Origin of the sequence: Kitasatospora purpeofusca (assembly GCF_000718025.1) — a bacterium.
Lineage (GTDB): Bacteria > Actinomycetota > Actinomycetes > Streptomycetales > Streptomycetaceae > Kitasatospora > Kitasatospora purpeofusca.
Genome location: NZ_JODS01000002.1, coordinates 286,433 through 675,430, shown reverse-complemented (window position 1 = coordinate 675,430; position 388,998 = coordinate 286,433). Strand labels below are relative to the sequence as shown.

The following is a 388,998-nucleotide window of genomic DNA, read 5'->3' as shown; positions in this document are numbered from 1 at the left end:
ATGTTTTCCGCTCCGTTTTCCGGAGTTTCATTCAGCCGACTTCGCTTTCCGCTTGTCCCCGCTCTCTCGCGGCGACTCCGGAACTGTACGGGGACGGGACTGTCAGAAGCAAATCGTCCCGCCCCGCGGCGGCGGGACGGGACGATCAGCGGTCGGAACGCGCCTCAGGCGCGGCCCATCTCCTCGGCGATGGCCGCGGCGAAGGCGTCGATGTCGGCCTCCGTGGTGTCGAACGAACACATCCAGCGAACCTCGCCGGTGTGCTCGTTCCAGAAGTAGAAGCGGTAGCGCTTCTGCAGCCGCTCGCTCACCTCGCGCGGGAGGATCGCGAACACCGCGTTCGCCTGGACCGGGCGGACCACGGTCACACCGTCGATCCCGCGGACCGCGGCCTCCAGCCGGCTCGCCATGGCGTTGGCGTGCCCGGCGTTGCGGAGGTAGAGGTCGCCCGAGAGCAGCGCCTCGAACTGGACCGAGACGAAACGCATCTTCGACGCGAGCTGCATCGAGGTCTTGCGCAGGAACTTGATGTTCCGGACCTTCTCGGGGTTGAGCACGACCACGCACTCGCCGAGCAGCAGGCCGTTCTTGGTGCCGCCGAAGGACAGCACGTCGACGCCCACATCCGTGGTGAAGGCGCGCAGCGGGACGCCGAGCGAGGCTGCGGCGTTGGAGAGGCGCGAGCCGTCCACGTGGACCAGCATGCCGAGCTGGTGCGCGTGGTCGACGATCGCCCGGATCTCCTCCACCGTGTAGAGGGTGCCGAGCTCGGTGCTCTGGGTGATCGAGACCGCGAGCGGCTGCGCGCGGTGCTCGTCGCCGAAGCCCCAGGCCTGCTGGTCGATGAGCTCGGGGGTGAGCTTGCCGTCGGGGGTGGGGACGGTGAGCAGCTTGATGCCGCCCATCTTCTCCGGCGCGCCGCCCTCGTCCACGTTGATGTGGGCGCTCTCGGCGGCGATCACCGCGCCCCAGCGCGGCAGCAGGGCCTGCAGGGCGACGACGTTGGCGCCGGTCCCGTTGAAGACGGGGTACGCCTCGGCCTGCTCACCGAAGTGGCGGCGGAAGACGTCCTGCAGGTGGGTGGTGTAGTCGTCCTCGCCGTAGGCGACCTGGTGGCCACCGTTGGCGACGGCTATGGCGGCGAGCACCTCGGGGTGCACGCCGGCGTAGTTGTCGCTGGCGAAGCCGCGCACGGCGGTGTCGTGCCGCCGCTGCGCGTCCGTGTGGCCGGAGAGCTCGGAAAGGTCGGTCATTGGGCTGTCAGCCACAGGTGCTGTCCGTTCAGTTCTTCTGCGGGGCGGTCCCAGAGGCCCGCGAGGTGTTCGGCGAGGTCGGCGGTGTCGGTGAAGCCGGCGAACTTCGCCTCCGGCTTCTCGGCCCGCATCTCGGGACTGACCAACGCCTTGATCACCAGGATCGCAGCTGCGGCGGTGGGCTTGCCGTCCTCGGCGGTGGTCTCCTTGCGGAAGGAGTCCGCCATGGCGAGCGTCCAGGCCTCGGTGGCGGCCTTGGCGGCGGCGTAGGCGGCACCTCCCGCGGTGGGCTTGTGCGCGGCGGCGGCGGAGATCATCGCGTAGCGGCCGGACTCGCTGCGGACCAGGGCGGGCTGGAACGCCAGCGAGGTGTGCTGGAGGGTGCGCACGACGGTGTCGTGCAGGAAGTCCCAGTCGTCGATCCGGCTGTCGAAGAAGGTCTTGCTGCCGCGCCAGCCGCCGACGAGGTGGAACACACCGTCGACGTGGCCGTGCTCGGCCTCCAGGTGGTCGGCCCAGTCGTGGACCTCCTGCGGGTCGAGGAGGTCGATGACCTGGCCGCTGACGCGCGCGCCGCGGACGGCGATGCGGACGGAGTCGAGTGCGGACTCCAGGCGCTGGGCGTCGATGTCGGCGCCGATGACGGTGGCGCCGTCGGAGGCGAGGCGGCGCAGCACGGCCTGGCCGGCCGGGCCGCTGGCTCCGGCGACGGCGATGACCTTGCCGGTCAGCGGTCCCTTGGGTGCGGTGGTCACGCGGCGACTCCCTGCAGGCCGGCGCCGGTGATACCGGCGGTCGAGGCGATGACGCCGCCGAGCTTCTTCGAGAGGGCCTCGTAGAACATGCTCAGCGGGAACTCGTCGGGGAGCACAGCGTCGCACAGCGCCTTGTTGAGCGCCTTGCCGTCGGTGGTGCCGAACGGCAGCGCCTCGGTGCCCTTCGCCCAGGTCGAGGCCGGGTGCGGGGTGAGGTAGCGGGAGACCAGCTCGTAGGCGGCGATCCAGTGGGCCGGCTTCGGGCGGTCGATGCCGTCGCGGTAGAGGGTCTCGATCTCGGCGCAGAGCGCGTTGGTGACCTGCGGGGCCCGCTCCCAGTCGATGCTGAGGCGGTTGTCGCGCCAGCGCAGCGCGTCGTGCTTGTGCAGGTAGGCGAAGAGCAGCTGGCCGCCCATGCCGTCGTAGTTGCGGACGCGGTCGCCGCTGACCGGGAAGCGGAAGAGGCGGTCGAAGAGGATCGCGTACTGGACGTCGCGGGCGTGCACGTTGCCCTCGGTCTCCAGCTTCACCGCCTCCTTGAAGGTGGTGAGGTCGCAGCGGAGCTCCTCCAGGCCGTACATCCAGAACGGGCTGCGCTGCTTGATCATGAAGGGGTCGAACGGCAGGTCGCCGTGGCTGTGGGTCCGGTCGTGGATGAGGTCCCAGAGCACGAAGGTCTGCTGCGAGCGCTCCTGGTCCTGCAGCAGGCTCTCGGCGTCGGCGGGGATCTCCAGGCCGAGCAGCTCGACGGCGTTGGTGGAGACCACGCGGAAGCGGGCGGCCTCGCGGTCGCAGAAGATACCGCCCCAGGTGAATCGTTCCGGCGCCTTGCGCACGGCCACGGTCTCGGGGAAGAGGACGGCGGAGTTGGTGTCGTAGCCGGCCGTGAAGTCGGTGAAGGTGATCGGCACGAACATCGGGTTGTCGAAGCGGGTCCGCTCCAGCTCGGCCAGCCAGTCGGGCCACACGACGTTCAGCAGGACGGCCTCGAGGTTGCGGTCCGGGTTGCCGTTCTGGGTGTACATCGGGAAGACGACCAGGTGCTGCAGGCCGTCCTCGCGCTGGGTCGCGGGCTGGAAGGCGAGCAGCGAGTCCAGGAAGTCGGGCTCCCGGTAGCCGGTGTCGGCCCACTTGGCCAGGTCGGCGTCGACGGCGGCCAGGTAGGCGGCGTCGTGCTGGAAGAGCGGGGCCAGCTCGGCGACGGCGGTGCGCACGGTCGCGACCAGCGGGTCGACGGTGTGGCGCTGCACGGCGGCCAGGTCGATGGAGCCGTCCTTGGACTGCAGGGGGCGCAGGGTCTCGACGGCGTCCTTCAGTCGCAGCCAGGCCGGGTGCGCGGCGAGGCTCTGGGCCGGGGCGTCGGCCGCCACAGCGACCCTTGGCGAAAGATTCTGCATCGGGGACTCACTTCGACAGGAGGGTTTTCAACGAGACCACCATATGTACGAAAGGTTCTTCTGTTCAAGGGGGGGTTCGGCGACGGATCTTTCGTGACCTGCGGTGGAGCACGCGTGACGGGCGCGTGAACAGGCGAGGGGATCTTCCGGACGGCACGGGACGAAGCCTCCCAAGGCGACCATGCCGCGCGTGTCCCGGGCCCGCCACCGGGGGAGGTCATCACCCGACCGGTCCGCCTCTTCGCGCCCAGGAGCACCGCCATGCCCCTCCCCCGCACGTCCGCCGTCGCCGCGCTGCTCGCCGGCGCCCTGCTGGCCGCGGTCACCGGCTGCGCCGCCCAGGACCCGGCCTCCGGCGCCTCGGCCCCGGCCCCGGGCAGCCCCGCCGACTGCTCGCCCGGCGCGCTGCCGACCCGCACCGCGGGGGCGCTCTCCGTCGGCACCGACAAGCCCGCGTACGAGCCGTGGTTCTCGGAGGACCGGCCGGAGAGCGGCAAGGGCTTCGAGTCGGCGGTGGCGTACGCGGTCGCGGCGAAGCTGGGGTACCCGAAGGAGAAGGTGTCCTGGGTGGTCACACCCTTCGGCCGGGCGACCGCGCCCGGCCCCAAGGACTTCGACTTCGACATCAACCAGGTGTCGATCAGCGCCGAGCGCCGGGAAGCGGTGGACTTCTCCTCCGGCTACTACGACGTGCGGCAGGCGGTGATCGCGCTGAAGAGCTCCAAGGCCGCCTCGGCCCGGAGCCTCGCCGACCTGAAGGGGGTCAAGCTGGGCGCCCAGGTGGGGACCACCAGCCTGGAGGCGATCACCGGCACCGTGCGGCCCTCCGCGCCGCCGGCCGTCTTCGACTCCAACGACCTGGCGAAGGCCGCGCTGAGGAACGGTCAGGTCGAGGCGCTGGTGGTGGACCTGCCGACGGCCTTCTACATCACCGGGGCCGAGGTGACCGAGGCCGTGGTGGTCGGTCAGCTGACGGGCGGCGGTGGCGGGGGCGAGCAGTTCGGGCTGGTGCTGGACAAGGGCTCCCGGCTGACCGGCTGCGTCTCGGCGGCGGTGGACGCGCTGCGGGCCGACGGCACGCTCGCGCGGCTGGAGCAGGAGTGGCTGTCCGACGCCGTGTCCGCTCCCGTGCTGCGGTGAGCGCGGAGGAGGTGAGCGCGAAGGACATGAGCGCGGAGAACATGCGCGCGGAGGACGTCGGCACCGGGGCCGTGGGCACCGCGGGCGCGAGCGCGGAGCGGACGGGGCTGCCACCCGCGAAGGCCGCCGACCCGGCGGACTACCGGCCCTCGCCGCGGCGGCTGGCCCGGGAGGCGTTCCGCCGCCGCCGGGCCCGCCGCTCGGCACTGATCGCCACCGCCTCGACCCTGCTGACGGCGGTCGCGCTGGTCGCCCTGGTGGTCGGCTCGCCGGGCTGGCCGGCGGTGCGGCGCTCGTTCTTCAGCGCCGAGTACGCCCGGCAGGCGCTGCCCGAGGTGCTCAAGGGGCTGCGGATCAATCTGGAACTGATGGCCGTCTGCGGGGTGCTGATCCTCGTCCTCGGCCTGCTGCTCGCGGTGCTGCGGACGCTGCGCGGGCCGGTCTTCCTGCCGGTGCGGCTGCTGGCCACGGTGTACGTGGACTTCTTCCTCGGCCTGCCGATGATCATCTGCCTGCTGGTGATGATCACCGGCGTCCCGGCACTGCGGCTGACCGGGGTCACCACCGACCCGCTGTGGCTGGGCGGCGCGGCCCTGGTGCTGACCTACGCGGCCTACGTGTCCGAGGTGTTCCGGGCCGGGATCGAGTCCGTGCACCCGAGCCAGCTGGCCGCGGCCCGCTCGCTGGGCCTGTCGCACACGCAGGCGATGCGCTTCGTGGTGCTGCCCCAGGCGGTGCGCCGGGTGGTGCCGCCGCTGCTCAACAACCTGGTCAGCCTGCAGAAGGACACCGGGCTGGTGTCGATCGGCGGGGTGATCGACGCGGTCTACGCCGCGAAGATCATCAACGGCCGGTCGTTCAACTCCACCCCTTACCTGGTGGCGGCGCTGGTCTTCGTGGCACTGACCGTCCCGCTGACCCGGTTCACCGGCTGGCTGACCGCCCGGGCCGACCGCCGGCGCTACGAAGGGGGTCTGTCGTGACCGCGACGGGAAGGACGGCCGGCGCCGAGCCGGTCCTGCGGCTGGAGGCGGTGCGCAAGACCTTCGGCGACGGCCGGGTGGTGCTCGCGGACGTGCACCTGAGCGTGCCCGAGCACTCGGTGACGGCCCTGATCGGCGCGTCCGGCTCCGGCAAGTCGACACTGCTGCGGTGCGTCAACCTGCTGGAGCGGATCGACGACGGCGCGGTCTTCCTGGACGGCGCCGAGATCACCGACCCGCGCGTGGACGAGGACGCCGTCCGACGGCGGATCGGCGTGGTGTTCCAGTCCTACAACCTCTTCCCGCATCTGACCGTGCTGGAGAACGTGACGCTCGCCCCGCGCCGGGTGCACGGGGTGCCGCGCGCCGAGGCGGAGGCGCGCGCGCTGGAGCTGCTGGAGCGGCTCGGCCTCGCGGACCGGGCCGGCGCCTACCCGGACCGGCTCTCGGGCGGACAGCAGCAGCGGGTGGCGATCGTCCGGGCCCTGGCCACCGGGCCGCGCCTGCTGCTGCTCGACGAGATCACCGCGGCGCTCGACCCGGAACTGGTCGGCGAGGTGCTGTCGGTGGTGCGGGACCTCAAGGAGCGGGGCATGACGATGCTGCTCGCCACCCACGAGATGGGCTTCGCGCGCGAGGTCGCCGACCAGGTCTGCTTCCTGGACGGCGGGGCGGTGCTCGAACAGGGGCCGCCGGAGCGGGTGTTCGGGGCGCCCACGGAGGAGCGGACCCGGCGCTTCCTGAGCCGGGTGATCGCCTCGGGCCGACTCGCCGGCTGACCCGAGCGCCAGCACCGGGTCGTCCGGACCGCGTCGTCCGGACCGGGGCGTCCGGACCGCGTCGTCCGACCCCTGGCCACCGGGCCGGGCGGCGCCCGACGCCCGGCCGCACCACGGGAATCACCACCGTGCGCCCCCGCACGCGCCCTGCTGCGCGCGGCGGCGAGCGGTGATCGTGGACGCTACGCCCGTCCGCGCCGTCCGGGAGGCCGCCGTTGCACGGTCCAGACCTGGTCAGCTGGCTGCTGGCCGCCCTCACCGCGGCCTCCGGCGGTTACTGCCTCTCCCGGCTGCGCCGCGCCCCGTGCACACCCGTGACGGCCCCGGCCGTCCCCGGCGCCGCGACCGGCCGGCTGCACGCCCACGAGGCGGACCTCGCCGAGGGGCTGATGGGCTTCGGCATGGCCGCCATGGCGGTCGCCGGCACGGCCGTACCGGGCGAGGTGTGGGCCTGGGTGTACGGTCCGCCCGCGGTGCTCCTGGTACTGGCGGCCGCCCGGCGGCCGGACCGGCGGGCGCACCGGCTGCACCACGCGGTCGGGGCCCTGGCGATGACGTACATGGCGCTGGCGATGACCGCCGCCCACGGACACGCCGGGCACCATCCGGCGGCCGGCTCACCCGCGCTGACCGGCGCCCTGCTCGCCTACTTCGGCGGGTACGCGCTGTGGTCCGGCAGCCGGCTGCTCAGCGGCTCCGGCGGCACGGCGGCGGTGGCCTCGGCCGGACTGCCCCGGGCCTGCCGACTGTCCATGGGCATCGGCATGTTCGCCATGCTCCTGACCATGTGACGACCGTCCGACTCCCCCGCGACCCGCCGCGGCACACCGCCCGGCAACGGGTCCGCGGCACCGGCACGCCCCCCGTGACCCGGCCCCGTCCGCCAGGTGTCGTGGCGTTGGTCACTGGGTGACCGAAAGCCGTTCCACCCGGCTCCGGCAGCGCATAGGTTGACCGGAAGCGCACTGTCGCGCTCCGTGCGTCCCCGGGGAGCCCATGCCATGACGGCCCTGCTCGGCCTCTTGCTGCTCGGACTGCTGCTCGCCACCCTCGCCCCCCGGCTGCTGGTCCGGGCGCGCTGGGTGGAGCGGGAACCGGTCCTGGCGCTGCTGGTCTGGCAGTGCCTGGTGGTGGCGGTGCTGCTGTGCTGCGCGCTGGGCCTGGTGCTCGCCGCGATGGCCGCCCTGCCCGACCTGCGCACGGTGCTCTTCGCCTGCGCGCCGAGCGGCGTCGAGGCCGCGTACGGGCTGCACAACGCCGAGGGCTGGGGCCGGCTCTGCGCGGCGGTGCTGGCGGCGGGCGGGTTGCAGACGGTGGTCGCGCTGACCCGGGAGATCCGTACCGCGAAGGCGCTGCGGGCCCGTCGGCACGCCCAACTGGCCGAGCTCTCGCCGCCGTTGCCGGAGTCGATCGAGCCGGCCTCGGGCGCGGGCGCGCGGCCGCGCCGGGAGCGGCTGGTGGTCCTGGAGAACGTCCGCCCGGAGGCGTGGTCGCTGCCGGGGCAGGACTCCCGGCTGGTGGTCACCACCGGGGCCCTCCACCAGCTCACCGCCCGCGAACTGGAGGCGGTTCTCAGCCACGAGCGCGAGCACGTGCGGGCCCGGCACCACTGGCTGGCCCAGGGTGCGCAGGCGCTCGCCTCCGGATTCCCCGGGGTCGGGGTGTTCCGCGCCTTCCGGGACCAGGTGGGCGAGTTGGTGGAGCTGGCGGCGGACGACCGGGCGGCGCGCCGGCACGGGCGCCACACCACGGCCCTCGCGCTGGCGGGGATCAATCTGGGGCGCGGGGTGTTCGGCGCCTGCCCGCCCGGGCAGGCGCAGTCACCGAAGCGGGTGGACCGGCTGCTGGCGGGACGGCCGAGGCTGTCCGTGCCGCACCGGCTGCGGCTGACCCTGGCCGCGCTGGCGGTGCCCGCCGCGGTGGTGCTTCTGGCCGTCGCCCCGGGCCTGCTCGCGCTGCGCTGAGCCCCCCGTCGCCTTCGCCACCGTCCGGGCAGCACAAGCCGCTTGACGAGGCGTCAGTTCCGGGTGCGGAGGCGCCCTACGGCTCCTCGGCCAGGGTGAGCGACAGCACCTCGCGGTGCAGCGCGCGGGCCTCGGCGTAACACCGGCGGCCCTCCTCCGTCAGTGCGACCTGGATGCCGCGCCGGTCGGCGGCGCACATCGCCCTGGTGACCAGCCCGGCCTTCTCCAGCCGGCCGATCAGCCGGGAGAGGGCGCTCTGACTGAGGTGCACGGTGGGGGCGAGCTCCTGCACCCGCAGGCCCTTGTCGCCGCTCTCGCAGCCCTCGACGAGGCGCTCCAGCACCTCGAACTCGCTCATGCCCAGGCCGTGTTTCTCGCCGAGCTCACGGTCGAGCAGACAGGCGGTCCGGGCATGCCGGGCGAGCAGGTCGCGCCACTGGGCGACCAGCCCTGCCTCCTCCGGGGAGTCGAGTTCAGCCACGCCGCCACAGTATCACAGCGTCAACAACTTATGCGTTAACATCTTATTCACTTGCATTGGATGCATGTGCATGTAGTGTCTTGCGCCATGACCACAGCGACCGCCACGACCACCGACGATCCGTCACATGCCGGGGCCCACTGGACTCCCCGGCTCTGGGGCACCCTGATCGTGCTCTGCGCCGCGCTCTTCCTGGACGCCCTGGACATCTCGATGGTCGGCATCGCCCTGCCCTCCATCGGCTCCGAACTGCACCTGTCCACCTCCACCCTCCAGTGGGTGGTCTCCGGCTACGTACTCGGCTACGGCGGCCTGCTGCTGCTCGGCGGCCGCACCGCCGACCTGCTCGGCCGCCGCCGGGTCTTCCTGACCGCGCTCGGCGTCTTCGCCGCCGCCTCCCTGCTCGGCGGCCTGGTCGACGACGGCGGCCTGCTGATCGCCGCCCGCTTCCTCAAGGGCGTCGCGGCCGCGTTCACCGCGCCGGCCGGCCTGTCGATCATCACCACGACGTTCCCCGAGGGCCCGGCCCGCAACCGGGCACTGTCGATCTACACCACCTGCGGCGCCAGCGGCTTCTCGCTCGGCCTGGTGCTCAGCGGCCTGCTCACGGCGGTCGGCTGGCGCTGGACCTTCCTGATGCCCGTCCCGAGCGCGCTGCTCGCCCTGGTCTTCGCCGTCCGGCTGCTCCCCCGCCCGACCGAGGAGAAGGTCACCGGCCGCTACGACGTGCTCGGCGCGATCACCGGCACCACCGCCGTGCTGCTGCTGGTGTTCACCGTCACCGAGGCGCAGGGCGCGGGCTGGCTGAGCCTGCGCACCCTGGGCTCGCTGGCCGTCGTGGCACTGCTGGCGGCGGCGTTCCTGGTGGTCGAGAGCCGGACCGCGCACCCGCTGGTGCGGCTCGGCATCTTCCGCAACGGCTCGGTCGCCCGGGCCAATGTGATCGCCTTCGCGATGACCGGCGCGTACGGCGGCTTCCAGTTCGTGGTCACCCTCTACCTGCAGGACCTGCTCGGCTGGTCGGCCCTGACGATGGCGCTCGGACTGCTCCCGGCCGGCGCGATGATCGCGCTCTCGGCGCCGTTCATGGGCCCCGTGGTGGACCGCTTCGGCACCGGCCGGCTGCTGCCGATCGGGCTGCTGGCCCTGGTCGGCGCGTTCGCGCTGTTCCTGCGGCTGGACGCGCACAGCTCGTACCCGGTGCTGGTGCTGCCCTCGATCGTCCTGCTCGGCGTCGGCTTCGCGCTCGCCTTCCCCTCGGTGAACATCGCCGCCACCGACGGGGTCGCGGACGAGGAGCAGGGTCTCGCCTCGGGCCTGGTGAACACCGCGATCCAGGTGGGCACCGCGGTCGTGCTGGCCGGCGCCACCGCGATCATCACCGCCGGCAGCAACGGCGGCACCGGCGCCGAGGCACAGCTGGACGGCTACCGGCCGGCGCTGCTGTTCGTCACCGGGGTCGCGCTGGTCGGCCTGGTGATCGCCGTGGCGGGTGCCGCGCTCGACCGGCGGAAGAAGGCAACCAGCCCGCCGGTACCGGACTATGATTATCCGTCAGTAGGCCGGGAGGACCTGGCCGGGCGCCGCGACGAGATCCTCAGCAAGAGCTGAGCGGCGGCAGAGGTTCCGCATCATCCCGGATCCACCCTTCGCCGTCGGGCTGGGCGCCGGCTCTACCAAACCCCCGTGTTGGTAGGGCCGGCGCCTCCGTACGCGCCGACCCCGGACCGCCCGGCCGAATGCCGGCCGCCGGGGTTCGGTCGCCGGCCCGGCCAGTATATTGGCCGCCAGCCAACGAACGTACGGAGCAGACACGATGGCACCTCGCGGGGATTCGGTCAATGAGGAGATGCGCCGGCGCTCCCGGCGACGCATCATGCGGGCCACCGTCGAGCTGGTCGACCAGCGCGGATACGCCGGCACCACGCTGACCGACATCGCGGAGCGGGCCGGGCTCGCGCGCGGCCTGCTCTCCTACTACTTCGACGGCAAACGGCTGCTGATGCAGTCGGCCACCCACCGGATGATGCACCAGGCGCTCTCCACCGCCCTCGACGAGCTGGCACCCGGGGCCGGGCCGGAGGACCGCCTGGCCCGGGCCATCGACGCGGTGCTGAGCCTGGCCATGGACCACCCGAGGGTGATGCGCTCGCACCTCGCGCTGATCCTCGACCCGGACACCGGCGCCTTCGTCCAGGACCCGGAGCAGCAGCGGCTCGGCGCGATCCTGCAGGGACTGCTGCGCGACTGGGGCGCGCCCGACCCGCCGGCCGAGCACGCGGTGCTGCGCAGCGCGCTGATGGGCGGCTGCATAGGCGTGCTGCTGCCCGGGGCGGAACTCCCGCTGGCCCCGATCCGGGCCGACCTGTTCCGCCGCTACGACCTGCCCTGGCACCTGGGCCGTCCGCCGCAGCCGCTCCCGCCGGAACGGGAGCGGCCGCCGGCCCGCGGCTGAACCGCGGCGGCCGGCGGCCGCTCCACCTGTCCGGGTCCCGGTCCGGCGCCCCTGCGGGCACCGGTCCGGTCCGGGCTCAGCGCTCCTTGAGGATCGAGGCCAGCAGGTCGATGGTGCGCTCGGGCGTGAGGCTGTCCACGCAGAGCCGCTCCATGACCTGGATGTAGGCGTCGACGTCGTCGCGCTTGTCCAGGTACAACGCGCTGGTCAGCTGCTCCAGGTACACCACGTCCGCGAGGTCCTGCTCGGGGAAGCGAAGGATGGTGAACGCACCGGACTCACCGGCGTGCGCACCGAAGCGGAACGGCATGACCTGGATGACCACATTGGCCTGCTCGGCGGCGTCGATCAGGTACTGGACCTGGCCGCGCATCACCTTGGGGCCGCCGACCGGACGGCGCAGCGCGGCCTCGTCGATGACCGCCCAGAGCCGCGGGCTGCCGCCCTCGGTGAGCAGCTTCTGACGGCGCATGCGCAGGCTGACCCGGCGTTCGACCTCCTCCTCGCTGATCACCGGCCGACTCTGGCCGAAAACCGCCCGCGCGTACTCCTCGGACTGCAGCAGGCCGGGGACGAACTGGACTTCGTAGGTGCGGATCAGGGCAGCGGCCTCCTCGAGGCCGACATAGGTCTGGAACCAACCCGGCAGGACGTCGTTGAAGCTGTGCCACCAGCCCGACTTGTTGGCCTCACGGACCAGGCCGAGCAGCGCCTCGCGTTCGAGGCCGTCGTCCACGCCGTAGAGGCTGAGCAGGTCGGCGACGTCGCGTTCCTTGAAGCTGACCCGGCCGAGTTCCATGCGGCTGATCTTGGACTCGGAAGCCCGGATCGCGTAGCCCGCGTCCTCGCGGGTGATGCCGCGCGTCTCTCGGAGCCGGCGCAGCTGGGAGCCGAGGAGGATCCGGCGGACCATCGAGCCGCCGCCCGGCTGAACTGTGGTCATGCGGTCCTAACCTCCACCTAGGGCAAACAGCGCACAGTCTGCCATCAGTTGAGCGCTCACGGTGCCGATACTGACGGATGTTCCTATCAGTTCTGCACTCCGCACACCAGGATGCACGTGCATCCGGCGCTTGCATATGCCATTTGAACGACTGCACGTGAATCGGCTCTTGCATCTGTAGTGAGCGCAGAGCACGATGGTGCACGTGCACCTGCACATCCCTGGCAATCCCGCGGGCTCCGCGTCGACCCCACGCGCGATTCCGTGCACCGGCCCGGCAGCGCCCCCGCGCCTCCGGGCCCTCGTGCGCGCGCGCCTGGTCGAGGGGCGGCCGCGCGGCCGAGCGAGTCGGAGGTGACCGGCATGACCCCGGCGGGTCCAGCCGTGTCCGCCCCCTTATGGGAGGAGCTCTTCATGAGCACCGGAACGGCTTTGGCAGTCGACCCCCATGTGGTCACGTGTACGCTCGCTCCCCGCTACGAAGCCGTCAGAACCGCGCGCGACTTCGCCAGGACCGCCCTGCAGCGCTGGGGCCTGGGCGAGCTCTTCGACGACGTCGCGCTGGTGGCCTCGGAGCTGGTGACCAACGCGTTGCGGCACGCGATCGGCGCGTGCCCGACCACGGCGGACGACCACGACTTTCCCACGCAGCCGACGCCCGAGGGCAGGCTGCCGATCCGAATAAGCCTTGTGCACCGCGCGCCCCAGGTGGTCTGCGCGGTGAGCGATCCCAGCAGCCTGGGCCCGGTGGCCCGGGAGGCGGACTTCGTGGCCGAGTCCGGCCGCGGGCTGCACCTGGTCGACTCCTTCAGCCGCTCCTGGGGATGGCACCCGCTGGGCGGCGGCAAGGTCGTCTGGGCACTGTTCGAGGCGGAGGAGAGCCTGCGACCGGCCCCCGTGGCCGAGTTCGGCGGACGGCACCGGCGCTCGGCCTGACTCCGCGTCCGCGGACAGCCGTGCCGGGAACACCACACCGCGGCCGGCGAGTTCCTCCGGCGACCACTCCACCCCGGCAACGGCGATCGGCGGCCCTCGGGCAGCGGGCACCGGCAGCCTCCCGGCGGTGGCGTCCCTCCGATCCGCGTGCGGCGGCTCGGCAGCGCGACGGAGGCGGGCGGCGGAGAACGGACGAGGGCGGGGCGGACGGACCGGCGAACGCGGACGGGGGAACGCGGGCGGCGAACGCGGGCCCGGCGCAGGCCTCCGCCACGAAGGCCGGGCACCCCTCGGCGGCGGACCCCGGTGGCAGGAAGAGCCGGGAGCGCCCGGAGAACCGGGGGAACCGGGAGCGCCGGCGGGTCGGCCGGAAAAGACAAAGGCCGTCGTGGTGTCAGCACCCACGACGGCCCCCCGATGGTGAAGCCGGCGACCGGTCAGACCGCCAGGTGGTCGAACTCCCCGTCCTTGGCCCCCAGCAGCAGTGCCGCGATCTCGGCCCGGGTGTAGATCAGCGCCGGACCGTCCGGGAAGCGCGAGTTGCGCATCGCCACCTCGCCCCCCGGAAGGGCGGCGAATTCGACGCAGTTCCCCTGAGAGTTGCTGTGCAGGCTCTTCTGCCAGACCACGCCTTCGAGGTCCGCAGCGGCCATCCCGTTGTACGTGTCGTACGTGTCGTGCGAGTCGTGCATAGAAATCTCCCGAAGAGCTCCGGAGTGGGTCGTCCAGCTCGGCGCCCCGGCCCCGGCCGTACGACCGGGCCGGCCCCGTACCGGCCCGGCACAACGCCTCACTTGACGCGATGATAGCTCCAGTGCACGTGCATCAGCACGGGACATTGCAGGTGCACGGCCTTTTCGACACCGAACCGGAACTCTTCGCAAAGAGCCCCCCCGGCGGCATATAAGCGGACATAGCCGAGCGAATCGACAGGTAGCCGCTAACCGCCCGTAGGCGACCCCCCGCTGAATGTTGATCTTCCGACGCCGGGAGTCGCACTTCAGTGACGCTCCGTCAGGCCGGTCGTATGCTGTGAGACATCTCACGCGCCACTGCTGCAACGAAAGCCCCGTTCCGTCGCATCTGCGCGGGTACCGGGACAACTGCCGCCCGGAGGCCGGTTATGTCCGGTTTTCGCAGCGGTGGTCCCACCCGGTACGGCAGCCGAATGCGGGCCGGGCGGGCAGATGTCCTACGATCTCCGCCATGAGCACCGCAGCCATCCCGGGCGCGCCACTGCCCGTCCGTACTCCAGGCTCCCGTGCGCGGGGGCGCCACCGCCGTCCCGAGCGCCCCGAGATCCCGGCCGGTTCCCCGGCCCTGCTGCTCGCCGTCCCCGCGGCCGCCGGACCGGAATCCCGGTCCGTGGTCGAGGAGCTGCTGTCGATCGTCCGCAGCGAGCAGAACGGCGTGCTGACCGCCGCCGGCTACCTGCCGACCGGCGGGACCGACGGCCAGCAGACCGGCGGGACCGAGGCCGAGCGCACCGTCGCCGAACTCCTGACCGAGGCGGCCGAGGCCGGCCTGCCGACGCCCGTCGTGGTGCCGCTGGTGCCCGGGCCGCACGGCTTCCTCGCCGAACTGCACGCCCTCGCCGCCGAGTACGGCGCCCAGGTCACCGACACCCTGGGCCCGCACCCGCTGCTCGCCGAGGCCGTCCACGTCCGCCTCTCCGAGGCCGGCCTGGCCCGCGCCGACCGCGCCCGGCTGTTCGCCATCGCGACCGCCGCCGACGGCGTGGTGCTCACCACCGTCGGTGGGCAGCCCGCGGCCGACGCGGCCGGCATCACCGGCATGCTGCTGGCCGCCCGGCTCGCCGTCCCGGTCGTCGCCGCCGCGCTGGACATCCCCGGCTCGGTGGCCGAGGCCGTCGCCCACCTCAAGGAGATGGGTGCCCAGAACCCGGCCCTGGCCCCGCTGGTGATCGGCCCCGAGGCGGACGCCGAGCTGCTCGCCGCGGCCGCCGAGGAGTCCGGCTGCCCGTCGGCCGCGCCGCTGGGCGCGTACCAGGCGGTGGGTCAGCTGGTCGCCTCCACCTACCTGGCCGCGCTGCCGGCCGTCGACCCCGACTTCGGGGCGGACGAGGCCGAGGACGCGGACGGGACCGGCCCCCGCGGCAACGGACGGCACGCCGCCCAGTAGCGGACATCGCGCGGGCGGGCCCGGAACGGCACCTCCGTTCCGGGCCCGCCGCGCGTCCGCCGACGGCGTCCGGCGCCGCCGCGGCACCGTCACCGCCCCACCCGGGTGGTGGGCGCGGCCGCGTCCTTCAGCCTCAGCGCCGGCACCTGCACCGGCCGGGACTGGCCCGCCAGGGTCGGCACCGACGCGGCGGCCGCGTTCCACTGCGGCCGGTCGGTGCCCTCCTCGCCCGCCCGGCGGACCTGGAGCACCTCGGTCGTCCCGGCCTCGCGCAGCAGGATGTTCTTGGGCGCCCCGGCCTCCGGGTCCAGCCAGAGCTCGTTGCCGCCGAACTCGCAGTCCAGCACCAGGACGTCGTCCGGTCTGCCGTCGGCACCGGCGCGGAAGGCGATCCCGGCCCTGCGGTAGCCGGTGAACCGGCTGCGGCTGAAGGTGACCGACTCCCCGGCGAGTTCGTGCCGGGCGGTGGAGACCGCGAAGTCGCTGCGCCCGGCGGCGTCGATCAGCAGCCCGTCGAAGTTGCTGCCCCGGTCCCGGCCGAGCGCGTGCAGCGCCACTCCCCCGCCCGCGTTGCCGTACAGCACGCTCGCGGTGTAGTCGAAGTCGTTGAGGTAGGCGCCGTGCTCGATGCCCCAGCCGCCGTTGTGGTAGGCGGCGAACTCGGTGACCACGTGGTGCCGCTGGGCGTTGAGCCAGACGAAGATGCCGTCCTGCAGGTTGTTGTGGGCCAGGCAGCGCTGGAAGGTCCAGACGCCCTCGCTGTTCTCCGGCCACTCGAAGCCGGAGGCACCGGTGGCGCCCTGCACCCCGACGGCGACGCAGTCCACGGCCTTGCCGCCGGTGCCCGCGCCGAGGTTGAAGCCGGTCAGCCGGTAGGCCCGGGGGTTGGGTTCGAGCAGGGTGCGGGAGGCGACGCAGGACTCGTAGACGATGTCGTCGGAGGGCTGCTGGGGAGTGCGGGTGTCCAGCGGACCGTCCCACCAGTAGGCGTCCTCCCAGGTCTCGTGGCTGACGCAGCTGCGGAAGGTGATGCCGTGGCTGGCGTGCGGCACGAACGCGTGGCTGCCCGCGTCCCGGACGACCACGCCCTCGACCACGGTGCCCCGGGTGGCGTCGCCGAGCCGGTGGAAGTGCAGCCCGTACCGGCCGAGCACCGGCGCGGTGACCGGCGCGGTGCCGTCCGGGCCCCGCCAGGTCTCCTTGGTGTCGGCGCGCGGCCCGACCCAGCGCAGCGCGGTGTGCCGGACGTCGGCCCGGCGGGTGCTGGTGAGGTGGACGTGCGCGCGGCCCTTGGCGCTGCCCTCGACCCGGACGCTGCGGGTGAGGTTGAGCAGTTCGGCACCGACGGTGACGCCCCCTCCGGCGGCGACCCTGGGGTGCGGGTACTTCAACGGGGTGGTCAGGGTGACGGTGGTTCCGCTGACGGACCGGACGGTGACGAGGTCGTAGGCGGCGGCGAAGCCGTCCTGGTCGGGCGGGCCGGTCGGGGTGACGGCCAGTTCGTCGCCGGGGAGCCAGCCGGCGGGCGGGGCGGCCAGGTTGACGACGGTGTCGCCGGCCCTGAGCTCGCGCTCGGCGCGGACCCAGGCGGTCTTGGCGGCGCCGTCCAGCCGCAGGTAGCCGGCGCCGGTGACCCAGAGGCCGACGTCGGTGTCGACCACTTTCATACCGTCACCCTGGAAGCGCTTCTCGTCGACGGCGGGGAAGCGGAGGGTGTGGACCCGGTCGCCGTCGGGGGCGAGGGCGAGGGTGCCGCGGATCTCGACGTTGCCCGCGGCGGCGAGGGTGAGGGTGCGGTCGGCGGCGAAGGTGAGACTGCCGCCCGGCTCGACCAGCAGGGAGCCGACCTCGGCGTCGGTGTCGAGCAGGACCTTGTCGGTGATCCGGACGGCGCTGCGCGGTCCGGGCGGGCCGCCGCCCCAGCCGGCCCGGTCGGACCAGCGGCGGCCGCCCTGGTCGACGGTGGGCGCGGGAGCGGGCGGCTCGGGGGGTCCGGTGCCCGGGGCGGCGGTCGCGCCCGGCGGGGCGGCGCCGTGACCGCCGTCCTGGCCCATCGGGGCGCCCTCCCCGGGCGGGCCGGCGCCGACCACGGCGGCCGGGGTGACGAGCCGGGTCTCGCCGGTCAGCGAGCGGCGCAGGACCTCCTCGCCGCTGATCGCCGCGAAGGCGGTGCCGACGGCCAGCCAGCGCAGTAATGCGCGGCGGCTTACGGGAGTTCGGGGTGGTTCGGGTTGGATGTCCGGTCTGCGATGTTTTGCCCTGCGATGCGCCCCGCGCGGCCTGGCGGCCGGACGGGCGGCGTCCGGCTCCTCGTCGATGCCCATCGGTGCGTAGCCCTCCCCCCGGGCGGCTGCGTCGGCGCCGGCATGGCGCCGACGCTCTGAAGCATAGGCAGTTGTGTTGGCCATGACGGGCGTTGCTGGAAATCGGTCATTTCTGATCATGAAGGACAGCGGTTCAGCACGGCTTTCGTAAACTGTGACGGTCGTCACACATGTTTGCGGTTTGAAGCCGGCTCTGCTTAACGTGCTCCCCGTTCGTGGCCACACGGACCCAGCCCGTCCGCGACGCCGAGTCCTGCCGTCGGGCGTGCTGGCAGCGCAATACATCACGGCAGGAGCGGGGGAACCACAGGTAGTTCGCCCAGGACCGGTCCACGGACCGGACCCGGGCTAGGGGTGAAGCCGCGTCCACAGCGCGGCCGGGCAACTCCAGCCCGAATCCGACAGCTCACCTCGCAGGCGTGGGAGAGGACCACGTCTTCATGCTGCCCACCAACGGCACCCGTCTGTCCGGCCGCACCCGCCGCGCGATCGCCGCCCTCGGCGTCGCGGGCATCGGCCTCACCATCCCCTGCCTCACCGCCGGCACCGCCTCGGCCGCCTCCGTCGCCACCTGGGACAAGGTCGCCCAGTGCGAGAGCACCGGCAACTGGAGCATCAACACCGGCAACGGCTTCTACGGCGGCCTCCAGTTCACCAACTCCACCTGGGCCGAGTTCGGCGGCACCTCCTTCGCCGCCCGTGCCGACCTCGCCACCAAGGACCAGCAGATCGCGATCGCCGAGAAGGTGCTCGCCGTGCAGGGCCCCGGCGCCTGGCCGGTCTGCTCGGTCCAGGCCGGTCTGACCAAGGGCGGCACCCCCGCCGCCGTGGACACCTCGGCCGCCGCCCCGGCCACCAAGACCCCGGCCCCGGCCGCCAAGCCCGCCGAGAAGCCGGCCGCCAAGCCCGCCGCCGAGCCCGCCGCGAAGGCCGACACCCCGGCCGCCTCCGACGCCGCCCAGCAGCGCACCGGCGCCCAGGACTGGCAGAAGTGGCACCGCCAGGCGGGCCAGGAGGCCTCCGCCGACTACACCGTGGTCGCCGGCGACTGGCTGTCCTCCATCGCCGACAAGAACAACGTCCAGGGCGGCTGGGAGCGGCTGTACGAGCTCAACCGCTCCACCCTGTCCGAGGGCCCGCACAGCATCTACCCGGGCCAGCACCTGGCCCTCGGCGACCGCGCCGAGGCGAAGGCCCCGGCCGCCGACAAGTCCGGCCAGGGCTTCGACTGGTTCAACCGCGCCAAGGACGCGCAGAACGGCTCCGGGACGGCCGCCAAGCCCGCCGCCGAGCCCGCCGCGAAGGCCGAGACCCCGGCCCCCGCCCCGGCCGCCACCGGCAGCATGGCCGCCGCCGTCTCCTTCGCCCAGTCGAAGGTCGGCCAGGCCTACGTCTACGGCGGCACCGGCAACGGCGGCTGGGACTGCTCCGGCCTGACCCAGGCCGCGCTGCGCGCCGCGGGCATCTCCGTCCCGCGCGTCGCCGCCGACCAGGCCGCCGCGTCCACGCACGTCTCGCTGGACTCGCTCAAGGCCGGCGACCTGCTGTTCTGGTCCAACAACGGCCAGGACTCCGGCGTCTACCACGTCGCGCTCTACATCGGCGACGGCAAGTACGTCGAGGCCGCCAACCCGAGCTCGGGCGTGCGGGTCCAGACCGTCGCCAACTGGGCGCCGGACTTCGCCGGCCGGGTCTGATCCGGTAGTACCTCGGCCCCCGGGAGAGTCGTCGCTCCTCCCCCGGGGGCCGAGGCATGCCCGCGGACGGCACCTCCGCGGAGGGCAGAGCGGAACGCCGAGGGGCCCGGGAGCGGTTCGCTCCCGGGCCCCTCGTGCTGTCCCTCGTGCTGTCCCTCGTGCTGTCGCTGCCCTCAGCGGGCGCGGCCCCCGGTCGAGCCGCGCATCACCAGCTCCGGCTGGAACATGAACTCCCCGCGCTGGACGGCGTTGCCGCCGACCTCCTCCAGCAGGGCGTCCACGGCCGCGTTGGCCATCGCCTCCACCGGCTGGCGGACGGTGGTCAGCGGCGGCTCGGTGAAAGCTATCAGCGGCGAGTCGTCGAAGCCGACCACCGAGACGTCCTGCGGCACCGACAGGCCCCGCTGACGGACCGCCCGGATGGCGCCGAGCGCCATCATGTCGCTGCCGCAGACGATCGCCGTGCAGCCCTTGTCCAGCAGCGCCCCGGCCGCCGCGTGCCCGCCCTCCACGCTGAACAGCGTGTGCCGGACGAGCTCCTCGGCCTCCTCCCGGGTGTGCCCGAGCACCTCCCGCAGGGCCGCCGTGAAGCCCTCGATCTTGCGCAGCACCGGGACGTACCGCCGCTGCCCGACGGCCAGCCCGATCCGCTCGTGGCCGAGTTCGGCCAGGTGCTGGACGGCCATCCACATCGCGGCCCGGTCGTCCGGCGAGATGAACGGCGCGTCGATCTTCTCGCTGTAACCGTTGATCAGCACGAACGGCACCCCGCGCCCGGCCAGCCGGGCGTAGCGGTCGTGGTCGGCGGTGCTGTCGGCGTGCAGGCCCGAGACGAAGACGATGCCCGCCACGCCCCGGTCGACCAGCATCTCGACCAGTTCGTCCTCGGTGGAGCCGCCCGGGGTCTGGGTGCAGAGCACCGGCGTGTAGCCGTGCCGGCTCAGCGCCTGCTCGATCACCTGGGCCAGCGCCGGGAAGATCGGGTTGCTCAGTTCCGGCGTGATCAGTCCGATCAGCCCGGCACTGCGCTGGCGCAGCCGGGTCGGCCGCTCGTAGCCGAGCACGTCCAGCGCCGCCAGCACGGTCTGCCGGGTGGCGGCGGAGACGTTCGCCTTGCCGTTGAGCACGCGGGAGACGGTGGCCTCACTGACCCCCGCCTGCGCCGCGATGTCTGAGAGTCGCGCCGTAGTCACGGTCCCAGAGCCTATTGCAACCACGTCAGACCGCCCACCAGTCGGTGCTGTCCGCGGCCAGCACCGCCTCGCCGTCGACGACCCGGGGGTCGGCGCCGGCGGAGGTCAGCAGCAGCCGGCCGGGCGCCGGTATCGCGACCGGGGCGCCGGTGGTGTTGACGGTGCAGACGAACGAGCCGCGGCGGAACGCCAGGGTGCCCGCGGGGCTCTCCAGCCACTCGACCTCCTGGCCGGCGCCGAGGTCGGCGGTGTCCCGGCGCAGGGCCAGCGCGGAGCGGTACAGCTCCAGGGTGGAGGTCGGGTCGCCGGTCTGGGCCTCGACGCTGAGCGCGGCCCACTCGGCGGGCTGCGGCAGCCAGGACGGGCCGCCGGCGTCCGGGCCGAAGCCGTACGGGGCCTCGGCGCCGGACCACGGGATCGGGACCCGGCAGCCGTCGCGGTAGCCGTCCTGGCCGGCCTGGCGGAAGAACGACGGGTCCTGGCGGACCTCGTCGGGCAGGTCGGTGACGTCCGGCAGGCCGAGCTCCTCGCCCTGGTAGACGTAGGCGGAGCCGGGCAGGGCGAGCATCAGCAGGGTGGCGGCGCGGGCGCGGCGCAGGCCGAGCGCGCGGTCGCCGGGGGTGCGGATCTGGGTGCCGAGGCCGGGCGGGTTGGCGAACCGGGTGGCGTGCCGGGTGACGTCGTGGTTGGAGAGCACCCAGGTGGTGGGGGCGTCGACCGGGCGCATCGAGTCGAGCGAGAGGTCGATCACCGCGCGCAGCTCGGCGGCGTCCCAGGAGGTGCCCAGGTACTGGAAGTTGAAGGCCTGGTGCAGCTCGTCGGGGCGGACGTAGTTGGCGGTGCGCTCGACGGTCGGGGTCCAGGCCTCGGCGACGCCGATCCGCCGGCCGGGGTACTCGTCGAGGATCTTGCGCCAGCTGCGGTAGATCTCGTGCACGCCGTCCTGGTCGAAGAACGGCATGACGTCGTTGCCGAGCAGCTTGAGCTGGTCGCCGCCGCCGAGGTCGGGCAGGCCGGGGGCCTTCACCAGGCCGTGGGCGACGTCGATCCGGAAGCCGTCGACGCCCATGTCCAGCCAGAACCGCAGGATGGAGCGGAACTCGTCGGCGACGGCCGGGCTGTCCCAGTTGAAGTCGGGCTGCTCGGGGGCGAACAGGTGCAGGTACCAGTCGCCGGGGGTGCCGTCGGGGTTCTCCGAGCGGGTCCAGGCCGGGCCGCCGAAGATGGACTCCCAGTCGTTGGGCGGCAGTTCGCCGTTCTCGCCCTTGCCGGGACGGAAGTGGTAGCGCTCGCGCAGCGGGGACGCGGGGCCCTCGCGCAGGGCGCGCTGGAACCACTCGTGCTGGTCGGAGGAGTGGTTGGGGACGAGGTCCACGATGATCCGCAGGCCCAGCGCGTGGGCGTCGCGGATCAGCGCGTCCGCGTCCAGCAGGGTGCCGAACATCGGGTCCACCGCCCGGTAGTCGGCCACGTCGTAGCCGGCGTCGGCCTGCGGGGAGGCGTAGAACGGCGAGAGCCAGACGGCGTCCACGCCGAGGTCGCGCAGGTAGGGCAGACGGCTGCGGATGCCGGGCAGGTCGCCCATGCCGTCGCCGTTGGAGTCGGCGAAACTGCGCGGGTACACCTGGTAGATGACCGCGTCCCGCCACCAGCCTCTGTCCGCGCCGGCACCGGCCTCGTGAGCGGTGGCGTCGGCGGCGGGCCGGGAGGTGTCGGCCAGGTTCTGGGTCATGGACGGTATCCCTTGGGGGTGGAGGAGGAGCAGTCAGGACGTGGGAGCCCCGGCGGTCAGGACTTCGAGGCGCCGGCGGTCAGCCCGGTCACCAGGTGGCGCTGCACCAGGTAGAAGAGGACCGAGGAGGGGATCGCGATCAGCACCGCGGTCGCGGCCATCAGGTTCCACTGGGCGTCGTGCTCGCTGACGAAGGTCTGCAGGCCGACGGCCAGCGTGTACTTGTCGGAGCTGAGCATGAAGGTGGAGGCGAAGGCGACCTCGGCCCAGGCGGTGAGGAAGGAGTAGAAGGCGGCGACCGCCAGGCCCGGGCGGGCGAGCGGCAGCACCAGCCGCCAGAAGGTGCCGAACGGGGAGAGCCCGTCGACCCGGCCGGCCTCGTCGATCTCCACCGGGATGGTGTCGAAGTAGCCCTTCAGCAGCCAGCCGCAGTAGGGCACGGTGGTGGTCGAGTAGACCAGGATCAGGCCGAGGTAGCTGTCCAGCAGGCCGAGCCGGGAGAGGATCGTGTACATCGGCACGATCAGCACCGCGATCGGGAACATCTGGGTGACCAGCAGCGACCACATCAGCGGCTTGTGGCCGGGGAAGCGCATCCGGGAGACGGCGTAGCCGGTGGAGGCCGCGATCATCACGCCGAACACGGTGGTGACGCCGGAGACCAGGAAGGCGTTGCCGAACCAGCTCATGAAGTCGGTGTCGAACAGCACCGTGCGGTAGTTGGAGAAGGTGATCTTGTCGAGGATCTCGCCGGGGTGCAGGTAGTCGGTCTTGTCCGGGCCGAGCGAGACGTAGAGGATCCACGCCACCGGGAACAGGGCGACCAGGCTGGCCAGGATCAGCGCGCCGTGCATCAGGGTCTTGGCGAGCGGGCCGCTCTCGCCGCGGCCGCGGACCTTGGCGGGCCGGGCGGCGGGGACCGCGGTGCGGGCTGCGGCGCGGGGGGTGGGTCGGTCGGTGGTGGTGCTCATCGGGGTGCCTCCTTCGTGGTCGTGCGGTTCGCCGGGTCAGCCGTTCGCGCGCTCGTTGCGGGCGAGCCAGCGGCGGTAGAAGCCGGTGAAGACGATCAGGATGGAGAGCAGGATCACGCCGTAGGCGGCGGACTGCGCGTAGTCCCGGGGCTGCTGGCCGAAGCCGAGCCGGTACGCCCAGGTGACCAGCAGCTGGGCGTCCGGCGCGCCGTTGGCGCCGAACAGCAGGAAGATGACGGCGAACTGGTTGAACGTCCAGATCACGCCGAGCAGGACGACGGTCGAGGAGACGGTGCGCAGCCCGGGCAGGGTGACGTGGCGGAACCGCTGCCAGGCGGTGGCGCCGTCCATCTCGGCGGCCTCGTACAGCTCGGCCGGGATCGACTGGAGGCCGCCGAGCAGCGAGATCATCATGAACGGCACGCCGACCCAGGTGTTGACCAGGACGGCGGCGGCCTTCTGGGCGAGCGGGTCGTCCAGCCAGCCGGGCTCGGGCAGGTGCAGCGCGGAGAGCAGGCCGTTGACGGCGCCGCCGTCGGCGAGCATCAGCCGCCAGGAGAAGACGGTGACGAAGGTCGGCACGGCCCAGGGCAGGATGAGCAGCATCCGGTAGACGGCGCGGCCGCGGAGCTTCTGGTTGAGCAGCAGGGCGAGGCCGAGGCCGATGGTGTAGTGCAGGCCGACGCAGAGGGCGGTCCAGGAGATGGTCCACACGAAGTGCGACCAGAACCGGTCGTAGGAGCCGGGCCCCCAGAGGATGTCGGCGTAGTTGTCGAGGCCGACGAAGTGGTAGCTCGCCGGGATCTCGTTGACGCCGATCTTCCTGGCCGCGTTGAGGCTGTTGGCGTCGGTGAGGGTGAGCCAGAGTCCCTCGGCGAGCGGGTAGAGCACCAGGACGCCGAGGACGAGCACGACCGGCGCGATCATCGCGTAGGCGTACCAGTGCTTGGCGTACGAGCGCTTGAGGCGCTCCATCAGGCCCGGACGCGGATCGCGCTGCCGGCTGCCCTGGCCGGTGGCGCCCTGCACGGCGACTGACATTTTCGACACCTTCTCGGGGAGGTCCGCCGCCTCGCTTCGGCGACTGCTGCTACGGGTCCGGCCGTCCGGCCCGCCGGGGGTCGGCGGGCCGGACGGCTGCGGTGGATCGACTACTTGGTGAAGCCCGGGAGGAGCTTGGCGTAGTCGGTGGCGACGGTGTTCAGACCGTCCTGGGTCGAGGTGCCCTGGACGACCTTGCCGAGGTTGGTGCCCAGCGAGGCGAACAGCGAGCTGTACTCGGGCAGTTCGGGGCGCGGCTTGGCGCTCGACAGCACCGACTGGAAGCCGGCGATGCCGGGGTCGGCCTTGACCTCGGGGGTGAAGGCGTCGTCGCGGGTCGGCAGGGTGGAGTTCTTCTGCACGATGAACGCCTGGCTCTCGGCCGAGGTCATGAAGGCGGCGAACTTCTCGGCGGCGGCCTTGTGGGCCGCGTCGGCACCGGCGTAGACGGAGATGTTGTGGCCGCCGGTCGGGGCACCGCCCTTGCCGGCCGAGCCGCCCGGGACGGGGGCGATGCCGAGGTTGGCCTTGTCAGCGAAGGCCGAGCCCTTGTAGATGTTGGTGATCTCCCAGGGGCCCTGGACGATCGCCGCGACCTTGCCGCTGTTGAAGGCGTCCATCATGTGCGCGTAGGCGTCGGTGGTGACGTCGGCCTTGGCGGTGCCGGGCGCGGTGAACAGCGACTTGTAGGTCTCGATCCCCTTGACGGCCTCGGGGCCGGCGACGGTGATCTTCTTGCCCTTGGCGTCGACGGTGTCGGTGCCCTCGCCGAACAGGAACGGCATCGCGTAGTAGCCGTCGGCGGCCTTCAGCCAGAAGCCGTCCACGCCGGCCTTGTCCTTGACGGTGGCGGCGACGGTCTTCAGCTCGTCCCAGGTGGTGGGGGCGGCGGTGATGCCGGCCTTGGCGAAGATCTCCTTGTTGTACAGCAGGCCGAGGGTGTCGGTGACCAGCGGCACGCCGTACAGCTTGCCCTGGTAGCTGGCCTGCTGGATCAGGCTGGGCTGGAACTTGGCGGAGTCGGCGGCGGCCGGGGTGCCGTCCAGCGGCTCCAGGTAGCCGGCCTTGGCGAAGGCGGCGGTCCAGCCGACCTCGGAACGGAACACGTCCGGCGCGCCCTTGGCCCCCATGGCGGTCTGGAGCTTGTTCTGCGCCTGGTCGAACGGCACGTTGACGAAGTCGACCTTGACGTTCGGGTTGGCCGCCTCGAACTTCTTGACGAGCTCCTGGTAGTTCGGCGCCTCGTTGGTGGCGTTCGAAGTGTCCCAGTAGGTCAGGGTGACCGGCCCGTCGGCCTTGCCGTCCGAGCTGGAGCCGCTGCTGCCACAGGCAGCCATCGAGACCGCGAGGGCCACAACGAGGGCAGAGGCCGCGATGCCACGCCGCATGAGAACTCCTTGGAGGGTGGGGGTGCCCGAAATAGTGGGAGACAGGCGCATAATGGCTGCCTTGCCTCGCGCCGACCGCACCGTTGCTGCCGCCGGGCTCGGGAAGGAAGTTAACAGCGGGGCAACAGTCGCGGAAAGCCCTTGCAGCAAGTTTCTGCAAGAAAAGGCGATCGTTACACCCACGTGTCCTTCACGTTGCCGCACGGTAGTTGACAGACAAGGGAGTTGTGGCGCTTTGTCCGGTTCGCCCCGGTCGACAGTTGCCGCCGGGGCCACCCTCCGTGGTGAAAGGCTCTTGCAGGGCCCCCGTCAGCCGGTGGTGCCGAGCCGGAACACCGTGGTCGAACGGAACTCCTCCCCCGGTCGCAGCACGGTGCTCGGGAAGTCCGGGTGGTGCGGGGAGTCCGGGAAGTGCTGGGTCTCCAGCGCCACCCCGGAGAACGGCCCGTACGGCACCCCGCTCGCGCCGCTGACCGCGCCGCGGAAGCCGTTCGCCGTGTAGACCTGGATCCCCGGCTCGGTGGTCAGCACCTCCAGGGTCCGCCCGCTCACCGGGTCCTCCAACCGCGCGGCCGGGGCCGGGGCGCCGTCCGCCGGGCGGGGGCGCAGCACCCAGTTGTGGTCGTAGCCGCCGGGGCCGGTCAGCTGCGGGTGCTCGTCGTGCACGGACTTGCCGATCGGCCGGGCGGAGGTGAAGTCGAACGGCGTGCCGGCCACCGGCTCGATCCGCCCGTACGGGATCTGCCGCCCGTCGGCGGGGGTGTACCCGTCGGCGTCCAGGGTGAGCAGATGGCCGAGGACGTCCCCGGAGCCCTCGCCGCCCAGGTTGAAGTAGGCGTGGTTGGTGAGGTTGACCACGGTGGGCGCGGCGGTCACCGCGTGGTAGCGGATCGCCAGCTCGCCGGAGGTGTCGAGGGTGTAGTCGACGGTGACGTCCAGCGCGCCCGGGAAGCCCTGGTCGCCGTCCGGGCTGTGCAGCCGCAGCCGGACGCCGTCGGGCAGCTCCTCGGCCGCCCACATCCGGTTGGCGAAGCCGTCCGGGCCGCCGTGCAGGGTCACCCCGCCGCCGGTCGGGGCGAGCGGGTGCTCCTCGCCGTCGAGGGCGACCCGGCTGTCGGCGATCCGGTTGGCGTACCGGCCGACCACGGTGCCGTAGTGCCGGGCCGGGCCGAGGATGTCGGCGATCCGGTCGCTGGAGAGCAGCACCTGGCCGGGACGGCCGTCCCGGTCGGGGCCGACCAGGGTGTGCAGGGTGGCGCCGAGGGTGAGCACGCTCGCCTCGTACGGGCCGGCCCGCAGCGTCCAACGCTCGATCGCGGAGCCCGCGCCCGAGGGATCCAGGGGCTCGCGCCGCACGCTGGTGGTCCGCGACCCGTTCGCCGGGGGCGTCGCCATGGCCTGCTCCTCACTGGCGGGCCACGGGGTGCGTGCCCACCCTTGACCGGGGTACCGCCCGGACCCCGTACGGGCCCGGGTCGGCGTCAAGCCTAGTCAGCCGCCGGGGTGGCAGGGCGCTCATCGGGCCCGCGCGCGCCGCCCGGGCGCCGCCCGGCGCTCCGGGACCGACCAGAGGCCGAGCAGTTCCGACCGGTTCCGATCAGTCCCGATCGACCCCGGCCGAAAACCGTCAGGAGCGGTCGGGCCGGTCGGGCCGGTCCGACCGCTCGGGACGCTCCGGCCGCGCCCGGAGCTCCGGAAGCGCCGACGACGGCTCCACCGGGTCCGAGCCGTCGCGCGGCTCGGGGGTCCACGGCTCGACCGCCCGCTGCTCCGGCGCCAGCCCGAGGGCGGCGGCCAGACCGTCGGGCCCGCTGCCCGCCTTGCGGTAGACCGCGGCCAGCCGCCGGTTGACCAGGCTGAGCGGCAGCGCCAGCCGGTCGGCGATCCGCTGCGGCGGCACACCCCGGACGGCCAGCTCGGCCACGTCCCACTCGGGCTGGCTGAGCGTCTCCCGCACATCGCCCAGCCGGTTCGGCCGCAGGCCGTAGTTGGCCAGCTCCCGCCGGGCCCGGTCGACCAGCCCGTCCGCGGCGCAGTGCTGGGCCAGCTCGATGCCCTGGTACAGGTACTCCTGGGCGTCCTCCAGCCGGCCGACCCGGCGCAGCGCGGCCCCGAGGTCGACCAGCGCCACGGCGTGCTCGTAGCCGGCCGGCGACTGGCCGAGGTGGGTCACCGCCCGCTCCAGCAGTTCGACCGCCTGCTGGCCGTCCTCGATCTGGGCGTACAGCCGCAGCGCCGTCCCGATCGCCGAGGCGGTGCCGAACCGCTCCGCGTCGGCGACCGAGCGGCGGGCGTAGTCGCGGGCCCGCTCCGGCTCGTCCTCGGCGAGCGCGATGGCCAGGTGCGCGGCCCAGGGCGCCCAGACGGTGTTGTGCCAGCCCCGGAGGTCCAGCTGCGCGCCGGCCTCGGTGAGGGCGGCGGCCGCGCCGGCGGGCCGCCCGACGGCGAGGAGCAGCTTGCCGTACAGCGAGGCGGCGTCCGGCAGCACCATCGCGGTGGCGTGGTACGGCGGGTGGAAGCCGAAGTCGAGGGCGAGCTCCCAGGCCTCCTGGCTGCGGCCGCGGGCGATCAGGGTGTCGATCAGCACCCCGACCGCGTCCCAGGCCAGCGGCAGCTTGGAGCCGATCCGCTCGGAGAGCCGCAGCGCGCGGCGCAGGAAGTCCTCGGCCTCGGCCAGCAGACCGCGCCGGAACCGGGCCAGGCCCATCAGGAAGTAGGCGAAGCCCCGGTGGGCGCCGGACCAGCCCGCCACCTCGAACTGGACGATGGCGTCCGAGAACAGCCGCTCGGCCTGGGCGATCCGGTCGTTGCAGGTGTAGGAGAGGCCGAGCGTGGCGGGCAGCTCGAAGCCCCAGATGTTGTCGGTCCAGCCGAGCCCCTTGGGCAGCCGCCCGTTGTCCAGCACGTCGTCCGCGTGCCGCAGCACCTCGTTCGAGGGCGCGCCGCGCAGGGTGAGGTCCCAGGCCCGCAGCGCCAGCACCGCCCGGTCGGCGGCCTCGCGCCCGGTGAGGCTCTCGCACAGGGCGCCCAGCCGGGCGGAGCGGGCCGGCCCGTCCTCCTCCGACTTGCGGAAGGCGTGCCACATGAACGACGCGGCCTCCAGCCGCAGCCGACCCGCCGGGTCCCCGTAGGTCTGCTCGGCCTCCTGCTGGCAGACCAGGGCGGCCTGGCGCAGCTCGCCGCTGTGCGCCAGCACCTCGGAGAGCCGGAAGGTGGCGTCCACCCGGAGCGAGGGGCGCAGCGGTCCCTCCTCCGGGTCGAGCGCGAGCTTCAGCTGGTTGACGGTGGCGACCGGGTCGGTCAGCAGGGCCGAGCAGCCCAGCTCGTAGAGCACCTCGGCGCGGTCCTGGTCGTCCGGCGGTTCGGCGAGCGCGCGGTGCAGACAGCGCTGGGCGGCCTCGGGCGCGCCGATCAGCAGGTGTTCGGAGGCGGCCCGGCGGAGTTTGCGCACGGTGCGGTCGTCGCCCTCGCCAGCGAAGGTCTCCACCAGGTGGCGGGAGGCGGCGAGCAGGCCGAGCCCGGCGTTCTCGATCTCGGCGGCGGCCACGCCGTGCATCCCGGTGCGGGTGGCCTCGGGCATGGTGTTGTAGATCGAGCTGGCGATCAGCGGGTGGACGAATTCGAGGTTGCCGTTCGGCGTGACGGTCAGGACGCGCTGCTTGCGCAGTTCCTTGACGGACTCGCGGGCACCCTCGGTGGACTGGGCGGAGATCCGGGTGGCGAGGTCGGGCCGGATGTCGGTGCCGAGCATCGCGGCGGCCCATGCGAACCGCAGGGTGGCCGCGCCGAGCCGGTCCAGCCACGACTTGAGGGTCATCCCGGTGGCGTCGACGGCGAGTTCGCGGAGCTGGAGCGAGTTCTCCTCGACCGGTTCGAGCGCCTGGTCGCGGACCTGGTCGAGCAGGGCGACGGCCTCGAACGGATTGCCGTTGACGACGTTCCAGAACTCGTAGCAGAAGGCGTCCTCGGCCCGGTCGCCGAGCTCGGCGCGGATGATGTCGGTGACGGCGACCAGCGACAGCCGGCTCAGCTCGTGCCGGCGGGTGGCCAGCGCGGCGACGGCACGGTGGTGGTCCTGGGACTCCTGCTGCCAGTCGGCGGTGTCGTCGCGGTAGGCGAACACCAGCAGGACCGGCAGTTCGCGCGCCCGGACGGCGAACTGCGCCAGCCAGCCGAGGGATTCGAGGTCGGCCCAGTGCAGGTCGTCGACGAGCATCACCAGCGGGGCGCGGCGCGGGGCGAGCTGGGTGAGGACGAAGTCCAGGCCGTCCCGGACGCCCTGCGGGTCGAGGCGGCGGGCGCCCTTCTTGGGCTGCTTGAGGCCCATGGCCGGTCCGACGACCTCCTCCCAGGTGCCCATCACCTGGCGGAACTCGCCGGGCTCGAGGCTGCCCAGCACCGGCTGGAGCAGCTGGCGCAGCACGTGGTACGGCTCGTTGAACTGGCGCTCGCCGCCGCGGGCGAACAGCACGGTGGCGTTGGGGCGGAGCTTGGCGATCCGGCGGACCTCGTGCAGCAGACTGGTCTTGCCGATGCCGGGCCGGCCGGAGAAGGTGAGGAGTTCGCCGATCTCGGTGCCGCCGGCCGCGAAGTCGCGGCAGAGTTTGTCCACCGCCGCCTCGGCGGAGCGGAGTTCGGCGTCACGGTCACGCAACCTGACCCGGCTGGGGGCGCCTTCCGCCTCCCGCGCGCCGGTCGTCGCCTCCGCCCGGAATTCGCTGTCCCGCTCGGTCACCGTCGCGCCTCCGCCTCGCCGTTCCCTGCTCGTGGAGCCGAGAGTAGCGCCGCCGGGGGTGCGGTGGAGCGCATTCACGCAGGCGGGGGCCGAGATCGAGGGTTCGGCGAGCTTGCCGAGGGCAATTGCCCTATATCCCTAACGTCGGATCATTGCATCGGATACTCTACGGCCCGCAGGCCAAGTTGATCATGTCGTGCCAATCCGTCACCAACCGGCCGCGCAACCCCAACTCCCCCACTGACAGCAGTAATACCTTAAGCGCCCCCACCCTCCGCAGCTCCGGGAGTCCGATGTCTGACGACACCTCACTTCAGATTCCGTTCCCGTACCGTCGCAGTGCCCACGGGCCGTACGCCACCGAACTGCACCGCGCCTGGCTCACCCGCCACCCGCTGCTGGCCGACCCGACCCACCCGTCCTACGCGCACTGGGAGGTCGTCGACCTCGCCGCCCTCGGCTACCCCGACGCCGGGCCGGACGAACTCGCCCTGGCCGCCGACCTCATGGGCTTCTACTTCCTGTTCGACGACCAGTTCGACGGCCCGCTCGGCCGCCGCCCCGCCGAGGTCGCCCCCATCTGCGACCGGCTGGTGGCCGTGCTGCACGGCGCCCGGCCCGACCGGGACTCGCCCGTGGAGACCGCGTTCGCCGACCTCTGGGAGCGCAGCGTCCAGGGCATGCCGGCCCGCTGGCAGGCGCGCGCCGCGTACAACTGGGAGTACTACCTGGCCAGTCACCCCGCCGAGGCGGCCGGCCGGATAAGCCCGCGCCCTCCCGATCGGGCCGGCTACCAGGTACTGCGGCGCGGCACCGCCGCGATGGAGACCATCTTCGACATGGTCGAGCGACTCGGCCACTTCGAGGTCCCGCCGGCCGTCCTGCACCACCCGGTGCTGCGTCAGATCCGCCAGCTCGCCGCCGACATCCCCTCGCTCACCAACGACGTCCGCTCGTTCCCGCTGGAGGCTCCGCGCGGCGACGTCAACAACCTGGTGATGATCGTCCAGCGGGAGCGGGACTGCTCGGCCGAGTCGGCCTGCGCGGTGGTGATGGCCGAGGCCCAGCTGATGGCCGAGCGCTGCCGCGAGCTGTACGAACGGCTGCCCGACGTGTACCGGGAGCTGGGGCTGGCCCGGGTCGAGCGGATCGTCGCCCAGCGCTACGCCGACGGCCTGGTCACCTGGCTGGCCGGCTACCTGAGCTGGGAGCGCCGCACCGGCCGCTACCAGGAGGCCTGAGGGGCGTCCGCCCGCCCGCCTCCGGTGCGCTCCCGTCCGAGGCCGACGAGCAGGCGCCGGGACCGAAGCGCGGCGGCCGGAATGCGCCACCCTCCGTGGACGGGCACCGTACGGACCGTAGCCGAACCGGCCGCCCGCCGGTTAGGGTGCTGCTCGGCGGGCGCCCCCCGGAGCGGGGCACGCCCGACCCGCGTGTGTGTCCGTACCCTCCGCCGGGCCGCCCTGCACGGCCCGGCGCACCGCCCGGCCCACGCGCCGGTGCGGCGCCCCGACAGCGCGAGGAGGCACCAGAGCATGCCGGTCTACCAGCCCCCCGGACAGCCCGGATCCATCGTCGAGTACCGCCCCCGCTACGAGCACTGGATCGGCGGCCGCTGGACGCCCCCGGTCCTCGGCCAGTACTTCGAGAACCCCAGCCCGGTCACCGGCGAGGTCTTCACCGAGGTCGCCCGCGGCACCGCCGAGGACATCGAGGCCGCCCTCGACGCCGCCCACGCCGCCGCCCCGGCCTGGGGCCGCACCCCGCCCGCCGAACGCGCCCAGGTCCTGCTGCGGATCGCCGACCGGATCGCGCAGAACCTCGAACGGCTCGCCGTCGCGGAGAGCTGGGAGAACGGCAAGCCGGTCCGCGAGACCCTGGGCGCCGACCTGCCGCTCGCGGTCGACCACCTGCGCTACTTCGCCGGCGCGCTGCGCGCCCAGGAGGGCGGCCTCTCCCAGCTGGACGAGGACACCGTGGCGTACCACTTCCACGAGCCGCTGGGCGTGGTCGGCCAGATCATCCCGTGGAACTTCCCGATCCTGATGGCGATCTGGAAGCTCGCGCCGGCCCTCGCGGCGGGCAACGCGGTCGTGCTGAAGCCCGCCGAGCAGACCCCGGCCTCCGTCCTGCTGCTGGTCGAACTGACCGCCGACCTGCTGCCGCCGGGCGTGCTCAACGTGGTCAACGGCTACGGCCTGGAGGCCGGGCGTCCGCTGGCCTCCAGCGACCGGATCCGGAAGATCGCCTTCACCGGCGAGACCACCACCGGCCGGCTGATCGCGCAGTACGCCAGCGGCAACCTCATCCCGGTCTCGCTGGAGCTGGGCGGCAAGAGCCCCAACCTGTTCTTCGCCGACGTCGCCGCCGAGCGGGACGCCTTCTACGACAAGACGGTCGAGGGCTTCGCGATGTTCGCCCTCAACCAGGGCGAGGTCTGCACCTGTCCGAGCCGGGCGCTGATCGAGTCCTCGATCTACGACCGGCTGCTCGCGGACGGCCTGGAGCGGGTCCGTTCGATGCGCCAGGGCAACCCGCTCGACACCGAGACCCAGGTCGGCGCGCAGGCCAGCGCCGAGCAGCTGCGCAAGGTCCTCTCCTACATCGACATCGGCCAGGCCGAGGGCGCCAAGGTACTGGCCGGCGGCGAGCGGGCCGACCTCGGGGGCTCGCTGGCCGGCGGCTACTACATGACGCCGACCGTCTTCGAGGGCGTCAACGGGATGCGGATCTTCCAGGAGGAGATCTTCGGCCCCGTCGTCGCGGTCACCCGCTTCGACGACTTCGACGACGCGATAGCGCTCGCCAACGACACCCTGTACGGCCTCGGCGCCGGTGTCTGGACCCGCAACGGCACCACCGCCTACCGGGCGGGCCGCGCCATCCAGGCGGGCCGGGTCTGGACCAACTGCTTCCACGCCTACCCGGCCCACGCGGCCTTCGGCGGGTACAAGAACTCGGGCATCGGCCGGGAGAACCACAAGGCCGTCCTGGAGCACTACCAGCAGACCAAGAACCTCCTGGTCAGCTACTCCCCGCAGGCCCTGGGCCTGTTCTGACCGACCGGCCCCGCCCCCGGCACCGAGAAGGCGGCACCGCCGACCGGCACCGCCGACCGGCACCGCCGACGGGCCCGGAACGCGGAGTGGGAAGTCGGTCCGGCCGACTTCCCACTCCGTACGCCACTCCCCGTGGCCCGGTCTCGGGGACCCCTGAGGGCAAATCACCCGTATCGGGATGTAAGCACATGAATCACCGGAAATCTCCGACGCGCCGCCGACATGCGCGGCGTGTCCCGTCCGACGCCCTAAACAGGAGTCCCCACCGCTTCGACTCCTGGGAGACCGGATGGCCATCGCCACCGCCAAACTGACCGACCCGACCGTGCGCGCCGCCGTCACCGCGATCAACGCGGGCGACCGGCAGGCATTCGTCGACCTGCTCGCCCCCGACGCCACGATGTCCGACGACGGCTCCGACCGCGACCTCCAGGACTGGATCGACCGGGAGATCTTCACCGTGCGCGGCCACATGGAGGTCCGCTCCGAGTCCGACGGCGGCCGGGCGCTGGTCGCCGACTTCCGCAACGAGACCTGGGGCGAGATGCGCACCGCCTGGCGCTTCACCGTCGAGCACGGCCGGATCGGCCGCTTCGAGACCGGCCAGGCCTGACCCCCGGCGCCCCGTCACCGGGGACGGCCGGGGAGGGTCAGGACACCCCGAGCGACTCCCGCACCGCCCGGATCAGCGCGCGGGAGCGGACGTCCCCGGTGACACCGGGCTGCATGCCGTTGGTGACGTAGCCGAAGCCGATCCCGAGCCCGGGATCGGCGAAGCCCAGCGAACCGCCCCGGCCGGGGTGCCCGAAGCTGGCCGGCGAGGCCATCAGCGCGGTCGGGCTGTGCCGGAAGAAGCCCAGCCCGAAGGTCGAGTTGACGATCAGCACCCGGTCCGGGCCGCTCACCACCGGCCCGACCGCGCGGGCCAGCACCTCCGGGCCGAGCAGCGGCGGCAGCGTCCCGCCGCCGCTGCCGTACCGGTCCGCCTCGCCGATCAGTGCCGCGTAGAACCGCGCCACCGAGCGCGCGGTGCCGATCCCGCCCGCGCCGGGGATCTCGGCGGCCTGCACCGCCGGGTCGTTGAGGTCCACCCCGGGGCGCACCGAGGCGAAGGCGCGCGCGGTCAGCGAGGACGGGTCCTGGTAGGCGTCCCGGACCGACTGCTTGGGCCGCAGCCGCAGGCCGCTCGGCCCGGTCCTGGCCGACGGCGGGGCGGGCAGGTCGACCAGCCGGCCGACCCTGGGCGCGGCGCCGGCCGGCAGCCCGATCCACAGGTCCAGGCCGAGCGGCCGGGCGATCTCCTCGGCGAAGTACTGGCCGACGGTCCGTCCGGAGACCCGGCGCACCACCTCGCCGACCAGCCAGCCGAAGGTGTACGGGTGGTAGCCGTGCGCGGTCCCCGGCTCCCAGGCGGGCCGCTGGGCGGCCACCGCGGCGGCCGCCCGCTCCCAGGTGAGCACGTCCTCCAGCCGCAGCGGCACGTCCAGCGCGGGCACGCCCGCCTGGTGCGACAGCAGCCAGCGCACCGGCACCCCGCCCTTGCCGGCCGCCGCGAACTCCGGCCAGTAGGAGGCGACCGGGGCGTCCAGGTCGAGCTGCCCGCGCTCGGCGAGCAGCAGTGCGGTGGTCGCGGTCAGGCCCTTGGTGACCGAGCGCAGCACCTGCGCGGTGTCGGCCGTCCACGGCACCGCCGGCGCGGGCCGGCCGCCGACCTCCGGCCGGGCGTCGCCGCCCCACAGGTCGACCACCTTCCGGCCCCGTACGTACAGCGCGAACGCCGCGCCGAGTTCGCCGTGGTCCCGGAAGTTGCGGGCGAAGGCCTCCCGCACCGGCTCGAAGCCCTCGGCCGTCTCGCCCCAGATCTCCACCACCGCGCGCCGTCCCCGTCCTCGTCGATCGTTCGTACGTTCATCGTTCGTGTATCCGCGAATCGCCCGGAAACCCTAACCTGTCGGGCATGACCAATCCTGCCGATGAGCTGCTGGACGTCGTCGACGAGCACGACCGGGTGATCGGGACCGAGACCCGCGGGGAGGTGTACCGGCGGGGGCTGCTGCACCGGTGCGTCTTCGTCCTGGTCCGCGACCCGGCCGGGCGGATCTTCGTGCACCGGCGCACCGACACCAAGCTGTTCGCCCCGGGCGCCCACGACATGTTCGTCGGCGGCGTGGTGGGCGCCGGCGAGACGTACGAGGAGGCCGCCGTCCGGGAGGCCGAGGAGGAGCTGGGCGTGAGCGGCATCGTCCCGCGCCCGCTGTTCCGCTTCGTCTTCCGGGGCGACGGCCTCAGCTGGTGGTCCGATGTGCACGAGGCCGAGTGGGACGGGCCGGTGGACCCGCAGGAGTCCGAGGTGGCCTGGCACGCCTGGCTGACCCCGGCCGAGCTGGCCGAACGCCTGGCCCGGGACGAGTTCGTCCCGGACGGCAGGGAGGCGTACCGCCGCTACCTGGAGCACCACCGGGCCTGACCGTCCCTGACCCGGGCCGATAGGGTGGCGCGCATGGCATCCCGCACGCCGTCGGCCCCCTCCTCCGCGCCCGCGCGCGGCGACCGTCCGGAGCGCACCGGGCGGTCCGCGCCGACCGGCACACCGGAACCGGCGGTCGGGGCGGGCGAGGCGGGCGGAGCCGTCGGGACGGGCAAGGCGGCCGGACCCGGCAAGGCGAACCAGGCGGCCGGGACGGGCAAGGCCGCGCGGCCGCGCCGACGGCTGAGCGTCGACGAGCGGCGCGAGCAGCTGATCGCCGTCGCGCTGGAGTTGTTCAGCCACCGCCCGCCGGAGGAGGTGTCGATCGACGACATCGCCGCCGCCGCGGGCGCCTCCCGGCCGCTGGTCTACCACTACTTCCCGGGCAAGCAGGCGATCTACGAGGAGTCGCTGCGGCGGGCCGGCCGGGAGCTGTCCGCCCGGTTCGAGGAGCCGGCCGACGGCCCGCTGTCCGAGCGGCTGTACCGGGTGATGGGCCGCTACCTGGACTTCGTGCAGAGCCACGGCCCCGGCTTCGCCGCGCTGCTGCGCGGCGGCTCGGTGACCGCCAGCACCAACACCTCGGCGGTGATCGACGAGGTCCGGAAGGCCGCGCACGAGCAGATCCTCGGCCACCTGGCGCTCCCCTCGCCCAGCCCGGGGCTGCGGCTGACCGTCCGGGCCTGGATCGCCAACGCCGAGATCACCTCGCTGGAGTGGCTGGCCGACCGCTCGGTGCCGTTGGAGGAGCTGCAGTTGCACCTGGTGCAGGAGTTCGTCGCCGCGCTCACCCTGACCGCCGCCCGGGAGCCCGCGCTCGCCGCCGAGCTGGCCGGCTTCTTCGCCGGGGAGCGGCCGGACGGCCCGACCGGGAAGCTGGTCCGCGACCTCGCGGGCCTGCTGGCCGTCCCCGGCCTGGCCGACACCCTCGCCGTCCTGGCCGTCCCGCCGGCCCCGGCCCCGGAGGAGCCGCGGGAGCGGCTCTGAGCACGGGCCGCGCCACGGACGGCCGGTTCTGCCGCGTCGGCGGCCTCTGATAGGAATGTGCACGGATCCGACGGCCCATCGGGCACCCTCGGGCCGGGATCCGCACCAGCGAACGCACAGCGAGCAGAGCGGGGGGCTCAACAGTTGACCCAGGACGGTCAGTTCAGCGCGGAGGCGACTCCCTTCGCGGCGGCGGAGCGGGTCTCCGCGACGCTCGGCAGCCTCACCGACGCGCTCTTCGACGCCCGCGCCTCGCGCCACCCCGCGGCCGTGCTGACGGCACTGCGGTCCACCGCGCACCCGGCCGCCGAAGCCCTGTTCCAGCTGCCGCTGGCACCCAACGGCCCGGTGCACACCGCCGTCGGCCGGCTCGGCACCGTGGTCACCGCCGGCACCGCCCGGCCCGGCAGCGGCGCCGCGCTCGCCCCGCTGGCGATCGGCGGACTGCTGGCCCGCTACGGCGCCGCCGGCCCGGTCCGGGGCGCGGCGGGCGGCTCCCCGGAGGCCCTCACCGCCGGGCACTTCGACCTCCCGGTGACCGGCGAGCCCGCCGACCCCAAGCTCCGCCCCGCGTTCGCCGCGCCGCTGGCCGCCCTCGCGGCCGGGCAGCAGACCCGGCAGCCGGTCGAGCTGCCGACCGGCGCGGGCGCCGAGGTCCGACTGGTCGTCCCGCCCGGCTTCCACTCCCTCACCGCGCCCGGCGGCCCGCCCGGGGTCTCCGCCCGCACGGTGTCCACCGGCCCCGTGGACGGCATCCCGGCCGGCCTCGGGATCGCCCCGGCCACCGGCGCGGCCGCCGCCGAGCTGACGACCCACCTGGCCGAGACCGCCGAGGAGCTGTTCAGCGGCACGGCTCCGGCCGACCGCCGCGAGTTCGCGCTGATCGCCGCCGCCCTGGCCGATGTCGTCACCGCCTCCGGCGCCGTCTACGCGGGTGTCGCGGCGGTCCAGGTGGACGGCAGGGCGGCCGACGCGACGCTGGTCGTCTCGCTGGCCCGCCACCCGCTGCCGATCACCGGCCTGGCCACCGAGCTCGCCACCGTGCGGCGGCACGCCGAGGTGTGGACGGTGCTGCTGCCCGCCGGGCCGGCCGCCGTCCTGGTCGAGGGCCGCAGTGTGCCCGTCCCGGGCCCGCTGGCCGCCGACGGGGTGCGCCGCTGGGCGGTCACCTCGGTGGTCGAGGCGTTCGTCCCGCTGCCGGACGGCGCCTCGGTGCTCTGCGTCCAGCTGACCACCGCCCAGCCGCAGGACTGGGAGCTGTACACGGACGTCTTCGCGGAACTGCTGAAGTCCGTGCAGTTCGGCTGGGACGGCGTCCCGGCCGCTCCGACCGCGCCGCTGCCCGCCGCCACCGTGCTCCTCGTCCCGACCGCCGAACCGGCGCCGACCTCCTACCCGGCGGCGCCCCCGATGCCCGCCGCGGCCCCGCCGGCCCCGACGGCGCCTCCCGTCACCGGCCTGCCGCCCGCCGCCGACCTGCCCCGGGTCGCGGCCACCGCCGCCGACGAGGCCGCCGAGCTCCCGGTGCACCTGCGCGGCACCCCGGTCCGGGTCCCCCCGGCCGACTTCAACCCCTTCGCGCCGGTCGCCGACCCGACCCCGGCGCAGCCGATCCTGATCCCCGAGGACGCGCCCGCCGCGCCGGCCTCGCCCAAGGGCACGCCCGTGACGGTGCCCCCGCCGGACTTCGACCCGTTCGGCATCCTCGGCACCCCGGCCGCCGCGCCCGAGCCCGAGACCCCGGAACCCCTCAAGGGCACGCCCGTCATGGTGCCGCCCCCGGACTTCGACCCCTTCGGCATCCTCGGCACCCCGGCCGCCACGGCCGAGCCCGAGACCCCGGAACCCCTCAAGGGCACGCCCGTCATGGTGCCCCCGCCGGACTTCGACCCCTTCGGCATCCTCGGCACCCCGGCCGCCGCGCCCCCCGCGGCCGTGCCGCCGGCCGCCGTGCCCCAAGCCGCGGCCGCCCCCGACCCCTTCGGCACGGTGACCGCCGCCGAGCGGGCCGCCGACCCGTTCGGCACCACCGTGCCCGGCCCGCCGTCCGTCCCGCCGCCGCCGACCGCCCCGCCGAGCGTCCCCGCCCCGGAGCGCGACCCCTTCGGCTGAGCCGCACCGCACCGCACCCGGCCGTCGGCACCTCCGACCCGACCCGCGCGCACCCGCTCCGACCCGCCCCTCCACCGGCGGGACGGACGGGTGCGCGCGTCGTCCGTCATGCCCACGACCACCAACTGGTACAGACCTATTGCCAGTTGCCGGTCCGCTCCCTACCCTCGGCACAGGATCCTCCGCGGCACCCCGACGGCCCGAGGACCGGTTCCGCGCCGCCCCCATGGCCCGGAGCACACCGCTCCACGCACCTGACACCTCCCCACGGGTAACGGGGCGTCCGGGCCTGCCCCGGGGCCCCAGGACAGGAGCCACATCCATGCGCAGACGTCGGATCAGCCTGCCGCTACTGGCAGCCGGGACCCTGCTCGTCCCGGTCCTCGCCGCAGCCCTTCCCGCCACCATGGCCAGCGCCGCGGCCGAACGCGCCGCCGCCCCGGCCGCCGGGGCCGCCGCCGGGTCCGTCACCGCGGCCTTCGCCAAGGGCAGCGACTGGAGCACCGGCTACGAGGGCAGTTACACCATCACCAACGGCTCCACCGCCCCGGTCAACGGCTGGACGCTGGAGTTCGACCTCCCGACCGGCAACACCGTGGCGGGCCTCTGGAACGCCAGCTACACCACCTCGGCCTCCCACGTCACGGTGAAGAACCCCGGCTGGGCCGCGACCCTGCCGGCCGGCGGCACCTACAACGTCGGCTTCAACATCGCCTACTCCGGCAGCTACCAGCCGCTGAAGAACTGCAAGATCAACGGCCAGCCGTGCGACGGCAGCGGCGGCGACCAGACCGCGCCGACCGTCCCCGGCAACCTCACGGCCGGCACCGTCACCCAGACCTCGGTCGACCTGTCCTGGACCGCCAGCACCGACAACGTGGCCGTCACCGGCTACGACGTCTTCCAGGGCGGCACCAAGGTGGCCACCGCCGACGGCGCCACCACCGGCGTCACCGTGCAGGGCCTGACCGCCGGCACCGCCTACCAGTTCACCGTCCAGGCCTTCGACGCGGCGGGCAACCGCTCCGCGGCGGCCGGCCCGGTGAGCGCCACCACCAGCCCCCCGGTCGAGGACCACCAGGCGCCCAGCACGCCGGGCACCCCCGCCGTGACCGGCTCGGACGCCAACTCCGTCTCGCTGAGCTGGACCCCGAGCACCGACAACGTCGGCGTCACGGCCTACGACGTGTACAACGGCACCGCGCTGGCCGTCACCGTGACGTCCCCCGCCGCGACCGTCGGCAACCTGGCTCCGGACACCTCGTACACCTTCACCGTCAAGGCCCGCGACGCGGCCGGCAATGTCTCGCCCGCCTCCGGCCCGGTGACCGGGAAGACCAAGCCCGGCGGCAGCAACCCGGCCGCGATGAAGATCGGCTACTTCACCCAGTGGAGCATCTACGCCCGCGGCTACAGCGTGAAGCAGCTCGACACCTCGGGCTCGGCCGGCCGGCTCACCACGCTCAACTACGCCTTCGCCAACATCCACCCGAGCACCAAGCAGTGCTTCATCACCAACAAGGCGGCCGGTCCGGACAACGACCCGAACGCGGGCGACGGCGCCGGTGACGCCTGGGCCGACTTCGGCAAGGGCTGGGACGCGGGCAGCTCGGTGGCCGGGACCACCGACACCTGGGACCAGAAGCTGGCCGGCAACTTCAACCAGCTGAAGCAGCTCAAGGCCAAGTACCCCAACCTCAAGATCCAGATCTCGCTGGGCGGTTGGTCGTACAGCAAGTGGTTCTCCGACGCGGCGGCCACCGACGCCTCCCGCAAGGCGCTGGTCAGCTCCTGCATCGACATGTACATCAAGGGCAACCTGCCGGTGATCGACGGCCGCGGCGGCGCGGGCAGCGCGGCGGGCATCTTCGAGGGCATCGACCTCGACTGGGAGTGGCCGAACTCCGACGGGCACACCGGGAACATCTTCCGGCCCGCCGACAAGGCCAACTACACCCTGCTGGCCCAGGAGTTCCGCCGCCAGCTGGACGCCCTCGGCGCCACCACGGGCAAGCACTACACGCTGAGCGCCTTCCTCCCGGCCGACCCGGCGAAGGTCACCGCCGGCATCGACATCCCCGGCCTGTTCGGCGCCTTCGACTTCGCCACCATCCAGGGCTACGACTACCACGGCGGCTGGGAGATGGTCACCAACCAGCAGTCCGCGATCAAGGTCGCGGCGGGCGACCCGAACCCGCCGGCCCGGCAGTTCAGCTCCGAGGTCGCGATCGGCGCGTACGTCTCCGGCGGCGCCCCGAAGAGCAAGCTCACGCTGGGCATCCCGTTCTACGGCCGAGGCTGGACGGGCGTCCCGCGCGGCACCACCAACGGCCTCTTCCAGACCGCGACGGGCCCCGGCCCGGGCACCTACGAGGCCGGCTTCGAGGACTACAAGAAGCTCAAGCAGATGGCCACCGGCGGTGGTTACACCATCTACCGGGACCCGGTCGCCGGATACGCCTACATCTACAACGGCTCGGTGTTCTACTCCTACGACGACCCGACCGAGATCGCCCGCAAGACCGCCTGGATCAAGTCCCAGGGGCTGGCCGGCGCGATGATCTGGGCCTTCGACGGTGACACGCCGAACGGCGAGCTGATGGCCGCAGTGGACAACGGCCTCAAGTAGCCCCGACCGTCACACCCCGTCACACCCCGGCCCGCCCCGCCGACCGCCTCCCGCACTTGGCAAAGTGCAGACTTTGCCAAGTGCGGGAGAGCGGCGAGCGGTCGAACCCGCTCAGCGCGCGCGGCGGGCCAGGTGCACGACGTCGGGCACGCCCCGGGCGACCTCGATCTCGTGGGTCACCACGTCGGAGAAGCCGGCCGTCCGCAGCTCCTCCTCGAAGGCCGGCGACGGCTGGGCGCTCCAGACCGCCAGCACCCCGCCCGGCTCCAGCCGGTGGCGCAGCACCGCGAGTCCGTCCGCGCCGTACAGCCCGGCGTTGCCGTCGGTGACGGTCCAGTCCGGTCCGTTGTCGATGTCCAGGCACAGCGCGTCGTAGCGGGCGCCGTCGGCCCCGGCCAGGTACTCCAGCAGGTCGGTGTGCAGCACCTCGACCCGCTCGTCCTCCAGCGCCCCGGCCGAGAACGCGGCCAGCGGTCCGGTGCGGTGCCAGTCGATGATCGCGCTCTCGCGCTCCACCACCGCGATCCGGCCCCAGCGCGGCTCGGCCGCCGCGTGCGCCAGCGAGAACCCCACCCCGAGCCCGCCGATCAGCAGGGACGGCCGCGCCACCGGCCCGGTCCGGTCCAGCTCCTCCAGCGCCACCCCGATCAGCAGCCGCTCGGAGCGCCCGTCGGCGGTGTCCATCAGGAAGCAACCGTTGGCGATGATCTCGTAGTCCTGCCCGCGCCGACGTAGCGCCACTTCCCCGAACGGACCCTCGCGCCGGTCCAGCGTGACGACGGCGGCGGTGCCGTCCCGTTCGGGCAGTGCGCTGTACATGCGGCGGTTTCCTCCGCGGAGTCGGGGCACGGACACGCGGGTCGGCCTCCGAGGGCCGAACCACCCGCCCGACGATAACCCAGTCGGCCCCGGCGGGCGCCGGATTTACGTGGTGATCAGCACTCCGGCGTACGACACCCCGGCCACCACCAGCCAGGAGCCGAGTCCGAGCAGGGCGATCCGGCCGCCGGTGCGGACCATGGTCGGCAGGTGGACGGCGCTGCCGAGCCCGAACAGGGCCGCCGCGAGCAGCAGCTCCTGGGTGTCCCCGGCGAACGCGAGGGCCCGCTCGGGCAGTACCCCGGTGGTGCGCAGCACGATCATGGCCAGGAACCCGGCGACGAACAGCGGCAGCAGCGGCGGCCGCTTGCCGGCGGTCGGCGCGGTGCCGGCCCGCCGGTGCGAGCGCCGGACGGCCACCGCGACCCCGGCGACCAGCGGCGCCAGCAGGACCACCCGCATCAGTTTGACCAGTACCGCTTCGCGCAGCGCTCCGGCGCCGCCGGTCTGCGCGGTGGCGACCACCTGCCCGACGTCGTGGACGCTGGCGCCGACCCAGCGTCCGAAGCCGCTGGGGTCGAGCCCGAGCGGCTGCTGGAGCAGCGGCAGGACGGCGATCGCCAGGGTTCCGCAGAGGGTGACCAGGGCGACGGAGGCGGCGACGTCCTCCTCCTCGCTGCCGGCGGCCTGGCTGACCGCGCCGATCGCCGAGGCGCCGCAGATCGAGTAGCCGGTGGCGACCAGCAGCGGCTGGTGCCCGGGCAGTCCGAGCCGCCGCCCGAGCCAGAGCGTGCCGGCGAAGGTGGCCCCGACCACGGTGAGCACCATGGCGACGGTGGCCCAGCCGAGGCCGAGCACGTCGTCCAGGCTGAGTTTGAGGCCGAGCAGCACGATGCCGATCCGCATCAGCCGCTTGCCGGCCATGGAGAGCCCGGGCCGGGCGACGCCGCGGACCACCGGCCGCAGCCCGGGCAGGTGGGCGGCGGCGATGCCGAGCACGACGGCGGCGGTGAGCTTGGGGACGGCGGGGACGGCCTGGTGGACGGCGATCGCGGCGGCCACGCCGAGCACCGCGAGCAGCAGGCCGGGGGCGTCGCCGCCGAGCGGGGGCAGGATCCGGGTGCGGACCGGCCGGACCCGGCGGTCCCGGAGGGTCAGGGCCATTCGGGGGTCACCGCTGTTCCCCGGCGGGCAGCCGGTAGACGCGCCGGATGCTGGTGCCGAGCTTGGCGACGTCGGCGCCGTAGACGTGGACGGAGATGGCGGTGGAGCCGCACGCGTTGCGGACCAGGTGGATGTCGCCGGGCGGGGCGAACGCGGCGACGGTGCCGGCCGGGCCGACCACGTGCTCGGTCTCCACCAGGTGGGCGGTGCGTCCGTCGGAGACCAGCCGGTAGCGGGTCTCGCTCTCCTGGCCCTGGTGGACGCCGGCCACGCACCAGGAGACGTGGTCGTGGATCGGGGTCCGCTGACCGGGGAGCCAGACCAGCGCGACGACCGAGAAGGAGCCGTCCTCCTCGGCGTGGAGGACGTGCTGGCGGTAGCGGTCCGGGTCGCCCTCGCGCTGCTCGGCGGTGAGCAGCTCGCTGTCGCCGAGGTGCGGGGCGAGGCGCTCGCCGACCAGGTAGGCGGTGAGTTCCGGCGGCAGGCCGCGGTCCACCACGGCGCGGATCTCGCCGACGAGGGCGCTCATACGCTCGGTGAGCCGGCCGCTGCCGACCGTGGCTGACGTTGTCATGGCGGTAGCGTCGCCCCGCGCGACCTATCACGTCCAAGGAGGGTTCTTTCGCCCTCCCCCAACCATTGCTTATCAATGGGGTCAGGATCAGTCGCCCCAGGATCAGTCGCCCCAGGATCGGTCGGCCCCGGTCCGGCCCCCGGTCGCCCGGATCAGCACCCGACGCGGGCGGCCGCCGCCTGCCGCAGTTGGTCGAGCACCAGGGCGGTGGCGGGGATCCGCCGGTGCTCGCGGAGCACGTACGCGCTGACCTGCCGCCGCAGATGCGGCTCCACGGCCCGGCCGGTGACCTTGCGGTGGCACATGAAGGAGAGCACCAGCGCGGGCATCAGCGCGATCCCGACCCCGGCGGCGACCAGGCTCTGCACCGCGAGGTTGTCGTCGGTGGAGAACACGATGTCCGGCGCGAAGCCCTCCTCCGCGCAGACATGCAGCAGGTTGGCCCGGCAGCGCGGGCAGCCGGCGATCCACCGCTCGCCGTCGAGGTCGGCGAGCCGGACGGCGTGCCGGCGGCCGAGCGGGTGGCCGACCGGCAGCAGCACCGTGAGCAGGTCCTCCATCAGCGGGATCTCGTCCAGCTCCGGCGGCACCTCGGCCGGCGCGCCGGGGTAGCGGAAGGCCAGCGCGATGTCGCACTCGCCGCGCAGCAGCCGCTGCACGGAGTCGGGCGGCTCGGCCTCCAGCAGTTCGACCCGGACGCCCGGGTGCTCGGCGAGCAGCCGGGCCATGGTCTCGGGTATCAGGGTGGCGTTGGCGCTCGGGAAGGCGCAGACCCGGACGCGTCCGGCGCGCAGCCGGGCCAGTGCGGCCAGCTGCTGCTGGGCGGCGGAGAGGCTGCCGAGGATCTGCTCGGCGTGCCGGGAGAGCGCCTCGCCCGCCTCGGTGAGCCGCAGCCCGCGCCCGGCCCGGGTGAACAGCGGCAGTCCGACGCTGCGTTCCAGGGCCTTCATCTGCTGGGTGATGGCGGGCTGGGTGTAGCCGAGTTCGCGGGCCGCCGCCGAGTAGGAACCGGCCCGGACGACCTCGTGGAAGGTCCGGATGTGCCGCGAGTCGAATACCGGCTCCACTGTGCCTCCGCCCGGCCGCCGTGCCACTGCCCGGCAATCATAAGCAGAGTTTGGAGGTATCGAGCCGACCCCCGTTCGCACCTATGGTTCACTCCGGGAACGGACACCCCTCGCGCCCCCGGAGACCGGGCCGCGCGGTCACTGCTGAGCGGCCGGCGGCAGCCCCATCGCCACCTCGGCACTGGCCACCGGCGCCCCGCCCCGCATGCTCGGCCGGCGCCGGCTCTGCCGCTCGACCCAGCGCGCGAACCAGGAGAGCAGCAGGCACATGCCGATGTAGATCGGCGCGATCACCATCACCACCGGGATGAACGGCAGGTCGTAGTCCAGGTTGGTCGCGATCAGCTTGCCCGCGTGCAGGAACTCCTCGTAGGTGATCAGGAAGCCCAGCGAGGTGTCCTTGAGCGCCACCACCAGCTGGCTGATGATCGCCGGCAGCATCGCCCGGTTGGCCTGCGGCACCAGCACGTACGCCATGACCTGGGTCTTGCGCATGCCGAGCGCGAAGGCCGCCTCCTTCTGCCCCTTGGGCACCGCCAGCACCCCGGCCCGGAACACCTCGGCCAGCACCGAGCCGTTGTAGAGCACCAGTCCCGCCACCAGCGCCCAGAGCGGGGCCACCTTGAGCGCGACGAAGATGAAGAAGATCATCACCAGCAGCGGCATGGCCCGGAAGAACTCCACCACCAGCGTGGACAGCATCCGCACCGGCCGGTGGTCGGAGAGCCGCCCGGCGGCGAACAGCGCGCCGAACGGCAGCGCGAACAGCACCGTCCAGCCGAAGGCCTTGAGGGTGTTGCCGAGCCCGCGCAGCAGCAGCTCCTGGACGCCCTTGTACTCGAAGGCCATCCACTTGGACTCGGTGAACTGCTGGGTGTGGAAGAGCATGTAGACGATCCAGCCGAGCAGCGCGGCGATCGCCAGCAGCGCGATCCCGCCGTACAGCCGGTGCCGGGCGAGCGCCTTCGGGCCCGGGACGTCGTAGAGCGCCGAGGATTCCACCGTCATCGCGCGACCGCCACTCGTCGTTCCAGCAGGTTGAACACGAGGCTGACGGCCAGGGTGATGATCAGGTAGCCGACGGCGATCCAGACGAAGGTCCAGACGATGCTGTAGCCCAGCTCGTTGATGGTCCGGTAGGTGCCGAGCAGCTCGGTGACGCTGAACGAGCCCGCGATCGCCGTGTTCTTCGCCAGCGCGATCATCACACTGCCGATCGGGGCCACCACCGACCGGTACGCCTGCGGCAGGACCACCAGCCCCATCGTCTGGCCGAAGCTCATGCCCAGGCTGCGCGCCGCCTCGCCCTGGCCGACCGGCACGGTGTTGACGCCCGCACGCATCGCCTCGCAGACGAAGGCCGAGGTGTAGCAGCCGAGCGCGAGCACCGCGAAGGTGAAGAACGGCAGGGTGATGTCGAAGCGCGGCAGTCCCAGCACCACGATGAAGAACAGCAGGGTGAGCGGGGTGTTGCGCAGCAGCGTCACCCAGGCGGTGCCGAACACCCGCAGCGGCCTCACCGGCGAGACCCGGAAACTCGCGATCAGCACCCCGAGCACCAGGGCCAGCACCGCGCTCACCAGGAACAGCGAGAGGGTCCCGAGGAAGCCCTCCCAGTAGGTCGACCAGTTGTCGGTCAGCGTCTTCACAGCCTGCCCTCCCTCAGTACCGGTCGATCGGCGGCGGGCTGGGCGCGGGGATCCCGGACAGGCCGAGGGTCGCGTCGTACGCCTTCTTCCAGTCGCCGTTCTCCTCGTGGTGCGCCAACGCGTCGTTGAGCGCCCCGCGCAGCACGGTGTCGTTCTTGGGCGTGCCGATCCCGTAGGGCTCCTGGGAGAACAGCGGGCCGACCACCTTGAGCTCGTCCGGCACCTTGGCCGCGTAGCCCATGAGGATGGTGTTGTCCGTGGTGACGGCGTCCACCTGGGAGGTGATCAGGTTGTCCACGCAGGCCGAGTAGGTGTCGTAGCCGATCAGCTCCGCCTTCGGGTACTGCTTCTGGATCCGCTGGTACGGGGTGGAGCCGGCCGCCGAGCAGACCTTCTTGCCGTCCAGGTCCTGCGGCCCGTTGATGTCCTTGTTGCTCTTGCGCACCAGAAGCGACTGCCCGGCCAGGTAGTACGGCCCGGCGAAGCCGACCAGCTTCTTGCGGTTGTCGTTGATGGTGTAGGTGCCGACGTAGTAGTCGACCTGGCCGTTCTGCAGCGCGGTCTCGCGGTTGGCCGAGGCGATGGTGCGGAACTCGATCCGGTCCGGGCCGAAGCCCAGGTCGGCGCCGACCATCTTGGCGATCTCGATGTCGAAGCCGGAGTACTGGCCGGTGGCCGGGTTCTTCTGGCCGAGGTAGGGCTGGTCCTCCTTGGCGCCGACCACCAGGTGCCCCCGGGCCCGGGCGGCGTCCAGGGTCGGGGAGCCGGTGACCGGGCTCCCGGTCGCCACCTGGTAGCTGGGCAGCGCGCTGGGCTGCGGCCCCTTGGGCGGCGGGGTGCCGGGCTTGCCGCAGCCGGCCAGCAGCAGGGCCGCCGCCAGCAGGGTGAAGGTCTTCTTCACGGGCCGGGCCTCAGTGCTTCAGGATCTTGGAGAGGAAGTCCCGGGCGCGGTCGCTCTCCGGGGCGTCGAAGAACTCCTCCGGCGCGCGGTCCTCGACGATCCGGCCGTCCGCCATGAAGACCACCCGGTTGGCGGCGGAACGGGCGAAGCCCATCTCGTGGGTCACCACGATCATGGTCATGCCCTCGTGCGCCAGCCGGCGCATCACGTCCAGCACCTCGTTGATCATCTCGGGGTCCAGGGCCGAGGTCGGCTCGTCGAAGAGCAGCGCCTTCGGGTCCATCGCCAGCGCCCGGGCGATCGCCACCCGCTGCTGCTGGCCCCCGGAGAGCTGGGCCGGGTACTTGTCCGCCTGGTCGGCCAGCCCGACCCGCTCCAGCAGCGCCCGGGACTTGGCGTCCGCCTCCGCCCTGGCCCGCCCGCGCACCTTGATCTGCGCCAGCGAGACGTTCTGCAGCACGGTCCGGTGCGCGAACAGGTTGAAGGACTGGAAGACCATCCCGACCTCGGCCCGGAGCCGGGCCAGCCCCTTGCCCTCCTCGGGCAGCGGCTGACCGTCGATCAGGATGGTGCCGGACTCGATCGGCTCCAGCCGGTTGACGGCCCGGCAGAGCGTGGACTTCCCGGAGCCGGACGGCCCGATCACCACCACGACCTCGCCGCGGCCGATCGTCAGCTCGATGTCCTGGAGCACGTGCAGCGCGCCGAAGTGCTTGTTGACCCCGCGCATCTCGATCAGCGGGGTGAAGCCGCCGGGCCCGGGACCGGTAGCCGGCCCGGGCCCGGGTGGCGGCTCGGCGGTGCTCACCGTCCGCGCCGCCCCTTCAGCAGCCAGCCGAGGGCCGCGCCGGCGATCAGGGTGCCCAGCAGGGCGATCCAGAGCGGAGCGGTCACGGTGAACACCCAGAACTGGATCTGCACCTTGTCGAGGTTGGCGAACAGGAACCACACCGCGAGGACGACGATGACGCCGATCCCGATGTACCGGGTGGGGATCCCACCGATCTCACTGCGCTTGGTGCCGGAGGCGCCGTCCGAAATCTTGGTCACCCGTGCAGTCTGCGGGCGAATGGCAGGGTTTGCCCGGCCACGCGCCCGGGAGTAACCCGCACGGGGCAACCCCGCCCCGTGCCGGGCCACCTCCCGTCACGCTCCGTCATGCCCGGTCATGCTGCGTCAGCGGCCCGGCTTCTCACCCCTCGTCCCGCCAGGAGCGCCACAGCGCCGCGTACGGACCGCCGGCCGCCACCAGCTCCGGGTGGCTGCCGTACTCGCTGATCCGCCCCTCCTCGACCACCGCGATCACGTCCGCGTCGTGCGCGGTGTGCAGCCGGTGCGCGATGGCGATCACCGTACGGCCCTCCAGTACCCGGGAGAGCGAACGCTCCAGGTGCCGGGCGGCCCGCGGGTCGAGCAGCGAGGTGGCCTCGTCCAGCACCAGGGTGTGCGGATCCGCCAGCACCAGCCGGGCCAGCGCCAGCTGCTGGGCCTGCGGCGGGGTCAGTGCGGCGCCGCCGGAGCCGACCTCGGTGTCGAGACCGGCCGACAGCGCGTCCACCCACTCCCCGGCGTCCACCGCGTCCAGGGCTCCGCGCAGCTCGGCGTCGTCCGCGCCGGGCGCGGCCAGCAGCAGGTTGTCCCGGAGCGTCCCGACGAACACATGGTGCTCCTGGTTGACCAGCGCCACCTCGGAGCGCACCCGCTCGGCCGGCATCCGGGACAGCGCCGCCCCGCCGAGGGTCACACTGCCCCGGCCCGGGGCGTAGATCCCGGCCAGCAGCCGGCCCAGCGTGGACTTCCCGGCCCCGGACGGCCCGACCAGGGCCACCCGGCTGCCCGGGGCGACGTCCAGGCTGATGCCGTGCAGCACATCGGCGCCCTCCCGGTAGCCGAAGCGCACGTCCCGGGCCTCGACCCGCCGCCCGCTCGGCCGGACCTCGTCGTCGTTCTCCGCCACCGGCACCTCGTGCACGCCGACCAGCCGGGCCAGCGAGGCCTGGCCGATCTGCAGCTCGTCGTACCACCGCAGGATCAGGTCGACCGGGGCCACCAGCGCCTGCGCGTACAGCACCCCGGTGGTGAGCTGGCCCACCGAGATCCAGCCCCGCAGCGCGAACAGCCCGCCGAGCACCAGCGGACCCAGCACCGCCAGGGTGTACACCGCGTCGATGGTCGGGAACCACGCCGAACGCAGCCAGAGGGTGTACCGCTCCCAGGCGATCCACTCCGCCAGCTTGCGGTCCGTCAGCCGGACCCGCTGGTCGCCGAGCCGCAGCGCCTCCACCGTCCGGCCCGCGTCCACCGTCTCGGCCAGCACGGAGTTCACCGCCGCGTACCCGGCCGACTCGTTCCGGTAGGACTGCGGGGCCCGCCGGAAGTACCAGCGGGAGGAGGCCAGCAGCAGCGGGAGGCCGAGCAGTGAGGTGAGCGCGAGCAGCGGCGAGGTGACCACCAGCGCGCCGAGGACCAGCAGCAGCGAGACGATCGCCACCGCCAGCTCGGGCACCGCCTCGCGCACCGACTTGTCCAGCCGGTCGATGTCGGTGGTGCCGCGGGAGACCAGGTCGCCCGTCCCGGCCCGCTCCAGCACACCGGTCGGCAGCGCCACCGAGCGGACCAGGAAGTCCTCCCGGAGGTCGGCCAGCACCCGCTCGCCGAGCACGGCGCCGCGCAGCCGCGACCACCAGGTGAAGGCGGACTGCACCGCCAGCGCGAGCAGGTACCAGGCCACGGCCACCGTGACGGTGGACCCGGCGGTGCCGGTGGCCAGCGACTCGACCAGGGTGCCGAGCACCCACGGCCCGACCAGCCCGGCGACGGTGGCCACCGTGTGCAGCCCGACCACCGCCGAGAACGCCCCGCGGTGGCGCCGGGCCAGCACCCGGAGGTAGCCGCGCACGGCGGCCGGGGAGCCGACCGGCAGCGTGGTGGCCGGCCCCTGCTCCTGCTGGACGGGGGGCTTCATGCGTCACTCCTCGGCTCGGACGGGATCGGACGGTTCCACCGGGGCGCGGCGCCGGGGCACGCCCCGGGCGCCCCGGGCGGGCGGCGGAGCCTCATGACCGCTCCCCCACCGGTGCCGGCACCTCGGCCCCCGGCCCGACCCGCGCCGGCTCCTCCTCGCGGGTCACCACCGCCCGGTAGGCCGGCTCGCCGCGCATCAGCTCGCGGTGCGAACCGCTCGCGGCCACCCGGCCGTCCCGGACCAGCACCACCCGGTCCGCCCGGTCGAGCAGCAGCGGGCTGGTCGCGAGGACCACCGTGGTGCGCCCCTCGCGGTTCTTCCGCAGCCCGGCGGCGATCCGGGACTCGGTGTGCGCGTCGACCGCGCTGGTCGGCTCGTCCAGCACCAGGACCGGCGGGTCGGCCAGCAGCGCCCGGGCCAGCGCCAGCCGCTGGCGCTGCCCGCCGGACAGCGAGCGCCCCCGCTCGGTGATCTCCGCCCGCATCACCTCGCCACGGCCGGTCAGGCCCGCCGAGCCGTCCACCAGGGCGTCGAGCACGTCCTCCGCGCGGGCGGCGGCGAGCGCCTCGGCGGGGTCGACCCGGCCGGAGGAGGGGATGTCGAACAGCGCCGCCAGGGTGCCGGAGAGCAGCACCGGCTCCTTGTCGTGCACCAGTACGGCGGCCCGCGCCTCGGCCAGCGGGACGGTGTCCAGCTCGACGCCGCCGAGCCGGACCGAGGGCTCCGGCCGCCCGTCCTCGGCCACCGGGACGTGCCCGCCGAGCCGCTCGGCCAGCGCCCCGGCGAAGTCCGGGTCGCCGCAGACCACCGCGGTCAGCTCCCCGGCCCGGGCGGTCAGGCCGGTGACCGGGTCGTACAGGTCGGAGCGCGCCGGATCGGCGAGCCCACTCGTCCCGGTCGTGTCGGTCCGGGTGAGCGAGAGCACCCGGACGGCCCGGCCGGCCGAGACCCTGGCGACGCTCCAGGCGTGCGCCGCCTCGCCGAGGATCCGCAGCGGCGCGGCCAGGAAGGCCGTGGCGCCGTAGACCGCGACCAGGGTGCCGATCGAGATCCGCCCCTCGGCCGCCTGCCGGGCGCCGTACCAGGTGATCCCGACCACGAACAGCCCGGGCAGCAGCACCTGCTGGGCCTGCATCAGGGACCAGATCCGGGCGGAGCGCACGGCGGCCGAGCGGACCTTCTGGGAGGCCGCCCGGTAGCGGTCGAGGAAGAGGTCCTCGCCGCCGATGCCGCGCAGCACCCGGAGTCCGGCCACCGTGTCGGCGGCCAGCTCGGTCGCCTTGCCGCCGAGCGCGCGCTGCTCGGTGTAGCGGCGCTCGAACGGCCCCAGCAGCGGCCAGACCGAGGCGGCGAGCACCGGCACGCCGAGCAGCACGGCCAGCCCGAGCACCGGTTCGGTGGCCAGCACCGCGGCGCTCACCCCCAGCCAGACCACGATCGCCCCGCGCAGCCGGGCGACGAGCTCGACGTACCAGCCGATCTTCTCGACGTCCCCGCTGCCGACCGCGACGATCTCGCCGGTGGCGATCCGCCGGGACAGCCCGGAGCCGAGGTGGGAGGCCTGACGGGCCACCAGCTGCCGGACCTGACAGGCGGCGTGGATCCAGTTCCAGACCGCCTGACGGTGCAGCAGGACGGTGCCGACCGCGGAGACCGCCGCCAGCGCCAGGGCGAGCGCGCCGGCCCGCCAGAGGGCGCCGGAGTCCCCGTCGACGACGGCCTGGACGCCGAGGCCGACCGGCAGCGGCAGGGCCGCCTGGCAGCCCATCTCCAGCAGCGACCAGCAGGTGGCGAGCACCTGCCCGCGCCGCTGGCCGCGCTGGAGCCAGCGCAGGAAGCCGAGCGGGGAGGAGAGTTCCGGGCGGCCGGGGTCGGCCAGCGGGAGGGTTTTGAGCAGCATGACGCTCCGTTGGAGGCGGCGCGGGCGGAGGGCGAGGGGGAGGCCGGTAGGGTCACGGCCGTGGGTCGGTCAGGAGGTCATGGCAGCGAGACTGCCAACCCGAATGTGATCTGCGCAACAGGTTTTCCGCCCGTCGGGCCCACCCCGTAGGCTGCTGCAAGCGCCGGTAGCGCGCGTCGGAAAATTTCTCCGGGACCGGGGAACAAATCCGGCGCCCCCACCGGTTGCCCCCTAGGAACCGTGGACGACCAGGAGAGGGCACTCCTTCAGTGAGCAACATCCCGAGCCTCGAGCTCAACGACGGCAACCTCATCCCCCAGCTCGGCTTCGGGGTCTGGCAGGTGCCGGACGCGGAGGCCACCGCCGCCGTCCGCGCGGCGATCGAGGCGGGCTACCGCTCCATCGACACCGCCGCGATCTACGAGAACGAGACCGGCACCGGCAAGGCCGTCGCCGACGCGCTGTCCGGCGGCCTCGCCCGCGAGGACCTCTACATCACCACCAAGCTGTGGAACTCCGGCACCCGCGACTGGTCCGGCGAGCAGGGCCGCGACGCGGTGCTGCGCGAGTTCGACGCCTCCCTGGAGCGGCTCGGCCTGGACTACCTCGACCTCTACCTGATCCACTGGCCGCGCCCGATGCACGGCAGCTACGCCAATGTGTGGAAGGCCCTGGAGCAGCTGCGCGCCGACGGCCGGGTCCGGTCGGTCGGCGTCTCCAACTTCGGCACCGAGCAGCTCACCCGGTTGGCCGAGGAGTCCTCGCTCGTCCCGGTGCTGAACCAGGTCGAGCTGCACCCGTACTTCCCGCAGGAGGAGCTGCGCGCCTTCCACGCCGAGCACGGCATCGCCACCGAGGCGTGGAGCCCGCTCGGCCAGGGCAAGGACCTCCTCGGCGAGCCGGCCCTGGTCCGGATCGCCGAGAAGCACGGCCGCACCGTCGCCCAGGTGGTGCTCCGCTGGCACCTCCAGAGCGGCATCATCGCGATCCCGAAGTCGGTCACCCCCTCGCGGATCAAGGAGAACCTCGACGTCGCCGGCTTCGAGCTGGACACCGAGGACCTCGCCGCGATCGCCGGTGTCGCCACCGGCACCCGGATCGGCCCGGACCCGCAGGGCTTCGACTGGAACTGACCGGACCGCCGGTGTCGCCACCGGCCCCCTGTCAACGGCGAAGGCCGCCCTCCCGCATCGGGGAGGGCGGCCTTCGCCGTGTTGACCCGCGAACCGTCACCGGCCCGGGGCCGACGGCCCACGGTCGAGGACGGCCGGCCGACGGGTGAGCGACGGACGACCGCGGAGCGACCGGATGGCGAATCGTTTTGCCGGACGGCCGAGGCGTTCGCCTACAGCCGCGCCGCCTTGGCGATCAGCGCGAGCGCCGCCTCGTGCTCGTGCTCCTCCAGCGGAGCCAGCAGCAACCGCTGGACCTGGGCCACGCCCGCGGACGAGCGGTGCAGCAGGTCCTGACCCGCCGGCGAGAGCGACAGCAGGTTGCGCCGCCCGTCCGAGGGGTCGCGGCGACGCTGGACCAGGCCGCGCCGGACCAGCCGGCTGACCATCTCCGCCATCGTGGCCTTGTCCAGCGAAGCGAGCTCGCCCACCGTGCGCTGGTCGGCGCCCGGCTCCAGCTCGAGCGCGTCCAGCACCGCGTACTGCGGCGCCGTCAGCTCCGAACCGACGTGCTCCGACCAGAGCTTGGTGTGCACCTGCTGGCTCACCCTGATCAGGTAGCCGATCGCCCTCTGGGCGTCCAGCATCGGTCGCGCGTCCGTCAGGACGGCGACCTGGGCCGGCTCCAGTCTGGCTATCTTGGCCATCACACGGACAATCTCCAGCTGCTCCTCCGAGGTGAGCGGCTCGAAGAGCGTGCGCTGCACACGGACCACTCCGCCGGTGGCCTCGCGGACAGCCTGGGCGCCGCTCTGCGAGAGAGCGAGCAGCTTGCGCCGGCCGTCGGCCGGGTCTCGGCGCCGCAGCACCAGGCCGCGCCGGACCAGCCGGGCGACCATCTCGGCCATTGTGGCCTTGTCGAGCGAGGCACGCTCACCCACGGTCCGCTGGTCGGCGCCCGGTTCGAGGGCGAGAACCAACAGGACCGCGAACTGCGGGGCCGTGAGATCGGCCCCGACATGTTCGGACCACAGTCGAGTGTGGACCTGCTGTGCAACGCGGATGAGGTGTCCGGGCGACTGCTGCAGTCGCGCGGACACGCGGGTCGTCGGGATCTCCCCCAGCACCATGTATCCGTCCCGATGTCACACCCGGTGTGTGTGGGACACCCGGGTGGGGCAGTAACGGCGAGTGGGCGTCCCGCTGTGAGGGAGGGCGCTCCAGCCGTGCAGCCGGTGGCTGCTGGCGGACACTATACAAACGGCAGGCCCTCGCTGGCAGGCAGGGGCGGATAGTAGACGCAGGTTCGGCAACATTGGCATATTTACTCGCCGCGCCGACCCGCCGGTAACCCGTTCGCAGGAGAAAGCCGACCGGTCGGTCCTTACCCTCGGTCACCTGCGCCTTCGCCCTGGCCGCGCTCCCTACCCGCCGGTAGGGTATGGCCACCCGGGCGGATCCGCCCTCCGGATCGGCCCGGTGGAACCCGAGAGCCCGCCGTACGGTTCCTGGGAGTTCCCTGAGTACCGCGTTCCGGAACGGAACCGCGTCCGACCGGTCACCGGGGCGATCCCCGGGCGACACCCGAGCGACATCCGCGGACTCGCTCCGACGTCCGCGGACCTCCGAGAGAGACGAGACCGAGCATGACCGAGCAGACCACCTCCCCGCGGGTCGCCGTCGTCACCGGCGCCGCCCGCGGCCTGGGCGCCGCCACCGCCGTCCGCCTGGCCGCCGACGGTTACGCCGTCGCCGTGCTCGACCTGGAGGAGTCGGCCGGCCGGGAGACCGTCGAGCGGATCACCGCGGCGGGCGGCCGGGCCCTCGCGGTCGGCGCGGACGTCTCCGACGCCGCCCAGGTGCAGGCCGCGGTCGACCGGATCGTCGCCGAGCTCGGCGCCCCGGTCGTCCTCGTGAACAACGCGGGCGTGCTGCGGGACAACCTGATCTTCAAGATGACCGAATCCGACTGGGACACGGTCATGAACGTGCACCTCCGCGGGGCGTTCCTGATGACCCGGGCGGTCCAGAAGTACATGGTCGACGCCGGTTTCGGACGGATCGTCAACCTCTCCTCCTCCTCGGCCCAGGGCAACCGCGGTCAGGCCAACTACTCGGCCGCCAAGGCCGGTCTGCAGGGCTTCACCAAGACCCTGGCCATCGAGCTGGGCAAGTTCGGCATCACCGCCAACGCGGTCGCCCCCGGCTTCATCGCCACCGACATGACGGCCGCCACCGCGGCCCGGGTGGGCATGGGCTTCGAGGAGTTCAAGGCCGCCGCGGCCACCCAGATCCCGGTGCGGCGCGTGGGCGAGCCGGAGGACGTGGCCAACACGATCTCCTTCTTCGCCGGCGAGGGCGCGGGCTTCGTCTCCGGTCAGGTGGTCTACGTGGCCGGCGGCCCCCTCGACTGAGCCCGCGAACCTACGCAGGGTTACCACGGGGTGGGAACCGGCTCGGCCGGCCTCCCGCCCCGTGTTTTTTGCCTGAATTTGGGAAGAGGCACACGAACACCATACGGACATTCGATCCGAAAACGTCTCCGGAGCGTCCTGAAGCGTCCTCGAATGATCGGAGAACGCCTTTGCCACGGAATTCGGAATGCCTCCGGTAATGCCCCCGGGGCCATATGTGGGGTTACCGCCCACCGCCCGTCGAACGACGGCGAACGACGGCGAGGACAGTGAAGGACCGTGAAGGACACAGGACGGACACGCCCTAGCCTTCCCAGCTACGCACCACCACCCCGTCGCGCACCGCGAGGTTGAGCCGCCCCTCCCGGTAGTCCATCGTCATCGCCGCGCCCTGCGGCAGCACCCGCACCGAGGCCCACCCGTGCCGACGGGCCAGCTCCTCGGCCCGCTCGACCCGCAGCCCCGCGTAACCCTCCGCGTCCGTGTCCGTCATCGCCCCTCCCCGGCTCGCCCAGCGGACGTACGCTGGAATCGTAGACCGCCTGTACGAGGACCGCCTGTACGGGCCGGGCCGCGTGCGGCGTACGGCCGGGAGCCGGGGCCGGCAAGGACCGGCGAGGAGCGGCGAGGACCGGGAGGTGACCGCGGATGCCCGCCACGACCCCGCGGCGATGGCGCAGCGGCACCGAGCCCGCCACCGCCCGCAGCGACCTCAAGCTGCGCTACCTGCTCTCGCTGACCTTCACCCCGCTGTTCGCCCTGGCCACGGCGGGGTTCGCGGTCTGGGCCGCGAATGCCCCCGAAACGGGTGCGCCGAGCCGGGGCACCCTCGTCGGCTTCGCCGTGGCCTGCGGGCTCCTCACCCTGTTCGCCGCCGTCGATCTGGTCGTCGTGCTCCGGCGCCGCCGGACCGAGCTCTGACCCGCCGCCTCCCGCGGGGTGGGAACCCGGCGACCGGGCAACCCGACGGCCCCGGACACCCCGCCCCCACCCCGCGAAACGCCTCCGCGCGGACTCAGCGCCCGCCGACCGCCTGCTTCACCAGCGTCCGCCCGAAGTCCCACATCAGGCCGCTCCCCCGGTGCGCGTCCTCCATCACCTCGGTGAACGCCTCCACGAACCGGTCCACGTCCCGCTCGGTGATGATCAGCGGCGGAATCAGCTTGATCACCTCCAGATGGTCCCCGGACACCTGGGTGAGGATCCGGTGCCGCTGCAGCAGAGGCACCACCACCATCTGGGCGAACAGCCCCTTGCGGGCCGCCTGCAGGGCCGTCCAGCCGGTCCGCAGCTTCAGCGACCTCGGCCGCCCGAACTCGATCCCGATCATCAGCCCGCGCCCGCGCACCTCGGCGAGCAGCTCGTAGCGGTCGACCAGCGCGGTCAGGCTCGCCCGGAAGTAGTCGCCCACCTTGCGGGCGTTCTCCACCACCTGCTCGTCCCGGATCACCTCCAGGGTCGCCAGACCGGCCGCCATCGCCTGCGCGTTGGAACCGAAGCTGGCCGAGTGGACCAGCACCCGGTCCATCGAGGAGTACACCTTCTCGAAGATCCAGCCCTTGCCGAGCGTCGCCCCCACCGGCACGTAGCCGCCGGAGAGCGCCTTGGCCGCGCACACCAGGTCCGGCAGCACGCCGTCCTCGTCCTGGTAGGCGAAGAACTCGCCGGTGCGCCCGATCCCGGTCTGCACCTCGTCGCAGATCAGCAGCGCCTTGTGCTCGTGCAGCAGGTCCTGGGCGGCCCGCAGCCAGCCGGGCGGCGGCGCCTGCACGCCCTTGCCCTGGATCGGCTCGACGATCAGCGCCGCGACGTCACCGCGCTTCAGCTCCTTGGCCAGCGCGCCGAGGTCGCCGAGCGGGATCGCGGTGTCCGGCAGCAGCGGGTCGAAGCCCTTGCGGAACCCGTTCTCGCCGTTCACCGACAGGGAGCCGGTGGTCAGCCCGTGGAAGGCGTGGTCCGCGTACAGGATCCGGCGGCGGCCGGTGGCGTACCGGGCGAACTTCAGCGCCGTCTCGACCGCCTCGGTACCGCTGTTGCCGAAGAACACCCGGTCCAGCCCCGGTGTGTACGACAGCAGCCGCTCGGCGAGCAGGCCGGGCAGCGGCGAGCAGTCGAAGCGGACCAGGTCCGGCAGGTCGAGGTCCATCACCTGCTGGACGGCCGAGCGGACCACCGGGTGGTGGCGGCCCAGCGCGAAGATGCCGAAGCCGGCCAGCATGTCGAGGTACTCGTTGCCCTCGGCGTCGTAGAAGTACTGGCCCCGGGCCCGCTCGTAGTACTTGTCGAAGCCGATGGTGTGCAGCATCCGGGCCAGTTGCGGGTTCAGGTAGCGGCTCTGCAGCTCGTACCGCTCCTTGCCCCGCTCGGCGAGCAGTGCGGCCAGGTCGAATCCCGGTGCGGTGCGGTCGGGACGCCGAGCGGTGCGGTCGTCGGGGTCAGCCGGCATGGCGCTGGTTCGCTCCTCGGTTCGGAAGGTCCCGGTCCGTGAGGTCCCGGGCCGGAAGCTCCCGGTCCGGCAGTCCACCGGCCGGCAGCAGGTGCTTGGCGAAGGCGGCGGTCTGGGCGGCGACCCCGGTACCGGTCAGCCCGGTCTCCTCCAGGATCTCCCCGCGCGCGGCGTGCCCGAGGAACTCCTGCGGCAGGCCCAGCACCCGCACCGGGACGTCCACGTCGGCGTCCCGCAGCGCCTGGGCGATCGCCGCGCCGACGCCGCCGGCGCGGCCGTTGTCCTCGACCGTGACCACCAGCCGGTGCCGGGCGGCGAGCTCCGGCAGGGCCGGGTCGACCGGCTTGACCCAGCGCGGGTCCACCACGGTCGCGGTGAACCCCTCGGCGAGCAGCAGCCGGGCCGCGTCCAGGCCGGCGGCGGCCGTGGTGCCGACGGTGACCAGCAGGATCTCCGGCAGCTCCCCGGTGCGCAGCAGCACGTCCACGCCGCCGATCCGCTCGATCGCGGGGACGGCCGGGCCGATGGTCGCCTTGGGGAAGCGCACCACGGTCGGGGCGTCGGCGACGTCCACCGCCTCGCGCAGCTGGGCGCGCAGTTCGTCGGCGTCGCGCGGGGCGGCGAGCCGCAGCCCGGGGACGACCTGGAGGATCGACATGTCCCACATGCCGTTGTGCGAGGCGCCGTCCGGGCCGGTCACCCCGGAGCGGTCCAGGACGAAGGTGACGCCGAGGCGGTGCAGCGCGACGTCCATCAGCACCTGGTCGAAGGCCCGGTTGAGGAAGGTCGCGTAGACCGCCACCACCGGGTGCAGTCCGCCGGTGGCCAGGCCCGCCGCGCTGGTGACGGCGTGCTGCTCGGCGATGCCGACGTCGAAGGTGCGCTCGGGGTACGCCTTGGCGAACTTCGCCAGGCCCACCGGCTGGAGCATGGCGGCGGTGATCGCCACCACGTCCGGGCGTTCGGCGCCGACGGCCAGCAGCTCGTCGCCGAACACCGAGGTCCAGGAGACGCCGGTGCTGGGCGAGATCGGCAGGCAGGTGTAGGGGTCGATCGGGTTGACGGCGTGGAAGCGGTCCGCCTCGTCCTGCTCGGCGGGCCGGTAGCCGCGGCCCTTGACGGTGAGGCAGTGCACGATGACCGGGCCGCCGAAGCCGCGGGCCTTGCCGAGCGCGGACTCCAGGGCGGCGAGGTCGTGGCCGTCGATCGGGCCGATGTACTTGAGGCCGAGGTCCTCGAACATGCCCTGCGGCGCGAAGGCGTCCTTGAAGCCCTTCTTGGCGCCGTGCAGCGCCTCGAAGATCGGCTGGCCGACCACCGGGGTGCGCTGCAGGGTGCCCTTGCCCCAGGAGAGGAAGCGCTCGTAGCCCTGGGTGGTGCGCAGGGTGGCGAGGTGGTTGGCGAGGCCGCCGATGGTGCGGGCGTAGGAGCGCTCGTTGTCGTTGACGACGATGACCAGCGGCCGGTCCTTGGCGGCGGCGATGTTGTTGAGCGCCTCCCAGGCGAGGCCGCCGGTGAGCGCGCCGTCGCCGATCACCGCGACGGTGTGCCGGTCGTGCTGGCCGAGCAGCTGGGCGGCCTTGGCCAGGCCGTCGGCGTAGGAGAGCGCGGTGGAGGCGTGCGAGTTCTCGACCAGGTCGTGTTCGGACTCGGCCCGTGAGGGGTAGCCGGACAGGCCGCCCTTGGTCCGCAGCCCGGAGAAGTCCTGCCGGCCGGTGAGCAGCTTGTGGACGTAGCTCTGGTGGCCGGTGTCCCAGACGATCCGGTCGTGCGGGGAGTCGAAGGCGCGGTGCAGGGCGATGGTCAGCTCGACCACGCCGAGGTTGGGGCCGAGATGGCCGCCGGTCCGGGTGACGGCGTCGATCAGGAACTCCCGGATCTCGCCGGCCAGCCGGGGCAGCTCGGCGGCCGGGAGGGCTCTCAGGTCCGCCGGGGATGTGACGCTGGAGAGCAGTGACATGGCTTTCACCTCACGACTCGGAGCGGTGCGGTGGTGCCCCCGGTCGGGCCGCGGCCTCGCGGGGTGGGGGTCCGGCCCGGGTTCGGGCCCGGGCCGGACGGGGCGGACGGCCGGTAGGCCGTCCGCCGACGGGTGCGGTCAGCGGCCCCGGTTGGAGCCGACGGTGTCGGTGATCGCCCGCAGGGACTCCTTGAGGGAGCCCATGGTGGCGAGGACGGCGGTCGGCTCGTAGCCGCAGTGCGCCATGCAGTTGGAGCAGCGGGCGTCCTTGCCGCGTCCGTACTTGTCCCAGTCGGTCTTCTCGATCAGCTCGCGGTAGGTCGGCACATAGCCGTCGGCCATCAGGTAGCAGGGCCGCTGCCAGCCGAAGAGCGAGTAGTTGGGGATGCCCCAGGCGGTGCACTCGAAGTCGACCTTGCCCTCCAGGAAGTCCAGGAAGAGCGGGCTGTGGTTGAGGCGCCAGCGCCGCCGGTTGCCGCCGGCGAAGGTCTTGCGGAACAGCTCGCGGGTCTGTTCGACGCCGAGGAAGTGCTCCTGGTCGGGTGCCTTCTCGTAGGCGAACGCCGGGGAGATCATCATCTCGTCGACCTGGAGGTCGTCGTTGAGGTAGTCGAGCACGTCGATGATGGTCTGCGGGGTGTCGGTGTTGAAGAAGGTGGAGTTGGTGGTCACCCGGAAGCCGCGCCGCTTGGCCTCCTTGATCGCCTCCACCGCCTCGTCGAAGGTGCCCTCCTTGGCCACCGAGGCGTCGTGCCGCTCGCGCAGCCCGTCGATGTGCACGGTGAAGGTGAAGTACGGCGAGGGCGTGAACTTGTCCAGCTTCTTGCGCATCAGCAGCGCGTTGGTGCAGAGGAACACGTACTTGCGGCGTTCGACCAGCTGACGGACGATCTCGTCGATCTGCGGGTGCATCAGCGGCTCGCCGCCCGCGATCGAGACCATCGGGGCGCCCGACTCCAGGACCGCGCCGACCGCCTGGGCGACCGGCATCCGCTGCTTCAGCACCCCGGCCGGGTGCTGGATCTTGCCGCACCCCTCGCAGGCCAGGTTGCAGGCGAAGAGCGGTTCCAGTTCGACGATCAGCGGGAACTTGTCGCGTCGCTTGAGCTTCTGCTGCATGAGGTAGGTGCCGACCCGCACGGTCTGGCGCAACGGCATGGCCATGGCTAGCTCGCCTCCTGGGGGAGCGTCGAGGATGTGGGGTGGTCGAGGGTGGCGGGCGAGGGCCGGTCCCGGCCCGCCCGGTCGTTCCGCAGGTGCCAGTCGACCAGGGCGGGCACCGTGGCTCGGAGCGTCCGCCAGGCGCGGACGCCGGCCGGCAGGGTCCCCGGGCGGAGCAGTTCCCGCTCGGGGGTGTCGACGACGACCCGCAGCACGGCCGCGGGCAGGCCGGGCCGCAGCTCGCTGAGGGCCGCCAGCACGGCGGCGGCCTCCATGTCGACGGCGAGCGCGCCCTGCAGGTGCAGGGCGCGCCGTTCCAGGCCGCGCACCACGTGGTCGGCGGTGTGGTGCACGCCTGTGTGCGCGGTCAGGCCGCGCGCGGTCAGGGCCCGGGCGAGCCCGGGTCCCGAGCCGACGGTGAAGTGGTTGCCCTCGGCGTCGCGGACGCCGTCCGCGACGATCACGTCGCCGGGCGTGATGCCCGGCGCCACGGAGGCGCCGAAGCCGGCCACCACGAGCGCCCCGTAGCCGCCGGGGGCCGAGGTCAGCAGCCGTCTGACGGTGAGCGAGGCCCGCCGCCGACCGACGCCGGTCCGTACCAGGACCGGCGGGCCGCCGGCCGCGCCCCGCCAGTCCCCGCCGCGCAGGGCCCACACCTCGGGGCCGAGCGCGCAGAGGACCAGCAGCGGGGCAGCGGTCACCGGGACGCCCCGATCGGCGCGGTACCGGTGGCCGGCCGGCCGGCCGCGGGGCCGCCGTGCAGGTAGCGGCCGAGCGCGGTGACCGGGAAGACCAGCCGGTACAGGTGGTAGTTGATGGAGAAGTCCCACGGGAAGCCGGTGCCGGTGAACTGGGGCTCGTCCCAGGTGCCCTCGGGCAGCTGGGTGCGCACCAGCCAGTCGACGCCGCGCTCGACGGCGGGGTTGGCCCGGCCGTCCGGCCCCTCCCCGGCCGCGAGCAGCGCCATCAGCGCCCAGGCGGTCTGCGAGGCGGTGGAGTCGCCGCGCCCGGCCCAGCGCGCCGGGTCCTCGTAGGAGCGCATGTCCTCGCCCCAGCCGCCGTCGGTGTTCTGGCGGTCCTCCAGCCAGCGGACGGCGCGGCGGATCGCCGGGTGCTCGGCGGGCACGCCGACGGCGACCAGGGCGGGGAGCACCGAGCCGGTGCCGTAGATGTAGTTGGTGCCCCAGCGGCCGAACCAGGAGCCGTCGGCCTCCTGGTTGCGCAGCAGCCACTCGACGCCGCGCCGGGTGCGCGGGTCGCGGGCCTTGCCGACCTCGGCCAGCATCTCCACGACGTGGGCGGTGACGTCCGCCGACGGCGGGTCCACGACCTCGCCGAAGTCGCAGAACGGCAGCTTGTTCGGCAGGGTGCTGGTGTTGTCGACGTCGAAGGCGCCCCAGGCGCCGTTCTTGGACTGCATGCCGAGGTTCCACCGCACGGCCCGGTCGACGGAGCCGGCGACCTTGGCCGGGTCCGGGTGGGCGACCCGGCAGAGCGCGAGCACCACCTCGGCGGTGTCGTCGATGTCGGGGTAGGTGTCGTTCTCGAACTCGAACGCCCAGCCGCCGGGGGCGAGCGAGGGCCGCTGGACGGACCAGTCGCCGCGCTTGGTGATCTCCTCGCCGAGCATCCAGTCGACGGCGGAGACCAGCGCGGGGTGGTCGGCCGGGAGCCCGGCGTCGACCAGGGCGACAGTGGCCAGGCAGGTGTCCCAGACCGGTGACTGGCAGGCCTCCAGCCAGCGCCGGCCGTCCGGGGTGTGCACGGTGAAGCGGTCGAAGGAGGCGAGTCCGGCCCGCATCACCGGGTGGTCGAGCTCGTAGCCCTCCAGGTGCAGGGCGATCAGCGAGTAGACGGCGGGCGGCTGGATGCCGCCCCAGCAGCCGTCGGCCTCCTGGCGTTCGACGATCCAGCGGCAGGCCTGGGAGACGGCGAGCCGGCGCAGCGGGCGCAGGGCGCGGTGGTGGTAGGCGTGCAGGGCCTTGTCCAGGCGTTCGAACAGGCCGTCCCAGCTGGTGGCCGGGGCGAGCGGCCGGACGGGGAAGGGGTCGTCCGGGTCGGTGTGCAGCTCGGTGAGCGCGAAGGGCGCCGGGCGGACCGGCCGGTGTGCGGAGACGACGGTCAGCGGGACGATGGTCTGCCGGGCCCAGCAGCCGAAGGCATAGATGTTGAGGGGCAGCCACCTCGGCAGGAACATGATCTCGGGCGGCATCTCCGGCAGCCGTTCCCACGGCCACCAGCCGAACAGCGCGAGCCAGATCCGGGTGAAGACCCGGGCGGCGGCGATGCCGCCGGCCGACCGGATCCAGCGCGCGGCGGCCATCATGTGCGGGGCGCCCGGGTCGTCGCCCGCGAGCTTGAGGGCGACATACGCCTCGACGGTGGTGGACAGCTCGGCCGGTCCGCCGTGGAAGGTGGACCAGGTGCCGTCCTCGCGCTGGTGGGAGCGGATCCATTCGGCGGTGGCCTTGGTCTGCTCCTCGGTCCGGATCCCGAGGAACTGCCGGAGCAGTAAGTCCTCGGCGTCCATGGTGACGTTGGTCTCCAGATCGCCCTTCCACCACCCTTCCGAACTCTGCAGCGAGAGCAGGTGGGTGGTGGCGCGGGCCAGTGCCTCCTCGGCGGAGGCGGCCCCGTTCTGCGATTGCTCGGTCCGGTCGGCCGACGCGGCGGCGGCCCCCTCGGGCTGCCACTCCCCGGCGCCCAGGAGCGCCGGGGCGAGGCCGCCCACCGCGACCGGCTCGGGATCGTACTCAGGGTCGAGCCGGCCGTCCGCGGTTGCTGTCAACGTAACGTCACCTCTCTCGTACCACCACGAATTCGGCGAGTGCGACGAAGTGCTCGCGCACCACATCGGGCATGGGCACCTCGTCCAGCGCGGCGAGGGCAGTCGTGTGCTGGCGGCGGGCCTCCTCCTGGGTCCAGGCGCGGCCGCCGGCCTGCTCGATCAGCAGGGCGCGGGCGGCCAGCTCGGTCTCGCTCTCCTCGCCGCGCCCCTTGGGGTCGGCGAGCTGTTCGGCCAGTTCGCGGGAGGCCGGGCCGCCCTCGGCGAGCGCCGCGGCGACCGGCAGGGACTTCTTGCGCTGGCGCAGGTCGCCCCAGTGCGGCTTGCCGGTGACCTCGGTGGCCCCCCAGATGCCGAGCAGGTCGTCGACGGCCTGGAAGGCCAGGCCCAGGTGGTCGCCGAAGCGCTGGAGCGAGTCCGAGACCTTGTCGTCGGCCCCGGCCAGGACGGCGCCGAGCGCGGCGCCGGCGGAGAGCAGGGCGGCGGTCTTGCCGCCCTCCATCTCCAGGCACTCGGCGACGGTGACGGTGTCCCGCTGCTCGAAGGCGACGTCCATCGCCTGCCCGTCGATCAGCCGGCGGCTGGCGGTGTTGAGCAGCCGGACGGCACGCGCGGCGTCGGTGGGGCTCGCGCCGCCCGCGGTCGCGGCGTCGAGCAGCACCTCCGTACCGAGCGTGGCCAGGGCGTCACCGACCAGGATCGCCTGGGCCGGACCGAAGACCGTCCAGGCGGTGGCCCGGTGGCGCCGGGTCTCGTCACCGTCCATCAGATCATCATGGAGCAGGGAGAAGTTGTGCACCAGTTCAACAGCGACCCCACCGGGCACCCCGGCCTCCGCCGGGGCACCGGCGGCCTGGGCCGAGAGCAGCGCCAGGGTGGGGCGCACGGCCTTGCCGCCGTCCCCCGCGACCGGCGTGCCGTCCCGGTCGATCCAGCCGAAGTGGTACGCCGCGACCATGTCCATGGGTGCGGCCAGCCGGGCGACGGCGGCCCTCAGCGGCGGGGTGCAGAGCGCGCGGGTGCGGTTGAGCAGTTCCGGCACCGAGACCGGTCCGGCATGTGCCGTGCCTCCGCCGACGGTGCCGGTGCGTGACTCCACGTACGTTCCCTCTCCCTGGTGGTGCCTGGCCGCGTGGGACGGCCCGAGGCTGGCGGTGGTGGTGCGGCCGGACTCGGCGCGTCCGGTGGCGGTGGCGCCGCCGGGGCCGAGCGGGTGGGTACCCGCTCTGGCGGGCTCGCCGAGGTCCCCGGCGAACGCGGTGCCGGTCACCTCGGCCACCTCCCGTCGCCGCGGTCGGACGGCCGGGGCCGGCCGTCGGCGGCCGGTACCGCGTCGGCGGCGGCGTGACCGCTGCGCACGGCCCCCTCCATGGTCGCGGGCCAGCCGGTGGCCGTCCACGCGCCGGCCAGCAGCAGGCCGGGGACGGCGGTGCGCGGGCCGGGCCGCAGCGCGGCGGTGCCCGGGGCCGGGTCGAAGGTGGCGGTGCGCTCGCGGGTGACGAAGAAGTCCAGCACCTCGGCCCCGCCGGCGGCGGGCAGCAGCCGGGCCAGCTCCGGCAGGTAGCGGCGGCGCAGTTCGGCCACCGGCAGGTCGATCTCGTCCTCCACGGCGGACTGCGAGAGCGCCAGGTACTGGGCGTCGGGGTGGGCCGCGCCGAGCGAGGTGCCGGCCAGCCCGGAGTGCGCGGTGCGGTCGAAGACCCACTGCACGGGCGAGCCGAGCGCGGCGAAGAACGGCCGGCGCAGCACCTTGCGGTCGTAGACCACGTGGACGTTGAGGATCGGCGAGGTGCCGAAGCGGGCGAGCCGGTCCTGGTGGGCCAGCGCGTCGGGCGGCAGCAGTTCCAGCGCGGTGTCCTGGGCGCCGGCCAGGACCACCGTCTCGGCGGTGAGCGGCTCGCCGCCGCCCTCCAGTCGGACGGTGTGCTGCGGGACGGCCGGCTTGAGCTCGGCCACCCGGGCGCGCAGCAGCACCTTGACGCCCGCGCGCTCCAGCTCGGCGAGCGCCCGGTCGTGGTGGATGGTGCCGAGCGGGACGGCGGCCATGCCGATGTCGGAGGCCCCGGGGTCGGAGAGCAGGCCGGTCTTGAACACCATCGCGGCCAGTGCCAGCGACACCCGGTCGGCCCTGGCGTTCAGGGTGGCCACGCCGACGAGGTCCCACAGCGCGGCGACGGTCCGCTCGTTCTGGCCCTGCCGGCGCAGCCAGTCGCCGAAGGAGACGGCGTCCAGGGTCGGGTCGGCGAGGTCCAGGCGGCGCAGTGCGAGCGCGCCGCGGACCACCCGGGCCCGGTCGGCGGGGCCCAGGTGCGGGTAGCGGGCCAGGCTGCCGGCGAGGTGCAGCGGCACCGGCAGTGCGGCGCGGCCGAGCCGGCCCAGGGTGCGGACCGGTGCCTCGGCGGGCCCGGAGACGCCCAGGACGGGCACGTCCAGCCGGTCCTGGAGGTGGACCAGCCGGTTGGCGCCGAGGCGCTCCAGCAGACCCCGGTAGGCGGTGCAGCAGCGCAGGTACACGTGCTGGCCGTTGTCGACGGTCAGCTCCCCGCGCCGGAAGGAGAAGGCCAGGCCGCCTAGGCGGGGCCGGCCCTCGGCGAGGGTGACCCGGTGGCCCGCCTCCGCCAGCCGCAGCGCGGCGGTGATGCCCGCGAGGCCGCCGCCGACCACGACGGCGGCCGGGCGCGCGGCGTCGGCTCGCCCGGTCATCCGACCTCCCCCTCGCGTCCGGCGCCCGGTCCGGTCGTGACCGGAGCGCCCGTGGTCAGTGCCGTCGGGTCCGCGGTCAGTGCGGCCGGGCCCGACCCAACGGTCAACAGGGCTCTACCCATAAGTGATTCCCCGCTGACACAGCGTGACAGAACTGTGGCAAGAATCAAGAACGCCCCCCGGCGAGCCCGGAAAGCGCCACGTACGCCTTCTCCCAGCCCGGCAGCGAGACCCGGCCGCGCAGCACCGACTCCGGGTCGGCGGCGATCCGGCCGAGCAGCCGGTGGTAGATGCCCGCCATGGCGGCGGTGCAGGCCCGGCTGCGGCGGTCGAGCATCGGGAGCAGCCGCAGGCCCTCCTCGAAGGCCGCCTGGGCGCGGGCCGCCTCGAAGGAGACCAGCCCGGCGAAGTCGGCCCCGACCGGGGGCCGGGGGCGGGCGAAGCCCTCCTGGCAGCCGAACCGGACGAGGTCCTCCATCGGCAGGTAGGTGCGGCCGTTGAGGGCGTCCTCGCGCAGGTCGCGCAGGATGTTGGTGAGCTGCAGCGCCAGCCCGAGGGTGTCGGCGTACCGGGCGCCGCGCTCGGGGTCGTCGCAGCCGTAGACGCCGAGCGACAGCCGGCCGATGGCCCCGGCGACGCACCGGCAGTAGACCTTGAGCTCCTCGTAGGTCTGGTACTCCGCGCCCTTGAGGTCCATCTCGACGCCGTCGATCAGCTCGTCGAAGCCGCCGAGGTCGATCGGGAAGCGCCGGGCGCTGTCCGCGAGCGCGACCTTGATCGGGTCGGTGTCGTCCTCCGCGACGGAGCCGGCCCGGATCTCGTCGAGCAGTTCGCGGGTGCGCAGCAGCGCCTCCGCCTTGCGGTCGGCCGGGAGCTCGCCGTCGCCGATGTCGTCCACCCGGCGCGCCAGCGCGTACAGGGCCGACATGGCCAGCCGCTTCGGCTCGGGCAGCAGCCTGATGCCGTAGCTGAAGTTGCGGGCCTGCAGTCCGGTCACTGCCTCGCAGTACCGGTAGGCCGCCATGACCGGAGCCGACGCCAGTGGTGATGCCGCCACGCGGGCGTTCACCTTCCCTTCGCGAAGATGGCCGCCGCCTTCGCTGCGAGGCGGCGCTTGTCCGGCTTCGCCTGCTGGGCGAGCACGTCGTACCCGACGCCCTCGACGGCCGCCAGGGCCGCGTACCCGCCCGCGGTGAATCCCGCGAGGAGCAGTCGAAGCCTCCCCCGAACCGTACCTACCAATGGCGCACCTCGGTCGAGCAGGGTGCGGGCACGGTCGGCCTCGAAGCGGATCAGCTCGCGGACGGGCGCCCCGGCGCTCGGGGCGGCGAGGTCGGCCTCGGTGACGCCGAAGCGTTCGAGGTCCTCGGCCGGCAGGTAGATCCGGCCGCGGGCGAGGTCCTCGGCGACGTCCTGGAGGTGCTCGACGATCTGCAGGGCCCGGCAGATGTCGTCGGACATCGCGATCCGCTCGGGGGTGGCGAAGCCGGCGAGGGCCAGGACCAGTCGGCCGACCGGGTCGGCGGAGAGCGTGCAGTAGGCGATGAGCTCGTCGTAGTCCCGGTAGCGGGTGGTGGTCTGGTCGACCCGGTTGGCCTCGATCAGCCGGCGGAACGGCTCCGGGGTGAGCCCGTGCCGGTCGACCAGGGGGACCAGCGGGCGCAGCAGCGGGTGCCGGGGGGCGTCGCCGCGGGCGGGGTCGAGGGCGCTCTCGAAGACCCGGTCGAGGTCGCGGTCCAGGCCGTCCAGCAGGGCGAGGCGGAACGCCGTTCCGGCCGGGGAGGGCCGGTCGGGAGCGGGCGGGCCGGACTGGGCCGAAGGGGTGAGTCCGAGGCCCTGGGACGGCCCCGTCGGCTCCGGCGGCGCGGGGACGCCGAGCAGCGCGGCGGTGCCGGCCGGGTCGGCGAGGTCGCCGTCGCCGGCGTCGTCCACCAGCCGGCAGAAGCCGTAGACCGTCATGAGGTCGTCGCGCCACGCGGCGGGCAGGAAGAACGGGGCGACCGGGAAGTTCTCCGCGCTCGCCTTCGCCAGGGTCGCCGCCCCCGCGGGGCCGGGGTCCGGGCGTCCGCCGCCGGGCGGGGACTCACTACTGGGCTGGGCCGAAGCCGACACTGCTGTCACTCCCCCGTTCTACACCGCTCAAGTGATCGGCCCGAGTCGGACACGCGTCCGATCACGGGCGTCACGTCCGGCACACCACCCCCGCGCCGTACAGCCTGACACCGACGCCCGCGCCGGAGAAGAGCGCCTCACCCGGCGCACGGGGCGCTCACCCGGGCGGGGGCGGGCCACCCGGGGCACGGCGGGGCCCGGGCGGGGGCGCACGAACGACAGGGGCCGGCCCCGGGTCTCCGCCCGGGACCGGCCCCGTCGCACGGACCGGTGCGGTACTACGGGCGCTCGCCGCGCTCGTAGGCGCCGACGACGTCCTCGGTCGGACCGTCCATGATCAGCTCGCCGGCCTCGATCCAGATGGTCCGCTCGCAGGTCTCGCGGATCGACGCGTTGTCGTGGCTGACCAGGAAGACCGTACCGGCCTCCGCGCGCAGCTCCTCGATCCGCTTCTTGCTGCGGGCCTGGAAGGCCTGGTCACCGGTGGCCAGCGCCTCGTCGATGAGCAGCACGTCGTGGGTCTTGGCGGCCGCGATCGCGAACCGCAGCCGGGCGCCCATGCCGGAGGAGTAGGTGCGCATCGGCAGCGAGATGAAGTCGCCCTTCTCGTTGATGCCCGAGAATTCGACGATCTCCTGGTAGCGGCTGCGCACATCGGCCGGCGACATGCCCATGGCGAGGCAGCCGAGCACGACGTTGCGCTCACCGGTCAGCTCGTTCATCAGCGCGGCGTTGACACCGAGCAGCGAGGGCTGGCCGTTGGTGTAGATGCCGCCCTTCTCGGTCGGCAGCAGACCGGCGATGGCCGCCAGCATGGTGGACTTGCCGGAGCCGTTGGAGCCGATCAGGCCGATCGCCTCACCCTTGTACGCGGTGAAGCTGACGCCCTTCACCGCGTGCACCTCGCGGACGCCGGACGCCCGCTTGCGGCTGATGATCCGGCTCAGCGCGGAGGTGGCGCTGCCCTTGCCGGAGCCCGCCCCGTGCACCCGGTAGACGATGTGCACGTCGTCCACCACGACGGTGGGGTCGCGGGCCACGTCGGCGTCGAACACCTTGCGGCGGGGAGGAAGCGCGTCCTCCAGGTCCTTGCGCAGGTCGGCCCCTCGAACATCGGTGTCAGCCACGGCCGTACTCCTCCTCAGCCTTCCAGAAGAAGACATATCCGACGACGAACATACCGACTGCCCAGGCGATCGCGTACTTCCACTGGTGCGGCGGGAAGTCCTGGTGCGCGGGGAGGTGCTTGTTGTAGATGATCGGGGCGAAGGCGTGCCGGACCAGGTCCATGTAGACCGAGGCCGGGTTGAGCTGCATCACCTTCTGCCAGAACTCCGGCCAGGTGCTGATCTTGTCCTGGATGCTGAACATCACGCCGGACAGGAACATCCAGGCCCGCATCGCGAACGGGATCAGCTGGGAGATGTCGCTGGTCTTGGAACCGATCCGGGCCATCATCAGGGCCACACCGGTGTTGAACGCCGACTGCAGCAGCAGGGCCGGGAGCACGAGGACCCAGGTGCGGCCGATCTCGATCCCGCTCGCCAGCACGACGCCGACCAGCACGACCATCGAGATCAGCAGCTGCTGGAGCTGGATCACGGTGAAGGCGATCGGCAGCGAGGCACGGGGGAAGTGCAGCGCCCGGATCAGCCCGAGGTTGTCCGCGATCGCCCGGGTGCCCGACTGCACCGCGTTCTGGGTGAACTGGAAGACGAAGACGCCGATGCAGAGCCAGGCGGTGTACGTCCCCTCGGGGAAGTTGTCCTTGCTCTTCAGGATCACACCGAAGACCAGGTAGAACACCGCGCAGTTCAGCAGCGGGGTCACGACCTGCCAGAGCTGACCGAGCTTGGCGTCGGTGTACTGGGCCACCAGGCGGGCGGTGGCAAAGGCCCAGATGAAGTGACGCCGGGCCCAGAGCTGCTTCGAGTAGGCGACCAGGCCGGGCCTTCTGCCGCTCACCGTCAGGCCGTACTTGTCCGCAAGCTGCTTCGGGGTCAGGCCCGCGTCCGCCCCCCTCGGGGCTGAGAGGCTGACGGGTTCACTCACTGTCGACACATTCATCCTTCACGCGGGATCGTCGGGGCGGGCCGGTCGACGGGGGTCCGCCGGCCTTGCGCCGATGGGGATCCACTCGGATCTCGGGGGGAGTGCGGCCGGTGTGTGGTCACCGGCCCGACGACCGACCTGCCGCCCCGGTGACCGGAAGTCACCGGACGGTCACCGGACGGATCAGATGACCGGCGGTCGGCCCAGCCTGGTCAGTCGCCAAACGGTACGCCATCGCATGGGCCGCCGCGTACCGCAGGGTTCGCGCCAGCCCGCCCGGAACCCGCCCCACCAGGCCTTGAACGCCTCGGGGGAGGGTCGGCGGGCCAGCGTGAGCAGGAACCAGGTTCCCAGGTATAGAGGCACCAAAGGGGCCGGAAGGTTCCGTCTGGCGAGCCAGACCCTGTTCCGGGCCACGTTGTGGAAGTACGAGGCGTGCCGGGCGGGCGAGGTGGTGGGGTGGTGCAGCACCACGTCGGCCCGGTAGTCGATGGCCCAGCCCGCGTCCAGCGCGCGCCAGGCGAGGTCGGTCTCCTCGTGGGCGTAGAAGAACTCGGCGGGCAGCTGGCCGGAGTTCTCGAACACCGCGCAGCGCACCGCGCTCGCCCCGCCGAGGAAGGTGGTCACCCGGGAGGAGTGCAGCGGGTCGCTGGCGCGCAGCCGGGGCACGTGCCGGCGCTGGGTGACGCCGGTCTCCGGGTCGGCGATCCGGAAGCTCACGATGCCGAGCTCCGGGTCGGCCGTGAAGGCCTCGCGCAGCAGCCGGGCCGAGTCGGTGCCGGGCAGCCGGCCGTCGTCGTCGAGGAACAGCACCGCGTCGACGTCCCGGCCGTCGCGGCCGAACAGCTCGATGCCGACGTTGCGGCCGCCCGGGATGCCGAGGTTCTCCGGCAGCTCGACGGAGCGCACCCCGGCCGGGAGGGGCGGCAGCGGGGCGCCGTTGGCGACCACGGCCAGCTCGACGGCCGGGCCCTGCTGGGCGCGGACCGACTCGATCAGGGCGGTCAGCTCGTCCGGGCGGTTGCCCATGGTGATGATCACCGCGCCGAGCCGGAAGGCGTCGGCACCGGTGGCGGCGGTGGCCTGCTCCGTCATGCCCGTCCCCGTCCCCGTCGCGCCCGTGCCCGTCGCGCCCGTGCCCGTCACGTCGCTCACCGGAGCCTGCTCGACAGGACGATGCTCAGCAGGTGCAGCACGGTCTGCAGCATCGCGATCGCGGCCAGTACGACCACCGCGATCCGGGTGAAGAAGAGGCCGCCGTGCACCAGGTCGGCGACGCCGGCGGCGAGGATGAACAGCGAGGCCTCGACCGCGCCGACCAGCCGGTGGAACTTGAGGACCGAGGCCGCCCGGCGGGCCTTGGCGACACCGGCCGAGCGCGGCACCGAGGCGCTGTCCTCGACCGCCGTCAGACCGCTGCGGGCGCGGGCCACGTCGACCAGGTCGGTCTCCGACTTGATCAGGATCGCGCCGAGCGCGGCCAGGGTGCCGAGGAAGGCCCACTCCCACTGCGCGGCGCTGCCCTCGCGGTGCAGCAGGTCGGTGGCGCGCAGGCCGAGGCCGGTCAGCAGGGCCGCCTCGGACATGTAGTGGCCGACCCGGTCCAGGTAGACGCCGGTGAGCGAGGTCTGCCGGCGCCAGCGGGCGACCTCGCCGTCCACGCAGTCCAGCAGCAGGTAGAGCTGGATCAGCACGGCCGCCAGCACCGCGCCGGCGATCCCGGGGACGATCAGCGCGGCGCCGGCCAGGATGCCGGTGAGCATCATCAGGTAGGTCAGGCCGTTGGGCGTGATCACCGTGACCGTGGAGAGCACCCGGGTGATCCGCAGCGAGATCCGCCGCATGTAGAGGCGGCCGGCCCAGTGCTCGGCACTGCGGCGCTGGAGCATGCCCTCCGGGTGGATGACCGCGCGCAGTTCCTCGATCGAGGGGCGGCGGGTCAGGTCGACCGGCGGCGTGGACCCGGCGGCGGAACGGTCAGCAGTTGACGGCTTGGACATAGTCGGCGTACGCGTCCCTGATTGCGGAAGGGGAGAGGTCGAGGTGTTCGAGGATGGTGAAACGGCCCGGCCGGGTATTCGGAGCGTAGTGCACCGCCTCGGTGAACTCCGCCTCGGTGAAGCCGATCTGAGCGGCGGTCACCGGCAGTCCGTGGTGCGCCAGGCGCTCCACGATCAGACCGGTCAGCTCGCGCTCGCCCCGCAGGAAGCTGGCGAAGGCGGCGCCGAGGCCGACCTGTTCGCCGTGCTGGGCGGACCGCTTGGGATACAGCACGTCCAGGGCATGCGAGATCTCGTGGCAGGCACCCGACGAGGGCCGGGTGCTGCCGGCGATGTTCATCGCGATGCCGGACAGTACCAGTGCCTCGGCGAGGGCGGTGAGGAAGCCCTGATCCTGAAGGTTTCCTGGGTGCCGCAGCAGGTTCTCGCCCGCCGAACGGGCCATCGCGACGGCCAGTCCGTCCACCGGTTCACCGGTCTCGGCGTGCGACAACTCCCAGTCGGCGCAGGCCGAGATGTTGGAGACGATGTCGCCGATGCCGGCCGCGACGAAGCGCGGCGGGGCGCCCTGGATCACGTCCAGGTCGATCACGATGCCGATCGGGCTAGGCACCCCGTAGGAACCGCGCCCGGCGTCGTTGTCGAGGGTGGAGACCGGCGAGCAGATGCCGTCGTGGGCCAGGTTGGTCGGGACCGAGACCAGCGGCAAGCCGAGCCGCGCGGCGGCGTACTTGGCCACGTCGATGATCTTGCCGCCACCCAGGGCGACGATGGTGTCGTAGTGGCCGCCGCGCACGCCGCCGCGGATCTCGTCCGCCAGCCGCACCGCGCTGTCGAGGCTGCCGTCCGCCACGCTGTACCAGTCGGCGCCGGGCAGGGCCGGCTCCAGCCGGGCCCGCAGCACCGAACCCGAGCCGTTGCTGATCGCCACCGCGATCCGGCCCGAGGCGGACAGCCGCTGGTCGGCGAGGATGCCGCCGAGCGCGTCCAGCGCGCCCGGGCGGATCTCCACGAAGAGCGGCGACGGCACCAGCCGGGTCAGTACTGGCACGCGATCTCCCGCGCCTTCGCCAGGTCGTCGTGGTTGTCGACCTCGACCCAGGAGACCTCGCCGATCGGCTGGACGTCGATCCGCAGGCCGCGGTTCACCATCTCCTGGTAGCCGTCCTCGTAGTACAGCTGCGGGTCGCGCTCGTAGGTGGCGCGCAGCGCGTCGGCGAGGTCGGCGGCGGCGGCCGGGTTGATCACGGTGACACCGATGTACTCGCCGGTGGCCTCCGCCGGGTCCATCAGCTTGGTGATGCGGCGCATGCCGGCGGCCGGGTCGACGACCACCTTCATCTCCTCGTCGGCGAGCTTCTTCACCGTGTCGAGGGCGAGCAGGATGCCGGGCTCGCGGCCCTCGGCGGTCAGCCGGGCGTTGGCCTCCAGCATGGTGCGCTGGACCTGGACGGGGTGGACGGTGTCGCCGTTGGCGAGCAGCAGGCCCTCGGTGAAGAGCTCACGGGCGCACCAGAGCGAGTAGGCGTTGTTCCATTCCTCGGCCTTGTCGTTCTCGACCAGGGTGAGCTTGACGCCGTACTTGCGCTCCAGGGCGTCCTTGCGCTCCTCGACCGCCTCCTTGCGGTAGCCGACGACGATCGCCGCCTCGCGCAGGCCGACCTCGGCGAAGTTGCCGAGGGTGAGGTCCAGGACGGTCCGCTCCCCGTCGACCGGCACCAGCGCCTTGGGCAGGGTGTCGGTGTACGGGCGCAGCCGGCGGCCGGCGCCGGCTGCCAGAACGAGGCCGATCATGCGGGTCTCCTGATCCGTCGTGCTGAGCGCGGCCCCGCCCGGACCCGGGAGTCTTCCGGGGTCACCGGCGGTGGCGCGCCGGGGCCGCGAGATGCGGCCGCGGTGTCCTATGTGATGGTAGGCGACCACGACTACCTGCCAGAACGCGGCCGGACACTCGAACACACATCGAACACATTCCGAACGGTTCTGCTAATCCGACGCCCGTCCCGGGCCGCCGGGCGGCCCCCGGCGGCCGGGTTGTGCGTCGGGCCCCTCCCCCGTGCCACCCGTACGGCAGACTGGGGCGCGACGCCACCGGTGCGTGCCGTGGTTGCTCCCCGTGCTCCCGAAGCTGCCGAAAGAGGCCTCATGCCCCAGAGCCTGCCGACCGATCCGACCGCCCCCGCCGGGCTGGACACCGGCCTCGACACCGGCCTCGACGTCGAGACGGACGTCGACGCCGTCGCGGACGCCGCCGGCACTCCGGAGGAGATCCTGCTGGAGCTGGTCGACGACGAGGGCGTGACCATCGGCACCGCGGAGAAGCACTGGGCGCACCAGCAGCCCGGGCGGCTGCACCGGGCGTTCTCGGTCTTCCTCTTCGACCGGCAGGGCCGGATGCTGCTCCAGCGCCGGGCCCTGGGCAAGTACCACTCCCCCGGGGTCTGGTCGAACACCTGCTGCGGCCACCCGTACCCCGACGAGCCGCCGTTCGTGGCCGCCGCCCGGCGCACCGCGGAGGAGCTGGGCGTCGCCCCGGCGCTGCTGTGCGAGGCGGGCACGGTCCGCTACGACCTGCCGGACGAGGCCACCGGCCTGATCGAGCGGGAGTGGAACCACCTGTTCGTGGGTCTGGTCACCGCGCCGGTGCGGCCCAACCCGGACGAGGTGGACGACTACGCCTTCGTGACCGCCGAGGAACTGCGCGAGCTGGAGGCGGAGCGGCCGTTCTCGGTGTGGTTCCGGACGGTCTTCGAGGCGGCGCTGCCGGGGATCCGGGAGATCGCCGGCAAGGACTGGTAGAGCGCTCCGGGCGGGGCCGCCGCGCGGCGGCCCCGCCGGGCCGGGGCGGCCGAGGCCCCTCGTCGGCCCCGGGCCACTCGTCGGCCCCGGCGCGACCGGGGCTGCCCGGCCCGGCTAGGGCTCCTCGCGCGGGACGGGCAGCGAGGCCCAGATGACCTTGCCACCCTGCCCCGCCTGCTCCACGTCGCACACGCCGCCGGCCTGCAGCGTGACGCTCTTGACCAGCAGCAGCCCGCGCCCGCCGGTCCGCCCGGTGTCGGCCGCCAGGGCCTTCGGCCGGTACGGGTCGCCGTCCTCGACCGAGACCCGCACCCAGCCGCCCCGCACCACCAGCTCGGTGGTCACCTCCGGCGACAGCTCGGCGGCGTGGGTCACCGCGTTGCCGACCAGCTCCGAGACGATCAGCAGCAGGTCGTCCACCAGCTCCTGGTAGCGGATCTCCGCCATGCCCTGGGCCAGCAGCCGGTCACGCACCGCGTGCCGGGTGCGCGGGACCGAGGCCTGCTCGGCGGGCACGGTGAAACGCCACACCCCCTCGACAGGACCGCCGCGCGCCACTGCCGACGCGGCGGTCACCCGTTTCTCCGGCGCCGTCGACGCCGCCTCTTCCTCGCTGATCCGCTCCACGTCCAGCCGCCCTTCGTCCGCGACCCCGGGAATCAGGCGTTCCGCTCATGGCGCCCTCGGTCCACAGAGGCTAGGAGAGCCACCCCCGGGGCCGTGGCACCGTCGACAACTTGCCCGTGTCGGACCAGAGCCGACCGATACCGATCGTTCATCGACCGCAACTCGACCGTTTACCGTCCTTGAACCACCGGTTCGCGCACAGCAGCGATCCGTACCGCCGCCCCCCACCATCCCGACCGGGGAAACGCAGGTGAGAAGCACTCCGAAACCCTGGTAATGTTCTCTCTGTCGCCGAGGGGACGAGCAGAAAACCCCCGAAGCACACACCCCGTCCGGGTGGCGGAATGGCAGACGCGCTAGCTTGAGGTGCTAGTGCCCTTTATCGGGCGTGGGGGTTCAAGTCCCCCCTCGGACACCAGCGATTCCCCGTGGGAACTCACAAGAGTTCCCACGGGGAATTTCTTTTTTCCCCCGGACCTCCCGACCGCCCTTCCCGGGCGCCCCGCGCACCCCGCGCGCGCCCCGCCGGTCGTCCCCGCGCGCCCCCGCCGAAGGTCAGAGGTTCGGACACGAGATGGCAACGATCGGGTGTTTTGCGGTGAATCTGAGGTCCAGCTGAGGTTTCGCCCGATTTCGCCCCTTAGGCTCTTCCCGTTTGTCCGGAAAGCCAAGTGACACGACAAGACAGAGGACCGATACGGTGAGTGAGCCCGAGTCGACGACGGCATCCCATCAGCACTACCGCCGCTCGCTCGGCACCATCAGCCTCACCGCGGTCGGCCTCGGATCGATCATCGGCTCCGGCTGGCTCTTCGGCGCCGAGCGCGCCGCCCGGCTGGCCGGACCGGCCTCGATCGTCGCCTGGGTGATCGGCGCGGCCGTCGCCCTGACCATCGCGCTCACCTACAGCGAGCTCGGCTCGATGTTCCCCAAGGCCGGCGGCATGGTCCGCTACGGCCAGTACTCGCACGGCTCGCTGGCCGGGTACCTGGCCGCCTGGGCCAACTGGATCGCGATCGTCTCGGTCATCCCCGGCGAGGCCACCGCGTCGGTGCAGTACATGAGCTCCTGGGACTTCGGCTGGGCCAAGGGCCTCTTCGACGGACAGGAGTTGTCCGTCAGCGGCGTGGCCGTGGCCAGTGTGCTGCTGCTGGTCTACTTCGCGCTGAACTGGTTCGCGATCACGCTGTTCGCCAAGACCAACACGGCGATCACGGTGTTCAAGGTCGTCGTCCCCACCCTCACCGCGGGCGCCCTGCTGCTGGCGCACTTCGACACCGCGCACTTCACCGACCACGGCGGCTTCGCGCCGAACGGCTGGAGCGCGGTGTTCACGGCGGTGGCCGTCTCCGGCATCGTCTGGGCCTTCAACGGCTTCCAGTCTCCGCTCAACCTGGCCGGTGAGGCCCGCGACCCCGGCAAGTCGCTGCCCAAGGCCGTGATCGGCTCGATCCTGATCGCCCTGGTGATCTACGTCGCGCTGCAGATCGCCTTCCTCGGCGCCGTTCCGACCGCCGACCTGGCCAACGGCTGGGGCGGCCTCGGCTACACCTCGCCGCTGGCCGACCTGGCCATCGCCTGGGGCCTGAACTGGCTCGCCCTGCTGCTGTACGCGGACGCCTTCGTCTCCCCCAGCGGCACCGGCATGATCTACGCCGCCACCACCTCCCGGATGATCCACGGCGTCCAGGAGAACGGCCACCTGCCGAAGATCTTCGGCCGGGTCGACCCGAAGACCGGCATCCCGCGCCCGGCGCTGGTGCTCAACCTGGTCGTCGCCTTCTGCTTCCTCGCGGTCTTCCGCGGCTGGGGCTCGCTCGCCGAGATCGTCTCGGTGGCCACCGTGATCTCCTACATCACCGGCCCGGTCGCCGTGATGGCGCTGCGCCGCCTGGCACCCGAGCTGCCCCGGCCGGTCCGGCTGCGCGCGATGCCGGTGATCGCCCCGGTCGCCATGATCTTCGGCTCGCTCGTCCTCTACTGGGCCCGCTGGCCGCTCACCGGCAAGGTCATCCTGCTGATGGCCGCCGGTCTGCCGATCTGGGCCTGGTACGAGCTGCGCAAGCCGTTCGCCGAGCTGAAGCCGCACCTCAAGGCCGGCGCCTGGATGATCGCCTACCTGTTCGTGATGGCCGGCGTCTCCTGGGCCGGCTCCACCGACTTCGGCGGCGAGGGCTACCTCCCCGAAGGCTGGGACCTGCTGGTCGTCGCCCTGATCGCGCTCGCCTTCTACGCCTGGGGCGTCCGCAGTGCCTGGGCCAACCCCAGCCTCGCCGCGGTCAAGCTCGAGCTGGCCGCGGACGCGAGCGCCGCGGACGAGGCGGCCGGGACCGCCGGGACCGCCGCCGGCACCGGACGGGCCGCCGACGCGGAACCCGCGGGAGCCCCGCGCGGCTGAGCCCGGCACCGAACATCAGGAGGGGCGCCGCCCCGGGATCCCCCGGAGCGGCGCCCCTCCGGCGTTGCCGGGGGGGCTGTCAGGGGGCTGCGGAATACTGGGTCGCATGTCGTCGCCCGCCGCCTCCTCCCCGTCCGTCGCGGCCCGCATGAGCCGCCAGGGCTCCCGCGACACCGCGCAGGAGCTGGCCGTCCGGCGGCTGCTGTTCCGCTGGGGCCTGCGCTACCGCGTGAACGCCAAGGTCCCGGGGCTGCCCCGGCGCACCGTCGACATCCTGTTCCCCGGGCCGAAGGTCGCGGTCTTCCTCGACGGCTGCTTCTGGCACGGCTGCCCCGAGCACGCGACCAGCCCGAAGTCCAACGCCGAGTGGTGGCGCAGCAAGCTCGACCGCAACGTCAGCCGCGACCAGGACACCACCCGCCACCTGGCCGAGGACGGCTGGACGGTGCTGCGCTTCTGGGAGCACGAACCCCCGGCCGCCATCGCCCGCACGGTCTGGACCCGCCTGCGGCCGGACGTCCCCCTGCCGGAGGCGACGGACGCTGCGGTCCCCGGCGACGCCCCCTGAGCCCCCCGCGGGTCAGCCGCGGCGGGCGCGGCGGATGGCGGAGGTGACGACCGGGGGGAGGAGGTCGCCGACGGCGCGCTTGGCGACGTTGGCGGGGCGGCGGCGTTCGGCGGCGCGGGCGCGGCGGTCGGCGAGGTCGCGGTCGGCCGACTCGCGGTCGCGTTCGGCGGCGCGGAAGGCCTCGTCGGCGGCGCGGTGCTCCGCCTCGGCGGCCAGCCGGGCGTGGTGGCGGGAGACCCGGAAGGGTTCGGCGCCCGCGTCGCTGCCGCTGATCCGGACCAGGCGGCGGCCGTCGACCGACTCGCTGGTGATGTCGCAGTGCGGCAGGGTGCCCCGGCGGGCCAGCAGGTCGAGCTGGGCGGGCTCCGGGTCGCCCCAGGTGCCGTAGAACTTGCTGTCGGTGAGCACGATCGGCCGCAGTCCGTGGTTGAACACGGCCTCCCAGGTGGCGGCGGCGACGCCCGGGGTGTGGGCGGAGCGGTAGTCGTCCAGGACCACGATGCCGTCGGAGGCGAGCGCCGTGCGGGCCACCTGGATGTCCTCGGCGACGTGCTCGTAGAGGTGCGAGGCGTCGATGTGGATGAAGCGGAAGGCGCCGGGCGCGACCCGGCCGCCGCCGAGCGTGGAGGTCGGGGCCTGGACGATCTCCGGCAGCCGCTCGTTGAAGGCGAGGTAGTTGGTCTCGAAGGCGGTGCGGGTCAGCGTCCTGCGGTAGGACATGTCCATCTCGGCGGCGTTCTCGTCGTCCGGGGCGTCGGAGTCGAAGAGGTCGCAGACCGTGAAGGCCTCGCCCGGCTGGAGGTGCGAGCCGATGACGATCGCGCTGCGACCCAGGTAGGCGCCCATCTCCATGAGGTCCCCGGAGCGGCCGGCCTTCTCCTGCCGGCCGAGGAACCAGTCGAAGAGGTGACGGTCCTGGTCCCAGAACCACCCGGGTACGTCGTCGAGCACCTCGGGTTCAGCAGGTCGCTGCTGGTCGGCACTGAGTGCGGCGTCGGTCACGAGGCGGCTCCTAACACGGTACGAACGACCACTGGGCACGATCTCCGACTCGGGGTCGGCCTCTGCGGCCCTGCGACGGTCCTGGCGGCCGCGTCCGGGCCCGGAGCGCGGTCCGGGCAGACGGGAGCGACCCGGCCTGGCACCGACCGTAGTCCGGGGCTCCCGAGTTCGCTGCAATCTACTCGCCACGGAGCGGAGTTGCGCGGGCTCGGAGCAAAGAATTTCGGGCTCCGGCAGTTAGTGCGCGGAGTTGACCGAGACCCGTACACGGTGCGGGAACGGTGCGTCCATAGTGCCGTCCGACCACCCGATTGTCATCAGCACGGGCCCCGGAGGCAGGCGGAGCGAAGGGAGGAGCGGCGGGAGGAGCGGCGGGCCCGGCCCGGCCGGGGGCGGTGGCCCCGGCCGGGCGGGCGCGGTCGGCTTCCGCGGCCGGTTCAGGCCAGGTCGACGCCCGGGTAGAGCGGGAAGCCGGCGAGCAGGTCGGCGGCGCGCTTCGCGACGCCTTCGGCGACCGCCGGGTCCAGCACGTACTGGGCCCTGGACGGCGCGCCGGCGGCGGTGGTGGCCGGGGTGGCGGCGCGCAGCACGGTGTCGATCAGGCCGGCGATCTCGTCCATCTCGGCGGTGCCGAGGCCTCGGGTGGTGAGCGCCGGGGTGCCGATCCGCACCCCCGAGGTGTACCAGGCGCCGTTCGGGTCACGCGGGACGGAGTTGCGGTTGGTGACGATGCCGGAGTCCAGCAGCGCGGCCTCGGCCTGGCGGCCGGTGAGGCCGTGGCCGGAGACGTCGACGAGCACGAGGTGGTTGTCGGTGCCGCCGGTGACCAGGGTGCCGCCGCGGCGCAGCAGGCCCTCGGCGAGCGCCTGGGCGTTGTCGACGACCCTCTGGGCGTAGTCCTGGAACTCGGGGCGCCGGGCCTCGGCGAAGGCGACCGCCTTGGCGGCCATGACGTGCGAGAGCGGGCCGCCGAGCACCAGCGGGCAGCCGCGGTCGACGTGCTCGGCGAGTTCCTCGGTGCAGAGCACCATGCCGCCGCGCGGGCCGCGCAGCGACTTGTGGGTGGTGGTGGTGACGATGTGGGCGTGGGCCACCGGGTCCTCGTCGCCGGTGAACACCTTGCCGGCGACCAGGCCCGCGAAGTGGGCCATGTCGACCATCAGGGTGGCGCCGACCTCGTCGGCGATCTCGCGCATCCGGCGGAAGTCGACCCGCCGGGGGTAGGCGGAGTAGCCGGCCACCAGGATCAGCGGGCGGAACTCCCGGGCGGTGGCGCGCAGCGCGTCGTAGTCGATCAGGCCGGTGGCCGGGTCGGTGCCGTAACTGCGCTGGTCGAACATCTTGCCGGAGATGTTGGGGCGGAAGCCGTGGGTGAGGTGGCCGCCGGTGTCGAGGGACATGCCGAGCATGCGCTGGTTGCCGAGCTCCCGGCGCAGTTCGGCCCAGTCGGCCTCGGTGAGGTCGTTGACGTTGCGGACCTTGGCGCGCTCCAGGGCGGGGCTCTCGACCCGCTGGGAGAGCACGGCCCAGAAGGCGGTCAGGTTGGCGTCGATGCCGGAGTGCGGCTGGACGTAGGCGTGGTCGGCGCCGAAGAGGGCGCGGGCGTGCTCGGCGGCGACGGTCTCGACGGTGTCGACGTTGCGGCAGCCGGCGTAGAAGCGGCGGCCGGCGGTGCCCTCGGCGTACTTGTCGCTGAGCCAGTTGCCCATGGTGAGCAGGACGGCCGGGGAGGCGTAGTTCTCGCTGGCGATGAGCTTGAGCGAGGCGCGCTGGTCGTCGATCTCCTGGCCGATGGCGGCGGCGATCCGCGGTTCGACCTCGCGGACCACGTCGAGGGCGGAGCGGAAGGCGGTGTTGGCGGCGGGGGTGGCGGCCGTGTGCGGCTGCGGGGCCATGGCGGTCTCCTGAAGGGGAGGTCGGGGGCCCAGGCGCTCGGCAACTGCGTCGTGATTCGGCACGGGGCCGCTTCCCGATGGTCGATTCCATCCGTGCGCGCCAGTCGCGGCCCGCCGGAATCGTACCAATGCCGGACGGCCTGTGGCGGAGATCTCAGAATGCGGGACAGCGGCGGACATGACATACCTTTTGTCCGCTTGTGCCCGTTCTTGTGCTACGGCCGTATTGCAGCGGAATGAAGCCGTCACAATTCCGGAACAAAGCCCGGGAGCCACTTCTCCGACGCCTTCGGAATGATTTGCGGAAAGTCCTCGGTGTCCGATCTGATGGCGCTCGGCGACGCCCCGGGAAACCCCCGGGAGGGCGTCCGGAAATGTACGTCGGTGCACCTCCACCCATGGGGCGGCACGGAATTCGGGGAGTACTCCTGTCATGGCAGTGGTCGAACACGTCGCCGCATCGGACGCGCCGCCCGTGCGGCCCGCCCCGCCGGGGCTGCTGCGCCGGGTCTGCCGGGACCGCACCGGGGCCGTCGCGCTCGGCGTGGTGGCGCTCTTCCTGCTGCTCGCCCTGGCGGCCCCGCTGATCGCCGCGCTGTACGGCAAGAACCCCACCGAGCACTACGGCCAGAACGCGCCCGGCCTGCTCAGCGACGGCGGCCTGCCGATCGCGCCGAACGGCGGCATCTCCGGGGAGTTCTGGTTCGGCCTGGAGCCCGGCCTGGGCCGCGATGTGTTCACCCAGCTGCTCTACGGCATCCGCACCTCGCTGCTGATCGCCTTCGCCTCGGCCACCGTGACCACCGCCCTCGGGGTGCTGGCCGGGGTCGCGGTGGGCTACCTCGGCGGGATCACCGACCGGGTGTTCGGCTTCCTCTCCAACGTCCTGCTGGCTTTCCCGACCCTGCTCCTGCTGCTCGCGCTCAGCCCGGTGATCCAGTCCCGGCTGGTGGACCCGGGCACCGCGGAGCCGGAGTGGATGCAGTTCCTGGTACTGGTGCTGGTGTTCTCCGCGTTCGGCTGGATTCCGCTCGCGCTTTCCCTGCGGGCCACCGTCCGCTCGCTCCGGGAAAGGGATTTCGTGCAGTCCGCCCGGGCGATGGGCGCCGGTGGATTCCACGTCGTCGTCCGGGAACTCCTGCCGAATGTGCGGGCGCAACTGCTGGTGCACGCCACCATGGCGGTGCCCGCGTTCGTAGCCTCGGAGGCGGTGCTCTCCTTCCTCGGCGTGGGCATCAACGAGCCCGTCCCCGACTGGGGCCGGATGATCTCCCGCGGTTCCGAGGTGTTCCGGGCCGACCCGACGTACATGTTCTTCCCCGGTGTCGCGCTGCTGCTCTTCGTGCTCGCCTTCAACCTGCTCGGCGACGCCGTCCGGGACGCCCTGGACCCGCGGGCCGCCCGCTGAGGCCGTCCCCGGCCGCGGTCCGACCGACCGCCTTCCTGCCTTCCTTCCTTTCGCTGTTCACCCGACAGTTCACCCGACCGCCCCGGAGACCCCGGGGCAAGGAGAGATTCGCCATGCGCTGGATCAGACCGTCCCTCGCCGTCGTCGCGACCGCCCTGCTGGCGACGTCCTGCTCGGCCGGCGCGGGCACCACCACCTCCGCCGGGCCCGGCGCCGCGGCCAAGGACGCCTCGCCGCTGACCGCCGCGCTCGGCACCGAGAAGGAGAGCGCCGGACCGGCCCCCGCCGTCGCCGGTGCCCGCGCGGGCGGCACGGTGAACGTCTACAACACCACCGACTTCCGCCACCTCGACCCGCAGAAGGTGTACGCGGGCGCCGCCTACAACACCTCGCTGCTGTGGGGCCGCCAGCTGACCCAGTACCAGGTGGTCGACGGCAAGGCCAAGCTGGTCGGCGACCTCGCCACCGACACCGGCACCGCCAGCGACGACGGCCGCACCTGGACCTTCCGGCTGAAGGAGGGCGTGGCCTGGGAGGACGGTCAGCCGATCACCTCCCAGCAGGTCAAGTACGGCATCGAGCGCTCCTTCGGCAAGGGCTACGAGGTCGGCCCGCCGTACTGGCCGCAGTGGCTGACCGGCGAGGCCAGCTACGACGACGCCCGCAAGAAGTACGGCGGCCCGCAGGACGGCGACCTCGACGCGATCGCGACGCCGGACGACCGCACCCTGGTGTTCCACTTCCCGCAGCCGCAGGCCGACGTGCCGTACATGGCCGCGCAGTCCTCCTCCTCGCCGGTGCGCAAGGACAAGGACACCGGCACCGACTACGACCGGCTGCCGTTCGCCACCGGCCCGTACCGGATCGTCGAGCACGTCCAGAACACCCGGCTGGTGCTGGAGCGCAACCCGCACTGGAAGGCGGAGACCGACCCGATCCGCAGCCAGTACCCGGAGAAGTTCGTCTTCACCTTCGGGAAGGAGGCGCTCAACATCAACCAGGAGATCCTCTCCGGGCGCGACGGCGGCGCGGACGCCACCACGGTCGCCACCCAGCTCTCCCCCGAGCTGTACCAGACCGTGGACACCGACCCGAAGGCCAAGGACCTGGTCGTCTCCGGGCGGCAGGGCGCCTTCGTCACCTACCTCATGGTCAACAACGAGCGGGTGACCGACCCCGAGGTCCGCAAGGCGCTCAACCTCGCCTACCCGCGCCAGCAGGCCCGCCAGGTCCTCGGCGGCAGCCGGGCCGGCGAGCTCGCCAGCACCCTCAGCTCGCCCGCCCTGGTCGACTGGCAGAAGTACGACCTGAACCCGGCCAGGCCGGAGGGCGACCCGGACGCCGCGAAGGCCGTGCTGGCCAAGGCCGCGCAGCCGCCCGCCTCCCTGACCTACGCGTACGCCAACACCCCGAACGGCCAGCGGGTCGCGCAGGTGCTGGTCGACGGCTTCGCCAAGGCCGGCATCACGCTGGTGCCGAAGCCGGTCGACCCCAAGGCCCTGCTGGACGAGGCACACCGCGCCGACTCCCCCTACGACCTGTGGGAGGAGACCAGCTCGGTCGACTGGCCGACGCCCTCCACCCTGATCCCGTTCTCCTTCGACGGCCGCGCCAACAGCGACCTCAACTCCGCCCGCTACCACAACGGCCAGGTGGACAAGGAGATCGACCGGATCAACCAGATCGGCGAGCCCCGGGCCAAGGCCAAGGAGCTCTACGCGCTGGAGCAGACGGTGATGAAGGACCTGCCGGTGCTGCCGTTCGCCTACCCGAACGTCAACCAGCTGCGCGGCTCCAACGTCGGCGGCGCGTTCGTCCACCCGATCTACGGGTCCGTCAGCCTCGCCTGGCTCTACCTGAAGGCCTGACACCCCGCACTCCCCCGGTGGTCCCGCCGCCCGCCCCGCGCGGCGCGCGGCGGGACCACCGCCCCGACGCCCACCGAACCCGGACCGGCCACCATGCTCTCCTTCGCCCTGCGGCGGATCCTCCAGGCGCTCGCCGTCCTGGCCGCGGTCTCCGCCGCCGCCTTCGCCCTCTTCTACGCCGCCCCCGCCGACCCGGCCCGCGCCGCCTGCGGCCCGCGCTGCGACACCGGTCAGGTCGCGGCGGTCCGCGCGAGCATGGGCCTGGACCAGCCGCTGCTCACCCAGTACACCGACTATCTGACCGGGATCGTGGCCGGTCGCGACATCCAGGACGTCGACGGCTCCACCCTGCACTGCGACGCGCCCTGCCTCGGCTACTCCTACCGGCTGCACCAGCCGGTCACCGAGGCCCTGGTCGACCACCTGCCGGTGACCGTCTCGCTGGCGGCGGGCGCGCTGGCCTTCCTGGTGGTGTTCGGACTCGGCACCGGCTTCGTCGCCGCGCTGCGGCACGGTACCCGGACGGACCGGCTGCTCTCCGGCTTCACCCTGATCGGCGCCAGCGTGCAGATCTACTTCCTCGGCTATGTCGCCCAGTGGGGCCTGGTCTACACCACCGGGCTGCTGCCGCTGCCCTCCTACACCCCTCCGGCCACCGACCCCGCCGCCTGGGCGGGCGGCATGCTGCTGCCCTGGATCGTGCTCGGCTTCGTCAACTCGGCCGTGTTCGCCCGGCTCTCGCGCTCCCAGCTGCTGGAGACGATGGACGAGGAGTACGTCCGCACCGCCCGCGGAAAGGGCCTCGGCCGGCTCCGGGCCCACCTCAAGTACACCGCGCGCGGCGCCGCCGGACCGCTGGTGCAGCTGCTCGGCCTGGAGGCGGGCGCGCTGCTGGGCGGCGCGGTGATCACCGAGACGGTGTTCGGGCTGAACGGCGTGGGCCGGTTCGCCACCGAGGCCGTCGAGGGGCAGGACCTGCCGGCCGTGGTCGGCGCCGTGCTGCTCGCCGCCTGCTTCGTCGTGCTGTTCGTCGCGCTGGCCGATCTGGTGATCGCCTGGCTCGATCCGCGCATCCGCCTCGGCTGAACCACCCGCCGCCCTCCCGCCTGGAGCCCTCCCCATGACCTCCTCCTCCGCGACCGCGCCCGAGAGCGACGCCGCTGCGTCCACCACCGCCGTGCCCGCCACCGGGCCCGTGCCCGCCGACGCCGCGTCCCCGCCCGCGTCCGCGCCCGCCGCCGGGTCGCCGGTGCTCAGCGTCCGCGACCTCTCCGTCAGCTTCGCCGACCCGCGCGGCGACGCCCCCGTGCACGCCGTGCGGGGACTGTCCTTCGACCTCGCCCGGGGGGAGGTCCTCGGCCTGGTCGGCGAGTCCGGCTCCGGCAAGTCCGCCACCGGGCTCGCCGTGCTCGGCCTGCACGACCCGCGCACCACCACGGTCACCGGCTCGATCCGGCTGGACGGGCAGGAGCTGGTCGGCGCCGGGGAGCAGGCGCTGCGACGGGTGCGCGGCGGCCGGGTGGCCCTGGTCTTCCAGGACGCGCTGACCTCCCTCAGCCCCTTCCACACCGTCGGCGCGCAGCTCGCCGAGATGTACCGGCTGCACCACCCCGGCGCGGGCCGCGCCGAGGCCCGCCGGCAGGCCGCCGCGATGCTCGACCGGGTGGGCATCCCGGCCGCCCGGACGGACGACCACCCGCACCGCTTCTCCGGCGGCATGCGCCAGCGGGTGATGATCGCGATGGCGCTGCTGAACAACCCCGATGTGCTGATCGCCGACGAGCCCACCACCGCGCTCGACGCCCGGGTCCAGGACCAGGTGCTCGACCTGCTGGGCGAGTTGCAGCGCGAGCACGGCACCGCCGTCCTGCTGGTCAGCCACGACCTCGGGGTGGTCGCGGGCAGCACCGACCGCACCCTCGTCCTGCGCGGCGGCCGGGAGGTGGAGAGCGCACCCACCGCGGCCCTCCTGGCCGCGCCCCGGGAGCCGTACACCAAGGCGCTGGTCGGCGCCGCGCTGACGCTGGACTCGGTGCCGGGCACACCGCTGCCGACGGTCGACGACCCCTCGCCCGCGCCCCGGCCGACCCCTCGCCTCCGCTCCGGGGCGGCGGCTGCCGGGTCCGGCTCGGCCACCGGCGGGCGGTGGCTGGTCGAGGTCGAGGACCTCTCGGTGCACTTCCCCGGCCGCCGCCGCTTCCCCGGGACGCGGTCCGAGCCGGTCCGGGCCGTCGAGGGCCTCGGCCTGCGCATCGCCCCCGGCGAGACGCTCGGCCTGGTCGGCGAGTCCGGCTCCGGCAAGTCCACCACCTCGCGGGTGCTGGCCGGACTCCAGCCCGCCACCGCCGGCACCGTCCGGTACGACGGCCTGGACGCCACCCGGCCCGACCGGGCGCTGCGGCGGCGGCTCGCCAAGGAGGTCCAGCTGGTCTTCCAGGACCCGTACGCCTCGCTCAACCCGCGCCGCACCGTCGCGCAGACCCTGGAGACCCCGCTGCGCCTGCACACCGCGCTCGGCGCGGGAGAGCGGCGGCAGCGCTCCGCCGAACTGCTGGAGCAGGTCGGCCTGCCGGCCGACCACCTGGACCGCTACCCGCACGAGTTCTCCGGCGGCCAGCGCCAGCGGATCGGGATCGCCCGCGCGCTCGCGGCCGAGCCCCGGCTGATCATCGCCGACGAGCCGGTGTCCGCGCTGGACGTGTCGGTCCAGGCGCAGGTCCTCAATCTGCTGATGGAACTGCGCGAACGGCTGGGCGTCGCCTTCCTGTTCGTCTCGCACGACCTCGCGGTGGTCCGCCACTTCTGCGACCGGGTGGCCGTGATGCACCGCGGCCGGCTGGTCGAGTCCACCGACCGCGACCGCCTGTTCGCCGCCCCGCACACCGACTACACCCGGGAGCTGCTCGCCGCCGCGCGCTGAGCGGACCGCCGTCCCGGGGCCGCCGTCCGGGGCCGCGCGCGCGGTCGGCCGACGGCCGGTCACAGACACGCGCGCGGTCGGCCGACAGTTCGAGTCTTCGCCTGCGCGGCCGGTACCGGGCGGGTTAGCGTGCTGCGAATGACCGCTGTGACGGTCCGACAGGACATCTGCTCGATCCGGGAGAAACGTGTCCGAGGAAAAACTGCTCGCCAGGATCAACCACGGCTTCGACCACCTCGACGCCGACGGGGACGGCCGGCTGACCGAGCACGACCATGTGCTGATGGGCCGGGCGGTGGCCCGTTCGCTTGGGCACGCGGAGGGTTCCCGCACCGAGGGGCGCATCGTCGACGCCTACCTCGCGATCTGGCGCGACCTGCACGTCTCCCATCTGCCGGTCGGCACCACCTCGATCGGCCGCGCCCAGTTCGTCGCCTCGACCCGCTCGCTCGCGGACGACCCGGTGGCGGCGCGGACCGTGTTCGGCGCGCTGGCCGAGGCCTTCCTCGCGATCGCCGACGTGGACGGCAGCGGCACGGTGGACGCGGGCGAGTTCTTCGTCTTCCAGCGCGGCCACTTCTCCGCCCTCTCCCGCGACGACGCCGACGAGGCGTTCCGCCGGCTGGACCTGGACGGCGACGGCCTGCTCTCGGTCGAGGAGTTCGTCGGCGGCATCATCGAGTTCTGGACCAGCCGCGAGGACGAGGCGCCCGGACACTGGTGGGCCGGGCCTCCTCCGTACGCGGTCTGACCCGGCCCCGCCCGGGCCGTCCGGAGGAGGCCGCCAGGGCCGCCCGGAAGAACCCGGCCGGCTCGCGCGATCGGACCATCCGTGCAGGTGACCGGCGGTCTCCCGGCCGACGGCCGGGGCCGGGGGCGGGGACGGCGGCGGGGTCGTCCGGCGGGTAGCGTGGCGGTGCCGGCGCCCGGACGGGTCGGACGCTGTCACGACGGGTCGGTGCGTCCCGGCCGCCCCCGGCCGACCGGACGCCGCGCCGTCGGGCGGCGCGCCACGACCGCCCGGACCGGCCGTCGCGTCCGGCCGGACGCGGCGCGCGCAGCCGCAAGGAACCATCCGCATGCCCAGCACGGCCCCCACTCCCGCTCCCCCCACCCCCCTGTCCGCCCCCGCACCCCTTCCCGCCTTCGTCGCCCGCCCGGCGCTCGCCCTCGGTCCCCACACCGTGACGGCCGAGCGGATCCGGGAGGACATCCTCGACCGCAACCCCGACTACCCGGCCCGCCAGGCCCAGACCGTCCGGCTGGCCCTCGGCAACCTGCCCGGCACCCGGCGCTACTTCCGGCCCTACGAGCTGGTCTCCTCCCCCGAGCGCACCGCCGCCGAACGCAAGACCACCACCTTCGGCGACCTGCTGGCCGCCGCCGAACAGGCCGCCGCCGAGGCGCTGCTGACGGCGGGCGTCCGGCCCGAGCAGGTGGACTGCGTGATCGTGTCCAGCGCGACCGGCGACGCCGTGCCCGGGCTGGACGTCCACCTCCAGCAGAACCTGGGCCTGCGCCCCGACATCAGCCGGCTGCCGATGAGCCAGCTGGCCTGCGCCGGCGGCGCCCATGTGCTGCTCACGGCCCGTCGCTTCCTGGCCTGGAACCCGGCCGCCGTGGTGCTGGTGGTCGCCGCCGAGTCGCTCTCCTCGCTCTACCAGAACAGCCGCACCTCGGTGGAGGACCAGATCTACAAGGGCCTCTGGGGCGACGCGGCGGCGGCCGCCGTGGTCACGGCCGAGCAGCGCACGCCGGGGCTCAGGCTGGACCACTGCTTCGAGTACACCATCCCGCACACCACCGACCGCTACCGCAAGCTGACGGACCACCGGGGCGACCACTTCGCCTCCACCCGGGCCTCGCTCCGCTCGGTCACCGACCTGGGCCCGGCGCTGCTCGACTGGCTGGACCGGCACGGCGGACGGGAGCTGGACTTCGGTGTGCTGCACCCGGGCGGCCCGGCCATCCTGGACCGGCTCGGGGTGCTGCTCGACGCGGACGCCGCGTTCCTGCGGCACTCGCGGGACGTCCTCACCGAGGAGGGCAACCTGGGCGGGGCCACCGTGTTCTCCGTCCTCGCCCGCACCCACCGCACACCCCCGCCGGCCGGCGCCCGCGGCCTGCTGCTGGGTCTCGGCCCGGGCGTGACCCTGAGCACCCTGCTCGCCACCTGGTCCGGGTGAGCCGGCACCGGACCGGCCCTTCACCTCACCCTCGGGCGGACTCCCGGACGGACTCCCGGACGGACTTCCGGGCGGCCTTCCGGGCCGACGGCCGTCCCGACCCGCGGCTGACGCTCACCACCAGGCACACGCCCGCGACCACGACGGCCCCGCCCAGCAGGGTGGGGCCGGTCAGCGGCTCGGCCAGCACCAGCCAGCCCAGCAGCACGGCCACCACCGGGTTCACGTACGCGTAGGTGGCCACCAGCGTCAGCGGGGCGGCGCGCAGCAGCCAGGCGTACGCGGTGAAGGCGACCAGCGAACCGAACACCACCAGGAAGGCCAGCGCCAGCCAGGACCGGGTGGACACGTCGCCGGGGCGCAGCCCGTGCTGCTCCCCCCGGGCCAGCCCGATCAGCAGATTGCCGAGCCCCCCGGCGAGCATCTGGTAGGCGCTGGACGCGAAGACGTTCCCGGGCATCCGGATCCGCTTGCTGGCGAAGGAGCCGGACGCCCAGGTGAGGGTGGCGCAGATGATCGCGACCACCCCGGTGGGGGCTATGGAGCCGCCGATCGCGGGGGCGGAGAGCACGGCCAGGCCCACCAGTCCGAGCAGCACGCCGGCCAGTTCGGCCCGCCTGGGCCGCTCGCCCCCGGCCGCCGTCAGCAGCACCATCCATAGCGGCACGGCGGCGACCAGCAGCGCGGCCAGGCCGGAGGGGACGGAGGTCTCGCCGAGCACCACGAGTCCGTTGCCGCCGGTCAGCAGCAGCAGTCCGACCAGGGCGGCGGAGCCCAGCTGCGGCAGGTCCACCCTGAGTCCGGCCCGGCCGTGGCGGACGGCGACGAAGCCGGCGAGCAGGAGACCGGCGGTCAGGAAGCGGGCGGCGGCGGAGAGGAAGGACGGCATGGTCTCCACCGCGATCCGGATCGCCAGATAGGTCGAGCCCCACACCACGTAGACCACCACGAGCGCCGTCCACACCCCGGCGCCGAGCCGTCCGGCGGCGGCCCCGTCGGCCTTGCCGGTGCCGTCGGAGGCATCAGCGCGGACATCTGCGGGGGCGTCGGCGGGGGCATCTGCGGGGGCGTCGGCGGGGACGGGACGGGCGGTCGCGGACCCGGCCGGCCCGCGTTCGGCTGGAGCTGTCATGGGTGTCCCCCCGGAACGGTGCTGGCAGATGTACCCGACATGACACCGCATCGGCCACCCCGCGCGCCAGTGGGTATCACCAGGCGGTCACCATCGAACACCGGTCCGCTTCCCACCCCGGCCCCGAGGAGTCCCCGTGCCGTCCGCCCTCCCCTTCTTCGTCTACGGAACCCTGCTCACCGGGGAGCGCAACCACGCGGTGTTCCTGGCCGGCCGCTGCGCCTCGGTACGGCCGGCCGTCCTGGACGGCGCCGCGCTGCACGCCGGGCCCGGGTTCCCGTACGCCGTGCCGGACGACACCCCCGGCCGGCGGATCGTCGGCGAGCTGGTGACGGTCCGCCCGGCCGCCTACCCGGAGGCGCTCGCGGCGCTGGACCGGCTGGAGGACTGCCGTCCGGACGGCGGCGGCGAGTACGTCCGCGAGCGGCTGACCGTCCGCACCGAGGACGGCGGCACCGCCCCGGCCTGGGTGTACCTCGCCGGACCGGCCGTCGGCGCCCGGCTGCGCGCGCACCCGGCGCTCATCGCCTCCGGCGACTGGCGGCGGCGCGGCCGATGACGCCGGGGCAGAGGACCGCACGGCCGAGGCCGGCCCGGGGCCCGGGCCGGGCCGGACGCCCGGCCCGGCCGGTGCCTCAGTCCGCGGCGAGGCCCCGGGCGATCCGGTCGCCGAGCGCCCCGTCGACCTTGCGCCAGTACTCCAGCGCCCGCCGCAGCACCGGGTCGCTCACCCCGGCCCCGAGGTGCCCGACCACGTTGGCCACCAACCGGTCCCGCTGCCCGTCGTCCAGCACCCGGCGCACCATCGTGCCCGCCTGCCCCCAGTCGTCGTCCTCCGCGTGCGGCGCGTACGCCTCGCGCACCATGTCGCCGGAGCTGAACCAGCCGGCCGCCGGATCGTCGAAGGCCCTCGGGTCCGCCGCCGGACCCCCGTACGAGTTGGGCGCGTAGGGTGCCGCCGCCCGCGACGGGTCGAAGCGCATCGGCCCGTCCTTGGCGTAGGAGCGCACCGGTACGTGCGGCCGGTTGGGCGGCAGTTGGGCGTAGTTGGGCCCGATCCGGTACCGGTGGGTGTCGGGGTAGGAGAAGATCCGGCCGAGCAGCATCTTGTCCGGCGAGACGCTGATGCCCGGCACCAGGTTGGCGGGCTCGAAGGCGGCCTGCTCGATGTGGACGAAGTAGTCCTCGGGATTGCGGTTCAGCGTCAGCTTCCCGACCGGGACCAGCGGGAAGTCGCCGTGCGGCCAGACCTTGGTCAGGTCGAAGGGGTTGAACCGGTACCCCGGTGCCTCGTCGAAGGGCATGACCTGCACGTACAGCGTCCAGGACGGCGGGGTGCCGCCGTCGACGGCCTGCCAGAGGTCCTGGCGGTGCAGGTCCGGGTCGGTGCCGGCCAGCCGGTCGGCCTCGTCCTGCGTGAGGAAGTCGATGCCCTGATCGGTCTTGAAGTGGTACTTCACCCAGAACCGCTCCCCGCCCGCGTTGATCCACAGGTAGGTGTGCGAGCCGTAGCCGTTCATGTGCCGGTAGGACTTCGGGATACCCCGGTCCCCCATCAGCCAGGTCACCATGTGGGCGGACTCCGGCGACAGCGTCCAGAAGTCCCACTGCATGTCGTGGTCGCGCAGGCCGTTGTCGGGGCGGCGCTTCTGCGAACGGATGAAGTCCTGGAACTTGATCGTGTCGCGGACGAAGAAGACCGGCGTGTTGTTGCCGACCAGGTCGTAGTTGCCGTCCTCGGTGTAGAACTTCAGCGCGAACCCGCGCGGGTCGCGCCAGGTGTCCGGACTGCCCTGCTCGCCCGCGACCGTCGAGAAGCGCGCCAGCACCTCGGTCCGCTTCCCCGGCTGGAACAGCAGCGCCTTGGTGTACCGGCTCACGTCCTCCGTCGTCTCGAAGACGCCGTACGCCCCGGCCCCCTTGGCGTGCACCACCCGCTCCGGCACCCGTTCCCGGTTGAACTGCGCCATCTTCTCGATCAGGTAGTGGTCGTGGAGCAGGATCGGGCCGTCCCTGCCCACCGTGAGCGAGTGCTCGTCGCTCGGCACCGGGATTCCGGCGTTGGAGGTGGTGTGCGGGACCGCTGAGTCGGACATGCTGTCCTCCCTTTGCTGGGGTTCCCCCGGTCGGCCGTAGCGTGCCGAAGCCCCCCGGGACGACGCTAAGCCCGGGTGTCCGGGGCCGCACCCTGACCGACCGCGGGGCGAATACCGCCAGGTAGGCTGCCCCCACCCGCCCCGAGTACGCACCCGAGGAGCCACCCGGTGTCCCAGCAGCCACCCCCGATCACCGTCGTCGGGATCGGGGCCGACGGCTGGCCCGGCCTCGCCGCCACCGCGCGCGCCGCCCTGCGGGCCGCCGGGGCCGTGATCGGCGGCCCCCGGCAGCTGGACCTGCTGCCCGCCGAGGAGGTCGGCGCCGAACGGGTGCCCTGGCCGTCACCGCTGCGCCCGGCCGTCCCCGGTCTGATCGCCCGGTACGCGGACCGCCGGCCGGTCGTCCTGGCCAGCGGCGACCCGATGTTCTTCGGCATCGGCCGCACCCTCGCCGAGACCGTCGGCTCCGCCCGGCTGCGGATCCTGCCGCACCCCTCCTCGGTGGCGTACGCCTGCGCCCGGCTCGGCTGGCCGCTGGAGGCCACCGAGGTGGTCAGCCTGGTCGGCCGGCCCCTCGACACCCTGCGCCTCGCCCTCAACCCCGGCCGCCGGCTGCTGGTGCTAAGCGCCGACGCCGCCACCCCGGCCGCCGTCGCCGCGCTGCTCGCCGAGCTCGGGTACGGCTCCGCCCGGCTGCGGGTGCTCGAACAGCTCGGCGGCCCCGGCGAACGGCAGCTGGACGGCCCCGCCGACGGCTGGCCGCACCCGCCCGGCGACCCGCTCAACCTGATCGCCGTCGAGCTCGGCGCCGACGGCCCCCGCACCCCGGTCGTCCCCGGCCTGCCCGACGGCGCGTACGAGAGCGACGGCCAGCTGACCAAGCGGCATGTGCGCGCCGCCACCCTCGCCACCCTGGCCCCCGTCCCCGGCGAACTGCTCTGGGACATCGGCGGCGGCTCGGGATCGATCGCGATCGAGTGGCTGCGCGCCCACCGCGACAACCGGGCCGTCACGGTCGAACGCGACCCGGTGCGGGCCGAGCGGATCGCCCGCAACGCCGCCGCCCTCGGCGTGCCCCGGCTGCGCGTGGTCACCGGCCCCGCCCCGGACGCGCTCGCCGGACTGCCCGCCCCGGACGCGGTGTTCGTCGGCGGCGGCCTCACCGCGCCCGGCCTGCTCGACACCTGCTGGGCCGCGCTGCCGCCCGACGGCCGACTGGTCGCCAACACGGTGACCCTGGAGTCGGAGGCACTGCTCACCACCTGGTACCGGCGGCACGGCGGCGAACTGCTGCGGCTCGCCGTGGCGCACGCCGTCCCGGTCGGCGGCTTCACCGGCTGGCGCCAGGCGATGCCGGTCACCCAGTGGTCCGCCGTCAAACCCGCCGCCGACACCCTCACCTCCCGGGAGAACGCCTCGTGACCGTCCACTTCATCGGGGCCGGCCCCGGCGCCGCCGACCTGATCACCCTGCGCGGCCAGCGGATCCTGGCCCGCGCCGAGGTCTGCCTCTACGCCGGCAGCCTGGTGCCGCGCGAGCTCCTCGCCGAGTGCCCGCCCGGCGCCCGACTGGTCGACACCGCCAACCTCACCCTGGACCTGATCGTCGAGGAGATGGTCCGCGCCCACGCCGCCGGGCAGGACGTCGCCCGGCTGCACTCCGGCGACCCGTCGGTGTTCAGCGCCGTCGCCGAGCAGATGCGCCGCCTCGACGCGGCCGGCGTGCCCTACGACGTGGTGCCGGGCGTGCCGGCCTTCGCCGCCGCGGCGGCCGCGCTCAAGCGCGAGCTGACCGTGCCGACCGTCGGCCAGACCGTGATCCTCACCCGGATCGCCAAGCGCGCCACCCCGATGCCGCCGGGCGAGGACCTCGCCACCCTCGGCCGCAGCGGCGCCCTGCTCGTGCTGCACCTGGCCGCCGGCTACGTGGACGACGTGGTCGAGCAGCTGCTCCCGCACTACGGGGCGGACTGCCCGGCCGCCGTGGTCGCGATGGCCAGCCGGCCGGACGAACTGGTGCTGCGCGGCACCGTCGGGGACATCGCCGGACAGCTGAAGGCCGCCGGAGTGGTCCGCACCGCCGTGATCATCGTCGGCCGCACCCTGGCCGCCGAGCAGTTCCGCGACAGCCACCTCTACTCCGCGGACCGCGAGCGCCCGCACGAGCCCTGCGGCTCCTGATGACGCACGTCCTCCTCCTCGGCGGCACCACCGAGGCGCGCGCCCTCGCCGCCGCGCTCGACGGCCGGCCCGGGCTCCGGGTCACCAGCTCGCTCGCCGGACGGGTGGCCCGGCCCCGGCTGCCCGCCGGCGAGGTGCGGATCGGCGGCTTCGGCGGCGCCGACGGCCTCGCCGACTGGCTGCGCGCCGAACGGGTGGACACGGTGGTGGACGCCACCCACCCGTTCGCCGCCGTGATGTCCGGCAACGCCGCCGCGGCCGCCGCCGCGACCGGCGTCCCGCTGCTGGCGCTGCGCCGCCCCGGCTGGGCGGCCGTACCGGGCGACGACTGGCACCGCGTCCCGTCCCTGGACGCCGCCGCCGCGCTGCTGCCCGCCCTCGGCCGGCGGGTCCTGCTCACCAGCGGACGGCAGGGCATCGCCGCCTTCGCCCACCTCGACGGCCTGCACTTCGTGGCCCGCTCGGTCGATCCGCCCGAGCCGCCGCTGCCCGCCGCGCTCCACGTCCTGCTCGACCGGGGCCCGTTCACCCTGGACGGCGAGCGGGCGGTGCTGCGCGAGCACCGGATCGACGTCGTGGTCACCAAGGACAGCGGGGGCGCGGCCACCGCGCCCAAGCTCACCGCGGCCCGTGAACTCGGCCTGCCCGTGGTGCTGGTGGACCGCCCGCCGCTGCCCGCCGGGGTGCCGGTCGCGGCGAGCGTCCCCGAGGTGCTGGAACGGCTGGCCGAACAGGGCCTGATCAGCCAGTAATTCCCGCGCGGGGCCCGCCCCCCGCTGCCAGGATGGCCGGATGACCGACGCCTACGAACTCGCCGACGCCGCCCGCACCGAGCCGCCCCTGGCCGCCGGGGAACTCGCCACCCTGACGGGCTTCCTGGACTTCCAGCGCGCCACCTTCGCCTGGAAGTGCGCCGGGCTGACCACCGAACAGCTCCGCGCCCGCCCGCTGCTCCCCTCCACGCTCTCCCTGCTCGGGCTGACCCGCCACCTGGCCGAGGTGGAGCGCGGCTGGTTCCGCAACGTCCTCAACGGCGAGGGCCATCCCGGGTACTGGCGGCGCCCCGACGGCGGCTTCGCCGAGTGGGACGCCGACGGCGCCGATCCGGACGAGGCCTTCACCGTCTGGCGCGCCGAGTGCGAGCACGCCCGCGAACTCGTCGCCGCCGCCCCGTCCCTGGACGTTCTCGGCCACTACCGCGCGCCCGACGGCAAGGAGACCTCGTACTCCCTGCGCTGGATCGTCACCCACATGATCGAGGAGTACGCCCGCCACAACGGCCACGCCGACCTCGTCCGCGAGCACCTCGACGGCCGCACCGGCGAGTAGCCGGCCCCGGTAAAGGGCGGCGAGGCGATGAGGACACACCGGAAGGACCGCGACATCCGCGGTCCGGAGGAACCCCGGTGCCCTGATCGTCCCACCGCCCTTGCCTCCCACTTGAGCAGCGGGTCGGTCTCGAAGGCAGGTTCCTGTCGTTCCTCAATCCTCCCGCTCGCCGTCGTCATCCCCAGCATCTTCGCTCTCCGGCTCCAACAACGGCGGCGGCGTGCGAGGAGCTTGTGTGGGCTCGGGAAGATCACCAGCAGGTCTGTAACCCCTGGCCCCATTGAGGTTGAGCTGCTCTCGTCTTTCAGTCACGCGTGATCTCCCCGTCCGTGGAATCGGAAGACACGTCAACGAAATCGATGAACTCGACGTCGTCCATCCGAACATGGATTCCACCGGACAGTTCGAGTGGATGCTCGAACCGTCCGGCCCTCGACACGGCCCAGGCCGTCTGCAGATACAAGTCAGCTGACTCAGGGTAGGCCGAGGCAAAGGAGCGCTCGCCGTACCAGCCACCTATCCAGCCACCGCTCTTGAGCCGCACCCGCACCAGACAATGGCCGCGTTGACGAAAGGCAGCGTCCCAGGCCGTGGGGGTCGGGTCATAGACGGAACGACTCCTCCTCGAACCGAGCAAAGAAGCGATCCACGCGGCACAGGCCGGGACCACCAGCAACAGAAGCATGGCCGTGAGAGCCGCGATGCGAGGGTTGTCGGCAGCTCCGGTCAGCCATCCCTGGCGACGGTCGTGGACAAGCCGCGTCAATGCCGGACCGGCGACGATGACATAGAGAGCATCGAGGGCCAGACCTGCGGTGAGCGCCCGGAGGACGCGCTCGCCCAGATCCCTGTGCGCAGCGACCGGGCCACGCGCACGCTCGCGTACGAACTGGTAGGTCACCCCCGGGACCACCAGTAGAAGGATGATCGCCACTTGTGTGGCCGTTGCCGGCGCTTGGGACACCGCCAGGTCCTCTCGATGAAGGTCAAATACCGGATCCTGGGCGTACATGGATCCTATAGCCCCTAAGCTACAGCGAGTTGAGTGTTCATCAGATACTTGGTACCGCTCGGCCACTCTGACCCAACGGGACCGGGAGCACAGCATGCGCGACCACCTGAACCAGCTGCGCAACTCATGGACCGACGAGCTCGCAGCATCGGTGTGCCGCAAGCTCGCTCCCGAGACCGACCATGCCGACCTGTTGGTGGCATGGGTCACCGAGGATCCACTGACACTTGCTGGCCTGCTGAGTCGCATCGCAACCAGGGACATCACGGCAAACTCCCCGGTGACCATCAGCGCGGAGATCGCCGACTCCGGCCTGACCGCCGCCGGAGTGTCGGTATCCCGGGTGGCCCGAGAGCTTGTCATGCCCGTGCTGCACCGTTTTCGTTGGAGCGGTGCACCCTGGGATCACTGGTGGGACATCCAGAGACTGAACATCGCACTCCTCGAACTGTGGACCGGACGCCGCCTCTCAACCCGCCCGAAGGGGGAAGTGCTGCGCGAAATGATGATGATCTGGGACCTCCAGAGAGAGCCTCCCGACGACATCATGGAAAACTCCACAAGGCCGTTCGACTTCCTCCCACCGAACTTCTTCGACGAACCGGGGGCGGAGACTGCCACTCAACCGATGAAGATCCTCGTCTCCACGGGGTATTACCGACTGGAATCCGAGGAAGACATTATCCGGGACCTGCCGGCACTGACTGATCGACCCGACCTTCAGGAGATGGTGCGCCGCCACCGTCGGCGAAACACGCTGAAGCACCTGGCGCGCCAGGATATCAGCATTCCAGTGGAGATCCGGGAGAAGCTCGAGAGCGATCTCAGCAGATGGGACGCACAGAACACGGAAATGCTTTTAAAGCTGACCGCCCACGAACTCGAGCTGATCACTCCACTACCGGACGACAAGCAGTACGGGCATCGATGCCTCATGGAAATGGCCACCTTCACGCGCGCCTGGCTCCTACCGGAAGACGCGCTGCTCTGGGAACCCGCTTTCCACGATCCAGCCGAGCCCGCTCCTCATTGGATCGCGGAAGAAATCGTCACCTGCGGCGCCCGCTCCTTCCACACCAACGCCGGACCACATCCCCTATGGCTGGCGACCATCGAGACCAATGAGCACCTCGAAGCCGTGGAACGACTCATGGCACCCGGATCCCGAAACGCGATGGGCATCGAGTACGAGGATGGCGAAGTGAGGCTTCAACTGATCCTCCCAACCGTCGGATCCGATTCTCCACCACGAGTCCCGTACACGTACTCGCTTTCCTTTGTGGAACACGCTTGGGAACTCCTGCACCTTGCGACGGTTGGGTACGTGCGCCTTTGTATCGCCCGCTTGATCGATGACGGCGAAGTCAGACCCTTTGGTGCAATCACCATCTTCCTGCCCGCAGAGGTAATTCCCAGGATTCACGCAGAGGCAGTCGTCGCACTCCGTCGAATGATCGGGGAAGAGACATCAACCATTAGGAATCGGATAGCTTTCGAGGGCCTGGACGAGCAATCAGAAGCCGCATTCTACAGCTGCGAAAACGCCAAAGCGGAGGACCTTCACGACGAGCTCCTGTGGCATCAGGACGATGCCATGCTCACGAAATTCATCGAATCAAGTCGGCGCCTCGCACGCGCACGGTCCCGCCGGGCTTCGAGCATTCTGGACCGTCAGGATGAATTTCTGGACAATTATGCGAACGAAGAATCGCTCGTCGAGGACAGGCAGCGCGCACTGGAAAACCTCCGCGGCGCTCGAAAATTGGACACCGGAGATCGGGCCGATAGCAGCCAAGGAGTCCGATCGATAGAAGACAGAACAATGTTCGTGCACTTGGCAAATCGATTCGGGTTCCTGCATGTCATCGCCTCATGGCATCGCCAGGGGGAATCGCATTTCGAGATACTTTCATCGGGGGAACTTCCGATCGAGCGTCTCGTGGATGCCACTCAGGAGTGGGTCGACGCAAGAGAGACCGACACCGAAAGCACGAGGCACGAGCGTCTGAATCAGATCCTTTCCCCTTGCACTACGGCTGCAGTTTCGATCGCCGCTACGGCTGCGGCCAACAACTTGACCCACCTGGCACTCAGCCCGACAGCCCCGCTCGACCTGATTCCCCTCCATTCCGTTCCCCTTGATTCCACTGGCACCAGTACGCTGGTCGATGCCTTCGAGCAGTTGACGTACATTCCGACCGAACGCCTGCTGTCAGCTATCCGGAGAACCCCGCGGCCCGGTGCGACCAGCAAGATCCTGGTAGTGGCCCACAGTGGCGCCGGCGTTCCCGGCATGGCCCCGATTGACGGACCGCGTGCCGAGGCCCGGCTCATTTCCGCGCTGCACAGGGATGTTGAGATCGTCCAAGAGGAAGCGGCGACGCCGGAGCGCGCGCTGCAGTCGATGACGCACGCCCGAATCGTCCACGTCTCGTCCCATGGCCTCACCCATCAGAATCGTTGGGCGGCCGGCCTGGTCCTGCACGGGGCCTCGATCGGAGAGGCCACCCTCACCACCAGTCGGATTCTCGCCGACGGCGCCTTCACCGGTGTCGACCTCGTCATCCTGAACGCGTGCAGGACGGGTGCTCACGAAGGCAGTGCCACCGCAGTTCAGACGTTGCGTACAATCGAGTCCGCGTTCCTTGCCAGGGGTACTCGAGCAGTGGTGTCCACCCTCTGGGAGATCACCGACCTTCTTGGTGTTGTCTTTTCGACTGCGCTGCACGCCCTGCTCGCTTCCGGTGCAGCCCCGGGCGCGGCCTTTCGGGACACCATTCGCTACCTCCGCAGCGGCGACTGGCATGCGCACGCACGGGAAGAACCACTGAGGTCCGCAGAGTCGCTTCTCAGCGAACTGCATCGGGAGTGGCGACGGGACCTCGATCGAGAGGCCACCCAGAACCCACTCTTCTGGGCCACGTTCAGAATTACCGGCGCCGTATGAGCACAGGAGCAGCGGCTCCGCCCGACGCTCCGACGCAGTCCACCGCCTCCACACGCAAAAAGCAGACGCAACAGTCAGGTCGGTCGGGAGTTCAGCGCCCCGGGCACGCCGCTGCCCGGCCCCCGGGGTTCCGGGGGCCGGGCAGCGGCGTGCGTCCGGATCAGATGTCGCGGAAGGTCTCGATCTGGGCGCCGATGGAGTTGAGGCGCTCGGCGAGGTCCTCGTAGCCGCGGTTGATGACGTAGACGTTGCGGAGCACCGAGGTGCCCTTGGCGGCCAGCATCGCCAGCAGGATCACCACGGCCGGGCGCAGCGCGGGCGGGCAGACCATCTCGGCGGCGCGCCAGCGGGTCGGGCCCTGGACCAGCACCCGGTGCGGGTCGAGGAGCTTGATGTCCGCGCCGAGGCGGGTGAGTTCGGTGAGGTAGATGGCGCGGTTGTCGTACACCCAGTCGTGGATCATCGTGGTGCCGTGGGCGGCCGCGGCGATGGCGGCGAAGAACGGCACGTTGTCGATGTTGATGCCGGGGAAGGGCATCGGGTGGATGGTGTCGATCGGCGCGGTGAGCTTGGAGGGGCGCACGGTGAGGTCGACCAGCCGGGTGCGGCCGTTGTGGGCGCGGTACTCCGGGGTGCGGTCGTAGTCGAGGCCCATGCCCTCCAGCACGGCGAGCTCGATCTCCAGGAACTCGATCGGCACCCGGCGGACGGTCAGCTCGGAGGAGGTGACCACGGCGGCGGCGAGCAGGCTCATCGCCTCCACCGGGTCCTCGGCCGGGGTGTAGTCGACGTCGCAGGTGATCTCGGGGACGCCGTGCACGGTGAGGGTGGTGGTGCCGACGCCGTCGATCCGCACGCCCAGCTTCTCCAGGAAGAAGCAGAGGTCCTGGACCATGTAGTTGGGCGAGGCGTTGCGGATGACGCTGACGCCGTCGTGGCGGGCGGCGGCGAGCAGGGCGTTCTCGGTGACGGTGTCCCCGCGCTCGGTCAGCACGATCGGCCGGTCCATCGGCGTGCCGGGCTGGACTGAGGCGTGGTAGGCGCCGCCGGTGGTGGCGACCTCCAGGCCGAACCGGCGCAGCGCGGCGAGGTGCGGCTGCACGGTGCGGGTGCCGAGGTCGCAGCCGCCGGCGTAGGGGATGGCGAAGTTGTCGGCGCGGTGCATCAGCGGACCGAGGAACATCAGCACGCTGCGGGTGCGGCGGGCGGCCTCGACGTCCATGCCGGCCAGGTCGAGCTCGGCGGGCGGGGTGAGTTCGAGGTCGCGACCGTCGTTGGTCCAGCGGCTCCTGACGCCGATGCTGTTCAGCACCTCGAGGATCCGGTAGACCTCCTCGATCCGGGCGACGCTGCGCAGGGTGGTGCGGCCGGTGGTCAGCAGCGAGGCGCAGAGGATCGCGACGCAGGCGTTCTTGCTGCTGCGGACGTCGATCGCGCCGGAGAGGGTGGTGCCGCCGGCGACCCGCAGGTGCATCGGGCCGGAGTAGCCGAGGGAGACGATCTCGCTGTCGAGCGCTTCGCCGATGCGGGCGATCATCTCAAGGCTGACGTTCTGCTTTCCCTGCTCGATGCGGTTGACCGCGCTCTGGCTGGTGCCGAGGGCCTCGCCGAGCTGGGCCTGGGACCAGCCGCGGTGCTGACGCGCGGTGCGGATGAGGGTGCCGATACGGGTGAGGTAGTCGCCTGTCACTCGCCAGACGATATCTCATGACTGAGATAGCAACAGAACCGACCCCGGGCATGGCGCGACTTTTGTCCGTTTCTCACCCCGTATGAGCGTCAGATCTTCACATCATGGCGAAGTTCTCGGGACAGTCCTGGGACACAACTCCCCGGTGGAGGACGGCCCTCACGGCCCCAGCGGTTGCGCCCGGCCGACGATCGTCCCCGCCCGGTCGATGCAGATGACGTCCACCGCGACCGGCGAACCGACCAGCACCCCGAGCGCGGTGGCCCGGGCCGCCTCGGCCACCAGGTCGCCCAGTGGCACCCCGGCCGCCCGGCAGAGCTGGATCGCCTCCAGCCCGGTGTTGGCCGCCGCGACCGCCGCCGCCAGCTCCTCGTCCGCGCCGCCCGCGCGGGCCAGCCCGGCCAGGTACCCCTGGTCCACCTGGGAGCGCGCCGAGTGCAGGTCGAGGTGGCCGGCGGCGAGCTTGGAGAGCTTGGCGAAGCCGCCGGCGACGGTCAGCCTCGGCACCGGGTGGCGCTTGAGGTACTTGAGCACGGCGCCCGCGAAGTCGCCCATGTCGAGCAGCGCGTCCTCGGGCAGGCCGTGCACCGCCGCGGCCACCTTCTCCGAGGTCGAGCCGGTGCAGCCGGCCACATGGGTGCGCCCGGCGGCCCGCGCCACGTCCACCCCGCGCCGGATCGAGTCGATCCAGGCGGAGCAGGAGTAGGGGACGACGATGCCGGTGGTGCCGAGGACGGAGAGCCCGCCGAGGATGCCGAGCCGGGGGTTCCAGGTGGACCGGGCCAGCTCCTCGCCGTGGTCGATCGACACCTCCACCACCACGTCCCCGCTGCCGCCGCACTCGGCCGCGACCTCGGCCACGGCGTCCCGGATCATCTGCCGGGGCACCGGGTTGATGGCGGGTTCGCCGACCGGCAGCGGCAGCCCGGCCTTGGTGACCGTCCCCACCCCGGGCCCGGCCCGGAACACCACACCCGCGCCCGGCTCCCCCGCCCGCACGGTGGAGCGCACCAGCGCGCCGTGGGTGACGTCCGGATCGTCCCCGGCGTCCTTCACCACCCCGGCCGTCGCCCGCCGCCCGCCGTCCGGCCCCTCGGCCATCAGCTCCGCCGCGAGCGCGAAGGCCGGCCGCTGCCCCTTCGGCAGCGTGATCTCCACCGGGTCCGGGAACACCCCGGTGAGCAGCGCCCGGTAGGCGGCCTTGGTCGCCGCCGTGGCACACGCCCCGGTCGTCCACCCGTGCCGCAGCCCACTGCTCCGCAGCTGCCCGGCCCGCCCGCCGACCTCGCCCATCGCCGGTCTCCTCACCTAGGCATCACTCGAATGCCGTCCGGCCCCGGGCGCACCCGGGGCCGGACGGCCCTGCAGACGGGAGGCTCAGGCCTCCGGGTAGCGGCGGGGGGTCCAGGTGACGTCCGGGTGCGGGGCGCGGGGGACGTGCTGGGTCTGGGAGGAGCCGATCAGCAGGATGGTCCGCATGTCGACCTCGGCCGGGTCCAGCTCGCCGAGGGGGACGGTGCGGACCCGCTCGGTGGGGCCGCCGACGTCGCGGGCCATCACCACCGGGGTCTCCGGGGCGCGGTACTCCAGCAGGAGGTCCCGGGCCCGGCCGACCTGGGTGGTGCGGGACTGCGAGCCGGGGTTGTAGAGGGCGAGCACCAGGTCCGCCCCGGCGGCGGCGCGCAGGCGGGCCGCGACCACGTCCCACGGCTTGAGGCGGTCGGAGAGCGACACCACCGCGTAGTCGTGGCCGAGCGGGGCGCCGGCCCGGGAGGCGGCCGCGTGCGCGGCGGTCATCCCGGGGACGATCCGCACCGGCACCTCGCGGTAGGACTCCTCGCAGGCGACCTCCAGCACGGCGGTGGCCATCGCGAAGACGCCCGGGTCGCCGGAGGAGACCACCACGACCCGGTGGCCCCGGCGGGCCAGGTCGAGGGCGAACTCGGCGCGCTCGGACTCCACCTTGTTGTCGGAGCCGTGCCGGGTCTGCCCCGGCCGCTCCGGCACCCGGTCGAGGTAGGTGGTGTAGCCGACCAGGTCGGTCGCGGCGGCCAGGGCGCCGCGGGCCTCGGGGGTCAGCCAGAGCGGGCCGGCCGGGCCGGTGCCGACGACGGTGACGCTGCCCGGGCCGCTCAGGTCGGGAGCCGGGGCCTCCAGCGGGGCGACCTTGCTGGGCAGTACGGCCACCGCGAAGTAGGGGACCGTGTCCGGGTCGACGGAGGCCAGCGGGGCCGTCCGCTCGCCGTCCATGAACGCCCGCTCGACGTACTGGGCGTCGGCCAGCCGGCCCGCCCGCTCCAGGGCGCGGCGCACGGTCGGGAAGGTGCGGCCGAGCTTCATGACCACGGCGGAGTCGGCGGCGGCCAGGCGCGCGGTCAGCTCCTCCTCGGGCAGCGTGCCGGGGATGACGGTGAGCGTCTCCTCGGCCTCGGTGAGCGGCTGGCCCAGCCGGGCCGCCGCGGCGCTGATCGAGGTCACGCCGGGCACCACCTCGGTCGGGTAGCGGTGCGCGAGGCGCTTGTGCATGTGCTGGTAGGAGCCGTAGAAGAACGGGTCCCCCTCGGCCAGCACCACCACGTCGCGACCGGCGTCCAGGTGGGCGGCCAGACGTTCGGCGGCCTCCTGGTAGAAGTCGTCCAGCGCGCCCCGGTAGCCGCCGGGGTGGTCGGTGGTCTCGACCGTGATCGGGTAGACCAGCTTCTCCTCGATCTGACCGCCCGTCAGATACCGCTCGGCGATGGAGCGGGCGATCGAACGGCCGTGCCGCGCGCTGTGGTACGCCACCACGTCGGCCTTGCCGATGAGTTCGGCGGCGCGCACGGTCACCAGCGACGGGTCGCCGGGGCCGAGGCCCACACCGTAGAGCCGGCCGGTCGCCCGCTGGGCAGCTTCCTGACTGTCGGTCATTCTTCTTCGCTCGCAATCGCGTTGATCGCCGCCGCGGCCATCGCGCTGCCGCCGCGCCGCCCGCGCACCACCAGGTGCTCCAGACCGGCCGGGTGCGCCGCCAAGGCCTCCTTGGACTCGGCCGCGCCGATGAAGCCGACCGGTACGCCGATCACGGCGGCCGGGCGCGGGGCGCCGGCCTCGATCAGCTCCAGCAGGCGGAACAGCGAGGTCGGCGCGTTGCCGACGGCGACCACCGCGCCCTCCAGCCGGGGCAGCCACAGCTCCATCGCGGCGGCGCTGCGGGTGTTGCCCATAGCCCGGGCCAACTCCGGCACCGACGGATCGGTGAGGGTGCAGATCACCTCGTTGTCGGCCGGCAGCCGCTTGCGCGTGACACCGCTGGCGACCATGTTCACGTCGCAGAGGATCGGCGCCCCGGCCCGCAGGGCGGCGCGCGCGGAGGCGACCGCGCCGGGCGAGTACACCAGGTCCTCGACCAGGTCGACCATGCCGCAGGCGTGGATCATCCGCACCGCGACCTGGGCGACGTCCGCGGGCAGTCCGGCCAGGTCGGCCTCGGCCCGGATGGTGGCAAAGGACTGGCGGTAGATGGACGCGCCGTCCTTCTCGTACTCGATCACGTGGTCCTCCGGGCCGCGGCGACCGCCGCGGCCATCAGCTCGTTCGTCACTTCCACGGCGGTGTCCCGCCCCTGCGGCCCGCCGGTCACCGCCACCCGGTAGCCCTCCCCGGTCGCCAGCACGTCCACCCGGCGTCCGGCGGGGTGGCCGCAGCGGCGTTCGCAGCCCGACCAGTGCACCGGCAGCAGGGCGGCGCCCGGCTGCGGGCCGGCACCCCGGGCCGTGCTCCCGTCCAGCGCCCGCGCCGCGTCGGCCCGGACGTCGGACCGCGACTTCGCGCAGCCCGGCAGCCCGGTGCAGGCGCTCGCGCCGTCCCAGGCCGTCCCGGCCGCCGTCCGGAAGCCGGCCGCCGCGAGCGCGGGGAGCCGGCCGGCGGGAGCGCCGGGCAGGACCGCGCCGCGCCACGGGGTCAGCCGCAGCTCGCCCTCGGCGGCGTCCACCAGGGCCCGCCACTGCCCGGCCGCGGCCACGCCGAAGCGCAGGCCCACGTGCAGCCCGCCCCCCGGCAGGGCGCCGAGCGGCGGGCGGGTGCCGGCCGGCGGCGCCAGCGGCACCGGGCCGGGCGGCAGCAGGTCGGGCAGCTCGCGCAGGTGCCAGGCCCGCAGTCCGGCGGCGCGCTGCGCGTCCAGGAACTCCCGGGCCGCGTCCAGCGCCGCCGCGACCGCCCGCCCGGCCGGCACCGGCCGCGCGGTGGCGGCCCGGCCGAGGCGCAGCAGGGCGGTGCCGTCCGGGCCTGCGATCAATGTCACATCGGCGTCCAGCGCGGCGACGTCCCCGCGGCCGTCGTCCAGCGCGAACAGGAACTTTCCGGACAGGCCGGTCGCCCAGGGGCTGGCGCACAGGGCCGCGTCGAGGGCGCGGGCCCAGGCCCGCACGTCGGCGGAGCCCTCGGCGGGACCGGCGCCGGGGCCGGGCGAGGCGACGATGTTGCGGACCCGCTCATGGGTGTCGGAGGGCAGCAGGCCGGCGGCCCGCAGCCGCTCGGCGAGTTCGCCGCCGCAGTCCGAAGCCAGGCCCCGCAGCTGGACGTTGCCGCGCGAGGTGATCTCCAGCCGGCCGTCGCCGAGCGTCTCCGCGGCCCCGGCCAGCGCCAGCGCCTGACGGTCCGTCAGCAGCCCCCCGGGCAGCCGGACCCGCGCCAGGGCGCCGTCGTCGGCGGTATGCAGACGAAGGGCCCCGGGGCAGGCGTCCGAACGCGCCCGGTCGGGCACGGCGGCGCCCGGCACGACGGCGTCGGGTTCGGGAGGCATGGCGGCGAGCATACCGAGGATCGGACGGGTTGCCGCCGTACCGTCGATCACACCTCCGAGCCCGTCCGCACCGGCCGGAACCTGCACTCCCCCAGGTCAGCGTCACCCCGTACGATGCTCGCGGACGGTCCCCGCGGACCGTCCGCACGCCAGCGACGGCGCAGGGGAGGAAACCGGTGCGAACCCGGTGCGGTCCCGCCACTGTGACCGCGCTTCACCGGGCCTCCGGGGAAGCGCGGGAGCCAGGAACTCCTGCCGTCCTCCACCGGCCCGGGGCGCGGACCCCGAGGAAGGCTTGAAGCCATGCGCCGCCGCATGCCCGCGCCCACGTGGTGCTCCGTGCAATTGTCCTTGCCCGCCGTCGAGGCCGGGAGGGCCTTCGCATGATTCTGCTGCTGTCGACGTCAGACACCGACCTGCTCAGCGCCCGCGCGTCCGAGGGGCCGGTCCGCTACCGGCTCGGCAACCCGGCCCGGCTCGCCGCCGAGGAACTGCCCGACCTGCTGGAGGGCACCGACCTGGTCGTGGTCCGCCTGCTCGGCGGCCGCCGCGCCTGGCAGGAGGGCCTGGACGCCCTGCTCGCCGGCCCCCGCCCGGTGATCGTGCTGACCGGCGAACAGGCCCCCGACGCCCAGCTGATGGAGCTGTCCACCGTCCCGGCCGGCATCGCCGCCGAGGCGCACGCCTACCTGGCCCACGGCGGCGCTGCCAACCTCGCCGAGCTCGGCGCCTTCCTCTCCGACACCGTGCTGCTCACCGGCCACGGCTTCGCCCCGCCCGCCTCCGCCCCGGCCTGGGGCCCGCTGGAGCGCACCGCCCGCACCACCGAGGGTCCGACCGTCGCGGTGCTCTACTACCGCGCCCACCACATGAGCGGCAACACCGCCTTCGTGGAGACCCTCTGCCGCGCGATCGAGGACCAGGGCGCCCAGGCCCGCGCCTACTACTGCGCCTCGCTGCGCGGCGCCGAGCCGGAGCTGCTGGCCGCCCTCGGCGAGGCGGACGCCCTCGTCACCACCGTGCTCGCCGCCGGCGGCACCCGCCCGGCCGACGCCCAGGCCGGCGGCGACGAGGAGGCCTGGGACGCGGGCGCGCTCGCCGCCCTGGACCGGCCGATCCTCCAGGCGCTCTGCCTGACCTGGTCGCGCGCCCGCTGGGAGGAGAGCGACGACGGCCTCTCCCCGCTGGACACCGCCACCCAGATCGCCGTGCCCGAGTTCGACGGCCGGCTGATCACCGTCCCGTTCTCCTTCAAGGAGCTGGACGAGGACGGCCTCACCGTCTACGCCGCCGACGAGGAGCGCTCGGCCCGGGTGGCCGGCATCGCCGTCGCCCACGCCCGGCTGCGGCACGTCCCGGCCACCGAGCGCCGGCTCGCGCTGGTGCTCTCCGCCTACCCGACCAAGCACGCCCGGGTCGGCAACGCCGTCGGCCTGGACACCCCGGCCAGCGCGATCCGCCTGCTGGAGCGCCTGCGCGCGGAGGGCATGGACCTCGGCGAGGACCTGCCGGGGCTGGACACCGACGACACCGACGACGGCCACGAGGGCGACGCCCTCATCCACGCGCTGATCGCGGCCGGCGGCTACGACCAGGACTGGCTCACCGAGGACCAGCTGGCCCGCAACCCGGTGCGCATCCCGGCCGCCGACTACCGCCGCTGGTACGCCACGCTGCCCGCCGCCCTGCGCGAGCAGGTCGAGGGGCACTGGGGCCCGGCCCCCGGCGAGCTGTACGTCGACCGCTCGCAGAACCCGGACGGCGACATCGTGCTCGCCGGGATCCGCTCCGGGAACCTGCTGGTGCTCATCCAGCCGCCGCGCGGCTTCGGCGAGAACCCGGTCGCGATCTACCACGACCCGGACCTCCCGCCGTCCCACCACTACCTGGCCGCCTACCGCTGGATCGCCGCCGCGCAGTCCGACGGCGGCTTCGGCGCCCACGCCGTGGTCCACCTCGGCAAGCACGGCAACCTGGAGTGGCTGCCCGGCAAGACCGCCGCGCTGTCCGCCGAGTGCGGCCCGGACGCCGTCCTCGGCGACCTGCCGCTGGTCTACCCGTTCCTGGTCAACGACCCGGGCGAGGGCACCCAGGCCAAGCGCCGCGCCCACGCCACCCTGGTCGACCACCTCGTCCCGCCGATGGCCCGCGCCGACTCCTACGGCGACATCGCCCGCCTGGAGCAGCTGCTCGACGAGCACTCCAACATCGCCGCGATGGACCCGGCCAAGCTGCCCGCGATCCGGGCCCAGATCTGGACCCTGATCCAGGCCGCCCGGCTCGACCACGACCTCGGCCTGGACGAGCGCCCCGAGGACGACGGCTTCGACGACTTCCTGCTGCACGTCGACGGCTGGCTGTGCGAGATCAAGGACGCCCAGATCCGCGACGGCCTGCACGTCCTCGGCCAGGCGCCGGCCGGCACCGACCGGGTCAACATCGTGCTCGCCATCCTGCGCGCCCGCCAGATCTGGGGCGGCGTCAGCGCCCTGCCCGGCCTGCGCGAGGCGCTCGGCCTGGACGAGGCCGCGCTCACCCTCGGCGCCACCGACGCGGCCGAGGCGCAGGCCCGCGCCCTGGTCGAGGCCATGGAGGCGGCCGACTGGGCGCCCGAGGCGGTGGAGAAGGTCGCCGCCGGGCTGCCGGAGGCCGTCCACGAGGTGCTGGCCTTCGCCGCCACCCAGGTGGTGCCGCGGCTCGCCGCGACCACCGACGAGCTGGACGCCGTGCTGCACGCGCTCCAGGGCGGCTTCGTCCCGGCCGGCCCGTCCGGCTCGCCGCTGCGCGGACTGGTCAACGTGCTGCCGACCGGCCGCAACTTCTACTCCGTCGACCCCAAGGCCGTGCCCAGCAAGCTCGCCTGGGAGACCGGCCAGGCGCTCGCCGCCTCGCTGATCGACCGCTACCGGGCCGACAACGACGGCACCCACCCGTCCTCGGTGGGCCTGTCGCTGTGGGGCACCAGCGCGATGCGCACCGCCGGCGACGACATCGCCGAGGCCTTCGCACTGCTCGGCGTCCGCCCGGTCTGGGACGACGCCTCGCGCCGGGTCACCGGCCTGGAGGCGATCACGCTCGAGGAGCTGGGCCGCCCGCGGATCGACGTCACGCTGCGCATCTCCGGCTTCTTCCGGGACGCCTTCCCGCACGTGGTCGCGCTGCTGGACGACGCCGTCCGGCTGGCCGCCGCCCAGGAGGAGCCGGACGCGGACAACTTCGTCCGCGCCCACGTCCAGGCGGACCTGGCCGTGCACGGCGACGAGCGCAAGGCCACCACCCGGGTCTTCGGCTCCCGGCCCGGCACCTACGGCGCGGGACTGCTGCAGCTGATCGACAGCCGGGACTGGCGCACCGACGCCGACCTGGCCGAGGTGTACACGGTCTGGGGCGGCTACGCGTACGGGCGCGGGCTGGACGGGCGTCCGGCCCGCGAGGAGATGGAGACCGCGTACAAGCGGATCACCGTCGCCGCGAAGAACACCGACACCCGCGAGCACGACATCGCCGACTCGGACGACTACTTCCAGTACCACGGCGGCATGGTGGCCACCGTGCGCGCGCTCACCGGCAGGGCGCCGACCGCCTACATCGGCGACTCGACCCGCCCGGAGACGGTCCGCACCCGCACCCTGACCGAGGAGGCGGCCCGGGTCTTCCGCGCCCGGGTGGTCAACCCGCGCTGGATCGAGGCGATGCGGCGGCACGGCTACAAGGGCGCCTTCGAGATGGCCGCGACGGTCGACTACCTCTTCGGGTACGACGCCACCACCGGTGTGGTCGCGGACTGGATGTACGAGAAGCTCACCCAGGAGTACGTGCTGGACCCGGTCAACCGGGAGTTCCTCGCCGGCGCCAACCCGTGGGCGCTGCACGGGATCAGCGAGCGGCTGCTGGAGGCGGCGAGCCGCGGGCTGTGGGAGAAGCCGGACCCGCAGCTGATCGAGCAGCTCCAGGCCGCGTTCCTGGAGACCGAGGGGGACCTGGAGGGCGAGGACGGCTGACCCCGGGGCCTGCCCGAGGACCGACCCGTCCTCGACCGGTACTCCGTTCGGGTGATCACGGGGCTGGTGACGGGGCCGCGCCAAGCGGACAATACGGGGCATGCCGCGCCCTCCCCTGCTCACCGGCCCCGCCGGTCCCCCCGGTCCCACCGCCCCGGCGGCCGCCGCCGCCCGCCCCGGCCGGACGCTAGCCCGGTACCGGCCCCGGCTGGCGGCACTGGCCGCCGGGGCGCTGCCCGTGCTCGCCTTCCCGGCCCCCGGGATGGCGGCGCTGGCCTGGGTCGCGCTCGTCCCCGGCCTGCTGCTGATGCGGTCGGCCCCGGGGGCCCGGGAGGCGGCGGTGCGCGGCTGGTGGTTCGGCGCCGGGTTCATCCTGACCGGGATGTCCTGGCTGACCCGCTCCATCGGCCCCGGGCTGCCGCTGCTCGCGGTGGTGTTCGGGGCGCTCCAGGCCGGGGTGGGCGTCGCGGTGTGGCGGCTGCTGCGGCCCCCGCTGACGGTCCGGCGGGCGCTGCTCGCGCCGGTGGTGGTCGCGGCGGTCTGGCTGACCACCGAGTACGCGCGCTCCTGGCACGCCTTGGGCGGGCCGTGGGCGCTGCTCGGCGCCACCCAGTGGCAGCACCCGGCCGTGCTGGCGCTGGCCTCGGCGGGCGGGATCTGGCTGGTCAGCGCCGCGGTGGTGGCGGTCAACACCGCGGTGGCGGTGGCGCTCACCGCCGTCGACCCGCGCCCCCGGGCGGTGGCGGCGCTGTTCGCGGCGGCGGTCCTGGCGGCCGGGCCGCTGCTGTTCGCGCTCCGGTCGGCGCCCCCGGCCGCCGCGGCGGGCGGGCCGGGGCCGGCCGAGGTGCGGATCGCCCTGGTGCAGCCGGGCATCGTGGACGAGCCGGAGGCCCGCTTCGAGGCGAGCGCCCGGGCCACCGCCGCGCTGGTCGGGCGGCCCCCGGTGGACCTGGTGGTCTGGGGCGAGTCCAGCACCACCGCCGACCTCGACCGCGACCCGGCGACGCTGGCCCGGCTGCGCGCGCTGTCCGCCGCCACCGGGGCCGAGCTGCTGGCCGGCGAGGACGCCCGGAAGTCGGACGGGCGGATCTCCAAGGACGCCGTCCTGGTCTCCCCGGACGGCGTGGTCGACCGGTACCGCAAGATCCGGCTGGTGCCGTTCGGCGAGTACATCCCGCTGCGGCCGGTGCTCGGCTGGGTGGCCGGGGTCAGCCGGGCGGCGGGCGAGAACCGGGCGCCCGGCACCGACCAGCACCTGCTGCCGGCCGTGGACCGGTCCGGCCGGGCGCTGCCGATCGGCACCCTGATCTGCTTCGAGTCGGCGTTCCCCGACATGGCGCGGACGGCCGCCCGGGCGGGGGCCAGGGTCATCGTCTACCAGTCGTCGACCTCGACCTTCCAGCGGAGCTGGGCGCCCGAGCAGCATGTCTCGCTGGCCGCGATCCGGGCCGCCGAGACCGGCCGGCCGGTCGTCCAGGCCTCGCTGACCGGGGTGTCGGCCGCCTTCGACGCACAGGGCCGGGAGCTGGCGCGGCTGGGCACCGACGGCACGGGCTCGCTGGTGGTGCGGCTGCCGCTGACGGCGCCGGACGCGGCCACCTGGTACGACCGGGTGGGGGACGTCGTCCCGCTGACGGCCGTACTGGTGACGGCGGGGGCGGCGGCCGCCGCGGTGGCCGGCCGGCGGCGGGAGCGGCGCGGGCCAGGTGCGTCCCAGGGGTAGGCACCGGACCCCGCGCCCCCGGTGTCAGCCCACTTCGAGGACCAGCTTGCCGCGCGCGTGCCCCGACTCGACGAGGGCCATCGCCTCGGCGGCGTGGGCCAGCGGGTAGCGGGCGGAGACGTTCGGGTCCAGCTCCCCCGCGGCCACGAGTTCGGCCAGGGCGGCCAGGGTGCCGGGAGTGGTGGACCGGGTGATGAAGCGGCCGCCGAGCTCCTGCGCGGTGACCGGATCGCTGGTGGCGACCAGCCGGGACCGGTCGGCCAGGGTCACCGCGGCGGCCCGGAGGTCGTCCCCGCCGATCAGGTCGAGGATGCCGTCGACGCCGTCCGGCGCGACCGCCCGGATCCGGTCCGCGACGCCCTCGCCGTAGCGGACCGGCACCGCGCCCAGCGACTCGACGTAGGCGCGGTTGGAGTCGCCGGCGGTGCCGACGACGCGGATCCCCCGGCTGCGGGCGATCTGCGCGGCCGCGCTGCCGACGCCGCCGGAGACACCGAGGATCAGCAGGGTCTGCCCGGCGCCCACGCCGATGTCGCGGACGGCGTCGTCGGCGGTCGCGGCCGCCACCGGCAGGGTGGCGGCCAGGTCGAAGCCGACCTTCGCCGGCTTCAGCGCGCTCGACCCGGCCAGCAGCAGCGTCTGTTCGGCGAAGGCACCCGCCGCGACCAGCCCGAACACCTCGTCGCCGGGGGTGAACCCGGTGACGCCGGGGCCGATCCGCTCCACCACCCCGGAGGCCTCCGAGCCCATCACGAAGGGCAGTCGGCGCTCCCGGCCGAGCAGGCCCCGGCGGACCTTCCAGTCCACCGGGTTCACCCCGGCCGCCCGGACGGCGACCGCGAGCTGCCCCGGGCCGGGCTCCAGTACGGGCCGGTCCAGGAACTCCTGGTTCTCCGGGCCGCCGTAGTCGACGAATCCGAACGCCTTGGCCATCCCCGCTCCACTCTCCCGCTCGACGGCCCCCGCCCCAGCATGCGGGCGGGGGCCGGGGCGGAGCCGGTCCTGGTGGGCCGAACGGGCGGCCAGGACGCTCCGGCCGTGTCAGTCGGCCAACCGTGTCAGTCGGCCGCCCGCGTCACCGGGATCCAGAGCTCGGCCTCCGCCTCCGCCGCCTCCACCAGCGCGCCGACCCGCAGGATCTCCGGGCCCGGCCGGAACTCGTACGGGTTGGACGGGAACCACTGCGTGAAGACGTCCCGCCACATCTCCTGGAGCGCCTGCGGGAACGGCCCGACGGCACGGAACACCGCCCAGGTCCCGGTCGGGACCTCCCGCACGTCGAGGCCCTCCGGCACCTCGGTGTCCGGCCCGGCCGCCACCGCGTGGTAGTAGTCGAGCGGCACGCCCTGCTCCCGGCTGTCCGAGAAGAACTCGGTGACCGAGAGGATCCCGCGCGGCTCCTGCCCCGAGAGGGCCGTGATCCGCTCGACCTGCTCCGGCCCGATCCCCCGGACGAACTCCGCGATGGCCGGGTTGACCCCCTCGTGCACCAGCGGGACCCTGGCCCTGCGCCCGACGATCCTGAACGCCGGCTTCTCGACGATCCGGTACTCCATACTGCTGCTCCCTTCGACGACGAGCCGGAAGGACATCCGGGGCTGGGACACGAGCACCGCGCCGCGCTGCCGGGCCTCGCCCGGGCCGACGCCGTGCATCGCCCGGAACGCCCGGGCGAACGCCTCGCCCGAGCCGTAGCCGTAGCGGACCGCGACATCCAGCAGGGTCCGGTCCCCGGCCAGCACCTCGGCCCCCGCGAGGGTCAGCCGCCGGCGCCGGAGGTACTCCGACAGCGGCATGCCGGCCAGGGCCGAGAACAGCCGCCGGAAGTGGTACTCCGAGGTGGTCGCGATCCGCGCGAGCTCACCCGCGTCGACCGTCCCGTCGAGGTGCTCCTCGATGTACTCCATGGCCCGGTTCAACCGCTCCAGCATCCGCCCCGCCCCGTCCTTCCGTTCCTGTGCTCCTCACCGTAGGCAGCGGCCACCCGGCCGGACCCGACATCCCGTGCCCGCTCCGGTCGGGTGGCCCGCGACGGTGCGGCCGACCGCGGGAGCGCGGCCGACCGCGACGTGCGGACCGTCAGATCAGGCCCTGCGCCAGCATCGCGTCCGCCACCAGCTCGAAGCCGGCGATGTTGGCGCCCAGCACGTAGTCGCCGGGGCGGCCGTACTTCTCCGCCGTGGTGTGGCAGGAGTCGTGGATGTCGCGCATGATCGCGGCCAGCCGCTCCTCGGTCCGCTCGAAGGACCAGGCGTCGCGGGAGGCGTTCTGCTGCATCTCCAGCGCGCTGGTCGCGACCCCGCCGGCGTTGGCGGCCTTGCCCGGCCCGAAGGCCACCCCGGCCTCCTGGAACACCCGCACCGCCTCGGGCGTGGTCGGCATGTTGGCGCCCTCGGCGACCGCCCGCACCCCGCCCCGGACCAGGGCCAGCGCGTCCGGCCCGGCCAGCTCGTTCTGGGTGGCGCAGGGCAGCGCCACGTCCACCGGGACGCCCCAGACGCCGGTGCCCTCCTGGTACTTGACGTGGCTTCCGCGCCGCTCGGCGTACTCGGTGAGCCGGCCGCGCCGGACCTCCTTGACCTCCTTCAGCAGGTCGAGGTCGATGCCCTTCTCGTCCACCACGAAGCCGGTGGAGTCGGAGGCGGTGACCACGGTCGCCCCGAGCTGCTGGGCCTTCTCGATCGCGTACAGGGCGACGTTCCCGGAGCCGGAGACGGCGACCCGCAGGCCGTCCAGCTCCTCGCCCCGGGCGCGCAGCATCTCGGCGGTGAACAGCACGCAGCCGTAGCCGGTGGCCTCGGTCCTGGCCTGGGAGCCGCCCCAGCCGATGCCCTTGCCGGTCAGCACGCCCGCCTCGTAGCGGTTGGTGATCCGCTTGTACTGGCCGAACAGGTAGCCGATCTCCCGGCCGCCGACGCCGATGTCCCCGGCCGGGACGTCGGTGTGCTCGCCGAGGTGGCGGTACAGCTCGGTCATGAAGGACTGGCAGAAGCGCATGATCTCGGCGTCCGAGCGGCCCTTGGGGTCGAAGTCCGAGCCGCCCTTGCCGCCGCCGATGCCGAGGCCGGTCAGCGCGTTCTTGAAGATCTGCTCGAAGCCGAGGAACTTCACGATCCCGAGGTTCACCGAGGGGTGGAACCGCAGCCCGCCCTTGTACGGGCCGAGGGCGCTGTTGAACTCCACCCGGAAGCCCCGGTTGACGTGCACCCGGCCCCGGTCGTCCGTCCACGGCACCCGGAACATCACCTGGCGCTCGGGCTCCACGATCCGCTCGACGATCCGCGCCTCGACCAGCTCCGGCCGCGCCGCCAGCACCGGTCCGAGCGTCTCCACCACCTCCCGCACGGCCTGGTGGAACTCGGGCTCGCCGGCGTTGCGGCGCAGCACCTCGGCGAGCAGCGACTCAAGAGCGGGGTTCTCGGCGTCGTGGGACGCGACGGGCACAGGGGTAGCCGGCATCTTGTGAGCACCTTCCATGGGGGTGGTCGAAAGACAGGCGCTCCCCCGCCGGGGGGAGACGCCGGCGGTCCCCTCGCCATTGAGGGCGTCACGGCGCGCAACAACACCAGCGCGGCGACTCCGGACCGCTCGCAGGCGTCAGTCTCGCACCGCTCCCCCGGGTTTGTCCGCCCCTATCGGTCGCGGCCCGACCTCGGCTTTCGGTTCGTGAGCGGCGCCAACCGTCCGTACACCTCCGGCCGGGCTGTTGTTCAAATTGGAACTACCTAGTACCGTCGGGAGCCGAGTCCCAGGAGAACCGTCCGTCACGGAGGTCCAGCCCATGCCGCAGGTGCAGCTGCCCGAGCAGCAGAACAATTCCCCGCGGGCGCCGTTGGCCGCGGGCGCCCCGCAGACCGCCGACGGCGCCCGGGTCCGGTCCCGGGTGCGGATCCCGCTGACCTTTCCGGACGGGTACCGGGCCGAGGCCGAGGTGTTCACCTTCCACGGGCTGACGGACGGGGCCGAGCACCTCGCCCTGGCCCTCGGCACCGTGCCGGAGGGCGGCACACCGCTGGTGCGGCTGCACTCGGAGTGCCTGACCGGCGACGTGTTCGGCTCCGACCGCTGCGACTGCGGGCCGCAGCTGCGCGAGGCGGTCGAGCGGATCTCCGACGCGGGCGGCTACCTGCTGTACCTGCGGCAGGAGGGGCGCGGCATCGGGCTCTACAACAAGCTCGACGCCTACGCGCTCCAGGACTCCGGTCTCGACACCTACGACGCCAACACGGCGCTCGGACTGCCGGAGGACGGCCGCGACTACACGGCGGCCGCGCAGATGCTCGGCGCGCTCGGGGTCGACGCGATCGAGCTGCTGAGCAACAACCCGGACAAGGACGCCCAGTTGGCCGCCCTGGGCGTCACGGTCGAGCGCCGGGTGCCGACGGGTGTGCACCTGTCCGGGAGCAACGTCCGGTACCTGCGGGCCAAGGCGGAGCGGACGGGTCACTCGATCGAGCTGCCCCGGCTGGTCGGCTGAGCGCTCCCGGTGGGCCTAGCACACCCGGTGGGCCGAGCGCTCCCGGTGGCGCGGGCCGGCCGGACCGGCGGCCCCGCTCAGCGGCTCCCCGCCGGGCCGGCCGCGACCGAGCGGCTGATCCGCCGGGCCGCGAAGCCGGTGCCGCAGACGAACCGCATCAGCGGCCCGAAGGTGTCGGCGGCGGACAGCCCGGCGAAGTGGAGCCCCGGGACGGAGGACTCGAAGCCGGCCGAGAGCCGGGGCGCTCCCCCGTTGCGCCGGTCGACCGTGCCGCGCAGCTCGGGCGACAGGTAGTCGAGCCGCCCGACGTCCACCCGGTAGCCGGTGGCGGCCAGCACATGGTCCACCTCCAGCTCCGGGGTGGTGCCGCGCAGACCCAGCCGCACCCCGCCGTCGCCGCCGTCCGGGCCGCCGTCACCGCCGGTCCGCTCGGCCGTCAGCAGCTCGTGCCCGGTGAGCACCGGGAAGCGGCCCTCGAGCCGCTCGCGCAGCCACCAGCCGCCGGCCGGGCCGAGCACGGTGCGCACCAGCCTGGCCCTGGTCGCGTCCGGCAGGGTGCGGAACGCCCCGGTGGCCCGGCTGAACGCGGTGAACGACCAGCCGGGGCCCAGCGGTGAGCCGGGCTTGGCCAGCCGCACCGGCCACGGGCGGTCGGCGGGGTCCTCGGAGGCCGGCGGCTCGCCGAACAGCAGTTCCCCGGTCCGCGCCACCAGGACCGGCTCGGCGCCGGCCTCGTGCAGCAGGGCGGCGCTCTCCAGCGCCGACTGCCCGGCGCCGATCACCGCCACCCGGCGGCCGCCGAACTTCGCCAGATCGGCGTGGTCCGCGGTGTGCGAGGCGAGGCCCGCCTCGACCAGGGGGCGCAGTACTTCCGGGACCCGGGCGTACGGCGGGAACCCTCCGGCCAGGACCACGGCCCGGGCGCCGAACACCTCGCCCGTGTCCAGCGTCAGCCGGAAGCCGTCCCGCACACGTTCGATCCCCACCACCGCGGCCCGCTCGACCTCGGGCACGCAGGCCCGCTGGAACCACTCGCCGTAGCGGACGAACTCGTCCAGCGGTACGGCGTAGCAGTCGCCCACCGGGGGCAGGCCCGAGGCGGCCCGGAAGTCGGCCAGGCGGTACCGGCCCGCCGGGTCGGAGATCGACGAGGCCCGCGGCAGGGACTTGAGGAACATCCCGGCCGGCATCCGGGTCCGCCAGCTCTCCATCGGGACGCCGAGGACGCGCGGTCGCACGCCCCGGCCCGTCAGGTGGGCGGCGACGGCAAGGCCGTACGGGCCTGCCCCGACGACCGCGACCGGAACGGTGTGCGGAATGGTCATGACGAGCCTCCTCCGGCTCGGGCGGTCATGGTTCCGGCGCCCCTGCGGATCGCCTGACCGGTGAATCGGACGGTCATCGCGGCCGCCGGGACGAGGTCGTCGCGGCAGAGCCAGGCCCGCTCGGTGGACCGGCGCGGACGCAGGTCGGTGGGCGGGTGGCGGTCCCGCCAGAGCGCGACGGCGGCGGAGAGCGCGTCCAGCTGGCCGACGCCGTAGTACCGGTCCAGCTGGGGTCCGCGCGGGACCGGCCGGCCGGTGAGCGACAGGTGGAGGGCCCGGACGACGTCCACGCCGTCCACCGTCTCGAACAGCCGGAACTGGGCTCCGGCGCGGGGGTTGAAGTCGAGCAGCTTGTACCGGCCGTCGCGCAGGTCCAGCCGCCAGTCCAGGTCGGCGATGCCGCTGTAGCCGATCTGCCGGCAGAGTCCGGCGGCGAGGGCCGCCAGCTCGGGGTTGGCCACCGCGACCGCGCGGGTGGTGAATCCGCCCGACGGCGGGTAGGAGCGCAGCTTGCGCCCGGTGAACAGGGCCAGCGGCTCGCCGCCCGGGCCGCAGCACAGGTGGGTGATCCAGTGCTCGGTCCGCTCGTCCGGCAGGTACTCCTGGGCGAGCACCGAGAGCGGGCGGTCCGGGGGGCAGTGGCGCAGCAGTTCGGCTTCGTCGCGCACCACCGTGGCGTGGCTCACCACGGGGTGGCTCAGCCGGGTGAAGGGGGCGAGGTTCTTCAGGACCAGCGGGTAGCCGCAGAGTTCGGCGGCGTCGAGCAGCTCGTCCCGGTCGGCGGGCGCGGCGCTGTGCGGCGCCGGGATCCCGTAGCGGAGGCAGTCGGTGTACAGGGCGCCCTTGTCGGCCAGCCGGCGCGGCAGTGCCGCGGGCACCGGTGGCAGCAGGAAGTACGGAGCGAGTTCCGCGGCGTGCTCGGCGAGCAGGACGGCGGCCTCGTCGTCGGTGGGCACGGCCACGCAGCGGCGGCCGGACTCCCGGACGAGCCGGCGTCCGACGTCCGCGACGGTGGCGACCAGGCGGTCGGCGGGCTCGCGTCCGCTGGTGGGGCGGACGATCGCGCGGGTCAGGTAGCGGGAGAGCGCGGTCGGGGTGAGCCGGTCCTCCACGATCGCCCGTACCTGGACGCCGGCCCGGCCGAGGGAGCGGACGGCGCCGAGCGGCCCGTGCGCGAGCGGGTACCGGCCCACCCTGACCAGCAGGACCGGTGTGCTGCGGTCCAGTGCGGGGCTGGTGCGGTTCACGGTGTCGGCCTTCCTCTGGGGTGCTTCGGTGCTGCGCTGCTGCGGGTGCTGCGGGTGCTGCACTGGTCCGATGCTCGGTGCTGCGGCGCTCTCCGGCGTGCTCAGTGCTGCCAGACGCCGACCCAGTCGACGTCCACCTGGGTCCGGTCGACGCCGGCCGGTGGTGACTGGTGGTAACCGACGGCCAGGTCGAGGATCAGCTCCATGGGCACGTTCGGGATCACGTTCGGGTCGGTGACCTGGAAGACCTGCACGCCGTCGACGTACCAGGTGACCGCGTCGGGTTCCCAGTCGAGTCCGAAGACGTGGTAGCCGCTGGAGAAGTCCACCGGGCCGTGGGAGTAGTGGGCGTCGATGTTGGTGCCGTCGGGTGCCTGGGCGTGCAGGTTGAGGTCGGCGTACTGGTCGGTGTTGATGAACTCGGCGATGTCCAGCTCGGGCAGGCCGCCGCGGGTGCCGGCGGGGAGCAGCCAGAAGGCCGGGAACATGCCGGCCGCCTGGCCGGTCGTCCTGATCGCGGCGGCGAAGTACCCGTAGGTGAAGGTCTTCCGGGGGGTGCCGTCCCACTGGTCGCGGCCGGTGGAGACCATCCCGGAGGTCCAGGGGTAGGTCTTGCCGTCGCTGCCGTTCGTGGCCCGGCGCTCGGCCGTGAGGGTTAGCTTGCCGTCCGCCACCGAGACCTGGCTCGGGAGGTACCACTGGTCCTCCTGGTTGCCGGCGTTGGTGCAGCCGCCGTCGTTCCAGTCGTAGCAGGTCGCCCAGGACCCGTGGTCGAGGCCGGAGCCGTTGAAGTCGTCACGGAACACCGAGTGCCACGGGCCGGTCGACGGCGGCTGGTCGGCCCCGACCGGCAGGGGCGCGGTGGAGGGGGCGGCGGCCGGGGCGGACGGGGCGAACAGGCTGCCGACGGCGGTGCCGTTCGCGCCGCTCCCGGTACTCCCGATGCTGCCGGTGGCCCCGCAGGCGGCGGACAGTGCGAGCACGGTGGCCACCGTGAGCAGCCGCCACCGGACCGGCGGACGCCCGTCCGGCCGACGGTCCCGGCCTCCGTCCCGGTCCCGGTGCAGCCGGCGCAAGGGGTGCGGCCGGTGCGGGGGGCGGCATGGGAGGCGCCGCGGCAGCAGTGCCAGCACCGTGGTGAGCACGGCGAGCACCAGCACCGCGCGGGCCGCGCCGAAGGAGCCGGTGAAGAACAGCGCCTCCGCGGTCAGCACCGCGAACGCCAGGCTCAGCGCGACCACCAGCCCGGCGGCGCTCAGCCGGTCCGGCCCCCGGGCCGGCCGGGGCAGCGGCCGGGCCCAGTCCGCGGCCGCCGCGCCCGGCCCGGCCAGCAGGAAGGCGGCCACCACGACGGCCCGCACCGGCACCCCGACCGGGAGCAGTTGGGCCGCGAGGGCGCACCAGCCGCCCAGCACCGGGAGGAGGCGGGAAGGGGTCCACGGTCGGACGGCGGTCATGGCGTGCTCCCTCCGGCGGGGGCGGTCGCGCCGCCCCCGGCGCCGGAATCGGTGTACTGGTAGACGACGGCGTCCTCGTTGGCGTAGACGCGCCGCAGCATGGGCTCGGCCGCCGCCGCGGCCGCCAGGCCCTGGACGGCGGAGGCCGGCAGCAGGCCGGTCAGCTCGCAGTCGAGCACCTGGGCCCTGGTGAGGATCAGGTAGGTGGGGCCGCCGGCCGGGTTGGGGGTGGCCAGCGCGCCGCGCAGGGCGTCGCCCGGCTCCGCCGCCAGGTGCCGCAGGTCCTCACCGGCGGCGTCGCCGAGCACCAGCCGGTCGTGGGTGTCGAAGTTCAGTTCGCCGCCCGGCTCGTCGGCGGTCAGCGAGATGATCCGGGAACCCGCGGGGGTCTCGGCGACGTAGCGCACCGCCGCGACCTCCTGCGGCGTGAAGTAGTTCATCGCCTCCTTGCTGTAGTACCCGAAGAGGGTTCCGCCGAGGAGGCCGAGCAGCAGGACGGCGCAGACGCCGGTCCGCAGCGGGCCGCCGGGCCGGGTGGCCGGCCGGGGCGGGGTGCCGGGCGGGAGGGCGTCCTCCGCGCGGGTGCCCGCGCGGTTGCCCCAGAGCAGTGCGGCGGCGAGGAGGGCGGCGGCCGGGAGGGCGAACAGGTAGGCGCGGAACAGCATCTCGCCGTCGTAGGCGTTGGCCAGCAGGACGGCGATCGGCGCCACCAGCAGCGGCAGCAGGCCGACCCGGCGCACCCACCGGTGGCGCAGGGCGCCGGCCAGGGCCAGCAGGAGGACGGCGGCGGTGAGGCCGCGGTCGGCCCAGGAGGCGAGGATCTGGCCGAAGGGCGCCTCGCCGAGCCGGGCGAGGCCCGCGACCGCGTTGTGGTCCGGGGAGCCGAGGGCGGCGATCAGACCGCTCAGGTTCGCGGACACGAACGGCCGGGCGACGGTGGCGTCCCAGAGGACGGTGAGCCCGACCACGGCGGCCAGCACCGGCAGGACGGTACGGCGGTTGCGGCGGCCCAGGGCCAGCAGGAGCAGGCTCACGGCCAGCATGACCGGGGTGAGCTGGTGGGAGGAGACGATCGCGGCGATCAGGACCAGCAGCAGGGCGAACGGCGCCGCCCGCCAGCCGGCCCGGGCGGAGCCGTCGAGGACCGTCCCGAGGGCCCGGGCACCGGAGGGTCCGGCGGGGCGCGCGGGTGCGGAAGGGCTCACGGATTTGGCATCGCTCACGGATCCACCGGCCGCGGATCCGGCCGCGGCTCGGGCGAGCCGGCGCCGCGCCGCCAGCCGGTGTACGACCAGGGCGATCACCGTGAGGTGGAGCAGGTAGGCGAACGCCTGCGGGGAGAAGTAGTCCTGACCCACCCAGGCGGTCGCGCAGTAGAGCCAGATCCCGCCCCAGACCAGCCGCCGGTCGGTGGTGAAGCTCCGGTAGAGCAGCAGCAGCGGGCCGAGCAGCAGGACATTGGTGATCACGGGGTACCAGGAGGCGTACCCGAGCACGGAGTCCAGGCCGGTGGCGCGCAGGACCAGCGCGTGGAACTCGAAGAAGCCGGGCCACTGGTTGTAGACGTCCAGCTTGCCCGCGCCCGGCACCGCCCCGCCGTGGCGCAGCATGGCGTCGACGATCGCGACGTGCTTCCAGGCCCAGGCGTAGCGCAGGGTCGGGTAGAGCAGGCTGGGCGTCCCGTGGACCACCAGGATCAGGGCCAGCACATAGGCGCCCGCCCACCGGTGGCGGACCGCCGGGGAGCGCAGGACGGCCACGAAGCCCACGGTGAGCAGGACGGGGGCGGCGAACCAGAGCGGGGGCAGGGCCTGCAGCAGGCCGAGGTCGCCCATCCGGGAGAGCCGGGCGTTCGGCAGCGCCAGCAGCCAGAGGGCGAGCGCGACGGGCAGGGCGCCCAGGGCGATCCAGCCGGACGGGGCGGACGGGGCCGCGGCGAGGACCGCGCGCAGGCCGTGGGGCCGCCGGGCGGGGTCGGGGGCGGGGTCGACGTGGACGGGGGTTCGGGGGGCCGGTGTCCGCGGGTCGGGTCGGACGTCTTCACGTTCCGGGGCGTCGGTCACGGCGATCACTCCTGACCGGGGCTCTTCGGTGGACCGCCGACCGGGCGGCCTAGGGCCGCGCGCAGCCGGCGGTAGCCGCGCCACGCCTTGGTGGCGGTGCTCTCGCGGTGGGGCGCGGTCGGGGCGCCCCGGAGCCTGGTCCAGTCGTCGAACACCCGTGGCGGGGTGTCGGCCCGGACCATCAGCCGGGCGATCCGCAGCGGGTCGTCGGCCGGGGAGCTGAAGAGGTTCCCGACCGCGGTGGCGGAGGTGTAGCCGGCCTGGGCGACCTTGCGGCGGACCTCGGCCCCCGAGTAGCCGTGCGGGTAGGCGAAGGAGGCGACCTCGTGGTTGAGCACGTCCTCCAGCTGGCGCTTGCAGCCGACGACCTCGTCGGTGAGCCGGCTGCCGTGGACGGTGTCCATCGGGACGTGGGTCCGGGAGTGGGCACCGATCTCGACGCCGAGCGCGTCGAGGTTGCCGAGCTGGCGCCAGTTCAGCATCGGCGCCGGCGGGAGCAGGCTTCCGCTGCCCCGCCCCCCGGGCGGGTGGAGGGCGCCGGTGGTGACGTACAGGGTGGCGGGCAGGCCCAGGTCGGAGAGGATCGGGGCGACCGTCCAGTAGAAGTCCGCGTAGCCGTCGTCGAAGGTCAGGACGGCCACTCCGGGCGGCAGCGGCGGTCCGCCGCGCAGGGCGGTGACCAGTCGGCGCAGCGGCACCACCCGCAGGCCGCTGTCCCGGATGCGGGCCAGCTGGGCGCGGAACGCGGCGGGGGTGACGGTGTACGACGCGAGCCAGGCCGGCGGGTCGTCGGACACCGCGTGGTAGAGGAAGACCGGGACGGCGTTCACGGGGTGCCCCCGGGGAGGTCGGGCGCGGCGCCCGCGGCGGGACCGGAGGCGGCTCGACCGGAGGCGCAGGCCCGGCGGGCCGCGATCCGGGCGGCCCGGCCGCGGACCGCCGCGGTGAGGTAGCCGGTGGCGGTCAGGGCGACGCCCGCGCAGAGCGCGCCCGCCGTGGCGGGCCGGCGCCGCCGCAGGCTGCGCAGCAGCGCGGCGGGCACGGTGCGCCGCAGGTAGGCCCGCTCGCTGGCCAGGCCGGCGGCGGCGCCGTCGTACCGGACGACGGCCGCCTTGGAGCAGCCCTCCGCCCAGCAGCGGGCGGCGAAGTAGCGGAAGGTGGTGCGGGCCGCCGGCACCCGGTGGCGGACGGCGGCGGCCGGCTCGTAGCGCAGGACGGCGCCGGGGTGCTGGGCGGCCAGCCGGATGCAGAGGTCGGTCTCCTCGCAGCCGAGCGGGCGTCGCCCGACCCGGCCGAGGTCGGTCCGGAAGCCGCCGGCGGCCAGCACCTCGGCCCGCCGGAAGGACATGTTGGCGCCGATGAGGTTGCGGACCGGGGCCGGCCGGACCGGCAGGCCCCGGTAGGAGCAGCCGACCACCCAGTCGAACTCGGGCGGGAACCAGTCGGGGCGGCCGGTCCGCCACCACGGCCGGACGAGGCCGCCGACGCCGAGCACGCCCGGGTCCCGGTAGCCCGCGATCAGGTGCTCGGTCCAGTAGGGGTCGGCGGCGGCGTCGTCGTCGAGGAAGGCGACCAGGGTGCCCCGGGCCTCGGCCAGGGCGGTGTTGCGGGCGCCGGACAGGCCGCGCCGCTGCCGGTTGGGGAGGATCCGCAGGCCGGTCAGGTGCTCCTGGGCGAGGCGGAGGAGTTCGGGGCAGTGGTCGACGACCAGCAGCAGTTCCTCGGGCGGGCGGCGCTGGGCGTGCACCGAGGCGACGGCGGCGCTCAGGTCGTCCCAGCGCTCGACGGTGTAGGCGCAGATCACCACCGTGAGGTCCGGTGCGGGGCGGTCGGGGGCGCGGGTCCCCTGCCGCGGGTGGATCCGGTCCGGGGTCATGCCGGTTCGCCTCCTTCCGTCAGTTCCGTGTCCGTCGGCTTCGTGTTCGTCGGTCCCGGGTCCGTCCGGCCCGTGGTCGTCCGGCCCGTGGTCGTCCGGTCCGTGCCTGTCCGTTCCGTGTTCGTCCGGTCCGCCGTGCGCAGCCAGCCGCGCAGCACCAGCAGCAGGCCCGCCGCCAGCACGTACTCGGCGATCAGCCAGGCGAGGCCGACGCCGGTCAGTCCGTAGCGGGGCAGCAGGACGGCGACCAGCGTGATGACCATCGCGCTGGAGGCGACCCTGACCCCGATCATCCAGGGCAGCGCCCGGCGGACCCGGGCCATCTGGATGACCACGTTGATCACCGCGACCGGCAGGGCGCACAGCGCCATCAGCCGCAGCACCGTCGTCCCGTGCTCGGCGTAGGCGGGGCCGAAGACGCCGAGGATCAGGCGTGCGCCGGCCACGATGACCAGCACGGCCCCGGCCAGCAGCAGCCCGGTGTGGCGCAGCATCCGCCGGGCGTACTCGGCGAGCCGCTGCGGATCGCGGGCGCCCTCGACCACCAGCGAGTGGCCCATGCTGAACGTCGCGACGAACAGGGTCTCGGCGATGACGAAGGCCAGCGAGTAGTAGGCGCTGCCCTCCGGTCCGAGCTGTGCCAGCACCATCAGCGGAACGACGCTGTAGCTGGCGAAGCTGAAGAGGTTCCCGAGGTAGTCCGCGCCGGCCCAGCGCAGCACCCGCTGCGGGGGTTCGGCGTCGGCGGGCCCGGCCGCCTGGTGGTCGGGCACCGCCCGGCGGAACAGGACGACGTTGGCCAGCCCGATCGAGATCAGCATCGCGGCCGCCCAGGCGAGCATGATGCCGCTGCTGACGGCCAGCACGGCGCAGGCGGCGAGCAGCACGGTCTTGGTGACGGCGAAGACGGCGTTCTCGCCGAGCACCCAGCCGGTCCGGCGGGTGCCGGTGAGCGCACCGTCCTGGAGGACGAAGACCGAGTAGCCGGCGGTGGCGGCGACGAACGCGACGGCGAGCACCGGTCCGCGCAGGAAGACCAGGTCGGGGGCGACCAGCGGGATCAGGAGCAGGAAGCCGACCGCGACCGCGGCGCTGAAGCCGATGCTGATCACGTAGCACCGCAGCACCAGGCTGCGGGTGTGCCGCCCGGCGGCGGGCACGAAGCGGACCAGGGCGTCCCCCAGGTTGAGGCTGCCGAGGGTGGACAGGAACATCGCGGCCGACAGCGCGGCGTAGCTGCGGCCGACGGTCTCGACCGCGTAGTAGCGGGTGGCGAGCAGCCAGAAGAATCCGCCGAGCCCGGCCGCGACGATCGAACTCGCGGCCAGTACGTGCCCGTTGCGCATCAGGGCGTCGGAGCGCGGCCGCCCGTCCGCGGGCCGTCCGTCCGTCGCCCGTCCGTCGGTCTGCCGTCCAGCGGTCGGGTGGAGGGCGGCGCGGGCCCGGGCCGGGAGGGCGCCGCCGGGGAGGGCCGCGCGGACGGCGCGGATCCGGGCCCGCAGCAGGGCGCGGAAGCTGCAGTCGCAGGGCATCGCGACCGGGCACGGGCAGGTCCCGGCCATCGGCCGGCGGCGGCGCGGCCGGGGGCGGGGGTGCTCCAGGAGGGAGGCCATCACGGCCTCGGCGCGGAGTCGGCCCGGCGCTGCCGCCGGACACTGCGCAGGTAGCAGAGCGGCCCGTAGAGCAGGCCGAGCAGTTCGAGCCGCCCGAGGTGCGCCATCAGCGGGTCGCGGCGGCCGTCGGCGGGAGTGCCCCGGCGCAGGGTCTGCCGGACGCCGCACGGCACCCGGGCGAGCAGGGCGGCCAGCAGTTCCGGCCGGTGGCGGACCGCGGCGGTCAGGTAGGCGCCGAAGCCGACGCCGAAGCCGAAGACCTGGGTGCTCAGCGCCTCCATCGACCGGCGGTGCGGGTGCCAGACCAGCGCGTCCGGCCGGTAGACGACGGTGTGCCCGGCGATCAGGACCTGGAGGAAGGCGAGCAGGTCCTCGCCGCCGCGGGCGGGGGTGCCGGTGCTGGTGGCCGGGTCGAAGCCGCCGATCGCCCGCAGCAGGTCGGTGCGGAACGCCATGTTGGCGCCGGTGCCCAGCCGCCCGGTGGCGAAGGGGAAGAGCGGGTCCTCGGACGGGTCGAGCAGCGACCAGCTGCGGGTGGTGAAGCCCTTGGCGTAGCCGCAGTACCGTTCCAGCGCGAGCTGGGCGCGGGTGTCGAGTTCGGCGGGCAGCACCAGGCCGGTGACGCAGCCCGCCCGCGGGTCGGTGCGGAAGCCGTCGACCAGCGCGGCGGCCCAGTCCGGGTCGATCAGCAGGTCGTCGTCGGCGAAGGCGCAGATCTCGCCGCGGGCGACCGCGAGGCCGCGGTTGCGGGCCCGGGCCAGGCCGGGCACCGGCTCGTACAGGTAGCGGACCCGGTCGGGGTAGCGCCGCCGGCAGAGCGTCTCGGTGGCCCGGTCGGAGGGGGCGTTGTCGACCACGACCACCTCGGTGTTCCGGTAGGTGCCGGCCAGGACGGCGTCCAGGGAGCGCGGCAGCAGGTCGGTCCGGTCGTGGGTGCAGACGACGACCGTCAGCGGCGGGCCGTCGGCCGGGGTGCGTACCGGCGGTCCGGGGCGGTCGTCCGGGTCGAGGTCACGGGTGACCGCGTCGACCAGCGCGCGGTAGGGCCCGGCCGCCGTGCCGGGCGCGCCGTCGGCGGACGGCTCCCCGGTGGCCAGGCCGAGCGGGCGGCCGTGGTCGCGGACCAGGGCCAGCACCCGGCCCTCCGGGGTGAAGACCCCGCCGCGGCCGGGGCGGCGCAGGACGTCGGGGTGCTCCAGGTCGAGTTCGGCGATCGCGACCGGCACGGACGGCAGCTCGGTCCGCGCGGCCGCCGAGCCGGGGGCGGCGGGAGTGCTCGGGGTGGTCGGGGTGGTCGTGGTGGTCCGGGCGGCGGGGCCGGTGGGGCCGGTGGGGCCGGTCGGGGTGGTCGGGGCGGTCATGAGGATCGGCCTCCGGTGCTGGTGCGGCGCTGCTGCCGGACGGTGCGCAGGTAGCAGAACGGTCCGCGGGCCAGGCCGCGGCGCTCCGTCCGCCGCAGCTCCCGCAGCACCTCGTCGGTCACCCCGTAGCGGGGCCGCGCCGCGGGCCGGTGGGTGCGGTGCCAGCGCCAGAGGCCGTAGGGCAGCAGCCGGAGGATCCCGGCGAGCAGGCGCGGCTGGTGGGCGACCGCGGCCGTCAGGTAGGCGGTGAAGCCGACGCCGAAGCCGTCGACCTGGTGGGCGAGTTCCGCCATGGTCCGCCGGTGGCGGTGCCAGACCAGCGCGTCGGGCTGGTAGCTGACGGTGTGCCCGGCGGTCAGCACCTGGAGGAAGGCGAGCAGGTCCTCGCCGCCCCGGGAGGGGGTGCCGGTCCCGGTGGCCGGGTCGAAGCCGCCGATCGCCCGCAGCACGTCGGTGCGGAACGCCATGTTGGCGCCCATTCCGAACCGGCCGGTGGAGAAGCGGTCCAGCGGGTCCGACAGGCCGTCCCGCAGCGACCAGCTGCGGGTGGCGAAGCCCCGGACGGGCCCGTTGTACTGCTCCACGACGAACTGCGCCTCGGTGTCGAGTTCGGCGGGCAGCACCAGGCCGGTGACGCAGCCGATCCGGTCGTCGGAGGCGAAGGTGTCCGCCAGGGCGTCCACCCAGCCGGCGTCGGCGACGGTGTCGTCGTCGGTGAAGGCGCAGATCTCGCCCCCGGCGACCGACAGGCCGCGGTTGCGCGCCCGGGACAGCCCCGGCAGGGGCTCCTGGACGTAGCGCACCCGGTCCCCGTAGCGCTCGCGGACGAGGTCCTCGGTGGCGGTGGTGGCCGGGGCGTTGTCCACCACGATCACCTCGACGCCGGGGCGTCGGGTGGCCAGGACGGCGTCCAGGCACACCGGCAGCAGCGCCTCCCGGTCCCGGGTGCAGACGATCACGCTGACCGTGACCGGGCCCGCGGGCACCCGGACGCGCGCGACCCGACTCGGGCGCGCCGCGGGTGTCGCGGTGGACAGGGCGGGAACGGGGAGTTCCCGGTGGGCGGCGTCGACCAGCGCCCGGCGCAGCGCGGCGGTTCCGCCGGCTGTTCCGGTGGCCGTGACCAGGCCGAGCGGGTGCCCGTGCAGCCGGACCAACGCCAACACGCGGCCGTCCGGGTCGTCGGCCCCGGACCCGCCGGGCGAGCGCAGCCCGCTCGGCTCGTCCAGGTCCAGGTCGACGACCCGGACGGGGGTGTAGAGCGAGTCGCGGGCGGCGGGACGCGGGCAGGCTGCATCGGTGCGCCGGTCGGAGCCCTTCATCGTTGCTCCTCCGCGGTGGCGGCCGCCGAGGGCCGGGCGCCGGGACGCTCGGTGATCAGGGTCCTCAGCACCCGGCGGCCGTCGGCGACGGCGTGAAGGTTGGAGCGACCGCTGCGGCGGGGGAGTTCCAGGCTCGGCACCTCGGCGATCCGCAGTCCCGAGCGCAGCGCGTGGGCGATCATCTCGGCCTCGATCTCGAAGCCGGTGGACCGCAGGTCGAGCGCGTCCAGGAAGGAGCGGCGGAAGGCGCAGTAGCCGTAGCACAGGTCGGTGAGGCGCGCGTCGTACAGCCGGTTGGCGACGGTGAGCAGGGCGCGGTTGCCCAGCGAGCGGACCCTGGTGAGGTCCAGTGAGCCGCCGCCGCCGATGCAGCGCGAGCCTTTGACGAAGTCGTAGCCGTGGTCGAGGAAGTGCAGGAAGTGCGGGATCTCGCCGGGCCACATGGAGCCGTCGGCGTCGATCATGACGATGTACTCGCCGGTGGCGGCGGCGAAGCCGGTGCGCAGGGCGTTGCCCTTGCCGGGTCCCCGCTGGGCGACGCTGCGGACGGTGGGCAGGCAGTGCCGGGCCATCGGGACGGTGGCGTCGCTGGAGGAGCCGTCCACCAGGATGACCTCGTCGACGCAGCGCGGGATCTGCTCGAAGACCCAGGGGATGTTGCGGGCCTCGTTGCGGGCGGGGACCACCAGGCTGACGGTGTGCCGGGTGACGACGACGTCCCCGGCCCGGCGCATCGGCCGGGGGCGGGCGGGGTCGGGCCCGGTGTCGCGGTCGGTGGCCCGGCGCAGCGGGTGACCGTCGGGGTTGCGGGCGCCGTCATGACCGTCGGGGCCGTCATGACCGTCGGGGCCGTCATGACCGTCGGTGCTGTCGTGACCGTGCTGGCTGTCGGGTCGGGCGCTCGGGGGCGCGGTGGTGCTCATCGAAAGCCGGCCTCTCGGCGAAGAGGTGGTGGGCGGGGCGCCGGACGGACCGTTGGACGGCGGGAACGGCGCGGCCCCTGGCTGTGACGGGCGGCGCCCGGCGCGGAGGCGCGGCGCGGCCCGGTGGGACGGGGCGGGCCCGGTGCGAGACGGATGCGCAGGGCTCGGACCCCGGAGAAAGCCCCGAGGGGGCTGGTCGACGGACCGTGGGACGTCGGGCGACCGCCGGGAGCCGGGCGGCCGAAGGGGGTGCGCACCGCTGGTCCCGGGCACCTGGGAAAGCGCCGGTCCGTCGTACTGGCGGGGATCCCGCACCGAGGGTGCGGGTACTGCCAGGACCTCATCGTGCGCTCGGTCGCCTCACCGCGTCAAGGGTGATTTGTCCGTTTTTTGCACTAACCTCCGTGCGTCACCGCTCGCCCCCGGACCGCGACCGGGCGGCCCTGCGGCTCCTCGGCGATCCGCCGGGCGATCTCGGCCGGCCGCACCGGCCGTCCGAAGTGCCAGCCCTGCGCCCAGTCGCAGCCGATGACGCGCAGTCGCTCGGCGTCCCGGCGGGTCTCCACGCCCTCGGCGGTGACGGTCAGCCCGAGGGCGTGCGCCATCGACACCAGACCGCTGACGATCCGCCAGCCGGTCTCCTCGTCCTTGGCCGGGTCGTGCAGGTCGCCGACGAAGGACCCGGCGATCTTGAGCCCCGAGACCGGCAGGTCGCGCAGGTAGGCGAGGTTGGACCAGCCGGTGCCGAAGTCGTCGACGGCGAGCGAGACGCCCTGCTCGACCAGGCCGTGCAGGGTGCGCAGCGCCTCGTCCTCCGGACCGACCACGGTGGACTCGGTGATCTCCAGCTGGAGCCGGGCCGGGTCCAGGCCGGTGCTGTCGAGGATCCGGTTGAGGTCGCCGACCAGGGCGGCGCTGCGGGCCTGGCGGACCGCCAGATTGACGTTGAGCTGCGGCGCGGCGTCGCCGAACCGCCTGATCCAGTCGGCGGCCTGACCGCAGGCCTGCTCCAGCACCCAGCGGCCGAGCGGCATGATCAGCCCGGTCTCCTCGGCGGTGGTCACGAACTCGTCCGGGCCGAGCACCCCGAGCTGCGGGTGGCGCCAGCGCACCAGCGCCTCGACGGCGGCGAGCCGGCCGTCGGCCAGCGCGTACAGCGGCTGGTAGTCGATGAAGAACTCGCCCCGGTCCAGCGCGGCGGGCATCCGCACCGACACCGCGTAGCGGGAGACGGCGCGGGCGTTCTCCTTGGGGTCGAACAGCGTCCAGCGGCCCCGGCCGGCCTCCTTGGCCCGGTAGAGCGTCAGGTCGGCGGCCCGGACGGCGGCGCCGGGGGTGGTGGTGGAGACCCGGCGCTCCAGCACGCCGACGCTGGCGCCGACGGCGAGCTTGTGGTCACCGATCAGCACCGGCCCGGCCAGCGCCTTGAGCACGGTCTTCGCGGCGGCGACGGCCTCCTGCTCGCCGCGGCTGTTCTCCAGCAGGACGACGAACTCGTCGCCGCCGAGCCGGGCCACCAGGTGGCCGAGCGGGTTGAGGGCGGCCTTCAGCCGGGCCGCGACGGCGGACAGCAGCTGGTCGCCGGTGTCGTGGCCGAGGCTGTCGTTGACCACCTTGAAGCCGTCGAGGTCGACGTAGCAGAGCCCGAACCGGGCGCCCGGGTCCGGGTCCTCGAAGAGCTTCTCCAGCCGTTCGAAGAACGCGGCCCGGTTGGGCAGCCCGGTGAGCGGGTCGTGGGTGGCCTGGTGGCGCAGCCGCTCCTGGAGCCGGTAGCGGTCGGTGACGTCCTCCAGCATCGCGACCTGGTACTGCGGGGAGCCGTCGTCGTCGCGGATCAGCGAGACCGTCAGGTGGGTCCACACCACCTCGCCGTCCTGCCGGTAGTACGGCTTGTCGAACTGGAAGTACTCGCGCTTGCCGCTGACCAGTTCCTCGTAGACGTCCCAGACGCCGTCGGCGTCCTCGGGGTGGACGAGGTCGCCGACCCGGCGGCCGATCATGTCCTCCGGGCCGGCGCCGAACAGCTCCTGGAGGGCCTTGTTGACGGCCAGGATGTTGCCGTCGGTGTCGCCGATGCCGATGCCGATCGCGGCGCTCTCGAACAGCGCCCGGAAGCGCGCCTCGGACGCCCGCAGTGCCTTCTCGGCCTCCTTGCGGGCGATGTCGGCGGCGGTGCGGATGGCCTCCTGCTCGCGCAGGGTGCGCTCGCGCAGGGCGGCCGCCCAGCCGGCCGCGAACGCGCCGCACAGCGCCGGCCCCCGGCCGTCCGCGGCCGGCTGCCGCTGGAGCAGCTCCACCGCGCGGGCCAGCACGATGGGGTCGGTGAACTGCGCCTCGACGAGCTGCGCGCCGGCCTCGGCGGCCAGGTGCGGCTCGAAGGGTTCGTCCAGCTGGGCGCGGCGGAGCAGCCCGGCGGTCCCGGACACCAGCCGGTCGAGCAGGCCGGGGTGGACCGCCGTGCCGTGGTCACCGGAGAGCAGCCGCGCCCAGTCCTCGTGGAACCGTTCGGCGCCGCTGCTCGGTTCCGGTGCTCGGGTCACGGGCGGAACCCCACACCCGCCACCCCGGTCATCCGCTCCGGGTGCTCGCCGACGGCCTCCGGCTGGTCCGGGTGCCACTGCGGCAGGTAGACGACGCCGGGCTCGACGATGTCGAAGCCGGCGAACATCCCGGTGATCTGCTCGACGGTGCGCATCGTCAGCGGCGTGGGCGTCATCCGGTAGAGCCGCTGGTGGTCCTCGGCCTGGTCGGGGCGGCCCTCCAGGGAGGCGTGCGAGAGCACCAGGGCGCTGCCCGGCGGGAGGGCGTCGCGGATGACCGCGATCAGCTTCCACGGGTCGTCCGCGTCCTGGACGAAGTGCATGACGGCGACCAGCAGGACGGCCACCGGCTCGCCGGCCGCGAGCAGCGCGGTCACCTCGGGGCGGGACATCAGGTCGTCGACGTCCCGGACGTCGGCCTGGACGACGAGGCTGCCCGGGTCGTCCTCCAGCAGCAGCCGGCTGTGGGCGACGGCGACCGGGTCGCGGTCGATGTAGACGACCTGGGACTCCGGCCGGACGGCGCGGGCGATCTCGTGCACGGCGCCGAAGGTGGGGATGCCGGAGCCGATGTCCAGGAAGCGGCTGATGCCGCGTTCGGCGGTGAACTGGACGGCGCGGCGCAGGAAGGCCCGGTTGGAGCGCATGATCTGCGGCAGTTCCGGCCAGAGGGCGATCGCCTTGCGGGCCATCTCCCGGTCCACCTCGAAGTTGTGCGAGCCTCCGAGGTAGTAGTCGTAGACCCGGGCGGCGTTCGGTTTGTCCAGGTCCGTGCCCTCCGGTACCCAGTTCGGTCGCCGCATCCTCGGGACTCCTTCGTTCCGGTTCCGATGAATCAGTCACCTGCTGTGGTGGCTGAGACTGATGAGACTACAAGCACACAAGATCCTCCCCTGCACGTCGAACGGGTGCAAGCGGAGTGACACCGTGCTTTTCACCACCCCGGGCAGGAGTCCCGACCGGCACCCGACCGGCACCCGGACGGACCTGCGGGCGGCCGCGGGAGCGCCGAGAATGGACCCGATGGCCGGACGAATCGAGGACTACGCCCTGATCGGCGACCTGCAGACCGCCGCCCTGGTCGGCCGGGACGGCGCCGTCGACTGGCTCTGCCTGCCCCGGTTCGACTCCCCCAGCTGCTTCGCCGCCCTGCTCGGCGAACAGCGGCACGGCGCCTGGCGGCTCGCCCCCGCCGGCGCCGGCGAGTGCACCGCCCGCCGCTACCGGCCGGACAGCCTCGTCCTCGACACCGAGTGGCACACCCCCGAGGGCCGGGTCCGGATCACCGACTTCATGCCGCAGCGCGGCACCGACGGACGGCGCCCGCCGCGGCTGGTCCGGATCGTCGAGGGGCTGGAGGGCGCCGTCCCGGTCCGCGGCGACCTGCGGCTGCGGTTCAACTACGGGCGGATCGACCCGTGGGTGCGCCGCACCGAGCACCACCGGGTCGCCGTCGCCGGTCCCGACTCCGCCTGGCTGCGCGTCCCGCCCGGGGTGCACACCTACGGCGCCGACGGCACCACCGTCTCCGAGGTCACCGTCACCCCGGGCCTGCGCGTCCCGTTCGTCCTCACCTGGCAGCCCTCCCACCTGCGCGCCGCCCCGAGCACCGACCCGGACGCCGAGCTGCTCACCACCGTCGACACCTGGCGGCGCTGGGCGGCCGGCTGCCGCTACGACGGAGAGTGGCGGGACGCCGTGCTCCGCTCGCTGATCACCCTCAAGGCGCTCGCCTACGCGCCCACCGGCGGCATCGTCGCCGCCCCCACCGCCTCACTGCCCGAGCACATCGGCGGCCCGCGCAACTGGGACTACCGCTTCTGCTGGCTGCGCGACTCCTCGATGACGCTCTCCGCGCTGCTGCGCGGCGGCTTCCGCGAGGAGGCCGCCGCCTGGCGCCAGTGGCTGCTGCGCGCCATCGCCGGCGACCCCCGGGACCTCCAGGCCCTCTACGGGGTGGCCGGCGAGCGCGTCCTCACCGAGACCGTCGCCGACTGGCTGCCCGGCTACCTCGGCTCGCGCCCGGTCCGCTTCGGCAACGCCGCCGCCGGCCAGCTCCAGCTCGACGTCCACGGCGAGGTCGTCGACACCCTGCACCTGGCGCTGCTGGCCGGCATCCCGATGGAGCGGCACGTCTGGACCCTGCTGCGCGCGCTGATGGACCACCTCGAACAGCACTGGCGCGAACCGGACGAGGGCCTGTGGGAGGTGCGCGGCGTACGGCGGCACTTCGTCCACTCCAAGGTGATGTGCTGGGTCGCCGCCGACCGGGCGGTGCGGCTCGCCGAGGCCACCGGACTGCCCGCGCCGCTCGACCGCTGGCGGGCCATGCGGGACGCCGTGCACGCCGACGTCTGCGCCCACGGCTACGACCGGCGCCGGGGCGTGTTCGTCCAGCACTACGGCGGGCACGGACTGGACGCGGCCACGCTGTTCGTGGTCAAGAGCGGCTTCCTGCCGCCCGACGACCCGCGGGTGGTGCGCACCGTCGACGCCGTGCGGGACGGCCTCGACCACGGCGGGCTGGTCCGCCGCTACCGTCCGGCCACCGGCACCGACGGACTGCCCGGCGGCGAGGGCGCGTTCCTCGCCTGCTCGTTCTGGCTCGCCGACGCGCTCGCCGCGACCGGGCGGCGCGGCGAGGCGCGCGAACTGTTCGCCCGGGTGGTCGGCCTGGCCAACGACCTGGGGCTGCTCTCGGAGCAGTGGGACCCGCGCGCCCGGCGCCAACTCGGCAACACCCCGCAGGCGTTCAGTCACGTGGCGCTGGTGAACACCGCCTTCGCGCTGGCCGAGCCCGGAGGGTAGCCGCGCCGGTGCGGCCGCGGGCAGGTGCCCTGCCGGAGCGGGCCCGGCCCGGACTACAGTGCCCCCGTGGACCCCAACCACTACCGGTTCCGCGGCGTCTGGCGGCTGGCCGCCCCGCCGACGGCGGTCTTCGCGGCGCTCGCCGACGTCCCCGGCTATCCGCGCTGGTGGCCGGAGATCCTCTCGGTCCGGGAGACCGGGCCGGACCGGGGCGAGGTGCTGGTCCGGGCGCTGCTCCCCTACCGGCTGGTGATCGGGCTGACCGCCGTCCGCCAGGACCGCGCCGCCGGGGTGCTGGAGGCGGCCATGGACGGCGACCTCACCGGCTGGTCCCGCTGGACGGTCGCGGCGGACGGCGCGGGCGGCAGCCTGGTCCTGTTCGAGGAGGACACCCGCCCGGCCAAGCCGCTGCTGCGCCTGCTGGCGCTGCCCGCCCGGCCGCTGTTCCGGGCCAACCACGCGGTGATGATGCGGCGCGGCCGACGCGGGCTGGCGGCCCACCTCGGCGCCCGTCCGGCCGGAGGCCCGGGCCGCCCCACGGGCTGAGGCGCCGGCCGGGGCGCAGGCTGGGGCGCAGGCTGGGCCGAGCGCGTCGAAATGGCCCGATTCACCCGTTCGCATCGCCCCTGACCTGCGAGGACAGTCCTTCACCAGATGTTTGCGCGGCGCCCCCGCATGGTCCGTAGCAGACTGGGCAGGGTAGTCCGGGCCGCACCCGTGCCCCGAGGATGGTGAGTCCGGTGATACCCCTCCGACCGTCCGCTCCGCCCGACCGGCAGAGCGTCGCGCCTCCCGCAGCTTCGGTGACCCCGCTCACCGAGTCCGCGGCGCGCAACCACATGACCGGCGTCTGCTTCAAGATCGGCCCGCCCCGGCTGGTCGGCGTGGAGCTGGAGTGGTTCGTCCACGACGACCGATGTCCCGACGAACCCGTCCCTCCGGAACGACTGCACGCCGCACTGGACGCACTGCCGCTCGGCGGCCCCGACGGGACTTCGCTCCCCTCCGGTGCCCGCCTCACCCTCGAACCCGGCGGTCAGGTAGAGCTCAGCTCCCCACCCGCCGACAGCCTCACCGGCTGCGTCGCCGACACCCGGCGTGACCTCGCCGCCCTGCGGAACGCCTTCGCCGCCCAGGGCCTGCGCCTCACCGGCACCGGCACCGACCCACTGGCCCGCCCCCGCCGCAGGGTGCTGGACCACCCGCGCTACGTCGCGATGGAGCACCACTTCGACGCGGCCGGGCCCTGGGGCCGGATCATGATGACCGGCACCGCCTCGCTCCAGGTCTGCCTGGACGCCGGGGCGGAGAGCGGCCCGCAGGCACTGGACCGCCGCTGGCGCCTCGCCCACCGGCTCGGCCCGGTGCTGGTCGCCGCCTTCGCCAACTCGCCGCTGCTGGACGGCCGCCCCACCGGGCACCGGTCCACCCGGCAGACCGTCTGGTCCCGGATGGACCCCTCCCGCACGCTGGCCCCCGCGCCCGACCACGGCGACCCGCGCGAGGCCTGGACCAGGTACGTGCTGGACGCCCAGGTGCTCTGCGTGCGCCGCCGCGACGGCCTGCCGTGGACCGCGCCCGCCGGACTGACCTTCCTGGACTGGCTGCGCGGCGGCGGCGAACGGCCGCCCACCCTGGCCGACCTCGACTACCACCGCACCACGCTGTTCCCGCCGGTCCGCCCGCGCGGCCACCTGGAACTGCGGATGATCGACGCCCAGCCCGGGGACGGCTGGATCGTCCCCGCCGCGCTGGTCACCGCGCTGCTGGACGACCCGGTCGCCGCGGACACCGCGCTCGCCGCCCTGGAACCGCTGGAGCCGCCGCCCGGCACCGACGGTCCGCGCGCACCGCGCAGCGACGCCTGGCGCCGGGCCGCCGCCCTGGCGACGGCCGACCCCGAGTTGCGCCGCGCCACCCTCACCTGCTTCGCCGCCGCGGACGCCGCGCTGGGCCGACTGCCCGGCGCCGAGCAGTTGCGCGCCACCGTCGCCGCCTTCGCCGAGCGCTATCCCGCGCGCGGCCGCTGCCCGGCCGACGACCAGCTGGACGCCCTGCGCTCCGGCACCCGACGCACTCCCCCGGAGGAGGCCACGCCATGATCGACGACGCCCGCGCCGACCGCAGCGCCCGGGAGGGCCGCCCTCCTGCCTCCCTGAAGCCGCAATCGCCGGAGGCCCTGTCGCCCGAGGCCCTGCGGGAGACCATCGCCGCCGAGCTGCTGGCCGCCCGCGCCCGCACCGCCGCGCTCACCGACTGCGTCGAGGACCACGACCTCACCGCCCAGCACTCCCCGCTGATGTCGCCGCTGGTCTGGGACCTCGCCCACATCGGCAACCAGGAGGAGCTCTGGCTGCTGCGCAACATCGGCGGCCGCGATCCGATGCACCCCGAGATCGACCCGCTCTACGACGCCTTCGAGCACCCCCGCTCCGAGCGCCCCACCCTGCCGCTGCTGCCGCCCGGGGAGGCCCGCGCCTATGCCGGCGAGGTGCGCGGCCGGGTGCTCGACCTGCTCGCCGCCAGCCCGCTGGAGGGGGCGCCGCTGCTCGACGCCGGGTTCGCCTTCGGCATGATCGCCCAGCACGAACAGCAGCACGACGAAACGATGCTGATCACCCATCAGCTGCGCAGGGGCGAACCCGCGCTGGCCGCCCCGGCACCCCCGCCCGCCCCCGCCGACGCCGCCGCGCTGCCCGCCGAGGTGCTCGTCCCGGCCGGCCCGTTCACCATGGGCACCGACACCGAGCCCTGGGCACTGGACAACGAACGCCCGGCCCACCGGGTCGACCTGCCCGCCTACCGGCTGGACACCACCCCCGTCACCAACGGCGCCTACCTGCGGTTCGTCGAGGACGGCGGCTACGACGAGCCGCACTGGTGGACCGCGGAGGGCTGGGCGCACCGACGCAGCGCCGACCTCACCGCGCCGCTGTTCTGGCGCCGCGAGGACGGCCAGTGGCTGCGCCGCCGGTTCGGCGTACTGGAGCCCGTCCCGCTCGACGAGCCGGTGCTGCACGTCAGCTGGTACGAGGCGGACGCCTACGCCCGGTGGGCCGGACGGCGGCTGCCGACCGAGGCGGAGTGGGAGAAGGCCGCCCGGCACGACCCGGCCACCGGCCGCTCGCGCCGCTACCCGTGGGGCGACGGCGCCCCCGGCCCCGAGCACGCCAACCTGGGCCAGCGGCACCTGCGCCCGGCCCCGGCCGGCAGCTACCCGGACGGCCAGTCGCCGTACGGGGCACGGCAGTTGATGGGCGACGTGTGGGAGTGGACGGCCAGCGACTTCCGGCCGTACCCCGGCTTCCGGGCCTGGCCGTACCGGGAGTACTCGGAGGTGTTCTTCGGGCCCGAGTACAAGGTGCTGCGCGGCGGCTGCTTCGCGGTGGCACCGGTCGCCTGCCGGGGCACCTTCCGCAACTGGGACTACCCGGTCCGGAGGCAGATCTTCGCCGGGTTCCGCACCGCCGCCGACGTCACGGACGGGCCCGGCCCCGCCCCCGCCCGGGAGGCCGGCTGATGTGCCGCCACCTCGCCTACGTCGGCGAGCCGGTGTCGCCCCGGGCGCTGCTGGTGGAGCCGCCGTTCGGCCTCCACCGGCAGTCCTGGGCCCCGCGCCTCCAGCAGTACGGCACGGTCAACGTGGACGGCTTCGGCCTCGGCTGGTACGCGGACGGCGACGAGGTGCCCGCCCGCTACCGGCGGGCCGGGCCGATCTGGGCGGACACCTCCTTCGGCGACCTCGCCCGGGTCCTGCGCACCCGGGCGCTGCTGGCGGCGGTCCGCTCGGCCACCGAGGGCTGCGCGGCCGGCGAGGAGGCGGCCGCGCCGTTCGCCGCCGGGCGCTGGCTGTTCAGCCACAACGGGGCGCTGGCCGGCTGGCCGGAGCGGACCGGCGCGCTGGCCGCGCTGCTGCCGCCCGCCGAACTGCTCGGCCTGGTGGCCCGCACCGACTCGGCCCTGCTGTGGGCGCTCGCCCTGCACCGGCTGCGCGCGGGCGCCGCACTCGGCGACGCGCTGGCCGGCACGGTCGCGGACGCGGCCGCGCACACCACCGGCCGGATGAACCTGCTGCTCACCGACGGCCGGGAGATCGCCGCCACCGCCTGGGGCGACACCCTGCACCACCGGACCCTGCCGGGCCTCGGGGTGCTGGTGGCCTCGGAGCCCTCCGACGACCACCCCGACTGGACCACCGTGCCGGACCGGTCGCTGCTGCTGGCCGGACCGGACGGCGTGACCGTCAAGCCGCTCTGAGCGCCGGGAGCGTCCTCCGCACTCGGAGCGCCGCATTCCCGGCCGCCAATATCTTCACTTCCTGAACAGAGGATCCGCCTGTCATGAGCACCTTTGATCTCACCCGACTGCTGCCCGCCGACCACTTCAGCACGGCGCTGCGGCACGACGTCCAGTCCGGCCTCACCGCCGAGCCCAAGACGCTGCCGCCCAAGTGGTTCTACGACGCGCGGGGCAGCGAGCTGTTCGAGGAGATCACCCGGCTGCCCGAGTACTACCCGACCCGCGCCGAGCGGGCCATCCTCACCGCCCGGGCCGGCGAGATCGCCGCCGCCACCGGGGCCCGCACCCTGGTCGAGCTCGGCTCCGGCTCCTCCGAGAAGACCCGGCTGCTCCTGGACGCGCTGCGCGACCTGGGCACGCTGGGGACGTACGTGCCGGTGGACGTCAGCGAGAGCGCGCTGACCGCGGCCGGGGAGGCCCTCGCCGACGAGTACCCGGGCCTCGCGGTGCACGGCGTCCTGGCCGACTTCACCGCCCGGCTCGACCTGCCGCCGGCCGGCGGCCCCCGCCTGGTCGCCTTCCTCGGCGGCACCCTCGGCAACCTGCTGCCGCCCGAGCGGGCCGCCTTCCTGCGCGGGCTGCGCGAGGCGCTCGACCCCGGCGACTTCCTGCTGCTCGGCACCGACCTGGTCAAGGACCCGGCGGTGCTGGTCGCCGCCTACGACGACGCGGCCGGGGTGACCGCGGAGTTCAACCGCAACGTGCTCAACGTGCTGAACCGCGAGCTGTCCGCCGACTTCGAGCCGGACTCGTTCGAGCACGTGGCGCTCTGGGACCCGGAGCGGGAGTGGATCGAGATGCGGCTGCGCTCGCTGGTCGAGCAGACCGTGAAGATCCCGGCGCTGGACCTGCCGGTGACCTTCGCGCAGGGCGAGGAGCTGCGCACCGAGGTGTCGGCGAAGTTCCGCCGGGAGCGGGTGGCCGAGGAGCTGGCGGCGGCCGGACTGCGGCTCTCGGCCTGGTGGACGGACGACCGGGGCCGGTTCGGGCTCTCGCTGGCCCACCCGGCCTGAGCGGACCCGCCTCCGATTTGATTGTTCACCTTACTAATCGGCGGAGGCAGTTGAGCGGCATCCCACGTACAACACTTGAACATTGAGGGGTTACGATCTCGGCTACCAAGCTCAGCGTTGAGTACCAGGAGTCAAGATCGTGAGCGTCACCCAGCAGTCCGTGGAGCCCTCGGGGCCCTCGGGGCCCTCGGAGGCGGAGACCGGGCCGGCACCGTCCGGCCGGCTCGGCTTCGTCGTCTTCATCACCGCCGCCGCGGCCCTCGGCGGCTTCCTGTTCGGCTACGACAGCTCCGTGATCAACGGCGCGGTCTCCGGCATCCAGGAGAAGTTCGGCGTCGGCGACGGCGTGACCGGCCTGATCGTCTCCTCCGCGCTGCTGGGCTCGGCCGTCGGCGCCGCCCTGGCCGGCCGGTTCGCCGACCGATACGGCCGGATCACCGTGATGAAGGCCGGGGCGCTGCTCTTCGCGGTCAGCGCGATCGGCTCGATGCTGCCGTTCTCCGCCTGGGACCTCGCCTTCTGGCGGGTCCTCGGCGGGGCGGCCATCGGCATCGCCTCGGTCATCGCCCCGACCTACATCGCCGAGGTGGCGCCGACCAAGTACCGGGGCCGGCTCGCCTCCTTCCAGCAGGCCGCGATCGTGCTCGGCATCGCGATCTCGCAGCTGGTCAACTGGCTGCTGGCGGACGCCGCCGGCGGCGACACCCGCGGCCACCTGCTCGGCCTGGAGGCCTGGCAGTGGATGCTCGGCATCTGCGTCGTGCCGGCCGCCGTCTACTTCGCGCTGGCCTCGACCATCCCCGAGTCGCCGCGCTTCCTGATCGCCGCCGACCGCCTCGACGAGGCCCGCGCCGTGCTCGCCGACATCGAGGGCCGGGACTCCGACACCGAGGCCCGGATCGCCGAGATCCGCGGCCTGATCGACTCCGACCACCGCCCGCGCTTCCGCGACCTGCTCGGCGGCCGGTTCGGCCTGCTGCCGATCGTCTGGGTCGGCATCGGCCTGTCGGTCTTCCAGCAGCTCGTCGGCATCAACGTGATCTTCTACTACTCGTCGATCCTCTGGCAGTCCGTCGGCATCGACCAGTCCAACTCGCTGCTGATCAGCTTCATCGGCTCGGTCATCAACATCCTCGGCACCGTGATCGCGATCCTGCTGGTCGACCGGATCGGCCGCAAGCCGCTCGCCCTGATCGGCTCGGCCGGCATGGCCGTCGCCCTGGGCGCCTGCGCCTGGGCGTTCTCCTCCGCCACCGGCAGCGGGGACGACGTCACCCTGCCCGACCTCCAGGGCACCGTGGCGCTGATCGCCGCCAACGCCTTCGTGCTGTTCTTCGCGCTCTCCTGGGGCGTGGTGGTCTGGGTGATGCTGGGCGAGATGTTCCCCAACCGGATCCGCGCCGCCGCGCTCTCGGTGGCCGCCTCCGCGCAGTGGATCGCCAACTGGGCGATCACCGTCTCGTTCCCGGCGCTCTCGCGCTGGAGCCTCTCCGCGACCTACCTCGCGTACGCGGTGTTCGCGGCGCTGTCGATCGTCTTCGTGGCGAGGTTCATGAAGGAGACCAAGGGCGTCCGGTTGGAGGACATGGGCTGAGCCCGCCCTCCTCCGGATCAGCCCCCGCACCCTAGCGCTTGGACGCAGGGAGCGGGGGCTGAATCGTTCACTCTCTGCGGCGGGCCGGACACCTCCGGTTTCCTGTCCCGCAGGAGGGATGTCCTTGATCTTCGACCGGCTACGCACCCGCAGCATTCGCGGCGACCGCGGTGACCGAACCGACCGCGGTCCGCGCCGCGCCACCGCCGCACCCGTCGGCGCCTGCCCCTACTCGCACGGCCACGTCCACGGCCACCTGGTGCCCGAGGAACCCCCGGGCACCGCCGCCCCGGAACCGGCCGACGAGGACCACTTCACCGACCCCCGGCAGGCGGCCGAGTTCGTCCGGCAGTTCCACCGCGAGCAACCCGCCGCCGGCGACGCCGCCGCCCGGGTCCGCGCCGTGCTCGACGAGATCGACCGCACCGGCACCTACGAGCACACCCCCGCCGAACTCGCCCACGGCGCCCGGCTCGCCTGGCGCAACGCCGCCCGCTGCATCGGCCGGCTGTACTGGCGCAGCCTGGTGGTGCGCGACCTGCGCCACCTCTCCTCCGCCGACGACATCGCCGCCGAGTGCTTCGACCACCTGCGCACCGCCACCAACGGCGGGCGGATCCGCCCCGTGGTCTCCGTGTTCGCCCCCGACCGCCCGGGCCGTCCGGCCGCCCGGATCGTCAACCAGCAGCTGATCCGCTACGCCGGGCACCCCGCCCCGGACGGCGGCTGGACCGGCGACCCGGCCGGCGCGCAGCTCGCCGCCCGGGCCCGCGACCTCGGCTGGAAGTGCGGCGAGGAGCCGTTCGAGGTGCTGCCGCTGCTCGTCCAGGAGCGGCCCGGCGAGCGGCCCGAATGGTACGAACTGCCGGAGGACACCACCCTGGAGGTCCGGCTCTCGCACCCCGAGCACCCGTGGTTCGCCGAGCTCGGCCTGCGCTGGTACGCGGTACCGGCGATCAGCGACATGACGCTGGAGATCGGCGGCGTCCGCTACCCGACCGCGCCGTTCAACGGCTGGTACATGGGCACCGAGATCGGCGCCCGCAACCTGGCCGACGCCGACCGCTACGCGATGCTCGCCACCGTCGCCGAACGGCTCGGCCTGGACACCTCCCACGAGCGCACGCTCTGGCGGGACCGCGCGCTGGTGGAGCTGAACGTCGCGGTGCTGCACTCCTTCCAGGAGGCCGGGGTGACCATGGCCGACCACCACACCGAGTCGGAGCGCTTCCTCAAGCACATCGCGCAGGAGAAGCGGCTCGGGCGGCCGACGCCCGCCGACTGGAGCTGGATCGTGCCGCCGGTCTCGGGCGGGCTGACGCCCGTCTACCACCGGTACTACGACCCGGTGGACCCCGAGCTGCGACCGGCGTTCGTGGCGCGCGAGCCCTGGTGAGCGGGCTGCTCCAGCCGTTGGCCGCCGGCCCGCGAGCCCTGCTGGGCGGAGGGCGAGCCCTGGTGGCCGGCCTGCCCCAGCCGTTCGAAGCGCAGCACCAGCCCGTCGAGCAGCGCCTCCAGCCCGGTCTCGAACGCGCCCTCGTCCACGGCCGCCCGGTGCTCGGCCAGCCGGTGCGCCTCGCCGAGGTGGGGGTAGTCGGCCGCGTCGTACAGCCCGGCGTCCTCCGGGAAGCCGGCCGCGAAGGAGGCCAGGGCGGAGCCGGTGACGAAGTAGCGCATCAGCGCGCCGATCCTGGTCGCCTGCCCGCGCGGCCAGCCCGCCTCGACCAGGCAGCCGAAGACGGCGTCGGCCAGCCGCAGCGCGTTCGGCCGGCGCCCGGGACCCTGGGCCAGTACCGGGACGATGTTGGGGTGGGCGGCGAGCGCGGCCCGGTAGGAGCGGGCCCAGTCCCGCAGGGCCTCCGGCCAGGGCGCGCCGGTGCCGAACATCGACAGGTCGACCTCCCCGATCACCCCGTCCACGACGGCGTCCAGCAGTTCGTCCTTGGTGGCGAAGTGGTTGTAGAGGGACGGTCCGCTCACCGAGAGCTCGCCGGCCAGGCGGCGGGTGGAGAGCGCGGCCAGGCCCTCCTCGTCGACCAGGCGCAGCGCGGCGCCGACGATGCGCTCGCGGTTGAGCAGGGGGGTTCGCGGGCGGGGCATCGGCGCGGCTCCTCCGGTGGGTGTTCGCGGTCGGGCGGGTTCGTCCGGCCCGGCAGGTGTGTCCGACCCGCCCGGTACGTCCGGTACGTCCGGTCGGGTGGGTTCGGTGCGGGGCGGGCCCGATTCTGACAGGTCCCCCTTCCCAGGAGGCCCCGCCCGGGGCTACAGTCCCGGTAAAACTTGCAGCGCTAGTTTAACCGGATTGGTCGCTCGCCATGGATCTGGAGCTCTCCGAGGAACAGGCCGCCGTCCGCGAGCTCGCGGCCTCCTTCACGGACCGCGAGATCGCCCCGCACGCCGCCGCCTGGGACCGCGCCGAGTCGGTCGACCGCGCGATCATCGGCCGGCTCGGCAAGCTCGGCTTCCTCGGGCTGACCCTCCCCGAGGAGTACGGCGGCAGCGGCGGCGACCACCTCGCCTACTGCCTCGTCCTGGAGGAACTCGGCCGCGGCGACTCCGCCGTGCGCGGCATCGTCTCCGTCTCGCTCGGCCTGGTCGCCAAGTCCGTCAACGCCTTCGGCACCGAGGAGCAGAAGCGGCACTGGCTGCCCCGGCTCACCTCCGGCGAGGCGCTCGGCTGCTTCGCCCTCACCGAGCCCGGCACCGGATCCGACGCCGCCAACCTCACCACCCGGGCCGTCCGCGAGAGCGACGGCCACTGGTCGCTCAGCGGCGGCAAGACCTTCATCACCAACGGCACCTGGGCCGACGTCGCCCTCGTCTTCGCCCGCACCGGCGAACCGGGCCACCGCGGCATCACCGCCTTCCTCGTCCCCACCGACCTGCCCGGCTTCACCCGCACCGAGATCCACGGCAAGCTCGGTCTGCGCGGCCAGGCCACCGCCGAACTCTCCTTCGACGGCGTCCGGGTGCCCGACGGCGCCCGGCTCGGCGAGGTCGGCAAGGGCTTCACCGTCGCCATGGCCGCCCTCGCCAAGGGCCGGATGTCCGTCGCCGCCGGCTGCGTCGGCATCGCCCGGGCCTGCCTCGAAGCCGCCGTCCGGTACGCCGGCGAGCGCGAGCAGTTCGGCGTGCCGATCGCCTCGCACCAGCTGGTGCAGCAACTGCTCGCCGGGATCGCCGTGGACGTCGAGGCCGCGCGGCTGCTCACCTGGAAGGTCGCCGACCACATCGACCGCGGCCTGCCGTTCGCCACCGAGTCCTCCGTCGCCAAGCTCTTCGCCAGCGAGGCCGCGGTGCGGGCCGCCAACAACGCGCTCCAGGTGTTCGGCGGCTACGGCTTCATCGACGAGTACCCCGTCGGCAAGTACCTGCGCGACGCGCGGGTGATGACCCTCTACGAGGGCACCAGCCAGATCCACCAACTGCTCATCGGGCGCGCGCTCACCGGCGTCAACGCCTTCTGACCCACCCGCTCCCACCAGGGCGACCCACCCTCACCCCCTCCCAAAAGGAGATCCGCCGTCGTGCGTCCCGTCTACTTCGCCGCGGCCCGCCGCACACCCATCGGCCGGCTGCGCGGAGCGCTCGCCGCGGTCCGCCCGGACGACCTCTCGGCCACCGTGCTGCGCGCCCTGCTCGCCGACCTGCCCACCCTCGACCCGGCCCGGATCGACGACGTCTACTGGGGCGCCGCCAACCAGGCCGGCGAGGACAACCGCAACGCGGCCCGGATGGCCGTCCTGCTCGCCGGACTGCCCGACAGCGTGCCCGGCGCCACCGTCAACCGGCTCTGCGCGTCCGGCCTGGAGGCGGTCACCATGGCCGCCCGGGCGATCGGCTCCGGCGAGGCGGACGTGGTGCTGGCCGGCGGCTGCGAGTCGATGACCCGCGCCCCGTTCGTCCTGCCCCGCCCCGACGAGGCGCTGCCGCACCGGATCGAGACCTTCGACACCCGGCTCGGCTGGCGGCTCACCAACCCGCGGATGGCCGAACTCCACGGCGTGCTCTCGATGGGCGAGACCGCCGAGGAGGTGGCCGGCCGGTACGGCATCACCCGGGAGCGGCAGGACGCCTTCGCGCTGCGCAGCCACCAGCGGGCCGCCGCCGCCTGCAAGGACGGGCACTTCGACGCCGAGCTGATCCCGGTGGAGCGGACCGACGGGGTGACCGTCGACCAGGACGAGTCGATCCGCGAGGACACCAGCCTGGAGAAGCTCGCCCGACTCAAGCCCGCCTTCCGCCCCGACGGCACGGTGACGGCGGGCAACGCCTCGCCGATGAACGACGGCGCGGCCGGGCTCGTCCTGGTCAGCGAGGAGGCGCTCGGCGAGTTCGGCCTGGAGCCGCTCGGCCGGTACGTGGCCGGGGCCTCGGCGGGCGTGCACCCGGACGTCATGGGCATCGGTCCGGTCCCGGCCACCCGCAAGGTGCTCGCCCGGGCCGGTTGGACGCTGGCGGACGTCGCGGAGGCCGAGCTGAACGAGGCGTTCGCGGCGCAGGTGCTGGCCTCCGTCGACCAGCTGGGGATCGACCCCGAGCTGGTCAACCCGACCGGTGGCGCGATCGCGCTCGGCCACCCGCTCGGCGGCTCCGGCGCCCGGATCCTCACCACCCTGCTGCACCGGATGCGCCGTACCGGCGGCCGCCGCGGCCTCGCCACCATGTGCGTGGGCGTCGGCCAGGGCACGGCGGTGCTGGTCGAGTCCGCCTGACGGCCCGAACTCCTTCCGTCCTTTCCACTCTTGAGCTCCCGAGGAGCAGCACCATGACGCGTTTCGCAGGCAAGGTCGCCGTCGTCACCGGCGGCGCGCAGGGGATCGGCGCCGCGACGGCGCGCCTGCTGGCCGAGGAGGGCGCGACGGTGGCCGTCGTCGACCTCTCGGCCGAGCGGGCGGCCGGCACCGCCGAGGCGATCACCGCCAAGGGCGGCACGGCCCGGGCGTACGGCTGCGACGTGGCCGACTACGACGCCGTGGAGGCGGTGTTCGCCCGGATCGCCGAGGACCTCGGCGGTCTGCACATCCTGATCAACAACGCGGGCATCACCCGGGACAACCTGTTCTTCAAGATGCCCAAGGCCGACTGGGACGCCGTCCTGACGGTCAACCTGACCAGCGCCTACAACTGCAGCCACGTGGCGCAGAAGTACATGGTCGCGCAGAAGTGGGGCAAGATCGTCTCGCTCAGCTCGCGCTCCGCCCTGGGCAACCGGGGCCAGGCCAACTACGCCGCCGCCAAGGCCGGCATCCAGGGCCTGACCGCGACGCTGGCGATCGAGCTGGGCCCGTTCAACATCAATGTGAACGCCGTCGCCCCCGGCTACATCGCCACCCCGATGACCGCCGCGACGGCCGAGCGGGTCGGCTCCACCGCCGAGGACCACCAGGCCGAGGTGTCCGCCCGCACGCCGCTGCGGCGGGTCGGGCAGCCGGAGGAGGTCGCCTCGGTGGTCGCCTTCCTGGCGAGCGAGGAGGCCTCCTACGTCAGCGGCCAGACCCTGTACGTCAACGGCGGGGCGCGATGACACGGAAGGTCGCCTGACGGATCATCAGAAGACCGTCCCCGGTGCTGGGTTACCTTCACCTGGGACGGTCTTGACCTTTTCCCGTGGCCGGAGACGACCATGCCGACAGTATGAAATGACTATGGCATGATCATGCGGCAGTCGATGGGATGGCCCAACCGACCCGACCGATCCCGGCCGGGCCCACGTCCCAAGGAGTCCCATGGGCAGCCCCCGCACCCTCCGCCGCGCCCTGGCCCTGCTCGCCGTCGGGGCCACCGCCCTCACGGCCGGCACCGTCTCCACCGGCTCCGTCGTCGCAGGCGCCACCACGGCGGGCGCGCCCACCGCCGCCGGCGTCCACGTCCGGCCCGCCTCGGCCGGCCACGTCAACGCCCTCGGCCGGACCGCGCCGCTGTCCACCTCGGACTGCGTCAGCCAGCTCGGCATCCACTGCTACTCCCCGCTCCAGTACCGCGAGGCCTACAACCTGAACTCCCTCTACAAGGAGGGCGTCACCGGCAAGGGCCGCAACATCGTCATCGTCGACTCCTTCGGCTCGCCGACCATCCAGCACGACCTGGAGGTCTTCGACAAGCAGTGGGGCATCCCGGACACCCAGGTCGAGATCGTCAAGTGGGGCAACGTCCCGCCCTTCGACCCGACCAACCCCGACCACACCGGCTGGGCCGGCGAATCCACCCTGGACGTCGAGTACGCGCACGCCGTGGCCCCGGACGCCCACATCATCCTGGTCGAGACCGGCGTCGCCGAGACCGAGGGCGTCACCGGCCTGCCCGAGATGATGGACGCCGAGCAGGCGCTCATCCGCTCCGGCCGCGCCGACGTCATCTCGCAGAGCTTCGGCGCCACCGAGAACACCTTCCCCGGCTTCGACAAGGGCGACTTCAAGTCGCTCACCGACCTGCGCTACGCCTTCAAGGAGGCCGCCGCGCACGACGTCACGGTGCTCGCCTCCTCGGGCGACAACGGGGCCACCGACGCCAAGGAGAACGGCTCGGACCTGTACCCGTACAAGGTCAACTCCTGGCCGTCCTCGGACCCGCTGGTCACCTCCATCGGCGGCACCCAGATGACGCTGGACGACGCAGGGAAGCGCACCGCGCCGGACAAGGTCTGGCACGACGCCTACGGCGCGGGCGGCGGCGGCGTCTCCGGCGTGTTCGACCGGCCGCTGTACCAGACCGGCGTCGCCAAGGTCACCGGCAACCACCGCGGCACCCCGGACATCAGCATGAGCGCGGCCGTCGACGGCGGCGCCTGGACCTACGAGTCCTACGACCCCACCCGCGCCGGCTGGCACCTCACCGGCGGCACCAGCGAGGCCGCGCCGATCTTCTCCGGCGTCGTCGCGCTGGCCGACCAGCTCGCCGGCCACCGCCTCGGCCAGCTCAACTGGCGCCTCTACGGCCTGAATCTGCTCCCGAACCAGTGGAGCGGCATCAGCGACGTGACCACCGGCGACAACAGCTGGGACACCGTCACCGGCTACCAGGCCGCCAAGGGCTACGACCTCGCCAGCGGCCTCGGCACCATCGACGCGGGCCGCTTCGTCCACGCGGTCGCGGGGCGGTAGTCAGGCAGAGGTGCGGCCGTCCGCCGGTTGGCGGACGGCCGCGCTGTGCTATCGGATCGACTGCGCAAACTCGACGAACGAACGCCAGGCGGTCGAGGAGAAGGCGAGCCTGGGACCGGACTTGTCCTTGGAGTCACGCACCAGGACCGCGTCCGTGGTCTCGGCGACCTCGACGCAGTCACCGCCTTCGTTGCTGCTGTAGCTGCTCTTGAACCACACCAGATCGCCGCTCATCGCTCTCCCAGCATCTTCTCGATCAAGGACAGGGAATCCTGCGGAGAGTGCGCCTGCGCCCTGAGGGTGCCGTATCGCGCATTCAGGAGACGGACCTCCTCCGCATCCGTGATGAGCCTACCGCTCGTCTGGATCTCGATATAGCCGGTCTGCGGACGCCCTTTGGGAGTGATCAGCTTGAACGAACCTGCAACGCTCGCGTTCTCGGCGCGGTCCATCGGCATGATCTGAAGCGTCATGCCACGGGTGTTGCCGATCTCCAGGAACCGTTCGAGCTGCCCACGGTGCACCTCCGGCCCGCCGAGCCGCCGGTGCAGTACACCCTCGTCGATCACCCAGCTGAAGACCGCGCGGGGCCACCGGGCAAGGATCTCCTGTCGCGCCATCCGAGCCGCCACCCGGATCTCGACCGTCTCCTCCGCCAATACCGGCTGTCGCATCCGGAACAGCGCCCGGGCGTAGTCCTCCGTCTGAAGCAGTCCCGGAGCGAGGTAGGCACTCCAGTCGTGGAGTTCGACGGCCTCCGCCTCCAGGGCGGCGTAGTTCCGGAACCACTCGGGGTGCCGCATCCGCGACTTCGCCTTCGCCTTCTCGATGTCGTCCGCGGCGGCGATCAGCAGCCCTCTGCCGTCCAACAGCCGCTCCGACGACTCCAGCAGCTCCCGCTGCGGCGTCCGCTTCCCCTGCTCCACCGCGCCGATCAGGCTCTCGGTGTAGCCGACCTCCTTGGCGAACTGCTTCTGCGTCAGGCCCGCCTGCTCGCGCAGCAGCTTGATCTGCTGGCCGATCGCATGCAGGAAGTCCGAGACCTCCGACAGGTCCTCGTCCAACTCCGGCCTCGCGTCGCCGCTCTCGCCGCCACCCCGAACCTCGGCCATCTCGGCCTCCCCTGGTCTCCGGTCACACTCACGTCGCACTGTCCGCATCCGCACGGGCACGCACCGTGCGCGTCGGATGCACCGTCAGCGTAGGTCCGAGAAGGTCCGTCCACCTCCACACTCCGAACACCTTCCCGACCACCGGAGCCCACCCGCCCCAAGGGGAGCACCACCTCCCATTTCTCCACAGACGTCCAACTCCCTTGACACCAAAGAACATCGACACCGCCACGAAGCACCACCACCAACAGGCGTACACCGGTGCGAAGCCCCGCGCCGCACCACTCCCCCACCCCCGCACGCCGGGCGCGCACCACCCTGCTCCGCCTCGGCCGGTGCAGTCGAGGTTCTCCTCGATCGGGGTCGGGAGAATATTCGCGAATCAACGCCCCCACCTATCCGACCCCACGCCATCCTGAATCCACCCAACCGACCGACCGTGATGGGAGCAGCTGTGGGCCGACGCCTGCGCTACATCGGAAGCAATTCGGGCAACAACGGATGCCCGACGCTCTACGAGGACGTCGAGACCGGGGAGGTGCTGGTACAGGGCGACGCTGTCACCGACCCTGACGAGGTGGCTCAGCTCCGAAAGATCAAGCCCGGCGAAGGGTTCGTGGTCGTGCCCCGCGTACTGCTCGCCGACTTCGCCCCGCGAGACGTGGACCGGGAGCCGGCGCTCATCGGCTTCGAAGAGTTCGACGGCATGTTCGAGAACTTCGAGCACACGGCCTTCCGGCTGGAGACCCGTCGCAGGTACCGGTCCGACGAACAGACCGAGACCTACCGCCGGTTCGCTGCCGGGAAGGCGCCCGGATGGGACCTGGAGGACCCGTGGTGCCTCTCGCGCCGCGAGCAGGTGGCCCTCGGCAAGCGGTTCGAGCGAGTGAGGATCATGGACAGCCCGCCCACTCCGGGACAGCGGTACCTGCTCGACAACTCCGGGCGGAACAGCGCCGTGGGCGAGGACATCCGCTACCTCTGGCGCGCCGACGCCGCTCGCCTGGGCCTTCCTGACGAAGACGCCTGGCTGTTCGACTCGCGCGTGATCGCCCTGTTGCACTTCGACTCCGACGACGATCTGACCGGCGTGGAGTTGATCACCAACCCGGTCCAAGTGGCTCGTGCCTGCCAGGTGCGCGACGCTGCCTGGCACTTCGCCACCACGTACCGGGCGTTCCTCACCGAGGTACCGTCCGACGTGTGAGCACCGACTTCCAACAGGCACGTATCGCCCTCGGTCTGCGGCTCCGCGAGCTGCGCACCGAGGGCGGTCTCACCGGTCGGCAACTGGCAGAGCGCCTCGGGTGGGCGCAGTCCAAGGTCAGCAAGCTGGAGACCGGCCGACAGACAGCCACCCACGACGACCTCAAGGCGTGGGCAGCGGGCGTCGGCCGACCTGGCGCGGCGTCCGAATTGGCCGCCAGGTTGAGGGCGTTCGAATCGCAGTCCCGGTCGTGGCGACGGCAACTCGCCGCCGGCCACCGACCGGTGCAGGACGCGCTGACCGTCGAGTACGAGCGGTCGACGGTCATGCGTGCCTGGGAAGGCTCGATGATCGTCGGCATGCTCCAGACGGCCGACTACGCCCGGCACGTCTTCAACTCCTACGTCGACCTCCACCGGTCGCCGCGTGATGTCGAGGAGGCTGTGCGGGCCCGAGTCCGACGACAGGAGAGCCTCTACCGATCGGGCAAGCAGTACCGCATCGTCATGTGGGAGGCCGCTCTGCGCGCCCGGCTCTGCCCACCGGCCGTCATGGCCGCCCAGCTCGACCGGCTCAGCGGCGTGATCGGCCTCGACACCGTCACCCTGGGCATCGTGCCGTTCGAGGTCCAGCTCAGGCTGCCTCCCGCCAACGGCTTCTGGATCTACGACGAACGGCTTGTCATCGTCGAGGACTGGCACGCCGAACTGTGGCTGGAGCAGGCAGAGAACGTGAGCCTGTACACACGCGTCTGGGAAACGATGACCGAGGCGGCCGTCTTCGGTTCGGATGCTCACAGGGTTCTCGCGCGGTGCCGCAGGGCACTGGGAGCCATCTGAGGAATCCTCGCCGATACGGCCCGCAAGCCCTGGAATATTCGAGAATCAAAGGCCCTTCGATGACTCCCGCACGCATACCGTCCTGGCCGAGAGCCGTACCTCGGAGACAGGGGAGCACACATGCTGTCGACCAGCACGGAGAAGATCACAGGCCGGTCCCTCATCGACCCGGCCCTGTTCGACCGGATGACCACCCGAATCGCCAGTGAGGAGGAGATGGATCTCGCGCTCGCCGCGCGCATCGTGGATCAGGCTCTCGCCTTCCTCGGAGCGTGCGCGGTCAACCCGGGTGCCGGCCTTGCCCCGTCGAGGCTGGTGGACATCGGATGGCACACGTTCATCCTCCACACCACCGAATACGCCGAGTTCTGCCACTCGGTGTCCGGCCAGTTCCTCCACCACGTGCCGACCGGCGGCCCGGACGAGTCCACCAAGGGCATCGGCATCGCCGCCACGGTCGCCGTCATCGAAGCGAGCGGGTACGCCGTGGACTCCGAACTGTGGAGCATGTCCGCCGACTGCTCCGAAGGCAGCGGAGGAGACGGAAGCGACACCAGCGGCAGCGGCAACTGCGCGCAGTGCCACCGCGGTTGCCACAGCAGCTAGTAACCGATCAGATCGCCCGCCCGGCCCCGCGATCCGGGGCCGGGCGGGCCCGACCCGAGGCACCCCCGATGACAGACACTTGGAAGCAACTACCGCGTGCCGTGCGCATCAGCATCGAAGCCCGGACCGGCGCGGTGACGGCCGCTCTCCCTTCCACTGCGGGAACGGTCTCCGACTTCGCCGCCACGCTGGAGACGACCGGCGGGCCGGTGTTCTGCAAGGCCGTGCGCGAGGACAACCCGGGGGCATGGATGCACCGCCTGGAGTCCGTCGTGAATGCCGTACTCCCGCCGGACATCGCTCCCCGCATGCTCTGGAAGGTCGAGGCCGACGGGTGGCTCGCCCTGGGGTTCGAGCACGTTCCCGGCAGACACGCGGACCTGTCTCCGGGGTCCGCCGACCTACCATTGATCGCCTCGACGCTGGAGACGCTCGCCGGGACGCTCACCCCGGCACCGCCACTGCGTGCCTTCAGCCTGGCGGATCGGTGGTCGGGACAGGACTTCTGGCACGACCTCGGCAGCCGCCACCGGGACCGGCTCGACCCCTGGACCGTGGCGCGACTGGACACGCTGATCCTGGCCGAACACGATGCGCCCGATCTGATCGACGGCAAGACCCTGGTCCACACCGACCTGACCGGCCCGAACCTCTTGGTGAACGGCGCAGCGGTGCGCGTCGTCGACTGGGCCTTCCCCGCTCCCGGCGCAGCATGGGCCGACACCGCATACATGATCGTCCGGCTGATCGAGGCCGGACACACTCCGGAGCAGGCGGAGCGATGGGCCGACAGCGTGTCCCTGTGGCGTGCCGTGCCCGATCGGTCCGTCACAGCCTTCGGCGCGATCCTCACCGGCCTGTGGACCCTGCGCGCCACCGAGACCCCCGGCCCCCGGTGGGCCGCGCTCAGCACCCACGGACTCGCCTGGCTCCGCCACCGGCTCGGGTGACCGTCCTCCACTGGCCCACCTCACCCCGCCGGATCGCTCGGACTCCTCGGGCCACGCGTCGGAGGACTCGGACCCGGTGGGCAGCGTGTCCGCCCGACCGGTGCGGTGGCGTCGCTACGCCACCGCACCGGAGTGGGAAGTCGGGTGGGCCGACTTCCCACCCCGGCGGCTCGTCAGTCAGTCGTCGTTACTGCCAGGACGGCCAAGCTGAGGAAGTCCGGGGACACCGCCAACACGCCCACGTCCCAGACCACCCGGTGGAACCACGGAGTGTCCGCGCCGAAGCGGTACCGCGCGCAGGCTCGGACTGGGGCCTCCACCTCGCTCGCCGGGGCGTCCGTCGGCGCCCCGGCGGGTGAAGCCAGCGAGGGCCAGACGTGGAGTTGTCCGTAGGCTCCGCAGCGGCCGGTGCGGCTCCGTGAGGACGAAAGTCCGCGCCTCGACGCGACCTTCCGGCTCCTCCGGGGTCGCCCCAGTTCGCCACTGCCAAGACAGTGGCCCGGGCCCGGCCACGCCTCCCTCGCGGCCCGCACTCCGGGCGCACAGCACCCCGCTCCGTGTCGGCCCGTGCCGGCCCAAGGACCGGTCATCCGCTCCCAGCCGATTCGCGATCCCGTGTCGCCCCACAGGTGTCAGTCGGCCGGCAGGACTTCCACACCGAGCGCCCGGATTCCCTCGACGACGGCGTCGTGAGGGTCGGCGTCGGTGATCAGTCCGCTGACCTTCTCCCAGGGCAGGACGCGGTACCGCGAGGCGGTGCCGAGCTTCTCGGAGGAGGCGAGGATGTAGGTGTCCGCCGCCCGGGCGGCCAGGGCGCGCTTCATCGCGGCCTCCTCGGCGTCGGCGGTGGTCAGTCCGGCTTCGGGGTGGACGCCGGTGACGCCGAGCAGGCAGAGGTCGGCGGAGACCTGCTGCGCGGCCTCGACGGCGGCGGCGCCGCAGGCGACCGCCGAGTGCTTGAAGATCCGGCCTCCGAGCAGGAAGAGCTCCGCCTGCGGATGGGCGAGCAGGGCCGTGGCGATCGTCGGGCTGTGGGTGATCACGGTGCAGGCCAGGTCCTGCGGAAGCGCCTGGGCGACCGCGAGGGCGGTGGTGCCGCCGTCGAGGATCAGCGTGCCGCCCGGCGGCACCAGCGCGGCGGCCACGGCGGCGACCTTCCGCTTGCCGTCCGGGGCCACGCTCTGCCGGGCGGTGTAGTCCACCACCGCCGGGGAGACGGGAAGCGCGCCGCCGTAGACCCGCTGGCACAGTCCGTCGGCGGCGAGGTCGCGCAGGTCGCGCCGCACGCTGTCCTCGGAGATTCCCAGCTCGGCGGCGACGTCCTTGGCGACGATCTTGCCCTCGCGGGCCAGCAGGCCCAGCAGGTGTTCGCGCCGTTCAGCAGCCAGCATCCGCATTCTCTCCTGTTCTTGCACGTTTCTGCATGTATCGTAGCGCTCCATGACCGACAAGCCCATGCGCGTCCCGACCGCCGGTCCCGACCAGGACATCGCCGCCGGCCGCCCCGGCCTCGACACCCCCGACCACCGCGGTCGCACCGGCCTCGACCGGGCCGGGCACGGCCTGAGCCGCAACCCCGACGTCCGGGTCCGCGACGTCGAGCTCACCTCCCAGGGGTGGCACGTCCTGCGGCGCACCACCTTCGACTACCGCCGCCGCGACGGACGGTGGGAGACCCAGCAGCGCGAGACCTACGACCGCGGCAACGGCGCCGTGGTCCTGCCCTACGACACCGAACGCGGCCGCGTCCTGCTCACTCGCCAGTTCCGCTACCCGGCCTACGTCAACGACCACCCCGACGGCATGCTCGTCGAAGCCGCCGCGGGCCTGCTCGACGCGGACGACCCGGTCGCCGCCGTGCGACGCGAGAGCGCCGAGGAGCTCGGCGTCACCCTCGGACCGCTCACCCACGTCCTCGACGCCTACATGAGCCCCGGCTCCGTCACCGAACGCCTCCACTTCTTCGCCGCCCCCTACACGCCGGCGGACCGGACCGGCCCCGGCGGCGGGGTCGAGGAGGAGGGAGAGGACATCGAAGTCCTCGAACTGCCCTTCGCCCAGGCCCTCGCCATGACCCGCGACGGACGCATCACCGACGGGAAGACGATCCTGCTGCTGCAGTGGGCGGCCCTGGACGGGCCCTTCGCCCCGGCGGGCGACCGCTGAAAGCTCCACGGGTCCCGCTCGGCCCCTGGCGTGTCAGCCCGGCAGCCAGTGCAGCTCGTGCGCCAGGGCTTTGGCGACGGCGAGGAGGCGACGATGCAGCGGCGACTGCTCCTGCGGGAGGACCAGGTGGATCGTCAGCCCGGGCGCGCCCCGCAGTGGCCGCCAGGTGAGACCGTCCGGCTGTACCGCGGCCGCGGCCTCGCCGGCCGGGGCGAGGGTGACCCCGTCGCGCAGGTCGCGCTGGGACATGTCGAAGGAGACCGCCGGCGTGTGGAACCGGGGGTGCGGCCGGGTGTCCCGGAACAGTGCGGACAGCTGGTCGTGGATCACGGGGTTGGCCGAGCGGGCCGGGAGTCGCAGCGGATACGCGGCCGCGTCGGCGATCTCGATCTCCTGGCGTCCGGCCAGCGGATGGTGCTGCGCCAGCTGGACCCCGACCCGCACCCGCCGCAGCAGCACCCGGCGCACTCCACTGCCCGGCTGTTCACCGCGGGTGATCCCGGCGTCGATGCGGCCGTCGGCGACCGCGGGGGAGATCTCCGGTGTCGCCATCGGGACGGCCTCGACCTGGAGTCCGCTGTTGCCGCGAATCAGCCTGTCCACCAGGGCCGGTGTCGTCCCGGCCCCGGTGCTGAGGCTGTATCCGATGCGCAGCGCGCCCAGTTCACCGGCCGCCGCGCTCCGGGCGGTGTCCCACGCCCGGTCCAGCGCCGCCAGCGCGGGCGGGGCGGAATCCGCCAACGCCGCACCGGCGGCGGTCAGTTCGACGCTGCGCGTGTTGCGGACCAGCAGGGCCGTACCGAGTTCCGCCTCCAGCCGGCGCATCCGGGCGCTGAGCGCGGGCTGTGCGACACCGATCCGTGCGGCCGCGCGAGTGAAGTTCAACTCCTGCGCCAGCACCAGGAAGTAGCGCAGGCTCACGGTGTCCGGCGCCAACGTGGCCTCCCCGCCGATTGATAACGATCCGTTCTGAGGCTATCCCGAACCGGTCTTTCCCTCGGCCGCACATCAAGCCCTAGCCTGCGGATATGACGAGTCGGACGTGTCCGGCCGAACACAGGAGGTTTCCGTGGCCAAGGGCTACTGGGTCAGTGTCTACCCCGCCATCTCCGACCCGGAGGGGCTGACCGCCTACGACAAACTGGCCCGCCCGGCCGTCCTGGCCGCCGGCGGGCGCGTCCTGTCCCGCGGCAGTCGGGTCCTCGCCCACGAGGCCGGAATCACGCAGCGTGCCGTTCTGGTCGAGTTCGACAGCTTCGACCAGGCCGTCGCGGCTTACGAGAGCGAGGAATACCGGAAGGCACTGGCGGCCCTCCCCGACGGCTACGAGCGTGACTTCCGCATCGTCGAAGGCACCGACTGACCGGCGGGGCGTCCGACACCTCATTGGGAAGTCGGCCGGTCCGACTTCCCACTCCGAGGGCCCGCCGGGCGGCGGCGGTCCGGGGCGACGGCCGGCACGCCGGCACGCACTTGACGAGAACGTGCACCGCCCACCCCTTGCGAGCTGGGGACAAACCGCCCTGGTTGGATAAAGCTATTAACAGCCACCAGGAATCAGGTCTCTCGAAGAGCGTCTGGAGCGATGCCGACTTCGAGGACATGGGCTGGCACGACGCCACCATTCACGGTCTGTACGTGCAGCAGACGGACGACATCCTGCCGAGGCTGCTGCTCGACCTCGACTACATCGTGCGCTGGGTCCACCCGGTGAAGCCGGCGAAGAACTTCTCCTTCTGGATCGCCCCTGCGACGCTCGTCTTCGAGGAGGTCTGGGACCTCGAGGGCGACCTCGGGTTCAAGGGCATGCACCCGGAGCTGGAGATCGCCGACATTCACCGGCTGGTGCCGGACGACGGCAAGCAGGACTGGGCGCAATGGCACATCGAAGGCCACGCCTTCGACCTGAAGTTCCGTGCGTCGGGCTTCCGCCAGTACATCCGGCAGACCCCGCGGCTCACGCCGGGCCAGGTCCTGCCCGCCGCCGAGCGCGGCGGTTGCTGCTTCACCGAGGTCGGCTTCGGCTGAGCAGGTTCGTACCGCACCCTCGTGGAGCGTGAGCCGAAGGGGCACGGGCCGGTCCCTCGGGGATGCTGCCGGAGTGGGAAGTCGGAACGCCCGACTTCCCACTCCGGCACGCCGTCAGTCGGTCGTCGTCGCTGCCAGGACGGCCAGGCGGCGGCCGTCCGGGGAGACGGCCAGTACGCCCAGGTCCCAGACCACCCGGTGGAACCACGGGGTGTCCGCGCTGAAGCGGTACCACGCGCAGGCCCGGACGTTGGCCTCCACCTCGCTCGCCGGGGCGTCCGGCGGCGCCCCGGCGAGGGCGGCCAAGGAGCGCCAGGCGTGGAGCCGTCCGTAGGCGCCGTAGCAGGCCGAGTCGTACGCGCCGCCGGTGGAGGAGGCGGCGAACAGGAACCGCCAGACCTCGGCCGCTTCGACGGGGACCACCCCGAACGCGGTCTTCCGCCCGGGCTCCGGCAGCTCGCCCAGGTCGGTCAGGCAGTCCAGGCCCAGCGCGACGAGTGCGCCGGGCAGGGCGCCGGGTTCCAGGGGCTCCGGGTACGCGAAGGTCCGCGCCTCGACGCGGCCCTCCGGCTCCTCCGGGTGCTCGGCCCAGTTCGCCACCGCCGCCGCCACGGCCCGAACGGTGGCGGCGGTCGTCGTCTCCACCGCCGCCGGAGCGGCATCGAGCCGGGGTGCCGGGTAGCGATCCTCCGGGTCCGGGTAGGGGAACCCGCAGCTGCTGCCGTCGACCGAGTAGGCCGGCAGGTCCGGGTCCCGTTCCGGCTCCGCCGGCACCAGCGGCAGCGCGGCCAACGGATGGTCGCGCCAGTGCGGGGAGGTCGCCCACGAGGCGATGCCCGGGGTCTCCGCCACCGGGACTCCCCGGAGCACCAGTTCGTGCAGCAGGCAGGCCCGCAGCTCCTCGGAGGCGGCGCCCCCCTCCTCGTACACCGGGGCGAGGTCGGCGGGCCGTTGGCAGGACGCCAGCAGCGAGGCCACGTAGCGGTCGTGCTCCGGATCGTCCGGCCTGCCCGCGGCCAGCAGCCGCAGCAGCTCGCCGACGTGCCCGGGCCCCCGGGTCACCGCCAGCAGGCGCACCAGGTGGTCGAAGAGCTCGTCGAACGCCGCCGATGCGTCGGAGCCGGCCGGCATCGAGCGGTGCCGCGGTGCCAGCCCGATGCCGAGGTCCGCCACGAAGGCCGCCCCGTCGCGCTTGAGGCGACGGCGGGCCAGCCGCTCCAGCGTCCGGGCGTTGCGGTCGGTCATCGGCGTCGTCATGAACTTCGTCAGCTCGTCGTCGTCCACGGCGGACGAGCATACGACGCCGCCGGTGTCCGTCAGGGCGTGGGTGTGCGGTCGCGCGCCATCGCCCGGGTCTCCCACGGGGCGAGGTCGTCGTGGAACCGGCGGGACTCCCGCCAGGTGCCCTCGCCGGTCAGTGGGACGCCCAGCAGCACCCAGCGGCGCGAGGTCGAGAAGTCCATTTCGATCTCGCCGGCCATGACGGTCCGGAGGAACTCCAGCGCCAGGCACGTCGGAACCCAGTCGAAGACGTAGGCGTCGCAGATGATCCGGCAGGAGTCGGAGCCGTCCGCGACCATGACGACGAAGGAGTGGCCGGTGGGTGCCTCCAAGTAGAGGTCGACGAGTCGCGGCGGGTCGACCGGCGCCACCTCCACCGACTCGAAGAGGCCCGACGCCTCGATCGCCGCGACGAACTCCGACAGGTCCGCCTCCGGCCAGGGCTCACCCGTCCGCAGCGAACCCTTGAGGGAGCGGCGGTTCTCCCGCCACGTCGACCAGAAGCCCATCGCCGGTCAGGCGGGGTCGGCGCCGGTGGCGGTGGCGGCGAGGGCGGCGAGGTGGCGTTCGGCGGCGCGGAGCTTGCGGCCGTCGGGGCCCGGGAGGTAGGCGCGCAGTTCGATGATCTCCGGGGCGATCCGCAGGGCCTCCTCGCGGTCCGGGATCGCCCGCCAGCAGGCCTCCGCGTTGGTCGCCGCGTGCTGGGTCTCCGGGTGCTCGGGGCCCTCGCTGCGCAGCAGGGTCAGGGCGACCTCGCGGTAGATCCCGGCGGCCTCGGCCGTCCGGCCGGCGAGCCGGGACACGTGGGCGCGGACCTGACGGACCTGCAGGACGGTTGCGGACACCGGGCCGTGCTCGGCGATCGCCTCCAGTTCCAGGGCGAAGGCCAGGTCGGTGGCGGCCGCGTGGTCGCCGGCGTCGGCGCTGCGGACGATCCGGCCGATGACCTCGCGGTAGTCGGCGCGGGGCTGAGTGTGGTCCGGGGAGGGGGTGGCGTCCGACGGGGCGGGCTCGACAGCTTCGGGCTCGACAGCTTCGGGCTCGGCCTCGGCCTCGGACGCAGGCTCCTCGGGGGAGGCCGCGGGGGCGTCCTCGGGCTCGGCGTCGCTGGGCGGCGCGTCCGCCGGGGCGGCGTCGGTCGGTTCCGATTCCTCGACGGGCTCGGGATCGGGCACGACCTCGGCGACGGGCTCGGACGCGACCTCGGCCTCGGGCACGGGCACGGGCACCACCTCGGCGACGGGCACGACCTCAGGCACGGGCACGGGCACGATCTCGGGCTCGGGCTCCGCCGCCGACTGCCAGGCGCCGGCCTTCCGCAGGTCGACCGGGTGCGGCGGGAGCGGCGGGGTGGGCGGTACGCCGGGCTTGAGCAGGTTCACGCGCCCGTCGGACGGCCGCACGGGTGCGGCAGCGGCCGGGGCAGCGGCAGCGACGGACGGCTTGTCCAGGGTGACGGCCGGACGGGGCCCCGGCACCGCGTCCTGCGCGACGGCGGCCTCCCGGGGCGACTCGCCCCACGGCCGGTCGTCCCAGGTGACCTCGTCCGGCGCGGCCGGGCGGGGCAGCACGGCTGCCGGGCTCGGGGCCTCGTACGGGGCGAACTCGGTCGGCGCCCCCTCGCCGCGCCGCGCCGTGTTGCGGAAGAACGGGCGGTCCGGGGCGTGCGTGCTGACCACGATCACGTCCGGGCGGAGCACCGAGTAGACCTGGTGGCGCAGTTGTTCCGGCGCGAGGACGGCCTCGCCGCCCGGGCGGCCGCCGTGCAGGGCCTCGATCAGGGCGCGGGTGAAGGTGCCGATCTGGTCGGGGTCGGGGCTGACCACCGCCCACAGCGGCAGGCCCTCGCTGAGGGACGCGAGGTCGCCCTGGAGCAACGACCAGGCGTTCTGGTCGGCGCTCAGGTCGGCGACGACGAGGGTCTGCCACTCGGCCGGACGGTGCCGCAGCTCGCCGGCGATCGACTGCCAGGCGAGGCCGTCCTGACGGATGCTGCCGGGCTTGGAGTCGCGCAGGGTGAGGTGGAGCTGGCCGCCGCGCTTGTCGGCGAGCAGGTGCCCGCCGAGGTGGACGAGCAGCGGTCCGGGGTGGCGGGCGGCCGCGCGCAGGTGGGCGAGCACGGTGTGCGGGTCGCTGGCGCCGGGCAGGTGCACGGCGTCGACGGTGTCGGCGGCCAGCAGCACCTGCGGGGAGACGGCGGCGAGCATCGCGGACAGCACCGGGGCCTGGGCGGGGCCGCCGCGGCCCCAGGTGCGGCGGCCGGAGGTGCCGTAGCCGCCCTCGACGACCAGGATCCGACCGCGCGGGCCGCTGCCCAGGGCGCCACCGATGCCGGGCAGGCCGTGCGCGGGGGTGGCGCCGGGGAGGGTGAACGGCAGCGGCGTGGCGCCGGCCGGGGCCGGGACGACGGGCGCGCTGCCCATGGCGGGCATGCCGGTGACGGTCCATCCGGTGGACGGCGCGGGCGGTCCGGCCACCGGGCCCGGGGCGGGCTGCGGGGCTGGGGCGGGCGGCGCGGGGGCGGGCGGCGGCACCGGTGGCTCGTAGAGCGCGGCCGGGCCGGGCGGGTGCTCCTCGTAGGCGTTGCGCGCGGACCTCGGCGGTACGGCGTCCTGGGGGCCGGGTCCGGCGTCCGTCACGGGGTCGGAACCTCCGGGGACCGCCGTAGTCTCCGCCATTTCCAGGTCACCGCCCCGCCCCGCCGCTGAGCGGCGTTCTGCTGCCTCGTACCCCGCTGTGGCGCCTGTCACCACACCATGGGCGCCACCCTACGAGATCGGGTGACACCGGAGCCAGGCCGGGTGGGTGAACGGTGACCCGCACCGGGACACCGCAGGCCGGGACAGGGCCTGGAGCCGGGCGCGGAGCAGGAAGTCGACCGGGCCGACTTCCTGCTTCGCGCCCGGTCCCTGCTGCGGCAACGTCAGCAGCGACCGTCAGCAGAACTCGCCCATCCGGTCGGCCACCACGAAGTCCGCCCCGCAGTCCGTGCAGCGCGCGCCCCCGAAGAGGTAGGTCAACGCGGTGGCGACGTCATGCCGACCGTCGCCGAGGGCGAGCCTGTGGAGGCGCAGGCCGATGCCGTGCAGGTCTCCGGGGTCCGCCGGTCGCAGGGACGCCTTCTCGACGTCGTCGTGCAGGGCGTAGTCGCCGCTCGTGGAGAAGTAGCCGTATTCACCGATCGCGATGAACAGGTCGGTCTCGCACCGCGGACAGGAGGTCTGGTACTCCTCGTTCACGAGTCCGCAGGCCAGCTCCTCGCCCCAGACCGGTACACCCTCGAAGGCCAGGACGGCTTCGAGCAGGTAGACGTAGTCGGTGCGGTCGGGAACCGTCCGCAGGTGTTCGTTCGCCCTGCGCAGCAGGACGGCGATGTCCTGGGCGTTCTGCGCACGGAGATCGCCGAGCTCGTTCAGCTGGTCCGCCCCCGCCACGATCGCGGCCGCCAGGTGCACGGCGTTCACCTGCTCCTTCGGGTCGGCGGCGGTCGCGGCGATCGCCGTCAGCCGGGGAAGCGCCGCGAAGCTGGCCGAGTAGACACTGCCCTGATGGCAGAGGGCCGACCAGAGCGCACTCCAGTGCCCGTCACTCGGATCCGCCTCGATCCGGTCGAGCAGGGCGGGTATGTCTTCCGCGGAGCCGTAGGCGTGGCTGAGTTGCGACCAATCCGTCATACGGAGATCCCATCAGACCGCTGTGACAGCCGGCCGTTCCCTGCCCCATGAGGCAACCGGAACGGGGCAGGACGCGCCGCGCCCCGGTCGGCGGGTGGGCCGGGCGGGGCGGGGGTGCTGGTGGGTCGGTGGGTCGGTGGGTCAGGAGCCGGCGAGGAGGTCGCGGAGGAGGGCGATGGTGTCGGCGTCGAGTTCGCGGCCGGTTCGGCGGCTGAGGGCGTCGAGGCGGTTGACGGCGCGCAGGAGTTGGTCGCGGGCGCCGGCGGAGGCGTAGGCGTAGAACAGGTCGCGGTGGAGGAGTTCGACGTCCGGGGCGACGGCGAGGCCGCGGAAGACGGCGGCCTCGGCGCTGCGGTGGTCGCCGTACTGGAGGCGGCGGGCGGCGAGTTCGTGGGCGGTGTCGACGATCGCGGCGATCATGTCCTGCCGTTCGGCCTCGGCCCAGCCGTACGAGGCGGGCGGGGCCTCCGCGAACGGGGCGCCGCGGACCAGGGCGAGGGCGTGGGCGAGGGCCGCGTCGGCGGTGGCGCTGGTGCTGCGCATGCCGCGCCGGTAGAGGCTGCGGAACTCGTCCCAGTCGCAGGTGACGGCCGGGGCGAAGGTGCAGCCCTCGGCCTGGCCGGTGACCAGCAGGGGGCGGCCGTCCGAGGCGGTGCCCAGCCAGGCCGCCAGGTCGGTGAGCTTGTCGGCCAGCGGGTTGCGGGCGTCGGCGGCGGTGGGGTGCGGGTCGAGGTGGGCCGCGCCGGGGTGCAGGTCGTGGTCGAGGGCGGCGCGGTCGGCGCCGGGGCGCAGGGCCAGGTAGGCGGCGAGCTCGGTGAGCCGGGCGATCGCGCCGGGTTCGGCGGTGCCGCCGGTGCCCGCGACGTCGACCGGTCCGAGCAGGCGGATCCGGGGGGCGTTGCGGACGGCGTGCGCCTCCGGCGAGCGGAGGATGGCGAGCAGGTCGTCGCTGTCGCTGCGCCCGGAGGTGGTCGGGACGAGCGCGGTGGCGGCCGGGCCGGGCTCGGGCCTGGTGGGGACGCGCGGGTCGGCGCCGGTGGGTGCGGGGGCCGGGTCGTGCGTCGGTACGGGCTCGGGGACGGCGGGCGCGGGGGTGGTGGGTGCGGGGACGGGGACGGCGGGCACCGAGGAGGGGCCCTCGACCACCGGAGCGACCGGACCCATCGGCGGCACCGGGGCCACCGGGGCCACCGGCTGGACGGGCACGACAGCGGTCGGCAGTCCGAGGTTCTGGGTGGTCTCGTCGCCCTGGAAGCCGTCCGACCCGTCAGAGCCGTCGGCCCCCTCGGTGCCGCCGGACCCGTCGCCGCCGCCGTCCGTCGCGGGCCCGGCGGGCGGCGCGACCGGGAAGGCGGCGGCCGGTCCGGTGGGAACGGCGGGGAGCACCGCGGGAACCACGGCGACCGCCGGTGCCACGGGGACCGGCCCGGTGGCGGCGCCGGCCTGCCGGCCGAGCCCGTTGACGAGGTGTCGCGGGGCCGACAGCGGGGCCGGCAGTGCGGCCGGTCCGACCGGACCCGGCACCGGCGCCGCCGGGTCGGTGCCCGCGAACGGGCTGGCCCCGGTGCCGATCACCCGTGCCAGCAGCCGAGGTCCGGCCGCGGCCGGGCCGCCGCCGGTGTCGTCGTCCGCGTCGTCCCCGGAGTCCGGGCCGCCCAGGGCGGCGTCCAGCGCGGCGAGCGAGAAGCCGCCCGCCGGGCCGTCCGACCCGGGGCCCGACGCCGCGCCGACGCCCGCGAGCACCGGGACGGCGGCCGGGAGGTCGGCGGGCTCCAGCTCGTCGCCGTCCAGGGTCCACGCGGGGGCGGGGTGCTGGGTGCTGTCGTCGGCGGCCCGGAGCAGCTCGGTGACCTGCTCGTACTGGCCGGTGGTCAGGCGCTGCAGCTCCAGCGTGACGTGCAGGCCCGGAATGGTGGCCTGGCCGGTGGCCGGGAGGGTCCAGCGGGCGACCGGGCCGGTACCGCGCTCGGGGGCGCGGGTGACCACGGCGACGCAGGTGCGCGGCCGGGCGTCGAGCAGCCGGCCGAGTTCGGCCGGGATGCCGCCGCCGGGCTGGTGGCCGCAGAGCACGATCTCGGGGACCCAGGACTCGTCGGCCAGGCCCCGGCTGCGGGCGTCCCGGGGGCTGGCGGCCTCGGCCGAGACCAGGGTGGCCCGGGCCTTGGCGGTGCGCGGGCCGAGGGCGGCGAGCGCGGCGTCCAGGGTGGTGTGGCGGTGGATCCGCTCGGCTGCCGGTCCGCTGATCGGCATTTCCTCGGCGAGGTCCACCAGGTGGAGGTGGAGCCGGTCCGCGAGCGGGCTGTGGGCGAGTTCGAGGGCCAGGGTGCGCAGGACGTCGCGGGCGTCGTCCGGGTGCCCGGAGAGGTGGAGCAGCCGGACCGTCTCCAGGTCGGCGAGGACGATCGAGCCGTCCGCGGCCGAGCCCAGGGTGACCAGGGCCGGGTAGGGGGCGGCGGTCTTGCGGGCCTGGGCCGGCGAGAGCAGGCCCTCGGAGTCGGCGGCGCACCACCAGATGTCGGGGGTGTGGGCGGCGCGGAACGGCGCGATGGGCGCGGCCGGGCCGGAGAGGTGGAGTTCGATCGTGCGGCCGGGGGTGATCCGGGCGGCGACGATCGCGGGCAGCCGCTTGCCGCCGCGGACGGTGTTGCGGGCCATGCTGCGCAGGGCGCGGTCGAGCAGGTGGAGGCCGGCGTCGTCCTGGCGGGCCTTCAGTTCGGCCTCGAAGGCGGCGGCCGGGGCGCTGGGCATGGCGATGCGGTGCCGGGGGCGGCGGGCGCGCAACTGGCCGCCGCGCTTGCGGGCGACGGCCCCGACCATGATCGCGGCGAGCAGCACGCCGATGGTGGAGGCGGCGAGGGCGACGCCGTAGTCGTCGTTCGCCTTCTCGGTGTGGGCGGCCGGGGCCTGGGCCTCGACCTTCGGAGCGGGCGTCCCGGCCGGGGCCGGGGCCTGGGCGGAGGGCTGTGCGGGCGCCGGGGCCTGGGCGGAGGGCTGCGCCGGGGCGGGCGTCTGCGCGGCGGGCGCCGAGGGCGCCTGGGTGTTCGGCGCGGGCGGCGGCGGGGTGGGCGCGGGGGCGGGCGCCTGCTCGGGCGCCGGAGCGGGGGCAGGAGCGGGAGCCGGGGCCGGGGCCGGGGCACCGGGCAGGCTGAGCACCATGCCCGGCACCACCACGTCCGGGTCGGTGAGCCGCTCGCCGTCGGGCGCCTGGACGCCCTGGTTCGCCTCGAACAGCTTCGGCCAGGCCTCCGCGTCGCCCAACTCCCTTTGGGCGATCGCCGACAGGCTCTCGCCGGCCTTCACGGTGACGGTGCCGCCCTGGGCCGCGCCGCCCGCCGGGCCGGTCTGCGGCGTGCCGGCCGGAGCGGGTGCGGGGGCTGCGGGCCCGGGGGTCGCCTGGTCGGGCTTGGCGTCGGCCGGCATGGCGAGCTTCCAACCGGGCTGGATCGGCCGGTCCGCGTCGAAGCGGACCCCCGAATCGTCCATCACCCGGCCGTCGTTGAGCTTGGCGATCTCCGTCCAGCGTTCCCCGGAGCCCAGTTGGCGCTCGGCGATGGACCACAGGCTGTCGGCCGGCCGGCTGTCCCGCACGGTGTAGCCGGCCTGCTGGTCGGCGGCGGGGGCGACGGCCGGCGCGTCCTGCGCGGCGGCGAGCTGCACGCCGGGGGCCGCCTGCGCGGCGGCGACGACCGGCGCGTGCTCCGCGGTGGCGGCGAAGGCCGAACCGGCCACCGGCACCAGGGCGATGACCGCGCCGACCAGTCCGGCCGCGGCCCGCTGGCTCCAGCCGAAGGCCGGGATCCGCCGGGCCACCCGGCCGCGCAACTGGGCCGGGACCTCCACCAGGACGGAGAGCGCGAAGCACGCCCAGCCGACCCAGCCGACCACCACCAGCAGCCAGAGGAACAGCCGCCCGTCGTCGGGGCTGGTCAGCAGCGCGCCGATGCCGTCGGGCGCGAGTTCGCCCATGTCGGCCACCGACCGGGTGCCGTACAGCAGCAGGGCGGGCACGCCGACCATCAGGACGAGCAGGGTGATCAGGGCCGCGAGCGCGGCGAGTACGGCGCCGCCCCGGCCGCGCCGACGGCCGCCGCCGGCCCGATGGGACGGCAGCGGCGCCGGCAGCCGGCCGGACGCGGGGGTGGCGTTCGCTCCCCGGGCCGGACGCCCGGCACGGGTCTGGTCCTTGGCGCGTGGCGCGGCCATCAGGCGGTCTCCGCTTCCTTGACTCCGTGGACGAGGGTGGCGCTCCCCTTGCCCGTGACCTTCCGTTTGCCGAGTTCGCCCAGCAGAACGGGGCGGAACTCGGCCCGCACCGTGATCGTGACGGTGGCGCCGTCCGGTGAGAACTCCACGTCGGCCGCCGACAGCCCGTACAGCGCGAGGTAGCTGTCAGCCGCGGCCTCGACGTAGGTCCGTGCCCTGAGTTTGTACCCTTCACCCCTCAACAGGGCTGCCTCGTCCAGCTGTTGGCCGGCCATCCGGGCGGCCTCCTGGGCGTAGGCGTCGACCCGCTCGGCGAGCCGCAGCTTGCCGCCGGCGTCGATGACCAGCGCGATGACCAGCACCACGTAGGCCGCGCAGATGGCGACGAAGATCGACAGTGCGCCCCGGTCCGAACGGCCGCCGAGCGGGCCGCCCAGCCCGGCCCTGAACTGCCCGGCCCGGAACTGCCCGGCCCGGAACTGCCGGGCCCGCAACGGCCTTGCAGCGAGCGGCCGGGCACGGGGCGGCCGCACCGCGCGCGTACGTACGCGTGCCATGGCGTTCCCTCCCCACCGGCTCAGCCGCCCTCCCCAGGGCGTCCTCCGCTTGCGTCTCCCCCGCCCGACGGCTCCCCAATCCCCGTCCGGCCGCCTCGTCCTCACAGCCCTGTCACCCCCCGCCCCACGACCCGACACAATCTCCACCCACTTGCCGCGCTCGAACCGCTCCACCCACTCGACCCGCTTGCCGCGCCCGACCCCCACGGGCCGCTCGCGGCACTCGGGCCCCCTGCCCCACCGGACGGCACCCCGGCCTCACGGGCCCCGGTACCGGTCGACCACCGAGGCGAACCAGCCGGTCAACGTCTTCGGGACGACGTTCGGCCCGCCGAGCAGGTCCCCGAGGTAGACCTCGCAGGTCACCGTCACCTCGACCGTCTCCCAGTCGACGCCCTGGTTCGTCCGCTTCTTGTGCTCGACGGTGACCTTGCTCTTCCGGCAGTTCACGCCCTGCTGCCGCATCGAGTCCGCGGCGGCGGTCTTCGCCGCCGCGTCCATGGCGGCCTGTCCGCGGGCCAGCGACGCCGAGCGGGCCGCCGAGCGGGCCGCCGCCTCGACGGTGCCGCCGGCGGTCTGCACCCGGCCCGCCGCGACCGCGACCAGGATCAGCGCGACCACGGCGGGTGCGACGATCGCCGCCTCGATCGCCACGCTGCCGCCGTCCCGCCGCCGCCCCGACCGGGCGGCGCGGCGGGCGGCGAGCCCCCGCAGCGAGTCCCGCAGCGAGTCCCGCAGCAAGCCTCCCGGCCGCCGGTACCGACGCTCCGACGGCTCCCCGGGCCCGAGGAGCCCGGCCCGGTCCGCGTCCTCCGCGGACCGGGCCGGGCCTGCCGACCACCGTTCCCACCGCACCGACCGACTCACGACCGCACCGCCGGGGGCACGAACCGCTCGCGCGGGGCCTCGGCGAACTGGGTGACGGTCGGCGGAGTGATGAACGGGATGATCACCGGGGGCGTCACCCGGACGGTGACCCTGATCAGCACCGGCGAGCTGCCGTCGGTGACGACCTGGTGGTCCGTGTCGCCCTGACGGTTCAGGAAGTCCTCGGCCTGCCGCCGCGCGGCGGCGTTCTTCTCGTCGTCGGTCCGACTCCCCTGACCCCGGCCCGCGTCGACGCCCTCGCGGGCAGCACTGAGCGCGAGTTGGCGGTGGTACCACCACATCCCGGTCTGGGCGACGGTGATGATCAGGAGCAGGACGATCGGGAAGACGATGGCCAGGCTCAGGCTCATCGCGCCCCGGTCGGAACGGCGGAGTCGACGACGAGGGATCACGGCGCGGCCGGACCGCCGGTGTACTGCGGATCCTGCTCCACCTTCTTGACGACCTTGTCCTTGAGGTTGACCAGGGCGACCACGACCAGGCCCGCGATGAACACCAGCGCGATGACGGCGAGGGCGAGTTCGATGCTGATGGCACCCTTGTCGCCGCGTGCCCGGGCGGCCTTGGCGCGGCCCATCCGGAAGTGGAAGAGCGTGGTGGCGAACTGCAGCGGCACCAGGGCCACGCCGACCAATAGGAAGACCAGCGGCTTGAGTCGGTCCTTCATGAACTGCTCCCAGGTGTGAGGTGTGGTGACGGAGGCGCTGACCTCCGCGACGGGGTGACTCGTCCGACGGGGTGGTACCGGGGTGGTTCAGTTGAGCATCTTGAACAGCGCCGGGAAGACGATCAGACAGGTCATCAGCAGGGTCAGCGCAGACCCGGGCGCCACCATCCGCTCGCTGTCGGCGTTGGCCCGGGCGAGATCCTCCGCCAGCAGTTCGCCCCGCAGGCCCTTGGACCGGGCCCGCAGGGTGTCGTAGACGGCGGCCCCGTCCGTGCCGGAGATCCGCATGATGTCGGCCAGGTCCTGGAGCGGGGTCAGGCCCAACTCCTCCGCCAGCGCGTCCAGTCCGGCCCACGGCGGCAACCGGTCGGTGGCCGCCCGGTCGAGCGCGTCCCGGATCCGCAGGAACACCGCACCGCGACCGACGGCGGCGGCCCGGCGCAGCGCCTCGGCCGGGCCGAGGTCGGCGGCCCGTTCCATCGCCACCAGTTCCAGGTAGGCGGCGATGCCGTGCAGGTACTCGACCCGCGCCTCCTTGGCCTCGCCGCGCACGATGCCGTCCGGGACGAACCAGAGCAGCCCGGCCAGCAACGGCCCGACCACCAGCGGCAGGGCGAACGGCAGATTCAGGTCGAGCAGCAGCGCCACCACCATCAGGTACGGCGGCAGCACCAGTCCGAGCAGGGCGAAGAGCAGCTTGTGCGCCATGAACCGGGCCGGGGTGCGGCCGACCAGGGCGAGTTCGCGCTCCGGGATGCGGACCCCGCGCAGGTTGACCGAGCGCTCGCCGATCCGGTCGAACCAGCGCGGCCGCTCGTCCGGGTCGGGAGTGCGGTCGGCCGGGGTGCGGTGCAGCCGGTCCAGCGCCTGACCCAGATCGGGCGGCGAGGGCCGGAGTTCGGATATCAGCATGGCGAGGCCGCCCGCCGCGACGGCACCGGCCAGTACGGACCACGGGGAGATCATCGGGCCTCCCCGAGCAGTCGCGCGGTGCCCTCGGCACCGTCGGTGCTGTCGGCCGGGGCCGACCCGTCGGCGCCGTCCGGGGCCTGTCCGTCGACCCGCCGGAGCAGCGCGCGGCCGGTCCGGCTACGGCGGTCCGGCTCCAGCAGCCGCGGCACCGGCGGGTACGAGGCCAGTGCGCGCATCCAGGCGATCACGCCCACGAACAGCGCGCAGATCACACCGAGCACGATCTGCCCGAGCGCCGTGCTGTAGGGGGCCGTGTACTCGGTGTTGAACGAGCCCACCGCAACGACCAGAAGGATGATTCCCACCAACCAGCGGATGGTGGTGCGGTGCTTGGCCCGGTCGGCCTCGATGGTGCGCCGCTGCCGGACCTCCTCCCGGACCGACTCGGCCATGTCGGACAGGGCCCGGGCCAGGCCGGGACCGCTGTCGGCGGCACGCAGCACCAGCGCGGCGAGCACCTTGTCGGCGGTGGCGTCGGCCATGCTGTCGGCGAACAGCCGCAGCGCCTCCTCCGGACGCCAGCGGGCCTGCAGCCGGGCGGCCAGCTCGCCGACCTCGGCCTCGATCGCGGCGGGCGCGGTGCGGCGGCTGGTGATGACGGCCTGGTTGAGACCGACACCGAGCAGCAGCACGTCGGCGATCCGCTGGGTCCATTCCGAGAGTGCCTCCAGCCGCTCGATCCGGTCGGTGTCGGAGCGGGTGGTGTCGAAGAGCCAGGGCAGGCCGAACACCGCCAGCGGCACCAGCAGCACCGCCAGCGGGATGCCGGTGAACAGCCAGCCGAGCGGCGCCCCGATCAGCGTGAGCGGCAGCTGGATCCGGCGCAGCCGCGCCATCCGGTGGGAGGCGGTGCCGGGCGCGCCGTACCAGAACACGTGCAGCCGGGAGGCCAGCGGGTTCAGCTCCCGAGGCCCGGCCGACTCCTGCGCCGGGTCGCTTCCGCGCGCCCAGGCCACCAGCGCGACCAGGCCCGCCATGACGGCCAGGCCGCAGAGCACGAAGAGCGGCATCACCGGGCACCACCGCCGATCCGCAGCTGGAGCGGCTCGGCCCAGCTGCCGTAGCGGGAGCCGAGCAGCGCCGCGTCGAAACCGGCCCGGCGCAGGTCGTCCAGGCACTGCGGCGGGGTGTGCGGGACGGCGCGCGGCTCGCCCAGTTCGGGGCGCGGCCCGAACACGGTGTTCAGTGCCGGCCGACCGCTCTCGCCGAGGCCCGCGACCTCCAGGACGTGCGAGACGAAGCGGTGCCGGCGTCCGCCGACGTGCGTCTCGTCGACCATCGACACATGCACGATGAAGTCCACGGCGTTGGCGGTCAGCCGGTAGGCGAGCGCGTCGGTCATGTGCGAGCCGTACTCCAGGCAGAGTTCGGCGATGCGGTCGACGACCATGTGCGGGCCGCGCGCGTGCAGGGTGCACATCGAGCCGCCCTCGCCGTTGGTCATGACGCGCAGCATCGGGACGACCTCGCCGGAGCGGACCTCGCCGACGATGATCCGGGAGAGGGTCATCCGCAGCGCCGCCGGGATGAGGTCGCCGATGGTCAGCTCGCCCGCCGACCGGCCCTCCACCCGCTCGCCGTTGCCCTCCCGGGCCTCCATCGGGACGACCTGGCGCAGGTGGCCGAGGGTGTGCAGCCAGAGCTCGAACTCCGACTCCAGGGTGCCGACCCGCTCGTCCGGCGGGATCTCGGCGGCCATCGCGCGCAGCAGGCTGGTCTTGCCGACGCCCTGGGTGCCGGTGATCATCACGTTCTTCCGGGCCCGGATGGCCGAGGCCAGGAAGGCCGCGAGGGTGCCGTCCACGGCGCCGAGCCGGACCATCTCGGGCAGGGTCGCCGAGGCCACCCGGTGCCGGCGGATCGCGACGTACGGGCGCGGGGTGACCTCGGTGAGCGCCTGGAGGCGCATGCCGCCCTCCAGGCGCAGGGCGAGCGTCGGGCTGGCGGTGGACAGCGAGCGTTCGCCGCCGCCGTGCTGGCGGGCCAGGTCCTGGAGCAGTTCGACGAGTTCGGCGTCGCTGTCGGCCACCGGCGGGACCTGGCGCAGCGGCTGGTGCACCCGGGAGACCCAGACGTCGTCGCAGCCGTTGACCAGGATGTTCTCGATGTCCGGGTCGTCCAGGTAGGGCTGGAGCCGGCCGGCCCGGAACAGCAGGTCGAAGACGGCCTCGGCGAGGGCGCGGTCCTGCTCCCGGGTCGGCGGGATGCCGTGGGTCTGCGCGTAGGCGTCGGACCAGCGGGCGACGGCCTCCTCGATCAGCGCGCGGCCGCGCTGACGACGGGTGGCCCGATCCGGCTCGCCACCGGATCCGGAGGTCAACCGGGTGATCTGCTGGTGCAGTTCGGCCGCGACCTGGCGCTTCAGCTCGCGCGCTACCGCGGGGTCGACGGCGGGCCGGGTGCCGGCGCCGCGCCGGTCGAGCGAGGGCAGCGCGGAGGGGACGGCGGTGGGTGTGGCCGCGGCGGCGGGAACGGCGGCCGCCTGACCGGGGGCCACCGGGCCGGTGGTTGTCGGTCCGGGGGCTGTCGGGCCGGGGGCTGTCGGGCCGGGAGTGACCCGGCCGGTGGTCATCGGCCCGACCGGGCCGGGCAGTGGCGTCGACCAGGGCAGCGCGGCCGGGTCGGTCGCGGGCTGCTGGTGCAGCGGACTACCGCGCACGGAGCACCTCCCCGTCGACGGTCTGGTCCCGGACCTCGGGAGCGGGGGCGGGGGTTGGGGCGGGGGCGGACGATCCGGGCTCCGGGTACGGGCCGCCGGGGTGAGGACTGTCGGGGTACGGGGCGCCCGGGTACACGGCCTCGGGGTACGGGCCCCCGGGGTACGCCCGGTCCGCGTACGGCTGGCCGGCCTGCCCGTGCCCGGGGAACGGCGCCGGGGCGGCCGGCTGCGGCGCGAGCCCGGCGAGCGGCGCCACCGGGCCGGTGGTGATCACGGGCGGCACCGGCCCGTACGGCTGCTGCTCGTACGGCTGCTGCCCGTAAGGCTGTTGGCCGTAAGGCTGCTCGTACGCCTGCTGCTCGTACACCTGCTGTCCCGGCTGCTGTTCCGGCTGTTGGTACGACTGCTGGTACGACTGCTGGTACGACTGCTGCTGGTACGTCGGCGCGGGCTGCGGGGCCGAGGCCGCCGCCGCGGGCCGGACGTACCCGTACCCCGACCCGGCCGCGTCCGGCTGCTGCGGCCCGGCCGGTGCGGCCGTCCCGGCGCCGGGCACCGCCGTCAGCCCGACGGCCTCCGCCACCGGCCCGGTACCCGTCCCCGGCCCGGCACCCGTCCCCGGCCCGAGCTGCGCGGGCCCCGCCGCCGCCGGAGCGAGCCGCTGGCGCCGCCGCCGGACCGTCAACTGGATCTCGTCCGCCGCCGACCGCGCCGTGCGCATCAGCTCCGAGCGGACGAACCGCCGGTCGGTGACGTCCCCGCCGTCCGACAGCACCTGGGCGGTGCGCCGCGCGTGCGGCAGCAGGCCCAGCACGGGCAGCCCGAACTCCTTGGACACCTCTGCCCCCGAGTACGGCCCCTCGGCGATCAGCAGCAGGCCCAGCGCGTCGGCGCCGGTACCGGCCGAGGCGAGGTCCTCGGCCAGCGTGGCCAGCCGGGGCCGGGCCGCGCTCAGCCCGCGCAGGGTGGTGCGCACGGCGGCCGCCACCACGTCGGCCCGGCGGGCCAGCACCGCACTGGTACCAGTGGCGCCGGAGCGGCCGAGGTCGAGGATGACGTCGTAGCCCTGCGGCTCCAGCCCGTGCAGCACCTCCATCAGCGGCTCCCAGGTGTAGGCGAGGCCGGGCGCCTGGGTGGGGTCGGTCAGGCCGGGCAGCAGCAGGCGTTCCGCGTTGCCCGCCGGGGAGAGGTCGATCAGCTGCTCCCAGAGGGCCTGGGCGAGCAGTCCCCGGCGGTCGGCCACGGCGAGGTTGCGCAGTCCGTAGACCGCCTCGACCCGGCCCTCCAGGGCGCCGGCCAGGACGGCGCCGCCGTCCGGGTCGCACTCGACCAGCAGGATGCGGCGGCCGGGCTGCAGCGGCCAGGCCAGCAGCAGCGCCAGCGCGGTCGTGGTGGCGCCGGGTGCCCCCGGGGCGCCGACCACCGCGATCACGGCCATCTCAGTTCCCACCCGCCCCGGTCGGCGCTCCCGAGGCCGCGGGGCGTCCGGCGGCGGGCGCACCGGCAGCTGGAGTCCCGGCGACCGGAGTTCCCGCGGACGCCCCGGAGACGGCGGCCGGGGCCGCCGCACCGCTCGTCGGCGCACCGGCGGCGGGGGTGCCGGTGGCACCGGGGGCCGGCGTGCCCGGGGCGGCCGCGCCGGGCGAGGCGGCGGAGGGGCGCGGGGCCAGCACCACCTGGATCCGCCCGGTGGCCACCCAGCCCGCCAGCTTGGCGGCGTCCGCCTCGTTGACGACGACGTCGAACACCTGGCTGCCGTCGCTGTCCGGCCGGCCGGCGTTGTAGACGGTGGCGGCGAGCGTCTCCGACCGCCCCCCGTCCGAGGTGTACACCACGATCACCGGCAGGCCCGGCTGGAGCCGGGTGGCCGGCAGCTGGGTGCGCCGGGCCGCGACGCCGACCAGCAGCTGCCCCGGGTTCAGGACCAGCGACTGCGCGAGGTCCGACCTGGTGAGCAGCCCACCCCGGTGGAGGTCCGTGGTGGCCCGCATGCCGATCGCCTTGGCCCGGTCGGCCGCGTCCAGCGGCTTGAGCGCCGGGTCGCTCGCGATCCGCACGGTCACCAGGTCGCCCTCGGTCAGCGCCTGACCCCACGGAACGTCACGGGCCAGCGCCAGCACGGTGATCCGCTGGCCGGTGCTGTTGTAGAGCACCGCGCCGCCCAGCCCGCCGGCGGCTATCAGGGCCACCGCCATGGCCAGCACGGCGGGCCGCCTGCGCCGGGCGCCGAGCGCCCGCCCGGGGGTGCGCGGGGCACCGCGCCCCTGCTCCGGCACTGCCACGGGCGCGGGCGCGGTGCTGCTCGCGGTCGCCGTGGCGGACGTGCCGGAGCCGGATGCGGCAAAGGTACGGTTCTCCACCGGGCTTCGGCCTTCCTCGCGTCGTTCGTCGGTCGGTGCTGTGCTTGCGGCGTCGTCCGGTCACCCGGTCGAGCACCCTGCTGGTCGAGGACCCGCTAGTTGAGGACCTGCACCTCGGCCACCGGGAACTGGAGCCGCACGCTGGTCTCCAGGTCGATCGGCGCCACCGTCTGGGTGCCGCCGGTGATGGTGACGTCGCCGACCCAGTGCACGGTGAGGGTCCCGTAGAAGAGGCCGTCCTTACGGGTGCCGGAGCCGGTCGTGAAGACATGGCCGCAGGTCGGCGACGGGGTGGCGCCGTACTTCGGGTCGTACGGGGTTCCGGCGCCCACGCACGTCTTGACCGTCTCCTTCTTCGGGTCCAGCTGGTCGCCCAGGCTCCACTCCAGGCTCTTCAGCCGGGGAGTGACGGTCACGGCGATGACGTTGCCGTGCACGGTCTTCGCGGCCGGGGGCTGCGGGTTGGCCAGCCAGAACCAGACCGGTACGCCCACCACGGAGGTGCCCTCGGGGGCGATGCCGGGCACGGGGTCCGGGAAGACGATCTCGTCGGCGGCGTCGTGGGCCAGCGCGACCGGGTTGTCCGGCGGCGGACCGGCGGGCGGCTGGGCGAAGAACTCGGGCGGGCCGGGGCTGAGGGTGCCGTCGCCCTGGACGCAGGTCGGGTTGTAGACCCCGCCGTCCTCGGGCTTGTGGCCCTTCCAGACCGGATCGCTCGCCGCAGGCGGCGGACTGGCGAGCCGCCAGTAACAGCCGGTCGAGGCGCTGAACCAACCGAGTTCCGGATTGTTGCAGGCGAACTCCCGGCCGTTGTAGGTGCACACCTGCGGCCCGCTTCCGGTCCCGCCCCCACCACCACCGCCACCGCCCTTGGGCGGCTTGGTGGTGGTCTCGCTCGTCCCGGTGCAGATCACGTTCACATGGCAGCGGGTCGCACCCCCGGTGGGAGTGGAATCCGCGACGGCGGTGCCCGTCGGGGCCATCAGTAATCCGGCGAACAGCGGCGCGCCGATCACCCATCGTCGTACCGGCTTCAGCATGTGCGTCCCACCTCCCGCTTGAACTCGTGGATCAGCCAACGCGTTCGGAACTGTCGTAGCGAAACGGTCGCCACGTACCGGGTGAGCCGGTCGGGCGGGTCCATGACCGCGCGGGTCGCGGCGTCCGCCTGGTGCCACCCGGACACGTCCAGGCAGTCCTCGATCACGGCGGTGTTCGGATCGGCCGTGATGTCGACGGACTTCACGACCGGGGAATTCTTCGGAGTGCCCGTCATCACCAGTTTGGCGTCGTGCAGTTGCTTGAGGTTGACCAGCGCGTCGGTCAGTACCTGTCCGGACGCGAAGGTGCTGAAGTTCGACCCGTCCGAGTCCGGCTGCGCATAGGCCTCGGCCTGGGCGTTCCACCAGTCCTGATAGGCCCTCACCGCATCGCGTGCGGCAGCGCCTTCGACGCCGTCGGTCGGCGCGTTACCGACGTTTGCCGAACCACCCGAAGGAGTTACCGGAGTCACCCCCGCAACCGTGGGCGCGTTCGTCCCCAGTCGATCGGCGGACCCCCCGGCCCCGCTGCTGGAACAGCCGCTCAGCAGCAACGCCAGAATCACCCCACCGATCCCAACCGCCCCAGGGCGCAACACAATTCCGCGCTGCCGCATCGCCCCACCTTGTCGCAGCCGGCCCCGTGTGTGGTCCGGGGCCGCCAGAAGAATTCCGCAGTCCCGCCGGTGTTGCCTCGCGAGCATCGATTCTTCGCCAAACCGAGCCTTCACGGCAACACCTGGGGCCTCCTGACCTTACGCGGAAGGAGGATCCGTCGGGGCACTTTCCCGCCACAGAAGAGCCAACAGTTCTTCGGAAAGCGACAATCCGGCCAATGCGCCCCGAATCGCGGCCCGATTGCGCATCAACAGGCGCCCGCCCTCCGGCGGTACGAGCAGGCGCACACCCGGCGCCTCGCCCTGCCGCGGGGGCGCACCGGCGCCGTCCCCCTCCTGCGGGGCGCCGCCGTCGAGCAGCGCGCCGACGGCCGGCTGCAGGTCGTGCGGACCGACGGCGGCGGGCGCTCCCGGGACACCCTGCCGCAGCACGGTGGCGAGCGAGCGGCTGAACGACCCGGGGCCGCCGGGGAGCACGGCCTCCCGGCCGCGTCTGCCCGGGGTGTAGCGGGCGGGCGCGTGCCGGCCGATCCGGCCCCAGAGCGGGACCCTCGGGTAGCTGAGAAGTTCCCCGGCGCCGTCCTCGCCGCCGCCGCGCTCCAGCGCCGCCCAGGTGTCCTTGTCGACCACCGCGTCGACCAGCAGCAGCGCCTCCTCCTGGTCGCCGTGCACCATCGCGCTGACCACCCAGTCCCAGGCCAGCCCGCGCCGGTAGGCGTTGTCGGCGGTGGAGCCCGCGGTGACCAGGGCGAGCCGGCGGCCGCGCGGGTCGGCCACCAACTGGCCCACCAGGCAGACCAGCAGCCAGCGGCCCGGCCGGGCGGCCGCCTCCCGGACGGCGGTGAGCATGGCGTTGGCGTCCGCGCCGGGCTCCACCACGGTGACCCGGCTGTCGGCCGCACCGGTGTCGAAGCACATCCCGGGCAGCACCTCGGCCAGTTCCCTGGCGCCCTCGGCCGCCCGGGCCGAACCGCCGAAAGCCCGGTCCGGCCCGCCGTCCGCGCCGATCACCACCAGATCGATCCCGCTTGCCACCCGCACCGCCCCCTCCTGCCCCTGCCCCGGACCCGGTCCTCCGGGGCCGCCGAACCGTTCCGCCGCCCGCTCCGGGCCCCGCGGCACAACCGGTGCGCCCCGGTGCCACCGCCGGGCAGGCTATCGCCCCGGAGTGTCGGCGTCCGGACTCCGGGCGCCGCCTTCTCGGCGAGTCCGGCCGACGCGGCCGTCCTCCAGCTGCCCTCCGCGCGTTCCCCGTCGCCCGTCCGCGTCCGGACGACGGCCCCAAAGCCCTGCCGTTCAGGGACCATGGGCCCTGTCCGCCCGCGCCCGGCAGGGGGACGATCGGACGCATGGACCGTGACGACGCACTGGACGACGAACCGGAGGAACTCGGCGCCGAGGCGTGCCTCCGCCTGCTCAGCACCGTGCCCGTCGGACGCGTGGTGTACACCGAACACGCGCTCCCGGCCGTGCTGCCGGTCTCCTTCGAGGTCGTCCCGGACGGGCGCCTGCTGCTCGCCGTGCGCCGGGACAGCGCTACCGCGCGCGGGCTGGACGGCACCGTCGTCGCCTTCCAGGCCGACCGGCTGGACCCGCTCACCCGCAACGGCTGGAGCGTGCTGGTCCACGGCCGGGCGGACATCCTGCGCGACCCGGAGCAGATCCTCCGCGCGCTGCGCTCCGGGCTGCGGCCCTGGACCGACGAGCCCGACCCGATGTTCGTCGCGGTGGTGCCCGAACTGATCAGCGGCCGTCGGCTGTCCGCGTCCGGCCACGCCGTCCCGCACGCCTGAGGGTCCCGCACGCCCGAGGCCGACTGCCACCAAGCACGCGACCGCCCAGGACGGGCGCCTGCGGCGGACCCCTGACAGGTGACCGGCGAGTAGGCATACTCTGCGGAGTTCGCACCACCGCACCGCGACCGCTGTCGCACCGCCCGCCCTCAGGAGCGCTCCGTGACGATCTTCGCCTCCCTCGCCGAGCTGACCGCCGCCGTCGGCACCGAGCTGGGGACCAGCCAGTGGCACACCGTCGACCAGGCACGGATCGACCTGTTCGCCGAGGCCACCGGCGACCACCAGTGGATCCACGTCGACCCGGAGCGGGCGAAGGAGAGCCAGTTCGGCTCGACCATCGCGCACGGCTACCTCACGATGTCGATGATCCCGGTGCTGGCCAAGGAGTGCTACGGCGTCGAGGGCGTCCGGATGGCGCTGAACTACGGCTCGGAGAAGGTCCGCTTCCCCGCCCCGGTGCCGGTCGGGACGGCGATCCGGGCCACCGCCGAACTCGTCTCGGCCACCGAGGTGTCCGGCGGGGTGCAGGCCGTGGTCCGGTTCACCATCACCAGCGCGGAGAGCGCCAAGCCGCACTGCGTCGCCGAGACGATCACCCGTTTCTACTCCTGATCACAAGGGAAGGCCCCTGGTCGGCGGACGGCGGCCGCCGCTCGCCGGGTCCGGAGGGCCGAGCACGAGTAACCTCCGACGAGATGGTTGTCGTACCGACCGGTGTCCCCGCCGACGGTGCGCGCCCCGGCATGCCAGGTATCCGTCGCCGTCCTTGGAGGTGCCGTGCCCCGCCCAGCCGCCCCGTGGTACTCCCGCGTCCCCGGCCTGTCCTCCGCCCTCACCGCGCCCCCCGGCCGGACCGGGCTGTCCAGCCTGACCGGGCTGCCCCGGGCGGCCTGGCACCGGGTCCGGACGGACGCCTTCGGCGCGGAGCCGCGGGGCGAACGGCTGGCCCGGATCCACCGCTCCCCGCAGTTCTCCGACGGCGCCTTCCGCAACCCGGTGCCGACCCGCCGGCTGGTCTACGAGCGCAGCCCGCTGGAGATCACCCGCGCCCAACTGGCGGCCGACCGCGTCCGCCGGGTCCCGGCCGCCGCCGTGCCGCTGCACCGGCTGCTCCCGGTCGACCTCGCCGAGCCGCCCGCCTCGGGCCTTCGGCTCACCTGGCTCGGCCACGCCACCGTGCTCGCCGAGATCGGCGGCCGCCGGGTGCTGTTCGACCCGGTCTGGGGCGAACGCTGCTCGCCCTTCTCCTGGACCGGCCCCAAACGGCTCCACCCGGTGCCGCTGCCGCTCTCCGAACTCGACGGGGTGGACGTCGTGGTCGTCTCCCACGACCACTACGACCACCTCGACATGGGGACCGTCCGGGCGCTGATCGGCACCGGCGCGACCTTCGCCGTACCGCTCGGGGTCGGGGCGCACCTGGAGTGCTGGGGCGTGCCGGCCGACCGGATCGTCGAGCTCGACTGGTGGGAGTCGGCCGAGGTGGCCGGACTGACCCTGACCGCCACCCCCGCCCGGCACTACTGCAGCCGCGGCCCGCGCACCAGCCCGCTGTTCCTGTGGGCGTCCTGGGTGGTGGCGGGCGGCGGCCGGACCGTGTTCCACAGCGGGGACACCGGGTACTTCGCGGGCTTCGCCGAGATCGGCCGCCGACTGGGCCCCTTCGACGCGACGATGGTGCAGGTCGGCGCCTACAGCGACTTCTGGCCCGAGGTGCACATGACGCCCGAGGAGGGCGTCCGGGCGCACCTCGACCTCGGCGGCGAGGTGCTGCTGCCGATCCACTGGTGCACCTTCAACCTCGCCCCGCACCCGTGGGAGGAGCCCGCCGAGCGGGTGGTCGCCGCCGCGCGGGCGCAGGGCGCCCGGCTGGTGGTGCCGCGCCCCGGCAAGCCCTTCGAACCGGTCGAACCGCCCGCGCTGCGGCGCTGGTGGCGGGCGGTGGCCGCGCCGCCCGGGGACGGCACAGCGCTGGTGGTACCGGACGGGTCGGCGGACACGACGGCCGGGCCGGTGCCGCCCGACGCCGACGCGACAGCGGGGCCCGCGTCGCCCGGCCCGGACGGTTCGCGCCGACCGCGGCGGGCGTCCGAGGACGACGGCGTCCCGGTCTGAGCGCCGCGCCGCCACCGCGCTGCCGCGGCCGGGCTCAGCCGGCCGCGCGCGGCCGCCGGACCCGCCGGGCCCGGCGGCGGATCCGCTCCCAGGCTTCGTGCTGCACGACCAGGGTGAGCAGCCCGGCCAGCACGATGCCGGCCAGGTTCAGCAGCAGTTGCAGGCTGGAGCCCCAGAACTGCCGGAAGTCTCCGTAACCGAGGGCGACCGCCGCGTTGGCGGCGGCCGGCACGGTGGTGACCGAGATCGCCACCCCGACCATCATCCCGGCCTTCGCCGAGGTCAGGGAGAGCAGTCCGGCGATGCCCGCCAGGAAGGCCACCACGAACGAGGTGGCGTCCGGCTGCCAGATGAACGAGGTGTTGGGCCGGGCCGCGTCGAACTCCTCCCGGGTGAACAGCCCCAGGCCGTCCATCACCAGGGTGAACAGGACGGTCGACGCCATCGCCACCGCGAACCCGGTGACCAGCGCGTTCAGTGAGCGCAGCGCCGGGCGCGCCCGGCGCTGCACCAGTGCGACGCAGAGCCCGGCCAGCGGTCCGAACTCGGGGCCCACCGCCATGGCGCCGACCACCAGGATCGCGCTGTCCAGCACCGCCCCGCAGGCCGCCAGCATCGTCGCCACCGCGAGGAAGGCGAGGTAGACGCCGGTGAGGGTGGACTCCTCGTGGGTGATCTCGGAGACCGCCTCCCACACCAGCGCGTCGGCGCCCTCGCCCGGCGCGAGACGCTCGGCCTCGTCGGCGGCCGCCGAGAGCGTCAGCCCGATCTCCTGGACGTCGATCGCTCCGCGCTCGGGCAGGCCGGTCCCGCGCAGGCCGACCAGTACCTCGTCCGCGGACTCCCGGGCGACGTCGCAGAGCACGACGTCCCCCGCCGGGCGGACGGCCGCGTCGGGCAGCACCACCACATGGGTCACCCCGACGCAGTCGTCCAGGCACTTCAGCACGGTGTCGCGGAGGTCGACGGGAACGATCAGACGCAGGTGCAGCACGGAGGCTCCGGACGGGCGCGGCGGAGGGGTCCCGCCCACCCTAGGGTGTGGCGGTTCCGCCCGGCCCGGCAGGCCCCCGTGACGGGCCGTCGGGGGGAGCCGGACCGCGACGGACCGAGACGGACCGCGACGAACGGGGTCGGACGGGCTCGGACGGGATGCCGCCGCCGTTCCGGGCGCGCCGGTGACCGGGCCCCGGCTCGGCCCCCGACTCAGCCCCCGGCCAGGACGTCGCGCAGCGCTCGGGCCTCCTTCACCAGCCGGGCGGCGCCGGGGCGGGCCGCGGTGGCGGTCACCTCCGCGACCGGGCCGCGCGCACCCGAGCGGCGGGCGGCGGCGGTCGCGACCGCAAGCACGTCGGCGGTGCCCCGCAGGGCCTCGCCCCCGAGCAGCGCGGGCAGGGCGGGGGCCAGCACCGACCAGACGGTGGCGTAGGCCCCGGTGTCGGCGGCGGTGCCCAGCGCGTGCGCGAGCCGGTTCGGCTTCACCGTCCCGAGCGTGACGAGCTCGCCCAGCTCGCGGCCGAGCAGGGCGCCGTCCAGGTCGCCCCGGGCTGCCAGCACCAGCAGCGCGTCCACAGCGGCGGTGCGGTCCTCCGGGAACCGCGCGCCGAGACAGTAGGCCAGCGCCAGGTGCAGCGCCAGCCCGGCCGGGCCGCCGGCCTCGGCGAGCACGACCAGCATCCGGGCGGCGCCGCGCCGCTCCCGGTCGGCCGAGTCGGCGAACCGGTCCAGCCAGCGGGCCGCCAGCTCCTCCCGGTGGTGCGGGAGCATCGCGGCCCAGTGCTCGGTGGGCTCCCAGAGCCACTCGTCCTGCTTGCGGACCCGGGCCACGCTGGGCTCGGTGCCCTCCAGCAGCGCCCGGAAGTCCGGGCCGAGCCGCTCGCCCGCGGGACCGGCCGGTCCGCCGCTGCCGGGCTGGGCGACCGCGAGCCGCTTCAGGGCCTCCCACCAGCGGTCCCAGTACCGCAGCGGGCGCAGCGACGCCGGGGCCGGGGCGAACAGCACCCGCTCCGAGGGCTGGCCCGGCAGGCCGCCCGCGCGCAGCCACCCGGCCAGCCACCGCCCGGCGGGCGAGGCCAGCCGGTCGGCGGCGGCCAGCACCTCCGGGTCCGCCGTCGGGGCGACCCGCAGCAGCGCGGCGTTCAGGTCGGCCGGAGCGGCCGCCGCGCCCGCGGCCTCGTAGGCGGCGATCCGCCCGACCAGCGCGCTCGCGGCGATCGCGCCGGTGGCGTCGGTCGGCGTGGCGAGCAGCAGCGGCAGCGGGTCGGCCGCGACCCGCTCGGCCGCCTCGGAGATCCGGGCGGCCAGCACCGTGCCGTACACGGTGTTGTGCTCGCCGCGCAGCGGGTGCCGGCCCTTGTTCCGGAAGATGTGACCGGGCCGGTGCGGGTCCACCCGGCCGGCCACCACGGCGGCGAGGTAGAGCGCGTCGGTCGGGCCGCAGTCCTGCCAGCGGCCGACGTTCTGCCACGGATGGGCCCGCAGCACCGGCTCCAGTGCACCGGCCAGCGCCGGGCGGTCGCGGTGGGCGTGCCGGACCAGGCCGTCCAGGACCCGTTCGAAGACGGCGACGCCGGGCCGTCCGGCGGCCAGCAGCACGGCCAGCTCCTCGGCGACCTCCGCCGGGGTGGCGAGCGGCTCGCCGAGCGGGGCGGGCTCGGGGGCGGGCGGCAGCAGCTCGTCCCAGGCGGTGTCGTCCTCCCCCGAGCCGCCGAGCACGGCGCCGAACAGCGCGCCCGCCCGGGCGTGGTGGACGGGATCGAGCGCCTCGGCGGCGAGGCGCAGCTCCGGCAGGACGGCCTCGCCGGCGGCCTTCAGCCGGCGGGCGACCAGGTTGAGCGCCCGCTCCTGGAGGGCGCTGTCGGGGTGGCCGAAGGCCTCGGCGGCGGCGAGCGCGACCGGCCCGGAGCGCTCCGGCGCGCTCCGCGCGGCCTGCTCCAGCCAGGCGAGCTGGGCGCGCACCAGCTTCTTCTCGGCCCGGAACAGCACCACCGCCGAGGCCTCGGTGACCAGCTCCGGCTCGACCAGCCCGGCCTCGTCCAGCCCGGCGAGCACCTGCTGGGCGTGCCCGGCCACCGCGGAGAGGCCGTCGAGCAGCGCCATCAGGTCGCGGACCCGGGCCGCGTACTCCTGCGGCGTGGGCGCGAGCGCGGTCAGGACTCCCAGGAACGCCCGCTGGTCGGCGGCCCTGCCGCCGCGCACCAGCCGGCCCAGGCAGAGGTCGATCAGCTCCGCCCGCCCGACCGGGCCGTCCTCGGCCAGCCCGGCGATCGCCGCCGGCCAGCTGTCCCCGGGCCTGGTGCCGAGCCCGGCGTCGAGCGACCAGGCGACGTCGTCCAGCTCGAACACCCGGGGCAGCAGGACCGGGGTGAAGGCGTCCGCCCGCAGCCGCTCCAGCAGGGTGGTGGCGCTGCCGCGCGGGCCGTTCTCCCGGCCGGCCCCGGAGCGCAGCCACTCGGCGGTGAACTCGTCGGAGGCCGGTACCGCGCAGCCGGTGCGCCGCACCACCCGCTCGATCAGCGGGAAGAGGTCCCAGCTGAAGCCGGAGCCGCGTTTGGCGGCGAGCCGGCCCACCACCTCGATCTGCCACTCCTCCGGCTGGGCCTCGACGACCTCGGCCAGGGCGGGGTGGCGGGCCCAGGAGCGGCCGGTGAAGTCCCGGGAGCCGATCCAGGCGGCCGCACCGACCGGGCCGGGGTGGCAGCCGGCACCGGCCACCAGCAGCGCGCACATCCGCTGGTTGGCGGGCTTGGTCCACTCGCCGCGGTTGGCCCGGCGCAGTTCCTTGAGCGCCGGGACGCAGGAGCGCCGCTCGGCGGGCCCGAGCGCGGCCAGCAGCCGCGGCAGCCGGTCGGTCGCGCCCTCGTCGACCGCCCGCAGCACCGCCTGCACGGCGTCGGCCGCCGCCCCGGCGTCCGCCCCGGCCGGCGCCTCCGTCATGGTCCCCGTGCTCATCGCGTCCCCTCCTGCTCTCCGCCGCCGTGGGCCCGCGCCTCGCGGACCATGCCGACCGCCAGTACGTGCTTGCACGGCCCGCGCCCGCCCCGGTACTTCGCCCACCAGAGGCAGGTGCAGCCGACCGCGCCCGCCGCCTCCGTCCGCACCCGCTGGATGTGGTCGTCCACCGTGACGACCGCCGTCGCGCCGCCCTCCTCCAGCCGGACGGCGCCGGCGGCGACCAGCGCGCGGGCGGCCTTCAGCCGGGGGTTGGCCGACTCCGCCCGCCCCGCCTCGTAGGGGAGCCGGCGGTGGAAGTGGGCGGCCTCGGCCACGTCGTAGCCGATCTGCCCGGCGGTGCCGAGCCTGGTCAGCGCGGCCCGCACCCGGGCCGGGGTGAGGCCGGCCTGCTCGGCGAGTTCGGCGACCTCGATCCTCGGCTCCCAGGCGAGCAGCGCCGCGACCAGGTCGGCGTCCGGCTCGGCGGTGCCGGTGGCCAGCGCCCCGAGGACCCCGCCCTCGCCGCTGAAGCCCCGGGAGGCGTCCGGCGACAGGGTGAGGGTGAGCCGCATCCCCGGCAGCTCGACCTCCCAGGCGGAGGCCGTCGGGCCGTCCCCGGCCACCGGCGGGCCGTAGATCCGCAGCGCCCGGGCGTGCCGCAGCACCCGCTGCAGGGCGGCCAGCCGCTCCGGCCCCGGCAGGCAGACCGCACCGGCGACCGGCCTGGTGGTCGGCCGCAGGGTCCGCCCGGCCGGCACCACCCACTGGACCGTCCTGGCCCCGGCCCGGCCGCCGCGGGGCAGCGAGCGGAGGAAGCGGACCGCCTCGGCGGCCGGCAGCTCGGCCCGCAGGTCGAAGCCGGCGGCGGTCACCTGGGTCTCGGCGAAGCCGCGCAGCCAGCGCTCGGGCAGCGGGACCTTCTTCTCGACGACCGGCCCGTCGAAGGTGGTGACCTCCAGCGCGTCCGGGCCGACGGCGAGGTGCAGCGGCTCGGCCGGAGCGATCCGGGTGAGTGCTTCTCGCAACGGATTGTTGACGTCGACATTGGTGGTGCCGTGGCCGATCTCGCCGCCGTCCAGACCGGCGGCGAGCACGTCCAGCCGGGCGTAGACGCCGCAGCAGCCGGAGAAGGACTCGAACCGGAGCCGGTCGCCGTTGGCGGTGACCACCGGGTCGAGCGAGGCCCGCAGCTGCGGCTGGTAGTACCGGGCGGCGGCGACGTCGGCCACGGCGAGCAGCGCGGCGGCGGCCGGGGCCGGCTCGGCCAGGAAACCCGCGAAGAACCGCGGGTGGGCGGCCTCCCCCAGCGGGGTGGCGCCGCCGGACGTCTCCAGGGCGAGGCTCCGGCCGGCCGCGCCGTCGAGGACGGCGGACGGGCGCAGATAGGCGTACGCGTGTGCGGATTGCGACATGCCCGTAACGCTAGGTCAGGGCACTGACAATCGGCCGTCCCGGCTCCGGCGGCGGCCCGTCCGCCCCTGCGCCGCACCGCCGTCCGCCCTCCCCCGGGATCGGGACAATGGAACACGTTCTAGCAAGCGTGTTCGCCCGGACGGGTTACCCACGTCACACCGGTGGGGCGCCCCGGTCTGCCACTATGGGCCCGTGACAGAGCTGACCGAACAGGACAGACGGGCGATCGACACGGTCGGACCGTTCGCCGATCTGCTGCGGATCGAGACCCTCGACGAGAACACGTTCCGCGGCCGCTGCCACGCCGGGGCGCCGATGCGCGCGTTCGGCGGCCAGGTCGCCGCGCAAGCCCTGGTGGCGGCCGGGCGGACGATCGGGGCGGACCGCTCGGTGCATTCGCTGCACGGCTACTTCCTGACGCCCGGCGACCCGGGCCACCCGATCGACTACCGGGTCGACCGGGTCCGCCAGGGCTCCTCCTACGCCACCCGGCGGGTGACGGCGCTCCAGCGGGGGGAGACCGTCTTCACCCTCTCGGCGTCCTTCAAGCGCCCCGAGCCGGCCGCCGACCGGCACCGCGAGATCCCCGCGCTGCCCGGCCCCGAGGAGCTGCCGGACGCCTTCGCGCACTGGGACGACGAGGCCCGGGCCGCACTGGCCGCCAGCGGCTTCGGCGCCCTGGAACTGCGCTTCGTCCCGCCGGACGCGCCGGGCGTGCCACCGGCCGTGCCCGGCATGCCGCAGCAGTTCGTCTGGCTGCGGGCCGGCTCCCCGCTGCCCGACGACGACCCGCTGCTGCACGTCTGCGCCCTCACCTACCTCTCTGACCTCACCCTGGCCTCCACCGCCGGGCTGCACGTCCAGCCGAACTTCTTCCAGCGCACCGAGCCACCCCGGCTGCTGATGGCCTCGCTGGACCACGCGATGTGGTTCCACCGGCCGTTCCGGGCCGACGAATGGCTGCTGTTCGCCCAGCGCAGCCCGTCCTCCTCGGACGGCCGGGGGCTGGCGCTGGGCGAGTTCTACGACCGCGGGGGCAGGCTGGTGGCCTCCGCCGTCCAGGAGGCGCTGATCCGCGAACGCCTCGTCGCGCCCCGCTGACCACCCGGTCCGTCCGGCCGCGCCGCCCGGTCGGCCCCGCCGCGCCCGCCGCTCGCCGCCCCGCCCGCGCCCGGTGACCGAGGGGCGAACGGCGGGCGGCCGGTCGGCGTCATATTCCTGAGCGGCCCCGGCCCGTATCATGGTGCGGGTGACCAAGGTTGACCTGTCACCACGGCCGGTGGAGGCGATGTCTCCGCGTCAGCTCGAACGCCGCGAAAGCCTGATCGCGGCGGCGCTCGCCCTGGTGAACGAGATCGGCGTCGAGCGGCTGCAGATGAAGCAGGTCTGCGAGCGGTCCGGAGTCGCCCTGGGGACGGCGTACCGCTACTTCTCCTCCAAGGACCACCTGCTGGCGGCGGCGATCGCCGACTGGCACCGGCTGCTGCTGGCCGACCTGGTGGCGGAGCTGCGCGGACCGCGCGCCGGCCTGGGCGCCACGGACCGGGTGGCGCGGTTCGTCCGCGGGGGCATGCGCGCCTACCAGCGGCAGCCCGAACTCGCCCGGCTGCGGGTGGCCGTCGCCGCCTCCACCGACCCCTTCGCCAGCGAGGCGCTCCAGGGCATGGCCCGGGCCGACAGCACGGCGCTCCAGGCGGTGATGGCCGACGAGGTGCCGGCCGCCGCCAGCGACCTGGTGCGGCACATCGTCGGCCATGCCTGGCAGGGCGAGCTGACCGCCTGGGTGACCGGCCGCACCACGCTGGGCGACGCCAGACGGCGGCTGGAGGACGTGGTGCGGCTGGTGCTGAACCCGTACGAGACGCCGAGCCCGGCGCCGTACGAGGTCACGTCCACGGCCTGAGGCCCGACGCGGGCGCGGGCCGGCCCGGGCCAGATCTCCGGCCGGCCCGCGCTCCGACCTGCCCGCATGCCCGCGTGCCCGCGTGCCGGGGCGACCCGGGCGGAGCGGCGGGCTTGACCTTCACACCGGTGTGAACTCCTAGCGTGCGGAGCGGTCCGGCCGTCCGGCCCCGACCGCCCGTTCCGCACGACCCGCCCAGGAGAGCACCGCCATGACCACCCCGCCCACCACCGCGCCCGCCTCCCCCGCCTCCGCTGCCTCCACTGCCTTGCTTGCCTCCGCTGCCGCGCCGCTCGCCCGGACCGTCCTGGGCAGCGGCCCCGGGCTGCTGCTCGCCCACGGCGCGGGCGGCAGCGCACGCGACAACTGGGGCCCGCTGCTGGAGGACCTCGCCGCCCGCCGCACGGTCGTCGCCCCCGACTTCCCCGGCTCCGGCGACAGCCCCGCCGAACCGGGCGAGCTCTCCCTCGACGACCTGGCCGACCGTCTGGTGGCCACCGCCGACGCGGCCGGCCTGGCCACCTTCGACCTGGCCGGCTACTCGCTCGGCGCCGCCGTGGCCGTCCGGGCCGTCACCCGCCACCCCGGACGGGTCCGCTCGCTGCTGCTGCTCTCCGGGGTGGCCGGCGGCTCGCAGCGGTTCCGACTGCTCGTCGACCAGGCGGCCGCCCTCGCCGGGCACCCCGAGCTGATGGCCAACCAGATGCTGACCGTGGTGTTCGGCCGGACCTGGGTGGACGCGCTGCCCGCCGAGCAGCTCGCCGAGCTGCGCACCGCCCTGGCCGCCGCCCCGCTCCCGGCCGGCTTCCACGCCCAGTTCGACCTGGCCGCCCGGGCCGACGTCCGCGCCGAGCTGGCCCGGATCGGGGTACCGACCCTGGTCGTCAGCACCACCGAGGACGGACTGGTGCCGCCGGAGCAGCACCGCGCCCTGGCCGAGGGCGTCCCCGGGGCCCGGCTGGTCGAGCTGACGGCCGGCCACCTGCCGATGGTCGAGCGGCTGCCCGAGCTGCGGGAACTGCTGCTCGGGTTCCTGGCGGAGCACCCTGCCGACCCGGCCGCCGCCTGATCCCCGACGGCGGGCCCGCAGCGGGAACACCCGGCCGGGCGGCGGCGTTCGCCCGGTCATGCGCATCGGAGAACTCGCCCGCCTGACCGGGGTGTCCACCCGCCTGCTGCGGTACTACGAGGAGCAGGGCCTGCTCCGGCCCGCCCGCTCGGCCGGGGGCTACCGCGAGTACGGCGAGGGCGACACGGTCCGGGTGCGGCAGATCCGGGGCCTGCTGGCGGCGGGCCTGCCCACCCGGGTGATCGTCGGGATCCTCCCCTGCGCCAGCGGGCCGGTCCCCGCCCTGGAGTCCTGCCCGGACCTGCTCGCCACCCTCCGCGGCGAGCTGGCCGAACTGGACGCGCGGATCGGCGAGCTGACCCGCAGCCGGAACGCGCTGGCCGGCTACCTGGACACCGCCGGGACCGCCACCCCGTGGCCGGCGGTCCCGCTCCCCGCCGCGGCCTGACCCCGCCGGCGGCCCCTCGCCCCGTCGCACCCCGGGCCGGCTGACGGCCCCTCAGGTCGCCGCCCCCCGGCGCGCCGTCCCGACTCTCCCGACGAGGACTGGACATAGTACGACATGTATCCCTTTTAGATCATGTCGCCGACGCATGCCGTCGGCCCGCCAGTACGCCGCGAGAGGTACCCCATGACCAGTCAGCCCACCGGGCCGCCGGACGAACCCGCCGCCACCCTCCCCGTCGACCGGGTGGTCTTCGGAATCGGCGCGGTCGCGGTGCTCGGGGTCGTCGCCTGGGGCATCTTCGCCGAGGACAACCTCGGCCGGACCTCCAGCACCGCCCTCGGCTGGGTCCTGCACAACTTCGGCTGGCTCTTCGTCGTCGCCGCCGACATCTTCCTCGCCCTCACCGTGGTACTCGCGTTCAGCCGCTTCGGACGGATCCGGCTCGGCCGGGACGACGACGAACCGGAGTTCTCCACCCTCGCCTGGGTGGCCATGATGTTCAGCGCGGGCATGGGCATCGGCCTGATGTTCTACGGCGTCGGCGAGCCGCTCCAGCTCTTCGCCGCCCCGCAGCCCGGCTCCGGAATCGAACCGCAGTCCGCGGCCGCCGCCCAGCAGGCGCTGGAGTTCTCCCTCTTCCACTGGACCCTGCACCCGTGGGCGATCTACGCGGTCGGCGGCCTCGCGCTCGCCTACACCACCTTCCGCAAGGGCCGGGGCAACCGGATCTCCGCCGCCTTCGTACCCCTGATCGGCGAGCGCGGCGCCGACGGCTGGCCGGGCCGGGCGATCGACCTGCTCGCCGTCTTCGCGACCGTCTTCGGCTCGGCCACCAGCCTCGGCCTCGGCGCCCTCCAGGTGGCCGACGGCCTCGGCTACGTCTCCGACGTCAGCAACACCGAGCGCACCCAACTGGTGATCATCGCCTCGCTGAGCGCCGCCTTCGTCCTCTCCGCCTTCTCCGGCGTGCACAAGGGCGTGAAGTGGCTCTCCACCGCCAATGTGGTGCTGGCCTCGCTGATCATGCTCTTCGTCTTCGTGGTCGGCCCGACCGTCTTCGTCCTGGACGCGATCCCCTCCACCGTCGGCGGCTACCTCTCCGACCTGCTCGCGATGTCCACCCAGACCGGCGCCTTCACGGACGAGAACTGGCTCGGCACCTGGACCATCTTCTACTGGGCCTGGTGGCTGTCCTGGGCCCCCTTCGTCGGCACCTTCATCGCCCGCATCTCGCGCGGCCGCACCGTGCGGCAGTTCCTGGTCGGCGTCCTGCTGGTGCCCAGCGGGGCCACCGTGATCTGGTTCTGCGTCATGGGCGGCACCGCGATCCGGCTCGACAGCACCGGCGCCGCCGACCTCGTCGAGACCATCCCGCAGGGCGCCGAGGCCTCGCTCTTCGAAATGCTGCGCTCGCTCCCCGGCGGCACCGTGACCAGCGTGATCGCCGTGCTGCTGGTGATGACCTTCTTCATCACCAGCGCCGACTCCGCCTCGCTCGTCCTCGGCTCGCTCTCCAGCCGCGGCTCGCTCCACCCGCGCACCTGGCTGGTGGTGGTGTGGGGCGTGCTGATGGGCGGGGTGGCGGCCGCACTGCTGCTGGCCGGCGGACTCACCGCGCTGCAGAACGCCACCATCCTGGTCGCGCTGCCGTTCGTCGGGGTGATGCTGCTGCTGTGCGTCGCGCTGGTGAAGGAGCTGCGCACCGACCCCGCCGCCGGACCGTCCCGCTTCCACCCCGCGCACGGCCTGCGGGACGCCGTCCGGGTCGCCGTCGGCGAGGCCATGGCCGACGCCCGGCGCGGGAACCGGCGTCCCCCGACCGGGTGAACCCCACCTCCCCGGGGCGGGCCGCCGCCCGCCCCGGGGCACGGGCGTGACCTGCGGCGTTGCAACTGTCGCCCAAGCCGACGCCCACCCCCCATCCGGACTTCACCCGCACGTAGCGATCGTTAACACCGCCCTGGAAACCTCCCTGCCATGAACGCCATCCCTCCGGCGACCTCCCAGGACCCGCGCTTCCCCATGCCCAAGCGCCACCGACGCGTCCTGGCCAGCTCCGCCGTACTCGCTTCCGTCGCCCTGGGCATCCTCGGTGTCGGCGCCACCGTCGAAACGGTCCAGCACGGCACCGTCGCCACCGCCACGGCGACCGTCCGGAAGTAGCCCCACCGGACACACCGGCACCGCCGCACCACGGCCCACCATCGCCCGCCCCGCCCCGCTGCGGCGCGGGCTTTCCCGTGCTTGTTCCCGCCCATTCCCGCCCGGGGACCGGGGGCGGGCCGATGGAGGCCGGGCGGGTGGACCGGCCTCGGGGGCGGGAATCGTCGGCCCCGGGTCGGACCTCGGGTGACGACCGGTGCCATGGCTGAGGGGCTGGTGAGGAAGCGCGGCGGGGACGCCCGCGCAGGCCGACGGACGTCGCACGGGTCGACCGGCCCGGAGCAACGGACCGGGATCAGACCGGCTGGCCGGCCCGGGGGGCGGTGGGGGCCGGGATCGTGAGATCCGGGTCGGGCCGGGAGTGGCGGCCGGTGCCGGGGGCGGGGAGGAGATCGGGAGCCGGCGCGTAGCGGGCGGCGGGGGCGCGGAGGAGCCAGCCCGGGGGGCGGGTGCCGCGCGGGGCCGGGGTGATCAGGCCCATCCGGTGCAGCAGGTCGAGCGCGTCGCGGCGCAGCGCGGTGCGGTCGGCGAGGTAGTCGCGGCGCCAGCCGGCCGGCAGGCCGTACTCGTCGGCGATGTCGCCGAGCACGCCGTCTATCAGCGCGTCGGGGACCGGCACATCGGTGCCCGCGGTCTCGCCCGGGAGCGGCCTGACCTCCTCGACCAGGCGCTCGACCAGCAGCAGCGCGGCCTGGGCGGCCGTGTCGGCGCCGGGCAGGGCGAGGTCGGTGAGCTCCTCCGCCGGGTCGAGCAGGGCGACGCCCTCGGCCCGCTGCTCCGCCTCCAGGCCGAGGAAGTCGGCGAGCGCGGCCGGGCCGGTGCGGCCGTGGTCCCGCAGCCAGGCGCGCTGGTCCTCGGGCAGGTCGGCGGCGAGCACCGCCGGGGTCTCGGCGAGGCGGCGGCGGACGGCGGTGCCCGGCTCGGCCTCGGCGGCGCGGCGGATGAGGTCGGTGGCGTCGTCGGCGAGCGCGGGCGGGCCGACCGGGACGGCGCGGGCGAGTTCCCGGTCGACCGTCAGCACGGTGGGACCGGCGGCGGCCGGGTCGGCGAGGGCCGCGGCGGGGAGGTCGGTGAGCACCTGCCAGTCGGCGAGCACGGCGAACGCCATCGCGAGTTCGGCCCGGTCCGCCGGCCGCGCGACCGGACCGGGGCCGGGACGGACGGCGTCCATCGCGGCGAGCAGGCCGTCCAGCGGGAGCCGCTCGGGGGCGTCGACCAGCAGGGCCAGCGCGAGGGCGAGCTGCGCGTAGCAGCCGGGGGTGAACGGGGCGCCGGTGGCGGGGTGTTCGAGGCGGCGGGTGGCGCCGGGGCCGAGTCCGGCCTTGTGCAGGCGGGCGTGCCAGGGGCCGACCGCCAGGCGGTAGCCGAGCAGGGTGTCGAAGCGCTCGGCGAGCCAGTCGCGGTGACGGCGGATCAGCGGGAAGCCGTCGGCGTGCGGCCCGGAGGCGGTCACCAGCGGGTGGGCGAGGAGCAGCCGGGCGGCGATCCGGCGTTCGGCGGCGGTGGTCGCGGCGGAACGATCCTGCGGGACGGCGCCCGCACCCCGGGAGCGTTCGGGCTTGCGGTGGCGGCCGGGCTTGCCCGGCTTGGCGCCTGAGAGCACGACGGGCAGCGCGGCGGCGTCCCGGCGGGCGCGGCGCAGGCCGCCGGCCGGGCGCGGCTCGCGGGCGCGCAGCGGCGCGGGGATGTGCGCGGTGGGGCCGTGCCACCAGCTGACCTCGGCGGCGGGCGGCGCGGCGGCGGCCGGGTCGACGGCGGCCGGAGCGGTGGCCGGAGCGGCAGTGGCGGGTCCGGCGGCCGGAGCGGTGGCCGGAGCGGCAGTGGCGGGTCCGGCGGCCGGACCGGCGGGGGCGCCGAAGTGACGGGCCGGGTAGAGGCCGAGGGAGGCGGCGCAGAGGTCGTCGGCCGTGCCGGGCTCGGCCTCGGCGAACCAGCGCGCGAGCCGCAGCAGCCCGGGGTCCGGCGAGAGCCCGGCGACGGACGGGGAGCCGGAGTCGCGGACCGGTGCGGCGTCCTGCGGGGCGTCAGCTCCAGTACCGGGGGCGACCCGGGGGCCGGGTGCGACCAGGGGGCCGGGGCCGGATCCGCGTACGACGACGACGGCGGCGGTGGTGCCCCGCCCCGCCCCGCCCGTGCACCCGTCCGACGTGCCACCGGCCGTCCGCGCGGCGCCGGTCGCGTACTCCTGCTGCTCCATGTCGGGGACCAGACTAGACGGTGGGCGCGGCCCTCGCTGGCAGCTACCCGGGTCCCGACGACATCCGGCCGAACGGCGGCCGGGCCGCGACGGGAGGAGCGTCGACGCCCGGACCGGCGCCGGACCGGCGTCCGGCGGGCGACACGTCACCCCGGTTGCACGGCCGGACCTACGCACCGGTAACAATCTCTTCCACACCCCCTGCCGGTCGCCCGCGGTGCCCGGCAGGATGGTGACCGGCGCGGGCGCGCCCGCCCCCTGGCCGCCCCACCGCCGGCCCCGTCCGCTCCCCCACCGCCCGGAGGACACCGCCGCATGAGCATCCGTACGACCACCCGCGCCGTTCTCGGCGGCCGGCTGCGCTCCGCCGGCGGCCTGCTCACCGGCTACGCCACCACCTCGGCGGCCCACCTGGGGGCGCTGCTCACCGGCACGCCCGCGCTGCGCCACGCCACCAAGCCCGCGCTGATGCCGCTGCTCGCCGCGCACAGCGTCACCCGGGCCACCGAGGCGGGCCGGCGCGCGCCGAAGCTGCTCGCTCCGGCGCTGCTGCTGAGCGCGGGCGGGGACGTGCTGCTCCAGCTCGGCAACGACACCGCGTTCCTGGCCGGAATGGGATCGTTCGCGGCGGCGCACGTGTGTTACGTGACGATGTTCGTCGGCCAGGGCGCGCTGACCGACCGGCGGCGGACGATGGTGGTCGCGGCGGCGTACGCGACGGCCTGGGTGACGATGGTGGGCCGGCTCTGGCCCGATCTCGGGGATCTGCGGGCCCCGGTGGCCGGCTACAGCCTGCTGCTCGCCTCGACGGCGGTCGCCTCGGCCGGGCTCGGGGCGCGGGGCGGGTTGGGCGGGGCGCTGTTCCTGCTCTCGGACACGCTGATCGCCACCAAGCTGGCGAAGTGGCGGGAGCTGCCGGGGCACGACTTCTGGATCATGGCCACCTACCTCCTGGCGCAGTACCTGCTGGCGACCGGTGCACTGCGGGCCGCCGAGGAGCGGGAGGCCGCCGCCGACGGTCCGACGGCGGCCGAAGCCCCGACAGCCGCCGGGCCGGGCGCCGCCCCGGCCTGGGCGTGACTGCGGCTGTGGCTGCGGTTACCAAGTTCGCGACCACCGAATGCGCGGCCACCAAGCCCTGACGAACGCCCGGGCGCGCCGCACACCGGCCGAACGCACCGGGGTGCCGTCGGACGCTCCGTCCGACGGCACCCCGCTTTGCAAAGCCTCTACAGACTTTGCAAAGTGCACTTTGCAAAGTCGACGGCCACCCGGGCAGGCCGTGCCAACAGAAACGTTCCGCCCGACGAATCCGGCGCCGACCGAACGCGCGAAGGTGCCGTCGGACCCTGAGTCCGACGGCACCCCGGCACCGCAAAGCAGGCGTGGACTTTGCAAAGTGCCACTTTGCAAAGTCCACGAACACCCGCCACCCTGCCCAGGTACGGCCCACACGCCACAGGCCGCACCAATGGGCCGCACCAACGGAAACGTCCCGTTCCGTTCCCTCAGACGGACCCGGCGCCGGCCGAACGCCGACGCAGCAGCCAGAAGCCGCCGATCCCGCCCACCACCAGCAACGCGCCGCCGACGAGTTCCGCGGGGTCGGCAGCCACCGAACCGCCCAGACCGGTCTTCACCGCACCGTGCGGGGCGACCTGCTGACTGCCGGCACCGGACTGGCCGAGCGAACCCGCCCACTCGCCGGCCGCCTCGCTCCAACCGCCCAGGCCCGAGGGCGCGGAGGAGCCGCCGGTGGACACCGAGACCGTGGTCACCGTGACATTGGTGGTGAAGGCGCCGCCGTCCGGGCAGCTGCCGTCGATCTTGTTCTCGCCGCTGTTCTTGCCCGCCAGCCGGGCGGAGCCGGTGTGCTTGCCGTCGGAGCCGAGCGTGAGGGTGGCCGGGCCGCCCTCGAAGGCCGGCGAGTTGGCGGTGATGGTCTTGGCGTTGGGCTTGTCGGACTTCTCGCAGGCGACCGTGACCGTCACGGTCTGGCCCGGTGCGGCCTGGGACGGGCTGACCGAGGCCGCGCCGTCCTTGGCCAGCGCGAGGGGGGCCGTCAGGCCGGTCAGCACCGTCGCGCCGATCAAGGCGGCGGCGGCCGTACGCGTGGGGCGCATACCGGAACCTCCGGGTTCTCTCGGGCGCAGCCGGGGACTCCGAAGTCCACGTGATCGAACAACTACACCCGGTCACTCACCGACGGTAGGCACACCCTCCGCGCCCGGCCACCGCTCTGGCCCGTTCGAGGGAGAGCCGGCCGCGGTCGGCGACCGGCCCTCCCGCAGGCGTCAGAGGTCGAGGTCGACGACCACCGGGGCGTGGTCCGAGGTGCCCTTGCCCTTGCGCGCCTCGCGGTCGACATAGCTGTCGGTGACGGCGTCCACGAAGGGCTTGTTGGCGTAGGTGAGGTCGATCCGCATGCCCCGGTTCTTCGGGAAGGCCAGCTGGCGGTAGTCCCAGTAGGTGTAGGGGCGGTCGTACTTGAGCGGGCGGGGCAGCACGTCGTGCAGGCCGGCCGCGTCCAGCGCGGCGAGGGCGGCGCGCTCGGCGGGGGTGACGTGGGTCAGCCCCTCGAAGGCGGCCAGGTCGAAGACGTCCTCGTCGGTCGGCGCGATGTTGAAGTCGCCGAGGACGGCGAACGGGCGCTCACCGGCGGCGTCGTCCAGCGAGGCCACCCGCAGCGCCTCCAGCCACTCCAGCTTGTAGCGGTAGTGGGCGTGGTCGACCTCGCGCCCGTTCGGCACGTAGACCGACCAGACCCGGACCGGGCCGCAGGTGGCGGCGATCGCGCGCGGCTCGACGTCGGGCAGCAGGGCGTCGTCGGCGAGGTAGCCGGGCTGCCCGGGCAGGTCGCGGACGACGTCGTCGAGCCCGATCCGGGAGAGGATCGCCACGCCGTTCCACCGGCCGTTGCCGTGCGCGGCCGTCTCGTAGCCGAGCTCGCGGACGGGCTCGTACGGGAAGACGTCGGCGGCGCACTTCAGCTCCTGGAGGCAGAGCACGTCCGGCTTGGCGCTCTCCAGCCATTCGAGGAGCTTGGGCAGCCGCGCGGTGACGGAGTTGATGTTCCAGGTGGCGATGCGGACGGTCACGGCGGGCGGCCTTCCCGGTGGTTCGGTACGGACGGGGTGGGCGCCCCGGTCCCCGGACGACGCCCACCCCGAATCTACCGAACGGCACCGACAAAGCCGTCCGGCCGCACGACGCCGCAGCGCACCGACGCCGCAGCGGCCGGCCGCACGACGCCGGACCGCACAGCGCCCGGCGTCACCGCTCCCGGTGCTACCGCCCCGACCTCACCGCCCCCGGTGTTACGGCTCGGGCCGGACCACCGCCGCCGAGCCGCCGCCCCGGCGCACCGGTTCGGCCGCGGCGACCCAGCGGCCGTCCGGCAGCCGCTCGACACCGGTCGCCGCCCCGATCTCCGGTGTACTGGCGAACACATGGCCGAGCGCCTCCAGCCGCGCCCGTTCGGGCAGCGCCAGGAACGCGGGCTCGGCCTGGGTGGCGGCCGTGTTGCGCTGGCTGGCGCGCGGCGCGGCGATCGCCTGTTCCAGGCTCAGCCCCCGGTCGAGCCGGCCGAGCAGCACCTGGAGGGTGGTGGTGATGATCGTCGCGCCGCCGGGCGAACCGGCCGCCAGCACGGGCTCGCCGTCGCGCAGCACGATGGTCGGCGAGAGCGAGGAGCGCGGCCGCTTGCCGGGGCCGGGCAGGTTGGGGTCGGGCACGCCCGGCACCAGCGGGGTGAAGTTGAAGTCGGTCAGCTCGTTGTTGAGCAGGAAGCCCCGGCCGGGGACGGTGATGCCGCTGCCGCCGGTCTGCTCCAGGGTCAGTGTGTAGGAGACGACGTTGCCCCAGCGGTCGGCCACGGTGAGGTGACTGGTGCTCAGGCCCTCGTAGGGCTCGGCGGCCGGAGCCGGTCCCGCGGTCGTGCAGGCGGCGGGGTGGCGCGGGTCGCCGGGCGCGACCGGGCTGGTCAGGGCGCGGTCGGGGCTGATCAGGCAGGCCCGGGAGGCGGCGTACCGGGCGGAGAGCAGTTCCTTGACCGGGACGTCGTTGAACGCCGGGTCGCCCACCCAGCGGTTGCGGTCCGCGAAGGAGAGCCGCGAGGCCTCCAGGAAGTGGTGGTAGTACTGCGTGGCGTCGTAGTCGGCGACCTCGCCGTCCTCCAGGATGCCGAGCGCCTCGCCGACGGTGGTGCCGCCGGAGCTGGACGGGGCGATCGAGTAGAGGTCGTAGTCCCGGTAGGCGACATGGGTGGGCTGCTGGCGGCGCACCCGGTAGTCGGCGAGGTCGGTGGCGTCCACCTTGCCGGGGCGGGCGACCCGGCCGGAGGCCGGATCGACCGGCGGGTGCTGGACGGTGCGGACGATGTCGGCGGCGATCCCGCCCCGGTACAGGGCCTCGGTGCCCTCCTGGCCGAGCTGCCGGTAGGTGGCGGCGAGGTCGGGGTTGCGGAAGGTGGAGCCGACCGCCGGGAGCGCGCCGCCGGGCAGGAAGAGCTTGGCGGTGTCGGGGAAGTCCTTGAACCGGGCCTCGTTGAGCGCGGTCTGGTCCTGGAAGGTCTGGTCGACGGTGAAGCCGCGCTCGGCGATCCGCCGGGCGGGTTCCAGGGCCTCGGCGAAGCTGCGCCGGCCCCAGAGCCCGACGGCGGTCTCCCAGGTGGCCGGGGAGCCGGGCACTCCGACGGACAGGCCGCTGGTGACGGCGTCGGCGAAGGGCAGCGGCTTGCCGTTCTCCAGGAACAGCGAGGTGTCGGCCGTCCGGGAGGCGGTCTCCCGGCCGTCGATGGTGTGCACCCGGCCGGTGGCGTGGTCGTAGTAGACGAAGTACCCGCCGCCGCCGATCCCGGCCGAGTACGGCTCGGTGACACCGAGCGCCGCCGCCACCGCGACCGCCGCGTCCACCGCGTTGCCGCCCTTGCGCAGTACCTCGATCCCGGCCGCCGTGGCGTCGGCGTCCACACTGGCGACCGCCCCGCCGCGGCCGACCGCCTCGGGCACCTTCGCCGGCGGCGCCGCAGCCCCGGCCGGCCCGGCGGCGACCGTGCAGACCAGGGCCGTGGCGAGCAGCAACGGCGGTGCGATTCGTGCCAGCGCTCTCATCCGGAGTCCTCCCGATTGTCTGAATTGACGTCAACTCCGTTGTTTCACAGGAGCCATGACCCCGACAACAGCGCCTCGACGCTACCAACGGGTAGTTGACGCGGGCGTTGCGGACGGACCGGATCGGTTGGTCATATTTCGAATTCGAACAGATGAAGGAATGAAGAGCTTGTCATGTGAGCGGTAGTTTGTGCGGGCACATGGCTCCTCACTCCAAGGACACACCCCTCCCGTGTACCAGCCCCCGCCCCCGCCGTTCCCCGTCGTGGCCCCGCCGGACCCGCCCCGCCCCTGGTGGCAGCGGCGCGGTGTGCACATCGCGAGCTTCCTGGTCTTCCCGTTCGCGAGCTTCCTGATCGCCTGGACCCGGCCTTCCCGGCCGATCTGGAGGAAGCTGCTCAGCAGCGCGGTCGCGGCGTTCTGCTGCCTGGTCTGGATCAGCGCGGCGACCGCCCCGAAGCCGGCCCCGCAGCCCCCCGCCCCGGTCACCCCGCCCACCGCGACCGTGACCGTCACCGCGACGCCCACCCCGGTCGAGACGCCGACGGCGTCCCCCGCTCCGACCCCGACCGAGCCGCCGGCACCCGCTCCGGCGCCGGTCGAGACGCCGACCCCGACGGCGTCGGCTGCGGTGCCCCCGCAGCCGACGCCGGAGCCGCCCGCGCCAGTGACCCCGACCCGGGCACCGGCGGCCCCCACCTCGAAGTCGGCGACCAAGCCCACCCCGGCGGCGCCCACCGGCACCCCGGCCGGCGGCTCGACCACCGGCGGTGACGGCTCGACGGGCAGTTCCTCGACCACGGGCGGGTCCTCGACGACCGGCGGGTCGAGCAGCGGCGGTTCGAGCAGCGGCGGCGGTGCCACCGTCCACCCGGGCTCGTACTGCTCCCCCGCTGGCGCGACCGGCGTGACCAGCGCGGGCACGCCGATGGTCTGCAGCCCCAGCACGGACGGCCGCAACCACTGGAAGTCCGCCGGCTGACAACCACCCCGGAATGCCTCCGGAGCAGGAAGTCGGCCGGACCGACTTCCTGCTCCGGAGGCATTCGCGGTAGAGCCCGCTACAGCACCGCGCGTTCCACGCGGCGGCGCTTGATGGTGCGGAAGCGGCGGGCGACCTGGCGGGCGAGGTCGGCGGCGCCGACCAGGCCGGCCTCGTTGCCGAGGGCGGCGTGGACGATGGTCGACTCGGGGCGGAAGCCGCGGCCGGTGAGGGTGCGGCGGAAGGTGTCGCGGGCCGGGGTGAGCAGGAGGTCGCCGGCCTCGGAGACGCCGCCGCCGATGACGAAGCGGCCCGGGTCGAGGGCGGCCGCCAGGTTGGCGATGCCGACGCCGAGCCAGGTGCCCACGTCGTAGAGCAGTTCGGTGGCGGTCGGGTCGCCGGCCCGGGCGGCCTCGGTGACCAGGGGGCCGGTGATGCCCTCGACGGTGCCGCCGGCCCGGGCCAGCAGGGCCTGGACCACCGGGGACTCCTCGGCGACCAGTTCGCGGGCGTCCCGCACCAGCGCGTTGCCGGAGGAGTACTGCTCCCAGCAGCCCCGGTTGCCGCACGGGCAGCGGTGGCCGCCGGGCACCACCTGCATGTGGCCGAACTCGCCGGCCAGCCCGTACTTGCCCCGGTCAACGTAGCCGTCGCGGACGACGGCGCCGCCGATGCCGGTGCCCAGGGTGAGCATCACCATGTGCTCCTCGCCCCGGCCGGCGCCGAAGCGCCACTCGGCCCAGGCGGCGGCGTTGGCGTCGTTCTCGACCACGACCGGGAAGCGCAGCCGGGAGCTGAGCGCCTCCCGGAGCGGTTCGCCGCGCCAGTTGAGGTGCGGGGCGAAGAGCACGGTGGAGCGTTCGGCGTCGACCCAGCCGGCCGCGCCGATGCCGACCGCGTGGACGTCGTGCCGGTCGGCGAGCTCCAGCACCAGTTCGACGATGACGTCCTCGACCACCTTGGCGCTCTTGGACTTGTCGGGTGTGTCGGTGCGCAGCTTCTCCAGTACCTTGCCCTCGCCGTCGACCACACCCGCGACCACCTTGGTGCCGCCGATGTCCACGCCGATGGTCGGCAGCCGGAGCAGGCCGACCGGCAGGGCCCGGCGGCGGCGCTCGGCGCGCGGCCCGAGGCCGAGCAGGGTGGGCAGGACCGGCGGACGGTTGCCGCCGTGGGGGCTGGTCACGGCTGGGGACGCTCCTCGGCGGGATCGACGGGATCGGCGGGGTGAGCAGGGTCGGCGGGGCGAGCAGGATCGACGGGCGAGGCCCCGGTCCCGGGCCGGGCCAGCTCGTGCGAGAGCTCGGCCAGGTCGGAGCCGCCCGCCATCTCGGTGGTGAGCTGCTCCAGGCCGATCTCCGCCCGCGCGTGGCTGCCCGCCATGCGGCCGCGCTTCAGCAGGGTGAAGTGGTCGCCGACCAGGTAGGCGTGGTGCGGGTTGTGGGTGATCAGGACGACGCCGAGGCCGGCGTCCCGGGCGGCGGTGACGTACTTGAGCACGACCCCGGACTGCTTGACGCCGAGCGCGGCGGTCGGCTCGTCCAGGACGAGCACCTTGGCGCCGAAGTGCACGGCGCGGGCGATGGCCACGCACTGGCGCTGGCCGCCGGAGAGGGTGCCGATCGGGCGGTCCACGTCGGGCAGGTCGATGCCCATGTCGGCGAGGGCCCGGCGGGTGGTGGCGCGCATGCCGTCGGCATCGATGCTCAGGCCGCCCCAGCGCTTGTGCCCCCGCTCGGAGCCGAGGAAGAAGTTGCGCCAGACGGGCATCAGCGGGACGACGGCGAGGTCCTGGTAGACGGTGGCGATGCCGCGGTCCAGGGCCTGGCGCGGGGAGTCGAGGCGGACCTCCTCGCCGGCCACCGTGAAGGTGCCCTCGTCGTGCCGGTGCAGCCCCGCGATGATCTTGATCAGGGTGGACTTGCCGGCGCCGTTGTCGCCGAGCACGCAGCTGATCTCGCCGGACCGCAGGGTCAGCGAGACGTCCTCCAGGGCCCGTACGGTGCCGTAGGTCTTCCCGATCCCGGTGAGGGAGAGCAGCTCGGTCATCGGGGCCCCCGTTCGGCGCGGCGCTTGACCCAGGTGTTCAGCAGGGCGGCGAGCAGCAGCATCGCACCGAGGAAGAACTTGAACCAGTCGGGGTTCCACTGGGCGTAGATGATGCCCTTGCTGGCCATGCCGAAGATCAGCGCGCCCAGCGCGGAGCCGACCACCGAGCCGTAGCCGCCGGTGATCAGGCAGCCGCCGATGACGGCCGCGACGATGTAGATGAGCTCGTTGCCGACACCCTCGCCGGACTGCACGGTGTCGAAGGAGAACAGCAGGTGCTGGCCGAGCACCCAGGCGCCGAAGCCGACGAACAGGTAGAGCACGGTCTTCGTCCGGGCGACCGGGACGCCGACCGCGCGGGCCGCGGCCGCGTCGCCGCCGACCGCGAAGACCCAGTTGCCGAAGCGGGTGCGCAGCAGCACCCAGCTGCCGGCCAGCAGCAGGCCGAGCCACCACCAGACGGTGGCCTTGATCGTCAGCCCGCCGACGGTCACCTCGGAGGCGAACAGCCAGCGGCAGGAGGCGAAGCCCTCCATGTCGGAGATCGGCTTGGTGGAGACGGTGCCCGAGACCAGCTTGGTGACGCCGAGGTTGGCGCCGGTCAGCATCAGGAAGGTGCCGAGGGTGACGATGAAGCTCGGCAGCTTGGTGCGGGAGAGCATCCACCCGTTGAACAGGCCGACCGCCAGGGTGACGGCCAGCGAGACCAGCACGCCCACCCAGGTCACCGCGGTGAGCTGGTAGGAGACCATCGACGAGGTCAGCGCGGCGGTGGTGACCAGGACTCCGGCGGACAGGTCGAACTCGCCGCCGATCATCAGCAGCGAGACCGGTACCGCCATGATCCCGATGGTGGAGGCCGCGTACAGCACGGTGCCGAGCGAGGAGACCCGCAGGAAGGGCTCGGCGACGGCGGCGAAGACCAGGAAGACCGCGACGGCGGCGATCAGCGCGCCGAGCTCGGGCCGGCCGGCCAGGCGGCGCAGCGCGGCCGGGCGCTCGCGGCCCTGGACGAGGACGTCCGAGGGGCTCACCTGGTCCCCCTCGCGACGTACTCGGCGAGCGCGTCCGCGTCGTCCTTGGTGAGGATCTGCGGGCCGGTGGCGACCGGCTTGCCGCCGCCGAGCATGTCCAGGTTGGAGCGGTAGAGCCAGAGCAGGTCGACGCCCTCGTAGCCCTGGAGGTAGGGCTGCTGGTCGACCGCGAAGCCGACGGTGCCCGCCTTGAGGCCGGAGACCACCTGCGTGCCCAGGTCGAAGGTGTCGAGCTCGACCGGGCGGCGGGCGTCCTGGATCGCCTGGAGTCCCGTGGCGGCCATCGGGCCGGAGAGGGTGAGCACGGTGTCGATGGCGGGGTCGGCCTGGAGCTTGGCGGAGAGCGCCGCGCGGGCGTCGGGCATGTTGACGCCGTCGACGTAGAGCACCTGGAAGGCGCCGCCGGCGGTGCCCTTGGCGCCGCCGCAGCGCTGCTCCTGGCCGACGTTGCCCTGCTCGTGGATGACGCAGAGGACGTTCTTGCGGCCGCGGGCAGCCAGCTCGGTCCCGGCGGCCTGGCCGGCGGTGCTCTCGTCCTGGCCGATGTGGGTCAGCGCGCCGAAGCGGGCGGAGAACTCCTGACCGGAGTTGATCGTGATGACGGGGATGCCGGCGGCCTTGGCCTTGCCGAGCACGTCGGCCATCGCCTCGCCCTTGGCGAGGGTGACCAGCAGGCCGTCGACCTTCTGGTCGATGGCGGCCTGGACGAGCTGGACCTGGTTCTGGGTCTGCGCGTCGTTGGAGTACAGGAAGGTGATGTTGTCCTTGGCGGCGGCCTGCTCGGCGCCCTTGCGCACGGTGTCCCAGAAGGCGTCGCCGGCCCCGGCGTGGGTCACCATGGCGACCTTCCAGCGCGGGGTGGTGACGGCGCCGCCGGCGGCGGCGGAGGCCTTGGCGCGGGCCTCCTCGGCGCGTCTGCCTCCGGTGCTGCTGCAGCCGGCGACGGCGACCGTCAGGGCCAGGACGGCCAGCGCCGCGGCGACGGGCCGGAGCCGGCGGACGGGACTCATGCGGGTTGTGCTCATCCCCATAGTCTCGCTTCCCGGCGGACGGGCGTTCGCACCGCCTCGCCCGGCGGGCCGATCCGTCCGGACGGTATCGTGCCCTGCGGGGGGATTCCTGGGAGTCCGCTGGACGCCAGGTCCGGGCAGAGCCTGCCAGGGTGGCAGACTGGGGCGGACCCGAAAAGGGAGCTTCACGGAAACGTGATGTTCCTCTCAGGTTCCGCACAGATTCGGACGGCAACCGATCCCCGTTACGGGCCGTCTGATGCCATTGAGGTGGCGTTCCGGGCGAGTGGGGCCCGGGCGGCTTCGAACCCGGATACGAGAAACATTCATGCAACTGACAGGTACGCCGTTCTTCGTCTGCACGGTCATTCTCGTGCCGATCTCCATCGCCGTGGCGATGTGGGCCTGGGCCCGGGTCAAGGGACCGAAGCCCCTGCGCGTCCTGTCCAGGCTCGCCATGATCGTCTTCTGTCAGGCCACCGCGGTGGTCATGGTCTTCGTGATGGTCAACAACGCCAACCTGATCTACGGCAACTGGGACGACCTGCTCGGGACCGGCAAGCACGTGCGGGCGGTGCCGGTCGTGCCGCCGGCCGACCCGGCCGCGGGGGCCGGTCAGGGCGCTGCCACGGGCGCGCCCGCCCCGGCGGGCGACGCGGCGCACCCGCCGGCCAACAAGGTCCAGCAGGCCTTCCGCGGCGTCGACGACCCGAAGGTGCCGAACGACGTCCAGAAGACCGACCTCAAGGGCCAGCTGTCCGGCGTCGACGGCGAGGTGCTGGTCTGGCTGCCGCCGCAGTACAACGACCCCGCGTACAAGGACAAGAAGTTCCCGGTGGTCGAGCTGATCCCCGGCTTCCCCGGCTCCTCCTCCACCTGGTACGGCACGCTGAAGGTCTCCGAGCAGCTCAAGCCCCTGATGCAGCAGGGCAAGGTGGCCCCGTTCATCCTGGTCTCGCCGCGCACCCTGCTGCTGGGCAACCGCACCGACGCCGGCTGCACCGACGTGCCGGGCAAGGTCAACGCGGACACCTGGCTCACCCGGGACGTCCCGCAGATGGTCCTGGACAACTTCCGGGCCGACCCGTCCGCCGACCGCTGGGCGATCGCGGGCTACTCGGCCGGCGCCCACTGCGCCACCAAGCTCTCGCTGGCCCACCCGAACCGCTACCGGGCCGGCGTCAGCCTCTCCGGCTACAACGACCCGGCGAAGGAGCCGGACTCGCTGGTCGGCAAGGACGCGAAGCTGCGCGACGCCAACAACCCGGTGACCATCGTGAAGGCCGCGCCCCAGCCGCCGAAGGTCTCGCTGTACATCTCCGGCAACAAGGGCGACGGCTTCGAGGACGGCCAGGCCGTCGCCGGTGCCGCCAAGGCGCCGACCACGGTCCAGGTGGTCGAGACCACCGGGCCGCACACCAGCGATGTGTGGAAGGACATGGTGCCGGGCGTCTTCGAGTGGCTGACCGGCATCATCCCGGCCCACTGACGGAGCGCCCCGCACGAAGCACCACGCGCGAAGGACCTCGCACGAAGCACCCCGAGCGAAGCACCCCGCGTACGGCGGCGGCCCCGGAGCACCGAGCTCCGGGGCCGCCGGCGTGCGGAGGGGCCGTCAGGCGAGTTCGAGGGCCAGGTAGAAGTCCACCCGGTCCTCCAGCCGGGACAGGTCACGGCCGGTCAACTCCTCGATGCGGCCGATCCGGTACCGCAGGGTGTTGACGTGGACGTGCAGCTGCGCGGCGCACCTGGTCCACGAACCGTCCGAACGGAGGAACGCCTCCAGCGTGCGGACCAGGTCCGCCTGGTGCTCGATGTCGTAGGCGATCACGGTGTCCAGCAGCCGGCTGCGGAAGGCCCGGCGCACCTCGTCCGGGACGGCCGCGAGCAGCAGCACGTGCGAGGCCAGCTCCTCCGGCCCGGCCACGCAGACCCGGCCGACCCTGGCGGCGGCGATCCGGCGGGCGTGCCGGGCCTCCTCCAGCGCGCCGCGCAGACCGACCGCCTCCTTGGCGGGGGCCGAGACGCCGAGGGTGATCCGGCCCTCCGAACCGAGCCCAGCCTCCAGCGGGGCGAGCAGCTCGCGCAGGGTGTCGGCGGGCACCGGGCTGTCCAGCGCGGGCAGCACCACCACCGCGCCGGCCCCGGCCCCGGCGACCAGCGCCCGGTCGCCGGTACCTCCCAGCGCCTCCTCCAGGATCGCCCGCACCGCGCCCTCGGGCAGGCCGGTGCCCTCGGCGCTGAGCACCAGCCAGGAGCCCTCGGGCGCCTGCGGCCTCGGCTCGCGGCTCTCGTAGCGGGCGGCCATCGCCGAGGAGGCGTACAGGGTGCGGCTGATCTCGGCCGGGTCCGCGTCGCGCTGGAGCAGGGTGAGCACCTCGTCGGCGAGGCGGCGGCGCAGCCGGCGGCCCTCGTCCCGGCGCTGGCGTTCGGCGGCGACCAGCCGGGCCAGGTTCTCGGCGAGCTGCTGGCGCTTGGCGGTCCACTCGGTGACGTCGCCGGCGACCGCGAGCACCCAGTCGGCGAGCGGCGCCTCGGCCTCGGGCGCGGCCGGCGCGGGCAGCAGCGAGTAGGCGCCGGCCGCGAGGCGGGCCCGGTGCGGGGGGCGGCGGCGCTGGCGCTGGGCGGCGAGGTGGGCGCGGATCAGCTGGTCCCGGTCGGCGGGCGGGAGCCGGTCGACCGGGCCGGCGATCACCGCTCCGGTCGGGGTGAGCACCCAGCAGTCGAGGTCGAGGTCGCCGCCGAGCAGGTCGAGGACGGCGTCCAGACCGCCGCCGCCGGCCGCCGAGACCAGCAGTCGGTGCCGGTCGACCAGGGCCGCCAGGTCGGCGGCCCGGTCGGCGGAGACCTGGCGGCCGACGAACTCGGTGACGGTGCCGAAGGCGATGTCGTCGGGCACGGCCAGCAGCGGCATCCGGTGCCGGCGGCAGGCCTCGACGAGGTCCTCGGGGACGGGGCCGACCTCGGCCTCGCCGGCCGCCAGGGCGACCGCGCCGCCGGCCACGATGGTGCGCACGAAGCGCTCCGAGTCGGCCGGGGCGGTGCGCCAGAGCATGCCGGTGAGGACCAGCTCGCCGCCGTGCAGATAGCGCCCGGGGTCGTGCAGGTCGGTCGTCATCACCCCGCTGACCTGCCGGTCCAGCTCCTCCTCGGCCGCGAGCAGACGCAGGCGCGGGGCGCCGGGGGCGAGCAGGTCACGGACACGCATCCGGAGGCTCCTAACGGGCGGGCGGCGGGGGTGGGGGCGGTCCGAGGGCTCGGTCCGGGGTGACAGTGTGCCCGAACATCCGTGCTCGGCGTTACGTCCCAACGGGTGCCCGGATCACGAGGCCGTAGCTCGGGAATCACGGCCGGATTACGGTCGTAGGTGTGGCCCGGCCGACGGCTGGGCTGCGCGATCGTCCTTCTTAGAGGAACGTACAGGATGCCGGGCGGGACCACAGCCGGGGCTTCATGCCATCGGTGACTGCCAGTGGCCCCCGTCACAGCGGTTCACTGGCCACACGCCGCCGGACACACCCCGGTGACCGGAAACCGACGCGGAGGCGACGACGCGGAGGTGCCGGTCCGAACACCGGGGCCCGGGCGACCGGGCCGGGCACTGTGCCCACCCGTCCGGACGGTCACGACTTGAGGAGACACCCGCATGGAGTTCCTTCGGCCCGCCACCTGGGACGAGGCGCTCGCGGCGAAGGCCGAACACCCGACCGCGCTGCCCATCTCGGGCGGTACGGACGTCATGGTCGAGATGAACTTCGACGTGCACCGGCCACCCGCGATTCTCGACCTGAACCGCGTCACCGAGCTCACCGAGTGGTCGAACGACGGCGAGGTGGTCCGACTCGGCGCAGCCGTCCCCTACAGCCGGATCATCGACGAGCTGTCCGGACCGCTGCCCGGCCTCGCGCTGGCCGCCCACACCGTCGGATCCCCGCAGATCCGCAACCGGGGCGGCGTCGGCGGCAACCTGGGCGCGGCCTCGCCGGCCGGCGACTCCCACCCGGCGCTGCTGGCGGCCGGCCGGGACGTCCTGGTCGAGGCGGCCTCGGTCCGCGGGACCAGGCTGATCCCGATCGACGACTTCTACGTCGGGGTGAAGCGCAACTGCCTGGAGCCGGACGAGCTGATCCGGGCCGTGCGGATCCCGGTCGCGGACGGCCCGCAGCAGTTCTCCAAGATCGGCACCCGCAACGCGATGGTGATCGCGGTCTGCGCGTTCGGTTTCGCGCTGCACCCGAGGAGCGGCACCGTCGGCACCGGCATCGGTTCGGCCGCCCCCACCCCGCGCCGCGCCGTCGAGGCCGAGGAGTACCTGCGGGACGTGCTCGCCGAGCGCGGCCTGTGGGAGAGCGGGGAGCTGCTGGGCGCCGAGGTGATCCAGCGGTTCGGCGAGCTGGTCAAGGCCGCCGCCTCCCCGATCGACGACGTCCGGGGCACCGCCGACTACCGGCGGCACGCGCTCGCCGTGATGGCACGGCGCACGCTCACCTGGACCTGGAACGACTACCGCAAGCAGATCAGGAGCGCGGCATGAGGGTCACGTTCACCGCCAACGGCAAGCCGGTCGAGGCCGACGACGTGTGGGAGGGCGAGAGCCTGCTCTACGTGCTGCGCGAACGCGTCGGCCTGCCCGGTTCGAAGAACGCCTGCGAGCAGGGCGAGTGCGGTTCCTGCACGGTCTACCTGGACGACGTGCCGGTCTGCTCCTGTCTGGTCGCGGCCGGCCAGGTGCAGGACCGCGAGGTGCGCACCGTCGAGGGGCTCGGCGGCGAGGACGGCGAGCTGGGCCTGGTCCAGCAGGCGTTCGTGGACGCGGGCGCCGTCCAGTGCGGCTTCTGCACGCCCGGCCTGCTGGTGCAGACCGACGCGCTGCTGGAGCAGGACGCCCAGCCGTCGGACGCGGACATCCGCGAGGCCCTGTCGGGCAACCTGTGCCGGTGCACCGGCTACGAGAAGATCATGGACGCGGTGCGGCTGGCGTCCGCCCGCAAGTGCGCCGGCGAGCGTGCCGGCGGGGCGGTGGCGGAATGAACGCGCGGACGAGTGCCCAGAACAGTGCCGGGACCGGTGCCGGGACCGGTGCCCGGACCAGTACCGGAACCAGTACCGGGACCGGTGCCCGGACCATCCAGGGCCAGAAGAACCTCCAGGACATCCGGCAGTCCAGCAAGGACGGCATCGGCGGCTCGCCGCTGCGCCCGGACGGCACGCTGAAGGTGCGCGGCGAGTTCGCGTACTCCTCCGACATGTGGCACGAGGACATGCTCTGGGGCATGGCGCTGCGCTCGCCGCACCCCCGGGCGAACATCCTCTCCGTGGACATCTCCGAGGCGCTCGCCGTGCCCGGCGTGTACGCGGTGCTCACCCACGAGGACATCCCCGGCGCCAAGTACTACGGCCTGGAGATCGCCGACCAGCCGGCCCTGGCCATCGACAGGATCCGCTACCACGGCGAGTCGATCGCGCTGGTCGCCGCCGACCACCCGGAGACCGCCCGGCGCGCGGTGAAGAAGATCAAGGTCGAGTACGAGGTGCTCACCCCGATCGTCACCGAGGAGCAGTGCCTCGACCCGGAGACGTACGGCTACGTGCACGAGCCGCACGAGTACAAGTCGCACGCCTACGGCAACATCTGCCACGAGCAGAAGCTCGTCTCCGGCCTCGGTGTGACCGACGAGGTGCGGGCCCTGGCGGACGTCGTGGTCAGCGGCACCTACGAGGTCGGCATGCAGGACCAGGCCTTCCTCGGCCCGGAGTCCGGGCTCGCGGTGCCCGCCGAGGACGGCGGCATCGACCTCTACATCGCCACCCAGTGGCTGCACGTGGACCGCCAGCAGATGGCGCCGGTGCTCGGGCTGCCGGAGGAGAAGGTCCGGCTCACCCTGGCCGGTGTCGGCGGGGCCTTCGGCGGCCGCGAGGACCTCTCGATGCAGATCCACGCCTGCCTGCTGGCCCAGCGCACCGGCAAGCCGGTCAAGATCGTCTACTCCCGGGACGAGTCCTTCTTCGGCCACGTGCACCGCCACCCGGCGAAGATGTACTACGAGCACGGCGCCACCAGGGACGGCAAGCTGGTCTACGCCGACGCCCGGATCGTGCTGGACGGCGGCGCCTACGCCTCCGCCTCGCCGGCCGTGGTCGGCAACGCGGCCTCGCTGGGCCACGGCCCCTACGTCGTCCCGAACGTGCGGATGCACGCGATCGCGCTCTACAGCAACAACCCGTCCTGCGGGGCGATGCGCGGCTTCGGCGCGGTGCAGGCGGCGTTCGGCTACGAGACCCAGATGGACCGGCTGGCCGCCGAACTGGGCATGGACCCGGTCGAGTTGCGCCAGCTCAACGCCATGCAGCAGGGCGACCTGATGCCCACCGGCCAGGAGATCGACGCACCCGCGCCGGTCGCCGAACTGCTGCGCCGGGTCAAGGACATGCCGCTGCCGCCGCCGCTCGACACCGACGACCTGGACGTGCGGCTGCTGCCCGGCGCGCTGTCCAACACCTCGCACGGCGAGGGCATCGTGCGCGGCGTCGGCTACTCGGTCGGCATCAAGAACGTCGGCTTCTCCGAGGGCTTCGACGACTACTCCACCGCCCGGGTGCGGCTGGAGGTGATCGGCGGCGAGCCGGTCGCCATGGTGCACACCGCGATGGCCGAGGTCGGCCAGGGCGGCGTCACCGTGCACGCCCAGATCGCGCGGACCGAGCTGGGCGTCGAGCAGGTGACCATCCACCCCGCCAACACCGAGGTGGGCTCGGCCGGTTCGACCTCCGCCTCGCGCCAGACCTACATGACGGGCGGCGCGGTCAAGCTGGCCGCCGAGGCGGTCAAGCGCGAGCTGATCGAGAAGGGCCGGCGCCGCTACGGCTGGACCCAGCAGGACCTCACGCTGGCCGGCGGCAAGGTCGTCTCCGAGTCGGCCGGGGCGCTGGTCTCCATGGTCGACCTGCTCGGCGAGGACGCCATCGACCTCACCCGCGAGCACCACCACCGCCCGACCGTCCCGTTCGACAAGGAGACCGGGCAGGGTTTCGGCCACGTCCAGTACACCTTCTGCGCCAACCGCGCGGTGGTCGACGTGGACGTCGAACTCGGCCTGGTCAAGGTGGTCGAGCTGACCGCCGTCCAGGACGTCGGCAAGGCGCTCAACCCGCTGTCGGTGGTGGGCCAGATCCAGGGCGGCTGCACCCAGGCGCTCGGGCTCGCGGTGATGGAGGAGATCATCGTGCGGGACGGCAAGGTGCGCAACGCCTCCTTCACCGACTACCTCATCCCCACCATCCTGGACACCCCGCCGATCCCGGTGGAGATCCTCGAACTCCCCGACCCGCACGCCCCGTACGGGCTGCGCGGGGTGGGCGAGGCGCCGACCGTCTCGGCGACGCCGTCCATCGTGGCGGCCATCCGCAACGCCACCGGCCTCGCGCTGCGCCGGATCCCGGTGCGACCCGAGCACCTGACCACCGAACGGCCCGGGGAGCTGTGACCGGCTCCTGACCCCCACGACTCCCCGGGGCGGCGTCCGGTCTTCCCCGCCGCCCCGGGGCCGAGCACCACCCGCACGACCTGCGTCATCCGCGTGACCCGCTCAGCCTGCACGATCTGCACGGCACCACCCGGCACTACTGGCACCGCCGGCACCACCACGGCACTGCCACCGCACCAGGACCGCCGCCCGCCCACGCCGGGGCCCGGCGACGGCCCGAACCACCCGTGCAACCGTGAGTCGAATCGTCCCCCTGTGCCACGCCTTCGTCGCCTGGCTGCCAGGTCGGCTCGCCCACCCCAACCCCCTTTGACACTTGGGAGTGGACATGACCAGGATCCCCACGGAGCCCGGCACCACTGCAGACAGACCCACCGAGGCCGACGAGGCCACCGGGAACGACGCCCCCACGTCGCCCCCGGCCGCGCCCAGGAACGCGCTGGACGCCTACTTCAAGATCTCCGCCCGGGGCTCGACCCTCGCCAATGAACTCCGTGGTGGACTCACCACCTTCATGGCGATGGCGTACATCATCCTGCTGAACCCGCTGATCCTCAGCGGCGCCGACGTCACCGGCGTCAAGCTGGACCACGCGGCGCTCACCACCGCCACCGCGCTCGCGGCGGCCGTCACCACCATCCTGATGGGCGTGGTCGGCAATGTGCCGCTCGCCCTCGCGGCCGGCCTCTCCGTCTCCGGCGCCGTCTCGGCGCTGGTCGTACCGCACACCACCTGGCCGCAGGCCATGGGCCTGTGCGTCATCTACGGCCTGCTGATCGTGCTGCTGGTGGTCTCCGGCCTGCGCGAGAAGATCATGAACGGCATACCCCTGCCGCTCAAGCACGCCATCACCATCGGCATCGGCCTGTTCGTCACCGTGATCGGCCTCTTCAAGGCCGGCTTCATGCACACCGGCGGCCCCACCCCGCTCTCGCTCGGCCCGGCCGGCGAGCTCACCGGCTGGCCGGTCCTGGTCTTCTGCCTCACCCTGCTCGCCATCTTCGTGCTGATGGCCCGCAATGTGCGCGGCGCGATCCTCATCGGCATCGCCGGCGGCACCGTGGTCGCGATGGTCGTCAACAAGCTCGCCGACGTACCCGCCGAGGCCTGGCGCAACTCCGCGCCGGTCTGGCCCGGTTCGCCGGTCGCCGCGCCCGACTTCAGCCTGTTCGGCGACGTCGACCTGTTCGGCGCCTTCGGCGGCCAGGGCCTGGGCGCGATCAGCGCCTCGGTGGCGGTCTTCACCCTCGTCCTGGCCGGCTTCTTCGACGCGATGGCCACCATCATCGGCGTCGGCACCGAAGCCGGACTCGCCGACAAGCGCGGCCGGATGCCCGGCCTGTCCAAGGCCCTGTTCATCGACGGCGCCGGCGGCGCGGTCGGCGGCCTGGCCGGCGCCTCCGGGCAGACCGTGTTCGTCGAGTCCGCGACCGGCGTCGGCGACGGCGCCCGCACCGGACTCGCCTCCACCGTCACCGGCGGACTGTTCGCCCTGATGCTGTTCTTCTCGCCGCTGGCCGCGATCGTGCCGGTCGAGGTGGCCTCGGCGGCGCTGGTCGTCATCGGCTCGATGATGATGAGTCAGGCCCGGCACATCGACTGGTCCGACCGCGAGGTGGCCATCCCGGCCTTCCTCACCTGCACGCTGATGCCGTTCACCTACAGCATCACCGCCGGTGTCGCGGCCGGTGTGATCTCCTACACGGTGATCAAGGCCGGCCGGGGGCGGTGGCGCGAGCCCGGGGCGCTGATGTGGATCCTCACCGGGGTGTTCGTCGTGTACTTCGCGCTCGGCCCGGTCAAGTCCTGGCTCGGCGTGCACTGACCGACGCGCGCCGACCGGCCGACCCGGCCGTCGGAGCACCCGCCGCCGTACGGGATCGTTCTCCCGTACGGCGGCGGTCCCACCGGCCCGTCCCGTCCCCGACCTCCCCTGTCCTCCCGACCGTCTCGCCCTCCCCGACCGCACCGACCGCCCCGAACGCCCCGAACGCACCCGATTGACTACCCTCGAAAGCGCAAAGGAGCTTCCGTCATGCAGGACATCGCCGAGCAGCTGCTGGCCTGGCACACGTCCGGCCGCTCCTTCGCCGTGGCCACCGTCGTCGGGGTCACCGGCAGCGCTCCGCGCGACCCGGGCGCCGCGCTCGCCGTCGACGCGGACGGCGAGGCGGTCGGCAGCGTCTCCGGCGGCTGCGTCGAGGGCGCCGTCTACGAGCTGTGCCGGGCCGCGATCGAGTCCGGCGAGCCCGTGCTCGAACGCTTCGGCTACAGCGACGAGGACGCCTTCGCCGTCGGCCTGACCTGCGGCGGGATCCTGGACGTCTTCGTCCAGCCGGTGCGCCCCGGGGCCGACCCGGCCCTCGACGCCGGTATCGCGCTGATCGCCGACGGCACCCCGGTGGCACTCGCCCGGGTCGTCGCCGGACCGGCCGGACTGCTCGGCGCCACCGTCGCCGTCACCGCCGACACCCACCACGGCCTGCTCTCCCCCGCGCCCTCCGTGGCCGCCCCGCTGGACCGGGCGGTCGTCGCCGAGGCCCGGGCCATGCTGGAGGCCGGCCGCACCGGCCGGCTCGTCCTCGGCCTGGACGGACGCCCCTGCGACGAGCACGGGCAGGGCACCGTCACCCTCTTCGTGGAGTCCTACGTGCCCGCGCCGCGGATGCTGGTGTTCGGCGCGATCGACTTCGCCGCCGCGGTGGTACGGATCGGCAAGTTCCTCGGCTACGACGTCACCGTCTGCGACGCCCGGCCCGTCTTCGCCACCGAACGGCGCTTCCCCGAGGCCGACCGGGTGGTCGTCGACTGGCCGCACCGCTACCTGGACACCCAGCTGGACCGGCTGGACGGCCGGACCGTGCTCTGTGTGCTCACCCACGACGCCAAGTTCGACCTCCCGCTGCTGGAGCGCGCCCTGCGGCTCCCGGTCGGCTACATCGGCGCGATGGGCTCGCGCCGCACCCACCGCGAGCGCGAGGCCGGACTGCGCGCGGCCGGACTGACCGATGCCGAGATCGGACGGCTGCGCTCGCCCATCGGCCTCGACCTCGGCGCCCGCACCCCCGAGGAGACGGCCGTCTCCGTCGCCGCCGAGATCGTCGCCCACCGGCGCGGCGGCAGCTGCCTGCCGCTGAGCGCCGGGACCGGGCCGATCCACCACGACCTGGCGCAGGACCTGGCTGCGGCCGAGGACAGCCGGCAGACAGCGGCGGCCCGCCGGACCCGCAAGCCGCACGCCGCCTAGGGACCGTCCGCCCCGGGCGGTCAGCGCACCACGTTGTGGGCCTCGCAGATCAGCGGCGGGCCACTCACGATCCCCACCTCGCGGAGGATCGGCAGCAGCACCGCCGCGAAGTGCTCATAGGCGTCCCGGGACTCCCAGACGTCCGTCACGTGCCAGCCCGCGCCGTCCGGCAGCGGGCCGGCCGCGTGCGTCAGCAGCCCCCGCACCGGCCAGTCCTCGGGCCGGTTCAGCCCGGAGCCGCCGGTCAGCCGGTCCACCGCCTCCTCGTACTGCTCCCGGCTGGCCCCGGGAAGGTCCGACACCACGATGACCGCCATCGGGAGACTCCTGTCCTGCGCCGCCCGCGTCTCCTGCGCCGCCGCGCTCCGGGGCGGCGTCCGCTCACCACCCGGCCGCCTCCCAGTGCAGCCCCGGAACCGCCCGGACGGCCACCCGGTACCGCCGAGCGGGTGAATTGCGGGCCCCACGGGAGCGGAGCACGCTGGAAACGAGGACTCGTCCGGGCCCTCGCCCGCGCCCGGGAAGGGGCATCGCCATGCGCGCCCTGCTGGAGATCGAACTCGACACCCAGACGGCCAACCGGGCCGTCGCGGACGGCGCCATCATGGCGAGGTTCAACCAGATCATGGCCGACCTGAAGCCCGAGGCGGCCTACGCCTTCCCGCGCAACGGCCGGCGCTGCCAGATCGTGGTGGTGGACGTCGCCGACGAGGCCGCCGTGGTCGCGATCTGCGAGCCGTTCTGGCTGGAGTTCAACGCCCACATCGACATGCACATCTGCATGACCCCGGACGACCTCCGCGAGGGCCTCGGCCGCGTGGCGCGCTGAGCCGTCCGACCGGTCGGACTCAGTCCGAGACCGCGAGCTTCACGCCGAAGCCGACCACGGCCAGGCCCGTCACCCGGTCCATGGCCCGGCGCGCGGACGGGCGGCGCAGCCAGCCGCGCAGCGCCTGGGCGAAGCCCACCAGCACCGTCGACCAGAGCAGGCCCTCGACCACGTGCACGCAGGTCAGCGCGACCCCGGCGGCGAAGTGCGGAGCCCCCGCCGGGATGAACTGCGGCAGCACCGCGACGTAGAAGACGCCCACCTTGGGGTTGAGCAGATTGGTCAGCAGACCGCGCCGCCAGCCCGCGGCGAGGCCGTCGGCCGGACCGTGCGCGGGGGTGTCCGCCGGGGTGTCCGCCGCGGCGGCGTCCTCGGGCTCGGGGTGCGCGCGGGAGCGGAGCATGCCCACGCCCATCCATACCAGGTATGCGGCACCCGCCCAGCGGAGGATCTCGTAGCCCAGCTGCGAGGCGGTGAGCAGCGCCGTCACCCCGGCCGAGGTGAGGGCTCCCCAGAGCAGCGTGCCGGTCTGGATGCCGAGCACCACGCCCCAGGCCTGCCGCCGGTGGCCGAGCGCCGAGGTGCGGAGGATCAGGGCGGTGTCCAGGCCGGGGGTGAGCGTCAGCAGGCCCACCACGAGGGCGAAGGACCACAGGGCGGTCGTCATCTCCATGGCCCACGATCGTACGGGGGCCGGGCGGCCCGGCCGCAAGGAGATTTGCGACCGGGCCGGTGGAGGGCCGGGCCGGTGGCGGGCCGGGCCGGGCGGACGGCGGGAGGGGTCAGGCCGGGCGGCGTACCCGCTCGGCCACCCGGCGGCCCTCCTGCTCGGTCGGGTCGAACTCCACCCGCTGCCCCTCGACCAGCGTCCGGTCGCCGCCGTCCGCCGCCACGATCGAGTCGTAGTACACGTACAGCGCCGGGCCGTCGTCGTCGGGGGTGATCAGGCCGTAACCGTGGTCGGCCTGGTAGGACTGCACGATGCCGGTGGCCATCGGGGTCTCCTCGGGTCCGTTCGTCGGCACGCGGGCCGCAGGCTCCCCCCTCGCCACCCATGATCGGTGCAGAACCCGCCGGGCGCACGCCCCGGCCCGAACGGAAGGACGGCGACGGATGCGGACGGCCCGCGCGATCTCCCTGCTCCTGCTGCTCCAGGCCCGCCGCAGCATGACCGGCGCCGAACTCGCCGCCGAGCTGGAGGTCTCCGAGCGCACCGTGCAGCGCGACGTCCTGGCGCTGGCCGAGGCCGGGGTCCCGGTGTACTCCGACCGGGGGCGGGCCGGCGGCTACCGGCTGCTCGACGGCTACCGCACCCGGCTGACCGGGCTGGACCGGACCGAGGCGGAGGTCCTGCTGCTGGCCGGGCTGCCCGGGCCGCTCCAGGACATGGGCCTCGCCGATCCGGCGCTCGCGGCCCGGCTGAAGGTGGCCGGCGAGCTGGGCGGGGCACCGGTCGCCGGGGCGCGGCGGTTCCACCTGGACGCGCCCGGCTGGTTCCGCGACGCCCCCGTGCCGCCGCTGCTGGCCGAGGTGGCGCGGGCGGTGTGGGGCGGGCGGCTGCTGCGGGCGCGCTACCGGCGGCGGCCGGAGGCGGACCCGGTCGAGCGGGTGCTGCGGCCGGCCGGTCTGGTGCTGAAGGCGGGCACCTGGTACCTGGTCGCCCGGCCGGACGAACAGGACGGTGCGCACCGGGTGTACCGGGTGGACCGGCTGCTCGCCGCCGAGCCCTCGGACCTGCCGTTCACCCCCGACGGGGCCGACGCGGACTTCGACCTGGCCGCGTTCTGGGAGGCCCGGGCGGCCGGCTTCGCCCGCTCGCTGCTCCGGGAGACGGTCACCCTGCGGCTCACCCCGCTCGGCCTGGACCGGCTCCCGAGGCTGCTCGAACCGCTCGCCGCCCAGGAGGCGCTGGCGAGCGCCGGGGAGCCCGACGGGCAGGGGCGGGTGACCGTCCGGCTGCCCGTCGAGTCGCTGGACGTCGGCTACGAGGAGGTGCTGCGGCTGGGGCCGGAGGCCGAGGTGCTGGAGCCCCCGGCCCTGCGGCGGCGGCTGGCGGAGGCGGCGGCCCGGGCCGCCGCCCTGTACGGCGTACCGCCCGCCGACCGGCCTCAGCGGTAGCCGGCCGGGTCCACCGGGCCGTCCGCGCCCTCGATGTCCACCAGGTAGCGCCAGGCGTCCGGGCGGCTCCCGTCCAGGTCGGTGAAGCCGTACTCCAGGGCCAGGCCGCCGCTGGACAGCGAGGTGCCGTTGAACCGCGCCCGCCCGGGATCGGCGGCCAGCGCGGCCACCGCGCGGCCCACGTACGCCGGGGACTCCGAGATGCCGAACTGCGGTTCGGCCGCCGTCGCCTCCCGCCACGTCGCCTCGGTGACGCCGAAGTGCTCCAGCATCATCTCCGAGCGCATCCAGCCCGGGGTGAGCGCCACCGCCGTCGCCCCGCGCGGGCCCAGCTCGTGCCCCAGCGCGAAGGCCATCCGCAGCACGGCGGCCTTGGCGATGTCGTAGAAGAAGGAGTTCCGGTAGCGGGTCGCGTTGTACTCGGCGGTGCCGTCGGTCATCTCGACCACCAGCCCGCCGGGGCGGCGCAGCAGCAGGGGCAGCAGGTGGTGGCTGGTGACGGCGTGCGTCTCGACGGCCAGCCGCAGCAGGCGCAGGCCCTTGTCGAGGTCGTGCTCCCAGACCGGGACGTTCCAGCCGAACAGCTCCTCGCCACCCCAGATGTCGTTCACCAGGATGTCCAGCCCGCCCTGCTCGGCCTCGACCCGGGCGGCCACCGCCGCCACCTCGGCCGGGACCAGGTGGTCGGCGCGCACCGCGATGCCGCGCCCGCCGGCGGCCGTCACCAGCTCCGCCGTCTCCTCCAGGGTCTCCGGCCGCCCGTACTCCCCCCGGTGGCCCTCGGCGCTGCGCCCCGTCCCGTACACCGTCGCCCCGGCGGCCCCCAACGCCACCGCGATGCCCCGCCCGGCTCCCCGGGTGGCTCCGGCCACCAGTGCGACCTTGCCCTTGAGCGGCTGTTCCGTCATGCCTCGCCCTTCCTCACGTGCTGCGGTGTCTCCACCCGTCGCGTCCGATACTCCCCGGGAATCCCGACACCTCCTGTCGGGATTCCCGGGGCGTCCTGGGTCGCGCGGCAGGTCGCCGCCCGTCCCGAACGGGATCAGGGCCGCTCGTGACCGGACCCGGGGCGCGCGGTGGCACCGCGCGCCCCGGGTTTCGGCGGTTCGGGTCAGGTGACGTTCAGGCGGGCGGCGAGGCGGAGGAGGCCGGGGGCGAGGCGGCTCCGGAGTTCAGTCGGCGGAGCCCGGAGGAAGGACCCAGCGGGTCGACTGACCCGTGACGGCGGCGATCATGTCGTAGTCACCGTCGTAGTGCAGGACGGTGGCCCCATGGCGTTCGGCGGTCGCGGCGATGACAAGATCGGCCACGGAGGGCGCCCGCCAGTTGCCGACCGCCGTGAGCATCGCCTGGACCTCGACCGCCCGGTCCCACACCTCGTCCGGAGTGGTCAGCCAGTCGAAGCCGCGCAGGCCCTCCCGGATCCGGTCGGCGTCACTCTTGGACCGGGCGCTGTGCATGATCTCCAGCTCGACGGCACCGCAGAGCGCGAGCCGTCCTTCGGCGAACAAGCGGTCGATCACGACCCGCACCGCCGGCTTGGGGTACCGGGCGAATGCCGACTTGTCGATCAGGAACCGCTCACTCACCGGTGCCCGCCGGTCCGGTCAGGTCGGGCAGCCCGCCCTCGGCGAGCCAGTCGAGGAACTCCCTGCCCTTGCGGCGCTTGACGGCGTCCTCGAGGGCGGCATTGACGGTCGCGACCTTGGTCGTCGTCCCGAAGATCTCGGCGGCCTCCGCCAGGAGGGCGTCATTGACGTCTATCACGGTACGAGCCACGGTGGACCTCCCGGGGGCACAGGCCTGCGATATCAAATCCGAGTCTATTCGATATCACAGGCCTGTGGGGCCGCTCAGGTGACGTTCAGGCGGGCGGCGAGGCGGAGGAGGCCGGGGGCGAGGCGGCTGAGGAAGCGGGCGGCCTTGGCCTCGGGGGTGACGGGGACGACGGGGCGGCCGGTGCGGACGGCGGTGAGGATGGCGGTGGCGACCTTCTCCGGCGGGAAGCCGCGGCGGGCGTAGAGGCGGGCGGCGCGGGCCTGCTTGGCGGCCTGTTCGTCGGCCGTGGTGGCGGAGAAGGTGGAGGTGCGGGTGATGTTGGTGTTGACGAGGCCCGGGCAGATGGTGGAGACGCCGATGCCGTGGCCGGCGAGTTCGGCGCGCAGGCAGTCGGAGAGCATGAAGACCGCGGCCTTGCTGGTGGCGTAGGCGGTGAGGGCCTTCGAGGGCAGGTACGCGGCGGCGGAGGAGAGGTTGACGATGTGGCCGCCCTCGCCCCGGTCGGCCATCAGGGTGCCGAAGGCGCGGCAGCCGTGGATGACGCCCCAGAGGTTGACGTCCAGGACCCGCTGCCACTCCTTCTCGGTGGTCTCCAGGAAGGTGCCGGAGTGGCCGATGCCGGCGTTGTTGACGAGCACGTCGGGCACGCCGTGCTCGGCGGCGACCTGTTCGGCGAAGGCGTCGACGGCGGCGCCGTCGCTGACGTCTACCCGGTAGGCGTGGGCCGGCGGGCCGATCAGGGCGGCGAGTTCGGCGGTGCGGCGGGCCGCGTCGAGGTCGAGGTCGCAGACCACCACCCGGGCGCCCTCCGCGGCGAAGGCGAGCGCGGTGGCCCGGCCGATGCCGCTGCCGCCGCCGGTGACGACGACGAGCCGGCCGTCGTCGGGGGTGCCGGCGGGGGCGGCGTCCGCCCCGGCCCCCGTGCGGGCGACGTGCTCACGGACCAGTCCGGCCACGGTGGTTCCCTTCTCCAGCAGTGCGGACCAGTGGGTGGCGCGCAGGGTCCGGCGGGTCAGCCTGGGCACCCAGCGCTCCAGGCCCTCGGAGAGGTAGGTGCCGACGTAGTGGTCCTCGGTGAGGGTGATCAGCTGGACCGGCACCTCGGTGGGGCGCTCGCGCGGGTGGCGCAGGGCGGGCCGCATATTGGCCCGGTAGAGCTCGATGCCGCGCACCGCGTCGCGTCGCAGGGTGGGCTGCGGGTGGTCGGCGCGCGGGGTGACGCCCTCCAGGTCGCGCAGCACCCGGGGCCAGGCCCGGGCCAGGCCGAGCCGCCAGACGCCGGGGGCGAGGAAGGGCAGGTGGAAGGCGGTGATGTACCAGGAGTGGGCGCCCTGGGAGAGGAGCTGCCGCAGGTGGCGCGGGGTGGGGCGGCGCAGGCGCTCGCGCAGCCAGAAGCCCATGTGGTCGAGGCAGGGCCCGGACATCGTGGTGTAGGAGGCGAGGCGGTGTTCGGCGCCGGGGGCGGTGACGGCCTCCCAGGACTGCAGCGAGCCCCAGTCGTGGGCGACGAGGTGCACCGGGCGGTCGGGGCTGACGGCGTCGGCGACCGCGAACAGGTCGGCGGCGAGCTGCTCCAGGCGGTAGCCGGTGCGGTCGGCGGGGACGCCGGAGGCGCCGGCGCCGCGCACGTCGTAGCGGACCACGTGGTGGTCGCGGGCGAGGTCGGCGGCGACGTCGTCCCAGACCGCGTGGGTGTCGGGGTAGCCGTGGACCAGCAGCACGGTGGGGGCGGAAGGGTCGCCCTGTTCGAAGACCGCGAGCGGGAGGCCGCCGGACCGGACGGTGCGGGCGCGGGTGGCGCTGGTGCTCATCGGGCGGCTCCCTCGGGGGCGGAGGTGGTGGCGACGGCGGTTTCGGCGTCGGCATCGGCGTCGGCGTCGGCGTCGGCCCAGCGGCGGACGTGCGGGAGGTCGTCGTCGAGCCAGTAGGCGTCGTCCTCGGTCACCACCAGCAGTTCCTCGAACTTGATGCCGACCTCCCGGAAGCCGATGTGCGGCTCGACCGCCCACAGGCCGGGGGTGGGCGCGTGCCGGGAGGATCGGCCGTCCGCCCAGAGCGGGGAACGGCCCTGCATGCGCTCGCTGATGAGCTCGCGGCCGAGCGTCTGGATGGTCCGCACGCCGAAGCCGAGCACGTTCACCCCGGCCGGGCCGCGGGCCGTCGTCCGGGTGACCTGGTGCCCGATCACCCGGCCCGGGTAGACGCGGTGGCGGTTGTCGTAGCCGTGCGCCTCGATCTGGGCGTCGACGGCGGCGTACACCTCGGCGAGCGGCTTGCGGGCGCGGACCTCGGCGAGGATCAGCTCGCGGTAGACCCGGAGGTCGGCGGCGAGGCGGTCCCAGACGCGGTTCTCGCCGACCTTGCCGCCGTAGCCGATGTCGGCGGTGTAGCCGTCCACGACGGGGGCGCAGTCCAGCACGTAGGGCATGCCCTCCTGGAGGCGGCGGTTGCCGGCGAAGAACTGCAGCGGGGTGTGGAAGTGGCGGAACGCCGTCCGGTCCCCGAACCAGGCGAACGGGACGTGGAAGAAGTCCTGCACACCGGCGGCGACCAGGCGGCGGCGCAGCTGGGCGGTGGCCTGGCGCTCGGTGACGCCGGGTTCGATCCAGGCGGCGACCTGCTCGGCGCAGTCGTAGGCGAGCTGCTGGGTCTCCCGGAAGCGGGCGAGGTCGCGCTCGGTGTACGGGAAGGCGGGAGTGCGCGGCACGGCGGGGGCTCCTTCTTGCACTAGTGGCTAGAGGTCCAGCACGAGGGTCTCGCCCGCGGCGGCGCGGGAGACGCAGGGCAGCAGGGCGCCGTCGGCGCGCCGTTCGGGGGTGAGGCGGCGGTCGCGGTGGTCGGGGGCGCCGGCCAGCAGCCGGACCTCGCAGGTGCCGCAGAAGCCCTGCTTGCAGGAGTACGGGAGGTCGGGGCGGGCCTCGCGGAGCACGTCCAGGGCGGAGCGGTCGGCGGGGACGGGCAGTTCGGGGCCGTCGGCGCCGAGGCGGACCGTGAACGGCTCGCCGTCGGTGACCGGGGCCGCGCCGAACCGCTCGAAGTGCAGGGAGGCGGCGGGCGAGGCGTCCAGGGCCCGCTGGACGGCGGTGAGCATCGGGGCCGGGCCGCAGCAGTAGACGGCGGCTCCGCGCGGGGCGTGCGCGAGGAGTTCGGCGCCGGTGGGCGGGCCGCCGTGCTCGTCGTCGGTGCGCTGGTGGACCCGGGCCGGGTCGAGGGCGCGCAGTTCGGCGGCGAACGGGAGGGTGTCGGCGCTGCGGCCGGTGTGGACGAGGTGCCAGTCCAGGCCGTTGCGCCGCGCCTCCCGGACCATCGGGAGCAGGGGCGTGATGCCGATGCCCCCGGCCAGGAAGAGGACGGCCGGCTCGGCGCAGAAGGCGAAGCCGTTGCGCGGGCGGCGGGCGGTCAGCCGGGTGCCGGGGTGGAGGGTGTCGTGGATCTCCGCGGAGCCGCCGCCGCCGTCGGGCAGGTGGCGGACGGCGATCCGGTAGCCGGACCGCTCGGCCGGGTCGGCCGGGTCGCCGCAGAGCGAGTAGTGGCGCTCGCGGCCGGAGGGGAGGGCGAGGCGCAGGTGGGCGCCGGGCTGCCAGCCGGGGAGCGGGCCGCCGGAGGGGTCGGCGAGGGTGAGCTCGACGACGTCGGCGGCGACCCGGCGGCGGGCGGTGACGACCAGTTGCAGGGCCTCGGTGGGGCGGCTGTAGGGGCGGCGCGGGTTGCGTCGCAGCAGCGGGCTGCCGAGGGCCGGGCTGTAGCGGTCGCCGAAGGCGGTGAGGAAGCGGAAGAAGGTGTCGGCGCGCGGGCGGCCGTAGAGGTCGGGGGGCGGGGTGCTCAGGTCCATCCGGCGGGGTCCTCGGTTCCGGTGGCGGCCGACGGCGGGGCGCGGGCGGCCGGGGTTGCGGGCGGGGAAGGGGCGGGGGTCTCCCCCGGGGGTCACCGCCCGGCGGCGGCGCGGGCGGCCGGGGAGGTCGCGAGGTAGCCGAGGGCCTGGCTGGAGGAGCCCTCCTGGGTGGGGTGGTAGCCGGGCCGCAGGTAGCGCAGTCCGGAGCGGATCGACCGGACCGGGTCGGGCAGCAGGCCGCGCTTGGCGATCCGGCCGGTCTCGCGCCAGGTGGGCCTGAGCCGCCCGTCGAGGGTGGGGTCGGCGGCCAGCAGGAAGCGGGCGCCGCGCACCCAGAGGTGGACCAGCAGCGGGCCGGAGACGAGCATGCCGCGGATCCGGCGGGCGTAGCCGGGGTCGAGGTGGACCATCAGGTCGAAGGCGACGCTGCGGTGCTCGACCTCCTCCGCGCCGTGCCAGCGCAGCAGGTCGAGCATCGTCGGGTCGGCCTGGGCGCGGTCCAGGCCCGGTGAGTTGAGCGCCCAGTTGCCGAGGAAGGCGGTGAAGTGCTCGATCGCGGCGACGAAGGCGACCCGCTCGATGAGGTTCTCGCGCTGCCGGGCCGGGCTGAGGCCGGGCTTGTCGCCGAGGACGCGCTGGAACAGCCAGGAGACCTGCCGGACGTAGGGGCGCGGGTCGAGGCCCTGGCCGAGCAGGTGGTCCAGGACCTCCTGGTGCGCCTCGGCGTGGATGGCCTCCTGGCCGATGAACCCGAGGACCTCCTCGCGGAGCTGCTCGTCGCGGATCAGCGGGAGGGCGTCCTTGAACACCTTCACGAACCAGCGCTCGCCCTCGGGGAGCAGCAGGTGCAGCACGTTGATGACGTGGGTGGCCATCGGCTCGTCGGGGATCCAGTGCAGCGGCAGCGCGGCCCAGTCGAAGCGGACGTCGCGGGGCTCCAGGACGAGGCTCTCGTGCACTCGGGCGGCGGGCGCGGCGAGGGCGGGGACGGGGGTGGTGCTGGGCATGGGAGGGCCCTCCTGACCTGCGGGTGGCGGCTCGACCCGGCAAAACGTACTCGCGGGTAGCCCGCGCCACAAGGGGTTCGGCACGCCTTATCGACATCGAGTCTAATAAGTGATGTGCACCGCGCGGACCACAGGGAAACGCGGACCGGCTGGAAACCCGGACCACCGGGAAACCCGGACCCGCTGGGAGCCGGGACCGCCCGGAGGGCCGGAAACGCGAAGACCCCGCCGGAGCGGGGTCCCGTGGGCGCGCGGGGCGTCAGACCGCCATCGCCAGCATCAGCGGCGCGGCGCGCGCGGCCAGCAGTTCGGCGGCCGCCTTCAGCCGGTGCGCGTCGCCGACCGGCATCGAGGTGGCCAGGCAGCCGACCGTGCTGCCGGCGGTCACCGGGACGGCCGCGCAGACCGTGCCGACGGCGTACTCCTGGATGTCCAGCACCGGTACGGTGGCGGGCTGCCGCTCCAGCCGGTGCATCAGCTGGTCGGCGTCGGTGACCGTCCTGGAGGTCAGCCGGGCCACCGGGTGGCGGGACAGGTGGTCCCTCCGGCCGTCGTGGTCGAGCTGGCCGAGCAGGCACTTGCCGATCGCGCTGGCGTGCGCGGTGGCCCGGAAGTCCACCCACTCCTGCACCGCCGGCGCCAGGTCGGAGGCCGAGACCGCCACCACCGACAGCTCCCCGTCGTGGTACCGGGAGAAGTACACCGCCGCGCCCAACTCCTCGCGCAGCTCGTCGAGTTTGCGGTCCATCCGGGCGCGCACCAGCTGCTCGCGGTTGTACTGGCCGAGCAGGGCGAAGGTGCCGCCGAGCACCCAGCCGCCGTCCTGGCAGTCGAGATAGCCCTCGACCTCCAGGATCTCGGCGAGCCGGCGGACCGTCGGGAGGCCCAGCGAGGTCTCCCGGGCGAGGGTCACCAGGGTGGCGCCACCGGGGTGCCGGTCGACCGCCTCCAGCAGTCTGAGGGCGTGTCGCAGCGAGGCGAACGGACCGGGCGCTCCCTGCTCCGGTACGGCGTGACGGCCCGGGGCTGGTGTCGACATGTCGTCCCCTTCCGATGTCCACCCGCCAGGTGACCCGCGGGTAGGGTCCACCCTATCCACCGCCCGCCTCCGCCCACTCCCCCTCGTGGAATATTCGGGTGGACACGGTGAATCGCTTGACTGGCATATGCCCCACCGAACACCCGCTCACTCCCGCCCGCTCCGCGCGAACACGGGCCGAGGAACGCGGCCCGGGCCGCTCCCCCACTGCCATCGGGGGAACGGCCCGGTCGGGAGGGGCGGCCGGCGTGCGGGGCCGGCCGCCCTGGAACGGGGGGTGGGGACTCGGGGTCAGGACTTCGGGGTCAGGACTCGTCGACGGCCCGCAGCTTCGCCACCGCGGCCTCCAGCCGGGTGCCGTACTCCTCGTCGGCCGCGTGGAAGTGGGCGAGGTTCTTCTCCACGATGTCGTCCCGGGTGACCTGGGCGAGCGAGCCCGCCAGGTTGGCGACCAGCCGGCCCCGCTCGCCCTCCGACATCAGCCGGTAGAGCTCGCCGGCCTGGAAGAAGTCGTCGTCCTTGGTGTGGGCCGGGGTGGTGTAGGTGCCGGTCCAGCCGGTCAGCTCGGTCGGGGCGGCGAGCGCCGCGTCGGTCTGCGCCGGGCCGTCGTAGGAGTTGGGCTCGTAGTTCCGGCCCCGGCCGGCCGGGTTGAGCGCGCCGAGGCCGTCGCGGCCGTAGTTGGCGGCCTCGGTGGCGCGGGGCGCGTTGACCGGCAGCTGGGTGTGGTTGACGCCGAGGCGGTAGCGCTGGGCGTCCGCGTAGGCGAACAGCCGGCCCTGGAGCATCTTGTCCGGGGACGGGCCGATGCCGGGCACGAAGTTGTTCGGGGAGAACGCGGACTGCTCGACCTCGGCGAAGACGTTCTCCGGGTTGCGGTTGAGCACCAGGCGGCCGACCTTGACCAGCGGGTAGTCGGCGTGCGGCCACACCTTGGTGAGGTCGAACGGGTTGAAGCGGTAGTCCGCCGCCTCGGCGACCGGCATCAGCTGCACGTAGAGCGTCCAGGTCGGGAACACCCCGCGCTCGATGGCCTGGTGGAGGTCGCGCTGGTGGCTGTCGGCGTCGCCGCCGACCGCCTCGGCGGCCTGCCCGGCGTCCAGCGAGCGGATGCCCTGGTTGGTCTTGAAGTGGTACTTCACCCAGAACGCCTCGCCCTGGGCGTTGACCCACTGGTAGGTGTGCGAGCCGTAGCCGTTCATGTGCCGGTACGAGGCGGGAATGCCCCGATCGCCGAACAGCCAGGTGATCTGGTGCGTCGAGGCCGGCGAGTGCGCCCAGAAGTCCCAGACGTTGTCGGCCTCCTGGACACCGGTGAACGGGTCGCGCTTCTGCGAGTGGATGAAGTCCGGGAACTTCAGCGGGTCCTTGATGAAGAAGACCGGGGTGTTGTTGCCGACGAGGTCGTAGTTCCCCTCCTCGGTGTAGAACTTGACCGCGAAGCCGCGCGGGTCGCGGACGGCGTCGTTGGAGCCCAGGTTGCCCGCGACGGTGGAGAAGCGCAGGAACAGCTCGGTGCGCTTGCCGACCTCGCCGAGGAACGCGGCGCGGGTGTACTGCGACACCTCGTCGGTGACCTCGAAGTAGCCGTACGCGCCGGAGCCCCGGGCGTGCACGACGCGCTCCGGAATGCGCTCGCGGTTGAACCGGGCGAGCTTCTCCAGCAGGTGCTGGTCCTGGATCAGCAGCGGGCCGTACGCGCCGGCCGAGGCCGAGTTCTGGTTGTCGGCGACCGGGGCGCCGGACTCCGTGGTCAGGATCTTGGGCATGACGGGTCCTTCGGTGTCGATAAGGGTCTTGCGTGAAGGGGGATGTGACGAGCCATCAGGTACGGCGCGGCGCCGCCGGACCGAGTGCTCGAATGCTCGGAACGCTCAGATGCCGAGCAGTCGCCAGGCGGCCGAGCGGCGGCGGGAGGAGTGCTCGCCGTCGGGTCCGTCGGACGGGCTGAGCCCGGCGACGGCGGCCCGGGCCGCGACCGGCCCGCCCAGCGGACGGGCGGCGGTGAGCTCGGCGGCCTCGGCGGCGGTCAGGCCGGCCTCGGTGAGCGCGCCCTCGGCCTCGGCGGCCGGGACGGCGTCGAACCAGCGCAGGGCGAGGGTGGCCCGGCCGGCCTCGGTGAGGCGGCCGGTGATCCGGAGGCGGGCGAGGCCGCCGTCCGGGTGGACGTCGATCCGTACATGGGTCACCGGGCGGCCCGGGGCGAGCCGCAGCCGGTGCCGGGTGTCGGGCTGGAGGCGGGTGCGCGGCAGCAGCGGGAACCAGCCGTCCGCGTCGGCCGCCGGGTCCCCGCCGGCGGAGGCGTCGTAGCCGACCAGGTCGGCCCAGCCGGGGGCATTGGCGACGAAGTGGGTGGTGTCCACCTCGACGGCCAGGGCCTCACCGCCCCCGGCCAGGGCGATCCGCACCCAGTCGTTGGCCTTGTCGCGCCGACGCCGGGTCTCCCAGCCCTCGCCCATGACGGAGGCGCGGCCGGGAGCGTTCAGGTTGTGCGGGGAGGAGTAGAAGCGGTCGGAGGCGGCCTCGGCGACACCGCCGTGCTCCTGGGCCGCCAGGTCGAAGGTGAGGCCGTCCAGGTCGCGCGGGTCGGGCAGGACCTCGCCGTGGACGCGGAGCCGGGCCACCCCGCCGTCGGGGAAGATGTTCAGCCGGACATGGGTGAACCGGGCCGCGGAGTCGACCGCGAACTCGTGGGCGGTGTCGCCCCGCAGCGGGGTGCGCGGCAGGACCTCCACCCACTGGGCGTCGGCGAGCTCGGCCGGCGAGGGGTGGCCGGGTATCGAGGCGGCCTCGACGGAGGCGCTCTCCGGGTAGTTGCCGGTGAAGTGCGCGGTGTCGACGACCAGTCCGCGGATCACCCCGGCGGCGCCGAGCCGCACCACCGCCCAGTCGTGGTCCTCGTCCGTGGGGTGCGGCTGCCCGGCGCTCGCGCCGCGGCGGCGGCGGGACTCCCAGCCGTCCATGATCTGGCCCTTGTGGCCGAAGGTGTGCGGGCGGAACTCGGCGGGCGCGGCGACCAGCAGGTTCTCGGCGTCGGCGAAGGTGTCCTCGTTGGTGGCGACGACGCCGGCGCCGAGGGCGCGGGAGGCGAGGTTCACCAGCTCGGTGAACGGCGCGCGGGCGGGCGCCGCGGCCGCGCCGGGAGTTCCGGCGGTGGCGGGAGCGCTCTGGGCGGGGACCGTGGTCACTGGATCTCCTCGGACGGGTTGCTGGGGCGGGTGAGCTGGACGCCGAACGGTTCGCCGCCCGGGTCGACGACCCGGCCGCGCAGCCAGGTCGTGCGCACGGCGCCGGTGAGCGTCCGGCCCGCGTACGGGGTGACGGGGTTGCGGTGGTGCAGCTCGGCGGCGTGGACGGCGAAGTCGGCGTCCGGGTCGAAGGCCACCAGGTCGGCGTCGTGGCCGACCGCGACGGCGCCCTTGCGCCCGTCGAGGCCGACCAGCCGGGCCGGGCCGGACGACATCCAGCCGACCACCTCGGCCAGGGTGCGACCGCGCCGCCGGGCCTCGGTCCAGACCGCCGGCAGGCCGAGCTGGAGGGAGGCTATGCCGCCCCAGGCGGCCGCGAAGTCGCCGCTGCCGCCGTGCTCGGGCAGCAGCTTGAGGTCCGGGGTGGAGGGCGAGTGGTCGGACACCACGGCGATGAACTCCCCTGCCGCCAGGGCCTCCCAGAGCGCGTCGCGGTTGGCCTCGTCGCGGATCGGGGGGCAGCACTTGAAGGCGGTGCCACCGTCCGGTATTCGCTCGGCGGCGAGGGTCAGGTAGTGCGGGCAGGTCTCGGCGGTGACCTGGACGCCGTCGGCCCTGGCTTGGCGCAGCAGCGGCAGCACGGCGGCCGAGGACACGTGCAGGACGTGCACCCGGGCGCCGGTGCGGCGGGCCGCGTCCAGCAGTCGGGCGACGGCGGCGGTCTCCGCGTCGGCGGGGCGGGAGGCGAGGAAGTCCCGGTAGTGGACGCCGGGTTGCTGCGGCGCGGCGGCCAGGACGGCCGGGTCCTCGGCGTGGATGATGGCGAGCGCCCCGAGCCGGGCCTGCTCGGCCAGCGCGGCTTCCAGGCCGGCCGCGTCGAGATGCGGGAACTCGTCGACGCCGCTGGGCGCCAGGAAGGACTTGAAGCCGAACACGCCCGCCCGGTGCAGGGGTTCGAGGTCGGCGAGGTTGTCGGGGACGGCGCCGCCCCAGAAGCCGAGGTCGACCCAGGCCTGGCCGTCGGCGGTCTTCCGCTTGGCTTCGAGCCCGGCGGGGGTGGTGGTGGGGGGCACCGAGTTGAGCGGCATGTCGACGATCGTGGTGACGCCGCCGGCGGCGGCGGCCCGGGTGGCGGTGGCGAAGCCCTCCCACTCGGTGCGGCCGGGCTCGTTGACGTGCACGTGGGTGTCGACCAGGCCGGGGAGCAGGGCGGTGTCGCCGAGGTCGGTCACCCGGTGGCCGTCGGCCGGCAGGGTGCCGTGGGGGGCGATCCGCGCGATCTTCCCGTCCCGGACCAGCACGTCCGCGGGACGCTCGCCGTCCGGCAGGACCACCCGGCGGGAGCGGATCACCTCGGTCTCGCTGATGGGCATGGGGGACCTCCGAAGCCTGATGAGGGGATGGCTGGTACGAGTGGGTACGCCGAAGGATGGCCCGGAGCCTAGGCCCGCCTTCAACAAAACGTCAATGGAGGAAACTACGAGGAGCGCGGCGGACGGGAGCCGGAGCGGGCAGGGCCCGGAGGCCGGAACCGGACGGGTCAGCGGCGCAGGAGTTCGGCGGCGAGCCGCTCCCCCGCGACCTCGGCCAGCTCCCCGGCCCTGGTCATGCCCTCGCCCGGGGTCTCGCCCAACTCGGCGAGCGCGTAGGCCGCGACGAAGCCGGCGGACCGCCACTCCCGTTCGGAGAGCTCCACCCGGCCCGCGACGGCGGCCACCCGAACCCCCGCCCGGGCAGCCGCCGCGGCGACGCCGGCGGGGGCCTTGCCGTGGAGCGTCTGTGCGTCCAGGCAGCCCTCGCCGGTGACGACGAGGCGTGCCCCACGCACCGCCCCGTCGAAACCCAGCAGGTCGAGCAGCAGCTCGATGCCGGGTCGCATGGTGGCGCCGAGCAGGGCCAGGGCGGCGAAACCGACCCCGCCCGCGGCCCCGGCGCCGGGGGCCTCCCGCACGTCCCGGCCGAGGGTCGCGGCGACCACGTCGGCGAACCGGGTCAGACCTTCCTCCAGGACCAGCAGGTCCTCGGCGCTCGCGCCCTTCTGCGGGCCGTAGACGGCGGCGGCCCCGCGCGGACCGAGCAGCGGGTTGTCGACGTCGCAGGCGACGACCACCTCGACGCCCGCCATGGTGCGGGCCGAGGTGCCGAGATCGATCCGGGCCAGTCGGCGCAGCGAGGCGCCGCCGGGCGGGAGTTCGACGCCGTCGGCGTCGAGCAGCGAGACCCCGAGGGCCTGGAGCATGCCCGCCCCGCCGTCGGTGCCGGCGCTGCCGCCGAGGCCGAGGACGATCCGCCGGGCCCCCTGGGCGACGGCCCTGGCGATCAGCTGGCCGACGCCGTAGGAGCCGGCCGCGAGCGGGGCGGTCCGCCCGCCGGGGAGCCGGGCCAGGCCGGAGGCCTGCGCCAGCTCGACCACGGCGGTGGTGCCCCGGACGGCGAGCGCGGCGTCCACCGGCAGGCCGGTGGGGCCGGCCACCTTGGCGGCGACCCTGGTGAAACCGGCCGCGAGGGCGGCGGCCAGGGTGCCCTCGCCGCCGTCGGCGACGGGCAGTTCGCGCACCTCGGTGCCGGGCGCGGCACGGCGGATGCCGGCGGCGATCCGGGCGGCGGCCTCGGCACCTTCGAGGGTGCCCTTGAACTTGTCGGGAGCTACGACCACATGGCCCTGGTGGGGGGTGGCGGGCATGGCGTGGGCCTCACTTCCGGGCTGGTCTGGCAATGGTTCGTCAAGCATGGGCCCGGGCGGCCCGGGAGCGGCTCCCTCCCCGCCGTTCCCCTCGCCCGCTTCCGACGTACGAGGGGCTCCCCTCGGTGAGGGAGGGAGCCGGTGCGACGCGCCGGGTGCACGACCGAAGTGCCCCGTGAGGGTGGGCGCGTCGCAGCCTGGTCGATCGACGGGCGGGCGGATGAGCCCCGGCCCGCCCGCCGATCGGGTCTGGAGTCGGCCGGCGGCCGACGAACGCCGTCGGCCGTCGGCCGCCGGTCGGCCTCCCGGTGGCGCGGGCACGACCGGACAGGGTCACGCCACCGGGAGGAGCTGTTGGGGTCGCGGGGCTGCTCCGCCCCGCGACCGGTGGTGGCCGGCGAGGCCGGAGGGGCTACTTCACCTCGCGGCCGGAGAGCCGCTCGACGCCGCGCAGCAGCGCCGAGTGGTCGAGGGAGCCGTCGCCGTTGGCGCGGGCGGAGGCGACCAGCTGGGCGACGACCGCGCCGACCGGCAGCGCCGCGCCGACGGCCCGGGCGGCGTCGGTGACGATGCCCATGTCCTTGTGGTGCAGGTCGATCCGGAAGCCGGGGGCGAACTCGCGGTCCAGCATGTTGGCCTTCTTGCGGTTCAGCACGGTCGAGCCGGCCAGGCCGCCGCCGAGCACGTCCAGCGCGGCGGCGAGGTCCACGCCCGCGTTCTCCAGGAAGACCACGGCCTCGGCCAGCACCTGGATGTTGACCGCGACGATCAGCTGGTTGGCGGCCTTGACGGTCTGGCCGGCGCCGGCCGGGCCGACGTGGACCACGGTGGTGCCGAGCGCGGCGAACAGCGGCTCGGCCTCGGCGAAGTCCTCGGCGGCGCCGCCGACCATGATCGACAGTACGGCCTCGACCGCGCCCGCCTCACCGCCGGAGACCGGGGCGTCCAGGGCCCGGACGCCCTTCTCCTTCGCGGCGGCCTCGACCTTGATCGAGGTCTGCGGGGTGATGCTGGACATGTCGATGAGGAGCGTGCCCGGGCGGGCGTGCTCCAGGACGCCGCCCTCGCCCAGCACGGCCTGCTCGACGTGCGGGTCGGCCGGGACCATGGTGATCACGACCTCGGCGTCCTTCACCGCGTCGGCGATGCTGGTGGCGCCGTGGCCGCCGGCCGCGACCAGGGCGTCGATCTGCGGCTGGGTGAGGTTGTAGCCGGTGACGTGGTGGCCGGCCCGGACCAGGTTGGCCGCCATCGGGCTGCCCATGATGCCGAGGCCGATGAAGGCGATCTTGCGGCTCATCGCGTCGTTCCTTCTGTTGCGTGTGCGGGAGTGCGTGCGGGAGGTGCTGAGGGGGCGGGCGGGGAGAGCTGTCAGAGCGCCGCCGCGCGGTGCTCCCGCGCGAGCCACTCGAAGCTGTCGGCGCTGACGCCGGTGGACGGCCGGTACTCCAGGCCGATCCGGCCGGTGTAGCCGGCCGCGGTGAGGCGGGCGAAGAGGTCCTCGAAGTCGAGCTCGCCGGTGCCCGGCTCGTTGCGGGCGGGGGTGTCGGCGATCTGCACGTGGCCGATCCGGTCGGCGTAGGTGTCGATCACCGCGGCGAGGTCCTCGCCGTTGCGGGCCAGGTGGTAGAGGTCGCAGAGGAACTTCGCGTTGCCCAGGCCGGTGGCGGCGTTGACCTTGTCCACCACCTCGACCGCGGCGGCCGCGGAGACCAGCGGGTAGTCCGGGGACTCCGGCCGGTTCAGCGCCTCGACCAGCAGGATCGCGCCGATGCCGTGGGCGGCCCGGGCGGCGAGGGCGAGGTTCTCCAGGGCGAGCGCGTCCTGCTCGGCCGGGTCGACGCCCTCGACGCGGTTGCCGTAGAGGGCGTTCAGCGCCGGGGTGCCGAGCGAGGCGGCGAGCGCGGCGGCGACCGGCACATTGGCCCGGAAGCGGTCGCGCTCCGAGGGCAGCGAGACGGTGCCCCGGGCGCCCCGGGTCAGGTCGTCGAGGAAGTTGAGACCGGTGAGGCGGACCCCGGCGTCGGTGAAGGCCTTGCGCAGCGCGTCGAGTTCGGCCTCGGACGGGTCGTGCTCCTCGCCGAACGGCCACCACAGCTCGGCGGCGGTGAAGCCGGCGGCGGCGGCCGCGGCCGGGCGCTCCAGCAGCGGGAGCTCGCCGAACAGGATCGACAGGTTGACCGTGAAGCTGTGCCGGGCGGCGGCGCTCGTTCCGGCGGCCATGTCCATCACCTCGTAATCTCTCTTCCGACATCCGCAACTTCCACGATCCGGAAGAGGGATTCTGTCTGGTGGAAGCATGTCCGGGGCATCGAGCGACTGTCAAGGCATCTGCAACAAATTGTTGAAGTGCTCCGCCCGCAGGCCGGGCCCCCTTGACCGACCCACCGCCGCACCCGCGCTCGCTAGAGTGGCCGCGTGCGATTGATGGTGGAGTTCACGACAGAACCGTTCGAACTGGACACGTTCCCGCCGCACGCCGTGGCGGCCCGCAAGGTGGTCGACGAGGCGGGCCTCGACGTCGCGGTGGGCCCCTTCGGCACCGGCGCCGAGGGTGAGGCGGACCGGATCCTGGAGGCCGTGTCCAAGCTGCTCCGGGAGAGCCTGGACGCCGGCGCGACCCGGATCTCGGTCCAGGTCAGCGTCCTCGCAGAGGCCGAGGCCGAGCCCGAGGCCGCAGCCGCAGCCGAGGCCGGGAACGAGAGCGCAGCCGGGGAGGGCGGTACGCCGTGACCGAGCAGACCGAACACCCGCTCGCCGCGGCGATCAAGCCGCTGCTGGACGCGGTCGGCGCGACGCCCGTCCCCCTGGACGAGGCGAAGGCCGAGGACGTCGTCCTGGAGTGGGAGGGCGAACGGGCGCTGGCCGTCCGGCTGCCGCACCTCAGCAGCGCACTGGACCGCCTGCTGGCCGAGATGACCCGCCAGTTCGACGGCCGCCCGCTGACCGAGCTGGACCGCTGGGAGAAGCAGCGCGTGGTCGCGCTGCTGGAGGAGCGCGGCGCCTTCACCGTCCGCCACGGCGTCGAGACGGTCGCGACGGCGCTCGGCGTGAGCCGCTTCACCGTGTACAACTACCTCAACCGCCAGGACGGCGCGAAGCCGAACTGACCCCTCCCGCAGGGGTGCGCCCCGCCGGCCCGGCCAGTCTTGCCCGGGCCCCGGCGGGGCGCACTTGTCTCATCACACACGAAACACCCCGCGACCAGGGCCGTCGCGAAACGTAACCACCAACCGTTCAACAAAGTGTTGACGGCCTGATCCCGCCGATCTAGCTTGTGCGGGTGGCACCACTCTCCAGGAGGTCCACCCGTGACCAACCACCCCCACGCCCTTGACGCCCTGGCGGCGACCGACTCCGCCGAGCTCAAGGAGATCCTGCTGGACGTCTGCACCAGCCCCGCCTGGGCCGACGCCGTCGCGGCGGCCCGACCGTGGAAGGACCGCCGGGCCCTGCTCGAGGCCAACGCCGAGGCGATGGCCGGGCTCTCCGTCCCCGACCTGCACGAAGCGATGGCCGGCCACGCCCGGATCGGCGCGCCCAAGCCGGGCGACGCCACCTCCGAGCGCGAGCAGGCCGGCGTCCACGGCGCCGACGAGGCCCTGCTCGACGAACTGCGCCGGGCCAACGCCGCCTACGAGGCCAAGTTCGGCCATGTGTTCCTGATCTGCGCGACCGGCCGCACCGCGGCCACCATGCTCGACGCCCTGCGCGAGCGCCGGCCCAACGACCCCGCCACCGAGGCGGAGATCGTCCGGGGCGAACTGCGCAAGATCAACGACATCCGGATCAACCGGCTGCTCGACGACAACTGACGGTCGGTCGGACGCCTCCGGCGCCGCCTCAGGTATCACTGACGCAGCACCTACGCGTCCCCCGCACCACCTCTGCCATCAGTAAGGTCACCTCACCCATGACTGGCATCTCCACCCACGTGCTCGACACCAGCCTCGGCCGCCCGGCCGAGGGCGTCCCGGTCGAGCTCGCACTGCAAACCGAGGGTGGCTGGCAGGTGCTCGGCACCTCCGCCACGGACTCCGACGGCCGGGCCAAGGACCTGCCGGCCGTGGAGGCGGGCTCGGTCGTCCGGCTGCTCTTCGACACCGGCGCGTACTTCGCCCGGAAGTCCGCGGAGCCGCCGTTCTTCCCCGAGGTCACGATCGTCTTCACGGTCGCGCCCGCGCAGCACCACTACCACGTGCCGTTGCTGCTGAACCCGTTCGGATACTCGGTCTACCGCGGAAGCTAGACCGATCGATTGATATGGGAGCCATGTCATGGCCCACGTGCTCGGTCAGAACCAGTACGGCAAGGCGGAGAACCGGATCGTCCGCGTCTACCGCGACTCGACCCGCCACGAGATCAAGGACCTGAACGTCTCGGTCGCCCTCTCCGGCGAGTTCGACGACGTCCACCTCACCGGGTCGAACGCCAACTGCCTGCCCACCGACACCACCAAGAACACCGTCTTCGCCTTCGCCAAGGAGTACGGGATCGACTCGGCCGAGGCCTTCGGCATCCTCCTGGCCCGGCACTTCGTCGACAACACCGAGCGCGGTGTCGTGCACCAGGCCCGGATCCGGATCGAGGAGTACTCCTGGGACCGGATCCGCACGCCCGACAGCAGCGCCCGCTTCATCGGCTCCGAGGAGGTCGGGCACTCCTTCGTCCGCACCGGCCAGGAGGTCCGCACCAGCGAGATCGTCTACGACGGGGACTCCGTCCAGGTGATCTCCGGACTGAAGGACCTGGTCGTGCTGAACTCCACCAACTCGGAGTTCTGGGGCTACATCAAGGACAAGTACACCACCCTCCAGGAGGCGTACGACCGGATCCTCGCGACCCAGGTCACCGCCCGCTGGAAGTACGGCTTCACCGGCCGTGACAACGAGGCCCAGCCCAACTGGAACCGCAGCTACACCCACATCAAGCGGCACCTGCTGGAAGCCTTCGCCGAGACCTACTCCTACTCGCTGCAGCAGACCCTGCACGCGATGGGCACCCGCGTCCTCAACAACCGCGCCGAGGTCGACGAGGTTCGGCTCGAACTCCCCAACAAGCACCACTTCCTGGTCGACCTGGAGCCGTTCGGCCTCAAGAACGAGAACGAGGTCTACTACGCCGCCGACCGGATGTACGGCCTGATCGAGGGCACCGTGCACCGCGAGGGCGTCGTACCGGTGATCCCGGTCGCCTGAAACCGGCCCGCCGGCCTCCCGCCGGCACCGGGCACCACCTGCTCCACCCGCTCCACCCGCAGCACCACCTCCTGCACCACCTGCTTCTCCACCCCCACCCATCGGAGACCGTGCCCAGCCTCACGGCGGCCGGCCCGGGGAGCTGGAGAACCCGCCCCGAGGGACTCCTGCACCGCCGTCCCCGCCCTCGGGGGACACCTCCAGCGTCACGGGCGCGCCGAGAGCCGAGGCACAAGAGGGGCTCGACATGGCACCCAGCACCACCGGCAGCAACGACGGCGGTTCCACCCCTGCGAGAACACCCGGCCCGGACGGCGCACCGGCACGCCCCGCCGGCACGCCGTCCGGACCGGAGGTCCACCCCGTGGACCAGCTCCTGCCCCCGGTGAGGCTCCTCACCAGCGGGCTCCAGCACGTGGCCGCGATGTACGCGGGAGTCGTCGCTCCCCCGCTCATCGTCGGCGCCGGCGTGGGCCTGAGCCCCGCCGAACTCGCCCTCCTGATATCGGCCAGCCTGTTCACCGCCGGACTGGCCACCCTGCTCCAGACCATCGGCTTCTGGCGGATCGGCGCCCGGCTGCCGTTCGTCAACGGCGTCTCGTTCGCCGGCGTCGCCCCCATGATCGCCATCGCGAAGGAGCACGGGCCGAAGGACGCCCTCCCGGTGATCTTCGGCGCGGTGATCGTCGCGGGGATCCTGTGCCTCCTCGCGGCACCGTACTTCTGCAAGCTGATCAGGTTCTTCCCACCGGTCGTCCAGGGCACCGTGATCACCCTCATCGGGGTGTCCCTGCTCCCGGTGGCCGTCAACTGGGCCCGCGGCGGTTCGCCGGACGCGCCCGGTTACGGCTCCACCAAGGCCATCGGGCTGGCCGCGCTCACCCTCGGCGCGGTGGTCCTCGGCAACCGGCTGCTGCGCGGCTTCTGGCAGCAGCTCTCCCTGCTCGTCGGCCTGGCGGTCGGCACCCTGCTCGCCTTCCCGCTCGGGCTGGCCGACTTCGGCGCCGTCCACGAGGCCCGGGTCTTCGCCCTGCCCTCGCCCTTCCACTTCGGCGCGCCGATCTTCGACGCTGCCGCGATCGCCTCGCTGTGCATCGTCATGGTGGTCGCCATGACCGAGTCCACCGCCGACATGCTCGCCCTGGGACGGATCGTCGACCGCGAGGCCGACGAGAAGACCCTCGCCGCCGGACTGCGCGCCGACGGCCTCGCCACCGCCGTCAGCCCGGTCTTCAACGGCTTCGCGGCCAGCGCCTTCGCCCAGAACATCGGGCTGGTGGCACTGACCGGGATCCGCAGCCGGTTCGTGGTCGCCACCGGCGGCGGACTGCTCGTCCTGCTCGGGCTCTTCCCGGTGCTCGGCGCGGTCGTCTCGCTCGTCCCGCAGCCCGTCCTGGGCGGCGCCGGGATCGTGCTCTTCGGCACGGTCGCCGCCAGCGGCATCCGCACCCTCGCGGAGGCCGGCCTGGACTCGGGCGCCAACACCGTCCTGGTGTCGGTCTCGCTCGGGGTCGGCATCATCCCGATCGCCGCGCCGACCTTCTACGACGCCTTCCCCGAGGCCGCCCGCACCCTGCTCCACTCCGGCATCTCGGCCGGCTGCGTCGCGGCCGTCCTGCTCAACCTGCTGTTCCACCACCTCGGCGCCACCCGCCGGGCCGCCACCGAGGGGTCTCCCGACCCGTCGGTGCCGACGGCGACGCCGTCACCCTCCTGACCCACCGGGCGGGCATGCGCCCCGTGCCCGCCCGGCCCTCCCCCTTGGAGTCACCATGGCAGTCCAGCCCCCGCCCGCCGATCAGCGGATCGTCATCGAGAACGCCGCGATCGCCACCGTCGACGCCCACGACACCGAGTACGCCCGCGGCCACGTGGTGATCCTCGGCAACCGGATCGAGTCGGTCGGCAACGGCCCCGCCCCGGCCTGGCTGGACAACGTGGTACGCCGGATCAACGCCGAGGGCCACCTCGTCACCCCCGGCCTGGTCAACACCCACCACCACTTCTACCAGTGGATCACCCGCGGCCTCGCCCAGGACAACATCCTGTTCGACTGGCTGGTCGCCCTCTACCCGACCTGGGCCCGGATCGACGACCGTCTCGTGCACGCCGCCGCCCAGGGCTCCGCCGCCGCGCTCCTCAAGTCCGGCTGCACCACCGCCTCCGACCACCACTACGTGTTCCCCAAGGACGGCGGCGACATCCTCGGCGCCGAGATCGAGGCCGTCCAGGAGCTGGGCCTGCGGTTCACCGCGCTGCGCGGCTCGATGGACCGCAGCAAGAAGGACGGCGGCCTGCCCCCGGACCACGCCGTCGAGGAGCTGGACGCGATCCTCACCGCCTCCGAGGAGGCCGTCGACCGCTACCACGACGCCTCCGCCGACTCGATGCTGCAGATCGCGCTCGCGCCCTGCTCGCCGTTCTCGGTCTCCACCCGGCTGCTGCGCGAGTCCGCCGAACTCGCCCGCCGCAAGGGCGTCCGGCTGCACACCCACGGCTCCGAGACGGCCGAGGAGGAGGCCTTCTGCAAGGAGCTGTTCGGGATGGGCCCCACCGACTACTTCGAGTCGGTCGGCTGGCTCGGCGAGGACGTCTGGATGGCGCACTGCGTCCACATGAACGACTCCGACATCGCCAAGTTCGCCGAGACCGGGACCGGCGTCGCCCACTGCCCGTCCTCCAACGCCCGGCTGGCCGCCGGGATCGCGCGGGTCCCCGACATGCTGGCGGCCGGCGTCCCGGTCGGCCTCGGCGTCGACGGCACCGCCTCCAACGAGTCCGGCGAACTCGGCACCGAGCTGCGCAACGCCCTGCTGATCAACCGGCTGCACGGCACCCCGACCGCGCTCACCGCCCGGCAGGCGCTGCGCCTGGGCACCATGGGCGGCGCCCGGGTGCTCGGCCGGCACAACGAGATCGGCTCGATCGAGGCCGGCAAGCTCGCCGACCTGGCGCTGTGGAAGGTCGACGGCATCATGCACTCCTCGATCGCCGACCCGGTCGCGGCGCTCGCCCTCGGCGCGCTGCCGCCGCTGGCCGTGCTCTTCGTCAACGGCAACGCCGTCGTCGAGAAGGGTCAGCTCACCACGGTGAACGAGGACCGGATCGCACAGGCCTGCGCCCGGGCCGCCAAGGAGCTTGCGGCCCGCCCGATCTGACGATCCGTCCTCTCAATTCCTCCGCTCCACCCGAACTCCGGGCCGCCCCAGGGACGGTGCGTCACCCGGACTCCGTCGGCCGGTCGGACCCGGGCTCTCCCGGTCCGGCCCGCCCGGCCGACGGACCGCGGCCCCGGACCCACGGCGAGGGTCCGGGGCCGCGGCGTGCCGCCGCACCGGAGCCGGCTCCCACCCCCGTGGGGCGCCCGCACCGGTGCGCGACAGACCGGACCGGACTCAGCCCGGGCGGACGACGGCGGCCTGCACCGCGCCCGGGGCCGGTCCCCGCGCGGCCGCCGTCAGCGCCGGTCCGGCGAGCGCGAACACCCCCGCCAGCACCACCCAGCCGACCGCCCCGTGGTCCACCGCCGTCAGCGTGACCACCAGCGGCCCGATCACATGCGCGGCCGCCTGCCCGCTCATGAACACCCCCTGGTACTCGCCGTGCGAGCGCGGGTCCGCCAGGTCCAGGCTGAGCGTCCAGCCGCCCGCCGAGGTCAGCAGCTCCCCCAGGGTGTGCACCAGCGCCCCCACCAGCAGCGCGCCGGCCGCCGCCCAGGCCGGGCCGTACTGCGCCGCCGCGTAGACCAGGCACCCGCCCGCCAGCAGCAGCGCCCCGCGCGCGCAGGCCCGCGCCGCCGACGGCACATCGGTGACCCCCCGGCTCGCCCGCACCTGGAACACCACCACCAGCAGGCAGTTGACCACATTGACGGCCGCGACCATCGCCGCCGGGGCCCCGGTGCCGAGCACGATCCACAGCGGCAACCCCACCATCAGCACCGCGAGTTGGAGCTCCAGTACCGCGTGCAGCGCCGTGACCAGCAGGTACCGGCGGTCGCGCAGCGCCGTCCGGGGACCGCGCGATCCGTCGGCGGCGGCACCCCCGGTACCCGTTCCGGCCGTGGTGGTCGCCGACACCGGCAGGCCCGCCAGCAACACCGTCACACCCAGGAAGCTCAGCGCGTCCAGCACCATCATGGTCACGTACCCGGTGTAGCTGTCGGCCTGCAGCGCGAGCACCGCACCGCCGGAGCCGACCACCAGGCCCGCGTTCATCACCGAGCGCAGCAGCGCCCGCGACCGCACCTGCCCCTCGGCCGGCAGCGCCCGGGCGATCAGCGCGCTGCGCACCGCCGCCCCTCCGCGCGACAGCACCGTCGCGGCGCAGGTCAGCACCACGAAGACGGCCAAGGAGTGCACGAAGGCGTAGCCGAGCACCGCCGCCGCCTCCAGCGGGCCGACCACCAGCAGCAGTTGCCTGCTCCCGACCCGGTCGGCGAGCCGCCCCATCGGCACCCCGGCGAACACCCCGCACACGCCGGCGACGGTGAGGCCGAGCGCCACCGAAGTGGGCGTCAGACCGATGGAGCGGGTGAAGAACAGCACGTTCACCGTGACGAAGAGCCCGTCCCCGACGGAGTTCACCAGCGCCATCAGGACGAGTCTGCGCAGCAGCGGGTCGGCGGGCAGGAGGCGTCGGCCGGAGGCGCGCGGGCGCGCCCCCGTGCGGGGGGAGGAAGTCATGCACCAAGGACAGCGGGGTTCCCGGACGGGCGGAATTCTTTTACCGTTACGGTCAATGTTCGAGTTCCGCCTCGGGGTCGAGGACCTCGCCGCCACCTGGTTCGCCTACTCCCCCCTACAGGAGGCGGTGCTGGGCCTGCGCGCCCGCCGCTGGACGTGGTACTACCCGGAGCAGCAGCCCTGGATCGCCGGCTGGCAGGACCGCTGGGAGACCCTGGACACCGCGCTGCTGGACGCGCTGATCACGCCGAACGCCTTTGTGCCGGACTTCCTGACGCCCCGCCCCGCGGTGCCCCGGCCGGACTTCCACGACGAGCTCGCGGAGCTGGCCGGGACCCCGCCGGAGGAGGTCAGGACGGATGTGCTGGCCGCCTACTCCGGCGACGGGAGTCCGCTGCCGCCGGTGCTCACCGCGCTGGTCGACCGCCCGGTGGAGCTGCGGGACCGGGTGGCGGAGGCGCTGTCGGCGTACTGGACGCGCTGCCTGGCCCCCGCCTGGTGGCCGCGGGCGCGGGAGGTGCTGGAGGCGGACCTCGCCCACCGGGGCCGGATGCTCTCGGAGCGCGGTTCCGAGGGGTTGTTCGCGGACCTCGACGGCCGGATCTCCTGGCGGGCCGGGGTGCTGCGGCTGAACGACTCCAATCCGGCGGTCCAGGCGCTGGGCACCTCGGTGGACGTGGCCGGGCGGGGCCTGGTGCTGATCCCGACGCTGGCCGGGCTCGGTGCGCAGACCGACATCACCCAGGACGGCCCGCCGCTGATCGTCTATCCGGCGCGCGGCCGGGCGACCATGGCGGAGGGCCTGGCCGGACGGGCCGGGCCGGGCGGGGCGCCGGCCGCCCTGGTCGGACTGGTCGGGGCGGCGCGGGCGCGGCTGCTGGTCCTGCTGGCGTCGCCCGCCACCACCACCGAGCTCGCCCACCGGCTGGGGGTGACGCCCGGCGCGGTCAGCCGTCACCTGGGGGCGCTGACCGCGGCCGGTCTGCTGGACCGCACCCGGCACGGCCGCCGGGTGCTCTACCGGCGCAGCTCCCTCGGTGACGCGCTGACCTGCCGCAACGGGTGACGGGCTGGGCGTCGCCCCACCTCGACGGGCGGTGCGTCGTCGGACAGCGCGTCGCCCGACCGGGTGTCCTCGTACGGAACGGCGCACCCGGCGGGCCGAGTGCGCCGCCCCGGCGGGGACCCGGCGGCGTGCCCGGCCGGTAGCGTGGGCCTCGGCCGGGCAGGAGCGGTGCGGGCCGGGACCTCAGCCGAGCAGGGGCAGTGCGGGCAGGGTCAGGAAGTCCGCGAACTCCTCGGCCAGCGCGACCTGTTCGAAGAGCTGGGCGGCCTCGCGCCAGCGCCCGGCGGCGTACACCTCGTCGCCGACCTCGGCCCGCAGCGCGGTGAGTTCCTCGGCGACCAGGCGGCGGACCAGGTCGGCGGTGGCCTTCTCCCCGGTGTCGGCGAGGACGACGTCGTTGTGGATCCACTGCCAGATCTGCGAGCGGGAGATCTCGGCGGTGGCGGCGTCCTCCATCATGTTGAAGATGGCGACCGCGCCGAGGCCGCGCAGCCAGGCCTCGATGTAGCGGATGCCGACCTGGACGGCGTTGTGCAGCCCGTGCCGGGTGCAGCTGCCGCCGGCGCCCGCGATGTCGAGCAGCTGGTCGGCGGTGACCGGCCCGTCCGGGCCGGGGTTGTCCTTCTGGTGCGGGCGGTCGCCGAGCACGGCGTCGAAGGAGGCGCGGGCGACCGGGACGAGGTCCGGGTGCGCGACCCAGGAGCCGTCGAAGCCGTTGCCGGCCTCGCGGTCCTTGTCGGCCTGGACCTTCTCCAGCGCGGCCGCGTTGACCTCGGGGTCCCTGCGGCTGGGGATGAACGCGGCCATGCCGCCGATGGCGTGCGCGCCGCGCCGGTGGCAGGTCCGCACCAGGAGCCGGGTGTAGGCGGCCATGAACGGCGAGGCCATGGTGACGGTGTTGCGGTCGGGCAGGATGTAGTGCTCGCCGGCGTCGCGGAAGTTCTTGACGATGGAGAACAGGTAGTCCCAGCGGCCGGCGTTGAGGCCGGCGGCGTGGTCCCGCAGCTCGTAGAGGATCTCGTCCATCTCGAAGGCGGCGGTGATGGTCTCGATCAGCACGGTGGCGCGGACCGTGCCGTGCGGGATGCCCAACTCGGCCTGGGCGTGGGTGAACACGTCGTTCCAGAGCCGGGCTTCGAGGTGGCTCTCGGTCTTCGGCAGGTAGAAGTACGGCCCGGAGTTCGGGTCGTCCGCGCCGCGGGCGAGCAGCCGGGCGGCGTTGTGGAAGAAGTAGAGGCCGAAGTCGAGGAACGCGCCGGCCACCGGCTCGCCGTCGACCAGCAGGTGGTTCTCGTCGAGGTGCCAGCCGCGGGGGCGGACCACGACGGTGGCGAGTTCGGCGGCCGGGCGCAGGGTGTAGCTCTTGCCCGCGTCGGTGGCGAAGTCGATCCGGCCCTCGAAGGCGTCGATCAGGTTGATCTGACCGCTCACCACGTTCTCCCAGGTCGGGGAGGTGGCGTCCTCGAAGTCGGCGAGCCAGACCTTCGCGCCGGAGTTGAGCGCGTTGATCACCATCTTGCGGTCGGTGGGGCCGGTGATCTCGACCCGGCGGTCCTGGAGCGCCCTCGGCGCCTCGGCGACCCGCCAGTCGGCGGCGCGGACCCCGGCCGTGTCGGGCAGGAAGTCCAGGGTGCCGGTGCGGGCGATCTCCGCGCGGCGCTCCCGGCGGCGGGCGAGCAACTCGCGGCGCCGGCCCTCGAAGGAGCGGTGCAGGCCGACGACGAAGGCGACCGCCTCCGGAGTGAGCACCTCCTCGGCCCGGTGGACGCGCGGACCCGCGACCGTGACGACCGGAGCGGTGGGGGAAGCTCCGGGTCCCTGATCTGCAGCCATGAGCAGGACACTCCTAAGTGGAGGGCTTGATTCTGTAAGGTGGAGACTAGTTTCCGCGATACAGAATTTCAACGGTTTGTTGAGATGATCGCTGGGACTGTACTCCTCCTCCGACCGCGAAGGGAACGCCGGTGGCCCCGACCTCCGAGAGCAGTGAGAGCACCGAAAGCAGCGGGAGCACCGCGAACGGCGAGGGCGGCGCCCCGAAGGCGCCCGCCACGACGGCGCCGGAGCGCACCGGCGGCGGGGTGCAGTCCGTCGAACGGGCCTTCCAACTGCTGGAGGCGCTCGCCGACTCCGGCGGCGTGGCGACGCTCAGCGAGCTCTCCACCTCCTCCGGACTGCCGATGCCGACCATCCATCGCCTGGTTCGTACCCTCGTGCAGCAGGGCTATGTCCGCCAGGACACCGCGCGCCGCTACACCCTCGGCCCGCGGCTGATCCGGCTCGGCGAGACCGCCGGGCGACTGCTCGGCAGCTGGGCCCGCCCCTACCTGGCCGAACTCATGGAGGCCACCGGCGAGACCGCCAACCTCGCGGTGCTGGAGGGCGGCGAGGTGGTCTACGTCGGGCAGGTGCAGTCGCGGCGCTCGATGCGGATGTTCACCGAGGTCGGCCGCCGGGTGCAGCCGCACTGCACCGGCGTCGGCAAGGCGCTGCTGGCGCAGCTGCCCGACGAGGAGGCGCGCGCCGTGCTCGGCCCCAACCCGCTGCCCGCGCACACCCCGCACACCGTCACCGACCCGCAGGAGCTGATGGCCCAGCTCGCCGAGGCGCGCGAGCGCGGATATGTGGTCGACGACCAGGAGCAGGAGATCGGGGTGCGCTGCATCGCCCTCGCCGTGCCCGGCGCGCCGACCCCGACGGCGCTCTCCGTCTCCGGCCCGGAGGCCCGGATCAGGGCGCTGGAGGAGCAGGCCGGCGCGGCCTCGCTGGTGCCCGTGATGCACGGGATCGCGGCCCGGCTGGGCCAGGTCCTGGCCCCCTGACGCGGATTCAGTGCGGGCGACGCGCGCGGGCGTTCACCCGTTCGAGCCACCCTTGGACCCGTCCGAGGGCGGGTTGCCCCAACCCCGGAGACCCGTCGGCGACGCTGGTCCGGACGCGGCCCGCGACGGCGCGGGTGCGCCGGACACGAAGGGTTGGGTGAGCGGCGATGACCCGCAGCGGTTCCGTTCGGAGGCTTCTCGGCAGGTCGTTGGTGACGGGGTGCGTGGTGGCGGTGCTGGCCGCCGGGCAGGCCGGGGCGGTCTGTCCGCCGGACGACAAGGCGCCCGCGCCCGGGGTGGGCGCCCCGGCACCGGGGGCCGGTGACCCCGGCGCCCCGGCCCCGGGCACGACCGCCGACCCGGCGGTGGCGGCCGTGCCCTCGAACTCCGACCTCTACGTCGTCCGGATCGACCCGGACCCGGCCGCGCCCGGCGGCAGCACCGTCCTGCACGCCTTCGTCGGCAACCTCGGCCCGGACCGGACCGCCTCGCCGTTCACCGTCGTGATCACCCTGCCCGAGGGGGTCACGGCCGAGCCGCCGTTCTTCCCGGAGAACTGCTACGAGTTCCAGAACGGCCACCGGGTGCGCTGCACCTTCCCGGCCGGTCTGCCGAAGTTCCGCAGCGCGACCGCGCTGATCCCGCTCCGGCTCTCCCCCGAGGTCCCCCTCGGCACGCTGGCCGGCGGTTATGTCGCGGTGCGCGGCGACGACGACCGGATCGAGAGCAACAACCGGCAGCCGTTCACGATCGAGGTCGTCGAGTCCACCGGTCCGAGGCCGATCGTCTGACCGTCGGCCCCGGACCGGTGACTGCTACCGGTAGACCCGGACGTAGTCCGCCGCGAAGGTGATCGGCGTGGTGCCCGAGGGCGCGGGGTGGTAGTTCCCCGCGCTCAGGGACAGGTTGAGGATCGGGTAGGCCGTCCAGCCGGCGCCGACGCCCTTGCCGTCGGAGAAGACCTTGGTGCCGTTGATGTACCAGTCGACCGAGGTGGCGCCGTAGTGGGTGCCGACGGTGACCCAGCTGTCCTTGGCGATCGCCTTGGCGTCGGTGACGTACAGGTGGCCCGGGTTGATGTGGTTGGTCAGCTCCAGCAGGTTCGGGTTGTCGCTGTGGTACTCGAAGGAGTCGATCTCCCCGTGGGTGCCGCTGGTGCTGTTCCACGTCCACAGCGCCGGCCAGGCGCCGGTGCCGGCCGGGAGCTTGACCCGGGTCTCGATGTAGTCCCCGGTCTTCACCTTGAAGCCCTCGCTGGAGTACTCGGTGGTGAGCAGGCCGGTGTCCCAGGCCTGCTTGCCGTTCTCCAGCGTGTGCGTGCCCGGCCGGGCGGTGAAGGTGGCGACGCCGCCGGAGACGGCGACGTTGTTCTTGTTCAGCCAGTCGAGCTTGTTGTCGTTCGGGTTGTGGTCGCCGTAGTGGTAGGAGCTGCTCCGGTCGGCGGTCCAGCGGGAACCCAGGGCGAGGCTGTTGAAGTCGTCGGACCAGGTGAGCGTCTTGCCCGCGACCGGGGCACCCGTGGTGGGGGTGGTCGGCGTCGGGGTCGGCGTGGGGGTCGGCGTGGGGGTGGGCGTCGGCGTCGGGGTCGGCGTCGGGGTGGCGGCGGAGACGACGAGCTCGCGGGAGGGCAGGTTGTGCCAGCCGCCGGTGCTGTCCTGCCAGAAGCCGAACTGGGTGTAGGTGCCGGCGGCCAGGGTGCGCGCGCCGGTGGTGACCGTCAGGCCGGCCGGGCAGACCTGGACGTTGCTCTTGTTCCCGGGGAAGTCGAGGTTGTGCCCGGCCGCGTCGCGGATGCCGACGCCGACGGTCTTCGCGGTGAAGCAGGACGAGGAGTGCAGGGTGAGCGAGCCGGTCGCCGCCTTGCCCGCGACCATGGCGGCCGGGGCGAGCTTGTCCTGGGTGACGGTCGGCAGGGCGGCGGCCTGGGCGCCGGTCACGGCCGGCAGGCCGAGCAGTCCGGCACCGGTGACGGCGAGCGCCCCGGTGGCGGCGAGGGCGGCGCTGCGGCCCCGGTGGGAGGGACGGGCGTGGCGGGGCGCGGGGTGGCGGCCGAGGGCGCGCCGGTTCGGCGCAGGCTGCGGGGAGGCAGTGGGCATGGCAGTGGTCCTCTGCGACGCCTACGAGGTGAGCTGTCGGGTTCGGGCGCGAGGTTGCCCGGCCGTCCGGAGAGCGGCTTCACCCCTAGCCGCGACTCGCACGCTCTGGGCGCGCGGCCGGGCACTGACCTGGGTCCCCCGCTCCCGTCCGCTGTGGTGCTCGATTGCCGGCCGGCGGGTGGACGGGACTCGGCGTCCCGACGGCGGGGCTCCGCTGCGGCGGAAGCCTCTGCAGGCTAGGCAGGCCGTCCGCGCACGGACAACCTTCCGGGGGCTGTTGTCGCGCAGCTCACACCGCCGCCCCGCGCTCCCGAGCGGCCGTTCCGGGTCGCCGTGGGGGCCGCGGTGGCCGTGGTGGCGGGTCCGGCGGGGAAAGTGCGCCACGGAGGCGGGGTGGTCGGATAGGTTGGAGATCCATCCGCGTCCGGAACCGTCCGGGTCGCAGCGAGCACCACGACAGCACGTCCAGAGACGAGGAGACCCGCCCCGCCATGACCGCGTCCCCGCCCGCCTTCGCCGGCCGTACCTTCCTGTTCCGGGTCGACAACGGCGCGGCGTTCCGCAACGCGTACTCGGCCGACGGCAAGCGGCTGCGCTGGGAGGGCCTCGGCGAGTCGGCGGGCCAGTGGGAGGACGTCTCCCTGCACGTCGCCGAGGTCGGCCCGCAGCTCTACTTCGTCAGCTGGACCGAGGTGAGCGGCATCACCGTGAGCCACGTGATGGACCTGGCCCGGATGACGGTCCGCGCGTTCTGGACGTACGAGGGCGAGGGCGGCCGGGTCGGCGAGCTGCACACCGGCACCCTGGAGCAGGTGGCCTGAGCGCCTGCCCGCACGGACGCCTTCCCGGACGGACGCCTTCCCGGACGGACGCCCGGCCGTACCGGTCGGGCCGACCGGCCGACCGGCGGCAGGGACGGTCAGGCCGACGGGCTCGCGGCCGGGACGGTCAGACGCTGGGAGATCCACTCCAGTGAGGACGGGAGCAGCTTGCTCCAGGTCTCGAAGTTGTGGCCGCCGGCCTCCAGCATGCTGTAGGAGACCTTCATCGGGGCGTGCGCGGCGGCCACGAACGCCTCGGTCTCGCGCCGGTAGTTGCCGTCGCCCTCCCGGGTGCCGGCCAGCAGCACGGAGATCGCGGGCTGCGGCAGGTTCTTGAGACGCCACATCAGGTCGGCCTCGTTGCGGCGCTGTTCGCTGCCGTTGTAGAGGTCGCCGGTGCTCGGGTCGTCGGCCGCCTGGTAGTAGCCGGAGAGCGAGACGGCGGTCGGGTAGACGTCGGGGTGGCGCATCGCCAGCTTGAGCGCGCAGTAGCCGCCGGTGGAGTTGCCCATGAACGCCCAGGCCTTCGGGTCGGCGGAGACCCGGTAGGTGGCCTGGATCGCCGAGGGCACGTCCTTGGCGAAGTAGGCGTCGGTCTGCGCGCCGTTGGGGACGTCCTCGCACTCGGTGTCCTGCGGCAGCGCGGGCGAGGGGCGCACCAGCACCAGCACGGTCGGCTGCATCCGCCCCTCCTGGAGCAGCTTCAGCGCCGCGCCCGGGTAGTTGAGGCGGGTGACGAGGTTCTTGGCGATGCCCGGGAAGCCGGTGCTGACGACCAGGACCGGGAACTGCTTCTGCTCGTACTCGGGCTGGAAGTACTGCGGCGGCAGGTAGACGTAGCCCTCGGTGGAGAGCCGGGTGGTGGCGCCGTCGATGCGGACCTCGCGGATCTCGCCGGACTTGTCGCGGTCGCGGCCGAGCGCGCCGCCGCCCTGCACCTCGGCGTGGCCGATGGTCTCGACGCGCAGCCGGCCGGAGGCGTCCACCTTGTTGTGGATGACCACCGGCCCGCTGTCCCCGGTGCCCAGCAGGTCGTCCCAGCTGCTGTAGAACGCGAAGTAGTTGTTGGCGACCAGGCCGAGCGCGGCGAGCACCGCCAGCTGGGTGGCGAGCAGGGCGCCGATCCGGCCGAGGACGGCCTTCCAGCTCTTCTTCGACAGTCTCGGCCACAGCCAGACCGTCCCGACCATCGCCGCGACGGCGATCAGAACGGTCAGTGCCAGCACCTTGTGGCTCGTCAGACCCATGTCGTGTTTGCTCCCACGCCTCGTACTCCCCAGCCCCCGGGGGAAGGACACCCGGGAGGGCCGCCCCGGTTCCCCCGTCCGCAGTGGGGCACCGTCGCCGAGGCGCGACCACCCAGCCTAGCCGCTCCGGAGTGCCCCCCGCCCCCGCCGACCAGCGGTGACGCCCTCGGTCTTGAGGAGGAGAAGCGGGCCGTGGGGATGTGCTTCCGGCCCTTGCTCCGCCTGCTGCGGCCGCTGCGGCTGCTGCGGCGGAGCGGGTGACGGAGGCGGCGTCAGTTGACGCGGCTCCACAGGTCGAGGCCGGCGGTGAGTTCGCGCATGCAGCGGGCGCCGAGTTCGCGGGGCGAGCCGGGTCCGGTGGCCGGGGCGCCGGAGCGCGCCCACTGCTCCAGGGCGACCCGGATCGCGGCGGTGGCGGCCGCGGCGGCGAGCCGGATCTCCAGCAGGTCGGTGCCGGGCGGGCAGCGGTCGGCGATCGCGGCCCGCAGCCGCTCCTCGGAGTCGGCGTGCACCCGCTGCCAGACCGTGGCCAGCCGGGGGTCGCGCAGCAGGTCGCGGGTCCAGCGCAGGGCCTCGACGGCGGTCGCGTCGGACGGGCTCAGGGACTCCGTCGCCGAACGCTCCAGCGCCTCGCGGACCGGCAGGTCGGAGGCGCTCTCCGTGAACAGCCGCACCCAGCGTTCGCCGCCGGCCGCGAGCAGCGGGGCGACGGCGTCCTCCTTCTCCGAGAAGTAGCGGTAGAAGGTGCGCAGCGAGATGCCGGAGGCGGTGGCGATCTCCTCGGCGGTGGTCGCCTCGGCCCCGCGGGCAGCGAACAGCTCGGCCGCGGCCTGGGCGATCTCCAGCCGGGTGCTCTCGCGGCGGCGCTGGTTCAGGGTCGGACGTCCGGTCACGGGCACAGCGTACGCGGACGAAGGGATCGGTGGCATCTCACGTCGATACGGCGTGTCGAGCCTTTTTGGCACGACGTGTCATTCAGGCGTACCGTGTCAGCGAGGTCGAGAGACCACGAACGGAACGGAGAACCACCATGGAGCGCTTCACCGGACGGAACGTCCTGATCACCGGCGGCGGCTCGGGCATCGGCCGGGCCACCGTGCACCGGATCCTCGCCGAGGGCGGCCGGGTCGTCGCCGTCGACGTCAACGAGGACGGCCTGAAGTCCACCCTGGACCGCGCCACCGCCGACGGCACCGTTGACCGCCTCACCACGACGGTGCTGGACGTGTCGGACGAGGCCGCCGTTCGGACCGTCGTGGCCGAGGCGGTCGCCGCGCTCGGCGGTCTGGACGTCCTGGTCAACGCTGCCGGCATCCTGCGCTCCGCCCACACCCACGGGACCAGCCTGGAGTTCTGGAACAGGATCGTGGCGATCAACCTGACCGGGACCTTCCTGATGACCCGGGAGGCGCTGCCCGCGCTGCTCGCCGGCGGCAAGGGCGTGGTGGTGAACTTCAGCTCCACCTCCGCCACCTTCGCCCACCCCTACATGGCCGCCTACGCCGCGACCAAGGGCGGCATCCAGTCGTTCACCCACGCGATCGCCGCCGAGTACGCCAAGCAGGGGCTGCGTGCGGTGTGCGTCGCGCCGGGCAGCATCGACAGCGGCATGACCAACAACCCGGGCCTGCCGGCGGACGCCGACTTCAGCCTGCTCGCCAAGCTCTCGCCCGCGCTCGGGCAGGGCTTCGCCGGGCCGGAGACCGTCGCCGGTGTGATCGCCATGCTCGCCTCGGACGACGGCGCGTTCGTCACCGGGACCGAGCTGCGGATCGACGGCGGCACCCACATGTGACGTCGGCCTTGTGGCGCTGGCTTGGTGACGTCGGCCTTGTGGCGCTGGCTTGGTGACGTCGGCCTTGTGGCGCTGGCTTGGTGACGTCGGCCTTGTGACGTCGGCCTTGTGACGTCGGCGGGCTCCGGGGCCCGGCCCCCGGACGGCGGTGGCCGGGCTCAGCCCCGCCACTCCACCGCGAACGCCCGGGCCGCGTTGGCGGTGAGGATGCCGTGCGGGACCTCGGGGCCGAACGCCCGGGCCAGCCGGGGCGCGAGGGCGGTGAGCAGGTGCGTGGGCCCGGGGGCGGAACGGGCGGTACGGGTGGTGGTGTCGCCGCCGAGGAGCACCCGGTCGCCGTACCCGGCCTCGACCAGGGCCGCCACCGTGTCGAAGAGGTGGTGGTCGGTCGCGTGGTTGGCCCGCGAGGGACCGTCCAGGGCCACGAAGGCGCCGCGGGCGGCGAGTTCGCGGTGCAGCCGGAGGTCCGGGAAGCGGTTGAGGTGCCCGAGCACCACCCGCTCGGGCGGCACGCCGAGGCGCTCGCAGAGCAGGTCGAGCACATCGGGTGCGGCGGTGCCGAGTTCGTGGTGCACGGCGATCGGCGCGCCGGTGGCGTGGTGCGCCTCGGCGGCCGCCGCCATCACCCGGCGGGTGTGCGGGTCGAGGCCGTGGTAGTCGCCCGCCACCTTGACGAGTCCGGCGCGGACGCCCTCGGGGGCACCCCGCAGCCCGGTGGTCAGCTCGGCGGTGAAGAAGGCGGCCAGGCCCTCGTACCGCCGGTCGAGTTCCGCCGGGTCGTAGTGGACCGCCTGATGCAGCCCGGTGGCCGCGACCAGGTGGACCCCGGTCGCCCGGGAGAGTCCGGGCAGCGCGTCGGCCCGCCGCCCCATCCCGGCGGGCGTCCACTGGACGAACGCCCGGCCGCCGGCGGCCGCGAAGCCCCGCAGCACCGCCTCGGCGGCGGCGGGATCGTCCAGTTCCTCCCCCGGCAGCCTGGGGCTGCGCAGGAAGAGGTGGTCGTGGGCGTCGCAGACGCCGAGTTCGGCCGGATCGAGGTCGCCGAGGACGGTGCGGACCCGGCTGCCGGGGGCGTTCACTCCGCCGCTTCCCCGGTCCCGGGCGCCCCCGCAGCGGCGGCGGCCGCTTCCGCCTCGGTCTCGGTCTCGGTCTCTGTCTCTGTCTCGGTGAAAACGGCGGCGGCGACGCGCAGTCCGGCCAGCGCCTTGGGCACGCCGACATAGGGCGCGAGGTGGACCAGGACCTCGGTGACCTCCGTCCTGGTCAGGCCGATCCGCAGGCTGTTGCGCACATGGTCGGCGAGTTGCGGCTCCACGCCGCCGAGCGCGGTGAGCGCCGCCAGGTTGGCCACCTGGCGGTCCCGCAGGGCGAGTCCGGGCCGCTGGTAGGTGCCGCCGAAGAGCGCGGTGACGATCCAGTCCGCGAAGCCCGGCGCGAGCTCGTCGAGCGGACCGAGCGTGCCGGAGCGGGTCCGCTCACCGGCCAGTTCGGCGAGCAGGGCGTGGCCGGCGGCGCGGTCGAACGGGGAGGGCACCAGGCCCGCGTCGAGGGGGCGGTCGGCGGGCGGTGTCGGGGTGGTGGCTGCCGAATTCACGGGACGGGACGGTCCTTTCACCAGTGGCGGCCGACGGGCAGCCGGTCGAGTTCGGGGCTGGAGAGGTGGTGCACCCGGTAGCGGGTGCCGGGCGCCCCGGCCGGGGCGTCCGCGCGCCAGAGGGCGATCCGCAGCAGTTCCCAGCGGGCCGGGTCGAGGGCGACGGCGGCGGTGTGCAGGTCGGGGTGGTCGGGGAGCTCGGCCAGGGCCCGTTCGACGGCCTCGGCCGGGTCCGCGCCCTCCGGCAGCCGCTCCGTCAGCCTGGTGGCGGCGACCGGACCGGCCGGACCGACCGCGGCCGGGCCGTCGGCCGCGGGGGCGCCCGCCGCCGGACCCCGGCGGAGGCCCGCGCCGATCCAGTGCCGGACGGCGGGGCGGCCGAAGTCCGCGCAGAGGGTGCGGAATCCGGGACCGAGCAGGAAGGCGTTCAGGCCCTCGGTGGTGCGCCAGAGGTAGAACGGCGCGTACTGGTTGACCGGCGAACCGTCCAGGCCGCGTTCGCGCACCAGGTACGCCTTGAGGCCGAGGCCGGGCCAACTGTCCAGCAGTGGGCCCTTGGTGGCGATCCGGCGGTGGACGGTGCGCATGTCGTAGTCGGCGGGCAGGGTGATCTCGTACTGCATCGCGTGCACGGCGGGCTCCGGGTGGACGTGTCGGGAGCTGTGCCGCCGCTCAGTCGCGGCGGTGGGCGGCGAACAGGGCGAGGGCGCCGCGGGCGGCCCGCTCGAACGGTTCGGCGCTGTCGGCGGCGCGGGCGAGCACATAGCCGCCCTGCACCACGGCGACCACGGCGGCGGCGAGGTCGGCGGGCTCGGCCCCGGGCTGCAGTTCGCCGTTCGCCTGCCCCTCGGCGATCACGGCGGCGAGCCGCCCGCGCAACCAGTCGAAGGTCTCCTCGACGGGCGCGCGCAGCCGGGGGTCGGCGACCACGTCCGGGTCCTGGGCCATCCGGCCGATCCGGCAGCCGCGCAGGGCGTCGCGCTCGCGTCCCAGATAGGCGGCGACCCGCTCGTAGGCCGTCCCGGGACCGGCGAGGTCGGCCTCGGCGACGGCCCGCATCTGCTCCGCGCTGCGGCGCAGGGCGGCGGCGGCGAGGTCGGACTTGCCGTCGAAGTGGTGGTACATGCTGCCCTGGCCGACGCCTGCCCGCTGCTGGATGGCCTTGGGGCTGGTGCCGACGTAGCCGCGCTCCCAGAGGAGTTCCTGGGTGGTCTCGATGAGGCGGTCCTGGGTTGCCATGGCCGTCACTGTACCTACTGGTACAGCGACTGTACATACCAGTAGGTACAGAATCCTGGGATGCGCCCCACGGACCCGGCCCGGTCGGCCCGCGGCCGTGGACGGTGGACCGTGGGCCGCCCCCCGGCGGTCCACAGCCCTGCGAGATCGTCGTCCCCAGGAAGACCGCACGGCACTCGCCCGCGGACCGTGGCGCGCGTCACCTCACGGGCCACCGCCGGCCACGGTGCGTCACCGACGGCGGAGCGGCGGCCCGTCGGAGCCGATCAGGGCCGCCGGGACGGCAGTTCGCGCCGGACCACCGGCGCGACCTCGCCCGCGAACAGCTCCAGCTGCTCGCGCTGGGCCCCCTCGGTGAGCAGGTCCACGCCGACGCCCACCACCTCGTTGCCGAAGGCCTCGTGATAGCGGTGGATCTTCTCGATCACCTGCTCCACACTGCCGACCAGCAGGGAGCCGCGCCCGACGGCGTCCTCCAGCGAGGTGAACGTCGAGCCGCCCCGCCGCCCCGCCGCCCACTTCGCCATCGCCTCCCAGTACGGGCGGAAGCCGGCGAACGCGTCCTGCGAACGCCGGGCGACGAAGAGTCCGCCGAAGCCCGTGCCGACCCGGGCGTCCTCCGGGGCGCGGCCGTAGTGCTCCCAGCGCTCCCGGTAGTGGTCCACCAGCGCCTTGTACTGCTCCATCGGGTGCGAGGTGTTGGCCGAGAACAGGGGATCGCCGTAGCGGGCGGCCAGGTCGGTGGAGAGCGTACTGGTCGCGCTGCCGTGCCAGACCGGGATCGGCTCCTGGTGGGGCCGCGGCCAGGTGGTGACCGCGTGCAACGGCGGCCGGGTGCTGCCCTCCCAGGTCACCTTCTCCTCCCGCCAGAGCCGGCGCAGCAGACCGTAGTTCTCGGCGAGCGCCTCCCACTGCCGTTCCTCCGCCAGGCCGAACTGCTCGAAGAGGCGCGGATCGTTGCCCTTGCCGATGATCAACTCGAGGCGCCCGCCGGAGATCTGGTCGACGAGGGCGTACTCCTCCGCCGCCCGGACCGGATCCGCGACGGACAGCACGGTGACGGTGGTGAACAGCCGGATCACCGAGGTGCGGGCGGCGACGGCGCTCAGCAGCACGGCCGGTGCCGGGGACAGGAACGGCTCGCCGTGCCGCTCCCCCACTCCGTAGCCGTCGAAGCCGAGACGCTCGGCGGTGACGGCCTGGTCGATGATGTTGTGCACCTTCTCGTGCGGAGTGCGCCGCACGCCCGTGACGGGATCGGGCACATTGGACGCGAGGGACGAGACGATGAACCGCACAGCGGTCTCCTTGGGGGCGCTCGGTGGGCGGACGGCCGGCGCGGCGGCCCGGCGGAGCGCCCCGCGATCGGCCGCTCACGCAGGGGCAGCACCGAAGGGTCGGATCGCGCGGGGCCGGTCGGGAGTTCGGGAACCGGCGTTCAGCACGCGGCGCTGCGGGGGCGACAACAGCGCAGGTCGACGGCACGGACGCACATCGCTCCGGCCCCCTCCGCTCGCACGCGCACGATCCACGATCTCCCGCGAGCATAGGCACCGGCCCGCGCTCCGGGCAAGGGCCGTCCCCGGCACCCCGGGTGCGGCTCCCGGCGGCCGCGGCCCGTCCCTCGGCCGGCCGGTCCCCACCTGGCAGGATGTCCGGCATGAGCTACCTCGCTGCGGATGACCGCTATGCGTCGATGACCTACCGCCGGGCCGGCCGCAGCGGTGTGCTGCTCCCGGCCGTCTCCCTGGGCCTGTGGCACAACTTCGGCGACACCCAACCGCTGGACGTCCAGCGGGCGGTGCTGCGCCGGGCCTTCGACCGGGGCATCACCCACTTCGACCTGGCCAACAACTACGGTCCGCCGTACGGCAGCGCCGAGCGCAACTTCGGCCACCTGTTCGCGCAGGACTTCCGCCCGTACCGGGACGAGCTGTTCATCGCCTCCAAGGCCGGCTACGACATGTGGCCCGGGCCGTACGGCGACGGCGGCAGCCGCAAGTACCTGCTGGCCAGCCTGGACCAGTCGCTGGGCCGAATGGGCCTCGACTACGTGGACGTGTTCTACTCGCACCGCTACGACGCGAACACCCCGCTCGAGGAGACCATGGGCGCGCTGGCCTCCGCCGTCCGGTCCGGGAAGGCGCTCTACGCGGGCATCTCCAACTACCCGGCGGAGCAGCACCGGGAGGCCGTGGCGATCCTGCGCGACCTGGGCACGCCGGTGCTGATGAACCAGTGCTCCTACTCGATCCTCAACCGCTACGTCGAGGACGAGGGCGTGCTGGACGCGGTCGCCGACACCCGGACCAGCCTGATCGCCTTCTCGCCGCTCGCCCAGGGGCTGCTGACGGACCGCTACCTCTCCGGCGAGGTGCCGAGCGGGTCGCGGATGTCGGTCGGCAAGTTCCTCCGCGAGGAGGCGCTCACCGGGGCGAAGCTGGACCAGCTGCGGGCGCTGAACAAGGTGGCCGAGCGGCGCGGGCAGACCCTGGCGCAGCTGGCGCTGAGCTGGGTCCTGCGGGACGAGCGGGTGGTGTCGGTGATCATCGGGGCCAGCAGCGTCCGGCAGCTGGACCAGAACCTCGACGCGCTGGCGGGCGGTCCGCTGACGGACGAGGAGCTCGCGGAGATCGACGCGCTCAGCCGCTGAGGCGCGCGCCGGGCCGCCGGAGCGCCCCCGGGACGGAACACACGGTGCCCCGCCGGTCGATGCGTGACCGGCGGGGCACCGCGCTCGTTGGACCGCGGGCACGGGACCGTCCGTACGCGTCCTTCGAGATCTCGGGAGCCCGTCGTGCGGATGTACCTCCTCCGGACCGTCGCCCGCTTCGCCCGGCAGCTGGCGCTGACCTCGCCGCTGCCGTTCCCCCTCCTCCCGGGCGCCCTACCGGCGTCGGACGCCCAGCGCCGGTAGCACCGTCTCGGCGACCCGGTGGGCCTCCTCCAGCAGTGGATTGCCGGAGAGGATGAAGGTGTCCACCCCGAGCGACTCGAACTCCTGGAGCCGCTCGACCACCTGGGCCGTCGATCCGACCACGGCGGTGCCGGGGCCGGGGCGGAACAGGCTCATGCCGGGCCACATGTTCGGGTGGACCTCCAGCTCCCGGGCCCGCGCCGGCACCTTGCCGCCGTGCTGGCGGAACTGCCGCTGCCAGCCGACGCCGTCCTCGCCGCGCACCCCGCCCAGCTGGCGGGCGTAGGTGGCCTCGCTGGTCACGTCGAGGAGCCGGTCGGCGGCGGCCCAGGCCTCGTCCTCGGTGTCGCGGACGATCAGGTGCAGCCGCAGGCCGATCCGCAGGGTCCGTCCGTGCGCGGCGGCGCGCTCCCGGACCAGGTCGAGCTTCTCCTTGAGCTGCTGCGGCGGTTCGCCCCAGGTGAGGTACACGTCCACGTGCTCGGCGGCCATCTCGATCCCGGCCGCCGAACTGCCGCCGAACCAGAGCGGGATGCCGCCCGGCTGGACCGGGGTGAGCTCGCGCAGGCTCGCCCCGGCGTTCCGGAGGTCGTAGAACTCCCCCTTGTGGTCGAAGACCTCGCCGGCGGTGAGGCGCTTGACGATCGACCAGTACTCGGCGCTGAGGCGGTAGCGGTCGTCGTGCTCGACGTGCAGGCCGTACTCGCGCAGCTGCTCGGTGGAGCCGTTGACCACGTTGAAGCGCAGCCGGCCGCCGTGCAGGTGGTCGAAGCTGAGCGCCATCTTGGCCAGCAGGGTGGGCGAGATCAGCCCGGGGTGCACGGCGAGCAGCGGCTTGAACGCCGGGGTGGTGGCGGCGGCGAGCGCGTTGCCGAGGTCCCACACGTCGTGCAGGTCGGTCGCCAGCAGCGCGCCGGTGTAGCCCAACCGCTCGACGCTGCCGGCGAGTTGCTGGAGGTAGCGGAGGTCGACCGGGCGGCGTCCGGACGGCTCCCAGGGGTAGTGGCCCTCGCGCGGGATGATGTACCAGAGGAATTCGGAGGCCATCGGTCAGACCGCCCGGGTGTCGGCGGCGGCGGCCGTCGGGTCCGCGGTCGCCGCGGCGGCCACCGGGGCCTCCAGGGCGGGCAGACGGGCGTCGGCGACGACCACCTGCCGGTCGACGAAGCCGACCCGGTGGAAGATGTCGGCCGCCTCCTGCTGCTCGGCGACGAACCCGGCGCTCGCCGGCTCCAGCCGCCACGGCAGCCCGGCCAGGGCGGTCCGCCAGTCCTCGGCGCTGCCGCCGAGGTCCGCCGCGGCGATCGCGGCCGCCTCGGACAGGTTGGCGGCCACCCAGGCGTCCGCGCGGCGCAGGGCGGTGACGATCGCCGCGACCACCTCGGGCCGGTCGACGGCGAAGCCGCGCCGGGTGAAGAACACCGAGCGGTCGGTGATGACGTCGCCGGTGCGGACCAGCTCGCGGAACCCGCCCTCGCGCCGGGCGGCCGCCAGTTCGGCGCCCTGGGCGATCCAGCCGGCGATCGCGCCCTCGCGCAGCCGCCGCGCCTGGTCCTCCCCCGCCGCCGGGCGGACGGCCGTGACATCGGTCGCGTAGGACAGGCCCTCCGCGTGCAGGGCCTTGGCGAGCAGGTGGGTCTGCCAGGAGCCGATGGCCAGGACGACGGTGCCGCCCTTGAGGTCCGCGACCGACTTCACCGGTCCGTCGGCGCTCACCAGCAGCGCGCCGTGGTCGGGCCGGGGCGCCGAGACCGCAGCGTAGACCAGGTCGTGGCCGGCGGCCTGGGCGGTCACCGGCGGGGTGGAGCCCGTGCCGCCGAAGTCGATCACGCCCTCGGCCAGCAGCTCGCCGGTGCGGGTCCCGTCGGTGTAGCGGTGGAACTCGCCGGTCTCCCCGAGCGGTGCCAACTCCTCGGCCAGGTAGTCGAGTCGGGAGAGGTAGTAGAGGGAGGGATTGCTGGCGTGGACGCCGAGGGTGATGGCCATGGGATCAGCTCCTGTGGTGCGGGTGGGGCGTGGGGCGGGACGAGGGGGAGGCGGGGCGGTTTCGCGCGGGGCGGTGCGAGGGTGGCGGGCGGTGTCAGTGGACGCCGAGGTCGGCGAGCAGCAGACGGCGCAGGTCGGCGAAGGCGGGGTCGGCCGGGTCGCGCGGGCGGGCGACACCCACGCGCTGGTCGCGCACCAGCTTGCCGTCCCGGAGCACGGCGACCCGGTCGGCGAGCCGCACCGCCTCGTCCACGTCGTGGGTGACCAGCAGCACGGCCGGCCGGTGACGGCGGACCAGATCGCCCACGAGGTCCTGCATACGCAGCCGGGTGAGCGCGTCCAGGGCGGCGAACGGCTCGTCCAGCAGCAGCAGTTGGGGCGCCCGGACCAGCGCCCGGGCGAGTGCGGCACGCTGTGCCTCGCCGCCGGAGAGGGTGACCGGCCAGGCGTCGGCGTGCCGGTCGAGGCCGACCTCGGCGAGCGCCCTCAGTCCGGTCTCCCGGGTGGCGGCACCGCGCGGCAGGCCGACGGTGACATTGGCCAGCACCCGCTTCGAGGGGACCAGCCGCGGCTCCTGGAAGACCACCGTCCGCACCGGCGGGACGAGGACCGTTCCGCCGTCGGCCCGGTCGAGCTCGCCGAGGATCCGCAGCAGGGTGGTCTTGCCGGTGCCGCTGGCGCCGAGCAGTGCGACGAACTCGCCGCGGGCGATGGAGAGATCGACGCCGTCGAGCACGGCCCGGGTGCCGAACACCCGACGCAGGCCGCGCAGATGGACGGCCGGGGTGGTCCCGGTCCCGGTCCCGGCTTCGGCTCCGGTCCCGGCTTCGGCTTCGGCTTCGGCTTCGGCTTCGGTGAAGTTGGGGGCGGGGGTGGTGGTCATCGGGTGCCTCCCTGGGCGGCCCTGCGCCAGGGCATCAGGACCCGCTCCAGCAGGCGGACGATGCCGTCGGCGGTGAGTCCCAGGACCCCGTAGATCAGGATGCAGACGGCGAGGATGTCGGTGCGGGAGTAGTTCTGCGCCTGGGCCATCAAGTAGCCGATGCCCTCGGTGGAGTTGATCTCCTCGGCGGCGATCAGGGCGATCACGCTGAGCGTCATGGACAGTCGCAGGCCGGAGAGCAGGGCGGGCAGGGCGCCGGGCAGGACGACGGTGCGCACGATCGCCCAGCGCCCGAGGCCGAAGCTGCGCATGGCCTCGATCAGCTTGGGGTCGGTGTTGCGGACCCCGCCGGAGGTCGACACGTACATGGGGAAGCTGGTGGCGACGCCGATCAGCGCGACCTTCGCGGTCTCGGTGATGCCGAACCAGACCATGAACAGCGGGACGAGGGCGAGGAAGGGGACGGTGCGCAGGACCTGGACCGCCGAGTCGAGGAGTTCCTCGCCGAGGCGGAAGAAGCCGGTCACCACGCCCAGCACCAGGCCGGTGCCGGCGCCGATCAGCAGGCCGAGGCCGGCCCGGGTGAGCGAGACGCCGAGGGCGTCGGCGAGTTGGCCGTTGCCCCACAGTTCGCCGACCGCCTCGGCGACCTGGGCGGGCGAGGCCAGTACGTCCTGGGTCAGCGCGCCGGTGGCGGAGGCGAGGGCCCAGCCGCCGAGCAGGGCCAGCGGGCCGAGGGCGCGCAGGGTCAGCGCGAGGGCGCGGGGGCGGGCGGTCCGGCGGCGGGTGCGCGGTTCGACCAGTCCGGCGGCACGGGCGGCCTCGGTCTCCGGGTCGGTCTCCGGGCCGGTGGCCCGGTCCCCCGACGGGCGGGTGGCGGTGGTCACTTGGTGCCACCGCCGAGCGCCCCGAGGTCGATCAGATAGGGCTTGACGTCGACCGGCTGCTTGGTGACCTTCTGCTCCGCGAAGAACGCGGCGACGGTGCCGAAGCGGGCGATGTCGGCCTCGCCGATGGCGTCGGCGGCGGCGCCCTGGCGGGTCACCTCGACGGCGACGTCCTTCTCGGCGGGGGTGACGGCGGTCGGCCCGGAGTCGGTGAAGACGTTGAGGTAGGCGGCCGGGTCGGCCTTCTCCTTGAGGCCGTTCTCGCGCAGATAGGCGTAGAAGGCCTTCACCACCTCGGGGTGCTTGTCGGCGAAGCCGTTGCGGACGGCCCAGACGGCGTAGTTGTCGGAGCCGACCTCCTTGCCGTTGACCAGGAAGTGCGCGCCGGAGTTGGCGATCGACGGGGTGGAGAAGGTGTTCCAGGTGGCCCAGGCGTCCACCTGGCCGGAGTTGAAGACGCCCGCCGTCTGGTCGGCGCGGAGATAGACCCGCTCGACCTTGTCCGCCGGGATGCCGTTCTTCTCCAGCGCCTTGAGCAGCAGGTACTCGCTGGTGCCGCCCTGGCTCACGGCGACCTTGTGGCCCACGAGGTCCTGCACGGTCTTGATGGGCGAGCCGTTCTTCACCAGGATGCCTTCGCCGACGCCGTCGGGGGCGGTCTGGGCGAACAGCTTGAAGCCGGGCTTCTGGGCGAGCGCGGCGACGGCGGAGGTGATCGAGCCCTGGGCGACGTCGAGCTGGTCGGCGGAGAGGGCCTGGGCGGCGGGCGCGAAGGGGCCGGCGCTGCCGGTCCAGGCGACCTTGGCGTGGACCGCCGCGAGGGCGCGGTCGAGCGAGCCGTCCTTCTTGCCCAGGGCGAGGAAGCCGTTGTTCCCGGGGTCGGGCAGCCGGAGCACTGCCTCGGCCTTGTCGCCCTTGCCGGCGGCGGTCCCTCCCCCGTCGGCGGAGGAGCCGCAGGCGGCGAGGAGGGTGGTGGCGAGCAGGGCGGTGGCGGCGAGGAGGGGGCGGGAGGGATTCACGGGGTCGGCTCCTGAGGTCTGAGGGGTGCGGGCGGGGGGGTGCCTGGCGGGGTACGGGGCGGGGGTCGCGGGCGGCGGACCGACGGCTTGCGGGAAGTGTCGGCCGCTACCCGTCAGCCACCGTGCGTCCGCCCCTCGGCGCGGCGGGCGGCGAGCAGCGCGCGGGCGGCGCGGAGCGGCTCCGGGTCGGCCCAGGCCCGGACGTCGACCGGTCCGGCCAGGAACCCGTGCCGGTCGAGGAAGCGCTCCTGCTGCTCCAGCAGGGCGAGGCGGTCCTCGGAGAGATCGAGGTGCAGGGTGCGGTGACCGCCCGCGGCGTACGCCCCGGCGACGCCCTCCTCCCCCGCTCCGGTCTCGGCGCCCAGGATCCGAGCGACCTCGGCCGGCTGCCCGGCGGCCCAGTCGGCGGCCTCCAGCAGCACGGCGAGGAAGCGGGCCACCAGGTCCGGGTGCTCGTCGAGCAGTTCCTGGCGCACGGTGATCGGCCGGGGCGTGCCGTTGTTCACCCGTGCCCGGCGGTCCGGGACGGCGTCCAGGTCGACGGCGACCTCCGCCCCGATCCGTCGGGCCGCCTCGACGGCGAGCGCGCCCTTCACGTAGACCGCGTCCACGACGCCGTCCCGCAGCGCGGTCAGCTCCGCCTCCCACTGCCCTTCGCCCGGCGCGGCCGGCACGTCCACCAGTTCGACGTCCGCCGGCGTGAGACCCGCGAGCGAGAGTGCTCCGTGCAGGCCGGCCAGCGCCATCGCGCGCCAGAAGTCGATGGCTATCCCATGGTGTGGGACGGCGAGCCGCAGCCCGCGCAGCTGCCCGGGCTCGGTGACCCCGCTGCCGGAGCGGACCAGGACGACCTGGCGCTCCTCGATCCAGGTGAGCCCGACCAGCCTGGTCCGCTCGCCGCGCGAACGGGCCCAGAGCGCCGGCACATTGCCGCCCTCGCGGAACAGCCCGGTCAGGGCGTGGGTGTAGTGGTGGTCGGAAGCGACCTCCGGAGGCACGTCCTGGAGCGAGCGGACGGCGATGCCGTCGGGGGCGAACTCCCGTCCCAGCCAGCCCCGGTCGGCCGCGATGCCGGTCGCGGTGGGCACCGGGCAGCGGGTGAACCAGAGGGTGTCGGGCACCGGCCCCGGGGCAACGGCGGCGGTCGACGAGGGCTCCTCGACGGAACTGCGGGCGGAACTGGGCACGGTGGCTGGTCCTCTGCGGCGGGGGCGTGGTGCGTGCGCGGCGCCGACGGCGGGGCGGCGGGCGCGGTGCGGGGTCACCAGGCGCGGTGGAACGGAACGGGGGGCGGGGCGGAGTCGTACGGGACCGGCGCGGGCCGGGGCGCGTCAGCGACAACAGGCGCGGGAGGAGGGGCACCGGTGGGTCGTCACGGCACTGCTCCTTCCCGCGGTCCGGGCGCCGCCGGACGGGGCTGCCCGGTGCGCTGCGCCGAGCGTTCCACGGCGGGCGAGCCAGGAGCAAGGGTTTGCCACATCATGGGATTGCTTGTTCATGAACGGCATCCTTTTGCAACGCCGTTGACACATTCCCGCAGCACACGCTGCCATAGTCTGGGAGCGACTCCGGTGAACGACCGGAGCCACGGACAGAACGAGAGATGCCATGGCCGAGGCCGTCACCGCCGCCCAGAGCCCGCCGGCCGGCGCCCAGGCCGTTCAGCGGGCCCTCGGACTGCTGCACTGCTTCCACGACAACGGCCCCGACCTGAGCGCCTCGGACCTGGCCCGCCGGATGGGCCTGTCCGTGTCCACGGCGCACCGGCTGGCCCGCACCCTGGTCAGCGCCGCCTTCCTGGAGCAGGACGAGCACACGGCCCGCTACCGGCTCGGCCCGGCGGTCGCCGAGCTCGGCCAACTCACCTTCCACCAGCGCGGGCTGCACCTGGCGGCGCCCGAGCTCGACCTGCTGTCCCGCCGCACCGGCGCCGCCGCCGATCTCGCGATCCGCAGCGGTCCGCACGCGGTGATACTGGTCGGCGCCTCGGTCCGGCCGGACACCGGACTCGGACTGCGCCGACCGCTCCACTCGACCGCGCTCGGCAAGGTCCTGCTGGCCTGGCCCCGCCCCGGCGACGCGGGCGTGGCGACGCTCGGCCCGCTGGCACCGTTCACCGACCGGACCATCACCGCGCCGGAGCGCCTGGCGGAGGAGCTGGCGAAGGTCCGGACGGCCGGTCACGCGCTGAACGACGGCGAGTCGGAGACCGGGGTGCGCACGGTCGCCGTACCGGTGCTGGACGGCGCCGGCCAGGCCAGGTTCGCCCTCGCCGTCCGCTCCACGCCCGTCCACCTCACCGACGAGCGGCTGGACTGGTTCCTGGACCACGCCAGGACCTGCGCCGCCGCGCTCGCGGTCCTGCTGCTGCCGCCGGACCAGCGGATCTGAGGCGACGTCAGAACACGGAAGGAGGCCGGGCGTTCGGGAAGAACGCCCGGCCCCCGGCCGATCGGTGACGCGACGCGCGGTACGGCGGGACGCGGTGACGCGATGTGCGGTGCAGCGACGTGCGGTGGAGCGGGACGCGGTGGAGCGGGACGCGCTGTGCGACGAGGAGCGGGGTGCGTGCTCAGGCCACCGGCGTGTACTTGTAACCGACCCGACGCACCGTCACGATGCTGTCGCGGTAGGCCGCTCCGAGCTTGCGGCGAAGCCTGGCCACGTGCACGTCCACCGTGCGGCCGTCGCCGACGTGGCCGTAGCCCCAGACGGCGGAGACCAGGTGGTCGCGGGTGTGCACCCGCTGCGGGTGCTCCGTCAGGTGGGCGAGCAGCTCGAACTCCAGGTACGTCAGGTCGAGCAACTGGCCGTCCACGTAAGCGTTCCGGCGCTCGGTGTCGACCGTGATCCCCCGGCCGACGGGCCGCACCGGTCGCGTGCCGGCCGCGGCGGCGGTCCCGACTCCGGGGACCCCGAGGCCACCGGTACCGGGCGCACCGAGGACGGAGGCCCCGACGGCGGCGACCGGACCGGCCTGCGGGGCCGGGATCGAGGCGGTCGGGAAGCCCTGCTGCCCGGCACCCGGCGCGGCGGCGACTCCGCCCTCGGCCGGGACCAGCACCAGGTAACCGACCATCGGCTGCCCCGCCGAGGCGCCGAACTGAGCACCGTACTGGGCCAGCAGGGCCTGCGGCAGCGAGCCCTGGGGCAGCGCCGCGACCACGGCCGCACCCTCGGGCAGCGCCGCGAGCAGCGCCTGCGGCGGGAGCGCCGGAACGATCTGCGGGACGGACGGGACCGCGGCGGCGGCGACCCGGGCCGACCCCGACGGGGCGAAACCGGACGCGCCGAAGCCGGGCTGCCCGAAGCCGGACTGGGACGGCCCCTGCGGCACGGAGCCGGGCTGGCCGGCGGCCGGGCGCTGCGGCGCGGGACCCCCGTGCCGGCGGTCGGCGGGGGACGGGACGGAGCGGACCGCGCGCAGGTGCGGGGTCGCGGAGGGGAGAGGAAGAGTGGCCGTGGAGGTGGAGGACATGGTGTCGCTCATTTCGCGCGTGACGGACGGGGTGGAGTCGTCTGCGCGTCTACCGGGCGTGCTGCCGTGGACCGACCCGAGGTCAGCGGAGGGAGTGCCGGGACGCGCTGGGCGAGCCCGGACACGTCTGGTCGAACAGGTGTGGCTGGCGGGACGGCCAGAACGGTTCGAGGAATTTCACTGGTGCTCTCCGCAAAGCGGGCAGGGCCGACGACGGCCCACCGGACTGCTGTCCGGTGCTGCCGGGTCGACGATGCGATGGACCGTCAGCGTCCGCCGGGCCCGTCCGGTGGTTCCGGCAGGGGCGCACCGGCCGGGAGATCCCCCGGGCGGCGAACGGCGGTGACGGTGAGGTGGCTGGCGACGGTGGGCGAGGTCAGCGACAACAGGCGCTGCAGATGAGCGCGTGGTCGATGTACCGCCGGACGGTCAGCGCCGGGGTGGCCGGCATGGCGAGATCGGCTTGGGCGGACCCGGCCGCGGCACATCGCTGCTCGACGTTCATGGTTCGGTCCTCCCCCCTCGGTCTGCCGGTACGTCCCGTACCGCGCTGCGACACGCGTGCCGGACGCACACCGGGTGCGCGGCACGTTCGAGGCATCCCGGCAATGGGCCCGGGCGGCCTTCGTCACCAGAGCCTTCCACGCCGGGCCCGTCAAGGCAACCTGCTCGCCCAGGATCGTCCGGCATGTGAACACCCTGATGAGACGCCACCTGTCGGGCCGGGGCGGGGGACCCGGCCGGGCGGGGCCGGGCGGGACCGGGCGGGCTCAGCGTGCCCCGGCGCTCGTCCCCGTGCTCGTCCCGGTGCTCGTCCCCCGGCGCGCCGCCGCGTGCTCGACCAGGGCCACCAGCAGCTCCTTGCCGTCCTCGCGGCGGCGGGCGTCGCACAGCACCACCGGGATGTCCGGGTCCAGGTCGAGCGCGTCCCTGACCTCCTCGGGCGAGAACAGCTCACTGCCCTCGAAGCAGTTCACGGCGACCAGGAACGGGATCCGCCGCTGCTCGAAGAAGTCCACCGAGGGGAAGCAGTCCGCCAGCCGCCGGGTGTCGGCCAGCACCAGCGCGCCGAGCGCGCCCCGGGCCAGCTCGTCCCAGACGAACCAGAACCGGTCCTGGCCGGGCGTGCCGAACAGGTAGAGCGCGAGCCCGGGCCGCAGGTCGATCCGGCCGAAGTCCATCGCCACCGTGGTGGTGCGCTTGGCCTCGACGCCGGCGGTGTCGTCCACGGGGCGGCCCAGCTCGCTGAGCTCCTCCTCCGTGCGCAGCGGCCGGATCTCGCTGACCGATCCGACCAGGGTGGTCTTGCCCGCGCCGAAGCCGCCGGCGACCAGGATCTTCACCGCGACCGCCGGACCGCCGCGCCAGCGCGGGTCGTTGGCCCGCCCGGCGCCCCCGTCGTACGCGGGGCCCGGGGCGGTGGCGGGGGCGTGGAGGTCAGAGCGCACGGAGTCCATTGATCACGTCTCGCAGCAGGCGCTCGTCCGGCAGCTCGGCGAGCGGAACGGGTCGGGTGACGCTGATCAGTTCGGCGTCGTAGAGATCGCCGAGCAGGACGCGTACGACGCTGACCGGCAGGTCGGTGTAGGAGCCGAGCTCGGCCACCGAGATCGGCTCCCGGCGGCACCAGGCCAGGATGGTCTGGTGCTCGGGGTCCAGCACATGGGCGGGGACGGCCGCGGCGACCGGCGCCGGGTCCTTGGCGACGATCAGCGAGATCAGGTCGAACAGGCCGTCCTCGACCGGTCGGGCCCGGCCCCGGGTCATCGAGTAGAGGCGCACCACCGGGCCGGCCTCGTCGTCGAACCAGCGGTCGTCGACCGGGGTCCGCGGCCGGAACAGGTCGAGTCCCGACCCGTCGCCGTCCGGGCCGTCCGGGCCGTCCGGACCCCGGTCGGCGGCTTCCCCGCCGGTCGTTCCGGCCGCGTCCGCTCCGGTCGTGCCGGATCCGGCCGTCCCCGGGCCGGGCGCGCCCGGTCCGGGCGGCTCCGGGTCGGCCGCCACCGCCTTCGGCTCCTCGTCCGCCATCGGACCGCTCATCTCCCGGGCGGAGCCACGTCGGCTCGCGGTTCGGCGGCCAGGTGCTCGCCGACCCGCTTGACCAGCAGGGCCATCTCGTAGGCGATCTGGCCGATGTCGGCCTCGGCCTCGCTCAGCACCGCCAGGCAGCTGCCGTCGCCGGCCGCGGTGATGAACAGGAAGGCCTCGTCCAGCTCGACCATGGTCTGGCGCACGCCGCCGACCTTGAAGTGCCCGCCGGCGCCCTTCGCCAGGCTGTGGAAGCCGGCCGCGACGGCGGCAAGGTGCTCGGCGTCCTCCCGGGCGAGGTCGCGGGAGGCGCCGGTGGCCAGGCCGTCGCCGGAGAGGATCACCGCGTGGCGCAGGGCGGCCACTCGGCCCACCAGGTCGTCCAGGAGCCAGTTGAGGTCTCCGGACGACTGCGTCGAAGTGGTCATGAATCAGTTCCTTCTGCTGGAGCGGGTCGTGCGGATGGTGCTGGTCGTGCGGATGGTGCGGGTCGTGCGGATCCTGCCGGTCGTACGTGCGGTGCGGGTCGCGCCGGTCGTACGGATGGTGCGGTGCCTTCGGGCGGCCCGTCGGACAACGGACCGGCGGGTGCGTCCGGTTCCGGCACCAGGTACGGGGGCCGGACGAACCTGGTCGGCGGCGGCACCGGCGCCCGTCGGGCCAGCGGCGCCGCTTCGCCCCCGGAGGGGCCGGGCAGCGCCGCCGGGGCGGGTGCCGGGGCGAGCGCGCGGCGCACCGAGGGTGCCGGGAAGGGCGTCCCGGGCGGTGTCGGAGCCGGGGGCTCTGCAGGTGCCGGAGCCGGGGTGGGCGACGGGGAGGCCGTCGGCCGGGTGCCGGAGGTGCCCCGGCCCCGGGTGAAGCCGCGCTGGAACGAGGCGAAGGTGGCCCGCGCCTCCTCGGGCGAGCGCTCGCGCACCGGTTCGCCGTCGGCGCCCGGGGCAGCGGAGCCGCCCGGGGCGTCGGCCCTGCCGGCGGCCTCCGCCGCGCGCTCGCGCAGCTGCGGGGCGAGGCTCGCCTGCCGCACCCGCCGGGGGAGCCCGCCCGGCGTGCCCGTAGTGGCGGTCCGCGTCGGCACCGCGTCGGCGGTACCCGCGCCGGGCACGACCACCTCGGCCGCGACAGGCCGGTCCGCGGCGGCGACGGCGGGCCCGGTCCGGACCTCGGCCGGGTCCGGCGCGAGGGAATCGACGCCGTCCGCCGTGGCCGCCGGGTCGTCCGCGCGCCGGTGGCGGCCGGTGCCCGGTCCGGTCGCGTCGTCCGCGGCGGCCGTGACCAGCACGGGGCCGCCGCTGCCGCGCGCGCGGCGCGGCAGACCGCCGGGGGTGCGGGCCGGTTCGGGTGCCGAGGGACGCGGTCCGCCCGCGATCCGGTGCCTGCCGCCCGCTCCGTTCACACCCTTCAGCGCGCCGTTCGTGCCGTTCGCGCCGTTCACGCTTTTTGTGCCCTTCACGCCTCGCGCGTTCAGGGAGTCGTGGGAGTCGTCCTCGGGGCCGTCCTCGGCCAGGGCGGGCACCGCGACCAGGTCGCGCTGTCCGCGCCGCCCCACCGCCGCCCGCCGGCCGCCGACCGGTCCGGGCGCCGTACCCGGTCCCTGACCGGCCCCCGCACCGGAACCCGTACCCGGGCCCGAGGCCGCGGGCGGCTCCGGCAGCCCGTCCGGCGCCTCCGCCAGCAGCTCGCGCGGGATCAGCACCACCGCCGTCGTCCCCCCGTACGGGGAGGGTCGCAGGTGTACCCGGATACCGTGCCGGCGCGCCAGCCGGCTGACCACGAACAGGCCCAGCCGGTCGGTGTCGGCGAGGTCGAACTCCTGCTCCACCGCGAGGCGTTCGTTGATCCCGGCAAGCAGCTGCTCGCTCAGCCCGAGCCCGCGGTCGTCGATCTCCAGCGCGAAGCCGTGCGCCACCACCTCGCCCTGCACGGTGACCTGGGTACTGGGCGGGGAGAACACCGCGGCGTTCTCCACCAGTTCGGCGATCAGGTGGGTGACGTCCGCGACCGCGCTGCCGAGCAGCCCGGTGCCGGGGAACGGCCGGACGATCACCCGGGCGTAGTCCTCGACCTCGCCGACCGCCGCGCGGACCACGTCCACCATCCGCACCGGCTTGCGCCAGGCCCGGCCGGGCGAGCCGCCGGCCAGGATGATCAGGCCCTCCGCGTGCCGCCGCATACGGGTGGTGAGGTGGTCGACCTTGAAGAGGTCCTCCAGCTCCGCCGGGTCCTCGGCGCGCCGTTCCATGGTGTCGAGCAGGGTCAGCTGGCGGTGCAGCAGGACCTGGCTGCGGCGGGCCAGGTTGACGAAGACGGCCGAGACGCCGCGCCGCAGTTCGGCCTGTTCGACGGCGGCCTCGACGGCGGCCCGCTGCACGGCGTTGATGGCGCGGCCGACCTGGCCGATCTCGGCCTGGCCGAACTCCAGCTCGGGGGCCTCGGTGGCGACGTCCACCGACTCGCCCTTGCGCAGCCGCAGCATGACCGAGGGCAGCCGGGTGCCGGCCAGTTCGTTGGCGGCGTTGCGCAGGCCGATCAGCTCGCGGACCAGGCCCCGGCCGATCCGGAAGGAGATGAGGACCGAGAGCACCACCGCGACCAGGCCGATCAGACCGGCGATGCCGCCGCGCCAGAGCAGACCGATCGCATAGGAGTGGTCGCGGTCGTCGATGGTGCCGCTCAGCCGGGCGTTGATCGCCGCGAGGTCGCCGAGGGCGCGGTCGGCGGTCTCCCGCCAGGCGTCGCCGTTGATCGCCTGCACCACCCGCTCGGGTCCGCCGGCGCCGACGAAGTCCGCCTCGGCGCGGGCGAGCGCGGCCCAGGCCTCGCCGCCGCGCAGGGCGATGTAGTCGGCCTGGTCGACCGGGTCCAGCTCGGCGATGTAGACGGTGAACAGCGCCTGCTGGTTGTGCAGGGCGTCCAGCGCGACCTGGTACTGCTCGGAGGTCGGCCGGCCGGGCGCGGTGCGCAGCCCCTCCATCGCCGCGTCCTCCTGGGCGAGGTACTCCCGGGCGCGCATCAGCTCGATCATGATCGTGCCCTGCCGGGGGAGTTGGCCGCTCTGGCGGGCGACGAACGCGGACCGGAAGCCGAAGGTGGGCTTGATCAGGTCGGTGTACTGGCCGAGCGCGAACTCCCAGTTCAGTGCGGCGCGGCCGATCTGGGCGCGCAGCGGGCTGAGCTGGTCGGCGGCGGCGAGGATCTGCAGGTAGCGGCCGCGCTGGGCCTCGTCGAGCCGGCTGCCCTCGGTGTCCTTCTTCTGCTGCAGGACGGCGAGGTCGTGGTCGGTGGCGGCGCGGGCCTGCTCGAAGGCGTCGCGGGCGGCGCGGGAGCCGGGGTCGGCGAGCCTGCGGACGGCGGCCCGGCGCTCGTTCTGCAGGTCGTGCGCGTAGAGGTCGACCGGGGTGCCGAACTCCTTGTAGGTCGCACTGACGTCGAGCCGGCTCCAGACGTCGCCGGTGGTGGCGAGCGTCGCGTACGCCCATAGGGCGGTGAGGGCGACGATGGGCACCAGGAGCAGCGCGATGATCTTCGCGCGGATCGAGCTGCTGCGCAGACGCATGGAGTCCTCGGTCGGGAAGTGCCAGGCGCGGACGGGGTGCGGGGAATGCGGGGAGGCGTGACGGGCGGGGCGGCCTGGGAGCGGGAGCGTGGGAGCCCGGGTGGGGGCGTGGGGGCGGGTGACGCGGGCGCGGCCCCGACCCGGAGGCGGGTCGACACCGGCGATTTGACACGGACGAGTTGACGCGGACAGGGTTGGTACGGACCAAGTGCCGGCCGGGGGCAGCGCTCGGCCGCGACCGAGGGCCCCGGCCGCAGGTCTGCGAGACTCTACTACGGCCTGACCACTCGTTCGAGGGTCGAACCCACCCTCTCCTCGAGCCCCTCCTCGCGCCTCTCGTCACGCCTCCCCCCGAGCCTCCCGCCGGGGCTCCCCCGGGCCCCTCCCCGAGCCGGGCCGGATCGTGTCCGGATCGCCCTCGCGATCACCGCTCCCGCACAGTCGTACGAGGCCCTCGACGGCTCCACGACACTTTCCGCACACACCGGTGCCGATCTCGTCGCGTCACGGTCACAACCCTGGGCAGTCGGCGAGGGATCCGATAGTTTCGCTGCACCTGCAGGACTGATCGGGGGGATCGTGCGCGAGTTCACCACCCCCGCCCCGGCCGGACCGCCGGCCGCCGGAGGACTGGCCGACTCGCTCTACGACACCGCGGAGCGCTCCCCCGCCCTGGTCCAGCTGACCCGCCGCACCGACCGCTCCCGGCGCGCCGCCACCGGGGACGCGTGGCAGGACATCACCGCCGCCGACTTCCGCGACGAGGTGCTCGCCCTCGCCAAGGGCCTGCTCACCCGCGGCGTGCGCTACGGCGACCGGGTCGCGCTGATGTCCCGCACCCGCTACGAGTGGACCCTGTTCGACTACGCGCTCTGGTCGATCGGCGCGATCTCCGTCCCCGTCTACCCCACGGCCGCGCCCGAGCAGGTCCGCTGGATCCTCGCCGAGACCCAGGCGGTGGCCTGCCTGGTCGAGGACGAGGACCACGCGATGACCGTCGGCGCGGTCTGCGACGCGTTACCCGACCTGACCGGCATCTGGCAGCTGGACCGGGACTGCGTCGAGGCGATCGTCGAGGACGGCCGCGGGGTGCCCGACTCGCTGGTCCACCGGCAGCGGCTCGGCGTCACCACCGACACCGTCGCCACCGTCGTCTACACCTCCGGCACCACCGGGCGCCCCAAGGGCTGCCTGATCACCCACGGCGCGCTGGCCGCAGCGGCCGACGCGCTGCTCGACGGCTGGGGCGAGGCACTCCGCGACACCGGCGGGCACCCGCCGTGCACCGTCCTGTTCCTGCCACTGGCGCACGTCTACGGACGGATGGTGCAGATCGCCTCGATCCGCGGCGGCTTCCGGATCGGCCACGTCTCCGAGGTGTCCACGGACGCGCTGCTGCCCGCGCTCGCCGCCCTCCGCCCGACCTTCCTGCTCGTCGTCCCCTACGTCCTGGACAAGGTGTTCCAGCAGACCCGGCGCACCGCCGAGGAGGCCGGCCGCGGCGAACTCCTCGAACAGGCCCGGCAGGTGGCCGTCGACTGGGCGGCCGCCCGGGAACAGCGCGCCTTCGGGCACGGCCCGGGCCCCGGCCCCGCGCTGCGGCTGCGCCACCTCGCCTACGAACGCACGGTCTACCAACGGCTGCGCACCGTGTTCGGCGGCCGGGTGCGGGCGTTGATGTGCGGCGGCTCGACCCTCGACCGCGAGCTCGGGCTCTTCTTCGCCGGTATCGGCTTCCAACTGTTCGAGGGCTACGGGCTCACCGAGACCTCGGCCGCGGTCACCGGCAACCCGCCCGGCCGGTCGAAGATCGGCTCGGTCGGACGGCCGGTGCCCGGCGCGACGGTCGCGATCGCCGACGACGGCGAGGTGTGGGTGCGCGGCCCCGGCGTCTTCGGCGGCTACCTCAACCATCCGCGCTGCACCGCCGAATCGCTCTTCGACGGCTGGTTCGGCACCGGTGACCTCGGCAGCCTGGACGAGGACGGCTACCTGACCATCACCGGCCGCAAGAAGGACATCATCGTCACCAGCAGCGGCAAGAACCTCGCGCCCGCCGCCCTGGAGGTCCGGGTGGAGTCCCACCCGCTGGTCTCGCAGTGCCTGGTGGTGGGCGACGACCGGCCGTACGTGGCCGCGCTGATCACCCTCGACCCGGCGGCGCTGGCGCACTGGCTGAAGCGGCGCGGGCGCGGGCAGTCGGACCCGTGGACGGTCCTCGCCGACGAGGACCTGCACGCGGAGGTGCAGCGGGCGGTGGCGGCGGCCAACACCGCCGTGTCGCGGGCCGAGTCGATCCGCGCCTTCCGGCTGCTGCCCAGGGAGTTCGGGGTGGAGCAGGGGCTGATGACCCCCTCGCTGAAGCTGCGGCGGGCGGCGATCGTCGAGTACTACGCGGCGGACATCGAGGAACTGTACGCCCCCTGACGTCTCGTCTTGTCCCGTTTTACGCAAGTGAATTGGGAGTCCATCGGGTACGACCGGTCCCTTGACGATCGCGGTGGTCCAGTCCATTGTTTTGCTCCGGTCCGAGTGCGGCACGCCGAAGCTCCCGCCCCCTCCGGGAGCACCCCCACATCCCGTTGTCCGCGCGTCCGCCCCACGGGCGCGTCCCCCACGCTGGAGTCCCCACGTGTCCATCTCCTCGCGCATGTCCACCCGTCTGTCGACCCTCGGGGCGGGGCGCCTGCCCGCGCTGGCCGCCTCGGCCGGGCTGCTGGTGGCCGGGCTCGCCGGACCGGCCGTCGCCGCGCCGTCGGCCGGGGCCGCGCCCACCGCCGCCGCGGCCACCGCCGCCACCGTCAACCTGGCGACCAACCCCGGGTTCGAGATCCCCGCCTCCTCGCTCGCCGACTGGGGCAGTGTGCCCGGCTGGCGCTGTTCCGGCGGGCCCGCCGAGGCCGCCCTCACCACCGCCGCGCCGCACTCCGGCACCTCCGCCCTGGCCGTCACCCCGGCCGGCGACGAGTCCACCGGCGAGTGCGTGCAGACCGTCTCGGTCCAGCCCGGAACCACCTACACCGCCTCCGCCTGGGTCCGCGGGAAGTTCGTCTTCCTGGGCGCCACCGGCGGCACCGACCGCCCGACCGCCCCCGCCTGGACCGAGTCCACCACCGGCGGCTGGCAGAAGCTGACCACCCGCTTCACCGCCGCCGCCGGCGCCACCACCGTCAAGCTCTCCGTCCACGGCTGGTACCAGCAGGGCCCGTTCGCGGTCGACGACGTCCGGGTCGACGGCCCCGCGCCCACCCCGGCGACCGCCGCCCCCTCCGTGCCGACCAGCGACAAGGTGGTCTTCTTCACCGTCGACGACGGATGGCAGACCACCCCGGAGGCGGAGCAGGTGATCGCCGCCAACAAGCTGCCGATCACCGCCTTCCCGCTGCCGATGGCCGCCGCCAACAACCCCGACTACTTCCGGCGGGTCACCGCCGCGCCCGGCTCCTCGATCCAGGACCACAGCGTCTCCCACACCGACCTCACCACCCTCTCCCCCGCCGAGCAGCAGGTGGAGATCTGCGACGCCCGCGACTCGCTGACCCGCCTCTTCGGCACCGCGCCGACCGTGTTCCGCCCGCCGTACTTCGCCTGGAACGCCGACACCCTCCAGGCCGCCGCCAACTGCGGCATGCGTACCGTGCTGACCGCCGACGCGGACTTCAGCTGGGGCGCCTCCAACATCTGGCACGAGGGGACCCTGTCGCCCGGCGACGTCGTGCTGATGCACTGGACCGACACCCTCGCCGACGACCTCCGGCGCGCCCTGGCCGCCGCCGAGGTGGCCGGCCTCAAGCCCGCCGGCCTGGCCTCCTACCTGCGCTGATCCCTCCGGCTCCACCTGAACGGCGCACCGCCGACCCCGCCCCGGGGCCGGCGGTGCGCCGTTTCTCCGCCCCGTCGACGCGTTGACAGCCGAGCCGCGCGGGTGCTGGGATGGGCCGCGTGCAGCGTGGCGCCGGCCAAAGAGATGTGGGCCGGCCGGCAGCCGGGCCGGCACCCGATACGAGGGACGACGCGTGACGAGAATGTTCTCCGCTCCCCTTTCCTGAGCTCCTCGGAGCGCTTCCTCGCGCTTCCTCGCGCTCTTCACACCTCTTCGCGGCCGCGACCGGGCCTGTCCCGGGACGGTGCCGCCTCCCCCTTTCGACGTCCTTTTCCGATACTCCGGAGAGAGCTGCACAGTCGTATGCCCATGTCTTCCCTGTCGTTCAACCAAGCTGTCGTCGAGGAGTTCCGCGCCCGGGGCGGGAGGGTCGGCGGACCCTTCGAGGGCGGGGACCTGTTGCTGCTGACCACCGTCGGCGAACGCTCCGGGCGGGAGCACACCGTCCCGCTCGGATTCGTCCGGGCGGACGGGCTGCTGCTCGTCGTCGCCTCGGCGGCCGGGGCGCCCGAGCACCCGCAGTGGTACCGCAATCTGCTCGCCCACCCGCTGGTGCGGGTGGAACTCGGCACGGAGGTCTTCGACGCGACCGCCGTCCCCGCCGAGGGGGACCGGCGCGAGCGGCTGTTCGAGGCCGTCGTCCGGTCGGCCCCCGGGTACGGGGAGTACCAGCGGAACACCGCGCGGCTGCTGCCCGTGGTCGTCCTGGAGCAGCCCGGTGCTGGGGCCGGAGCCAGGGATGGAGCCGGGGCCGGAGCCGGCGCTGCGGCGCGCGAGGTGGCGAGCCTCGCGGACAAACTGCTGGAGGTGCACGACTGGCTGCGCGCCCAACTGCGGCAGCTGCGGGCCGAGGCCGAGGCCCACCTCGCCGGAGGCGTCGGAGGCTCCGGAGGCCCCGGAGGCGTCGGAGGCGCTCCGGCGCTCGGACTGCAGCTCCGCCAGCACTGCCTGGCGTTCTGCCAGGGCCTGACCGTGCACCACACCGGCGAGGACCGGGGTGTCTTCCCCGCGCTGGCCCGCAGCCACCCGGAGCTGCGGGGCGTGCTGGAACAGCTGGCCGAGGAGCACCGGACGGTGGCACGGCTGAAGGACGAGCTGGTGGCACTGGTTTCCGACCTCGACTCCGCCGAACCGGAGGCGTTCCGGACCGCGCTGGCGCGGACGGCGGACGAGCTGGAGGCCCATCTCGCCCACGAGGAGCGGGAACTGCTGCCCGCCCTGGCCGGCATCCCGTTCCCCCCGCCGGGGCGGTGACGGGACGGGCCCGCCGGGTCCCTCCTGCGTGGGGGGACCGGCGGGCCCGCCGGGCCGTGCGGTCGGGGCAGTGCGGTCGGGGCCGTGCTGCCCGGCCCGTGAGGAGCGGGGTCAGGCCTGTGCGGGTCAGGCCTGCGCGGTGAACACCGGCAGGAAGCCGCCGGAGTGGCCGGCCGCCTTCGGGTGGTAGCTCTCCTCCACCGGCAGGGTGGTGCTGTTCAGCCAGGTGGTGCTGGAGCCGCAGATCTCGTGCTCGCGGAAGATCGACCGGACGTCGCCGAAGGCGAAGCCGGCGTTGGCGGCGCGCTTGGCGATGACGTCGTCGAGCACGTCGGCGGCGCTGTTGATGGCGGACCGCTTGGTGTCGCCGATGCCGAAGATGCAGCTGCCGCCGACCTTGTAGAGGTGCGGGTAGCCGAGCACGACGACCCGGGCGTTCGGGGCCTTGGCGTGGATCGCCGAGTAGACCTGGTCGAGCTTGCCGGGCAGCGTGCTGGTGGCGTAGTTCTTCGCGGTGGCGACCGCGTTGAGGCAGGCACTCTCCGAGTCCAGGACGCAGGTCTGCATCGTGCTGGCGAAGCCCGCGTCGTTGCCGCCGACGCTGATGCTGACCAGCGTGGTGGCCGAGTTCAGGGTGGAGAGCTGGTTGCTGAGCACATCTCCGGTTCTGGCGCCGGAACAGGCGAGGAACGAGAAGGAGGACGGCGCGTGCGCGTTCTTCCACAGGTACGCGTACGCGTTGGTGCTGCGCTTGCAGCTGCCGCTCTCGCTCGTGTAGCTGCCGGCTCCGAGGCCCGAGGCGTAGGAGTCGCCGAGCGCGACGTAGTTGACCCCGGCGGCGTGGGCCGAACCGGCTGTGACGAGGGTGGTCAGGGAGAGGAGCGCCGCGGTGACGGCGACGGACATGGCACGGGCAGGGCGTAGCATGACACCTCCTGGGAGTGACTTGCGTCACACAATTTGATACCAGGCGGTAGCTAACTCTGGAAGTTGTCATGCCAAGGCAATTGACGGTCAGTCTGACAACGGCACGGTGAACTGCCCCTTCTGGCACGGAAAGTGTGCCCGTGCGCCGGTTTCGGAGCGTCGCCCGATCGAGGGACGGGACTCCGCCGGACGTGCGACCACCGGCGGCGGCGCGCTCGGGCGCGCGGCCCGGCGCGCGGACACCCGGCGCTGCGGTCGGCGCTGCGTCCCGCGGGGCAGCCGGTCGGACGGTCGGTGAGGCCGTCGGCGAGGCGGTCGATGTGGCAGCCGGTCAGACGGTCGGCGGTTGCCCCGGGGTCGCACCGGGGGACAGCTCACAGCCCGCCGCCGGCAGTTCCTCGATCGTCTCGTTGGCGGCCGAGGGCACGCCCAGCCTCCGGACGGCGGTCGCCACCGCCGCCCGGGCCTGGCGCAGCCCGGGCACACCCCAGCCGAGCAGCTCGACGGCGAGACCCGGTGCGACCAGCAGCCGCCGGTAGTGCCGCCCCGAGGCCGGGTCCGGCGCGCTCGGACCGACGGCCCGCAGCGCGGCGGCCATCCGGACCCGGGCGCACTCGTGGCCGCCGTTGGCCGAACCGACCCGGTCGTAGAGGTAGCCGAGGTAGTACGGCGTGCCGATCAGCGCCTGCGCCTCCTCGGCCGCCTCCCGGGCCAGCGCCGAGCCGGGGTCGCCGGCGTCCTCCGGCTCCAGCGAGCCCCCGGGCAGCGAGACGACGCCGTCCTTGGGGTTGACCAGGGTCAGCACCCGACCGTCGGGGGCGAACAGCCACCCCCAGGACTGCTTCACCGGCAGCCCGCCGGGCACCTGCTCGCCCGGCCGCCACGGCCAGCCCGCTGTGGGACGCCGGCGCACCCGGCCGAGCAGCTCGGCGATCTCCGCGCTGTACTCGATCCGGCTCATGCGTCCCCCCTTTCGGTGTCGGGCTCGCCGGACCGACGGTGCGCGGGGACGTTTCGCGGTGCGCGGTTCGGGGCGGAGCGGCGGGCGCGGCGGCGTGGGGTACCGGCCGTTCCCACTGTTGATCTTCCCCGAAATCTTCCCCGAACAGGCGGTCGATGAACAGTCCCCAGCGCCGCTTGGTGGACAGCCGGGGCCGAACGCCCTGGTCAGCCGCGATCAGGCCAGGGGCTCACCCCCTCCCCCGGTCGGCCGCTCCCCGGGCGGCCGACCGGGCCGCGGACGGTCCTCCGGCGGCCGGTGACCGGGCCGGTCGGCGGGCCCGGCGCCGGGCGGTCCCGGTCGCCGCTCCCCCGACGGTCCGCCCTCGCCCGACGGCGGCGGCGCCGGCAGCGGGAAGCCCGGCAACGGGACGACCGCCGGCGGGAAGGGCAGGCCCCGGCCGACGTCGTCGGCGAGCTCGTCCAGCACCTCGCGGACGGTCATCGGCCGCAGCCTCCCGCCCCGCAGCGCCCACCCCCGCACCGTCTGCCCGCCGGGGGCCGCCGGGTCCCCGTGCAGCACCATCGCACCGGCGCCGCCGACCGCGAGGCCCGCCGCCAGCGTCACGCAGAACGCCTCGGCGTCCCGCCCGCCGGGCCCGGGCCGCCTCCGCTCCACCCGGACGTCGGTCGCCGAGGTCAGCTCCTCGCCGTGCTCGGGACCGTGGCAGCGCAGGGTCAGCAGGTGGGTCCCGTCACCGGCCCCCGCGCCCACCGCGAGCTGGACCTCGACGGCGTGCCGCATCACCGCCACCAGCCGCCGCTCCCCCGGCGGCCCCTCGCCCGCCGCCGTCAGCAGGGCCGCCATCGCGACGGAGATCCGGACCCGCGCCCGGTGGTCGTCGGCCAGCTCCGGCAGCAGCACCGCCAGCCGCTGCCCCGCGTAGACGAACGGCTCCCCGGCCAGCTCGGGATCGGCCGCGTACGCGACCCGGGCGGCCGCGTCCCCCGGCGCGAAGCCGAGCTCCTCGCAGTACTCCGCGTAGTCCGCCGGGTCGAGCATCCGGAGGTGGACCTCCAGCCCCTGCCCGCGCAGCGCGCGCAGCTGGACCGCCACCCGCCGCAGGTAGGAGCGGAAGGTCAGCCCGCCGAACAGCCCGTACCGCGCCAGGTCCGCGAAGTCGGCGGCGCCGACGGCCAGCGCGAGCGCCACCGGCTGCGGCGGCGGCGCCCCGCGCGGGCGGCCACGGCGCCGCTCCCGCACCCCGGGCCCGGCGGGCCCGCCCGAACCGCCCGTGCGGGGCACGCTCACCCCGCCGCCCGGCGGCCGCCCGTCGGGGACCCTCCCGCCCGGCCCGGCCGGCCCGGGCCGACGCCGCTCCGCGCCGGGGCCGGGGCCGGGGCCCCACAGCCGCACCACGGGCGCGCGCCACCGCTCCCGGCAGCCACCCGCACCCGGACGCCGACCGCGCTCGCGGCGCCGCTCCTGCTCCTTCCCCCGCTCCCTCGCCTGCCGCCGGTCCGGGCCCTCGAACCCGCTCCACGTCCGCTCTCGCACGGTCGTCTCCCTCCGTCGTCGCTTCTCGCACACCGGCCCCACGAGCCCCTCGGCTCCCGGCGAACGCGACCATACACACCGTCACCGACAATCGACCCGGAGTGATGCCGGGGAGCCTGCGGGCCCGGCCCGGGGACCGTCTGCGACACCCGTTCCGGACCGGGTTGTCGGTGGCGCCCGTTATGGTCGGGAACCATGCGACTGCTGCATACCTCCGACTGGCATCTCGGACGCTCGTTCCACCGGGAGAGCCTGCACGACGCCCAGCGCGCCTTCCTGGACCACCTCGTGGCGGTGGTCCGGGACGAGCGCGTCGACGCCGTGCTGGTCGCCGGTGACGTGTACGACCGAGCGCTGCCGGGCCTGGAGGCGGTGGCGCTGTTCGACGACGTGCTGCACCGGCTGGCCGACCTCGGCGTGCCGACGGTGTTCATCAGCGGCAACCACGACTCGGCCCGCCGCCTCGGCGTCGGCGCGGGCCTCATCGGCCGGGCCGGGGTCCACCTGCGGACGGACCCGGGCGAGTGCGCCGAGCCGGTGGTGCTGGCCGACGCGCACGGGCCGGTCGCCGTCTACGGGCTGCCCTACCTGGAGCCCACCCTGGTCCGGGAGCGGTTCGGACTGGCCCGCGGCGGGCACGCCGCCGTGCTCGGCGCGGCGATGGACCAGGTCAGGGCCGACCTCGCGGCCCGCCCGCCCGGCACCCGCGCGGTGGTCCTGGCGCACGCCTTCGTCACCGGCGGCGAGCCCAGCGACAGCGAGCGCGACATCGCGGTGGGCGGGGTCGCGGCCGTGCCCGCCTCGGTCTTCGACGGCGTGCACTACGCCGCGCTCGGCCATCTGCACGGCTGCCAGACCCTCGCCCCGCACCTGCGCTACAGCGGCTCCCCGCTCGCCTACTCCTTCTCCGAGCACGAGCAGCGCAAGAGCATGTGGCTGGTCGACCTCGCGGCGGACGGCGCGGTCACCGCCGAGCGGGTGCCCTGCCCGGCCCCCCGGCGGCTGGCCCGGCTGCGCGGCCGGCTGGACGCGCTGCTCACCGACGAGCGGTACACCGCCGACGAGCAGTCCTGGGTGCAGGTCACCCTCACCGACCCGAGCCGACCCACCGAGCCGATGGAACGGCTGCGCCGCCGCTTCCCGCACACCCTCCAGCTGCTGTTCGACCCGGAGGAGAGCACCGCCGCCGCCTCCCCCTCCTACGCGGCCCGGGTCAGCGGACGCACGGACCTGGAGATCGCCGAGGGCTTCCTGCGGCACGTCCGCCCCGGCGCCGAGCCCGACCCGGACGAGCTGGGCTGGCTGCGCGAGGGCTTCGAGCGCGTCCGGGAGACAACCGACCGGAAGGCGGAGCTGCCCCGATGAGACTCCACCGGCTGACCGTGACGGCCTTCGGCCCCTTCGCCGGCGCCGAGACGGTCGACTTCGACGCCCTGGCCGCCGGCGGCCTGTTCCTGCTGCGCGGCGCCACCGGCGCGGGCAAGAGCAGCGTGCTGGACGCGGTCTGCTACGCCCTCTACGGCGAGGTGCCCGGCACCCGCCGGGCCAACCGGCTGCGCAGCGACCACGCCGAGCCCGACCGGCTGACCGAGGTCCGGCTGGAGCTGACGCTCGGCGGCCGCCGGCTGGAGATCGTCCGGATCCCCGAGCAGCCCCGGCCGAAGAAGGTCGGCACGGGCATGACCGTCGAGCGGGCCCAGACCCTGTTGCGCGAGTGGTCGGCGGACGGCGCGGGCACCGGCGCGGCCGGGCCCGGCTGGCGGGCGGTCAGCAAGTCGCACCAGGAGGCCGGCGAGGAGATCCACCGGCTGATCGGGATGAGCCGGGACCAGTTCTGCCAGGTGGTGCTGCTGCCGCAGGGCGACTTCGCGCGCTTCCTGCGCGCCGACTCGGAGGAGCGCGGCAAGCTGCTGCGCCGGCTGTTCGACACCGAGCGGTTCCAGTCCGTCGAGGCCTGGCTCGCGGAGCAGCGCCGGGCCCACGAGGCCGCCGTTCAGGCCGGGCGCCGCCGGCTGCGGGACTTGGCCAGCAAGGCCGAGCAGGCGGCCGGGCCGGGCGCCGAGCCCGTCGAGGGCCCGGTGGCGGCCGAGGAGGACGCGGCGCCGAGCGCGGCGGCGGACGCCGAGCTCACCACGGGGGTGCTGGGCTGGGCGGCGGTGCTGCGCGGCGGCGCGGCCGAGCGGCTGACCGTCGCCGAGGCCGCGCTGGCCGGCGCGGAGGAGGCGCACCGGGCGGCGCAGCGGGCCCGGGAGGCCGCCGAGCAGCGGGCCGACCGGCAGGAGCGGCACCGGCAGGCGGTGCGGGAGGCGGCCCGGCTGGCCGAGGAGGAGCCCGCCCGTGCGGCGGACCGGCGGCGGTTGGCGGCGGCGCAGGCGGCGGTCGGTGTCGAGTCCGTGCTGCACCTGCGGGAGCGCGCGGCGGCCGCGTACCGGCAGGCCCGGGAGGAGGAGCACCGGCACCGGGCGGTCCTCGCCGAGGTCGCGACCGGCCGGACCGGCCGTGAGCTCCTCGGCGGCGGCGACCACGCGGACGGAAGCGGCCCCGGCGACGGCGGTGGGCGCGGCGAGGGACCGGCCGGCGGCGGCCGGGCGCTGGCGCACGCCGAGGCCGAGGAGCTGGCCGAGGCGGAGCGGCGGCTGCGCGCCGAGATCGTCCGGCTGGAGGCCGCCGGGGCGGACGAGCGGCAGTGCGCCGAGCTGGCCGGCGCCCGGACGGCGCTGACCGCGGACCTGCGGCGCGCCGAGGACCTCGCCGAGGAGGCGGGCGAGTGGCTGGCCGAGTTCGACGCCCGGCATGCCGCGCTGAAGGAGGAGGAGTCCACCGCCCGGGAAGCCGCCGCGCTGGTCGAGCGGCTGGACACCCGGCGCGCGGAGCTGACCGCCCGGCTGTCCGCCGCCCGGGCCCGGGACGCGCTGGACGGCGAGATCAACCGGACCGGGCCGCGCGCGCTCGCCCTGCGCGCGGAGGCGCTGGACGCCCGCCAGTACGGCCTGGACCTCCGTGAGCGCCGGCTCGCCGGGATGGCCGCCGAGCTGGCCTCGGGGCTGAGCGCCGGCGAGCCCTGCCGGGTCTGCGGCTCGGCGGAGCACCCGGCCCCGGCCCGCCCGGCCGGCGAGCCGGTCCGGGCCGAGGACGAGGAGCGGGCCCGGCGCGCCCAGACGGCCGCCGAGCAGGCCGCCGACGCGGCCGAGCAGGAACTCGCCGGGCTCCGGGTGCGCCGGGCGGCGGCCGCCGGCGCGGCCGGTGAGGAGGCCGCCGACGCCCTGGCCGCGGCACTCGGCGGGCTGGGGGCGGAGCACCGGGAAGCGGTCCGGGTCGCGGAGCGGCTCGGTGCGGTCGGCCGGGCGATCGAGCGGCTCACCGCGGAGCAGGCCGCCCGCCGCACGGCGCTCTCCGACGCCCGGGAGCGGAGCGCCGAACTCGCCGCCCAGGCCCGCGCCCTGCACGCCGAGCAGGAGAAGCTGACCGCCCGGGTGGCGGCGGCCCGCGGCGACGCGCCGTCGGTGGCGGCCCGGGCGTCCGCGCTCGACCGCCTCGCCACGGCCGTGGCCGCGCTGGCCGGCGCCGCCCGGGCCGCCACCGAGGCGGCGCACCAGCTCAAGCAGGCGGACGACGAACTGGCCGACGCCGCGGTGGCGGCCGGGTTCGCGAGCGCCCAGGACGCCGTCGCCGTCCTGCTGCCGCGGGCCGAGCGGGACGGGCTGGAGCAGCGGATCGACCGGCACCGGGCCGAGCTCGCCGCGGTGGAGCGGCGGCTCGCCGAACCCGAACTGGTCGCGGCGGCCGCCCTTCCGCCAGCCGACCTGCCGGGCGCCCGGAGCGGGCTCGGCGCCGCCACCGACCGGTTGCGGGCGGCGCACGCGGCGCGGGACGCGGCCCGCCAGCGGTGCGAGGCCCTCGCCGCCATCGGGCGGCAGCTGACCGAGCTGGCCCGCTCGCTGGCCCCGGAGCTGGCCAGGTACGCGCGGATCAGCCGGCTGGCGGCGCTCGCGGCCGGCACCTCGACCGACAACCGGCTCCGGATGCGCCTGGAGTCGTACGTCCTGGCGGCTCGGCTGGAGCAGGTGGCGGCCGCGGCGAGCGACCGGCTGGTCCGGATGTCCGGCGGCCGGTACACGCTCGTGCACAGCGACGACCGCGGCGGCGGCAACAAGCGCTCGGGGCTGGCGCTGCGGGTGGTGGACGCCTGGACGGGCACCGAGCGCGACACCGCGACGCTCTCCGGCGGCGAGAGCTTCTTCGCCTCGCTCGCCCTGGCCCTCGGCCTGGCGGACGTGGTCACCGACGAAGCCGGGGGCATGCCGCTGGACACCCTGTTCATCGACGAAGGATTCGGCAGCCTCGACGAACACACCCTGGAGGAGGTGATGGACGTCCTGGACGGGTTGCGCGAGCGGGACCGCGCGGTCGGCATCGTCAGTCACGTCGCCGATCTGCGCAGCCGGATCCCGGCCCAGCTCATGGTCCGCAAGGGCCGGCACGGCTCCACCCTGGCTCCGGTGGGACGGGAGGACGCCTGACGCCGGGGACACCCCCGGCCCGGGCCGACTCGGCGGCGGATCCTGCGCCGGCCCCGGCGGGTCCCAGCGACGCGCGCTCAGCCGGAGCAGGCGATCCGCTGGGCCTGCTGCCAGGTGCAGACGGGGCACAGGGTGCTGCCCGGGTGGTCGGCGGGCAGCTCGGTCGGTTCGCCGCACAGCACGCAGTCCGCGCGCGGGCCGGTGGAACCGGGGTCGGGCAGCAGGGCCGCCTCCGCGCCGCTCGGGGCGAGCTCGCAGACCTGCTCCGCCGCCGCGGGCTCCCGGGTGCCGGGGGCGTCCGTCTCCTGCCTGGCTGTTTCGCTCATGCCGCCTCTCTACTCCCCGGACCGGGCAGGGCGCAAGGCGGTCCCGGGCGCGGCCGTTCCCGGGGCCGTCGATACGGTGGCCGCATGCCCGACTCTCCCGGTCACGAGGTGCCCCGCGCCGTTCCGTCCGTCCCGTCGCCGGTCCCGCCGGTCCCACCGGTCCAGTCCGCCCGGGCCGAGTCCTCCGGGACCGCCGCGGCGGCCGGGTCCGCCCTGGAGCGGAGGCTGCGTGCCGCCCGGGCCACCGTTCCCAACTACCGCGAGGTGGGCGCCACCGCTGACGCCCGGCTGCCGGAGGGCTACACGCATCTGCGGCGGCGGTTGCACCTCGGGCACGGTCCGGAGGTCCTGGCGCGGGCCGGCCGCTTCGTCCTCGGCTGGGGCTGCCAGCTGGGGACCGGGTTCGCCGTGTTCCCGTACGCGCCCGCCGAGCCCGGGGCGACCGTCCTCCTGCGACTCGGCCTGCCCGGCAGCCGCTGGCCCCGGCTGGTGATCCCGTGCCGGGTGGTGTGGACGGTGGACGAGCCGGACCGGATCGGCTTCGCCTACGGAACACTGCCGGGGCACCCGGAGTGCGGCGAGGAGGCCTTCCTGGTGTCGATGGACGCGGCGGGCGAGGTGTGGTTCGAGGTCGTCGCCTTCGCCCGGCTCGCCGCCTGGTACGCGCGGCTCGGCCGCCCGGTCGCCGTGCTCTGCCAGTACCTGGCGATCGAGCGGTACCTCGCGTCCGTGGTCCGGGCCGCCGCCGGGCCCGGCCCCGACTCAGACACCGACGCCGACCCCGGGGCACCGCTGCCGAAGTAGGCGCCCTCCAGCGTTCCGCCCGACCCCGGCGAGTCCGGGGCCGGGCGGGTGCGGGGCCGGGCGGGTACGAAGCCGGGCGGGTGCGGGGCCGGGCTGCGGGCTCAGCCCAGGAAGGAGAGCCGGAGTGTCCGGTGCGGGTTGTCGCCGTTGGTGTCGACCAGCACCACCGACTGCCAGATGCCCAGCGCGAGTTGCCCGTCGATCACCGGCAGGGTGGCGTGCGGGGCCACCAGGGCGGGGACGACGTGGTCGCGGCCGTGGCCGGGGCTGCCGTGGCGGTGACGCCACCGGTCGTCGGCCGGCAGGAGGTCGCGCAGGGTGGCGAGGAAGTCCTCGTCGCTGCCGGAACCGGTCTCCAGGACGGCGATCCCGGCCGTGGCGTGCGGGACGAAGACGTTGAGCAGGCCGTCCCGTCCGACGGCGTGTTCGTCGAGGAACCGGACGCAGCGGTCGGTGATGTCGAGCGCGACCTCATGGCTTCCGGTGGTGATGTCGAAGGTCTCGGTCCGGAAGGAGCCGGAGGTGGGAGTGGAGTGGGACGTGGTTCGGGAGTGGGTGTGGTCCGCCATGGCGCCATCCTCACCCACGGCCGGGGGTGGACCGGCAAGCCTCGCCGACTCCCGGCGCCGGAGGGGCGGGTCGTCATAGGCTGAGAGGTTCAGACCAAAAATGACATCCGTGGACCGCTACGGACCACGGATGATCAGTCGGGTCGGCGAAGGACCCACTCGCGCCGGTTCGGGCCGGGGAGCGGGAACGCCGAAGGCCCGACGGTCCTCAGGATCCGTCGGGCCGGTGCCGAAAGGTCGGCTCAGCCGCGGCTGCCGAAGAGCCCCCGCCGCAGCCGGCGCAGCGGCGCCAGCAGCTTGACCCGCGCGTGGCGGCGCGGCGGCGCGGTCGGGGCACCGACGCCGCGCGGCGTCAGTTCCCTTATCAACCCGAGCGCCTCCGCGGTGTCCACCTCGGGGAGTGCGGGCGCGCCGAGCACAGCCAGGTGTCGCTCGATCCGGCGGCCGGTCGCGCCGACGCCGCACTGGATCGCGGGCACCCGAGGCCGGGTCCGCACTTGCATGTGTTCCATCAGTTTTCCCACCCCTACGAGGCGCCAGGGCCGTGAGGCGAAGACTATCCGTGACAGACGGCCTTCGCGCAACCGTCCTGGTGTTCTGCAACCGTACCGTGCTGCGTCAACTGACACTGCACCAGGGCCCACCCGGCCGATCACGACTGAGCATCAATGATGGTGCACGACCGGCGCCACGTCACCGGCTTCCTCGGGTCGCACACCCGGCGCCCGCCGTGACGGTGTACGCCCGGCGCACGGGGTCACCGCCCCCTCACCCGCCGTGGCCGCCCGGCGGCCACCGCGGCGCCGGCTCCCGGTCACCCCCTGGACGGCCCCGGACCACCGCCGACGAGGTACGACTATCCGTTTAGGAAGTGAACACAGTCGGGGGATTGACGCGGGGGTCGGCTCCAAGCAATATCTCTATCGACCACGCGGGCGCGAGCATCACCGCCCCCCGTGTTCGACTGATGAAGATTCCGGCTCCCCCGTGCCTACTGCCAGGCCGCCTCGACGCTGCGGTGGCCAGGTTCGGGCGGTGCTCGGACCGGCGGCCGGCCGTAGAGGGTCGGCCGGGCCGCCACCAGGCTGCCGGTGCCACCCCCTCCGGGGTTCGGCACCGGCGGCTCCGGCACCGCACCCCTCGGCCCGCCCACCAGCGGCGGCACCGCCCCCGTCCGCCGCCGCCCGCGGCCGCGCTCGGTAGACTCGGCCAGCGTGCCAGTCCTCCTCAGCATCGTGCTCCCCGTCCACGGGGTGGAGCGCTTCCTGCCCCGCTGCCTCGACTCCCTCCTGGCGGACACCCCGTCCTCCGAGTCCCGCTTCGAGGTGATCGCGGTCGACGACCGCTCCCCCGACCGCAGCGGCGCGATCCTGGACGAGTACGCGGCCCGCGATCCGCGTCTGCGCGTCCTCCACCTCGCCGAGAACCAGGGCCTCGGCGGCGCCCGCACCGCCGCCCTCCCCGAGGTGCGCGGCACGTACATCTGGTTCGTCGACAGCGACGACTGGGTGCCCGAGGGCACGGTGACCGCCCTCCTCGACGAGCTCACCGGCGAGCTGGAGCGCGAGCGGCGCGGCGAGGCGCCCGCCGACGTCCTGCTGACCGACTTCGTCCACGTCTACCCCGACGGCGGGACCGAGCCCAATCCCTGGCGGCACGTGCTGACCGGGTCCCCGCTCGTCGAGGGGGCCACGCTGGCCGAGCACCCGGCCGTGTTCAGGACGGTGATGTCGGTCTGGAACAAGGTGTTCCGCCGGGAGTTCCTGCTCGGGCTGGGCGTCTCCTTCGGCCGCGGCTTCTACGAGGACATCTCCGTCACCTACCCGGCGCTGCTCGCCGCCGAGCGGCTGCGCTACATCGACCGCCCCTGCTACTTCTACCGGCGCGGCCGGGCCGGGGCGATCACCAGCACCGCCTCCGCCAAGCACGCCGACGCCTTCGCCCAGTACGACGCGATCTTCGCCTTCCTGGACGGGGCCGACCGGCCCGACCGGCCAGGCCGCCCCGTGCCCGGGACGCTGCGGACCCTGGTCTTCGAGCGGACCGTGCAGCAGGCGCTCACCGTCTACGACACCCCGGGGCTGGTCCCGGTCGGGCTGCGGCCGGAGTTCTTCCGGCGGATCGCCGAGCACTTCGCCCGGCACCGCCCGGCGGGCTACCGCTTCCCCGGGGGCGTGCGCGGCGTGCAGTACCGGCTCGCGGCGCGGGGGGCCCGGCGCGCGTACGCGGAACTGCGCCGCACCGGCCGGCTGCCGCGCGAACTCAAGCGCGGGGCGCGGGCGGTGGCACCGGCCCTGAAGAAGGGGGTGCGCAGCAGCGCCCGGTTCACCGCGTACAACACCTTCCGCCGGATGCCGTTGAACCCGAACCTGGCGGTGTACGCCGCGTACTGGCACCGGGGCTACGCGTGCAGCCCGGCCGCGATCTACGAGAAGGCGAAGGAGCTCGCGCCCGGGATCCACGGGGTCTGGGTGGTGGAGAACCGCGCCCAGGCGGCGACGCTGCCGGACGGTGTGCCGTACGTCATCGTCAACACCCCGGCGTACCTGAGGACGATGGCCACGGCCAAGTACTTCGTGAACAACGTCAACTTCCCCCGGACCATGGTGAAGCGGCCCGGCACGGTGCACGTCCAGACCCAGCACGGCACGCCGCTGAAGGCGATGGGCATGGACCTCAGGGACCACCCGGTGGCCGCCGACGGGATGGACTTCGACCGGCTCCAGGAGGCGATCGACCGCTGGGACTTCCTGGTCTCCTCCAACCCGCACACCAGCGAGCACTTCGCCCGTGCCTTCCCGGGCCGCTACGAGATGCTGGACACCGGGTACCCGCGCAACGACCGGCTGGCCGACGCGACGCCGGAGGGGACGGCGGCGATGCGCGAACGGTTCGGGCTGACGCCGGGGCGCACGGCCGTGCTGTACGCGCCCACCCACCGGGAGGCCCGCGGCGGCTACGTGCCGCTGCTGGACGTGCGGGAGCTGGCCCGGCGGCTGGGGCCGGAGTTCACGCTGCTGGTCCGCACCCACTACTTCCACACCGGCGGCCCGGGCGACCTGACGGCGGACGAGGACGCGGCGGAGATCCTGGACGTGTCGGCGCACCCGACGGTGGAGGACCTCTACCTGGCGGCCGACGTCCTGGTGACGGACTACTCGTCGATGATGTTCGACTACGCCGTACTGGACCGGCCGATCGTGGTCTTCGCGCCGGACTGGGAGGAGTACAAGCGCGACCGGGGCGTCTACTTCGACCTGTTCGAGCAGCCGCCGGGCGCGCTGACGACGGATCCGGAGGGGCTGGCGGCGGCGCTGCTGGCCGGTGACCCGGAGCCGGCGGCGCGGGCCGACTTCCGCAAGCGCTTCTGCCCCTGGGACGACGGCGGGGCGGCGGAGCGCGTGGTCCGCCGGGTGTTCCCGACCACCGCCTGAGAGCCCGACGGCGCGACAAGCACAGGCGCGACCGGCACAGGCGCGACCGGCACAGGCGGCCACAAACAAGGCACAACGGGCACAACAGGCACAACAGGCGCACCAACGCGAGGACGGGGCCCCGGAGACGATCCGGGACCCCGTCCGGGCCGGTCGGCCCCGGCCTCGTCAGCCCTGGCGCGCGGCCAGGAACTCGTCGAAGGTCAGCTCGCCGTCGTGGTTGGTGTCCATCTGCTTGATGATGGCCTCGGCCACGGCGACCGAGGTGGTGAGGTCGCCGAGCTCGCGCGCGACGAGGGCGTACTCGGCGGCGGTGATCCGGCCGTTGCCGTTCCGGTCGAACTTGTCGAACGCCGCGCGAATGTCGTCGACGTCTGCCATGGGGGCCTCCTGGGACCGAATCAACTGCTGATGTGCATTTCCGACGGCGGTACCCTACCCGCCCGTGGTGAGCGCCACTGCGGGCGGGAGTGGACGGGCTCGGGGGTGGGTGTCGTAGTCTGCGGGTCTGCATCCCGGCCCGACCGGGGAAACGAACGCCGCTCGTCGTACCCCAGGCCCGGGCACCTCTCGGGCATGCTCGTCCAGGGAGGGACCATGCTCGATCTCGTCACCAGGCTGGTGCTGAAACCGCTCGCCCGGGGGATCTGGCGGCCCACCATCGAGGGTATGGAGAACGTGCCGCGCAAGGGCGGCGTCATCCTCGCCAGCAACCACCTCTCCTTCATCGACAGCGTGGTCATCCCGCTCACCGCGCCGCGCCGGGTCCACTTCCTGGCGAAGGCCGAGTACTTCACCGGCAGCGGCCTCAAGGGCGCGCTGTCCCGCGGCTTCTTCCAGGGCATCGGCGCGGTGCCGGTCGAGCGCGGCACCTACCGGTCCGCCCAGGCCTCGCTGGAGTCGGCGCTGGAGATCCTGGAGGACGGCAAGGCGTTCGGCATCTACCCCGAGGGCACCCGCTCGCTGGACGGCCGCCTCTACCGCGGCAAGACCGGCGTGGCCTGGCTGGCCCTGACCGCCGGCGTCCCGGTGGTACCGGTGGCGCTGGAGGGGCCGGAGCAGATCCTCCCGATCGGCAAGCGGCTGCCGCGCCTCAAGAAGGTGACGGTCCGCTTCGGGGAGCCGCTGCACTTCGACGAGCTGCACGGCCAGGCGCGTTCGCTCAAGGCCCGCCGCCAGGTCACGGACGAGGTGATGGCGGCGATCCAGCAGCTCTCCGGCCAGGAGCTCGTGCAGACGTACAACGAGGTCCCCAAGGCCGCCTGAGGCCGGCTCCGCTCCCTGTCCGCAGCCCCGCCGACCGCTCCCCCGGCCCCGCCCCGCGCCCGGATCAGGGAGCGACGGCCGCGACCGGGGCCTCCCGCCGGAGCAGCGCCGCGTACCGGCCGTCCGCCGCCAGCAGCTCCTCGTGGGTGCCGAGTTCGGCGACCTCGCCGCGCTCCAGGACGGCGATCTGGTCGGCCCCGCGCACGGTGGAGAGCCGGTGCGCGATGGTGATGGTGGTGCGGCCCACGGCGAGGGTGTCGATGGCCTCCTGGACGGCGCGCTCGGTGCTGTTGTCCAGCGCGCTGGTGGCCTCGTCGAGGATCAGCACCGGCGGGTTGCGCAGGATGGTGCGGGCGAGCGCGAGGCGCTGCTTCTCCCCTCCCGAGAAGCGGTAGCCGCGCTCGCCGACCAGGGTGTCGTAGCCGTCCGGCAGCGAGGCGACGGTGTCGTGGATCCGCGCGGCCCGGGCGGCGGCGACGAGTTCCTCGTCGGTGGCGTCCGGCTTGGCGAAGCGCAGGTTGTCGGCGACCGAGGCGTGGAAGAGGTAGGTCTCCTGGGAGACCACGCCCACCGCGCGGGACAGGGTCTCGAAGGACAGTTCGCGGACGTCGACGCCGTCGATGGTGACCCGGCCGCCGGTGACGTCGTAGAGCCGGGGCACCAGGTAGCTGAGCGTGGTCTTGCCGGAGCCGGTCTCGCCGACCACCGCGAGCGAGCCGCCCGCCGGGATCCGCAGCCCGACGCCGCCGAGGGTGGGCCGCTCCTGCTCCGGGTCGTAGCGGAAGTCGACGCCCTCGAAGCGGACCTCGCCGCGGATCTCGCCGAGGGTGACGGGGTGCTCGGGCTCGTCGATCTCCACGGTCAGGTCGAGGTACTCGAAGATCCGCTGGAACAGCGCGAGCGAGGTCTGCACGGCGACGCCGGTGGCCAGCAGGCTGATGGTCGGGCGGAACAGGCCCTGCTGGAGCGAGACGAAGGCGACCAGGGTGCCGACCGAGACGATCGGCGCGCCGCCGGCCGCGGTCATGCCGGCCGCCCAGTAGATCACCGCGGGCATCGCGGCCATCACGATCTGGATGGTGTTCATCCGCCAGCGGCCGGCCATCGAGGCGCGGACCTCCAGGTCGGCCAGCCGGTCGGACTGGGCGGTGAACTCGCGGGCGAGCGAGTCGGTGCGGCCCATGGTGCGGCCGAGCAGGATGCCGCTGACCGACAGCGACTCCTGGACCGCCGAGCTCATCGCGGCGAGCTGTTTCTGGCGCTCCCCGGTGATCTTCTTGCGCTCGTTGCCGACCCGGCGGCTGATCCAGACGAAGACCGGCAGGAGCACCAGGGAGACGACGGTGAGCCGCCAGTCCAGCGCCACCATGGCGACCACCGAGGCGACCACGGCGGTGAAGTTGGAGACCAGCGAGGTGGCGGTGGAGGTCACCGTGGACTGCATGCCGCCGATGTCGTTGGCGATCCGGGACTGCACCTCACCGGTGCGGGTGCGGGTGAAGAAGGCCAGCGACATCCGCTGGAGGTGGCCGTAGACGGCGGTGCGCAGGTCGTGCATGACCCGCTGACCGACGGTGGTGGAGATCAGCGTCTGGAGCACGCCGAAGACGCTGTTGACCACGGCGGTGGCGACCATGCCGAGCACCAGGACGGTCAGCAGGCCGGTGCGGCCCTGCGGGATCGCGGTGTCCAGCACTGCGCGGAGCAGGAACGGCGTGGTCACCGAGACCACGGCCGAGGCGGCCACCAGCAGGCCGACCAGGGCGAGGCGGCCGCGGTAGGGGCGGAACAGCGCGAGTATGCGCCGCCACTGGGTCGGCGGGCGCGGGTCGTTCTCGGTCTGGGCGGGCGGGGTCCACTGGATGCCTTCGGGGCGCACGGTGGGGCAGCCTCCCTCGGAAGGCCGCGGGGGCGCGGCGCCCGGGGGCGCACGCCGGCGGCGGGTGGGCGGTCGGGCGATCGCCAGCATAACGAGAGAGGCTCATAGTTAGCAAAGCTAATAGTGAGACGGCCTCCGCTGTACTGCTCAGGACCCCCGACCGCCGCACCCGCCCCGGGGGCGACGCCGACCGGCTCAGTCGGCCCGGTACGTCCGGGCCGCCTTGGAGGAGACGCCGCCGAGCTTGCCGGAGGGCAGCACCCGCGCGATCGCCACCGCCGCCTTGTAGCGCTTGCTCGGCACCGACACCGAACGCCCCCGGGCCAGGTCGCGCATGGCCTCCTCGACCACACGCTCGGCCGACAGCCAGCCCCAGGACGGGATGTTCCCGGTGCCCATGCCGGCCCGCTCGTGGAACTCGGTGTGCGTGAAGCCCGGGCAGAGCGCCATCAGCCGCACCCCGGTGCCGCCGAGGTCCCGCATCACGCCCTGGGTGAAGCTGACCACCCAGGCCTTGCTCGCGCCGTAGGTGCCGCGCGGCAGGAAGGCCGCCACCGAGGCGACGTTGACGACCGCGCCGCGCCCGCGCTCGCGCATCCCCGGCAGGGCGGCCGTGGTCAGCCGCAGCACCGCCTCGACGTGCACCTTCAGCATGTCCAGCTCGTCCTGCAGCGGAACGGTGGCGAAGGCGCCGCGGTTGCCGAAGCCCGCATTGTTCACCAGCAGGTCCACCGGGCGGGCGTCGTCGGACAGGCGGGCCTCGACGTCCGCGATCCCCTTGTCCGTGGCCAGGTCGGCGGTGAGCACCTCCACCTCCACGCCGAACTTCCCCCGCAGGTCCGCGGCGGAACCCTCCAGCCGCGCGGTGTCCCGGGCCACCAGGACGAGTCCGTAGCCGCTCCGCGCGAGGCGGCGGGCGAAGGCGGCTCCGATGCCGGCGGTCGCGCCGGTGATCAAGGCAGTGGTCATGCAGCGACCGTACCTACTCCCGAGTACCGGCGACAGCGCTGCGCGGCAGCGCGGTGTCTCTTCGTGACCACCGTCACGGACCGTACTGCGGTGGCGCCGGACCGTTCGTGCTCGTATCGTCGTTCGAGGGGGGCGCCGCCGGGCCTGGCGGCGGAACTTCGATGAGGAGGCACCCGATGCTTGCTCAGACCACCCGAACCACGCGTACGACGCTCGCCACCCAGGGCGAGATCGACGCACTCGGCATGTTGATCACGGAGGACGAGGCGACCGTCAGCGACGCGCCCACGTACCGTCCGGAAGCCGCCGCGCTGCTGCTGCTGGCAGGCGCGCTGCTGCTGTCCCCGAAGCCGCCGAAGGAGAAGACGCGGTAATCGGAACGGACGCTGCCGGGCGACGCGCGGAGTCCCACCGCGCCACAGCCCTCCGGTCCCGCCGCGGCCACCGGCCCGGCGGCCGGGGCGGCAGGCCAACGACCCGGACCCCGGCGGAGCCGCCACGTGAACGCGCCGCGGCCCCGTAACACCGCGAAGCCCACCTCCAAGGAGAAGCACGCAACCATGCCGACCGCCGATCTCGCACTCCGCGACGAATACGCCGCAGCGGTGGAGCGGCTGGCGGGCCACACCCTCGACGCCCTCCGGGGCGCCGGGGGTGCGGTCGCGCCCGCGCCCGCCTTCCCCGGCACCGGCCCCGTGCCGCGTCCGGTCCTCGCCGCCGCCCGGGTGCTCGGGCCGGACGTCCTCGCACCGCAGGCGCTGGGCGCGACCGGGCCCGACGAGCAGGCCGTCCTGCTGCTCGCGGAGGCCCACCGGGCCTTCCCCCCGTCCGCCTTCCCCGCACCCGCCCCCTCCACCGTCCCCCCTGCCGACGCGGACCAGGAACGGGCCGCCGGTGCCGCCCTGGTCACCGCCTGGCGGGACTGGGGCACCGCCGTCCTGCTGGCCCGCGCACTCGGGCCCGCCGCCGACGCCCTGCTCCCCGGGGCGACGGGCGAGAACGCCGGCGAGGACACCGACCTGGGCGCGCCGCAGCCCGGCCACGCCCCGCACCCGGAGCCGTACGCCTGGCAGGCCTGGTCGGTGCGGATGGCCCAGCTCTCCGCGCTCGCCCTGCCCGGCCTCGACGGGCCGGTCCACGACGCCGCCCGCGAGCACAGCCTCGCCCTGGCCCGCGGCGCCGTCCGCTCCGTCCTGCGCTGCGACCAGCGCGTCGCCGCCCGCCTGACCCGCTGGCTCGCCTGGCTCGCCGCCGACGGGCGGGAACTGCCGCTGGAGGTCGAACCCATGCTGGAGCGGATCCGCACCGTCGGCGACGGCAGCGCCCGAACCGCGCTCGAACTCGCCGTCGCGGAGCGCCTGCTGACCGGAGGGGTGTCATGACCGACCACCGGATCCTCGCCACCGCCCAGCAGTTGGGCTCCCGGGCGATGTCCTGGCTGCACACCTGCCACGAACGCGGCTTCGGCCGGCTGCCCGACGACGTCACCATCGACCTCGCCGATCCCAACAACGCCTACAAGCCGCTCGCCGAGTCCGCGCTCGCCGCCTCGCTGGTCCTGCGCGACGGCGTCACCGGCCCGGAGGACGCCCGGATCGCCCGCGAGCTGCTGGACTTCGGCTGGTCCCAGCTGCGCGAGGGCAACCTCCTGTACGAGCGGCTGCTGCGCTACCCGGTGATGACCGACCCGCTGGAGACCTACGTCCACTTCGCCCGGTCCGGCTACCGGCACCCGGCGCTGGAGGAGCTGCTCGAATCGCTCGCCAAGGTGCGCGGGATCCAGGCCATCGAGATGATGCCCAACCGGCGGCTGGCCCTCGCCAACGCGCGCCGGGTGATCGGGCTGCGCAACCAGCCCGACGACTGGCCCGAGCTCACCGCCAGGACCTGGCTCGGCGCCACCCCCGAGCCGTGGGCGATCGACTGGCTGACCGGCTACCACATCACCCACGCCGTCTTCCACCTCACCGACTGGGGCGCGCAGCCGGAGAGCATGCCCGAGCCGATGCGCGACTACGTCCGCAACTGGCTGCCGGTCTGGGTCGACACCTGGCTGGAGGTCGGCCAGTGGGACCTGGTCGGCGAGCTGCTGGTGGTGGACTCCTGCATCGGGGAGCCGGTCACCGGCGCCCAGGGCTGGGAGGCACTCGCGGCCATCCAGCGCGAGGACGGACTGATCCCCCGGGAGAGCGCGGAGCCCGTCTCGGACGACCCCGAGCAGGCGTTCCGGGACCACGAGCACACGGCCGTGGTCGCGGTGGTCGCGGGCACCGTCACGCTCTCCCGCGCGCTCGGCGGCGCGGCGGTCCCGGCTTGAGGGCGCGATGAGCACGACGGTGGCGGGGGCGGGAGCGGCGGGCGCCGCGGGAATCGAGGGAGTCGCGGGCACCGATGCCGGGGCTCCCGGCGCGGAGGAGTTCGCCGGACTCGTGCTCGCCGCCGGACCGCACGCCACCGCCGTGACCCTGGCGGTGGCGCGCGGCGGGCGCTCCGCCGTCCACTGCCACGGGCGGACCGCCCGGGACGGCGGGCCGTGCACACCCGACACCGGCTACGAACTCGGCTCCGTCACCAAGACCTTCACCGCCCTGCTGCTGGCCGAGCTGGCGGCGCGCGGCGAGGTCGCCCCGGACGACCCGGTGCAGCGCCACCTCCCGGCCGGACGCCGGCCGCCGGACGTCCGGCGCGGCGGACCGATCCGGCTGATCCACCTGGCCACCCACACCTCCGGCCTGCCCGGGCTGCCGCCGGGCCTGCTGGCGAGCGCCGTCCCCTCCTGGAACCGCAACCCCTACGCCGGCTACGACGAGCAGCGGTTCTGGGCGGCGCTGGCCCGAACCACCGTGCGCCACCCGCCCGGTGAGGTGTACTGGTACTCCAACTACGGTGTGGGACTGCTCGGCTGGCTGCTCGCCGAGGCGGGCGGCGGCCCCGACTACGCCGGGCTGCTCGACGAGCGGATCGGCCGCCCGCTCGGACTGGCGACCCTCAGCTGCTCCCCCGACGCGCCGCACCTCGCGACCGGCCACCACCTGGGGCGGCCGCTCCCACCGTGGCGGATCCCCGCCCTCCCGGGCGCGGGAGCCGTCCGGGCAGGGGGCGCGGACCTGCTGCGCTTCCTGCGCGCCCACCTGGAGCCGGACGGCGGCCCGCTCGGCACCGCGCTGCGAGAGGTGCAGCGACCCCGGTTGCGGCTGCCGCGTTCCGGCGACGAGATCTGCCTGGTCTGGAACCACCGGCGCGCCCCGGACGACCGCGACCTGTTCTTCCACTCCGGCGGGACGCGCGGCTTCACGGCGTTCGTCGGCTTCTGCCCGCAGACCGCCACCGCCGTCGCCGCGCTCACCAACACCGGGCCCACGGTGCGGTCCTGCTTCACCCAGACCGCCTACGACACCTTCAAGCGGCTCGCCCGGCCGGAGGGAGAGACCCCGGGAAGCGGCTGACGGCCGACGGTTCACGACGGACGGCCGGTGGATCCGGGAGATCCACCGGCCGTCGTCGGGCCGCCACCGGCCGGCGCGGGCCCTGCTGTCAGTCCCGGTCGGACCGCTCGGACCGCTCGGACCGGGCGGCGCTGTCGGCCGCGCCGCCGGCGCCGACCGGCCGGAGGCGGGAGGCGGCGGTGGCGGCGAGCTGGGGCGCCAGCTTGGCCACGTCGCGCGACCCGACCGCGGCGATCAGCGACGGCAGGGCCCAGCGGACCGGCTGCATCCCGCGCAGCCACGCCTGGGCGTAGACGTGGGCGGAGCGCCGGGCGATCCCGGCGGCGAGGCGGTCCACCGCCGGTTCCAGCGGATAGGTCTTGTTGGCCGGCCACGGCAGCCGGGAGCGCATCTGCTTGAGCACGGTGTCCTCGTCGGCCCCGCGCACCATGTCGGTGTCGGTCCAACTCAGGTACCCGACACCGACCTTGACGCCCTGGTGGGCCACCTCGGCCCGGATCGCGTGGGCGAACGCCTCGACGCCGGACTTGCTCGCGCAGTAGGCGCTCATCAGCGGAGCCGGGGTCAGCGCGGCCAGCGAGGCGATCTGCAGAAGGTAGCCGCGGCTCTCGGCGAGGACGGGCAGGAAGGCCCGGGCGGTGGCCACGCTGCCGAGCAGGTTGACCTCGATCACCCGGCTGAACGCCCGGTGGTCGCTGTCCAGCAGCGGACCGCCGAGGGCGATGCCGGCGTTGGCGACGACGGTGTCGATCCGGCCGTAGTGCGCCTTGATCCGCTCGGCGAGCCCGGTGAGCGTCTCGACGTCGGTGACGTCCGCCTCCCAGGCGGTGGCGTCCGGGCCGCACTGCGCGGCGACGGCCTTCAGCTCCTCCGGCTCCAGGCCGACCAGCGCGACCTTGGCGCCGCGCCGGGCGAGGTTGCGGGCCAGGGCGGCGCCGACGCCGCGCGCGGCTCCGGTGACGACGGCGACCTGGGCGGAGAGCGGTGGGGTGGCGGTCATGCGACGGCGGTCCTCTCGGGGTCGGCGGTGGCGGCGGCGGGCAGGTCGGTACCGGCGGTGGCCTCGGACCCGGCGGAGGCCGCGGAGTCCGCGGAGTCGGCGACGGGGCGCGCCGGGAGGTGGGCGGTCGCCATCCGGTCGATCTCGGCGGCGATCTCGGCCGGCCGCTCCAGCGGCGCCATGTGGCCGACCCCGGGCAGCAGGAGCAGCCCCTGCGGGTCGGCGAGCGCCGCGACCATGCGGTGGGCGTGCACCGGCGGGGTGAGCCGGTCCTCGGCGCCGACCACGACCGCCGTCGGCGCGGCGAGGCGGGCCAGCCCGGGGCGGACGTCCAGCCGGTCCAGCACCCCTGCCCAGTTGGCGCGGACGCCGGTGCGGCAGGCGTGCGCCATCCGGACGGCCACCTCGGTGCGCTCGGCGGGCGCGTCCGCGCCCATGATCGCGTACTTGAGCCCGGCCCGGCTGACCGGACCGACCGGTCCGAGCGGCAGCCGGGACCGCAGCACCTGCCGGTGCAGGAAGCGGCGCAGCGCCGGCGGGCGCACGGCGTCCGGGACGATCCGCACCTCGGTGAGGAGGTCGGACGGCCCGGTGGAGATCAGGACGGCGGCCGCCGCCCGCTCGGCGACCTCGGGGCGGGCGGCGCCCGCCATGATGGTCATGCCGCCCATGCTGTGCCCGGCCAGGACCGCCCGCTCGCCCTCCGGGACCACCCGGGTGAGCACGGCGGCGAGGTCCTCGGCCAGCGCGCGGGTGGAGTAGCGGGCCCGGCTCGACGGGATCTCGCTCCGGCCGTGGCCGCGCTGGTCGTAGACCACCACCCGGTAGCGGTCGGCGAGCCGGTGGATCACCGGCGCCCAGAAGTGGGTCGTGCAGGTCCAGCCGTGCGCGAGCACGACGGTGGGCGCCCCCGGCTGTCCGTGGACCTCGACGTGCAGCCGGGTGCCGTCGGCCGAGCGGACGGCCAACTCCTCGGCGGGCACCGGCTGGAGACAGTCGGCGGGGATCGGACGACGGCTCATGCCATGACCTCCTCGGTCCCGGTGGCGGCCGCGGACGACGCGGCCCGGGCGGACGACGCGGACAGTGCGGGCGGCGCGGCCCGGTCGTCGGAGCGCAGGATCAGCTCGTACTCGGTGAGGTCCACCTTGCGGGTGGCACGGCGGAACGAGGTGGTCGACCCGGGCCAGAGCACGGTGTTCTTGCCGCTCTTGTCCAGGTACCAGCTGCGGCAGCCGCCGGTGCTCCAGACCGTGCGGTCCATCCGGTGCTGGAGTTCGAGGTTCCAGCGCCGCTGCGCCCGGGCGGTGGGCTGCATCGCGGTCGCGCCGATCTCGTCGAGCTTGGTCAGCGCGTCGATCAGGTAGTTGAGCTGGGACTCGATCATCAGGATCATCGAGCTGTTGCCGAGCCCGGTGTTGGGGCCGATGACGAAGAAGAAGTTCGGGAAGCCGTGCACGGTGGACCCCCGCAGGGCCTCCATGCCCTCCTTCCACTTCTCGGCGAAGCTCGTGCCGTCGGCCCCGAACACCCGGGAGCCCATCGGCATGTCGGTGACGTGGAAGCCGGTGCCGAAGACGATCGCGTCCACCTCGTGCTCGCTGCCGTCGGCGGCGACCAGGGTCGAGCCGCGCACCTCGCGCAGTCCGGCCGGGACGACCTCGGTGTTGGCGGCGGCGAGCGCCGGGTAGTAGGTGTTGCTGAGCAGGATCCGCTTGCAGCCGATCCGGTAGTCCGGGGTGAGCTTGGCCCGCAGGGCCGGGTCGGCGACGCCGTCGGCGAGGTGGCGTTCGGCGAGGCGCTGGACCAGCTTGAGCAGGCCGGGCCGCCGGACGAACGCGTCCACCTGGAGCTCGCGCAGGGCGAACAGGGTGCCCCGGCGGGCCTTCGCGGTGATCGGGAAGCGGCCGTGCAGCCGCTTCTCCAGCTCGGTGATGGCCCGGTCCCGGCGCGGCAGGACCCAGGCCGGGGTCCGCTGGAACACCGTCAGCTTCCCCACCTGCGGCTGGATCGCCGGGACGATCTGGGCGGCGGAGGCCCCGGTGCCGACCATCGCCACGCGCTTGCCCGCGAGCGGGAAGTCGTGGTCCCAGCGGGAGGAGTGGAACACCTTGCCGGGGAAGGAGTCCAGGCCCGGCAGCTCGGGGATCTGCGGGTCCGCGAGCGGTCCGGCGGCGGCCACCACGGCGTCGGCGGTCCAGCGGCCGGCCGTCGTGGTGATCTGCCAGCGGGTCCGCTCGACGTCCCAACGGGCTTCGGTGACCTCGGTGTTGAAGCGCAGGTGGGGGCGGAGGCCGAAGACGTCGGCGACCTTCTCCAGGTAGGCGCGGATGTCCGGCTGGCCGGAGAAGCTGCGCGGCCAGTCCGGGTTGGGGGCGAAGGAGAAGGAGTAGAGGTGCGAGGGCACGTCGCAGGCGCAGCCGGGGTAGCTGTTGTCGCGCCAGGTGCCGCCGACCGAGTCGGCGCGCTCCAGGACGACGAAGTCGGTGATGCCGGCGCGGCGCAGCCGGACGCCGGCGCCGAGGCCGCCGAAGCCGGAGCCGATGACGGCGACCCGGACGTGCGGGACCGCTTCCGGCTCGACGGCTTCGGCCTCGGCCACGACTGCCTCCGACTCGACGGCTCCCGAGTCGGCTGCCTCCGACTCGACGGCTCCCGGCTCCACGGCCCCGGGCGCGGTGCGCGACCGGTCCTGGGCGGACGCCTCGGCGGCTCGGGGGCGGGGGCGCTTGGTGCTGGATGCCATGCGGCGTCCTCCTGAGGGTGGGGGACCGTGGGGCGCACGTCGCCGCTGCTCGGCGCGGCGCGGATCACGCCAACCGTGCCAGCAATCACTGGCACGGTTGGCAGGGTAGCCCTTGTTGACACTTGATGGAAGAAGCCCGACCGCTCCGATCGGAGCAGCGCCCGCCCTATGCTGAGCGCCGTGGACAAGGTCGAAGCCGCCCCCGAGGTCGGACAACGCGAGTTCCGGGTGGAGGAGCTGGCCGAAGCGGCCGGGATCACCACCCGCACCCTGCGCTTCTACCGCGAGCGGAAGCTGCTCCAGCCGCCCCGCAGGGAGGGACGGATCGCCTGGTACGGGGAGTCCCACCTGTCCCGGCTGCGGATGATCGCCGAGTTGCTGGAACGCGGCCACACCCTCGGCGGCATCACCGAACTGATCCGTGCCGGCGAGAGCGGGCGGGACGTCGCCGACCTCATCGGCCTGGAGGCGGCGCTCGTCGCGCCCTGGTCCGACGAGACCGCGGTCCATCTCGACTGGGACGAGCTGAAGACGGCCTTCGGCGACCAGCTCACCGAGGAGAACACCGCCGAGTCCATCGACCAGGGCTTCATCACGGTCGAGGAGGACGGGATCACCCACGTCAGCCGCCGGCTGATGGACGCCACCACGGCGCTGGTGGCGGAGGGCGTACCGCTGTCGGTGGTACTGGCGGCGAGCCGGCGGACCCAGGAGCACGTGGCGGCGATAGCCGAGATCTTCACCGCCCTGGTGCGCGAGCACGTGCTCGGCGCACTGTCCGCCGAGACCCCGCTGCCGCCCGGCGAGGCCGCCCGGCTGACGGAGCAGATCCTGCGGATCCGCCCGCTCGCCCGTACGGTCACCGACGCCCAGTTCGCCCTGGCCATGGACCGCCGGGTGCACGCCGAGTACGACGAACTGCTGCGGCAGCGCCTGGAGCACCGGGAGGGCGACTGACGGTCGCGCAGGCGTAACGATCCGTGCCACCGGGCAGGGATCAGCCGCCTCGCCGTCTGCCGCCCGAACGGAGTCGCCCGATGCCCGACGCCCCCGCCCACCGCCGTTCGCTCCCCGGCCCCGCCCCCGCCCGCCTCGCCCCGACCCGTCGCGGGCTGTTCGCGCTGGCCGCCGGGCTGGCCGCCGGCGCGGCGCTCACCGCCTGCGGGTCCGACGGCCCGGCCGCGGCCGACGGGTCGGGCCCGACGGGAGCGACCGGCACTTCGGGAACCACCGGCGGTACGACGGGAACCACCGGCGCGACGGGAACCCCTCGCGTGGTGCGGCACGCCCGCGGCGAGAGCACCGTCCCGCCGCGGGCCGCCCGGGTGGTCGTCCTGGACACCGACGCCCTCGACTCCGCCGTCACCCTGGGCGTCACCCCGGTCGGCGCCACCACCGTCGCCGCCGGCGCGCCGCTCTCCGCCTACCTGCCCGCCGAACGCCTCACCGGCGTCAAGGCCGTGGGCGTCATCGGCTCGCCCCAGCCGGAGGTGATCGCCGGACTCCGCCCCGACCTCGTCCTCGGCAGCCAGGTCCGCGACGACAAGCGCTACGACGAGCTGTCCAAGATCGCGCCGACGGTGCTGAGCAGGACCACCGGCCCGGCCTGGAAGGAGAACGTCCGGCTGCACGCCGAGGCGCTGGGGCGTCAGCCGGAGGCGGCGGCCGCCGAGCAGGCGTACCGGGCGAAGGCCGCCGAGCTGGTCGCGGCGCTCGGCGGGCCGGAGAAAGCGGCGGCGCTCAAGGTCGGGATGGCCCGCTTCGTCGCCGGGGCGCCGACCCGCCTGTACCTCAACGACACCTTCGTCGGCTCGATCCTCACCGACCTCGGCCTCGGCCGCCCGGCCAACCAGAACAAGTCCGGCTTCGCGCTGGAGATCAGCCCCGAGCAGGTCGACCAGGCCGCGGCCGACGTCATCTTCTACTCGGTCTACGGCGACCCGGCGAAGTCCGACCACGCCAGGATCGTCGGCGGCACCCTGTGGAACGGGCTCGACGCCGTGCGCAACGGCAGGGTCCACCAGGTCGACGACAACCTCTGGATGCTCGGCATCGGTTACACCGGCGCGGGCCTGATCCTCGACCGAATGCGGCGCGACCTCGTCGGCTGACCCCTGCCGACTCGGTCCGCCCGGACGCCGAACCCCAAGAGCGTCCCAAGGACGGACGGCCCGAAGCGGAGCCCGCGCGCTCCCCGCGTGAAGAAATCGCGCGGCCGGGGCGGGCGGCCGGACGCGCGCGGCCCCCGGCCGACGGCAGGCGCTAGGCTCGCCGCTCGGCTGCCGCGCGGACCACTGCGGCGCCGACCGACCCGGGCCGGCGGACGGCCCGCAGCACGGGGGGAACGACGAACATGAGCGACGGAACAGTGCCCGGCGCCGCCGGCGGCACCGTCAACGGCTCCGGGCCGGGCGGATCGGCCGGCCCGGACGGATACCGCGTCAATGTGGCGGGCCTGAACGGCGTCGCCGAGCAGCTGGGCCGGACGGCGACCGACATCGCCGAGGCCAAGACCGCGTACGCGGGCTCGGTCTGCTACGCGTCCACCGCCTTCGGCGAGTTCGGCGTGGACCGCGCCTGGTCCTCCTTCGACAGCGCCTGGTCGAAGGAGATCGGCGTGACCCAGCGCGCGCTGGAGGAGCTGTCCCAGAAGATGGCCACCACCACGGCGAACTACCGCAACACCGAGCACGCCGTCGCCTCCGGCCTGGTGCCCGCCGGCGGCGGCCGGTGAGCAAGGTCAAGGATCTGGAGCACGCGCGGCACAGCATCGAGCAGTTCACGTTCATGCTGCCGAACCTGCACCTGGTGCAGGGCATCGAGGAGGCGCTCGCCGTCCCGGAGCCGGTCGGCGACCCGGCGGCGGTCCGCGCCCGGGCGCAGGACTACTCGAAGGCGGCGGCCTCCTTCGCCAAGGCCACCACCGACCTGTCCGGGGTGGCGGCCAACCAGCTGCCCTCGGTGTGGACGGGCTCGGTCGCCGAGCACGCGACCCAGGCTGTGCACGCGATGTCGGCGGAGACCACGACCTCCAAGGACACCCTCGCCGAGGCCGCCAAGGTGCTCGACGCCTGGGCCAACGACCTGCAGTGGGCGAAGTCCACCGACGCCCAGGGCCGCCAGCAGCTGCACGACGCCGGCGAACGCGCCCGGCACGACCCGACCGGCTTCGACCAGGGCGCCCGCGAGACGGCGCTGGCCGGCGTCGACGCCCGGCTGGCCGCCGCGCGGCGGGCCGAGAGCTGCGGCACCGGCACCGCCGGCAAGCTCAACCAGCTCGCCGCCAAGGCCCGCGCGGCGCGGGCCGGTGACGGTTCGATCGACCCGCTGGCGGCGGTGGTGCTGGCCACCGAGAAGAACCCCGGCGCGGGCGAGGACGGCGACTACATCCTCACCCCCAACCAGCTCGACCGGGCGAACCAGGTGCTCGGGGTGATGACCGGCGCCGACCAGGCGGCGTTCCGCGCGCTGCTCTCCGGCGCCAAGTCCCCCGAGGAGTCCGCCTACCTGTGGAAGGCGCTGGCGGCCGGGCACTCGGTGGCGGACATCCAGCGGTTCGACGCGCAGATCCACCCGCACGGCGACGACCCGGCCTGGCTGGCCCAGCACCTCGTACCGGCCACCTCCACCGACGACACCCGGCGCGAGTCCTCCGACAACCTCGACGTCACCTACCAGGGGCAGCCGGTCAGCATCGACGGCTACGGCGTCTACTCGCAGCGCAACGTCAGCGACTGCGTCGCCGCCTCCACCGTCATCGCGCAGGCCAAGCTGGACCCGCTGCTGATGTTCCAGCTGACCACCGGCGGCACACCCGACACCCCCGGCGCCGACTCGCCGGAGAACTTCGGGCAGCGCCTCCAGGACGCCTACCTCGGCGAGTACAAGGACGGCCAGCGGGCCGACGGCAACAAGAAGGTCTACCCGCAGGTGGACGCCGGGCTCGGCGCCACGGCCCAGACCTACCTGGCCGACAAGGACCTCGGCCGGGCCACCGGGGCCGACTACGAGCACGTCGAGCTGAAGAGCGACGAGGACCGGCGCGCCGCGGTGACCCGGATCGAGAAGTCCGTCGACGAGGGCCTGCCGGTGCCGATCACCGTGCGCAACGAGGACTCCGGCCACCAGATGATGATCATCGGCCGGGACGGCGACAAGCTCCAGATCTACAACCCGTGGGGCTTCACCTCCTGGGTGACGGAGGAGCAGTTCGTCAACAGCCAGCTCGGCGGACTCACCCCCGGCGACCACCCGCTCAACCAGTCGACCGCCCTGGAGCTGCCGAAATGACCACCGTCCGGTCCGATGCCGAGCTGGCGGACCTCGACGTGCCCGCCGCCGTCACCCGCGGTCTGCTGCTGGCCGGCGGGCCGCGCCAGGCCCTGTTCACCGAGGCGGCCATCGCCGCCGCGCACCGCGCCGAGGCCGCGGGCATCGGCCCGTACCCCCTGGGCTTCCTGGCCCGGCACGTGCGGGCGGGCGGCTTCGCGGCCGCGCTCGCGCTGCCCGAGCCGGTGATCGGCGAGTCCGGCACGGCGCTCGTCCGCAGCTGGCTGCAGGCCGCGGCGGCGACCGGGGCGGACGTGGGGCGCGAGCACCTGTTCGCGCGCTGGCTGGCCGAGGTCGCCGCGCTGCTCGAACTGCGCCGGGACGCCCGGGCGGGCGGTGCGGCATGAGGGTTCGAACGGTCCCCACCGCCGTAGCCGCCGTCCTCGCCACCGGGCTGGCGGCGCTGAGCGGGTGCTCGTCCGGCGGCTCGGGCGGCTCCGGCGGCGGACCCCCCGCCGCGCTGCTGGCCCTGCCCGCCGACCTCGACGCGGAGGCGGTGGCCGGCGGCAAGCAGCCCGCCTTCGAGCCGAGCGACGTGCACCTCGCCGTCGGCCGGACGTTCGGCATGGACGTGCGGGTCGCGCCGCTGCCGCACGGCTGGCGGCTCGTCGACCCGGGCGACACCGGCCCGCTGCGCCGGGACGCCGACAGCAAGCAGAGCACCTGCGCGCCGAACACCGCCGGCTGCGGCCACACCGTCCGCCAGAGCTGGACCGCCACCGCCGCCGGGAGCACCACCCTCACTTGGCGGTATGTCGACTTCGCGAGCTGCAAGGAGGTGCAGAACCCGGCCTCCTGCCGGACGCTGGCCAGCAAGGAGGTCCGGGTCACCGTCGGCTGACGGGCACCTTGCGACCGGCGGACCCTCGCGGCCCGGAAAGCAGGTGCCGTGAGCGCGGTGCGCGGCCTACCATCCGACCATGATCGAAGGTACAGCGGTACGGCTGCGCGCCCTGCGCGCGGAGGACGCGGAACACCAGCTCCGCTGGCGCAACGACCCGGAGGTGGTGCGGCTGGCGGCGGCCGGCGACCCGCGCTTCGGCCCGACCACCGCCGAGGCACTGGCCGACCGCTTCGCCCGGATCCTGCGCCTCGACCCGCGCGAGGCCGGCATCCTCACCGTCGAGGAGAAGGCCGGCGGCCGCCCGATCGGCATGGTCGACTACCGCGACGTGGACCCGTACGAAGGCGTCGCCGAGCTCGGGATCTTCATCGGCGAACGGGAGTTCTGGGACCACGGCTACGGTTCGGAGGCCCTCGGCCTGCTGGTGGACCACCTGTTCGGCATGTTCCCGCTGCACCGGCTGGAGCTGGATACCTGGAGCGGCAACACCCGGGCGGCCCGGGCGTTCGCCCGGCTCGGCTTCCAGGAGGAGGGGCGCCGCAGGGACGCCGTCCTGCTCGCCGGGGCCCGCTACGACCGCCTGCTGTTCGGCCTGCTCCGCCGGGAGTGGGAGGCCCGCCGCCGGTCCGCGCCCGGGGCACCCGAGGCCACCGGCGCGCCCGAGGCCACCGGCGCGACCGCCGTCGTCGGGTAGCCGTCCGGCGCCCGGCACCCGGGAGAGACCAGGCCGATTCGTCACCGCTCCGGCACAGTTGGCCGTCCGGACCGCCGGTCTCCGCAGAGGCACCCTGGACGGGCCGCGGCGCGCGGGCGCAGACTGCGGCCGTGATCGATCTGCGTTTCCTCACCCCCGCCGACCCGGACGACTGGCCGCTGTGGCGGGACGCCCGGCTGGCCGCGCTCCGCGACGCGCCGCACGCCTTCAAGGTGCGGCTGTCGGACTGGCCGACGGGCGGCGAGGAGGAGTGGCGCGCCCGGTTCGCGCGCCGGGACGCCGTGCACGTCGTCGCCGTGTCGGCGGACGGGCGGCCGCTCGGGCTGGCGGGCGGGATTCCCTCGCCCGGGCGGGACGGGGCGGCCGAGCTGCGTTCGCTCTGGGTCGGCCCGGAGGCCCGGGGGCGGCGGACCGGGGACCGGCTGCTGGCCGCCGTGGAGGCATGGGCCCGGCGGACGGGCCGCACCTCGCTGCGGCTCGCCGTGCTCGCGGGCAACGCACCGGCCGAGGCGCTGTACCGGCGCAACGGGTTCACCGACGCGGACGAGCCGGACGCGCCGTGCGCGCCGAGCACGCCGGACCGGTCGGTCGGGGGCGGCGTACCGGGGGCCGAACGGGCCTTCGGGGAACGGGTGATGGTCAAGCGACTGGTGCCCGTCGTACCGGAGCGGTAGCGGGTCGTCGTCCGGAACGACCACCGGCGGTGGCCACCGGTGCGCGGGCCCGGCAGCACGTGGCCGACATCTGAGCGGAAGCGTCCGTTTCGCGGTCAACCAGGGGTAAAGTCAGCGAGCATGGTCGAATCGACGGTCCCGATCCTGCCCTGTCAAACACTCCCGCCGGTGCTCGATTTCTACACCGCGCTCGGCTTCGAAGTGACGATCCATCAGCGAACTCCCGAGCCCTACGCAGTCGTCCAACGCGGCGGCATCCAGCTGCACTTCCTCGGCATGCAGCAGTACGACCCGGGTGCCGGCCACGGCACCTGCCTGGTCCGCACCGACGACGTGGACGCACTGCACGCCGCGTTCCAGGAGGGCCTGCGGTCCGCCTACGGGCGGGTGCCGACCCAGGGCCTGCCCCGGCTGGGCGCGCTCGGCGACACCCCGCACGGTGTGCGGGAGTTCCTGCTGACCGATCCCGGCGGCAACTGCCTGCGGATCGGTCAGCCGATCCGTGCCGACCGGCACCAGCGGCCGTCCTCCGACGAGCCGTTCGCGAAGGCGCTGCACCACGCCGCGCTGTTCGCCGACTCCAAGGAGGACCCGGCGGCGGCCGCCCGGGTGCTGGACCGGGCGCTGGAGTCGCCGGACGGGCCGCCCGCCCGGGTGCTGCTGTTCCGCATCCTGGCGCTGCGGGCCGACCTGGCGCACCGGCTGGCGGACGGCGCCAGCGCCGAGGCCTTCACCCGGCGGGCGGAGTCGGTCGCCGAGGGGCTCACCGCCGAGGAGCAGGAGTCCGTCCGGGACGAGCTCGGGCGCCTCGCCGGTCTCCTGGTCCGGGGCTGACGTCCGACGACTGACGTCCGGCAGATGGCGTCCTGCGGACGGCGCCCGACGGATGGCGGCCAACAGATGGCAGATTCCACATCTGCGGTCCGTAGGCCGTCATCCGACACCGGACCGTCGGACCGTCCGAGCAGCGCGCGGCCGCTCAGGACGTCCAGTTCCGGGCGCACAGCACCAGCCGGTAGCCGTCCGGATCGGCGACCGTGACACCGTGCTCGTCCCAGTAGGGATTGTGCGAGGGCACCCGCGTACCACCACTGGCCTCCAGCCGCCGGACCAGCGCCTCGTCCACCGGCGCCCCGAGGTAGACCACGAAGAGGTCGTCGACGGTGGGCGCCGGTTCGACCGGCCGCTCGGGGTCGTGGGTCAGCTCGAAGTGCCAACCGCCGCCGGGCGGGCCCACCATGAGGAGGTCGTGCTCACCGGGGACGTGTTCGGCGGTGCGCCACAGGACGGCCAGGCCGAGGCCGTCGACATAGAAGCGCTCGGCCGCCGCGAGGTCCCGGGAGGGCCGCGCGACGCGGACGTGGGCGGTGGAGTCGATCACGGGAACCGAGCCTACCGAGGCCCCCTGACAGACCGCCGGCGCCCGTCGGCGACCCGTCAGAGCCGCCGCAGGCGCTCCTCGTCCCCCGTCCGGGGACAGGTGACGCAGGCCCGGGCGGGCTCGATCGCGTAGTAGAGGCAGCAGCCGAGGCGGGTCCGGGTGTGGTGGGCGCGGCCGTCCTCCCCGCACAGGACGCGGAAGTCCGCGGCGCCGAGGAGCGGGTCGGTGTGCCCGGGGAGCACGGCCGTCGCGGCGGCGACGGCGGCGTCCTCCTCGACCGGGACCGGCGACCCGGCCGTCTCGTCGAGCCGCTTGCCCAGGTACCAGATCGCCGAGGCGAGGTCGTCGGTGACCATGCCCCACAGCGCCCTGGTGCCGCGCCGGGTGGGGGCGGCGAAGGCGGCCAGCAGCGGTTCGACGTGGGCGACGACGGCGGCGCGCAGTTCGGCCCGGAGTTCGTCCTCGCCCGGGAGGGTGACATGGGCGTGCGGGCGCAGCGCGAAATCACCCGTAGGGGCGTGGAACCACAGGTTCGCGCCGTCGATCGACGGGACGCGACCCGCCAGCCGCCAGGGTCCGGCGATCAGCACGCAGACCGACCAGAGGTAGTGGTGCAGCAGCCGGGAGGCGGCGACATGGGGGCGCGGCGCGGTGCCGTGCCCGGCGGCGACGGGGGCGATCCGGGCGGCCTCGCCGGCCAGTGCGTCGGCCAGCGCGTCCGGATCGGTCGCCAGTTCCACCGCGGAGTACCAGCCGAGCGCGCGGGCCGGGGCGGGCTCGTCGGTCGCGAGCAGCCGCACCCGGAGTACCGGGCAGAGGTCGAGCAGCAGCCGGTAGTCGGTGTCCAGCGGATTCGCGGGACGTGGCGCGACGGGCACGGCGGCAGGCAGGGGCGGACCCGAGAAGATCACCGGCACTCCCGAGATCGTGTTAGGTGAGGCTCACCTTATAGGCACTCACCGGCCGGTTCGCGCCACCCCGGGCCGTTCGCCGCCCCGACTCGCCCGGTACGTACCAACCCGGCCGCAACTTGACTCACTTAGGTATACCTAACCTAATATCTCGCCCCGTGCTCACCACCGATCCGCCGGCTCCCCCGACCCCGGCCCCGAGAACCCGCACAGCGGCCCGGCTCCCCCTGGTGCTGGTCGCCGGGCTCGGCCTGCTGGCGCTGTGCGCCGCACTGAGCCTCGCGCTCGGCTCCCGCACGATCCCGCTGGGCACCGTCGTCGGCGCCCTGACCGGCGGTGAGCACGGCGGCGACGCCGATGTGGTGACGGGGCTTCGGGTGCCGCGGACGCTGATCGGCCTCGCGGTCGGGGCCGCGCTCGGCGTCGCCGGGGCGGTCGCCCAGGGCGTCACCCGCAACCCGCTCGCCTCGCCGATCACCCTCGGCATCAACGCCGGCGCGAGCTTCGCCGTGGTCGCCGCGATCTACACCCTCGAACTGACCCGCCCGGTCGAGTACGTGTGGTTCGCCTTCGCCGGAGCGGCGGTGGCGGCCGTGGCCGCGTACGCGATGTCCCGCCACGGCGGGGACCTCGACCCGGTCCGGCTCGCACTCGGCGGCACCGTGCTCACGGTGGTGCTCACCTCGTGGACCTCCGCGCTGATGCTGGCCAGTCACCGCACCCTGGACGAGGCGCGGTTCTGGCTGGCCGGGTCGGTCGCCGGGCGGCACCTGGACACCCTCGTGCCGGTGCTGCCGTTCCTGGCGCTCGGCCTGCTCGCCTCCTTCGCCGTCGCGCCCTCGCTCAACGCGCTGGCGCTCGGCGACGAGAGCGCCCAGTCGCTCGGCGTGCCGGTGGCCCGGATCCGGGTGGTCGGCGGCCTGGCCGTCGTGCTGCTCGCCGGGTCCGCCGTGGCCGTCGCCGGGCCGGTCGCCTTCATCGGGCTGGCGGCCCCGCACCTGGTCCGGCCGCTCCTCGGCAACGACCACCGGCTGCTGCTGCCCGGCTGCCTGATCGCCGGTCCGGTACTGCTGCTCACCGCCGACGTGCTCGGCCGGACGGTGGCCCGCCCCTCCGAACTGGAGGTCGGCATCGTGACGGCGTTCCTCGGCGCGCCGCTGCTCGCCGTACTGGCCCGCAAGGTGGCGCGATGAGCGCCCCGGCCCTCGACCGGGCCACCGACCGGGCCCCCGGCGGGGCCACCGGCGGCACCACCCCGGGGCCGGGCACCTCCGCCGCCCGCCGCCGCGCCCGGACCGCCGGCTGGTCGCTGGTCGCCGCCGTCCTGCTGGTCCTGCTCACCGGGACCGCGCTCGGCACCGGGCAGGTCAGGATGACGGTCTGGGAGGCGCTGCGCGCGCTGGCCGGATCCGGTGACCCCGGGAACGTCCTGGTGGTCCAGGAGTTCCGCGCCCCGCGCGTGGTCTCCGCGCTGATCGCGGGCGCCGGGCTGGCGGTGGCCGGCTCGATGCTCCAGCGCCTGTTCCGCAACCCGCTCGCCTCGCCCGACACCATCGGCGTCACCGGCGGCGCGTCCTTCGGCGCCGTCCTGATGCTCGCCACCGGCGCCTCGCAGGAGCTCATCCCCTTGGCCGCGCTGGGCGGCGGACTGCTGGCCGCGCTGCTGCTCGGCGGCTTCGCCTGGCGCTCCCGGATGGCGGTCACCCGGCTGGTCCTGGTCGGGCTCGCGGTCCAGCAGGGCCTCGCCGCCGCCGTCAATCTGATGATCGTGCGGTTCCCCGCCGAGCTGGCTTCCTCCGCGATGCAGTGGACCACCGGCTCCCTCTACGGCCGCAACTGGGACGAGGTCTGGATCGGCGGTTCCGCCGTCGCGCTGACCAGCGTCGCCGTGGTGCTCGGTCAGCGCCGGGTGGCCGTGCTCGACCTCGGCGACGACTCGGCCGGCGGGCTCGGGCTCGATCCGCGGCGTGACCGCGTCCTGCTGCTCCTGCTCAGCATCGCCCTGGCCTCCCTCGCCGCGGCGCTCACCGGGCCGGTCGCGTTCGTCGCGCTCGCCGTGCCGCACCTGGTCCGGCTGCTCGCCGGACCGCCCACCCTCGGCACGCTCGGCCTCACCGCCCTCACCGGCTCCCTGCTGCTGCTCGCCTCCGACCTCCTCGTACTGCATGTGATCCCCGTCCACGGCCTGCCGGTGGGTGCCGTCACCGCCACCCTCGGCGCGCCCTGGCTCCTGGTGCTGATGATCCGCCAGGGCCGGCTTCCCCGGAGGACCAGCTGATGACCCCCGACCTGACCACCGCGGCCGAGGCCGCCCCGACCGGCACCGCGGGTGCCGCCGGTGCCGACCGGTCGGCGAACCGCCTCGCCGCCCACGGCCTCGGCCTGGGCTACGGCAACCGGACCGTCGTGGACGGGCTCGACCTCGAACTGCCCGGCAACGCCGTCACCGCCATCGTCGGGCCCAACGCCTGCGGCAAGTCGACCCTGCTGCGCGGCCTCGTCCGGCTGCTGGACCCGGCCGCCGGCAGCGTCACCCTGGACGGCTCCGACATCCACCGGATGCCGGCCCGCACGCTCGCCAAGCGGATGGGCCTGCTGCCCCAGCAGCCCGTCACCCCCGAGGCCGTCACCGTCGAGGCGCTGGTCCGGCTGGGCCGGTTCCCGCACCAGCGGATGCTCACCCCGTGGTCCAGGGCCGACCAGGCCGCGGTCGAGGACGCGCTCACCCGCACCGGCATGGACGGGCTGCGCGACCAGCACGTGGACCGGCTCTCCGGCGGCCAGCGGCAGCGGGCCTGGATCGCGCTCGCGCTGGCCCAGGACACCGACCTGCTGCTGCTCGACGAGCCGACCACCTTCCTCGACCTGCGCCACCAGCTCGACGTGCTCGACCTGGTCTCCGACCTGCACGCGCAGGCCGGACGGACGGTCGTCATGGTGCTGCACGACCTCGGCCAGGCCGCCAGGTACGCCGACCACCTGGTCGTCCTCAAGGACGGCCGGCTCGCTGCCGCCGGGGCACCGGGGGACATCCTCACCGCCGAACTGGTGGAGAGCGTCTTCCAGGTCGCCTGCCAGGTCGTGCCCGACCCGGAGACCGGCACTCCGCTGGTCGTGCCCAGGGCCCGGTCGAGACGGGCCGCCGCACCGGCCGCGCCCGCTGCCCCGGTCGGCCCCGAGCGCTGAGGCCCCCTGCCCCGCGCTCCGCTCCCCCGCTTCCGGCCGCGCCCGCCCCTCGCGGGTCGTTCCGGCGCCCCGCCCTGCCCCGAAACAGAGACAAGGAACCCTTCATGAACCGCTCCGCCCGCGCCCGCAGACTGCCCGTCGCCGTGCTCGCCGTCGCCCTCTCCACCACCCTGCTCGCCGCCTGCGGCAGCAACGGCGGCAGCAAGGCCGCGGACACCGCCGAGCCGGCCGGCGACGCCTCGGCCGCCGCCGGTGCGGCCGCCGTCTTCCCGCGCACCGTCACCCACGCGGCCGGCACGGCCGAGATCAAGGCCCAGCCCAAGCGCGTGGTGGTCCTGGACAGCGGCGAGCTGGACGACGTCACCCTCCTCGGCATCACCCCGGTCGGCGCGGTCTCCCCGCACATGAAGACCGAGGGCGGCTTCCCGAACTACCTCAAGGACAAGGTCAAGGACGCCAAGGACGTCGGCCCGATGAACGAGCCGAACCTGGAGCTGATCGCCTCCCTGAAGCCCGACCTGATCCTCTCCTCGAAGGTCCGGCACGCCAAGGTCTACGACAAGCTCAACGCGATCGCCCCGACCGTGCTCGCCGAGACCACCGGCTTCCCGTGGAAGGCCAACCTCGCCCTCTACGCGCAGGCCCTCGGCAAGGAGGCGGAGGCCAAGAAGGCGCTCACCGACTACGAGGCCCGCGCCGCCGAGCTCGGCGAGGCGATCAAGGCGAAGAACGGCGGCACCGCGCCGACCGCCTCGGTGGTCCGCTTCGTGGCCGGCCCGACCCGCCTCTACGCCAAGGCCTCCTACAGCGGCGTGGTGCTGAAGGACGTCGGCCTGACCCGCCCGGCCGCCCAGGACGTGGACCAGAACATCCTGGAGGTCAGCGCCGAGCAGATCAACCAGGCCGACGCCGACCTGGTCTTCGTCACCGTCGCCGACGACCCGTCCAAGACCAAGCAGAGCGAGGTCCAGGACACGCCGGTCTGGAAGGGCCTGAACGCCGTCAAGAACAGCAAGGTGTTCAACGTGCCGGACGAGACCTGGATGTCGGGCATCGGTGTCCAGGCCGCCGACGCCATGCTGGTCGACATCGCCAAGGCCGCGGGCGTCGACGCCCCCCAGTAGGCCCCGCGCCCGGACGGACGGGGCGGGAGCGGCGACGGGGGGACGGCCGGGAGCCGCCCCTCGGCCCGCCCCGCCGCCGACCGCCCGCGCCTCGCACACCCTCACCCTCGCCCGCACCCGAGCCGGCCCGCGCTCCCCGCGCCCGCCCCCGCTCGCTCGCCCGCCCACCCGGAGAGGACCCGCCCTGCCATGCGCCTCTACCTGCTCGCCCTCAACCCGACCGACTCGGTGACCGACGGATTCCTCCCGGCCGCCGCCCGCCTCGGGCTCGCCGTCACCGTCCTCACCGACCACGCCGAGGCCCACCGACGCGCCTACGCCGACCTGGAGTTCGCGCCGGAGGTGACCGAGTGCGAGGTGCAGGACTTCCGCGAGGTGATCGGGCTGATCTCCCGCCTCCGGGCCTCCGGCACCGCCGACGCGCCGTTCGCCGTGTTCAGCAACAGCGACCACCTGCAGACCCAGACCGCGCTCACCGCCGAGTACTTCGGCCTCCCGGCCAAGGACTGGAAGGCCACCCTGCGGGCCAAGAACAAGGGCCAGCTCCGCCGCCACCTGGCCGCCGCCGGCCTCGACGCCGTCCGCTCGGTCGAACTCGCCCCGGAGCAGGACCCGTCCGTGCTGCGCGCGGCGGAGCTGCCCTTCCCCGTCGTGGTGAAGCCGCGCGAGGGCGTCGCCAGCGAGGACGTCTCGCTGGTCGCCGACATCGAGGAACTGGTCCGGCGCGCCGAGGAGATCCAGGACCGGCGCCCCGGCGCCGCCCTCGTCGTCGAGGAATTCCTGGAGGGGCAGCTGTACACCCTGGAGACGCTGGGCGACGGCCACCGCCGGCACGTCCTCGGCGGGTTCCGGACCAGACTCTCCCCGCCGCCGGACTTCGTCGAGGAGATGCTGGAGTTCGTCCCCGCCCACCCGCCGGCCGCGGTCGCCCAGGTGCTGGCCCAGCTCGACGCGCTCGGGGTCGGACTCGGCGCCTGCCACACCGAGTTCGTCGTCCAGCCGGACGGCCGGGCCCGGATCATCGAGGTCAACTACCGCGCCATCGGCGACCAGTGCGACCTCATGCTCGCCGAGATCCTCGGCGTCCCGCTGTTCGAGCACATCCTCGCCGCCCACCTCGGCCTCGAACTCCCCGCCGACCTCGGCGAACGCTGCGCCGCCACCCGGCTGCGCGCCCGCAACGAGGTGGTCTGCGCCGACCGGGCCGGAACCCTCACCGCCGCCCCCGGGCCGTACGACGAGGACGTCGACGGGGTCCGGCTCGCCTACCGGCCGCTGCGCCCGGTCGGCGAACGGCACGAGCACTACCGCACCAACCGGGACTACCTGGGCGTGATCTGGGCCGTCGGCCCCGAGCAGGCCGCCGTCGACGCCGCCGTGGCCCGGTTCGTGGCCGCCAACCGCTGGGAGATCACCCCGTGAGCGCCGCCACCACGCCGTCCGCCACCACGCCGTCCGCCGCCACGCCGCCCGCCGCCGCTCCGGCCGCCACCGCTGCTCGCGCCGCCACCCCCGCCGGGCTGCTCACCCTCCGGGTCCTCTCCGCCCTGGTCCGCGAGGACGTGCTCGGACTGCGCACCGGCGGCACGGTCGAGCACCGGGCCGACGGCGCCTGGCTGGTGGCCGCCGAGCACGGCATCGCCGTCCCCGTCGCCCCCGAGGGCTTCCAGAGCGAGTACGGCGCGCGCCTGCCGCTCGTCGAGGTCGACGGCCGCCGGATCGGGGAGCTGGACGCCGCGCTGACGGCGCTGGCCGCCCGCGCCGACGCCGAGGACCGGCCCGGCTGGGCCGCGTTCGCCGAGGAGTGCCGCCAGACCCTCGCCACCATGGAGCTGCACGAGCGGGTGCGCGCCGAGGTGCACACCGCGCTCACCGACCTCTACGGCCCCGACCCGGCCCACTGGACCGGCCCCGCCGCCGCCCTCGGCCACGACACCCTGGCCGCCTTCCTCGACCACCCGGTCTACCCGACGGCCCGCGGCCGATCCGGCCTCGACGAGCGCGAACTGCGCTCCCACGCACCGGAGTTCCACCCCACCTTCGAACTGCGCTGGCTCGCCCTGCCGGCCGGCGCGCTCACCCGGCACGGCGACCGCCCGCTGCCGCGCTGGTGGCCCACCCCGAGCTGGCTCGGCCTCGACCTGCCCGGCGGCGACGCCGCCTGGGAGACCCTGCCGGTGCACCCGCTGACCGTCGGCCCGGCCCTGGACGAGGCGCTGCGCGCCACCGGCCTGGACGGCCGCGCCGTGCTCGCCGATCGCCCCTACCTGACCGTCGTCCCGACCCTCTCGATGCGGACGGTGGCGGTCGCCGAGGACCCGGTCCACCACCTGAAGCTGCCGCTGGCCACCGCCACCCTCGGCCGGCTGAACCGCCGCACCATCAAACCCGGCACGCTGGTCGACGGCGCCGCCGGACAGCGGCTGGTCGAGGCCGTGCTGGCGCGCGAACCCCGGTTCGCCGGGCGGATCCTGCACGCCGACGAGCAGACCTGGGCGCACGCCGGGCACGAGCTGCTGGCGGTGCTGCTGCGCCGCTACCCGGAGGGGTTGGAGCGGTCCGTGACCGTTCCGCTCGCCGCGCTGCTGGCCCCGGCGCCGGCGTCCGCACCCGGCACGGCGCCGGTCGCGGACGCGGCAGCGGATTCGGCCGCGGGGGCCGCCGGCGGGCGCCTGGTCGTCGACCGGCTCGCCGACCGGTTCCACGGCGGCGACCCGGTCGCCCTCTACGACGCCCTGCTGGACCTGCTGCTCGACTGGCAGACCGCACTGTTCGGCCACGGCGTCGCCCTGGAGTCCCACCAGCAGAACACCTCCCTCGTCCTCGACCAGGACGGCGGCCTGCGCCTGCTCTACAAGGACGACGACGGCCCGCGCCTGCACACCGGACGTCTGGCCGCCTCCCTCGGCGAACTCTCCCCCTCGCCCGAGGAGTTCGACGACGCCCGGATCTTCGGCGACGACGACCGGCGGCTCACCGACCTGTTCACCACCATCACCGGCCACCTGTGCGCCGGCTCGCTCGCCTTCGGCCTCGCCGCCCACGGCCGGGCCGGACTCGACGAGCTGCTCGCCCTGCTGCGCAAGCGGCTGACCGAGGCCGTCGAGCGGACCGGACCGGCCGCCGAACCGCTGCGCGCCGCCCTGCTCGACGCCGAACGGCTCCCGGTCAAGGCGATGGTCACCGCCGGCACCCTGCTGAGCAAGCAGCGCTCGGGCGCCGCCGACATCAACAAGCACTACACCGACGGTCCGAACTACCTGCTGCCGCAACAGCGTTCCACGAACGAGCCAGGACCGGCGCGGTGACCGTCGACGCGCTGCCCCGGCAGTCCGAACGCGACGCCGCCCCACCGGGCGGAATCGGTCGGCGCCAGGTGCACGCCGTCGCCGCCTGCTACTTCGTCGCCTCCTTCGCCGCCCTCGGCCTGCCGCCCTACCTGACCGCGATCCTGCCCGGACTCGGCGACCCGCAGGGACGCTGGGCGGGCGTGCTCTACATCGTGCCCACCGTGTTCAGCGCCCTCGGCGCCCCGCTGTGGGGGCGGCTCGCCGACCGGTACGGCCGCAAGCGGCTCCTGCTGCGCGCCCAACTCGGCCTCGCAGTCTCCTTCCTGCTGGCCGGGGCCGCCGACTCGCTGCCCGCGTTCACCCTCGCGCTGGTGCTCCAGGGCTTCCTCGGCGGCACCTTCGCCGCGACCAACGGCTACCTCGCCGCCGCCCTCGACGGCGCCCGGCTGTCCCGGGCGCTCACCCTGATGCAGGGCAGCGCCCGGGCCGCGCTGGTGGCGGCGCCGATCCTGGTGGGCGCGCTGTCGCCGTGGATCGACCCGCACCGGCAGTACCTGCTGATGGCCGTACTGCCGCTGGCCGCGGCGGCGCTGCTCTCCCTGCTGCCGGAGCCGGGCCGCCCCGGGGCGAAGACAGCGGACGGGGCCGGACCCGGGGTCTTGGCCGCAGCCGTGGACGAGTCCGGGGCCGTGGCCCCGTCGACGGGCGTCCCCGTCGACGAACCAGCCGGCCGCACACCCCTGCGCGTGCTCTACGGCCTGGAGTTCGCCTTCGTCTTCGCCACGATCATCTCCTTCCCCTATCTGATAGCCCTGGCCGAGGAACGCCTCCCCGGGGTCTCCGGCACCACCACGGGCGTGCTGTTCGCCCTGCCCCACCTGTGCTACCTGGCGTTCGCGGCCCGCACCCACACCGCCTTCCTGCACCGCCCGCACACCGGCATCGCGCTCGGCTTCGGCTTCGTCGCGCTCGGCCTCGCCGGGCACTCCGTGGCAGACTCGCTCCCGGCCTTCGTCGCCGTCCGGCTGCTGCTCGGCGCCGGACTCACCCTCGGCCTGGTCTGCCTCTCGGTGCTCGCCGCCGAGGCGTGCCGCGGCCGGGCACCCGGGCGACTGTTCGGCTCGCTCGAATTCGTCTCCAAGGGCGGCGCCGTGGCCGCCGGCGCCGTCGCGGCGCTGGTCAACGGCCGGTTCGGCACCACCTCCCCCGTGCTGGTCGGCACCGCCGCCGCACTCCTGGCCGCCGTCGCGGCCGCCGCACTCTCCTCCCACTCCCGCCAGCGTTGGAGTCGCTCATGACGCACCAACTGCCCACCGCCGACCATGCCGTGGTCCATACCCTGCTCAACTGCCTGCTGCGCGAGGTGTCCGCCCCCGAACACCAGACCGCCGTCACCGACGGCCGCCTGCTGATCCGCCTCCCCCGGCGCGGCACCCTGCTCCGGGTCGCCCTGCGCCGCACCTCGCTGATCGGCGCTCACCGCTTCACCGGACCGGTGGAGGAGGAACACCCCGACGGCTGGCGCGCGTTGGACTGGCACGAACTCGCCCGCCAGGTCCAGGGCGAACTGGAACTGCGCACCGGCACGGTCAACGAGGAGTTCCTCGGCCAGCTCGCCTCCAGCCACACGGCGGTCTCCACCGCCCTGGCCGACCGCCCCCGGCCCGGCCCCAACCGCTACCTGGAGTCCGAGCAGGCCCTGCTGTTCGGCCACCGGTTCCACCCCGCGCCCAAGTCCCGCTCCGCCGAACGCGGCGACTGGCGCGACTACGCCCCCGAGGCACGCGCCGAGTTCCCGCTGCGCCACCTCGCCGTGCGGCAGGAACTGATCGCCGAGGCCTCCGCCGACCCGGCCGCGACCGCCCTGCTCGACGGCCTCGCCGCCGTCCCGGACGGCTACCGACTGCTGCCCGCCCACCCCTGGCAGTACGAACTCCTCAGCGACCACCCCCTGTTGCGCGGGGCGCTGGAGCGCGGCGACATCGTCGACCTCGGCCCCGGCGGCACCCCCTTCGCGGCCACCGCCTCGGTGCGCACCCTGTACGGCGCGGGCGCGTTCCTCAAGTTCAGCCTCAATGTGCGGATCACCAACTGCCTGCGCAAGAACGCCGCCTACGAGCTGATCGGCGCGGTCACCCTCACCCGGCTGCTCGCCCCGGTGCTGGCCGACCTGGCCGAGCGGTTCCCGGACGCCGCCGTACTGCGCGAGCCGGCGTTCCGCACCCTCGCCCTGCCCGGGTCCGACGGGCGGCCCGACCGGGCGCTGTACGAGGGCTTCGGCCTGATCGTCCGCGAGGGCCTCGGGGGTTCGCTGCACCCCGACGTCACCCCGCTGCTGGCCGCCGCCGTCGCCGACGAGTACCCGACCAGTTCGGCGCACATCTCCCGGCTGCTGTCCGACCCGGGCGACCCGGCCCGCGCGCTCGACTGGTGGACGGCGTACCTGCGGCTGCTGGTCCCGCCGGTGCTGGCCGCCTTCTTCGACCACGGCGTGGTGCTCGAACCGCACCTGCAGAACGTCCTGATCGGCGTGGACGCCGCCGGCCGCCCGGCCCAGGTGCTCTTCCGCGACCTGGAGGGGACGAAGCTCGTCCCCGAGCGGCACGCCGGACTGCTCGCCGCACTGCCGCCCGAGGTGGCCGGGCCGATGGCCTACGACGCCGAGCGGGGCTGGGACCGGGTGGTCTACTGCCTGCTGGTCAACCACGTGGCCGAACTGCTCGCCGCCGTCGCCGACCTGCACCCGGCGGCGGAGGGCGCGCTCTGGGAGGCGGTCCGCCGCGTCCTGGAGGAGTACGCGGCGGAGCACGGCTGCCCGCCCCGGCTGCGCGCGCTGCTCGCCGGCGTGCCGCTGCCGGGCAAGGCCAACCTGCTCACCCGCTGGGAGCGCAAGGCCGACCGCGCGGCCGGGTACGTCCGGATGGCCTCGCCGCTGGCCCGCTCCGTGCTGGCCGAGGCCGCCCACCGCGGCGCCGGCCGCACCGGCCGCACCGGCGCCTCGTCCGCCGTACCTGCCCCACCCGCACCGCTCGACCCACCTACCGCCCGGATTCCCCAGCCCGTCCAGGCCCCGCCCGTCGCCGCCGGAAGGACCCGATGACCGCCACCGAAGCCGTCCGCCGCCGGACCGCCGAGCTGCAGCCGGAGCAACTCCCGGCCTATGTCTACGACCTGGCGGCCCTGCGGAAGCACGCCGCCGCCGTCCGGGCCGCCCTGCCGGAGCGGGTCGAGCTCTACTACGCGGCCAAGGCCAACCCCGAGGCCCCGGTGCTGGCCGCGCTGAGCGAGGCCGTGGACGGCTACGAGGTCTCCAGCGGAGGCGAGTTGGCGCATGTCCGGGCAGCCGTCCCGGACGCCCCGCTGGCCTTCGGCGGGCCGGGCAAGACGCCCGCCGAGATCGCCGCCGCCGTGGACGCCGGTGTGCACCGCTGGCACGTCGAGAGCGAGCAGGAGCTGTACCGCCTCGCCGCCGTGCTGGCCGACCGGCCGGACGCGGCCGTGGACGTGCTGCTGCGGGTGAACCTGCCGGTCGGGGCGGGCACGCTGGATTCCGTGGCGCTGGCGATGGGCGGGCGCCCGACCCCGTTCGGGCTGGACCCGGACCGCGCCGAGGCCGCGGTCCGCCTGCTCACCGAGCCGGTCGGCCCGCTGGACCCCGTCCGGCGGCGGCTGCGGCTGCGCGGTGTGCACGCCCATCTGGCGAGCGGGCTGGCGGCCGCCGAGCAGCTGGCGCTGGCGGAGCAGATCGTCGGCTGGTCCACCCGTCTGGCCGAGCGGCACGCCTTCGCGCTGGACGAGGTCAATGTGGGCGGCGGCATGGCCGTCGACTACGCCGACCCGGACGCCCGGTTCGACTGGGTCGCGTTCGGCGCGGGCCTCGGCAAGCTGCTGGACCGCCACCCGGACCTGGTCCTGCGGATCGAGCCCGGCCGGGCGCTCACCGCGTACTGCGGCTGGTACGCGACCGAGGTGCTGGACGTGAAGCGCAGCCACGGCGAGGACTTCGCGGTCGTCCGCGGCGGCACCCACCACCTGCGGACCCCGGCCACCCGCGGCCACAGCCAGCCGTTCGGCACCCTGCCGGTCGAGGACTGGCCCCATCCGTGGGAGCGGCCCGCCGTGACCACCGGCCGGGCCACCCTGGCCGGCCAGCTCTGCACCCCGAAGGACGTGCTCGCCCACGCCGCCCCGGCCGCCGCCCGCCTCCGTACGGGCGACCGGGTGCTCTTCGACCTGGCCGGGGCGTACGCGTGGAACATCTCGCACCACGAATTCCTGATGCACCCCCGCCCCGGCTTCCACTACCTGGACGGCTACCCGGACGGCCCGACGGAGGACCGCTGAGGGACAACCCGTGACGGCCGACGGATGCCCGGGGTCGGACAGCGGATTCCGGGATCCGTCGGCCGCCGGTCGTACCCGCCACCCACCCGACCCGTACTGACGTGCGAAGGTGGTAGCGACGAAGGGAGCGGGCACGTGCTGATGGAGAAGGTGGCGGACATCATCGCCGAGGCCTCGGCCGAGGCGGTGGAGCCCCGGTTCCGGGCGCTGGCCTCGGGCGAGGTGATGGAGAAGGCCCCCGGCGAGGTGGTCACCGTCGCCGACCGCGAGGCCGAGCTGATCATCGCGCGGCGGCTGCGCGAACTGCTGCCCGTCCCGGTGGTCGGCGAGGAGGCGGTGGCCGCCGACCCGGCGCTCGCCCGGGCCCTGCACGCCGAACCCGCCGTCTGGCTGGTCGACCCCGTCGACGGCACCGCCAACTTCGTCGCCGGCCGCCCCGACTACGCGGTGATGGTCTCCCTGGTGCGCGACGGCCGGACCGTCGCCGCCTGGATCCGGCAGCCGGCCACCGCCACCACCTACACCGCCGAACTCGGCTCCGGCGCCTGGCGCGACGGCCACCGGCTGACCCGCGCGCCCGCCGGCACCGACCCGGCTGCCTGGCGCGGCTCGGTGAAGAGCCGGTTCCTGGACCCGTCCCGCCGCCGTCTGATCGAGGCCAACGCCGAGGCCTTCGGCGGACTCACCGCGGGCCGCCACGCCGCCGGCGTCGAGTACCCCGACGTCGCCGAGGGCGGCACCGACTTCATCCTCTACTGGCGCACCCTCCCCTGGGACCACGCCCCCGGCTCCCTCCTGGTGGCCGAGTCCGGCGGCCGCGCCGCCCGCCTCGACGGCTCCCCCTACCGCCCCGAGGCCCCGGGCGGCGAGGACGGCCTGCTCGTCGCGGCCGACCCGGCCACCTGGGAGCGGTGCCGCGAGATCCTGTTCGCACCGTAGGCCGCAGGCAGGGTCGCGCCGTGGGCCGCAGGCCGGTTCGCGCCCCGGGCCCCACCGTGGAAAACCCCGCGCGCGGCCGACGGCCGGGCTCGTACACTCCGCGATCATGAACTCACGGCAACAGACCGTCCTGGCCCTCGGCGCGCTGCTGCTGGCGACCGCCTGCACCTCCGCACCGGACCACCGCACCGCCGCGCCGGCCCGGCCCACGCCGGCCGAGGAGCCGGCGGAGTCACCCGCCCCGCCGCTCGCGGTGCACACGCTGACCTCGGCGGAGGTGCAGTTCGGCTGGTGGAACTGGGCGGCGGCGAGCCCCGCGGACCGCAGCCCGGTGCTCGACCGGAGCGGCCAGTGGTGCGCCCAGCGCCAGCCCGAGGACATCTGGTACCTGGCCGGGACGACCGGCGGGGAGGCGGTCGAGCGCACCTGCACCGTCCCCGTCGGCCTTCCGGTGCTGTTCCCCCTGGTGACGAGGACCGGCGAGGCCGCCGACTGCACGACGTTCATGGACCGGGCCACGGGCTCCGCCGTCCTGGACGGCGTCCCGCTGGCCGTCGAGCCGCTCGGCGCGACCAGGATCAAGCTGTCCGGGGTCGCCGGCAACGCCTTCGGCGACTTCGCGGCCCACGGCAACAACACCTGGTCGTGCGGCCTGTGGGTGCGGATGGACCCGCTCGCGCCCGGCAGCCACGAGCTGACGGTCCGGGGCGCGGCCTCCGACCCGGCGGTCACGGTGGGCGTGGACTACCACCTGCTTGCGGCCGTGCCCACACCCACCGGGAGCGTCTGACCCGCCCTACCGGCCGACCCAGCGCCAGGCCTGGCGGCCGGCCCGGACGACCTCGGCGATCAGGGCGTCCACCTCGGCCGGGGTGGTGTGCGGGTTGAGCAGGGTCAGTTTGAGCCGGACCCGGCCAGGACCCTCGCCGGGCAGTTCGGTCCGGCCGACCACGGCCCGTCCGCCGCGCAGCAGTTCGCGCCGCAGCTCGGCGTTGACCCGGTCGAGCGCGGCCGGGTCGAGCGCGGCCGGGTCGGCGTCGGGGCGGGGGGAGTCCGGGCCTGCCGGGCGGTAGCGGAACAGCAGGGCGGTCAGCACGGGTTCGGCGTGCAGCTCCAGTTCCGGTTCGGCCCGGACGGTGTCCGCGGCGTACCGCGCGAGGTCGTGGCAGGCGTCGACGAGCCGTCCGAGCCCGGCGCGGCCGAGGGTGCGCAGGGTGACGGCGAGCTTGAAGGCGTCGGGCCGCCGGGTGGTGCGCAGCGAGAGTCCCAACAGGCTCGGGTAGCCCGCCTGTTCGTCGTCGGCCGGGTTGAGGTAGACGGCCCGGCGGGCGAGCGAGACGTAGTTCTCGGCGTGGCGGACCAGGAAGACGCCGGCGGCGGCCGGCTGCCAGCCGAGCTTGTGCCAGTCCAGTGAGACGGAGTCGGCGCGTTCGATGCCGTCGAGCAGCGGGGCGAGCCGGTCGGAGAGCAGGGCGCCGCCGCCGTACGCGGCGTCGACGTGCAGCCAGGCGTCGTAGCGGGCGGCGAGTTCGGCGACGGCGGGCAGCGGGTCGACGGCGCCGGTGTCGGTGGTGCCGGCGGTGGCGACCACGGCGACGGGGGTGTGTCCGGCCCAACTCGCCTCTGCCAGGGCGCGTTCGAGCGCCACCGGGTCCATCCTCAGTTCGCGGTCGACGTCGACCGGGACGACGGCGCGTTCGCCGAGGCCGAGCAGGGCGGCAGCCCGCTGGACCGAGAAGTGCGCGGCCCGGGAGGCGAAGATCCGGGGACGGACTCCGGCGGGCAGGCCGAGGAGCCCGTCGAGTTCGACGATGCCGTCGAGCTTCTGGTCGCGGGCGAGCATCAGGCCCATGAGGTTGGACTCGGTGCCGCCGGAGGTGACCACGCCGGCGGCCCGGGCGGGGTCGTAGCCGACCAGGGCGGCGAGTTCGGCGAGCAGCGCGGTCTCCAGCGCCGTCGCCGCGGGGGCCTGGTCCCAGGAGTCCTGGGAGGGGTTGAGGGCGCTGACGGCGAGGTCGGCGGCGGCGGCCACGGCGAGCGGGGGGCAGTGCAGGTGGGCGGCGCAGAACGGGTCGGCGGGGTCGGCGGCGCCGTGGGCGAGCAGTTCGGTGAGGCGGGCGAGGGCGTCGGGGCCCTCGGCGGCGGCGAGCGCCCGGTCGACCAGGGCGGCGAGGTCGCCGGGGCGGCCGGGCGGCAGCGGGCCGCCCCGGCGGGTGGCGCCGGTCTCCAGCGCGTCGAGGACGGTGGCGAGCAGCGGGCCGAGCGCGGCGGGTCCGCCGACGCCGCCGGAGAGGGCGTCGAGGGGTGCGTCGGCGCCCTCGGCCGGGTCCGGCCAGGACCCGCCGGCACCCTCCCCGTCCCCGCCGCCGGTCCCGCCGCCGGTCGCCTCTCCCGGGCCGCCGCTCACGCCGAGGCCGCCGCGACGGCGTCCGCGAGCCGGTCCAGCACCGCGGCCGCCTGCTCGTCCGTGATGGTGAGCGGGGGCAGCAGTCGCAGCACGGCGTCGTGCCGCCCGCCGAGTTCGACGATCAGCCCGCGGGCCAGGCAGGCCTCGCGGACCCGGACGGCGAGTTCGGGGGCGGCCGGCCGGGCCCCGCAGGCGTCCGGAGCCGCGGTCGGGTCGACGAGTTCGACGCCGATCATCAGCCCGCGCCCGCGCACGTCGCCGATCGCGGGGAGTTCCCCGGCCAGCGCGCGCAGCCGTTCGACCATCCGGTCGCCGACCAGCGCCGCCCGTTCGGCCAGCCCGTTGGCGGCGACGTAGCGCAGCGTGGCCGCTCCGGCCGCCATGGCCAGTGTGTTGCCGCGGAAGGTGCCGGTGTGGGCGCCGGGCCGCCAGCCGTCGTACTCCTCCCGGTAGACGACGACGGCGAGCGGGAGGCTGCCGCCGATCGCCTTGGAGAGCACCATCGCGTCGGGCACGATCCCGCTGTGCTCGACCGCCCACATCGCGCCGGTGCGGCCGACGCCGGTCTGCACCTCGTCGACGATCAGCGGGATGCGGCGCTCGGCGGTGATCCGGCGCATGGCGCGCAGCCAGTCGTCCGGTGCGGGGACGACGCCGCCCTCGCCCTGGACGGCCTCCAGGACCATCGCGGCGGGCGGGACGACGCCGCCGGCCGGGTCGTCGAGCAGCCGTTCGACATAGGTGGCCGAGAGTTCGGCCCCGGCCTCCCCGCCGACCCCGAACGGGCAGCGGTAGCCGTAGGGGTAGGGCAGCCGGACGACCTCGCCGCCGCCGGGCAGCGGCTCCTTGACGGCGACGTTGCCGGTGAGCGCGAGGGAGCCGGCGGTCATCCCGTGGTAGGCGCCGGTGAAGGCGAGGGCGCCGGAACGGCCGGTCGCGGTCTGCATCAGCTTGAGCGCGGCCTCGACGGCGTCGGTCCCGGCGGGCCCGCAGAAGTGCACCCGCGCGCCGTCGGCGAAGGCGGGCGGCAGGCTCTCGAACAGGGCGGTGGTGAAGTCGTCCTTCTCGGCGGTCGCGAGGTCGAGCAGGTGGAGCGGGGCGCCGCTGTCGAGGGTGCGGCGGATCGCCGCCAGGACCACCGGGTGGTTGTGACCGAGGGCGAGGGTGCCGGCGCCGGAGAGGCAGTCGAGGTAGCGGCGGCCGTCGGCGCCTTCGACGGTCATGCCGCTGGCCCGCACGGGGACGATCGGGAACGAGCGCGCGTAGGTGCGGGCGGCGGACTCGCGCAGGCGCTGGCGGCGCAGGACGGCGCCCGGCGAGGATGCCGACCCGGCGGCGGGCGCCTGGCCCGGCGCGGGAACGGCGGCGGCGCGGGGGACGGTCGGACCGGTGGCGGGCTCAGCGGCGAGCGTCAAGGCGGACTCCCAGAAAATTAGGTGAGCCTAACCTTACTTGTCCGACCTGCCCTGGTCCGTCCGGGGGCTCCGGAACCACCCTTGCGGGTGACAACCCGGCCGTACCCTCAACGAGCGGGCCGTCGAGAGGTCACGGCCGTGAGGGGCGAGCGGGGTTCGGCCCGGAGGCCCCCGGGGCCGCCCGGCGTCCATGATCACCCGCATGCCAGACTCGGGGCCCAGGCGCCGCACCGGGCGCCCGCAGAGAGGAGTCGGCATGGCACTGTTCGGGAACGCCCACCGGGTGGACAACAGCGAGGCCCAGAAGGAGTTCGCCCGGCTGTTCGGCCAGGGCGAGCAGGTCCACGCCGCCTACCAGCTGGTCCGCGACACCTTCCTGTTCACCGACCGCCGGCTGATCCTGGTCGACAAGCAGGGCATCACCGGCAAGAAGACCGAGTACCACTCGATCCCCTACCGCTCGATCACCCACTTCGCCGTGGAGACCGCCGGCACATTCGACCTGGACGCCGAGCTGAAGATCTGGGTCTCGGGCGCCGCGATGCCGATCTCCAAGAACTTCACCAAGGGCGTCGACATCTACGAGGTGCAGGCCCTGCTCACCGAGTTCGTGGCCCGCTGACCCCACCGCCGGGGACGTCCGACCCGCCGGAGCTTCCCGAGCCGCCCGAGCCGCCCCCGCCCGGTCCGCCCGGTCCGCCGGAGCCGCCGGAGCCGCCCGTCCAGCGGTAGCAGAGCTCCGGCCGGCCGACCGTGCCGTAGCGGGGCTCCCGGACGGCGAGGCCGGTGTCCACCAGGTGCTCCAGGTAGCGGCGGGCGGTGATCCGCGAGACACCGGCTGCCGCACCGGCCGCCGCCGCCGACAGGCCGGCGCCCGCGCGCAGCACCCCGGCCACGGTGTCCAGCGTCGGAGCGCTCAACCCCTTCGGCAGGGCGGTGCGTTCGGGCATCCGCAGCAGCGCGAGCGCCTGGTCGACCTCGTCCTGCCCGGTGGCCGCCCCGGTCCGCCCGAGGGTGTCCCGGTAGCGGGCGTAGCGCTCCAGGCGGTCGTGCAGCGCGGCGGCCGCGAACGGCTTCAGCAGGTACTGGACCACACCGGCGGACACGGCCCGGCGGACCATCGCGAGGTCGCGGGCGGAGGTGACCGCGATGACATCGGTGGCGTGGCCGGCGGCGCGCAGGGTGCCGCAGAGCTGGAGGCCGTGCCCGTCGGGCAGGTAGAGGTCGAGCAGCAGCAGGTCGACGGGGCGACCGGCGGCCCGGGCCCGCTCCAGGAAGCGCAGCGCCTCCGCGCAGCCGTGCACGGTGCCGACGGCCCGGAATCCCGGCTCGCGCCCCACGTAGAGGGTGTGGGCGGCGGCGGCCACCGGGTCGTCCTCGACCACCAGGACGGAGATCTCGGCCCGTTCGGCATCCCCGACCCGTTCGGCGTCCCCCGCCTGTCCGGTGCCGCGGCTCACGGAGCCACCGCCACGCGCCGGTGCTCCCCCGCGCCCTCGCCCACCGGTCGGTCGAGCGGCAGCCGGACGGTGAGCACCGCGCCGCGCTCCCGGCCGACCTCGACGGTGCCGCCGTTGCGCCGGGCGGCCTGGGCGACCAGGGCGAGCCCGAGTCCGCGCCCGTGGCCGCCGCCCTCGCCGCCCTGTTGGCCGCTCTGTTGGCCGCTCCCGCCGTCGCCGCTCCCCTGGCCGTTCCCGCCCGCACTGCCGTGCTGCTTGGTGCTCCACCCGCGCCGGAACACGTCCTCCACCGCCCCCGGGTCGATCCCGGCCCCGGTGTCGGCGACCCGCAGCAGCAGGTGCTCCCCCTCGATCCGGGCGGTGACGGTGACCTCCGGGGGCCCGGGGTTCGCGACCGCGCCGGTGATCGCGGCGTCCACGGCGTTGTCGATCAGGTTGCCGAGGACGGTGATGAGGTCGCGGGCGGTCAGTCGCGACGGCAGCACGCCGTCGTCGATCGAACTGTCCGGCGTGAGCGTCAACTCCACACCCCGTTCGGCGGCCTGGGCGGCCTTGCCCAACAGCAGGGCGGCCAGCACCGGTTCGCCGACGGCGGCGACCACCCGGTCGGTGAGCCGCTGGGCGAGGGCGAGTTCGGCGGTGGCGAACTCCACCGCCTCGCGGTGACGGCCGAGTTCGATCAGCGAGACGACGGCGTGCAGCCGGTTGGCGGCCTCGTGCGCCTGGGCGCCGAGCGCCTCGGTGAAGCCGCGCACGGAGTCCAGCTCGCCGCTCAGCGCCTGGAGTTCGGTGTGGTCGCGGAGGGTGAGGACCCGGCCGAGACCGGTACCGATGGTGGAGGTGTTGAGCACCACCACCCGCTCGGCGGTCAGATGGACCTCGTCCCGGACCGGAGCGTCCCCGCAGACGGCCGCCAGCAGCGCGTCCGGCAGCCCCAGCCCGTCCACCGGGTGCCCCTCCACCGCCCCGTCCAGGCCCAGGAGTTCGCGCGCCGCGTCGTTGCACAGCACCACCCGGTGGTCCCGGTCGAGCAGCACGAGCCCCTCCCGGACGGCGTGCAGGGTGGCCTGGTGGTACTCGTAGAGGTGGCTGAGTTCGGCCGGCCCCATGCCGTGGGTGTGCCGCCGCAGCCGGGAGTTGGCGAGGTAGGTACCGATCCCGCCGACGGCCAGCGCGGCCGCCGCGACCCCCACCAGCGCGAGCAGGGGGCCGCGCAGCTGCGCCGAGATGGACTGCACCGTGATACCGGCGCTGACCAGGGCGACCACCCGGTGCCGCTCGTCCAGCACCGGGGTGACCACCCGCACCGACGGGCCGAGCGTGCCGGTGTAGGTCTCGCTGCGGGTCTCGCCGGCGAGCGCCCAGTCGATGTGCCCGAGGAAGGGCCGCCCGATCTGCTCGGGCAGCGGGTGGGTCCAGCGCACGCCGGCGGTGTCCATCACGGTGACGAAGGAGACCCCGGTGTCGACCCGCACCCGCTCGGCGTAGGGCTGGAGCACGGCCGTCGGATCGGGCGCGCCCGCGGCGTCGCGGACGGTCGGCGAGTCGGCGACGGCGCGGGCGACGGCGGTGACCTGGCGGCGGGCCGCGTCGTCGGCGCGCCCGGCGGTGAACAGGTACGCGAGCACGGCCCCGCCCGCGACCACGGCGGCGACGATGACCACTTGGACGACGAAGAGCTGTCCGGCCAGGCTGCGCACCAGCCGGCGCGGCGGGAGGAGGGTACGCGCGGACATGCCTGTCAGTGTGCACCACGGCCCGGTCGGCGCGGACCCCGCGGCGAGGACGGGGTGATGTGAACTCTATGAACGCAAACGTGACCCGCGTCACGCCCGGACCCCATAGTCGGAGCGGCCCACCACCCGGGGCCCCCGGACCGCACACCGGCGCACCCCCATGAGCGCATCCCCACGGGCGCACGCGCCACCGGGCACAGCAGGGCGAAGGAGCCACAGATGTCGATCACCGGAGCAGCAGCGGGCGCGGGCGCCAGACCGAAGGACCGCACCCACGTCCTCTACCTCGCCGTGATCGCGGCGGTCGTCGCGGGCGTCGTGGTCGGCCTGGCCGCGCCGGACTTCGCGGTGGAGCTGAAGCCCATCGGCACGGGCTTCGTCAACCTCATCAAGATGATGATCAGCCCGGTCATCTTCTGCACCATCGTGCTCGGCATCGGCTCGGTCACCAAGGCCGCCAAGGTCGGCAAGGTCGGCGGCCTGGCCCTCGGCTACTTCCTCGCCATGTCGACCGTCGCCCTCGGCATCGGCCTGCTGGTCGGCAACCTGCTGGAGCCCGGCGGCGGCCTCCACCTGACCTCCGCGCTCGCCAAGTCCGGCCACGCCCAGGCCGCCGCCGGCGGCGCGCAGTCCACCGCCGACTTCCTGCTCGGGATGATCCCGACCACCATGCTCTCCGCCCTCACCGAGGGCAAGGTGCTGCAGACCCTGCTGGTCGCCCTGCTGGCCGGGTTCGCCCTCCAGGCGATGGGCCCGGCCGGCGCCCCCGTGCTGCGCGGCATCGAGCACGTGCAGCGGCTGGTCTTCCGGGTCATGGCGATGATCATGTGGGTGGCACCGATCGGCGCCTTCGGGGCGATGGCCGCGGTGGTCGGCGCCACCGGGACGGCCGCACTGAAGAGCCTCGCCGTCATCATGATCGGCTTCTACCTGACCTGCGCCCTGTTCGTGGTCGTGGTGCTCGGCACCCTGCTGCGCCTGGTCGCCGGCGTCAACATCTTCACCCTGCTGCGCTACCTCGGCCGCGAGTTCCTGCTGATCCTCTCCACCTCCTCCTCGGAGAGCGCCCTGCCCCGGCTGATCGCCAAGATGGAGCACCTGGGCGTCAGCCGCCCGGTGGTCGGCATCACCGTCCCGACCGGCTACAGCTTCAACCTGGACGGCACCGCGATCTACCTGACCATGGCCTCGATCTTCATCTCGGAGGCGATGGACAAGCCGATGTCGGTGGGCGAGCAGCTGTCGCTGCTGGTCTTCATGGTGATCGCCAGCAAGGGCGCGGCCGGCGTCACCGGCGCCGGGCTGGCCACCCTCGCGGGCGGGCTCCAGTCGCACAAGCCGGCCCTGGTGGACGGCGTCGGGCTGATCGTCGGCATCGACCGGTTCATGTCCGAGGCCCGGGCGCTCACCAACTTCGCCGGGAACGCCGTCGCCACCGTGCTGATCGGGCAGTGGACCGGGGAGCTCGACCGCGAGCGGGCCCGGCTGGTGCTGGCGGGCGAGGTGCCGTTCGACGAGCGGACGCTGCTGGACGCGGACCCGCACGGCGCCCCGCACGGCGGCGCCCCGGCGGCGGAGCCCGCCGCCCCGACCGGGTCGCCCTCGGCCGCGCCGGTCCCGGCCCCGGCCCCGGCCCCGGCTCCGGCCACCGCCGGGACGACTGCCGCGGCCACGGCGGCGAGCACGACGACGGCCGCCTGAGCGGCGGCCCGTCCCTCACACCCCCCTGGTCCGGCGCCCCGCCCAACCCCCCGGAAAAGGCGCCGGACCAGGGGTCCCGCATGTCCCGGGGGCCCTCAGGCCGGGCAGTCCCTCGGGCCGGGCCTCTCGCGCTCGGGCCCGAGCCGCGCGCGCTCGGGCCCGGCCCCGGGGGGGGGCGACCGACCCGCTCAGACCTCCTCCGAACCGCTGACCGCCCAGCTCAGCCCGGTCGCCGGGTCCTCCAGCGCGAGGTGCAGGTGCCGCAGCCGGTCGGCCGGATCGTCCCAGGTGAAGCAGCGCATCCGCGCGACCAGGGCACGGACCTCCGCCCGGTCCGCCGACTCCGGCCGCTGCGCGCCGGTCATCGCCGTCAGCACCCGCCACAGCGCCAGCCGCCCGTGCGCCGCGCCGTACGCGCGGTCCGCGATGCCCGCCTGCACCAGCGCCGGCCAGGCCAGGGCGAACGGCAGGTACCCGCCGACGACCATCGGGCCCGGCGCCAGCTGGGCGGCGGCCCCCGCCGCCGGTCCGCGCACGCAGACCGTCCGTGCCCAGCCGGCCAGCTCGGCCAGCGCCCGGGTGGCCGGCTGCCCCGGCAGCCGGGCGCCGGGTTCGGGCAGTTCCACCCGGGCCAACCCCTCCCGGCTGGCGGGCAGCGTCAGCAGCGCGCTGCGCGAACCGCCGTGGCGCAGGTACTCCCGGACCGGCATGCCCTCGGCCCGCCCCACCGACTCCCAGGGCTCCAGCAGCAGCGGCACCCCCTCGGGGTCCGGCTCGGCGCCCCGGGAGAGGTCCTCGCCGAGCAGCACCCGGGTCTGCGCGACCAGCCGCCGCACCGGGGGCGGGCCGAGCAGCGGGGCGAGCCGCCGCCAGGTGTGCCGGGTCGCCAGCACCTCCCAGAGCGGCCCGGCGTCGTGGTCGGCCACTCCGGCCGCGGTGCCGGGGCCGCCGTCCGCGTCGAACAGTCGAGCGGCCACCTCGGGCGGCGCGGCGTACGCGATCAGGTGACCGAGCGCGGCGGTGGCGATGCCGGCCCGGCCCTGCGCGGCCGCGACCACCCAGGCGGCGGCCGCCCCGACGCCGCCCGCCGGGCCTCCGCCCGACCGGTCTCCACCCGCCTGCCCGCCGTCGGCCAGGTCGAGCGCGACGGCGGCGGCGCGGGCCTGCCGGTAGGCGCCCAGCAGTTCGATCCAACGGCCTTCGTCCACCAGGGAGCGGAGCCGATGCTCCTCGTACGTGATCACGATTTGCAGCGTACGGGGCGATACCGGAGCTGAGCTGACTTGCCGTCAGACCGGTGCGTCGGACCCCGCGCGCGCCCCCGGCACATGCCCGGACAGGGGGCGGGCGACCGAGCGACGCACTCCGCCGCCCGATCCGGACCCCGCCTCGGAACCGGAACCGGAACCGGCCGGCGAATCGCGCTCCCGTTCGAGAATGCCCCGCAACCGGTCCAGCGCCCGTCGCCGGGTGACCGCCAGGGTGGAGCGGTGCACACCGAGGAGCTCGGCGGCCTCCTCCAGGCTGTACCCGTCGAGGTCGACCAGCACCACCGCCCGCGCCTGCTTCACCGTCAGACAGCGCAGCAACCGCACCACCTCCCAGTGCGCCTGCAGCTCGGCCACCCCGCCGCCCGACGGGTCGTCGCACCCGCCGAACCACCCGCCGCCCCACCCGCCGACCGCTGCGGAACCGCCGACCGGCCCCACGTCCTCCAGCGCCTCGTACGGGAGCAGCCGACGGCGGTCGCGGCGCCACTCGTCGCGCACGACGTTCGCCATCGCGGTGAACGCGTAGGCGTAGGGCCGGGGATGGCCGAGGAAGCGGGCGGGATTCCGGGCGATCCGCAGATAGGCCTCGTGGACGACATCGCCCGCGCCGAACGGATCCCCGAGCATGCGGACGGCTGCGCGCCGGAGCCTGGGCAGCAATTCGGTGAACATCCGGTCGAATTCCGCGGATTCGGCCGACGGGCGCGGGCTCGGATCCTCCCCACCCCGGCAACCGGCCGTGATCCCCATCCCGCCCCCTCGGAAATCGGCGCCCCGAAGGCCCGGTCGATGGATATCGGGCCGTCGGCCGCACGGCCTTGTGACGCACATCACATCATAGTTCGTCGTCCCACCATTCCGCAGCCATTCGTATGCAGTACGGGAGGGGGCCCGGGGTGGGCGCCGAAGGCACTTTGCAAAGTCCTGGCGCACTTTGCAAAGTGCGCCAGGACTTTGCAAAGTGCGGCGGGCAGCCTCCGGCCCTCCCGGAGGCGACGCTCCGACGGCGGGCGGGCGCAGGGGCGTTCGGCGTCCCAGCGGCCGGGGGACCGGAACTCCCCGGAGCCGCCACCCCCGGGACCGCCACTCCCCGGGGCTGCCCGGCCCGGGTGCCCCCGGGCCGGGCGGACTCCGCGCGGAGGCCGGGGTGGTGGTGCGACGGTGCTTCTTGCGCCGTCCGTGCGTGCGCTTCCGACCCGGGGTGCATGGGACGCTATCGGCGCGGCCGCCCGGCGGCGGCGAGGATCCGCGAATCCGCCCGCGGCACCGGGGCGTTGTGTTCGAATGTCCCGGTCGTGTGCCCCGACCGGTCCGGCCGCCGTGACGGCGGACCGCCCGGGGCCGGGCACTCCGCGTCCAACTCCCCCGCCCCGCCGACCGCTTGCCGTGGGCCCTCCGCCGCCGGCCCTGCGCCGTCAACCCTCCGCCGCCGGCCCCGGCCCCTCAGCCGCGCGGCGTCAGCCGGACCCGCATCGGGCTCCGCACCTGGAGCGTGATCCCCTGCCCCAGCCGGACGCCGCGGTCCACCGCCTCGAAATCGAAGTCCCGCAGCAGCGCGCCCAGTGTCAGCACCGACTCCAGCATGGAGAAGTGCTGCCCTATGCAAGCCCTCGGCCCGCCCCCGAACGGGTACCAGGCGTACCGGTGCCGCTCCTTCTCCCGCTCGGGCAGGAAGCGGTCCGGGTCGAAGCGGTCCGGCTGCTCCCAGTGGTCCGGGTGCCGGTGGGTGACCCACGGCGCGAGGATGACCTGGGCGCCGGCGGGCACGACGTACCCGTCGATCACCGACTCCTCCACCGAGCGGCGCCCCATCTGCGAGGCGGCCGGGTAGAGCCGCATCGCCTCCTTCAGCACCTGGGTGAGGTAGGGCAGCGCCTCCAGGTCGGCCGCCACCGGCGCCCGTCCGGCCAGTACGGCGTCCGCCTCCTCGCGCGCCCGGCGCCGCTGCTCCGGGTGCTTGGCCAGCAGGAAGAGCGCGAAGGCGAGCGAGGTCGCCGTGGTCTCGTGCCCGGCGAGCAGGAAGATCAGGACCTGGTCGCGCAGTTCCGCCGGGTCGAGCCGCTCCCCGTCCTCGCCCCGGGCCCGGGTCAGCAGTTCCAGCAGGTCCTCCGGACCGGCGGCGTCGGCCACACCCGCCGCCCGCCGCACCGCCCGCTCGGCGATGATCCGGTCGCACACCGCGTAGAGGTCGCGCTGCGCACCGGCGGCCCGCCGGTTGGCGGGAGTCGGCCAGCCGCGGGGCACCTTCACCGGCGCGAAGCCGCGTTCGAGGACGAACTCGCCGAGCACCGGGAAGCTGTGGTGCACCACCCGCACCGCCGCCTCCACGTCCGCACCGAACAGGATCCGGGACACCGTGCGCAGCGCGAACCGCGACATCTCCTCCGCGACGTCGACCACGCCGCCGGGCACCACCCGCCAGCGGTCGGCGAGCACCCCGCACTCCTGCCCGACGGCCTCGGCGTAGCCGTCCACCCGGCGCCGGGTGAACAGCGGCTGGATCAGCCGGCGCTGGCGGTGGTAGTCGCCGTCCTGGCTGGTCAGCAGGCCGTTGCCGAGGCTGGTCCGCAGCTCGTCGTAGAAGCTGTTGTCCTTGCGGAAGTTGGCCGCCTCGCTGCCGAGCACCTGGTGCGCGCCCTCCGGCGAGAACACCGCGTAGAACTCGGCGCGCAGCCCGGGCGGTCCGGCGGCGAAGCGGACGACGTCGCCGTAGTCGCGGCGGGCGTCGAGGTACGTGCGCAGCGGACGCCGGGTCAGGTCGAGCAGCGAGCCCACCAGCGGGAGTCCGGGCGGCCCGGGTATCCGGGTGATGGTGGCGGCGGTGCCGGTGGTACTGGTGGTGCTGGTGGTCGCGGCGGTCAGCGACATGTCCCCTCCTCGGTCGTGCGCCTCACCGGTCCGGCTTCCGGTCGGGTGCCCCCGCCCCCGACCGCGCGACCGGTCGGTCGTGCTCCCGTTCCGTCCCCAACGTAACTGCCGGGTAATCGGCACAGAAGGGGCGCACAGAGCGCTGCCGACGCGCGCCACCCCGCGCTCGCCGACCGCCCCGCGCCCCTCGGCGGCGGCGCGGATCCGAAGGACCGCCCCGGGGCCGCTTGCGTCTTCCGACAGGCCCGCCACCCGCTTCGGTACCCCTGGCCTGTGCGATGAGACAGACGAAATTCGGCCCGCATATGCGGCACTATGATCGGCGTAATGGCCGCACCTGCGGCATTGACCCCGCGCCCCTCCCGGCGCGCCCAGGAGGGGAAGCCAAGGAATGGCCATCCGCAGACTCACCGCCACCAGGCTCACCGCCACCGCGGCGGCGGCCCTCGTCCTCGCCCTCGGCGCCACCGCCTGCGGCAGCGACGGCGGCACCGACGCCAAGAGCAGCAGCAGCTCCCCCGCCGCCCCCGGCACGGGTGCGGCGACCGGCGCCGGCACGGGCGCGGCCGGCGTCCCGAAGGTCTCCGGGACGATCACCGTGTTCGCCGCGGCCTCGCTCAAGGAGACCTTCACCGACCTGGGCAAGAAGTTCGAGGCCGCCAACCCCGGCGCCAAGGTCACCTTCAACTTCGGCGGCAGCTCGGCCCTCGCCACGAGCATCAACTCCGGTGCCCCGGCCGATGTGTTCGCCGCCGCCAGCCCCGCCACCATGAAGACCGTCACCGACGCGGGCGGCGCCGCCGGCGAGCCGAAGACCTTCGTGCGCAACACCCTCGCCATCGCCGTCCCCAAGGGCAACCCCAAACACGTCGCCGGCCTCGCCGACCTGGCCGCGCCGGGTGTGAAGGTCGCGCTGTGCGCGAAGGAGGTGCCCTGCGGCGCCGCCGCGCTGACCGCGCTCAAGGCCGCCAACGTCAACCTCACCCCGGTCACCCTGGAGCAGGACGTCAAGGGCGCGCTGACCAAGGTCGAGCTGGGTGAGGTCGACGCCTCGCTCGTGTACCGCACCGATGTGCAGGCCGATGCTGCGAAGATCGACGGCGTGGAGTTCCCCGAGGCCGCCAAGGCCGTGAACGACTACCCGATCGCCGCTCTGGCCAAGGCGCCCAACAAGGACGGCGCCGCCGCCTTCGTCGCCTACATCCAGTCGTCCGAGGCGCAGCAGGTGCTGACCGCGGCGGGCTTCCAGGCGCCGTGATCCGTCGCACCGGCCGCGCGGACGGCACGGCGGACGGCACGGCGGACGGCCGCGCGGGCGGCCCCGGGTCCGGGGACTCCTCGGGCCCGGCCCCGCTCCCGGGCTCCGGCCCGGGGCCCGGCCGGCCGCGCCGCCCCGGCCGACGGCGGGCGGGGCGGGTGCCGGTCGCCCTGCTGCTGCCCGCGCTGCTCGGCCTGGCGTTCCTCGTCCTCCCCCTGGTCGGACTGCTGGTCCGAGCACCCTGGAGCGCACTCCCGGAGCAGCTCACCAGCCCGCAGGTGTGGGAGGCGCTGCGCCTCTCGCTGGTCTGCGCGACCGCCGCCACGGCGGTGTCCCTGATCCTGGGCGTGCCGCTGGCCTGGCTGCTGGCCCGGACCGAGCTGCCGGGCCGGCGGCTGGTCCGGGCCCTGGTCACGCTGCCGCTGGTGCTGCCGCCGGTGGTCGGCGGCGTCGCGCTGCTGCTGGTGCTCGGGCGGCGCGGCATCGTCGGCTCCTGGCTGGACTCCGCGTTCGGCATCACGCTGCCGTTCACCACCACCGGCGTGGTGATCGCGGAGGCGTTCGTCGCGATGCCGTTCCTGGTGATCAGCGTCGAGGGAGCGCTGCGCGCCGCCGACCCGCGCTACGAGGAGGCCGCGGCGACGCTGGGCGCCTCCCGGCTGACCGCGTTCCGCCGGGTCACCCTGCCGCTGATCGCCCCGGGCATCGGGGCCGGCGCCGTACTGGCCTGGGCGCGGGCGCTGGGCGAGTTCGGCGCGACGATCACCTTCGCGGGCAACTTCCCGGGCCGTACGCAGACCATGCCACTGGCCGTCTACCTCGCGATGGAGTCGGACCCGGAGGCGGCGATCGCGCTGTCCCTGGTGCTGCTGGTGGTGTCGATCGCGGTGCTGGCCGGCCTGCGCGAGCGCTGGATGTCCGCGCCGTGAGGCCGGCCGCCGCCCCTGCCCCCGCCCGCTTCCCCGTCGTCCCCGTCCTCCCCGCCCGCTTCCCCGTCGTCCCCGTCCCCGGAGTGCCGCGCCGATGACCTCCCACCCCGGCGCCGCCGGTCTGGACGCCCGGCTGCGGGTCGACCGCGCCGCCTACACCCTGGACCTCGCCCTCACCGCCGCCCCCGGCGAGGTGGTCGCGCTGCTCGGCCCGAACGGCGCCGGGAAGTCCACCGCCCTGCGCGCGCTGGCCGGACTGCTGCCGCTCGGCGCCGGCCACCTGCGACTGGACGGCGACGTCCTGGAGGACCCGGCCCAGCGGCTGCACACCCCCGCCGAGGAGCGTCCGGTCGGCGTGGTCTTCCAGGACTACCTGCTGTTCCCGCATCTGAGCGCCCTCGACAACGTCGCCTTCGGCCCGCGCTGCCGGGGCCGTTCCAAGCGCGAGGCACGCGCCGAGGCCGCCGGCTGGCTGGAGCGGATGGGCCTGGCCGAGCACGCCGCCGCCCGCCCGGCCCGGCTGTCCGGCGGGCAGGCCCAGCGGGTGGCGCTCGCCCGGGCGCTCGCCGTCCGGCCGCGGCTGCTGCTCCTGGACGAGCCGCTGGCCGCCCTGGACGCCCGCACCCGGCTCGACGTGCGGGCGCAGCTGCGGCGCCACCTGGACGAGTTCGAGGCGGTCGCGGTGCTGGTGACGCACGATCCGCTGGACGCGATGGTGCTGGCCGACCGGCTGGTGGTGATCGAGGGCGGCCGCGAGGTGCAGTCCGGCCTCCCGGCGGAGATCGCGCGGCGGCCGCGCACCGACTACATCGCCCGGCTGGTCGGGCTGAACCTCTACCGGGGCACCTCGGCCGGGCACCGGGTGACGCTGCCGGACGGCGCCGTGCTGACCACCGACGAGGACCTGTCCGGTCCGGTCTTCGTCGCCTTCCCGCCGTCCGCCGTCGTCCTGCACCGCTCGCGGCCGGAGGGGAGCGCTCGCAATGTCTGGGAGCTGACGGTCAACGGGCTCGACCTCCACGGCGACCAGGTGCGGGCCGATCTGACGGGCGCCGTTCCGATGGCCGCCGACCTCACCCCGGCGGCGGTCGCCGAACTGGGCCTGGCGCGGGGCTCGACGGTCTGGGCCGCGGTCAAGGCCGCCCAGACGCACGCCTATCCGGCCTGAACGCCACCGGTTCCGGCCCCGGCCCCGGCCCGCGCTCCTGCCGCCCCCGGCCGCCGACGCCTCGGGTGGTCACTCGGTGGGCGTCACGAAGCCCGACTCGTAGGCGAGGATGACCGCCTGGGTCCGGTCCCGCGCGCCGAGCTTCGCCAGCAGGCTGCTGACGTGGGTCTTCACCGTCTGCACCCCGAGGAAGAGCTGTTCGGCGATCTCACCGTTGGTCAGCCCGCGCGCGACCAGGCGCAGCACCTCGGCCTCGCGCTCGGTCAGGGCGGCGCGGGCCATCGTGCCGCGCGCCGTCGCGTTGCCCTGGGCGGCGGCGAGCCGACGGATCTGGGCGGGGAAGAGCAGTGACTCGCCGGCCGCCACCAGCCGTACGGCCTGGGCGATCTCGCTCGGCCGGGTGCGCTTGAGCAGGAAGCCGTCCGCGCCCGCCCGCAGCGCCTGGTAGACGTAGTCGTCGATCTCGAAGGTGGTGACGACCAGGATCTTGGGCGCGTACCCTCCCGGCGCGGCGGCGTCGCGGACCAGTTCGCGGGTGGCGGCGAGGCCGTCCAGACCGGGCATCCGAACGTCCATCAGGACCACGTGCGGGCGCAGTCGGCGGGCGAGCGCGATCGCCTCCGCGCCGTCCGTCGCCTCCCCCACCACCCGCAGGTCGCCCTGCGCCTCCAGGACCACCCGCAGGCCGGCCCGAACGAGTTCCTCGTCGTCGGCCAGCAGAATGTCGATCGTCACCCGCCCAAGCGTAGGGGTACCCGAACGGTCAGCACCCACTCGCCGGACTCGGCGCCGGCCGTGGCCTCGCCGCCCAGGAGTACGGCCCGTTCGCGGATGCCCCGAAGCCCCTTGCCGCCCCGGCGCGGTGAGCTGCCCGACCGGGCCGGTGCGCCGCCGTGGGAACGGGCGGACTGCGGGCGGAGGGCGTTGGCGCAGCGCAGTTCCAGGCTGCCGTCCCGGAGGGCCATCCGGACGCTGATCGGCTCCCCCGGCGCGTACTTGAGGGCGTTGGTGACGCCCTCCTGCACGATCCGGTAGCCCTCGCGGGAGAGCACCCCGGGGAGGGCGCCGGAGGGGACGTCGAGCCGGGCCTCGACGGGGCTGCCGGCCGCCCTTGCGGTCTCGAACAGGGCGGGGAGCCGGTCGATCCCGGGCCGTTCCCGCGCGTCCTGGTCGCCGTCGGGGCCGCGCCCCGGGGCACCCGGTGCGCCCCGGTCTGCTCGGTCGCCCTGGTCAGCGGGGTCGCCCTGGTCGCCCGGGTCGCCCGGGTCGCGCAGCAGGGCGAGCGTGCGCTCCAGGTCGTCCATCGCCCGCCGGCCGGTCTCCTCGATGACCTCCAGCGCCTTGGCGGCGAACACCGGGTCGCCGACCTCGCGCGCCGCCCCGGCCTGGAGGACCGTCACCGTCAACGCGTGGCCGATCGAGTCGTGCAGCTCGCGCGCCAGCAGATTGCGTTCCAGCAGGCGTTCGGCGCGCAGCTCGGCGGCGGCCAGGCGCTCCGCCGGGGACGGCCCCAACAGCCGTACCGCCATGGCGAGCTGGAGCCGCCCGGCCCAGACGACCAGCCAGCCGAGCGCGAACAGCAGCAGCGGCGCCAGCAGCGGCGCCCAGCCCGGCCCGCCGGCCCCGCCCGCACCACCCGTCCGCAGTCCGAACACCGCCTGCTCCGGCCGCGCGACCAGGTCGAAGACGGCGGTGGGCACGAGGAGCGAGGCCCAGCCGACGAGCCCGCCGAGGACCACCCGGCCGACCAGCCAGGCCGCCGTCCGCCGCCGGTCGGCCCAGCCGCGGGAGGGCTCGACGGCGATGTCCTGCTCCCGGTCGGGCACCAGCAGCAACCGCGCCTGAACGCCCTCCGCCCGCCGCATCGCGGGCACCAGCGCGGCCAGCCCCAGCAGCGCGGCGTCCACGGGCACCGCCCGCGCCAGCAGTTCGCCCCGGCTCCACCCCTCGATGCCCGGATAGACCATCAGCACGACGCCGACGAAGACCAGACCGATCACCAGGTGCAGCCAGCGCGCGTAGGTGGCGGCGCTCAACAGGGGCGCGAGTATTCGGGGCATCGCGCCATCCTGCCAGGCCAGGGTCCCGCGCAAACTCCCTCTCGGGAGGGAGGCGGATCCCCTCCCGGGCGGGATCCGCCGGACCCCCGGGCTGCGGTCCCATGGAGTCACCGAAGCACAGAAGCACCGAAGGACAGAAGCACCAAGCACCGAAGGAACGGAGGACGGTCGTGATCAAGGTGGAGGGTCTCACCAAGGAGTACGGCGGGGCACGAGTGGTGGACGGGCTCGACTTCGAGGTGGTCCCCGGGGTGGTGACCGGCTTCCTCGGGCCCAACGGCGCCGGGAAGAGCACCACCATGCGGCTGATTCTCGGCCTCGACCGCCCGACCGCCGGCCGGGCCCTGGTCGACGGCCGCCCTTACGCCGAACTCGACCGACCGCTGCTGCGGGTGGGGGCGCTGCTCGACGCGCAGGCCCTGCACGGCGGCCGCACGGCCCGCGGCCACCTGCGCTGGCTGGCCGCGAGCAACGGCCTGCCGGACCGCCGGGTCGACGAGGTGCTCGACCGGGTCGGCCTGACCGCGGCGGCCGGGCGGCGGATCCGCGGCTTCTCGCTCGGCATGCGCCAGCGCCTCGGGGTGGCCTCGGCACTGCTCGGCGATCCACCGGTGCTGATGCTCGACGAGCCGGTCAACGGCCTCGACCCGGAGGGCATCCGCTGGATCCGCACCCTGCTGCGCGGACTGGCCGCCGAGGGCCGGGCGGTGCTGGTCTCCTCGCACCTGATGACGGAGATGGCCCTGACCGCCGACCACCTGGTGGTGATCGGCCGGGGCCGACTGCTGGCGGATGCGGCGACCTCCGACTTCATCGACCGCCACGGCCGGACCAGGATCCGGGTGCGGGCCGTCGACCCGGTGCGGCTGGCCGCGCTGATGCTGCGTTCGGGCCTGGACGCACAACCCGCGGCGGACGGCGCGTGGGAGGTCACCGGCGCGACGGCCGAGTCCGTCGCCGCCCTGGCCGCCGCCGACGGCGTGGTGCTGTTCGAGATCGCCGTCCAACAGGACTCCTTGGAGGAAGCCTTCATGCGAATGACCGCCGACAGCGTCGAGTACCGGGCGGTGGCCGCGTGACCACCGCGACGACCACCGCAACGACCACTACGACGACCACCGCGACGACGGCCGTGACCGGCTCGCTGCTCCCCGCTGCCCTGCGCGCCGAACGGATCAAGCTCACCACCCTGCGCTCGCTCTGGATCACCCCGCTGATCGGCCTGCTGCTCACGGTCGGGTTCACCACCGCCGTCGCCGCCACTCTCGGCGACAAGGACGAGAGCATCACCTCCGACCCGGGCGTCGGCATCCACTACGGCCTCAACTTCGGCCAGGCGGCGCTGGTCTGCTTCGCCGTCCTGCTGTTCGGCCAGGAGTTCAGCACCCGCATGATCGGCCTCTCGCTGACGGCCGTCCCGCACCGCGGCCGCCTCTACGGCGCCAAGCTCGCCCTCGGCGCGGCCGTCGCCCTCGCCGTAGGACTGCTCGGTACGGCCGGGGCGTTCACCGGCTACGCCGCCTTCGTGCCGGAGGTCTGGGACGGCCCCGCCCTCGTGCGCAGTGCCACGGCGGGCGTGCTCTACCCGGTCCTGCTGGTGGTGTTCTGCCTCGGGCTGACCGCCGTCCTGCGCAATCTCACCGCGGCCATGGGCCTGCTGCTGCCGGTCGTCTTCCTGCTCTCCCCGCTGCTGTCCGGCGTCCCGGTCGTGCGCCACGCCGTGCAGTTCCTGCCCGACCGGGCCGGCCAGTACGCGCTGCTCTACCGCGACGACCCGCAGGTGGCGTACGGGCACTGGACCGGCCTGCTGATCATGGCCCTGTGGGCAGCCGCCGCGACCTGGGCCGGCATACGCAGCCTGCGCCGCCAGGAGGTCTGACACCGTGCCGCCGGGGCGGGGCGGCGGCGGGCGCCCTTCTCAGCCGCGCAGCGCCGGGTGGTCCGCCACCACGGTGCAGCTCCCGGGGGCGATCTCGGTGAAGCCGGCGTCCTGCACCAGCGGGAGTCCGCCGACCACGAGTTCCGCCCACGCCTGCGGCGTCGCGGTGCGGACGGCGAGCGCGAAACCGCTCTCCGCCCACTCCTTGCGCCGGGCGTCGTCCAGCCGCCACCAGGCGAGCTGCGCGGCATGGCCGGTCTGCGCCATCGTCTTGCCGGCGCTCATCTCCAGTTCCGGGTTCAGCCACAGGACCGGCACGCCCGGCGTCGCGGCGCCGACCGGACCGGTCTCCTCCAGGTCGGTGCCCGACACCTGGAGCTTGGCCAGTTCCTTCGGCCAGCCGTCCAGCGGAACCGGCGGGAACACCCGCACCTCCGCCTCCACGCCCGTCACCGTGATGCCGGGCAGCTCGCCGGCCCGGCGCCACTCGCCGCCGCGCGCCCGCCGGACCACCTTGCGGATCCGCGCGTCCTCCCAGGCCAGCACCCGCTCCGCCCACTCGCCCTCCGGCTCGACCACCCGCGGGTCGTTCAGCAGGGTCAGCACCGCCCGCGCCGAGGTCTCCAGCGCGTCGGTCCGCCCGGGCGGCGTCGCGCGCTCCATGCGGACCACCAGCGGCAGCACGTACTGCTGCCGGGCGTCGCGGTCCTCGGGCATCGGGTCTGGGACGGGGGCGTCGAACGGTGAGGTCACCCGTCCAGCATGCCAGCCCCCGCCCCGGGGCGATCACCGCGGGGCTCCCGGCGCCCGGCCCCGGTCATCGGCGCCGGGCACCGGTAGGCAGCTCGCGGTCAGCGGCGGTAGCCGCGCTGCGCGTCCCGCTCCTCCGCGTCGTCGTAGTTCAGGAACCAGCCCTCCGGGTGGGTGGCGGTGAGCAGCAGTTCGGCGCGCTGCTCCGCGGTCAGTTCCGGATCGCCGTCGTCCGGCCCGTAGACGCCGAACAGCTCGTCGTGGCAGCCGTCCCAGTCGTAGTCGTACAGGTCGGCGGGCAGGTCGCCCATCATGTCGGCGACGGACTCGGGCTGCGCGCCGAGCAGGGTCCGGGCGTCGACCAGGGCCATCCGCAGCGCGATCTCCTCGGCCAGGCAGCGCGGCAGCGGCCATTCGCCGAGCGCGAGGTCGTCGGCGAGGTCGTCGAAGGTGCGGGCCATCGCCCGGCGCCAGCTGCGGTGCAGCCGCCAAGTGCGCTGCGGCAGCCTGCCGAACACCGTCCAGTCCGCCTCCTCGCCGTCGGCGACCGGCTCGTCCTCGTGCTCGTCGAGGTCGTCGTAGGCGGCGTCGGCCAGCCCGAGCAGCTGGGCGTGGAGCAGGCACGCGGTGCGCGGGGTGAGCGTCCAGTCGCCCGCCGAGCTGCCGCCGTCCTCCTCGTCGCCGTCCAGCGGGAACAGTTCGGCGAAGTCCGGCGCGAAGTCCTCGGTGACGCTGATCTCCAGCGTGCCGCCGACCGCCTCGACCCCGGGGATCGCGGCCACCAGCCGGTCCGGGTGCAGCAGTGCGCCGAGTGCCGCGTTGGCGTCCTCGGCCACCTCGCGCAGCAGTTCACGGCGCTGCCCGGCCGGATCGACGCCGTCGAAGTCCAGTTCCTCCACGGCCGCGATGGCCGCGGCGCGCAGCGCCGGCCAGTTCGTGATCCGCAGTCCCAGGACCACCGTCGCCTCGATCTCCTGCGCGCCGGAGTCCTCCGCCGCGCCCGGCCCCTGTGGATGATCGCTTCGCTCGCCCATGGGGCTACGGTACGGCCTTTCGGCCGTCCGATCACCGGTCTGTTCCGGCTACCCTTCGCGTTCTCGCCGTCACTGCTCCGCCTTCTCCCGGTCGCGCCCCCGCGCGCCTCTGTCCGACGGCGTCGAAGCGCCCGCAGGATGGGCGACATGGCGAACATCGACGAGTACGGCGGCGGGCAGCGCCCGGACGCCCAGGTGCTGGTAGTGACCACCAACGACATCCCCGGCTACCGGGTGGACCATGTGATCGGCGAGGTCTTCGGTCTGACGGTGCGCAGCCGGCACATCGGCAGCCAGATCGGCGCCTCGCTGAAGTCGCTGGTCGGCGGCGAGCTGCGCGGTCTGACCAAGACCCTGGTGGAGAGCCGGAACGAGGCGATGGAGCGGCTGGTCGAGCAGACCAAGGCGCGCGGCGGGAACGCGGTGCTGATGTTCCGTTTCGATGTGACGGAGGCGGCCGACGCGGGCACGGAGGTCTGCGCGTACGGGACCGCGGTGGTGATCTCCCCGGCCACGGCCTGAGCCGGGGAGGTCTGACCCGGCCACGGCCTGAGCCGGGGAGGTCTGACCCGGCCCGGCCCCGTCGGCGCTCCCGTCCGGCCCGGTCCCGTCCGGCCCGGTCCGGTCACTGCGGTGGACGTCGCCGACGCGCGGCCGTGTTCCCGGCCCGGCGGCGGCCGGGAACACTCGCCGCGCACCGGATGTTTCACCGGCGTGACTGTTTACGGTGCAACCAACTCCGACCCGGTCCGCCGGGTCGACGTCGTGGTGATCGGCGCGGGCCAGGCGGGCCTGTCCGCCGCCTACCACCTGCGCCGTCGCGGCTTCGCCCCCTACCGCGAAGCGGCAGCGGGAGGCAGCGGAGCGGGCGAGGCCGACGGCACCGGCGGCGGCGGGTTCGTCGTCCTCGACGCCGACGACGCCCCCGGCGGCGCCTGGGCCCACCGGTCCCCCTCGCTGCGGATGGCCACCGTGCACGGCTTCGACGACCTGCCCGACGTCGAACTGCCCGACGTCGACCCGAACGCACCGGCGCGCGAGGTCGTCCCGGGGTACTTCGCGGCGTACGAGGCACAGCACACGCTCCCGGTGGTGCGCCCGGTCAAGGTGCTGGCGGTGCGCTCGGAATCGGCGCGGCCCGACGCCCGGCTGGTGGTCGAGACCGACTCCGGCACCTGGTCGGCCCGGGCCCTGATCAACGCCACCGGCACCTGGACCCGGCCCTTCCTGCCCCACTACCCGGGCCGGTTCGCCGGGCGGCAGCTGCACTACGCCGCGTACCGGGGGCCGGAGGAGTTCGCCGGCAAGCGGGTCCTGGTGGTGGGCGGCGGTGCCTCGGCGATCCAGGTGCTGTCGGAGGTCGCGGCGGTCGGCGAGACCGTCTGGGTCACCCGCACCCCGCCGGTGTACCACGCCGGGCCGTTCACCCCCGAGTACGGGCGCGCCGTGGTCGCCAAGGTCGAGGAGCGGGTCCGCCAGGGGCTGCCGGTGCGCAGCGTGGTGAGCGTGACCGGGCTCGGACCGTCGGTGGCCTACCGCCGCGCCGAGGAGCTGGGCGCGCTGCGGCGCCGGCCGATGTTCGACCGCCTCACCGAGCACGGGGTCGCCTGGGGGGACGAGGAACTCGCCGTCGACGCGATCGTCTGGGCGACCGGCTTCCGCCCCGAGGTCGGCCACCTCGCCCCGCTCGGCCTGCGCTCCGCCGGCGGTGGCATCGCCCTGATCGGCACCCGGGCCACCGCCGACCCCCGGGTCCACCTGGTCGGCTACGGGCCGTCCGCCAGCACCGTCGGCGCCAACCGCGCGGGCCGGGCGGCGGTCAACCAGATCGTCGCGCTGCTCGGCGACCCGGCCGGCGTCGACCCGGCCGGGGTCGAGTCGGCCGGCGTCGAATCGGCCGGGCTCGAGTCGGCCGGGGTCGCGGTGCCCGCCGGGTAGCGCCTGGACGGGCGAGCCACCGCCCCGAGCAGGTGCGGCGGCTCGTCCGTCGCCCGTCAGCGGTCGAAGTCGACCGTCACCCGGTCCGTCACCGGACGGGCCTGGCAGGTGAGGACGTAACCGGCCGCCAGTTCCTTCTCCTCCAGGGCGAAGTTGCGCCGCATCGACACCTCCCCCTCGGTGACCAGGGCGCGGCATGTCCCGCACACCCCGCCCTTGCAGGCGAACGGCAGGTCCGGCCGGGAGCGCTGCGCGCCGTCCAGCACCGACCGGTCGCGCGGCAGGCTGAGCGTGCTGCCCCGGCCGTCCAGGACGACGGTGACCTCGCTGCGTTCGACGCCCTCGGCACCGTCCGCCGCGCCCGGCATGTCGTCGGGGCGTTCGCCGATCGGCTCGTCCTCGGCGTGGAACAGCTCCTGGTGCACCCGCTCGGTCGGCACGCCCAGCCCGCCGAGCAGCTCCTTCGCCCCGGTGACCATCCCGAACGGCCCGCAGAGCCACCAGTGGCCGACCGCCGGCACGTCCACCAGCGCCCGCAGCAGGGCCTCGACCCGCTCCGGGTCGAGCCGGCCGCTGAGCAGTTCGGCGTCCCGGGTCTCCCGGGAGAGCACGTGGACCAGCTGGAAGCGGCCCAGGTAGCGGTCCTTCAGATCGGCCAGCTCGTCCGCGAACATCACGGTGTCGCTGCGGCGGTTGCCGTAGAGCAGGGTCACGGTGGAGGCGCGGTCGGCGGCCAGCACGGAGGCGGCGATGGACAGCATCGGCGTGATGCCGGAACCGGCGGCCAGCAGCACATGGTCGGCGGGCTCGCCGAGGTCGGGGGTGAACAGGCCGGACGGCGTCAGCACCTCGACCTCCTCCCCGGGCCCGGCGTCCCGCACCAGCCAGCGGGAGAACAGGCCGCCCGGCACCTCGCGCACGGCGATGCGCAGCGGGCCGCCGACGGGGGCGCAGATCGAGTACGAGCGGCGCTCGTCGACCCCGTCCACCACCCGGCGCAGCGTCAGCGTCTGCCCCGGCCGGAACGCGAAGGCCTCCGTGAGCCCGTCCGGCACCGCGAAGGTCACGGCGACGGCGTCGTCGCAGAGCCGCTCCACCGCGGCGATCCGCAGCGTGTGGAACGCCGGCCGGCGGGCCGGGCGCACAGGCGACGGCGCGGCAGACGACGGCGCGGCGGACAGCGGCGCGGTCGGCGTGGTTGCCACGGTCGGCTCTGCCGACGGCGGGGCCGACGGGACTGCCGGGACTGCCGACGGAACGGCTGGTGGGACGGCGGCCATTCAGATCTCCTTGACGCGTTCGAAAGGCTCGCGGCACTCGCGGCAGCGCCACAGCGCCTTGCACGCGGTGGAGCCGAAGCGGGACAGCTCCTCGGTGTCGGTACCGCCGCAGAGCGGGCAGGCGACGGGCGCGGCGGCCGCGACCCGGGTCGGGCCGAGGCTCAGCAGGGTGGCGCCGCCGCTGCCGGCCGCGCCGCCCCCGGGTCGCGGCGGGGCGATCCCGGCCTCGGCGAGCTTGCGCCGGCCCTCGGGGGTGATCAGGTCGGTCGACCACGGCGGGTCCAGCCGCAGCCGGACCCGGACGTCCGCGAACCCGGCCGCGCGCAGCCGCCGGTCCACATCGGCGGCCATCTCGGCGACGGCGGGACAACCCGAGTAGGTCGGGGTGAGCCAGGCGGTCACCACCGGCTCCTCCGGACCCCCGGCCACCTCGACCTCGGCCAGCACACCCAGGTCGGCCAGGGTCAGCATCGGCAGTTCCGGGTCCGGCACGGCGGCCGCCACCGCCCAGGCGGCCCCGCTCGACGCGCGCTCCCCGGCCACGGCCGTCACCACGTCGCGCCCGGATGCGCGCGGGCCAGCACCTGCAGCTCGGCGAGCAGCAGGCCCATGGCCTCGCTGTGCACCCCGTCCCGGCCCGCCCGGCCGCCGACGGTCGCCAGCCCCGGCACGTCCGGCACGGCCAGCCCGGCCTCCGCCAGCACCGCCGCCAGGGAGCGCAGCACCGGTTCGCGCAGCGTCGCCGGGTCCACCCCGACCCGCAGTTCGACCGGGTGCGCGGTGAGGAGCTCCTCCAGCAGCGGCCAGACCGCGTCCAGACCGGCCTGCATCCGCTCGGCCGAGTACGGGGTGCCGTCGCCGAGCCGCAGCGTCCAGGCGGTGGCGTACTCGCGGTGGTACGCCAGTTCCTTCACCCCGCGCGCCGCGACCGCCGCCAGCACCGGGTCGGCGTGCCCGGCCAGCGCCTCGTACAGCGCGCCGCGGACGGTGGAGAACAGCAGCAGGCGGGCGATCGAGTACGCGAAGTCCCCGTTCGGCGCCTCGACCAGGCGGACGTTGCGGAACTCGTGCTCCTCGCGCCAGTACGCCAGGTCGTCCTCGGTCCGCCCGGAGCCGTCCGCCTGCCCGGCCCGGGTGAGCAGCTGGCGGGCCTGGCCGAGGAGGTCGAGGCCGAGGTTGGCGAGCGCGACCTCCTCCTCCAGTTCGGGCGCGCGGGTGCACCACTCGATGAGGCGCTGGGAGAGGACGAGCGCGTCGTCGCCCAGCATGAGGCAGTAGGCCGCGAGGTCGGCCCCGTCCAGCCCGGGCGGGACGGCGGTGTCCACCCCGAGCAGCGGGTCGGCGAAGCCCGTCCCGTACGCCCAGCGGCCCTCGCCCTCGGGCTCGGGGGACGCCTCGGCGAGGCTCAGGTACACGTGGTCGTCGGTCATGGTTCGGCTGCTCCCGGTCAGATGTGCGGGACATCCTCGGGGATGTCGTAGAAGGTCGGGTGGCGGTAGACCTTGTCGCCGCTGGGCGCGAAGAACGGGTCGCGCTCGTCCGGGGTGGACGCGGTGATCGCGTCGGAGCGGACCACCCAGAGGCTGACGCCCTCGTTGCGGCGGGTGTAGAGGTCGCGGGCGGCGAGCAGCGCCATCCGGTCGTCGGCCGCGTGCAGGGAGCCGACGTGCACGTGGTTCAGGCCCCGCCGGGGGCGCACGAACACCTCGTAGAGCGGCCAGCCGGCCTTGGACTCGGTCACTTTCCGTTCTCCTGTTCCGTCTTCGTACCGGCGTCCGGCTCTGCAGCCGCGTTTGTCGCCGTAGCCGCGTGCGTCCTGGTACTCGCGTCCGTCCCGGCGCTCGCGCCGGCCTCGGCGCGACGCTTCTCCGCGTACGCGGTGGCGGCCTCGCGCACCCACGCGCCCTCCTCGTGGGCGGCCCGCCGCCGATCCACCCGCTGGGCGTTGCACGGGCCCTGGCCCTGGATGACCCGGTTCAGCTCCGACCAGTCCGGCTCGCCGAAGTCCCAGCTGCCGCGCTCCTCGTTCCAGCTCATGCCGGGGTCGGGGAGGGTGACGCCGAGGTGCTCGGCCTGCGGCACGGTCATGTCGACGAAGCGCTGCCGCAGCTCGTCGTTGGTGTGCCGCTTGATCCGCCAGGCCATCGAACGGGCGGTGTTCGGCGAGGCGGCGTCCGAAGGGCCGAACATCATCAGCGACGGCCACCACCAGCGGTCCACCGCGTCCTGGACCATCCGCCGCTGGGCCTCGGTGCCGCGCATCAGCGTCATCAGCAGCTCGTAGCCCTGCCGCTGGTGGAAGGACTCCTCCTTGCAGATCCGGACCATGGCGCGCGCGTACGGGCCGTAGCTGCAGCGGCAGAGCGGGACCTGGTTGCAGATCGCGGCGCCGTCGACCAGCCAGCCGATCACACCGACGTCGGCGAAGGTGAGGGTCGGGTAGTTGAAGATCGAGGAGTACTTCTGGCGGCCGGAGATCAGCTTCTCCGTGAGTTCGGCGCGGTCCACGCCGAGGGTCTCGGCGGCGGCGTAGAGGTACAGGCCGTGGCCGGCCTCGTCCTGGGCCTTCGCGAGCAGGATCGCCTTGCGCCGCAGGGAGGGGGCCCGGGTGAGCCAGTTGCCCTCGGGCTGCATGCCGATGATCTCGGAGTGGGCGTGCTGGGCGATCTGGCGGACGAGGGTCGCCCGGTAGGCGTCGGGCATCCAGTCGCGGGGCTCGATGCGCTGCTCCGCGGCGATGACGGCCTCGAACGCCTCCTCGGGCGATGCCCCGGGCCGCTCGGCCACCTCTGCTGTCACCACGGTCCCCTTTCGCTGCCTGTGTCCCCACCCGTCGGCGGGCCGCCAACCGACTGACCGTTCGGTCGGTACCATTGTGCGCGGTGGGACGGTCGACTGACAAGGGAGCACCGCCGATGTCGGGGCGGCGGACCCGGGGACGGGGCGGCGACTCGGGGACGGGCAAGGCGGTCCCGGGACGGACAGCGGCCGGGCCCGGGCCCCTGGGGGCTCGGGCCCGGCCGAGTGGACCGCGTCGCCGCAGGTCACCCGCCGGTCACCCGCCGGTCACCCGCCGACGGCGCGGAGGGCCCGGGTCAGGCCGACGCCCGGCGCAGGGCGGCCAGCTCCTCGGCGCGAACGGCCCGCCCGGCGAACACCTCCGCCTTGCGCTCCTCCATGCGACGCAGCGCCGCGCGCCGCTCCCGGGCGGCGAGGCGGTCGATGTAGAGGCCGCCGCCCAGATGGTCGGCCTCGTGCTGGAGGCAGCGCGCGAAGTAGCCGCTCCCCTCGACGACCAGCGGCCGGCCGTCCAGGTCCCGGCCCCGGACCACCGCCCGGTCCGGCCGGGCCAGGACCGCGTACGGACCGGGGACGGAGAGACAACCCTCCTCCGCCTCGACCAGCCGCCTCGCCCCGGCGGGCAACTCGTCGAGCACCGGGTTGAGGATGTGGCCGACGTGCCGGACGCCGTCCTCGTCGAAGCAGTCCCAGACGAAGAGCTGGAGGTCGACGCCGACCTGGTTCGCGGCCAGCCCGGCCCCCTCGGCGACCCGCATGGTGGCGAACATGTCGTCGACCAGCCGCGCCAGCGCGGGCGTGCCGAACTCCTCCTCCGCCACGTCCCGGCACCGGCGGTGCAACACGTCCTCCCCGACGACGGTGACCCGCCGCACCTCGCCCCGCAACGCCTCCGGCGGCACCTCCGGGTAGGACGCCCGCACCTCGCCCTGCACCCTCACCTGCCCCCGGACCGGCTCCACCCGCCCCGCCCGCTCAGCCCGCTCCACCGACTCGCGTCGCGCCATGCTCTTCTCCCCCTCCGTGATGCCTGCGGCTTCCGTGCCACTGCGGTCCGGCAGTCCCGCGTGCCGCACTCCTGCGCTGCCGGGTTGCTGCAGGGCCGGGTTCCGGCATTGCCGCGTTGTTGCGCTGCTGCGCTGCTGCGTTGCTGCGTTGCTGCGTTGTTGGGCTGCTGCGCTGCCGCGTTGTTGGGTTGCTGCATTGCCGGGTTGCTGCACTGCTGGGTTGCTGCGTTCTCCGCGCCACGGTGCCCGATGCGGCACCGTGGCGCGCAGGAGCCGGCACCGGCGATCCGGCGTCGGCTCCACTGCTCGTCACTCTCCCACACTTTGCAAAGTGTGCACTTTGCAAAGTGTGGGAAGGCGGTCGCGAGCGCCCCCGCGCACGCCACTGGTGGCCGTGCATGCATGGCAAACACTGGCCCGGCCACGGATCGTGCGATCCGGACTTGCCAAAGAACTTTGCAAAGCGGAGGCTTTGCAAAGTGACCATCCACAACAACACTCCCGCCGAACCGGCCGCCCTCCAGACCGGGGCGCCCTCCCGGCCGCTGCCGCAGCACGCGGTCCGCGCCGCACTGCTCGACCTGATCGCCGAGTGGGGCAGCATCACCGCGAACCAGGCCGCGCAGATGATCCACCAGAGTTCCGGAACCTGCTCCTTCCACCTCCGGCAGCTGGCCCGGTACGGACTGGTCGAGGAGGCGCCGACCGTGGACGGCCGTTCCCGTCCGTGGCGGCTGCGATGGGAGGGGTCGCTGATGCCTCCCGAGTCGGGTACGCCGGGAGCCGGCCGGACCGGCAGCGACCTGACGCCCGAGCTGGCGACCGAGCTGGAGGACGGCAGCTACCGCCACTGGCTCGCCAACCGGTCCGCCGCGCCAGCCGAATGGCAGCGGGACCAGACCTCCAGCGACGTCCTGCACCTCACCAGCGACGAACTCGCCGACCTCGGCGCCGCCGTCCGCGCCCTGCTCGCGCCCTACCGGCAGCGCGAACCGCACACCGGGACCCGCCCCGTCGCGGCGGTCACCCGGCTCTTCCCGCTGCTCGCGGACACCGGAGGGGAAGCCGGGACGCACTGAACGGCCGACGGCTGACAGATTTCACAATCTGCCAGCCGTCGACCGCCGTCGGCTGTCCGTCGACGGTCCACGGTCAGTCCTCAGCCGTCACCGGCCGGGACACCGAGCCCCGTCACGCCTCCTAGCTGTCACCCTCCGAGGGTCACCCCTCCGAGCGGTCGCGCAACCGCGGGAGCGGAACGGCGAGGAGCGCCGCGAGCAGGGCGATCCTCGGTGCCAGCTGGTCGATCCGGATGTGCTCGTGCCGGGCGTGCGCGCCTCCACCGACGGCGCCGAAGCCGTCGAGCGTGGGGAGTCCGCGCGAGCCCGGCAGGTTGGTGTCGCCCGCCCCGCCCGCCGGACCGCCGTCCAACTGCTGTCCGAGCACCGCCGCGAGCGAACGGACGTGGCGCAGCAGCGGGTTCGCGGACCGCTCGGGCCAGGCCGGGCGGCTGGACAGTACCTCGGTCCGCACCCGTGCGCCCGGCCGCAGCGCGGTCAGGCGGGCGAGGTTGTCGAGGGTCCGGCGCTGCGCCTCGGTGGTGGAGAAGCGCAGACCGAGTTCCGCCTCGGCCCGGCCCGCCACGACGTTGGCCCGGCTGCCGCCGCTGATCCGGCCCGCGTTCAGCTCGGTGCCGGGGAGGCTGGTCAGGCCGCGGACGGCGACTAGCTGGTCGACCAGTTCGTCCACTGCCGAGACGCCGTCCGCGGCGTCGTTGCCGGCGTGCGCCTCGCGCCCGGTGACGGTGAGCCGCACCCGGGTGGAGCCGCGGCGGGCGGTCTTGAGCCGACCGTCCGGGTGGGGCGGTTCGAGGCCGAGTACGGCCGCGGCGTCGCGCAGTTGGCGTTCGACCAGGCGCCTGCCGTCCGGGCTTCCGACCTCCTCGTCGGAGACCACGACCAGGCGGACCGTGCGGTGGGGGCGTTGGCCGAGGTCGGCGAGCAGGGCGAAAGCGCCCTCCAGGATGGCGAGTCCGCCCTTCATGTCGACCACGCCGGGCCCGCTCAGGGTGCCGTCCTGCTCGGTGACCGGCCAGTCGTTGAGGATTCCGGCCGGCCAGACGGTGTCGTGGTGACCGACCACTAGGAGGTGCGGCAGGCTTTCGTCGCGGCCCTCCCATTGGAGGACGAGGTGGTCGCCGGCCGGACCCGGTTCGCGATGGACGGTGGCGCCGGTGGCCCGGAATCCGGCGGCCAACTCCTCGGCAAGGGCGTCGAGTCGGGGTGCGTCGCCACTGGGGGACTCGATCCGGGCCAGGTCCGCGCAGCGTCGCCGGACGGCTCCGGCGAGGGTGCGGGCGCGGGTGGACAGGGCCTGGGGCAGACCGGGGAGAGCGGCGGTGGGGCCTGGTTGGCCCTCGCTGTCGGGGACGGCCGGAGTGTGGGGGGCCGCTGCGGTGGGTGTCGCGGCGGCGGATGTGGGGGCGGCCGGGGCGAGGGCGGTTCGGGCGGTGCCGGTTCTCACGGTCGTGCCGGGGGCGGCCGGGGCTGTTGCGGCGCCGGCGGTCCTGGTCGGCTCGACGGGGGCGAAGGCAGTGGTGACTGCTGTCGTGGCGACGGCGGCAGTGGTGGCGCCGGACGTCGTCGTGGTGACCGTCGTGGTGGTGGCGGCGTTCGCGGTGACGCCGTTCGCGGTGACGCCGTTCGCGGCGGCGGAGCCGGCCGTGGCCTTCGAGGCCGCAGGGGTCGAGGCGGTCGGGGCGGTCGGGGCGGTGATCGTGCTGGCGGCGACGGCCACCGGGGCAGCGGCAGGGACAGCGGTCGCGGCGGCCACGGGGCTTGCCGCGGAAGTGGCGGGGCGGACGGCTTGAGGACTCAACGCTTGCCTCCGCGGCCGCCGCCGGTATACAGCGGCCGCGCGGATCGGCCGGGGCGGCCGGTCCGCCCCGGCCAGGTCACCGGGCCGACAGGCCCGGCTGTGACGGCGGGACACCAAGAGGGTCCGTCCGTTCCAAGTGCGCTGGAACGGCTGGGCGGCGTGTGTGGCATGTGCGTCCTCCTCGCTCGATCCGGTGGCCCCGATCGTCCCGGAGCCTCCGTGGACGGCGGCTTCCCTTGCGGCGGGCGCAGAACGACGCACCACCACAGGGAAGCCGAGATGTGAGCCTAGAAGAACCGTTCGGTTTCCTGCGAGGTGGCCCTGCTCCCAGCGTGCCGGGGTCGGGATCCGCCCCCGTCGTCCGGCCGCTGAACGGCGGTCGGCGCACGGCGTGCGAACCCGGCTCGGCGCGCGGGCGCGGTCGCCGGATCGCGCCCACCTCCACCATGGACCCGGGGCCGTGGTTCGGCAGCACAGGACGCCAAGGCGCGCCTTTTCCAAGCCAGATGGGTGACGGCGGAACGGCGTCGACTACCGCGCGACGCTGATCCGGGGGCGGTCGGTTCGGGGCAAACCACCGTGTTCCCAGGCGATGGTGGAGGACTGCGGACGGATCGTCGCACGAGGGGAGGGCGGTCGGTCAGCCGCCGTCGCCCACGATCCCGGCGTCCCGGGCGAGCAGTGCCGCCTGGACGCGGTTGCCCACCCCCAGCCCGGTGAGGATCCGGCTGACATGGGCCTTGACCGTGCTCTCGCGCATCCCGAGGACGGCGGCGATCTCGGCGTTGGAGCGGCCGACGGCGACTTCGCGCAGCACCTCGCCCTCGCGCGGTGTGAGCCCCACCAGGCGGTCGCGGGCCGCGACCGCGCGCGGCTCTCCGGTGCGGTGGTAACGGTCGATGAGGCGGCGGGCGGCCGCCGGGTGGAGCATGCCCTGTCCGCCGGCGACCACGTGGACGGCGCGGGCGATCTCGGCGGGCGGGGTGTCCTTGAGCAGGAAGCCGTCGGCACCGGCCGCCAGCGCCCGGTAGACGTACTCGTCGAGGTCGAAGGTGGTGAGCGCGATGACGCGCGGACCGTCCGGCAGCGCGCGGAGCCGGCGGGTCGCGGCGATGCCGTCGAGTCTGGGCATCCGGATGTCCATCAGGGCGACGTCGACGCGGTGGCGGGCGGCGAGTTCGACGGCCTCCAGTCCGTCGGCGGCCTCGGCGACCACGGTCAGCTCCGGGTCCTGGGCGAGCAGGTCGACGAGTCCGAGCCGGACGAGCGCGTCGTCGTCGACCACCATGGTGCGGATCACGTCGCCTCGCTCGGTGGGTTCGGGCCGGTCCGCGGGCCGGCGGCCGCCGGGGCGGGGCTCCGGCCGGGCCGTGGGTGGGCCGGTGGGACGGACGGTAGGGCGGGCGTGGCAGGCGTGGGAGGTGTGATCGGTGCGGCGGGTGCGGTGCCCGGGTTCCGGTCGGGGCGCGGGTCGACCGCCCGGCGGGCGGTCCGGGCGGGCGCGCGTGCAGTCGGGCCGAGCGGGGGCCGGACCGGGAGCCGGACCGGTGCCGGAAGACGGGCGGCGAGACGGAACCCGCCCCGGCCGTCGGGACCTGCGTCGAAGTGCCCGCCGAGCGCGCCGACCCGCTCGCCGAGTCCGACCAGGCCGTAACCGCTCCCGGTGCAGGCACCGGACGGAGCCGGGCCACCCGCACCGTTGAGCACCTCGACGGTCGTCGCGGGCGCGCCGTAGCGGACGCGGACGGTGACCGGAGCGGTGTGCGCGTACTTGCGCGCGTTGGTCAACGCCTCCTGGACGACCCGGTGCACGGCCAGCCGGTGGGTGGTCGGGATGTCCTCCGGGTCGCCGGCGAGGGCCAGTTCCACTCGCTGGCCCGAGCCCGTGGCCTCGGCGACGAGTTCGGCGAGGTCGCGGAGCGCGGGCGCGGCGACGGGCGGACGGGAGTCGGCGGGTGGACGGGGAACGGCGAGCTCGGGGAGCAGCGCATCGCCTGCCTCAGGGGGTGCGGGGCCCGGCTCGGCGTCCGGTCCCGTACTCGCGCCCGTACTCGCGCCCGTACTCGCGCCCGTACTCGCGCTCCCTCGCCCGGCGGCGGCGAGGACGCTGTCGGGCGCCCCGGCCGGACCGGACGGTCCGGCCAGTCCGGCGTCACCGGGCGGTTCGGGTGGATCGGCCCGGAGCGCGCCGAGAACGTCGCGCAGGTCGTCGAGCGAGCGGGCGGCCGTGGCCCGGAGCAGTTCGAGGCGGTGGGCGAGGTGCTCCGGGTCGTCCGCCACCGTGCCGGCCTGGGCCCGGTCGCGCAGCACACCGGCGTGCAGGACGAGGAGGCTGAGCCGGTGGGCGAGGACGTCGTGCATCTCGCGGGCGATCCGGGCGCGTTCGGCGGCGCGGGCCTGCTCGGCTCGGAGTTCGCGCTCCCGGCCGAGTGCCTCGACCTTGGCGTTCAGGGTCCGGATCAGCACGCGGCGCCCGTGCAGCCACAGCCCGAGGGAGAGTACGGCCGCCTCGACCAGGAGTTGGGAACCGGTGGTGCCGGCCCAGTCGGCGAGGGACTCGGCCCGGACCGCGCCGAGCCCGGCGAGCACGACCGCGGCGGTGAGTGCCGGGCCGGAGCGGCCAGTCGAGGCCAGGTGGTAGAGGCTGAACAGGCCGGGGAAGGCGCGGTTCAGCAGTCCGCTGAAGAGTACGGGGAGCACGGCGGCGGCGACCGGGTGGCGGCGGGCCAGCAGCAGGGAGAGCGGGGCGAGGACGGCCCCGGCGATGCGCACCGGGCGCCCGGGGAGGTCGTGGATGTGCCACTGGGCGAGGCTCTCCTCGACGACGAGCACGAGGACGGTCAGCAGGTACAGCGTCTCGGTCGGGCGGTGCCGACCGGGGGCGTACCAACCGAGCGGGCGTTTCTGGTTGTTCATGCGGATCGCACCTCCTTCCATCCGTCGTCCGGGGCCCGATGCTACGACGGATCGACAGTGCGCCACCCCTGTCGATCGGCCATCGGCACCCTCTACTTTCGTCGGGGGTGCGGGGCATCTTTCGGCCGTTCCACGCAGGTCTGACGCTCTCTAGCGTCACTGCCATGACGACACATCAGCTCGGCCGCGGGTCCGTCTCCCCCGCCGACAGCACCGAGATCGCGAGCACCGCGACCGATCGCGCCGGGCGGCGGAGGCCGGGCGGCGGTGACGGGTGGCTCTTCCTCTCCGAGGCGCTGCGCACGTTCCGGCTGACGGGCGCGGTGGCGCCGAGCGGGGTGGAACTGGTGAACGCGCTGACGGTCCCGGCCACGAGCCGTCCGGACCGGCCGCTCTCGGTGCTGGAGGTGGGGGCCGGGACGGGCGTGGTGACGAGGCGGCTGGTCCGGGTGCTGCGGGCGGGCGACCGGTTGCACGTGGTGGAGCCCAATCCGCGCTTCGCCCAACGGCTGCGGACGGACGAGGAGCTGGCGCGGCGCGGGGCCGGTCTCGACCTGCGGCTGTCGACGTGCCGGGTCCAGGACCTCCCGGGGTGCGGCCCACCCGTCGCCGGGGAGGGAGGCCGCGACGACGATCGGTCGGTGGTGGTGGCGGCGGCGGCGGCGGCCGAACGGTACGACGTGATCGTGTCGGGGCTCCCGTTCACCAACTTCGAGCCGGTGGAGGTGCGGCGCATCCTCGATCTCTATCTGCGGCTGCTGGTGCCGGGCGGCGAACTGACGTACTTCGGCTACCTGGGGACGTCGGCGGCGCGGCTGCTGACATCGGGCCCCCGGCAGAGTGCGCGGCACCGGGCGGTGGTGCGGCTACTGCGCGGGTTCGAGGAGGAGTACGGGCTGGGCAGCCGGGTGGCGTGGCGGAACGTCCCGCCGGCGCGGGCCCATCTGCTGCGCTCACCGGGCGGAAGCCGGCCGGCGACGGACCCGGGGCCCGCGAGCTCGGCGGCGGGTGAACCGGGCACGGGTGAATCGGGTGCGGGCCGAACGGGTACGACCGCCGCGAGCGCCGACAGTCCGGCGGGCGGGGTCGCGGCGTCCGCTCGATGATGGACCGGGCGCCCGCGGCCCGACGCCGACGGCCCGACCGGCGGGCCGAGCAGTGGATCCAGCAGTGGATCGAGAAGTGCGCCGAGCAGTGCGCCGAGCGGCGCATCGAGCAGTGAGGAGTCCGCCATGACGGTCACGATCCGTGACACCGAGGGTGCCGGTCGCTTCGAGGCGTGGTCGGACGGCGCCCTGGCCGGGTTCGCCGAGTACCTGCGCAGCGACGGGCTGGTGGTGTATCCGCACACGGTGGTCGAGCCCGCGTACGAGGGGCAGGGTGTCGGCGGGGCGCTCGCCCGGGCGGCCCTGGACGACGCGCGGGCGCGGGGGCTGGCGGTCCTGGCGACGTGTCCGTTCATCAAGGGGTGGATGCTCCGGCATCCCGAGTACATCGACCTGGCGTACGAGAACCGCAGCCGGGTGAGCGACTGATGGCCGCCGCCGGCCGCGCGGGCACGGAGGACACGGGCCCCGCCGAGAGCGCAGGCTCCGAGGACACGGGCGGCAGCGGGGCCGAAAAGGCGGCGGACGGGCGCGCCAGCGGTGCCCGGGCGTACCGGGGGGACGGGATCACGGTGTCCTTCGACGCCCGGGTGTGCCGGCATGCCGCCGAGTGCGTGCACGGGCTGCCGACGGTGTTCGACACGGCACGGCGGCCGTGGATCATGCCGGACGCCGCCGAGCCGGGGGTGATCGCCGAGGTGGTGCGCCGCTGTCCGACGGGGGCGCTGGCCTACCGGCTGGCGGACGGCGGGGCGGAGGCGCCGGACCGGCCGACCACGGTGCGGCGGACGGCCGACGGGCGGCTGCTGGTCCGGGGCGAGCTGCGGGTGACGGACGCGTCGGGGGAGGTCCGGGAGACGCCGAGGGCGATGCTGTGCGGCTGCGGCCGGAGCGCGGAGCCGCCGTACTGCGACCGGAGCGGGGAGTGCGGCGGCCACGAGGGGTGAGTCATTCCAGCGGCACGCGGACGGCCGAGGCCCCAACGCCCCCACCTCCACCCCACCCTCCGGCCCCGGTCCGATGGTCGACGAATAACAGCTGACATATTTCAGATGACAGATTTTGAAATCTGTCAGTCGTTGTGTCATCGTTGAACCATGTCCACCACCCAGAACCCCCGCCACCTCCCCCCGCGCAAGCTCGGCGCCACCGGCCCGACGGTCTCCCCCCTCGGCCTCGGCTGCATGGGCATGTCGGACCTCTACGGCCCCGCCGACGAGGCCGAGAGCATCGCGACCATCCACGCCGCCCTCGACGCCGGCATCACCCTGCTCGACACCGGCGACTTCTACGGCATGGGCCACAACGAGCTGCTGATCCACGAGGCGCTGCGCGGCCGCGACCGCGAGGACGTCCGGATCAGCGTGAAGTTCGGCGCCCAGCGCAGCCCGGACGGCCAGTGGCTCGGCTACGACGCCCGCCCGGCGGCGGTCAAGACCGCCCTCGCCTACACCCTGCGCCGCCTGCGCACCGACCACATCGACATCTACCGCCCCGCCCGGCTGGACCCGGCCGTGCCGGTCGAGGAGACCGTCGGCGCGATCGCCGAGCTGGTCGAGGCCGGCTACGTCCGCCACATCGGCCTCTCCGAGGTCGGCGCCGACACCCTGCGCCGCGCCGCCGCCGTCCACCCGATCAGTGACCTCCAGATCGAGTACTCGCTGATCTCCCGCTCCGTCGAGGCCGGGATCCTGCCGGCCGCGCGCGAGCTCGGCATCGGCGTGACCGCCTACGGCGTGCTCTCGCGCGGCCTGCTCAGCGGCCACTGGCAGAACGACCGGGAACTGGCCGGCACCGACTTCCGCGGCCACAGCCCCCGTTTCCAGGGCGACAACCTCACCCACAACCTCCGGCTCGTCGACGCCCTGCGCGCGGTCGCCGCAGAACGGAACGCCACCGTCGCGCAGATCGCGATCGCCTGGGTCGCCTCGCGCGGCGAGGACGTCGTCCCGCTGGTCGGCGCCCGCCGCCGCGACCGCCTCACCGAGGCCCTCGGAGCGCTCGACGTGACCCTCACCGAGGCCGACCTCGCGGCCATCGAGGCGGCGGTCCCCGCCGGGTCCGCGGCCGGCGACAGGTACGCTGCCGCCCAGATGGCCCATCTCGACAGCGAGCACTGAGGCGCGGTCCCGGCCACGTCGGCAGCCCGCTCCGGGCGGGGCCGTCAGCACCCGTACCAACCGTCGGCCGACGGGCGGCCCAGCCCGGCCGCCGACCGGCCGACCGTCCGCCCGCCGCACCCCGGCGGGCGGACGCCTCACCCGTAAGGACGTACCTCCCCGTGAGCACGGACAGCGCACTCACCGCCGAACAGATCCTGAGCGCGACGGAGGACGTCCTCAGGCGGTTCGGACCGGCGAAGGCCACCGTCGTCGACGTCGCCCGCACGCTCGGCGTCAGCCACGGCAGCGTCTACCGCTTCTTCTCTAGCAAGGCGGCCCTGCGCGAGGCCGTCACCGAACGCTGGCTCGACCAGGCCCACGACGAGCTGCGCCTGGTCGCCAGCGGGACCGGACCGGCCGCCGAGCGCCTGCACCGCTGGCTGACCACGCTCTTCGCCGCCAAGCGCCGGAAGGCCTTCGACGACCCTCAGCTGTTCGCGACCTACATGACGCTGGTCGGCGAGAACAGCCACACGGTCGACGCCCACATCAGGACGCTGATCTCCCAGATCGCCGACATCGTCCGGGACGGCACCGAGAACGGGGAGTTCCGCACCGCCCCCGTCGACCCGACCGCCCGCGCCGTGTTCGAGGCGACCGCGCACTTCCACGACCCCGTCCACGCGGCGAGCTGGTCCGACCCGGCCGCCGACGAGCGCTTCGAGGCCCTCTGGCGGCTCATCCTCGGCGGCCTGGCCGCCAGGGCCTGAGCCCCGCCCGTTCCCCTCCGGCCCGGTCCCGACCCCGGCCCTGGCCCTGGTCCTGGCCCTGGTCCTGGCCCTGGCCCTGGCCCTGGCCCTGGCCCTGGCCCTGGCCCCCGGACACGACGGACCGGCCGCGCGGTTCGCCCGCGCGGCCGGTCGGGCCCGTCGTAGTGCTCTCCTCGCCCCTGCCCGTCGCCCCGGGCCGCCGTCAGTTGCGGGAGTTGCCGAAGACGAGCCGATAGAGGATCAGCAGCACCAGGGCGCCACCGATCGCGGACGCCCAGGTCGCCAGGTCGAAGAACTGCGCCGTCACCGGCCGGTCCAGGAACTTCGCGGAGATCCACCCGCCGACGAAGGAGCCGGCGACACCGATCAGGGTGGTCACCACCAGGCCACCCGGGTCCCGCCCCGGCAGCAGCAGCTTGGCCAGAGCCCCGGCCACCAGGCCCAGCACGATCCATGCGACGAAGCTCATGTCCTACCGCCCTTCGAGCCGTACGGCGGCCCCGTGCACGCCGTACTGCCTGCAGGGACGCCGCACCACCGTCGGACGGTTCCGCGCCCGGCCGGTCCGGGCGCGGAGGCCCGCGGCCCGCGGTCCCCCGCTGGCGTGGCGCCCTTCTCGGGACCCGACTGCCCCGGAATACTGCGGCCATGCGCATCCTGATCGCCACCGCCGGTTCACGGGGCGACGTCGCCCCCTTCACCGGACTCGGCGCCCGCCTCCACGCGGCCGGCCATCAGGTGGCCCTCGCCACCCACGCGACCTTCGCCGAGGACGTCCGCGCCTGCGGACTGGAGTTCCGCCCGCTGCCGATCGACCCGCGCGCCGAACTCGCCTCCGCCCACGGCCAGCGGGTCCTGCGGGCCGGCTCCGGTCCGCTCGGCCTCCTCCAACTGGTGCGCCTCGCCCGCTCGTTCATGCCCGCCCTCGGCGCGGGGATCGCCGCCGCGGCAGAACCCGGCGCCGACCTCCTCCTCACCACCAGCACCACCGCCGACCTGGGCCAGGCCGTGGCCGAGGCCGCCGGCATCCCGAACATCGCCCTCCACCTCCAACCCCTCTCCCCCACCCGCGAGTTCGCCCCGGCCGTCACCGGCACCCGATCCCTCGGCGGACCGGGCAACCTGATCGCCGGCCACGCCGTGCAGGCCGCCGTCGACCGGCTCTTCGCCCCCGCCGTCCACGGCCTCCGCCGCCAACTCGGCCTACCCGAAGGCTCCGTGGCACGCGGCCGCCGCAACCGCACCGTGCTGCACGGCTTCTCGCCCAGAGTCGTCCCCCGCCCCGCCGACTGGCACCCGTCCCTCGGCGTCACCGGCTACTGGTGGCCCCGGACCGACCCCGACTGGCAACCCCCGCACCGCCTCCTGGACTTCCTCGCCGCCGGACCGCCACCCGTGTACATCGGCTTCGGCAGCCTCGTCGTCCCCGACCCCGAACGGCTCACCGCCACCGTCCTCGCCGCCGTGCGCGCCGCACGCGTCCGCGCCGTCGTCCAGTCCGGCTGGAGCGGCCTCACCGCCCCCGACGACAGCGACGACGTCCTCACCATCGGCGACACCCCGCACGACTGGCTCTTCCCCCGCATGGCCGCCACCGTCCACCACGCCGGCGCCGGCACGACCGCCGCCACCCTCCGCGCCGGGACCCCCACCGTCCCTGTCCCCGCCCAGCTCGACGCCCCCTTCTGGTCCGCCCGCCTCACCCGCCTCGGCACCTCCCCCGGCCCGATCCCCCTCCCCCACCTCACCGCCCCCCGCCTGGCCACCGCCATCCGCCAGACCCTCGACAACCCCCACCACCGCACCCACGCCCACACTCTCGCCACCGCCCTCGCCACCGAGGACGGCCCGGCCAAGGTCCTGGCGGCCATCGACCGCCTAGCCCAATGACCCGCAGGAGGAGGCACCATGAATCACCGACCGAACCATCGACCGAGCCGACGACGGATCCTCGGCGGAATCGCGGCGGCCGCGACCGTCGCCGCTCTCTCCACCGGAGGGCGGGCCTCCGCGCAGGGGGCACGCTCACAGGGAGGCGAACTCGCCGATCGGTTCCGCGCTCTTGAGAGGTCGCACTCCGCACGGCTGGGAGTCTTCGCCCAGGACACCGTCACCGGGCGGACGGTGGCCCATCGCGCGGACGAACTGTTCCCCATGTGCTCCACGTTCAAGACGATCGCCGTGGCCGCAGTGCTGAGGGACCTCGATCGGGACGGCACCTTCCTCGCCCAACGACGGCTTTACACGGCGACGGACGTAGCGCAATCGGGCTACGCACCGATCACGGGCCTGCCCGCGAACCTCGAAGCCGGTTTGACGGTCGAGGAGTTGTGCGCGGCAGCGATCCGGTACAGCGACAACGCCGCCGCCAACCTCCTCCTCCGCGAACTCGGCGGCCCTGACGCGCTCACCCGCTTCTGCCGCTCCATCGGCGACCGAGTGACCCGCCTCGACCGCTGGGAGCCCGCCCTCAACTCGGCCGAGCCGAGCCGCCTCACGGACACGTCGAGCCCTCACGCCCTCGGCCGCACCTACGCCCGACTCGCTCTCGGCGCGACTCTCGACCCGGCCGACCGCCAGCGGCTGACCGGCTGGCTCCTGACCAACACCACGGGCACCAACCGCCTCCGCGCCGGCCTGCCACCCACCTGGCACGTCGCCGAGAAGACCGGCACCGGCAGCTACGGCACGACCAACGACGTCGGAGTCACCTGGCGACCGGACGGGCGTCCGATCGTGGTGGCAGTACTCTCCACCAAGCACACCGCCGACGCCCCGGCCGACGAACCACTGATCGCCGAGACCGCCCGGATCGTCGCCACTGCTCTGGCCCAGCATCCGACAACCGCCAAAGGAGACTCGCCATGGGACCTTCAGCGACCGGAAGCCTGACAGCGACCCACACCCTCGCCGGATTGCGAAGAATGCCCAATTCGAAGGAAGTTGCCAAAACCGCCACTCGCGCGTGACAACATCCCAGCTCACGAACTCTGCTCCCCGCGACTGCGGGGTTGGTCCCGCGCGATCGGTGTCCACCGGCGCTCCGTCCGGCTGCTCCCCGCGACTGCGGGGTTGGTCCGTAGGTGCCGTCGGCCTGCTGGGTGAAGATCCACTGCTCCCCGCGACTGCGGGGTTGGTCCCGTCGCCTACCGCGCCGGGTGGCGCGGCGAAGACTGCTCCCCGCGACTGCGGGGTTGGTCCCCCACCGGCCTATACGCCACCGGCGCCCCCTCCCTGCTCCCCGCGCCTGCGGGGTTGGTCCTGGTTCCGTATGAGCATCAGCTAGCGCTTGTGTCTGCTCCCCGCGCCTGCGGGGTTGGTCCCTCACTTACCGGCCATAGGCCATACGGAACAGGCTGCTCCCCGCGCCTGCGGGGTTGGTCCCTGCGCGACGACCGCACCCCCACCGTCACCGTCCTGCTCCCCGCGCCTGCGGGGTTGGTCCCGGCGGCCTCACCCGCGCCCAGCGCAAGCACCTCCGCTCCCCGCGCCTGCGGGGTTGGTCCCCGGACGACGGGGATCCCCATGCGGTCCAGCTCCTGCTCCCCGCGCCTGCGGGGTTGGTCCCCTTCTGACGTGGCAGCTCGACTCCGATTTCGGCTGCTCCCCGCGCCTGCGGGGTTGGTCCCGTGGCGGTGGCGATGCTGGCTCCGGTGCCGCTCTGCTCCCCGCGCCTGCGGGGATCCAGGACTCCGCGCTGGACCGGATGCCCCAGCGAAGAATCCGGCCGTCCTCCCGGGCCAGGCCGTCGGTCTCCGCGTGGCCTGGGACTCCTCGGTCTGCGTGAATCCTTGCTCCGCCCCCATCTCGAACGCGGCCCGGACGACAGGCCACGGCTCCGAGTACTGCTTCTGAACCCCGAGGCGCCGGGCCTACCCCGGCTCGCGGGCGAGATCGGCGAGTCCGCCGAGTCGCTATCCAGTGGAATCCGGCTCGCCGAGGCTCGGCTGCGTGGGCTGGCCGAAGTCGGCCATGTCGGGGTCTACCGGCACCGAACCCTGCCGGTCTGGCGAACGATCCGACTCGATACCGCCGTCTACGTCAGCACATTCCACAGCGGTTGGGAGGGCCACGAGTCGGCCACCTATAAGGTACTGGCCACCCCGTACGACCCCCTGTTCGCCGGGTGGCTTCGACAATTCGACGACATGGTGAACGAGGCTGAGCGAATCATTTGACGAAGGAATGGGCGATGTCGATCGAGGCAGAGCTGAAGGCGGTGGTCCGCGATCCGGAGGGGCTTCTCAAGGCGCTCGAGGAGCGGTACGGGCCCGGCCGCGCCGAGGTGTACCGCGACACCTACTACGACGCACCGGACGGCGCGTTGACGGGAGCCGACCGCGAGCTGCGGATTCGCACCGTCCACGGCCCGGAGGACACGCGAACCGTTCTGACCTACAAGGGTGCTCGGGTCGACGAGGCCTCCGGATCCAAGCCGGAGGCCGAAACCCTGGTCGACAACGCCGAGGCCGCACACGGGATCGTCCAGGGGCTCGGGTTCGTTCCGCGGATCCGGTTCGAGAAGCGGTGCCGCAACTACGAATTCACGGAGGCCGGCCGCCGACTCTTCGCCACCCTTGTTCGTGTCCCCGAGATCGACGGAACCTTCATCGAGCTGGAGACGGAGGCGAGCATGGACGACCTCTCGCAGGCGCTCTCCGTCGTGCACTCGGTACTTGCCTCACTCGGCATCAACGACACGGACCTGACGATCGAGCAGTACACCGATGCGGTGTCCGCAGCCCGGCCATAGGCGAGCTCAGGGCCCAGGGCACCCATACGGTGACATCGTCCGTCCGATCGCTTCGACCACTGAACCCGGGCCTGCCAGTACCCGCTCGCCGCGCGGCGACAGTCGTTCGCATCGCGTCCTCGAATACGATGGTCAGCGATCCCTGCGGAACGCCGGGATGATCCCTGTGTGGCCGCCCTGCTGGCACCAGCGGACCTCTGCTCCCCACGCATGCGGGGATAGCTCCTTGTCGAGCATGTCGACCGGGACAGACCAGGGCCTGCCCCCAACTCATTCGGGGGTCCATCGGACACCCCTTCATGAACCTCCGTCTCATCGCCCCTTCGCACCTGAGGCTCTCTCACCACCGAGAGCACTCCCATTCCTTCTCACAACTGTGTAGTTGCCCTGCTACTTATCGCCACATTTCAATGTGTCACTCACCTCCCGCAGGTGCGTCCGTCCGCATACTGAGTGCCAGGCGCTGCCGCAATCGCGGCATCGGCCTCCGATTCGACAGCGGAGCACCCCCATGGAACTCAGACGCCTGCCGTTCGCACTCAGCCGCCAGGGAGAGATCACGCTGCTGAGCCTGCTCACCGTCTGCGTGGCGGCCGGGGCCGGATCGAGGTCCCGGCCGGATGTCGGCATCCGACTCGGCGTCGTCGCCCTGGTCGGCATGGTGGTTGTCGTGACTGCTACTCGGTCCACTCACTGCGACCGGCCCTGTCAAGCCTCATGACTCGGCTGCCCTGCGCCGGCCCCGGCACAGGGCAGCAACCCCGCACCGCTCCCGCATTCGCTAGTGCCCACTCACACATAAGCCCTTGAACAGCCCGTAAACGATCAAGCAAATGCTGTCACCAGGGTCCACTATCAATCAGATTCGATCACTCACGGTCGTTCGATCAGGACACAGCCACAAGCCCTGTTGAATGGCGGCGTGACTGGAACGCCTACCGGTCCGGAACTGTCCGCGCGCCTCTCCCGTGCCGCTCGCACCGTCTGGGCCAAGTCCGACAGGGACACCTCCGGGTGGATGCCGCTGTGGCGGCACATGGCGGACAGCGGGGCCGTCGCCGGGCTGCTGTGGGACGGGTGGCTTCCCAGGAACGTACGGGAGTTGATCGCCGACACGCTCGGAGGCAGCCAGGTACTGGCGCGGGAGCTCGCCGTGTGGTTGGCGACCGTGCACGACGTCGGGAAGGCCACGCCCGCGTTCGCGTGTCAGGTCGACGGGCTCGCCGAGAACATGCGGGCGGCCGGGCTGGCGATGCGTGATCCGCAGCAGTACGGGGACGACCGGCGCACCGCCCCGCACGGGCTCGCCGGTCAACTGATCCTCCAGGAATGGCTGGTGGAGCGGCACGAGTGGAAGCACCGGACCGCCGGGCAGTTGGCGGTGGTCGTCGGTGGGCACCACGGGGTGCCGCCGGGACACGGGCAGTTGCACGACCTCGAACTGCGCGAGGACCTGATCCGTACACCCGGGGCGAGCGAAAAGCTGTGGCGCGATGTGCAGTTCGAGCTGCTCGACGCGTGCACGGCAGTACTCGGAACAGTCGACGTACTGCGGTCGGTCCAAGGCGCCAAGCTGCCGCAGCCCGTCCAGGTGCTCCTGACCGGCATCGTCATCATGGCCGACTGGATCGCCAGCAATCCCGATCTCTTCCCCTACTTCCCGGAGGAGCGCCCCCGTTCGGAGGCGGAGCGCATCCAGTCCGCCTGGCAAGGGTTGAACCTCCCGCCCGCCTGGGATCCGTCGGACCCGCCGCAGGGGGCGAAGGAACTGCTCGAAGCCCGCTTCGAGCTGCCCGCCGGGGGGACGCCGCGGCCGGTCCAGGAGGAGGCCGTCCGGCTGGCGCGTGAACTGGCCGCGCCGGGGCTGCTGGTGATCGAGGCGCCGATGGGCGAGGGCAAGACGGAGGCCGCGCTCGCCGTCGCCGAGGTCTTCGCCGCCCGGACCGGCGCCGGCGGATGCTACGTCGCGCTGCCGACCCGCGCGACCGCCAACGCGATGTTCCCCCGTCTCACCGCGTGGCTGAACCACCTGCCCGCGGACGGGGATCGAACGGTCTTCCTCGCCCACGCGAAGGCCGCGCTCAACGACGAGTACGCGGGCATGATGGCCGCCGACCGGCGCCGGATCGCGGCCGTGGACACGGACGGGTCGCAGGGGGCCGGGCACCGGGCGCGGCGGAAGAACGCCGGGCTGATCGCCCACCAGTGGCTGCGCGGACGCAAGAAGGGCCTGCTCGCCTCCTTCGCGGTCGGCACCATCGACCAGGTGCTGTTCGCCGGTCTCAAGAACCGGCATCTCGCACTGCGCCACCTCGCGCTCGCCGGCAAGGTCGTCGTGATCGACGAAGTGCACGCCAACGACGCCTACATGAACACCTACCTGGAGCGGGTGCTCTCCTGGCTGGGTGCGTACCGGGTGCCGGTGGTCATGCTGTCGGCGACGCTGCCGGCCGCGACCCGGCGGGCCCTGGTGCAGGCCTACTGCGGAGCGGCGGCCGAGGCCGAAGTGGCCACGGAGGAACCCGGTTATCCGCTGCTCACCGCCGTCGCGCCGGGGCATCCGCCCCTGGTCCGACGGCCCGCCGCGGACTCCGCCCGGCGGAGCACCGTTCACCTGGAGCCGCTCGACGACGAACTCAACACACTTGTCGACCGCCTCTCCACCGAACTCGCCGACGGCGGCTGCGCGCTGGTCGTCCGCAACACCGTCGACCGGGTCCTGGAGGCCGCCGACCGGCTGCGGGAGCGCTTCGGGGACGAGGCGGTCACCGTCGCCCACGCACGCTTCGTCGACCTCGACCGGGCCCGGAAGGACAGCGACCTGCTGGACCGGTTCGGCCCCACCGGGGACCGGCCGCGCGGGCCGCACATCGTGGTCGCCAGTCAGGTGGCCGAGCAGTCCCTCGACGTCGACTTCGACCTCCTGGTCACGGACCTGTGCCCAATGGACCTCGTGCTCCAGCGCATGGGCCGGCTGCACCGCCACCGGCGCGGCGAGGGGCAGGGCGCCCGGCCGGCGCGGCTGCGGACGGCCCGCTGCCTGGTCACCGGCGTCGACTGGGCGGCGCAACCGCTGCCGGGCCCGGTGAAGGGGTCGACGTCCGTCTACGGCAGGCACCACCTGCTGCGCTCGGCCGCCGTGCTGTGGCCGCACCTGGTGGAGAGGGTCCCGCTGACGCTCCCGGACGACATCAACGGGCTGGTCCAGCGGGCCTACGGCGGCGAACCGGTGGGCCCCTCCGCCTGGTCGGCCGCGATGGCGGAGGCGGCGGAGGAGCAGCGACTCGCGGATGCCGCGCAGACCGCCCGAGCAGAGGTGTTCCGGCTGGACGAGGTGCGGCGGCCGGGGCGGTCGTTGGTGGGGTGGCTGGACGCCGGGGTGGGTGACGTGGACGACCACCGCTCCGGCCAGGCCCAGGTCCGGGACGGCGAGGAGAGCCTGGAGGTGATGGTCGCGATGCGCCACCCCGACGGCAGTCTCACCACCGTCCCCTGGCTGGACCGGGGCCGGGGCGGTCTGCCGCTGCCGACCGAGACCGTGCCCGGCTGGAACGCCGCCCAGGCCCTCGCGGCCAGCAGTCTGCGGCTCCCCTACCACTTCTCCAAGCCCTGGGTGATCGACAAGGCGATCAAGGAGCTGGAGCAGCTGTACGTCCCCGCCTGGCAGGTCAAGGAGTGTCCGCAGCTCGACGGCGAGCTGGTGCTGCTGCTCGACGAGCACGGCCGGGCCGAACTGGCGGGCTTCGAGCTGGAGTACAACCCGGGCGACGGCCTGTCGGTGCACCCGGCCGGAGCCCGTGAGGTGAGGTTGGTGAAGAACGTGCCCTCGTTCGACCTGGTGTCCCGTCCTTGGCTACCGGTGCAGCGGCTGGACGGGACGACCGCCGAGCTGTCGCTGCGCGAGGTGTTCGCCGAAGCGGCCGCGGTCCGGCGGCTGGTCGGGGACGTGCCGACGCAGGAGTTCGCGCTGATGCGCCTGTTGCTGGCGATCCTGCACGACGCGGTGGACGGGCCCGCCGAACTGGAGGACTGGGAGGAGCTGTGGGAGGACCCGGGCGCCTTCGCCGCCGTCGGCCGCTACCTCGACCGGCACCGGGAGCGCTTCGACCTGCTGCACCCGGAGACCCCGTTCTTCCAGGTGCCGGAGTTGCGCACCGAGAAGGACGAAGTCGCCTCGCTGAACCGGCTGGTGGCCGATGTGCCGAACGGCGACCCGTTCTTCTCCATGCGGATGCCGTCCGTCGACCGGCTCGCCTTCGCCGAGGCGGCGCGCTGGCTGGTGCACGCACACGCCTTCGACACCTCGGGCATCAAGTCGGCCGCGGCGGGCGACGGTCGGGCGAAGGGCGGGAAGGTGTACCCGCTGGGCACGGGGTGGGCGGGCGGTCTCGGTGGCGTCCTCGCCGAAGGGGACGACCTGCGGCAGACGCTCCTCCTCAACCTGGTGGCCGCGGACACCGCCGGGGCCCGCTTCCGCGAGGAGGACCGTCCTTCCTGGCGGCGCGGCCCGTACGGTCCGGAGCCGGATCCGGAGGCTGCGGACCCGTCCCACCGCCCGTCCGGGCCGCGCGACCTGTACACCTGGCAGTCCCGGCGCATCCGACTGCACCACGACGGGAGCGCGGTGACCGGGGCGGTGCTCTCCTACGGGGATCCGCTCGCGGCCCACGACCGCCGGTTCACCGAGCCGCTGACCGGCTGGCGGCGCAGTCGGCCCCAGGAGAAGAAGCTCGGCCGGGTGCCCGTCTACCTGCCCCGTCAGCACGATCCGGCGCGTTCGGCGTGGCGCGGTCTGCCCGCCCTGTTGCAGAAGCAGACCGCTTCGAAGGCCGCGAAGCCCGGTGAGCCGGCGGAGTACCTGAGCCCGTTGGTGCTGGAATGGGTGGCCCGGCTGACCACGGAGCGAGCGCTGGAGCGCGGGCGCCTGATCCGCGCCCGGACGATCGGCGCGATGTACGGGACCCAGCAGTCGGTGTTCGACGAAGTGGTGGACGACGGCGTCGCCATGGCGGTGATCCTGCTGCACGAGGGGGACCAGCGCTACGGACGACAGGCTGTGAGTGCGGTGGAGCACTCGGAGGACGGTGTGAAAGCGGTCGTCCAGCTGGCTGCCGACCTCGCGGATGCCGCCGGTGCGGCGGCCGACGGGCCGAAGGCGGCAGCCGCCGAACGCGGCTACGCCGACCTTGACGTCTCCTTCCGGCTCTGGCTCGGCGAGTTGGGACAGCGGACCCACCCCGACGAGGCTCTGGCGGACTGGCGGCGGCAGGCCCGGCGCATCCTGCTCGCCCTGGGCAGCGAACTGGTGGACACCGCCCCGCAGGCTGCCCGGGAGGGCCGGGTGGTGGCCGGCCGGAGCGGGCGGGTCTGGCTCAACGACGCGCTGGCGTTCCGACGGTTCGGCTTCGCCCTGGCCAAGGCGCTCCCCGCCCCGGACCCACCGGCGGTCGCGGCCGTGAACGACGACAACTCCACAGAGGGCGAGGACCGATGACCACCGACCCCGTACCGTCCCCCCGGCTCGCCGCCCTCGGGCGGGCGGGCACGGCGACGCGCGACCACATCGGCCAACTGCAGCGCGGCTACCGCGCCGACGAGTCCGCCGCCGTCGCCCGGGTCGCGCAGATCCGGCGCGGCGCGGGCCGGCCGATCGACGCGCTGCCCGAGCTGTGGGGCCTGACCGGCCTGGAGCGGCTGTATCCGCAGGGTCGGACCGGCCCCTCGGACGCCCTGGCCGAGAACGCGATGCACACGGCGGTCACGCTCTGGTCGCTGCACCAGCAGTCGCACCGCGAGGCCGGGATGCACCGCACCAGTGGACCCCAGTTGGGCGGCGCGGTGAGGCAGTTGATGCCTTCGGACGACATCGACGAGCCCTTGCGGAAGCGGTTCGTGAGGGCCGGTGCGGCGCCCACCTTCGACATCCTCGCGCAGCGGCTGCGGGAGCTCGTCGTGCTGCTGCGCCGGGAGGCCGTCCCGCTGGACTACGGGCTGCTCGCCGACCAGCTGTACCGGTGGCAACGGCCGGACGGGCGGGGCGAGGTGAACCGGGCCTGGGGGCGGAGCTTCCACGCGTACCGGCGCCCGAGGAGCACGGGCGGGACCTCCGCCGAGCACACCGCCGTCGAGCCTTCCGATCTCGATCCCTACACCGACAAGGACCAATCGTGACCAGCCGCACCATCCTGGACGTCCACATCCTGCAGACCGTGCCGCCGAGCAACCTCAACCGGGACGACACCGGCTCGCCAAAGTCGGCGGTGTACGGCGGTGTCCGGCGGGCCCGGGTGTCCAGTCAGGCGTGGAAGCGGGCGACCCGCAGGGCGTTCGAGGGGCTGCTGGACCCGGCCGAGCTCGGGGTGCGCACCAAGAAGGTGGCGGAGCTGCTGGCGGCGCGGATCATCGCGCTGGGGGTGGGGCTGGAGGAGGCGGCGGCGTGGCAGGCGGCGGCCGACACGATCACGGCCGCGACGGGTGCCAAGGTGGCTCCGCCGGCGCGGAAGGCGAAGGGCGACGGTGAGGATCCGGCGCCGGAGTCGCAGTACCTGATGTTCCTCAGCAGCCGGCAGTTGGACGCCCTGGCGGCGCTCGCCGCCGAGGGGCTGAAGGAGTCAGGCGGGTCGAAGGGTTCGGGCGAGCTGAAGGAGTTCTTCAAGGGCAAGGAGAACAAGGCCCGCGCCCGCGAGGCGGCGAACACCCGTCATTCGGTGGACATCGCGCTGTTCGGGCGGATGGTGGCGGACGCCTCGGACATCAATGTGGACGCCGCCGCGCAGGTGGCCCATGCGATCAGTGTGCACGCGGTGGAGATCGAGTCGGACTACTACACGGCCGTGGACGACGAGCGGAAGGAGGACGAGCCCGGGGCGGGCATGATCGGCACGGTCGACTTCAACTCGGCGACGCTGTACCGCTACGCGGCGGTGGACGTGGACCGGCTGCGGACGAACCTCGGGGACGGGCTGCGCGCGGACGAGCCGGCGGCGGAGCCGGTGCGGCGGGCGGTGGAGGCGTTCGTCGAGGCGTTCGTGACGTCGATCCCCACCGGCAAGATCAACACCTTCGCCAACCAGACCCTCCCGGACGCGGTGGTCGTCAAGCTCCGCTCGGCCCGGCCGATCAGTTTCGCCGGGGCGTTCGAGGAGGCCGTGCAGGCGGGCGGCGACGGCCTCACCGGTGGCCATGTCGCGGGCGCCTGCGAGGCGTTGGCCGCGTACGTGCCCGCGGTGGAGAAGGCGTTCGGCGCGGTGACGGAGGACAGCTGGGTGCTCAGGGTCGGCGAGCGGACGTCCGCGCTCTCCGGGCTCGGCGCCGAGGTGGGGCTGGAGGCGCTGGTCGGCGCGGTCGGCGCCGCGGTGGCGAAGCGGCTGGCGGGGTCGGCCGGGTGAGCGTGCTGCTGCTGCGGCTGGCCGGGCCGCTCCAGTCCTGGGGGTCCGCCGCGCGGTTCGTCCGGCGGACCACCGAGTCGGCGCCCACCAAGAGCGGGGTGCTGGGGATGCTCGCCGGGGCACTCGGCCGGGACCGGGGCGAGGACGTGGCGGATCTGGCGGCGCTGCGGTTCGCGGTCCGCACCGAGCAGCCGGGTACCCGGGTGCGGGACCTCCAGACGGCCCACCACGGGGATACCGAGAAGCCCATGCCGCTGTCCGAGCGGTTCTACCTCGCGGACGCGGTGTTCGTGGCCGCGGTGGAGGGGGCGGACGCGACGGTCGACGCGCTGGCGGCGGCGCTGCGCGCGCCGGTGCACCTGCCGTACCTGGGCCGCCGTTCGTGCCCGCCGAGCGGGCCGGTCGACCTGGGCGTCCGGTCGGGGGCTGGACTGCGGTCGGTGCTGGAGCGGGAGCCGTGGCAGGCGGCGCCGTGGTACCGGCGGCGCCACCACGCGGCGTCCGTGGCGCTGCCCGTCCAGGCCGATGCCGAACCGGAGGAGCAGCCCCGGGCCGACCTGCTGCGCGACCTTCCGCTGAGCTTCGACCCCCGGCACCGCCGGTACGCGCTGCGCGGGGTGGTCTCCTTCATCGTCAACGCGCCCACGGCGGAGGCCGATCACGATCCGACGGCCCATCTGAACCCCCTGGAACCGGAATCGGACTGACATGTTCCTCACCCGCTTTCGCGTCAACACCGCCCGGGCCGGGGCCCGGCGGCTGCTCTCCTCGCCGCAGCTCCTGCACGGTGCGGTGATGGCCTCGTTCGCCGAACCGCCGTCGTCGATCCCGGCAGCGGCGGCCGGGTCGGCGCCCCGCGTGCTCTGGCGGATCGACCACAACTCCCGGTCCGAGGTGCTCCTCTACCTGGTGGGCCCGCAACGCCCGGACCTCACCCACCTGGTGGAGCAGGCCGGCTGGCCGACCACCGGCGGCTGGCAGACCTTCGACTACGGCGCGTTCCTGGCCGCCATTTCCGCCGGTTCGACCTTCGCCTTCCGGCTGACCGCCAACCCCGTCCACAGCATCCGCCGCAAGCCCGACGAGCCGACCAAGCGGACCGCGCACCTCACCCAACGGCACCAGGCGGACTGGCTGTTGCGGCAGCAGGAGCGGTCCGGCTTCACCGTCGTCGAGAAGGCCCCGGACCGGCGGCTGCTGACGGAGGGGGACGAGCACGAACTCGTGGTCCACCGGCAGCAGGCGGTGTCGTTCGGCAAGAACGACCGGGTGCAGGCCGGCCGCCACCGGGTCACCCTGGTGACCGCGACCTACGACGGCCGCCTGCGGGTGACCGATCCGGACGCGCTGCGCCGCACCCTCACCGCCGGGCTGGGCAAGGCGAAGGCCTACGGGTGCGGACTGATGACGCTCGCGCCGGTGCGGGGGTGACGCGGTGGCGACGACTCCGGCGCGCAGGCCGGTCTCCTCTCCCCGCGAGCTGACCCGGATCGGCGACCGGGTCTCGTTCCTCTATCTGGAGCGTTGCACGATCCACCGCGAGGACAACGCGATCACCGCCACCGACGAGTCCGGTGTCCGGTACATCCCCTCGGCGACGATCGGGGTGCTGCTGCTCGGGCCGGGAACCCGGGTGACGCACCAGGCGATGAGCGTGCTCGGCGAGTCCGGCGCGGGTGTGGTGTGGGTGGGCGAGCAGGGCGTGCGGTACTACGCGGGCGGGCGGGCACTGACCCGGTCGGCCGGGCTGGTGGAGGCGCAGGCCACGGCGTGGGCGAACCGGCGCCACCGGCTGGACGTGGCGCGGGAGATGTACCGGCTGCGGTTCCCGGACGCGGATCCGGCGGGGATGACCCGACGGGAACTGCTGGGCGGCGAGGGCACCCGGGTCAAGGAGGTGTACCGCGCGGAGGCCGCCCGGACGGGTGTGCGCTGGGTACGGCGCACCTACGATCCGGGGGACTTCGCGGCGGGTGACGCGCCGAACCAGGCGGTGACGGCGGCCGCGCAGTGCCTGTACGGGGTCGCGCACTCGGTGGTCGTCGCGCTGGGGTGCTCGCCCTCGCTCGGCTTCGTGCACTCGGGGCACGAGCGGTCGTTCGTGCTGGACGTCGCGGACCTCTACAAGGTGGAGTTCGGCATCCCGGCGGCGTTCGACGCGGCCGCGGAGGGGCCGGAGGACGTGGCGGGGCGGACCAGGCGGGCGTTGCGGGAGCGGATCCGCGCGGGCAGGCTGCTGGAGCGGGTGGTCGGGGACGTGCGGGGCCTGCTCGCGCCGTACCGGTCGGCCGACACGGGCGAGGCGCGCGGGGCGGGCAGCCCGGACGGGCCCGATGCTCCGGAGGAGGATGTCGTGCTGCTGCACGACGACCACGACAGCGTGCTGCCCGGCGGCCGCAACCACGGTGCCGGGGCGGGCCGGTGATCACCCTGGTGCTCGCGGACTGCCCGGTCGGGTTGCGGGGGCTGCTGACCAGGTGGCTCACCGAGATCTCGCCGGGCGTCTTCGTCGGCGATCCGTCGGCGCGGATCCGCGAGGTGCTGTGGGAGGAGGTGCGGGAGTACCGGGGCCGGGGGCGGGCCGTGCTCACGTACAGCACGGACACCGAACAGGGTTTCGCCTTCGCGACCCACGAGCACCGGTGGCAGCCGGTGGACCACGAGGGGCTGACGCTGATCCACCGCCCGGCGGACCGCCCGGTGCCGTCGCCCCGGGGCGGGCCGCCGGCGGAGGGGGCCGCGAGCGGGTGGAGCAAGGCCTCCAAACGCCGTCGGTTCGGGTCCCGTTGAGCGGTCGGAGGCGTTCGGAGGAGTGCCGGCCCGGCTCCGCGAGTGCTCCGGGGCCGGTCAGGCGCCCAGTGCGGGGATGATGTCCGTGCCGTAGGCGTCGATGGTGGATTCGACGGCGTCGTGCATGGCGTAGACGGCGAACTGGTCGACACCCAGGCCGCGGAGCTGGTCGAGGCGGGCGAGGTGGGTCTCGACCGGGCCGATGACGCAGAAGCGGTCCACGATCGCGTCCGGGACGAAGGCGGTGTCGGGGTTCCCGGCGCGGCCGTGGTGGCTGTAGTCGTAGCCCTGGCGGTCCTTGATGTAGGCGGTGAGTTCGTCGGGGACGAGGCCGGAGTGCTCGCCGTAGTGCCGGACGAGTTCGGCGACGTGGTTGCCGACCATGCCGCCGAACCAGCGGCACTGCTCGCGGGCGTGGGCGAGGGCGGCCGGGGAGTCGTCGGCGGTCACGTAGGCGGGGGCGGCGACGCAGACGGTGAGCGAATCGGGGTCGCGCCCGGCTTCGGCGGCGGACCGGCGGACGGCCTTGACCATGTACTCGGTGAGGAACGGGTCGGCGAGTTGGAGGATGAACCCGTCCGCCTGACGGCCGGTCAGATCGAGGGCCTTGGGCCCGTAGGCGCCCATCCAGATCGGCAGGCGCGCGCCCTCGCCGACCCAGGGCAGGTGCATCTCGGTGCCGTCGACCTCGGCGGTCCGCCCCTCGGCCAACTCCTTGACGGCGTGCATGGCCTGGGAGAGCCGGTCGAGGGTGGCGGGCTTGCGGCCGGCGACCCGCATCGCGGAGTCGCCGCGGCCGATGCCGCAGACGGTGCGGTTGCCGAACATGTCGTTGAGCGTGGCGAAGAGGGAGGCGGTGACCTCCCAGGTGCGGGTGGAGGGGTTGGTGACCATGGGGCCGACGGTGAGGGTGCTGGTCTCGGCGAGGATCCGGCTGTAGATGACGAAGGGTTCCTGCCACAGGACGCAGGAGTCGAAGGTCCAACCGTGGCTGAAGCCGGCCCGCTCGGCGCGGATCATGCGATCGATGAGCAGGCGGGCGGGCGGGTCGGTCTGCAGGACGAGGCCGATGTCCAAGGCGGGCTCCGGGAGTTGGTCGGGGTGCGGTCGGGAGAGGCGACCGGGCGGGAAAGACGGACCGGCCGGGGAGGGGCGGCCGGTCGGGGCACGGCGGCTCAGTCGAGGTACTGGCAGGTGTCCCGGCGCAGGAAGGCGCCGTGGCCGGCCCGGCCCAGCCAGGTGCCCCGGTCGAGCACCACGGTGCCGCGCGAGAGCACGGTGCGGGCGCGGCCGGTGAGGGTGCGCCCCTCGTACGCCGAGTAGTCGACGTTCATGTGGTGGGTCGCGGCGGAGACGGTCTGGACGGCGTTCGGGTCGTAGACCACGATGTCGGCGTCGGCGCCGGGGGCGAGGGTGCCCTTGCGCGGGTGCAGGCCGAACATCCGGGCCGGGGTGGTGCAGGCGATCTCGATCCAGCGGCGACGGCTGATCCGTCCGTCGACCACGGCCTGGTGGAGGAGGTCCATCCGGTTCTCCACGCCGGGGAGGCCGTTGGGGATCTTCGAGAAGTCGCCGCGGCCGAGCTCCTTCTGGCCCGTGTAGCAGAACGGGCAGTGGTCGGTGGAGACCACCTGGAGGTCGTTGGTGCGCAGCCCGCGCCAGAGCGCCTCCTGGTGCTCGCGGGGCCGCAGCGGCGTGCTGCACACGTACTTGGCGCCCTCGAAGCCGTCGGCGCCCTCCTCGGCGAGGTTGTCGGTGGAGAGGAAGAGGTACTGCGGGCAGGTCTCGCCGAAGACGGGGAGTCCTTCGTCGCGGGCCCGGGCGAGTTCGGCGAGGGCGGAGGCGGCGGAGACGTGGACCACGTAGAGGGGGCTGCCGGCGACCTGGGCGAGCTTGATCGCCCGGTGGGTGGCCTCGGCCTCCAGCAGTTCGCGGCGGACCTCGCCGTGGTAGCGGGGCGCGGTGCGGCCGGCGGCGAGGGCCTGTTCGACGAGGACGTCGATGGCGATGCCGTTCTCGGCGTGCATCATGGTCAACCCGCCGTTGGCGGCGCCGCGTTGCATGGCGCGCAGGATGCGGCCGTCGTCGCTGTAGAAGACGCCGGGGTAGGCCATGAACAGCTTGAAGGAGGTGGACTCGCCGGAGTCGACGAGGGTGTCCATCTCCTTGAGGACGGCGTCGGTGACGTCGGAGACGATGGTGTGGAAGGCGTAGTCGATCGCGCAGTTGCCCTCGGCCTTGGCGTGCCAGGTGTCCAGGCCCTCGCGCAGGCTGCCGCCGACCGACTGGACGGCGAAGTCGACGATGGTGGTGGTGCCGCCCCAGGCGGCGGCGCGGGTGCCGGTCTCGAAGGTGTCGGAGGCGTGGGTGCCGCCGAACGGCAGTTCCATGTGGGTGTGGGCGTCGACGCCGCCGGGGACGACGTAGTGGCCGTCGGCGTCGATCACGGTGTCCGCGGTCCAGGAGAGGGCGGCCTCGCTGCCGGTGGCGGCGAGGGCGGCGATCCGTTCGCCCTCGACGAGGACGTCGGCGCGCAGTTCCTCGGTGGCGGTGACGACGAGGCCGCCGCGGACGGCGGTGCGCCCGGTCCGGGCTGTGGCCGTGCCGGTGGCCCGGCCGGTGGCGGGGGTGCCGCTCGGGGTGCTGCTCGGGGTGGTGCCGGGAGTGCTGGTCATGGTGTGCTCGTGCCCCTCTCCGTCACGCCTCGGTCAGTGGTCCGTACGCCTCCGGGCGGCGGTCGCGGTAGAACGCCCACTGCTGGCGGACCTGTTCGATGAGGTCGAGGTCGAGGTCGCGCACGACCAGCTCCTCCTCCTTGTCGGAGGCCACCTCGCCGACGAACCGGCCGCGCGGGTCGACGAAGTAGGAGGTGCCGTAGAAGTCGTTGTCGCCGTACTCCTCGGTGCCGACGCGGTTGATGGCGGCCACGTAGTAGGCGTTGGCGACGGCGGCGGCGGGCTGTTCGAGCTGCCACAGGTAGGCGGAGAGGCTGCGGCTGGTGGCGGAGGGGTTGTAGACGATCTGCGCGCCGCCCAGGCCCAGGGCGCGCCAGCCCTCGGGGAAGTGCCGGTCGTAGCAGATGTACACGCCGACCTTGCCGACCGCGGTGTCGAAGACCGGCCAGCCGAGGTTGCCGGGCTTGAAGTAGTACTTCTCCCAGAAGCCCTTGACCTGCGGGATGTGGTGCTTGCGGTATTTGCCGAGGTAGCTGCCGTCGGCGTCGATCACGGCGGCGGTGTTGTAGTAGACGCCGGGCTGGTCCTCCTCGTAGACGGGGACGACCAGCACGAGGCCGAGTTCGCGGGCGAGTTCGCGCATCCGCCGCACGGTGGGGCCGTCGGGGACGGGCTCGGCCCAGCGGTAGTGCTCCGGGTCCTGCACCTGGCAGAAGTACGGGGAGTTGAAGACCTCCTGGAAGCCGAGGATCTTCGCGCCCTGTGCGGCCGCCTCGCGGGCGTAGCGCTCGTGGAGGGCGATCATGCTCTCCTGGTCGCCGGTCCAGCGGGTCTGGACGAGGGCGGCACGGACGATCTGCGACATGGGTACCTCCGCAACTCCGCGGCCCGTCCGGGGGCGGGCCCGCGGTCCGAGGGTCGGCGGGCGGTGCTGCCTGCGGTGGATGTCTACGTGCGTAGAAAGTTGGTGCGTCGACCGTAGGCCCGGCTCCGGTCGCCTGACAATACGTCCGACGCGACGTGGCCGGGGCGATCCTGCCGGGCGGACACGCGGGGTCTCGTAGGTGGGATGAAACGGTCATCTACCCCGGGAGCGCACTCCTTACTCATTCGGGTGAATCCATGCTCGGGGTGGGCTGCGGCGGGGCAGGAAGGTGGTGACGCCCCTACCGGCTGCGGGTCCGCGGGGACAGGCGGGATCCGGACAGGCTTCGAACGGGACCGGGGCGTTCGCGGGGGGCGCGGGGTGCGTCCCCCGGGGTCGGGTGTCGGGTGTTGGTGGTGCGGTGGTGGAGAGGGGTGGATCGTGGTGACGGCCGACGGCAGGGCGGCGGGCAGGGTGCCCGCCTGGGGCGGGGTGCTGCTCGGGCTCGCGGTACCGGTGCCGGCCGTGCTCGGCTGGCTGCTGTACACCCGGCGGACGGCCGCCGACCAGGGCGCCAAGGACGTCCGGCTGCAACTCGCCGGCTCGCGGTCCGCCGCCGAGGCCGTGATCGCCGGCCAGGCACCGGCGTTCCGGGCCGCGCTGGACGCCGACCTCTGGCTGATCGGCGGCTACACGGTCACCCTCGCGGCGGCCGGGCTGCTCGGGGCCCATGTGTTCACCCGGGCGCACTGGCGGTCGGCGGCACTGGCCGCGGGCCTGGCGGGCGTACTGGCCGGCGCCTGCGACCTGGCCGAGGACGCCCTGCTGGACGCCGGGCTGGGCGCGGCCGGTCCCGGACCGACGGGCGGGGACGCGCCGTTCGCCGCGGCGGCCGCGTTCGCCACCGTCAAATGGCTGCTGCTGCTCCCCTCGGGGGCGGTCGCGGTCGTGGTGTGCGGCGCCACCGCGCACCGGGCGGTGCGCGGGCTGCTGCCGCGGCGGGAAACGGAGGGCGACGAGGGCGGGGCGGGGCAAGGGGACGAGTACGGGCAGCGGGGGCGGGCGGCCGACGGGCGCGCCGCGCGCGGACGGGGCGGGGCCGGGGCCGGGGCGGCCGGGGCAGCCTCGGGGCCGGATCCGCCCGCCGCCGCCGGACCGCCGCTGATCCCGCCGTGGCCGGTACTGACCGCGCGGGGCGGGCGGTGGCCGCCCGGCCCCCGGAGCCACGGGCCGCTCACCCGGCAGGCCCGCTGGCACAACGCCGCCCGGGTCCCGCCCGGCCGCGAGCACGCTCCGCTCGGCTTCTGCGTCTCCGGCGGCGGCATCCGCTCGGCCTGCGTCACCCTCGGCGCGCTCCAGGCGCTGCGCCCCTGGCTGAAGCAGGCCCGCTACCTGGTCGCGGTCTCCGGGGGCGGGTACACGGTCGGCGCGATGCAGTTGGCGCTGAGCGACTCCGCGCCCGACAGTCCGGTCCGGGTGCGCTCCGGCCTGACCGCCGACACCGTGCTCGAACCCGGCTCGCCCGAGGAGGACCACCTCCGCCGCCACTCCAAGTACCTCGCGGACGGGGCGGGCGAGTGGCTGGTCGCGCTCGGCACCCTGCTGCGGGGTCTGGTCGCGGCGCTCGCGCTGCTGCTCGCCACCGTGCTGGTGCTCGGCCTCGGCCTGAGCCGGTTCTACCACCTCGTACCGCTCGCCGACCTGGGCGGCCTCGGCACGGCCGGCGGCTCGCCGACCGTCCGGGTCCCCGTCCTGCTCACCCTCGCCGGGCTGCTCTCGGCCGCCGCAACCGGGTGGCTGCTGTGGCTGCTCACCTTCTCCTGGCTCGGCTGGAACACGCCGCTGCCGCGGCTCCTGCGCCGCTTCTCGCACGGCGCGCTGGCGCTGGCGGTCCTGCTCGCCCTGGGTGTGCTGGCCGTGCCCGGTCTGGCCTGGGGCGCGGTGGCGCTGCGGCGGGCGCTCGCGGTCGGCGCCCGGCAGGCCGGGGCCGGCATCAGCCTCACCGTGCTGCTCAGCTACCTGGCGCTGCTGCTGGGCATCCTCTGGCACGGCCGCCACGCCATCGAGCAGGGCGCGGCGGTGCTCGGCGGGGTCCTGCGCGGAGCCCGCCGCAGCGCTCTCACCGTCCGGCTCACCGAGTACCTCGTGCTCTGGTCGGCCCTGACGGCGCTCACCGTCGGCGCGCTGCTCGCCTTCGGCTGGGCGGTGGCCACCGGACACACCTGGCCGACCGCCGTCCAGGTGCTGCTGCCGCTGGTCCTGGGCACGGTCGGGCTCAACCTCGACCAGACCTGGATGGGCCTGCACCCCTTCTACCGGCACCGGCTCGCCTCGGCCTTCGCCGTCCGGCGGGCGGTCGAGGGCGGGGAAGCAGGCCGGGGAACGGGCGGGGAGGCAGGCCGGGAGGCGGACGGGGAAACAGGTGGCACGGGGGACGCGGACCGGGGCGGCGAGGTGCTGGCCCGGCCGTACCACTTCTTCCGCGAGCAGACCCGGCTGAGCCACTACGGCGCCCGGCACCCGGACTTCCCCCAGGTGATCTTCGCGGCGGCGGCCAACCTCTCCGGCAGCGCGCGGACGCCGCCCGGCCGGCGGGCGGTGTCGTTCACCTTCTCCTCCGACTACGTGGGCGGCCCGGACGTCGGGTACGCGCGCACCGACCTGCTGGAGCGGCGCACCCGGCGGCACATCGCCCGGGACCTCACGGTGCAGTCCGCGATGGCCGTCTCCGGCGCCGCGTTCTCCTCCGCGATGGGCCGTCAGTCCCACGCGTACCAGGGGCTGTTCGCGATCACCAACGCCAGGCTGGGCACCTGGCTGCCGAACCCGGCCGCCCTCGCCCCGCTCTGGGCGGCCGACCGGGACTGGCGGTACGCGCCGCAGCCCGCCGTGCGCCGGTTGTCGTACCAGCTGCGGGAGGCGTTCGGGCGGTACCCGATGGACGCGCGGTTCCTGCTCACCACCGACGGCGGGCACTACGAGAACCTCGGCCTGGTCGAGTTGCTGCGGCACGGTGTGCGGACGGCGGTGTGCGTCGACGCGAGCGGCGACTCCGCCTTCGCGGGGTCGCTCGCGGCGGCGATCACCCTCGCCCGGGAGGAGCTGGGCATCGCCATCACCCTCCGGGAGCCGGACCTGCTGGTCCCGGGCAGCGCCGACGCCGGCACCGGGACAAGGACCGGCACCGGGAGCGGCACCGGGAGCGGGAGCGGGGCCGGCGGCGAGGGCGGGCAGGCGCCGTTGCGCGGTCTGGCGGCGCGGCTGGCCGAACGACTGGCCGCGCGGGCGGTCGTGGTCGGCGACATCGTGTACCCGTGGCCGCTGGAGCTCGGCGACGCCGACAGTGACGCGTCCGCCCGGCACGGCACGCTGATCGTCGCGCAGGCCGTGCTGACCCCCGACATGCCGTACGAGCTGCACGCCTACGCGATGGGTGATCCGGCCTTCCCGTACGACGGCGCCGGTGACCAGTGGTTCGACCACCGGCAGTTCGACGCCTACCAGACGCTCGGCCGGTACCTGGGCGAGCAGGCGGGACCGGTCGTCGAGGCGGCGCTGGCCGGGCCGGCGGCGGGAACGGCAGCAGCAGGGGGAACGGGGGCGGGCGCAGGAACGGGGCCGGCCAAGGGCGGCGGGGCCGACCGGCCGGGCCGGGGTCCGGACCGGAGCGGGAGCGTGCCCGGCCCCGGGGCGGCGCCCGCCGCCGAACGGGCTCCGACCGCGTCCGACCAGCGGCGCGACGGGCGGCCGTGACCGCGCTCGCTTGACTCCTGCCCGTCCGGTCGGGAAGGATCCGGCGCATGGACACCGGCACCACTCTGGTCTGCCGCCTGCACGTCGACCTCCGACGCCAGGCGAGTTCCATCTGTGCCTGTTGACCCTGTTCCTTCCCGCCGGTTCCGCCCTGTGACCTCTGCCAGGGCCCGCGCCGCGCAACCGCTCTCCTGACGCCACGCCGCCCGGAACGACCGCGCCACCCCGCCGGTCCGACCGGTGCGGCACGCACCCGCCACCGGCTCCGGCACGGATCCCGCGCCACCGCACGGCCCGGCAACGCACGGCTCCGCAACGCGCCGCACGGCAACGAGCGTCCCACCCCGCCCCGCACCGCACCCTGTCCCACGGCGGCGCGCGGGCAGCACGGCGAACCGCTCCACCACCACCGCCCGCCCGTCCCGAGGACACCCACATGAACCTGGACCTCGCACCGACAACAACGCCCGCACCGGCATCCGCCCCCGCCGGGGAGGGCCGGACGCCGCTCACCCCGAACACGCTGCGGGAGATCGTCCGCGAGCTGGCCGAGCAGCCCGAGCAGTGGATCCACCACGTCCGCCTCTCCACCGAGGAGCGCTGGTACCGGCGGCTGGCGGCCGACGAGGACCACGAGGTCTGGCTGATCAGCTGGCTGCCCGGCCAGTCCACCGGCTTCCACGACCACGGCGGCTCGCGCGGAGCGTTCACGGTCGCGCTGGGCGAGCTGGAGGAGCTGTCGCTGGGCGGTCCCGAGCAGGGGCTGCTGATCCGGCGGATCGGCTCCGGCACCACCCGGGCCTTCGGTCCCGAGTACGTGCACGACGTCCGCAACACCGCGTCCGGCCCGGCCGTGACGCTGCACGCCTACTCCCCGCCGCTCAGCTCCATGGCGCACTACGAACTGCGGGCCGGTGGCCTGGTCCGCACCTCCGAGGAAGGACCCGACCAGTGGTGACCACGATCGACGACCTGGTGGACCGCGCCCGGGAAGGGGTGCACCGCCCCGGCCCCGACGAGGCGCTGCGGGCGCAGCGCGCCGGCGCGCTGCTGGTGGACATCCGCCCGGCGGCGCAGCGCGCGGCCGAGGGGGAGATCCCCGACACGCTGATCATCGAGCGCAATGTGCTGGAGTGGCGGCTCGACCCGACGGGCAGTCACCGGATCCCGGAGGCCACCGGCTACGACGTGGAGGTGGTGGTGGTCTGCTCGGAGGGGTACGCGTCGAGTCTGGCCGCCGCCTCGTTGCGCGAGCTGGGCCTGCACCGGGCGACCGACCTGGACGGCGGCTTCGTCGCCTGGGCGGCGGCCGGGCTGCCGACCCGTCAGGGCGGCCCCGGGGGAAGCCCTCGGGAAGGCTGAGTCAGGCGCCTCGGAGCACGCGCCTCGTGCTCCCCGCGTGCGCGTCGGCCGCTCCTGGTGAATCCGACCACGCCCGGTAAATCAGGGACACCGGGTTCACCAGGTCATAGGCTGATCAGAGTTTCCGCTTGTCCAAAGGCGGGCAGACCAGGCGACCGACAGGCACAGCGACACCGCACGGCACGGCAGGACACAGCACCGCACGGCACGACACGGCACGACACAGCAGGACACAGCACCGCACGGCACGACACGGCACGACACAGCGACAGACACAGCACCACAGCACAGCGACAGGCCGACGGACCGGCACAGCGACAGACACCACCATCGGCGCCGCCACCGGGAGCCGCCGAGACGAGGAATTCCCCCGTGATCAGATTCGACGGCGCGGGCAAGCGCCACCCCGACGGCACGGTCGCCGTCGAGGGCCTCGACCTCGACGTCCCCACCGGTCGGACGACCGTGCTGGTCGGCCCGTCCGGCTGCGGGAAGACCACGCTGCTGCGGATGGTCAACCGCATGGTCGAACCGACCTCGGGGCGGGTCCTGCTGGACGGCACCGATGTGGCGGCGCTGGACCCGGCCAAGCTCCGGCGCGGCATCGGCTACGTGATCCAGCAGGCCGGGCTGTTCCCGCACCGGCGGGTGATCGACAACATCGCGACGGTTCCCTATCTGCTCGGCTGGGACCGGAAGAAGGCCCGTGCCCGGGCGGCCGAACTGCTCGACCTGGTGGGGCTGGCGCCGGAGACCGCCAAGCGGTACCCGTTCCAGCTCTCCGGCGGCCAGCAGCAGCGGGTGGGTGTCGCGCGGGCGCTGGCCGCCGACCCGCCGGTGCTGCTGATGGACGAGCCGTTCAGCGCCGTCGACCCGGTGGTGCGCGCCGGGCTGCAGGAGGAGCTGCTCCGCCTCCAGTCCGAGCTGCACAAGACGGTGCTGTTCGTCACCCACGACATCGAGGAGGCGGTCCGGCTCGGCGACCAGGTGGTGGTGCTGCGCGAGCGCGGCCGGATCGCCCAGCTCGCCGATCCGCACACGCTGCTCACGGCGCCCGCGGACCTGGACGTCGCCGCCTTCCTCGGCCGCGACCGGGGCCTGCGCGGGCTCGGGCTGCGGCCGGCCGCCTCGGTCGCCGTCCGGCCGATACCCGGCGGCCCGGGCGACGGCGCGGCCGGACGGTCGCCGCACGGGGTCCGGTTCGCCGGCTGGGAGCTGATGCTGGACGACGGGCGGCGGCCGATCGGCTGGATCGACCGGGACGCGGCGGGCGCGGCCCTGGAGCCGGCGCCCGGGTTCCGGCCGGACGCCGACACCCTGCGCGCCGCCCTGGACGCGGCCGTGCTGTCCCCCACCGGGATCGCCGTCGCCCTGGACCCGGAGGGCCGCGCGATCGGTACGGCCGACCGCGAGGCGGTGCTGGCCGCGCTCGCGACCCGCCCGCCGTCCGCGAACGGGGCACGGCAGGCCGAGAAGGCGGAGGCAGCGACGGGCGTGAAGGCGGAGGCCACGACGGACGCGACGGCCGAGACGGACGGAGCCGGCGGTGGACGATGAACCCCTCGTCCGCTGGTACTGGATCGGCGACCACCTCGGCTACCTCGGCGACCTGCTCGCCGACCACGCCGTCATCGCCCTCGTCCCGGTGCTGATCGGCCTGCTGCTGGCGGTCCCGCTCGGCCTGGCCTGCACCCGGTTCCCGCGCCTCTACCAGCCGCTCGCCGCCGTCTTCAACATCGTCTACGCCCTGCCCTCGCTTGCCGTCTTCGTGGTGCTCATCCCGTACACCGGGCTGGCCACCCAGGCCACCGTGATGATCCCGCTCACCTTCTACGCGGTGGCCGTGCTGCTGCCGACCACGGTGGACGGGCTGCGCGCCGTCCCCGACCCGGTGCGGCAGGCCGCGACGGCGATGGGGTACGGGCCGTGGCACCGGCTGGCCGCCGTCGAACTGCCCGCCGCCGTCCCCTACCTGGTGGCCGGTCTGCGGGTGGCGGCCGTCTCCAGCATCTCGCTGGCCTCGGTCGGCGCGCTGGTCGGCCGGGGCGGCCTCGGCTACCTGTTCGTCGACGGCTTCCAGCGCACCTTCCCGACCCCGATCGTGGCCGGGATCGTCCTGATCGCGGTGCTCGCCCTGGCCGTGGACCTGCTGCTGGTCGGCGCCCGCCGGCTGCTCGCGCCCTGGGCCGTCCGGGAGAAGGGAGCCGGGCAGTGAACTGGTTCACCTGGCTGGGGGACTTCTTCTCCGACCCGGACCGCCGCAGCGGTTCGAACGCGATCGCCAACCGGATCGCCGAGCACCTGCTGCTCTCCGGCGAGGCCCTGCTCTACGCCGCGCTGCTGGCCGTCCCGCTCGGGCTGCTGATCGGCTACACCGGGCGCGGCGTCACCGTGGTGACCGCGATGGCCGGCGCGGCCCGCGCGCTGCCGACGCTCGGGCTGGTGACGCTGGCGGTCCTGCTCGCGGGGGTCGGCGACACCGCCGTCCTGGTGCCGCTGGTGGCACTGGCCGCCCCGCCGCTGCTGGTCGCCGCCGTCGAGGGGGTCCGGGGCACCGACCCGGACGTGCGGGACGCGGCCCGGGGTGTCGGGCTGACGCACCCGCAGGTGCTGTGGCAGGTCTGTCTGCCATCGGCGCTGCCGACCCTGCTGGCCGGCTTCCGGACCGCGACCGTGCAGGTCATCGCGACCGCGACGGTGGCCGCGTACGTCGGGCTCGGCGGCCTCGGCCGGTACGTGGTCGACGGGCTGGCCACCCGGGACTACGCGGCGACGGTCGGCGGCGCGCTGCTGGTCGTCCTGCTGGCCGTCGCGGCCCAGGCGTTCTTCGCCCTGCTGGCCCGGTACGCGCTCCCGCCAGGGTTGCGGGCGCAGCAGCGGGCCGCGGGCCGCCGGTCGTCGTGACCGCGCGGGGCCGGTGGCCGGGAGC

Annotated in this window: 334 protein-coding genes, 1 tRNA gene, 2 pseudogenes, 1 CRISPR repeat array and 4 riboswitches; of the genes and pseudogenes, 156 read left to right on the top strand and 181 right to left on the bottom strand. The window is 74.2% G+C overall.

The window, feature by feature from the left end; translation table 11 throughout:
* Positions 1-164: 164 nt before the first annotated feature.
* Genes IF01_RS0106020 through IF01_RS0106010 form a run of 3 tightly spaced genes read right to left on the bottom strand, consistent with a single transcriptional unit; the run spans position 165 to position 3,405 of the window.
* Complete coding sequence (locus IF01_RS0106020; RefSeq protein ID WP_030392227.1) at positions 165-1,253, bottom strand: threonine aldolase family protein; 1,089 nt, start codon at positions 1,251-1,253, stop codon at positions 165-167.
* On the bottom strand, positions 1,250-2,008 hold the full coding sequence (locus tag IF01_RS0106015) for an SDR family oxidoreductase (RefSeq protein WP_030392226.1): 759 nt from the start codon (positions 2,006-2,008) through the stop codon (positions 1,250-1,252). Before IF01_RS0106015 ends, IF01_RS0106020 begins: the two co-directional genes overlap by 4 nt.
* Positions 2,005-3,405: a DUF6421 family protein gene (locus IF01_RS0106010; protein ID WP_030392225.1), complete on the bottom strand. Its 1,401-nt coding sequence runs from the start codon at positions 3,403-3,405 to the stop codon at positions 2,005-2,007. Before IF01_RS0106010 ends, IF01_RS0106015 begins: the two co-directional genes overlap by 4 nt.
* Positions 3,406-3,666: 261 nt before the next feature.
* On the opposite strand from IF01_RS0106010, the gene IF01_RS0106005 reads away from it, so the two are divergent.
* The 5 genes from IF01_RS0106005 to IF01_RS0105985 all read left to right on the top strand — a co-directional run bounded on the left by IF01_RS0106005 (position 3,667) and on the right by IF01_RS0105985 (position 8,271).
* Positions 3,667-4,545, top strand: a complete 879-nt coding sequence (locus IF01_RS0106005) for an ABC transporter substrate-binding protein (RefSeq protein ID WP_030392224.1) — start codon at positions 3,667-3,669, stop codon at positions 4,543-4,545.
* 41 nt (positions 4,546-4,586) lie between these two features.
* Positions 4,587-5,528 (top strand): amino acid ABC transporter permease, encoded by a 942-nt coding sequence (locus IF01_RS0106000; protein ID WP_078879716.1) that lies wholly within the window; start codon positions 4,587-4,589, stop codon positions 5,526-5,528.
* Positions 5,525-6,307, top strand: a complete 783-nt coding sequence (locus tag IF01_RS0105995) for an amino acid ABC transporter ATP-binding protein (protein WP_030392222.1) — start codon at positions 5,525-5,527, stop codon at positions 6,305-6,307. The genes IF01_RS0106000 and IF01_RS0105995 overlap by 4 nt, the downstream gene beginning before the upstream one ends.
* A gap of 215 nt (positions 6,308-6,522) precedes the next feature.
* On the top strand, positions 6,523-7,098 hold the full coding sequence (locus IF01_RS0105990) for a DUF5134 domain-containing protein (RefSeq protein ID WP_030392221.1): 576 nt from the start codon (positions 6,523-6,525) through the stop codon (positions 7,096-7,098).
* Positions 7,099-7,308: 210 nt separating this feature from the next.
* Positions 7,309-8,271, top strand: a complete 963-nt coding sequence (locus tag IF01_RS0105985) for a M56 family metallopeptidase (RefSeq protein ID WP_030392220.1) — start codon at positions 7,309-7,311, stop codon at positions 8,269-8,271.
* Between the two features lie 76 nt (positions 8,272-8,347).
* Here the strand turns inward: IF01_RS0105985 and IF01_RS0105980 are convergent, their stop codons facing one another.
* Entirely contained in the window at positions 8,348-8,752 is a 405-nt protein-coding gene (locus IF01_RS0105980) for a MarR family winged helix-turn-helix transcriptional regulator (RefSeq protein ID WP_030392219.1), read from the bottom strand.
* An 87-nt stretch (positions 8,753-8,839) separates the two neighbouring features.
* Between IF01_RS0105980 and IF01_RS0105975 the strand changes: the two genes are divergently transcribed.
* Positions 8,840-10,363 carry an MFS transporter gene (locus tag IF01_RS0105975; protein ID WP_051754948.1) on the top strand — a complete coding sequence of 508 codons (1,524 nt, stop codon included), beginning with the start codon at positions 8,840-8,842 and terminating at the stop codon, positions 10,361-10,363.
* Between the two features lie 238 nt (positions 10,364-10,601).
* Positions 10,602-11,207, top strand: a complete 606-nt coding sequence (locus IF01_RS0105970; protein ID WP_244215432.1) for a TetR/AcrR family transcriptional regulator — start codon at positions 10,602-10,604, stop codon at positions 11,205-11,207.
* A 76-nt stretch (positions 11,208-11,283) separates the two neighbouring features.
* Here the strand turns inward: IF01_RS0105970 and IF01_RS0105965 are convergent, their stop codons facing one another.
* Positions 11,284-12,150 carry a Sco1979 family transcriptional regulator gene (locus IF01_RS0105965; protein ID WP_030392216.1) on the bottom strand — a complete coding sequence of 289 codons (867 nt, stop codon included), beginning with the start codon at positions 12,148-12,150 and terminating at the stop codon, positions 11,284-11,286.
* Positions 12,151-12,564: 414 nt separating this feature from the next.
* Here IF01_RS0105965 and IF01_RS0105960 point away from each other — a divergent pair, with 414 nt between their 5' ends.
* The gene (locus IF01_RS0105960; protein ID WP_233290527.1) at positions 12,565-13,086 is read left to right on the top strand and encodes an ATP-binding protein; all 522 of its coding nucleotides are present in this window, start codon (positions 12,565-12,567) and stop codon (positions 13,084-13,086) included.
* Between the two features lie 437 nt (positions 13,087-13,523).
* On the opposite strand, the gene IF01_RS0105955 is transcribed toward IF01_RS0105960, so the two are convergent.
* Positions 13,524-13,778, bottom strand: a complete 255-nt coding sequence (locus IF01_RS0105955) for a DUF397 domain-containing protein (protein ID WP_030392214.1) — start codon at positions 13,776-13,778, stop codon at positions 13,524-13,526.
* A gap of 514 nt (positions 13,779-14,292) precedes the next feature.
* Here IF01_RS0105955 and IF01_RS0105950 point away from each other — a divergent pair.
* Entirely contained in the window at positions 14,293-15,228 is a 936-nt protein-coding gene (locus tag IF01_RS0105950; RefSeq protein WP_063764141.1) for a hypothetical protein, read from the top strand.
* An 89-nt stretch (positions 15,229-15,317) separates the two neighbouring features.
* Here the strand turns inward: IF01_RS0105950 and IF01_RS0105945 are convergent, their stop codons facing one another.
* Complete coding sequence (locus IF01_RS0105945; RefSeq protein ID WP_030392212.1) at positions 15,318-17,552, bottom strand: hypothetical protein; 2,235 nt, start codon at positions 17,550-17,552, stop codon at positions 15,318-15,320.
* 265 nt (positions 17,553-17,817) lie between these two features.
* A riboswitch (cyclic di-AMP (ydaO/yuaA leader) is annotated at positions 17,818-17,985 on the top strand.
* Between IF01_RS0105945 and IF01_RS50885 the strand changes: the two genes are divergently transcribed.
* The gene (locus IF01_RS50885; protein WP_157855168.1) at positions 17,972-19,249 is read left to right on the top strand and encodes a transglycosylase family protein; all 1,278 of its coding nucleotides are present in this window, start codon (positions 17,972-17,974) and stop codon (positions 19,247-19,249) included. Its footprint overlaps the riboswitch before it by 14 nt.
* Before the next feature lie 173 nt (positions 19,250-19,422).
* Here IF01_RS50885 and IF01_RS0105935 read toward each other — a convergent pair whose 3' ends face one another.
* From IF01_RS0105935 to IF01_RS0105905, 7 genes are all read right to left on the bottom strand, one after another.
* Entirely contained in the window at positions 19,423-20,442 is a 1,020-nt protein-coding gene (locus tag IF01_RS0105935) for a LacI family DNA-binding transcriptional regulator (protein WP_030392210.1), read from the bottom strand.
* 25 nt (positions 20,443-20,467) lie between these two features.
* Positions 20,468-22,174 (bottom strand): glycoside hydrolase family 13 protein, encoded by a 1,707-nt coding sequence (locus IF01_RS0105930; protein ID WP_030392209.1) that lies wholly within the window; start codon positions 22,172-22,174, stop codon positions 20,468-20,470.
* A 56-nt stretch (positions 22,175-22,230) separates the two neighbouring features.
* Positions 22,231-23,145 carry a sugar ABC transporter permease gene (locus IF01_RS0105925; RefSeq protein WP_030392208.1) on the bottom strand — a complete coding sequence of 305 codons (915 nt, stop codon included), beginning with the start codon at positions 23,143-23,145 and terminating at the stop codon, positions 22,231-22,233.
* Positions 23,146-23,181: 36 nt separating this feature from the next.
* On the bottom strand, positions 23,182-24,186 hold the full coding sequence (locus tag IF01_RS0105920) for a carbohydrate ABC transporter permease (protein ID WP_030392207.1): 1,005 nt from the start codon (positions 24,184-24,186) through the stop codon (positions 23,182-23,184).
* 110 nt (positions 24,187-24,296) lie between these two features.
* The gene (locus tag IF01_RS0105915; protein ID WP_030392206.1) at positions 24,297-25,574 is read right to left on the bottom strand and encodes an extracellular solute-binding protein; all 1,278 of its coding nucleotides are present in this window, start codon (positions 25,572-25,574) and stop codon (positions 24,297-24,299) included.
* Between the two features lie 309 nt (positions 25,575-25,883).
* Positions 25,884-26,969, bottom strand: coding sequence for an aldose epimerase family protein (locus tag IF01_RS0105910; RefSeq protein ID WP_063764140.1), 1,086 nt, complete (start codon positions 26,967-26,969; stop codon positions 25,884-25,886).
* Positions 26,970-27,201: 232 nt separating this feature from the next.
* A complete protein-coding gene (locus IF01_RS0105905; protein WP_051754946.1) occupies positions 27,202-30,309 on the bottom strand; it encodes an ATP-binding protein in 3,108 nt (1,035 codons plus the stop codon).
* Between the two features lie 293 nt (positions 30,310-30,602).
* On the opposite strand from IF01_RS0105905, the gene IF01_RS43595 reads away from it, so the two are divergent.
* The 3 genes from IF01_RS43595 (at position 30,603) to IF01_RS0105890 (ending at position 33,981) form a co-directional block, all read left to right on the top strand.
* Positions 30,603-31,550, top strand: coding sequence for a terpene synthase family protein (locus IF01_RS43595; protein ID WP_051742927.1), 948 nt, complete (start codon positions 30,603-30,605; stop codon positions 31,548-31,550).
* 294 nt (positions 31,551-31,844) lie between these two features.
* Positions 31,845-33,368 carry an acetaldehyde dehydrogenase ExaC gene (exaC, locus tag IF01_RS0105895; RefSeq protein ID WP_030392202.1) on the top strand — a complete coding sequence of 508 codons (1,524 nt, stop codon included), beginning with the start codon at positions 31,845-31,847 and terminating at the stop codon, positions 33,366-33,368.
* A gap of 289 nt (positions 33,369-33,657) precedes the next feature.
* On the top strand, positions 33,658-33,981 hold the full coding sequence (locus tag IF01_RS0105890) for a nuclear transport factor 2-like protein (RefSeq protein ID WP_030392201.1): 324 nt from the start codon (positions 33,658-33,660) through the stop codon (positions 33,979-33,981).
* A 37-nt stretch (positions 33,982-34,018) separates the two neighbouring features.
* Here the strand turns inward: IF01_RS0105890 and IF01_RS0105885 are convergent, their stop codons facing one another.
* Positions 34,019-35,239 (bottom strand): serine hydrolase domain-containing protein, encoded by a 1,221-nt coding sequence (locus tag IF01_RS0105885; RefSeq protein WP_030392200.1) that lies wholly within the window; start codon positions 35,237-35,239, stop codon positions 34,019-34,021.
* 86 nt (positions 35,240-35,325) lie between these two features.
* On the opposite strand from IF01_RS0105885, the gene IF01_RS0105880 reads away from it, so the two are divergent.
* The 4 genes from IF01_RS0105880 (at position 35,326) to IF01_RS0105865 (ending at position 41,563) form a co-directional block, all read left to right on the top strand.
* Positions 35,326-35,835, top strand: a complete 510-nt coding sequence (locus IF01_RS0105880) for an NUDIX hydrolase (protein WP_030392199.1) — start codon at positions 35,326-35,328, stop codon at positions 35,833-35,835.
* 243 nt (positions 35,836-36,078) lie between these two features.
* Positions 36,079-36,822: a TetR/AcrR family transcriptional regulator gene (locus IF01_RS0105875; RefSeq protein ID WP_094745478.1), complete on the top strand. Its 744-nt coding sequence runs from the start codon at positions 36,079-36,081 to the stop codon at positions 36,820-36,822.
* Between the two features lie 144 nt (positions 36,823-36,966).
* A complete protein-coding gene (locus tag IF01_RS50880) occupies positions 36,967-38,934 on the top strand; it encodes a hypothetical protein (RefSeq protein ID WP_030392197.1) in 1,968 nt (655 codons plus the stop codon).
* 322 nt (positions 38,935-39,256) lie between these two features.
* Entirely contained in the window at positions 39,257-41,563 is a 2,307-nt protein-coding gene (locus IF01_RS0105865; protein ID WP_037778925.1) for a glycoside hydrolase family 18 chitinase, read from the top strand.
* A gap of 111 nt (positions 41,564-41,674) precedes the next feature.
* On the opposite strand, the gene IF01_RS0105860 is transcribed toward IF01_RS0105865, so the two are convergent.
* From IF01_RS0105860 to IF01_RS0105810, 11 genes are all read right to left on the bottom strand, one after another.
* Complete coding sequence (locus IF01_RS0105860; RefSeq protein WP_030392195.1) at positions 41,675-42,382, bottom strand: spermidine synthase family protein; 708 nt, start codon at positions 42,380-42,382, stop codon at positions 41,675-41,677.
* A 105-nt stretch (positions 42,383-42,487) separates the two neighbouring features.
* Positions 42,488-43,546 carry a YeiH family protein gene (locus tag IF01_RS0105855; RefSeq protein ID WP_078879692.1) on the bottom strand — a complete coding sequence of 353 codons (1,059 nt, stop codon included), beginning with the start codon at positions 43,544-43,546 and terminating at the stop codon, positions 42,488-42,490.
* 7 nt (positions 43,547-43,553) lie between these two features.
* Positions 43,554-44,120, bottom strand: coding sequence for a cysteine dioxygenase family protein (locus IF01_RS0105850; protein ID WP_030392193.1), 567 nt, complete (start codon positions 44,118-44,120; stop codon positions 43,554-43,556).
* 152 nt (positions 44,121-44,272) lie between these two features.
* Entirely contained in the window at positions 44,273-45,187 is a 915-nt protein-coding gene (locus tag IF01_RS0105845; protein ID WP_045943776.1) for a LysR family transcriptional regulator, read from the bottom strand.
* A gap of 138 nt (positions 45,188-45,325) precedes the next feature.
* Positions 45,326-46,195, bottom strand: coding sequence for an amino acid ABC transporter permease (locus IF01_RS0105840; RefSeq protein WP_030392191.1), 870 nt, complete (start codon positions 46,193-46,195; stop codon positions 45,326-45,328).
* Positions 46,192-46,836, bottom strand: coding sequence for an amino acid ABC transporter permease (locus tag IF01_RS0105835; RefSeq protein WP_030392190.1), 645 nt, complete (start codon positions 46,834-46,836; stop codon positions 46,192-46,194). The genes IF01_RS0105840 and IF01_RS0105835 overlap by 4 nt, the downstream gene beginning before the upstream one ends.
* A 13-nt stretch (positions 46,837-46,849) precedes the next feature.
* The gene (locus tag IF01_RS0105830) at positions 46,850-47,737 is read right to left on the bottom strand and encodes a glutamate ABC transporter substrate-binding protein (protein ID WP_030392189.1); all 888 of its coding nucleotides are present in this window, start codon (positions 47,735-47,737) and stop codon (positions 46,850-46,852) included.
* A 10-nt stretch (positions 47,738-47,747) separates the two neighbouring features.
* Complete coding sequence (locus tag IF01_RS0105825; RefSeq protein ID WP_030392188.1) at positions 47,748-48,467, bottom strand: amino acid ABC transporter ATP-binding protein; 720 nt, start codon at positions 48,465-48,467, stop codon at positions 47,748-47,750.
* Between the two features lie 74 nt (positions 48,468-48,541).
* Entirely contained in the window at positions 48,542-48,787 is a 246-nt protein-coding gene (locus IF01_RS0105820; RefSeq protein ID WP_030392187.1) for a lipopolysaccharide assembly protein LapA domain-containing protein, read from the bottom strand.
* Between the two features lie 142 nt (positions 48,788-48,929).
* Positions 48,930-50,702, bottom strand: coding sequence for an ABC transporter ATP-binding protein (locus IF01_RS0105815; protein WP_030392186.1), 1,773 nt, complete (start codon positions 50,700-50,702; stop codon positions 48,930-48,932).
* A gap of 91 nt (positions 50,703-50,793) precedes the next feature.
* Positions 50,794-52,602, bottom strand: a complete 1,809-nt coding sequence (locus tag IF01_RS0105810; RefSeq protein ID WP_051754945.1) for an ABC transporter transmembrane domain-containing protein — start codon at positions 52,600-52,602, stop codon at positions 50,794-50,796.
* A 269-nt stretch (positions 52,603-52,871) separates the two neighbouring features.
* Here IF01_RS0105810 and IF01_RS0105805 point away from each other — a divergent pair, with 269 nt between their 5' ends.
* Positions 52,872-53,735: an aldo/keto reductase gene (locus tag IF01_RS0105805; protein ID WP_030392184.1), complete on the top strand. Its 864-nt coding sequence runs from the start codon at positions 52,872-52,874 to the stop codon at positions 53,733-53,735.
* Positions 53,736-53,947: 212 nt separating this feature from the next.
* On the opposite strand, the gene IF01_RS49695 is transcribed toward IF01_RS0105805, so the two are convergent.
* Positions 53,948-54,844, bottom strand: coding sequence for a MarR family winged helix-turn-helix transcriptional regulator (locus IF01_RS49695; protein ID WP_051742929.1), 897 nt, complete (start codon positions 54,842-54,844; stop codon positions 53,948-53,950).
* Positions 54,845-55,360: 516 nt separating this feature from the next.
* On the opposite strand from IF01_RS49695, the gene fabG reads away from it, so the two are divergent.
* On the top strand, positions 55,361-56,128 hold the full coding sequence (gene fabG / locus IF01_RS0105795; protein ID WP_030392182.1) for a 3-oxoacyl-ACP reductase FabG: 768 nt from the start codon (positions 55,361-55,363) through the stop codon (positions 56,126-56,128).
* Positions 56,129-56,432: 304 nt separating this feature from the next.
* Here the strand turns inward: fabG and IF01_RS0105790 are convergent, their stop codons facing one another.
* Entirely contained in the window at positions 56,433-56,621 is a 189-nt protein-coding gene (locus IF01_RS0105790; protein WP_030392181.1) for an I78 family peptidase inhibitor, read from the bottom strand.
* A gap of 155 nt (positions 56,622-56,776) precedes the next feature.
* Between IF01_RS0105790 and IF01_RS0105785 the strand changes: the two genes are divergently transcribed.
* Complete coding sequence (locus IF01_RS0105785) at positions 56,777-57,049, top strand: DUF6343 family protein (protein WP_030392180.1); 273 nt, start codon at positions 56,777-56,779, stop codon at positions 57,047-57,049.
* Positions 57,050-57,143: 94 nt separating this feature from the next.
* On the opposite strand, the gene IF01_RS0105780 is transcribed toward IF01_RS0105785, so the two are convergent.
* From IF01_RS0105780 to IF01_RS0105705, 15 genes are all read right to left on the bottom strand, one after another.
* On the bottom strand, positions 57,144-58,574 hold the full coding sequence (locus tag IF01_RS0105780) for an aspartate aminotransferase family protein (RefSeq protein WP_030392179.1): 1,431 nt from the start codon (positions 58,572-58,574) through the stop codon (positions 57,144-57,146).
* The gene (gene dxs, locus IF01_RS0105775; RefSeq protein WP_078879691.1) at positions 58,564-60,534 is read right to left on the bottom strand and encodes a 1-deoxy-D-xylulose-5-phosphate synthase; all 1,971 of its coding nucleotides are present in this window, start codon (positions 60,532-60,534) and stop codon (positions 58,564-58,566) included. Before dxs ends, IF01_RS0105780 begins: the two co-directional genes overlap by 11 nt.
* A gap of 138 nt (positions 60,535-60,672) precedes the next feature.
* Positions 60,673-61,698 carry an adenosyl-hopene transferase HpnH gene (gene hpnH / locus IF01_RS0105770; RefSeq protein ID WP_030392177.1) on the bottom strand — a complete coding sequence of 342 codons (1,026 nt, stop codon included), beginning with the start codon at positions 61,696-61,698 and terminating at the stop codon, positions 60,673-60,675.
* A 2-nt stretch (positions 61,699-61,700) separates the two neighbouring features.
* Positions 61,701-62,396 carry a 5'-methylthioadenosine/S-adenosylhomocysteine nucleosidase family protein gene (locus IF01_RS0105765; protein WP_063764139.1) on the bottom strand — a complete coding sequence of 232 codons (696 nt, stop codon included), beginning with the start codon at positions 62,394-62,396 and terminating at the stop codon, positions 61,701-61,703.
* The gene (gene shc / locus IF01_RS0105760; RefSeq protein ID WP_233290528.1) at positions 62,393-64,483 is read right to left on the bottom strand and encodes a squalene--hopene cyclase; all 2,091 of its coding nucleotides are present in this window, start codon (positions 64,481-64,483) and stop codon (positions 62,393-62,395) included. Before shc ends, IF01_RS0105765 begins: the two co-directional genes overlap by 4 nt.
* A gap of 7 nt (positions 64,484-64,490) precedes the next feature.
* A complete protein-coding gene (locus IF01_RS0105755) occupies positions 64,491-65,579 on the bottom strand; it encodes a polyprenyl synthetase family protein (RefSeq protein WP_030392174.1) in 1,089 nt (362 codons plus the stop codon).
* Between the two features lie 167 nt (positions 65,580-65,746).
* Positions 65,747-67,183 carry a hydroxysqualene dehydroxylase HpnE gene (gene hpnE, locus IF01_RS0105750; protein WP_030392173.1) on the bottom strand — a complete coding sequence of 479 codons (1,437 nt, stop codon included), beginning with the start codon at positions 67,181-67,183 and terminating at the stop codon, positions 65,747-65,749.
* A 166-nt stretch (positions 67,184-67,349) separates the two neighbouring features.
* Positions 67,350-68,207 (bottom strand): presqualene diphosphate synthase HpnD, encoded by an 858-nt coding sequence (gene hpnD / locus IF01_RS0105740; RefSeq protein ID WP_051742930.1) that lies wholly within the window; start codon positions 68,205-68,207, stop codon positions 67,350-67,352.
* A gap of 41 nt (positions 68,208-68,248) precedes the next feature.
* Positions 68,249-69,295, bottom strand: coding sequence for a squalene synthase HpnC (hpnC, locus tag IF01_RS0105735; RefSeq protein WP_078879689.1), 1,047 nt, complete (start codon positions 69,293-69,295; stop codon positions 68,249-68,251).
* 278 nt (positions 69,296-69,573) lie between these two features.
* Positions 69,574-70,350, bottom strand: coding sequence for an ABC transporter ATP-binding protein (locus IF01_RS0105730; protein ID WP_030392170.1), 777 nt, complete (start codon positions 70,348-70,350; stop codon positions 69,574-69,576).
* A 64-nt stretch (positions 70,351-70,414) separates the two neighbouring features.
* Positions 70,415-71,362, bottom strand: coding sequence for an ABC transporter permease (locus tag IF01_RS0105725; RefSeq protein WP_030392169.1), 948 nt, complete (start codon positions 71,360-71,362; stop codon positions 70,415-70,417).
* Positions 71,363-71,530: 168 nt separating this feature from the next.
* Entirely contained in the window at positions 71,531-72,442 is a 912-nt protein-coding gene (locus IF01_RS0105720; protein ID WP_037778923.1) for a glycosyltransferase family 2 protein, read from the bottom strand.
* Positions 72,443-72,498: 56 nt separating this feature from the next.
* Positions 72,499-73,236, bottom strand: a complete 738-nt coding sequence (locus IF01_RS0105715; RefSeq protein ID WP_030392167.1) for a CDP-alcohol phosphatidyltransferase family protein — start codon at positions 73,234-73,236, stop codon at positions 72,499-72,501.
* Between the two features lie 88 nt (positions 73,237-73,324).
* The gene (locus IF01_RS0105710) at positions 73,325-74,398 is read right to left on the bottom strand and encodes an iron-containing alcohol dehydrogenase family protein (RefSeq protein WP_030392166.1); all 1,074 of its coding nucleotides are present in this window, start codon (positions 74,396-74,398) and stop codon (positions 73,325-73,327) included.
* On the bottom strand, positions 74,386-75,141 hold the full coding sequence (locus tag IF01_RS0105705; protein ID WP_030392165.1) for a phosphocholine cytidylyltransferase family protein: 756 nt from the start codon (positions 75,139-75,141) through the stop codon (positions 74,386-74,388). The genes IF01_RS0105710 and IF01_RS0105705 overlap by 13 nt, the downstream gene beginning before the upstream one ends.
* Before the next feature lie 351 nt (positions 75,142-75,492).
* Between IF01_RS0105705 and idi the strand changes: the two genes are divergently transcribed.
* Positions 75,493-76,146 carry an isopentenyl-diphosphate Delta-isomerase gene (gene idi / locus IF01_RS0105700; protein ID WP_078879687.1) on the top strand — a complete coding sequence of 218 codons (654 nt, stop codon included), beginning with the start codon at positions 75,493-75,495 and terminating at the stop codon, positions 76,144-76,146.
* Positions 76,147-76,260: 114 nt separating this feature from the next.
* Here the strand turns inward: idi and IF01_RS0105695 are convergent, their stop codons facing one another.
* Positions 76,261-76,722 (bottom strand): ATP-binding protein, encoded by a 462-nt coding sequence (locus IF01_RS0105695; RefSeq protein WP_244215431.1) that lies wholly within the window; start codon positions 76,720-76,722, stop codon positions 76,261-76,263.
* A 381-nt stretch (positions 76,723-77,103) separates the two neighbouring features.
* On the opposite strand from IF01_RS0105695, the gene IF01_RS0105690 reads away from it, so the two are divergent.
* The 3 genes from IF01_RS0105690 to IF01_RS0105680 all read left to right on the top strand — a co-directional run bounded on the left by IF01_RS0105690 (position 77,104) and on the right by IF01_RS0105680 (position 79,739).
* A tRNA-Leu gene (locus IF01_RS0105690) sits at positions 77,104-77,191 on the top strand.
* 282 nt (positions 77,192-77,473) lie between these two features.
* Positions 77,474-79,171 (top strand): APC family permease, encoded by a 1,698-nt coding sequence (locus IF01_RS0105685; protein ID WP_030392162.1) that lies wholly within the window; start codon positions 77,474-77,476, stop codon positions 79,169-79,171.
* A 106-nt stretch (positions 79,172-79,277) separates the two neighbouring features.
* Positions 79,278-79,739 (top strand): very short patch repair endonuclease, encoded by a 462-nt coding sequence (locus tag IF01_RS0105680; RefSeq protein WP_244215430.1) that lies wholly within the window; start codon positions 79,278-79,280, stop codon positions 79,737-79,739.
* Between the two features lie 12 nt (positions 79,740-79,751).
* Here IF01_RS0105680 and IF01_RS0105675 read toward each other — a convergent pair whose 3' ends face one another.
* Both IF01_RS0105675 and IF01_RS0105670 read right to left on the bottom strand, forming a co-directional pair.
* Entirely contained in the window at positions 79,752-80,741 is a 990-nt protein-coding gene (locus tag IF01_RS0105675) for a class I SAM-dependent methyltransferase (RefSeq protein WP_030392160.1), read from the bottom strand.
* Between the two features lie 437 nt (positions 80,742-81,178).
* Positions 81,179-82,636, bottom strand: a complete 1,458-nt coding sequence (locus IF01_RS0105670) for a glycine hydroxymethyltransferase (RefSeq protein WP_030392159.1) — start codon at positions 82,634-82,636, stop codon at positions 81,179-81,181.
* 20 nt (positions 82,637-82,656) lie between these two features.
* Positions 82,657-82,754: riboswitch (ZMP/ZTP riboswitch) on the bottom strand.
* A gap of 315 nt (positions 82,755-83,069) precedes the next feature.
* Between IF01_RS0105670 and IF01_RS0105665 the strand changes: the two genes are divergently transcribed.
* The 6 genes from IF01_RS0105665 (at position 83,070) to IF01_RS0105640 (ending at position 91,018) form a co-directional block, all read left to right on the top strand.
* Positions 83,070-84,044, top strand: a complete 975-nt coding sequence (locus IF01_RS0105665; protein ID WP_051754944.1) for an ABC transporter permease — start codon at positions 83,070-83,072, stop codon at positions 84,042-84,044.
* Positions 84,045-84,157: 113 nt separating this feature from the next.
* On the top strand, positions 84,158-85,912 hold the full coding sequence (locus IF01_RS0105660) for an ABC transporter substrate-binding protein (protein ID WP_030392157.1): 1,755 nt from the start codon (positions 84,158-84,160) through the stop codon (positions 85,910-85,912).
* 93 nt (positions 85,913-86,005) lie between these two features.
* The gene (locus tag IF01_RS0105655) at positions 86,006-86,998 is read left to right on the top strand and encodes an ABC transporter permease (RefSeq protein WP_030392156.1); all 993 of its coding nucleotides are present in this window, start codon (positions 86,006-86,008) and stop codon (positions 86,996-86,998) included.
* 34 nt (positions 86,999-87,032) lie between these two features.
* Positions 87,033-88,832, top strand: coding sequence for a dipeptide ABC transporter ATP-binding protein (locus IF01_RS0105650; protein ID WP_078879685.1), 1,800 nt, complete (start codon positions 87,033-87,035; stop codon positions 88,830-88,832).
* Between the two features lie 187 nt (positions 88,833-89,019).
* Positions 89,020-89,583 (top strand): EF-hand domain-containing protein, encoded by a 564-nt coding sequence (locus IF01_RS0105645; RefSeq protein ID WP_030392154.1) that lies wholly within the window; start codon positions 89,020-89,022, stop codon positions 89,581-89,583.
* 328 nt (positions 89,584-89,911) lie between these two features.
* Entirely contained in the window at positions 89,912-91,018 is a 1,107-nt protein-coding gene (locus IF01_RS0105640; protein WP_051754943.1) for a beta-ketoacyl-[acyl-carrier-protein] synthase family protein, read from the top strand.
* Between the two features lie 25 nt (positions 91,019-91,043).
* On the opposite strand, the gene IF01_RS0105635 is transcribed toward IF01_RS0105640, so the two are convergent.
* The gene (locus IF01_RS0105635; protein ID WP_078879684.1) at positions 91,044-92,150 is read right to left on the bottom strand and encodes an EamA family transporter; all 1,107 of its coding nucleotides are present in this window, start codon (positions 92,148-92,150) and stop codon (positions 91,044-91,046) included.
* Positions 92,151-92,286: 136 nt separating this feature from the next.
* On the opposite strand from IF01_RS0105635, the gene IF01_RS0105630 reads away from it, so the two are divergent.
* Complete coding sequence (locus IF01_RS0105630; protein ID WP_030392151.1) at positions 92,287-92,709, top strand: gamma-glutamylcyclotransferase family protein; 423 nt, start codon at positions 92,287-92,289, stop codon at positions 92,707-92,709.
* Between the two features lie 76 nt (positions 92,710-92,785).
* On the opposite strand, the gene IF01_RS0105625 is transcribed toward IF01_RS0105630, so the two are convergent.
* Positions 92,786-94,246 carry a catalase gene (locus tag IF01_RS0105625; RefSeq protein ID WP_030392150.1) on the bottom strand — a complete coding sequence of 487 codons (1,461 nt, stop codon included), beginning with the start codon at positions 94,244-94,246 and terminating at the stop codon, positions 92,786-92,788.
* Positions 94,247-94,414: 168 nt separating this feature from the next.
* Here IF01_RS0105625 and IF01_RS0105620 point away from each other — a divergent pair, with 168 nt between their 5' ends.
* Genes IF01_RS0105620 through IF01_RS0105605 form a run of 4 tightly spaced genes read left to right on the top strand, consistent with a single transcriptional unit; the run spans position 94,415 to position 97,755 of the window.
* On the top strand, positions 94,415-95,668 hold the full coding sequence (locus IF01_RS0105620; RefSeq protein WP_030392149.1) for a bifunctional cobalt-precorrin-7 (C(5))-methyltransferase/cobalt-precorrin-6B (C(15))-methyltransferase: 1,254 nt from the start codon (positions 94,415-94,417) through the stop codon (positions 95,666-95,668).
* Complete coding sequence (gene cobM, locus IF01_RS0105615; RefSeq protein ID WP_030392148.1) at positions 95,665-96,426, top strand: precorrin-4 C(11)-methyltransferase; 762 nt, start codon at positions 95,665-95,667, stop codon at positions 96,424-96,426. The genes IF01_RS0105620 and cobM overlap by 4 nt, the downstream gene beginning before the upstream one ends.
* Positions 96,426-97,178, top strand: a complete 753-nt coding sequence (locus IF01_RS0105610; protein ID WP_030392147.1) for a cobalt-precorrin-6A reductase — start codon at positions 96,426-96,428, stop codon at positions 97,176-97,178. The genes cobM and IF01_RS0105610 overlap by 1 nt, the downstream gene beginning before the upstream one ends.
* Positions 97,179-97,218: 40 nt before the next feature.
* Positions 97,219-97,755: a DinB family protein gene (locus IF01_RS0105605; RefSeq protein WP_030392146.1), complete on the top strand. Its 537-nt coding sequence runs from the start codon at positions 97,219-97,221 to the stop codon at positions 97,753-97,755.
* Positions 97,756-98,059: 304 nt separating this feature from the next.
* Here the strand turns inward: IF01_RS0105605 and IF01_RS0105600 are convergent, their stop codons facing one another.
* Complete coding sequence (locus tag IF01_RS0105600; RefSeq protein ID WP_051754942.1) at positions 98,060-98,767, bottom strand: DUF6338 family protein; 708 nt, start codon at positions 98,765-98,767, stop codon at positions 98,060-98,062.
* Between the two features lie 94 nt (positions 98,768-98,861).
* Here IF01_RS0105600 and IF01_RS0105595 point away from each other — a divergent pair, with 94 nt between their 5' ends.
* Entirely contained in the window at positions 98,862-101,714 is a 2,853-nt protein-coding gene (locus IF01_RS0105595) for a CHAT domain-containing protein (protein ID WP_030392144.1), read from the top strand.
* Between the two features lie 160 nt (positions 101,715-101,874).
* Here the strand turns inward: IF01_RS0105595 and IF01_RS0105590 are convergent, their stop codons facing one another.
* From IF01_RS0105590 to IF01_RS0105570, 5 genes are all read right to left on the bottom strand, one after another.
* Positions 101,875-103,404: a UDP-N-acetylglucosamine 1-carboxyvinyltransferase gene (locus tag IF01_RS0105590; protein WP_030392143.1), complete on the bottom strand. Its 1,530-nt coding sequence runs from the start codon at positions 103,402-103,404 to the stop codon at positions 101,875-101,877.
* Positions 103,405-103,563: 159 nt separating this feature from the next.
* Positions 103,564-104,697 (bottom strand): cobalt-precorrin-5B (C(1))-methyltransferase, encoded by a 1,134-nt coding sequence (locus tag IF01_RS0105585; RefSeq protein ID WP_051742932.1) that lies wholly within the window; start codon positions 104,695-104,697, stop codon positions 103,564-103,566.
* An 84-nt stretch (positions 104,698-104,781) separates the two neighbouring features.
* Positions 104,782-106,311, bottom strand: a complete 1,530-nt coding sequence (locus IF01_RS0105580) for a precorrin-2 C(20)-methyltransferase (RefSeq protein WP_030392141.1) — start codon at positions 106,309-106,311, stop codon at positions 104,782-104,784.
* A complete protein-coding gene (locus IF01_RS0105575) occupies positions 106,308-106,934 on the bottom strand; it encodes a precorrin-8X methylmutase (RefSeq protein WP_030392140.1) in 627 nt (208 codons plus the stop codon). Before IF01_RS0105575 ends, IF01_RS0105580 begins: the two co-directional genes overlap by 4 nt.
* Positions 106,931-108,184: a ferredoxin-like domain-containing protein gene (locus IF01_RS0105570; protein ID WP_244215429.1), complete on the bottom strand. Its 1,254-nt coding sequence runs from the start codon at positions 108,182-108,184 to the stop codon at positions 106,931-106,933. Before IF01_RS0105570 ends, IF01_RS0105575 begins: the two co-directional genes overlap by 4 nt.
* Before the next feature lie 166 nt (positions 108,185-108,350).
* Positions 108,351-108,436: riboswitch (cobalamin riboswitch) on the top strand.
* Positions 108,437-108,567: 131 nt separating this feature from the next.
* Here IF01_RS0105570 and cobN point away from each other — a divergent pair.
* A complete protein-coding gene (cobN, locus tag IF01_RS0105565) occupies positions 108,568-112,185 on the top strand; it encodes a cobaltochelatase subunit CobN (protein WP_030392138.1) in 3,618 nt (1,205 codons plus the stop codon).
* A 100-nt stretch (positions 112,186-112,285) separates the two neighbouring features.
* A complete protein-coding gene (gene lnt / locus IF01_RS0105560; RefSeq protein ID WP_051754941.1) occupies positions 112,286-113,908 on the top strand; it encodes an apolipoprotein N-acyltransferase in 1,623 nt (540 codons plus the stop codon).
* Positions 113,909-113,932: 24 nt separating this feature from the next.
* Here the strand turns inward: lnt and IF01_RS0105555 are convergent, their stop codons facing one another.
* The 3 genes from IF01_RS0105555 to gdhA all read right to left on the bottom strand — a co-directional run bounded on the left by IF01_RS0105555 (position 113,933) and on the right by gdhA (position 117,367).
* Positions 113,933-114,841 (bottom strand): NADP-dependent oxidoreductase, encoded by a 909-nt coding sequence (locus IF01_RS0105555; RefSeq protein ID WP_030392136.1) that lies wholly within the window; start codon positions 114,839-114,841, stop codon positions 113,933-113,935.
* Between the two features lie 125 nt (positions 114,842-114,966).
* Positions 114,967-115,839: an AraC family transcriptional regulator gene (locus IF01_RS0105550; protein ID WP_030392135.1), complete on the bottom strand. Its 873-nt coding sequence runs from the start codon at positions 115,837-115,839 to the stop codon at positions 114,967-114,969.
* 148 nt (positions 115,840-115,987) lie between these two features.
* Entirely contained in the window at positions 115,988-117,367 is a 1,380-nt protein-coding gene (gdhA, locus tag IF01_RS0105545) for an NADP-specific glutamate dehydrogenase (protein ID WP_030392134.1), read from the bottom strand.
* Positions 117,368-117,689: 322 nt separating this feature from the next.
* Between gdhA and IF01_RS0105540 the strand changes: the two genes are divergently transcribed.
* On the top strand, positions 117,690-118,385 hold the full coding sequence (locus IF01_RS0105540; protein WP_037778919.1) for a GTP cyclohydrolase II: 696 nt from the start codon (positions 117,690-117,692) through the stop codon (positions 118,383-118,385).
* 77 nt (positions 118,386-118,462) lie between these two features.
* Here IF01_RS0105540 and IF01_RS0105535 read toward each other — a convergent pair whose 3' ends face one another.
* The 12 genes from IF01_RS0105535 to IF01_RS0105480 form a co-directional block, all read right to left on the bottom strand.
* Positions 118,463-119,710 (bottom strand): NAD(P)-binding domain-containing protein, encoded by a 1,248-nt coding sequence (locus IF01_RS0105535; protein WP_037778918.1) that lies wholly within the window; start codon positions 119,708-119,710, stop codon positions 118,463-118,465.
* The gene (locus tag IF01_RS41355; RefSeq protein ID WP_051754966.1) at positions 119,707-120,957 is read right to left on the bottom strand and encodes a carboxylate--amine ligase; all 1,251 of its coding nucleotides are present in this window, start codon (positions 120,955-120,957) and stop codon (positions 119,707-119,709) included. The genes IF01_RS0105535 and IF01_RS41355 overlap by 4 nt, the downstream gene beginning before the upstream one ends.
* Positions 120,958-121,058: 101 nt before the next feature.
* A complete protein-coding gene (locus tag IF01_RS0105525) occupies positions 121,059-122,414 on the bottom strand; it encodes a glycoside hydrolase family 16 protein (RefSeq protein ID WP_030392130.1) in 1,356 nt (451 codons plus the stop codon).
* Positions 122,411-124,477, bottom strand: coding sequence for a glycosyltransferase (locus tag IF01_RS0105520; RefSeq protein WP_157855167.1), 2,067 nt, complete (start codon positions 124,475-124,477; stop codon positions 122,411-122,413). The genes IF01_RS0105525 and IF01_RS0105520 overlap by 4 nt, the downstream gene beginning before the upstream one ends.
* A 5-nt stretch (positions 124,478-124,482) precedes the next feature.
* Positions 124,483-125,307 carry a polysaccharide deacetylase family protein gene (locus IF01_RS0105515; protein ID WP_051754939.1) on the bottom strand — a complete coding sequence of 275 codons (825 nt, stop codon included), beginning with the start codon at positions 125,305-125,307 and terminating at the stop codon, positions 124,483-124,485.
* Positions 125,304-126,353 carry a glycosyltransferase family 2 protein gene (locus IF01_RS0105510; RefSeq protein ID WP_063764137.1) on the bottom strand — a complete coding sequence of 350 codons (1,050 nt, stop codon included), beginning with the start codon at positions 126,351-126,353 and terminating at the stop codon, positions 125,304-125,306. The genes IF01_RS0105515 and IF01_RS0105510 overlap by 4 nt, the downstream gene beginning before the upstream one ends.
* Positions 126,350-127,966 (bottom strand): lipopolysaccharide biosynthesis protein, encoded by a 1,617-nt coding sequence (locus IF01_RS0105505; protein ID WP_051754938.1) that lies wholly within the window; start codon positions 127,964-127,966, stop codon positions 126,350-126,352. The genes IF01_RS0105510 and IF01_RS0105505 overlap by 4 nt, the downstream gene beginning before the upstream one ends.
* Positions 127,966-129,327, bottom strand: coding sequence for a glycosyltransferase family 2 protein (locus tag IF01_RS41350; RefSeq protein WP_051754937.1), 1,362 nt, complete (start codon positions 129,325-129,327; stop codon positions 127,966-127,968). Before IF01_RS41350 ends, IF01_RS0105505 begins: the two co-directional genes overlap by 1 nt.
* A complete protein-coding gene (locus IF01_RS0105495) occupies positions 129,324-130,649 on the bottom strand; it encodes a glycosyltransferase family 2 protein (protein WP_051740217.1) in 1,326 nt (441 codons plus the stop codon). Before IF01_RS0105495 ends, IF01_RS41350 begins: the two co-directional genes overlap by 4 nt.
* Positions 130,646-131,572: a glycosyltransferase family 2 protein gene (locus tag IF01_RS41345; protein ID WP_244215428.1), complete on the bottom strand. Its 927-nt coding sequence runs from the start codon at positions 131,570-131,572 to the stop codon at positions 130,646-130,648. Before IF01_RS41345 ends, IF01_RS0105495 begins: the two co-directional genes overlap by 4 nt.
* Before the next feature lie 395 nt (positions 131,573-131,967).
* Positions 131,968-134,112 (bottom strand): putative bifunctional diguanylate cyclase/phosphodiesterase, encoded by a 2,145-nt coding sequence (locus IF01_RS0105485; RefSeq protein ID WP_051740216.1) that lies wholly within the window; start codon positions 134,110-134,112, stop codon positions 131,968-131,970.
* Complete coding sequence (locus IF01_RS0105480; RefSeq protein ID WP_030392121.1) at positions 134,109-134,915, bottom strand: SAM-dependent methyltransferase; 807 nt, start codon at positions 134,913-134,915, stop codon at positions 134,109-134,111. The genes IF01_RS0105485 and IF01_RS0105480 overlap by 4 nt, the downstream gene beginning before the upstream one ends.
* A 220-nt stretch (positions 134,916-135,135) precedes the next feature.
* Here IF01_RS0105480 and IF01_RS0105475 point away from each other — a divergent pair, with 220 nt between their 5' ends.
* The 8 genes from IF01_RS0105475 to IF01_RS0105440 all read left to right on the top strand — a co-directional run bounded on the left by IF01_RS0105475 (position 135,136) and on the right by IF01_RS0105440 (position 145,222).
* Positions 135,136-136,920, top strand: coding sequence for a glycoside hydrolase family 15 protein (locus tag IF01_RS0105475; protein WP_030392120.1), 1,785 nt, complete (start codon positions 135,136-135,138; stop codon positions 136,918-136,920).
* A 66-nt stretch (positions 136,921-136,986) separates the two neighbouring features.
* Positions 136,987-137,466 (top strand): SRPBCC family protein, encoded by a 480-nt coding sequence (locus tag IF01_RS0105470; protein ID WP_030392119.1) that lies wholly within the window; start codon positions 136,987-136,989, stop codon positions 137,464-137,466.
* A 257-nt stretch (positions 137,467-137,723) separates the two neighbouring features.
* Positions 137,724-139,022, top strand: coding sequence for an ergothioneine biosynthesis glutamate--cysteine ligase EgtA (egtA, locus tag IF01_RS0105465; RefSeq protein ID WP_051740215.1), 1,299 nt, complete (start codon positions 137,724-137,726; stop codon positions 139,020-139,022).
* Complete coding sequence (gene egtB / locus IF01_RS0105460; protein ID WP_051740214.1) at positions 139,019-140,440, top strand: ergothioneine biosynthesis protein EgtB; 1,422 nt, start codon at positions 139,019-139,021, stop codon at positions 140,438-140,440. Before egtA ends, egtB begins: the two co-directional genes overlap by 4 nt.
* Complete coding sequence (gene egtC / locus IF01_RS0105455) at positions 140,440-141,177, top strand: ergothioneine biosynthesis protein EgtC (protein WP_030392116.1); 738 nt, start codon at positions 140,440-140,442, stop codon at positions 141,175-141,177. Before egtB ends, egtC begins: the two co-directional genes overlap by 1 nt.
* Positions 141,178-141,260: 83 nt before the next feature.
* Positions 141,261-142,232 carry an L-histidine N(alpha)-methyltransferase gene (egtD, locus tag IF01_RS0105450; protein ID WP_030392115.1) on the top strand — a complete coding sequence of 324 codons (972 nt, stop codon included), beginning with the start codon at positions 141,261-141,263 and terminating at the stop codon, positions 142,230-142,232.
* A 139-nt stretch (positions 142,233-142,371) separates the two neighbouring features.
* Entirely contained in the window at positions 142,372-143,826 is a 1,455-nt protein-coding gene (locus IF01_RS0105445) for a sugar porter family MFS transporter (RefSeq protein WP_030392114.1), read from the top strand.
* Positions 143,827-143,944: 118 nt separating this feature from the next.
* The gene (locus tag IF01_RS0105440; RefSeq protein WP_244215427.1) at positions 143,945-145,222 is read left to right on the top strand and encodes a nitric oxide synthase oxygenase; all 1,278 of its coding nucleotides are present in this window, start codon (positions 143,945-143,947) and stop codon (positions 145,220-145,222) included.
* Positions 145,223-145,269: 47 nt separating this feature from the next.
* Here IF01_RS0105440 and IF01_RS0105435 read toward each other — a convergent pair.
* Positions 145,270-145,926: pseudogene (locus tag IF01_RS0105435) on the bottom strand (TetR/AcrR family transcriptional regulator); the annotation flags it as partial.
* A gap of 215 nt (positions 145,927-146,141) precedes the next feature.
* Between IF01_RS0105435 and IF01_RS0105430 the strand changes: the two are divergent.
* The 4 genes from IF01_RS0105430 to IF01_RS0105415 all read left to right on the top strand — a co-directional run bounded on the left by IF01_RS0105430 (position 146,142) and on the right by IF01_RS0105415 (position 150,929).
* Positions 146,142-147,293, top strand: a complete 1,152-nt coding sequence (locus IF01_RS0105430) for an acyl-CoA dehydrogenase family protein (protein ID WP_030392111.1) — start codon at positions 146,142-146,144, stop codon at positions 147,291-147,293.
* Between the two features lie 60 nt (positions 147,294-147,353).
* Complete coding sequence (locus IF01_RS0105425; RefSeq protein WP_030392110.1) at positions 147,354-148,541, top strand: thiolase family protein; 1,188 nt, start codon at positions 147,354-147,356, stop codon at positions 148,539-148,541.
* 53 nt (positions 148,542-148,594) lie between these two features.
* Positions 148,595-149,353: a beta-ketoacyl-ACP reductase gene (locus IF01_RS0105420; RefSeq protein WP_030392109.1), complete on the top strand. Its 759-nt coding sequence runs from the start codon at positions 148,595-148,597 to the stop codon at positions 149,351-149,353.
* Between the two features lie 202 nt (positions 149,354-149,555).
* Entirely contained in the window at positions 149,556-150,929 is a 1,374-nt protein-coding gene (locus IF01_RS0105415; protein ID WP_030392108.1) for a S53 family peptidase, read from the top strand.
* Between the two features lie 48 nt (positions 150,930-150,977).
* Here IF01_RS0105415 and IF01_RS0105410 read toward each other — a convergent pair whose 3' ends face one another.
* On the bottom strand, positions 150,978-151,163 hold the full coding sequence (locus IF01_RS0105410) for a DUF397 domain-containing protein (RefSeq protein WP_030392107.1): 186 nt from the start codon (positions 151,161-151,163) through the stop codon (positions 150,978-150,980).
* The gene (locus tag IF01_RS0105405; protein WP_030392106.1) at positions 151,160-152,041 is read right to left on the bottom strand and encodes a helix-turn-helix domain-containing protein; all 882 of its coding nucleotides are present in this window, start codon (positions 152,039-152,041) and stop codon (positions 151,160-151,162) included. The genes IF01_RS0105410 and IF01_RS0105405 overlap by 4 nt, the downstream gene beginning before the upstream one ends.
* A 454-nt stretch (positions 152,042-152,495) precedes the next feature.
* Between IF01_RS0105405 and IF01_RS0105400 the strand changes: the two genes are divergently transcribed.
* The 4 genes from IF01_RS0105400 to IF01_RS0105385 all read left to right on the top strand — a co-directional run bounded on the left by IF01_RS0105400 (position 152,496) and on the right by IF01_RS0105385 (position 155,643).
* Positions 152,496-153,248 carry a DUF6879 family protein gene (locus tag IF01_RS0105400; RefSeq protein ID WP_037778916.1) on the top strand — a complete coding sequence of 251 codons (753 nt, stop codon included), beginning with the start codon at positions 152,496-152,498 and terminating at the stop codon, positions 153,246-153,248.
* The gene (locus tag IF01_RS0105395; RefSeq protein ID WP_030392104.1) at positions 153,245-154,087 is read left to right on the top strand and encodes a helix-turn-helix domain-containing protein; all 843 of its coding nucleotides are present in this window, start codon (positions 153,245-153,247) and stop codon (positions 154,085-154,087) included. Before IF01_RS0105400 ends, IF01_RS0105395 begins: the two co-directional genes overlap by 4 nt.
* A gap of 120 nt (positions 154,088-154,207) precedes the next feature.
* Positions 154,208-154,693: a glycine-rich domain-containing protein gene (locus IF01_RS43585; RefSeq protein ID WP_051754936.1), complete on the top strand. Its 486-nt coding sequence runs from the start codon at positions 154,208-154,210 to the stop codon at positions 154,691-154,693.
* Between the two features lie 101 nt (positions 154,694-154,794).
* The gene (locus IF01_RS0105385; protein WP_051754935.1) at positions 154,795-155,643 is read left to right on the top strand and encodes a phosphotransferase; all 849 of its coding nucleotides are present in this window, start codon (positions 154,795-154,797) and stop codon (positions 155,641-155,643) included.
* Positions 155,644-155,816: 173 nt separating this feature from the next.
* Here the strand turns inward: IF01_RS0105385 and IF01_RS51535 are convergent, their stop codons facing one another.
* Positions 155,817-156,233: a DUF6183 family protein gene (locus tag IF01_RS51535; RefSeq protein ID WP_375340969.1), complete on the bottom strand. Its 417-nt coding sequence runs from the start codon at positions 156,231-156,233 to the stop codon at positions 155,817-155,819.
* A gap of 42 nt (positions 156,234-156,275) precedes the next feature.
* A complete protein-coding gene (locus IF01_RS0105375) occupies positions 156,276-157,034 on the bottom strand; it encodes a DeoR/GlpR family DNA-binding transcription regulator (RefSeq protein ID WP_030392101.1) in 759 nt (252 codons plus the stop codon).
* 64 nt (positions 157,035-157,098) lie between these two features.
* Here IF01_RS0105375 and IF01_RS0105370 point away from each other — a divergent pair, with 64 nt between their 5' ends.
* Entirely contained in the window at positions 157,099-157,809 is a 711-nt protein-coding gene (locus IF01_RS0105370) for an NUDIX domain-containing protein (RefSeq protein WP_078879713.1), read from the top strand.
* A gap of 33 nt (positions 157,810-157,842) precedes the next feature.
* On the opposite strand, the gene IF01_RS0105365 is transcribed toward IF01_RS0105370, so the two are convergent.
* Positions 157,843-158,745 carry a LysR family transcriptional regulator gene (locus IF01_RS0105365; RefSeq protein WP_030392099.1) on the bottom strand — a complete coding sequence of 301 codons (903 nt, stop codon included), beginning with the start codon at positions 158,743-158,745 and terminating at the stop codon, positions 157,843-157,845.
* Between the two features lie 133 nt (positions 158,746-158,878).
* On the opposite strand from IF01_RS0105365, the gene IF01_RS0105360 reads away from it, so the two are divergent.
* On the top strand, positions 158,879-159,172 hold the full coding sequence (locus IF01_RS0105360) for a DUF1330 domain-containing protein (protein ID WP_030392098.1): 294 nt from the start codon (positions 158,879-158,881) through the stop codon (positions 159,170-159,172).
* Positions 159,173-159,336: 164 nt separating this feature from the next.
* Positions 159,337-159,837, top strand: coding sequence for a hypothetical protein (locus IF01_RS0105355; RefSeq protein ID WP_244215426.1), 501 nt, complete (start codon positions 159,337-159,339; stop codon positions 159,835-159,837).
* 114 nt (positions 159,838-159,951) lie between these two features.
* Here the strand turns inward: IF01_RS0105355 and IF01_RS0105350 are convergent, their stop codons facing one another.
* The 17 genes from IF01_RS0105350 to IF01_RS0105270 form a co-directional block, all read right to left on the bottom strand.
* Complete coding sequence (locus IF01_RS0105350; protein ID WP_244215425.1) at positions 159,952-161,121, bottom strand: DUF6183 family protein; 1,170 nt, start codon at positions 161,119-161,121, stop codon at positions 159,952-159,954.
* Positions 161,122-161,153: 32 nt separating this feature from the next.
* The gene (locus IF01_RS0105345) at positions 161,154-161,627 is read right to left on the bottom strand and encodes a hypothetical protein (RefSeq protein WP_030392095.1); all 474 of its coding nucleotides are present in this window, start codon (positions 161,625-161,627) and stop codon (positions 161,154-161,156) included.
* A 6-nt stretch (positions 161,628-161,633) separates the two neighbouring features.
* Complete coding sequence (locus IF01_RS48085; protein WP_030392094.1) at positions 161,634-163,757, bottom strand: hypothetical protein; 2,124 nt, start codon at positions 163,755-163,757, stop codon at positions 161,634-161,636.
* A 297-nt stretch (positions 163,758-164,054) separates the two neighbouring features.
* Positions 164,055-164,792, bottom strand: a complete 738-nt coding sequence (locus tag IF01_RS0105335; protein ID WP_030392093.1) for a hypothetical protein — start codon at positions 164,790-164,792, stop codon at positions 164,055-164,057.
* Positions 164,793-164,933: 141 nt separating this feature from the next.
* Positions 164,934-168,995, bottom strand: a complete 4,062-nt coding sequence (locus IF01_RS50875; protein WP_051754932.1) for a LysM peptidoglycan-binding domain-containing protein — start codon at positions 168,993-168,995, stop codon at positions 164,934-164,936.
* On the bottom strand, positions 168,995-169,552 hold the full coding sequence (locus IF01_RS41330) for a hypothetical protein (protein WP_157855166.1): 558 nt from the start codon (positions 169,550-169,552) through the stop codon (positions 168,995-168,997). Before IF01_RS41330 ends, IF01_RS50875 begins: the two co-directional genes overlap by 1 nt.
* Before the next feature lie 258 nt (positions 169,553-169,810).
* A complete protein-coding gene (locus IF01_RS0105320; protein ID WP_157855165.1) occupies positions 169,811-170,293 on the bottom strand; it encodes a TadE/TadG family type IV pilus assembly protein in 483 nt (160 codons plus the stop codon).
* A 122-nt stretch (positions 170,294-170,415) separates the two neighbouring features.
* On the bottom strand, positions 170,416-170,790 hold the full coding sequence (locus tag IF01_RS0105315; protein ID WP_051754930.1) for a TadE family protein: 375 nt from the start codon (positions 170,788-170,790) through the stop codon (positions 170,416-170,418).
* Positions 170,791-170,828: 38 nt separating this feature from the next.
* Positions 170,829-171,107, bottom strand: coding sequence for a hypothetical protein (locus tag IF01_RS0105310; protein WP_030392089.1), 279 nt, complete (start codon positions 171,105-171,107; stop codon positions 170,829-170,831).
* A gap of 87 nt (positions 171,108-171,194) precedes the next feature.
* The gene (locus IF01_RS0105305) at positions 171,195-172,073 is read right to left on the bottom strand and encodes a type II secretion system F family protein (protein ID WP_030392088.1); all 879 of its coding nucleotides are present in this window, start codon (positions 172,071-172,073) and stop codon (positions 171,195-171,197) included.
* On the bottom strand, positions 172,070-173,089 hold the full coding sequence (locus IF01_RS0105300; RefSeq protein WP_063764136.1) for a type II secretion system F family protein: 1,020 nt from the start codon (positions 173,087-173,089) through the stop codon (positions 172,070-172,072). The genes IF01_RS0105305 and IF01_RS0105300 overlap by 4 nt, the downstream gene beginning before the upstream one ends.
* Positions 173,089-174,738, bottom strand: coding sequence for a TadA family conjugal transfer-associated ATPase (locus tag IF01_RS0105295; RefSeq protein WP_030392086.1), 1,650 nt, complete (start codon positions 174,736-174,738; stop codon positions 173,089-173,091). The genes IF01_RS0105300 and IF01_RS0105295 overlap by 1 nt, the downstream gene beginning before the upstream one ends.
* Entirely contained in the window at positions 174,728-176,176 is a 1,449-nt protein-coding gene (locus IF01_RS49205) for a hypothetical protein (protein WP_063764135.1), read from the bottom strand. Before IF01_RS49205 ends, IF01_RS0105295 begins: the two co-directional genes overlap by 11 nt.
* A gap of 1 nt (position 176,177) precedes the next feature.
* Complete coding sequence (locus IF01_RS43575) at positions 176,178-177,098, bottom strand: SAF domain-containing protein (protein WP_051740208.1); 921 nt, start codon at positions 177,096-177,098, stop codon at positions 176,178-176,180.
* A 95-nt stretch (positions 177,099-177,193) separates the two neighbouring features.
* Complete coding sequence (locus IF01_RS0105280) at positions 177,194-178,138, bottom strand: hypothetical protein (protein ID WP_149030252.1); 945 nt, start codon at positions 178,136-178,138, stop codon at positions 177,194-177,196.
* The gene (locus IF01_RS43570; RefSeq protein WP_157855164.1) at positions 178,132-178,704 is read right to left on the bottom strand and encodes a hypothetical protein; all 573 of its coding nucleotides are present in this window, start codon (positions 178,702-178,704) and stop codon (positions 178,132-178,134) included. Before IF01_RS43570 ends, IF01_RS0105280 begins: the two co-directional genes overlap by 7 nt.
* 189 nt (positions 178,705-178,893) lie before the next feature.
* The gene (locus IF01_RS0105270; protein ID WP_157855163.1) at positions 178,894-179,790 is read right to left on the bottom strand and encodes a hypothetical protein; all 897 of its coding nucleotides are present in this window, start codon (positions 179,788-179,790) and stop codon (positions 178,894-178,896) included.
* Positions 179,791-180,104: 314 nt separating this feature from the next.
* Between IF01_RS0105270 and IF01_RS0105265 the strand changes: the two genes are divergently transcribed.
* From IF01_RS0105265 to IF01_RS0105255, 3 genes are all read left to right on the top strand, one after another.
* Positions 180,105-180,548: a pyridoxamine 5'-phosphate oxidase family protein gene (locus IF01_RS0105265; RefSeq protein WP_030392080.1), complete on the top strand. Its 444-nt coding sequence runs from the start codon at positions 180,105-180,107 to the stop codon at positions 180,546-180,548.
* A gap of 162 nt (positions 180,549-180,710) precedes the next feature.
* Entirely contained in the window at positions 180,711-181,163 is a 453-nt protein-coding gene (locus IF01_RS0105260; RefSeq protein ID WP_030311871.1) for a MaoC family dehydratase, read from the top strand.
* Positions 181,164-181,418: 255 nt separating this feature from the next.
* Positions 181,419-182,666 (top strand): MBL fold metallo-hydrolase, encoded by a 1,248-nt coding sequence (locus tag IF01_RS0105255; protein ID WP_078879711.1) that lies wholly within the window; start codon positions 181,419-181,421, stop codon positions 182,664-182,666.
* A gap of 34 nt (positions 182,667-182,700) precedes the next feature.
* Here the strand turns inward: IF01_RS0105255 and IF01_RS0105250 are convergent, their stop codons facing one another.
* From IF01_RS0105250 to IF01_RS0105240, 3 genes are all read right to left on the bottom strand, one after another.
* Positions 182,701-183,660, bottom strand: coding sequence for a DUF389 domain-containing protein (locus IF01_RS0105250; protein WP_030392078.1), 960 nt, complete (start codon positions 183,658-183,660; stop codon positions 182,701-182,703).
* Positions 183,661-183,872: 212 nt separating this feature from the next.
* A complete protein-coding gene (locus tag IF01_RS0105245) occupies positions 183,873-186,617 on the bottom strand; it encodes a DUF7824 domain-containing protein (protein ID WP_051754929.1) in 2,745 nt (914 codons plus the stop codon).
* Entirely contained in the window at positions 186,614-188,011 is a 1,398-nt protein-coding gene (locus IF01_RS0105240; RefSeq protein WP_030392076.1) for an SWIM zinc finger family protein, read from the bottom strand. Before IF01_RS0105240 ends, IF01_RS0105245 begins: the two co-directional genes overlap by 4 nt.
* Positions 188,012-188,204: 193 nt before the next feature.
* Between IF01_RS0105240 and IF01_RS0105235 the strand changes: the two genes are divergently transcribed.
* From IF01_RS0105235 to IF01_RS0105210, 6 genes are all read left to right on the top strand, one after another.
* A complete protein-coding gene (locus IF01_RS0105235; RefSeq protein ID WP_233289996.1) occupies positions 188,205-189,113 on the top strand; it encodes an acyl-CoA thioesterase in 909 nt (302 codons plus the stop codon).
* 148 nt (positions 189,114-189,261) lie between these two features.
* The gene (locus tag IF01_RS0105230) at positions 189,262-189,915 is read left to right on the top strand and encodes a TetR/AcrR family transcriptional regulator (protein WP_030392074.1); all 654 of its coding nucleotides are present in this window, start codon (positions 189,262-189,264) and stop codon (positions 189,913-189,915) included.
* 211 nt (positions 189,916-190,126) lie between these two features.
* Positions 190,127-190,984 (top strand): alpha/beta fold hydrolase, encoded by an 858-nt coding sequence (locus IF01_RS0105225; RefSeq protein WP_078879677.1) that lies wholly within the window; start codon positions 190,127-190,129, stop codon positions 190,982-190,984.
* 58 nt (positions 190,985-191,042) lie between these two features.
* The gene (locus IF01_RS0105220; protein ID WP_030392072.1) at positions 191,043-191,432 is read left to right on the top strand and encodes a MerR family transcriptional regulator; all 390 of its coding nucleotides are present in this window, start codon (positions 191,043-191,045) and stop codon (positions 191,430-191,432) included.
* A gap of 183 nt (positions 191,433-191,615) precedes the next feature.
* Entirely contained in the window at positions 191,616-193,259 is a 1,644-nt protein-coding gene (locus tag IF01_RS0105215) for a BCCT family transporter (protein ID WP_051754928.1), read from the top strand.
* Between the two features lie 150 nt (positions 193,260-193,409).
* A complete protein-coding gene (locus IF01_RS0105210) occupies positions 193,410-193,595 on the top strand; it encodes a hypothetical protein (RefSeq protein WP_030392070.1) in 186 nt (61 codons plus the stop codon).
* Between the two features lie 295 nt (positions 193,596-193,890).
* On the opposite strand, the gene IF01_RS43565 is transcribed toward IF01_RS0105210, so the two are convergent.
* Entirely contained in the window at positions 193,891-195,792 is a 1,902-nt protein-coding gene (locus IF01_RS43565; protein WP_051754927.1) for a DUF2398 family protein, read from the bottom strand.
* Between the two features lie 315 nt (positions 195,793-196,107).
* Between IF01_RS43565 and IF01_RS0105200 the strand changes: the two genes are divergently transcribed.
* A complete protein-coding gene (locus IF01_RS0105200) occupies positions 196,108-196,872 on the top strand; it encodes a lysoplasmalogenase (RefSeq protein WP_030392068.1) in 765 nt (254 codons plus the stop codon).
* Between the two features lie 428 nt (positions 196,873-197,300).
* On the opposite strand, the gene IF01_RS0105195 is transcribed toward IF01_RS0105200, so the two are convergent.
* The 3 genes from IF01_RS0105195 to ggt all read right to left on the bottom strand — a co-directional run bounded on the left by IF01_RS0105195 (position 197,301) and on the right by ggt (position 200,903).
* Complete coding sequence (locus IF01_RS0105195; protein WP_030392067.1) at positions 197,301-197,915, bottom strand: hypothetical protein; 615 nt, start codon at positions 197,913-197,915, stop codon at positions 197,301-197,303.
* A gap of 171 nt (positions 197,916-198,086) precedes the next feature.
* Positions 198,087-198,890 (bottom strand): exodeoxyribonuclease III, encoded by an 804-nt coding sequence (locus IF01_RS0105190; RefSeq protein WP_030392066.1) that lies wholly within the window; start codon positions 198,888-198,890, stop codon positions 198,087-198,089.
* 219 nt (positions 198,891-199,109) lie between these two features.
* Entirely contained in the window at positions 199,110-200,903 is a 1,794-nt protein-coding gene (gene ggt, locus IF01_RS0105185) for a gamma-glutamyltransferase (protein ID WP_030392065.1), read from the bottom strand.
* Between the two features lie 232 nt (positions 200,904-201,135).
* Here ggt and IF01_RS0105180 point away from each other — a divergent pair, with 232 nt between their 5' ends.
* A complete protein-coding gene (locus tag IF01_RS0105180; protein ID WP_030392064.1) occupies positions 201,136-201,885 on the top strand; it encodes a hypothetical protein in 750 nt (249 codons plus the stop codon).
* A gap of 79 nt (positions 201,886-201,964) precedes the next feature.
* On the opposite strand, the gene IF01_RS0105175 is transcribed toward IF01_RS0105180, so the two are convergent.
* Genes IF01_RS0105175 through IF01_RS0105160 form a run of 4 tightly spaced genes read right to left on the bottom strand, consistent with a single transcriptional unit; the run spans position 201,965 to position 205,978 of the window.
* Complete coding sequence (locus IF01_RS0105175; protein WP_037778909.1) at positions 201,965-203,071, bottom strand: ROK family glucokinase; 1,107 nt, start codon at positions 203,069-203,071, stop codon at positions 201,965-201,967.
* Positions 203,068-203,934 (bottom strand): ATP-binding cassette domain-containing protein, encoded by an 867-nt coding sequence (locus IF01_RS0105170; protein ID WP_078879676.1) that lies wholly within the window; start codon positions 203,932-203,934, stop codon positions 203,068-203,070. Before IF01_RS0105170 ends, IF01_RS0105175 begins: the two co-directional genes overlap by 4 nt.
* On the bottom strand, positions 203,931-204,968 hold the full coding sequence (locus IF01_RS0105165) for an ABC transporter permease (RefSeq protein ID WP_030392061.1): 1,038 nt from the start codon (positions 204,966-204,968) through the stop codon (positions 203,931-203,933). The genes IF01_RS0105170 and IF01_RS0105165 overlap by 4 nt, the downstream gene beginning before the upstream one ends.
* Complete coding sequence (locus IF01_RS0105160) at positions 204,965-205,978, bottom strand: substrate-binding domain-containing protein (protein WP_051740200.1); 1,014 nt, start codon at positions 205,976-205,978, stop codon at positions 204,965-204,967. Before IF01_RS0105160 ends, IF01_RS0105165 begins: the two co-directional genes overlap by 4 nt.
* Before the next feature lie 328 nt (positions 205,979-206,306).
* Between IF01_RS0105160 and IF01_RS0105155 the strand changes: the two genes are divergently transcribed.
* Positions 206,307-207,467, top strand: a complete 1,161-nt coding sequence (locus IF01_RS0105155) for an alpha/beta hydrolase (RefSeq protein ID WP_030392059.1) — start codon at positions 206,307-206,309, stop codon at positions 207,465-207,467.
* Between the two features lie 126 nt (positions 207,468-207,593).
* On the opposite strand, the gene IF01_RS0105150 is transcribed toward IF01_RS0105155, so the two are convergent.
* On the bottom strand, positions 207,594-209,186 hold the full coding sequence (locus tag IF01_RS0105150; protein WP_030392058.1) for a PucR family transcriptional regulator: 1,593 nt from the start codon (positions 209,184-209,186) through the stop codon (positions 207,594-207,596).
* Between the two features lie 438 nt (positions 209,187-209,624).
* Here IF01_RS0105150 and IF01_RS0105145 point away from each other — a divergent pair, with 438 nt between their 5' ends.
* The 5 genes from IF01_RS0105145 (at position 209,625) to IF01_RS0105125 (ending at position 216,709) form a co-directional block, all read left to right on the top strand.
* Positions 209,625-210,512, top strand: coding sequence for an FAD binding domain-containing protein (locus IF01_RS0105145; protein ID WP_030392057.1), 888 nt, complete (start codon positions 209,625-209,627; stop codon positions 210,510-210,512).
* Positions 210,509-211,009: a (2Fe-2S)-binding protein gene (locus IF01_RS0105140; protein WP_030392056.1), complete on the top strand. Its 501-nt coding sequence runs from the start codon at positions 210,509-210,511 to the stop codon at positions 211,007-211,009. The genes IF01_RS0105145 and IF01_RS0105140 overlap by 4 nt, the downstream gene beginning before the upstream one ends.
* Positions 211,006-213,462: a xanthine dehydrogenase subunit D gene (pucD, locus tag IF01_RS0105135; protein WP_233289995.1), complete on the top strand. Its 2,457-nt coding sequence runs from the start codon at positions 211,006-211,008 to the stop codon at positions 213,460-213,462. Before IF01_RS0105140 ends, pucD begins: the two co-directional genes overlap by 4 nt.
* A gap of 328 nt (positions 213,463-213,790) precedes the next feature.
* On the top strand, positions 213,791-215,287 hold the full coding sequence (locus IF01_RS0105130) for an NCS2 family permease (RefSeq protein WP_030392054.1): 1,497 nt from the start codon (positions 213,791-213,793) through the stop codon (positions 215,285-215,287).
* Positions 215,288-215,497: 210 nt separating this feature from the next.
* On the top strand, positions 215,498-216,709 hold the full coding sequence (locus IF01_RS0105125; protein ID WP_051754926.1) for an XdhC family protein: 1,212 nt from the start codon (positions 215,498-215,500) through the stop codon (positions 216,707-216,709).
* A 20-nt stretch (positions 216,710-216,729) separates the two neighbouring features.
* On the opposite strand, the gene IF01_RS0105120 is transcribed toward IF01_RS0105125, so the two are convergent.
* Positions 216,730-217,026 (bottom strand): hypothetical protein, encoded by a 297-nt coding sequence (locus IF01_RS0105120; protein ID WP_030392052.1) that lies wholly within the window; start codon positions 217,024-217,026, stop codon positions 216,730-216,732.
* Between the two features lie 218 nt (positions 217,027-217,244).
* Here IF01_RS0105120 and IF01_RS0105115 point away from each other — a divergent pair, with 218 nt between their 5' ends.
* The gene (locus IF01_RS0105115; protein WP_030392051.1) at positions 217,245-217,538 is read left to right on the top strand and encodes a hypothetical protein; all 294 of its coding nucleotides are present in this window, start codon (positions 217,245-217,247) and stop codon (positions 217,536-217,538) included.
* A gap of 19 nt (positions 217,539-217,557) precedes the next feature.
* Here the strand turns inward: IF01_RS0105115 and IF01_RS0105110 are convergent, their stop codons facing one another.
* Together IF01_RS0105110 and IF01_RS0105105 are read right to left on the bottom strand one after the other, a co-directional pair.
* Positions 217,558-218,211: a LysE family translocator gene (locus tag IF01_RS0105110; RefSeq protein ID WP_030392050.1), complete on the bottom strand. Its 654-nt coding sequence runs from the start codon at positions 218,209-218,211 to the stop codon at positions 217,558-217,560.
* A 109-nt stretch (positions 218,212-218,320) separates the two neighbouring features.
* A complete protein-coding gene (locus IF01_RS0105105) occupies positions 218,321-218,533 on the bottom strand; it encodes a cold-shock protein (protein WP_030392049.1) in 213 nt (70 codons plus the stop codon).
* Between the two features lie 118 nt (positions 218,534-218,651).
* On the opposite strand from IF01_RS0105105, the gene IF01_RS0105100 reads away from it, so the two are divergent.
* The gene (locus tag IF01_RS0105100; RefSeq protein WP_030392048.1) at positions 218,652-219,656 is read left to right on the top strand and encodes a helix-turn-helix transcriptional regulator; all 1,005 of its coding nucleotides are present in this window, start codon (positions 218,652-218,654) and stop codon (positions 219,654-219,656) included.
* Here the strand turns inward: IF01_RS0105100 and IF01_RS0105095 are convergent.
* The 14 genes and pseudogenes from IF01_RS0105095 to IF01_RS0105030 all read right to left on the bottom strand — a co-directional run bounded on the left by IF01_RS0105095 (position 219,647) and on the right by IF01_RS0105030 (position 235,404).
* On the bottom strand, positions 219,647-220,564 hold the full coding sequence (locus tag IF01_RS0105095; RefSeq protein ID WP_030392047.1) for an SDR family oxidoreductase: 918 nt from the start codon (positions 220,562-220,564) through the stop codon (positions 219,647-219,649). The genes IF01_RS0105100 and IF01_RS0105095 overlap by 10 nt on opposite strands.
* A 264-nt stretch (positions 220,565-220,828) precedes the next feature.
* Positions 220,829-221,245 carry a PIN domain nuclease gene (locus tag IF01_RS0105090; RefSeq protein WP_030392046.1) on the bottom strand — a complete coding sequence of 139 codons (417 nt, stop codon included), beginning with the start codon at positions 221,243-221,245 and terminating at the stop codon, positions 220,829-220,831.
* The gene (locus IF01_RS0105085) at positions 221,238-221,435 is read right to left on the bottom strand and encodes a type II toxin-antitoxin system VapB family antitoxin (RefSeq protein ID WP_030392045.1); all 198 of its coding nucleotides are present in this window, start codon (positions 221,433-221,435) and stop codon (positions 221,238-221,240) included. Before IF01_RS0105085 ends, IF01_RS0105090 begins: the two co-directional genes overlap by 8 nt.
* Positions 221,436-221,509: 74 nt before the next feature.
* Positions 221,510-223,246, bottom strand: coding sequence for an SDR family oxidoreductase (locus IF01_RS0105080; RefSeq protein WP_030392044.1), 1,737 nt, complete (start codon positions 223,244-223,246; stop codon positions 221,510-221,512).
* On the bottom strand, positions 223,243-224,142 hold the full coding sequence (locus tag IF01_RS0105075) for a M24 family metallopeptidase (protein ID WP_037778905.1): 900 nt from the start codon (positions 224,140-224,142) through the stop codon (positions 223,243-223,245). Before IF01_RS0105075 ends, IF01_RS0105080 begins: the two co-directional genes overlap by 4 nt.
* Positions 224,143-224,169: 27 nt before the next feature.
* Positions 224,170-225,267 (bottom strand): PDR/VanB family oxidoreductase, encoded by a 1,098-nt coding sequence (locus IF01_RS50870; RefSeq protein WP_030392042.1) that lies wholly within the window; start codon positions 225,265-225,267, stop codon positions 224,170-224,172.
* 92 nt (positions 225,268-225,359) lie between these two features.
* Positions 225,360-226,274: a metal-dependent hydrolase gene (locus IF01_RS0105065; RefSeq protein ID WP_030392041.1), complete on the bottom strand. Its 915-nt coding sequence runs from the start codon at positions 226,272-226,274 to the stop codon at positions 225,360-225,362.
* Between the two features lie 259 nt (positions 226,275-226,533).
* Entirely contained in the window at positions 226,534-227,313 is a 780-nt protein-coding gene (locus tag IF01_RS0105060) for an IclR family transcriptional regulator (RefSeq protein ID WP_030392040.1), read from the bottom strand.
* Positions 227,314-227,618: 305 nt separating this feature from the next.
* A complete protein-coding gene (locus tag IF01_RS0105055; protein ID WP_030392039.1) occupies positions 227,619-229,079 on the bottom strand; it encodes a catalase in 1,461 nt (486 codons plus the stop codon).
* A gap of 318 nt (positions 229,080-229,397) precedes the next feature.
* Positions 229,398-230,498: pseudogene (alc, locus tag IF01_RS0105050) on the bottom strand (allantoicase); the annotation flags it as partial.
* Complete coding sequence (gene allB, locus IF01_RS0105045) at positions 230,495-231,871, bottom strand: allantoinase AllB (protein WP_030392037.1); 1,377 nt, start codon at positions 231,869-231,871, stop codon at positions 230,495-230,497. The pseudogene alc and the gene allB, both read right to left, overlap by 4 nt.
* Positions 231,872-232,038: 167 nt before the next feature.
* Entirely contained in the window at positions 232,039-233,181 is a 1,143-nt protein-coding gene (locus IF01_RS0105040; protein ID WP_051740197.1) for a glycerate kinase, read from the bottom strand.
* Positions 233,182-233,593: 412 nt separating this feature from the next.
* Complete coding sequence (locus tag IF01_RS0105035; RefSeq protein WP_030392035.1) at positions 233,594-234,481, bottom strand: 2-hydroxy-3-oxopropionate reductase; 888 nt, start codon at positions 234,479-234,481, stop codon at positions 233,594-233,596.
* Positions 234,482-234,552: 71 nt separating this feature from the next.
* Positions 234,553-235,404: a TIM barrel protein gene (locus tag IF01_RS0105030; protein WP_051754964.1), complete on the bottom strand. Its 852-nt coding sequence runs from the start codon at positions 235,402-235,404 to the stop codon at positions 234,553-234,555.
* A gap of 204 nt (positions 235,405-235,608) precedes the next feature.
* Between IF01_RS0105030 and IF01_RS0105025 the strand changes: the two genes are divergently transcribed.
* The 7 genes from IF01_RS0105025 (at position 235,609) to IF01_RS0104995 (ending at position 241,537) form a co-directional block, all read left to right on the top strand.
* Positions 235,609-235,914 carry a thiamine-binding protein gene (locus tag IF01_RS0105025; RefSeq protein ID WP_063764133.1) on the top strand — a complete coding sequence of 102 codons (306 nt, stop codon included), beginning with the start codon at positions 235,609-235,611 and terminating at the stop codon, positions 235,912-235,914.
* Positions 235,911-236,291: a helix-turn-helix domain-containing protein gene (locus IF01_RS0105020; protein WP_030392032.1), complete on the top strand. Its 381-nt coding sequence runs from the start codon at positions 235,911-235,913 to the stop codon at positions 236,289-236,291. Before IF01_RS0105025 ends, IF01_RS0105020 begins: the two co-directional genes overlap by 4 nt.
* Before the next feature lie 201 nt (positions 236,292-236,492).
* Positions 236,493-236,996: a 2-oxo-4-hydroxy-4-carboxy-5-ureidoimidazoline decarboxylase gene (uraD, locus tag IF01_RS0105015; protein ID WP_051754924.1), complete on the top strand. Its 504-nt coding sequence runs from the start codon at positions 236,493-236,495 to the stop codon at positions 236,994-236,996.
* Positions 236,997-237,094: 98 nt separating this feature from the next.
* Positions 237,095-237,430 (top strand): hydroxyisourate hydrolase, encoded by a 336-nt coding sequence (gene uraH / locus IF01_RS0105010; protein ID WP_030392030.1) that lies wholly within the window; start codon positions 237,095-237,097, stop codon positions 237,428-237,430.
* A gap of 28 nt (positions 237,431-237,458) precedes the next feature.
* On the top strand, positions 237,459-238,379 hold the full coding sequence (gene pucL / locus IF01_RS0105005; protein WP_030392029.1) for a factor-independent urate hydroxylase: 921 nt from the start codon (positions 237,459-237,461) through the stop codon (positions 238,377-238,379).
* A gap of 247 nt (positions 238,380-238,626) precedes the next feature.
* The gene (locus IF01_RS0105000; protein WP_078879673.1) at positions 238,627-240,096 is read left to right on the top strand and encodes a nucleobase:cation symporter-2 family protein; all 1,470 of its coding nucleotides are present in this window, start codon (positions 238,627-238,629) and stop codon (positions 240,094-240,096) included.
* Positions 240,097-240,151: 55 nt separating this feature from the next.
* Positions 240,152-241,537, top strand: a complete 1,386-nt coding sequence (locus tag IF01_RS0104995; RefSeq protein WP_030392027.1) for an 8-oxoguanine deaminase — start codon at positions 240,152-240,154, stop codon at positions 241,535-241,537.
* A 237-nt stretch (positions 241,538-241,774) separates the two neighbouring features.
* On the opposite strand, the gene IF01_RS0104990 is transcribed toward IF01_RS0104995, so the two are convergent.
* Positions 241,775-243,064: an MFS transporter gene (locus IF01_RS0104990; protein ID WP_051754923.1), complete on the bottom strand. Its 1,290-nt coding sequence runs from the start codon at positions 243,062-243,064 to the stop codon at positions 241,775-241,777.
* Between the two features lie 55 nt (positions 243,065-243,119).
* Here IF01_RS0104990 and IF01_RS0104985 point away from each other — a divergent pair, with 55 nt between their 5' ends.
* Positions 243,120-244,130: an ArsR/SmtB family transcription factor gene (locus tag IF01_RS0104985; RefSeq protein ID WP_030392025.1), complete on the top strand. Its 1,011-nt coding sequence runs from the start codon at positions 243,120-243,122 to the stop codon at positions 244,128-244,130.
* A 183-nt stretch (positions 244,131-244,313) separates the two neighbouring features.
* On the opposite strand, the gene aceB is transcribed toward IF01_RS0104985, so the two are convergent.
* Positions 244,314-245,963 (bottom strand): malate synthase A, encoded by a 1,650-nt coding sequence (gene aceB, locus IF01_RS0104980; protein WP_030392024.1) that lies wholly within the window; start codon positions 245,961-245,963, stop codon positions 244,314-244,316.
* Between the two features lie 248 nt (positions 245,964-246,211).
* Between aceB and IF01_RS0104975 the strand changes: the two genes are divergently transcribed.
* Positions 246,212-246,952, top strand: coding sequence for an IclR family transcriptional regulator (locus tag IF01_RS0104975; protein ID WP_030392023.1), 741 nt, complete (start codon positions 246,212-246,214; stop codon positions 246,950-246,952).
* A gap of 167 nt (positions 246,953-247,119) precedes the next feature.
* Positions 247,120-247,743, top strand: coding sequence for a hypothetical protein (locus tag IF01_RS46680; protein ID WP_157855162.1), 624 nt, complete (start codon positions 247,120-247,122; stop codon positions 247,741-247,743).
* A 24-nt stretch (positions 247,744-247,767) separates the two neighbouring features.
* On the opposite strand, the gene IF01_RS45230 is transcribed toward IF01_RS46680, so the two are convergent.
* Positions 247,768-249,048, bottom strand: coding sequence for a glycoside hydrolase family 16 protein (locus IF01_RS45230; RefSeq protein ID WP_279617250.1), 1,281 nt, complete (start codon positions 249,046-249,048; stop codon positions 247,768-247,770).
* Between the two features lie 3 nt (positions 249,049-249,051).
* Positions 249,052-249,217, bottom strand: a riboswitch (cyclic di-AMP (ydaO/yuaA leader).
* A gap of 322 nt (positions 249,218-249,539) precedes the next feature.
* Between IF01_RS45230 and IF01_RS0104960 the strand changes: the two genes are divergently transcribed.
* A complete protein-coding gene (locus tag IF01_RS0104960; RefSeq protein ID WP_030392020.1) occupies positions 249,540-249,869 on the top strand; it encodes a MoaF-related domain-containing protein in 330 nt (109 codons plus the stop codon).
* Between the two features lie 98 nt (positions 249,870-249,967).
* On the opposite strand, the gene IF01_RS0104955 is transcribed toward IF01_RS0104960, so the two are convergent.
* Together IF01_RS0104955 and IF01_RS0104950 are read right to left on the bottom strand one after the other, a co-directional pair.
* A complete protein-coding gene (locus IF01_RS0104955) occupies positions 249,968-251,116 on the bottom strand; it encodes an alpha/beta hydrolase (protein ID WP_030392019.1) in 1,149 nt (382 codons plus the stop codon).
* Positions 251,117-251,388: 272 nt separating this feature from the next.
* Complete coding sequence (locus IF01_RS0104950) at positions 251,389-252,009, bottom strand: TetR/AcrR family transcriptional regulator (RefSeq protein WP_244215424.1); 621 nt, start codon at positions 252,007-252,009, stop codon at positions 251,389-251,391.
* 137 nt (positions 252,010-252,146) lie between these two features.
* On the opposite strand from IF01_RS0104950, the gene IF01_RS0104945 reads away from it, so the two are divergent.
* Positions 252,147-252,911 (top strand): SDR family NAD(P)-dependent oxidoreductase, encoded by a 765-nt coding sequence (locus IF01_RS0104945; RefSeq protein ID WP_030392017.1) that lies wholly within the window; start codon positions 252,147-252,149, stop codon positions 252,909-252,911.
* Positions 252,912-253,069: 158 nt separating this feature from the next.
* Here IF01_RS0104945 and IF01_RS0104940 read toward each other — a convergent pair whose 3' ends face one another.
* The 5 genes from IF01_RS0104940 to IF01_RS0104920 all read right to left on the bottom strand — a co-directional run bounded on the left by IF01_RS0104940 (position 253,070) and on the right by IF01_RS0104920 (position 257,042).
* Positions 253,070-253,990, bottom strand: coding sequence for a phosphotriesterase family protein (locus tag IF01_RS0104940; protein ID WP_030392016.1), 921 nt, complete (start codon positions 253,988-253,990; stop codon positions 253,070-253,072).
* Entirely contained in the window at positions 253,987-254,505 is a 519-nt protein-coding gene (locus IF01_RS41315; RefSeq protein WP_244215423.1) for a carboxymuconolactone decarboxylase family protein, read from the bottom strand. The genes IF01_RS0104940 and IF01_RS41315 overlap by 4 nt, the downstream gene beginning before the upstream one ends.
* A 17-nt stretch (positions 254,506-254,522) precedes the next feature.
* Complete coding sequence (locus IF01_RS0104930; RefSeq protein ID WP_030392014.1) at positions 254,523-255,137, bottom strand: DUF4865 family protein; 615 nt, start codon at positions 255,135-255,137, stop codon at positions 254,523-254,525.
* A gap of 40 nt (positions 255,138-255,177) precedes the next feature.
* Complete coding sequence (locus IF01_RS0104925; RefSeq protein WP_030392013.1) at positions 255,178-255,744, bottom strand: TetR/AcrR family transcriptional regulator; 567 nt, start codon at positions 255,742-255,744, stop codon at positions 255,178-255,180.
* Between the two features lie 266 nt (positions 255,745-256,010).
* Positions 256,011-257,042, bottom strand: a complete 1,032-nt coding sequence (locus tag IF01_RS0104920) for an LLM class flavin-dependent oxidoreductase (RefSeq protein ID WP_030392012.1) — start codon at positions 257,040-257,042, stop codon at positions 256,011-256,013.
* 362 nt (positions 257,043-257,404) lie between these two features.
* Here IF01_RS0104920 and mgrA point away from each other — a divergent pair, with 362 nt between their 5' ends.
* Positions 257,405-258,397 carry an L-glyceraldehyde 3-phosphate reductase gene (gene mgrA, locus IF01_RS0104915; RefSeq protein WP_030392011.1) on the top strand — a complete coding sequence of 331 codons (993 nt, stop codon included), beginning with the start codon at positions 257,405-257,407 and terminating at the stop codon, positions 258,395-258,397.
* Positions 258,398-258,631: 234 nt separating this feature from the next.
* Here mgrA and IF01_RS0104905 read toward each other — a convergent pair whose 3' ends face one another.
* The 6 genes from IF01_RS0104905 to IF01_RS0104880 all read right to left on the bottom strand — a co-directional run bounded on the left by IF01_RS0104905 (position 258,632) and on the right by IF01_RS0104880 (position 264,557).
* Positions 258,632-259,708 carry an LLM class flavin-dependent oxidoreductase gene (locus tag IF01_RS0104905; RefSeq protein ID WP_030392010.1) on the bottom strand — a complete coding sequence of 359 codons (1,077 nt, stop codon included), beginning with the start codon at positions 259,706-259,708 and terminating at the stop codon, positions 258,632-258,634.
* Positions 259,709-259,711: 3 nt separating this feature from the next.
* Complete coding sequence (locus tag IF01_RS0104900) at positions 259,712-260,647, bottom strand: ABC transporter substrate-binding protein (protein ID WP_037778899.1); 936 nt, start codon at positions 260,645-260,647, stop codon at positions 259,712-259,714.
* Between the two features lie 94 nt (positions 260,648-260,741).
* Positions 260,742-261,530: an ABC transporter ATP-binding protein gene (locus IF01_RS0104895; protein ID WP_078879671.1), complete on the bottom strand. Its 789-nt coding sequence runs from the start codon at positions 261,528-261,530 to the stop codon at positions 260,742-260,744.
* Positions 261,527-262,333 (bottom strand): ABC transporter permease, encoded by an 807-nt coding sequence (locus IF01_RS0104890; RefSeq protein WP_051740351.1) that lies wholly within the window; start codon positions 262,331-262,333, stop codon positions 261,527-261,529. Before IF01_RS0104890 ends, IF01_RS0104895 begins: the two co-directional genes overlap by 4 nt.
* An 80-nt stretch (positions 262,334-262,413) precedes the next feature.
* On the bottom strand, positions 262,414-263,436 hold the full coding sequence (locus IF01_RS0104885) for an NrtA/SsuA/CpmA family ABC transporter substrate-binding protein (protein ID WP_030392006.1): 1,023 nt from the start codon (positions 263,434-263,436) through the stop codon (positions 262,414-262,416).
* A 113-nt stretch (positions 263,437-263,549) separates the two neighbouring features.
* Positions 263,550-264,557, bottom strand: coding sequence for an ABC transporter substrate-binding protein (locus IF01_RS0104880; RefSeq protein ID WP_030392005.1), 1,008 nt, complete (start codon positions 264,555-264,557; stop codon positions 263,550-263,552).
* A 487-nt stretch (positions 264,558-265,044) separates the two neighbouring features.
* On the opposite strand from IF01_RS0104880, the gene IF01_RS0104875 reads away from it, so the two are divergent.
* Positions 265,045-265,827, top strand: coding sequence for an IclR family transcriptional regulator (locus IF01_RS0104875; protein ID WP_030392004.1), 783 nt, complete (start codon positions 265,045-265,047; stop codon positions 265,825-265,827).
* Positions 265,828-266,008: 181 nt separating this feature from the next.
* Here the strand turns inward: IF01_RS0104875 and IF01_RS45225 are convergent, their stop codons facing one another.
* The 6 genes from IF01_RS45225 to IF01_RS50860 all read right to left on the bottom strand — a co-directional run bounded on the left by IF01_RS45225 (position 266,009) and on the right by IF01_RS50860 (position 272,495).
* Entirely contained in the window at positions 266,009-266,914 is a 906-nt protein-coding gene (locus IF01_RS45225) for a winged helix-turn-helix domain-containing protein (RefSeq protein WP_078879707.1), read from the bottom strand.
* A 376-nt stretch (positions 266,915-267,290) separates the two neighbouring features.
* Positions 267,291-267,419, bottom strand: a complete 129-nt coding sequence (locus IF01_RS50865) for a hypothetical protein (protein ID WP_255360182.1) — start codon at positions 267,417-267,419, stop codon at positions 267,291-267,293.
* 265 nt (positions 267,420-267,684) lie between these two features.
* Entirely contained in the window at positions 267,685-268,257 is a 573-nt protein-coding gene (locus tag IF01_RS0104860) for a GTP-binding protein (protein ID WP_051740350.1), read from the bottom strand.
* A gap of 94 nt (positions 268,258-268,351) precedes the next feature.
* Entirely contained in the window at positions 268,352-268,681 is a 330-nt protein-coding gene (locus IF01_RS49675) for a DUF742 domain-containing protein (RefSeq protein WP_231978716.1), read from the bottom strand.
* A 269-nt stretch (positions 268,682-268,950) separates the two neighbouring features.
* Positions 268,951-269,370, bottom strand: coding sequence for a roadblock/LC7 domain-containing protein (locus tag IF01_RS0104850; protein WP_030392000.1), 420 nt, complete (start codon positions 269,368-269,370; stop codon positions 268,951-268,953).
* Entirely contained in the window at positions 269,367-272,495 is a 3,129-nt protein-coding gene (locus IF01_RS50860; protein ID WP_051754922.1) for a sensor histidine kinase, read from the bottom strand. Before IF01_RS50860 ends, IF01_RS0104850 begins: the two co-directional genes overlap by 4 nt.
* A gap of 579 nt (positions 272,496-273,074) precedes the next feature.
* On the opposite strand from IF01_RS50860, the gene IF01_RS0104840 reads away from it, so the two are divergent.
* The 3 genes from IF01_RS0104840 to IF01_RS0104830 all read left to right on the top strand — a co-directional run bounded on the left by IF01_RS0104840 (position 273,075) and on the right by IF01_RS0104830 (position 277,632).
* Positions 273,075-274,922, top strand: a complete 1,848-nt coding sequence (locus tag IF01_RS0104840; protein ID WP_030391998.1) for an AMP-dependent synthetase/ligase — start codon at positions 273,075-273,077, stop codon at positions 274,920-274,922.
* 223 nt (positions 274,923-275,145) lie between these two features.
* Entirely contained in the window at positions 275,146-276,318 is a 1,173-nt protein-coding gene (locus tag IF01_RS43555; protein ID WP_157855161.1) for a polysaccharide deacetylase family protein, read from the top strand.
* A gap of 363 nt (positions 276,319-276,681) precedes the next feature.
* Entirely contained in the window at positions 276,682-277,632 is a 951-nt protein-coding gene (locus tag IF01_RS0104830) for a nitroreductase/quinone reductase family protein (protein ID WP_030391996.1), read from the top strand.
* A gap of 126 nt (positions 277,633-277,758) precedes the next feature.
* On the opposite strand, the gene IF01_RS0104825 is transcribed toward IF01_RS0104830, so the two are convergent.
* From IF01_RS0104825 to IF01_RS0104815, 3 genes are all read right to left on the bottom strand, one after another.
* Entirely contained in the window at positions 277,759-278,559 is an 801-nt protein-coding gene (locus tag IF01_RS0104825) for an SGNH/GDSL hydrolase family protein (protein ID WP_037778898.1), read from the bottom strand.
* Between the two features lie 331 nt (positions 278,560-278,890).
* Positions 278,891-279,520, bottom strand: a complete 630-nt coding sequence (locus IF01_RS41310) for a hypothetical protein (protein WP_063764132.1) — start codon at positions 279,518-279,520, stop codon at positions 278,891-278,893.
* A gap of 216 nt (positions 279,521-279,736) precedes the next feature.
* Positions 279,737-281,056, bottom strand: a complete 1,320-nt coding sequence (locus IF01_RS0104815; protein WP_167349722.1) for a DUF8829 domain-containing protein — start codon at positions 281,054-281,056, stop codon at positions 279,737-279,739.
* 195 nt (positions 281,057-281,251) lie between these two features.
* On the opposite strand from IF01_RS0104815, the gene IF01_RS0104810 reads away from it, so the two are divergent.
* Together IF01_RS0104810 and IF01_RS0104805 are read left to right on the top strand one after the other, a co-directional pair.
* Positions 281,252-282,421, top strand: coding sequence for an exonuclease SbcCD subunit D (locus tag IF01_RS0104810; protein ID WP_030391992.1), 1,170 nt, complete (start codon positions 281,252-281,254; stop codon positions 282,419-282,421).
* On the top strand, positions 282,418-285,576 hold the full coding sequence (locus IF01_RS0104805) for an AAA family ATPase (RefSeq protein WP_030391991.1): 3,159 nt from the start codon (positions 282,418-282,420) through the stop codon (positions 285,574-285,576). Before IF01_RS0104810 ends, IF01_RS0104805 begins: the two co-directional genes overlap by 4 nt.
* Before the next feature lie 77 nt (positions 285,577-285,653).
* On the opposite strand, the gene IF01_RS41305 is transcribed toward IF01_RS0104805, so the two are convergent.
* Complete coding sequence (locus IF01_RS41305; protein ID WP_037778896.1) at positions 285,654-285,902, bottom strand: hypothetical protein; 249 nt, start codon at positions 285,900-285,902, stop codon at positions 285,654-285,656.
* A gap of 84 nt (positions 285,903-285,986) precedes the next feature.
* On the opposite strand from IF01_RS41305, the gene IF01_RS0104795 reads away from it, so the two are divergent.
* Entirely contained in the window at positions 285,987-286,706 is a 720-nt protein-coding gene (locus IF01_RS0104795; protein ID WP_078879667.1) for a DUF1990 domain-containing protein, read from the top strand.
* 101 nt (positions 286,707-286,807) lie between these two features.
* Here IF01_RS0104795 and IF01_RS0104790 read toward each other — a convergent pair whose 3' ends face one another.
* Both IF01_RS0104790 and IF01_RS0104785 read right to left on the bottom strand, forming a co-directional pair.
* Positions 286,808-287,275 (bottom strand): YjbQ family protein, encoded by a 468-nt coding sequence (locus IF01_RS0104790; RefSeq protein ID WP_051740191.1) that lies wholly within the window; start codon positions 287,273-287,275, stop codon positions 286,808-286,810.
* A gap of 242 nt (positions 287,276-287,517) precedes the next feature.
* Complete coding sequence (locus tag IF01_RS0104785) at positions 287,518-287,787, bottom strand: hypothetical protein (protein ID WP_030391988.1); 270 nt, start codon at positions 287,785-287,787, stop codon at positions 287,518-287,520.
* 702 nt (positions 287,788-288,489) lie between these two features.
* Here IF01_RS0104785 and IF01_RS0104780 point away from each other — a divergent pair.
* Positions 288,490-290,709, top strand: coding sequence for a bifunctional glycosyltransferase/CDP-glycerol:glycerophosphate glycerophosphotransferase (locus tag IF01_RS0104780; protein WP_030391987.1), 2,220 nt, complete (start codon positions 288,490-288,492; stop codon positions 290,707-290,709).
* A gap of 168 nt (positions 290,710-290,877) precedes the next feature.
* On the opposite strand, the gene IF01_RS0104775 is transcribed toward IF01_RS0104780, so the two are convergent.
* Positions 290,878-291,090 (bottom strand): EF-hand domain-containing protein, encoded by a 213-nt coding sequence (locus IF01_RS0104775; RefSeq protein WP_030391986.1) that lies wholly within the window; start codon positions 291,088-291,090, stop codon positions 290,878-290,880.
* Between the two features lie 216 nt (positions 291,091-291,306).
* Between IF01_RS0104775 and IF01_RS0104770 the strand changes: the two genes are divergently transcribed.
* Positions 291,307-291,975: a lysophospholipid acyltransferase family protein gene (locus IF01_RS0104770; protein ID WP_030391985.1), complete on the top strand. Its 669-nt coding sequence runs from the start codon at positions 291,307-291,309 to the stop codon at positions 291,973-291,975.
* Between the two features lie 64 nt (positions 291,976-292,039).
* On the opposite strand, the gene IF01_RS0104765 is transcribed toward IF01_RS0104770, so the two are convergent.
* Positions 292,040-293,854 carry an ABC transporter ATP-binding protein gene (locus tag IF01_RS0104765; protein WP_030391984.1) on the bottom strand — a complete coding sequence of 605 codons (1,815 nt, stop codon included), beginning with the start codon at positions 293,852-293,854 and terminating at the stop codon, positions 292,040-292,042.
* Between the two features lie 195 nt (positions 293,855-294,049).
* Complete coding sequence (locus IF01_RS0104760; protein WP_030391983.1) at positions 294,050-294,823, bottom strand: SDR family NAD(P)-dependent oxidoreductase; 774 nt, start codon at positions 294,821-294,823, stop codon at positions 294,050-294,052.
* A gap of 176 nt (positions 294,824-294,999) precedes the next feature.
* On the opposite strand from IF01_RS0104760, the gene IF01_RS0104755 reads away from it, so the two are divergent.
* The 4 genes from IF01_RS0104755 to IF01_RS0104740 all read left to right on the top strand — a co-directional run bounded on the left by IF01_RS0104755 (position 295,000) and on the right by IF01_RS0104740 (position 298,269).
* On the top strand, positions 295,000-295,197 hold the full coding sequence (locus IF01_RS0104755) for a hypothetical protein (protein WP_030391982.1): 198 nt from the start codon (positions 295,000-295,002) through the stop codon (positions 295,195-295,197).
* 186 nt (positions 295,198-295,383) lie between these two features.
* On the top strand, positions 295,384-296,205 hold the full coding sequence (locus tag IF01_RS0104750; RefSeq protein WP_037778893.1) for a hypothetical protein: 822 nt from the start codon (positions 295,384-295,386) through the stop codon (positions 296,203-296,205).
* On the top strand, positions 296,202-297,140 hold the full coding sequence (locus IF01_RS0104745) for a DUF6895 family protein (protein WP_030391980.1): 939 nt from the start codon (positions 296,202-296,204) through the stop codon (positions 297,138-297,140). Before IF01_RS0104750 ends, IF01_RS0104745 begins: the two co-directional genes overlap by 4 nt.
* Before the next feature lie 7 nt (positions 297,141-297,147).
* Complete coding sequence (locus IF01_RS0104740; protein WP_051754919.1) at positions 297,148-298,269, top strand: serine hydrolase domain-containing protein; 1,122 nt, start codon at positions 297,148-297,150, stop codon at positions 298,267-298,269.
* An 88-nt stretch (positions 298,270-298,357) separates the two neighbouring features.
* Here IF01_RS0104740 and IF01_RS0104735 read toward each other — a convergent pair whose 3' ends face one another.
* The 3 genes from IF01_RS0104735 to IF01_RS0104725 are packed head-to-tail and all read right to left on the bottom strand — an operon-like array spanning position 298,358 to position 301,871.
* Positions 298,358-299,269 (bottom strand): SDR family oxidoreductase, encoded by a 912-nt coding sequence (locus IF01_RS0104735; RefSeq protein WP_030391978.1) that lies wholly within the window; start codon positions 299,267-299,269, stop codon positions 298,358-298,360.
* A complete protein-coding gene (locus IF01_RS0104730; RefSeq protein ID WP_030391977.1) occupies positions 299,266-300,291 on the bottom strand; it encodes an alpha/beta fold hydrolase in 1,026 nt (341 codons plus the stop codon). The genes IF01_RS0104735 and IF01_RS0104730 overlap by 4 nt, the downstream gene beginning before the upstream one ends.
* Complete coding sequence (locus IF01_RS0104725; RefSeq protein ID WP_051740188.1) at positions 300,288-301,871, bottom strand: flavin-containing monooxygenase; 1,584 nt, start codon at positions 301,869-301,871, stop codon at positions 300,288-300,290. The genes IF01_RS0104730 and IF01_RS0104725 overlap by 4 nt, the downstream gene beginning before the upstream one ends.
* Before the next feature lie 324 nt (positions 301,872-302,195).
* On the opposite strand from IF01_RS0104725, the gene IF01_RS0104720 reads away from it, so the two are divergent.
* The 9 genes from IF01_RS0104720 (at position 302,196) to IF01_RS0104680 (ending at position 309,411) form a co-directional block, all read left to right on the top strand.
* The gene (locus IF01_RS0104720; protein WP_037779046.1) at positions 302,196-302,972 is read left to right on the top strand and encodes a MerR family transcriptional regulator; all 777 of its coding nucleotides are present in this window, start codon (positions 302,196-302,198) and stop codon (positions 302,970-302,972) included.
* An 80-nt stretch (positions 302,973-303,052) separates the two neighbouring features.
* Complete coding sequence (locus IF01_RS0104715) at positions 303,053-304,126, top strand: ABC transporter substrate-binding protein (protein ID WP_051754918.1); 1,074 nt, start codon at positions 303,053-303,055, stop codon at positions 304,124-304,126.
* A 242-nt stretch (positions 304,127-304,368) separates the two neighbouring features.
* On the top strand, positions 304,369-304,749 hold the full coding sequence (locus tag IF01_RS0104710; RefSeq protein WP_078879666.1) for a type VII secretion target: 381 nt from the start codon (positions 304,369-304,371) through the stop codon (positions 304,747-304,749).
* A complete protein-coding gene (locus tag IF01_RS0104705; RefSeq protein ID WP_030391972.1) occupies positions 304,746-306,305 on the top strand; it encodes a hypothetical protein in 1,560 nt (519 codons plus the stop codon). The genes IF01_RS0104710 and IF01_RS0104705 overlap by 4 nt, the downstream gene beginning before the upstream one ends.
* Positions 306,302-306,691 (top strand): hypothetical protein, encoded by a 390-nt coding sequence (locus IF01_RS0104700; RefSeq protein ID WP_030391971.1) that lies wholly within the window; start codon positions 306,302-306,304, stop codon positions 306,689-306,691. Before IF01_RS0104705 ends, IF01_RS0104700 begins: the two co-directional genes overlap by 4 nt.
* Positions 306,688-307,185: a hypothetical protein gene (locus tag IF01_RS0104695; protein ID WP_030391970.1), complete on the top strand. Its 498-nt coding sequence runs from the start codon at positions 306,688-306,690 to the stop codon at positions 307,183-307,185. The genes IF01_RS0104700 and IF01_RS0104695 overlap by 4 nt, the downstream gene beginning before the upstream one ends.
* Positions 307,186-307,264: 79 nt before the next feature.
* Complete coding sequence (locus IF01_RS0104690) at positions 307,265-307,882, top strand: GNAT family N-acetyltransferase (RefSeq protein ID WP_078879665.1); 618 nt, start codon at positions 307,265-307,267, stop codon at positions 307,880-307,882.
* Between the two features lie 131 nt (positions 307,883-308,013).
* On the top strand, positions 308,014-308,577 hold the full coding sequence (locus tag IF01_RS0104685) for a GNAT family N-acetyltransferase (protein WP_063764131.1): 564 nt from the start codon (positions 308,014-308,016) through the stop codon (positions 308,575-308,577).
* 120 nt (positions 308,578-308,697) lie between these two features.
* The gene (locus tag IF01_RS0104680; RefSeq protein WP_030391967.1) at positions 308,698-309,411 is read left to right on the top strand and encodes a bleomycin resistance protein; all 714 of its coding nucleotides are present in this window, start codon (positions 308,698-308,700) and stop codon (positions 309,409-309,411) included.
* A 145-nt stretch (positions 309,412-309,556) separates the two neighbouring features.
* Here the strand turns inward: IF01_RS0104680 and IF01_RS0104675 are convergent, their stop codons facing one another.
* Positions 309,557-309,958: a VOC family protein gene (locus IF01_RS0104675; protein WP_030391966.1), complete on the bottom strand. Its 402-nt coding sequence runs from the start codon at positions 309,956-309,958 to the stop codon at positions 309,557-309,559.
* Between the two features lie 56 nt (positions 309,959-310,014).
* Complete coding sequence (locus IF01_RS46675) at positions 310,015-310,836, bottom strand: (2Fe-2S)-binding protein (protein ID WP_233289991.1); 822 nt, start codon at positions 310,834-310,836, stop codon at positions 310,015-310,017.
* 260 nt (positions 310,837-311,096) lie between these two features.
* Between IF01_RS46675 and IF01_RS0104665 the strand changes: the two genes are divergently transcribed.
* The 11 genes from IF01_RS0104665 to IF01_RS45210 all read left to right on the top strand — a co-directional run bounded on the left by IF01_RS0104665 (position 311,097) and on the right by IF01_RS45210 (position 324,542).
* On the top strand, positions 311,097-312,062 hold the full coding sequence (locus tag IF01_RS0104665; protein ID WP_030391964.1) for a FecCD family ABC transporter permease: 966 nt from the start codon (positions 311,097-311,099) through the stop codon (positions 312,060-312,062).
* Positions 312,059-313,147, top strand: coding sequence for a FecCD family ABC transporter permease (locus IF01_RS0104660; protein ID WP_078879662.1), 1,089 nt, complete (start codon positions 312,059-312,061; stop codon positions 313,145-313,147). Before IF01_RS0104665 ends, IF01_RS0104660 begins: the two co-directional genes overlap by 4 nt.
* The gene (locus IF01_RS0104655; RefSeq protein ID WP_078879661.1) at positions 313,147-314,055 is read left to right on the top strand and encodes an ABC transporter ATP-binding protein; all 909 of its coding nucleotides are present in this window, start codon (positions 313,147-313,149) and stop codon (positions 314,053-314,055) included. Before IF01_RS0104660 ends, IF01_RS0104655 begins: the two co-directional genes overlap by 1 nt.
* A gap of 104 nt (positions 314,056-314,159) precedes the next feature.
* Positions 314,160-315,179: an ABC transporter substrate-binding protein gene (locus IF01_RS0104650; protein WP_030391961.1), complete on the top strand. Its 1,020-nt coding sequence runs from the start codon at positions 314,160-314,162 to the stop codon at positions 315,177-315,179.
* 189 nt (positions 315,180-315,368) lie between these two features.
* Positions 315,369-316,601, top strand: coding sequence for an ATP-grasp domain-containing protein (locus tag IF01_RS0104645; RefSeq protein WP_030391960.1), 1,233 nt, complete (start codon positions 315,369-315,371; stop codon positions 316,599-316,601).
* Positions 316,598-318,487: an IucA/IucC family protein gene (locus tag IF01_RS0104640; protein ID WP_051754916.1), complete on the top strand. Its 1,890-nt coding sequence runs from the start codon at positions 316,598-316,600 to the stop codon at positions 318,485-318,487. Before IF01_RS0104645 ends, IF01_RS0104640 begins: the two co-directional genes overlap by 4 nt.
* Entirely contained in the window at positions 318,484-319,767 is a 1,284-nt protein-coding gene (locus IF01_RS0104635) for an MFS transporter (protein ID WP_244215421.1), read from the top strand. Before IF01_RS0104640 ends, IF01_RS0104635 begins: the two co-directional genes overlap by 4 nt.
* On the top strand, positions 319,764-321,569 hold the full coding sequence (locus tag IF01_RS0104630; RefSeq protein ID WP_078879660.1) for an IucA/IucC family protein: 1,806 nt from the start codon (positions 319,764-319,766) through the stop codon (positions 321,567-321,569). The genes IF01_RS0104635 and IF01_RS0104630 overlap by 4 nt, the downstream gene beginning before the upstream one ends.
* Entirely contained in the window at positions 321,566-322,813 is a 1,248-nt protein-coding gene (locus IF01_RS0104625) for a type III PLP-dependent enzyme (protein WP_030391956.1), read from the top strand. Before IF01_RS0104630 ends, IF01_RS0104625 begins: the two co-directional genes overlap by 4 nt.
* Before the next feature lie 141 nt (positions 322,814-322,954).
* Positions 322,955-323,752 (top strand): inositol monophosphatase family protein, encoded by a 798-nt coding sequence (locus IF01_RS0104620; protein ID WP_030391955.1) that lies wholly within the window; start codon positions 322,955-322,957, stop codon positions 323,750-323,752.
* 106 nt (positions 323,753-323,858) lie between these two features.
* Positions 323,859-324,542, top strand: a complete 684-nt coding sequence (locus tag IF01_RS45210) for a hypothetical protein (RefSeq protein WP_051740182.1) — start codon at positions 323,859-323,861, stop codon at positions 324,540-324,542.
* Positions 324,543-324,548: 6 nt separating this feature from the next.
* Here the strand turns inward: IF01_RS45210 and IF01_RS0104610 are convergent, their stop codons facing one another.
* Both IF01_RS0104610 and IF01_RS0104605 read right to left on the bottom strand, forming a co-directional pair.
* Positions 324,549-326,159 (bottom strand): pyridoxal phosphate-dependent decarboxylase family protein, encoded by a 1,611-nt coding sequence (locus IF01_RS0104610; protein ID WP_208624279.1) that lies wholly within the window; start codon positions 326,157-326,159, stop codon positions 324,549-324,551.
* The gene (locus IF01_RS0104605) at positions 326,156-327,574 is read right to left on the bottom strand and encodes a diaminobutyrate--2-oxoglutarate transaminase family protein (RefSeq protein WP_030391952.1); all 1,419 of its coding nucleotides are present in this window, start codon (positions 327,572-327,574) and stop codon (positions 326,156-326,158) included. Before IF01_RS0104605 ends, IF01_RS0104610 begins: the two co-directional genes overlap by 4 nt.
* 256 nt (positions 327,575-327,830) lie before the next feature.
* On the opposite strand from IF01_RS0104605, the gene IF01_RS0104600 reads away from it, so the two are divergent.
* Complete coding sequence (locus tag IF01_RS0104600; RefSeq protein WP_030391951.1) at positions 327,831-328,196, top strand: PH domain-containing protein; 366 nt, start codon at positions 327,831-327,833, stop codon at positions 328,194-328,196.
* On the opposite strand, the gene IF01_RS0104595 is transcribed toward IF01_RS0104600, so the two are convergent.
* Both IF01_RS0104595 and IF01_RS0104590 read right to left on the bottom strand, forming a co-directional pair.
* A complete protein-coding gene (locus IF01_RS0104595; RefSeq protein WP_078879706.1) occupies positions 328,174-328,971 on the bottom strand; it encodes a response regulator in 798 nt (265 codons plus the stop codon). The two genes, IF01_RS0104600 and IF01_RS0104595, sit on opposite strands and share 23 nt — an antisense overlap.
* A 59-nt stretch (positions 328,972-329,030) precedes the next feature.
* Positions 329,031-330,770 carry a sensor histidine kinase gene (locus IF01_RS0104590; protein ID WP_030391949.1) on the bottom strand — a complete coding sequence of 580 codons (1,740 nt, stop codon included), beginning with the start codon at positions 330,768-330,770 and terminating at the stop codon, positions 329,031-329,033.
* A gap of 219 nt (positions 330,771-330,989) precedes the next feature.
* Here IF01_RS0104590 and IF01_RS0104585 point away from each other — a divergent pair, with 219 nt between their 5' ends.
* Positions 330,990-332,471: a cation:dicarboxylate symporter family transporter gene (locus IF01_RS0104585; protein ID WP_078879658.1), complete on the top strand. Its 1,482-nt coding sequence runs from the start codon at positions 330,990-330,992 to the stop codon at positions 332,469-332,471.
* 188 nt (positions 332,472-332,659) lie between these two features.
* On the opposite strand, the gene IF01_RS0104580 is transcribed toward IF01_RS0104585, so the two are convergent.
* The 3 genes from IF01_RS0104580 to IF01_RS0104570 form a co-directional block, all read right to left on the bottom strand.
* Complete coding sequence (locus tag IF01_RS0104580; RefSeq protein ID WP_030391947.1) at positions 332,660-333,715, bottom strand: hypothetical protein; 1,056 nt, start codon at positions 333,713-333,715, stop codon at positions 332,660-332,662.
* A 45-nt stretch (positions 333,716-333,760) separates the two neighbouring features.
* The gene (locus IF01_RS0104575; protein WP_063764130.1) at positions 333,761-334,414 is read right to left on the bottom strand and encodes an RNA polymerase sigma factor; all 654 of its coding nucleotides are present in this window, start codon (positions 334,412-334,414) and stop codon (positions 333,761-333,763) included.
* A gap of 771 nt (positions 334,415-335,185) precedes the next feature.
* Positions 335,186-336,610, bottom strand: coding sequence for a cytochrome P450 (locus IF01_RS0104570; protein WP_030391945.1), 1,425 nt, complete (start codon positions 336,608-336,610; stop codon positions 335,186-335,188).
* A gap of 391 nt (positions 336,611-337,001) precedes the next feature.
* Here IF01_RS0104570 and modA point away from each other — a divergent pair, with 391 nt between their 5' ends.
* The 3 genes from modA (at position 337,002) to IF01_RS0104555 (ending at position 339,965) form a co-directional block, all read left to right on the top strand.
* Positions 337,002-337,868 carry a molybdate ABC transporter substrate-binding protein gene (gene modA / locus IF01_RS0104565; protein WP_030391944.1) on the top strand — a complete coding sequence of 289 codons (867 nt, stop codon included), beginning with the start codon at positions 337,002-337,004 and terminating at the stop codon, positions 337,866-337,868.
* Entirely contained in the window at positions 337,865-338,797 is a 933-nt protein-coding gene (locus tag IF01_RS0104560) for an ABC transporter permease (protein WP_375340968.1), read from the top strand. Before modA ends, IF01_RS0104560 begins: the two co-directional genes overlap by 4 nt.
* 94 nt (positions 338,798-338,891) lie before the next feature.
* Positions 338,892-339,965, top strand: a complete 1,074-nt coding sequence (locus IF01_RS0104555; RefSeq protein WP_030391942.1) for an ABC transporter ATP-binding protein — start codon at positions 338,892-338,894, stop codon at positions 339,963-339,965.
* 69 nt (positions 339,966-340,034) lie between these two features.
* On the opposite strand, the gene IF01_RS0104550 is transcribed toward IF01_RS0104555, so the two are convergent.
* Together IF01_RS0104550 and IF01_RS0104545 are read right to left on the bottom strand one after the other, a co-directional pair.
* Positions 340,035-340,700 carry a response regulator gene (locus IF01_RS0104550; protein ID WP_030391941.1) on the bottom strand — a complete coding sequence of 222 codons (666 nt, stop codon included), beginning with the start codon at positions 340,698-340,700 and terminating at the stop codon, positions 340,035-340,037.
* Positions 340,697-342,025 carry a sensor histidine kinase gene (locus tag IF01_RS0104545; protein ID WP_030391940.1) on the bottom strand — a complete coding sequence of 443 codons (1,329 nt, stop codon included), beginning with the start codon at positions 342,023-342,025 and terminating at the stop codon, positions 340,697-340,699. The genes IF01_RS0104550 and IF01_RS0104545 overlap by 4 nt, the downstream gene beginning before the upstream one ends.
* Before the next feature lie 170 nt (positions 342,026-342,195).
* On the opposite strand from IF01_RS0104545, the gene IF01_RS0104540 reads away from it, so the two are divergent.
* Together IF01_RS0104540 and IF01_RS0104535 are read left to right on the top strand one after the other, a co-directional pair.
* A complete protein-coding gene (locus tag IF01_RS0104540; RefSeq protein WP_030391939.1) occupies positions 342,196-343,104 on the top strand; it encodes an ABC transporter ATP-binding protein in 909 nt (302 codons plus the stop codon).
* The gene (locus IF01_RS0104535) at positions 343,101-343,904 is read left to right on the top strand and encodes an ABC transporter permease (RefSeq protein ID WP_051754914.1); all 804 of its coding nucleotides are present in this window, start codon (positions 343,101-343,103) and stop codon (positions 343,902-343,904) included. Before IF01_RS0104540 ends, IF01_RS0104535 begins: the two co-directional genes overlap by 4 nt.
* Before the next feature lie 39 nt (positions 343,905-343,943).
* Here the strand turns inward: IF01_RS0104535 and IF01_RS0104530 are convergent, their stop codons facing one another.
* Together IF01_RS0104530 and IF01_RS43545 are read right to left on the bottom strand one after the other, a co-directional pair.
* Positions 343,944-344,621, bottom strand: a complete 678-nt coding sequence (locus IF01_RS0104530) for an aminoacyl-tRNA hydrolase (RefSeq protein WP_051740179.1) — start codon at positions 344,619-344,621, stop codon at positions 343,944-343,946.
* Positions 344,622-344,755: 134 nt separating this feature from the next.
* Positions 344,756-345,688 carry a hypothetical protein gene (locus tag IF01_RS43545; RefSeq protein ID WP_051740178.1) on the bottom strand — a complete coding sequence of 311 codons (933 nt, stop codon included), beginning with the start codon at positions 345,686-345,688 and terminating at the stop codon, positions 344,756-344,758.
* Positions 345,689-345,835: 147 nt separating this feature from the next.
* Between IF01_RS43545 and IF01_RS0104520 the strand changes: the two genes are divergently transcribed.
* Positions 345,836-346,210 (top strand): YbjQ family protein, encoded by a 375-nt coding sequence (locus tag IF01_RS0104520; RefSeq protein ID WP_030391935.1) that lies wholly within the window; start codon positions 345,836-345,838, stop codon positions 346,208-346,210.
* A gap of 192 nt (positions 346,211-346,402) precedes the next feature.
* Positions 346,403-347,626, top strand: coding sequence for an NAD(P)-binding domain-containing protein (locus IF01_RS0104515; protein WP_078879705.1), 1,224 nt, complete (start codon positions 346,403-346,405; stop codon positions 347,624-347,626).
* A 56-nt stretch (positions 347,627-347,682) separates the two neighbouring features.
* Here the strand turns inward: IF01_RS0104515 and paaE are convergent, their stop codons facing one another.
* The 6 genes from paaE to def all read right to left on the bottom strand — a co-directional run bounded on the left by paaE (position 347,683) and on the right by def (position 352,640).
* Positions 347,683-348,807 (bottom strand): 1,2-phenylacetyl-CoA epoxidase subunit PaaE, encoded by a 1,125-nt coding sequence (gene paaE, locus IF01_RS0104510; RefSeq protein WP_030391933.1) that lies wholly within the window; start codon positions 348,805-348,807, stop codon positions 347,683-347,685.
* A 99-nt stretch (positions 348,808-348,906) separates the two neighbouring features.
* The gene (gene paaD / locus IF01_RS46670; RefSeq protein WP_244215420.1) at positions 348,907-349,449 is read right to left on the bottom strand and encodes a 1,2-phenylacetyl-CoA epoxidase subunit PaaD; all 543 of its coding nucleotides are present in this window, start codon (positions 349,447-349,449) and stop codon (positions 348,907-348,909) included.
* Positions 349,450-349,454: 5 nt separating this feature from the next.
* Positions 349,455-350,336, bottom strand: coding sequence for a 1,2-phenylacetyl-CoA epoxidase subunit PaaC (paaC, locus tag IF01_RS46665; RefSeq protein WP_030391931.1), 882 nt, complete (start codon positions 350,334-350,336; stop codon positions 349,455-349,457).
* A gap of 17 nt (positions 350,337-350,353) precedes the next feature.
* Positions 350,354-350,647 (bottom strand): 1,2-phenylacetyl-CoA epoxidase subunit PaaB, encoded by a 294-nt coding sequence (gene paaB / locus IF01_RS0104495; protein WP_030391930.1) that lies wholly within the window; start codon positions 350,645-350,647, stop codon positions 350,354-350,356.
* The gene (gene paaA, locus IF01_RS0104490; protein ID WP_208624278.1) at positions 350,644-351,705 is read right to left on the bottom strand and encodes a 1,2-phenylacetyl-CoA epoxidase subunit PaaA; all 1,062 of its coding nucleotides are present in this window, start codon (positions 351,703-351,705) and stop codon (positions 350,644-350,646) included. Before paaA ends, paaB begins: the two co-directional genes overlap by 4 nt.
* Before the next feature lie 296 nt (positions 351,706-352,001).
* Entirely contained in the window at positions 352,002-352,640 is a 639-nt protein-coding gene (gene def, locus IF01_RS0104485; RefSeq protein ID WP_037779030.1) for a peptide deformylase, read from the bottom strand.
* A gap of 551 nt (positions 352,641-353,191) precedes the next feature.
* On the opposite strand from def, the gene IF01_RS0104480 reads away from it, so the two are divergent.
* Complete coding sequence (locus IF01_RS0104480) at positions 353,192-353,791, top strand: ArsR/SmtB family transcription factor (RefSeq protein ID WP_244215418.1); 600 nt, start codon at positions 353,192-353,194, stop codon at positions 353,789-353,791.
* Between the two features lie 142 nt (positions 353,792-353,933).
* Here IF01_RS0104480 and IF01_RS50855 read toward each other — a convergent pair whose 3' ends face one another.
* The 3 genes from IF01_RS50855 to IF01_RS0104460 form a co-directional block, all read right to left on the bottom strand.
* Positions 353,934-355,508 carry a M20/M25/M40 family metallo-hydrolase gene (locus tag IF01_RS50855; RefSeq protein WP_208624277.1) on the bottom strand — a complete coding sequence of 525 codons (1,575 nt, stop codon included), beginning with the start codon at positions 355,506-355,508 and terminating at the stop codon, positions 353,934-353,936.
* Between the two features lie 721 nt (positions 355,509-356,229).
* Positions 356,230-356,889: a response regulator gene (locus IF01_RS0104465; RefSeq protein ID WP_030391926.1), complete on the bottom strand. Its 660-nt coding sequence runs from the start codon at positions 356,887-356,889 to the stop codon at positions 356,230-356,232.
* Positions 356,886-358,505: a sensor histidine kinase gene (locus IF01_RS0104460; protein ID WP_051754913.1), complete on the bottom strand. Its 1,620-nt coding sequence runs from the start codon at positions 358,503-358,505 to the stop codon at positions 356,886-356,888. Before IF01_RS0104460 ends, IF01_RS0104465 begins: the two co-directional genes overlap by 4 nt.
* Positions 358,506-358,669: 164 nt before the next feature.
* Here IF01_RS0104460 and IF01_RS0104455 point away from each other — a divergent pair, with 164 nt between their 5' ends.
* The 5 genes from IF01_RS0104455 (at position 358,670) to IF01_RS0104430 (ending at position 362,483) form a co-directional block, all read left to right on the top strand.
* The gene (locus IF01_RS0104455) at positions 358,670-359,611 is read left to right on the top strand and encodes a class I SAM-dependent methyltransferase (RefSeq protein ID WP_051754912.1); all 942 of its coding nucleotides are present in this window, start codon (positions 358,670-358,672) and stop codon (positions 359,609-359,611) included.
* A gap of 126 nt (positions 359,612-359,737) precedes the next feature.
* Positions 359,738-360,040 (top strand): GNAT family N-acetyltransferase, encoded by a 303-nt coding sequence (locus IF01_RS0104445; protein ID WP_030391923.1) that lies wholly within the window; start codon positions 359,738-359,740, stop codon positions 360,038-360,040.
* Positions 360,040-360,558: a (4Fe-4S)-binding protein gene (locus IF01_RS0104440; protein ID WP_078879653.1), complete on the top strand. Its 519-nt coding sequence runs from the start codon at positions 360,040-360,042 to the stop codon at positions 360,556-360,558. The genes IF01_RS0104445 and IF01_RS0104440 overlap by 1 nt, the downstream gene beginning before the upstream one ends.
* 150 nt (positions 360,559-360,708) lie before the next feature.
* Positions 360,709-361,731, top strand: coding sequence for an aldo/keto reductase (locus IF01_RS0104435; protein ID WP_030391921.1), 1,023 nt, complete (start codon positions 360,709-360,711; stop codon positions 361,729-361,731).
* Positions 361,732-361,892: 161 nt separating this feature from the next.
* Positions 361,893-362,483, top strand: a complete 591-nt coding sequence (locus IF01_RS0104430; RefSeq protein WP_030391920.1) for a TetR/AcrR family transcriptional regulator — start codon at positions 361,893-361,895, stop codon at positions 362,481-362,483.
* A 202-nt stretch (positions 362,484-362,685) separates the two neighbouring features.
* On the opposite strand, the gene IF01_RS0104425 is transcribed toward IF01_RS0104430, so the two are convergent.
* Entirely contained in the window at positions 362,686-362,952 is a 267-nt protein-coding gene (locus tag IF01_RS0104425; protein ID WP_030302213.1) for a GlsB/YeaQ/YmgE family stress response membrane protein, read from the bottom strand.
* Between the two features lie 179 nt (positions 362,953-363,131).
* Between IF01_RS0104425 and IF01_RS0104420 the strand changes: the two genes are divergently transcribed.
* The 11 genes from IF01_RS0104420 (at position 363,132) to cas2e (ending at position 377,414) form a co-directional block, all read left to right on the top strand.
* The gene (locus tag IF01_RS0104420; protein WP_030391919.1) at positions 363,132-364,373 is read left to right on the top strand and encodes a glycosyltransferase; all 1,242 of its coding nucleotides are present in this window, start codon (positions 363,132-363,134) and stop codon (positions 364,371-364,373) included.
* 18 nt (positions 364,374-364,391) lie between these two features.
* The gene (gene bla, locus IF01_RS0104415) at positions 364,392-365,375 is read left to right on the top strand and encodes a class A beta-lactamase (protein WP_063764129.1); all 984 of its coding nucleotides are present in this window, start codon (positions 364,392-364,394) and stop codon (positions 365,373-365,375) included.
* 98 nt (positions 365,376-365,473) lie between these two features.
* Positions 365,474-366,112: direct repeats of the CRISPR family, unit length 29 nt; unit sequence CTGCTCCCCGCGCCTGCGGGGTTGGTCCC.
* 162 nt (positions 366,113-366,274) lie between these two features.
* A complete protein-coding gene (locus IF01_RS0104410) occupies positions 366,275-366,661 on the top strand; it encodes a hypothetical protein (RefSeq protein WP_051754911.1) in 387 nt (128 codons plus the stop codon).
* Positions 366,662-366,675: 14 nt separating this feature from the next.
* Positions 366,676-367,236, top strand: a complete 561-nt coding sequence (gene cyaB, locus IF01_RS0104405; RefSeq protein WP_030391916.1) for a class IV adenylate cyclase — start codon at positions 366,676-366,678, stop codon at positions 367,234-367,236.
* Between the two features lie 922 nt (positions 367,237-368,158).
* Positions 368,159-372,730 (top strand): type I-E CRISPR-associated protein Cse1/CasA, encoded by a 4,572-nt coding sequence (casA, locus tag IF01_RS43540; protein WP_051754910.1) that lies wholly within the window; start codon positions 368,159-368,161, stop codon positions 372,728-372,730.
* A complete protein-coding gene (gene casB, locus IF01_RS0104390; protein WP_051740173.1) occupies positions 372,727-373,407 on the top strand; it encodes a type I-E CRISPR-associated protein Cse2/CasB in 681 nt (226 codons plus the stop codon). Before casA ends, casB begins: the two co-directional genes overlap by 4 nt.
* Positions 373,401-374,624: a type I-E CRISPR-associated protein Cas7/Cse4/CasC gene (gene cas7e, locus IF01_RS0104385; protein WP_208624282.1), complete on the top strand. Its 1,224-nt coding sequence runs from the start codon at positions 373,401-373,403 to the stop codon at positions 374,622-374,624. Before casB ends, cas7e begins: the two co-directional genes overlap by 7 nt.
* Positions 374,621-375,331 (top strand): type I-E CRISPR-associated protein Cas5/CasD, encoded by a 711-nt coding sequence (gene cas5e / locus IF01_RS0104380; RefSeq protein ID WP_030391911.1) that lies wholly within the window; start codon positions 374,621-374,623, stop codon positions 375,329-375,331. Before cas7e ends, cas5e begins: the two co-directional genes overlap by 4 nt.
* A gap of 1 nt (position 375,332) precedes the next feature.
* Entirely contained in the window at positions 375,333-376,055 is a 723-nt protein-coding gene (cas6e, locus tag IF01_RS0104375) for a type I-E CRISPR-associated protein Cas6/Cse3/CasE (RefSeq protein WP_030391910.1), read from the top strand.
* 4 nt (positions 376,056-376,059) lie between these two features.
* A complete protein-coding gene (cas1e, locus tag IF01_RS0104370; RefSeq protein ID WP_030391909.1) occupies positions 376,060-377,049 on the top strand; it encodes a type I-E CRISPR-associated endonuclease Cas1e in 990 nt (329 codons plus the stop codon).
* Complete coding sequence (gene cas2e, locus IF01_RS0104365) at positions 377,046-377,414, top strand: type I-E CRISPR-associated endoribonuclease Cas2e (protein ID WP_030391908.1); 369 nt, start codon at positions 377,046-377,048, stop codon at positions 377,412-377,414. Before cas1e ends, cas2e begins: the two co-directional genes overlap by 4 nt.
* Before the next feature lie 57 nt (positions 377,415-377,471).
* On the opposite strand, the gene IF01_RS0104360 is transcribed toward cas2e, so the two are convergent.
* The 3 genes from IF01_RS0104360 to IF01_RS0104350 form a co-directional block, all read right to left on the bottom strand.
* Positions 377,472-378,491: a TIGR03842 family LLM class F420-dependent oxidoreductase gene (locus IF01_RS0104360; protein WP_030391907.1), complete on the bottom strand. Its 1,020-nt coding sequence runs from the start codon at positions 378,489-378,491 to the stop codon at positions 377,472-377,474.
* A gap of 98 nt (positions 378,492-378,589) precedes the next feature.
* The gene (gene hydA, locus IF01_RS0104355; protein WP_078879652.1) at positions 378,590-380,089 is read right to left on the bottom strand and encodes a dihydropyrimidinase; all 1,500 of its coding nucleotides are present in this window, start codon (positions 380,087-380,089) and stop codon (positions 378,590-378,592) included.
* Positions 380,090-380,111: 22 nt separating this feature from the next.
* Positions 380,112-380,954, bottom strand: coding sequence for a nitrilase-related carbon-nitrogen hydrolase (locus tag IF01_RS0104350; RefSeq protein ID WP_030391905.1), 843 nt, complete (start codon positions 380,952-380,954; stop codon positions 380,112-380,114).
* 441 nt (positions 380,955-381,395) lie between these two features.
* On the opposite strand from IF01_RS0104350, the gene IF01_RS41290 reads away from it, so the two are divergent.
* The 7 genes from IF01_RS41290 (at position 381,396) to IF01_RS0104320 (ending at position 388,973) form a co-directional block, all read left to right on the top strand.
* Positions 381,396-384,707 carry a hypothetical protein gene (locus tag IF01_RS41290; protein WP_051754909.1) on the top strand — a complete coding sequence of 1,104 codons (3,312 nt, stop codon included), beginning with the start codon at positions 381,396-381,398 and terminating at the stop codon, positions 384,705-384,707.
* 47 nt (positions 384,708-384,754) lie between these two features.
* Positions 384,755-384,832 (top strand): putative leader peptide, encoded by a 78-nt coding sequence (locus IF01_RS51530; protein WP_106981192.1) that lies wholly within the window; start codon positions 384,755-384,757, stop codon positions 384,830-384,832.
* A 311-nt stretch (positions 384,833-385,143) separates the two neighbouring features.
* Entirely contained in the window at positions 385,144-385,665 is a 522-nt protein-coding gene (locus IF01_RS0104340) for a cysteine dioxygenase (protein WP_030391903.1), read from the top strand.
* Entirely contained in the window at positions 385,659-386,069 is a 411-nt protein-coding gene (locus tag IF01_RS0104335) for a rhodanese-like domain-containing protein (RefSeq protein ID WP_030391902.1), read from the top strand. The genes IF01_RS0104340 and IF01_RS0104335 overlap by 7 nt, the downstream gene beginning before the upstream one ends.
* A gap of 372 nt (positions 386,070-386,441) precedes the next feature.
* Entirely contained in the window at positions 386,442-387,626 is a 1,185-nt protein-coding gene (locus IF01_RS0104330; RefSeq protein ID WP_078879651.1) for an ATP-binding cassette domain-containing protein, read from the top strand.
* On the top strand, positions 387,616-388,284 hold the full coding sequence (locus IF01_RS0104325) for an ABC transporter permease (protein WP_030391900.1): 669 nt from the start codon (positions 387,616-387,618) through the stop codon (positions 388,282-388,284). Before IF01_RS0104330 ends, IF01_RS0104325 begins: the two co-directional genes overlap by 11 nt.
* A complete protein-coding gene (locus tag IF01_RS0104320; protein WP_030391899.1) occupies positions 388,281-388,973 on the top strand; it encodes an ABC transporter permease in 693 nt (230 codons plus the stop codon). Before IF01_RS0104325 ends, IF01_RS0104320 begins: the two co-directional genes overlap by 4 nt.
* Positions 388,974-388,998 lie beyond the last annotated feature (25 nt).

Excerpts from the sequence above, each read along its gene's own strand:
- IF01_RS0104715 (WP_051754918.1), top strand. The coding sequence starts at position 303,053 with ATGCCCGACGCCCCCGCCCACCGCCGTTCGCTCCCCGGCCCCGCCCCC.
- IF01_RS0105125 (WP_051754926.1), top strand. The coding sequence starts at position 215,498 with ATGCAGGACATCGCCGAGCAGCTGCTGGCCTGGCACACGTCCGGCCGC.
- IF01_RS0104850 (WP_030392000.1), bottom strand. The coding sequence starts at position 269,370 with ATGACCACTTCGACGCAGTCGTCCGGAGACCTCAACTGGCTCCTGGAC.
- IF01_RS0105555 (WP_030392136.1), bottom strand. The coding sequence starts at position 114,841 with ATGGCCAAGGCGTTCGGATTCGTCGACTACGGCGGCCCGGAGAACCAG.
- IF01_RS0104955 (WP_030392019.1), bottom strand. The coding sequence starts at position 251,116 with ATGGGTCTGACGAGCCACAAGGTGCTGGCACTGACCGTTCTGATCGCC.
- IF01_RS0104650 (WP_030391961.1), top strand. The coding sequence starts at position 314,160 with ATGAACCGCTCCGCCCGCGCCCGCAGACTGCCCGTCGCCGTGCTCGCC.
- uraH (WP_030392030.1), top strand. The coding sequence starts at position 237,095 with ATGACTGGCATCTCCACCCACGTGCTCGACACCAGCCTCGGCCGCCCG.
- IF01_RS0105915 (WP_030392206.1), bottom strand. The coding sequence starts at position 25,574 with ATGCGGCGTGGCATCGCGGCCTCTGCCCTCGTTGTGGCCCTCGCGGTC.
- IF01_RS0104770 (WP_030391985.1), top strand. The coding sequence starts at position 291,307 with ATGCTCGATCTCGTCACCAGGCTGGTGCTGAAACCGCTCGCCCGGGGG.
- IF01_RS0104700 (WP_030391971.1), top strand. The coding sequence starts at position 306,302 with ATGACCACCGTCCGGTCCGATGCCGAGCTGGCGGACCTCGACGTGCCC.
- IF01_RS0104810 (WP_030391992.1), top strand. The coding sequence starts at position 281,252 with ATGCGACTGCTGCATACCTCCGACTGGCATCTCGGACGCTCGTTCCAC.
- IF01_RS0104350 (WP_030391905.1), bottom strand. The coding sequence starts at position 380,954 with ATGTCGCAGATCGTCCGTGCCGCCCTCGTCCAGACCCGCTGGACCGGC.
- IF01_RS50870 (WP_030392042.1), bottom strand. The coding sequence starts at position 225,267 with ATGGACCTGAGCACCCCGCCCCCCGACCTCTACGGCCGCCCGCGCGCC.
- IF01_RS0105925 (WP_030392208.1), bottom strand. The coding sequence starts at position 23,145 with ATGAGCACCACCACCGACCGACCCACCCCCCGCGCCGCAGCCCGCACC.
- IF01_RS0104660 (WP_078879662.1), top strand. The coding sequence starts at position 312,059 with ATGAGCGCCCCGGCCCTCGACCGGGCCACCGACCGGGCCCCCGGCGGG.
- IF01_RS0104735 (WP_030391978.1), bottom strand. The coding sequence starts at position 299,269 with ATGACCGCCACCCCACCGCTCTCCGCCCAGGTCGCCGTCGTCACCGGA.
- IF01_RS0105640 (WP_051754943.1), top strand. The coding sequence starts at position 89,912 with ATGCCCAGCACGGCCCCCACTCCCGCTCCCCCCACCCCCCTGTCCGCC.
- IF01_RS0104790 (WP_051740191.1), bottom strand. The coding sequence starts at position 287,275 with ATGGCGGACCACACCCACTCCCGAACCACGTCCCACTCCACTCCCACC.
- egtB (WP_051740214.1), top strand. The coding sequence starts at position 139,019 with ATGATCGACGACGCCCGCGCCGACCGCAGCGCCCGGGAGGGCCGCCCT.
- IF01_RS0105860 (WP_030392195.1), bottom strand. The coding sequence starts at position 42,382 with ATGTACAGCGCACTGCCCGAACGGGACGGCACCGCCGCCGTCGTCACG.
- IF01_RS0105335 (WP_030392093.1), bottom strand. The coding sequence starts at position 164,792 with ATGACGGATTGGTCGCAACTCAGCCACGCCTACGGCTCCGCGGAAGAC.
- IF01_RS0105030 (WP_051754964.1), bottom strand. The coding sequence starts at position 235,404 with ATGGCCGCCGGAACGAGCGCCGCCGCCCGGCACAGCTTCACGGTCAAC.
- IF01_RS0105495 (WP_051740217.1), bottom strand. The coding sequence starts at position 130,649 with ATGAAGGGCTCCGACCGGCGCACCGATGCAGCCTGCCCGCGTCCCGCC.
- IF01_RS0104985 (WP_030392025.1), top strand. The coding sequence starts at position 243,120 with ATGTTCGAGTTCCGCCTCGGGGTCGAGGACCTCGCCGCCACCTGGTTC.
- IF01_RS0105025 (WP_063764133.1), top strand. The coding sequence starts at position 235,609 with ATGGTGGAGTTCACGACAGAACCGTTCGAACTGGACACGTTCCCGCCG.
- IF01_RS0105370 (WP_078879713.1), top strand. The coding sequence starts at position 157,099 with ATGCGCGTCCCGACCGCCGGTCCCGACCAGGACATCGCCGCCGGCCGC.
- IF01_RS0105415 (WP_030392108.1), top strand. The coding sequence starts at position 149,556 with ATGGGCAGCCCCCGCACCCTCCGCCGCGCCCTGGCCCTGCTCGCCGTC.
- exaC (WP_030392202.1), top strand. The coding sequence starts at position 31,845 with ATGCCGGTCTACCAGCCCCCCGGACAGCCCGGATCCATCGTCGAGTAC.
- IF01_RS49695 (WP_051742929.1), bottom strand. The coding sequence starts at position 54,844 with ATGGTGCTGGGGGAGATCCCGACGACCCGCGTGTCCGCGCGACTGCAG.
- IF01_RS0105660 (WP_030392157.1), top strand. The coding sequence starts at position 84,158 with ATGCGCTGGATCAGACCGTCCCTCGCCGTCGTCGCGACCGCCCTGCTG.
- IF01_RS0104680 (WP_030391967.1), top strand. The coding sequence starts at position 308,698 with ATGGTCGAATCGACGGTCCCGATCCTGCCCTGTCAAACACTCCCGCCG.
- IF01_RS0105665 (WP_051754944.1), top strand. The coding sequence starts at position 83,070 with ATGGCAGTGGTCGAACACGTCGCCGCATCGGACGCGCCGCCCGTGCGG.
- IF01_RS43585 (WP_051754936.1), top strand. The coding sequence starts at position 154,208 with ATGCTGTCGACCAGCACGGAGAAGATCACAGGCCGGTCCCTCATCGAC.
- IF01_RS0105035 (WP_030392035.1), bottom strand. The coding sequence starts at position 234,481 with ATGAGCCGCAAGATCGCCTTCATCGGCCTCGGCATCATGGGCAGCCCG.
- IF01_RS0105960 (WP_233290527.1), top strand. The coding sequence starts at position 12,565 with ATGAGCACCGGAACGGCTTTGGCAGTCGACCCCCATGTGGTCACGTGT.
- IF01_RS0106010 (WP_030392225.1), bottom strand. The coding sequence starts at position 3,405 with ATGCAGAATCTTTCGCCAAGGGTCGCTGTGGCGGCCGACGCCCCGGCC.
- IF01_RS0104600 (WP_030391951.1), top strand. The coding sequence starts at position 327,831 with ATGGCACTGTTCGGGAACGCCCACCGGGTGGACAACAGCGAGGCCCAG.
- IF01_RS45230 (WP_279617250.1), bottom strand. The coding sequence starts at position 249,048 with ATGCCCACTGCCTCCCCGCAGCCTGCGCCGAACCGGCGCGCCCTCGGC.
- IF01_RS0105780 (WP_030392179.1), bottom strand. The coding sequence starts at position 58,574 with ATGCCGGCTGACCCCGACGACCGCACCGCTCGGCGTCCCGACCGCACC.
- paaC (WP_030391931.1), bottom strand. The coding sequence starts at position 350,336 with ATGACCGACGACCACGTGTACCTGAGCCTCGCCGAGGCGTCCCCCGAG.
- IF01_RS0105060 (WP_030392040.1), bottom strand. The coding sequence starts at position 227,313 with ATGTCGACACCAGCCCCGGGCCGTCACGCCGTACCGGAGCAGGGAGCG.
- IF01_RS41350 (WP_051754937.1), bottom strand. The coding sequence starts at position 129,327 with ATGACCGCCCCGACCACCCCGACCGGCCCCACCGGCCCCACCGGCCCC.
- IF01_RS50875 (WP_051754932.1), bottom strand. The coding sequence starts at position 168,995 with ATGGCCGCGCCACGCGCCAAGGACCAGACCCGTGCCGGGCGTCCGGCC.
- IF01_RS0104625 (WP_030391956.1), top strand. The coding sequence starts at position 321,566 with ATGACCGCCACCGAAGCCGTCCGCCGCCGGACCGCCGAGCTGCAGCCG.
- IF01_RS0104575 (WP_063764130.1), bottom strand. The coding sequence starts at position 334,414 with ATGTTCACCGAATTGCTGCCCAGGCTCCGGCGCGCAGCCGTCCGCATG.
- IF01_RS0105220 (WP_030392072.1), top strand. The coding sequence starts at position 191,043 with ATGCGCATCGGAGAACTCGCCCGCCTGACCGGGGTGTCCACCCGCCTG.
- IF01_RS0105890 (WP_030392201.1), top strand. The coding sequence starts at position 33,658 with ATGGCCATCGCCACCGCCAAACTGACCGACCCGACCGTGCGCGCCGCC.
- IF01_RS45210 (WP_051740182.1), top strand. The coding sequence starts at position 323,859 with ATGAACTCACGGCAACAGACCGTCCTGGCCCTCGGCGCGCTGCTGCTG.
- IF01_RS0104690 (WP_078879665.1), top strand. The coding sequence starts at position 307,265 with ATGATCGAAGGTACAGCGGTACGGCTGCGCGCCCTGCGCGCGGAGGAC.
- IF01_RS0105945 (WP_030392212.1), bottom strand. The coding sequence starts at position 17,552 with ATGGGCATCGACGAGGAGCCGGACGCCGCCCGTCCGGCCGCCAGGCCG.
- IF01_RS50860 (WP_051754922.1), bottom strand. The coding sequence starts at position 272,495 with ATGCGTCTGCGCAGCAGCTCGATCCGCGCGAAGATCATCGCGCTGCTC.
- IF01_RS0105855 (WP_078879692.1), bottom strand. The coding sequence starts at position 43,546 with ATGGCCCTGACCCTCCGGGACCGCCGGGTCCGGCCGGTCCGCACCCGG.
- IF01_RS43565 (WP_051754927.1), bottom strand. The coding sequence starts at position 195,792 with ATGGAGCAGCAGGAGTACGCGACCGGCGCCGCGCGGACGGCCGGTGGC.
- IF01_RS0104585 (WP_078879658.1), top strand. The coding sequence starts at position 330,990 with ATGTCGATCACCGGAGCAGCAGCGGGCGCGGGCGCCAGACCGAAGGAC.
- IF01_RS0105985 (WP_030392220.1), top strand. The coding sequence starts at position 7,309 with ATGACGGCCCTGCTCGGCCTCTTGCTGCTCGGACTGCTGCTCGCCACC.
- IF01_RS0105160 (WP_051740200.1), bottom strand. The coding sequence starts at position 205,978 with ATGAGTCCCGTCCGCCGGCTCCGGCCCGTCGCCGCGGCGCTGGCCGTC.
- bla (WP_063764129.1), top strand. The coding sequence starts at position 364,392 with ATGAATCACCGACCGAACCATCGACCGAGCCGACGACGGATCCTCGGC.
- IF01_RS0104895 (WP_078879671.1), bottom strand. The coding sequence starts at position 261,530 with ATGACCACCACCCCCGCCCCCAACTTCACCGAAGCCGAAGCCGAAGCC.
- IF01_RS0104755 (WP_030391982.1), top strand. The coding sequence starts at position 295,000 with ATGCTTGCTCAGACCACCCGAACCACGCGTACGACGCTCGCCACCCAG.
- gdhA (WP_030392134.1), bottom strand. The coding sequence starts at position 117,367 with ATGCCGGCTACCCCTGTGCCCGTCGCGTCCCACGACGCCGAGAACCCC.
- IF01_RS0105210 (WP_030392070.1), top strand. The coding sequence starts at position 193,410 with ATGAACGCCATCCCTCCGGCGACCTCCCAGGACCCGCGCTTCCCCATG.
- IF01_RS0105480 (WP_030392121.1), bottom strand. The coding sequence starts at position 134,915 with ATGCGGCGACCGAACTGGGTACCGGAGGGCACGGACCTGGACAAACCG.
- IF01_RS0105635 (WP_078879684.1), bottom strand. The coding sequence starts at position 92,150 with ATGACAGCTCCAGCCGAACGCGGGCCGGCCGGGTCCGCGACCGCCCGT.
- IF01_RS0105970 (WP_244215432.1), top strand. The coding sequence starts at position 10,602 with ATGCGCCGGCGCTCCCGGCGACGCATCATGCGGGCCACCGTCGAGCTG.
- IF01_RS0105000 (WP_078879673.1), top strand. The coding sequence starts at position 238,627 with ATGGCACCCAGCACCACCGGCAGCAACGACGGCGGTTCCACCCCTGCG.
- IF01_RS0105880 (WP_030392199.1), top strand. The coding sequence starts at position 35,326 with ATGACCAATCCTGCCGATGAGCTGCTGGACGTCGTCGACGAGCACGAC.
- IF01_RS0105300 (WP_063764136.1), bottom strand. The coding sequence starts at position 173,089 with ATGCCGCTCTTCGTGCTCTGCGGCCTGGCCGTCATGGCGGGCCTGGTC.
- IF01_RS0105265 (WP_030392080.1), top strand. The coding sequence starts at position 180,105 with ATGGACCGTGACGACGCACTGGACGACGAACCGGAGGAACTCGGCGCC.
- IF01_RS49205 (WP_063764135.1), bottom strand. The coding sequence starts at position 176,176 with ATGGCCGTGATCGCGGTGGTCGGCGCCCCGGGGGCACCCGGCGCCACC.
- IF01_RS0105150 (WP_030392058.1), bottom strand. The coding sequence starts at position 209,186 with ATGCGTGTCCGTGACCTGCTCGCCCCCGGCGCCCCGCGCCTGCGTCTG.
- IF01_RS0105345 (WP_030392095.1), bottom strand. The coding sequence starts at position 161,627 with ATGGGCTTCTGGTCGACGTGGCGGGAGAACCGCCGCTCCCTCAAGGGT.
- IF01_RS50865 (WP_255360182.1), bottom strand. The coding sequence starts at position 267,419 with ATGAACGTCGAGCAGCGATGTGCCGCGGCCGGGTCCGCCCAAGCCGAT.
- IF01_RS0105840 (WP_030392191.1), bottom strand. The coding sequence starts at position 46,195 with ATGACGGTGGAATCCTCGGCGCTCTACGACGTCCCGGGCCCGAAGGCG.
- IF01_RS0105065 (WP_030392041.1), bottom strand. The coding sequence starts at position 226,274 with ATGCCCAGCACCACCCCCGTCCCCGCCCTCGCCGCGCCCGCCGCCCGA.
- cas6e (WP_030391910.1), top strand. The coding sequence starts at position 375,333 with ATGTTCCTCACCCGCTTTCGCGTCAACACCGCCCGGGCCGGGGCCCGG.
- IF01_RS0104900 (WP_037778899.1), bottom strand. The coding sequence starts at position 260,647 with ATGGCCATCACCCTCGGCGTCCACGCCAGCAATCCCTCCCTCTACTAC.
- IF01_RS0105975 (WP_051754948.1), top strand. The coding sequence starts at position 8,840 with ATGACCACAGCGACCGCCACGACCACCGACGATCCGTCACATGCCGGG.
- IF01_RS0105420 (WP_030392109.1), top strand. The coding sequence starts at position 148,595 with ATGACGCGTTTCGCAGGCAAGGTCGCCGTCGTCACCGGCGGCGCGCAG.
- IF01_RS0105910 (WP_063764140.1), bottom strand. The coding sequence starts at position 26,969 with ATGGCGACGCCCCCGGCGAACGGGTCGCGGACCACCAGCGTGCGGCGC.
- IF01_RS0105570 (WP_244215429.1), bottom strand. The coding sequence starts at position 108,184 with ATGCCTCCCGAACCCGACGCCGTCGTGCCGGGCGCCGCCGTGCCCGAC.
- IF01_RS0105115 (WP_030392051.1), top strand. The coding sequence starts at position 217,245 with ATGCGCGCCCTGCTGGAGATCGAACTCGACACCCAGACGGCCAACCGG.
- IF01_RS0104750 (WP_037778893.1), top strand. The coding sequence starts at position 295,384 with ATGCCGACCGCCGATCTCGCACTCCGCGACGAATACGCCGCAGCGGTG.
- IF01_RS0104795 (WP_078879667.1), top strand. The coding sequence starts at position 285,987 with ATGCCCGACTCTCCCGGTCACGAGGTGCCCCGCGCCGTTCCGTCCGTC.
- IF01_RS0105920 (WP_030392207.1), bottom strand. The coding sequence starts at position 24,186 with ATGTCAGTCGCCGTGCAGGGCGCCACCGGCCAGGGCAGCCGGCAGCGC.
- IF01_RS0104875 (WP_030392004.1), top strand. The coding sequence starts at position 265,045 with ATGGCCGAGGCCGTCACCGCCGCCCAGAGCCCGCCGGCCGGCGCCCAG.
- IF01_RS0105705 (WP_030392165.1), bottom strand. The coding sequence starts at position 75,141 with ATGATCGGCCTCGTTCTGGCAGCCGGCGCCGGCCGCCGGCTGCGCCCG.
- IF01_RS0105055 (WP_030392039.1), bottom strand. The coding sequence starts at position 229,079 with ATGCCCAAGATCCTGACCACGGAGTCCGGCGCCCCGGTCGCCGACAAC.
- IF01_RS0105535 (WP_037778918.1), bottom strand. The coding sequence starts at position 119,710 with ATGACCATTCCGCACACCGTTCCGGTCGCGGTCGTCGGGGCAGGCCCG.
- IF01_RS0105550 (WP_030392135.1), bottom strand. The coding sequence starts at position 115,839 with ATGCTGGAGCGGTTGAACCGGGCCATGGAGTACATCGAGGAGCACCTC.
- IF01_RS0105540 (WP_037778919.1), top strand. The coding sequence starts at position 117,690 with ATGCCGCAGGTGCAGCTGCCCGAGCAGCAGAACAATTCCCCGCGGGCG.
- IF01_RS0104710 (WP_078879666.1), top strand. The coding sequence starts at position 304,369 with ATGAGCGACGGAACAGTGCCCGGCGCCGCCGGCGGCACCGTCAACGGC.
- IF01_RS0105105 (WP_030392049.1), bottom strand. The coding sequence starts at position 218,533 with ATGGCCACCGGCATCGTGCAGTCCTACCAGGCCGACCACGGTTACGGC.
- IF01_RS0105215 (WP_051754928.1), top strand. The coding sequence starts at position 191,616 with ATGACCAGTCAGCCCACCGGGCCGCCGGACGAACCCGCCGCCACCCTC.
- IF01_RS0105100 (WP_030392048.1), top strand. The coding sequence starts at position 218,652 with ATGCGGACGGCCCGCGCGATCTCCCTGCTCCTGCTGCTCCAGGCCCGC.
- modA (WP_030391944.1), top strand. The coding sequence starts at position 337,002 with ATGGCCATCCGCAGACTCACCGCCACCAGGCTCACCGCCACCGCGGCG.
- IF01_RS0105810 (WP_051754945.1), bottom strand. The coding sequence starts at position 52,602 with ATGCTGCTCAAAACCCTCCCGCTGGCCGACCCCGGCCGCCCGGAACTC.
- IF01_RS0104655 (WP_078879661.1), top strand. The coding sequence starts at position 313,147 with ATGACCCCCGACCTGACCACCGCGGCCGAGGCCGCCCCGACCGGCACC.
- IF01_RS41305 (WP_037778896.1), bottom strand. The coding sequence starts at position 285,902 with ATGAGCGAAACAGCCAGGCAGGAGACGGACGCCCCCGGCACCCGGGAG.
- egtC (WP_030392116.1), top strand. The coding sequence starts at position 140,440 with ATGTGCCGCCACCTCGCCTACGTCGGCGAGCCGGTGTCGCCCCGGGCG.
- IF01_RS0104730 (WP_030391977.1), bottom strand. The coding sequence starts at position 300,291 with ATGAGCCGTCGTCCGATCCCCGCCGACTGTCTCCAGCCGGTGCCCGCC.
- IF01_RS0104445 (WP_030391923.1), top strand. The coding sequence starts at position 359,738 with ATGACGGTCACGATCCGTGACACCGAGGGTGCCGGTCGCTTCGAGGCG.
- IF01_RS0104745 (WP_030391980.1), top strand. The coding sequence starts at position 296,202 with ATGACCGACCACCGGATCCTCGCCACCGCCCAGCAGTTGGGCTCCCGG.
- ggt (WP_030392065.1), bottom strand. The coding sequence starts at position 200,903 with ATGAGAGCGCTGGCACGAATCGCACCGCCGTTGCTGCTCGCCACGGCC.
- IF01_RS0105815 (WP_030392186.1), bottom strand. The coding sequence starts at position 50,702 with ATGAAGCCCCCCGTCCAGCAGGAGCAGGGGCCGGCCACCACGCTGCCG.
- IF01_RS0106000 (WP_078879716.1), top strand. The coding sequence starts at position 4,587 with ATGCGCGCGGAGGACGTCGGCACCGGGGCCGTGGGCACCGCGGGCGCG.
- pucL (WP_030392029.1), top strand. The coding sequence starts at position 237,459 with ATGGCCCACGTGCTCGGTCAGAACCAGTACGGCAAGGCGGAGAACCGG.
- IF01_RS0105600 (WP_051754942.1), bottom strand. The coding sequence starts at position 98,767 with ATGTACGCCCAGGATCCGGTATTTGACCTTCATCGAGAGGACCTGGCG.
- IF01_RS0105625 (WP_030392150.1), bottom strand. The coding sequence starts at position 94,246 with ATGTCCGACTCAGCGGTCCCGCACACCACCTCCAACGCCGGAATCCCG.
- IF01_RS0105785 (WP_030392180.1), top strand. The coding sequence starts at position 56,777 with ATGCCCGCCACGACCCCGCGGCGATGGCGCAGCGGCACCGAGCCCGCC.
- IF01_RS0104645 (WP_030391960.1), top strand. The coding sequence starts at position 315,369 with ATGCGCCTCTACCTGCTCGCCCTCAACCCGACCGACTCGGTGACCGAC.
- IF01_RS0104455 (WP_051754912.1), top strand. The coding sequence starts at position 358,670 with ATGACGACACATCAGCTCGGCCGCGGGTCCGTCTCCCCCGCCGACAGC.
- IF01_RS0105130 (WP_030392054.1), top strand. The coding sequence starts at position 213,791 with ATGACCAGGATCCCCACGGAGCCCGGCACCACTGCAGACAGACCCACC.
- IF01_RS0104460 (WP_051754913.1), bottom strand. The coding sequence starts at position 358,505 with ATGAACAACCAGAAACGCCCGCTCGGTTGGTACGCCCCCGGTCGGCAC.
- IF01_RS0105680 (WP_244215430.1), top strand. The coding sequence starts at position 79,278 with ATGTCGTCGCCCGCCGCCTCCTCCCCGTCCGTCGCGGCCCGCATGAGC.
- IF01_RS0105155 (WP_030392059.1), top strand. The coding sequence starts at position 206,307 with ATGCAACTGACAGGTACGCCGTTCTTCGTCTGCACGGTCATTCTCGTG.
- IF01_RS0104530 (WP_051740179.1), bottom strand. The coding sequence starts at position 344,621 with ATGCCCGAGGACCGCGACGCCCGGCAGCAGTACGTGCTGCCGCTGGTG.
- IF01_RS0105585 (WP_051742932.1), bottom strand. The coding sequence starts at position 104,697 with ATGGGCGAGGTCGGCGGGCGGGCCGGGCAGCTGCGGAGCAGTGGGCTG.
- IF01_RS0104590 (WP_030391949.1), bottom strand. The coding sequence starts at position 330,770 with ATGTCCGCGCGTACCCTCCTCCCGCCGCGCCGGCTGGTGCGCAGCCTG.
- IF01_RS0105610 (WP_030392147.1), top strand. The coding sequence starts at position 96,426 with ATGACGCACGTCCTCCTCCTCGGCGGCACCACCGAGGCGCGCGCCCTC.
- IF01_RS0106005 (WP_030392224.1), top strand. The coding sequence starts at position 3,667 with ATGCCCCTCCCCCGCACGTCCGCCGTCGCCGCGCTGCTCGCCGGCGCC.
- IF01_RS0106020 (WP_030392227.1), bottom strand. The coding sequence starts at position 1,253 with ATGACCGACCTTTCCGAGCTCTCCGGCCACACGGACGCGCAGCGGCGG.
- IF01_RS0104695 (WP_030391970.1), top strand. The coding sequence starts at position 306,688 with ATGAGGGTTCGAACGGTCCCCACCGCCGTAGCCGCCGTCCTCGCCACC.
- IF01_RS0105375 (WP_030392101.1), bottom strand. The coding sequence starts at position 157,034 with ATGCTGGCTGCTGAACGGCGCGAACACCTGCTGGGCCTGCTGGCCCGC.
- IF01_RS0105965 (WP_030392216.1), bottom strand. The coding sequence starts at position 12,150 with ATGACCACAGTTCAGCCGGGCGGCGGCTCGATGGTCCGCCGGATCCTC.
- IF01_RS0105930 (WP_030392209.1), bottom strand. The coding sequence starts at position 22,174 with ATGACCCAGAACCTGGCCGACACCTCCCGGCCCGCCGCCGACGCCACC.
- IF01_RS0105440 (WP_244215427.1), top strand. The coding sequence starts at position 143,945 with ATGTCCTTGATCTTCGACCGGCTACGCACCCGCAGCATTCGCGGCGAC.
- IF01_RS0104925 (WP_030392013.1), bottom strand. The coding sequence starts at position 255,744 with ATGGCAACCCAGGACCGCCTCATCGAGACCACCCAGGAACTCCTCTGG.
- IF01_RS0104570 (WP_030391945.1), bottom strand. The coding sequence starts at position 336,610 with ATGTCGCTGACCGCCGCGACCACCAGCACCACCAGTACCACCGGCACC.
- IF01_RS0105605 (WP_030392146.1), top strand. The coding sequence starts at position 97,219 with ATGACCGACGCCTACGAACTCGCCGACGCCGCCCGCACCGAGCCGCCC.
- IF01_RS0105315 (WP_051754930.1), bottom strand. The coding sequence starts at position 170,790 with ATGAGCCTGAGCCTGGCCATCGTCTTCCCGATCGTCCTGCTCCTGATC.
- IF01_RS41310 (WP_063764132.1), bottom strand. The coding sequence starts at position 279,520 with ATGAGCCGGATCGAGTACAGCGCGGAGATCGCCGAGCTGCTCGGCCGG.
- IF01_RS0105405 (WP_030392106.1), bottom strand. The coding sequence starts at position 152,041 with ATGGCCGAGGTTCGGGGTGGCGGCGAGAGCGGCGACGCGAGGCCGGAG.
- IF01_RS0105245 (WP_051754929.1), bottom strand. The coding sequence starts at position 186,617 with ATGAGCACGGGGACCATGACGGAGGCGCCGGCCGGGGCGGACGCCGGG.
- IF01_RS0104990 (WP_051754923.1), bottom strand. The coding sequence starts at position 243,064 with ATGACTTCCTCCCCCCGCACGGGGGCGCGCCCGCGCGCCTCCGGCCGA.
- IF01_RS51530 (WP_106981192.1), top strand. The coding sequence starts at position 384,755 with ATGGACACCGGCACCACTCTGGTCTGCCGCCTGCACGTCGACCTCCGA.
- IF01_RS0104340 (WP_030391903.1), top strand. The coding sequence starts at position 385,144 with ATGAACCTGGACCTCGCACCGACAACAACGCCCGCACCGGCATCCGCC.
- IF01_RS0105475 (WP_030392120.1), top strand. The coding sequence starts at position 135,136 with ATGGCCGGACGAATCGAGGACTACGCCCTGATCGGCGACCTGCAGACC.
- IF01_RS0105240 (WP_030392076.1), bottom strand. The coding sequence starts at position 188,011 with ATGTCGCAATCCGCACACGCGTACGCCTATCTGCGCCCGTCCGCCGTC.
- IF01_RS0105865 (WP_037778925.1), top strand. The coding sequence starts at position 39,257 with ATGCGCAGACGTCGGATCAGCCTGCCGCTACTGGCAGCCGGGACCCTG.
- lnt (WP_051754941.1), top strand. The coding sequence starts at position 112,286 with ATGCCGCGCCCTCCCCTGCTCACCGGCCCCGCCGGTCCCCCCGGTCCC.
- IF01_RS0104630 (WP_078879660.1), top strand. The coding sequence starts at position 319,764 with ATGACGCACCAACTGCCCACCGCCGACCATGCCGTGGTCCATACCCTG.
- IF01_RS0105095 (WP_030392047.1), bottom strand. The coding sequence starts at position 220,564 with ATGACGGAACAGCCGCTCAAGGGCAAGGTCGCACTGGTGGCCGGAGCC.
- IF01_RS0104905 (WP_030392010.1), bottom strand. The coding sequence starts at position 259,708 with ATGGCCTCCGAATTCCTCTGGTACATCATCCCGCGCGAGGGCCACTAC.
- IF01_RS0104435 (WP_030391921.1), top strand. The coding sequence starts at position 360,709 with ATGTCCACCACCCAGAACCCCCGCCACCTCCCCCCGCGCAAGCTCGGC.
- IF01_RS45225 (WP_078879707.1), bottom strand. The coding sequence starts at position 266,914 with ATGTCCTCCACCTCCACGGCCACTCTTCCTCTCCCCTCCGCGACCCCG.
- IF01_RS0105305 (WP_030392088.1), bottom strand. The coding sequence starts at position 172,073 with ATGATCTCCCCGTGGTCCGTACTGGCCGGTGCCGTCGCGGCGGGCGGC.
- IF01_RS0104440 (WP_078879653.1), top strand. The coding sequence starts at position 360,040 with ATGGCCGCCGCCGGCCGCGCGGGCACGGAGGACACGGGCCCCGCCGAG.
- IF01_RS0105720 (WP_037778923.1), bottom strand. The coding sequence starts at position 72,442 with ATGACGGAGCAGGCCACCGCCGCCACCGGTGCCGACGCCTTCCGGCTC.
- IF01_RS0104555 (WP_030391942.1), top strand. The coding sequence starts at position 338,892 with ATGACCTCCCACCCCGGCGCCGCCGGTCTGGACGCCCGGCTGCGGGTC.
- IF01_RS46680 (WP_157855162.1), top strand. The coding sequence starts at position 247,120 with ATGACCCGCAGCGGTTCCGTTCGGAGGCTTCTCGGCAGGTCGTTGGTG.
- IF01_RS0105670 (WP_030392159.1), bottom strand. The coding sequence starts at position 82,636 with ATGGCCCCGCAGCCGCACACGGCCGCCACCCCCGCCGCCAACACCGCC.
- IF01_RS41345 (WP_244215428.1), bottom strand. The coding sequence starts at position 131,572 with ATGAGCACCACCGCGCCCCCGAGCGCCCGACCCGACAGCCAGCACGGT.
- IF01_RS0104805 (WP_030391991.1), top strand. The coding sequence starts at position 282,418 with ATGAGACTCCACCGGCTGACCGTGACGGCCTTCGGCCCCTTCGCCGGC.
- egtD (WP_030392115.1), top strand. The coding sequence starts at position 141,261 with ATGAGCACCTTTGATCTCACCCGACTGCTGCCCGCCGACCACTTCAGC.
- IF01_RS0104425 (WP_030302213.1), bottom strand. The coding sequence starts at position 362,952 with ATGAGCTTCGTCGCATGGATCGTGCTGGGCCTGGTGGCCGGGGCTCTG.
- IF01_RS0105725 (WP_030392169.1), bottom strand. The coding sequence starts at position 71,362 with ATGAATGTGTCGACAGTGAGTGAACCCGTCAGCCTCTCAGCCCCGAGG.
- hpnH (WP_030392177.1), bottom strand. The coding sequence starts at position 61,698 with ATGGCCATGCCGTTGCGCCAGACCGTGCGGGTCGGCACCTACCTCATG.
- IF01_RS0105200 (WP_030392068.1), top strand. The coding sequence starts at position 196,108 with ATGAGCATCCGTACGACCACCCGCGCCGTTCTCGGCGGCCGGCTGCGC.
- IF01_RS0105595 (WP_030392144.1), top strand. The coding sequence starts at position 98,862 with ATGCGCGACCACCTGAACCAGCTGCGCAACTCATGGACCGACGAGCTC.
- IF01_RS0105170 (WP_078879676.1), bottom strand. The coding sequence starts at position 203,934 with ATGACCGAGCTGCTCTCCCTCACCGGGATCGGGAAGACCTACGGCACC.
- pucD (WP_233289995.1), top strand. The coding sequence starts at position 211,006 with ATGAACGCGCGGACGAGTGCCCAGAACAGTGCCGGGACCGGTGCCGGG.
- IF01_RS0104545 (WP_030391940.1), bottom strand. The coding sequence starts at position 342,025 with ATGCCCCGAATACTCGCGCCCCTGTTGAGCGCCGCCACCTACGCGCGC.
- IF01_RS0105715 (WP_030392167.1), bottom strand. The coding sequence starts at position 73,236 with ATGCTCCAGCGCCGCAGTGCCGAGCACTGGGCCGGCCGCCTCTACATG.
- IF01_RS0105525 (WP_030392130.1), bottom strand. The coding sequence starts at position 122,414 with ATGACCGCCGTCCGACCGTGGACCCCTTCCCGCCTCCTCCCGGTGCTG.
- IF01_RS0105850 (WP_030392193.1), bottom strand. The coding sequence starts at position 44,120 with ATGACAACGTCAGCCACGGTCGGCAGCGGCCGGCTCACCGAGCGTATG.
- idi (WP_078879687.1), top strand. The coding sequence starts at position 75,493 with ATGCCCCAGAGCCTGCCGACCGATCCGACCGCCCCCGCCGGGCTGGAC.
- IF01_RS0105655 (WP_030392156.1), top strand. The coding sequence starts at position 86,006 with ATGCTCTCCTTCGCCCTGCGGCGGATCCTCCAGGCGCTCGCCGTCCTG.
- IF01_RS0105650 (WP_078879685.1), top strand. The coding sequence starts at position 87,033 with ATGACCTCCTCCTCCGCGACCGCGCCCGAGAGCGACGCCGCTGCGTCC.
- IF01_RS0105790 (WP_030392181.1), bottom strand. The coding sequence starts at position 56,621 with ATGACGGACACGGACGCGGAGGGTTACGCGGGGCTGCGGGTCGAGCGG.
- IF01_RS41330 (WP_157855166.1), bottom strand. The coding sequence starts at position 169,552 with ATGGCACGCGTACGTACGCGCGCGGTGCGGCCGCCCCGTGCCCGGCCG.
- cobN (WP_030392138.1), top strand. The coding sequence starts at position 108,568 with ATGATTCTGCTGCTGTCGACGTCAGACACCGACCTGCTCAGCGCCCGC.
- allB (WP_030392037.1), bottom strand. The coding sequence starts at position 231,871 with ATGCCCATCAGCGAGACCGAGGTGATCCGCTCCCGCCGGGTGGTCCTG.
- IF01_RS0104960 (WP_030392020.1), top strand. The coding sequence starts at position 249,540 with ATGACCGCGTCCCCGCCCGCCTTCGCCGGCCGTACCTTCCTGTTCCGG.
- IF01_RS0105080 (WP_030392044.1), bottom strand. The coding sequence starts at position 223,246 with ATGAGCACCAGCGCCACCCGCGCCCGCACCGTCCGGTCCGGCGGCCTC.
- IF01_RS0105195 (WP_030392067.1), bottom strand. The coding sequence starts at position 197,915 with ATGCGCCCCACGCGTACGGCCGCCGCCGCCTTGATCGGCGCGACGGTG.
- IF01_RS0105510 (WP_063764137.1), bottom strand. The coding sequence starts at position 126,353 with ATGACCCCGGACCGGATCCACCCGCGGCAGGGGACCCGCGCCCCCGAC.
- IF01_RS0105950 (WP_063764141.1), top strand. The coding sequence starts at position 14,293 with ATGAGCACCGCAGCCATCCCGGGCGCGCCACTGCCCGTCCGTACTCCA.
- IF01_RS0104945 (WP_030392017.1), top strand. The coding sequence starts at position 252,147 with ATGGAGCGCTTCACCGGACGGAACGTCCTGATCACCGGCGGCGGCTCG.
- IF01_RS0105430 (WP_030392111.1), top strand. The coding sequence starts at position 146,142 with ATGGATCTGGAGCTCTCCGAGGAACAGGCCGCCGTCCGCGAGCTCGCG.
- mgrA (WP_030392011.1), top strand. The coding sequence starts at position 257,405 with ATGAGCTACCTCGCTGCGGATGACCGCTATGCGTCGATGACCTACCGC.
- IF01_RS0105410 (WP_030392107.1), bottom strand. The coding sequence starts at position 151,163 with ATGAGCGGCGATCTGGTGTGGTTCAAGAGCAGCTACAGCAGCAACGAA.
- IF01_RS0105040 (WP_051740197.1), bottom strand. The coding sequence starts at position 233,181 with ATGCCCGCCACCCCCCACCAGGGCCATGTGGTCGTAGCTCCCGACAAG.
- IF01_RS0105825 (WP_030392188.1), bottom strand. The coding sequence starts at position 48,467 with ATGCGCGGGGTCAACAAGCACTTCGGCGCGCTGCACGTGCTCCAGGAC.
- IF01_RS0104785 (WP_030391988.1), bottom strand. The coding sequence starts at position 287,787 with ATGGAACACATGCAAGTGCGGACCCGGCCTCGGGTGCCCGCGATCCAG.
- IF01_RS0105955 (WP_030392214.1), bottom strand. The coding sequence starts at position 13,778 with ATGCACGACTCGCACGACACGTACGACACGTACAACGGGATGGCCGCT.
- hpnE (WP_030392173.1), bottom strand. The coding sequence starts at position 67,183 with ATGACCGGGCGAGCCGACGCCGCGCGCCCGGCCGCCGTCGTGGTCGGC.
- IF01_RS0104825 (WP_037778898.1), bottom strand. The coding sequence starts at position 278,559 with ATGCTACGCCCTGCCCGTGCCATGTCCGTCGCCGTCACCGCGGCGCTC.
- IF01_RS0105580 (WP_030392141.1), bottom strand. The coding sequence starts at position 106,311 with ATGACCGACAGTCAGGAAGCTGCCCAGCGGGCGACCGGCCGGCTCTAC.
- IF01_RS43595 (WP_051742927.1), top strand. The coding sequence starts at position 30,603 with ATGTCTGACGACACCTCACTTCAGATTCCGTTCCCGTACCGTCGCAGT.
- IF01_RS0105310 (WP_030392089.1), bottom strand. The coding sequence starts at position 171,107 with ATGAAGGACCGACTCAAGCCGCTGGTCTTCCTATTGGTCGGCGTGGCC.
- IF01_RS0104520 (WP_030391935.1), top strand. The coding sequence starts at position 345,836 with ATGGCGAACATCGACGAGTACGGCGGCGGGCAGCGCCCGGACGCCCAG.
- IF01_RS0104740 (WP_051754919.1), top strand. The coding sequence starts at position 297,148 with ATGAGCACGACGGTGGCGGGGGCGGGAGCGGCGGGCGCCGCGGGAATC.
- IF01_RS43555 (WP_157855161.1), top strand. The coding sequence starts at position 275,146 with ATGTCCACCCGTCTGTCGACCCTCGGGGCGGGGCGCCTGCCCGCGCTG.
- IF01_RS0105145 (WP_030392057.1), top strand. The coding sequence starts at position 209,625 with ATGGAGTTCCTTCGGCCCGCCACCTGGGACGAGGCGCTCGCGGCGAAG.
- IF01_RS0105140 (WP_030392056.1), top strand. The coding sequence starts at position 210,509 with ATGAGGGTCACGTTCACCGCCAACGGCAAGCCGGTCGAGGCCGACGAC.
- IF01_RS0104995 (WP_030392027.1), top strand. The coding sequence starts at position 240,152 with ATGGCAGTCCAGCCCCCGCCCGCCGATCAGCGGATCGTCATCGAGAAC.
- IF01_RS0105280 (WP_149030252.1), bottom strand. The coding sequence starts at position 178,138 with ATGCTGAAGCCGGTACGACGATGGGTGATCGGCGCGCCGCTGTTCGCC.
- IF01_RS49675 (WP_231978716.1), bottom strand. The coding sequence starts at position 268,681 with ATGACCCGGGGCCGGGCCCGACCGGTCGAGGACGGCCTGTTCGACCTG.
- IF01_RS0105505 (WP_051754938.1), bottom strand. The coding sequence starts at position 127,966 with ATGGCCTCCCTCCTGGAGCACCCCCGCCCCCGGCCGCGCCGCCGCCGG.
- IF01_RS0105110 (WP_030392050.1), bottom strand. The coding sequence starts at position 218,211 with ATGGAGATGACGACCGCCCTGTGGTCCTTCGCCCTCGTGGTGGGCCTG.
- aceB (WP_030392024.1), bottom strand. The coding sequence starts at position 245,963 with ATGGCTGCAGATCAGGGACCCGGAGCTTCCCCCACCGCTCCGGTCGTC.
- fabG (WP_030392182.1), top strand. The coding sequence starts at position 55,361 with ATGACCGAGCAGACCACCTCCCCGCGGGTCGCCGTCGTCACCGGCGCC.
- IF01_RS0104420 (WP_030391919.1), top strand. The coding sequence starts at position 363,132 with ATGCGCATCCTGATCGCCACCGCCGGTTCACGGGGCGACGTCGCCCCC.
- casB (WP_051740173.1), top strand. The coding sequence starts at position 372,727 with ATGACCACCGACCCCGTACCGTCCCCCCGGCTCGCCGCCCTCGGGCGG.
- IF01_RS0104760 (WP_030391983.1), bottom strand. The coding sequence starts at position 294,823 with ATGACCACTGCCTTGATCACCGGCGCGACCGCCGGCATCGGAGCCGCC.
- IF01_RS0104830 (WP_030391996.1), top strand. The coding sequence starts at position 276,682 with ATGCCCATGTCTTCCCTGTCGTTCAACCAAGCTGTCGTCGAGGAGTTC.
- cyaB (WP_030391916.1), top strand. The coding sequence starts at position 366,676 with ATGTCGATCGAGGCAGAGCTGAAGGCGGTGGTCCGCGATCCGGAGGGG.
- hpnD (WP_051742930.1), bottom strand. The coding sequence starts at position 68,207 with ATGGCGGCCTACCGGTACTGCGAGGCAGTGACCGGACTGCAGGCCCGC.
- IF01_RS51535 (WP_375340969.1), bottom strand. The coding sequence starts at position 156,233 with ATGACCGGTCCTTGGGCCGGCACGGGCCGACACGGAGCGGGGTGCTGT.
- IF01_RS0104620 (WP_030391955.1), top strand. The coding sequence starts at position 322,955 with ATGGAGAAGGTGGCGGACATCATCGCCGAGGCCTCGGCCGAGGCGGTG.
- IF01_RS43545 (WP_051740178.1), bottom strand. The coding sequence starts at position 345,688 with ATGGGCGAGCGAAGCGATCATCCACAGGGGCCGGGCGCGGCGGAGGAC.
- dxs (WP_078879691.1), bottom strand. The coding sequence starts at position 60,534 with ATGTCACTGCTCTCCAGCGTCACATCCCCGGCGGACCTGAGAGCCCTC.
- IF01_RS0105225 (WP_078879677.1), top strand. The coding sequence starts at position 190,127 with ATGACCACCCCGCCCACCACCGCGCCCGCCTCCCCCGCCTCCGCTGCC.
- hydA (WP_078879652.1), bottom strand. The coding sequence starts at position 380,089 with ATGACCAGCACTCCCGGCACCACCCCGAGCAGCACCCCGAGCGGCACC.
- IF01_RS0104775 (WP_030391986.1), bottom strand. The coding sequence starts at position 291,090 with ATGGCAGACGTCGACGACATTCGCGCGGCGTTCGACAAGTTCGACCGG.
- IF01_RS0105120 (WP_030392052.1), bottom strand. The coding sequence starts at position 217,026 with ATGGCGGTCATCGTGGTGTCGGACCTTCCCGGGGCCAGCCGGGAGCAG.